Annotated in this window: 406 protein-coding genes, 3 tRNA genes, 1 other RNA gene and 1 pseudogene (1 of these 411 only partly in view); 178 read left to right on the plus strand and 233 right to left on the minus strand. The window is 66.5% G+C overall.

The genetic code is table 11. The features are described 5' to 3' along the window. A protein-coding gene (locus D7325_RS03960; RefSeq protein WP_162988002.1) for a protein kinase family protein crosses the window boundary here: on the plus strand, positions 1–9 show its end. It extends 855 nt beyond the left edge of the window; only the last 9 of its 864 coding nucleotides appear in the window; its start codon lies beyond the left edge, outside the window; it ends in the stop codon at positions 7–9. Here D7325_RS03960 and D7325_RS03965 read toward each other — a convergent pair. The 14 genes from D7325_RS03965 to glnE all read right to left on the minus strand — a co-directional run bounded on the left by D7325_RS03965 (position 3) and on the right by glnE (position 18,294). Then, the gene (locus tag D7325_RS03965) at positions 3–764 is read right to left on the minus strand and encodes a glycosyltransferase family 32 protein (RefSeq protein WP_120994240.1); all 762 of its coding nucleotides are present in this window, start codon (positions 762–764) and stop codon (positions 3–5) included. The two genes, D7325_RS03960 and D7325_RS03965, sit on opposite strands and share 7 nt — an antisense overlap. Before the next feature lie 54 nt (positions 765–818). Then, positions 819–1,949 carry an O-antigen ligase family protein gene (locus tag D7325_RS03970; protein ID WP_245962005.1) on the minus strand — a complete coding sequence of 377 codons (1,131 nt, stop codon included), beginning with the start codon at positions 1,947–1,949 and terminating at the stop codon, positions 819–821. A gap of 95 nt (positions 1,950–2,044) precedes the next feature. Beyond that, a complete protein-coding gene (locus D7325_RS03975; protein WP_120994241.1) occupies positions 2,045–4,063 on the minus strand; it encodes a glycosyltransferase family 25 protein in 2,019 nt (672 codons plus the stop codon). Between the two features lie 6 nt (positions 4,064–4,069). Further along, positions 4,070–5,182, minus strand: a complete 1,113-nt coding sequence (locus tag D7325_RS03980) for a glycosyltransferase (protein WP_120994242.1) — start codon at positions 5,180–5,182, stop codon at positions 4,070–4,072. Next, entirely contained in the window at positions 5,169–6,923 is a 1,755-nt protein-coding gene (locus D7325_RS03985) for a carbamoyltransferase family protein (protein WP_120994243.1), read from the minus strand. The genes D7325_RS03980 and D7325_RS03985 overlap by 14 nt, the downstream gene beginning before the upstream one ends. Positions 6,924–7,020: 97 nt before the next feature. Beyond that, complete coding sequence (locus D7325_RS03990; protein ID WP_120994244.1) at positions 7,021–8,463, minus strand: lipopolysaccharide kinase InaA family protein; 1,443 nt, start codon at positions 8,461–8,463, stop codon at positions 7,021–7,023. A gap of 70 nt (positions 8,464–8,533) precedes the next feature. Further along, positions 8,534–9,271, minus strand: coding sequence for a lipopolysaccharide kinase InaA family protein (locus D7325_RS03995; RefSeq protein ID WP_120994630.1), 738 nt, complete (start codon positions 9,269–9,271; stop codon positions 8,534–8,536). Continuing rightward, positions 9,268–10,272 (minus strand): glycosyltransferase family 9 protein, encoded by a 1,005-nt coding sequence (locus D7325_RS04000; RefSeq protein ID WP_245962006.1) that lies wholly within the window; start codon positions 10,270–10,272, stop codon positions 9,268–9,270. The genes D7325_RS03995 and D7325_RS04000 overlap by 4 nt, the downstream gene beginning before the upstream one ends. After that, on the minus strand, positions 10,269–11,084 hold the full coding sequence (gene rfaP, locus D7325_RS04005; RefSeq protein ID WP_245962007.1) for a lipopolysaccharide core heptose(I) kinase RfaP: 816 nt from the start codon (positions 11,082–11,084) through the stop codon (positions 10,269–10,271). The genes D7325_RS04000 and rfaP overlap by 4 nt, the downstream gene beginning before the upstream one ends. Beyond that, positions 11,081–12,202: a glycosyltransferase family 4 protein gene (locus D7325_RS04010; protein ID WP_120994246.1), complete on the minus strand. Its 1,122-nt coding sequence runs from the start codon at positions 12,200–12,202 to the stop codon at positions 11,081–11,083. The genes rfaP and D7325_RS04010 overlap by 4 nt, the downstream gene beginning before the upstream one ends. Then, the gene (waaC, locus tag D7325_RS04015) at positions 12,202–13,203 is read right to left on the minus strand and encodes a lipopolysaccharide heptosyltransferase I (RefSeq protein ID WP_120994632.1); all 1,002 of its coding nucleotides are present in this window, start codon (positions 13,201–13,203) and stop codon (positions 12,202–12,204) included. The genes D7325_RS04010 and waaC overlap by 1 nt, the downstream gene beginning before the upstream one ends. A gap of 43 nt (positions 13,204–13,246) precedes the next feature. Next, positions 13,247–14,287 (minus strand): lipopolysaccharide heptosyltransferase II, encoded by a 1,041-nt coding sequence (gene waaF, locus D7325_RS04020; protein WP_120994247.1) that lies wholly within the window; start codon positions 14,285–14,287, stop codon positions 13,247–13,249. A gap of 80 nt (positions 14,288–14,367) precedes the next feature. Beyond that, positions 14,368–15,291 carry a branched-chain amino acid transaminase gene (locus D7325_RS04025; RefSeq protein WP_120994248.1) on the minus strand — a complete coding sequence of 308 codons (924 nt, stop codon included), beginning with the start codon at positions 15,289–15,291 and terminating at the stop codon, positions 14,368–14,370. A 57-nt stretch (positions 15,292–15,348) separates the two neighbouring features. Continuing rightward, the gene (glnE, locus tag D7325_RS04030; protein WP_120994249.1) at positions 15,349–18,294 is read right to left on the minus strand and encodes a bifunctional [glutamate--ammonia ligase]-adenylyl-L-tyrosine phosphorylase/[glutamate--ammonia-ligase] adenylyltransferase; all 2,946 of its coding nucleotides are present in this window, start codon (positions 18,292–18,294) and stop codon (positions 15,349–15,351) included. Between the two features lie 291 nt (positions 18,295–18,585). Here glnE and aceE point away from each other — a divergent pair, with 291 nt between their 5' ends. The 4 genes from aceE to rarD all read left to right on the plus strand — a co-directional run bounded on the left by aceE (position 18,586) and on the right by rarD (position 27,170). Beyond that, complete coding sequence (gene aceE / locus D7325_RS04035) at positions 18,586–21,231, plus strand: pyruvate dehydrogenase (acetyl-transferring), homodimeric type (protein ID WP_120994250.1); 2,646 nt, start codon at positions 18,586–18,588, stop codon at positions 21,229–21,231. Positions 21,232–21,258: 27 nt separating this feature from the next. Next, a complete protein-coding gene (gene aceF / locus D7325_RS04040; protein WP_120994251.1) occupies positions 21,259–23,262 on the plus strand; it encodes a dihydrolipoyllysine-residue acetyltransferase in 2,004 nt (667 codons plus the stop codon). Between the two features lie 254 nt (positions 23,263–23,516). Beyond that, on the plus strand, positions 23,517–26,198 hold the full coding sequence (locus D7325_RS04045; protein ID WP_120994252.1) for a sensor domain-containing protein: 2,682 nt from the start codon (positions 23,517–23,519) through the stop codon (positions 26,196–26,198). 75 nt (positions 26,199–26,273) lie between these two features. Further along, positions 26,274–27,170: an EamA family transporter RarD gene (rarD, locus tag D7325_RS04050; RefSeq protein WP_120994253.1), complete on the plus strand. Its 897-nt coding sequence runs from the start codon at positions 26,274–26,276 to the stop codon at positions 27,168–27,170. Here rarD and D7325_RS04055 read toward each other — a convergent pair. Next, positions 27,167–27,685 carry a glycine cleavage system transcriptional repressor gene (locus tag D7325_RS04055; protein WP_120994254.1) on the minus strand — a complete coding sequence of 173 codons (519 nt, stop codon included), beginning with the start codon at positions 27,683–27,685 and terminating at the stop codon, positions 27,167–27,169. The genes rarD and D7325_RS04055 overlap by 4 nt on opposite strands. A 354-nt stretch (positions 27,686–28,039) precedes the next feature. Between D7325_RS04055 and D7325_RS04060 the strand changes: the two genes are divergently transcribed. The 7 genes from D7325_RS04060 (at position 28,040) to D7325_RS04090 (ending at position 37,515) form a co-directional block, all read left to right on the plus strand. Beyond that, entirely contained in the window at positions 28,040–30,217 is a 2,178-nt protein-coding gene (locus tag D7325_RS04060) for a malate synthase G (protein WP_120994255.1), read from the plus strand. A 202-nt stretch (positions 30,218–30,419) separates the two neighbouring features. Beyond that, positions 30,420–32,042 (plus strand): methyl-accepting chemotaxis protein, encoded by a 1,623-nt coding sequence (locus D7325_RS04065; protein ID WP_120994256.1) that lies wholly within the window; start codon positions 30,420–30,422, stop codon positions 32,040–32,042. Between the two features lie 24 nt (positions 32,043–32,066). Beyond that, positions 32,067–33,155: a porin gene (locus D7325_RS04070; RefSeq protein WP_120994257.1), complete on the plus strand. Its 1,089-nt coding sequence runs from the start codon at positions 32,067–32,069 to the stop codon at positions 33,153–33,155. Positions 33,156–33,166: 11 nt separating this feature from the next. Then, positions 33,167–33,571, plus strand: a complete 405-nt coding sequence (locus D7325_RS04075) for a type 2 periplasmic-binding domain-containing protein (RefSeq protein ID WP_120994258.1) — start codon at positions 33,167–33,169, stop codon at positions 33,569–33,571. 152 nt (positions 33,572–33,723) lie between these two features. After that, positions 33,724–34,566: a formate dehydrogenase accessory sulfurtransferase FdhD gene (gene fdhD / locus D7325_RS04080; protein WP_120994259.1), complete on the plus strand. Its 843-nt coding sequence runs from the start codon at positions 33,724–33,726 to the stop codon at positions 34,564–34,566. Continuing rightward, positions 34,563–36,899: an FdhF/YdeP family oxidoreductase gene (locus D7325_RS04085; RefSeq protein WP_120994260.1), complete on the plus strand. Its 2,337-nt coding sequence runs from the start codon at positions 34,563–34,565 to the stop codon at positions 36,897–36,899. Before fdhD ends, D7325_RS04085 begins: the two co-directional genes overlap by 4 nt. Before the next feature lie 154 nt (positions 36,900–37,053). Next, positions 37,054–37,515, plus strand: coding sequence for a hypothetical protein (locus D7325_RS04090; protein ID WP_120994261.1), 462 nt, complete (start codon positions 37,054–37,056; stop codon positions 37,513–37,515). A gap of 50 nt (positions 37,516–37,565) precedes the next feature. On the opposite strand, the gene D7325_RS04095 is transcribed toward D7325_RS04090, so the two are convergent. The 5 genes from D7325_RS04095 to D7325_RS04115 all read right to left on the minus strand — a co-directional run bounded on the left by D7325_RS04095 (position 37,566) and on the right by D7325_RS04115 (position 43,086). Next, positions 37,566–38,048 carry a GNAT family N-acetyltransferase gene (locus D7325_RS04095; protein WP_120994262.1) on the minus strand — a complete coding sequence of 161 codons (483 nt, stop codon included), beginning with the start codon at positions 38,046–38,048 and terminating at the stop codon, positions 37,566–37,568. A 69-nt stretch (positions 38,049–38,117) separates the two neighbouring features. After that, entirely contained in the window at positions 38,118–38,552 is a 435-nt protein-coding gene (locus tag D7325_RS04100) for an acyl-CoA thioesterase (RefSeq protein WP_120994263.1), read from the minus strand. 21 nt (positions 38,553–38,573) lie between these two features. Continuing rightward, complete coding sequence (locus D7325_RS04105; RefSeq protein ID WP_120994264.1) at positions 38,574–39,737, minus strand: iron-containing alcohol dehydrogenase; 1,164 nt, start codon at positions 39,735–39,737, stop codon at positions 38,574–38,576. Positions 39,738–40,057: 320 nt separating this feature from the next. Beyond that, positions 40,058–41,839, minus strand: coding sequence for an acyl-CoA dehydrogenase C-terminal domain-containing protein (locus D7325_RS04110; protein ID WP_120994265.1), 1,782 nt, complete (start codon positions 41,837–41,839; stop codon positions 40,058–40,060). Then, on the minus strand, positions 41,836–43,086 hold the full coding sequence (locus D7325_RS04115; protein WP_120994266.1) for a 3-hydroxyacyl-CoA dehydrogenase: 1,251 nt from the start codon (positions 43,084–43,086) through the stop codon (positions 41,836–41,838). Before D7325_RS04115 ends, D7325_RS04110 begins: the two co-directional genes overlap by 4 nt. A gap of 103 nt (positions 43,087–43,189) precedes the next feature. Between D7325_RS04115 and D7325_RS04120 the strand changes: the two genes are divergently transcribed. Next, positions 43,190–44,125 carry a LysR family transcriptional regulator gene (locus D7325_RS04120; protein ID WP_120994267.1) on the plus strand — a complete coding sequence of 312 codons (936 nt, stop codon included), beginning with the start codon at positions 43,190–43,192 and terminating at the stop codon, positions 44,123–44,125. Here the strand turns inward: D7325_RS04120 and D7325_RS04125 are convergent. Then, positions 44,107–44,670, minus strand: coding sequence for a histidine phosphatase family protein (locus D7325_RS04125; protein ID WP_120994268.1), 564 nt, complete (start codon positions 44,668–44,670; stop codon positions 44,107–44,109). The genes D7325_RS04120 and D7325_RS04125 overlap by 19 nt on opposite strands. 149 nt (positions 44,671–44,819) lie before the next feature. Between D7325_RS04125 and D7325_RS04130 the strand changes: the two genes are divergently transcribed. Together D7325_RS04130 and D7325_RS04135 are read left to right on the plus strand one after the other, a co-directional pair. After that, a complete protein-coding gene (locus D7325_RS04130; protein WP_245962008.1) occupies positions 44,820–46,358 on the plus strand; it encodes a flavin-containing monooxygenase in 1,539 nt (512 codons plus the stop codon). Further along, positions 46,355–47,311 (plus strand): alpha/beta fold hydrolase, encoded by a 957-nt coding sequence (locus D7325_RS04135; RefSeq protein ID WP_120994270.1) that lies wholly within the window; start codon positions 46,355–46,357, stop codon positions 47,309–47,311. The genes D7325_RS04130 and D7325_RS04135 overlap by 4 nt, the downstream gene beginning before the upstream one ends. Before the next feature lie 14 nt (positions 47,312–47,325). Here the strand turns inward: D7325_RS04135 and D7325_RS04140 are convergent, their stop codons facing one another. The 8 genes from D7325_RS04140 to hslR all read right to left on the minus strand — a co-directional run bounded on the left by D7325_RS04140 (position 47,326) and on the right by hslR (position 53,797). Then, on the minus strand, positions 47,326–47,703 hold the full coding sequence (locus tag D7325_RS04140; RefSeq protein ID WP_120994271.1) for a hypothetical protein: 378 nt from the start codon (positions 47,701–47,703) through the stop codon (positions 47,326–47,328). A gap of 30 nt (positions 47,704–47,733) precedes the next feature. Next, on the minus strand, positions 47,734–48,450 hold the full coding sequence (locus D7325_RS04145; RefSeq protein WP_120994633.1) for a hypothetical protein: 717 nt from the start codon (positions 48,448–48,450) through the stop codon (positions 47,734–47,736). 46 nt (positions 48,451–48,496) lie between these two features. Continuing rightward, a complete protein-coding gene (locus tag D7325_RS04150; RefSeq protein ID WP_120994272.1) occupies positions 48,497–48,862 on the minus strand; it encodes a hypothetical protein in 366 nt (121 codons plus the stop codon). A gap of 150 nt (positions 48,863–49,012) precedes the next feature. Then, complete coding sequence (locus D7325_RS04155; protein ID WP_120994273.1) at positions 49,013–49,615, minus strand: LysE family translocator; 603 nt, start codon at positions 49,613–49,615, stop codon at positions 49,013–49,015. A 122-nt stretch (positions 49,616–49,737) separates the two neighbouring features. Beyond that, positions 49,738–50,574 (minus strand): AraC family transcriptional regulator, encoded by an 837-nt coding sequence (locus tag D7325_RS04160; protein ID WP_120994274.1) that lies wholly within the window; start codon positions 50,572–50,574, stop codon positions 49,738–49,740. A 153-nt stretch (positions 50,575–50,727) separates the two neighbouring features. Then, positions 50,728–52,266 carry a phosphoenolpyruvate carboxykinase gene (locus D7325_RS04165; protein WP_120994275.1) on the minus strand — a complete coding sequence of 513 codons (1,539 nt, stop codon included), beginning with the start codon at positions 52,264–52,266 and terminating at the stop codon, positions 50,728–50,730. 151 nt (positions 52,267–52,417) lie between these two features. After that, positions 52,418–53,311: an Hsp33 family molecular chaperone HslO gene (gene hslO, locus D7325_RS04170; protein WP_120994276.1), complete on the minus strand. Its 894-nt coding sequence runs from the start codon at positions 53,309–53,311 to the stop codon at positions 52,418–52,420. A gap of 90 nt (positions 53,312–53,401) precedes the next feature. Beyond that, positions 53,402–53,797: a ribosome-associated heat shock protein Hsp15 gene (gene hslR, locus D7325_RS04175; RefSeq protein ID WP_120994277.1), complete on the minus strand. Its 396-nt coding sequence runs from the start codon at positions 53,795–53,797 to the stop codon at positions 53,402–53,404. Positions 53,798–53,897: 100 nt separating this feature from the next. Between hslR and rimB the strand changes: the two genes are divergently transcribed. Together rimB and rimK are read left to right on the plus strand one after the other, a co-directional pair. After that, positions 53,898–54,359, plus strand: coding sequence for a retropepsin-like aspartic endopeptidase RimB (rimB, locus tag D7325_RS04180; protein ID WP_120994278.1), 462 nt, complete (start codon positions 53,898–53,900; stop codon positions 54,357–54,359). Then, positions 54,356–55,261 (plus strand): 30S ribosomal protein S6--L-glutamate ligase, encoded by a 906-nt coding sequence (gene rimK, locus D7325_RS04185; RefSeq protein WP_120994279.1) that lies wholly within the window; start codon positions 54,356–54,358, stop codon positions 55,259–55,261. Before rimB ends, rimK begins: the two co-directional genes overlap by 4 nt. A gap of 24 nt (positions 55,262–55,285) precedes the next feature. On the opposite strand, the gene D7325_RS04190 is transcribed toward rimK, so the two are convergent. Together D7325_RS04190 and ompR are read right to left on the minus strand one after the other, a co-directional pair. Then, on the minus strand, positions 55,286–56,611 hold the full coding sequence (locus D7325_RS04190; RefSeq protein WP_120994280.1) for an ATP-binding protein: 1,326 nt from the start codon (positions 56,609–56,611) through the stop codon (positions 55,286–55,288). 98 nt (positions 56,612–56,709) lie between these two features. Further along, the gene (gene ompR, locus D7325_RS04195) at positions 56,710–57,444 is read right to left on the minus strand and encodes an osmolarity response regulator transcription factor OmpR (protein ID WP_120994281.1); all 735 of its coding nucleotides are present in this window, start codon (positions 57,442–57,444) and stop codon (positions 56,710–56,712) included. 236 nt (positions 57,445–57,680) lie between these two features. Here ompR and D7325_RS04200 point away from each other — a divergent pair, with 236 nt between their 5' ends. From D7325_RS04200 to gshA, 3 genes are all read left to right on the plus strand, one after another. After that, entirely contained in the window at positions 57,681–59,996 is a 2,316-nt protein-coding gene (locus tag D7325_RS04200; protein ID WP_120994282.1) for a Tex family protein, read from the plus strand. Between the two features lies 1 nt (position 59,997). Next, on the plus strand, positions 59,998–60,387 hold the full coding sequence (locus D7325_RS04205) for a PaaI family thioesterase (protein WP_120994283.1): 390 nt from the start codon (positions 59,998–60,000) through the stop codon (positions 60,385–60,387). Between the two features lie 146 nt (positions 60,388–60,533). Further along, a complete protein-coding gene (gshA, locus tag D7325_RS04210) occupies positions 60,534–62,120 on the plus strand; it encodes a glutamate--cysteine ligase (protein ID WP_120994284.1) in 1,587 nt (528 codons plus the stop codon). Positions 62,121–62,214: 94 nt separating this feature from the next. Here gshA and argA read toward each other — a convergent pair whose 3' ends face one another. From argA to D7325_RS04230, 4 genes are all read right to left on the minus strand, one after another. Then, positions 62,215–63,513, minus strand: a complete 1,299-nt coding sequence (gene argA, locus D7325_RS04215; protein WP_120994285.1) for an amino-acid N-acetyltransferase — start codon at positions 63,511–63,513, stop codon at positions 62,215–62,217. Between the two features lie 47 nt (positions 63,514–63,560). After that, on the minus strand, positions 63,561–64,718 hold the full coding sequence (gene argE / locus D7325_RS04220; RefSeq protein ID WP_120994286.1) for an acetylornithine deacetylase: 1,158 nt from the start codon (positions 64,716–64,718) through the stop codon (positions 63,561–63,563). A 103-nt stretch (positions 64,719–64,821) separates the two neighbouring features. After that, positions 64,822–66,087: an inorganic phosphate transporter gene (locus tag D7325_RS04225; protein ID WP_120994287.1), complete on the minus strand. Its 1,266-nt coding sequence runs from the start codon at positions 66,085–66,087 to the stop codon at positions 64,822–64,824. Positions 66,088–66,126: 39 nt separating this feature from the next. After that, the gene (locus tag D7325_RS04230) at positions 66,127–66,804 is read right to left on the minus strand and encodes a TIGR00153 family protein (RefSeq protein WP_120994288.1); all 678 of its coding nucleotides are present in this window, start codon (positions 66,802–66,804) and stop codon (positions 66,127–66,129) included. 109 nt (positions 66,805–66,913) lie between these two features. Between D7325_RS04230 and D7325_RS04235 the strand changes: the two genes are divergently transcribed. The 7 genes from D7325_RS04235 to D7325_RS04265 all read left to right on the plus strand — a co-directional run bounded on the left by D7325_RS04235 (position 66,914) and on the right by D7325_RS04265 (position 78,386). Beyond that, positions 66,914–68,281 carry a CYTH domain-containing protein gene (locus D7325_RS04235; protein WP_120994289.1) on the plus strand — a complete coding sequence of 456 codons (1,368 nt, stop codon included), beginning with the start codon at positions 66,914–66,916 and terminating at the stop codon, positions 68,279–68,281. A gap of 198 nt (positions 68,282–68,479) precedes the next feature. Next, complete coding sequence (locus D7325_RS04240; RefSeq protein ID WP_120994290.1) at positions 68,480–69,859, plus strand: COG3014 family protein; 1,380 nt, start codon at positions 68,480–68,482, stop codon at positions 69,857–69,859. Between the two features lie 11 nt (positions 69,860–69,870). Beyond that, a complete protein-coding gene (locus D7325_RS04245) occupies positions 69,871–70,269 on the plus strand; it encodes a YcfL family putative periplasmic lipoprotein (RefSeq protein ID WP_120994291.1) in 399 nt (132 codons plus the stop codon). 9 nt (positions 70,270–70,278) lie between these two features. After that, a complete protein-coding gene (lpoB, locus tag D7325_RS04250; RefSeq protein WP_120994292.1) occupies positions 70,279–70,869 on the plus strand; it encodes a penicillin-binding protein activator LpoB in 591 nt (196 codons plus the stop codon). A 1-nt stretch (position 70,870) separates the two neighbouring features. Continuing rightward, on the plus strand, positions 70,871–71,611 hold the full coding sequence (locus tag D7325_RS04255; protein WP_120994293.1) for a penicillin-binding protein activator LpoB: 741 nt from the start codon (positions 70,871–70,873) through the stop codon (positions 71,609–71,611). A 119-nt stretch (positions 71,612–71,730) separates the two neighbouring features. Then, on the plus strand, positions 71,731–73,518 hold the full coding sequence (gene tfpB / locus D7325_RS04260; protein WP_120994294.1) for a type IV pilus assembly ATPase TfpB: 1,788 nt from the start codon (positions 71,731–71,733) through the stop codon (positions 73,516–73,518). Between the two features lie 269 nt (positions 73,519–73,787). Next, positions 73,788–78,386, plus strand: coding sequence for a PAS domain S-box protein (locus D7325_RS04265; RefSeq protein ID WP_245962023.1), 4,599 nt, complete (start codon positions 73,788–73,790; stop codon positions 78,384–78,386). Between the two features lie 28 nt (positions 78,387–78,414). Here the strand turns inward: D7325_RS04265 and D7325_RS04270 are convergent, their stop codons facing one another. The 10 genes from D7325_RS04270 to D7325_RS04315 form a co-directional block, all read right to left on the minus strand. Further along, entirely contained in the window at positions 78,415–78,711 is a 297-nt protein-coding gene (locus D7325_RS04270; protein WP_120994296.1) for a DUF2388 domain-containing protein, read from the minus strand. A gap of 116 nt (positions 78,712–78,827) precedes the next feature. Continuing rightward, positions 78,828–81,704 carry an aminomethyl-transferring glycine dehydrogenase gene (gcvP, locus tag D7325_RS04275; protein WP_120994297.1) on the minus strand — a complete coding sequence of 959 codons (2,877 nt, stop codon included), beginning with the start codon at positions 81,702–81,704 and terminating at the stop codon, positions 78,828–78,830. Positions 81,705–81,777: 73 nt separating this feature from the next. Then, positions 81,778–82,167, minus strand: a complete 390-nt coding sequence (gcvH, locus tag D7325_RS04280) for a glycine cleavage system protein GcvH (RefSeq protein ID WP_120994298.1) — start codon at positions 82,165–82,167, stop codon at positions 81,778–81,780. A 27-nt stretch (positions 82,168–82,194) separates the two neighbouring features. Further along, a complete protein-coding gene (gene gcvT, locus D7325_RS04285; protein WP_120994299.1) occupies positions 82,195–83,277 on the minus strand; it encodes a glycine cleavage system aminomethyltransferase GcvT in 1,083 nt (360 codons plus the stop codon). 190 nt (positions 83,278–83,467) lie between these two features. Further along, positions 83,468–85,078: an ABC transporter permease gene (locus D7325_RS04290; protein ID WP_120994300.1), complete on the minus strand. Its 1,611-nt coding sequence runs from the start codon at positions 85,076–85,078 to the stop codon at positions 83,468–83,470. Positions 85,079–85,174: 96 nt separating this feature from the next. Continuing rightward, positions 85,175–86,176 (minus strand): extracellular solute-binding protein, encoded by a 1,002-nt coding sequence (locus tag D7325_RS04295; protein ID WP_120994301.1) that lies wholly within the window; start codon positions 86,174–86,176, stop codon positions 85,175–85,177. Positions 86,177–86,263: 87 nt separating this feature from the next. Further along, positions 86,264–87,496: a 2-octaprenyl-3-methyl-6-methoxy-1,4-benzoquinol hydroxylase gene (locus D7325_RS04300; RefSeq protein WP_120994302.1), complete on the minus strand. Its 1,233-nt coding sequence runs from the start codon at positions 87,494–87,496 to the stop codon at positions 86,264–86,266. Between the two features lie 60 nt (positions 87,497–87,556). Then, positions 87,557–88,744 (minus strand): 2-octaprenyl-6-methoxyphenyl hydroxylase, encoded by a 1,188-nt coding sequence (ubiH, locus tag D7325_RS04305; protein WP_120994303.1) that lies wholly within the window; start codon positions 88,742–88,744, stop codon positions 87,557–87,559. After that, positions 88,741–90,084, minus strand: a complete 1,344-nt coding sequence (gene pepP, locus D7325_RS04310) for a Xaa-Pro aminopeptidase (protein WP_281273487.1) — start codon at positions 90,082–90,084, stop codon at positions 88,741–88,743. Before pepP ends, ubiH begins: the two co-directional genes overlap by 4 nt. A 10-nt stretch (positions 90,085–90,094) precedes the next feature. After that, positions 90,095–90,649 (minus strand): UPF0149 family protein, encoded by a 555-nt coding sequence (locus D7325_RS04315; protein WP_120994304.1) that lies wholly within the window; start codon positions 90,647–90,649, stop codon positions 90,095–90,097. A 112-nt stretch (positions 90,650–90,761) separates the two neighbouring features. Between D7325_RS04315 and D7325_RS04320 the strand changes: the two genes are divergently transcribed. From D7325_RS04320 to D7325_RS04335, 4 genes are all read left to right on the plus strand, one after another. Continuing rightward, a complete protein-coding gene (locus D7325_RS04320) occupies positions 90,762–90,971 on the plus strand; it encodes a TIGR02449 family protein (RefSeq protein ID WP_120994305.1) in 210 nt (69 codons plus the stop codon). Next, a complete protein-coding gene (locus D7325_RS04325) occupies positions 90,968–91,282 on the plus strand; it encodes a cell division protein ZapA (RefSeq protein WP_120994306.1) in 315 nt (104 codons plus the stop codon). The genes D7325_RS04320 and D7325_RS04325 overlap by 4 nt, the downstream gene beginning before the upstream one ends. 33 nt (positions 91,283–91,315) lie before the next feature. Then, positions 91,316–91,494, plus strand: a non-coding RNA gene (ssrS, locus tag D7325_RS04330) — 6S RNA. Between the two features lie 6 nt (positions 91,495–91,500). Next, a complete protein-coding gene (locus D7325_RS04335; RefSeq protein WP_120994307.1) occupies positions 91,501–92,130 on the plus strand; it encodes a 5-formyltetrahydrofolate cyclo-ligase in 630 nt (209 codons plus the stop codon). On the opposite strand, the gene D7325_RS19355 is transcribed toward D7325_RS04335, so the two are convergent. Beyond that, entirely contained in the window at positions 92,115–92,249 is a 135-nt protein-coding gene (locus D7325_RS19355; RefSeq protein ID WP_281273488.1) for a hypothetical protein, read from the minus strand. The two genes, D7325_RS04335 and D7325_RS19355, sit on opposite strands and share 16 nt — an antisense overlap. A gap of 189 nt (positions 92,250–92,438) precedes the next feature. On the opposite strand from D7325_RS19355, the gene D7325_RS04340 reads away from it, so the two are divergent. Continuing rightward, complete coding sequence (locus D7325_RS04340) at positions 92,439–92,906, plus strand: EVE domain-containing protein (protein WP_120994308.1); 468 nt, start codon at positions 92,439–92,441, stop codon at positions 92,904–92,906. A gap of 80 nt (positions 92,907–92,986) precedes the next feature. Here the strand turns inward: D7325_RS04340 and D7325_RS04345 are convergent, their stop codons facing one another. Beyond that, on the minus strand, positions 92,987–93,394 hold the full coding sequence (locus D7325_RS04345) for a flagellar basal body-associated protein FliL (protein ID WP_120994309.1): 408 nt from the start codon (positions 93,392–93,394) through the stop codon (positions 92,987–92,989). Positions 93,395–93,568: 174 nt separating this feature from the next. On the opposite strand from D7325_RS04345, the gene D7325_RS04350 reads away from it, so the two are divergent. Continuing rightward, positions 93,569–94,546: an NADPH:quinone oxidoreductase family protein gene (locus tag D7325_RS04350; RefSeq protein WP_120994310.1), complete on the plus strand. Its 978-nt coding sequence runs from the start codon at positions 93,569–93,571 to the stop codon at positions 94,544–94,546. 152 nt (positions 94,547–94,698) lie between these two features. Here the strand turns inward: D7325_RS04350 and D7325_RS04355 are convergent, their stop codons facing one another. The 4 genes from D7325_RS04355 to trxA form a co-directional block, all read right to left on the minus strand. After that, the gene (locus D7325_RS04355) at positions 94,699–95,664 is read right to left on the minus strand and encodes a CDP-6-deoxy-delta-3,4-glucoseen reductase (RefSeq protein WP_120994311.1); all 966 of its coding nucleotides are present in this window, start codon (positions 95,662–95,664) and stop codon (positions 94,699–94,701) included. A 51-nt stretch (positions 95,665–95,715) separates the two neighbouring features. Next, positions 95,716–97,182, minus strand: a complete 1,467-nt coding sequence (gene ubiD / locus D7325_RS04360) for a 4-hydroxy-3-polyprenylbenzoate decarboxylase (RefSeq protein WP_120994312.1) — start codon at positions 97,180–97,182, stop codon at positions 95,716–95,718. A gap of 112 nt (positions 97,183–97,294) precedes the next feature. Beyond that, positions 97,295–98,554: a transcription termination factor Rho gene (gene rho / locus D7325_RS04365; protein ID WP_120994313.1), complete on the minus strand. Its 1,260-nt coding sequence runs from the start codon at positions 98,552–98,554 to the stop codon at positions 97,295–97,297. A gap of 223 nt (positions 98,555–98,777) precedes the next feature. Continuing rightward, positions 98,778–99,104: a thioredoxin TrxA gene (trxA, locus tag D7325_RS04370; RefSeq protein WP_120994635.1), complete on the minus strand. Its 327-nt coding sequence runs from the start codon at positions 99,102–99,104 to the stop codon at positions 98,778–98,780. Between the two features lie 242 nt (positions 99,105–99,346). Between trxA and ppx the strand changes: the two genes are divergently transcribed. After that, on the plus strand, positions 99,347–100,849 hold the full coding sequence (gene ppx, locus D7325_RS04375) for an exopolyphosphatase (RefSeq protein WP_120994314.1): 1,503 nt from the start codon (positions 99,347–99,349) through the stop codon (positions 100,847–100,849). 12 nt (positions 100,850–100,861) lie between these two features. Here ppx and ppk1 read toward each other — a convergent pair whose 3' ends face one another. Beyond that, a complete protein-coding gene (ppk1, locus tag D7325_RS04380; RefSeq protein ID WP_120994315.1) occupies positions 100,862–103,069 on the minus strand; it encodes a polyphosphate kinase 1 in 2,208 nt (735 codons plus the stop codon). An 18-nt stretch (positions 103,070–103,087) separates the two neighbouring features. Then, positions 103,088–104,101: a porphobilinogen synthase gene (gene hemB / locus D7325_RS04385; RefSeq protein WP_120994316.1), complete on the minus strand. Its 1,014-nt coding sequence runs from the start codon at positions 104,099–104,101 to the stop codon at positions 103,088–103,090. A gap of 282 nt (positions 104,102–104,383) precedes the next feature. Between hemB and elbB the strand changes: the two genes are divergently transcribed. The 3 genes from elbB to D7325_RS04400 all read left to right on the plus strand — a co-directional run bounded on the left by elbB (position 104,384) and on the right by D7325_RS04400 (position 107,865). Then, entirely contained in the window at positions 104,384–105,043 is a 660-nt protein-coding gene (gene elbB / locus D7325_RS04390) for an isoprenoid biosynthesis glyoxalase ElbB (RefSeq protein WP_120994317.1), read from the plus strand. Positions 105,044–105,149: 106 nt separating this feature from the next. Then, a complete protein-coding gene (locus tag D7325_RS04395) occupies positions 105,150–105,620 on the plus strand; it encodes a thioesterase family protein (RefSeq protein ID WP_120994318.1) in 471 nt (156 codons plus the stop codon). A gap of 109 nt (positions 105,621–105,729) precedes the next feature. Continuing rightward, positions 105,730–107,865, plus strand: coding sequence for a putative bifunctional diguanylate cyclase/phosphodiesterase (locus D7325_RS04400; RefSeq protein ID WP_425452252.1), 2,136 nt, complete (start codon positions 105,730–105,732; stop codon positions 107,863–107,865). On the opposite strand, the gene D7325_RS04405 is transcribed toward D7325_RS04400, so the two are convergent. The 5 genes from D7325_RS04405 to D7325_RS04425 are packed head-to-tail and all read right to left on the minus strand — an operon-like array spanning position 107,846 to position 112,237. Further along, complete coding sequence (locus D7325_RS04405) at positions 107,846–108,295, minus strand: YaiI/YqxD family protein (RefSeq protein WP_120994319.1); 450 nt, start codon at positions 108,293–108,295, stop codon at positions 107,846–107,848. The two genes, D7325_RS04400 and D7325_RS04405, sit on opposite strands and share 20 nt — an antisense overlap. 25 nt (positions 108,296–108,320) lie before the next feature. Next, the gene (rhtB, locus tag D7325_RS04410) at positions 108,321–108,953 is read right to left on the minus strand and encodes a homoserine/homoserine lactone efflux protein (protein ID WP_120994320.1); all 633 of its coding nucleotides are present in this window, start codon (positions 108,951–108,953) and stop codon (positions 108,321–108,323) included. Positions 108,954–109,004: 51 nt separating this feature from the next. After that, a complete protein-coding gene (locus tag D7325_RS04415; protein ID WP_120994321.1) occupies positions 109,005–109,736 on the minus strand; it encodes a TerC family protein in 732 nt (243 codons plus the stop codon). 6 nt (positions 109,737–109,742) lie between these two features. Continuing rightward, the gene (locus D7325_RS04420) at positions 109,743–110,330 is read right to left on the minus strand and encodes a mechanosensitive ion channel family protein (protein ID WP_120994322.1); all 588 of its coding nucleotides are present in this window, start codon (positions 110,328–110,330) and stop codon (positions 109,743–109,745) included. Continuing rightward, positions 110,327–112,237: an ATP-binding cassette domain-containing protein gene (locus tag D7325_RS04425; protein WP_120994323.1), complete on the minus strand. Its 1,911-nt coding sequence runs from the start codon at positions 112,235–112,237 to the stop codon at positions 110,327–110,329. Before D7325_RS04425 ends, D7325_RS04420 begins: the two co-directional genes overlap by 4 nt. A 58-nt stretch (positions 112,238–112,295) precedes the next feature. Here D7325_RS04425 and D7325_RS04430 point away from each other — a divergent pair, with 58 nt between their 5' ends. Continuing rightward, entirely contained in the window at positions 112,296–112,775 is a 480-nt protein-coding gene (locus tag D7325_RS04430; RefSeq protein WP_120994324.1) for a TIGR02444 family protein, read from the plus strand. On the opposite strand, the gene D7325_RS04435 is transcribed toward D7325_RS04430, so the two are convergent. The 8 genes from D7325_RS04435 to D7325_RS04470 form a co-directional block, all read right to left on the minus strand. After that, positions 112,754–113,527 (minus strand): AlgP family protein, encoded by a 774-nt coding sequence (locus D7325_RS04435; protein ID WP_120994325.1) that lies wholly within the window; start codon positions 113,525–113,527, stop codon positions 112,754–112,756. The two genes, D7325_RS04430 and D7325_RS04435, sit on opposite strands and share 22 nt — an antisense overlap. Before the next feature lie 116 nt (positions 113,528–113,643). Continuing rightward, complete coding sequence (gene rsd, locus D7325_RS04440; RefSeq protein WP_120994326.1) at positions 113,644–114,108, minus strand: sigma D regulator; 465 nt, start codon at positions 114,106–114,108, stop codon at positions 113,644–113,646. 325 nt (positions 114,109–114,433) lie between these two features. Beyond that, positions 114,434–115,678 (minus strand): heme biosynthesis HemY N-terminal domain-containing protein, encoded by a 1,245-nt coding sequence (locus D7325_RS04445; protein WP_120994327.1) that lies wholly within the window; start codon positions 115,676–115,678, stop codon positions 114,434–114,436. Further along, a complete protein-coding gene (locus D7325_RS04450; protein ID WP_120994328.1) occupies positions 115,675–116,958 on the minus strand; it encodes a uroporphyrinogen-III C-methyltransferase in 1,284 nt (427 codons plus the stop codon). Before D7325_RS04450 ends, D7325_RS04445 begins: the two co-directional genes overlap by 4 nt. 43 nt (positions 116,959–117,001) lie before the next feature. Further along, complete coding sequence (locus D7325_RS04455) at positions 117,002–117,820, minus strand: uroporphyrinogen-III synthase (protein ID WP_120994329.1); 819 nt, start codon at positions 117,818–117,820, stop codon at positions 117,002–117,004. Then, a complete protein-coding gene (gene hemC / locus D7325_RS04460; protein WP_120994330.1) occupies positions 117,817–118,755 on the minus strand; it encodes a hydroxymethylbilane synthase in 939 nt (312 codons plus the stop codon). The genes D7325_RS04455 and hemC overlap by 4 nt, the downstream gene beginning before the upstream one ends. 156 nt (positions 118,756–118,911) lie before the next feature. Beyond that, positions 118,912–119,658 carry a LytR/AlgR family response regulator transcription factor gene (locus tag D7325_RS04465; RefSeq protein WP_120994331.1) on the minus strand — a complete coding sequence of 249 codons (747 nt, stop codon included), beginning with the start codon at positions 119,656–119,658 and terminating at the stop codon, positions 118,912–118,914. Then, on the minus strand, positions 119,655–120,743 hold the full coding sequence (locus D7325_RS04470; RefSeq protein ID WP_245962009.1) for a sensor histidine kinase: 1,089 nt from the start codon (positions 120,741–120,743) through the stop codon (positions 119,655–119,657). The genes D7325_RS04465 and D7325_RS04470 overlap by 4 nt, the downstream gene beginning before the upstream one ends. 155 nt (positions 120,744–120,898) lie before the next feature. Between D7325_RS04470 and argH the strand changes: the two genes are divergently transcribed. From argH to D7325_RS04485, 3 genes are all read left to right on the plus strand, one after another. Further along, complete coding sequence (argH, locus tag D7325_RS04475) at positions 120,899–122,293, plus strand: argininosuccinate lyase (RefSeq protein WP_120994332.1); 1,395 nt, start codon at positions 120,899–120,901, stop codon at positions 122,291–122,293. Positions 122,294–122,339: 46 nt separating this feature from the next. Then, complete coding sequence (locus D7325_RS04480; RefSeq protein WP_120994333.1) at positions 122,340–123,476, plus strand: NnrS family protein; 1,137 nt, start codon at positions 122,340–122,342, stop codon at positions 123,474–123,476. A gap of 61 nt (positions 123,477–123,537) precedes the next feature. Further along, positions 123,538–124,065 carry a hypothetical protein gene (locus D7325_RS04485; RefSeq protein WP_120994334.1) on the plus strand — a complete coding sequence of 176 codons (528 nt, stop codon included), beginning with the start codon at positions 123,538–123,540 and terminating at the stop codon, positions 124,063–124,065. A gap of 3 nt (positions 124,066–124,068) precedes the next feature. On the opposite strand, the gene D7325_RS04490 is transcribed toward D7325_RS04485, so the two are convergent. Beyond that, on the minus strand, positions 124,069–125,034 hold the full coding sequence (locus tag D7325_RS04490; protein ID WP_120994335.1) for a magnesium transporter CorA family protein: 966 nt from the start codon (positions 125,032–125,034) through the stop codon (positions 124,069–124,071). A 140-nt stretch (positions 125,035–125,174) separates the two neighbouring features. On the opposite strand from D7325_RS04490, the gene D7325_RS04495 reads away from it, so the two are divergent. The 3 genes from D7325_RS04495 to D7325_RS04505 all read left to right on the plus strand — a co-directional run bounded on the left by D7325_RS04495 (position 125,175) and on the right by D7325_RS04505 (position 128,675). Continuing rightward, positions 125,175–125,456: a hypothetical protein gene (locus tag D7325_RS04495; RefSeq protein WP_120994336.1), complete on the plus strand. Its 282-nt coding sequence runs from the start codon at positions 125,175–125,177 to the stop codon at positions 125,454–125,456. A gap of 65 nt (positions 125,457–125,521) precedes the next feature. Continuing rightward, positions 125,522–125,770: a TIGR02647 family protein gene (locus tag D7325_RS04500; RefSeq protein WP_120994337.1), complete on the plus strand. Its 249-nt coding sequence runs from the start codon at positions 125,522–125,524 to the stop codon at positions 125,768–125,770. 103 nt (positions 125,771–125,873) lie between these two features. Beyond that, complete coding sequence (locus tag D7325_RS04505; RefSeq protein ID WP_120994338.1) at positions 125,874–128,675, plus strand: class I adenylate cyclase; 2,802 nt, start codon at positions 125,874–125,876, stop codon at positions 128,673–128,675. Here the strand turns inward: D7325_RS04505 and rnk are convergent. Then, a complete protein-coding gene (gene rnk / locus D7325_RS04510; RefSeq protein WP_120994339.1) occupies positions 128,672–129,073 on the minus strand; it encodes a nucleoside diphosphate kinase regulator in 402 nt (133 codons plus the stop codon). The genes D7325_RS04505 and rnk overlap by 4 nt on opposite strands. Positions 129,074–129,303: 230 nt before the next feature. Continuing rightward, positions 129,304–129,639, minus strand: coding sequence for an iron donor protein CyaY (cyaY, locus tag D7325_RS04515; RefSeq protein WP_120994340.1), 336 nt, complete (start codon positions 129,637–129,639; stop codon positions 129,304–129,306). 154 nt (positions 129,640–129,793) lie between these two features. On the opposite strand from cyaY, the gene lptM reads away from it, so the two are divergent. The 6 genes from lptM to D7325_RS04545 all read left to right on the plus strand — a co-directional run bounded on the left by lptM (position 129,794) and on the right by D7325_RS04545 (position 134,414). Then, a complete protein-coding gene (gene lptM / locus D7325_RS04520) occupies positions 129,794–129,934 on the plus strand; it encodes an LPS translocon maturation chaperone LptM (protein ID WP_120994341.1) in 141 nt (46 codons plus the stop codon). A gap of 11 nt (positions 129,935–129,945) precedes the next feature. After that, positions 129,946–131,193: a diaminopimelate decarboxylase gene (gene lysA / locus D7325_RS04525; protein WP_120994342.1), complete on the plus strand. Its 1,248-nt coding sequence runs from the start codon at positions 129,946–129,948 to the stop codon at positions 131,191–131,193. A gap of 10 nt (positions 131,194–131,203) precedes the next feature. Next, the gene (gene dapF / locus D7325_RS04530) at positions 131,204–132,034 is read left to right on the plus strand and encodes a diaminopimelate epimerase (protein WP_120994343.1); all 831 of its coding nucleotides are present in this window, start codon (positions 131,204–131,206) and stop codon (positions 132,032–132,034) included. Further along, positions 132,031–132,723: a DUF484 family protein gene (locus tag D7325_RS04535; RefSeq protein WP_120994344.1), complete on the plus strand. Its 693-nt coding sequence runs from the start codon at positions 132,031–132,033 to the stop codon at positions 132,721–132,723. The genes dapF and D7325_RS04535 overlap by 4 nt, the downstream gene beginning before the upstream one ends. A 93-nt stretch (positions 132,724–132,816) precedes the next feature. Further along, complete coding sequence (gene xerC / locus D7325_RS04540; RefSeq protein ID WP_120994345.1) at positions 132,817–133,716, plus strand: tyrosine recombinase XerC; 900 nt, start codon at positions 132,817–132,819, stop codon at positions 133,714–133,716. Next, a complete protein-coding gene (locus D7325_RS04545; RefSeq protein WP_120994346.1) occupies positions 133,716–134,414 on the plus strand; it encodes an HAD family hydrolase in 699 nt (232 codons plus the stop codon). Before xerC ends, D7325_RS04545 begins: the two co-directional genes overlap by 1 nt. Positions 134,415–134,459: 45 nt before the next feature. Here the strand turns inward: D7325_RS04545 and sutA are convergent, their stop codons facing one another. The 4 genes from sutA to glnK form a co-directional block, all read right to left on the minus strand. After that, the gene (gene sutA / locus D7325_RS04550; protein WP_120994347.1) at positions 134,460–134,780 is read right to left on the minus strand and encodes a transcriptional regulator SutA; all 321 of its coding nucleotides are present in this window, start codon (positions 134,778–134,780) and stop codon (positions 134,460–134,462) included. Between the two features lie 73 nt (positions 134,781–134,853). Further along, on the minus strand, positions 134,854–135,279 hold the full coding sequence (locus D7325_RS04555) for a secondary thiamine-phosphate synthase enzyme YjbQ (protein WP_120994348.1): 426 nt from the start codon (positions 135,277–135,279) through the stop codon (positions 134,854–134,856). Between the two features lie 161 nt (positions 135,280–135,440). After that, positions 135,441–136,757, minus strand: a complete 1,317-nt coding sequence (locus D7325_RS04560; protein WP_120994349.1) for an ammonium transporter — start codon at positions 136,755–136,757, stop codon at positions 135,441–135,443. Between the two features lie 38 nt (positions 136,758–136,795). Continuing rightward, entirely contained in the window at positions 136,796–137,134 is a 339-nt protein-coding gene (gene glnK, locus D7325_RS04565) for a P-II family nitrogen regulator (RefSeq protein WP_003096476.1), read from the minus strand. Between the two features lie 388 nt (positions 137,135–137,522). Between glnK and D7325_RS04570 the strand changes: the two genes are divergently transcribed. Both D7325_RS04570 and D7325_RS04575 read left to right on the plus strand, forming a co-directional pair. Beyond that, positions 137,523–137,786 carry an accessory factor UbiK family protein gene (locus tag D7325_RS04570; RefSeq protein WP_120994350.1) on the plus strand — a complete coding sequence of 88 codons (264 nt, stop codon included), beginning with the start codon at positions 137,523–137,525 and terminating at the stop codon, positions 137,784–137,786. A gap of 31 nt (positions 137,787–137,817) precedes the next feature. Beyond that, complete coding sequence (locus D7325_RS04575) at positions 137,818–139,314, plus strand: YifB family Mg chelatase-like AAA ATPase (protein ID WP_120994351.1); 1,497 nt, start codon at positions 137,818–137,820, stop codon at positions 139,312–139,314. Positions 139,315–139,332: 18 nt separating this feature from the next. On the opposite strand, the gene D7325_RS04580 is transcribed toward D7325_RS04575, so the two are convergent. After that, positions 139,333–140,976: a putative bifunctional diguanylate cyclase/phosphodiesterase gene (locus D7325_RS04580; RefSeq protein WP_120994352.1), complete on the minus strand. Its 1,644-nt coding sequence runs from the start codon at positions 140,974–140,976 to the stop codon at positions 139,333–139,335. A gap of 227 nt (positions 140,977–141,203) precedes the next feature. Here D7325_RS04580 and rep point away from each other — a divergent pair, with 227 nt between their 5' ends. Continuing rightward, positions 141,204–143,213, plus strand: coding sequence for a DNA helicase Rep (gene rep / locus D7325_RS04585; protein WP_120994353.1), 2,010 nt, complete (start codon positions 141,204–141,206; stop codon positions 143,211–143,213). A 123-nt stretch (positions 143,214–143,336) separates the two neighbouring features. Here the strand turns inward: rep and rpmG are convergent, their stop codons facing one another. The 3 genes from rpmG to radC all read right to left on the minus strand — a co-directional run bounded on the left by rpmG (position 143,337) and on the right by radC (position 144,668). After that, the gene (gene rpmG, locus D7325_RS04590) at positions 143,337–143,492 is read right to left on the minus strand and encodes a 50S ribosomal protein L33 (protein WP_014854577.1); all 156 of its coding nucleotides are present in this window, start codon (positions 143,490–143,492) and stop codon (positions 143,337–143,339) included. 11 nt (positions 143,493–143,503) lie between these two features. Beyond that, positions 143,504–143,740 (minus strand): 50S ribosomal protein L28, encoded by a 237-nt coding sequence (gene rpmB / locus D7325_RS04595; RefSeq protein WP_120994354.1) that lies wholly within the window; start codon positions 143,738–143,740, stop codon positions 143,504–143,506. Between the two features lie 253 nt (positions 143,741–143,993). Further along, positions 143,994–144,668: a RadC family protein gene (radC, locus tag D7325_RS04600; RefSeq protein ID WP_120994355.1), complete on the minus strand. Its 675-nt coding sequence runs from the start codon at positions 144,666–144,668 to the stop codon at positions 143,994–143,996. Between the two features lie 131 nt (positions 144,669–144,799). Here radC and coaBC point away from each other — a divergent pair, with 131 nt between their 5' ends. The 4 genes from coaBC to argB all read left to right on the plus strand — a co-directional run bounded on the left by coaBC (position 144,800) and on the right by argB (position 150,007). Further along, positions 144,800–146,008, plus strand: a complete 1,209-nt coding sequence (coaBC, locus tag D7325_RS04605; RefSeq protein ID WP_120994356.1) for a bifunctional phosphopantothenoylcysteine decarboxylase/phosphopantothenate--cysteine ligase CoaBC — start codon at positions 144,800–144,802, stop codon at positions 146,006–146,008. Position 146,009: 1 nt separating this feature from the next. Then, positions 146,010–146,465 carry a dUTP diphosphatase gene (gene dut, locus D7325_RS04610; RefSeq protein WP_120994357.1) on the plus strand — a complete coding sequence of 152 codons (456 nt, stop codon included), beginning with the start codon at positions 146,010–146,012 and terminating at the stop codon, positions 146,463–146,465. Positions 146,466–147,698: 1,233 nt separating this feature from the next. Further along, positions 147,699–149,090 (plus strand): phosphomannomutase/phosphoglucomutase, encoded by a 1,392-nt coding sequence (algC, locus tag D7325_RS19200; RefSeq protein WP_218565174.1) that lies wholly within the window; start codon positions 147,699–147,701, stop codon positions 149,088–149,090. Positions 149,091–149,101: 11 nt separating this feature from the next. Further along, positions 149,102–150,007 carry an acetylglutamate kinase gene (gene argB, locus D7325_RS04620; RefSeq protein WP_120994359.1) on the plus strand — a complete coding sequence of 302 codons (906 nt, stop codon included), beginning with the start codon at positions 149,102–149,104 and terminating at the stop codon, positions 150,005–150,007. 22 nt (positions 150,008–150,029) lie between these two features. Here the strand turns inward: argB and D7325_RS04625 are convergent, their stop codons facing one another. Together D7325_RS04625 and pyrE are read right to left on the minus strand one after the other, a co-directional pair. Beyond that, positions 150,030–150,623 (minus strand): DUF4124 domain-containing protein, encoded by a 594-nt coding sequence (locus tag D7325_RS04625; RefSeq protein ID WP_120994360.1) that lies wholly within the window; start codon positions 150,621–150,623, stop codon positions 150,030–150,032. 14 nt (positions 150,624–150,637) lie between these two features. Further along, positions 150,638–151,282 carry an orotate phosphoribosyltransferase gene (gene pyrE, locus D7325_RS04630; RefSeq protein ID WP_120994361.1) on the minus strand — a complete coding sequence of 215 codons (645 nt, stop codon included), beginning with the start codon at positions 151,280–151,282 and terminating at the stop codon, positions 150,638–150,640. An 84-nt stretch (positions 151,283–151,366) separates the two neighbouring features. On the opposite strand from pyrE, the gene D7325_RS04635 reads away from it, so the two are divergent. Beyond that, complete coding sequence (locus tag D7325_RS04635) at positions 151,367–152,146, plus strand: exodeoxyribonuclease III (RefSeq protein WP_120994362.1); 780 nt, start codon at positions 151,367–151,369, stop codon at positions 152,144–152,146. A gap of 70 nt (positions 152,147–152,216) precedes the next feature. On the opposite strand, the gene D7325_RS04640 is transcribed toward D7325_RS04635, so the two are convergent. Together D7325_RS04640 and rph are read right to left on the minus strand one after the other, a co-directional pair. After that, entirely contained in the window at positions 152,217–152,588 is a 372-nt protein-coding gene (locus D7325_RS04640; protein WP_120994363.1) for a DUF4870 domain-containing protein, read from the minus strand. Positions 152,589–152,603: 15 nt separating this feature from the next. Next, positions 152,604–153,326: a ribonuclease PH gene (gene rph / locus D7325_RS04645; RefSeq protein WP_120994638.1), complete on the minus strand. Its 723-nt coding sequence runs from the start codon at positions 153,324–153,326 to the stop codon at positions 152,604–152,606. A gap of 146 nt (positions 153,327–153,472) precedes the next feature. Between rph and D7325_RS04650 the strand changes: the two genes are divergently transcribed. From D7325_RS04650 to D7325_RS04670, 5 genes are all read left to right on the plus strand, one after another. Then, positions 153,473–154,336, plus strand: a complete 864-nt coding sequence (locus D7325_RS04650) for a YicC/YloC family endoribonuclease (RefSeq protein ID WP_120994364.1) — start codon at positions 153,473–153,475, stop codon at positions 154,334–154,336. Between the two features lie 40 nt (positions 154,337–154,376). Further along, positions 154,377–154,994 carry a guanylate kinase gene (gene gmk, locus D7325_RS04655; protein ID WP_120994365.1) on the plus strand — a complete coding sequence of 206 codons (618 nt, stop codon included), beginning with the start codon at positions 154,377–154,379 and terminating at the stop codon, positions 154,992–154,994. Between the two features lie 132 nt (positions 154,995–155,126). Further along, positions 155,127–155,390, plus strand: coding sequence for a DNA-directed RNA polymerase subunit omega (rpoZ, locus tag D7325_RS04660; RefSeq protein WP_120994366.1), 264 nt, complete (start codon positions 155,127–155,129; stop codon positions 155,388–155,390). A gap of 55 nt (positions 155,391–155,445) precedes the next feature. After that, positions 155,446–157,554 (plus strand): bifunctional GTP diphosphokinase/guanosine-3',5'-bis pyrophosphate 3'-pyrophosphohydrolase, encoded by a 2,109-nt coding sequence (spoT, locus tag D7325_RS04665; protein ID WP_120994367.1) that lies wholly within the window; start codon positions 155,446–155,448, stop codon positions 157,552–157,554. 240 nt (positions 157,555–157,794) lie between these two features. Beyond that, on the plus strand, positions 157,795–158,175 hold the full coding sequence (locus D7325_RS04670) for a RidA family protein (RefSeq protein WP_120994368.1): 381 nt from the start codon (positions 157,795–157,797) through the stop codon (positions 158,173–158,175). A gap of 9 nt (positions 158,176–158,184) precedes the next feature. Here the strand turns inward: D7325_RS04670 and D7325_RS04675 are convergent, their stop codons facing one another. The 3 genes from D7325_RS04675 to gap all read right to left on the minus strand — a co-directional run bounded on the left by D7325_RS04675 (position 158,185) and on the right by gap (position 160,333). Beyond that, positions 158,185–158,775, minus strand: coding sequence for an OmpA family protein (locus tag D7325_RS04675; RefSeq protein WP_120994369.1), 591 nt, complete (start codon positions 158,773–158,775; stop codon positions 158,185–158,187). Then, positions 158,772–159,212, minus strand: a complete 441-nt coding sequence (locus D7325_RS04680) for a FecR domain-containing protein (RefSeq protein ID WP_120994370.1) — start codon at positions 159,210–159,212, stop codon at positions 158,772–158,774. The genes D7325_RS04675 and D7325_RS04680 overlap by 4 nt, the downstream gene beginning before the upstream one ends. A 110-nt stretch (positions 159,213–159,322) precedes the next feature. Then, positions 159,323–160,333, minus strand: coding sequence for a type I glyceraldehyde-3-phosphate dehydrogenase (gene gap / locus D7325_RS04685; protein ID WP_120994371.1), 1,011 nt, complete (start codon positions 160,331–160,333; stop codon positions 159,323–159,325). Between the two features lie 174 nt (positions 160,334–160,507). Between gap and D7325_RS04690 the strand changes: the two genes are divergently transcribed. The 4 genes from D7325_RS04690 to xpt all read left to right on the plus strand — a co-directional run bounded on the left by D7325_RS04690 (position 160,508) and on the right by xpt (position 164,923). Continuing rightward, entirely contained in the window at positions 160,508–162,040 is a 1,533-nt protein-coding gene (locus D7325_RS04690; protein WP_120994372.1) for an alpha-amylase family glycosyl hydrolase, read from the plus strand. A gap of 1 nt (position 162,041) precedes the next feature. Next, positions 162,042–163,661: an alpha-amylase family protein gene (locus D7325_RS04695; RefSeq protein WP_120994373.1), complete on the plus strand. Its 1,620-nt coding sequence runs from the start codon at positions 162,042–162,044 to the stop codon at positions 163,659–163,661. Next, entirely contained in the window at positions 163,661–164,251 is a 591-nt protein-coding gene (locus D7325_RS04700) for a 3-keto-disaccharide hydrolase (RefSeq protein WP_245962010.1), read from the plus strand. The genes D7325_RS04695 and D7325_RS04700 overlap by 1 nt, the downstream gene beginning before the upstream one ends. Before the next feature lie 99 nt (positions 164,252–164,350). Beyond that, positions 164,351–164,923: a xanthine phosphoribosyltransferase gene (gene xpt, locus D7325_RS04705; protein WP_120994374.1), complete on the plus strand. Its 573-nt coding sequence runs from the start codon at positions 164,351–164,353 to the stop codon at positions 164,921–164,923. 9 nt (positions 164,924–164,932) lie between these two features. On the opposite strand, the gene D7325_RS04710 is transcribed toward xpt, so the two are convergent. From D7325_RS04710 to dadA, 5 genes are all read right to left on the minus strand, one after another. Beyond that, positions 164,933–165,463 carry a cupin domain-containing protein gene (locus D7325_RS04710; protein ID WP_120994640.1) on the minus strand — a complete coding sequence of 177 codons (531 nt, stop codon included), beginning with the start codon at positions 165,461–165,463 and terminating at the stop codon, positions 164,933–164,935. A 134-nt stretch (positions 165,464–165,597) separates the two neighbouring features. Further along, positions 165,598–166,023, minus strand: a complete 426-nt coding sequence (locus D7325_RS04715) for a c-type cytochrome (RefSeq protein ID WP_120994375.1) — start codon at positions 166,021–166,023, stop codon at positions 165,598–165,600. Between the two features lie 124 nt (positions 166,024–166,147). After that, on the minus strand, positions 166,148–166,696 hold the full coding sequence (locus D7325_RS04720; RefSeq protein WP_120994376.1) for a cupin domain-containing protein: 549 nt from the start codon (positions 166,694–166,696) through the stop codon (positions 166,148–166,150). A gap of 90 nt (positions 166,697–166,786) precedes the next feature. Next, complete coding sequence (locus D7325_RS04725; RefSeq protein ID WP_120994377.1) at positions 166,787–167,140, minus strand: RidA family protein; 354 nt, start codon at positions 167,138–167,140, stop codon at positions 166,787–166,789. Further along, complete coding sequence (dadA, locus tag D7325_RS04730) at positions 167,115–168,413, minus strand: D-amino acid dehydrogenase (RefSeq protein WP_120994378.1); 1,299 nt, start codon at positions 168,411–168,413, stop codon at positions 167,115–167,117. Before dadA ends, D7325_RS04725 begins: the two co-directional genes overlap by 26 nt. 142 nt (positions 168,414–168,555) lie before the next feature. Between dadA and D7325_RS04735 the strand changes: the two genes are divergently transcribed. The 4 genes from D7325_RS04735 to D7325_RS04750 all read left to right on the plus strand — a co-directional run bounded on the left by D7325_RS04735 (position 168,556) and on the right by D7325_RS04750 (position 172,954). Next, the gene (locus D7325_RS04735) at positions 168,556–169,044 is read left to right on the plus strand and encodes an Lrp/AsnC ligand binding domain-containing protein (RefSeq protein WP_120994379.1); all 489 of its coding nucleotides are present in this window, start codon (positions 168,556–168,558) and stop codon (positions 169,042–169,044) included. Positions 169,045–169,113: 69 nt separating this feature from the next. After that, on the plus strand, positions 169,114–170,421 hold the full coding sequence (locus D7325_RS04740; RefSeq protein ID WP_120994380.1) for an NAD(P)/FAD-dependent oxidoreductase: 1,308 nt from the start codon (positions 169,114–169,116) through the stop codon (positions 170,419–170,421). A 93-nt stretch (positions 170,422–170,514) separates the two neighbouring features. After that, positions 170,515–172,059, plus strand: coding sequence for a phospholipase D family protein (locus D7325_RS04745; RefSeq protein ID WP_120994381.1), 1,545 nt, complete (start codon positions 170,515–170,517; stop codon positions 172,057–172,059). Positions 172,060–172,204: 145 nt separating this feature from the next. Continuing rightward, positions 172,205–172,954: a hypothetical protein gene (locus D7325_RS04750; RefSeq protein ID WP_120994382.1), complete on the plus strand. Its 750-nt coding sequence runs from the start codon at positions 172,205–172,207 to the stop codon at positions 172,952–172,954. A gap of 3 nt (positions 172,955–172,957) precedes the next feature. Here D7325_RS04750 and D7325_RS04755 read toward each other — a convergent pair whose 3' ends face one another. After that, positions 172,958–173,479: an Mpo1 family 2-hydroxy fatty acid dioxygenase gene (locus tag D7325_RS04755; protein WP_120994383.1), complete on the minus strand. Its 522-nt coding sequence runs from the start codon at positions 173,477–173,479 to the stop codon at positions 172,958–172,960. A gap of 115 nt (positions 173,480–173,594) precedes the next feature. Here D7325_RS04755 and D7325_RS04760 point away from each other — a divergent pair, with 115 nt between their 5' ends. Continuing rightward, entirely contained in the window at positions 173,595–174,281 is a 687-nt protein-coding gene (locus D7325_RS04760; protein ID WP_120994384.1) for a Crp/Fnr family transcriptional regulator, read from the plus strand. 6 nt (positions 174,282–174,287) lie between these two features. On the opposite strand, the gene D7325_RS04765 is transcribed toward D7325_RS04760, so the two are convergent. Together D7325_RS04765 and D7325_RS04770 are read right to left on the minus strand one after the other, a co-directional pair. Continuing rightward, positions 174,288–175,856, minus strand: a complete 1,569-nt coding sequence (locus D7325_RS04765) for a methyl-accepting chemotaxis protein (RefSeq protein WP_120994385.1) — start codon at positions 175,854–175,856, stop codon at positions 174,288–174,290. Positions 175,857–176,030: 174 nt separating this feature from the next. Further along, the gene (locus D7325_RS04770; protein ID WP_120994386.1) at positions 176,031–177,551 is read right to left on the minus strand and encodes a 3-hydroxyacyl-CoA dehydrogenase; all 1,521 of its coding nucleotides are present in this window, start codon (positions 177,549–177,551) and stop codon (positions 176,031–176,033) included. A gap of 260 nt (positions 177,552–177,811) precedes the next feature. Between D7325_RS04770 and D7325_RS04775 the strand changes: the two genes are divergently transcribed. The 5 genes from D7325_RS04775 (at position 177,812) to D7325_RS04795 (ending at position 184,283) form a co-directional block, all read left to right on the plus strand. Beyond that, positions 177,812–179,137 (plus strand): hypothetical protein, encoded by a 1,326-nt coding sequence (locus tag D7325_RS04775; protein WP_120994387.1) that lies wholly within the window; start codon positions 177,812–177,814, stop codon positions 179,135–179,137. 215 nt (positions 179,138–179,352) lie between these two features. Further along, positions 179,353–180,138: an IclR family transcriptional regulator gene (locus D7325_RS04780; RefSeq protein ID WP_120994388.1), complete on the plus strand. Its 786-nt coding sequence runs from the start codon at positions 179,353–179,355 to the stop codon at positions 180,136–180,138. Positions 180,139–180,469: 331 nt separating this feature from the next. Then, entirely contained in the window at positions 180,470–181,351 is an 882-nt protein-coding gene (locus D7325_RS04785; RefSeq protein ID WP_120994389.1) for an SH3 domain-containing protein, read from the plus strand. Beyond that, positions 181,351–183,273 (plus strand): hypothetical protein, encoded by a 1,923-nt coding sequence (locus tag D7325_RS19035; protein ID WP_162988005.1) that lies wholly within the window; start codon positions 181,351–181,353, stop codon positions 183,271–183,273. The genes D7325_RS04785 and D7325_RS19035 overlap by 1 nt, the downstream gene beginning before the upstream one ends. Beyond that, entirely contained in the window at positions 183,270–184,283 is a 1,014-nt protein-coding gene (locus tag D7325_RS04795) for a hypothetical protein (RefSeq protein WP_120994391.1), read from the plus strand. Before D7325_RS19035 ends, D7325_RS04795 begins: the two co-directional genes overlap by 4 nt. A 368-nt stretch (positions 184,284–184,651) precedes the next feature. Here the strand turns inward: D7325_RS04795 and D7325_RS19425 are convergent, their stop codons facing one another. The 9 genes from D7325_RS19425 to D7325_RS04835 form a co-directional block, all read right to left on the minus strand. Then, positions 184,652–184,771, minus strand: coding sequence for a Fic family protein (locus D7325_RS19425; protein WP_425452262.1), 120 nt, complete (start codon positions 184,769–184,771; stop codon positions 184,652–184,654). Positions 184,772–184,831: 60 nt separating this feature from the next. Next, positions 184,832–185,116, minus strand: coding sequence for a hypothetical protein (locus D7325_RS04800; RefSeq protein ID WP_162988006.1), 285 nt, complete (start codon positions 185,114–185,116; stop codon positions 184,832–184,834). A 228-nt stretch (positions 185,117–185,344) separates the two neighbouring features. After that, positions 185,345–185,614: a type I restriction endonuclease gene (locus D7325_RS04805; RefSeq protein WP_177431776.1), complete on the minus strand. Its 270-nt coding sequence runs from the start codon at positions 185,612–185,614 to the stop codon at positions 185,345–185,347. A 155-nt stretch (positions 185,615–185,769) separates the two neighbouring features. Continuing rightward, positions 185,770–186,912, minus strand: a complete 1,143-nt coding sequence (locus D7325_RS04810) for an acyl-CoA dehydrogenase family protein (RefSeq protein ID WP_120994393.1) — start codon at positions 186,910–186,912, stop codon at positions 185,770–185,772. A gap of 12 nt (positions 186,913–186,924) precedes the next feature. Continuing rightward, positions 186,925–188,121 (minus strand): acyl-CoA dehydrogenase family protein, encoded by a 1,197-nt coding sequence (locus D7325_RS04815; RefSeq protein WP_120994394.1) that lies wholly within the window; start codon positions 188,119–188,121, stop codon positions 186,925–186,927. A 42-nt stretch (positions 188,122–188,163) separates the two neighbouring features. After that, complete coding sequence (locus D7325_RS04820) at positions 188,164–190,269, minus strand: 3-hydroxyacyl-CoA dehydrogenase NAD-binding domain-containing protein (RefSeq protein ID WP_120994395.1); 2,106 nt, start codon at positions 190,267–190,269, stop codon at positions 188,164–188,166. 481 nt (positions 190,270–190,750) lie between these two features. Beyond that, entirely contained in the window at positions 190,751–192,199 is a 1,449-nt protein-coding gene (gabD, locus tag D7325_RS04825; protein ID WP_120994396.1) for an NADP-dependent succinate-semialdehyde dehydrogenase, read from the minus strand. 211 nt (positions 192,200–192,410) lie between these two features. Continuing rightward, positions 192,411–193,838, minus strand: a complete 1,428-nt coding sequence (locus D7325_RS04830) for a cryptochrome/photolyase family protein (RefSeq protein ID WP_120994397.1) — start codon at positions 193,836–193,838, stop codon at positions 192,411–192,413. A 19-nt stretch (positions 193,839–193,857) separates the two neighbouring features. Next, positions 193,858–194,823 carry a YbgA family protein gene (locus D7325_RS04835; protein ID WP_120994398.1) on the minus strand — a complete coding sequence of 322 codons (966 nt, stop codon included), beginning with the start codon at positions 194,821–194,823 and terminating at the stop codon, positions 193,858–193,860. 96 nt (positions 194,824–194,919) lie between these two features. On the opposite strand from D7325_RS04835, the gene D7325_RS04840 reads away from it, so the two are divergent. Further along, entirely contained in the window at positions 194,920–195,825 is a 906-nt protein-coding gene (locus tag D7325_RS04840; protein ID WP_120994399.1) for a TIGR01777 family oxidoreductase, read from the plus strand. Between the two features lie 17 nt (positions 195,826–195,842). On the opposite strand, the gene D7325_RS04845 is transcribed toward D7325_RS04840, so the two are convergent. Then, positions 195,843–196,286 carry a PAS domain-containing protein gene (locus tag D7325_RS04845; protein ID WP_120994400.1) on the minus strand — a complete coding sequence of 148 codons (444 nt, stop codon included), beginning with the start codon at positions 196,284–196,286 and terminating at the stop codon, positions 195,843–195,845. Between the two features lie 167 nt (positions 196,287–196,453). Here D7325_RS04845 and D7325_RS04850 point away from each other — a divergent pair, with 167 nt between their 5' ends. Both D7325_RS04850 and D7325_RS04855 read left to right on the plus strand, forming a co-directional pair. Next, positions 196,454–197,401 (plus strand): MerR family transcriptional regulator, encoded by a 948-nt coding sequence (locus D7325_RS04850; RefSeq protein ID WP_120994401.1) that lies wholly within the window; start codon positions 196,454–196,456, stop codon positions 197,399–197,401. Positions 197,402–197,497: 96 nt separating this feature from the next. Beyond that, positions 197,498–197,574, plus strand: a tRNA-Arg gene (locus D7325_RS04855). Between the two features lie 374 nt (positions 197,575–197,948). Here the strand turns inward: D7325_RS04855 and glpD are convergent. The 6 genes from glpD to quiC form a co-directional block, all read right to left on the minus strand. Beyond that, positions 197,949–199,481 carry a glycerol-3-phosphate dehydrogenase gene (glpD, locus tag D7325_RS04860; protein ID WP_120994402.1) on the minus strand — a complete coding sequence of 511 codons (1,533 nt, stop codon included), beginning with the start codon at positions 199,479–199,481 and terminating at the stop codon, positions 197,949–197,951. A 146-nt stretch (positions 199,482–199,627) separates the two neighbouring features. Then, a complete protein-coding gene (locus tag D7325_RS04865) occupies positions 199,628–200,383 on the minus strand; it encodes a DeoR/GlpR family transcriptional regulator (protein WP_120994403.1) in 756 nt (251 codons plus the stop codon). A gap of 111 nt (positions 200,384–200,494) precedes the next feature. Continuing rightward, positions 200,495–201,997: a glycerol kinase GlpK gene (gene glpK, locus D7325_RS04870; protein ID WP_120994404.1), complete on the minus strand. Its 1,503-nt coding sequence runs from the start codon at positions 201,995–201,997 to the stop codon at positions 200,495–200,497. Between the two features lie 10 nt (positions 201,998–202,007). After that, complete coding sequence (locus tag D7325_RS04875; RefSeq protein ID WP_120994405.1) at positions 202,008–202,883, minus strand: MIP/aquaporin family protein; 876 nt, start codon at positions 202,881–202,883, stop codon at positions 202,008–202,010. Positions 202,884–203,558: 675 nt separating this feature from the next. Next, positions 203,559–204,221 (minus strand): TetR/AcrR family transcriptional regulator, encoded by a 663-nt coding sequence (locus D7325_RS04880; protein ID WP_120994406.1) that lies wholly within the window; start codon positions 204,219–204,221, stop codon positions 203,559–203,561. Positions 204,222–204,252: 31 nt separating this feature from the next. Beyond that, complete coding sequence (quiC, locus tag D7325_RS04885) at positions 204,253–206,163, minus strand: 3-dehydroshikimate dehydratase QuiC (RefSeq protein WP_120994407.1); 1,911 nt, start codon at positions 206,161–206,163, stop codon at positions 204,253–204,255. A 591-nt stretch (positions 206,164–206,754) separates the two neighbouring features. On the opposite strand from quiC, the gene D7325_RS04890 reads away from it, so the two are divergent. From D7325_RS04890 to D7325_RS04955, 14 genes are all read left to right on the plus strand, one after another. Next, positions 206,755–207,663 carry an ABC transporter substrate-binding protein gene (locus D7325_RS04890; RefSeq protein WP_120994408.1) on the plus strand — a complete coding sequence of 303 codons (909 nt, stop codon included), beginning with the start codon at positions 206,755–206,757 and terminating at the stop codon, positions 207,661–207,663. Continuing rightward, complete coding sequence (locus tag D7325_RS04895) at positions 207,663–208,664, plus strand: FecCD family ABC transporter permease (RefSeq protein WP_120994409.1); 1,002 nt, start codon at positions 207,663–207,665, stop codon at positions 208,662–208,664. Before D7325_RS04890 ends, D7325_RS04895 begins: the two co-directional genes overlap by 1 nt. Beyond that, complete coding sequence (locus D7325_RS04900) at positions 208,664–209,728, plus strand: FecCD family ABC transporter permease (RefSeq protein WP_120994410.1); 1,065 nt, start codon at positions 208,664–208,666, stop codon at positions 209,726–209,728. Before D7325_RS04895 ends, D7325_RS04900 begins: the two co-directional genes overlap by 1 nt. Further along, a complete protein-coding gene (locus tag D7325_RS04905; RefSeq protein ID WP_120994411.1) occupies positions 209,725–210,564 on the plus strand; it encodes an ABC transporter ATP-binding protein in 840 nt (279 codons plus the stop codon). The genes D7325_RS04900 and D7325_RS04905 overlap by 4 nt, the downstream gene beginning before the upstream one ends. A gap of 282 nt (positions 210,565–210,846) precedes the next feature. Continuing rightward, positions 210,847–211,896, plus strand: a complete 1,050-nt coding sequence (locus D7325_RS04910; RefSeq protein WP_120994412.1) for a TRAP transporter substrate-binding protein — start codon at positions 210,847–210,849, stop codon at positions 211,894–211,896. Positions 211,897–212,195: 299 nt separating this feature from the next. Beyond that, complete coding sequence (locus tag D7325_RS04915) at positions 212,196–213,257, plus strand: TRAP transporter substrate-binding protein (protein WP_120994413.1); 1,062 nt, start codon at positions 212,196–212,198, stop codon at positions 213,255–213,257. A gap of 45 nt (positions 213,258–213,302) precedes the next feature. Beyond that, positions 213,303–213,830: a TRAP transporter small permease gene (locus tag D7325_RS04920; protein WP_120994414.1), complete on the plus strand. Its 528-nt coding sequence runs from the start codon at positions 213,303–213,305 to the stop codon at positions 213,828–213,830. Further along, on the plus strand, positions 213,827–215,149 hold the full coding sequence (locus tag D7325_RS04925) for a TRAP transporter large permease (RefSeq protein WP_120994415.1): 1,323 nt from the start codon (positions 213,827–213,829) through the stop codon (positions 215,147–215,149). Before D7325_RS04920 ends, D7325_RS04925 begins: the two co-directional genes overlap by 4 nt. 105 nt (positions 215,150–215,254) lie before the next feature. Beyond that, positions 215,255–216,520 (plus strand): OprD family porin, encoded by a 1,266-nt coding sequence (locus D7325_RS04930; RefSeq protein WP_120994416.1) that lies wholly within the window; start codon positions 215,255–215,257, stop codon positions 216,518–216,520. A 273-nt stretch (positions 216,521–216,793) separates the two neighbouring features. Then, the gene (gene aroQ / locus D7325_RS04935; protein WP_120994417.1) at positions 216,794–217,240 is read left to right on the plus strand and encodes a type II 3-dehydroquinate dehydratase; all 447 of its coding nucleotides are present in this window, start codon (positions 216,794–216,796) and stop codon (positions 217,238–217,240) included. Continuing rightward, positions 217,240–218,094, plus strand: a complete 855-nt coding sequence (locus D7325_RS04940) for a shikimate dehydrogenase (RefSeq protein ID WP_120994418.1) — start codon at positions 217,240–217,242, stop codon at positions 218,092–218,094. The genes aroQ and D7325_RS04940 overlap by 1 nt, the downstream gene beginning before the upstream one ends. 72 nt (positions 218,095–218,166) lie before the next feature. After that, entirely contained in the window at positions 218,167–218,709 is a 543-nt protein-coding gene (locus D7325_RS04945) for a TRAP transporter small permease (protein WP_120994419.1), read from the plus strand. Next, positions 218,706–219,986 carry a TRAP transporter large permease subunit gene (locus tag D7325_RS04950; RefSeq protein WP_120994420.1) on the plus strand — a complete coding sequence of 427 codons (1,281 nt, stop codon included), beginning with the start codon at positions 218,706–218,708 and terminating at the stop codon, positions 219,984–219,986. The genes D7325_RS04945 and D7325_RS04950 overlap by 4 nt, the downstream gene beginning before the upstream one ends. A 44-nt stretch (positions 219,987–220,030) precedes the next feature. Next, a complete protein-coding gene (locus tag D7325_RS04955) occupies positions 220,031–221,035 on the plus strand; it encodes a TRAP transporter substrate-binding protein (protein WP_120994421.1) in 1,005 nt (334 codons plus the stop codon). A gap of 772 nt (positions 221,036–221,807) precedes the next feature. Here the strand turns inward: D7325_RS04955 and pcaC are convergent. The 28 genes from pcaC to D7325_RS05095 form a co-directional block, all read right to left on the minus strand. After that, the gene (gene pcaC / locus D7325_RS04960) at positions 221,808–222,206 is read right to left on the minus strand and encodes a 4-carboxymuconolactone decarboxylase (RefSeq protein ID WP_120994422.1); all 399 of its coding nucleotides are present in this window, start codon (positions 222,204–222,206) and stop codon (positions 221,808–221,810) included. Positions 222,207–222,264: 58 nt separating this feature from the next. After that, positions 222,265–223,047 carry a 3-oxoadipate enol-lactonase gene (pcaD, locus tag D7325_RS04965; protein WP_120994423.1) on the minus strand — a complete coding sequence of 261 codons (783 nt, stop codon included), beginning with the start codon at positions 223,045–223,047 and terminating at the stop codon, positions 222,265–222,267. Positions 223,048–223,056: 9 nt separating this feature from the next. After that, positions 223,057–224,415 (minus strand): 3-carboxy-cis,cis-muconate cycloisomerase, encoded by a 1,359-nt coding sequence (locus D7325_RS04970; RefSeq protein WP_120994424.1) that lies wholly within the window; start codon positions 224,413–224,415, stop codon positions 223,057–223,059. A gap of 695 nt (positions 224,416–225,110) precedes the next feature. Then, positions 225,111–226,316: a 3-oxoadipyl-CoA thiolase gene (pcaF, locus tag D7325_RS04975; protein WP_120994425.1), complete on the minus strand. Its 1,206-nt coding sequence runs from the start codon at positions 226,314–226,316 to the stop codon at positions 225,111–225,113. Then, on the minus strand, positions 226,313–227,095 hold the full coding sequence (locus tag D7325_RS04980; protein WP_120994426.1) for a CoA-transferase subunit beta: 783 nt from the start codon (positions 227,093–227,095) through the stop codon (positions 226,313–226,315). Before D7325_RS04980 ends, pcaF begins: the two co-directional genes overlap by 4 nt. Continuing rightward, entirely contained in the window at positions 227,095–227,958 is an 864-nt protein-coding gene (locus D7325_RS04985; RefSeq protein ID WP_120994427.1) for a CoA transferase subunit A, read from the minus strand. Before D7325_RS04985 ends, D7325_RS04980 begins: the two co-directional genes overlap by 1 nt. Before the next feature lie 208 nt (positions 227,959–228,166). Next, positions 228,167–229,003, minus strand: coding sequence for an IclR family transcriptional regulator domain-containing protein (locus D7325_RS04990; RefSeq protein WP_120994428.1), 837 nt, complete (start codon positions 229,001–229,003; stop codon positions 228,167–228,169). A gap of 76 nt (positions 229,004–229,079) precedes the next feature. Next, on the minus strand, positions 229,080–230,009 hold the full coding sequence (locus tag D7325_RS04995) for an AEC family transporter (protein ID WP_120994429.1): 930 nt from the start codon (positions 230,007–230,009) through the stop codon (positions 229,080–229,082). Between the two features lie 23 nt (positions 230,010–230,032). Then, positions 230,033–231,097, minus strand: coding sequence for a cell division protein ZapE (gene zapE, locus D7325_RS05000; protein WP_245962011.1), 1,065 nt, complete (start codon positions 231,095–231,097; stop codon positions 230,033–230,035). Next, positions 231,087–231,692, minus strand: a complete 606-nt coding sequence (gene pcaG / locus D7325_RS05005; RefSeq protein ID WP_120994431.1) for a protocatechuate 3,4-dioxygenase subunit alpha — start codon at positions 231,690–231,692, stop codon at positions 231,087–231,089. Before pcaG ends, zapE begins: the two co-directional genes overlap by 11 nt. Before the next feature lie 12 nt (positions 231,693–231,704). Further along, complete coding sequence (pcaH, locus tag D7325_RS05010) at positions 231,705–232,424, minus strand: protocatechuate 3,4-dioxygenase subunit beta (protein WP_120994432.1); 720 nt, start codon at positions 232,422–232,424, stop codon at positions 231,705–231,707. Between the two features lie 228 nt (positions 232,425–232,652). Then, positions 232,653–233,063, minus strand: a complete 411-nt coding sequence (locus D7325_RS05015) for a hypothetical protein (RefSeq protein WP_120994433.1) — start codon at positions 233,061–233,063, stop codon at positions 232,653–232,655. A gap of 11 nt (positions 233,064–233,074) precedes the next feature. After that, entirely contained in the window at positions 233,075–234,526 is a 1,452-nt protein-coding gene (locus tag D7325_RS05020) for a GMC oxidoreductase (protein WP_120994434.1), read from the minus strand. A gap of 145 nt (positions 234,527–234,671) precedes the next feature. Beyond that, positions 234,672–235,580 carry a WecB/TagA/CpsF family glycosyltransferase gene (locus D7325_RS05025; RefSeq protein WP_120994435.1) on the minus strand — a complete coding sequence of 303 codons (909 nt, stop codon included), beginning with the start codon at positions 235,578–235,580 and terminating at the stop codon, positions 234,672–234,674. Positions 235,581–235,765: 185 nt separating this feature from the next. Further along, positions 235,766–236,743 (minus strand): phosphoribosyltransferase family protein, encoded by a 978-nt coding sequence (locus tag D7325_RS05030; protein WP_120994436.1) that lies wholly within the window; start codon positions 236,741–236,743, stop codon positions 235,766–235,768. Between the two features lie 97 nt (positions 236,744–236,840). Then, a complete protein-coding gene (locus D7325_RS05035) occupies positions 236,841–237,605 on the minus strand; it encodes a glycosyltransferase (protein WP_120994437.1) in 765 nt (254 codons plus the stop codon). Further along, the gene (locus tag D7325_RS05040; protein ID WP_245962012.1) at positions 237,562–238,914 is read right to left on the minus strand and encodes a hypothetical protein; all 1,353 of its coding nucleotides are present in this window, start codon (positions 238,912–238,914) and stop codon (positions 237,562–237,564) included. The genes D7325_RS05035 and D7325_RS05040 overlap by 44 nt, the downstream gene beginning before the upstream one ends. After that, the gene (locus tag D7325_RS05045; RefSeq protein WP_120994438.1) at positions 238,911–239,396 is read right to left on the minus strand and encodes a GDP-mannose mannosyl hydrolase; all 486 of its coding nucleotides are present in this window, start codon (positions 239,394–239,396) and stop codon (positions 238,911–238,913) included. The genes D7325_RS05040 and D7325_RS05045 overlap by 4 nt, the downstream gene beginning before the upstream one ends. Beyond that, a complete protein-coding gene (fcl, locus tag D7325_RS05050; RefSeq protein ID WP_120994439.1) occupies positions 239,396–240,370 on the minus strand; it encodes a GDP-L-fucose synthase in 975 nt (324 codons plus the stop codon). The genes D7325_RS05045 and fcl overlap by 1 nt, the downstream gene beginning before the upstream one ends. 2 nt (positions 240,371–240,372) lie before the next feature. Beyond that, entirely contained in the window at positions 240,373–241,497 is a 1,125-nt protein-coding gene (gmd, locus tag D7325_RS05055) for a GDP-mannose 4,6-dehydratase (protein WP_120994440.1), read from the minus strand. Positions 241,498–241,548: 51 nt separating this feature from the next. Next, positions 241,549–242,706, minus strand: a complete 1,158-nt coding sequence (locus D7325_RS05060; RefSeq protein ID WP_120994441.1) for a glycosyl transferase family 2 — start codon at positions 242,704–242,706, stop codon at positions 241,549–241,551. Beyond that, entirely contained in the window at positions 242,703–244,088 is a 1,386-nt protein-coding gene (locus D7325_RS05065) for a lipopolysaccharide biosynthesis protein (protein ID WP_245962013.1), read from the minus strand. Before D7325_RS05065 ends, D7325_RS05060 begins: the two co-directional genes overlap by 4 nt. A gap of 13 nt (positions 244,089–244,101) precedes the next feature. Beyond that, positions 244,102–245,448 (minus strand): UDP-glucose dehydrogenase family protein, encoded by a 1,347-nt coding sequence (locus D7325_RS05070; RefSeq protein ID WP_120994443.1) that lies wholly within the window; start codon positions 245,446–245,448, stop codon positions 244,102–244,104. A 78-nt stretch (positions 245,449–245,526) separates the two neighbouring features. Beyond that, on the minus strand, positions 245,527–247,743 hold the full coding sequence (locus D7325_RS05075; protein ID WP_120994444.1) for a GumC family protein: 2,217 nt from the start codon (positions 247,741–247,743) through the stop codon (positions 245,527–245,529). Between the two features lies 1 nt (position 247,744). Continuing rightward, complete coding sequence (locus D7325_RS05080) at positions 247,745–248,281, minus strand: polysaccharide biosynthesis/export family protein (protein ID WP_120994445.1); 537 nt, start codon at positions 248,279–248,281, stop codon at positions 247,745–247,747. Between the two features lie 89 nt (positions 248,282–248,370). Beyond that, positions 248,371–249,528 carry an outer membrane beta-barrel protein gene (locus D7325_RS05085; RefSeq protein ID WP_120994446.1) on the minus strand — a complete coding sequence of 386 codons (1,158 nt, stop codon included), beginning with the start codon at positions 249,526–249,528 and terminating at the stop codon, positions 248,371–248,373. Between the two features lie 941 nt (positions 249,529–250,469). Further along, positions 250,470–251,390: a pca operon transcription factor PcaQ gene (gene pcaQ / locus D7325_RS05090; RefSeq protein WP_120994447.1), complete on the minus strand. Its 921-nt coding sequence runs from the start codon at positions 251,388–251,390 to the stop codon at positions 250,470–250,472. A 45-nt stretch (positions 251,391–251,435) separates the two neighbouring features. Next, positions 251,436–252,299, minus strand: coding sequence for a helix-turn-helix domain-containing protein (locus D7325_RS05095; protein WP_120994448.1), 864 nt, complete (start codon positions 252,297–252,299; stop codon positions 251,436–251,438). 137 nt (positions 252,300–252,436) lie between these two features. Here D7325_RS05095 and pobA point away from each other — a divergent pair, with 137 nt between their 5' ends. From pobA to D7325_RS05120, 5 genes are all read left to right on the plus strand, one after another. Beyond that, positions 252,437–253,621, plus strand: coding sequence for a 4-hydroxybenzoate 3-monooxygenase (gene pobA, locus D7325_RS05100; protein ID WP_120994449.1), 1,185 nt, complete (start codon positions 252,437–252,439; stop codon positions 253,619–253,621). Between the two features lie 81 nt (positions 253,622–253,702). After that, positions 253,703–254,038, plus strand: a complete 336-nt coding sequence (locus tag D7325_RS05105) for a cupin domain-containing protein (protein WP_120994450.1) — start codon at positions 253,703–253,705, stop codon at positions 254,036–254,038. Between the two features lie 63 nt (positions 254,039–254,101). Beyond that, entirely contained in the window at positions 254,102–255,271 is a 1,170-nt protein-coding gene (locus D7325_RS05110; RefSeq protein WP_120994451.1) for a trans-sulfuration enzyme family protein, read from the plus strand. 81 nt (positions 255,272–255,352) lie between these two features. Continuing rightward, positions 255,353–256,027: a DUF2238 domain-containing protein gene (locus tag D7325_RS05115; protein WP_120994452.1), complete on the plus strand. Its 675-nt coding sequence runs from the start codon at positions 255,353–255,355 to the stop codon at positions 256,025–256,027. 78 nt (positions 256,028–256,105) lie between these two features. After that, positions 256,106–257,869 (plus strand): sensor domain-containing phosphodiesterase, encoded by a 1,764-nt coding sequence (locus D7325_RS05120; RefSeq protein WP_245962014.1) that lies wholly within the window; start codon positions 256,106–256,108, stop codon positions 257,867–257,869. Positions 257,870–257,872: 3 nt separating this feature from the next. Here the strand turns inward: D7325_RS05120 and D7325_RS05125 are convergent, their stop codons facing one another. The 12 genes from D7325_RS05125 to flgB are packed head-to-tail and all read right to left on the minus strand — an operon-like array spanning position 257,873 to position 268,266. Further along, a complete protein-coding gene (locus D7325_RS05125; protein ID WP_120994453.1) occupies positions 257,873–258,901 on the minus strand; it encodes a hypothetical protein in 1,029 nt (342 codons plus the stop codon). Positions 258,902–258,912: 11 nt separating this feature from the next. Further along, positions 258,913–259,827: a flagellar hook-associated protein FlgL gene (flgL, locus tag D7325_RS05130; protein WP_120994454.1), complete on the minus strand. Its 915-nt coding sequence runs from the start codon at positions 259,825–259,827 to the stop codon at positions 258,913–258,915. Positions 259,828–259,843: 16 nt separating this feature from the next. Continuing rightward, a complete protein-coding gene (gene flgK / locus D7325_RS05135) occupies positions 259,844–261,211 on the minus strand; it encodes a flagellar hook-associated protein FlgK (protein WP_120994455.1) in 1,368 nt (455 codons plus the stop codon). Further along, entirely contained in the window at positions 261,208–262,263 is a 1,056-nt protein-coding gene (locus D7325_RS05140; protein ID WP_120994456.1) for a transglycosylase SLT domain-containing protein, read from the minus strand. Before D7325_RS05140 ends, flgK begins: the two co-directional genes overlap by 4 nt. After that, positions 262,263–263,366, minus strand: coding sequence for a flagellar basal body P-ring protein FlgI (locus D7325_RS05145; RefSeq protein WP_120994457.1), 1,104 nt, complete (start codon positions 263,364–263,366; stop codon positions 262,263–262,265). The genes D7325_RS05140 and D7325_RS05145 overlap by 1 nt, the downstream gene beginning before the upstream one ends. 7 nt (positions 263,367–263,373) lie before the next feature. Beyond that, entirely contained in the window at positions 263,374–264,036 is a 663-nt protein-coding gene (gene flgH, locus D7325_RS05150; RefSeq protein WP_120994643.1) for a flagellar basal body L-ring protein FlgH, read from the minus strand. 8 nt (positions 264,037–264,044) lie between these two features. After that, positions 264,045–264,830: a flagellar basal-body rod protein FlgG gene (gene flgG / locus D7325_RS05155; protein WP_120994458.1), complete on the minus strand. Its 786-nt coding sequence runs from the start codon at positions 264,828–264,830 to the stop codon at positions 264,045–264,047. An 18-nt stretch (positions 264,831–264,848) separates the two neighbouring features. Continuing rightward, complete coding sequence (locus D7325_RS05160) at positions 264,849–265,577, minus strand: flagellar basal body rod protein FlgF (RefSeq protein WP_120994459.1); 729 nt, start codon at positions 265,575–265,577, stop codon at positions 264,849–264,851. Between the two features lie 9 nt (positions 265,578–265,586). Continuing rightward, complete coding sequence (flgE, locus tag D7325_RS05165; protein ID WP_120994460.1) at positions 265,587–266,774, minus strand: flagellar hook protein FlgE; 1,188 nt, start codon at positions 266,772–266,774, stop codon at positions 265,587–265,589. A gap of 24 nt (positions 266,775–266,798) precedes the next feature. Beyond that, positions 266,799–267,476, minus strand: a complete 678-nt coding sequence (locus tag D7325_RS05170) for a flagellar hook capping FlgD N-terminal domain-containing protein (protein WP_120994461.1) — start codon at positions 267,474–267,476, stop codon at positions 266,799–266,801. Beyond that, positions 267,476–267,904 (minus strand): flagellar basal body rod protein FlgC, encoded by a 429-nt coding sequence (gene flgC, locus D7325_RS05175; RefSeq protein WP_120994462.1) that lies wholly within the window; start codon positions 267,902–267,904, stop codon positions 267,476–267,478. Before flgC ends, D7325_RS05170 begins: the two co-directional genes overlap by 1 nt. Beyond that, positions 267,904–268,266 (minus strand): flagellar basal body rod protein FlgB, encoded by a 363-nt coding sequence (gene flgB, locus D7325_RS05180; protein ID WP_120994463.1) that lies wholly within the window; start codon positions 268,264–268,266, stop codon positions 267,904–267,906. Before flgB ends, flgC begins: the two co-directional genes overlap by 1 nt. Before the next feature lie 198 nt (positions 268,267–268,464). On the opposite strand from flgB, the gene flgA reads away from it, so the two are divergent. The 4 genes from flgA to D7325_RS05200 all read left to right on the plus strand — a co-directional run bounded on the left by flgA (position 268,465) and on the right by D7325_RS05200 (position 273,469). Further along, a complete protein-coding gene (flgA, locus tag D7325_RS05185; RefSeq protein ID WP_120994464.1) occupies positions 268,465–269,172 on the plus strand; it encodes a flagellar basal body P-ring formation chaperone FlgA in 708 nt (235 codons plus the stop codon). 906 nt (positions 269,173–270,078) lie between these two features. Then, positions 270,079–270,966: a lateral flagellin LafA gene (lafA, locus tag D7325_RS05190; RefSeq protein WP_120994465.1), complete on the plus strand. Its 888-nt coding sequence runs from the start codon at positions 270,079–270,081 to the stop codon at positions 270,964–270,966. 99 nt (positions 270,967–271,065) lie between these two features. Further along, complete coding sequence (lafA, locus tag D7325_RS05195; RefSeq protein ID WP_120994466.1) at positions 271,066–271,995, plus strand: lateral flagellin LafA; 930 nt, start codon at positions 271,066–271,068, stop codon at positions 271,993–271,995. Between the two features lie 613 nt (positions 271,996–272,608). Further along, entirely contained in the window at positions 272,609–273,469 is an 861-nt protein-coding gene (locus tag D7325_RS05200; RefSeq protein ID WP_120994467.1) for a transcriptional regulator, read from the plus strand. A 1,309-nt stretch (positions 273,470–274,778) separates the two neighbouring features. On the opposite strand, the gene D7325_RS05205 is transcribed toward D7325_RS05200, so the two are convergent. The 17 genes from D7325_RS05205 to D7325_RS05285 all read right to left on the minus strand — a co-directional run bounded on the left by D7325_RS05205 (position 274,779) and on the right by D7325_RS05285 (position 289,578). Next, the gene (locus D7325_RS05205) at positions 274,779–275,714 is read right to left on the minus strand and encodes an OmpA family protein (protein ID WP_120994468.1); all 936 of its coding nucleotides are present in this window, start codon (positions 275,712–275,714) and stop codon (positions 274,779–274,781) included. Then, a complete protein-coding gene (gene motA / locus D7325_RS05210) occupies positions 275,711–276,583 on the minus strand; it encodes a flagellar motor stator protein MotA (protein ID WP_120994469.1) in 873 nt (290 codons plus the stop codon). Before motA ends, D7325_RS05205 begins: the two co-directional genes overlap by 4 nt. Positions 276,584–276,591: 8 nt before the next feature. After that, the gene (locus tag D7325_RS05215) at positions 276,592–277,320 is read right to left on the minus strand and encodes a FliA/WhiG family RNA polymerase sigma factor (RefSeq protein ID WP_120994470.1); all 729 of its coding nucleotides are present in this window, start codon (positions 277,318–277,320) and stop codon (positions 276,592–276,594) included. Between the two features lie 10 nt (positions 277,321–277,330). After that, positions 277,331–277,798 carry a flagellar basal body-associated FliL family protein gene (locus D7325_RS05220; protein WP_120994471.1) on the minus strand — a complete coding sequence of 156 codons (468 nt, stop codon included), beginning with the start codon at positions 277,796–277,798 and terminating at the stop codon, positions 277,331–277,333. Positions 277,799–277,830: 32 nt separating this feature from the next. Next, the gene (locus D7325_RS05225; protein WP_245962015.1) at positions 277,831–278,943 is read right to left on the minus strand and encodes a flagellar hook-length control protein FliK; all 1,113 of its coding nucleotides are present in this window, start codon (positions 278,941–278,943) and stop codon (positions 277,831–277,833) included. Positions 278,944–278,945: 2 nt separating this feature from the next. Beyond that, on the minus strand, positions 278,946–279,263 hold the full coding sequence (locus D7325_RS05230) for a hypothetical protein (protein ID WP_120994472.1): 318 nt from the start codon (positions 279,261–279,263) through the stop codon (positions 278,946–278,948). Continuing rightward, positions 279,247–279,639: a flagellar export chaperone FliS gene (gene fliS, locus D7325_RS05235; protein WP_120994473.1), complete on the minus strand. Its 393-nt coding sequence runs from the start codon at positions 279,637–279,639 to the stop codon at positions 279,247–279,249. The genes D7325_RS05230 and fliS overlap by 17 nt, the downstream gene beginning before the upstream one ends. After that, positions 279,636–280,982, minus strand: a complete 1,347-nt coding sequence (gene fliD, locus D7325_RS05240) for a flagellar filament capping protein FliD (protein ID WP_120994474.1) — start codon at positions 280,980–280,982, stop codon at positions 279,636–279,638. The genes fliS and fliD overlap by 4 nt, the downstream gene beginning before the upstream one ends. Before the next feature lie 856 nt (positions 280,983–281,838). Continuing rightward, positions 281,839–282,273, minus strand: a complete 435-nt coding sequence (gene flgN / locus D7325_RS05245; RefSeq protein ID WP_120994475.1) for a flagellar protein FlgN — start codon at positions 282,271–282,273, stop codon at positions 281,839–281,841. Next, positions 282,270–282,548, minus strand: a complete 279-nt coding sequence (gene flgM / locus D7325_RS05250; protein WP_120994476.1) for a flagellar biosynthesis anti-sigma factor FlgM — start codon at positions 282,546–282,548, stop codon at positions 282,270–282,272. Before flgM ends, flgN begins: the two co-directional genes overlap by 4 nt. Before the next feature lie 86 nt (positions 282,549–282,634). After that, complete coding sequence (locus tag D7325_RS05255) at positions 282,635–283,060, minus strand: flagellar FliJ family protein (RefSeq protein WP_120994477.1); 426 nt, start codon at positions 283,058–283,060, stop codon at positions 282,635–282,637. Positions 283,061–283,073: 13 nt separating this feature from the next. Beyond that, positions 283,074–284,405 (minus strand): flagellar protein export ATPase FliI, encoded by a 1,332-nt coding sequence (gene fliI, locus D7325_RS05260; RefSeq protein ID WP_120994478.1) that lies wholly within the window; start codon positions 284,403–284,405, stop codon positions 283,074–283,076. 4 nt (positions 284,406–284,409) lie between these two features. Then, positions 284,410–285,108, minus strand: a complete 699-nt coding sequence (gene fliH, locus D7325_RS05265) for a flagellar assembly protein FliH (RefSeq protein ID WP_120994479.1) — start codon at positions 285,106–285,108, stop codon at positions 284,410–284,412. Between the two features lie 6 nt (positions 285,109–285,114). Then, a complete protein-coding gene (locus tag D7325_RS05270) occupies positions 285,115–286,173 on the minus strand; it encodes a FliG C-terminal domain-containing protein (protein ID WP_120994480.1) in 1,059 nt (352 codons plus the stop codon). Beyond that, positions 286,145–287,836 (minus strand): flagellar basal-body MS-ring/collar protein FliF, encoded by a 1,692-nt coding sequence (gene fliF, locus D7325_RS05275; RefSeq protein WP_120994481.1) that lies wholly within the window; start codon positions 287,834–287,836, stop codon positions 286,145–286,147. Before fliF ends, D7325_RS05270 begins: the two co-directional genes overlap by 29 nt. Positions 287,837–287,851: 15 nt before the next feature. Further along, the gene (fliE, locus tag D7325_RS05280; protein WP_120994482.1) at positions 287,852–288,175 is read right to left on the minus strand and encodes a flagellar hook-basal body complex protein FliE; all 324 of its coding nucleotides are present in this window, start codon (positions 288,173–288,175) and stop codon (positions 287,852–287,854) included. A 17-nt stretch (positions 288,176–288,192) separates the two neighbouring features. Next, the gene (locus D7325_RS05285; protein ID WP_120994483.1) at positions 288,193–289,578 is read right to left on the minus strand and encodes a sigma-54 interaction domain-containing protein; all 1,386 of its coding nucleotides are present in this window, start codon (positions 289,576–289,578) and stop codon (positions 288,193–288,195) included. Between the two features lie 453 nt (positions 289,579–290,031). Here D7325_RS05285 and D7325_RS05290 point away from each other — a divergent pair, with 453 nt between their 5' ends. The 7 genes from D7325_RS05290 (at position 290,032) to D7325_RS05320 (ending at position 297,722) form a co-directional block, all read left to right on the plus strand. Next, entirely contained in the window at positions 290,032–290,871 is an 840-nt protein-coding gene (locus D7325_RS05290) for a FliM/FliN family flagellar motor switch protein (protein ID WP_120994484.1), read from the plus strand. Beyond that, positions 290,868–291,236, plus strand: a complete 369-nt coding sequence (gene fliN, locus D7325_RS05295) for a flagellar motor switch protein FliN (RefSeq protein WP_120994485.1) — start codon at positions 290,868–290,870, stop codon at positions 291,234–291,236. Before D7325_RS05290 ends, fliN begins: the two co-directional genes overlap by 4 nt. Continuing rightward, positions 291,233–291,988 (plus strand): flagellar type III secretion system pore protein FliP, encoded by a 756-nt coding sequence (gene fliP / locus D7325_RS05300; protein ID WP_120994486.1) that lies wholly within the window; start codon positions 291,233–291,235, stop codon positions 291,986–291,988. Before fliN ends, fliP begins: the two co-directional genes overlap by 4 nt. Before the next feature lie 1,436 nt (positions 291,989–293,424). After that, the gene (locus D7325_RS05305) at positions 293,425–293,697 is read left to right on the plus strand and encodes a flagellar biosynthetic protein FliQ (RefSeq protein ID WP_120994487.1); all 273 of its coding nucleotides are present in this window, start codon (positions 293,425–293,427) and stop codon (positions 293,695–293,697) included. Positions 293,698–293,717: 20 nt separating this feature from the next. Next, positions 293,718–294,497, plus strand: a complete 780-nt coding sequence (gene fliR, locus D7325_RS05310; protein ID WP_425452263.1) for a flagellar biosynthetic protein FliR — start codon at positions 293,718–293,720, stop codon at positions 294,495–294,497. Then, the gene (gene flhB / locus D7325_RS05315) at positions 294,490–295,623 is read left to right on the plus strand and encodes a flagellar biosynthesis protein FlhB (RefSeq protein ID WP_120994489.1); all 1,134 of its coding nucleotides are present in this window, start codon (positions 294,490–294,492) and stop codon (positions 295,621–295,623) included. The genes fliR and flhB overlap by 8 nt, the downstream gene beginning before the upstream one ends. A gap of 2 nt (positions 295,624–295,625) precedes the next feature. Next, positions 295,626–297,722: a flagellar biosynthesis protein FlhA gene (locus D7325_RS05320; RefSeq protein ID WP_120994490.1), complete on the plus strand. Its 2,097-nt coding sequence runs from the start codon at positions 295,626–295,628 to the stop codon at positions 297,720–297,722. A gap of 10 nt (positions 297,723–297,732) precedes the next feature. Here D7325_RS05320 and D7325_RS05325 read toward each other — a convergent pair whose 3' ends face one another. From D7325_RS05325 to D7325_RS05345, 5 genes are all read right to left on the minus strand, one after another. Next, positions 297,733–298,074 carry a PilZ domain-containing protein gene (locus D7325_RS05325; RefSeq protein WP_120994491.1) on the minus strand — a complete coding sequence of 114 codons (342 nt, stop codon included), beginning with the start codon at positions 298,072–298,074 and terminating at the stop codon, positions 297,733–297,735. Between the two features lie 126 nt (positions 298,075–298,200). Further along, entirely contained in the window at positions 298,201–298,821 is a 621-nt protein-coding gene (locus D7325_RS05330) for a TPM domain-containing protein (protein WP_120994492.1), read from the minus strand. A 15-nt stretch (positions 298,822–298,836) separates the two neighbouring features. Then, positions 298,837–299,586, minus strand: a complete 750-nt coding sequence (locus D7325_RS05335) for a TPM domain-containing protein (protein WP_120994493.1) — start codon at positions 299,584–299,586, stop codon at positions 298,837–298,839. Further along, positions 299,586–300,191, minus strand: coding sequence for a LemA family protein (locus tag D7325_RS05340; protein WP_120994494.1), 606 nt, complete (start codon positions 300,189–300,191; stop codon positions 299,586–299,588). Before D7325_RS05340 ends, D7325_RS05335 begins: the two co-directional genes overlap by 1 nt. A gap of 128 nt (positions 300,192–300,319) precedes the next feature. Then, the gene (locus D7325_RS05345; protein ID WP_120994495.1) at positions 300,320–301,501 is read right to left on the minus strand and encodes an acyl-CoA dehydrogenase; all 1,182 of its coding nucleotides are present in this window, start codon (positions 301,499–301,501) and stop codon (positions 300,320–300,322) included. A gap of 219 nt (positions 301,502–301,720) precedes the next feature. Here D7325_RS05345 and D7325_RS05350 point away from each other — a divergent pair, with 219 nt between their 5' ends. Then, positions 301,721–302,626, plus strand: a complete 906-nt coding sequence (locus D7325_RS05350; protein WP_120994496.1) for a LysR family transcriptional regulator — start codon at positions 301,721–301,723, stop codon at positions 302,624–302,626. A gap of 57 nt (positions 302,627–302,683) precedes the next feature. Here the strand turns inward: D7325_RS05350 and D7325_RS05355 are convergent, their stop codons facing one another. The 10 genes from D7325_RS05355 to glcD form a co-directional block, all read right to left on the minus strand. After that, entirely contained in the window at positions 302,684–303,070 is a 387-nt protein-coding gene (locus D7325_RS05355; RefSeq protein WP_120994497.1) for a helicase, read from the minus strand. 101 nt (positions 303,071–303,171) lie between these two features. Further along, positions 303,172–303,444: an HU family DNA-binding protein gene (locus tag D7325_RS05360; RefSeq protein WP_120994498.1), complete on the minus strand. Its 273-nt coding sequence runs from the start codon at positions 303,442–303,444 to the stop codon at positions 303,172–303,174. Between the two features lie 150 nt (positions 303,445–303,594). Then, positions 303,595–304,782 (minus strand): NAD(P)/FAD-dependent oxidoreductase, encoded by a 1,188-nt coding sequence (locus tag D7325_RS05365; RefSeq protein ID WP_120994499.1) that lies wholly within the window; start codon positions 304,780–304,782, stop codon positions 303,595–303,597. Positions 304,783–304,841: 59 nt separating this feature from the next. After that, positions 304,842–305,009, minus strand: coding sequence for a rubredoxin (locus tag D7325_RS05370; protein WP_120994500.1), 168 nt, complete (start codon positions 305,007–305,009; stop codon positions 304,842–304,844). 113 nt (positions 305,010–305,122) lie between these two features. Next, complete coding sequence (locus D7325_RS05375; protein ID WP_120994501.1) at positions 305,123–306,832, minus strand: L-lactate permease; 1,710 nt, start codon at positions 306,830–306,832, stop codon at positions 305,123–305,125. Positions 306,833–307,032: 200 nt separating this feature from the next. Further along, positions 307,033–309,213 (minus strand): malate synthase G, encoded by a 2,181-nt coding sequence (locus tag D7325_RS05380; protein WP_120994502.1) that lies wholly within the window; start codon positions 309,211–309,213, stop codon positions 307,033–307,035. 17 nt (positions 309,214–309,230) lie between these two features. Continuing rightward, positions 309,231–309,632, minus strand: coding sequence for a heme-binding protein (locus tag D7325_RS05385; protein WP_120994503.1), 402 nt, complete (start codon positions 309,630–309,632; stop codon positions 309,231–309,233). A gap of 271 nt (positions 309,633–309,903) precedes the next feature. Continuing rightward, positions 309,904–311,121: a glycolate oxidase subunit GlcF gene (glcF, locus tag D7325_RS05390; RefSeq protein ID WP_120994504.1), complete on the minus strand. Its 1,218-nt coding sequence runs from the start codon at positions 311,119–311,121 to the stop codon at positions 309,904–309,906. Positions 311,122–311,134: 13 nt separating this feature from the next. After that, complete coding sequence (gene glcE / locus D7325_RS05395; RefSeq protein ID WP_120994505.1) at positions 311,135–312,193, minus strand: glycolate oxidase subunit GlcE; 1,059 nt, start codon at positions 312,191–312,193, stop codon at positions 311,135–311,137. Beyond that, the gene (glcD, locus tag D7325_RS05400) at positions 312,193–313,692 is read right to left on the minus strand and encodes a glycolate oxidase subunit GlcD (protein WP_120994506.1); all 1,500 of its coding nucleotides are present in this window, start codon (positions 313,690–313,692) and stop codon (positions 312,193–312,195) included. The genes glcE and glcD overlap by 1 nt, the downstream gene beginning before the upstream one ends. Positions 313,693–313,932: 240 nt before the next feature. Here glcD and glcC point away from each other — a divergent pair, with 240 nt between their 5' ends. Further along, a complete protein-coding gene (gene glcC, locus D7325_RS05405) occupies positions 313,933–314,703 on the plus strand; it encodes a transcriptional regulator GlcC (RefSeq protein WP_120994507.1) in 771 nt (256 codons plus the stop codon). 1,215 nt (positions 314,704–315,918) lie between these two features. Here glcC and D7325_RS05415 read toward each other — a convergent pair. Further along, positions 315,919–316,914 (minus strand): TRAP transporter substrate-binding protein, encoded by a 996-nt coding sequence (locus D7325_RS05415; protein ID WP_120994509.1) that lies wholly within the window; start codon positions 316,912–316,914, stop codon positions 315,919–315,921. Between the two features lie 314 nt (positions 316,915–317,228). On the opposite strand from D7325_RS05415, the gene D7325_RS05420 reads away from it, so the two are divergent. The 4 genes from D7325_RS05420 (at position 317,229) to D7325_RS05435 (ending at position 325,361) form a co-directional block, all read left to right on the plus strand. Continuing rightward, positions 317,229–318,197 carry an NAD(P)/FAD-dependent oxidoreductase gene (locus D7325_RS05420; RefSeq protein WP_120994510.1) on the plus strand — a complete coding sequence of 323 codons (969 nt, stop codon included), beginning with the start codon at positions 317,229–317,231 and terminating at the stop codon, positions 318,195–318,197. A gap of 109 nt (positions 318,198–318,306) precedes the next feature. Beyond that, the gene (locus D7325_RS05425) at positions 318,307–319,683 is read left to right on the plus strand and encodes an L-serine ammonia-lyase (protein ID WP_120994511.1); all 1,377 of its coding nucleotides are present in this window, start codon (positions 318,307–318,309) and stop codon (positions 319,681–319,683) included. A 137-nt stretch (positions 319,684–319,820) separates the two neighbouring features. Continuing rightward, complete coding sequence (locus D7325_RS05430; protein ID WP_162988007.1) at positions 319,821–323,621, plus strand: PAS domain S-box protein; 3,801 nt, start codon at positions 319,821–319,823, stop codon at positions 323,619–323,621. Positions 323,622–324,062: 441 nt separating this feature from the next. Then, complete coding sequence (locus D7325_RS05435; RefSeq protein ID WP_120994513.1) at positions 324,063–325,361, plus strand: Nramp family divalent metal transporter; 1,299 nt, start codon at positions 324,063–324,065, stop codon at positions 325,359–325,361. Between the two features lie 52 nt (positions 325,362–325,413). On the opposite strand, the gene D7325_RS05440 is transcribed toward D7325_RS05435, so the two are convergent. Together D7325_RS05440 and D7325_RS05445 are read right to left on the minus strand one after the other, a co-directional pair. Further along, complete coding sequence (locus tag D7325_RS05440) at positions 325,414–326,979, minus strand: sigma-54-dependent transcriptional regulator (protein WP_120994514.1); 1,566 nt, start codon at positions 326,977–326,979, stop codon at positions 325,414–325,416. Positions 326,980–327,463: 484 nt separating this feature from the next. Further along, positions 327,464–328,438 (minus strand): D-2-hydroxyacid dehydrogenase family protein, encoded by a 975-nt coding sequence (locus D7325_RS05445; RefSeq protein WP_120994515.1) that lies wholly within the window; start codon positions 328,436–328,438, stop codon positions 327,464–327,466. Between the two features lie 333 nt (positions 328,439–328,771). Here D7325_RS05445 and phhA point away from each other — a divergent pair, with 333 nt between their 5' ends. The 3 genes from phhA to D7325_RS05460 all read left to right on the plus strand — a co-directional run bounded on the left by phhA (position 328,772) and on the right by D7325_RS05460 (position 331,297). Next, on the plus strand, positions 328,772–329,557 hold the full coding sequence (phhA, locus tag D7325_RS05450; RefSeq protein WP_120994516.1) for a phenylalanine 4-monooxygenase: 786 nt from the start codon (positions 328,772–328,774) through the stop codon (positions 329,555–329,557). A gap of 196 nt (positions 329,558–329,753) precedes the next feature. Further along, complete coding sequence (locus D7325_RS05455; RefSeq protein ID WP_120994517.1) at positions 329,754–330,110, plus strand: 4a-hydroxytetrahydrobiopterin dehydratase; 357 nt, start codon at positions 329,754–329,756, stop codon at positions 330,108–330,110. Next, complete coding sequence (locus D7325_RS05460) at positions 330,107–331,297, plus strand: amino acid aminotransferase (protein ID WP_120994518.1); 1,191 nt, start codon at positions 330,107–330,109, stop codon at positions 331,295–331,297. The genes D7325_RS05455 and D7325_RS05460 overlap by 4 nt, the downstream gene beginning before the upstream one ends. 82 nt (positions 331,298–331,379) lie before the next feature. Here the strand turns inward: D7325_RS05460 and uvrB are convergent, their stop codons facing one another. After that, a complete protein-coding gene (uvrB, locus tag D7325_RS05465) occupies positions 331,380–333,395 on the minus strand; it encodes an excinuclease ABC subunit UvrB (protein ID WP_120994519.1) in 2,016 nt (671 codons plus the stop codon). 382 nt (positions 333,396–333,777) lie between these two features. Between uvrB and D7325_RS05470 the strand changes: the two genes are divergently transcribed. Together D7325_RS05470 and D7325_RS05475 are read left to right on the plus strand one after the other, a co-directional pair. Beyond that, positions 333,778–334,974, plus strand: coding sequence for an amino acid aminotransferase (locus D7325_RS05470; RefSeq protein WP_120994520.1), 1,197 nt, complete (start codon positions 333,778–333,780; stop codon positions 334,972–334,974). 51 nt (positions 334,975–335,025) lie between these two features. Beyond that, positions 335,026–335,101 (plus strand) — tRNA-Asn (locus D7325_RS05475). A gap of 629 nt (positions 335,102–335,730) precedes the next feature. Here the strand turns inward: D7325_RS05475 and D7325_RS05480 are convergent. Beyond that, entirely contained in the window at positions 335,731–336,180 is a 450-nt protein-coding gene (locus D7325_RS05480) for a PA2169 family four-helix-bundle protein (RefSeq protein ID WP_120994521.1), read from the minus strand. A 186-nt stretch (positions 336,181–336,366) separates the two neighbouring features. Between D7325_RS05480 and D7325_RS05485 the strand changes: the two genes are divergently transcribed. Continuing rightward, a complete protein-coding gene (locus D7325_RS05485; protein WP_120994522.1) occupies positions 336,367–336,999 on the plus strand; it encodes a TetR/AcrR family transcriptional regulator in 633 nt (210 codons plus the stop codon). Here the strand turns inward: D7325_RS05485 and D7325_RS05490 are convergent. Continuing rightward, on the minus strand, positions 336,981–337,889 hold the full coding sequence (locus tag D7325_RS05490) for a LysR family transcriptional regulator (protein WP_120994523.1): 909 nt from the start codon (positions 337,887–337,889) through the stop codon (positions 336,981–336,983). The genes D7325_RS05485 and D7325_RS05490 overlap by 19 nt on opposite strands. A gap of 114 nt (positions 337,890–338,003) precedes the next feature. Here D7325_RS05490 and gcl point away from each other — a divergent pair, with 114 nt between their 5' ends. The 6 genes from gcl to D7325_RS05520 all read left to right on the plus strand — a co-directional run bounded on the left by gcl (position 338,004) and on the right by D7325_RS05520 (position 345,588). After that, on the plus strand, positions 338,004–339,779 hold the full coding sequence (gene gcl, locus D7325_RS05495) for a glyoxylate carboligase (RefSeq protein WP_120994524.1): 1,776 nt from the start codon (positions 338,004–338,006) through the stop codon (positions 339,777–339,779). A gap of 113 nt (positions 339,780–339,892) precedes the next feature. Further along, positions 339,893–340,675 (plus strand): hydroxypyruvate isomerase, encoded by a 783-nt coding sequence (gene hyi, locus D7325_RS05500; RefSeq protein WP_120994525.1) that lies wholly within the window; start codon positions 339,893–339,895, stop codon positions 340,673–340,675. Between the two features lie 132 nt (positions 340,676–340,807). After that, positions 340,808–341,698, plus strand: a complete 891-nt coding sequence (locus D7325_RS05505) for a 2-hydroxy-3-oxopropionate reductase (protein WP_120994526.1) — start codon at positions 340,808–340,810, stop codon at positions 341,696–341,698. Between the two features lie 273 nt (positions 341,699–341,971). After that, entirely contained in the window at positions 341,972–343,252 is a 1,281-nt protein-coding gene (locus D7325_RS05510; protein ID WP_120994527.1) for a glycerate kinase type-2 family protein, read from the plus strand. Then, on the plus strand, positions 343,242–344,657 hold the full coding sequence (gene pyk, locus D7325_RS05515; RefSeq protein WP_120994528.1) for a pyruvate kinase: 1,416 nt from the start codon (positions 343,242–343,244) through the stop codon (positions 344,655–344,657). The genes D7325_RS05510 and pyk overlap by 11 nt, the downstream gene beginning before the upstream one ends. A gap of 46 nt (positions 344,658–344,703) precedes the next feature. Then, entirely contained in the window at positions 344,704–345,588 is an 885-nt protein-coding gene (locus tag D7325_RS05520) for an urea transporter (protein ID WP_120994529.1), read from the plus strand. A 2-nt stretch (positions 345,589–345,590) separates the two neighbouring features. On the opposite strand, the gene D7325_RS05525 is transcribed toward D7325_RS05520, so the two are convergent. After that, positions 345,591–345,815: a DUF2188 domain-containing protein gene (locus D7325_RS05525; protein WP_120994530.1), complete on the minus strand. Its 225-nt coding sequence runs from the start codon at positions 345,813–345,815 to the stop codon at positions 345,591–345,593. A gap of 201 nt (positions 345,816–346,016) precedes the next feature. On the opposite strand from D7325_RS05525, the gene D7325_RS05530 reads away from it, so the two are divergent. From D7325_RS05530 to pncB, 3 genes are all read left to right on the plus strand, one after another. Next, positions 346,017–346,187: a con-10 family general stress protein gene (locus D7325_RS05530; protein WP_120994531.1), complete on the plus strand. Its 171-nt coding sequence runs from the start codon at positions 346,017–346,019 to the stop codon at positions 346,185–346,187. A 167-nt stretch (positions 346,188–346,354) separates the two neighbouring features. Then, a complete protein-coding gene (locus D7325_RS05535; RefSeq protein ID WP_120994532.1) occupies positions 346,355–346,534 on the plus strand; it encodes a hypothetical protein in 180 nt (59 codons plus the stop codon). Between the two features lie 37 nt (positions 346,535–346,571). Next, on the plus strand, positions 346,572–347,768 hold the full coding sequence (pncB, locus tag D7325_RS05540) for a nicotinate phosphoribosyltransferase (RefSeq protein WP_120994533.1): 1,197 nt from the start codon (positions 346,572–346,574) through the stop codon (positions 347,766–347,768). On the opposite strand, the gene D7325_RS05545 is transcribed toward pncB, so the two are convergent. From D7325_RS05545 to D7325_RS05555, 3 genes are all read right to left on the minus strand, one after another. Next, positions 347,765–349,675 (minus strand): alkaline phosphatase D family protein, encoded by a 1,911-nt coding sequence (locus D7325_RS05545; RefSeq protein ID WP_177431777.1) that lies wholly within the window; start codon positions 349,673–349,675, stop codon positions 347,765–347,767. The genes pncB and D7325_RS05545 overlap by 4 nt on opposite strands. 207 nt (positions 349,676–349,882) lie before the next feature. Further along, positions 349,883–350,770 carry an ATPase gene (locus D7325_RS05550; protein WP_120994534.1) on the minus strand — a complete coding sequence of 296 codons (888 nt, stop codon included), beginning with the start codon at positions 350,768–350,770 and terminating at the stop codon, positions 349,883–349,885. Between the two features lie 107 nt (positions 350,771–350,877). Further along, positions 350,878–351,780 (minus strand): LysR family transcriptional regulator ArgP, encoded by a 903-nt coding sequence (locus D7325_RS05555; protein WP_120994535.1) that lies wholly within the window; start codon positions 351,778–351,780, stop codon positions 350,878–350,880. Between the two features lie 146 nt (positions 351,781–351,926). Between D7325_RS05555 and D7325_RS05560 the strand changes: the two genes are divergently transcribed. The 9 genes from D7325_RS05560 to D7325_RS05600 all read left to right on the plus strand — a co-directional run bounded on the left by D7325_RS05560 (position 351,927) and on the right by D7325_RS05600 (position 365,490). After that, entirely contained in the window at positions 351,927–352,535 is a 609-nt protein-coding gene (locus D7325_RS05560) for a LysE/ArgO family amino acid transporter (RefSeq protein WP_120994536.1), read from the plus strand. Between the two features lie 273 nt (positions 352,536–352,808). Then, the gene (locus tag D7325_RS05565; RefSeq protein WP_120994537.1) at positions 352,809–353,390 is read left to right on the plus strand and encodes a superoxide dismutase; all 582 of its coding nucleotides are present in this window, start codon (positions 352,809–352,811) and stop codon (positions 353,388–353,390) included. A 241-nt stretch (positions 353,391–353,631) separates the two neighbouring features. Further along, positions 353,632–355,686, plus strand: a complete 2,055-nt coding sequence (locus tag D7325_RS05570) for a putative bifunctional diguanylate cyclase/phosphodiesterase (RefSeq protein ID WP_120994538.1) — start codon at positions 353,632–353,634, stop codon at positions 355,684–355,686. A gap of 254 nt (positions 355,687–355,940) precedes the next feature. Beyond that, a complete protein-coding gene (locus D7325_RS05575; RefSeq protein ID WP_120994539.1) occupies positions 355,941–357,296 on the plus strand; it encodes an imelysin family protein in 1,356 nt (451 codons plus the stop codon). Between the two features lie 106 nt (positions 357,297–357,402). Next, positions 357,403–358,818 carry a di-heme oxidoreductase family protein gene (locus D7325_RS05580; RefSeq protein ID WP_120994540.1) on the plus strand — a complete coding sequence of 472 codons (1,416 nt, stop codon included), beginning with the start codon at positions 357,403–357,405 and terminating at the stop codon, positions 358,816–358,818. A gap of 31 nt (positions 358,819–358,849) precedes the next feature. Beyond that, positions 358,850–359,926, plus strand: coding sequence for an imelysin family protein (locus D7325_RS05585; protein WP_120994541.1), 1,077 nt, complete (start codon positions 358,850–358,852; stop codon positions 359,924–359,926). 2 nt (positions 359,927–359,928) lie between these two features. Further along, positions 359,929–361,026, plus strand: a complete 1,098-nt coding sequence (locus tag D7325_RS05590; protein WP_120994542.1) for a DUF1513 domain-containing protein — start codon at positions 359,929–359,931, stop codon at positions 361,024–361,026. 168 nt (positions 361,027–361,194) lie between these two features. Continuing rightward, positions 361,195–362,373 carry an efflux RND transporter periplasmic adaptor subunit gene (locus tag D7325_RS05595; protein ID WP_425452264.1) on the plus strand — a complete coding sequence of 393 codons (1,179 nt, stop codon included), beginning with the start codon at positions 361,195–361,197 and terminating at the stop codon, positions 362,371–362,373. A gap of 57 nt (positions 362,374–362,430) precedes the next feature. Next, entirely contained in the window at positions 362,431–365,490 is a 3,060-nt protein-coding gene (locus tag D7325_RS05600) for a multidrug efflux RND transporter permease subunit (protein ID WP_120994544.1), read from the plus strand. A 10-nt stretch (positions 365,491–365,500) separates the two neighbouring features. On the opposite strand, the gene D7325_RS05605 is transcribed toward D7325_RS05600, so the two are convergent. The 5 genes from D7325_RS05605 to D7325_RS05625 all read right to left on the minus strand — a co-directional run bounded on the left by D7325_RS05605 (position 365,501) and on the right by D7325_RS05625 (position 369,519). Further along, on the minus strand, positions 365,501–365,731 hold the full coding sequence (locus tag D7325_RS05605) for a hypothetical protein (RefSeq protein WP_120994545.1): 231 nt from the start codon (positions 365,729–365,731) through the stop codon (positions 365,501–365,503). A gap of 195 nt (positions 365,732–365,926) precedes the next feature. Then, the gene (groL, locus tag D7325_RS05610) at positions 365,927–367,567 is read right to left on the minus strand and encodes a chaperonin GroEL (protein ID WP_120994546.1); all 1,641 of its coding nucleotides are present in this window, start codon (positions 367,565–367,567) and stop codon (positions 365,927–365,929) included. A gap of 47 nt (positions 367,568–367,614) precedes the next feature. Continuing rightward, positions 367,615–367,908, minus strand: coding sequence for a co-chaperone GroES (locus tag D7325_RS05615; protein ID WP_120994547.1), 294 nt, complete (start codon positions 367,906–367,908; stop codon positions 367,615–367,617). A 299-nt stretch (positions 367,909–368,207) separates the two neighbouring features. Then, positions 368,208–368,684, minus strand: coding sequence for an FxsA family protein (locus D7325_RS05620; protein WP_120994548.1), 477 nt, complete (start codon positions 368,682–368,684; stop codon positions 368,208–368,210). A 118-nt stretch (positions 368,685–368,802) separates the two neighbouring features. Beyond that, complete coding sequence (locus D7325_RS05625; RefSeq protein WP_120994549.1) at positions 368,803–369,519, minus strand: HugZ family pyridoxamine 5'-phosphate oxidase; 717 nt, start codon at positions 369,517–369,519, stop codon at positions 368,803–368,805. A gap of 80 nt (positions 369,520–369,599) precedes the next feature. On the opposite strand from D7325_RS05625, the gene D7325_RS05630 reads away from it, so the two are divergent. Beyond that, positions 369,600–370,358 (plus strand): SDR family oxidoreductase, encoded by a 759-nt coding sequence (locus tag D7325_RS05630; protein ID WP_120994550.1) that lies wholly within the window; start codon positions 369,600–369,602, stop codon positions 370,356–370,358. A gap of 48 nt (positions 370,359–370,406) precedes the next feature. Here D7325_RS05630 and D7325_RS05635 read toward each other — a convergent pair whose 3' ends face one another. Further along, on the minus strand, positions 370,407–371,414 hold the full coding sequence (locus tag D7325_RS05635; protein WP_120994551.1) for a DUF481 domain-containing protein: 1,008 nt from the start codon (positions 371,412–371,414) through the stop codon (positions 370,407–370,409). Between the two features lie 119 nt (positions 371,415–371,533). Between D7325_RS05635 and D7325_RS05640 the strand changes: the two genes are divergently transcribed. Continuing rightward, positions 371,534–371,884, plus strand: a complete 351-nt coding sequence (locus tag D7325_RS05640; RefSeq protein ID WP_120994552.1) for an MGMT family protein — start codon at positions 371,534–371,536, stop codon at positions 371,882–371,884. A gap of 40 nt (positions 371,885–371,924) precedes the next feature. Beyond that, positions 371,925–373,625: an AmpG family muropeptide MFS transporter gene (locus D7325_RS05645; protein ID WP_120994553.1), complete on the plus strand. Its 1,701-nt coding sequence runs from the start codon at positions 371,925–371,927 to the stop codon at positions 373,623–373,625. Here D7325_RS05645 and D7325_RS05650 read toward each other — a convergent pair. Both D7325_RS05650 and D7325_RS05655 read right to left on the minus strand, forming a co-directional pair. Further along, on the minus strand, positions 373,622–374,455 hold the full coding sequence (locus D7325_RS05650) for a mechanosensitive ion channel family protein (protein WP_120994554.1): 834 nt from the start codon (positions 374,453–374,455) through the stop codon (positions 373,622–373,624). The two genes, D7325_RS05645 and D7325_RS05650, sit on opposite strands and share 4 nt — an antisense overlap. Before the next feature lie 72 nt (positions 374,456–374,527). Continuing rightward, a complete protein-coding gene (locus tag D7325_RS05655; RefSeq protein WP_120994555.1) occupies positions 374,528–375,007 on the minus strand; it encodes a YajQ family cyclic di-GMP-binding protein in 480 nt (159 codons plus the stop codon). Positions 375,008–375,225: 218 nt separating this feature from the next. On the opposite strand from D7325_RS05655, the pseudogene D7325_RS05660 reads away from it, so the two are divergent. The 5 genes and pseudogenes from D7325_RS05660 to D7325_RS05680 all read left to right on the plus strand — a co-directional run. After that, positions 375,226–376,194: pseudogene (locus D7325_RS05660) on the plus strand (GGDEF domain-containing response regulator); the annotation flags it as partial. Then, a complete protein-coding gene (locus D7325_RS05665) occupies positions 376,187–377,107 on the plus strand; it encodes a putative 2-dehydropantoate 2-reductase (protein ID WP_245962016.1) in 921 nt (306 codons plus the stop codon). The pseudogene D7325_RS05660 and the gene D7325_RS05665, both read left to right, overlap by 8 nt. A gap of 103 nt (positions 377,108–377,210) precedes the next feature. Continuing rightward, entirely contained in the window at positions 377,211–379,238 is a 2,028-nt protein-coding gene (locus tag D7325_RS05670; RefSeq protein ID WP_120994558.1) for a HAMP domain-containing sensor histidine kinase, read from the plus strand. A 3-nt stretch (positions 379,239–379,241) separates the two neighbouring features. After that, on the plus strand, positions 379,242–379,823 hold the full coding sequence (locus tag D7325_RS05675; protein WP_120994559.1) for a cob(I)yrinic acid a,c-diamide adenosyltransferase: 582 nt from the start codon (positions 379,242–379,244) through the stop codon (positions 379,821–379,823). Then, complete coding sequence (locus D7325_RS05680) at positions 379,816–380,838, plus strand: ion transporter (protein WP_177431778.1); 1,023 nt, start codon at positions 379,816–379,818, stop codon at positions 380,836–380,838. The genes D7325_RS05675 and D7325_RS05680 overlap by 8 nt, the downstream gene beginning before the upstream one ends. Here the strand turns inward: D7325_RS05680 and D7325_RS05685 are convergent, their stop codons facing one another. From D7325_RS05685 to D7325_RS05725, 9 genes are all read right to left on the minus strand, one after another. Beyond that, positions 380,839–381,588, minus strand: coding sequence for an alpha/beta hydrolase family protein (locus D7325_RS05685; RefSeq protein ID WP_120994560.1), 750 nt, complete (start codon positions 381,586–381,588; stop codon positions 380,839–380,841). It abuts the gene before it with no gap. Continuing rightward, positions 381,575–382,702 carry a DUF3182 family protein gene (locus D7325_RS05690; protein WP_120994561.1) on the minus strand — a complete coding sequence of 376 codons (1,128 nt, stop codon included), beginning with the start codon at positions 382,700–382,702 and terminating at the stop codon, positions 381,575–381,577. The genes D7325_RS05685 and D7325_RS05690 overlap by 14 nt, the downstream gene beginning before the upstream one ends. 182 nt (positions 382,703–382,884) lie before the next feature. Further along, entirely contained in the window at positions 382,885–384,444 is a 1,560-nt protein-coding gene (ahpF, locus tag D7325_RS05695) for an alkyl hydroperoxide reductase subunit F (RefSeq protein WP_120994562.1), read from the minus strand. 147 nt (positions 384,445–384,591) lie between these two features. After that, complete coding sequence (gene ahpC / locus D7325_RS05700; protein ID WP_120994563.1) at positions 384,592–385,155, minus strand: alkyl hydroperoxide reductase subunit C; 564 nt, start codon at positions 385,153–385,155, stop codon at positions 384,592–384,594. 138 nt (positions 385,156–385,293) lie between these two features. Beyond that, positions 385,294–386,268 (minus strand): Nudix family hydrolase, encoded by a 975-nt coding sequence (locus D7325_RS05705; protein WP_120994564.1) that lies wholly within the window; start codon positions 386,266–386,268, stop codon positions 385,294–385,296. Next, positions 386,265–386,894 (minus strand): glutathione S-transferase family protein, encoded by a 630-nt coding sequence (locus D7325_RS05710; protein ID WP_245962017.1) that lies wholly within the window; start codon positions 386,892–386,894, stop codon positions 386,265–386,267. The genes D7325_RS05705 and D7325_RS05710 overlap by 4 nt, the downstream gene beginning before the upstream one ends. A 53-nt stretch (positions 386,895–386,947) precedes the next feature. Then, positions 386,948–388,165, minus strand: coding sequence for a bifunctional glutamate N-acetyltransferase/amino-acid acetyltransferase ArgJ (gene argJ, locus D7325_RS05715; protein WP_120994566.1), 1,218 nt, complete (start codon positions 388,163–388,165; stop codon positions 386,948–386,950). 147 nt (positions 388,166–388,312) lie between these two features. After that, on the minus strand, positions 388,313–391,051 hold the full coding sequence (gene secA / locus D7325_RS05720; protein ID WP_120994567.1) for a preprotein translocase subunit SecA: 2,739 nt from the start codon (positions 391,049–391,051) through the stop codon (positions 388,313–388,315). A gap of 104 nt (positions 391,052–391,155) precedes the next feature. Next, entirely contained in the window at positions 391,156–392,076 is a 921-nt protein-coding gene (locus D7325_RS05725) for a M23 family metallopeptidase (protein WP_120994568.1), read from the minus strand. A gap of 81 nt (positions 392,077–392,157) precedes the next feature. On the opposite strand from D7325_RS05725, the gene D7325_RS05730 reads away from it, so the two are divergent. From D7325_RS05730 to D7325_RS05745, 4 genes are all read left to right on the plus strand, one after another. Next, complete coding sequence (locus D7325_RS05730) at positions 392,158–392,616, plus strand: DUF721 domain-containing protein (RefSeq protein WP_120994569.1); 459 nt, start codon at positions 392,158–392,160, stop codon at positions 392,614–392,616. A gap of 14 nt (positions 392,617–392,630) precedes the next feature. Continuing rightward, the gene (locus D7325_RS05735; RefSeq protein WP_120994570.1) at positions 392,631–393,458 is read left to right on the plus strand and encodes an SDR family oxidoreductase; all 828 of its coding nucleotides are present in this window, start codon (positions 392,631–392,633) and stop codon (positions 393,456–393,458) included. An 81-nt stretch (positions 393,459–393,539) separates the two neighbouring features. Further along, entirely contained in the window at positions 393,540–393,800 is a 261-nt protein-coding gene (locus D7325_RS05740) for a YebG family protein (protein ID WP_120994571.1), read from the plus strand. Between the two features lie 104 nt (positions 393,801–393,904). Next, the gene (locus D7325_RS05745; protein WP_120994572.1) at positions 393,905–394,186 is read left to right on the plus strand and encodes a DUF3509 domain-containing protein; all 282 of its coding nucleotides are present in this window, start codon (positions 393,905–393,907) and stop codon (positions 394,184–394,186) included. Positions 394,187–394,295: 109 nt separating this feature from the next. On the opposite strand, the gene D7325_RS05750 is transcribed toward D7325_RS05745, so the two are convergent. The 5 genes from D7325_RS05750 to D7325_RS05770 all read right to left on the minus strand — a co-directional run bounded on the left by D7325_RS05750 (position 394,296) and on the right by D7325_RS05770 (position 401,824). Beyond that, positions 394,296–396,911, minus strand: coding sequence for a LuxR C-terminal-related transcriptional regulator (locus D7325_RS05750; protein WP_120994573.1), 2,616 nt, complete (start codon positions 396,909–396,911; stop codon positions 394,296–394,298). Positions 396,912–397,062: 151 nt separating this feature from the next. Beyond that, positions 397,063–398,424 carry a DUF1329 domain-containing protein gene (locus D7325_RS05755; protein ID WP_120994574.1) on the minus strand — a complete coding sequence of 454 codons (1,362 nt, stop codon included), beginning with the start codon at positions 398,422–398,424 and terminating at the stop codon, positions 397,063–397,065. A 114-nt stretch (positions 398,425–398,538) separates the two neighbouring features. Beyond that, on the minus strand, positions 398,539–400,314 hold the full coding sequence (locus tag D7325_RS05760; RefSeq protein WP_120994575.1) for a DUF1302 domain-containing protein: 1,776 nt from the start codon (positions 400,312–400,314) through the stop codon (positions 398,539–398,541). A 458-nt stretch (positions 400,315–400,772) separates the two neighbouring features. Continuing rightward, on the minus strand, positions 400,773–401,264 hold the full coding sequence (locus D7325_RS05765; RefSeq protein ID WP_245962018.1) for a WbuC family cupin fold metalloprotein: 492 nt from the start codon (positions 401,262–401,264) through the stop codon (positions 400,773–400,775). Between the two features lie 2 nt (positions 401,265–401,266). Continuing rightward, complete coding sequence (locus D7325_RS05770; RefSeq protein WP_120994576.1) at positions 401,267–401,824, minus strand: hypoxanthine-guanine phosphoribosyltransferase; 558 nt, start codon at positions 401,822–401,824, stop codon at positions 401,267–401,269. A gap of 186 nt (positions 401,825–402,010) precedes the next feature. Between D7325_RS05770 and upp the strand changes: the two genes are divergently transcribed. Both upp and D7325_RS05780 read left to right on the plus strand, forming a co-directional pair. After that, complete coding sequence (gene upp / locus D7325_RS05775) at positions 402,011–402,649, plus strand: uracil phosphoribosyltransferase (RefSeq protein WP_120994577.1); 639 nt, start codon at positions 402,011–402,013, stop codon at positions 402,647–402,649. 2 nt (positions 402,650–402,651) lie between these two features. Continuing rightward, positions 402,652–403,914 (plus strand): uracil-xanthine permease family protein, encoded by a 1,263-nt coding sequence (locus D7325_RS05780; protein WP_120994578.1) that lies wholly within the window; start codon positions 402,652–402,654, stop codon positions 403,912–403,914. A gap of 56 nt (positions 403,915–403,970) precedes the next feature. On the opposite strand, the gene D7325_RS05785 is transcribed toward D7325_RS05780, so the two are convergent. From D7325_RS05785 to hemH, 3 genes are all read right to left on the minus strand, one after another. Then, complete coding sequence (locus D7325_RS05785; protein ID WP_120994579.1) at positions 403,971–405,356, minus strand: S8 family peptidase; 1,386 nt, start codon at positions 405,354–405,356, stop codon at positions 403,971–403,973. Between the two features lie 120 nt (positions 405,357–405,476). Beyond that, on the minus strand, positions 405,477–406,808 hold the full coding sequence (locus D7325_RS05790; RefSeq protein WP_120994580.1) for a spinster family MFS transporter: 1,332 nt from the start codon (positions 406,806–406,808) through the stop codon (positions 405,477–405,479). A 146-nt stretch (positions 406,809–406,954) separates the two neighbouring features. Beyond that, on the minus strand, positions 406,955–407,977 hold the full coding sequence (hemH, locus tag D7325_RS05795; protein WP_120994581.1) for a ferrochelatase: 1,023 nt from the start codon (positions 407,975–407,977) through the stop codon (positions 406,955–406,957). 359 nt (positions 407,978–408,336) lie between these two features. Between hemH and D7325_RS05800 the strand changes: the two genes are divergently transcribed. Then, positions 408,337–409,323, plus strand: coding sequence for an NAD(P)/FAD-dependent oxidoreductase (locus D7325_RS05800; protein ID WP_120994582.1), 987 nt, complete (start codon positions 408,337–408,339; stop codon positions 409,321–409,323). Between the two features lie 94 nt (positions 409,324–409,417). Here D7325_RS05800 and D7325_RS05805 read toward each other — a convergent pair whose 3' ends face one another. The 6 genes from D7325_RS05805 to hemA form a co-directional block, all read right to left on the minus strand. Further along, positions 409,418–409,933, minus strand: a complete 516-nt coding sequence (locus D7325_RS05805) for an acyloxyacyl hydrolase (RefSeq protein ID WP_120994583.1) — start codon at positions 409,931–409,933, stop codon at positions 409,418–409,420. Between the two features lie 86 nt (positions 409,934–410,019). Beyond that, positions 410,020–410,811: a glutamate racemase gene (murI, locus tag D7325_RS05810; protein ID WP_120994584.1), complete on the minus strand. Its 792-nt coding sequence runs from the start codon at positions 410,809–410,811 to the stop codon at positions 410,020–410,022. Beyond that, the gene (locus D7325_RS05815) at positions 410,801–411,559 is read right to left on the minus strand and encodes a molybdopterin-synthase adenylyltransferase MoeB (protein WP_120994585.1); all 759 of its coding nucleotides are present in this window, start codon (positions 411,557–411,559) and stop codon (positions 410,801–410,803) included. Before D7325_RS05815 ends, murI begins: the two co-directional genes overlap by 11 nt. A gap of 32 nt (positions 411,560–411,591) precedes the next feature. Beyond that, complete coding sequence (prmC, locus tag D7325_RS05820; RefSeq protein WP_120994586.1) at positions 411,592–412,422, minus strand: peptide chain release factor N(5)-glutamine methyltransferase; 831 nt, start codon at positions 412,420–412,422, stop codon at positions 411,592–411,594. 21 nt (positions 412,423–412,443) lie between these two features. After that, entirely contained in the window at positions 412,444–413,526 is a 1,083-nt protein-coding gene (gene prfA / locus D7325_RS05825) for a peptide chain release factor 1 (protein ID WP_120994587.1), read from the minus strand. After that, positions 413,523–414,791 carry a glutamyl-tRNA reductase gene (hemA, locus tag D7325_RS05830; protein WP_120994588.1) on the minus strand — a complete coding sequence of 423 codons (1,269 nt, stop codon included), beginning with the start codon at positions 414,789–414,791 and terminating at the stop codon, positions 413,523–413,525. The genes prfA and hemA overlap by 4 nt, the downstream gene beginning before the upstream one ends. A gap of 181 nt (positions 414,792–414,972) precedes the next feature. On the opposite strand from hemA, the gene D7325_RS05835 reads away from it, so the two are divergent. The 8 genes from D7325_RS05835 to ychF all read left to right on the plus strand — a co-directional run bounded on the left by D7325_RS05835 (position 414,973) and on the right by ychF (position 421,785). Continuing rightward, complete coding sequence (locus D7325_RS05835) at positions 414,973–416,697, plus strand: tetratricopeptide repeat protein (RefSeq protein WP_120994589.1); 1,725 nt, start codon at positions 414,973–414,975, stop codon at positions 416,695–416,697. Next, positions 416,694–417,326, plus strand: coding sequence for a lipoprotein insertase outer membrane protein LolB (gene lolB, locus D7325_RS05840; RefSeq protein ID WP_120994590.1), 633 nt, complete (start codon positions 416,694–416,696; stop codon positions 417,324–417,326). Before D7325_RS05835 ends, lolB begins: the two co-directional genes overlap by 4 nt. Beyond that, entirely contained in the window at positions 417,323–418,168 is an 846-nt protein-coding gene (ispE, locus tag D7325_RS05845; RefSeq protein ID WP_120994591.1) for a 4-(cytidine 5'-diphospho)-2-C-methyl-D-erythritol kinase, read from the plus strand. The genes lolB and ispE overlap by 4 nt, the downstream gene beginning before the upstream one ends. A gap of 30 nt (positions 418,169–418,198) precedes the next feature. Next, a tRNA-Gln gene (locus D7325_RS05850) sits at positions 418,199–418,273 on the plus strand. 42 nt (positions 418,274–418,315) lie between these two features. Continuing rightward, a complete protein-coding gene (locus D7325_RS05855) occupies positions 418,316–419,257 on the plus strand; it encodes a ribose-phosphate pyrophosphokinase (protein ID WP_120994592.1) in 942 nt (313 codons plus the stop codon). Between the two features lie 108 nt (positions 419,258–419,365). After that, positions 419,366–419,980 carry a 50S ribosomal protein L25/general stress protein Ctc gene (locus tag D7325_RS05860; protein WP_120994593.1) on the plus strand — a complete coding sequence of 205 codons (615 nt, stop codon included), beginning with the start codon at positions 419,366–419,368 and terminating at the stop codon, positions 419,978–419,980. A gap of 28 nt (positions 419,981–420,008) precedes the next feature. Beyond that, a complete protein-coding gene (gene pth, locus D7325_RS05865; RefSeq protein WP_120994594.1) occupies positions 420,009–420,593 on the plus strand; it encodes an aminoacyl-tRNA hydrolase in 585 nt (194 codons plus the stop codon). A gap of 91 nt (positions 420,594–420,684) precedes the next feature. Then, positions 420,685–421,785 carry a redox-regulated ATPase YchF gene (gene ychF, locus D7325_RS05870; protein ID WP_120994595.1) on the plus strand — a complete coding sequence of 367 codons (1,101 nt, stop codon included), beginning with the start codon at positions 420,685–420,687 and terminating at the stop codon, positions 421,783–421,785. 46 nt (positions 421,786–421,831) lie between these two features. Here the strand turns inward: ychF and D7325_RS05875 are convergent, their stop codons facing one another. The 6 genes from D7325_RS05875 to D7325_RS05900 form a co-directional block, all read right to left on the minus strand. Beyond that, positions 421,832–423,673 (minus strand): nitric oxide reductase activation protein NorD, encoded by a 1,842-nt coding sequence (locus D7325_RS05875; protein ID WP_120994596.1) that lies wholly within the window; start codon positions 423,671–423,673, stop codon positions 421,832–421,834. 80 nt (positions 423,674–423,753) lie between these two features. Further along, positions 423,754–425,181 (minus strand): cbb3-type cytochrome c oxidase subunit I, encoded by a 1,428-nt coding sequence (locus tag D7325_RS05880; protein ID WP_120994597.1) that lies wholly within the window; start codon positions 425,179–425,181, stop codon positions 423,754–423,756. A 3-nt stretch (positions 425,182–425,184) separates the two neighbouring features. After that, entirely contained in the window at positions 425,185–425,625 is a 441-nt protein-coding gene (locus tag D7325_RS05885) for a c-type cytochrome (protein WP_120994598.1), read from the minus strand. 341 nt (positions 425,626–425,966) lie between these two features. Beyond that, positions 425,967–426,227: a cytochrome C oxidase subunit IV family protein gene (locus D7325_RS05890; protein ID WP_120994599.1), complete on the minus strand. Its 261-nt coding sequence runs from the start codon at positions 426,225–426,227 to the stop codon at positions 425,967–425,969. An 8-nt stretch (positions 426,228–426,235) separates the two neighbouring features. Then, on the minus strand, positions 426,236–426,817 hold the full coding sequence (locus D7325_RS05895; RefSeq protein WP_120994600.1) for a cytochrome c oxidase subunit 3: 582 nt from the start codon (positions 426,815–426,817) through the stop codon (positions 426,236–426,238). Beyond that, entirely contained in the window at positions 426,801–427,607 is an 807-nt protein-coding gene (locus tag D7325_RS05900; RefSeq protein ID WP_120994601.1) for an AAA family ATPase, read from the minus strand. Before D7325_RS05900 ends, D7325_RS05895 begins: the two co-directional genes overlap by 17 nt. A 264-nt stretch (positions 427,608–427,871) precedes the next feature. On the opposite strand from D7325_RS05900, the gene D7325_RS05905 reads away from it, so the two are divergent. From D7325_RS05905 to ahbB (D7325_RS05940), 8 genes are read left to right on the plus strand one after another with little or no spacing between them, the layout of a single operon-like run. After that, positions 427,872–429,590, plus strand: coding sequence for a nitrite reductase (locus tag D7325_RS05905; protein WP_120994602.1), 1,719 nt, complete (start codon positions 427,872–427,874; stop codon positions 429,588–429,590). Between the two features lie 51 nt (positions 429,591–429,641). Beyond that, positions 429,642–429,956, plus strand: coding sequence for a c-type cytochrome (locus tag D7325_RS05910; RefSeq protein ID WP_120994603.1), 315 nt, complete (start codon positions 429,642–429,644; stop codon positions 429,954–429,956). A 16-nt stretch (positions 429,957–429,972) separates the two neighbouring features. Further along, on the plus strand, positions 429,973–430,308 hold the full coding sequence (locus D7325_RS05915; protein WP_162988008.1) for a c-type cytochrome: 336 nt from the start codon (positions 429,973–429,975) through the stop codon (positions 430,306–430,308). Continuing rightward, positions 430,305–431,486: a cytochrome D1 domain-containing protein gene (locus D7325_RS05920; RefSeq protein WP_120994604.1), complete on the plus strand. Its 1,182-nt coding sequence runs from the start codon at positions 430,305–430,307 to the stop codon at positions 431,484–431,486. Before D7325_RS05915 ends, D7325_RS05920 begins: the two co-directional genes overlap by 4 nt. 1 nt (position 431,487) lies before the next feature. Beyond that, a complete protein-coding gene (locus D7325_RS05925) occupies positions 431,488–431,946 on the plus strand; it encodes an Lrp/AsnC family transcriptional regulator (protein WP_120994605.1) in 459 nt (152 codons plus the stop codon). Continuing rightward, on the plus strand, positions 431,943–432,479 hold the full coding sequence (gene ahbB, locus D7325_RS05930) for a siroheme decarboxylase subunit beta (protein WP_120994606.1): 537 nt from the start codon (positions 431,943–431,945) through the stop codon (positions 432,477–432,479). Before D7325_RS05925 ends, ahbB (D7325_RS05930) begins: the two co-directional genes overlap by 4 nt. Further along, positions 432,472–432,915: an Lrp/AsnC family transcriptional regulator gene (locus tag D7325_RS05935; RefSeq protein WP_120994607.1), complete on the plus strand. Its 444-nt coding sequence runs from the start codon at positions 432,472–432,474 to the stop codon at positions 432,913–432,915. The genes ahbB (D7325_RS05930) and D7325_RS05935 overlap by 8 nt, the downstream gene beginning before the upstream one ends. Next, complete coding sequence (gene ahbB, locus D7325_RS05940; RefSeq protein ID WP_120994608.1) at positions 432,890–433,408, plus strand: siroheme decarboxylase subunit beta; 519 nt, start codon at positions 432,890–432,892, stop codon at positions 433,406–433,408. Before D7325_RS05935 ends, ahbB (D7325_RS05940) begins: the two co-directional genes overlap by 26 nt. 13 nt (positions 433,409–433,421) lie before the next feature. Here ahbB (D7325_RS05940) and D7325_RS05945 read toward each other — a convergent pair whose 3' ends face one another. Together D7325_RS05945 and D7325_RS05950 are read right to left on the minus strand one after the other, a co-directional pair. Then, positions 433,422–433,646, minus strand: coding sequence for a hypothetical protein (locus tag D7325_RS05945; protein WP_218565173.1), 225 nt, complete (start codon positions 433,644–433,646; stop codon positions 433,422–433,424). Positions 433,647–433,675: 29 nt separating this feature from the next. After that, positions 433,676–434,098, minus strand: a complete 423-nt coding sequence (locus D7325_RS05950; protein ID WP_120994610.1) for a hypothetical protein — start codon at positions 434,096–434,098, stop codon at positions 433,676–433,678. 272 nt (positions 434,099–434,370) lie between these two features. Here D7325_RS05950 and nirJ point away from each other — a divergent pair, with 272 nt between their 5' ends. The 4 genes from nirJ (at position 434,371) to D7325_RS05970 (ending at position 438,987) form a co-directional block, all read left to right on the plus strand. Continuing rightward, positions 434,371–435,540: a heme d1 biosynthesis radical SAM protein NirJ gene (nirJ, locus tag D7325_RS05955; RefSeq protein ID WP_120994611.1), complete on the plus strand. Its 1,170-nt coding sequence runs from the start codon at positions 434,371–434,373 to the stop codon at positions 435,538–435,540. Between the two features lie 30 nt (positions 435,541–435,570). Continuing rightward, positions 435,571–436,407 carry a uroporphyrinogen-III C-methyltransferase gene (gene cobA, locus D7325_RS05960; RefSeq protein WP_120994612.1) on the plus strand — a complete coding sequence of 279 codons (837 nt, stop codon included), beginning with the start codon at positions 435,571–435,573 and terminating at the stop codon, positions 436,405–436,407. Then, complete coding sequence (locus tag D7325_RS05965; RefSeq protein ID WP_120994613.1) at positions 436,398–437,945, plus strand: nitrite reductase; 1,548 nt, start codon at positions 436,398–436,400, stop codon at positions 437,943–437,945. The genes cobA and D7325_RS05965 overlap by 10 nt, the downstream gene beginning before the upstream one ends. A 181-nt stretch (positions 437,946–438,126) precedes the next feature. Then, positions 438,127–438,987: a LysR family transcriptional regulator gene (locus D7325_RS05970; protein WP_120994614.1), complete on the plus strand. Its 861-nt coding sequence runs from the start codon at positions 438,127–438,129 to the stop codon at positions 438,985–438,987. A gap of 64 nt (positions 438,988–439,051) precedes the next feature. Here the strand turns inward: D7325_RS05970 and D7325_RS05975 are convergent, their stop codons facing one another. The 4 genes from D7325_RS05975 to D7325_RS05990 all read right to left on the minus strand — a co-directional run bounded on the left by D7325_RS05975 (position 439,052) and on the right by D7325_RS05990 (position 443,664). Further along, positions 439,052–440,191, minus strand: a complete 1,140-nt coding sequence (locus D7325_RS05975) for an HPP family protein (protein ID WP_120994615.1) — start codon at positions 440,189–440,191, stop codon at positions 439,052–439,054. A 107-nt stretch (positions 440,192–440,298) separates the two neighbouring features. Further along, positions 440,299–441,741: a cytochrome-c oxidase, cbb3-type subunit I gene (gene ccoN / locus D7325_RS05980; protein ID WP_120994649.1), complete on the minus strand. Its 1,443-nt coding sequence runs from the start codon at positions 441,739–441,741 to the stop codon at positions 440,299–440,301. A 411-nt stretch (positions 441,742–442,152) separates the two neighbouring features. After that, positions 442,153–442,869 carry a pirin family protein gene (locus tag D7325_RS05985; RefSeq protein WP_120994616.1) on the minus strand — a complete coding sequence of 239 codons (717 nt, stop codon included), beginning with the start codon at positions 442,867–442,869 and terminating at the stop codon, positions 442,153–442,155. 171 nt (positions 442,870–443,040) lie between these two features. Continuing rightward, positions 443,041–443,664, minus strand: a complete 624-nt coding sequence (locus D7325_RS05990; protein ID WP_120994617.1) for an FMN-dependent NADH-azoreductase — start codon at positions 443,662–443,664, stop codon at positions 443,041–443,043. A gap of 125 nt (positions 443,665–443,789) precedes the next feature. Between D7325_RS05990 and D7325_RS05995 the strand changes: the two genes are divergently transcribed. The 3 genes from D7325_RS05995 to D7325_RS06015 all read left to right on the plus strand — a co-directional run. After that, entirely contained in the window at positions 443,790–444,713 is a 924-nt protein-coding gene (locus D7325_RS05995; protein ID WP_120994618.1) for a LysR family transcriptional regulator, read from the plus strand. Positions 444,714–444,858: 145 nt separating this feature from the next. Further along, positions 444,859–445,374 carry a GNAT family N-acetyltransferase gene (locus D7325_RS06000; protein WP_342769569.1) on the plus strand — a complete coding sequence of 172 codons (516 nt, stop codon included), beginning with the start codon at positions 444,859–444,861 and terminating at the stop codon, positions 445,372–445,374. 1,394 nt (positions 445,375–446,768) lie between these two features. Beyond that, positions 446,769–446,943: leucine zipper domain-containing protein (locus D7325_RS06015; RefSeq protein ID WP_162988009.1), on the plus strand; the 175-nt coding region annotated here is incomplete at its 3' end.

Genomic DNA, 446,943 nt, shown 5'->3' on the forward strand with positions numbered 1-446,943 from the left:
ACTTACTGAGCATCGTCGCCCGGGCCCGGTCCTCGCCTGGCGCGGCTCGCGGCGACCGCCAGACGGTATCGCTGCAGCGCGATCCAGGTGGACATCTGTTCAGGAAGTTTGCGAAGCGCGCGGACAGTTCGGCTTGCCGCGCTCTTGTGCGCACGCGGGCGCCATGTCCCAGCATACAGATGACGAGCCAAAGGCCGAACGTCAGCACCTGCGGCGCCTCGTGCATCAGCCAGACGCCCGATGCGCAGTACCCGTTCAGCGTCGATAGCCTGATCCCTGTCATCGCCAGAAAAGCCATGAGCGAGAAGCAAGCGGCTGACCTCATTTACATTGACCAGCTCCGAAAGGCGCGTGCAATCGAATGCCGTAGCGTCGTAATAAGCCAGCATGGCCCGAGGCAACCAGTGATCGCTCACCGCCCCGATGATGGACGTCGAGAATCGGCCTTGGTCCTCCAGGCCGATGAAGAAGTCGGCGCCATGTAGCTCGCTCAGCGGCTGAAGGACCTCGACGTCGACATCACAATAAATGCCGCCTTGCTCCTGAAGCGCGAGCATACGAACGTAATCCGATACGAAGGCGTAGCGGCCCGCTGCATAGGCGGCAGCCGTGAACGAGTGAGCGGCCGGATCGAATCGCGATTCGTCCCAGCGAACCAGTTCGTACTCAGGCAACCGAAAAGCCCAGGAAGCAAGGCAGCGCCTCGCCTGCAACGGCAGCGGGTTGCCACCGAACCAGCAGTAATGCAGCCGCTTCGGAATCATGGGGTACAACCCCGCCCGGCACCTTGCATTTCGCGCCACCTCGGGCGATAGCCATCAAGCCTCATGTCCACCAGCCTCGTTGGACGCAATTACCGCCTGTCCACCGTCGGCCGACGCCGAGCATTTCTCGGCCAACAGACACAGGCACAGGAACAGCGGCAACCAAACGGTGAACCATTCCTCGCGCGGCTTGACCCAGGGACCCATGCCGTCCGTGAACAGCGATACGCCGGCAAATGCAATCAGGGAACACAGGGCCAGGCCACGAGGGGTTGATCGGCGTCTGAATGCCTGGACCAGCACCACCGCTTGCAGCGCGAGCCACAGCAGCAAGCCGATTACACCCAACTGGATCGCCAAGTGCAGATACAGATTGTGTGCGTGCTCGAACTCGATAGGTAACCCGGCGACGGGCAACAGGTATTCAGCGCCCAGCCCCTGACCGACCCAGGGTGCGAGTTGCAGGTATTCATAGGCGGACGCCAGCAACTGCGGTCGGTAAGACAAACCACCACGCAACACGACCTCCGGCATCAGTACGGCAGCTGCGCCGATTAGGGCCAAGGCCATAGCCAATCCCGCAATCAATAGGCGGGAGGGACGGCACAGCGCTGCGAAGGCGAAGGCGCAGACAGCCGCGAGCAATGGGCCCTTGCTGCGCGACATCAGCAGGAACGCAAGGTAGCCAATACAAGCGGGCAACCAGGCCCAACGACGCAGCGCAGGCGCAAGATCCGAGCGAAGGAAAACCAGCAACACACCCAACGCCCCCATGACATGGCTGGCGAGTATCGTGTGATCAAGATGGCCCGTCCCAACCGCTCTCACCTGCCACGGGTTTCCTTCGAACACATACATATCGACGAGTGAAACCCAGGCGACAAGTCCGCCCAGCAGCGCACTGTTGGCGACCGATCGCCAAAGCAGTAACGGATCGAGGGCCGCAAGCGCTACCCAGGCATTCGCCGCGAGCAGCACATACAGCAGGACCTTGAATCGTCGTTCCTCGCCGCCCCAGCCGAGCGAAAGGGCTGCCCAGGCGGTCACGATCAGCAACGCGACCAGCAACCCCCGGTCCCACGCCTGGCGAATGATCGGAAACAGAAACAGCCCCACGATGCCCGGCAGCCACGCCAGAAGAATCAGTCCCTGATGGTAGAGCTTGCTGCTAGGCAATAGCTGCATGCCCAGCAGGAACCAGACGACTCCAGCGCTGAGCCACAGGCTCAGGCATCTCACCCTCACTGCACTCCGATCAGCGGATACACCCGGCCTCTCTTTCATCTGGACCATTCCCAATAGCGAAGGCGCGACCATAGCCGCTCGAGCGTTTGACGCGTCTTCAATTTGGGCTTCCTGACGCAATGCTCGATATCGCTGAGCACCCCTGTCTGCTGTTCGGCCAGACGAGGCACGACCATCAAGGCCTGGATGGTTGGCAGCAGGCGCTCGGAGTAATACCAATCGATCGGCAATCCGGACGCCGGCGCTTCGTCGAGTATGCGCTGATAGATCGAGGCGTTTACAACGTAGGCATGAGCGAGCCGGACCCGGCTGACTCGCTTCAAATTGCGCGTGACGTGCTGCGTGGTTCCGCCCTTTTTGAGGGTGCCGCCCAGATACAAGAGATCCCACGACGCCGCATGGATCTGTTTCTCGACCGTTTGCAGCACTTTGCGCGTATAGGGAGCGAACTCGCAGTCGTCTTCCAGAATCAGCACATAGGGCCAACCTTGGGCCTGAGCACGGGCAATGATTGCCAGATGACTGCGCATGCAGGCCCAGGTCGCCCGAAGCTTGTGTTCGAAATCTTCGCGCGGCCCGTCGATACGCTCGAGGAACAGGCGCAACGCCGGCGAGGGCGTGTCGCTCCCAAGCGCCAGGGCGGACACTGCGGAGAAGCGGTTGACCGACACACCTATCCGGGCCCGCACATGCGCGTCCAGCCACGCCCAACGATCCGGGCGGGCATCAAGATTGATCACGTACCCGTGATCGAACGGCCAAGGCACCGAAGCGGGCGCTATCGTGACGGCATCTGCCGCTGATAGCCGTTGCGGGAGGGATACGCCAGAAAGTGGCTGGTGCTGCAAGAGTTTCTCCAGTAAGTCGAGGTTTCGCCCTAAACCGTCTACGCCGTGCGCCAAGTGGTGATCGGCAAAGCGGCTGGAAGCATCCAGGCGTTCCAGATACCCGGCTTGCACCTCCTCCAGGGCATGAGCCAGCGCCTGCGCGGAGCTGATTCGCGGCCCGAAGAAATCTTCCTGCTTGAAGATGTCCACGTCAGCCGAAGCGTTCACGAACAGAACAGGCCTGCGAGCCAGCGCCGCCTCGATTACGGCATTGGACATGACATTGATGACCACCCAGGATTGTTCCAGCGCCTCGGCCAGGGAGCATTCGGCCGGTAGCACCTGCACGTTGCTCAGCGTACTGGCGATTTCCTGCCAAAAGGGCACCTTGCTGCGAGGGTGAGCTTTGACGATCAGCCGATAGCGAGGATGCTCACGGGCCCACTCGGCAAGAAGCGCGTAGGTCCGCTGATAGCCAGGAAGCTTCTCCTTGTCCGGCCCGACCCCGAGAACAAGGATCGCTCCCTCCTCCGGTTTCACCGCGGGCAAGTCATAGGCACTATCGACCATGTGCGAACCGGCCAGGACGACGGTGGATGATCCGAACCGCACCGGACGCGCCTGTAGTCCTTCGAGTGAGCTCTGGCCAAACACGAAGTAGTAGTCGTAGTCGTTCATGGCCAGGCGTTGGGAGGCTTCCACCGTCGTGGCATGGGCCAGGTGGACGAGCAAGCGGCCCTTGCGGTTCAACGCCTCGCGAAGAAACGGGCTGTAAAGGCTGCCATTGCGATCGTTCAGAAGAACCTGCGGCTGATAACGCTCGACAAGCCACTCGGCATGGGCGGCATAGCCGTAATAACGCGTGGGCACGAAGCCCGCCGGACTCGTGAGCTGCCGTCGTTCGAGCATGTCGCGAATGTCGGGTAGTGCCGTTTCGGTCAGTCGATGCCCACGGGCTCGAAGCTCGCTCATGAATCGGCGCTTGCGCTGGAACCCGATGACCTTCGGTGCCGATTGCAAAAGCAAGAAATCACAGGGTTCCGCCGATACCGCACCAGCCAGGCGCCATTTTGCGCGACTGCCGAACCACCAGTCCTTCAGTGCGTCCCGCATGAAGCGCACCGCACTGCCAAGGACACCGTGGCGTTCCCGCAGCAGCAGCCATCGATAGCGATCGAGCGTCCTTGCCTTGTCGGCCAGTGAGTTACTGGTGGTTCTGGTCGTCATCAACCTTCATCCCAGTTGCCGAACCATCGGCAGGGACCAGAAGCGTGTCCGAGCAGCGGTATCGGAGAATACCGAGGCGAGCCTTTGGCGCTGGGACTCTAACAATGCCGGATCAGCCTCCTGCAACGATAGTCGCAGCAACACCTTGGCCATGCCCTGCGGCTGCCCTAGCTGGAACAGGCAGTGCTCGTCGGCGATGACTTCGCGGCCGCCTCCGCAATCACTGCAGAGGGTCGGCACGCCAGCAGCCATCGCTTCGAGCAACACCATGCCGAATGGCTCATGATCCGATGTCAGCGCGAACAGGTCGAATGCCTTGAAGTAGCGTCGCCCCTGCGGCACCTGCCCCAGAAATCGAACGCGGTCAGTCACCTCAAGCTCGGAGGCAAGCCGCTTGAGCTCCGCTTCCAGACGGCCGCTGCCCATGATGGCGAGCACGCTTCCAGGGGGCAGCTGTGGGGCTGCCAGGGCGAAGCCACGAATCAGCGTGGCCTGATCCTTGTCCGGGTGCAGGCGACCGACATTACCGATGATCCACGCATTCTGCGGTAGGCCTAGCGCTTCGCGCGCCGCGGGGCGGTCGAGCTGCTCGGCCTGCACCGCCTCGACGTCGATGCGGTTGTAGAGTGTCTCGATGCGTTCAGGGGGCCAATCCGGCAGGCAGGCGCGAATATCGTCGCGCACCGAATCGGAGACCCCCAGCAGCGCCAGGCGCTGGCGAAACAGCTTGGCCAGCAGGCGCCGTGAGCGTCTTTGGTAGACGCCGAATGCATGGTTCACGCCTATCACCGGCAGCTTCGTGGCCAGCAGAGCAATGTAGGTTGGCTTGAAGCGATGAGCGATGCAGAAGCGGAAGTTGCGGTCCCTTACAAGACGTCTTAGCGCACGCATGGCGCCCAGCTTGAGACCCCGCACCTCGGCGCTGCCATAGTCGAGAAAGCGCACGTCATCCGACGCCGACTCCCGGACGACCGCATCATTCGGCGCGCCCGTCAGATAGACCGTGCACACCTTGTACGGCGTCCCCTCGAACAGCGCGGCGTACTGGCGGGCACAATCGAGGAACGGCCCGTCATAACCGTGGCAAAACTGCAGCACCCACTGCTCAGGCGGCGTCATACCGGTCCTTGCCGTCCTTGATCACGAGAATGTCTTCCATGATCAAGTACTGCAGATCAGACCCATAGAACATATCCAGCGCATCGGTCGGTGAGCAGATCATCGGCTCGCCGCGGCGATTGAGTGAGGTGTTGAGGGATACGCCGTTGCCGGTGAGCTTCTCGAGTTCGACCATCAGGTCGTACCAGCGCGGGTTATGGCGGCGCTCCAGCACCTGGGCGCGGGAGGTGCCGTCTTCGTGGACGACTTCTCCGACGCGCTCTTTCCACGCCTCGTTGACCTCGAAGGTGAAGGTCATGAAGGGGCTCGGGTGGTCGACCTTGAGCATCTGCGGCGCGACGGTGTCGAGCATGGACGGGCAGAATGGCCTCCAGCGTTCGCGGAACTTGATCTGCTCGTTGATGCGGTCCGCCACGCCCGGAATGCTGGGGCAGCCGATGATCGAGCGGCCGCCGAGCGCGCGCGGGCCGAACTCCATGCGGCCCTGGAACCAGGCCACCGGGTTGCCGTCGACCATGATCTTCGCGATGCGCTCGGGCATGTCGTCGATCTTCTGCCAAACCGGTTTGTTCGGATGACGCGCACAGGCAGCGATGACGTCTTCGTTGCTGAAGGACGGGCCGAGGTAAACGTGCTCCATCTTCTCCACCGGCACGCCGCGCTGATGAGACACATAAGCCGCGGCGCCGACCGCCGTGCCCGCATCGCCGGACGCGGGCTGCACGAACAGCTCCTTCACGTCGGGCCGAGCGATGATCTTCTGGTTCAGTTTGACATTCAGCGCGCAGCCGCCCGCGAAGGCGATCTTGCCGGTTTCTCGGATGATGCCGCCGAGGTAGTAATCCATCATCTCGAGCGCCAGCTTCTCGAACAGCGCCTGCATGCTCGCCGCGTAGTGGATGTACGGGTCGTCAGCGATGTCACCCTCGCGCTTGGGCCCCAGCCACTCGATCAGCTTGGGCGAAAAGTAGTAACCCTTGCCCTTTTCCTTGTAGCGGCGGAAGCCGATGACGTTGGCGTAATCGGTGTTGATGGTCAGCTCGCCATTTTCGAATTTGGCGAGACGCGAGAAGTCGTATTTGGCCGCATCGCCATAGGGCGCCATGCCCATGACCTTGAACTCACCGTCGAGCATCTCGAAGCCCAGGTATTCGGTGATCGCGCCATACAGGCCACCCAGCGAATCGGGATCGTAGAACTCCTTGATCTTGTGGATGCGTCCGTTCTCGCCCCAACCGAAAAAGGTGGTGGCGTACTCGCCCTTGCCGTCGATGCCGAGGATGGCGGTCTTTTCGGTGAAGCCCGAGCAGTGATAGGCGCTAGAGGCATGCGCCAGGTGGTGCTCGACCGGCTCGATCCTGACCTTTTTGAGATCGAATCCGAGCTGTTGCAGGCACCACTGGATGCGCTTCTTGTAGCGGTGATAACGGCGATTGCCCATGAAGATCGCGTCGAGCGCACGGTCCGGGGCGTACCAGTAGCGCTTGGCGTAATGCCAGCGGGCCTTTTTGAAGATGCTGATGGGTGCGAATGGAATGGCCACGACGTCGACATCGGCCGGCTTGATGCCAGCCTGCTCCAGGCAGAACTTCGCCGACTCGTAGGGCATGCGGTTCTTGGCATGCTTGTCCCGCACGAAGCGCTCTTCCTCGGCGGCCGCGATCAGCTTGCCGTCGATGTACAGCGCAGCAGAAGGATCATGGCTGAGGGCGCCGGAAAGGCCGAGAATGGTCAATGCCACGGTTGAAAGCCTCTTGAAAGCAGCCGGAAGTTCGAGGCAGCGCGCCTGGAGCTTCCGTACAGGTGTGATTCGACCCCGCAGGGCTTTTCTTCCAGCTTCAAGCCTCGGGCCTCAAGCTGTCTTTCGGTAAACGTGCATCCAGCAGTCGATACAGCGCCGACTCCCTCGGCCAGTTGCGCAGAAACCTGGCCCTGTCTCGCGCATAGGCGCGGGCGAAGCGCGTATCGCTGCGATGCTGACGCATGGCATCCAGGTCGATCAACGCCCAATGCTCACCCGTCCACATCAGATTGTGCCCCTTCAGGTCGCCATGACTGATGCGCTCGCGCACGAGCGCGGCAAACAGCTGCTCGAGTGCGTTCAATTGCTTTTCGGGGGGCGCATTGTCGAGGTACGGCTCGAAAGCCGCAATGGCGTCGTGCCCCTCGAGGAACTCGGTCACCAGCCACGCCCGCCCGCGCAGCCAGCAGCAACGCGACTCGCGGACGGCGATCGGCCTGGCGGTACCGATGCCGAGGAAGCCCAGGCGCTGGCCCTCGATCCAGCTATGCCAGGCGCGACTGGGCCGCCAGAAGCGTTTGAGCCAGTGCCCGAGCCCCTTGATGTTGTAGCGCTTGAGCAACAGCGGCTGCCCGTCATGCGGGACGCAGGCGACCGTTGCCGTGTTGCCGTCCTTGTACAGGCGCACCGCGCGCGCCATCAGCGCATCGGGATCGTCCAGCAGCGCGCCGAAGCGCTGGAGATCGGCCCGGCGGACCGCCCTGAGTCCTTGCGTCCCTCGCTCGACACTGAACAGGCTGCAGTCGCGGCCCGCCTTTTTCAGGTAATCGCGCAGGCGCCACTGCCGGACGCGTCGCACCTCGGCGCGCAATGCCTGCGCATCCAGCGCATGCACGGAGTTGGCCTGTCGATAAGGCTCCAACAGCCGTGGGATGTGGTCGTCGACGTCCGCGGGTAGCTGAGCGAAGAACACCGCCAGGTTCTTCGACGCCCGTTCCGCCGACAGCGGCGCCCCGGCACGCTCGGCGTGCACGCCGCCGCCATCGACGACATGGAGCCTGCCGTCGGCCCGCAGGAGGTTGTCCAGGTGCAAGTCGTCCTGCCAGATCCCCTGGCGATGCATCTGCGCCACGAGCATCAACGCCTCGCCCAGCACGTCTCGCTGAGCCGGCGACAGGCAGGGCTCGGCCTCGTGACGGCGCCAGGCATCCCAGAGGCTTTCGGCCTGCTCGAGAAACGCGAACAGCAGCCAGCCGCCCTCGCCGTCCTGCCAGCCGTCATCAAGCAGAGGTGCCGTCGGCATGCCGGCCTCGACGATCGATCGCGCCCCGGCACGCTCGCGCGCATAGGCCTTGGCAGCGCGCGGACCGACCAGCAGCTTGGCCAGCACGGCGCGGCCCTTCCAGACCCCCCGGCCGACGTAACGCTGCCCTGGCAGCACACGCAACCAGGCGTCGATGATCAGCTCCGCGCCGCCCAGCCGCAGCGAACAGGGCACCGCGGGCTCGCGCCCGGCGCGGGCGAGCGACGCAAGGGTCATCGCATCTTCTCCGAACGCGGGCCGCAGACAGCCCAGCGCCGTTGCCCAGACGAGGATGGAAGACGGCAGCTCATTCGCGCCCCTCGAAATACCGCAGCACCGCGGCGATCCGCCCCTTGTCCTGGGCCTGCAAGCGGCGCCGCTCGATGTATTGCAGGTAGAAGCGCAGGCGCTGGGTTCGGCTGAGGTGGCGCTTGGCGAGCTTGTCCAGGCAGGCTAGATCCTTGATGACCCGGCGCGTAAGGAACGGGCCGCGCCAGAAGGTGCCGGCAGGGCAATCGATGAGAAACAGCCGGGCCTCGGCATCGACCAGCAGATTGCGCCACTTAAGGTCGTTATGGGCGAAGCCGTGGCTGTGCAGGGTGCGTGTCGCCGCCGCCAATTGCAGGCTGACCTGCTGCACCCAGCGGGCATCATCGAGCCTGGGATCGCCGGCGCTGGCCATGTGTGCGAGGTCCTCGGAGGTTTCGATCTCCCGGGTCACCAGCGCGCCGCGGGCGAATCGTCCGGCCCGCCGCTCGGCACCGTAGGCAACGATCGGCGCCGTCGGGATACCCCAGCGCTGGAACAGCTGGAGGTTCTGCCATTCGGCCTCGACGCGCGAGCGACCGAGGAAACGTCGCAACCCCTTGCCTGCCCCCTGGTAGCGCTTGACGTAATAACGCACGCCTTCGTGCTCGACCCGGATGACCTCCGAAAGCGGATCGCGCGTCAGCGGTTCGCCCTCGAGCGCAAAGACCCGGTCCAGGCTGCCGAACGGTTCGGTGAGCCTGCCGCACGCGGGCTCGAGTACCCAGTGGCTCCTCATCGGGACGCCCGGCAGGCCAGCGCCGAAGGGATGCGCCACAACGGCACGAAGGGCCGCCAGACATGACGCCCGCGCACCTTGAAGGTCAGCAGGGGCGCGATGACCTGGTTGTGCGGATTGAAGCCTGGCCGCCAGACGAAGTCAGGACGTTTGCGAGTGATCGTGAAGGTGCGCAGCCCCATCAGCGACCCGAGATGGCCGCCACCCGAATCGTTGCTGATGACCACCTCGCAGCCGGCCAGATGGTCCATCAGGTGCTTGATCGAGTCGAACGAACGTACCGGAAACGGCCGCGCCGCCGCCTCGATCTGCGCCTGCTCGACTGGCATGCAGACGAATTCGACCCGCCAGCCCAGTCGCTCCAGGCGCCTGGCCAACCTGATGAACCCGTGCAGCGAGTAGTTCTTGCTGGGCTCGGGCGTGGTCGGAAAGATCGAAACGCAGGGCCGCGTCGCCTGGCCCGCCGTGGGCAGGTGCACCTGCACAGGCTCGTCGCAAGACAGTCCGAACACCTCGCGCGCATAGTGATCGACCCACTGCACCATGCTCCACCCGGTCCGCGATTGCAGGCACAGGGGCCGGCAGGCGCCGGCGAAGGTCATGCCCGCCACGGTCACGGCGCGGCCGTCGAGCGCCAGCGAGCGCGGCAACTTCTTCGCCGTGACATAGGCGACGTTCGGCGCCTGCAGGACGTCGTCGATGGCCTCTCCGGTGCGGTGCAGCCAGTTCACGTAGCTGACGACCAGATCGTGCGTCGCGGCCAGCTGCGCCAGGCTGAGGCCCGCATCATCCTTCAGCTCGATCCACGGGAAGTAGGCCTGGGCCGATACCAGCAACCCGGAATGGAAGCTGACCTGCGCCCCGCTGCGGTGAAAGATCCAGGCCAGGTGCAGGTAGAGCGTGACGTCGCCGAGCGCCGGGCAAGGTACGACGGCGACCCGCTTGGCCCGGAACGCCGCGTTCGTCGGCGTCAACTGCCCTTGCCGAGCGGCGACGCTCACAGCGCGCCCCCGTAACGCTGCTTGCGCGCGAGCAATCGGGCAGCCTTGCGTTCGAGCCGCCGCAATAGGGCCTGCTCCTGCGCCAGAACCTGGCGCAGCGGTCGCTCGAAGTAACGACGTAGAAAACGCAGTTTGTCGCGTTCGGTCAGACCAATGCCAAGCGCTGAAAAGTAGAGCCCGGCCAGGTCCTTGTCCCGCCAGCGACGCGGCACCGCATCGCGTGTCTGGGCGCGGTGCAGATCGATCAGCGACAGCCGCAGCGCATCGGGCGCCACCGGCGTGTCGGTGTGCAGCAGGAAGTGGCAGATATAGAAGTCGCGATGGTTGACGCCGGCGCGGTGCATGGTCCCGGCCATGCGGGCGACCTCGGCGATCAGGGCGCGCTTGATGACCGGAGAGGGCGGCCGCTCGAGCCAGTCGGCGGTGTAGTCCTCGAGGCTGATCGTCGGCGCCAGCTCCTCGGTGATGATGAACGAATGCTGCCGCGCCGGATTGGCGCCCCGCTCGCCGTAGGCCACCGCCGTCATCGTCGGCACGCCCGCCTGGTGCAGCCTTTCCAGCGCCCGCCATTCCTGGCCCGCGCCGAGCACCGGACGTTTTCCGAGCGACAGGTTCTTGAAGATCTCGCCCCAGCCGATACCGCGGTGGATCTTGACGAAATACCCCCGCCCGGCCACCTCGGTGCGCAGCGTGCGCCGCCCTTCGAGCGCGCGGTAGACCTGGCCGTGCAGCGCCTCGACGGCCTCGAACGGATCGCGATCGGCCCAGAGCGTGGCGAACGGCGCCTTGAGGACCAGCGCCTGCGTCTTCACGAACGCGCTCCGAGAATGACGTCCGCCGCCCGCTCGGGCATCGAATACAAGTCAGCCTGGTCGGCGAACGCCAGGGCATTGGCCGACCAGTGACGACGCGCCTCATCGTCGACCAGCATCTCGGCCAGCAGACGGTCCAGGGTGCGCTGTTCGAAGGGGCTGGGCACCACTCGGCCGGCCTTCGCGTCATCGATGTAATGGGCGTATCCGCAGACCTCGGTGGCCAGCACCGGCAGACCGGCGACCAACGCCTCGAGCAGCACGGTGCCCGTGTTCTCGTTATAGGCCGGGTGGATCAACAGGTCCGCGCCGAGCATGAAGCGCGGTACGTCGCTGCGGCCCTTGAGAATCTCCACCTGATCGCCGATGCCGAGCGCCCGGACCTGGAGCAGGAACGGCTTGGGATCATCCTGACCGATCACGATCAGCCGGGTGCGCCTCTTCAGCGGCGCCGGCAGCGCGGCGATCGCCTTGAGGCTGCGGTCCAGGCCCTTGGTCTTGAAGCCGGACCCGATCTGCACCACCAGCAGGTCGGTCTCGCCGAGGCCGAATTCCTGCCGGAACGCGGCGCGAATGTCGGCCGCATTGGCGGGTGCGCGGCGATCCGCGGCGATACCGGGCGGCAACAGGTGAAAGCGCTCGGCGGGCGTCCCGTAGTGCTTGACGAACAGCGGCTGCTGCACCTCGGAAATCATCAGGATTTCGGTGCGCGACTGCGGCGCGAAGACGGCGCGCTCGTACTCGGCGAAGTGCCGGTAGCGCCCCCACTTGCGGTACAGCGGGTTGCGCAAGGTCTGCGCCTTGTCTTCGAAGCAGGGATCGGCGGCGTAATACACGTCCAGCCCCGGCATCTTGTTGAAACCGACGACCCGGTCGACCGGCCGACGCTCGAGGTCGGCCTGCACCCAGGCGGTGAACTTCTCGTTGCGGCTATGGTTGAACAGCGCCTTGACCGGCGCCACCAGCACCTCGAAACCGGCCGGTACCTCGCCTTCCCAGATCAGCGTGTAGACGCGGATCGAATGGCCGCGGCGCTGACATTCCTGGGCGATGCGAAGGAAATCGCGCTGCAGCCCACCGAAGGGAAAATACTTGTAGAGCACGAAGGCGAGCTGCATCAGGCCGTCTCCGCCCGAGAAACGAGGGTTGCCAGCGCGTCGAGCACAGGGTCGGGCGTCAGGTTCTCGAAGCAGGGCTTGTGGCGGTCGCCGCGCCCGGCATTCGGGCCTTCCGCACAGAGATGGACCTGGCCCGGCCCGTAGGCGCCGACCCGGCCGGGCCGCGTCGGACCGTACAGCGAAACACCCGGAACGCCGAGCGCTGCCGCCAGGTGGCCGAGCCCGGTATCGACCGCAATGCAGGCACTGGCGCCAGCGATTTGCGCCGCCACGCCGGTCAGGTTCAGGCGAGGCAGGACCATCACGCCCGCCAACCCGTCGGCGATCCGCTCGGCCCGCAACCGCTCATCCTGATTGCCCCACGGCAACCGCACCCGCCAGCCCGCCGCGACTGTGCGCTCGGCCAGCTCGCGCCAGAATGCCTCGGGCCAGTGCTTGCTCGGCCAAGTGGTGCCGTGCAGGAACAGCAGATAGGGCTCGTCCGGCTGCCCGGCCAGGCGCGATCTGTCGAGGCCGTAATCTGCCGGCGACGGCGGCAGCGGATAGTCGAGCGCCTGCGCGAACAACTGACGGACCCGCTCCAGGGCATGCTGCTCGACGGGAACGGCATAGCGCCGATCGTAGAAGCGCGTCGCCAGCGGTTCGCGCGCGCTGCGCGCATCGAGACCGGCAACCGGCGCATCGACCAGCCGCGTCAGCCAGGCGCTCTTGAGCAAACCCTGCGCATCGATCACCAGGTCATACCGACGCGCGCCCAGGCGCTGCTTGAAACCTGACCATTCGCCGCTGCGCCAGGTTTGCCAAGGGCTCTTGCGCCAACGACGGATCGCGACCGGGATCACCTCGTCCACGGCGGGATGCCAGCGGGGAATCTCGGCGAAGCCTTCCTCCACCACCCAGTCGAAACGCAGCTGCGGGCAGGCTCGATGCGCATCGGTCAGCGCCGGCAACGTGTGGACGACATCCCCAAGCGACGAGGTCTTGATCACCAGCACTCTCAACGGCATTCGCTCCCGCTAGCGCTTGCACACAGACCGGAACGGCTCATGGCGACTTGATCTCGACAGGGTGCGGCACCAGCCGATCGAGGGCTTCCTCGACCAGCCCGGGCCGCAGTTCACGCATGCAGTTGTTGTGACCGAACCGGCAGGTGCGCTCGAAGCAGGGGCTGCAATCGAGCCCCAGGCGGACGACCTCCACCTGCTCGGATAGCGGCGGGGTGAACGCCGGCGAGGTCGAGCCGTAGACCGCGACCAGCGGCCGACCGAGCGCCGCCAGCACATGCATGAGCCCCGAATCGTTGGACACCGCCGCGTCGGCGCAGGACAGGAGGTCGATCGCCTCGGCGAGGGTCGTCTCGCCTGCGAGGTTGATCGACTCTTCGCGCAAGCCCGGAATCAGCAGCTCGCGGATTTCCTCGCCCACAGCGTGATCGTTCTTCGAGCCGAACAGCCAGACCTGCCAGCCCTCTCGCACATGACGCTCGGCCACCGCCGCGAAATGCGCCGCCGGCCAGCGCTTCGATTCACCGAATTCCGCCCCTGGGCAAAGCGCCAGGACGGGCCGGTCCAGCGCCAGCTCGAAGCGCGCCAACGCCCGCTCCCGGCTCGCCGCGTCGATTCGCAGCGAGGGCCGCGGATACGGCTGCGGCAAGGGCTGATTCGGCTCGTAGGCCAGCGCCATGAAGCGCTCGATCATCAACGGGTAGCGGGCCTTGTCGAGCCGGCGGATATCGTTGAGCAGCCCGTAGCGCATCTCGCCACGCCAACCGGTTCGCAGCGGGATGCCCGCCATGAACGGCACCATCGCCGACTTCAGCGAATTGGGCAGCACGATGGCCTGGTCATAGCGCCCCCGCAGGCCCGACGCGATACGCCGACGCGTGGCCAGATCGAGCACACCGTGACCGAGCGGAAAGCTCAGCGCCTCGTTCACTTCGGGCATGCGCTGGAGAATCGGCCGGCTCCACTCGGGCGCCAGCACATCGATCCGACACGCCGGATGGCGCTGTTTGAGGCAGACGAACAGCGTCTGCGCCATCACCATGTCGCCTACCCAGCTGGGTCCCACGATCAGAATGTTCATAAGCCGAAAGCCATAAGCTTGAAGCCGGAAGCAGGAGCCGGAGCATTGCCACGTCCGGCTTCAGGCGCCCGGCTCCGGGCTTACTTGACCAATGTCCGCCATTCCGGGTGCGCGGCGGTCTTGCCGCTCACCAGGTCGAAGTAGGCCTTCTGCAGCCGCTCCGTCACCGGGCCCCGGCGACCCGCGCCGATCTGGCGGCCATCGACTTCGCGAATCGGCGTGACTTCCGCGGCGGTACCGGTGAAGAACGCCTCGTCGGCGATGTAGACCTCGTCGCGGGTGATGCGCTTCTCGACCACCTTGATGCCAAGTTCGTCGGCCAGGGCCAGTACGGTGCCGCGGGTGATGCCGTTCAGGCAGGCGGTGACTTCCGGCGTGTAGACCACGCCGTTCTTGATGATGAACACGTTCTCGCCGGAGCCTTCGGCCACGTAGCCTTCCGGATCGAGCATCAGGGCTTCGTCCGCGCCGCCGGAAATCGCTTCCTGAAGCGCCAGCATCGAGTTGATGTAGGCGCCGTTGGACTTGGCGCGGGTCATCGAGATGTTGACGTGATGACGGGTGAAGGAGCTGGTGCGCACCTTGATGCCCTGGGTCAGCGCGTCTTCGCCCATGTACGCGCCCCAGTGCCAGGCGGCGACGATCACATGCACCTTCAGCCCGGTAGCACGCAGGCCCATGCCTTCCGATCCGTAGAACACCATCGGGCGCAGGTAAGCCGACTCGAGGTTGTTCTCGCGCACGGCGGCGCGCTGGGCCTCGTTCAGCTCGTCCTTGGTGAAGGGGATCTTCATGTTCATGATGTGCGCCGAATCGAACAGGCGATCGGTATGCGCGTCGAGCCGGAAGATGGCCGTGCCGTCAGGCGTGTCGTAGGCCCGCACGCCCTCGAACACGCCCATTCCATAGTGCAGCGTATGGGTCAGGACGTGGGTCGTGGCGTCGCGCCACGGCACCAATTCACCGTCATACCAGATCACACCGTCACGATCGGCCATCGACATCGTTGCCAGCTCCTCAAGAATGCGTTTCGTAGTCGCCAAGGGTTCAGGACGCCGGGCTCAGGCGAGTCCCAGCTCGCGCCAGATCCGCATGACGGACTGCCGCTCGGGTTGGAATTGATCCGCGCTCACCACACCGGGCAGCTTTTGCAGCGATTGCCGGTGGGCGGCCGCGCGATAGGCCTTGTATGCATCCTGCAGCAAGTTCACGTCCTGCGCGGACAGCAATCCGGCGTCCCCGAGCCCGTCGAGAATGCGGATGTTATCCGTGTAGCGCAGCAGCGTCGGATGCCTGTGCGACCACGCCAAGGCCGCGTATTGCACCATAAATTCGATATCCACGATACCTCCGGCGTCCTGCTTGAGGTCGAACACGGCGCCCGGATCGAAGGCGTTCGGCCCGCGTCCGGCGGTCGTCGCGCGGGTGCCGAGGCTGTCGCGCATCTTCGCGCGCATGGCGCTGACCTCGTCGCGCAGCGTGGGCAGGTCTCGCTCGCGACCGAGCACCGTGGCGCGAACGCGCTCGACGTCCCGCCCCAGACGCGGACAGCCGACCAGCACCCGCGCACGGACCAACGCCTGATGTTCCCAGGTCCAGGCTTCGCCGGCCTGATAGCGCTCGAAGGCCGCCAGCGAGCTGACCAGCAGCCCCGCCGCCCCCGACGGACGCAACCGCATATCGACGTCGTAGAGCTGCCCTGAGGTCGTCTGCGTCGTCAGCAGGTGAATGATCCGCTGACCCAGGCGCGTGAAGAATTGCGCGCCATCGATCGGCTTGGGGCCGTCCGTCTCGGCATTCGGGTCGCCATCGTGGACGAACACCAGGTCCAGGTCCGAGCCGTGCCCCAGTTCCAGCCCGCCGACCTTGCCGTAGCCGAGGATGACGAACGCCGGATCGCACAGCGAGCCATCGCTGCGCAGGGGCTGCCCGTGACGCGAGACGGTATGCCGCCAGGCCAGCGCCAGAACCTGCTCGAGAATCGCCTCCGCCAGCCAGGTCAGGTAATCGCTGACCTTCATCAGCGGCAGCGTGCCGGCGATTTCCGACGCAGCCACGCGCAGGCCGTGCGCCAGCTTGAAGTGCCGCAACGCCTCCATCTGTTGCTCGAGGTCGTCCTCGGGAATGCGCACCAGGCGTTCGCGCAGCTCGGCAGCCAACTCCGGCGCTTGCGGTGGGCTATATAGGCGCCCGGCATTGAGCAGCTCGTCGAGCAGGATCGGAAACCGCGCGATCTGCTCGGCGATCCAGGGGCTGGCCGCGCAGAGTTCGACCAGGCGTTGCAACGCGCCGGGATTCTCGGTCAGGAGGACGAGATAGGCCGAGCGTCGCGCCACCGCCTCGACCAGCGGCAACACCCGCTCGAGCACCAGATCCGGGTTCGCCTGCTCGACGGCCATCGCCAGCAGCCGTGGAATGAAGGCGTCGAGGCGTTCGCGCCCCATCCGTTGCATGGTGCGCACCCGGTTGCCATCCCGCAGGGCGGCCAACCGCTGGCAGGCCGCCTGCCCATCGGCAAAACCGGCCTCACCGAGCTGGCGACAGGCCGACGCTTCGTCCCAGGCCTCTTCCCAGAGCGGCAGCCATTCGCCACCCGCCAGCATTTCGCCGTCGCTCGCATCCTCGTCGTCGGGGCTGGCGATAACCTGGCGAAAATGCTCGGCGATGCGTTCGCGCCACCGGTCGAGCTGCTCGCGAAAATGCGTCCAGTCATCGAACCCGAGGATGAAGGCCACGCGCGCGCGATTCGTCTCGTCTTCCGGCAGCATCTGCGTCTGCCGGTCGTCGATCGCCTGCAAGGCATGCTCGGTATAGCGCAGGAACTCGTAGCCCTCGCGCAGCTCGGCGACCACCTCGGCCGGCATGTAGCCCTTGGCTTCGAGGGTCGCCAGCACGCCCAGCAGGGGACGCTGCTGAAGCGCGAGGTCGCGGCCGCCATGAATCAGCTGGAACGACTGGGCGATGAATTCGACCTCGCGGATACCGCCCGCACCCAGCTTGATGTTCTCGGCCATGCCCTTGCGCTTCACCTCCCGCTGGATCAGCAGCTTCATGTCGCGCAGCGCTTCGATCGCCGAGAAATCCAGGTAGCGCCGGTAGACGAACGGCTTGAGCATCGCCAGCAGCTCGTCGCCCGCCGCTCGATCGCCACCGACCACGCGCGCCTTGATCATGGCGTAGCGCTCCCAGTCGCGGCCCTGGTCCTGGTAGTACTGTTCCAGCGCGTTGAAGCTGAGCACCAGCGCACCGGAGGAGCCATAAGGCCGCAGGCGCATGTCGACGCGAAACACGAAGCCGTCGACGGTCTTGGCATCGAGCGCCTTGATGAGCTTCTGGCCGAGCCGAATGAAGAACTCCTGGTTGTCCAGCGCCCGCCGCGCGCCCTGGGTTTCGCCACCCTCGGGATAGCCGAAGATCAGGTCGATGTCGGAGGACAGGTTCAGCTCGCCCGCGCCGAGCTTGCCCATGCCCAGGATGACCATGTGCTGAGGCTCGCCGCTGCGGCGACCGGTCGGCGTGCCGAACTGCTCGCGATGCCCCCGGTACAGCCACTGGTAGGCCTGATCGATGCAGGCATCGGCCAGGTTGGAAAGATCGCGGCAGGTTTCGGCGAGATCGGCCTGGCGGCTCACGTCCCGCCAGACGATCCGCACCTGATGGCGATTACGAAAGCGTCGCAGCGTTTCGGCCAGCGAGTCCTCGCTGGCGCAGGATTCGAGGGCCGAGCAGAGCGTTGCGGCCAGCTCGCCCTGTTCGAGCGAACGCTCCAGCAGGCCCTCGTCCGCCAGCCCGAGCAGCATGGCGGGATCTCGACTAATCTGGTCGCTGACGAAATCGCTGGCGCCGCACACCCGCACGAAGGCGTCGCGCCGGAACTCCGGCCAGGCCAGGAAACGAGGCCGCGCGTCTTCCGTCAGCCCATCGAGGGCAGCGAGGAACGACTCTTCGGCACGGCGGACAAAAGGCAGGAGCGGGGCCGGCAACGCGACGTGTCGGGGCAGGCTCATGAGTACTTCCTAGAAAGGTCGAAACCGCCGTTCCAGCGCAGTCGCGACAGGGCCTTCGAGAGTACGTCGGCATCGCCCCGGGCCTTGCGTACGCCGAGCTGCAGCCGCCGCAAATGTAGTTTTACTACTGAAGGATGATGGCAGGGGGCTGATCTGGTCGCCAATTTGTAGTAAAACTACAGGGCCCGGTCCTACCCCCGGCATAACATCCAAGAACATATGCGCCGGCTCACAAAGCTGGTCGCAAAGCAGGCAACCGATTCTGGAAGCCTTTCCGCCCTGGAGCAAGCCATGCAAGACCTTGATCCCGTCGAAACCCAGGAATGGCTGGATGCCCTCGATTCTGTCATCGATCGAGAAGGTGAAGACCGCGCCCACTATCTGCTGACCCGGATGGGCGAACTGGCCACCCGCAGCGGCACCCAGTTGCCCTACGCCATCACCACGCCATACCGCAACACCATCCCCGTCACCCGCGAAGCCAAGATGCCCGGCGACCTGTTCATGGAGCGGCGCATCCGCTCGCTGGTCCGCTGGAACGCCCTGGCGATGGTGATGCGCGCGAACCTGAAGGACCCGGACCTGGGCGGACACATCTCCACGTTCGCCTCCAGCGCTACCCTGTACGACATCGGCTTCAACTACTTCTTCCAGGCGCCGACCGAAGAACACGGCGGCGACCTGATCTACTACCAGGGCCACGCCTCGCCCGGCATCTACGCCCGCGCCTTCCTCGAAGGTCGGCTGACCGAGGAGCAGATGCTCAGCTTCCGCCAGGAAGTGGACGGCCAGGGCCTCTCGAGCTACCCGCACCCGCACCTGATGCCGGACTTCTGGCAGTTCCCGACCGTATCGATGGGCCTCGGCCCGATCACGGCCATCTACCAGGCACGCTTCATGAAGTACCTGGAGAACCGCGGCTTCATCCCGAAAGGCAAGCAGCGCGTCTGGTGCTTCATCGGTGACGGCGAATGCGACGAGCCGGAAACCCTCGGCGCCATCTCCCTGGCCGGCCGCGAGAACCTCGACAACCTGGTGTTCGTCATCAACTGCAACCTGCAGCGCCTCGACGGCCCGGTGCGCGGCAACGGCAAGATCATCCAGGAACTCGAAGGCGTGTTCCGCGGTGCCAACTGGAACGTCAACAAGGTCATCTGGGGCCGCATGTGGGATCCGCTGTTCGCCCAGGACGAAGACGGCCGCATGCAACGCCGGATGGACGCCGCCATCGACGGTGAATACCAGAACTACAAGGCCAAGGACGGCGCGTACGTGCGCAAGCACTTCTTCGGTGCCGATCCTGAATTACTCAAGCGCGTCGAGTCGATGTCCGACGAGGACATCTGGAAGCTCAACCGCGGCGGCCACGACCCCTACAAGGTCTATGCGGCCTATCACCAGGCGGTCAACCACAAGGGCCAGCCGACCGTCATCCTGGCCAAGACCATCAAGGGCTACGGTACCGGTGCCGGCGAGGCGAAGAACATCGCCCACAACACCAAGAAGGTCGATATCGAGTCGCTGAAGAAATTCCGCGATCGCTTCGACATCCCGGTCAACGACTCCCAGCTCCAGGACCTGCCGTTCTTCCGTCCGGCCGAAGACAGCGCCGAGATGAAGTACCTGCGCAAGCGCCGCGAGAAGCTCGGCGGTTCGCTGCCGCAGCGTCGCGCCAAGAGCATCAGCATCCCGACGCCACCGCTGGACACCCTCAAGGCCGTGCTCGACGGCTCGGGCGATCGCGAGATCTCCACGACCATGGCGTTCGGCCGCATCCTCGCCTCGCTGGTCAAGGACAAGGACCTGGGCAAGCGCATCGTGCCGATCCTCGCCGACGAGGCACGCACCTTCGGCATGGAAGGCATGTTCCGCCAGCTCGGCATCTACTCCCCGGTAGGCCAGCTGTACGAGCCGGTCGACCGCGATCAGGTGATGTACTACCGCGAGGAGCGCGACGGGCAGATTCTCCAGGAAGGCCTCAACGAAGCGGGCGCGTTCTCCTCGTTCATCGCCGCGGGCACCGCCTACAGCAACTACAACCAGCCCATGCTGCCGGTCTACATCTTCTATTCGATGTTCGGCTTCCAGCGCATCGGCGACCTGGCCTGGGCCGCAGGCGACAACCAGACCCGCGGCTTTCTGCTCGGCGGCACCTCCGGGCGCACCACGCTCAACGGCGAAGGCCTGCAGCACGAGGACGGTCACAGCCACATCCTGGCCAGCACCATCCCGAACTGCCGCAGCTACGACCCGACCTATGGCTACGAGCTGGCGGTGATCATGCGTGAAGGCATCCATCAGATGATGGAATTGCAGCAGAGCGTCTTCTACTACATCACTGTGATGAACGAGAACTACCAGCAGCCGGCGATGCCGACGGGTGCCGAGGACGGCATCATCAAGGGCATGTACCTGCTCGAGGAAGCCAAGGGCGACTTCAAGCACCGCGTACAGCTGCTGGGCAGCGGCACCATCCTGCGCGAAGTCCGCGCGGCGGTGGAAATGCTCGCCAGGTTCGGCGTCGGTGCCGACGTGTGGAGCGTCACCAGCTTCAACGAGCTGCGCCGCGAAGGCCTGGCCGTCGATCGCTGGAACCGCCTGCATCCGCTCGAGGAGCGACGCAAGAGCTACGTCGAGCAGTGCCTGGAAGGTCGCGACGGCCCGGTGATCGCCTCGACCGACTACATGAAGCTGTTCGCCGATCAGATCCGCCAGTGGGTTCCGAGCGACGAGTACCAGGTGCTGGGCACCGACGGCTTCGGCCGCAGCGACACCCGCAAGAAGCTGCGTGACTTCTTCGAAGTCGACCGCCGCTGGGTCACCCTCGCTGCTCTGCAGGCTCTCGCCAATCGTGGCGCCATCGAACCCAAGGTCGTGGCCGAAGCCATCACCGAGTTCGGTATCGACCCCGAGAAGCGCAATCCGCTGGATTGCTGATGCCGCGAGCGAAGAGGAGAACCTATTGTGAGTGAGACCATTCGCGTACCCGACATCGGCAGCGGTGAGGGTGAAGTGATCGAAATCTTCGTGAAGGTCGGCGACCGGATCGAAGCGGACCAGAGCATTCTCACGCTTGAATCCGACAAGGCCAGCATGGAGATACCGGCGCCGCGCGCCGGTGTCGTCAAGGCACTGAAAGTGAAACTCGGCGATCGCCTCAAGGAAGGCGACGAGCTGCTCGAGCTGGACAGCGACGCCGGACAAGCGGACGAGCGCAAGGCCGAAGCCGCCTCCAGCGAGCCTGCTGGCGCCGCCACGGGCGGTCCGGCCGATGAAGCCGAAGCCTCGACACCCCAGGGCGACGACGATGCGTCGGCATCCGCCGGCGAAGGCGAGTCGCAGGAGATCAAGGTCCCGGACATCGGCTCGGCCGGCAAGGCCAGCGTGATCGAGGTATCGGTCAAGCCAGGCGACAGCATTGCCGCCGAGCAATCGCTGATCACCCTGGAGTCCGACAAGGCCAGCATGGAAATCCCCTCGCCCGCCGCTGGCGTGGTCGAGAGCATCTCCGTCAAGGTGGGCGACGAGGTCGGCACGGGCGATCTGATCCTGGTGCTCAAGGGCGCCGCGCCAGCAACCAAGCGCGAGCCGGCACCCAGCCAGGCCGCTGCCGCGCCCGCGGCCAAGGAGCAGCTCCAGGAAACCGCCGACGACGCACCGGTTGGTGAAAGCATCGACGAGGTCAAGGTGCCGGACATCGGCTCCAGCGGCACCGCCAATGTCATCGAGGTGATGGTCAAGCCAGGCGATCGGGTCGAGGCCGAGCAGTCGCTCATCACCCTCGAATCCGACAAGGCCAGCATGGAAATTCCGGCACCCAAGGCCGGCGTGGTCGAAAGCGTGTCGATGAAGGTCGGCGACCAGGCCAAGACCGGCGACCTGATCCTGACGCTCAAGGTCGCCGGCGCTGCGCCAGCCAAGTCTGCCGCCAAGCCAGCGCAGGCCCCGGCCGCTGCGCCGCAGCAAGCCGTCGCACCCAACAAGCAGGGTACGCCGGAAGCCAAGGTGGCGGCTTCGCCCGCACCGGCCGCCGCGCCAAGCGGGGACGGCAAGAAGGTCCATGCCGGCCCGGCCGTGCGCATGCTCGCGCGCGAACTCGGCGTCGATCTCGGACAGGTCAGCGGGACCGGACCAAAGGGTCGCATTCTCAAGGAAGACGTGCAGACCCATGTCAAGTCGATGCTGCAGCAAGCGCGGCAGGGCTCGTCCGGCGCGGCCGGGCCCGGCGGCGTCGGCATTCCGCCGATTCCGGCCGTCGACTTCAGCAAGTTCGGCGAGGTCGAGGAAGTTCCGATGACCCGCCTGATGCAGGTCGGCGCCGCCAACCTGCACCGCAGCTGGCTGAACGTTCCGCATGTGACGCAGTTCGACCAGGCCGACATCACCGAGCTGGAGGCCTTCCGCGTGGCGCAGAAGGCGGTGGCGGAGAAGGCGGGCGTCAAGCTCACCGTGCTGCCGCTGCTGCTCAAGGCCTGCGCGCACCTGCTCAAGGAACTGCCGGAGTTCAATAGCTCGCTGGCACCGAGCGGCAAGGCCGTGATCCGCAAGAAGTACGTCCATGTCGGCTTCGCCGTCGACACGCCGGACGGCCTGCTGGTCCCGGTGATCCGCAACGTCGATCAGAAAAGCCTGCTGCAGCTGGCGGCCGAAGCGGCGGATCTCGCCGACAAGGCGCGCAACAAGAAGCTCTCGGCCGATGCCATGCAGGGCGCCTGCTTCACCATTTCGAGCCTCGGCCACATCGGCGGGACCGGCTTCACGCCGATCGTCAACGCGCCGGAAGTGGCGATTCTCGGGGTGTCGAAGGCGACCATGCAGCCGGTCTGGGACGGCAAGGCGTTCCAGCCAAGGCTGATGTTGCCGCTGTCGCTGTCGTACGATCACCGGGTGATCAACGGCGCCGCCGCGGCGCGCTTCACCAAGCGCCTGAGCGAGCTGCTGGCCGACATCCGTACGATGCTCTTGTAAGCCTTCGATGCGTCATCAAGCCCCGCTTCGTGCGGGGCTTTTTCATGGTTTGAAAGGCCGCCATGCGGTCACTGACGCCGCTGTGCTGACGTCAGCAAACCGGCTCGTCGGAATGGCTGGCAAAACCCCGCAATCTCCCGTTTTGCCGGGCGCCGGGCCGCTTGCCAGAGCGGTCCGCATCATGCAACCTTGCCCCACTAATTCCAATGGGCCATCAGTGTGCCGCTCCCCGCTCACCTGAAGACGACAGCTTGATGAAAGCGCACCCCGACGCGACGTTACGCGCGGCGACGGACGTCGTTACACAGCTACCGGTGCCATCGCGCCTTGGCATGCTGCGCTTCGAGCGTCTGAACGAAGCGAGCTGGGCCCTCCTCTATCTCGACCCCGCCTGCGAGCGTTCGCTGGGGCTGCCCGCTGGCGAACTCTGCGCGCTGATCGGCTCGCCCTACGCCAGCCTGATGGAACCCGAGGCGCGCCACCAGCTGCATGACGTGGTGCAGATGCAGCTGGCCCGCGACGGCCAGTACCAGGTGCATTACCGCCTGCATACGCCCAACGGCGTGCTCGACATGCTCGAGCTGGGCGAAGCCTTCGTCCAGCACGGGCGCAGCCTGCTGCACGGCTACCTGCTGGCATACGAGAAGCAGCAGGACTTCGACTACCAGAAGGACCTCCAGGCCCAGAACGCCCGCCTGAAAGCCTCGCTGGAGCTGTACCAGCATTCGCAGGAAGAACACCTGCAGCACCTGATTCGCTCGCGTGCGCAGCAGAGCCTCATCGTCAGGCTGGCGCGTCATCGGTACAGCGCCGACGATCCGCTGCTCGAGGCCGCGCAGCTGATCACCCAGGCGGCGAGCGAGGCCTACGACGTCACCAGTGCCAGCGTCTGGCAACTGGACGAGGGCCAGCTACAGGCCGTGACGCTGTATCACCGTCCCAGCGACCGCCACAGCGTGCCGGAGACGATCGAGGCGGCGCGCTATCCGGTTTACCTCCAGGCACTGAACAGCGCACGGGTGATCGACGCGCACGACGCTCGCCGTGACCCGCGCACCGCCGAACTGGCGCACGATCACCTGCTACCGCGCCAGGTCACCGCCGTGCTTGACGCAGGCGTGCGGATCGGCGGCGAGGTGGTCGGCGTGCTGCGCCTCGAGCACACCGGCTCGACCCGCACCTGGCACGCCGACGAGATTGCCTTCGCTGGCGAACTCGCCGATCAGTTCGCCCAGGTCCTGGCCAATCAGCAGCGTCTCAGTGCCACGCACCGGCTGCATCTGTTCCGCCGCGCCGTCGAGCAGAGCGCCAGCGCCTTCCTGCTGGTCGGTCGGAACGGATCGCTGGAATACGTCAACCCGAGCTTCACCGCCATCACCCAATACAGCTCGGACGAAGTGCTCGGCAAGTCGCTGGCCGAACTGCCCGCCTGGGAAGGCCTCGGCGATCTCCTGACCGACGCCCGAAGCGCGCTGGCGACCAGCAACAGCTGGCATGGCGAAGTCCGCAGCCGGCGCAAGAACCTGGAGCCCTACTGGGCTCAGCTGACGATATCCAAGGTATTCGCCGAAGACGGGCAGCTCACGCATTACATCGGCATCTACGAAGACATCACGCAGAGCAAGCTGGCGCAGCAGCGCATCGAGCGGCTGGCCTACACCGACAACCTCACCGGCCTCGGCAATCGCCCCTACTTCATCCGCTCGCTCGAAGAACGCTTCACCGACGCGCAGGTGCCGGAGATTTCCCTGCTGCTGGTGGACATCGACAACTTCAAGCGCATCAACGACAGCCTCGGTCACCAGACCGGCGACAAATTACTCAGCAGTCTGGCCCTGCGCTTGCGCAATACGCTGCCGCCCGACAGCACCCTGGCGCGCTTCGCCAGCAACGAGTTCGCGGTCATGCTCGCCGGCATCGGGCTCGAGGCGGGCCAGGCCCTCGCCAACCAGGTGCTGCGCAGCCTCGAACAGCCGCTGTTCGTCGACAAGCAGCTGATTAGCGTCAGCGGATCGGTAGGCCTGGCCTGTGCGCCTGCCCATGGCGGCGATCCGCAAACGCTGATGAAGCACGCGGGCCTCGCGCTGCACAAGGCCAAGGCCAACGGCAAGAACCAGATGCAGGTGTTCACCGAGACCCTGAATGCCGAGGCCGACTACAAGCTGTTCCTGGAGAACAACCTGCGCCGTGCGTTGACGCAAAACGAGCTGGAGGTCTTCTACCAACCCAAGCTCGACCTGCGCACCGGCCAGCTGCAAGGCATGGAGGCGCTGCTGCGCTGGAACCACCCGGACAAGGGCATGATCCGCCCGGATCAGTTCATCGGCGTGGCGGAAGAGACGGGCCTGATCGTACCGATCGGCAAGTGGGTGGCCCGCCAGGCGTGCCGTATGTGCATGCAGCTCGGCGCGCTCGGCCTTGGGCATCTGCAAGTCGCCATCAACCTCTCGCCCAAGCAGTTCTCCGATCCCGACCTGGTCGCCTCGATCGCCGCGATCCTGCGCGAGGAGCAACTGCCCCCGGCCCAGCTCGAACTGGAGCTGACCGAGAGCCTGCTGCTGGAAGCCACCGAGGACACCCGCCGGCAGCTGCTCGAGCTCAAGGCGCTGGGCGTGACCTTGGCAATGGACGACTTCGGCACCGGCTACTCGTCGCTCAGCTACCTGAAGAAATTCCCGATCGACGTGATCAAGATCGACCGCAGCTTCATCAAGGACATCCCCGACAGCCAGGACGACATGGAGATCACCTCCGCCGTGATCGCGATGGCCCGCAACCTCAAGCTCAAGGTCGTCGCCGAGGGCATCGAAACCTCGCAGCAGCTGTCCTTCCTGCGGCGCCAGCACTGCGACATCGGCCAGGGCTACCTCTTCGACAAGCCGCTGCCGGGGCGCGAGCTGGTCGACGGCCTGCGCCGCTATCGCCGGCATCAGTAGCCGCACACGGCGGTAGCAGACAACCGCACCGACGCGGCGCAAAATGGCGGCCCGCTGTCATCCACGAGTCAATCGATGGCCACCGCCGACCTGCGCAAGGGCTACATGCTGGGGCTGCTCGCCTACGGCATCTGGGGCCTGTTCCCGCTGTATTTCAAACTGCTGACCGCCTTCGATCCGATGCTGATCGTGACCCAGCGCGTCCTCTGGTCCGCGCTGTTCGGTGCGCTCGCGCTGGCCGTGTGGCGCCACCGCGGCTGGTGGCGCGAGCTCATCGACCACCCGCGCCGCATTGGCGTGCTGGCGGTCAGTGGACTGCTGATCGCCAGCAACTGGCTAATCTACGTCTGGGCGGTGAACAATGACCAGATGGTCGCGGCGAGCCTGGGCTACTACATCAACCCGCTGGTCAACGTGGTGCTCGGCCTGGTCCTGCTGCGCGAGCGGCTGCGCCGCCTGCAATGGATCGCGGTAGGCCTGGCGGCGCTCGGCGTGCTGCAGCAATTGATGGCGCTGGGGCAGATTCCCTGGGTGTCGCTCGTGCTGGCGCTGAGCTTCGGCTTCTATGGCCTGCTGCGCAAACAGGCGCCCGTGGCGGCGCTGCCCGGGCTGGTCGTCGAAACCTGGCTGCTTCTTCCGCTGGCGCTGGGCTGGCTGCTGTTGAGCGGCGACGGCGCCAGTGCCAGCGCCTTCACCCTTACGCAGCCGCAGGCGATCTGGCTGATCGCTGCCGGCCCGATCACGCTGGTCCCGCTGCTGTGCTTCAACGCGGCCGCACGCCATTTGCCGTATTCGACGCTGGGGTTCCTGCAATACATCGCGCCGACGCTGATCCTGCTGCTGGCCGTCGCGGTATTCGACGAGCCCTTCCCGCCGGACAAACTCATCGCCTTCGGCTTCATCTGGGCCGGTCTGACGGTGTACAGCCTCGACGCCTGGTGGCAGCTCAAGCGCACGCCCGTCGAGATTTAATCCTCGGCCTGGAGTTTCAGTTCCACCATCAGGTCATCAGCCAAGGCCTCGAGCCGCTGTTGCAAGGTGTCGAGCGGCAGGTCGGCCGGCACCGCCAGGCGCGCCTGGGCCTGGAACAGCAGCTCGCTGCTCATCGGCGCCGGCACCACTTCGGTATTCAGACGCTCGACGTTCACCCGGTGCTCGGCCAGCAACCGCGTGATGTCGCGCACGATGCCCGGCCGGTCGTTGCCGACCAGCTCCAGCGTGATCTGCCGCCCTGCCACCGGCTCAGGCGAGCCGCTGGTCGCGACCTGCACCCGAATGCCGTGCACGTCCAGCGCCTCGAGCGCGGCGACCAGGGCCTGGCTCTGCCCCGGCGCGACGTCGATCCGCAGGATGCCGGCGAACTGGCCGGCCATGCGCGACATGCGGCTCTCCAGCCAGTTGCCGCCATTGCCGGCGATGGCGTTTGACAAGCGTTCGACGAGACCGGGCTGGTCCGGCGCGATGAGGGTAAGTACCAGATGCTCCACGGGGCGCTCCTACTAATGCTGGGCCTGATTGAGTGCTGGGCTAGGTATAGATCAGCCGGAGCCGCCTGGCCACCGGCAGCAGCGCGACCAGGACGAAAGTTTCGTATGCAGCAAATGCCATTACATGGAACAATATCGGCCGTTTTTGTGGACAACCGTATCCGCGTGACCGGTTTTTAGCTCGCAGTCATCATCAGACTTGCCGACTGCAAATTCCGGCGCGCTTCATGTAGTATCCCGCCGCGTGCACTACATAACGGTTTGCGCGTTGTGGCATCCGCCGCAGCCGCGTCCCGGACAGCCCGCGGCCCCGCCGCCGCTCCCGTTTCCAACGCTCAACAAGTGAGGCAAGTGATGACTGAGCGCGTTCAAGTCGGTGGCCTGCAGGTCGCCAAGGTCCTGTATGACTTCGTGACCCAACAAGCCATTCCCGGAACCGGGTTGGACGCCGATGCGTTCTGGGCCGGTGCCGCTCGCCTGATTCACGACCTCGCGCCGAAGAACCGTGCCCTGCTGGCCAAGCGTGACGAGCTGCAGGCGAAGATCGACGGCTGGCACCAGGCCCGCGCCGGTCAGCCGCACGACGCAGCGGCCTACAAGGCATTCCTGCAGGAGATCGGCTACCTGCTGCCGCCCGCCGAGGACTTCCAGGCCAGCACCGAGAACGTCGACATCGAGATCGCCGAGATGGCCGGCCCGCAGCTGGTCGTGCCGATCATGAATGCCCGGTTCGCACTCAACGCGGCCAACGCCCGCTGGGGTTCGCTGTACGACGCGCTCTACGGCACCGACGCCATCCCCGAAGCCGACGGCGCCACCAAGGGTCCGGGCTACAACGAAATCCGCGGCGCCAAGGTCATCGCCTTTGCCCGCCAGTTCCTCGATCAAGCCGCGCCGCTGGCATCCGGCTCGCACGCTGACTCGACGAACTACCGCATCGAAGACGGTCGCCTGCTCGTCAGCCTGAAGGACGGCCAGAGCACCGGGCTCAAGCAGCCCGATCAGCTGATCGGCTTCCAGGGCGACGCCAGCGCGCCCGAGGCCATCCTGCTCAAGCACAACGGCCTGCACTTCGAAATCCAGATCGATCCGACCAGCGCCATCGGCCAGACCGACGCGGCCGGCGTCAAGGACGTGCTGATGGAATCGGCGCTGACCACCATCATGGACTGCGAAGACTCGGTCGCCGCGGTCGATGCCGATGACAAGACCCTCGTCTACCGCAACTGGCTGGGCCTGATGAAAGGCGACCTGGCCGAAACGGTCAGCAAGGGCGGCAGCCAGTTCACCCGCACTATGAACCCGGACCGCGTCTATACCACCGTGGACGGCGGCGAAGTCACCCTGCACGGCCGCTCGCTGCTGTTCGTGCGCAACGTCGGCCACCTGATGACCAACGACGCCATCCTCGACCAGGACGGCAACGAGGTGCCGGAAGGGATCATGGACGGCCTGTTCACCAGCCTGATCGCCCTGCATAACCTCAAGGGCAACTCCCGCCGCGCCAACTCGCGCACCGGCTCGGTGTACATCGTCAAGCCGAAGATGCACGGCCCCGAGGAAGTCGCCTTCGCCAGCGAGCTGTTCGGTCGCGTGGAAGACGTGCTCGGCCTGCCGCGCAATACGCTCAAGGTCGGCATCATGGACGAGGAGCGCCGCACCAGCCTCAACCTCAAGGCCTGCATCCGGGAAGCGCGCGAGCGCGTGGTGTTCATCAACACTGGCTTCCTCGACCGCACCGGCGATGAAATCCACACCTCTATGGAAGCCGGCCCGGTCGTGCGCAAGGCCGCCATGAAAGGCGAGAAGTGGATCGGTGCCTACGAGAACAACAACGTCGACGTCGGCCTGGCCTGCGGCCTGAAGGGCCGCGCCCAGATCGGCAAGGGCATGTGGGCGATGCCGGACCTGATGGCCGCCATGCTCGAACAGAAGCTCGGCCACCCCATGAGCGGCGCCAACACCGCCTGGGTCCCCTCGCCGACCGCCGCCACCCTGCACGCGCTGCACTACCATCAGGTCGACGTGTTCGCCCGCCAGGACGAACTGGCCGCACGCGCGCCGGCCTCGGTCGACGACATCCTGACCCTCCCGCTCGCCCCGAACACCGACTGGAGCGCCGAAGAAATCCAGCATGAACTGGACAACAACGCCCAGGGCATCCTCGGCTACGTGGTGCGCTGGATCGACCAGGGCGTCGGCTGCTCGAAGGTGCCGGACATCAACGACGTCGGCCTGATGGAAGACCGCGCCACCCTGCGCATCTCCAGCCAGCACATCGCCAACTGGCTGCGCCACGGCGTGGTGACGCCGGAGATGGTGATGGAAGCGCTCAAGCGCATGGCGGTGATCGTCGACCGGCAGAACGAGCATGACCCGCTCTATCGCCCGATGGCCGAGAACTACGACGACAACGTCGCCTTCCAGGCCGCGCTGGAGCTGGTATTCGAAGGCGCCAGGCAGCCCAACGGCTACACCGAGCCGGTGCTGCATCGCCGCCGCCGGGAGTTCAAGGCCCGCAACGGCCTCTGATCGTCTCGCGAACAGGCCGCCCGTTCCTGCGGGCGGCCTTTTTTTCGCCTCGAATCAACCGTTTGTCATGTTTTGTAAAACGCCCTCAAGGCGCCACGAGGCACGCCGATAACCACTTCACGCACGGGCATCCGCCCGCCGTGTAGCCGATGGATGCACCGGCCGATCTCACCGCCGAGGCACCGTAGTCATTGGGGTTTCCATGCTCAAAAACCTGTCGCTCGCCTACAAGTTGTCGCTGGTTCCGGCGATCGCCCTCATCGGCCTGTTGCTCTTCGTCGGCTACACCTCCCTGAAGCTTTCGGCGACCGACGAGCGCCTCGTCACGCTGGAAACCCACAGTTACCCCACGCTGGAAAAGGCCGACGCGGTGCTGTTCCAGTTCTCGCGCCTGCCGGGCCTGTTCAATAACGCGGTGGCCGCAGGCGAATCCTCGGTGCTGGACGAAGCGCGCAGCGTGATCGCAGAGATAGACGCGGACCAGCGCGCCCTCGCCGAACTCACCGCGGGCCAGCCGCAACGCCGTCAGGAGCTGGATGCCTGGCGCAGCGCCGTCAGCGAATACGCGACCAACGCCCTCGGCGCCTCGGAAAAGCTCATCGCCGGCAGCGCCTCCTTCGATGACCTGCGCCCGAGCCTCGACCGCATGGCGACCGACCTGGAGAAGGCCCGGCAGGTCGGCGGACAGTTCCGTACCCATGCCTACGAAGACTTCCGCCAGACGCTCGCGGTGACCCGTCAGGACAACGCCGCCACCACGCGCCTGGGCATCCTGCTCAGCCTGGCACTGGTCGTGCTCGTCAGCGCCGGTGCCTGGCTGGTCACGCGCCGCATCATGCGCAACGTGCGCGGCGTCATCGAATCGTTGCAGGCGATCGCCCGCGGCGACGGCGACCTGACCCGCCGCGTGCATGTCGAGACGACCGACGAGATCGGCGCCATGATCGAACTGTTCAACGGCTTCCTCGACAAGTTGCAGGGCACCATCCGCCAGGTCATCGATGCCGCCAGCCCGCTCGGCCAGGTCTCGCAGGATCTCCAGCGCCTGACCCGCAGCTCCGAAGAGAACGCCAAGTCGCAGCAGAAACACACCGACTCCATCGGCCGCGACATCCAGACCATGACCGGCAGCATCGACGAAGTGGCCCGCCGCTCGCGCCAGGCCTCGGACGAAGCCGGCAGCGCCTCCCACCAGGCGACCGTCGCCCGGCAGAACATCGGCGGCCTGTCCGACAGCATCAGCGACCTGGGCAGCAGCGTCATGAGCGCCGTGCAGGCGATGGAACAGCTCGAGGAAGAAACCCAGGCGGTCGGCTCGGTGCTGACCGTCATCCGCGGCATCGCCGAGCAGACCAACCTGCTCGCGCTCAACGCAGCGATCGAAGCGGCACGGGCCGGCGAACAGGGTCGCGGCTTCGCCGTCGTTGCCGACGAGGTGCGCAACCTCGCACAGAAGACCACCGCCTCCACCGCCGAGATCCAGCAGATCATCCAGCGCCTGCAAACCAGCGCCAACACCGTGCTGGACGTGATGACCGCCAACGGCAAGAAGAGCCAGGCGAGCATCGAGCTGTCGGTCGAAGCGACCCGCCTGCTCGACGCCATCACCGGCACGGTTGCCCAGATCGACGAACTCAACGCCGGTATCGCCCAGCTCACGCAGGAGCAGATCGGCCTGTCGGGTTCCATCCAACAAGAAACCGAAGTGTTGCAGCAGGACGCACAAGCAACCGCTCACGGGGCAGAAGCCACCACGCGCCTGGCCGAACAGTTGGTCAGTACCGGGGATCGCTTGCGCGCGGCCACCGCCCAATTCCGCGTCTAAAAAATCACTTCACGGAGCATCTCGATGTCTGCAGTACGTGTACTCGGCCTGGCCGCCGCCTGCCTGGCCGCCAGCCCCGCTTTCGCGCTCGAACAGGGCGAATACCGCTTCAATGGTTTCGGCACTGTCGGTATCACCCATCTGGGTGGTGAGGATGACGGTCGCGCCTATGGCATCCAGGGTCAGACCAACGACTCCTGGCGCGGCGACCAGCTGTCCAAGCTCGGTGGCCAGTTCCAGTACGGGCTGACCGACAAGCTGGGTCTGACGGCCCAGGTCATCGCCAAGGCCGAGCAGGACAACTGGAAGGCCAATCTCGAATGGCTGTACCTGTCGTATCAGGTCGACGACCGTCTGGTCGTACGCGCCGGTCGCCTGCGCAACCCGGTCTACATGTACTCCGAGACGCTCGATGTCGGCTTCACCTATCCCTGGCTGCGCCTGCCGGACGAGGTGTACCACCAGGTTCAGATCACCAACTATGAAGGTGCTGACTTCGTCTATACGCTGCCGCTGTCCTTCGGCTCGCTGAGCCTGCAGGCCAATGGTGGTCAGGCGGTCAATCGCAACTTCTTCGTTTATGACCAGCTGCGCGACATGGATTACAAGAAGGTCGCTGGCGCCAACGCCGCTCTGGCAACCAACAGCTTCGGTACCTTCCGGGTGGGCTACAGCGAATCCAGCCTGTCCCTCGATGGCTTCATCGAAGACAGAAAGGGCAAGTTCACCTCGCTCGGCTACCAGTTCGACAACGGCACCTGGATCACCGCCAACGAGGCGACCCGCCTGGTCGTCGAAGGCGCGACCTCCACCAAGGACGCGTTCTACCTGATGGGTGGCCGCCGCTTCGGTGATTTCCTGGCGCACGTCACCTATGCCCAGATGGATGAATCCAACGCGGGCGGCCAGTCCTCCTGGACCTACGGCCTGAACTACAGCCTGACCCCGACCGTCACGCTCAAGGGCGAGTACAAGCGCGTCGACACCTACGACCAGGGCAAGGGTGTGTTCGTGAAGAGCTTCGACGAGCTGGTCAGCGAAGCCTTTGGTGTCACCACTCCTCGTACCTTCGACGGCGACATCGTCTCCGTCGGCGTCGACTTCGTGTTCTAAGGGAGGCCGTCATGAAGCGTTTTGCACAAGCCAGCCTTCTCGCACTCGCCACCGGCATCGCCGGACTGGCCAGCGCCGAAGTCGCCGTGATCGTCAACCCGGGCGCCGCCAAGGCGCCGAGCCAGTCGGAAGTGGCGAACATCTTCCTCGGCAAGGACAAGTCCCTCACCGGCATCGACCAGAAGGACTGGAACCCCACCAAGGAAACGTTCTACGCCGCCGTCACCAGCAAGAACGAAGCCCAGCTGAAGTCCTACTGGTCCGGCCTGGTGTTCACCGGCAAGGGCCAGCCGCTGTCGAGCGTCGCGGATGACGCCGCCGTGGTCGCCAAGGTCGCGGGCGACGCCAGCGCCATCGGCTACGTCGATGCCGCCGCCGTCAATGACCAGGTCAAGGTGCTGTTCACCCTGCCCTAAGCGATCCTGATGTACGAAGCCGCCCCTCTCAGGTTGTCTGATTGGGGCGGTTTTCGTTTCTGGGTACGGAAAACCAGGTCGGCCTCGACGCCCCACCGGTGGACGCGAACCTGGCGTCGGCCTAGGCTGCGCAAAAACCGCACGAGCCTGCCATGACCGAGATCGCTCGCCCTTCCCCGCCTGACGGCCCGGGTGCGCCGCCACCCGACGCCAGCGGCCGCTACCACTTCCACGCCCTGCAATCGGCGGACGCCGACGACATCGAACTGGCCGAGGAATGTGCGCTGTCGGTCGTCTACAACGGCCTGAGCCAGGCCGTGATGATGGTCACCCCGGCGGACCTCGAGGACTTCGTCACCGGCTTCGCGCTGTCCAGCGGCGTGGTGACGGACGCCAGTGACATCTATGACATCCAGCTCGCCGGCCAGGGCAGCGCGCGCGAAGCGCGGGTCGAGATCGCCAACCGCGCCTTCTGGGCGCTCAAGCAGCAGCGGCGGCATCTCGCCGGCACCAGCGGCTGCGGGCTGTGCGGGGTCGAGGCGCTGGAACAGGCGCTGCCCGAGCTGCCATCGCTGCGGCCCAGCGCACCGCCGTCCCCCGCGCAGCTCGACGGCCTGCGCGAGCGCATCGCGGCATTCCAGCCGCTCGGCCGGCATTGCGGGGCCGTGCATGCGGCCGTCTTCATGGACGCTCGGGGCGAACTGCGCCTTGGCCGCGAGGACATCGGCCGGCACAACGCGCTCGACAAGCTCATCGGGGGCCTGCTTCGCAACCGGATCGACACCACCGGCGGCGCCGCCGTGGTGACCAGCCGATGCAGCCTCGAACTCATCCACAAGGCGCTGCGCGCCCGGCTGGGCACGCTGATCAGCCTCTCGGCCCCGACCGGCCTGGCGGTGGAGTGGGCCCGTAGCCACAACCTCAACCTCATTCACATTCCCCACCGCAGCGGGCCGCGCGTCTACAGCCCCGCGCCGAGCGAGCCCACCGCATGACCTCCCGCACCGCCCTGCCACGCTATCGTCCCTACACGCGACCGGCCGCCGGCTGGGGCGCGCTGCGCAGCGTGGCGCGCGCCTGGATCGACAGCGGACAGCCGCTGCGCAACCTGCGCGCCATGCTCAGGACCAACCAGCACGGCGGCTTCGACTGCCCGGGCTGCGCCTGGGGCGACTCGCCAGGCGCCGACCGGGTGAAATTCTGCGAAAACGGCGCCAAGGCCGTGAACTGGGAAGCCACCGGCCGACGCGTCGACGCCGCCTTCTTCGCGCGCCACACGCTCGCTCGATTGCGCGAGCAGAGCGACTACTGGCTCGAGTACCAGGGCCGGCTGACCGAACCGATGCGCTATGACCCCCAGACCGATCGCTACGTGCCGATCGCCTGGGAAGACGCCTTCCGGCTGATCGCCGCCCACCTGCATGCCCTCGATGACCCGAACCAGGCGGAGTTCTATACCTCGGGCCGCACCAGCAACGAGGCGGCCTTTCTCTACCAGCTGTTCGTCCGGGCGCTGGGGACCAACAACTTTCCCGACTGCTCGAACATGTGCCACGAGGCCAGCGGCGTCGCACTCGGCGCCAGCATCGGCGTCGGCAAGGGCACGGTGACCTTCGACGACTTCGCCCAGGCCGACGCCATCTTCGTGCTGGGCCAGAACCCCGGCACCAACCATCCGCGCATGCTCGAACCATTGCGCGAGGCCGTTCGGCGCGGCGCCCAGGTGGTCTGCTTCAATCCGCTGAAGGAACGTGGGCTGGAGCGCTTCCAGCACCCGCAGCATCTGCTGGAAATGCTCGCCGACGGCTCCGCCCCGCTGAACACCGCCTTCTTCCGTCCGGCGCTCGGCGGCGACCAGGCCGCGTTACGCGGCATGGCCAAGTACCTGCTGCAATGGGAGCGCGAGGCGCAGGCGGCCGGCGGGATGCCGGTGTTCGACCACGCCTTCATCGCCGCGCACACCGAAGGCATCGACGACTACCTCGCCGCGGTGGACGCCACGCCCTGGGCGCGCATCGTCGAGCAGTCCGGCCTGACGCAGGCCGAAATCGAACAGGCGGCGCGGCTCCATCGCCGGGCCGACCGAGTGATCGTCTGCTGGGCGATGGGCATCACGCAGCATCGCCACTCGGTCGCCACCATCCAGGAGATCGCCAACCTCCAGCTCTTGCGCGGCAACATCGGCCGACCGGGCGCCGGGCTGTGCCCGGTGCGCGGACACAGCAACGTGCAGGGCGACCGCACGATGGGCATCAATGACCGTCCCGCCGCGGCGCTGCTCGATGCCCTGGAAAAGCGCTTCGGCTTCAGCGTGCCGCGGCGGCATGGGCACAACACGGTCGCCGCGATCGAGGCGATGCTCGCCGGCCGCGCGCGGGTGTTCATCGGCCTGGGCGGCAACTTCGCCCAAGCCACGCCGGACAGCCCGCGCACCCACGAGGCGCTGCGCCGCTGCGCGCTGACGGTGCAGATCAGCACCAAGCTCAATCGCAGCCACCTGCTGCCGGGCCGCGAGGCGCTCATCCTGCCGTGCCTCGGCCGCACCGATATCGACCGCCAGGCCGGCGGCCCGCAAGCGGTGACCGTGGAAGACTCCTTCAGCATGGTGCACGCCTCGTACGGCCAGCTCGAACCCCTGGCGCCCACGATGCGCTCGGAGCCGGCGATCGTCGCCGGCATGGCCAAGGCCACGCTGGGCAACCACCCGGTCGACTGGGACGCGCTGATCGCCAACTACGATCGCATCCGCGACCTGATCGCCGACACGATCCCGGGCTTTGCCGACTTCAACCGCCGGTTGCGCCAGCCCGGTGGCTTCTACCTCGGCAACGCAGCAGGCGAGCGGCGCTGGAACGTTCCGGGCGGCCGGGCGCGCTTCCAGCCCCACGAACTGGCCGACGCCTTGTTGCCGGCGGCGGTGCGCGCGTCCGGGGCGCAGCCGGACCTGATCCTGCAGACCTTGCGTTCGCACGATCAGTACAACACCACCGTCTACGGCCTGGACGACCGCTACCGCGGCATCACGGGGCAGCGCCGGGTGCTGTTCGTCAATGGCGAAGACCTCCGGCGGCTCGGCTACAAGCCGGGGCAATCGGTGGACATCCGCTCGCTGTGGGATGACGGCATCGAGCGTGTGGTGCGGGGTTTCAGCCTGATCGCCTACGACATTCCGCCCGGACAGGCGGCCGCCTACTATCCCGAAGCCAATCCGCTGCTGCCGCTGGCGAGTGTTGGCGAAGGCAGCTTCACGCCGACGTCCAAGTTCATCGCGATCCGCCTGGAACCTACCGCCGAACAGGCCGATCTGGTCGTCTCGCAAGGCGGCTGAATCGACCTCAGACCACGCCGAAAACGCCATATTCGAGGCGACCTGGCAAATTTTTGCACAACGCTGAATTTGTCACGATGTGCAGGGTGAGGCGCTTGCCAAACAGGCGGAGCGGAGCGAGCATCGGCGCACCATCCGCAATTGGAATCACTCGATGAAGTACCTTTCCGTAGCCATGTTGACCGCCAGCCTGTTCAGTGGCGCCGCCGTTGCCGGTGGCACTGCCGAAGCCGCCGTTGGCGGAGCCCTGGGTGGCGCACTGGGTTCGGTGGTTGGTGAACATCTCGGCGGCTCGACCGGTGCCGCCATCGGCGCCGGCGTTGGCGGTGCGGCCGGCAGCGCCGTCGGAGCCGACAAGCGCAGCCGTACCGAAGCTGCGATCGGCGGCGCGCTCGGCGCGGCGGGCGGCAACGTGGTCGGCCAGAAGGTCGGCGGCTCGAGCGGCGGCCTGCTCGGCGCGGCGGTCGGCGGCGCGGCGGGCGGTGCGCTTGGCAATGCCTATGGCGACGACGATGACGATCGCTACCGCTACCGCGACCGCCGTCATGACGACCGTTACTACGAGCATCCCGGCCGCGGCCACCACAAGCACAAGTGGCACAAGAAGCACCGCTGATGCACTAACCGAAGCCCGGCACCCGCCGGGCTTCTTCATTCAGGGCCTGATCACAGCAGCGCCGTGTCCTCGCCGCCATCGGTTGCGCTCTTGCCCAGCGGCAGCTCGTCGCACGCCCGCATGACCAGTTCGACATGGCCGGCGCGCTCGTCCATGCGCAGGTCGATCTGGCAGAACCCCTGCCGCTGGTAGAACGCAACGGCCTGGGCGTTGCGCTGATACACCGACAGCTCCAGCGGCTCGGGCGACAGCAGGCGGGCCTTGGCGAGCAGGGCCGAACCGATGCCCTGCCCGTGCACCTCGGGATGCACGAACAGCGCAGCCAGCATGTTGACCTGCAAGGCGAAGAAGCCGACCACCTGCCCATCGCGCTCATAGACCCAGACGTCGGCGCTGGGCAGGTAGTGGTCGCGCATGTCGTCCAGCTTGCCCTGCCAGAACGTCGGCTCGATGAAATCATGGGCCTGCAGCGAGGCCGCGAGCCAGATGGACAGCACCGATGTCATGTCGGCGGGCACGAAGGAACGGATCACGAAGCGACTCCTGTGGCGATGGGGCGTGCAGTCTAGACCCTTCTCGGCGACGCTTCGCGACGCCACCGGTCAGACCCGCAGCCCCTCCAGCGCGCCGCGCAAGCGGGGCGGGATGGCGGTGGGCCGGTTGTTCGCGCGGTCGACGAACACATGCACGAAGCGCCCGGCGGCACAGGCGTGTTCCTCGCCGCGCTTGAAGATCGCCAGCTCGTACTGCACGGAGCTGTTGCCCAGCTTGCCGACGCGCAGGCCGACTTCGATCGACTCGGGAAAAGCGATCGAGGCGAAGTAATCGCAGCTGGAGCTGACCACGAAGCCCACCACTTCGCCGTCGTGAATGTCCAGCCCGCCGCGCTCGATCAGGTAGGTGTTCACCGCGCTGTCGAAGTAGCTGTAGTAGACGACGTTGTTCACGTGACCGTAGACATCGTTGTCGTGCCAGCGCGTGGTGATCGGCTGGAAGTGGCGGTAGTCGCCGCGCCGGTGCTCGGGTTGTTCAGCCATGCGGAAGTCCTTGTCGATGGGTCAGTAAGCGGCGCGGTAGATAGCCAGGGCGTCGGCCTCGGTCACTTCGCGTGGATTGTTGACCAGCAGGCGCTGCTGCAGCATCGCCTCCTTCGCCAGTTGCGGCAGCATCTCCTCCGGCACACCGGCGTCGCGCAGGCGGGTCGGCAGGCCGACGCGGGCGCTCATCTGCTCGAACTCCTCGATCAGCTGTTCGGCGTAGGTCGAGGGATCGTCCTTGCGCAGCCGGTCGCCGAGGACGATCGGCGCCAGCTCGCCGTAATGAGTGGTCGCCGCGCTGACGTTGAAGCGCAGCACCTGCGGCAGCACCAGCGCGTTCGACAGCCCGTGCGGAATGTGGAAGTTGCCGCCCAATGGATAAGCCAGGGCGTGCACCGCGGCCACCGGTGCGTTGGCGAAGGCCTGCCCGGCGAGGCACGCGCCGAGCAGCATGGCCTGGCGCGCCTCGCGGTTGTTGCCGTTGTGCACCGCCTCGTCGAGGTTGGCAGCCAAGAGCCGTAGCGCCTCGCGGGCCAGCAGGTCGGACATCGGGTTCTTCTTCAGTGCGCTGGTGTAGGCCTCGATGGCATGCACCATGGCGTCAATGCCGGTCGCGGCGGTCACCGCCGGCGGCAGGCCGAGGGTGAGATCCGCGTCGAGCAGGGCCAGGTCCGGCAGCAGCAGCGGCGAGACCACGCCCATCTTGGTCGTCTCGCCGGTGGTGATGATGGCGATCTGCGTCACTTCCGAGCCGGTGCCGGCAGTAGTCGGCACCTGAATCAGCGGCAGGCGCTTGCCCTTGGCGTTGCCGACGCCGTAGATGTCTTGCAGCGTCTGGGCGTTGTCCGGGTGCGCCAGCAGCGCGACCAGCTTGGCGACGTCCATCGAGCTGCCGCCGCCGAAACCGACGATCAGGTCGGCGTTGCGCGCCTTGGCCTGGTCCACCGCGGCGAGCACGATGGCTTCCGGCGGGTCGGCCACGACCTGGTCATACACGGCGACGTCCAGCCCTTCGCTCTGAAAGCCCGGCAGCACTTCGTCCAACAGGCCGAGACGAGTGATGCCCGGATCGGTGACGATCAGCACCGAGCGGGCTTCACGTTCGCGGCACAGGTTGGCCAGGCGTCTGGCCGAGCCCGGTTCGCAGATCAACTGGGCGGTGGTGGCGAAACTGAACGGATGCATGGGCGCCTCCTTATTCGAGAAAAGAACTCCTCCACGCGGGGGAGCTGGATTGAGCCTTAGAAGCTTCGCCAGCAAGCTGGCTCCTACACGTGAACTGCCTTTGGCCGTTGCGTCGTACCTGCCATGCCGACGTTTGGCCCGCGTCGCCTTTCGTTGGAGCCAACGTGTTGGCGAGCAACGCGGCCAAGTTCATTCGCGAGCAAGCTCGCTCCTACGGAACGGCGCACGCCCAACCCTGGAGGAGCCAGCTTGCTGGCGAATAGCGCTACGAAGCCCTCCGAGGTTGACGAGCACATTGGGCGATTCCCCCCGGCCTTCCATCAAAACGCGAACTGCGCCTCCGGCATCGCCATCAGGCAGTCGGCGCCGCCCAGCAGCGCCTCGCGGTGACTGCTGGCGCGCGGCAGCACGCGGCGAACATAGAAGCGCGCGCTGTGCAATTTGGCCTCGTAGAACGGCGCCTCCTCGCTGCCCGCCTCCAGCGCCTGCCGGGCACGTCCGGCGGCCTTGAGCCACAGGCCGGCGAGCAGCACATACGACGAGTACTGGAGGAAGTCCACCGACACCGCGCCGATCTCCTGTGGGTCCTGCGCGACGCGCGCGAGGACCTCGTCGGTCAGCTCGCGCCACTGGTTCAGGCGCGCACGCACCGGCCCGACCAGATCGCTCAGCGCGCCCAGCTCGTCGCACAGGCCGAGAAATTCGTCCTGGATCGCTCGCAGCTCGGCGCCGCCGTCGCCCATCAGCTTGCGACGAATGTAGTCCAGCGCCTGGATGCCGTTGGTGCCTTCGTAGAGCTGGGTGATGCGGCTGTCGCGCATCAGCTGCTCCATGCCCCACTCGCGGATGTAGCCGTGGCCGCCGTAGACCTGCACGCCGAGGCTGGCGACTTCCTGCCCCATGTCGGTGAAGAACGATTTGACGATCGGGATCAGCAGCGCCGCGCGCTTGCCGGCAGCCTTGCGCGCGCCCGCGTCCGGGTGGCCGTGTTCCAGATCCAGCTCGCGCGCGCAGTAGGCGGCGAGCATGCGGCTGCCCTCGACCAGCGTCTTCTGGGTCAGCAGCATGCGGCGCACGTCCGGGTGGACGATGATCGGATCGGCCGGCTTGTCCGGCTGCGCTGCGCCGGTCAACGCGCGCGATTGCAGGCGCTCGCGGGCATAGGCCAGCGCGCCCTGGTAGGCCTGTTCCGCGATGCCCAAACCCTGCAGACCGACCTGGAAACGCGCGTCGTTCATCATGGTGAACATGCAGGCCAGGCCCTGGTTGGGTTCGCCGACGATCCAGCCGGTGGCGCCGTCGAAGTTCATCACGCAAGTCGCCGCGCCCTTGATGCCCATCTTGTGCTCGATGGCGCCGCAGGTCAGCGCGTTGCGCTCGCCCGGCGTGCCGTCGGCGTTGGCGATGAACTTGGGCACCAAGAGCAGGCTGATGCCCTTCACCCCGGCCGGGGCATCGGGCAGACGCGCCAGCACCAGGTGCACGATGTTCTCGCTCATGTCGTGCTCGCCGCCGGAGATGAAGATCTTGCTGCCGGTGACCCGGTAGCTGCCGTCGGCCTGCGGCTCGGCCTTGGTGCGCAGCAGCGCCAGGTCGGTGCCGGCCTGCGGCTCGGTCAGGCACATGGTGCCGCTCCAGCGGCCGCTGACCAGCTTCTCCAGGTAGGCGTTCTTCAGCGCGTCGCTGCCGTGCTTGTAGAGCGCGAGCACTGCGCCTTCGGTGAGGCCCGAGTAGATGCGGAACGACAGCGAGGCGGCCATCAGCATTTCATGGAAGTTGCAGGCGACCATCTGCGGAAAGCCCTGGCCGCCGTACTCGGTCGGCCCGGTCATGCTCGCCCAGCCGTTATCAACGTACTGCCGATAGGCCTCGACGAAGCCTTCGGGCGTGGTGACCTCGCCGTTCTCCAAGGTCACGCCCTGCTCGTCACTGTTGCGATTAAGCGGCGCGATGACTTCGCCGGTGTAGCGCGCGGCCTCTTCCAGCACACCGTCGATCAGTTCGCGGTCCAGGCCATTGCCGAGCCGTTCGCAGTGGGCGCTGACGTCGAACAGTTCATGCAGGTTGAAGCGCATGTCGCGCAGCGGGGCTACGTAGTTCATGCGCGGCCCTCCTGGACTTCGGAGAACCGCTTGCCGTCGGCGGCCAGGCGCTCGATCAATGCCGCCGGCTTCCAGTGCTCGCCGAAGCGCTCCTGCAACGCCAGCAGGCGGTCGCGGATCGCACTCACGCCCTGGGCGTCGGCCCAGGCCATCGGCCCGCCCTTGTCGGCCGGGAAGCCGTAGCCGTTGAGGTAGACGAGGTCGACGTCATGGCTGTTGGCGGCGATGCCTTCCTCGAGAATCTTCGCGCCCTCGTTGACCAGGGCCAGCAACGAGCGCTCGACGATTTCCTCGGCGCCGATCTCGCGGCGCTGGTAACCCAGCTGCTCGGACACCTGCTGCACCAGCGCGTCGACTTCCGGGTCGTGCTCGGCCTGGCGGCTGCCCTCGGCGTAGCGGTAATAACCCATGCGCGTCTTCTGACCGAAGCGGCCCAGCTCGCACAGGCGGTTGTCGACCTGCACTTCCGGCACGTCCTGGCCCTTGCCGGCCATCTCGCGGGTGCGCCATTCCAGGTCGATGCCGACCACGTCGTACATGCGGAACGGACCCATGGCGAAGCCGAAGCCCTGCAACGCGCCATCGACCTGATGCGGATAGGCGCCTTCGAGCAGCATGGCGCGCGCCTCGCGTACATAGGTGGCGAGCATGCGGTTGCCGATGAAGCCGTGGCAGTTGCCGGACACCACCGCCACCTTGCCCATGCGCCGGCCGAGTTCCAGCGCAGCGTCGAGCACGGCCTTGTCGGTCTTGGCGCCGCGCACGATTTCCAGCAGCTTCATGATGTGTGCCGGGCTGAAGAAGTGCAGGCCGAGCACGCGCTCGGGGCGGTCGGTCACGGCGGCGATGGCGTCGATGTCGAGCGCCGAGGTGTTGCTGGCAAGGATGGCCTCGGGCTTCACCACACGGTCGAGTTGGCGAAAGATGTCCTGCTTCAGTTCGAGGTTCTCGTACACCGCCTCGATCACCAGATCGACTCTGGCCAACGCCGCGTAGTCGGCGGCCGGCAGCACGCAGGCGCGGCGGCTGGCGGCCTGTTCTTCGCTGATGCGGCCCTGACGCACGTTGTGCGCGTAGGTCTCGGCGACCACGGTCAGGCCCTGCTCGATCATCTGGGGGTTGTTGTCCAGCCACAGCACCTGCACGCCGGCGTTGGCCAGGCTCATGACGATGCCGCGGCCCATGGTGCCGGCGCCGATCACCGCGACCTGGCCAATGGGGGGAACGGGAACGGGCGTAGTGCTCATCGGGTGTCCTCGAGTCTTCTTATGGGTCACGAAACGTGCGCTAACTTACGGGCAGCGGCTACTATTTGGGAAATTTCACCTTGTGATAAGTCCTATTTTGCAGATGAATACCTCGACCTTCGATCTGAACCTGCTTCGCGTGCTCGACGCCCTGCTGCGCGAGCGCAACGTGTCGCGCGCCGCCGAGCGGCTGTCGCTGAGCCAACCGGCGGTGAGCAACGCCCTCGGCCGCCTGCGCGAGCTGCTCGACGACCCGCTGCTGCTGCGCGTCGGGCGCACCATGCAGCCGACGCCGCGGGCGCTGGAGCTGGAGGCGCCGATTCGCCAGTCGTTGCAGCAGATCGAGCTTAGCCTGCTGCAGGGTGCGTGCTTCGACCCGGCGCGCAGCCGCCTGCAGTTCCGCATCGCGGTCACCGATTACGTCGAGCTGATCTGCATGCCGGCGCTGATGCGGCGCCTCGCCGAACAGGCGCCGGGCGTGCGCATCGCCATCGAGCATCTGGACCCCACCCTGCCGGCCGAACGGCTGGACAAGGGCGAGCTGGACCTGGTGCTGGGGCGCTTCACCGAGGTTCCGGCGCGCTTCGCGCGACGCCACTGGGCCCGCGAGACGCTGCGCCTGGCGGTCCGGCGCGAGCATCCGCTGGTGAAAGACGAGCCGGACCTCGCCGCGTTCCTGCGCTTGCAGCACCTGTGGGTACACGGCGGCCAGACCCGCGGCATGGTCGATCAGTGGCTGACCGAGCAGGGCTTCGAGCGGCAGATCGTCTACACCACGCCGAACTACCTGCAAGCCGCGCATATCGTCGCCAGCAGCGACCTGGCGGCCGTCCTGCCGACCCAACTGGCGCGCCACTTCGCCGCGCTTCTTCCGCTGACGCTCCACGAGCTGCCGTTCGCGCTCGGGCCATTCGAACTGGACATCGTCAGCGTTGCCCAGCGCGAGCGCGACGTGGCGCTGCAATGGCTGATCGGGCAGGTCGCCTCGGTCGCTCCGCGGCTGGCGGACGCGCCGGCTGATCAGGCGCCCTTCTCGTAGACGCTTGGCGACCAGTAGGGGCGCAGGAACAGGTGCAGCGGACCCGACCAGCCGAGCCGGCGCAGGTGCCGGCCGATGAGGATGTTTATGATGCCGTGGCCCATCAGCAGCACCCGCCCATGGGTTTCGGCGAGCGCGATCAACTGCTCGGCCGCGACGCGGGCACGCCGGTCGGAGACGCGCACCGACTCGGTGTGACGGGAGAAACCGAGGAACCAGGCGCCGCGAAACACCAGTCGCCAGAACCGGGCCGGCAGTCGCGGAAAATCCCAGTCCAGGTACGGCAGATGCGCTTCGGCGAACAGCGCGTCGCCCGCGTGCTGCGGCCCCTGAACCAGCTGCGAGCGCGATTGCATGCAGCGCGACAACGAGCTGCACACCACCCAGCCGGCCTGCGAGGCCAGCGTCCGGACAGCCGGCGGCGCCTCGCCGACGACGACACGCGCGGCGTTGTAGCGGGCGATCCACGCCTGCATCTCGCGCGGCGTGCACCAGCGCGGATTGCGATGGTCGGGCCGTCCGTGACGCACCAGGATGATCTGCATGAAAGTCCGCTCGCCAGCTTGGTCAGCATCGGACCACGCACCGGCCGCCGCGTGCGCACCTCGATCCGCGTGCGCGTGGACAGCGCCCGCCGCGCACCGCACCATCGGCGAAAACAAGCATGACGGCGCCCAAGCCAGCGAGCCCTCCCGTGAATTCGATCCCAGAGCGTGACCCAACGACCGCCGACGCGCCGGAACACCTGGACGTGTTGATCGTCGGCGCCGGCCTTTCCGGCATCGACGCGGCGTACCGGTTGCAGACCGAATGCCCCGGCAAGCGCTTCGCCCTGCTCGAAGCGCGCGAGGCCATCGGCGGTACCTGGGACTTCTTTCGCTACCCCGGCATCCGTTCGGATTCGGACATGAGCACCCTGGGCTTTCCGTTCCGCCCGTGGCGCGACGCCCGCGCACTCGCCGCCGGCGACGAGATACGCGACTACGTGCAGGACACCGCCCGCCAGTACGGCATCGACCGTCAGGTGCGCCTTGGCTGGCGCGTGACGCGGGCGGCCTGGTGCAGCCGCGAAGCACGCTGGACGGTGGATGCGCAGGCAGGCCCCGAGCAACGCGCCACCCGCCTGACCTGCGATTTCCTGTACCTGTGCAGCGGCTACTACGATTACGCCAGGGGCCATTCCCCGACATTCCCAGGGGCCGAGCGCTTTGGCGGACGAATTGTCCACCCGCAGGACTGGCCGGCCGATCTCGACTACAGCGGTCAGCGCGTGGTGGTCATCGGCAGCGGCGCCACCGCCGTCACCCTGGTGCCCGCCCTGACCGAGCGGGCGGCCCAGGTGACGCTGCTGCAACGCTCGCCGACCTACATCGTCAGCCGACCGCGCGACGACCGCCTGGCACGCTGGGCTCAGGCGAATCTACCCGCGACGCTCGCCGATCGGCTGGTGCGCTGGGCCAATATCGGCCTCGGCATTGCGACCTACCGCTTCTGCCGCACCTTTCCCGAGCGGGCCAGGGCGTCGATCCTCGCCGGCGTGCGCCGTGCGCTCGGCCCGGGCCATGACGTCGAGCGGCACTTCACGCCGCGCTACAAGCCCTGGGACCAGCGCATCTGCCTGGTGCCGGACGGCGACCTGTTCCGCGCGCTGCGCGAAGGCAAGGCCTCGATCGCCACCGACCGGATCGAGCACTTCACCGAAACCGGCGTGCAACTCGCGGGCGGCGACCACCTGGACGCCGACCTCATCGTCACCGCCACCGGCCTCGTGCTGAAGATGGCGGGTGGCGCGGAGCTGGAGATGGACGGCAGGGCGATCGATCCGGCGCGTCGGATGGTCTACCGGGGCATGATGCTCGAAGGTGTACCGAACCTGGCGATCGCCTTCGGTTACAGCAATGCGTCCTGGACGCTGCGCTGCGACCTGACCGCCCGCCACGTCTGCCGTCTGCTCAACTACATGGATCGGCATGGCTACCGTTATTGCCTGGCGCCGCCGGATGCCTCGCTGCGCCCGCGGCCCTTGCTGGATTTCAGCTCCGGTTACGTTCGCCGCGCCGACGCCGTGCTGCCACGCCAGGGCTGGCGGGCGCCGTGGCGGGTGCACCAGAACTACCTGCTGGACTGGGCGGCCTTCACGTTCGGCCGTCCGGACGACGGCGTGATGCGGTTCTTCCGCACGCCCGACAAAACCGCCAGCACCGAAGAACGCCCCAACGAGGAGACCCGATGATCGCCAAGCTGCTGCTCGCCTTGACCGCCACCGGCGCCGGACTGGCCTGGTACAGCAACCGTCTGGCGCGCCAGGCCGAGGCGCGGGTACCGGCCGATGGCCGGTTCGTCGAGATCGACGGCGCGCGCCTGCATATCGTCGACCTGCGCCCGACCGTGCCGGATCCGGCCAGCCCGCCGATCGTCCTGGTGCACGGGCTGTGCGGCCAGGTTCGCAACTTCACCTATGCGCTGGCGACGCGGCTGGCCGAACGTCACCGCGTCGTCGTCCTCGATCGTCCGGGCTCGGGCTACTCGACGCCGCCGCCGGGCCCGTTTCCCGGCCTGGCGGCGCAGGCGCGGCTGGTCGGCCGGTTGATCGAAACGCTCGAACTGGAAGAGCCCCCGCTGCTGGTCGGCCACTCCCTTGGCGGCGCCATCTCGCTGGCGTTGGCGCTGGAGCAGCCCGCCTGCGTTCGCGGCCTGGCGTTGATCGCGCCGCTGACCCAGCCGGTCGTCGAAGCCCCGCGCGCGCTGGCCGGGCTGAGGGTGCCGGCGTCGCTTCGCTGGCTGATCGCCCGCACCCTGGCGGTGCCGCTCACCCGGTGGTCGGGCGACAAGGGCCTGACGCTGGCCTTTTCACCGGAACCGGTACCGGCGGACTTCCCCGTTCGTGGCGGTGCCGATCTGGCCCTGCGGCCGGGCAGCGCCTTCGCCGCCTCGTCCGATGTGTGCAGCGTCAATGCCGAAATGCCGGCCCTGGCGGCGCGCTATGGCGAACTGGCGCTGCCGGTGGCGGTGCTCTACGGGCGCGACGACCGCCTGCTCGATCACCGGCTGCATGGCGTGCGGTTCGCCGCCCAGGCCCCGGGCGTGCAACTCGAGCTGATCGATGGCGGCCACATGCTGCCGGTCACCCGCGCGGCCGAGGTGACGAACTGGATCGAGCGGACGCTGGCACGCCCCGTCGCTTGAGCGATGCGGCCGGGTCAGTCGAGATCGAGCGACTCGTGCAGCAGGACGAAACTGCCGTCGGCTGCCTGGTCATGGATGAAATGCATCTGCACCTCGCCATTCGCCAGGCTCAATGCCAGGTAGTCGCCCACCTCCGGCGCCGCAGCACCCGGACGATCGAGCGCGATACGGGCGCGCTGAAATGCGCCCGGCTCGGCATCCTCGAAGAAGGCGTCGCGTTCGGCGGCGTCCCACTCCGACGGTGGCTCGAACGGTCCGAGCAGCAGCACCTTGCCGTCGCCCAGATCCAGCTCCTCGGCGTCGGCGTCGCGCGGGTCCGGGCGGTACAGGGTGCAGTCCTGCGCGTCGGGATGGGCGAGCAGTTGCTCGCGAGTGAGGTCGGCAGCGGTCATCGCAGGCTCCGGGCGGATGGGTGGGCGAGTCTATAGCGCCAGCAACAGCGCCGCATAACCAAAGGCACCGAGCAGGAAGGCGCTGAAGCGGCTGGCGCGCTCTTCGGGCAGCTCTTCCTTCATCACGTTGAGGATCACACTGCCGGTCAGGAAGGCGATGCAGGCGGAGATCGCCAGCTCGGTCACTTCGATGAACACGCCCATGGCCCAGCCGACGAGCAGGGCAGCCGACAGCACCCAGCGTCCGATCCGGTCGAAGCGGCCGCGATGGTCCTGTTGCAGGCCGAAGTCGTTGACCAGGAAATGCAGCGCCATCGCGACCGCGAACCAGATCAGGCTCGACAGCCCCGGCTCTTCCCGGTGCAGGAGCAGGTAACCGACCAGCACGTTGTAGACGCTGAACGAGGCGATATGCAGCCAGAACACGCCGGGCGGCGTGTCGGCGTCCTTCGGCAGCCGATCGCGGCGGCGCTTGACCAGCCGCTCCAGGCCGTAGAACACCACCAGCCCGGTGAGCGCCAGCAGGTAGGCGTGGTGCTCCAGGTAGCCGAACGGCTGCACGGCGTGGTCTTCGAACAGCCGCTGGCCCCGCGCGATTTCCGGCAGCAGATGGATGAACACATAGGCCACCGACACCCCGCCCGCCGACGACAGCCAGCGACTGCGCGGCGTGCCGGACAGAAAGCGCAGCCTGCCGGAAAACAGATGGACGACGACCAGCAGCGCGGCGGCCGCGAATGACAGCATCAGCATGGACGGACCTTGTCTGGGGAGAACGGCGGACGGCGGTCGATCAGGGCTCCCGCTCGGGCACGCCCTCGGGCTTGCACACCAGCCGGGCGATCGGGCCGCCCGCGCTGTATTTGCCGGGCACCCGCATCACCGCCTGCTCGTTGGGGTCGATGGCGAACGCCGGGGTCGCGGTCATGGACGTCTCTTCCGGCAGCGAATGGAACTGGCAGGACGCGATCTCGTTGCTGCGGTTGGTGACCTTGATGGCGGGCACACCGATCAGGTCGACCTTGTCCGAGGACACGCCGGGCACGCCGAGCGGCTCGATTTCCAGGTCCATGCCGTTGAGCTGCTTCTCGATCTGTATTTCCTGCGCCAGCACGGGCATGGCGATTGCCATGACGCAGGCCAAGAGGGTGCGCTTCATATCGCCTCCAGAGCTCGGGTTCAGTTTTTTAGAAGGACCCTGGCCGCAGGAGTTCGGCCGGATCGGGCAGCGGACCGGCCAGCGGCGCGAGTGACCGCGAGCTGACCGGAGCGGATGCACGCCTACACCGCCCGAGGCCGAGCGCGTCGATCAGCCGGGCCGGCTCAGCCAGGCCGAGAGCAGGAGCAGCAGCGCCATCGCCTGGTTGAACCGGCGCAGCGCCCCGGCCGAGCGGATCACGCGAGCCGCCCCGGCGCCGAGTCCGGCCCACAGCGCCATGCAGGGAAGCGAAATCAGCAGAAACAGGATGGCCAGCCGGGCGACGCGCTCGCCGGTCGATCCGTCGCCGACCGCGAACACGCCGACCACCGCCAGCGCCATCATCCAGACCTTGGGATTGACCAGTTGCAGTGCCGCGGCGCCACCGATGCCCAGCCGCGCGGTCGGGTTGGCGTCCTCGGCGCGTGGGTCCGCCGCCGCGCTGACGAAGAGTCGCCAGGCCAGCCAGGCCAGCCACGCGATGCCGGCCCAGCCCATCACCCGGGCGACAGCGGGCCGTGCGGTCAGCCAGTCGCCGAGGCCGAGCCCGACCAGCCAGACGATGCCCGCCGCGGCGGTACAGGCGCCGAGAACGATCGGCAGGCTGGCCATGAAGCCATGCCGGGCACCGTGCGCCAGGACCAGGACGTTGGTCGGTCCCGGCGTGATCGACGCAACGAAGGCGAACAGGGCAAAGGCCAAAAAGTCATTCATGTCGCGACCCGCCCGGCATGAGGCGATGGCATCGGCACGTTGAACGGGCACGTCGAACGGGGATCGGCGGTGAGAGTCATGAGCGGCCTCCAGAACAGGACGGCCTCAGTTTCGCCACCGTCTCAGGCGGGGTCTGGAAGCTTTGTGCAGTGCCGACGGTAACTCGCCGGCGTCAGGCCATAAGCCCGGCGGAACCAGCGGCCCATATGGCTCTGGTCGGCGAAGCCCAGCCAGGCAGCGACCGTAGCCGGGCTTTCACCCAGGGCGAGCAGGCGCCGTGCGCGCGCCAGCCGCAGCTGCACCAGATAGGCATGCGGCGCGAGACCGAACGCCGCCTTGAAGGCGCGGGTCAGGCGGTAGCGGTCGACGCCGCACACACTTGCCAGCTCGACCAGCCCGATGTCGCGATCGTGGTGCGCATGCAGATAGTCCCGTGCTCGCAACGCCACACTCGGCAGGCGCGGATCATCCGGCAGACGGCGGCGCCAGTGCAGGTGACGGGTGAGCCCGGCCAGCATGTCGTCCAGCGCGGCATCGCGCACCATTCGCGGCTCCGGCCGTTGCACGGCCCGGCAGGCCTCGACGATGGCCTGCCGCAGCGCCGGCTCGCCGACCAGGGTCTGGGCAAAGCCCGGTTGGCAGTCGACCGGCACCTCCTCGAACAGGCCACGCAACGCCGACCCGACCCACTCGGGATCGAGATAGAGCATCGAGTAGGTGAAGCCGTTGTCGGCCGGCGCGTGACCGTCATGTAGCTCGCCCGGCTCGACCAGAAAGACCTGCCCCGGCGTGCTGCGGTGCAAGACGCGGCGGCAATGGAACTGCTGGACGCCCGTCTCGGTGAAACCGACCAGGTAGCTGTCGTGAAAATGGGGATCGTAGGCATGCCCGTCGAAATGCGCCCGGATCGCCTCGATTCCGGTGTGAGGGTCCTGCTTCAGATCGATCCAGCTCCCCATGCGCCCGCCCTGTCATCGCCGTTATTGCCGGTACTTTCAGCCTAGCCCTTGGCCGCCGCAAACTCTGGAAGGTTTGTGCAGCAGGCAGCCACTCGCTGAACCATGAATGCAAAAGGCCGCCCGGAGGCGGCCTTTCGTTCGACACCGGATCGCTTACAGCTGCGGACCTGCCGCGCGGATGGCCTCGGAGACGTCGAACTTCTTGAAGTTCTCGATGAACTTCTCTGCCAGCGCCTTGGCCGCCTCGTCGTAGGCGTTCTTGTCGGCCCAGGTGTTGCGCGGGTTGAGCAGGTTGGTCTCGACGCCTGGCACGGAGGTCGGCACGTCCAGGTTGATGATCGGCAGGTGCTCGGTTTGCGTACCGACCAGCGCGCCGCTCTGGATCGCCGCGATCACGCTACGGGTGGTCGGAATGTTGAAGCGCTTGCCGACACCGTAGCCGCCGCCTGTCCAGCCGGTGTTGACCAGGTACACCTTGGAGCCGAAGCCCTGGATGCGCTTGATCAGCAGCTCGGCGTACTCGCCGGCCGGACGCGGGAAGAACGGCGCGCCGAAGCAGGTGGAGAAGGTCGATTTGATGCCGCTGCCCGAACCCATCTCGGTCGAGCCGACCAGGGCGGTGTAGCCGGACAGGAAGTGGTACGCCGCCTGCTCCTCGTTGAGGATCGAGACCGGCGGCAGCACGCCCGTCAGGTCGCAGGTCAGGAAGATCACCGCGTTCGGCTCACCGGCACGGTTGGCCTCGACGCGCTTCTCGACGTGGGTCAGCGGGTAGGCGGCGCGGGAGTTCTGGGTCAGGCTGTCGTCGGCGTAGTCAGGCTGGCGCTGCGCGTCGAGCACCACGTTCTCCAGCACGGCGCCAAAGCGAATGGCCTTCCAGATGACCGGCTCGTTCTTCTCCGACAGGTCGATGCACTTGGCGTAGCAGCCGCCCTCGATGTTGAACACCGTGCCGACGCCCCAGCCGTGCTCGTCGTCGCCGATCAGGTAGCGGCTTTCATCGGCCGAGAGGGTGGTCTTGCCGGTGCCCGACAGGCCGAAGAACAGGGTGGTGTCGCCGTCTTCGCCGACGTTGGCGGCGCAATGCATCGGCAGCACGCCTTCGTCGGGCAGCAAAAAGTTCTGCACCGAGAACATGGCCTTCTTCATTTCGCCCGCGTAGCGCATGCCGGCGATGAGCACCTTCTTCGCCGCGAAGTTGATGATCACGCAGCCATCGGAATTGGTGCCGTCACGCTCGGGGACGCACTCGAACTGCGGGACGTTGAGGATCTGCCACTCGTCCTTGCCGCTCGGGTTGTACTGCTCAGGATTGATGAACAGGCAGCGGCCGAACAGGTTGTGCCAGGCGGTGCCGGTGGTCATCTTGACCGGCAGGTAGTGCTCCGGATCGGCGCCTACATGCACGTGCGAAACGAAGTGCTCGGTGCCCGCGACGAAGGTCGCGACGCGATCCCAGAGGGCGCCGAACTTGTCGGCCGGGAATGGGCGGTTGATGGCGCCCCAGGCGATCTTGGCCTGCGTGCCCGGCTCCTCGACGATGAAACGGTCGGCCGGCGAACGGCCGGTCCGGTGCCCTGTCTTCACCACAAGCGAGCCGTTGGCCGCCAGTTCGCCTTCACCGCGACGGAGTGCTTCTTCCACCAACTGGGCGGTGCTGATATCGGTATAAACGGCTTGAGCTTGCGTCATAGTGTCCCCGTCGGCCGACTGGCCGCTTTCTCCTTTAGGTTGTAGCGGACGATGGGACCCGCTACATCGATAAAAGTGCCGGCGAGTATGCCAGAAAAGGCCATTGGCCGGCATAGCGCGCGGTGCGTCTCGGCCGGCGTCGACCGGGGAGTCAGTGGCGGGTCGTGCCCGGCGCGTCGCTGCCGCCGCCTGCGAACAGCTGGGCGACGTCGGCGGCATCGAACTCGTAGCGCTGGTTGCAGAACTGGCAGTCGATGGTGATCCGACCGCCCTGCTCGTCCAGCAGCAGCTGCGCATCATGCTGGCCAAGGCTGGTGAGCGCGCTGGCCGAGCGCTCGCGCGAGCAGCTGCAGCGGAATTCGATCGGCTGCCGGTCGAACAGGCGAACCTGCTCCTGGTGGTACAGCCGGCGCAGGAGCGTCTCGGTGTCCAGGCTCAGCAGCTCTTCGGCGGTCAGGGTATCGGCGAGGGTGGTCAGGTGCTGCCAGTCGGCTTCGCGCGCCTCGGGTTCGCGGCGGCGGTCGGCCGGCAACTGCTGGAGCAGCATGCCGCAGGCGCGGCGGCCGTCGGCGTTCAGCCAGAAGCGGGTCGGCAACTGCTCGGAGGTGGCGAAGTAGCCGGACAGGCACTCGGCGAGCGTCGCGCCTTCGAGGCCGACGATGCCCTGATAGCGCTGGCCGCGCGTGGGGTCGACGGTCATGGTCAGTACGCCCTCGGGCATCAGCTCGCCCAGGCTGGCGCCCGGCTGGATCTGTTCGGCGTGATAACGGGCGATGCCGCGCACTTCCCGCGCGCTGGAGCATTCGACCATCAACAGCGGGACGGCGCCGGCCGAGCGCGCCTGCAGCACCAGCAGGCCGTCGAACTTCAGCGTACCGACCAGCAGCGCCGCGGCGGCCAGCAGCTCGCCCAACAGGGCCGCGACCGGTTCGGGATAGGGGTGTTTGGCGAGCACTTCGGCGTAGCTGCGTTCGAGGCCGGCCCACTCGCCACGCACGTCGGTGTCGTCGAAAAGAAAGCGCTGGGTGAAATCGAGATCGAGCATGGGCGTACCTGATGCAAGGGGCCAGACGGCCGGAACCGGGCGAAAAAGGGACCGCATTCTAGGGTGAAAGCGACGGCGGTCAACGCCGCGCTAATCGTGCTCCGCGCGGAAGCGATGCAGGTCGCGGCGTTGCTTCTTGCTCGGCCGGCCATCGGTGGCAAGGCCCAGCGCCCCGGCCTTGCGCAGCGCGGCGGCCTGTTCGCGGCGGGCGATGCTGTCGGCGGTTTCCTCGTAGAGCGCCTGCGCCTCGGGCGCGCCGCGACGCACCCCGGACAACGCCCGCACGACCACCGTGCGCTCGTCGTATCCGGTGCGCAACGTCAGTTCGTCGCCGACCCTCGGCTCCTTGCCCGGCTTGCAGCGCTCGCCGCGCATCTGCACCTTGCCGCCCTCGATCGCGGCCTTGGCCAGCGCGCGGGTCTTGTAGAAACGTGCCGCCCAGAGCCACTTGTCCAGGCGGACCTTGTCGTCGTCGTTCTCGCTCATGTGTCACTCGTGTCGCGTCGTTGTCCTAGCCTGAAGCAGACGGGATGCAGTTGTCATGCAGCCATGTTAAGAATGCGCGCACTTTGGCCGGAACCCTTCGATGACCGCAAAAACCCCCACAGTGATCGGTCTGCGTGAGTGGATCGCGCTGCCCGATCTCGGTGTCGTCGGCCTGCGCGCCAAGATCGACACCGGCGCCGCCACCTCGGCGCTGCATGCCACCGATATCGTGCCGTTCGAGCGCCATGGCAAGTCCTGGGTACGTTTCACCGCCCACCTCGGCACGCTGGTGCAGCGCCGCCACCGCTGCGAAGCGCCGCTGGTCGCCTGCAAGATCATCAAGAGCTCCAACGGCCAAGCGCAGACCCGCTATGTGATCCGCACCTTGCTCGCGCTGGGCGACCGCGCCTGGCCGGTCGAATTCACCCTGACCTGCCGCAAGACCATGCGCTATCGCGTGCTGCTCGGCTCCAAGGCGCTGGGCGACGGCCACTGGCTGATCGATCCGGCGAAGACCTACATGCAAGACAAACCGCAGATGCTCACCCCTGGTGCCCCATGAAGATCGCCATTCTTTCGCGCAATCCGCGCCTGTATTCCACCCGCCGACTCGTCGAGGCCGGCCAGCAGCGCGGGCACGAGATGGTGGTCATCGACACCCTGCGCGCCTACATGAACATCGCCAGCCACAAGCCGCAGATCCATTACCGCGGCAAACCGCTGGAGGGCTTCGATGCGGTGATCCCGCGGATCGGCGCCTCGGTGACCTTCTATGGCTGCGCCGTGCTGCGGCAGTTCGAGATGCAAGGCGTCTTCCCGCTCAACGAATCGGTAGCCATCGCCCGCTCGCGCGACAAGCTCCGGTCGCTGCAACTGCTGTCACGCAAGGGCATCGGGCTGCCGGTCACCGGTTTCGCCCACTCGCCCGATGACATCCCCGACCTGATCCGCATGGTCAACGGCGCGCCCCTGGTCATCAAGGTGCTCGAAGGCACCCAGGGCATCGGCGTGGTGCTCTGCGAGACCGAAAAGGCCGCCGAATCGGTGATCGAGGCCTTCATGGGCCTCAAGCAGGACATCATGGTGCAGGAGTACATCCGCGAGGCCGGCGGCGCCGACATCCGCTGTTTCGTGGTCGGCGACAAGGTCATCGCCGCGATGAAGCGCCAGGCCAAGCCGGGCGAATTCCGCTCGAACCTGCACCGTGGCGGCTCGGCGAGCCTGATCAAGATCAGCCCCGAGGAGCGCGTCACGGCCATTCGCGCGGCCAGGGTCATGGGCCTCAACGTCGCGGGGGTCGACATCCTGCGCTCCAACCACGGGCCGCTGGTGATGGAGGTCAATTCCTCGCCGGGGCTCGAGGGCATCGAGCAGACGACCGGCAAGGACGTCGCCGGCATGATCTTCCAGTACCTCGAAAAGAACGCCGGGCCGAACCTGACCCGCACCCGCGGCAAGGGCTGATCGAGCCGAGACCGCGCGACGCCCTTAGGCCACGCCGTGAGCGTCGCGCGGCAGCAGCAGGCCGAGCGGCAGGCTGACCCGCGCTTCGAGCCCACCGCCTTCGCGGTTGCGCAGTTCGACGATGCCGCCATGCTGCGCGGCGATACGCTTGACGATCGCCAGCCCCAATCCCGCGCCCTTGCCACCGCGCGCGCGGTCGCCCCGGATAAAGGGATTGAAGATGCCGTCCAGCTCGCTCGGATCGATGCCGACGCCGCGATCGAACACACTCAGCACCACGTACGGCGCCTGCCGGTCACCGAGGACGCAGGCGGCCACTTCGACCCCCTTGCCGCCGTAGCGCAGGGCGTTCTCGATCAGGTTCACCAGCAGCCGCTTGATCGACACCCGGCGCAGCGCCAGGCGCGGCATTGGCTCGACGTGCAGGCCGATCTGCTCGTGGTGCTGGTTGTACGGCGCGACCACTTCGCGAATCAGCGCGCCGAGGTCGGTGTCCTCGACCGGCTCGTCGCGGCCGTCGCGGACGAAGGCGAGGAACTGATCGAGGATAGCGTCCATGTCCTCGATGTCGCGAACCATCTCCTCGGTCAGCTCGGCGTCGGTCGCCATCAGTTCGAGCGACAGGCGCAGCCGGGTCAGCGGCGTGCGCAGGTCATGGGAGACGCCGGCGAGCATCAGTTCGCGCTCGCGGCCCGCCTGCTCGACGTCCTCGGCCATCTGGTTGAAGGCGCGATAGAGCTCGGTCATCTCGCTGGGCGTATCGCTGACCGGCAGCCGCACGCTGCGGCCCTGGCCCACCTGGCGCGCGGCGTAGACGAGGCGCTTGAGCGGCAGGTTGAGCTGGCTGACGAAGACCCAGGCCGCGGCCGTCGACAGCAGGCCGATACCGAGGAACCAGCCGACCACGCTCCAGATGCGCTGGGCGCGCAGCGGATAGGGATACAACGGAATTTCGACCCACCCGTCACCCAGCCGCGGGGCGCGTACCCATAGCGAAGGCGTCGGCTGGACGCGGACCCTCACCTCGGTGTCGGGGCCCAGTTCGACCTGCATCTGGTTCTGAAAGATCACGGAATAGGGCCAGTGGTACTCGCCTGGGGGCACCTCTTCCTCGGCCCGGGCCTGGCGCAGGCCGGCGGCCTCGGCGATACGCGGCCGGTCTTCCGGATCGGCCGCCCAGTAGGCCTTCAGCGTCAGCGCCGCGCCGTGGCTGTACTGGCGGTCGACGAGCATGTCCTCGTTCATCATCAGGTAGCCGAGCATCAGCACCTTGGAGAACAGCACGACGATCAGCACCATCCAGAGGGTGCGGGCGAAGAAGCTTTGCGGAAACCAGAGCGGGGTCTTCATACAAGAGCCGAACGACGCGCTATAGACAGGGAAGCAGGAAGAAACGGCGCAACCCGAAGCGCCGCTCGGCCTCGGGCCTGCGACGCTGTTGTCGGCGCTTACTTGTTGCCATCGGGCACGAACACATAGCCGACGCCCCAGACCGTCTGGATATAGCGCGGCTTGGAGGGATCGGGCTCGATCAGGCGGCGCAGGCGGGAAATCTGCACGTCGATCGATCGCTCCAGCGCATCCCACTCGCGGCCGCGGGCGAGGTTCATCAGCTTGTCGCGTGTCAGCGGTTCGCGAGCGTGCTGCACCAGCGCCTTGAGGACGGCGAATTCGCCGGTGGTGAGCATGTGCACCTCCTCGCCGCGCTTGAGCTCGCGCGTGGCCAGCGAGAGGGCGTAGTCGCCAAAGGTGACGACCTGGTCCTCGCTCGCCGGCGCGCCAGGCACGACCGGCGCCTGGCGGCGCAGCACCGCCTTGATCCGCGCCAGCAGTTCGCGCGGATTGAAGGGCTTGGCCAGGTAGTCGTCAGCGCCGATTTCCAGCCCCTGGATGCGGCTGCTCTCGTCGCCCTTGGCGGTCAGCATGATGATCGGGATCTGGTTGTCGGCCTCGCGCAGACGCCGGCAGGCCGACAGGCCGTCCTCGCCCGGCAGCATGAGGTCCAGGACCACCAGGTGGAAGATTTCACGGCCCAGCAGCTTGTTCATCTGCTCGGTGTTTTCCGCCGTGCGAACGCGGTAGCCCTGCTCGTCGAGAAATCGTTCCAGCAAGCGACGCAGCCGTGCATCGTCGTCGACAACCAGAATCTTCTCGCCCTCGGGCGCTATGGCGGTGCTGCTCATGGAGGCTCCTTTAGGTGCGCCCGCTAGGGCGCCGGCATTATGCGCGCCCTGCGGCCCGTTCCTTTGCCGGCCATTGTTAGCAGATTTTTCGTCATTGGGCCGGTTCGGACACAGCAAGCCAGCGATGCTCGTCATCCCACCCGCCGGGGCAACCCAGGCCCTGGACCAGGCGTTTCCCCTATAATCGCCCGCTTTTCCGGCCGGCAGGCCGCCTTCAAGCCCGCAGCAGGACCCTCATGGACAGCATCAATTCCCGAATCGCCGCAGAACTGGGCGTGCGCCCGCAACAGGTCGCCGCCGCCGTCGCCTTGCTCGACGAGGGTTCGACCGTGCCCTTCATCGCGCGCTACCGCAAGGAAGTCACCGGCAGCCTCGACGACACCCAGTTGCGCAACCTCGAGGAACGCCTGCGCTACCTGCGCGAACTGGACGATCGCCGCGCCGCGATCCTTTCCAGCATTGAGGAACAGGGCAAGCTGACGCCCGAACTCAAGCGCGAGATTGACCTCGCCGACACCAAGACGCGCCTCGAAGACCTTTACCTGCCCTACAAGCAGAAGCGCCGCACCAAGGGCCAGATCGCTCTGGAAGCCGGTCTCGGCGAGCTGGCCGACGCCCTGTTCGACAACCCCGAACTGAATCCCGAAGCCGAAGCCGAACGCTTCGTCGACCTCGAGAAGGGCTTCGCCGATGTCAAGGCCGTGCTCGACGGCGCCAAGTACATCCTCATGGAGCGCTTCGCCGAAGACGCCGACCTGCTGGCGACACTGCGCAGCTTCCTCAAGGACAACGCCACCCTCGCCGCGCGCGTGGTGGCCGGCAAGGAGAACGAGGGCGCCAAGTTCAGCGATTACTTCGAACATGACGAGCCGCTCAAGGGCGTGCCCTCGCACCGTGCGCTGGCGATCTTCCGCGGACGCAACGAGGGCGTGCTGTCGATCGCGCTGAAGGTGGGCGATGAAGCGCCGGGCACGATGCACCCGTGCGAGACGATGATCGGCGAGCGCTTCGGTATTTCCAGCCGTGGCCGCGCCGCCGACAAGTGGCTGGCCGAAGTGGTGCGCTGGACCTGGAAGGTCAAGCTCTACACCAGCCTGGAAACCGACCTGCTCGGCGAGGTGCGCGAGCGCGCCGAGGACGAGGCGATCGGCGTGTTCGCCCGCAACCTGCACGACCTGCTGCTCGCCGCGCCGGCCGGGCCGCGCGCGACGCTGGCGCTCGACCCCGGCCTGCGCACCGGCTGCAAGGTCGCGGTGGTCGACGCCACCGGCAAGCTGCTCGACACCGCCACCGTCTACCCGCACGCGCCGCGCAACGACTGGGACGGCACCCTCGCCGTGCTCGCCAAGCTCTGCGCCAAGCACGGCGTGGACCTGATCGCCATCGGCAACGGCACCGCCAGCCGCGAGACCGACAAGCTGGCCGGCGAGCTGATCAAGAAGGTGCCGGGCCTCAAGCTCACCAAGATCATGGTCAGCGAGGCCGGCGCTTCGGTGTACTCGGCCTCCGAACTGGCGGCAAAGGAATTCCCCGATCTCGACGTGTCGCTGCGCGGCGCCGTGTCCATCGCGCGTCGCCTGCAGGATCCGCTGGCCGAGCTGGTGAAGATCGATCCGAAGTCCATCGGCGTCGGCCAGTACCAGCACGACGTCTCCCAGCTCAAGCTGGCCCGCTCGCTCGACGCGGTGGTCGAGGACTGCGTGAACGCCGTCGGCGTGGACGTGAACATGGCTTCGGCCGCCCTGCTCGCACGCATCTCCGGCCTCAACGCGACGCTGGCGCAGAACATCGTGCAGTTCCGCGACGCCAATGGCGCCTTCAAGTCGCGCAGCGACCTGAAGAAGGTGCCGCGTCTGGGCGACAAGACCTTCGAGCAGGCGGCGGGCTTCCTGCGCGTGATGAACGGCGACAACCCGCTCGATGCCTCGGCCGTGCACCCGGAAACCTATCCGCTGGTAAAGCGCATCGCCCAGGACACCGGCCGCGACATCCGCTCGCTGATCGGCGATTCGGCCTTCCTCAAGCGCCTCGACCCGAAGAAATTCACCGACGAGACCTTCGGCCTGCCGACGGTGACCGACATCCTCGGCGAGCTGGACAAACCCGGCCGTGACCCGCGCCCCGAGTTCAAGACCGCCGAGTTCCAGGAAGGCGTGGAGAAGCTCAGCGACCTGACGCCAGGCATGGTGCTCGAGGGCGTGGTCACCAACGTGACCAACTTCGGCGCCTTCGTCGACATCGGCGTGCATCAGGATGGCCTGGTGCACATCAGCGCCCTGTCGGAGAAATTCGTCAAAGACCCGTACGAAGTGGTCAAAGCCGGTGACATCGTCAAGGTGAAGGTCATGGAGGTGGACATCCCGCGCAACCGCGTCGGGCTGTCCATGCGCATGAGCGACACACCGGGCGAGAAGGTCGAGGGGCCGCGCGGCGGCGGCAACCCGCGCAAGGGCAAGCCGGCCGAGCGCGGCGGGCCTCGTCAGGAGACCAAGGCCCCGGCCAACCCGGCGATGGCCGCGCTGTTCGCCAACGCCAAGCAACTGAGGAAGTGACATGAGCGTTCGTCAGGAAGCGGTCGGCACCAGCAGCGCCTTCGGGCGCCTGCTCGGGCTGGAGATTCTCGAGGCCGCCGATGGCCAGGCCGTGCTGCGCCTGACCATGCACGACGGGCTGCGCAACGTGCGCGGCAAGCTGCACGGCGGCGCGCTGTTCTCGCTGATCGACACGGCCATGGGCCAGGCCAGCCACAGCCTCAACGGCGGCGAAGCCAAGGCCGTCACGCTCGAGTGCAAGGTGAATTACATCCGCGGCGTGGAGGAAGGCGAAATCCAGTGCCGCGCCTGGGTCGTGCACAACGGCCGGCGCACCCAGGTCATCGAAGCCGAGGTGCACCAGCAGGACAAGCTGGTCGCCAAGGCCCAGGCGACCTTCGCCGTGGTCTGACGGCGAACCCTTGGCCGCCCGCCTTGCCTAATCGCGCAGGCGGGCGGTGCCGCCGACACGCGACGACCGTGTCCATCGCGCCCCTCTTGTAGGGCGCACGCCACACCCCCATATTGGGCCGATCGACGCGTGAAGGAATCCGATAATTGAGCGACCTTTTCACCCAACGCCTGGCGCTGCTGGCCGAGCCTGCCCACCTTCCGCTGTTGTCGCAGTGCCTGCACGGGATCGAGCGCGAGTGCCTGCGCGTCGACACCCAGGGACAGCTGGCGCTGACGCCGCACCCGGCGGCGCTCGGCTCGACCCTCACGCACCCGCACATCACCACCGACTACGCCGAACCGCTGCTCGAGTTCATCACCGGAACCTCGACCGACCCGGCGCAGACGCTGCACGAGCTCGAAAACATCCACCGGTTCACCTATGCCAAGCTGGCCGGCGAGTACCTGTGGAGCCCGTCGATGCCCTGTCCATTGCCCGAGGAGCCGCTGATTCCGATCGCCGAATACGGCCGCTCCAATCTCGGCAGGCTCAAGCACGTCTACCGTCAGGGCCTGGCCGTGCGCTACGGCAAGGCCATGCAGTGCATCGCCGGCATTCATTACAACTTCTCGCTGCCCGAGGCCATGTGGCCCCTGCTGCAGCAGGTCGACGGCGATGGCCGCTCGGTGCAGGACTACCAGTCGGCGAGCTACTTCGCACTGATCCGCAACTTCCGCCGCTACAGCTGGCTGCTGATGTACCTGTTCGGCGCCTCGCCCGCACTCGATGCCGGCTTCCTGCGCGGGCGCGATCACCAGCTGGAAGCCTTCGACGCCGACACGCTCTACCTGCCCTACGCCACCAGCCTGCGCATGAGCGACCTGGGCTACCAGAACAATGCCCAGGCGGGGCTCACACCCTGCTACGACGAGCTGAGCAGCTACACCCGCAGCCTGCACCGGGCCGTCAGCACGCCGTACCCGCCCTACGAGGCGATCGGCACCCAGCGCGACGGGCAATGGATCCAGCTCAACACCAACGTCCTGCAGATCGAAAACGAGTACTACTCGAGCATCCGCCCCAAGCGCGTGACGCGGCCTGGCGAGCGCCCGATCCACGCCTTGCAGGAGCGCGGCATCCAGTATGTCGAGGCGCGCTGCCTGGACATCAACCCCTTCCTGCCGATGGGCATCGACCTGACCGAGTCGTTGTTCATGGACGCCTTCCTGCTGTTCTGCGCGCTGGCCGACAGCCCGCTGCTGGCCAACGGCGAATGCCAGACCTGCACCGACAATTTCCTCACGGTCGTCACCGAGGGACGGCGCCCCGGCCTGATGCTGGCGCGCGGCGGTTCACCGATCGCGATGCGCGACTGGGCCACCGCGCTGCTCGAGCAGATCCAGCAGGTTGCCGTCCTGCTCGACCGTGCCGGCCACCAGGACCTTCATCGCCAGGCGGTGATCGTTCAGCAGGCGAAGATCGCCGACCCGGCACTGACGCCGTCGGCGCAGATCCTCGAGCAGATGCGCAGCCAGGGTGAGAGCTTCAGCCGCTTCGCCTACCGCCAGAGCCTGGCGCACGCGGAGTACTTCCGGCGGCAACCGGTGGTGGGTGACGAGCTGGCGCGCTTCGAACAGCTGGCCAGCCGCTCGCACGATGAGCAAGCGCAACTCGAGGCGCAGGACAGCGTCGACTTCGACAGCTTCGTACGCGCCTATCAGGAAAGCCTCGCCAGCCCGCCCAGCGCCTGATCGTTTTCGCAGCCGCTCGATCCGGCAGAACAGCGGGCCTCATGCCGGGGCCCGCGTGTGAATTCAGCGCTCCTGCTGCCGCGCGTTTCCCGCCTTACAGCCTTTTCTCGAAGATCTTCGAATTGCGCTGGAAGTTGTAGAGCGACGCGCGGGCGGCGGGCAGGCGCTCGACGCCGCTCGGCTCGAAGCCGCGCTCGCGGAACCAGTGCGCCGTGCGGGTCGTCAGCACGAACAGCGTTTTCAGGCCCAGCTGCCGGGCGCGCGCCTCGATGCGCTCGAGCAGCTCGTCGCCCCGACCGCCGTGCCGATACTCCGGATTGACCGCCAGGCACGCGAGTTCGCCGGCGTCGGAATCGGCGATCGGGTATAGCGCCGCGCAGGCGATGATCAGGCCGTCACGCTCGACGATGCTGAACTGCTCGATTTCCCGCTCCAGCACCTCGCGCGAACGCCGCACTAGGATGCCCTGCTCTTCCAGGGGCGTGATGAGGTCGATCAGGCCGCCGACATCCTCGATGGTCGCCTCGCGCAGTTGCTCGAACTGCTCCTGCGCCACCAGCGTACCGGCACCGTCGCGCGTGAAAAGCTCGTTGAGCAGCGCACCGTCATCGACATAACTCACCACATGGCTGCGCCGCACCCCGCCCCGGCAGGCCTGCGCCGCCGCATCGAGCAACTCGGCCTGGTAATTGCCGCCCAGCCGCGCGACGTACGCGGGAATCTGCTGCGGGCGCAGCTCCCGAACCAGCTTGCCGTCGCCGTCCAGCAGGCCCGGCTCGGCGCCGTAGAGCACCAGCTTGTCGGCCGCCAGGTCGATGGCCGCGCGGGTGGCGACGTCCTCGCAGGCGAGGTTGAAGATTTCACCGGTCGGCGAATAGCCCAGCGGCGGGATCAACACGATGGTGCGCTCGTCGAGCAGCCGGCCGATGCCCTTGCGGTCGATCCGCCGCACCTCGCCGGTGTGGTGGTAATCCACGCCATCGACCACGCCGATCGGCCGCGCCGTGACGAAATTCCCGCTGGCCACGCGCAGCCGCGCGCCCTGCATCGGAGAGGCCGCCATGTCCATCGACAGGCGCGCCTCGAGTGCGATGCGCATCTGGCCAACCGCATCGATGACGCATTCGAGGGTCGGGGTGTCGGTGATTCGCAGGTCGCGGTGAAAGCGCGGCGTCAGCCCGCGAGCGCCCAGCCGCGCCTCGATCTGCGGGCGCGAGCCGAACACCAGCACCAGCCGGACGCCGAGGCTGTGAAGCAGCACCAGGTCATGGACGATGTTGGGGAAATTGGCGTGCGCTACGCCGTCGCCCGGCAGCATCACCACGAAGGTACGGTCGCGGTGCGAGTTGATGTACGGAGAGGAGTCGCGAAGCCAGGTGACGTAGTCGTGCATTCAGGGGCCTTGTGGCGGGACGAAGGGCCGGGCCGCGCCGGCCGGCTTCAGGTTTCGAACATCGGGCTCAGGCAATAGTGCCCGATCAGCTGGCGCAGCACGGTCACCGTGGGCTCGATGCGCGCCAGGTCCAGGTACTCGTCCGGCTGGTGCGCGCAGGCGATGTCGCCAGGGCCGAGCACCAGCGTCTGGCAGCCGAGCTGCTGAAGATAAGCGGCTTCGGTACCGAACGCCACCGCCTCGGCACAGTGCCCGGTCAGGCGCTCGGCGAGGCGCACCAGCTCGCTGCCGGCCGGCTCTTCGAACGCGGGTGCGCTAGGGAACAGCGGCGCCAAATCGAGCTGCACCTGATGGCGCTCGGCAACCGGTCGCAAGCGCTCGCGGATCATCATGCGCAGCTGGTCGGGCTGCATGCCGGGCAAGGGCCGCAGATCAAACTCGAGCGCGCAGTGGCCGCAGATGCGATTGGGGTTGTCGCCGCCGTGGATGCAACCGAGGTTGAGGGTCGGCTGCGGCACGCTGAACATCTGATTGCGAAACTGCTGCTGCCACTCGCCCCGCAGCGCGATGAGCTCGCCCATCACGGCGTGCATCGCATCCAGCGCACTGCGACCGTAGGCCGGATTCGAGGAGTGCCCGCTCTGCCCGAGGATATCGATCCGCTCCATCATCACGCCCTTGTGCAGGCGCACCGGCCGCAGCCCGGTCGGCTCGCCGATCACCGCGGCGCGGCCGAGCGGCCTGCCGGCGTCGGCCAGCGCCCGCGCACCGGACATCGAGCTTTCCTCGTCGCACGTGGCGAGAATGATCAGCGGCTGACGGAACGGCTGGTCCAACAGCGGCCGCACGGCCTCGATGACGAGCGCGAAGAAGCCTTTCATGTCGCAGGCGCCAAGGCCGTACCAGCGGTCGTCGGCCTCGCGCAGCGTCAGCGGATCGGCCCGCCAGAGCGCCTCGTCGAAGGGAACGGTATCGCTGTGCCCGGCCAGCACCAGGCCGCCAGGCCCGCTGCCACGGGTCGCGAGCAGGTTGTACTTGCCGGGCGCGATCAGCTGGCATTCACAGGCGAAACCCAGGCTGCCGAGCCAGTCGGCCAGCAGGTCGATCACGCCGGCATTGCTCTGATCCAGCTCCGGTTGCGTGCAGCTGACCGAAGGCGCTGCGATGAGGGCGGCGAACTGTTGTTTCAGCGAGGGGACATTCAAGGGCGACCTCCTGACGTCGATGCACTTCAGTGAAGCACGAATCGAACGCCCGCGACGGTGCACTGCACACGTCGCGGTTGCCGGAGCCGGCAGAGGCCCGTTCCTACAGGAAGATCGCCTGCAGGATGAAGAAGAAGATGATCGACAGCACGGCGCCGATCGGCAGGGTGACCAGCCAGGACATGAAGATCTTGCCGATCACCCCGAGGTTCAGCGCGCCGATACCACGGGCGAGGCCGACGCCGAGCACGGCGCCGACCAGCGTGTGGGTGGTCGAGACCGGCAGGCCGATGGCCGAGGCGCCAACGACGGTTGTCGCGGTCGCCAGCTCGGCCGCAAAGCCACGGCTGGGCGTCAGTTCGGTGATTTCCTTGCCGATGGTCGCGATCACCTTGTAGCCGTAGGTCGCAAGGCCGACGACGATACCGATCGCGCCCAGCAGCAGCACCCAGCCCGGCACGGTGGATTGAGCATCGATCGCGGCGGCCCCGCTGCTCTGGATCACGTCGACAATGGCGGCCAGCGGACCGACCGCATTGGCCACGTCATTCGAGCCGTGGGCGAAGGCCATCGCGCAGGCGGTGAAGATCATCAGCACCGCGAACACTTTCTCGACGCTGGAAAAGTGGAAGGTACGGTCGGCCTCGGTGTCGACCTTGATGCGGCTCAACAGGGCGATGCCCGCCAGCATCACCACGCCGCCGACCACCACGGCCAGCAACAGGCTCTCACCGCCGCTGAGATCCAGACCGATGTGCTTGAGGCCTTTGGACAGCGTCATGATCGCGACCATGAAGCCGGTCAGGAACATGTACAGCGGAACGTAGCGCTTGGCGCTCTGAAAAGGGTTATCGGTGTCGATGATGAGTTTCTGCACGCTCATGAACAGGCCGAAGGCGACGAAACCCGACAGCAGTGGCGAGATCACCCAGCTGGCCACGATCGGACCGACGCCGGCCCAATGCACGGCATCCATCGACACACCGACGGCACCAAAGCCGATCACCGCGCCCACGATCGAGTGCGTCGTCGACACCGGCCAGCCCTTGGTCGAGGCGACCAGCAGCCAGGTGCCCGCCGCCAGCAGCGCCGACATCATGCCCAGCACCAGCAGGTCGGGCGTCATCGAATCGATGTCGACGATGCCGCTCTTGATGGTCTCGGTCACTTCGCCACCGGCGAGGTAAGCGCCGCAGAATTCGAAGACCATGGCGACGAGAATCGCCTGCTTGATGGTCAGCGCACGCGACCCCACCGAGGTACCCATCGCATTGGCCACGTCATTGGCGCCGACGCCCCAGGCCATGAAAAAACCGAAGGCGCAGGCCAGCACCAGGAGTACGAAGCCGTAATCCGCGATCAGAGACATAAAACGATCCTGTAGAACCCAGAAAAGGACGCTGGCGCCTTAGCGCGCCAGCAATTGTTCCAGTCGGTTGCCGACTCGCTCGGCACGGTCGGCGACGTCGCCCACCCATTCGATGACCTTGTAGAGAAACATCACATCGACCGGCGGCAAGTCCTTTTCCAGTTTGTACAGCTCACGGCGAACCGTGATCTGCATACGGTCGGTATCACGTTCGATGTCTTCCAGCTCCTGGACCATCTGCTCGACCAGCACGGCCTCACGACCGCTGAAGCCGGTTTCGAGCAGCGAATCGAACTCGCACATGGCCTTGTTGGCCTGGGAGCTGGCCTCGACGCAGCGCTGCACGAAGGCGGTCATCTGCGGCTGCAGCGGCTCGGGAACCGTCATGCAGCGGCCCAGCATCAGGCCGGCGATGTCCTTGGCACGATTGGCAATTTTGTCCTGTACACTCAGCAGCTCCAGCAGGTCCGAGCGCGGCACCGGCAGGAACAGGCTCATCGGGAGGTGCTGACGTACGTTCTTCTTGATCTTGTCGGCCTCGTTCTCCAGCCGGGCCATCTCCTTCTGGATCTGCTCGACCCGCTCCCAGTCCTTCGCCATTGCCGCCTCGAAAAACGGCACCAGGTTGGCAGCGCATTCGTGGGCCTTGGCCATGTGCTGTTGCATCGGCCCGATGGGCGAACGCCCGAACAGGCTGACGAAAGGATTCGTAGGCATAGGGAAACCCCCGGCTGGAAAAGGCGGCAAGTATACGAGCGGCACCTGATGCCCGCCACAATGCGATCGATCGCACAGATTTCCGAAACTATAGGCATTGCCCGGCACCATGCAGAAAGAAACCGAAATCAAGCTACGCGCCAGCCGCGGCACATTGCTCGCCCTACGCGACCACCCGTTGCTGAAAAAGCGGAACAAGAGCGGCTGGCAGCGCCATGCGCTGACCAACCAGTACTTCGACACCGATACCCGAGCGCTCGCCCAGGCGCGGGTCGCGCTGCGCCTGCGCCGCGACGGCGACACCTACATCCAGACGCTCAAGACGCGCGGCAACAGCGTCGCCGGGCTGTCCGAGCGCAACGAGTGGGACTGGTACCTCGACGCGCCGCAGCTCGATCCATCGCGACTGACCGATGACTGCTGGCCGGCCAGCCTGGCGGATCTCGACAAGCAGCGCCTCGCACCGATCTTCACCACCGATTTCGTCCGGGAGAAAGCCGAAATCGCCTGGGGGCGCGGCAAGGCCAAGGTGGTCATCGAGGCCGCACTGGACCTCGGCCAGGTGGTGGCCGGCGAGGCGCAGGAAGAAATCTGCGAGCTCGAGCTCGAATTGCGCCAAGGCGAGCCGGCGGCCCTGCTGGAGCTGGCCGCGGAGCTCGCCGCCGACCTGCCCCTGATGCCCTGCGACATCAGCAAGGCCGAGCGCGGCTACCGGCTGCATGACCCGGCCAGCTACGTGCTCAGCCTGCCATTGCCGCTCGTCACGGCCCAGACCACGCTCGACGACGCCTTCGCCGCCCTCGCCTGGCACCTGCTTGGTAGCAGCCAACGTCTGGCCGAGCAGTACCGCTTCAATGGCCACTGGTCGCTTCTCAGCGAGTGGCTGGAACAGCTGATCGACCTGCGTGCCTTGCTCGGCAGCCTCGGGCAGGCCGCGCCGCGCGCCAGCACACGGGAGCTGCGCGAGAGCCTGGACGGCCTGCTCGACAGCTGGCGGCCTCGCGTGCTGGCCGGCGCCAGCGATGAAAGCCTGCGCCATACGGCTCCGGCGCTGTTCGCCGACGAGCTGGCCCAACCCCGCTGGGGGCTCTTCTCGCTACGGGCATCACGCTGGCTGCTCGGCCGCGACTGGCAAGAAGGTCGCAATGACCGCGGCAACCGCCAGGGCGCCGCGGAACTCGGCAACTGGCTGACCCGTGAACTGGCCGAAGAAGCCAAGGCCCTCGCCCTCCCCAGCTACGCCAACCGGCCGGAAGGCCTGGCCGAGCAGCTCCCCCGACTGGAACGCATGCGGGTCTGGCTGCGCCTCGCCCGCGCCGCGGTCGACGTGCCGGAAGCCGACCGCCTCTATGGCGAGCTGTCCAAGCTGCATGCCCTGGCGACCGCCGCCACGGACGAACCGATCCAGCACGCGCGGACCGAACAGCTACGCACGCTCCAGTCGCTCAAGAGCTGGAAGCTGCTCAGCCGCCGCTGACCGGCTTATGCGGATAGCCCATACGAAGGGCCAATGGAAGGCTCTATACGGCTAGCACAGCTCAGTGGTGGCAGTTTAATATTGCGCTCGCTGCGCACAGCTGCTGCCGCGCGGCTTCACCAGGACAGTCGCCACCGGTAGGACACGCCTAGCGGCACGCTGCCCTCACGCCTCAATCCACGGACGGAAATACCTTCCATGACCCGACTCTCCTGCTCGGCAGTCGCCCTGCTGGGCTTGCTGCTTAGCGGTTGCGAAACCTTTCGCAGCTATGAAACCGAGCTCACTGCCGTCAACCAGCACATCCAGGCCGGCGACGTCGATGCCGCGCTCGTCCTGCTCGAAAAAAACAACAGCGGTGACGATAAAGACCTTCTCTATTACCTCGAGAAAGGCGAATTGCTGCGCACCAAGGGCGACCTTGATGCCAGCCAGGCCGCCTGGGCGGTGGCCGATCGAACGGTCACTCAGTGGGAGGACACGATCAAGGCCGACCCAGAGAAATACCTGGCCGAATTTGGCAGCCTGCTGGTCAACGACAAAGTGCGTCGCTACGAAGGTTACGACTACGAGAAGGTGATGCTCACCACCCAGATGGCGCTCAATCACCTTGCGCGCGGTCACTTCGAGCAGGCGCGTACAGACATCAAGAAAACCCACGAGCGGGAAGCGTTCATCAGCGAGCTTCGCGATCGTGAGTACCTCAAGCGCGAAGAGGAAGCAGAGGCAAAAGGCATCACGGCGCAGTACACCGACCTCCAGGGCTATCCCGTGCAAACGCTGGAAGCGCCCGAAGTGCTCAGCTTGAAAAATAGCTACCAGAGCGCGTTCAGTCACTACTTGGCCGGTTTCATCTACGAAGCGCTGGGTGAGAAGGGTCTGGCTGCGCCAGGCTATCGCAAGGCGATCGAACTGCATCCAAACGAGCCACTGCTCGAGCAAGCGCTGGTCCAACTCGACGCTCCGGCCCCTGGGTCCGGCCAAAGCGATGTATTGATCGTGCTGCAAGCCGGCCTGGCGCCTGCACGCGATTCGGTACGGATTCCGCTGCCGATTCCGACTACGACAGGGCTGATCATCACCCCGCTGTCCTTCCCAGTGATCAAAAGCGAGCTGGGTTCGGGCCTGCAAGGCGGCGTCCTGCTTGACGGAGAAGCCTTGCCGCTGGTTCAGCTCAACAACACTGATGCTATGTCGCGTCGTGCGCTGCGCGATGACATGCCCGGCATTATCCTGCGCACCAGCGTGCGAGCGATCAGCCGAAGCGTTCTGCAAAAGCAGCTCAACGACAACGTAAGCCCGCTAGCGGGCCTGGCCGTCGGCGTGTTTTCCGCGGTGACCGAGGGCGCCGACGAGCGTACTTGGCGCACGTTGCCAGACCAGACGCTAGTAGCCCGCCTACGTCTGCCACATGGCGAACATTTGATCACCCTACCGAATGGGCAGCAGGCGCAGGTAAAGGTAGACCAAGCGTTTCAGGTGGTCGCGCTACGCATGATCGGAAGCCAAGCCTTCGCTGCCAGCCCAGCCGTGCAAATCACCCCTTCTACTCCAACAAGCCTCGCCCAGGCCCTGTGAGCCAGACATCCATGACCCGATTCAGTCCCCTTTTGCTCGCCATCGCTTTACTCACCACTGGCTGCGCCACACCTCCTCCGCCTGCACCTGGTAGCGCGGCCAGCAAAATCGTCTCGCTTGGAAGCATGAAGCACATCGAAGTCGGCGCCATGCGCGTTGCCCGTGAAAACGGCTTTCTCACCGTGAAGGCCGCGCTGACCAACACCAGCGCAAAGAACAAATCGATCTACTACCGCTTTGCCTGGCTTGGTGACGACGGTTTCCCTGTTGCTCCCGAAGAGAGCTGGAAAAGCCTGACGCTTTACGGCACCCAGACCAGCTACCTCCCGGCGATCGCGCCGGTTCCTCAGGCAACGGACTTCCGACTCGAAGTCCAGACGCCCGAAAACTCCGTCAACCTCTTCCGCTAAAGGTCCGCCATGTCTATTCGTATCCTCGCCCTGCTCACCGCTGCCGCCATGCTGACTGGCTGCGCCTCGACTGCCTCGCCCGTACTGGGCGGTGGCAACATTAGCTACGGCGACACCAAGGCTATCGAACTGGTGACCAACGAGTTCGGCTCGACCGACCTGCAAAGCATCGCCGAATCGATGGCGCGCTCACTGGCTCAGTCAGGTGTACTGCAAGCTCGCCCTGTTATTCAGGTCTACGACGTCAAGAACAAGACCAGCGAATACATCGACACGCGTGAAATCACCACATCCATCAAGACGCAGCTGATGAAGAGTGGAACAGCACGCTTCGCCAGCGACAACACGGACATGCAGAGCCAGGTCGACCAGCTCAAGTTGCAAAACCAGAGCGGCCTCTATAAGGATGCGACCGTCAGCCAGATGGGCAACATGGTGGCGGCCAAGTACCGTTTGGAAGGCAGCATCAGCTCGATCGTCAAACGCAGCAGTGACTACAAGGACGTCTTCTACAAATTCAGCCTGCAACTGGTCGATGTCGAGACTGGCTTGGCCGAGTGGATGGACGAAAAGGAAATTCGCAAGACCACGGAGCGCTGAGATGCGTGCACTCACCGGTTTTCTGTTATTCGGCCTGAGCCTGGTGTGCCAGGCATCCCCCAAAATCGTGGTTACCGACTTGGCGTATGAAGAGCGCATCAGCGGTTACATCCATATCGTCAATGCCAGCAGCCAGGCCCAGATCAACGGCCTCTCTGGCTCGTCCAGTAGCCAGTACAACGAACTGGAGGCGACCTACAGTTACCTCGAACAAGGCGAACTGAAGAAGTTCACTGGCGATATCAAGGGCGCAATCCTTAAGTCCCGCCAGTTCGAGCTGGTTCAGGGCAAACCGCATGGCAAACAGAACGAAGGGGTATACGACGTCATCGCGCGTATCCGCAACGGTGACTTCAAGGGGGCGGACTATGTGCTATTCGGCAGCCTTTCGGATCTCGACTTCCGCCAGGATCTGAACGATCTCCAGCACACCGACAGCTACTCCAAGGTGTACGGCCTGACGCTGGTCGCTGATTTCAGCCTGGTCGACACCCGTACCTACAAGATTGTCGCCGCCTTCACCGCCACGGGCGAAGGCAAGGATGTAAAGCTGATCAATGCAGCCGATGTCCAGGTCACACCGAACCGCGGCCGCGTGGTCAGAGCAGTTTCCCAGACACTGGGAGACGATGTTGCACGCCAGCTGCAAGCTCAACTGAGCGGGATCGATCCATCCTTCGCAGCGCCGACCGCGCCGGCCAATTCGCTGCCGCCTGACCAACCGGCACAAATCCTCCGTTAACCGTTTCACCCTGCACGAGCGTCGGCCCTGCCGATGCTCGACTGCTTCCTACCGTGCGCGTCCTGATTGCGGCATCCTGAGCAGGGTCGATCTGTTCATCGCTGACTCAAGGAACGCCGATGTCCCTCTTCAACACTGCCGCCGCCTCCGATCGAATGCTCGACCTCAACGATGTTCTGCGCGAACTGGTCGAACAGGGCCGGATGGACCAGGACACCGCCGAGCAATGCCTGGCCATCCGCCGCGGCAGCGCCAACGGTCAGCAGCATCCGCTGGAATTCCTCGCCGCGCAGCAGATCGAAGACCGCACCCGCCCCGGCAAGACGCTCGACCTCGAAACGCTGACCCAATGGCTTGCCGCGTTGGCCGGGCAACCCTACCTGCGGATCGACCCGCTGAAGATCGACGTCGCCGCGGTCACGCCGTTGATGTCGTACGCCTTCGCCCAGCGCCACAAGATCCTCGCCGTCGCGGTCAGCCCCGAGGCCGTCACCATCGCCAGCGCCCAGCCGTTCGCCCATGGCTGGGAGTCGAACCTGACGCACGTGCTCAAGCGCCCGATCAAGCGGGTGGTGGCCAATCCCACCGACATTCAGCGCTTCACCAACGAGTTCTACCGCCTGGCGCGCTCGGTCACCGGCGCCACCGCAACCGACCAGAAGGTCAGCGGCATCGGCAACTTCGAGCAATTGCTGAACCTGGGCGCGAGCGACCAGGAGCCGGATGCCAACGACGCGCATATCGTCAACATCGTCGACTGGCTGTTCCAGTACGCCTTCCAGCAGCGGGCCAGTGACATCCACATCGAGCCGCGCCGCGAACAGGGCACGGTGCGCTTTCGTATCGATGGCGTGTTGCACAACGTCTACCAGTTTCCACCGCAGGTGACGATGGCGGTGGTGAGCCGGCTGAAGACGCTGGGGCGGATGAACGTCGCCGAAAAGCGCAAGCCGCAGGACGGGCGCGTCAAGACCAAGACGCCGGAGGGCGGCGAAGTCGAACTGCGCCTGTCGACCTTGCCGACCGCGTTCGGCGAGAAGATGGTGATGCGGATCTTCGACCCGGAAGTCCTGCTCAAGAGCTTTGACCAGCTCGGCTTCTCGGGGGACGATCTCAAGCGCTGGCAGAGCATGACCGGCCAGCCCAACGGCATCATCCTGGTCACCGGCCCGACGGGTTCGGGCAAGACCACCACGCTTTACACCACGCTCAAGCAGCTGGCGACGCCGGAGGTGAACGTCTGCACCATCGAAGACCCGATCGAGATGATCGAGGGCGCCTTCAACCAGATGCAGGTGCAGCACAACATCGACCTGACCTTCGCCAGCGGCGTACGGGCGCTGATGCGGCAGGACCCGGACATCATCATGATCGGCGAGATCCGCGACCTGGAGACCGCCGAGATGGCCATCCAGGCCGCGCTGACCGGGCACCTGGTGCTCTCGACGCTGCACACCAACGACGCGCCGAGCGCCATCACGCGCCTGCTCGAGCTCGGCGTGCCGCATTACCTGCTCAAGGCGACGCTGCTGGGCGTGATGGCGCAGCGGCTGGTGCGCACGCTCTGCCCGCACTGCAAGGCGCCAACCACGCTGAACGAAGACGACTGGCAGGCGCTCACCCGCCCATGGAACGCCCCGCTGCCGACCGGCGCGATGCGTGCGGTGGGTTGTATCGAATGCCGCGAGACGGGCTACCGCGGGCGCGCCGGCGTCTACGAGATCATGCTGCTCAACGATGGCATCAAGCCGCTGATCAAGGCCGACACCGAACTCGTCCCGCTGCGCCGGCAGGCATTCAAGGAGGGCATGCGCAGCCTGCGGCTCTCGGGTGCGCAAAAGATCGCGGCCGGCCTCACGACCATCGAGGAGGTCCTGCGGGTCACGCCGCAAAGCGAGCAGCGCTGAGCCGACCGCGACAGCGCTGAACGCACCCACCGGGGCGTGGTCTCTGAGGTGCGAAAGGAAGACGCAGCCACCCACCTTGGGCCCATTGGCCTCTGATCGGCCGAAGTGGCAAGAGCGCACCCGCGCGGTGCACACTGAGCAACAAAGCAAAACGTCCCGCCGACCTGTCGGCGGGCTTCCGGCGCGCAATGGATAGCCGAGCGAAAACCTTGAATTCTGAACATCGCCACACCGCCGATTACCGGGCCATCAGCCACCTCGACGACGCCATGCGGCGTTACCGCCAGGCTGCGACGGATGCCCAGCCCTCTCTTCAAGCCCTGGCCGCGCTGACGGCTCAGGCCTGCGGCGCGTCTCAGCTCGCGCTCTGTCTCCTGTATGACCGACAGGCATGGCCCATCGCCCAGCTGGGCCTCGACGACGAGGCGCTCGGCCGGCTGGGCGAGCACTTGCCGCCACTGGAAGACGATCAGCCCCGGCGCCTCGACGACACGTCCCAGCCGCCAATGACCCTGCTCGCGGCGCGTCTTGCCGACGCCCCGGCACGCATCGCAATCGCCGTCGGCGGCACGGATGCCGAGGACGAACGGCTGACATCGTCGCTCCGCGCAGCGCTTCAGCAGGCGGCCGACACCCTGGAGCTGGCCTGCCTGCGCCGCCATCAGGGCCAGGAGCGGCGCATTCTCGAGAGCGCCGTCGACTATGCGATCGTCGCCACCGACCTTGCCGGGTGTGTCACCAGCTGGAACAGCGGCGCCGAACGCATTCTCGGCTGGTCCAGCGAGGAAATGACCGGCCAGGCGCTGGCCCGCATCTTCACCGAAAGCGACTGCGACCGGCGGGTGCCGCAGCAGGAGATGGCGCGCGCGCTGCAAGGCGGCAGCGCACTCGATGAGCGCTGGCATCGGCGCAAGGACGGCTCGCGGTTCTGGGCGAACGGCGAAATGATGCTGCTGCGCGACGATGACGGCAATCCGCAGGGCTTCCTGAAGATCCTTCGCGACCGCACCGACATCCATCGCGAGCAGACCGCCGCCCGCGAAGCCGAAGAACGCTACCGCATGCTCGTCGACCTCAGCCCGCAGGTGGTGGCGCTCTTCGATGCGCGCGGCGCAGCCACCTATGTCAACGCCTACTGGTGCGACTACACCGGCCTCGACGTCGCCGCCTCCCTCGATACCGGCTGGCGGCAGGCGATCGTCGCGGACGAGCGCGAGACGGTCGTCCGGCGCTTCGAAGCGGCGATCGCGGCGAACGTGCCCTTCACGCTTGAGATTCCGCTGCGCAGCGCCGATGGCGAAACGCGCTGGTTCCAGCAGCGCGGCGTACCGCAGTTCGACGCCGAAGCGCGCGTGTTGCGCTGGATCGTGGTGGCCCTCGACATCGACGCGCGACGGCGTGCCGAGGCGGACCGGCTGGAGAGCGAGGCCTTCACGCGCGTGCTGGTCGACTCGGCGAGCGAAGGTTTCTACTCGATCGACACCACCGGCATGGTCACGCTGTGCAACGACGCCTTCGTCAACATGCTCGGCTTCGCCAGCAAGGACGACGTGCTCGGCCGGCGCCTGCACGACGTGATTCATCACAGCCATCCCGATGGTCGCCCATACCTGATCGAGGACTGCCCGATCAATCGCACGGCGGTCACCGGACAGCCGGTTCATGTGGAATACGAGCTGTTCTACCGCCTCGATGGCACCAGCCTGCCGGTCGAATACCGCGTTGGTCCGATCTACCGCGACGGCGAGCTGAAAGGCGCCATCTGCACCTTCACCGACATCAGCGAGCGAGTCCGTGGCGAGGCGCTGCAGGCGTTCCTGCTGGAGCTGAGCGACCGCCTCCAGGTCGCACCGGAGCCGGGCAACGTCAGCGGCTTCCTGTGCGAGCGTCTGGGGCCGCTGCTGGGCACCGAGCATGTCGGCTACGGCGTGCTGGACGAGACGGGCGCGCTACGGATCGACCACGAGTGGCAGCGCGCGCCGACCGCCAGCATTCTCGGGACGCACCCGCTCGAAGGCACCGGCCTGGCCGAACCCTTGCTGCGCGGCGCCCTGCTGCCCGTCCAGGACCTGCTGGCCAACGACGACTCGCCCGGCGCCCGGCACCTTCACGAAAGCCTGGCCAGCCGCGGCTTGCTGCTCGCGCCGTTGCTCGAAGCGCCGGAGCGGCGCTCGTTGCTGCTGTTTTCCTGCACACAGCCGCGTCGCTGGCGCGTCGCCGAGCTGGGGCTGGTTCGCGAAGTGATCGAACGCGTCCGCGCCGCGCAGGATCGCGCCCGCGCCGACCGTGCACTGCGTGAGGCCGAGCAGCGGGTGATCCTCGCCAACGAGATCGCCTCGATCGGCGTCTGGGAGTTCAACGCGACCCGCCGCACCCTGCACTGGGATGCACAGCTCAAGGTGATGTCGGGATTGGCCGCCGAGGCGCCGGAGCTGGGTGTCGACGCGTTCGCCGAGCGCATCCACCCGGACGATCGCGAGATGGTGATCGGCTCGCTGCGCCGCGCCCTGAGCGACGAGAAGGGCGAGATCAACCTGGAATACCGCATCCGTGACTCACGCACCGGCCAGTATTACTGGCTGGCGAATCGGGGTCGGCGCGTGATGGACGCCAACGGCGAGGTCCGCATGCTCGGCACGGCGCGGGTCATCACGGCCGAGCGCAACTTCGCCGAGCGGCTGCTGCGCGTGAACGCGCTGCTGGAGGAGCAGATCGAGGAGCGCCGCCAGGCCCAGCAACGGCAGGCGGCGCTGATCGAGCTCGGCGACACCCTGCGCGGCCAGCCCGACAGCGGCATCATCGCCTGCGCAACGGTGCGGGTCCTGGGCAGTTCGCTGAACGTGACCCAGGTGGTGTTCGTCAGTATCGACCCCACCGGCGAGCACGCTTCGCTGCTCGCGAGCTGGACGGATGGCACCACCTCATCGGTCAAGGAACGCTTCCGTCTCTCCGATTATGGCGACCTCGCCTACGACCTGCAGCGCGGCGATCTGGTGGTGATCGACGACGTCGAGCATGACCCCCGCACCGCGCCGATCACCGCCTCGCTGCATGCCCAGGGCGTGCACAGCCTGGTCGCCATGCCGCTGATGGAGCAGGGCCGGCTGCGTGCCGTGCTGCTGCTGTTGCAGGCCGCGCCGCGCGACTGGCCGGACGAAGACGCCTCCTTCATCCGCGAAATCGCCGACCGGGCCTGGACGGCGGACGAACGCATGCGCGCCGAGCGCGCCTTGCGCGAGAGCGAGGAACAGTTCCGCACGCTCGCCGACAACATGAGCCAGTTCGCCTGGATGGCCGACCCTTCCGGTCGCATCTACTGGTACAACAAGCGCTGGTACGACTACACCGGCACCACGCTCGAGGCCATGCGCGCGCTCGGTTGGCGATCGGTGCTGCATCCCGAGCACCGCGAGCGCGTGCTGGCATCGATGAAGCGGGTGTTCGCCATCGGCTCGATCTGGGAAGAAACCTTCCCGTTGCGCGGCAAGGATGGCAAATACCGCTGGTTCCTCTCGCGTGCCCTGCCGATTCGCGACGACATGGGCCTGGTCACCCACTGGTTCGGCACCAACACCGACATCACCGCCCAGGTCGCCGCCGAAGAAGCGCTGCGCGAGCTGAACGACAGCCTCGAGCGGCGTGTCGGCGAGCGGACCCGCGAACTGGCCGAGATCAACCACCGCCTGCACATCGAAATGAGCGAACGCGAACGTGCCGAGGAAGCCTTGCGGCATGCCCAGAAGATGGAGGCCATCGGCCAGCTCACCGGCGGCCTCGCGCACGACTTCAACAACATGCTGACCGGCGTGCTCGGCGCCCTCGACCTGATCCAGCGGCGCGCGGCCTCCGGACGGGTGAACGAGCTCGACCGCTACATCGATGCCGCCGTCACCTCGGCCAACCGCGCCGCGGCGCTGACCCATCGGCTGCTCGCCTTCGCCCGCCGCCAGTCGCTCGACCCGCGCCCCGTCGACATCAACCACCTGGTCGTGTCGATGGAAGACATGCTGCGACGCACCATCGGCGAGCACATCGCGCTTACCACGCGCCTCGAGCCCCAGCTGCGGATGGCCTATTCCGACGCGCACCAGCTCGAGAACGCGCTGCTGAACCTGGTCATCAACGCACGCGACGCCATGCCGTCCGGTGGCCGTTTGACCATCGAAACACGCACCTTAACGGTCGAAACGACCCAGCCAGACGGCCCGGAACCCGGTGACTACGTCGTCCTCGCGGTCTCGGACACCGGCACCGGCATGCCCGAGGAAGTCATCGCCAAGGCGTTCGACCCCTTCTTCACCACCAAGCCGATCGGCCAGGGCACCGGGCTCGGCCTGTCGATGGTCTATGGCTTCATCAAGCAGACCGGCGGCCATGTGAGCATCGACAGCCAGGTCGGCGAGGGAACGGTCATCACCCTGTACCTGCCGCAGCACCAGGACTTGCCCGTCGAGCATGATCTACAGGACGACACGGCCGATGTCCCACGCGCTCAGGTCGGCGAGACGGTGCTGGTCGTCGAGGACGAAGCCGCCGTGAGGATGCTGGTGGTCGAGGTGCTGAAGGAACTGGGTTACGGCGCGCTGGAGGCCTTCGATGGGCCCTCCGCATTGCCCTACCTGGAAAGCGACCGGCGTATCGATCTGCTGGTCTCGGACGTCGGCTTGCCGGGCATGAACGGCCGCCAGCTCGCCGAGATCGCCCGCCAGCACCGGCCCGATCTGAAAGTGCTGTTCATCACCGGCTATGCGCCCAATGCCGAAGTGCGCGGCGACTTCCTCGAAGAAGGCATGGAGATGCTCGCCAAGCCATTCAACATCGACGTACTGGGCGTGCGTATCCGGCGGATGATCGAAGGCGAGGGATGACCGGCGCGGTACCCGCGCCGGCGTCAGGTCACTCGGCGGCGAGGATGGCCTTGGCCAGCGCCATGTCCGAGTGCTCGAGGTGCGGGTGCTCGGCGCGCATCTGCTTCAGCGCGGCTTCGAGGTAGGCACCGCGGATCGCGCCGTCGCTGGCGACGAACAGGCTGGCATCTTCCTGCGCGCCGACGACGAGCTTTTCGTCCTTGAAAGTCATGTAGGTCGAGGCCGTGGTCGCGCCGGACGACAGGATGTCGCGCAGCGTATCGGCGACGGCCGAACCGAACGGCAGGCTGGTGACGAGGATTGCGGTAAGCAGCGATTTACGCATGGCGCACGCTCCGGTGGTTGTCACTCCTTGAGATGCGGCCGCTGCGTTGGAGTTCCGGCGGGGCGATGCCCTTGCGCGCGTGACCGGGGCGGCGATAGCACCGCCCCGGCCCCGTTTCAGTCGCGGTAGGCGTCGACCGGGACGCAGGCGCAGAACAGGTTGCGGTCGCCGTGCACGTTGTCCACGCGGTTCACCGCCGGCCAGTACTTGTGCGCACGCGTATGAGCGCTCGGCGTGACGGCCTCGGTGACCGAATAGGCGCGCGCCCACTCGCCCGTGACATCCGCCAGGGTATGCGGCGCGCGTACCAGCGGGTTGTCGTCGGCTGGCCAGGTGCCGTCCTCGACCTTGGCGATTTCCGCACGAATGCTCAACATCGCCTCGACGAACCGGTCCAGCTCGGCCTTCGACTCGCTCTCGGTCGGCTCGACCATCAAGGTGCCCGGTACCGGGAACGACATGGTCGGCGCGTGGAAGCCGTAGTCCATCAGCCGCTTGGCGACGTCTTCCTCGCTGATGCCGGTCTGCGCCTTGAGCGGTCGCAGGTCGATGATGCATTCATGGGCGACGCGGCCATTGCGCCCGCTGTACAGCACCGGGAAGGCCTCCCCGAGCCGCTTGGCCAGGTAGTTCGCGTTGAGGATCGCCACCTCGGTCGCATCCTGCAGGCGCGGCCCCATCATGGCGATGTACATCCAGCTGATCGGCAGGATGCTCGCGCTACCCCAGGGGGCCGCGCTGACCGCGCCGTTGCTCGGGTTCGGGCCCTGCAATTCGATCACCGGATGGTTGGCGACGAAGGGCGCCAGGTGCGCCTTCACGCCGATCGGGCCCATGCCGGGACCACCGCCGCCATGCGGGATGCAGAAGGTCTTGTGCAGGTTCATGTGCGAGACGTCGGCCCCCATGTCTGCCGGCCGGGCGAGGCCGACCTGCGCGTTGAGGTTGGCGCCGTCCATGTAGACCTGACCGCCCTGCGCATGCACGGCTTCGCAGATTTCGCGAACGCCCTCCTCGTACACGCCATGGGTCGAGGGGTAGGTGATCATCAGGCACGACAGGCGATCGCCGGCTTCGGCGGCCTTGCGCTTGAGGTCGTCGAGGTCGACGTTGCCTTCGCGGTCGCACTCGACGATCACCACCTTCATGCTCGCCATCTGCGCCGACGCCGGGTTGGTGCCGTGGGCAGACGACGGGATCAGGCAGATATCGCGCTGCCCCTCGCCGCGGCTCTCATGGTACTGCCGGATCGCCAGCAGGCCCGCGTACTCGCCTTGCGCGCCGGAGTTGGGCTGCATGGAAATCGCGTCGAAGCCGGTGATCGTGCACAGCCAGGCTTCCAGCTCGCCGATCATCGCGGCGTAGCCCTGCGCCTGCTCCAGCGGAGCGAACGGGTGGAGGTTGGCGAACTCCGGCCAGGTGATGGGGATCATCTCGCTGGTGGCGTTGAGCTTCATGGTGCAGGAGCCCAGCGGGATCATCGCCTGGTTGAGCGCCAGGTCCTTGTTCTCGAGCTGCTTGAGGTAACGCAGCATCTCGGTCTCGCTGTGATGGGCGTTGAACACCGGGTGCGTCAGATAGGGCCGGGTACGCTCGAGGGCCGAGGGAACGCCGCGCGCCAGGTCCTGCGCGTCCAGCTCGGCGACGGACAGGCCGTGATCGGCGCCGAGGAAGATCGCGAAAAGCTGCTCGACGGTCTCCGCGCTGCTGGTTTCGTCCAGGCTCACGCCAAGCTTGCCGCGCCCGAGGATGCGCAGGTTGATGCGATGCGCACGCGCCGACTCGATGATCGCCGTCTGGCTGCCGCCGACCTCCAGCGTCAGGGTGTCGAAGAAATTCGCGTTGACGCGCTGGATACCCCTGGCCTCCAGCCCGGCGGCGAGGATCGTCGTCAGCCGGTGCACGCGCCGGGCGATGCGTTCGAGCCCTTTCGGCCCGTGGTACACGGCGTAGAAGCCGGCGATGTTGGCGAGCAGCACCTGAGCCGTGCAGATGTTCGAGTTGGCCTTCTCGCGGCGGATGTGCTGTTCGCGCGTTTGCAGCGCCATGCGCAGCGCCACGTTGCCACGCGCATCCTTGGAGACACCGATGATGCGGCCCGGCATGGCGCGCTTGAAGTCGTCACGCGTCGCGAAGAACGCCGCGTGCGGCCCGCCATAACCCATCGGCACGCCGAAGCGCTGGGTGCTGCCGAGCACCACGTCGGCGCCCAGCTCGCCGGGCGGCGTGAGCAGCACCAGGCTCAGCAGGTCCGCGGCGACGCAGGCGATCGCCTGGCGCGCGTGCAGCCCGTCGATCACGGGGCGCAGGTCGCGGATTTCACCGTGCGTGTCCGGGTATTGGAGCAGCGCGCCGAACACCTCTTCGTTCGCGAGCGAATCGACCGATCCGACGATCAGCTCGAAGCCGAACGCCTCGGCGCGCGTGCGCACCACCGAGAGGGTCTGCGGGTGGCAGTTCTCGTCGGCGAAGAAGCGGTTGCTCTTGCTCTTGGCGCTGCGCTTGGCCAGCGTCATGGCCTCGGCCGCGGCGGTGGCTTCGTCGAGCAGCGAGGCGTTGGCGAGGTCCAGCCCGGTGAGGTCGATGATCATCTGCTGGAAGTTCAGCAGCGCCTCGAGCCGGCCCTGGGCGATTTCCGGCTGGTAGGGCGTGTAGGCGGTGTACCAGCCCGGGTTCTCCAGCACGTTGCGCAGGATCACCGGCGGCGTGATGGTGCCGTGGTAGCCCATGCCGATCAGGCTGGTCCACAGCTCGTTGCGCTCGGCATGGCCACGCAGGCGCGCCAGGGCCGCTTGCTCGTCGAGCGCGGGCGGCAGGGCAAGCGGTTGCCGCAGGCGAATCGCCGGCGGCACCGTCTGGTCGATCAATGTGGCCCGATCGGGCAGGCCGAGGGCATCGAGCATCGCCTGCTGCTCGGCGGCATCCGGCCCGAGGTGGCGATGCAGGAACGCATCGGGTTGCTGAAGCTCGGAAAGGCGGTCATTGCGCGACATTCAGGCCATCTCCTCTGGCGGAAGCCTGGAAACAAGAAGCCCCGGCGAGCCGGGGCGTTGGTGCGAGCCGCGATCAGGCGTCGGCGTCGCAAGCGGCCTTGTAGGCGGCGGCGTCGAGCAGCTTGTCCAGCTCGGCGGTATCGCTCGGCTTGAGGCGGTAGAACCAGCCGGCGTAGGCGTCGGCATTGACCTGTTCGGGCGAGTCGGTCAGCAGGGCGTTGACGGCGATCACCTCGCCGGAGACCGGCGAGTAGATGTCCGACGCGGCCTTCACCGATTCGACCACGCCCGCTTCCTGGCCAGCCGTCAGTTGCTGGCCGATCTCCGGCAACTCGACGTACACGACATCACCCAAGGCTTCCTGAGCATGGTCGGAGATGCCCACTGTCACGCTGCCGTCCGCTTCCAGGCGGGCCCACTCGTGGCTGGCGGCATAGCGAAGATCGCTGGGGATATTGCTCATTCGGAGGTCCTCGACGCTGAACGTTTTTTAGATGAGTACTTTGCCCTGACGCACGAAGGTCGGCTTGACCACTCGCACGGGGTACCACTTGCCACGGATTTCAACCTCGGCCCGGTCACCGGTACCGGCCGGAACGCGCGCGAGCGCAATCGATTTGCCAAGCGTAGGCGAAAAGCTGCCGCTGGTGATCTCGCCTTCGCCCAGCTCGCCCACGCGCACGACCTGGTGGGCGCGCAGCACGCCGCGCTCCTCCAGGACCAGGCCGACGAGCTTGGGCCGGTTCTTGTCTTCGCGCATCGTTTGCAGGGCACCGCGACCGACGAAGGCACGCTCGGCCGGCTCCCAGGCGATGGTCCAGCCCATGTTGGCCGAGAGCGGCGAAACGTCTTCGTCCATGTCCTGGCCGTACAGGTTCAGACCCGCCTCCAGGCGCAGGGTGTCCCGCGCGCCAAGGCCGATGGGAGACACGCCGGCGCCGATGAGCTCACCGAAAAAGGCTTGCGCCTGGTCCGCCGGCAGGATGATCTCCAGGCCGTCTTCGCCGGTGTAGCCGGTGCGGCCGATGAACCAGTCACCCTGCGGCAGGCCTTGGAAGGGCTTGAGCGCCTGCACCAGCTCGGCGCGCGCGGCGGACACCAGCTCGGCCACGCGTTCGCGGGCCGACGGCCCCTGAATGGCCAGCATCGCCAGGTCGGCGCGCTCGCGAATCTCGACCGCATGACCCTCGGCCCGGGCCTGCATCCAGGCCAGGTCCTTGTCACGGGTGCTGGCGTTGACCACCAGGCGATAGCCGGCATCGGTCAGGTAGACGATCAGATCGTCCACCACCCCGCCGCGCTCGTTGAGCATGGCGCTGTAGAGCGCCTTGCCGGGCGAGTCGAGACGGGCGACATCATTGGCCAGGAGGTGTTGCAGGTAGGTTTGGGCTTGCGGGCCGGTCACATCCACGACGGTCATGTGCGAGACATCGAACACGCCGCAATCGCGCCGGACCTGATGGTGTTCTTCGACCTGCGAGCCGTAATGCAGCGGCATGTCCCAGCCGCCGAAGTCGACCATCTTCGCGCCGAGCGCGAGGTGCTGGTCGTACAGGGGAGTACGCTGACCCATTGGATTCTCCTTCCGGGTAGACGCCAAGACGGCCACTGCACGGCCCGGAAGGGCCGATCGCCGCGAATGGCGCGCATTGTAGCCGCCCGTTCCCGGAAGGTCACTGCGCCGACGGTCGCCGTTGGTAGCAGTACGTTTCCAAGATCGCGCCAGGCCGGACGCAGATCACCTCAAGGTCATCGCAAGGTGATCAGAGACGCGCCGAGCGCCGGATCAGCAGGATCACGGGAAGCAGACCGACCAGCACCAGCGTGATCGCCGGCAAGGCCGCCCGCGCCCACGCGCCTTCGCTGGTCATCTCGAAGACGCGCACCGCCAGCGTGTCCCAGCCGAAAGGACGCATCAGCAGGGTGGCGGGCATTTCCTTGAGCACGTCGACGAACACCAGCAACGCGGCGCTGAGCGTGCCCGGCACCAGCAGCGGCAGGTAGATCCGCATGAACAGGGCCGGCCCGCCGACGCCGAGACTGCGCGACGCCTGCGGCAGGGACGGCCGGATACGCGCCAGGCTGCTCTCGAGCGGGCCGAAGGCGACCGCCATGAAGCGCACCAGGTAAGCCAGCAGCAGCGCGCCGAGGCTGCCGAGCAGGACTGGCTTGGGGTCGATTGCCAGCCATTCGGCTGCCGGACCGAGCAGGTGGCGATCGATGAAGCTGAAGGCCAGCATGATCGACACCGCCAGCACCGACCCGGGCAGCGCGTAGCCCAGGTTGGCCAGGCCGACCGCCGCCTTCACCGGCCGCACCGGCGCCTGTCGGCGGGCGAATGCCATCAGCAGGGCCACGCTGACGGTGATCAGCGCCGCCAGCGCCCCGAGTGAGAGGCTGTGCACTATCAGGCCGACGTAGCGGCTATCCAGATCGAAACGGCCCCGTTGCCAGATCCAGACCAGCAGCTGGATCAACGGGATGACGAACGCGCACAACAACACCAATCCGCACCAGGCGCTGGCCGCAAAGGCTCGCCAGCCATGCAGGCGGTACAGCGGAGCGGCCCGCTTGCGTTCGGCGCTGGCGCGCGGCACGCCCCTGGCACGGCGCTCGCCGTAGAGCACGAGCATGACGGCGAGCAACAGCAGACTGGCCAGCTGGGTGGCGCTGGTCAGGCTGAAGAAGCCGTACCAGGTCTTGTAGATGGCGGTGGTGAAGGTGTCGAAATTGAACACCGCCACAGCGCCGAAGTCGGCCAGCGTTTCCATCATCGCCAGCGCCAGGCCGGCGCCGATGGCCGGCCACGCCATCGGCAGCGCGACGTGCCAGAACGCCTGCCACGGGGTACGACCCAGCACCCGCGCCGCCTCCATCAGCCCGCGGCCCTGGGCGATGAACGCCGAGCGGGCCAGCAGGTAGACGTAGGGGTAGAACACCAGCACCAGCACCAGCACGACCCCGCCGGTGGAGCGCACACGCGGAAAGCGCACGCCGCTGCCGAACCACTCGCGCGCGGCGGTTTGCACGGGACCGGCGAAATCCAGCAGGCCGATGAAGACGAATGCCAGCACGTACGCCGGGATTGCAAACGGCAGCATCAGCGCCCAGTCGAGCCAGCGCCGGCCGGGAAACTCGCACAGCGACGTCAGCCAGGCGAGGCTGACGCCGAGCAGCAGCACGCCCGCCGCGACACCGAGCACCAGGACCAGCGTATTGCCAAGCAGGCGTGGCAGCTGGGTCTCCCAGAGGTGGGCCCAGATGGTGGTATCGATCTCATGCCAGCTGAGCAGCAGGACGCTCAGCGGCAACAGAACCAGCGCGGCGACGGCGAATGAAAGCGGATACCAGCGACGCTGGACGGAGTGGATCAAGGAACGCCTCGTCAGTGCTGCGCGCCTTGCGCGCGTGAAAAACGCCAGAGGCTGAGTCGAGGCGCGCGGCGAGTCAAGCCCGCGCGCCTCGGTCGATCACCGCCAGCCGGCGCGATCCATCAGCATGATCGCCTCGGCCTGCCGCTTGCCGGCGATCTCGACCGGAACGGTATCGGCCTTGAACTCGCCCCAGGCTGACACTTCCTCGGACGGCGCGACGTCCGGGTTGGCCGGGTATTCCTGATTGATGGCCGCGAACATGCCCTGCGCCTTCTCGCCGGTCAGCCACTCGACCAGCTTGCGGGCCGCCTCGGGATGGGGCGCGTGCTTGGTCAGGCCGATGCCCGACAAGTTGACGTGCACGCCGCGGTCCTGCTGGTTGGGCCAGAAGAGCTTGGCTTGCAGGTCCGGATTTTCCTTGTGCAGCCGGCCGTAGTAGTAGGTGTTGACGATGCCGACATCGCACAGACCGGCGTCGATCGCCTGAATGAGCGCCGTATCGTCGGCGAAGGCATCGGTCGCCAGGTTGTTCACCCAGCCCTTGAGGATTTCTTCGGTCTTCTCGGCGCCGTGCGCCTCGATCAGCGTAGCGGTGAGCGACTGGTTGTAGACCTTCTTGCTGGTCCGCAGGCACAGACGGCCTTCCCATTGCTCGTCGGCCAGGGCTTCGTAGGTGCTCAGCTCCTTCGGATCGACGCGCTCGGTGGAGTAGACGATGGTGCGCGCGCGCAGCGAGAGGCCGGTCCAGGCTCCGGTCGACGAGCGATACTGCGGCGGGATGTTCTGCTTGACGATTTCCGAGTCGAGCGGCTGGAGGATGCCCATCTGCTCGGCCTGCCAGAGGTTACCGGCGTCGACGGTCAGCAGCAGGTCGGCCGGCGTGTTCTCGCCTTCGGCCTTGATGCGGGCCATCAGTGGCGCTTCCTTGTCGGTGATGTAGCTCACCTTGACGCCGGTTTCCTCGGTATAGGCGTCGAATACCGGCTTTATCAGGTCCTCGATCCGGGACGAATACACCACCACCTCGTCGGCCGCGCTGGCGATGCCGGACGCGGCGGCCAGTGCCAGTGCGGTGAGAATTCCCTTGTATGCCTGCATGAACGGCCTCTGCTCAGTCTTTTCGAAGAGGCCAAATAATAGTGAATGCTATTTAGCTTAACAACGCGGCGCATTGTCCCCTAACGATTACCGTTGGCCGAGCGGACTGGCCAGCGGCGGCAGATCCTCGCTCATACCGAGCGCCTGCCGCACGAATGCCGCCTTGACCGAGGGCAGCGCGTCGACCGTGCGCAGCCCCGTATTGCGCAGCCAGCGTAGCGGCAGCGGGTTGGCCTGGAACAGCCGCTCGAAGCCTTCCATCGCCGCCATCATCGCCAGGTTGTGCGGCATGCGACGACGCTCGAAGCGGCCGAGCACCCGTTCATCGCCGAAAGGCTCCCCGCGCGCCACCGCCTTGAGCAGCGCGTCGGCCAGCTCCGCGGCGTCCAGCAGCCCGAGGTTGACGCCTTGGCCGGCCAGCGGATGAATGGTGTGTGCCGCGTCCCCGATCAAGGCGAGGCCCGGCTGGATGTAGCGCTTGGCATGACGCTGGCGCAGCGGGATGCAGAGCCGTGGATCGACCTGCAGCACCGGTCCGAGGCGCTGCTCGAAGGCTGCGCCGAGCGCCTCGGCGAATTCCTCGTCGGTCATGGCCATCAGACGCGCCGCCTCGGCTTCGGTGGCCGACCAGACGATCGAACACCAGTGCAGATCGCCGTCTCGCTCCAGCGGCAGGAAGGCAAGCGGGCCATCGTCGGTGAACCGCTGCCAAGCCGTACGCCGATGCGATTCGCGGCAGCGCACGCTGGTGACGATGGCATGGTGCAGATAATCCCACTCCCGCGTTTCGCAGCCGGCAAGCCTGCGCACCAGCGAGTTGGCGCCGTCGGCCGCGATCAACAGGCGAGCGCGAACTTCCTGCCCGTCAGCCAGAGTCAGCAGCCAACCATCGCCTGAGCGGCGGACCTGTTCGAGCCGCGCGCCTTCGATCAGCCGCACCTTGTCATCACGCCGCAACTGCTCGATCAGCGCATCCTGTACGACGCGGTTTTCGACGATGTGACCCAGCACCGACGCATGCACGGCAGCGGCCGAGAAGTGGATGCTGCCCGTACCCGAGCCGTCCCAGACCTGCATGTCGGTATAGGCACAGGCGCGACGCGCCATGATCCCTGGCCAGGCGCCGACGCGCTCCAGGATGCGCTGGCTCGCCGCCGACAGGGCGCTGACCCTGGGCTCGAAGGCGCTCGCCGCATCGAACGGCGCTGGCTCCAGCGAGGCACCATCGACCAGGGTGATGCCGAGCCCGCTGTCGCGCAGCGCCAATGCCAGCGTGCTGCCAACCATACCGGCGCCGACGATGATCAGATCGGTGTGCATGTGCTTCTCCCAGGGTGACGCGACGCACTGCGGGTCATCGGCTGCGACCTACCGGCGGACTCAACGTTCGCCAAGCCCCATCGCCTGGCGTGCGAACCAATGCTTGGCCGGCGGCAACAGGTCCAGGCCAACCAGCCCTAACGAGCGGGCCGCCGAGACCGTACGCCCCGAATGGCCGAACAGGCGGGTGACCTGGTCGGAAAAGCTGACCGTGAGCATCTGATCGAGCCGTTGCCGCGCCTGGTACGCCTGCAGCACCGACAGCTGGCCGAGCGGGGCATCGCTCTCGGTCAGCGAGTCGGCCAGGCCGACGGCATCGCGCAGCGACAGGTTGTAACCCTGGCCGGCGATCGGATGCAGGCTATGGGCGGCATTGCCCAGCACCACCAGCCCGGAGCGAACCTGTTCCTCGGATTCGATCAGCGACAGCGGATACAGGTGCCGCGCACCGACCTGACGAAACGCCCCGAGCCGGTAACCGAAGGCGTCCTGGAGCTCAGCCAGGAAGGCGCCTTCCGGCAGCCCGGCGAGCCTGGCCGCATCGTCCTGCGCGCGCGTCCAGATCAGCGCGCACCGGCCCTCGGGCAGCGGCAGCAGCGCCATCGGCCCCTGGCGGGTGAAGCGTTCGAACGCCTCGCCGCCGTGCGCATGGCCCGGCGTGACATTGGCGATCAGGGCCGTCTGTTCATAGGCGCGCACCGAAACGGCGATGCCCAGCGACTCGCGCAGCGCCGAGCGACCGCCATCGGCCAGCACCGCCAGGGCCACATCGAGCGCCACGTCGCCCGTCTCGCCGTTCAGTTCGATACGGTAGCCCGCCGCTGTCGGGAGCATGCGCTCGGCACGCGCCGGGCAATGGCGGACCACGACCGCATCGTCCAGCGCCCGCCAGAGGCAGTGGCCTATCCATGCGTTCTCCACCACGTAACCCAGCGCAGGAACGCCTTCGGACGCCGCCTCCAGCCGTGTGACGCCGTAGCGACCGCGCTCGGAAACATGAATGCGCTCGATCGGCTCGGCGCGCTCGGCGATCAGCGGCCAGACGCCCAGCCGCTCGTAGATCTGCCGCGAGCCGTAGGACAAGGCCGTCGAGCGCGCATCGTAGCTGGGCTGGTACTCGGCACCCGGCGCCAACGGCTCGATCAGATGGATCGTCCAGCCCCGCTCGCGGGCGGCTGGCTGCAACGCCAGCGCCAGGCTGGCACCCACCAGCCCGCCGCCGACGATGGCCAGTGCGCGGTCGCTCACGCGATCGCCTCCTGGCGCGCCGCAGTCATGAGCGATTCGATCTCGCCGATCGATTTGGGCACGTCGCCAGTGAGGATTTCGCAACCCGTCTTGGTGACGACCACATCGTCTTCGATGCGTATGCCGATCCCCCGCCACTTCTTGGCGACGTTCGGGTTATCCGGGGCGATATAGATGCCGGGCTCGACGGTCATCGTCATGCCGGGCTCGAGCACGCGCCACTGGCCGCCGACGCGGTAATCGCCGACGTCGTGGACATCGAGCCCCAGCCAGTGGCCGGCGCGATGCATGTAGAACGGCTTGTAGGCTTCGGCCGCGATCAGTTCGTCCACCTCGCCTTCCAGCAGCCCCAGACGCACCAGCCCGGCGGTGATGACCCGGACCGTCGCCTCATGGGCCTCGTTCCAGTGGCGGCCGGGTCCTATGTAGTCGAACGCGGCCAGGTTGGCCTCGAGCACGATTTCGTAGATCGCCCGCTGCTCGGCGGTGAATACGCCGCTGACGGGAAAGGTGCGGGTGATGTCGCTGGCGTAGCAGTCGATCTCGCAACCGGCGTCGATCAGTACCAGGTCGCCGTCCTTGAGCGGCGCGTCGTTCTCCCGGTAGTGCAGGATGCAGGCGTTGCGTCCCGCCGCGACGATCGAACCGTAGGCCGCCAGCCGCGCGCCGCCCTTGCGGAACGTGTAGTCCAATTCGGCCTCGAGGTGATACTCCGACAGCCCCGGCCGGCAGGCCTGCATGGCCCGAATGTGGGCACGCGCCGAGATCTGCGCGGCATGGCGCATGACCTTGGTTTCGGCCGCGGACTTGTACAGGCGCATGTCGTGCAGCAGATGGCCCAGTTCGACGAACTCGTTCGGTGGCTGCGCGCCCTGGCGGGCCTTGGAACGGATGGTGTTGATCCAGTCCATCAGCCGCTGGTCGAACTCGGCGTTGCTGCCGATGGCGTAGTAGACGCGCGACCGCCCTTCGATCAGGCCGGGAAGAATGTCGTCGATATCCCCGATCGGAAAGGCATCGTCCGCGCCGAAATCCCGCACCGCCCCCTCCTGACCGGCCCGCAGGCCGTCCCACAGCTCGCGTTCGGGGTCGCGCTCGCGGCAGAACAACACGTACTCGCCATGCTCCCGCCCCGGAATCAGCGCGATGACCGCGTCCGGCTCGGGGAAGCCGGACAGGTACTGGAAGTCGCTGTCCTGGCGGTAGGTATGTTCCACGTCCCGGTTGCGGATGTAGACCGGCGCAGCCGGCAGAATGGCAATGCTGTTGGGCTCCATCTGCGCCATCAGGGCCTTGCGGCGGCGCGCATATTCCGAGCGAGGGATACGGACGTTGGACAAACGAGACTCCTCAATGCAGGGATGGCTTGGCGGCCGGTGCGATCGGTGGTGCGCATTCGGCGAACAGCAGCATCGGCGCGACCCGCAGGTATTCCATGACTTCCATATAGTCGCTTTCCGCGTCTTCGGATTCCTCGAGCGCGCTCTGGACCTGAGCGATCGCCGCCAGGTCCTGCAACACTTCGCGCGCCTCGCCACTCAGCGAACGGTCGCCCGCCGCCAGACCGAAACCGGTCAGAAAGCCCTGGCACCACTGGCCAAGCGCCTGGGCGCGCACGGTAATCGACGCCTCGTCGGTCGGCAGCAACAGCACCAGCGCCACGTCCTCGCCGGCCAACTCGCCCTTGGCCATTTCCTGGAGGCCCACCAGCGCCTGACGGACCGGAGCGTCAAGCTCGCCGCCGAGCAGCTCGGTCGCCTCCGCGAGCCAGGGCTCGGGGTCGAACCCAGCTCCCGCACAGCTGCGACCGAGCAGGTGGCCCTGCAACTCGGCGGGCGTGACCGCATGGGGACTGGTCTGGAGAAGTCGGGAAAACGCGTCGTAGGGCGAGGTTTGCAAGGTCATGGGAACTAGGCGCCCACCAGCGCGATGTCTAGAATGAAGGCCCCGTATCCTAGCATCGGGGCATCCGCCAAGACCAACGAGCCACAGGCTCATCGCAGCCGTCGGAGTAACTATGGACGATGCCGACTTGTCGCTGCTCGGCGCCAAGGTGAACCAACTGATCCACCTCGTCGAACGGCTTCGCACCGAAAACGACAGGCTGCTCGCCCAGGAGCGAGCGTGGCGCGAGGAGCGCGCTCATCTGATTGAAAAGAACGAAATGGCCCGCGAGAAGGTCGAAGCGATGATTTCGCGCCTGAAAGCTCTGGAGCAGGACACATGACGCAGCCCACCACAGTCACCGTGCACATCATGGACAAGGACTATTGCATCGCCTGTCCGCCCGAAGAGCGCTCGCACCTGGAGAACGCCGCACGCTATCTCGACAGCAAGATGCGCGGCATTCGCAGCAGCGGCAAAGTGATCGGCGCCGACCGCGTGGCGGTGATGGCCGCGCTGAACATCACCCATGAATTGCTGCATAAGCAGCGGCAGCTGGACGACGAAGCGGAATCGGCGAAAGAACATGTGCGCTCGCTGCTCGAGCGCGTCGATTCGGCGCTCGCCACTGATCAGAACGCTGCCGGGCGCTGATGGACGGTCATGGGATTACGGTATACTCGCCGCAACTCCCTGGCATGTGCGCCAGTCGGCGATGACCCTCTCCCGATACGCAACACCTTGGAGGCTGTACGTGAGACTGGTGTGCATGTCCGCCTGACGGAAAGCCTGAAGGTCTTCGGCAGTCGCCACCTTGAACTTTCGGGTTCAAGGGCCTACGCCGGCAGCGGCATGCTGGGGAGCCTCTTCTCTTGATTCGATCCGCCGGCATGACTCGTCGCCAGCTCCGGCGCGAGCTCCGCCAGAAGCGTCGCGCCCTGAAGCCACACGAGCAGCACCAGGCCGCCAGGCGGCTCTATCGGCAGTTGGCGCAACATCCGCTGTTTCGCCGCGCTCGCCATATCGCGCTCTACCTTCCCAATGACGGTGAAATCGATCCGCGCCTGCTAATGCGCGAGGCTCAACGGCGCGGCAAGGCCACCTACCTGCCCAGCCTGCAGCCGTGGCCTCGCACGCGCATGAAATTCCAGCGCGTCAGACCGAACGAACGCCTGATCCGCAACCGCTTCGGCATCGCCGAACCCGCTCGCACCGCCAAGGGTCATCGACCGGTGTGGGCACTGGACATGCTGATCATGCCGCTGGTCGGCTTCGACGAGCAGGGCGGACGGCTGGGAATGGGAGGGGGCTTCTATGATCGCAGCCTGGCCTTTCTAGCCAGGCGCAAAAATCGTCATAAACCGACGCTGCTGGGCGTCGCGCACGAATGTCAGAAAGTCGATCGCATCCCGCTTGAGCCGTGGGACGTACCCGTGCACGCGACCATCAGCGATCGACGCTGGTATCAGGGCAAGGGAGTGAATGGTCAGCGCTGCGGGTGAACGACCGGCGTTGTTACTTCACCCTGGCGATCGAGCAAACTCTGGGTGTAACCCGTGGTAACCACGCCCAGGCTGAACAGGACGACCAACACCCACAAAATATCCGGTTTGCGTTTCACCTAGCGCTCGCCTCCCCCGCGTAGCGAAGCCACCGTGCGTCTTCTTCTCTGGAAGAGCGTTCCGATGGCGCCAATTTTCAAACGAGGGCATTTTCGTCCAAGCCTCGACCGTGCGCAATCGCACGGGACGCCGGCTGTCGGAGATACCTGACCCTCGTCTCCGTAACACTTCAGCGTAGAGCAAAGACCATGCCGTACTGGCTGATGAAATCCGAACCCGACGAGTTCTCGATCCAAGACCTGGCGTCGAACGCCTCCGCGCGCTGGGACGGCGTGCGTAATTTTCAGGCGCGCAATTACCTGCGCGAAATGAAGATCGGCGACCTGTTCTTCTTTTATCACTCGAGCTGCGCAATCCCTGGCGTCGCCGGCATCGGCCGGGTCGTCGCCGAAGCGTACGCCGATCCGATGGCCTTGGCCCCGGACAGCCCCTATTTCGACGCGAAGGCGAGCGCCGAGCGCAACCCCTGGAGCGCCGTCGATGTCGAGCATGTGGCAACCTTCGAACGAGTGCTGCCGCTGACCACGCTCAAGACCGACGCGGGACTGACCGGGCTTGCGCTCGTCCAAAAGGGCAGCCGCTTGTCCGTCATGCCGGTCGCCCCGGACGAATGGGCGACCATCCTGCGTATCGCGAACGAGCGCCTGCCCGATTGAACACCTGACCGAACAGGGCCACGCCTTGCACGCGACCGATACCGCCAGGCATCAGGCGCGGATCAATGACCTCGCATCGGTCATTGGAGAATGAGGTTGTTGAACAGCAGGTCTTCGACCAGCGGTTGCCCTTCCTCCTGCTCCAAAACCTGCCGGACCTGTTTCAAGGCCTCCTGACGCAGAGCCTCCTTGGCTTCGACCGTGGCCAGCGTGTCGTCCGTCTGCTGAGAGAAGAGCATGATCAGCTGGTTGCGGATCAGCGGCTCATGGTGCTCCACCTTGGCCTCCGCTTCAGGCCCCATGACCTTCAGCGAGATATCGGCCTTGTAGTACTTCAGTCGTTCGCCAGTGCCGTAGTTGCCGACGAGCGCCGGCACAAGGCTGTAATAGGTGGGCTTGATGACCGCCTCATCGCCCTCTTCGGGCGCCTCGGCAAAAGCCGATAGGCTCAACAGCAGGGCCAGCAGGAGCGTTGCGATCCGATACACGTCGAGTTCCTCGAAAGCAGGCCCGTTAGCATAGCCAGTGCGGCCGCGGTGCCCAAGTCATGAGTTATACATCGCCATCAGGCCGGGACATGCTCGTGTTCGCACCGGCGCCGGCCACCCTAGACTGCCTCGTCACCGGAATGTCCGGCCAGCCCATTCAGGAAAGGAGCGACGATGAAAGCGGTACTATGCAAGGCCTTCGGGCCGCCAGAAACCCTGACATTCGAAGAAGTAGCGAACCCGACGCCGAAGAAGAACGAAGTCCTGCTGCAAGTTCATGCGGCGGGCGTCAACTTCCCGGACACGCTGATCATCGAAGGGAAGTACCAATTCAAGCCACCCTTCCCCTTCTCGCCCGGCGGCGAGGCGGCCGGCGTCGTTCTCGAGGTTGGCGAGAAAGTCACTCACCTGAAGCCCGGCGACCGGGTGATGGGCCTGACCGGCTGGGGCGGCTTTGCCGAACAGGTCGCCATGCCGGCGCACGGCGTGCTGCCCATTCCGGCCGACATGGGCTTCGAAGCCGCAGCGGCATTCAGCATGACCTATGGCACCTCGATGCATGCACTCAAGCAGCGGGCGAACCTGCAAGCCGGTGAAACCCTGCTGGTGCTCGGTGCCTCTGGCGGGGTCGGACTCGCCGCCGTGGAAATCGGCAAGGCGATGGGTGCCCGCGTCATTGCGGCAGCTTCCACTCGGGAAAAGCTCGACGTGGCCCGCGCCGCCGGGGCGGATGACCTGATCAACTACACCGAAGGCAGCCTGAAGGAGCAGCTCAAGACGCTGACCAATGGCCAGGGCGTCGATGTGATCTACGATCCGGTGGGCGGCCCGTTCTTCGAGGAGGCGTTCCGCAGCATCGCCTGGAATGGCCGCATGCTGGTCGTCGGGTTCGCCGCCGGGGGAATACCGTCGCTGCCAGCCAACCTGCCCTTGCTGAAGGGTGCCTCGCTCGTCGGCGTGTTCTGGGGCTCGTTCGCGCAGCGCCAGCCGCAGGACAACCTGGCCAACTTCCAGCAGCTGTTCAGCTGGTATGGCGAAGGCAAGCTCAAGCCGCTCGTATCACAGACCTTCCCGCTGGAACGCGCCGCCGAGGCTATCGCTCACCTTGGTCAACGCAAGGCCGTCGGCAAGGTCGTGGTGAAGGTGCGATAAGCGGCTGGAGGCTGGACAGCCTTCTCATCGCCCCGCCGATGAGTGCCTGCGACATTTTGGCGAAGCTTGCGTGCTGCCCATGCGCGCAAGCAGAGCCCACGCAACGCCAAGCCGCACTCCATCGGATCTACCGCCTCTGGCGCCGACCTTTACTACCGCGGCGCATAGGCGAACACATCGGCGCGCATCTGGTGCGCATCCATGCCAGCCTCGACCAGCGCATCCAGCGTGCCGTAGACCATTGCCGGCGAGCCGCTGGCGTAGACGCGTAGCGATCCCAACTCGGCGAAGTCCTCCAGCACCGCCTGGTACAACAGGCCGCAACGTCCCTGCCAGCCGCACACCTCGCTCACGACACGATGCAGGTGCAGATTCGGCTGCTGCTCCCAGGCGCTCCAGTGCGGTAACTCATAGAACTCATCCGGGTGGCGCACTCCCCAGTACAGATGCACCGGATGGGCGAAACCGGCGATGCGACAGTGATCGATCAGGCTCTGCATCTGTGCCATACCGGTGCCCGCTGCGATGAGCACCAGCGGACCTTCAGGCAGATCGGCCAGATGGGTGTCGCCGAACGGCAACCTCACCCGAGCGAGCGGCTCGGCCTGCAGATGTTCGATGAGCGCCAGACTGCTCGCATCGCGCGCCAGCACATGCAGCTCCAGCTCACGCCCGCATTCGGGCGCCGAAGCGATCGAGAACGCCGAAAACTCGCCGTCCGGGCGTTGCAACAGCAGGTATTGCCCGGCGTGATAAGACACCGGTTTGCCAGCCGGCAGGCGCAGGCGAATCCGGAACACCTGGCCACCGGCCGGTTCGCACGACAGCAGCTGGCAGACGAGCTCTCGCACCGGCAAGGTGCCCGGCGCCAGTGCGCCATCCCAGTGCAAGACGCAGTCGTCCAGCGGCTCGGCCAGACAGGTCAGGCATTCGCCATGGTCACGCACCGTCCCCGCCTGTCGCACGCGCCCCTCCACCAGCAGCGCCGCGCATACATGGCAGTTACCGTTGCGGCAACTGTGCGGGCAATCGAAGCCCGCGCGGCGAGCGGCATCCAGGATTCGCTCTCCGGCACCGACCTCCAGGGTCGCCCCGGAAGGTTGCAAGGTCACTTTCATCGTTCTACTTCTAATCGTTCAGCCGCAAGGTCCGGTCGGACAGCGAGTCAATCAGTCGATACCCAGCTGGGACCAGAGTTCATCCACCCGACGCTTGATCGCCTCATCCTGAACGATCGCCCGCCCCCACTCACGACTGGTCTCGCCTGGCCATTTATGGGTCGCATCAAGGCCCATCTTCGAGCCGAGGCCCGAGACCGGCGATGCGAAATCGAGGTAATCGATCGGCGTGTTATCGATCATCACCGTGTCGCGCTTGGGATCCATGCGCGTGGTGATGGCCCAGATCACATCGTTCCAGTTGCGCGCATCGATGTCGTCGTCCGTCACGATCACGAACTTGGTGTACATGAACTGTCGCAGGAAGCTCCACACACCCAGCATCACCCGCTTGGCATGGCCGGGGTACTGCTTCTTCATCGTGACCACGGCCATGCGATAGGAGCAACCCTCGGGCGGCAGGTAGAAGTCGACGATCTCCGGAAACTGCTTCTGCAGGATCGGAACGAACACCTCGTTCAGCGCCACGCCCAGTACCGCGGGCTCATCCGGTGGACGGCCGGTATAGGTGCTGTGGTAGATCGGCTCGCGCCGGCGCGTGATCCGCTCGACCGTGAACACCGGGAAACGATCGACCTCGTTGTAGTAGCCGGTGTGATCCCCGTAAGGGCCTTCGTCGGCCGTCTCGCCCGGATGGATCACCCCTTCCAGGATGATTTCGGCGCTGGCCGGCACCTGCAGGTCGCTGCCGCGCGCCTTGATCAGCTCCGTGCGATGGCCGCGCAGCAAGCCGGCGAAGGCATATTCGGACAGCGCGTCGGGGACCGGCGTCACCGCGCCCAGAATGGTTGCCGGATCGGCGCCCAGCGCCACGGCAACCGGATAGGGGCGATCCGGGTAGCGCTGGCACCACTCGCGATAGTCCAGCGCGCCGCCGCGATGACTCAGCCAGCGCATGATCAGCTTGTTGCGCCCAAGCAATTGCTGGCGGTAGATCCCGAGGTTCTGGCGCTCCTTGTTCGGCCCCTTGGTGATCGTCAGGCCCCAGGTGATCAGCGGCGCTACGTCGCCCGGCCAGCAATGCTGAATTGGCAGGCGATGCAGATCGACCTCGTCACCCTCCTCGACCACCTCCTGGCACGGCGCGTCCCGGAGCACCTTGGGCGCCATGTTGATGGCATTTCGATAGATCGGCAGCTTGCTCCAGGCGTCCTTCAGCCCCTTCGGTGGCTCGGGCTCCTTGAGAAAGGCCAGCAGGCGCCCGATTTCACGCAGTTGGCCGACGTCTTCGGCCCCCATTCCGAGCGCTACGCGCCGCGGGGTGCCGAACAGGTTGCCGAGCACCGGGATGTCGTAGCCGGACGGTTTTTCGAACAGCAGCGCCGGCCCCTCCTGGCGCAGGGTCCGGTCGCAGATCTCGGTCATTTCCAGCCGCGGCGATACGGGCACGCCGATGCGTTTCAGCTCGCCGCGTTTTTCGAGCTCACCGATGAAGTCACGCAGGTCTCGGTATCGCATAAACCATCCTGAATACCCGGGGATGCGCCAGTGTAGCCGTGCCGACCGCCCGCCCCAACGAAGCGGATACGAAAAGGCCGGGTTTCCCCGGCCTTCGCTTCCGATCGAGCGCTTACTTGCGCTTCATCGACTGGAAGAATTCCTCATTGGTCTTGGTGTCCTTCATCCGATCCAGCAGGAACTCGATGGCAGCGATTTCATCCATCGGGTGCAACAGCTTGCGCAGGATCCAGATGCGCTGAAGCTCTTCGTCACTGGTCAGCAGCTCTTCACGACGCGTACCGGAGCGGTTGATGTTGATCGCCGGGAACACCCGCTTCTCCGCGATCTTGCGCTCCAGCTGGAGTTCGAGGTTGCCGGTGCCCTTGAATTCTTCGTAGATGACCTCGTCCATCTTCGAACCGGTTTCCACCAGCGCTGTCGCCAGAATCGTCAGGCTGCCGCCTTCCTCGATGTTCCGCGCAGCACCGAAGAAACGCTTGGGCTTCTCCAGCGCATGGGCATCGACACCACCGGTCAGCACCTTGCCGGAACTCGGGATCACCGTGTTGTACGCGCGTGCCAGACGGGTGATGGAATCGAGCAGGATGACTACGTCCTTCTTGTGTTCGACCAGGCGCTTGGCCTTCTCGATCACCATCTCGGCGACCTGCACGTGGCGGGTCGGCGGCTCGTCGAAGGTGGAAGCGACGACTTCGCCGCGCACCGTGCGCTGCATTTCGGTCACTTCTTCCGGGCGCTCGTCGATCAGCAGGACGATCAGGTGGCATTCCGGATTGTTGCGGGTGATGTTGCTGGCGATGTTCTGCAGCATCAGGGTCTTGCCCGCTTTCGGCGGCGCGACGATCAAGCCACGCTGACCTTTGCCGATCGGTGCGCAGAGGTCGATCACACGACCGGTCAGGTCTTCGGTGGAGCCGTTGCCGGCCTCCATCGTCAGACGCTTGTTCGGGAACAGCGGCGTGAGGTTCTCGAACAGGATCTTGTTCTTCGCGTTTTCAGGGCGATCGAAATTGATGGTGTCGACCTTGAGCAACGCGAAGTACCGCTCGCCTTCCTTCGGCGGACGGATCTTGCCGACGATGGTGTCGCCAGTGCGCAGGTTGAAGCGCCGAATCTGGCTTGGCGAGACGTAGATATCGTCCGGCCCCGCCAGGTAGGACGAATCCGCCGAGCGAAGAAAACCGAAGCCGTCCTGCAGGATTTCCAGGACGCCATCGCCGGAAATCTCTTCACCGCTCTTCGCGTGTTTCTTCAGCAACGAGAAAATCACGTCCTGCTTACGCGAACGGGCCATGTTTTCGATGCCCATCTGCTCGGCCATTTCTAGCAGTTCGGTAATGGGCTTTTGCTTGAGTTCGGTCAGATTCATAAACAGATGTCAGGAAGGAATGAGCAAGCGTTGAGCTTGAGAAGCCGCGCAGCAGGAGGCGAACGGGGTTCGCTGGACGTTTAGTCGGGAGAAGTGCGTCGGCGACGGCATGCAGAGGGCGGCTGAAGAATGAGCCGCAGTCGGAATCTAGCACCGGGGAAACGGAGCGTCCACCCCGAAAATGAAAAACCCCGCTTGAAGCGGGGTTCAACACCGAGCAGCGTCAGATGTTGCTGTCGAGGAACGCGGCGAGCTGGGATTTGGACAATGCGCCGACCTTGGTGGCTTCGACGTTGCCGTTCTTGAACAGCATCAGCGTCGGGATACCGCGGACGCCATACTTCGGCGGCGTTTCCTGATTCTCGTCGATGTTGAGTTTGCAGACCTTCAGTTTGCCCTGATAGTCCTTGGCAATCTCATCGAGCACGGGTGCGATCATCTTGCACGGGCCGCACCACTCGGCCCAATAGTCGACAAGCACCGGGCCTTCGGCCTGGAGAACATCCTGCTCGAAACTGGTATCGCTGACTTTGGTGATGTATTCGCTCATGAATCTCTCCAGAATCGGAACCAAAAAAGTGTCGGCCATCATAGCCCGGCTCTTTGATAACCGGAAGCCGACGTCGATTGAGCTAATCAATGATCCTCAGGGTCACAAGCTATGACCCAGCGATCGTCATCGGCCGTTCACACGGCCCGTCGAACGGTCAGCGAGCGCTGCCCGCTGCCGGCCTCAATTGGCCGAGGCCGTCTATCGTGTAGGATGTCCCGGTTTTTCTTCGAGATCAGCCCATGCTTCAACCGTCCGCCGAGCAGGCGCCCCTCATCGCGGCCATAGACCTGGGATCGAACAGCTTTCACATGGTCGTGGCACGGACCAGCAATGGCGAGCCGCGCATTCTCGAGCGCCTCGGTGAAAAGGTTCAGCTCGCCGCCGGTATCGATGAGGACCGTCAGCTGAGCGAAGCGGCCATCCAGCGAGGCCTCGACTGCCTCGGACGGTTCGCGCAGATGGTCAACCACCTGCCCGAAGGCGCGGTGCGTGTAGTCGGCACCAACGCCCTGCGGGAGGCCCGCAACCGGCAGGAATTCATTCGGCGCGCCGAGCGCATCCTCAACCACAAGGTCGAGGTGATCTCGGGGCGAGAAGAAGCGCGGCTCATCTACCTGGGCGTCTCCCATACCTTCCCCGGAATGGACGGTCGGCGTCTGGTGGTCGACATCGGTGGCGGCAGTACCGAGTTCATCATCGGCCAGCATTTCGAGTCGCAGCTTCGCGAGAGCCTGCAGATGGGGTGCGTGAGCTTCACACAGCGCTTCTTCCGCGACGGCAAGATCACACCGGGCAGCCACGCCAAGGCTTACACCGCCGCGCGGCTGGAACTGATGAGCATCGAACATGGCCTGCGAAGGCTCGGCTGGCAGCAGGCGATCGGCGCCTCGGGCACCATCCGCGCCGTCGGCCTGGCGATCAAGGGTGCCGGTTATGGCAATGGCGAAGTCAACCGTGAGGGGCTGACCTGGCTCAAGCACAAGCTGTTCAAGCTCGGCGATGTCGAGAAGATCGACCTGGACGGTGTCAAGCCGGACCGGCGGGCGATCTTCCCGGCAGGGCTGGCGATTCTGGAGGCCATCTTCGACGCGCTCGAACTGAGCGACATGACGCACTCCGAAGGCGCGCTGCGAGAAGGCGTTCTCTATGACCTGCTCGGCCGGCACCACCATGAAGACGTACGCGAGCGCACCCTGAACGCGCTGGTGGAGCGCTATCACGTCGACCTCGAGCAGGCGGCGCGGGTCGAGACCAAGGCACTGGAGGCCTTCGACCAGGTCGCCGCCGACTGGGATCTGGATCCCGAGCGTCATCGCGAACTGCTGGGCTGGGCCGCCCGCGTGCATGAGATCGGGCTGGACATCGCGCACTACCACTATCACAAGCACGGCGCCTACCTGATCGAACACTCGGACCTTCCGGGCTTTTCGCGTCAGGACCAGCAGCAGCTCGCGCTGCTTATCCGCGGCCATCGACGCAACATCCCGCGCCACAAGTTCGAAGAGCTGAGCGACGACGGCGCCCGCCTGACGCGGCTGTGCGTACTGCTACGCTTCGCCATCCTGTTCCACCACATCCGCGGCCCGCAGGAAGCGCCTGCGGTACGCCTGAAGGCCGGCGAGAACAGCCTGCACATCGAATTCCCGGAAGGCTGGATGGAGCGCAACCCCCTGACCAGCGCAGACTTCGCCCAGGAGGCGGAGTGGCTCAAGCGCATCGACTTTGACCTCAGCGTTCGCTGAGGCCGGGCGAGCTCATCGGGCGATCGGATTGCTCAGGCGTTCGAGCATGGCGTTCTGGGCGTTGCGAGAATTCTGGTTACCACTGGGCGCGAGGCGCACGTAGCTGCCGTCCGGCTGCAGGCTCCAGCTCTGGGTGTTGTCGCTCATGTAGGACTCCAGCTCCTTCTTCACCCGCGAGATGAGCTTCTTGCCTTCGACCGGGAAGCAGGTTTCCACGCGCCGATCCAGGTTTCGCTCCATCCAGTCCGCGCTGGAGAGGTAGAGCTTTTCATCGCCGCCGTTGAAGAAGTAGTACACCCGGCTGTGTTCGAGGAAGCGGCCCACGATCGAGCGCACCTGGATATTGTGCGACACCCCCGCCACGCCCGGACGCAGGCAGCACATGCCTCGCACCACCAGATCGATCTTCACGCCGGCCTGACTGGCCTTGTAGAGCGCCTTGATGATGCGCGGGTCGGTCAGCGAGTTGACCTTGGCCATGACATGGGCCGGCCGGCCTTCGACCGCGTGCTGGGTTTCGCGCGCGATCATGTCGAGGATGCCCTTGCGCAGCGTGAACGGCGCGTGCATCAGCTTCTTCATGCGCAAGGTCTTGCCCATGCCGATCAGCTGGCTGAACAGCTTGGAGACGTCCTCGCACAGGGCATCGTCGGAGGTCAGCAGACTGTAGTCGGTATACAGCCGCGCATTGCCGGCATGGTAGTTGCCGGTGCCCAGGTGGGCGTAACGCACCAGCTCACCGTTCTCGCGACGCAGGATGAGCATCATCTTGGCGTGGGTCTTGAAGCCGACCACGCCGTAGATGACCACGGCACCGGCCTGCTGGAGACGGCTGGCCAGTTGCAGGTTGGATTCCTCGTCGAAGCGGGCCCGCAACTCGATGACCACCGTCACCTCCTTGCCCGCGCGCGCCGCATCGACCAGCGCATCGACGATTTCGGAGTTCGCTCCGGAGCGGTACAGCGTCTGCTTCACCGCCAGCACGCACGGGTCCTTGGCGGCTTGGCGCAGCATGTCGACGACCGGCGTGAACGACTCGAAAGGGTGCAGCAGGATGATGTCCTGCTTGCCGACCACGCTGAACAGGCTCTCGCTGTCCTGGAGCGCCTTGGGAATGGTCGGAGTGAACGGCTCGTATTGCAGCTCGGGATGGCTGTCCAGCCCGGTGACGCTGAACAGCCGCGTCAGGTTGACCGGACCACTGACGCGGAACAGCTCGCCCTCGGTCAGGTTGAACTGGCGCAACAGGAAATCGGCCAGTGGCTTGGGGCAGTTGTCGGCCACTTCCAGTCGCACGGCATCGCCATAGCGGCGTGAGAACAACTCGCCTCGCAGCGCGCGGGCCAGGTCATCGACATCCTCCGCATCGACCGACAGGTCGGCGTTGCGGGTCAGGCGGAACTGATAGCAGCCCTTGACCTTCATCCCCTGGAACAGATCGTCGGCATGCGCATGGATCATCGAGGAGAGAAAGACGAAATTGTCGCCAGGCCCGCCGACCTCTTCCGGCACGCGAATGACCCGCGGCAACGAACGCGGCGCCGGGATGATCGCCAGGCCCGAATCGCGACCGAAGGCATCGACGCCCTCGAGCTCGACGATGAAATTCAGGCTCTTGTTCACCAGCAGCGGGAACGGGTGCGTCGGGTCGAGCCCGATGGGCGTGATGATGGGGGTGATTTCGTCGCGGAAGAACCGCCGCACCCAGGCCTTGAGCTTCGTCGTCCAGAAGCGACGGCGAATGAAGGTGATCTGATGCTTGGCCAGCTCCGGCAGCAGGATGTCGTTGAGGATCGCGTACTGGCGGTTGACCTGCTCGTGCACCATGTCGCCGATGCGCGCCAGCGCCTGGTGCGGTTGCAGACCGTCCGGCCCGGCCTGTTCGCGGGCGAAGTTGACCTGCTTCTTCAGGCCCGCCACCCGAATTTCGTAGAACTCGTCGAGGTTGCTGGAAAAGATCAGCAGAAACTTCAAGCGCTCCAGCAGCGGGTAGGACTCATCGAGCGCCTGCTCCAGCACTCGGATGTTGAACTGCAGTTGCGACAGCTCCCGATGGATGTACAGGCTGCTGTCATCCAGCCCCGGCACCGGGGCGGGTGGCGGCGGTGGCGGCTCGGGCGTCGGCTCCGCGACAGGTGCAGTCTCGACGACCGCTTCTGTCGACGGCTCCGGCGGGTTCGTCGTTTCGCGCAATTCCGTCTCGCTGAGTCCTTGGTTCATGTCCATGCCTCGGGGGCGTCAGCGCCCCTGTTTCAGTTGTTGAGCCGCACGCTTGGCGAAATAGGTGAGGATGCCGTCCGCCCCGGCGCGCTTGAATGCAGTCAGCGATTCGAGGATCACCGCCTCGCCGAGCCAGCCGTTCTCGATGGCCGCCATGTGCATCGCGTATTCACCGCTGACCTGGTAGACGAAGGTCGGCACGCCGAAACCTTCCTTTACGCGCCAGAGAATGTCGAGGTACGGCATGCCCGGCTTGACCATCACCATATCGGCGCCTTCTGACAGATCGGCGGCAACTTCGTGCAACGCCTCGTTCGCGTTGGCCGGATCCATCTGATAGGTGTGCTTGTTGCTCTTGCCGAGGTTGGCTGCCGAGCCGACCGCATCGCGGAACGGGCCGTAGTAGGCGCTGGAGTACTTGGCCGAGTAGGCCATGATGCGCACGTTGCTGTGATCGGCGACCTCGAGCGCTTCACGGATGGCCTGGATGCGGCCGTCCATCATGTCCGACGGCGCAACCACCTGGGCGCCCGCCTCGGCATGCGACAAGGCCTGGCGCACCAGCGCATCGACGGTCACGTCGTTCTGCACGTAGCCATGCTCGTCGAGAATGCCGTCCTGGCCGTGGGTGGTGAACGGATCGAGCGCCACGTCGGCGATCACGCCCAGTTCCGGGAAACGCTCACGCAGGGCGCGAATGGCGCGCTGTGCCAGCCCGTCCGGGTTCCAGGCCTCGGCACCGTCGAGCGACTTCTTCTCGACCGGCGTCACCGGGAACAGCGCCACCGCCGGAATGCCCAGCGCGACCAGCTCCTCGGCCTCGGCCAGCAGCAGGTCGATCGACAGCCGCTCGACGCCGGGCATCGACGCCACCGCTTCGCGACGGTTCTCACCTTCGAGCACGAAGACCGGCAGGATCAGGTCGTCGACCGTCAGAGTCGTCTCTCGCACCAGCCGGCGGGAAAAGTCGTCGCGACGGTTGCGACGCAGGCGGGTGGCGGGGAACAGTCGGCTGGCGGAAGCGAAACTCACGGCGAACTCCAGGCCCGGCAGGCGGGCGAATGTGACAGTTATAGGCCGTCCAGATGACCGACTGATGACAGCGGAACAGCTTTACGGCGGGCCGCCACATTGTGCCAGCCTCAATCCGCGCCGCCAGTGCTTTGGTCAGTCCGCGGAGAATCTGCCGGCGCCCGGCTGAACACCGCGCGGCGAAGCGGATCATAGAGACATCCAGGGCTTACTTTTCCGCCCCAGCGGCCTTTAGCATGGGGGCAGCCGCGCGACCGCGCCCCTAACACCAGGAGTACCTTCATGAACAGAAACGTCGCCGTGATCCTCGCCGGCAGTGGCGTCTACGACGGTTCGGAGATCTACGAAAGCGTCATCACCCTGCTGCGCCTCGACCAGCGCGGCGCCAAGGTGCAGTGCTTCGCACCCAACATTGCGCAGATGCACGTCATCAATCACCTGACCGGCGACGAGATGCCGGAAACCCGCAACGTGCTGGTCGAAGCCGCTCGCCTGGCACGCGGCAACATCAAGGATTTGCGCGAAGCCCGCGCCGAAGACTTCGATGCGCTGATCGTGCCCGGCGGGTTCGGCGCCGCGAAGAACCTCTGCAATTTCGCCGTTCGCGGCGCCCAGTGCAGCGTCGAGCCGCAGGTGCTGGAGGTCGCGCAGGCCTTCGCCAAGGCCGGCAAGCCGATCGGCCTGATGTGCATCGCACCGACGATGGCGGTGCAGATCTTCGGCCAGGGCGTGACGGTCACGCTCGGCAGCGATGACGCCGAAGCAGCCGGCGCGGTTCGCGAAATGGGCGCGACCCACGAGCCCTGCGAAGTCACCGAGATCGTCGAAGACACCACCCACAAGCTGGTGACGACACCGGCCTACATGCTCGCCCAATCGATCAGCGATGCAGCCTCCGGCATCTACAAGCTGGTCGATCGCGTCCTCGAACTGACGCACTGACCGGTCCGCAGGCCGATCAGGCCAATCATCCGGTCGCTCCGGCCAGGCCCCTGGCCGGCCGGGGCGCGTTGCGGCAGCGTGCGACTCCCCACTGGCGGAGCGACCCATGTCCCAGCACGACAACCCGCTACCTGAAGAAGAACGCCTGGCCGTGCGCCAGTTCTTCGAGCGCATCCCCTTCAATCGCTCGCTCGGCATCGAACTGGACGAAGTCTCGCGCGAGCGCGTGGTGATGCACCTGCCGATGAAACCCGAGCTGATCGGCAATTTCGTGCAGGGCATCCTGCATGGCGGCGTGATCGCTTCACTGCTGGACGTCGCCGGCGGCGCCATGGCGCTGGTCGGTGCCTTCGAGCGCCATCGACACCTGAGCACGCCGGAGCGCATGGCCAAACTCTCCCGCCTCGGCACCATCGACCTGCGAATCGACTACCTGCGACCCGGCCGCGGCGAGCGCTTCTCCGCCAGCGCGGTGCTGCTGCGCTCGGGCAACAAGGTGGCGGTGGTGCGTTCCGAATTGCACAACGAGCATCAGGTGCTGGTCGCCGCCGGTACCGGCACCTACCTCTGCGGATGAACGGTAGCCGGGCAGGCTTGGTTATGCCTGCGGCTGCCCTTAGACTGCGCGGCCGCTGGCACATCGCCAGCCAATTCCGTCTCGGCAGGATGCCTTTGCGAGTACCGCCATGCTGCTGCCGCGCTTCGTCTCCGAGCTGCCCGCCGACCAGATCGCCCTGCCCGATTGCTCCCATTCACCGGCACTGGTGCTGCTGGCCTACCTGATCGCCAGTGCCGCCGGTTACACCGCGCTGGCCCTGGCCGGTCGCGTGCAAGGCAGCAGCCGTCGCGGCCGGCGAGAACTCTGGTGCCTGATCGGCGCGCTGGCACTGGGCGGCGGCATCTGGTCGATGCATTTCATCGCGATGCTGGCCTTCCAGGCGCCGGTCGCGATCCGCTATGACCATCGTATAACCCTTCTTTCCCTGGCGATTGCGGTGTCGGTGTCCTACGTGGTCATGCGCCTGCTCGCGCGCGATCGCCTCTGCGCGTGGCAATACGCCGTCGGTGCGAGTGCGGCAGGGCTGGGCATCGCCGCCATGCACTACACCGGCATGGCGGCGATCCGCTCCGCGGCGCAGGCCTACTACGACCCGGTCGGCTTCGTGCTGTCGATCCTGATCGCCATCGGCGCCTCGCTCGCCGCCTTGCTGCTGGCCTTCCACTTTCGCGGCAAGGCCATGCGTGGCCTGCATTGGCAGCGCGTGCTCAGCAGCCTGGCGATGGGCGCGGCGATCGTTTCGATGCACTTCGTCGGCATGCAGGCGATGACGCTGAGCGTTCCGGCCGACAGCCTGGCGAGTGCTGGCGCACACCTGCTGCATGCGCAAAACGGCCCGCTGGCGCTGATGGTCGGGTTCGTTGCGCTGGCGATCATCGTGACCGGTATTGCCGCCAGTTGGGCGGAGCAGCGCTTCAGCGAGCAGCGTGCGCAGCTGGAACAGGCGCAGAACCGCCTCGCCTCCGTGATGCAGTACGACCCCCTGACCGACCTGCTCAACGGGCATGCCTTCAGCAATGCCGCCGGCGGCATCCTGTCCGGCAGCGAGGGCCGCTGCCTGGCGCTGCTCACGCTCGACCTCGATCACTTCAAGCGCATCAACGACAGCCTCGGGCACCGCGCCGGCGACGAAATACTGCGCCAGGTCGGACAGCGTATCCGCGCCATGCTCGGCTCGCAGGACATCCTGGCGCGGTTCGCCGCGGACGAATTCTGCATGCTCGTCCAGGCCGAGGACGCGCACAGGGCCGAGCGCCTCGCCGCACGGATCATCACCCAGCTGCAGCCCCCCTTCAGCGTCGGCACGGTGCAGCTTCGGCTAACCGCCAGCATCGGGCTGAGCGTGACGCCCGAAGACGGCGCTCGCTTCGACGACCTGTTCCGCAAGGCCAGCCTGGCCCTCGGTCAATGCAAGGCCAGCGGGCGCAACCGGGCGCTGCGCTTCACCGCCGAGCTGGAAACCCAGGCGCATCTCGACCTGCGGCTGGAACACGACCTGCGCCAATCGATCAAGGACGGTCAGCTGCGCGTGCATTACCAACCCATCGTCGACTGCGACAGCGGCCGCGTGATCGGGCTGGAAGCCCTGGCGCGCTGGACTCACCCGATCCACGGCCCGATAAACCCCGAACGCTTCGTCGACCTGGCGGAGCGCAACGGCTTCATCGACGAGCTCGACCTCTGGGTGACTCGCCGCGCCTGCCGCGACCTGCGCAGCCTGCGTCAGGGCGGGCACCCCGCGTTGCGCGTCGCGGTCAATTGCTCGGCGCTGAACCTGATCAATCCGGATTTCCCCGCAGCGCTGGCCGAGGCACTGGCCGACACCGGGCTCGAACCCGAGCGGCTGACCGTCGAGATCACCGAGAACGCGCTGATGAACGACCTCAACGCCGCCATCGAGGTCCTCGAAACGATCCGCCAGCTGGGCGTGAAGGTGTCGATCGACGACTTCGGCACCGGCTACTCGTCGCTCGCCTACCTGCGCCGGTTGCCGGTCGACACCCTGAAGGTCGACCGCTCGTTCGTCAGGGAGATCACCGAGCAGGCGAGCGATCGCGCCATCACCGCGGCCATCGTCGCGATGGCTCACAAGCTGCAGCTGCGAGTCGTTGCCGAAGGGGTGGAAACTGCCGCGCAGCGCGACTTCCTGTCGCTCAATGGCTGCGACATGATTCAGGGTTACCTGTACAGCCAGCCGCTTGCCCTGGCGGATCTGGAAGCCTGGCTCGCCGAGCGGGAAGACGTCAGCGCCGCAACCGTGTGAGCAGGCGATCGAGCGCGTTGGCGAATGCCTGGCGATCCCGCTCGCCGTAAGCGCCCTGACCACCGGATACCGCACCCTGCTCGCGCAGATCGGTGAACAGGTTGCGTACCGCCAGCCGCTCGCCCATGTTGCGTTCGTCGAACTCGCGCCCTCGCGGGTCGAGCGCGGCGACGCCCTTTTTCACCAGCCGATCGGCCAGCGGCACGTCGCTGCAAATCACCAGATCGCCCGGCGCGGCGTGCTCGACGAGGTAATCGTCGGCCGCGTCCGGCCCGCTCGGCACCACGACCAGCCGAACGCAGGCGAAGGCCGGCCGGGCCACCGCCTGGCCGGCGACCAGCACCACCTCGAATCCTCGCTTGAGCGCGAAGCGAACCACCTGGTCCCTGGCCATGCGCGGACAGGCATCGGCATCGATCCAGACACGCATTCGTCAGTCTCCGCTCGAAGAAGGGTCAGGACGCCGTGCGACGCACCGTCGCCAGCAGCGCCGCGGCCCCGACGAACAGCGAGGCGAAGGTGCGGTTCATCACGCGCTGCTGGCGCGGCGTACGGAGCAGCCGCAACACCTTCGCCGCCAGCCCGGTGTAGCCGGCCATGACGATCAGATCGACCACGACCATCGTCACGCCGATGACCAGGTACTGCTCCAGCAGCGGGCGTGCGGGATCGATGAATTGCGGCAGCACCGCCAGCATGAACACCACGGCCTTGGGGTTGCTGGCATTGACCAGGAACCCCCGCGCGACCAGCGACCAGGGCCTGGCGCTGCTCGCGTCCTGGCCGGCCTGGGGAAGCTCGGCCGGCCGCGCCTGCCATTGCTTGATCGCCAGCCACACCAGGTAGGCGACCCCGAACCACTTGATCAACGTGAAGGCCAGCGCTGAGGTGGCCAGCACCGCGCCGACGCCGGCCGCCACGACCGCGATCTGCAGGGCGAGCCCAAGCTGCAGGCCGATGGCGTTCCAGTAGCCGCGCCAGAAGCCGTGCTGCAAGCCGCTGGACATGGAGGCGATCGCTCCCGCACCAGGCGACAGGCTAATGACGCAAGATGCGACGAAGAAGGCGAGCCAGGTGTCCAGCGTCACGTCAGTGTCTCCAGAGCGAAGCCGGCGGCGCGAGGCCGCCGGCAACGGGCATCAGGCGTCCGGCGTCTTGCGTGCCAGCGCGCCGCGCAGCTTGATGTTGAGCGCCTCGACCGCCAACGAGAACGCCATCGCGAAGTACACGTAGCCCTTGGGTACATGCACGTCGAAGGCCTCGGCGATCAGCACGGTACCGACCACTACCAGGAACGACAGCGCCAGCATTTTCAGCGACGGATGCTTGTCGATGAACGACGAGATGGTACCGGCGGCGAGCATCATGACGCCGACCGAGATGACGATCGCGGCCACCATGACCGGCACGTTCTGCACCAGGCCGACGGCGGTGATCACCGAGTCGAGCGAGAACACGATATCGATGATCGCGATCTGGATGATGATCGACATGAAGCCGCGCGCCTTGGCGTTCGTCGCCGTGTCGCCCTGCTCCGCGCCTTCCATGCTGTGCCAGATCTCCAGCGTGCTCTTGAACAGCAGGAACAAACCGCCGAAGAACAGGATGAGGTCACGCCCGGAAATGCCCTGACCCATGACATGGAACAGGTCGTTGGTCAGCTGCATCACCCAGGTGATCGACAGCAGCAACAGGATCCGCGTACCCATCGCCAGCGCCAGGCCGAAGAACCGCGCGCGCGGCTGTTGCTCCGCGGGCAGGCGGGAGACGAGGATGGAGATGAAGATGATGTTGTCGATGCCCAGGACGATTTCCAGCGCGGTCAGCGTCAGAAAGGCGACCCAAATTTCGGGGTTGGCGAGCCATTCCATCAGTGGTTATTTCTCTTGGTTGTTGGTGGGATTGAACACGCTCAGATCGCTGCCGCGCCAACGGCGCACCGCTTTCTGGAAAAACATGCTGTTGGGGATGTGGACAAGATTGTTCGCGCCGGATTCGGCCGTTTCCTCGAGACTGGTATAGAGCAGGTTGATCGCCGCGACCCGGCCCTTGATGCCTGGCTTGTCGGTCGCATCGACGATTTCGACCACGTCGCCGATGCGAAAGGGCCCGACCGTCAGGATCATCACCGCGCAAAGCAGGTTCGACAGGACGCTCCATATCGCGAAAAAGGCGACCGCCGCCACCGCGACGAAGCCGGAAAAGGCCGTCCAGAGCACCGTTGCGGAAACGCCGAAGCGCTCCAGCACCATGATCAGCGCGCCACCGAGGATGAACCACCGAACCCCGCCACGCACCGGCAGCAGAAGCTCCGGCGGGAGCGGATAGCGTTCGGACAGGCCGGTGATGGCACGGGTGGTCAGCCGCTGCAGCACATAGGCGACCACCAGAATCAGGACGACCTGGCCGAGCAGCAGCAATTGCGCGCCCCATTCGTCGGCGAGCCTGAGCAGCGTATCGTTCATGTGGCCGCCTCCAGCTGGGCCTGCAGGTCTTCCAGGGCTTGCAGCGCCTCGAGCCAGGCTTCTTCGAGCGACGACTCCTGCACCTTCAGCGAAGCCTGCTCGGCCAGGCGCTCGCGCAGCTCATCCTTGCGCGCCGCCTCGTACAGCGACGCATCGCCCAGCTGCGCCTCGAGCGCGGCGAGCCGGGCCTGGACCTGGCCCAGTTCCTTTTCCAGCTTGTCTACTTCGCGCTTGTGCGGCGCCAATTGCTGACGCAGCGCGGCCGCCGCCTGGCGCTGGGCGCGGCGGTCGGTCTTGTCGCCCGAGGCTACGGGCGTATCGGCCGTCTGCTGACGGCTGCGGAAATCGATCAGCCAGCGCGAGTAATCCTCGAGATCGCCCTCGAACTCCACGATGCGCCCGTCGGCCACCAGCAGGAACTCGTCGGTGGTGCTCTTGAGCAGATGCCGATCGTGCGACACCACGACGACGGCGCCTTCGAACTCCTGCAACGCGAGCGTCAGGGCCAGGCGCATTTCCAGATCGAGGTGGTTGGTCGGCTCGTCCAGCAGCAGCAGGTTCGGCTTGTCCCAGGCGATCAACGCGAGCGCCAGCCGGGCCTTCTCGCCACCGGAGAAGCGCAGCACCGGTTCGTCGCAGCGCTCGCCCCGAAAATCGAACCCGCCGAGGAAATCGCGCAGCGTCTGCTCGCGTTCCTGTGGCGCAAGCCGCTGAAGGTGCAACAGCGGGCTGGCCTTCGGGTCGAGGGCATCGAGCTGATGCTGGGCGAAATAGCCGACAACCAGATTCTCGCCCCGCGTGACGCGACCGGCGAGCGGTGCCAGCTCGCCGGCCAAGGTCTTGATCAGTGTCGACTTGCCGGCGCCGTTCGGCCCGAGCAGACCGATCCGCGCGCCTGGCGCCAGTTGCAACTTGACCTTGTCGAGCACCGCCTTGTCGCCATAACCAAGCCGACCCTCGGCCATGTCCAGCAGCGGGCTGGATACCTTGTCCGCTTCGCGAAAACGGAAATCGAACGGCGAATCCACGTGCGCAGGCGCCAGCTCCTCCAGGCGCTCCAGCGCCTTGATGCGGCTCTGCGCCTGGCGTGCCTTGGTGGCCTTGGCCTTGAACCGGCGGATGAAGCTTTCCATGTGGGCGCGCTGCGCCTGTTGCTTCTCGAACGCCTGTTGCTGCTGCGCGAGCCGTTCGGCGCGGGTGCGCTCGAACGCCGAATAACCCCCGCGATACAGCGTGAGGGTCCGTTGCTCGAGATGGATCACGTGGCCGACCACCGCATCGAGGAAATCGCGGTCGTGGGAAATCAGCAGCAGCGTGCCGGGGTAGCCGGTGAGCCAGTCCTCGAGCCAGAGGATCGCATCGAGGTCCAGGTGGTTGGTCGGCTCGTCCAGCAGCAACAGGTCGGACGGGCACATCAGGGCCTGCGCGAGGTTGAGGCGCATGCGCCAGCCACCGGAAAAGTCGCCGACGCGCCGGTCCATCTGTTCGCTCGTGAAGCCCAACCCGGCCAGCAGCTTGCGCGCCCGGGCATCGGCGGTGTAGCCATCGGCGGCATCGAATTCGGCGTGCAGGCGGGCCAGTCGCGTGCCGTCGCCCTGCGCTTCGGCGTCGGCCAGCTGTGCCTGCACCTGACGCAGGTGAACGTCGCCGTCGAGCACATAGTCGACCGCCAGCCGCTCGAGGTTATCGACCTCCTGCCGCATGTGCGCGATGCGCCAGTCGGGGGGCAGGTCGCAATCGCCGCCGTCCGGGCCCAGCTCTCCGCGCAGCAGGGCGAACAGGCTGGATTTGCCGGCGCCATTGGCGCCAACCAGTCCGGCTTTCTGGCCGGGATGCAAGGTGAGTTCGGCGCCCTCGAGCAGCCGCTGGGGGCCTCGCTGAAGCGTCAGGTCGTTTAGTCGGATCATAATGGCGGCGGAGTCTATCAGTTCGGCCGAAATGGCCGCTCGGCAAAAAGGGTTACCAATGGCTTCGGACCAACTCTGGCGCTTCGCGCTCCGCTGCTACGCCCAACCCGGCGTGGAACAGGCCTGCCTGCGGCTGCAAGCCGAGGGGGCCAACGTCTGCCTGCTGCTGTGCGGCGCCTGGCTGGAGAGCCGTCAGGTGCCGGTCGATGCCGATCGACTGCATGCGCTGAACGAATGCGGCGGTCGCTGGCAGTCGGAGGTGGTCGAGCCGCTTCGGGCGCTGCGCCAGTGCTGGCGGTCAGCGGCCAGGACGGATGCCGACCTCGACACCCTGCGTGAAGGTGTCAAATCGCTGGAGCTGACGGCCGAGCGCGTGCTGCTGGAGCGACTCGAAATCCTCGCCGGTCCCTGGGCGGCACAGCCGCCAGCGGCGGGCTGGCTCGAAGCGCTCTGGCCGAGCGCCGACCCGGATCAGCTTCAGTCACTGGCGATCATCCGGGCCGGTGCGCATCAGGCTCAGCTGGCCGGCGAGGTCTGACCGTTCGCCTTGCTTGCTGCCGGCTTGCGCGGCGCCCTGCCGGCCTGCCCGGTTTTCGGTGTTGCCGGCTGTTTGGTAGCCGGCTTGGTGGCCGGCGCCTTGGTCGTCGCCGCTACTGGCGCGGGCTTGGCCGGTGCCTTGCCGACAGGCTTTGCGGGCACGTCGGTAGTCGCGCGCTTGGCGACGGGGCGGGACGCGGCCGGTGTCTTGCCAACCGGCTTGCTCGCGCCAACCGGCTTGCTCGCGGCCGGGGCCTTGGGCTGGGCGGCCGGCGATGACTTCGCCACCGCGGGCTTGCCAGTGCTCTTGCGGGCCGAAGCGGCCGGTTTCCGGGTGGCAGCGACGCTGCCCCTGTCATCGGTGTCTGCCTTGCCGGCAGCCTCGGCGACCTGGGTGATGCCGGACGCGAGACTCATTGCCCGATCCGAATCGCGGCGCAGCGTCGCGATGTAGCTGACGGTCTCTTCGCGGCGCGCGTGCAATGCGGTGAGCACCCCTTCCAGCTCGTCCACCGACGCCTGTGCTTTCGCCTGGGCCTTGGGCTTGGCGGCGGCGCCAGCTTCCTCGCGCTTGGCGTAGGCCTTGCGAAGCTTGTCCTCGGCCTTGGCGCGCTGCTTTTCGAGCTTGGCAAGGGTCGCCTCGGCATCGCTCTGCGCTTGGCGGCAGGCTTTCTCGAGGTGGTCGACGAGGCTGTGGGAGAGTTGCTGGAGCAGTTGCAGGGGGGAGCTGACGGACGTCTTTTTCGCGGGCATGAAGGTGCCTCCTGGCAGGTACCGTTCGGGCATAGTAGACGCGCCCCTGGGCGCTTGCCAGCAGACGCGGCGGGTATCGCGCGGCGCGTGGCCGCAGGTTGCCCGCCGCGCCAGGATCAGGCCGTTGCGGCGGCCTGCTGGTGCGCGTTGTGCAGCACCTCGATGAGGCAATCTTCCAATTCGAAGCGTTCCTGCAACAGCGAGCCTAGGCGCATCAGCTCTTCGAGCGCACCGGGCTGATCATGGCAATCGCCGTCGGCGCAGCGGTCGTTGAATTCGAGCGCAGCCTCGGTGATCGCCTGGATGCGGGGGTAGATCTGCCGAGCCAGTTCGATTCCGCGGGTGTCGCCGAAGGCTTCGGCTTCACGGATCAGCTGCTCGTACACCTCGAAGTGGCCCGCCGAGACATAGTCGAGCAGCAACTGGCAGAAGTGCTGGAGGGCCTCGCGCGTGGCGCCCTGCTCATGTACGCGCAGGCGATCGAAGCTGGTGATCAGTTCATGACGCTCCTGTAACCAGCGGTCGATCAGCAAGTGCACGCCGCCCCAACGTTCCTGGGCATTTCGACAGCTCTCGAGCATGGTGGCCTTCCTTCTACGGATGATTAGGCAGCCAGCGACAACTTAACGTCGCATTCGGCGAATTTGGTTGGTAGTGCCCGGCTCCTGACGATTTCCCGTCGCCGTCGCCGCAGACTAAGCCGGTCGTCTCCTGTCGATCAAGGCCGGAGCGACGACCGACCCCCGGGCGATCGCCGCGACCGTTCATCACAGACCAGCCAACCGCTGTGCTGGTTCGGCTGGCGCGGCGATTTGGCCGAACGGCGCGGGCGCAGGTTGCCGGGCCCCGCGCACGGAGCGATGGTCTGGTCGAAGAAAGGCGCCGCCGAAACCGGCGGCGGGTGCATCAAGCTTGGCGTAGCGGGACCGGGTGCGACTGCACCGGCGTCGGCGCGGAGAGCAGGCCGAAACCTTCCTGGTACAGGCGGTTGCTGCGCTCCGATTCGCCAAGCTGCGCGAGCAGCGCGGCGAGTTCGGCGCAGGTCTGCGGCTTCTGCTCGAACCGCAGGCTGGCTTCTAGGTAGTCGCGGGCCTTGCCCCAGAGCTGGTTGCGCATGCTCAGACGACCCAGCGCGAGCAGAAGTACCGGGCTCTCGGGCCGGGCCTTGAGCCAGCCCTCGGCCAGCGCGAGCTGACGTGCCGGATCGCGCCCTTCCACCACGCCGTACAGCTCGACCAGCCGCTCGTCGTACTGGCGCTTGAGTGCGGCGCTCAGCAGTTCCTCGGCGCGAGCCGATGCCCCTCGCCGATGCAGGCCCTGGGCATAGGCGGCGACGAGCGCCGGATCGTTGCGCAGACCTGACGGGGCGGCCTGCCAGCGGTCATCCAGCCGGGCGATCGGATCGGCCTCGGGCGCGACCGGCTGATCCGCGGCCTGTTCGAGCGCAGCGATCCAGGCCAGGCGTTCGAGCGCCTCCAGGCGTTCGGCCGGCAGCACGCGCTGCTTGCGCAGCTCAGGCAACAGCGCGCACAGCGCCGTCCAGTCCTCGAGCTGCACGTAGAGTTGCTGTAGCAGCGTCAGGGCATAGCCATGCCGCGGGTAGTGCTCGAGCAGGCGCAGCAGGGTCGCACGCGCCGCGTCGTACTGGTTGCGATCGATCTGCAGCTGCGCTTGTGCCAGGGCGATGACCACCGCCGACTGCGGTTCGCGCGCTTCGGCCTTGCGCAGCAGTTCGTCGCTTTCATCGTGACGGCCGAGTTCGCTCGCCGCACGCGCGGCGCCGAGGTAATGCACCAGTGGCTCGCGATCGTGTTCGGCGGCGAGGCGCAGATGATCGAGCGCGGCGCTCCATTGCCCTTCGGCCAGTTCGCGCGTGCCCAGCCGGGCGGCCCGTTCGGCGCGCTGGGCGCGGCGGCGGCGCGACCACGGGTTGATCCAGACGCCCGACGCATGCAGCCCGACCAACACCGTGCGAAGCAGCACCGCCAGGAGCCACAGGCAAAGGATGAAGGCGAGGAACACCCAGAAACTCGATTCGTAGCGGAAACGGCCGTAGGTGATCAGCACGTAGCCCGTGCTCTGCGCGATGGCCCAGCCGAGAAAGCCCAGGCCGAGAAGAATCAGGACCGAAACCAGGACCGTGCGCTTCATGTCCGCAGTCCCTCTTGCTCAGGCTGGACCACGGGCGGCGTCGGCTCGGGTTCCGGCGCCGGCGTGGCGGGCTCGGGCTCGGGCGTGGCGGGCTCGGCCGTCGGCGGCTCGACGGGTTGCGGAGCGGGTTCGCCGGTCGCCGGCGCGGCGGAAGGCGCCTCGTCGCGCGCCGCTTCCTGTTCCTCGACGTAGGCGCGCAATGCCTGCATGGCCGGCGCAAGACTCGGCAACTGCACCGCGACCTGACGCTCGCTCAGCGCGTCGATACGCTCGATCAGCGCCTGGCGAGCGGCGTTCTCCTCGCTGAAATGCGCGGTCAGGATGGCCCTGGCCTGCGCCAGCGATTGCCGATAGACCTCCTCGTTGGCATTGAGCACCGCCCACTGCGCCTGCTCGAACGCAAGCGACAACGCGAGCCGTACCTGGCCGAGCGTCTGGCCGGCGAGCAGCGGCTTGACCTCGCCAGAGGCATTGAAATCGACGCGCACGTAGCGGGTCAGCTCGTTCAGCCAGCGCTTCCAGGCGCTCTGCCCTTCGGGCTGCTCGACGCTGGCGCCGGGTTCGAATCCCGGTGCCAGCGCGCGAAGCGACGACGCCTGGCCGGTCAGCGCGCCGAGCTGGAGAAACAGCCCGGTGCGGTCGATGTCCGGCAGGCTGCGCAGGGCCTCCAGCGCATCGATCAATTCCTGCCGCGCGGCGAAGGCGCCCGGATCATCCTGCTTGCGCAGGATCAGGTCGGCTTCGCGGATCAGCGCCTTGGCGCTTTCGACGTCCTGCATGGCAGACAGGCGCAGCATGGCCATGCGCATCAGGTGTTCGGCCTCGGCCAGGCGCCACTGCTCGCGACTGGCACCGAGCACCTGCTCGACGCGGCCGCTGAGGTCCTGCATGTCGCTTTGCAGACTGCCCAGCAACCGCCGCCGCTCGTCCAGCTCGTCGGCCGAGGGCAGCTGCTCGAGTGGCGTCAGCCGGGCCGCGAGCGCCTGCTCCTGACGGGCGAGTTGCTCGGTGCGCTCGGCCGTCCCATCGAGCGCCTGCAAGCGTTGTTCGTGTTCGGCGACCCGCTGCAGCTGGACCAGGCTGTAACCGCCCGCCAGCAAGCCACCGGCGCCGATCAGCAGCGCCAGCGTCGCCAGCGCCTTGCCGCCACCGGCCGACGTGCGAGCCGACGTGCGAGCCGACGCAGAGGATGCAGGAGTACGGCCGGATGGGGTCGCGGTGGTCGCCGTTTCGGTGGTCGGGGCAGTGTCGGGCTTCTTTCCTGGTTGTTCTTCGCTCACGTTTCCATCCTTTGCTGGGGAGGCGGGCCAGACGCCGGGTCGGTCAGTTCGACCCGCGGCTACCCTCGGTCGGTTGCACGCCAGCCGGTGGCATCGTCATGGGTCGGTCGCTGCGCAACGCGGCCAGCAACGCGGCGGCGCTGGCGCCACGACAATCGACGACGTTGCAGGCGCCAAGCTCGGCCGCCATGCCCGCGACACGGGGACTGGGTACGAACAGGGTCAGTCGTTCGGCGAGCCGCGGCCAGGCATCGGCTGCCAGCCGGACCAGCGACTGCAAGCCTTGTCCACTGCTGACCACCAGCCCATTCAGGCGTTCCGCCTCGACCCGCCTGGGCAGGGCTTCGGCCGGGTAGTCGGGGCAGAAACGCCGGTACAGGGACAAGGCATCGACGTGCACGCCGCGTTCGCGCAGACGCTCGGACAGCCATTCGCGCCCGTCTTCGCCGCGCAGGATCAGCACCCGCGGCGTTGGCACCGCCAGCGCGGCCTCGAGCGTCGGCAGCGCGATCAGCGCTTCGCTGTCATCGCCCTCGGCCGGCCAGTGGGCGTCGAGGCCATAATCGGCCAGCACCGCGCCGGTGCCGGCCCCGACGCTGAACCAGCGCTGTCCGGCCGGCGGCTGCGGCCAGTAGCGATCGACCAGGGCCAGTCCCAGCCGGGCCGCTGGCTTGCTGACCACGATGACGGCCTGGTAGCGGTCCAGCTCGAGGATCGTCGCCCGTTGCTCGGGCGTTTCCGGCAGCGGCTCGATGGCCAGCAGCGGCATGCAGGCGCTGGCGATGCCTTGCTCGGCCAGCGTCGCGGCGAGCGCCTCGCACTCGCCGGCGGGGCGAGTCAGCAGCAGGCGCCAGTCTTTCACGGCGCGTCGGGCTCGCCGTAGATCGAGGCGAGAATGCCGGCCGCGCCCTGCGCCAGCAGGGCTTCGGCGACGCGCACGCCAAGGGCTTCGGCGTCGGCGGCGGGCGCCCGGTCGTCGGCGCGCAGCAGGGTCGTGCCGTCCGGCTGGCCAACCAGGCCACGCAGCCAGAGCTGGTCGCCCTCGTGCACCGCGTAGCAGGCGATCGGCACCTGGCAGCCGCCGTTGAGGTGGCGATTCAGCGCGCGTTCGGCGGCGACCCGCTGTTCGGTCAGGCGATGATGCAGCGGCCCGAGCAGGGCATGGATGTCGGCATCGGCGGTGCGGCATTCGATGCCGACCGCCCCCTGGCCGCCAGCCGGCAAGCTGTCCTCGACCGTGATGCTCGAACGGATGCGATCGGCGAAGCCCAGCCGGATCAGCCCGGCGGCGGCGAGGATGATGGCGTCGTACTCGCCGGCATCGAGCTTGGCCAACCGGGTATTCACATTGCCGCGCAGGAACTGGATCTTCAGGTCCGGTCGGCGAGCCAGCAACTGGGCCTGGCGGCGCAGGCTGGAGGTCCCGACGACGCTGCCGGGCGGTAGCGCATCGAGGCTGTCGAAGCGGTTCGAGACGAAGGCGTCGCGCGGGTCCTCGCGCTCGCAGATGCAGAACAGGCCGAGCCCCTCGGGGAACTCCATCGGCACGTCTTTCATCGAGTGCACGGCGATGTCCGCCTCGTGCTCGAGCAGCGCGGTTTCCAGCTCTTTGACGAACAGGCCCTTGCCGCCGATTTTCGCCAGCGGTGCATCCAGCAGCTTGTCGCCGCGGCTGACCATCGGCACCAGGCTGACCCGGATACCGGGATGGGCCGACTCCAGCCGCGCCTTGACGTACTCGGCTTGCCAGAGGGCGAGCGCGCTCTTGCGCGTGGCGATGCGAATCTCTCGGGGCATGGGCTGATCCAGAACCAGTGAAATGCCGGCGATGATAACAGGGCCGGCACCGCCGCTGGGTTGGCGGGAATCAATGAATGGGCGTTGCCAGCCGGACGCAGCCAGCCGGTCCAGCCCTTGATCCCGCCGCGTCCAGCGCCGACGTCCTGTGCCCGCTCAGAGACTCTGCATCAGCTTGCGTACGCCAGCGACGTGTCGGCGGCTGACGGTCAGCGCCTCGCCATTGAAGTTTTTCAGGAACAGCTGGAAATGCCCGAGCGGCGTGCGTTGCAGGCGCTCGATCCGATCGCGGGCGACCAGTGCGTTGCGGTGGATACGCACGAAACGGTCGCCGAACTCGTCCTCCAGCGCCTTGAGCGGTTCGTCCAGCAGCACCTCGCCGCCGTCGTGGCGCAGGGTCACGTATTTGTGATCGGCGATGAAGTAGATGACGTTGTCCAGCGGAATGAGCTCGATCCCTTTGCGGGTCCGTGCGCTGATGTGGCTGCGCGGACCGGCGCCGGAAATCGCCGCGGGACGGGTCAGGGCCGCCAGTTGCACGCGGTTGGGGCGCTCGGCCTTCTTCAGGGCGTCGGCCAACACCTCCTGGCGGACCGGCTTGACCAGGTAGCCGACGGCGCTGACCTGGAAGGCCTCCACCGCGAATTCGTCATGGGCCGTGCAAAAGATCACGGCTGGCGGCGCGTCGCGCTCGCAGAGCTTGGCGGCCACCTGCAGACCATCCATGCGTGGCATGCGGATATCGAGCAGGACGATATCGGGACGCAGGTCTTCGATCAGGTGCAGCGCCTCTTCGCCATTGCTGGCGGCGGGCTCCAACACACGATAGCCGTCGAGATCACCTACCAGTCGGCTCAGGCGCTCGCGGGCTAGAGGTTCGTCATCGACAATCAGAACATTCATAAAGGTCTGGCTTCCTGCTGCATGTGTCTCGCAAGTGGATAGCGTAGACAGGTGTAGTGGCGGCCATCACGGCGCTCCACGCTGAGACTCGCACGCGGACCGAAAAGTGCCGCCAGTCGCGCATCGATGTTCTGCAAGCCTTGCCGGGTGCCCTTCCAGGCCGGCGTGCGGCCGTCGTCTTCGTAGGGATTGTCGATGCACAGGTGGAAGCAGCCCGCGGCGACGTGGGCCTCGATCCTCACCGTGCCGCCTTCGACGAGCGGCTGGATGCCGTGGATGATCGCGTTCTCCAGCAGCGGCTGGAGCGTCAGGTGCGGGATGGGCAGGTCGTCCGGCACCTGCGCCACGTTCCATTCTTCCTGCAACCGATCGCCCAGCCGGTAGCGCTCGATGGACAAGTAGCGCCGCGCCAGTTCAAGCTCGTCGTGCCAGCTGGCGAGCGTACCGGGCCGCGCGAGGCTGGCACGGAACAGGTCGGACAGGTCGAGCACGGCCTGCTCGGCGCGCGGTGGGTCGATGGCGATCAGGCTGGCGATGCTGTTCAGGCTGTTGAACAGAAAGTGCGGGCGGATGCGCGCCTGCAACGACTCGATCCGTGCCCGCAGTTCGGCCTGCTCCTGACGGCGCCACTGGCTCTGCAAATAGAAATAGCGCAGCAGCAATCCCGACATGATCAGGCTGATCAGCGCGTGCCGCAGGTAGCGGTAGCTCTCGTCGGTCGGCGGCGGCGCCCCGCCGAGCTGGAAGGCATCGGCGAAGGCCGTGCAGACCAGCGTCAGGGTGACGACCAGCGCGCAGCAGGTCACGCTCGCCGCCGTCACGCCGAGGCGCGCCAGCCAGGGCCGTAGCCGGCACAGCAGGGCGGCCGAGAGCAGCACGTTCCACTGCACGAACAGCGAGGTCAGCGCCAGCCGCACCCAGTCGAAGGACGGCTGCAGCGGCTCGGCCAGCACCAGCACCATCACCAGCAGCTCGGCCAGCAGCACCAGCGCGAGCAGCGCCTCGGGCTCGCACAGCTCGGGAACGAAGAAGTCGTCGGGCGGGGTCGGCGTGTGCCAGGTCAGCTTGGGTTTGGGTATTCGCATGAGGTGAGTGTGCGCACGGATCGCAGGAATGCAACGGGCGTGCAGTCTAGCCCCCGGTGTGCCGGGCTGCCGTGCACTGCGAGCATCCCGGCTGCACGGGCAAGCCTGCTATCATCCGCGCTCTTTTTCAGCTTCGATTTGCAGCGAGCGCATACATGAGCACCGACAAGACCAACCAGTCCTGGGGCGGCCGTTTCAGCGAGCCCGTCGACGCCTTCGTCGCCCGATTCACCGCCTCCGTCGAGTTCGACAAGCGCCTCTACCGCCACGACATCATGGGCTCGATCGCCCACGCGACGATGCTGGAAAAGGCCGGCGTGCTGAGCGCCGACGAGCGCGACGCGATCATCGCCAACCTGAAGGACATCCAGGGCGAGATCGAGGCCGGCAAATTCGACTGGCGCGTCGACCTGGAAGACGTGCACATGAACATCGAGGCGCGCCTGACCGACCGCATCGGCGTCACCGGCAAGAAGCTGCACACCGGCCGTTCGCGCAACGACCAGGTGGCCACCGACATCCGCCTGTGGCTGCGCGACGAGATCGACGTGATCCTCGCCGAGATTACCCGCCTGCAGCAGGGCCTGCTGGGCCTCGCCGAAGCGGAAGCCGACACGGTCATGCCCGGCTTCACCCACCTGCAGACCGCCCAGCCGGTGACCTTCGGCCATCACCTCTTGGCCTGGTTCGAGATGCTCAGCCGTGATTACGAGCGCCTGATCGACTGCCGCAAGCGCACCAACCGCATGCCGCTGGGCTCGGCGGCGCTGGCCGGCACGACCTACCCGATCCAGCGCGAGATCACCTGCGAGCTGCTGGGCTTCGAGGCGATTTCCGGCAACTCGCTGGATGGCGTGTCGGATCGCGACTTCGCCATCGAATTCTGCGCCGCCGCCTCGGTGGCGATGATGCACCTGTCGCGCTTCTCCGAAGAGCTGGTGCTATGGACGTCGGCGCAGTTCCAGTTCATCGACCTGCCCGACCGTTTCTGCACCGGCAGCTCGATCATGCCGCAGAAGAAGAACCCCGACGTGCCGGAGCTGGTGCGTGGCAAGACCGGCCGCGTCTTCGGCGCCCTCACCGGCCTGCTCGCCCTGATGAAGGGCCAGCCGCTGGCGTACAACAAGGACAACCAGGAAGACAAAGAGCCGCTGTTCGACGCCGCCGACACCCTGCGCGACTCGCTGCGCGCCTTCGCCGACATGGTCCCGGCGATCAGGCCCAAGCGGAAAATCATGCGCGAGGCAGCGCTGCGCGGCTTCTCCACCGCCACCGATCTGGCCGACTACCTGGTGCGCAAGGGCCTGCCCTTCCGCGATTGCCACGAGATCGTCGGCCACGCCGTGAAATACGGCGTGCAGACCGGCAAGGACCTGGCCGAAATGAGCCTCGACGAGCTGCGCCAGTTCAGCGACCAGATCGGCGAGGACGTCTTCGCCGTGCTGACCCTGGAAGGCTCGGTGAACGCCCGCGACCACATCGGCGGCACCGCGCCGAATCAGGTTCGCGCGGCGGTACAACGCGGTCGGGCGCTGCTCGCCAGCCGCTGATTCACGCCTCGGAGCGGGCGTCCGTCCGCTCCGATCGGAGGTGCCGATGCACCCGCGCAAACCGCGCCTGCCCTTCTCCAACGCCTGGTTCTTCCCTGCCGCCGCGCTTTACGCAGCCGTGATGTTGCCCGTCTCGGTGCTCGGCATGCTCGGCCTGATGCCGACGCTGCCGGGCCTCGCGACGCCCGGCGGGCACGCCCACGAAATGCTCTTCGGTTTCGCCCTGGCAGTGGTCGCCGGCTACCTGCTCGGCCCCCAGCCGAGGGCCATCACGCTCGCCCTGCTGGCGGCCTGGGCCCTGGCGAGGATCGCCTTCCTGCTGTGGCCGGGCAGCCTGCCGGCGCTCCTGATGGCGGGCGCGTTCGCCGCCGGGCTGGTGTGGCGCGTGGTGCCGCGGTTTCTGGGCGCCGCGAAGAAATGGCGCAACCAGAGCGTCGCCCCGCTCGTGACCGGGCTGGCGCTGGCGAGCACGCTCGGCGGGCTGGGCGCCAGCACCGGCGCCTGGCTGCGCGGCGAAGCGTTGCTGCTGCTCGCCGCGCTGATGTTCTTTATGGGCGGCCGGATCATCGCGCCGGCCCTTGCCGGCCATGCCCAGCAGCAGGGCTGGCGACTGGATGCCCGCGTCCAGCCCCGGGTGGAAGGCACGGTGCTCATCCTGCTCGGCACGGCCCTGGTGCTGGGCCTGTTGCCGTGGGAACTGCCGGAACGCGTGGGCGGCGCCTGCCTGGTCGCGGCCGGCCTGCTGACGGGCATGCGCCTGCTGCGCTGGCGGCCGTGGCGCTGCCTGAATCGCCCGGACCTGCTGGTGCTGCTCGCCGGCTACACCTGGCTTGCCGTCGGGCTGCTGGCGATGGGCGTGCCCACCAGCCTCGGAAGCCCGGTGCCGAGTGCGCTGCTCCATGCGCTGACGGTTGGCGCACTCGGCACGCTGACCTTCACGGTCATGGGTCGCACGCGGCTGATCCAGCGCTGGCGCGATCCGAACGCGCGCCGCTGGATTCACCCGTTCGCCGCATTCATCAGCCTTGCAGCGCTGGCGCGCATCGTGCCGGCCCTGCTGGGCGCGGCCACGACCGGCTGGCTGTTGCTGGCAGCGGCGGCCTGGTCGGTCGCCTTCCTCGCGCTGACGACGCTGTTCTGGCACCTGCGTGGCGACGATCGCCGCCTCGATCCAGGCGACTGAGCCCGGAACTCACCGGGCGTTGACGTGACCTACCTAGCGACACCCTTCACGCCGGCCCACCATGACCGACCTCAGAACGCTGCTGCTGAACCAGGATACCCAGGGCGCCGAAGTCTTCGACTCGGCCAAGGAACGGCTGGCCTTCTACCGCTCGGAAATCCACTTCGAGTCGACGCTGATGGCCAACCGGACCAGCGCCTACCTGTCCTCCCAATCCTTCCTGATGATCGCCTTCGCCTCGTCGATGGCCAACAGCAACCCCGAGTGGGGCGCGCTGTTTCGGCTGGTGGTGCCGACCATTCTCGCCGTGCTGGGCCTGATCACCTCGTTGCATGCCATGCCCGGCATCCGGGCGAGCTTCGAGGTGATCGAGCGCTGGCACCAAAAGCAGGCTGAGCTGTTGCAGATCGAAGGCCACGCCGCGCTGCTGCCTAACCGCGAATCGGCGCTGTTCGGCGAAGGCAACACCCCGGTCGGCGGACAGCGCTACAAGCGAACGCTGCTGTTCTCGCTGCGCACGCCGCTCATCTTCGCCGTGGTCTGGGCGCTGCTCGGGCTGTTCAGCCTGGTGCTGCATTGGGTGACGTGAGCCCTACAGCCAGTCGCGAAACTTGAACCAGACATAGGCGAGGCCGGCGGACAGGGCCATCGCGCCAAGCGCCATCGGATAACCGAACAGCCATTCCAGCTCCGGCATGTGGCGAAAGTTCATGCCGTAGACGGTGCCGACCAGCGTCGGCGGCAGGAACAGCACCGCCGCGATCGAGAACACCTTGATGATGCTGTTCTGCTCGATGTTGATCAGCCCGAGCGTCGCATCCAGCAGGAAGGCGATGTCCCCGAGCAGCCGCGCCTGATGCTCGCCGAGCGAGCGAACGTCGCGCTCCAGCGCCTTGAGCAACCCCTTCGCCCCGCCCTGCTTGGGCTCGCCGACGTGGACGCGGTAATAGGCGATCATCCGCCCGCTGCTGAACAGGCTTTCGCCCAGCCGGGCCAGCAGGGCACGGAACTGCCCGAGCTGCTTGAGCACGTGCTGCAGGTCGGCTGGCTCGTCGCGGTGTTCGTCGAAGACTTGCGTCGACAGCGCGGACAGATCGACCTGAACGCTTTCCAGCACGTCGGCGATGCGGTCGACGATGGCATCGATCAGACCGATGAAGACCAGGTGACCGGTGCCGAACTGGCCCGGCTGCCGCAGGCTCGCCGCCTCGAACTGGCGAAAGGAGCTGAGCTCGCAATAGCGCACCGTGACCAGGCAGCGCGGGGTCAGCACGAAGGTCACCTCGGCGGTGGTCGGCCTGCGCTCGCTGATGCCCGAGACCACGGTGGTGGTCATGAAGACCGCCGCCGGCTCGTCGTAGAAGCGCGACGAGTCCTCGATCTCGGCCAGCTCCTCGCGCGTCGGGATATCCAGCCCGAGCGCCGCCTCCACGAAGCGCTCCTCCTCGGGTTCCGGATGCAGCAGGTCGATCCACACCGCATTGGCCGGCACGGTATCGAGCGCCTGCGCGGCCCGACGAACCAGGGCGGGACCTTCCAGACAGTGATAGGTGATCATCGTGAATTCCTCGTACGTCCCTGCGATAGAACCTGCGCCAAGCGAAGCGTTCGCCGGCGCCAGGCGCGCGCGTCGACCGATCGTGGCTTGCAGTGCGGCCGGCAAGCAGCTAAAAGCGCGGCTTTCAGAAGGAGAACACGATGCACGACTCCGATGCGAACGATGAAGACGAAACCCTCGCCGGGAGCGTTCTGGTGGAGGCCATCGAGAACCAGCTCGAAGCCGGCGAGCCGGCGGTGACCCAGGCGGTGCTCAACAAGCTGACGCTCGTCGGCCACTCCCGCGACGAGGCCGTGCACCTAATGGCGCTGGTCCTGGCCGACGAGGTGAAGCAGATGATGCGCGACGATCGTCCCTTCGACGGCGAGCGCTACGAGCGGCTGCTGCGCGACCTGCCGGAGCTTCCCGACGCCGACGAATGAGGCAGACGGCCGGTCGCTGACTACACTCGTGACAAGGGCCTGCGGGCCAGACACGAGGATGCGACATGACCTACACGCCGGAACTCATCGCCGAGCTGGAAATCCTGCGGCAGTACGATCTCGACAATCACCTGTCCGGCCTCAAGGTCCACCAGGACGCCGAGCCCGACAGCATCGGCGCGGCTCGGCGACTGCACGACAAAGGTTTGGTCAGCCAGCCCGACGGCGGCTACCTCACCAGCCTCGGGCGCGATGCCGCCGAACATGCCCAGGCCTTGCTGATCATCCTCTCCGGCCGCGCGGAGCCCCACTGAACGGCCTCCGGGCAACCGGCCGTCACGTCGGGGTAAAGCCGTCGGCACGCTCGCCGATGCAATGACTTGGTACCCTACGCGCCCTTTCGCCACGAGCCCGCCGATGAACTGCCAGGAACTGCGCCCCGTACTCGAGGAGGGCATCGATCGTCAGACGCTGACCCGCATCCGGGCGCGCTTCCTGACGGTCAATGCCGGCCGTCTCGAGCGCAGCATGCAGGCCATGTCGACCCGGCAGCAGCAGGTCTTGCGCCTGCTGCCGCTGCTGTTTCACGTCAACCACCCGATCCTGCCCGGCTACGTCTCGGCCCGCGCCCCGGCCGGACTGGACGGCTTCGAGCCCAACGCCGAGCTGCTCGCCGAGGCTCAGCGCCTGAGCCGCTCCTTCATCTACCAGCCGCGCCGAACGCTGGAGCCGCGGGCGATCCAGGGCCTGTACCTGATGGGCAGCCTGGGCACGGTCGCGCAGGACGAGCAGAGCGACCTCGACGTGTGGGTCTGCCATGACCCGGCGCTCCCGGCCGAGGCGCGCGACGCGCTTCGGCGCAAGTGCGATCTGCTCCAGCAATGGGCCGCCGGCCAGGGCGCCAGCGCCACCTTTTTCCTGATCGACCCGGCGGCGTTCGCCTGCGGAGCCCGCGAGGCCTGCCTGACCAGCGACGACTGCGGAACCACCCAGCATTACCTGCTGCTCGACGAGTTCTACCGGACCGCACTCTGGCTCGGCGGCCGCACGCCGCTGTGGTGGCTGGTGCCGGCCTACGAGGAGCACCGCTATGGCGCCTACGTGGAAACGCTGGTCTCGCGACGTTTCATCCGCGCCGAGGATCACATCGATCTCGGCCACCTGGGTGCAATTCCGCCCGGCGAATTCCTGGGCGCCGGCCTGTGGCAGATGTTCAAGGGCATCGAATCGCCCTATAAATCGGCCATCAAGCTGCTGCTCACCGAGGCATACGCCAGCGAGCACCCGCAGGTCGATTGCCTGAGCCTGCGGCTGAAACACGCCATCTACGCCAACCGGCTGGACCTCGACGAGCTGGACCCGTACATCTCGGTCTATCGCCGCCTCGAGGAATACCTGCTGGCGCGCGGCGACCGCGAACGCCTCGAACTGGTCCGCCGCAGCCTGTACCTGAAGATCAACCGCAAGCTGAGCCGGCCCGCACCCACGCCCATCAGGAGCTGGCAGCGCCAGGTGATCGGGCGCCTGACGCGCGAATGGGGCTGGGACGAACGCCAGCTCGCCAGTCTCGACGGGCGCGCCCGCTGGAAGGTGCGCCAGGTGATCGCCGAGCGCAGCGCGCTGGTCAACGCCCTGACCTGCAGCTACCGGTTCCTCTCGCAGTTCGCGCGCAGCCATCAGGCCGAAAGCCCGCTCAGCGGCCGCGACCTGAGCATCCTGGGCCGCCGCCTGTATGCAGCCTTCGAGCGCAAGGCCGGCAAGGTCGAATTCATCAACCCCGGCATCTCACCGGACATGGCCGAGGAAACCCTCACGCTGGTGCGCACCGAGGAAGCGCCCGGCGAGGCGCACTGGGCGCTCTACCAGGGCAGCCTGAACGCGCGCGAATGGTCCGATTACGCACCGCTCAAACGCGTGCGGGAGCTGCTGCCGCTGCTCGCCTGGTGCCACCGCAACGGCGTGGTCGACGGCGGCACCCACCTGTCGCTGTATGCCGGCGACAGCGGGCTGACGGAGCCGGACCTGCACAGCCTGCTGGCCAGCCTGCGCCAGCTGATGCCGATGCCGCTCGCACCGGTGACCGAACAGGACCTCCTCGCGCCCAGCATGCCGCGGCGCGTCGTGCTGCTGATCAACCTGGACGCGCCGGCCCCCGCCGCGGCGGTCGCACCCGAGGATCAGGTGGCGAGCATCGACCAGCTCGTTCTCAACAGCTGGAACGAGTTGTTGGTCAATCGCTACGAGGGCGACCACGGGCTGCTCGATTGTCTGCGCGATCACCTGGTCGCGCTGCCGGACGATCCATCGACGGCGATCGAGCTTCACGTGCGCTGCCTTGGCAACAACGGCCTGGCGATCGCGCGTCGTATCGACCAGCTGTTCGTCGAAGTGACGAGCGCGCTGCGCCAGGCGCCGGGGAGCCGCTACCTGCTCCAGTTGCGCGGCCGGCATCTGCTGCTCGATCTCACGCCCGGCGAAATCGCCTACGTGCCGCTGCCCGACCAGGCGGCGCTGTTCGAGCGGCTGTCCCAGCCGACCGACGCGTACCGGCCGATCCAGCTCGACCGGCAGGCCCTGCCCGGCCAGCACCTGGCCACGGTGCTGGGCCACGGCCGGCCGGATTGCCTCCAGGTGTTCTATCGCGTCGTCGGCGAGCAGGCCGAACTGATGGTGCTCGACGAGCACAACGCACTCTGGCACCAGCGGCAGCCCTTCCGCGACGAACAGAGCCTGCTGCGGCCGCTGCAACGCTTCCTGCAATCGGTGCTGTACCGGCACAACGCCTTGTTGCCGCTGCCCGGTCGCTCACCGACCGGCATGCGCGATCTGCTGTTCTACCGGGTGCTGCCCGGCGATGGGCGGGAGCCTGCTCGGCTCGAGCGGCGACCGCCCCCGCTGAGCGCGGCGAGCGATCCCTATTACGACGTCCAGGCGATTCTCGAGCCCGGCGAGGCGGGCCGCGCGCACGTCACGCTGTTCTGCAACCACCGGGAGTTTTCCGAACTGGAGCATGGCCCGCGCCTCTTCACCGAAGCGGCGCGGCACATCCTGTCGCAGCGCGCCGGCGGCGAGCGCTACCCCTGCTACATCACCGACCTGGACTTGTCGGGCCTGGCCGGACAGGCCGCGCAGACCGTGCAATACCTGCGCTACAAAGCGCGCCTGGAGGCCGGCCTCAACCAGGCGCTCGATCGCCTTTCGCACACGGCGTTGCCTTAGTCCCGGCCGTTCGCCTCGGGCTGGTACTCGACCGCCAGCACCTTCAGCTTGAGCAGCTTGCCACCGGGGGTCGGCCAGTCGATGTGCTGGCCCACCGTCAGGCCGAGCAGCGCGGTGCCGACCGGCGCCAGTACCGACACGGTGCCGGCCGCGCCGGCCTGCTGCGGATAGACCAGCTCGAGGTGGTAGTCCTTGCCGCTCACCTCATCCAGGCAATGCACGCGCGAATTCATGGTGACGACCGAGGCCGGCATTTCAGAGGGCTCCACCACACGGGCACGCGACAGCTCCTCTTCCAGCGCCTGGGCCGCCGGACCGTAGTCGTCGAGGCTGTCGAGCAGGCGCTCCAGGCGTTGCAGATCCGGCTGGGTCAGCATGATCGAAGGTGCGCTAGTCATTTGGGTCGATGTCTCCTTGCAGGGGCTTGAAAAAGCGAAAACCCCGCCACTGCAAACGGTGGAAAGCACAACGCAGGCCAGCGCGAGTCCAGAAGACGGCCGGAACCAGGGGTTCAGGCATCACTCACGCTGCGTGGCCGGACGCTGCCGCTTTCGCACGCGCCGCCGCAGGCGGGGTTTCGAATAAGGTCGACCGACCCTAACACAGCGAATTCAGGATGCAAGGCGGCTCAGCGCAGGGACTCGAAGTCGAGCGCGTCGCCACCCTGCTCCTGCGTCACGCGCGCCAGCAGCTCGCCGAGCGGCTCCTCGCTGGTGTCGCAGATCCACAGGCCGGCGTCGGGTTCGTAGTCGAAATGAAAGCCCCCGGACCGCGCGGCGACCCAGAGCTGGCGCAAGGCCGGCTGGCGACTGACGATCACCTGGCTGCCATTGCTGAAACGGACCGTCAGCACCCCCGCCGAATTCTCCAGATCGACGTCCAGCGCGCTGTCGTCGAACACGTCCTCGATCTCCTGCTGGGCGTCATCGACCAGGTCATGAAAGCGGGCTTCGGTCAGGCTCATGGCATCCTCGTACGGGCTGTTTTGGCAAGGGCCGGAGCTTAGCACGGCCCGTCGCCGGCATCGCCGCAGCCCGCCGGGGTCGGGGCTTCGCATAGGCAATCGAATGGGTGCTGGGTATACTCCGGCCATTCGATTTTCCCAAGGATTTCCCCTGATGAAGCCAGCTCTGCTTCCCCTGGTCGCACTGGCGCTGCTGTGCGCCGTGCTCGGCGGTTGCGGCCAGAAAGGCCCGCTCTACCTGCCGGACGACGAAAAAGCCGCCAAAGAACATTCGAAAGACCGCTACGAACTCTAAAGGAGAACCCCATGGAGGCATTCTCCTACCGCGACGGCCAGCTCTTCGCGGAAGGCGTGGCGCTGTCCGCCATCGCCGAGCGTTTCGGCACGCCGACCTACGTCTATTCCAGGGCGCATATCGCCGCCCAGTACCATGCCTACGCCGACGCGCTCGACGGCATGCCGCACCTGGTCTGTTTCGCCGTCAAGGCCAACTCCAACCTCGGCGTGCTGAACCTGCTGGCGCGCCTCGGCGCCGGCTTCGACATCGTGTCGCGCGGCGAGCTGGAACGCGTGCTGGCAGCCGGCGGCAAAGCCGACCGCATCGTCTTCTCCGGCGTCGGCAAGACCCGCGACGACATGCGCCGCGCGCTCGAAATCGGCGTGCACTGCTTCAACGTCGAATCGCGTGACGAGCTGGAACGTCTGCAACAGGTCGCCGCCCAGATGGGCACCCGGGCCCCGGTGTCGCTGCGGGTCAATCCGGACGTCGACGCCGGCACGCATCCCTACATTTCCACCGGGCTGAAGGAAAACAAGTTCGGCATCGGTATCGACGAGGCCCTCGAGGTCTATCGCCGCGCGGCTGCGCTACCGAACCTCGAGGTCGTCGGGGTCGATTGCCACATCGGCTCGCAACTGACCAGCCTGCCGCCGTTCCTCGATGCGCTCGACCGCCTGCTGCTGCTGATCGACCGCCTCGCCGAAGATGGCGTGCAGATTCGCCACCTCGACCTCGGCGGTGGCCTGGGCGTGCGTTATCGCGACGAACAACCCCCGCTGGCGAGCGACTACATCCAGGCGGTGCGCGAGCGCCTCGCCGGCCGCGACCTGGCGCTGGTTTTCGAGCCGGGCCGCTCCATCGTCGCCAACGCGGGCGTGCTGCTGACCCGCGTCGAGTACCTCAAGCACACCGAGCACAAGGACTTCGCCATCGTCGACGCGGCGATGAACGACCTCATCCGCCCGGCGCTCTACCAGGCCTGGATGGACGTCGTCGCGGTACGTCCGCGCGATGGCGCTGCGCGTGCGTACGACATCGTCGGGCCGATCTGCGAAACAGGCGACTTCCTCGCCAAGGACCGTTCCCTGGCGCTGGCCGAAGGCGATCTGCTGGCCGTGCGTTCCGCGGGCGCCTATGGTTTCGTGATGAGTTCGAACTACAACACGCGCGGCCGCGCCGCCGAAGTGCTGGTCGACGGCGAGCACGCACATGAAGTGCGCCGCCGCGAAACCCTCGAATCGCTGTACGCGGGCGAAAGCCTGCTGCCTGACTGAGGTCCGCCCGATGCTGCTGCGCTTCACCAAGATGCACGGCCTGGGCAATGACTTCATGGTCGTCGACCTGGTCAGCCAGCACGCGCACATCCAGCCCAAGCACGCTCGCCAATGGGCCGATCGCCACACCGGCATCGGCTTCGATCAGTTGCTGATCGTCGAGCCGCCGCACGACCCGGACGTGGACTTCCGCTACCGCATCTTCAATGCCGACGGCTCGGAGGTCGAACAGTGCGGCAACGGCGCCCGCTGTTTCGCCCGCTTCGTCCATGACAAGCGGCTGACGACCAAGCGGCGCATCCGGGTCGAGACCAAGGGCGGGGTGATCGAGCTTGACACCCGTCCGGACGGCCAGGTCTGCGTCGACATGGGCCCGCCTCGCCTGGTACCGAAGGACATTCCCTTCATCGCCGAGGTCGAGGCACCGAACTATCGCGTGGAGGTCGACGGGATCGAGCATGAGCTGGCCGCCGTTTCGATGGGCAATCCCCATGCGGTGCTGCGCGTGGACAGCGTCGACGAGGCGCCGGTGCACCAGCTCGGTCCGCGACTCGAGCACCACCCTCGCTTCCCCAGGCGCGTGAACGTGGGCTTTCTGCAGGTCGTCGATCGCCAGCGCGCACGGCTGCGGGTCTGGGAGCGTGGTGCGGGCGAAACCCAGGCCTGCGGTACCGGCGCCTGCGCCGCTGCCGTCGCCGCGATCAGCCAGGGCTGGATGGACTCGCCGGTGCAGATCGAGCTGCCTGGCGGCCGCCTGTCCATCGAATGGGCCGGCCCCGGCCAGCCCGTTATGATGACCGGCCCCGCCGTTCGCGTTTACGAAGGACAGGTTCGCCTATGACCGACCAGACCCAGACCACCGCCGAGATCGATGCCGAGAGCGTGGCCGCCTACCTGCGCGCACATCCGGAATTCTTCGTCGATCACGATGAGCTGATCCCCGAGCTGCGCATCCCTCATTCGCGCGGCGATGCGGTGTCGCTGGTGGAACGGCAGGTCAAGCTCCTGCGCGAGCGCAACATCGAGATGCGCCATCGCCTGTCGCAGCTGATGGACGTCGCGCGAGACAACGACCGGCTGTTCGACAAGACCCGCCGCCTGGTGCTCGACCTGCTCGACGCCGGCAGCCTGGAAGAAGTGGTCGGCTCGGTCGACGAAAGCCTGCGGCATGAATTCCAGGTGCCCTTCGTCAGCCTCATTCTGTTCAGCGATGCCCCGCTGCCGGTCGGTCGCAGCGTCACGCCGGCCGAGGCCCAGCAGGCCATCGGCGGGCTGCTGGCCAGCGGCAAGACCGTCTGCGGCGTGCTACGTCCGCATGAGCTGGAGTACCTGTTCGGCAAGGAAGAGAGCGCCAGCATCGGCTCGGCCGCGGTCGTCACGCTCAACCAGCACCAGGGCCTGCTGGCCATCGGCAGTCCTGATCCGCAGCATTACAAGAGCTCGCTCGGCACGCTCTTCCTGACCTATATCGCCGAGGTGCTGGCCCGCACCCTGCCACGCTTCCACGCGCCGCTGCGGTCGGTGCGCTGAGGCTGACGGCGTGCCGACGTCCGCCGAAACGGGGCCGGGCGTTGCGCCCGGCCTTTCAACCTCGAGCACTGTCATCGGCTCTTGAGGCTCGCCATGCAAACCGATCTCGACGCCTACTTCGAACACCTGCGCAGCGAACGGCAGGTATCGCCGCACACGCTGGATGGCTATCGACGCGATCTGCTCAAGGTCGCCGACCACTGTGAACGCCGGCAGTCGCGGCGGAGTTGGTCCGACCTCACGAGCCACGACGTTCGCCAACTGATCGCCGAGCAGCATCGCCAGGGGTTGTCCAGCCGCAGCCTGGCACGCTTGCTGTCCTCGCTTCGCGGGCTCTACCGCTACCTGAACCAGGAAGGCCGCTGCCCGCATGACCCGACCACCGGTGTTTCGCCGCCCAAGCGCGAGAAGCGCCTGCCGCGGCTGCTGGACACCGATCGGGCCATGCAGTTGCTCGACGGCGGCGTCGAGGACGATTTCATCGGCCATCGCGATCAGGCCATGCTCGAGCTGTTCTATTCCTCGGGCCTGCGCCTCGCCGAACTGGTCGGCCTGGATGTGGAGCACCTCGATCTGTCCGGCGGGCTGGTCCAGGTGCTGGGCAAGGGCAACAAGGCGCGCGTGCTGCCGGTCGGTCGCAAGGCACGCGAAGCGCTCGCCGCCTGGCTTGCGTTGCGCGCGCAGGCCAATCCGGTCGATGGCGCACTGTTCATCAGCCAGCGGGGGCGCCGCCTGACGCCAAGGGCCGTGCAGCTGCGGGTCCGGCAAGCCGGCGCGCGCGAGCTGGGCCAGCACCTGCATCCGCACATGCTGCGCCACAGTTTCGCCAGCCACCTGCTGGAGTCGTCACGCGACCTGCGGGCGGTGCAGGAACTGCTCGGCCATGCCGACATCGGCACGACGCAGATCTACACCCACCTGGACTTCCAGTACCTGGCCGAGGTCTATGACCAGGCCCACCCACGCGCCAAGCGAAAGCAGGAAAGCTCCTGATGACCGTGCAACTGATTACCTTCGATCTCGACGACACGCTCTGGAACATCGGTCCGGTCATGCACAGCGCCGAGGCCGCGCTGCGCGACTGGCTGGCGATCAACGCGCCGCGCCTGGGCGATTTTCCGATCGAGGCGCTGTGGGCGATTCGTCGCCAGCTCACCGAAGCCGATCCGAGCCTCAAGCATCGGCTGAGCGAGCTGCGCCGCCGCATCCTGCTGCATGCGCTGCAAGCGGCCGGCTACCCGGCGGACGAGGCGGTCGAGCTCAGCGAACAGGGTTTTCAGGTCTTTCTCGAGGCGCGGCATGCGGTCGAGCTGTTCCCTGACGTTCACCCGACCCTCGAGCAGCTCGCCAACCGCTATACCCTCGGCGTGCTCACCAACGGCAACGCCGAGGTCAAGCGCCTGGGGCTCGCGGACTACTTTCGCTTCACGCTCTGCGCCGAGGAGCTGGGCGTCGGCAAGCCCGATCCGCGGCCCTTCCGCGAAGCCCTCGCCCGTGCCGGCGTCAGCGAAAGCCAGGCGGTGCACATCGGCGATCATCCCGAAGACGACGTGGCTGGCGCCAAGATGGCCGGGCTGCGCGCGATCTGGTTCAACCCGGGTCGCAAGCCCTGGAACGAAGGCACCCGCCCGGACGCCGAGATCCAGCGGCTGACCGAGCTGCCGGCCGTGCTCGAGCGCTGGAACCACTGACCGCTGCCCATGAAAAAGCCCGCTGATGCGGGCTTTTCATTGCCATCAGATAGGACGGCTACCGTACTTGTTGTCCGGCTTCTTCGGCGGATCGGCGACCACGTTCGGCTCGACTTCCTGCACCTTGCCCCCGCGCGCCAGGAACTCCGCCATCGCGCGTTCCAGGGCGTCGCGCTCGCGCTGTTTGGCTTCGATGCTCGGCAGTTCCTCGGGCTCGGGCGCCTTGCTCTTCTTCGTCGGAGCAGGACGCTCGCTCTCGCTGTCATCGGCGGCGGCGTCTTCGCTGTCGTCAGCGGCGTTGAGCGCTTCCCCGTCGTCCTCGTCGGAGGTTTCCAGCTCGTCCTGTTCCAGTTCTTCGTCGCTCATGTTCAACCCCAATGGCGTAAAGCAGGTTAGTTATGGCCCAGCGACCGCCCGAGGGGCGCTCGCCAAAAAAAATTCAACTTCCTACACCTTGCAGCGTCATCACCAGGCGCCTGGTGCCGGCGTGGTCACGGTGCTCGCCCAGGTAGAGGCCTTGCCAGGTGCCCATCGCCAGCCTTCCATCGCGCACCGGCACACTCAGCTGGCAGCCCAGGAGGCTGGCCTTGAAGTGCGCCGGCAGGTCGTCGGGTCCCTCGTAGTCATGCTCGTAACCGGGCACGTCCTGAGGGACCAGGCGGTTGAAGAACCGCTCGAAGTCCCGCCGCACGGCCGCATCGGCATTCTCGTTGATGGTCAGCGATGCGGAGGTGTGCTGCAGCCACAGGTGTAACAGACCCAGCGTGCAACGCGACAGTTCCGGCATGCCACGGAGCACTTCATCGGTGATCAGGTGAAAGCCTCGCGGCCTTGGCTTCAACTCGATGACGGCTTGGTGCCACATGCCGGATGCTCCCCGAAAACCGCTTGGATGGCGTCGCCCGCCAAGCGTTCCGTGCGCTGCCGGCGCGCATTCTAGCGTGGCGGCGGAAAAAGCAAAGGGCGCCGAATGGCGCCCTTCACGAGCTCTTGGTCGACCGCGCCGACCAGGTCTTCAGCCTGGCATCACAGGTTGTAGCCGCGCTCGTTGTGCGACGACAGGTCGAGCCCGATGGTTTCCTGCTCCTCGCTCACACGCAGCCCCATGACCATGTCCAGCACCTTGAGGATCACGTAGGTGACCGCCGCGGTGTAGATCACCGTGAAGACCACACCTTCGAGCTGGACCAGGAACTGCGCGGCGATGTCCTCGACCGTGCCGAACCCACCCAGCGCCGGCGCGGCGAAGATGCCGGTCAGCAGCGCACCGACGATGCCGCCGACACCGTGCACGCCGAAGGCATCGAGCGAGTCGTCGTAGCCCAGCTTGCGCTTGAGGCTGGTCGCGCAGAAGAAGCAGACCGCGCCCGACACCAGGCCGATCACCAGCGCCCCCATCGGGCCGGCGGTGCCGGCAGCCGGCGTGATGGCGACCAGGCCGGCGACCACGCCCGAGGCGATGCCCAGCGCGCTCGGCTTACCGTGCGTCAGCCATTCGGCGAACATCCAGCTCAGCGCGGCCGCCGCGGTGGCGATCTGCGTGACCAGCATGGCCATGCCGGCGGTGCCGTTGGCTGCGATGGCCGACCCTGCGTTGAAGCCGAACCAGCCGATCCACAGCATGGCCGCGCCAACCAGGGTGTAGCCGAGGTTGTGCGGCGCCATCGCCACCGTCGGGTACCCCTTGCGCTTGCCGAGTACCAGACAGGCCACCAGGCCGGCGATGCCTGCGTTGATGTGCACCACCGTACCGCCGGCGAAGTCGAGCACGCCCCAGTCCCACATCAGCGCGCCGTCGCCGCTCCAGACCATGTGCGCGATCGGTGCATAGACGAAGGTGAACCACAGCGTCATGAACACCAGCATTGCCGAGAACTTCATGCGCTCGGCGAAGGCACCGACGATCAGCGCCGGGGTGATAATCGCAAAGGTCATCTGGAAGGTGATAAAGACGCTCTCGGGGAAGGCGCCGGTCAGGCTTTCGGTCGTCAACCCGGCCAGGAACGCCTTGTCGAACCCGCCTATGAACGAATGCAGGTTGACCACGCCGGCTTCCATCCCGGTGACGTCGAACGCCAGGCTGTAGCCGTAGATCACCCAGAGGATGCTGATAAGGCCGGTGATGGCGAAGCACTGCATCATCACCGAGAGGATGTTCTTCGAGCGGACCATCCCGCCGTAGAACAGCGCCAGACCCGGAATGGTCATGAACAGCACCAGCACGGTGGCCGTCAGCATCCAGGCGGTATCACCGGAATCGAGCGTTGCCTCCTGGGCCAAGGCCAGCGAGGGGGCGAACGCGGACAAAAGGGCTCCTAGCCCTGCGAGCTTTCGCAGAGTCATTTGTCTTACTCCTGGGGCGTTGTGGGGTTCGGGGACGCTTAGATGGCGTCGGTATCGGTCTCGCCGGTCCGAATGCGGATGGCTTGTTCCAGGTTGACGACGAAGATCTTGCCGTCGCCGATCTTTCCGGTATTGGCCGCCTTGGTGATGGCCTCGATCACCCGATCGAGCTGATCGTCGGCGATCGCCACATCGATCTTCACCTTCGGTAGGAAATCGACCACGTACTCGGCACCGCGATACAGCTCGGTGTGTCCTTTCTGCCGACCGAAGCCCTTGACCTCGGTGACGGTGATGCCCTGCACGCCGATCTCCGATAGAGACTCACGCACGTCGTCCAGCTTGAACGGCTTGATGATGGCGGTGACTAGTTTCATGAAACTTCTCCCGTTTAGGTGACTTGCCCCAGAAGTACGAACCCGCGACAAGTCTAAGCTCAGTGTCCGGCTCTTGTAACGCGCCGTCCTGGCCGGACGAGCCGCCGGCTTTACCGGCGCTCGCTCACCGAGGTTTCCCGCGTGCCGGTCCTCTTGCGGGCACGTGTCGAATGCTGCAAAGCAGAAAAGATGCCAAGGTGCCGCCATCGCGCCGACACGGGCTCTGGCGGCCGGCGACCGCCGTTTCGATCGCCGCGCTTCGGCCCCCGCGCACCAGGACGGTGCGGCCTGCACCGCAGCGCTGGGCGAAAAGCGTGCACGACCAGGCGGCGAATGGGCCCAGGACCTGCCGTGCTACACTCGCGCGGCTTTACACAGAGGATTTGCCATGCTTCCGCCAAAAGCCTTCCTGGACGCCATCGGCGCTCAGGCTTCCCGATTGTTCAACGGCGAGTCGCCCCTGCCTCGGGCCGAGTTCGAGGCCCAGTTCAAGGCGCTCGTGCAGAGCGCACTGAGCAAGCTCGACGTGGTCAGCCGCGAGGAATTCGACAGCCAGATGGTCGTACTCGCCAGGACCCGCGCCCGCCTCGAAGCGCTGGAAGCCAAGGTGGCGGAACTCGAGCAGAAGCTGGCCCCGCCGACCGACGACTGAACGCCGGACGGCACGATCAAAGGAGTGATCGATGTCTCTCGCAATACTTCACAGCCGCGCCCAGGTCGGCGTCGAATCGCCCGAAGTGGTGGTCGAGGCGCACCTGGCCAACGGCCTTCCCTCGCTGGCGCTGGTCGGTCTTCCCGAGACGGCCGTCAAGGAAAGCAAGGACCGCGTCCGTAGCGCGATCGTGACCGCCGGTTTCGAATTCCCGGCGCGGCGCATCACCCTCAATCTGGCACCGGCCGACCTGCCCAAGGATGGCGGACGCTTCGATCTCGCCATCGCGCTCGGCATCCTCGCCGCCAGCGGGCAGCTGCCCGAGGGCTGCCTCGACAAGCTCGAATGCCTCGGTGAACTCGCCCTCTCGGGCGCCTTGCGACCGATCCAGGGCGTGCTGCCGGCGGCCCTGGCCGCCCGCGACGCAGGCCGAGCGCTGCTCGTACCCAGGGCCAACGCCGAGGAGGCCAGCCTGGCGTCGGGCCTGGTGGTCTTCGCCGCCGATCACCTGCTCGAAGTGGCCGCGCACCTGAGCGGCCAGCAGCCGCTCGCCCCTTATCAGGCCGCCGGGCTCCTGCGCCGCTCGCTTCCGCACCCCGATCTCGCCGATGTCCAGGGGCAACTGGCGGCCAAGCGGGGCCTGCTGGTCGCCGCGGCCGGCGCTCACAACCTTTTGCTGGCCGGCCCCCCAGGTACCGGCAAGACATTGCTGGCCAGCCGGTTGCCGGGGCTGCTGCCGCCGCTGAACGAGCGCGAAGCGCTGGAAGTCGCGGCGATCCACTCGGTCGCCAGCCAGGCACCGCTCGACCATTGGCCGCAACGCCCTTTCCGCCAGCCGCACCACAGCGCTTCGGGGCCGGCGCTAGTGGGCGGCGGCAGTCGACCCCGGCCCGGCGAGATCACGCTGGCGCATTTGGGCGTGCTGTTTCTCGATGAACTGCCGGAATTCGACCGCAAGGTCCTGGAGGTCCTCAGGGAGCCGCTGGAAAGCGGCCACATCGTCATCGCACGGGCGCGCGACAAGGTGCGCTTCCCTGCCCAGTTCCAGCTCGTCGCAGCGATGAATCCCTGCCCGTGCGGCTACCTGGGCGATCCCGGCGGGCGCTGCCGCTGCACGCCCGATCAGATTCAACGCTACCGCGCGAAGCTGTCCGGTCCGCTGCTCGATCGGATCGATCTGCACCTGACCGTCGCGCGCGAGACCACGACGCTCGATCCCTCGACCGGCAACAACCAGACCACGGCCGAAGCCGCCGCCCTGGTGGCGCGCGCGCGCGAGCGGCAGAACGCCCGCCAGGGCTGTGCGAACGCGATGCTCGACCTTGCCGGATTGCGCGAGCATTGCCTGCTGACGTCCGAGGATCAGCAATGGCTGGAGCGTGCCTGCGAGCGTCTTGGCCTGTCGCTACGGGCGGCGCATCGGTTGCTAAAGGTGGCGCGAACCCTTGCCGATCTCGAAGAGACCGGCGCGATCGCCCGCCACCACCTGGCCGAAGCGCTGCAATACCGTCCCGGCAGTCAGGTCTGAGCGATCAGGCCTGAGCGATCAGGAGAACCGATCCAGCCGGCGCTCCTCGGGGCGCGCAAGAAAGTCCCGTAGCGCATTCAATGGCAGTGGCTTGGCGATCAGGAAACCCTGCACCTGGTCGGCACCGTAACGCCGCAACCACCCCAGCTGTTCGGCCGTTTCCACGCCCTCGGCCACCACCTGCAGGTCGAGCGAGCGCCCGAGGGTGATCATGGCCTGCACCAGTCGGCGACCTTCAGGTCGATCCATGCCCGCGACGAAGCTGCGGTCGATCTTCAACAGGGAGACCGGCAGGCTTTTCAGGTGGGTGAACGAGGAAAAGCCGGTACCGAAGTCATCCAGCGAGAAGCGAACGCCTCGCTGCTCCAGCGCCAGCATGGTCTGCCGAACCTGCTCGCTACGTCGCATCACGGCCGTCTCGGTCAGCTCGAATTCCAGCCACGCCGGGTCTACGTCCCGCTCGGCGATCAGGCGCTCCAGCGTCGGCAGCAATTGGCTGTCCTGGAACTGGCGGAACGACAGGTTGATCGCCAGATGCAGCCCGGCAATGCCCTGGGCGCGCAGGCGCTGCAGATCGCGCAGGGCGCGCGCGATCACCCAGTAGCCGAGCGGCACGATCAGCCCGCTCTCTTCGGCCAGCGGGATGAACTCGGCCGGCGGCAGCAATGCGCCACCGCGGCGCGGCCAGCGCACCAACGCCTCGATACCGGCCACTCGCCCATCCGACAGGCACAGGCGTGGCTGGTAGTGCAGCTCGAGTTCGTCGCGCCGCAAGGCCCGGCGCAGCTCGCCTTCGAGATCGGCCAGGCTGCGCGCGCTCCGATCCAGGCGCTCGTCGTAGAGATGCCAGGTGCAGCCCGAGCGCGACTTGGCTCGCCGCATTGCCACATGCGCGCTCCACATGAGCTGGTCCTGCCGGACATCCGTGTCGGCGGCGGCCAATCCGAGGCTGCAACCCATCAGCAGGCTTTCGCCGTCCAGGTGGTAGGGCTCGGCCAAGGTCTCGACGATGCGGTCGGCGAGCGCGTCCAGGCGCCTGGGCGGGTCGTGCGCGTCGATCAGCAGGGCGAACTCGTCGCCACCGACGCGCGCCAGTTCATCGCCCGTCTCGAGCACCTCGCGCAACCGCGCGACCACCTGAACGATCAGCCGGTCCCCGGCGAGGTAGCCAAGGGTGTCGTTGGCGGCGCGGAAGTTGTCGAGATCGAGCAGGCCCAACGCTAATCGCTCCGAATCCGAGCGGTCGAGGCGCTGCGCCAGGCGGGCGACGAAGCCCTGTCGGTTGGTGATGCCGGTCAGCGGATCCTGCGCCGACAGCCGGGTGACGGTCCGCAGCAGGCGCGAGCGCTCCTGAAGCTGGTGCAGGCAGCGCCGCAGGTTGTGGTCGTCCAGCCGGTCGACGAGCAGCCAGTCGGCAATGCCGCTCGGAAGCGTGTCCGGCTCGCGGTCGAGCAACAACACCGTGGGCAGTTCGGATCGGGCCGGCCTGCACGACGGCGTGGCGAACACGACGGTGTCCTCCGGCCGACCGGCCACCTCGCCTCGCTCATGCGACACCACCAGGCTTGCGGTCGCCGGCTGGGCCCGCAACCACTCGGCCAGTCGGTCGACTGCCGCGCAGCGCTCGGCCAGCACGATCACGCGCAAGGGTTTGAGAGACAAGCGAACTCCCTGTTAGTCGGCAGCGACGCGTTGGCGTCCGGTTTTCGTTGCAGCGAGAAAGATATGCCAATTTTCCGACGCTTCCCGCGCGGCCGCATAAGCCTAATGGATAATCGCGGCTTGCCAAGGCATCGGCGACGACCGGCGCCTTCTCGCGGCCAATCCCATGAGCAGAGCGCAGGCAGACTGCTAAACTCCCGCCCCCGCTTCGAACGACCCGAACGACCATGTCCCGACTCAATCCCCGGCAGCAGGAAGCCGTGAACTACGTCGGCGGCCCCATGCTGGTGCTTGCCGGCGCCGGCTCCGGCAAGACCAGCGTGATCACCCGCAAGATCGCCTACCTGATCCAGCAATGCGGGATTCGTGCGCAATACATCGTCGCCGTGACCTTCACCAACAAGGCCGCGCGCGAAATGAAGGAGCGTGTGTCCAGCCTGCTGCGTAGCGGCGAGGGGCGTGGCCTGACGGTCTCGACCTTCCACAACCTAGGCCTGAACATCATCCGCAAGGAATACGCCAAGCTCGGCTACAAGCCGGGCTTCTCGATCTTCGACGAGGGCGACATCAAGGCGCTGCTGACCGACCTCATGCAGAAGGAATACGCCGGCGATGACGGCGTCGACGAGATCAAGAACTACATCGGCAGCTGGAAGAACGACCTGATCACGCCCGAGCAGGCGCTCGCCGAGGCGCGCAATCCCAAGGAGCAGACCGCGGCCATCGTCTACACCCACTACCAGCGCACGCTCAAGGCGTACAACGCGGTGGATTTCGACGACCTGATCATGCAGCCGGTCAAGCTCTTCCAGGATCACCCCGAGGTGCTGGAGAAGTGGCGCAACAAGGTGCGCTACATGCTGGTGGACGAATACCAGGACACCAACGCCAGCCAGTACCTGCTGGTGAAACTGCTGGTGCAGGAACGCGCGCACTTCACGGTGGTGGGCGACGACGACCAGTCGATCTACGCCTGGCGCGGCGCACGACCGGAAAACCTGATGCAGCTGAAAGAAGACTTCCCCTCGCTGAAGGTGGTGATGCTGGAACAGAACTACCGTTCCACCAGCCGCATCCTCAAATGCGCCAACGTGCTGATCGCCAACAACCCGCACGCCTTCGAGAAGCAGCTGTGGTCGGAAATGGGACATGGCGACCCGATCCGCGTGATTCGCTGCCGCAACGAAGACGCCGAGGCCGAGCGGGTCGCGGTCGAGATACTCACCCTGCACCTCAGGACCGGGCGCCCCTACAGCGATTTCGCCATCCTCTATCGCGGCAACTACCAGGCCAAGCTGATCGAGCTGAAGCTACAGCACCACCAGATTCCTTACCGGCTGTCCGGCGGCACCAGCTTCTTCGGCCGCCAGGAAGTGAAGGACCTGATGAGCTACTTCCGCCTGCTGGTCAACCCGGACGACGACAATGCCTTCCTGCGGGTGATCAACGTGCCGCGCCGGGAAATCGGCTCGACCACGCTGGAAAAGCTCGGCAACTACGCTACATCGCGCAAGATTTCCATGTACGCCGCCTGCGACGAGATTGGCCTCGGCGAGCACCTGGACGCTCGCTTCACCGAGCGCCTGTCGCGCTTCAAGCGCTACATGGACAGCCTGCGCCAGCAGTGCGCGCAGAACGATCCCATCGCCGCGCTGCGCAGCATGGTCATGGACATCGACTACGAAACCTGGGTGCGCTCGCAGACTTCCAGCGACAAGGCCGCGGACTTCCGCATGGGCAACGTCTGGTTCCTCATCGACGCTTTGAAGAACACCCTAGAAAAGGACGAAGAAGGCGGCATGACCATCGAGGAGGCCATCGCCAAGCTGGTACTGCGCGACATGCTCGAACGCCAGCAGGAAGAGGAAGAAGGCGCCGAGGGCGTGCAGATGATGACCCTGCATGCCAGCAAGGGGCTGGAGTTTCCCTACGTGTTCATCATGGGCATGGAGGAAGAAATCCTCCCACACCGCTCCAGCATCGAGGCCGACACCATCGAGGAAGAACGCCGCCTGGCCTATGTCGGCATCACCCGTGCGAGGCAGAACCTGGCGATGACCTTCGCCGCCAAGCGCAAGCAATATGGCGAGATCATCGAGTGCACGCCCAGCCGCTTCCTCGATGAATTGCCGCCGGAAGACCTGGAATGGGAAGGCCAGGAAGATGCTCCTCCCGAGGCCAAGGCCGCGCGAGGAAACGATGCGCTGGCGGCCATGCGGGCCATGCTCAAGCGCTGAGCCGGAGCGCCAAGGAACCTACGGAGCACCGCCCCAAAGGCCTCGTGTGGCACGCGCGACGAAAACAGGGACGCAACAAAAAGCCCGCCTCGGAGGGCGGGCTTTTCTTCAAGGGCCGATCAATTACTTGATCTTGGCTTCCTTGTAGATCACGTGCTTGCGAACCACCGGATCGTACTTCTTGATCTCGATCTTGTCGGGGGTCGTACGCTTGTTCTTGTCGGTGGTGTAGAAGTGGCCGGTACCGGCGCTGGACACCAAACGAATCAGGTCACGCATGATTGCTCTCCTTAAACCTTTTCGCCACGGGTGCGCAGCTCGGCCAGAACGGCGTCGATGCCACGCTTGTCGATGATTCGCATGCCCTTGGCAGAAACGCGCAGACGCACGAAACGCTTCTCGGATTCGACCCAGAAACGGTGGTGCTGCAGGTTCGGCAGGAAACGACGACGGGTTTTGTTGTGCGCGTGGGAAACGTTGTTCCCGGTCACCGGACCCTTACCGGTAACTTGACAGACTCTCGACATGCCTCAGCCCTCTAAACCACATGCCCAACCCGGCATGGGTTGGCCGCTTGAACTCTCGATTGTTTGGCGCGAAGCGCCGCGTTTCTTCAGGGTGATGCCGGCCACACATTCAAGCGAAGAAACCGGGCCCCTAGAAAAGAGCGCTGCTTTATACCAGAAGTGCCCCACGGCAACAAGCGCAGGTCCTGAGCTCGGACAGCCGGCAGTGGGGCGTTCGCCCCGCCAGAATCGCTCATCGAGCGCCGGCCCTGGCTCACATCAAACCGTGCTCGGCCATCGACAACGGCACCCCATCGCCTACCACGAAGTGATCGAGGACACGCACATCGACCAGTGCCAGCGCATCCTTCAACCGAAGCGTCAGCGCACGATCCGCCTGGCTCGGTTCGGCAACGCCGGAGGGATGATTGTGGGCCAGTATCAAGGCCGCGGCATTGTGCGCCAGCGCCCGCTTGACCACCTGTCTGGGATAGACGCTGGCACCGTCTATCGTTCCGTGAAAAAGCACTTCGAAGGCCAGCACCCGATGCTTGGCATCGAGAAACAGGCAGGCGAAGAGCTCGTGCGGCTCATGACGCAGCCGCGCCGTCAGGTAGTCCCGCACCGCCTGGGGGCTTTCCAGCGCGGAGTCGCGACGCATGCGCTCGGCGAGGTGTCGCCGTCCCATCTCGAGCACGGCCTGCAATTGAGCGAACTTGGCCGGGCCGAGCCCCAGGTGAGCGCTGAAGCGCCCCAGGTCCGCTTCGAGCAGCGCGCGCAGGCTGCCGAACTCGTTCAACAGTTGGCGCGCCAGGTCGACAGCGCTGAACCCGGCCACTCCCGTGCGGAGGAAGATCGCCAGCAGCTCGGCATCCGACAGCGCGGCCGCGCCGTGCTCCAACAACTTCTCGCGCGGCCGCTCGGCAGCCGGCCAATCCCTGATACTCATGTCACCTCCCTGTGGATTGCGCGCCACTTTTCCGGTGTAGGCGCTGTGCTATCTTAGCCCTCCTTTTTTCCGGCGACCCCCCGTCCTGGGCCAGGTCGGTGCACAGTTCACACTCGCAACAAGGCAGGCCTATGCAGCGGCTGTATCGGAAACGCATCGTCCTGGGCGTCGGCGGTGGCATAGCGGCCTATAAAAGTGCGGAATTGGTTCGTCGGCTGCGCGATCACGGGGCCGAAGTTCGCGTCGTCATGACTCAGGGTGGACGCGAGTTCATCACGCCCCTGACCCTCCAGGCCCTTTCCGGGCACCCGGTCCACCTCGACCTGCTCGATCCGGCCGCCGAAGCCGCGATGGGCCACATCGAACTGGCGCGCTGGGCCGACCTCATCCTCATCGCACCGGCCACCGCCGACCTGATGGCACGCCTGGCACAGGGCGTCGCCGATGACCTGCTGACAACGCTGGTGCTGGCCACCGATGCGCCGGTCGCGCTGGCGCCGGCCATGAACCAGGCCATGTGGCGCGACCCGGCGACCCAGGCCAACCGCGAGCGTCTGGCACAGCGCGGCTTTCGCCTGTTCGGCCCCGCCGATGGAAGCCAGGCGTGCGGAGACGTCGGCCCGGGGCGTATGCTCGAAGCCGAGGCGCTTGCCCAGGCCGCTGCCGAGTGCTTCGAGCGACGCCTGCTGACCGGGCGCCACGTGCTGATCACCGCCGGACCGACTCAGGAAAACATCGACCCGGTGCGCTACATCACCAATCACAGCTCGGGCAAGATGGGCTTCGCACTGGCCGAAGCGGCCGCCGAAGCAGGCGCCCGCGTGACGCTCGTCGCGGGTCCGGTGCACCTTCCGACCCCCGATCGCGTCCAGCGGATCGACGTCGTCAGCGCCCGCGACATGCTCGCCGCCTGCGAGGCCTCGATGCCCTGCGATGTACTGATCGCGGCGGCCGCCGTAGCCGACTACCGCCCCGAGGTGATCGCACCGCACAAACTGAAGAAAGACCCTTCGCGAAGCGATGGCCTGGTTCTAGAACTGGTACGCAACCCGGACATCCTGGCGACCCTCGCGGGACGCGCCGACCGCCCTTTCAGCGTCGGCTTCGCCGCCGAGACCGAGCACCTCCTCGATTACGCCACGCGCAAGCTGCGCGACAAGAATCTGGACCTGATCGTGGCGAACGACGTGGCCAACCCGTCCATCGGCTTCAACAGCGAGGACAACGCAGTGACCGTGATCGACCGGGAGCAGCGCGAGGCCCGCTTCAGCCAGGCCAGCAAGGGGCATATCGCCCGGCAGCTGATCACCTTCATCGCCGACCGACTCGACCAGGCCTGACATGCACAAGCTCCAAGCGAAGATCCTCGACCCGCGGCTCGGCCGCGATTTCCCGCTCCCCACCTACGCCACCGCCGGCTCCGCCGGGCTCGACCTGCGCGCCATGCTCGACGCAGAGGTCCGCCTCGCACCCGGCGAGACGATGCTCATCCCCACCGGACTCGCCATCCATGTCGCCGATCCGGGTCTCGCCGCCCTGGTACTGCCGCGCTCGGGCCTCGGCCACAAGCATGGCATCGTGCTGGGCAACCTTGTCGGCCTGATCGACTCCGATTACCAGGGCCAGCTGATGGTGTCCTGCTGGAACCGGGGCACCGAGCCGTTCGACATCCATGTCGGGGACCGCATCGCGCAGCTGGTGGTGGTACCGGTTGTCCAGGCGCAGCTCGATATCGTCAGCGACTTCGACGAGAGCGATCGCGGTGCCGGCGGCTTCGGTCATTCGGGGCATCGCTGATCGCCTAACGGACGCAACAAGAAGGCAAATGGAATGTTGAAGCGCTCGCAGAAGAACAAGAAGCCGGACACCCTGGACGCCGCCGACGCCGTGGCGCAGAAGAAGCCCGCCGAGCCCCGCACCTCCAGCCTCGCACCGCTGATGCCCGGCCTGCTGGCCAGCGCGGCCGGAATCCTCGCGGCCCTGGCATTGCTGGCATTCGGCATTCATGAGCGGAACGAAGACCACGCACAAGCCATGGCACGTGCGCAGGCCGAGAGCCAGGGCAGCGCGATCCGACAGGCGCTCGGCCAATTGACGCAGACGGCCCAGGCCACCGCCCGCTCGCCATCGCTGCTTCGCGCCCTCGCGAGCGGCGACGCCAGCCGGGTCGACAGCCTCGAGCGCCAGCTGAGTGAACGGCCCGGCATCGTCGATACACATATCAATGCGGGCGGTCAGGCGACGCTTGACTCGAACGCCGCCGGCCCGATCAGCTTCGCGGCGCTGGACCTGATCCAGCGTGCCGAGCGCGGCCAGACACCGCCGGCCGAAGCCTACAAGATCGACGACCGCTGGCTGCTCTACATCGCCAGCCCCATCCGGTCCAGCACGCAGGAGCCGGTACAAGGCGCGCTGCTGCTGGTCGCCGATTTCGACAAGGTGCTGGCGGCGCTCGCGCCCCTGCCGCCCGAGGCCGGCACCCTGCGCATCGTCCAGCAGTTCGACCAGGCGCCCCCGCAAACCCTGCTGCAGCGCGGTAGCGCCGGCTCCGCCGAGCGGGCGGTCACCGTCGATGGCGGCAATCCCAACTGGCGAATCGACTTCCTCCCGGCCCCGCCCGCCCTGCGCATGACCGATCTCGTCCTGCTGGCACTGGCCGCCGTCCTGGCATTGGCCGGCGCCTGGTTAGGGCTGCAGCTGGTGCTCAACGCGCAGCAGCGCCGGCTTCGCGAAGACGTCCGCCAGCTCGGCCAGATGATGCAGGAACTCTATGCGGGCAAAACCATCCAAAGTCCGACCTTGAGCCTCCCAGCCCTCGACGCGCTGGCCAAGAGCCTGGTCCGCCTGCCACGCCGACCTTCACCGGAGAGCGGTACGGCTGCTGCCGCAGCCAAGCCGGAGCCGGCCGGGCGCCAGGCGAAACCCACCGATTACGTCGATCCGATATTCGCGCAGACCGATATCCTCGACATCGACATTCTGGACGAGGACCAGGACCTGCTTGGCCTCGACATCATGGAGCGACCCGCAATGAGCAGCGTCAAAGCCCCCAAACTATCGGCCAGCATCTTCCGCGCGTATGACATCCGCGGCGTGGTCGGGGAGAGCCTCACGCCCGAGACGGCCTACTGGATCGGGCGCGCCGTCGGTTCCGAAAGCATCGCCCGTGGCGAACCGAACGTCTCCGTCGGCCGCGACGGGCGCCTGTCCGGCCCGGAACTGGTACAGCACCTGATCCAGGGGCTGGTGGATTGCGGCTGCTCGGTGAACGACATCGGCATGGTGCCGACCCCGGTGCTCTACTACGCGGCGAACGTGCTGGCCGGCAAGTCCGGCGTGATGCTGACCGGAAGCCACAATCCCCCGGATTACAACGGCTTCAAGATCGTCATCGCCGGCGACACGCTGGCCAACGAGCAGATCCAGGCGCTGCGCCAGCGGATCGAAAGCGGCGATCTCGCCGAGGGCACCGGCACGGTCGAGCGGGTCGACGTGCTCGAGGATTACTTCGCGCGCATCCGCGATGACATGGCGATCGCTCGCAAGCTCAAGGTCGTGGTCGACTGCGGCAACGGCGTGGCCGGCGTGATCGCGCCGCGACTGATCGAGGCCATGGGCTGCGAGGTCATCCCCTTGTTCTGCGACGTCGACGGCCGCTTCCCCAATCACCATCCGGACCCGGGCAAGCCCGAGAACCTCACCGACCTCATCGCCTGCGTGAAGCGCGAAAACGCCGACCTGGGCCTGGCCTTCGACGGCGATGGCGATCGTGTCGGGGTGGTCACCAACGAAGGGACCATCGTCTATCCCGACCGCCTGCTGATGCTGTTCGCCAAGGACGTGGTCTCGCGCAATCCGGGCGCCGACATCATCTTCGACGTCAAATGCACCCGTCGCCTGACCCCGCTGATCAGCGGCTACGGCGGCCGCCCGGTGATGTGGAAGACCGGCCACTCGCTCATCAAGAAAAAGATGAAGGAATCCGGTGCCCTGCTGGCCGGCGAGATGAGCGGACACATCTTCTTCAAGGAGCGCTGGTTCGGCTTCGACGATGGCATCTACAGCGCGGCCCGGCTGCTGGAAATCCTCAGTCAGGACAGACGCACCAGCGAGCAGGTCTTCGCGGCCTTCCCCAACGACCTGTCCACGCCGGAAATCAACATCCAGGTGACCGAGGAGAGCAAGTTCGAGCTGATCGATGCGCTCCAGCGCGACGCCGAATGGGGCGACGCGAACCTGACCACGCTGGACGGGGTGCGCGTCGATTACCCGAAGGGTTGGGGTCTGGTCCGCGCGTCCAACACCACGCCGGTACTGGTGCTGCGCTTCGAAGCGGAAACCCAGGAAGAACTCGCGCGCATTCAGGACGTGTTCCGTGCCCAGCTCTATACTGTCGCGCCCGACCTCAAGTTGCCGTTCTGACGGAGCCCTGCATGACCCTAAGCCGTGAAGCAGCCACCCAGTTCGCCCAGGTTCTTTCCGAGGCGCTGCCCTACATCCGCCATTTCGTCGGCAAGACGCTGGTCGTCAAGTACGGCGGCAACGCCATGGAAAGCGAAGAGCTGAAGACCAGCTTCGCTCGCGACATGGTGCTGATGAAGGCTGTGGGCATCAACCCGGTGGTGGTTCACGGCGGCGGTCCGCAGATTGGCGACCTGCTCAAGCGCCTGAACATCGAGAGCCAGTTCATCGATGGCATGCGCGTCACGGATGCGCAGACCATGGATGTCGTCGAGATGGTGCTTGGCGGACTGGTCAACAAGAGCATCGTCACGCTGATCAACCAGCATGGCGGCAGTGCTCTCGGCATGACCGGCAAGGATGCCCAGCTGATACGCGCCCGCAAGCTGATGGCTACGCGCCAGACGCCCGGCATGACCCAGCCCGAGATCATCGACATCGGCCAGGTGGGCGAAGTGACCGGCGTCAACACCGAGCTCCTCAACATGCTGGTGCGGGGCAACTTCATCCCGGTGATCGCACCGATCGGCGTCGGCCCTGATGGCGAGTCCTACAACATCAACGCCGACCTGGTCGCGGGCAAGGTCGCCGAAGCGCTGAAAGCCGAGAAGCTGATGCTGCTGACCAACATCGCAGGCTTGATGGACAAGGAAGGCAAGGTGCTGACCGGCCTGACCACCGCCCAGGTCGACGCGCTCATCGCCGACGGCACCATCTACGGCGGTATGCTGCCCAAGATTCGATGTGCACTCGATGCCGTTCAGGGGGGCGTCACCAGCGCTCACATCATCGACGGACGAGTCCCGAATGCCGTGTTGCTGGAAATCTTCAGCGACATCGGCGTCGGTACGCTGATCACCAACCGCTCGCCGGATTGATCGGCGGCGGGGCGCGCCTCGTCTAGTCGGCGCGCCCCAGCAACTCGACGATACGCAACCGATCGGCCTCGAAGCTTTTCTCGGCCTCAGCGCGTACCCGTTGATACCGCTCGATATCACGCTTGCGGCTTTGCTGCTCGCGCTTGAGGTTCTCGATCTGCGTGATGAGGTGCGGCGGCACCTGGCGCCCAGCGCGCTCATGGCCGGCCGCCTGGCTCTGCAGATTGGCCTGCTGCGCACGAAGCGACTGCAAATTGCCCCGGGCCACGCCGATCACGCTGTCCAGTTCCGCCAGCTTGCGCGCCTTGGCCCGCTCGACATCCGCGGCACTGGTATAAAGCCGCAGCAACTGGCGATCGGAGCTGGCGCGGGCCTTCTCTTCCAGCAGGCGCTTCATCTCCGCCTCGGAGGGCGCCGGCGGAATCTCCCGAATCACCCGCCCCTGATCATTGAGGACCTGATAACCGTTGCCGATGAACTGTGGCGGCACGCCCTGGCGATTCAGGACCACGACGCCCTTGTCGTCGACATACCGATACAGCAACACGGCATCGTCCGCCGCCCATGCCACCAGGCAGGTCAGCGACAACAGGCTCAGAATGATCGGCTTCAACATCGAGCGTCCCTCGGTCAGGCAATCCCGTACTGCTCTCGGTATCTCTCCACGGCCGGTAGATGCGCCTTGAGCTCGCAATCACCGGCAAGGTATTCGAGAACCTGCGTCAAAGACACGATGCTGATCACAGGCATGCGGTAATCGCGCTCGACTTCCTGAATCGCCGACAGCGCACCGGTGCCCCGCTCCTGCCGGTTCAGGGCGATGACCACCCCGGCAGCTTCGGCGCCCTGGCCCTGAATGATCTGCATCACTTCGCGGATGGCCGTGCCGGCCGTGATGACGTCGTCAATGATCAGAACACGACCGTCCAGGGGCGCACCGACCAGGCTGCCACCCTCACCGTGGTCCTTCGCTTCCTTGCGGTTGAAGCACCAGGGCACATCGGCATCATGCCGATCGGCCAGTGCGACGGCCGTGGTCGCTGCCAACGGAATACCCTTGTAGGCCGGCCCGAACAGCACATCGAAGCCCACGCCACTTTCGGTGATCGCAGCCGCGTAGAAGCGCCCGAGCCGGGACAGCGCGGCGCCGGTGTTGAACAGCCCCGCGTTGAAGAAATACGGACTCGTGCGGCCGGATTTCAACGTGAACTCACCGAAGCGCAGCACGCCTCGCTCAATGGCGAATCGAATGAATTCGCGCTGGTAATCCTGCATGAATGAAAAGCCCCGTAAACCGCGCGTTTAGCTAATTGCAAAGAGCTCGGTTATCATACACGCACGTGTTTTCAGGGGCCATTTATGCGGATCATCAGCGTCAACGTGAACGGCATTCAAGCAGCAGCGCAGCGAGGACTCCTCAGCTGGCTGCAGGCGCAGAATGCCGACGTCATTTGCCTGCAGGATACCCGCGCTTCGGCTCCCGAACTCGACGACCCCGCCTACCAGCTCGACGGTTACTTCCTCTACGTCTGCGAAGCAGAAGACCCGGAGCAAGGCGGCGTTGCGCTGTATTCCCGCTTGCAGCCGAAGGCCATCATCATGGGACTCGGTTTCGAGACGGCCGACCGCTATGGCCGCTACCTGCAGGCCGATTTCGACAAGGTAAGCATCGCCAGCCTCCTGCTCCCGTCCGGACAGGGGGGCGATGGCAGCCTGAACCAGAAATTCAAGTTCATGGATGACTTCACGCATTACCTGGACAAGCAGCGCCGCAAGCGCCGCGAGTACCTGTACTGCGGCTCGCTCTATGTCGCCCACCAGAAACTCGACGTGAAGAACTGGCGCGACTGCCAGCAGACCCCTGGCTTCCTGGCGCCGGAGCGTGCCTGGCTGGATGAAGTCTTCGGCACGATGGGCTATGTCGACGCACTGCGCGAAGTCTCTCGCGAAGGCGACCTGTACAGCTGGTGGCCCGACACCGAACAGGCGGAGATGCTCAACCTCGGCTGGCGCTTCGACTATCACATCCTGACATCAGGCCTGCGCCGCTTCGTTCGCAACGCCCGCCTGCCCCGCCAGCCACGCTTCTCGCAGCACGCGCCGCTGATCGTGGATTACGACTGGACGCTGAGCATCTGAGCCGACCGCCAGATCAGCCGATTGGCAGTCAGGCGCCAGAGCGGTATCGCCTGGCGCCAGGTCTTGCTCGTTACTTCACGATCCGCCAGCAGAACGGATAGCGATAGGGTTTGCCCTCGTTCGCCCTGATGCCGGCGATGATGACCAGCACCAGGGCGACGACGCTGACCAGGACCATCAGCGGGAAACCGATCAGCACCCAGGCGAGAATGCCGCAGATCATCAACCACAGGCTGAACGTGATCTGGAAGTTCAGCGCCTCCTTGCCCTGCTGGTCGATGAACGGATCGACGTCCTTCTTCAATTGCCAGACCAGCAGCGGGCCGATCACGTTGCCGATCATGGGCGCCACAAACCAGCCGAAGGCGGCGTAGTGGCACAGCATCGCCCACTTACGCGCCTCGCCTGAGGGCGTGGGGACCAGGGCTTGCTCGTCGCTCATCGGACGGTCTCCGGCTCAGTCGGCGAGTGATGCACGTTGAAGCTCGACGAGCTCGCGCACACCACGCTGCGCCAGCGCGAGCATGGCGTTCAGCTGGTCGGGATCGAAGGGCGCACCTTCGGCGGTGCCCTGAATTTCGATAAACCCACCGCCTTCGGTCATGACGACATTGAGGTCGGTCTCGGCGGCGGAGTCTTCGAGGTAGTCCAAATCAAGGACGGGCTCACCCTGATACATGCCCACCGACACCGCCGCGATCATCTGCTTGAGCGGCTCACCGGCCTTTAGCCCGCCACGCTTCTTCAGCACCTTGAGGGCATCGGCCACCGCCACCATCGCCCCGGTGATCGAGGCCGTGCGGGTCCCGCCATCGGCCTGGATGACGTCGCAATCGACGTAGAGCGTGTTCTCGCCGAGCTTGGACATATCCAGCGCCGCACGCAGCGAGCGGCCGATCAGACGCTGGATCTCCAGCGTGCGCCCGCCCTGCTTGCCGCGACTGGCCTCGCGCTGATTCCGCTCGCCGGTCGCGCGCGGCAGCATGCCGTACTCGGCGGTCAGCCATCCCTGGCCCTGGCCCTTGAGAAAACGCGGTACGCCGCTCTCGACGCTCGCCGTGCAGATCACCTTGGTGTCGCCGAATTCGACCAGCACCGAACCCTCGGCATGCTTGGTGTAGTGGCGCGTGATACGGATGGAACGCAGCTGATCGGCGCTACGGCCACTGGGACGTTTCATGGAGGTGCCCTTGGTCTGATCGGAGGAATTGCCCGGCATTATAGAGCCCTTGATCCGTCGCGGAGGGTATCGCCGTCACCGTAAATCGGGCGAACGGTGCGCCTCCTTGCTTTACACTCCGCTCTTTTTCAAGCCGAGGCCCACCCATGATCCACAGCATGACGGCATTCGCCCGCACGGAAGAACCCAGCGCCGAAGGCACGCTCTGCTGGGAGATACGATCGGTCAATCACCGCTACCTCGAGCCGCACCTCCGCCTTCCCGATGCGTTCCGGGAACTCGAGGGCCCGGTACGCGAGTCGCTTCGCAAGTCGCTCGGCCGCGGCAAGGTCGAATGCACGCTCCGTTTTCAGGACAGCGGCAGTGGGCGCCCGTTGCAGATCGACGAATCGCGGGCGCGCGAAGTGATCGAAACCCTGCGCCAGCTGACTGTCCTGGTGGACAATCCCGCCCCGGTCAACACCCTCGAACTGCTTGCCTGGCCCGGCGTCACCGTGGCAGGCGGCGCCGACCCGCAAGTGCTCAACCAGACGGCGCTCAAGCTCTTCGAACGGACGCTGGCCGAGCTGCGCCAGGGTCGCGAGCGCGAAGGCGAGCAGCTCGCCAGGCTGCTGGGCGAACGGCTCGATGCCATGGGCGACGAAGTCACCGCCCTGCGCGCGCGGGTCCCGCAGATGCTGGACGCCCAGCGCCAGAAGATCCTCGATCGCTGCGCCGAGTGGGCGATCGAGCTGGACCCGCAGCGGCTCGAGCAGGAACTCGTGCTGCTGGCCCAGAAGAGCGATGTCGCCGAAGAACTCGACCGCCTGGAAACCCACATCGCCGAGGTCCGCCGCGTACTCAAGGCCGGCGGCGCCGTGGGACGCCGCCTGGACTTCCTGATGCAGGAACTCAACCGCGAGGCGAACACGCTCGGCTCCAAGGCCTTCGATCCGCGCAGCACGCAGGCGGCGGTCAACCTCAAGGTCCTGATCGAGCAGATGCGCGAGCAGGTCCAGAACATCGAGTAATCCAGTAAACTTCCGCCTCGCGCAGCTTCAGGACGCCGTCATGCCCGCCACCGGCACGCTCTACATCGTTTCGGCACCCTCGGGTGCCGGCAAGACCAGCCTCGTCAAGGCATTGATCGACAGCCAGCCACAGGTGCGCGTCTCGGTCTCCCACACCACGCGGGCGATACGGCCGGGCGAAGTCGACGGCGTCAACTACCACTTCGTCAGCCGGGAAGACTTCCTCGAGCGGCTGGAGCGCAACGAATTCCTCGAGCACGCCGAGGTGTTCGGCAACCTGTACGGCACCTCCCAACGCTGGCTGGAAGACACGCTGGCCGCCGGTCAGGACCTGATCCTGGAAATCGACTGGCAGGGCGCCCAGCAAGTGCGCCGCCTGATGCCCGCCGCCCGCTCGATCTTCATCCTCCCGCCGACCCAGGAAGCCCTGCGCCAGCGCCTGACCAACCGAGGCCAGGACAGCGAGGACATCATCGAGCGGCGGATGCGCGAAGCCGTCAGCGAGATGAGCCACTACGTCGAGTACGACTACCTCGTCATCAACGACGACTTCGCCCATGCGCTGGCCGACCTGCAAGCGATTTTCCGCGCCAACCAGCTTCGCCAGGAGCCGCAGCAGCAGCGCTTCGAAGGCCTTCTGCGCCAATTGCTGGCCTGACCGACACGCCCGTTCCGGGTCGCCCGCCGTGCCGGCCGACGAAAACCGGCTTCCCTTGGCGCTGGCGTTTTTTTAGACTACCGGGTCCGCACGCCCGCTGGGGCGGCTCCTGTCTTGATCACGAGGAACACCATGGCTCGCGTCACCGTTGAAGACTGCCTGGACAACGTCGATAACCGCTTCGAGCTGGTCATGCTGGCCACCAAGCGCTCCCGTCAGCTGGCCACCGGCGGCAAGGAGCCCAAGGTCGCCTGGGAAAACGACAAGCCGACCGTCGTCGCCCTGCGTGAAATCGCCTCCGGTCTGGTCGACTACGACGTGATCGCCCAGGATGATCTCGTCGAGGAAGAACCGCTGTTCATTCAGTACGAGGATGATTCAAACGAACCCCTCTGATCGATGCCCGGTCGACAGCGGCGCGCATAGTCACCCGACCAGCCCGGCACCTCACGTGTCCGGTATCGAAGCGCTTGCCACACGGCTGTCGACCTACCTCGGCGACGACCAGGTCAACCTGGTCCGCCGCGCCTATTTCTATGCCGAACAGGCACACGATGGCCAGCGCCGCCGCAGTGGCGAAGCCTATGTGACCCATCCGCTCGCGGTCGCGGGCATTCTCGCAGACATGCACATGGACCATCAGAGCCTGATGGCGGCCATGCTGCACGACGTCATCGAAGACACCGGCATCGCCAAGGAGGCCCTCACCGCGCAGTTCGGCGAGACCGTGGCCGAGCTGGTCGACGGGGTCAGCAAGCTGACCCAGATGAACTTCGAGACCAAGGCTGAGGCCCAGGCGGAAAACTTCCAGAAGATGGCGATGGCCATGGCGCGCGATATCCGCGTCATCCTGGTCAAGCTCGCCGACCGCCTGCACAACATGCGTACCCTGGAAGTGCTCTCGGGCGAGAAACGCCGACGCATCGCCAAGGAAACGCTGGAAATCTACGCGCCGATCGCCAACCGGCTGGGCATGCACAGCATGCGGGTGGAGTTCGAGGACCTGGGCTTCAAGGCGATGCACCCGATGCGCTCCGAACGCATCCGGGCGGCGGTTCGGCGGGCGCGCGGCAACCGCAAGGAAATCGTCAACAAGATCGAGGAATCGCTGATCCATTGCCTCGCCCGCGAAGGGCTCGAAGGCGAGGTGATCGGCCGCGAAAAGCACCTGTTCAGCATCTATCAGAAGATGCGCGGCAAGCGTAAGGCCTTCAACGAGATCATGGACGTCTACGCGTTCCGCATCGTCGTCGACAAGGCTGACACCTGCTACCGCGTGCTCGGCGCCGTGCACAGCCTGTACAAGCCGCTGCCCGGCCGTTTCAAGGATTACATCGCGATTCCCAAGGCCAACGGCTACCAGTCCCTGCATACCACCCTGTTCGGCATGCACGGCGTACCGATCGAGATCCAGATTCGTACCCGCGAAATGGAAGAGATGGCCAACAACGGCATCGCCGCCCACTGGCTGTACAAATCCAGCAGCGACGAGGCGCCCAAAGGCACCCATGCCCGTGCCCGGCAATGGGTCAAGGGCGTGCTGGAGTTGCAGCAGCGGGCCGGCAACTCGCTCGAGTTCATCGAGAGCGTGAAGATCGACCTCTTCCCCGACGAGGTCTACGTGTTCACACCCAAGGGCAGCATCATGGAGCTGCCCAAGGGCTCGACGGCCGTCGACTTCGCCTACGCCGTGCATACCGACGTCGGCAACACCTGCATCGCCTGTCGCATCAACCGGCGTCTGGCGCCCCTGTCGCAGGCCCTGGAAAGCGGCTCGACCGTGGAGATTGTTACCGCGCCCGGCGCACGGCCGAATCCGGCCTGGCTGAACTTCGTGGTCACCGGCAAGGCGCGCACGCATATCCGCCACGCGCTGAAGCTGCAGCGCCGCTCCGAGTCGGTCAGCCTGGGCGAGCGCCTGCTGAGCAAGGCGCTCAGCGGCTTCGGCACGCAGCTGGAAGACATTCCGCAGGAGCGCATCGCCCAGGTGCTCGCGGAGTACCAGATGGAGGCGCTCGACGATTTGCTGGCCGATATCGGGCTTGGCAACCGCATGGCCTATGTCATCGCGCGACGCCTGCTGGCCAGCGAAGGCGAGCAGGCGCCCAATGTCGACGGCCCCCTGGCCATCCGTGGCACCGAAGGCCTGGTGCTGAGCTACGCCAAGTGCTGTACGCCGATTCCCGGCGACCCGATCGTCGGCCATCTCTCGGCCGGCAAGGGCGTGGTAGTGCACCTGGAAACCTGCCGCAATATCGCCGAAGTCCGGCACAACCCCGACAAGTGCATCCCGCTGTCATGGTCGAAAGACGTCACCGGCGAGTTCAACGTGGAACTGCGGGTCGAACTGGAACACCAGCGCGGCCTGATCGCCCTGCTGGCGGGCAGCGTCAATGCGGCGGACGGCAACATCGAGAAGATCGGAATGGACGAGCGCGACGGGCGAATCAGTGTCGTGCAGCTCGTGGTCAGCGTGCATGACCGAATCCACCTCGCACGGGTCATCCGCAAGCTACGGACCCTGGCGGGCGTCGAGCGCATCACGCGGGTCAGGGCGTGAGCGCGACCTGGAAGGCGGATGCACGGCGTGATCGTGGGTATCGCCGTTACGTCCGTCTCGCCACGAGTCGCCCACTCGGGCCAGCCGACGACGCTGCGCGGCGGAAGGACAGACCGGCCGAACGTACCGTCGCCGCATGACGCACGACTCCCAGCGTCCCTTCCCCTGGCGCCTCCATCGGCTTTTTTGCCCCTCCTGCTTTATCCTTGCCGCTGAACCCACGAAGCCAAGGAGTCACGCATGTCCCGTACCGTCATCAGCACCGACAAGGCTCCCGCCGCCATCGGCACCTACTCCCAGGCGATCAAGGTCGGCGACACCGTCTACCTGTCCGGGCAGATCCCGCTCGATCCGGCCAGCATGGAGCTGGTCGAGGGCTTCGAAGCCCAGGCCGTGCAGGTCTTCGAAAACCTTAAGGCCGTAGCTGAAGCCGCCGGCGGCAGTCTCGCCGACATCGTCAAGCTCAACATCTTCCTGACCGACCTCTCCAACTTCGCCACCGTGAACGAGGTCATGAGCCGCTACTTCCAGTCGCCGTACCCGGCCCGCGCCGCCATCGGCGTGGCCGCGCTGCCCAAGGGCTCGCAGGTGGAAATGGACGCCGTGCTGGTCCTCGCCTGACCGCTGCCGCTAACGCAGCATCACCTCGACACGCCGGTTGCGCGGCTCGGCCGTCTCGTCCGGCGTGTCGATCAGCGGGTCATCCTCGCCGTGCGAGCCGACCCGCAGCTCGATCAGGCTCGATCCCTGAATACCTTCCGCTCGCAGCCGATCCGCCACCTGCTGCGCCCGCAGCAGGCCGGTCCGGTGGTTGAGGTCGCGGCCGCCGAGGCGATCGGTATGGCCGATCACCGAGATCGCCACCGGGGTGCGGTGCCGAATGCGATTCAGCAGATGACCGATGTTCGCCTCCGAGCGCTCGGTCAGCGTGAGCCCGGCGCCTTCGAAATACAGCCGGTACCGTTCGACCGCCGGCGGCAGCGCCGCCTGGGCCGCCGCGAAATCCCGCTCGACTTGCCAGGCAGGCAGTTGCAGCGGCCTGGGCGCTCCCGGGCCTAGCGAAACCGCCTGCCCAGGCGTCTGCAACAGATGCTGCCCCGCCGGATTGGCGACCAGCAGCGAGCCGCTGTCCCCGTCCGGCGCGGGCAGCATCGCCACATAGGAAGCGTTGACACAACCGCCGAGCAGCGTCGCCAGCCCGACGACGAAGGCATGCCTCATGGCGCCACCTTCAGCAGCAGGTGAGCATCACGCACCGCGACCAGGCCCTCGTCGGTCTGCACCGTCACCGCGTCCGGGCGCAGCGACGCCAGACGGCCAGGCGCCAGACTCAGGGTTCCGCGGTGCAGATACAGGTGCAGCGCCAGCGCGTCGGCGGCCGGGTCGAAGCGATAGTCGAGCAGCTCCACATCGCTCTGCGGGCCAAGCGCAAGACGGGTGCCGTCTTCGAAGGTGATGCCCAGCGTGCCGCCCGGACCGGTCTGCAAGGTGCTTTCGTCGACGACCGCCTGGCCCGTGCGTACAGGCGTGTGGTTGTCACGCGCCATGAGGTAGGCCGGCGCCTGTAGCGTCATCACATAGCCGACCGGCTCCGGCAACGGAGCGGCCAGCGCACCGAGGTGAACGGCCAGCGCCAGCATCGTTATTGTCGCGCGCATGTCATCCCTTACATCGTCCTCCCGGCGATCGGCCACGCGCCGCCGGCATAGCCCTTAAGGCAGCGAGCGAGGCGGAAAGATTCCCTCGCCGGGCAAGACGCGGCGATCCCTTAACCCGCCTGCGTCTGCGTCCAGGCCAGCGCCACGTCGAGCATGCGATTGGCGAACGCCCACTCGTTGTCGTACCAGGCCAGCACCTTGACCAGCTCGCCCTGCACGCGGGTGTGATTGAGGTCGGCGACGCACGAGACCGGATAGCCGTTGAAATCGCTCGAGACCAGCGGCAGGTCATTGCACTCCATCACGCCGAGCGGGAACTGGCGGGCACCCTCGCGCAGCGCCGTGTTGACGACCTCGGCGCTGGCCGGCGGATGCTCGGCGACGAAGGTCAGGTCGACGACCGAGACATTCGGCGTCGGCACGCGGATCGACAGCCCGTCGAGCCGCCCGGCCAGTTCCGGCAGCACCAGGCCGATCGCCTTGGCCGCGCCGGTCGTGCTGGGGATCATCGACAGGGCGGCGGCCCGTGCGCGGAAGAGGTCCTTGTGGGGCTTGTCCAGCAGGTTCTGGTCGTTGGTGTAGGAATGCACCGTGTTCACCAGCCCCTGGCGGATGCCGATAGTCTGGTGCAGAACCTTGGCCAGCGGTGCCAGGCAGTTGGTGGTGCAGGAGGCATTCGAGACGACCCGCTGCGAGCCGAGCAGGCCGTGGTTCACGCCATAGACGACGGTCAGGTCCGCGCCGTCGAGCGGATGCGAGGCGAGCACGCGCTGGGCACCGGCGGCCAGGTGCTGGTCGATATCCTTGCGCTTCTTGAAGCGACCGGTGCATTCGAACACCAGGTCGATGCCGAGCGATTGCCAAGGCAGCTGGGTCGGGTCCTTTTCGGCGAGCAGGCGGATCGACTGGCCACGGATCTGCATCACGTCCTCGCGCAGGTCGACCTGGCCGGCGAAGCGACCGAACGTCGAGTCGAACCGCGTCAGATGCGCCAGGGTCGGGTTATCGCTGAGGTCGTTGATCGCCTCGACGTGGATGCGGTTTTCCAGCCCGCGCTCGAACAGCGCGCGTAGCACCATGCGGCCAATGCGGCCATAACCATTCAGGGCGATGCGCAGCATGACGGTCTCCTCGGGAGTGAACCTGCTCTGGGTTTAGGTCCGGCGAAACGGCCGCCGTTGCGCCCCATTGATCGGCAACCGACGACCGGCCACCGAACCCGCCACAAGGCCGGTCGGTCACATGCGCACAAGGCCGCACCGACGATCGATTCCGACCCGGACAGGAGACCTGCGATGAGCGACTCCCTGAGCCCGCCCTGGTGGAAAGGCGCCAGCATCTACCAGATCTATCCGCGCTCGTTCGCCGACAGCAACGGCGACGGCATCGGCGACCTCGGCGGGGTGCTGCATCAGCTCGATTACCTGGAGCAGCTGGGGGTCGAGGCCCTCTGGCTGTCGCCGATCTTCCGCTCGCCGATGGCCGATGCCGGCTACGACATCAGCGATTACCGGGACATCGATCCGCTGTTCGGCTCGCTGGCGGACATCGACCGGCTCATCGAGGAATCCCACGCCCGCGGCATGCGCCTGCTGCTCGATTTCGTGCCCAACCACACGTCCGACCAGCACCCGTGGTTCATCGAATCGAGCAGCTCGCGCGACAACCCCAAGCGTGACTGGTACATCTGGAGCGACCGACCGAACAATTGGCGCGCCGCCCTCAACGCCGGCAGCGCCTGGACGCTCGACGAACGCACCGGCCAGTACTACCTGCACCTGTTCCTGCCGCAGCAGCCGGACCTGAACTGGCGCAACCCCGAGGTGGTGGCCGCCATGCAGGACGTGCTGCGCTTCTGGCTGGACCGCGGAGTCGACGGCTTTCGCATCGACGTCGCGCATTGCACCGGCAAGGACGACACCTTCGCCGACGAGCCACGCTGCATCACCCAGCCGCTTTCGGACTTCAACGACCAGCCCTACAGCCACGAGGTGCTGCGCGGCCTGCGGCGCGTAGTCGACCAGTACCCCGGCGAGCGCGTGCTGATCGGCGAGGTGAACATCCGCTCGACCCGCCAGGTGCTGCAGTACTACGGTCGCGGCGACGAGCTGCACATGTCGTTCAACTTCCTGCCGCTGGACATCGGCTGGGAGGCCGAGGGCTTTCGCCGCTGCATCGAAGAGATCGAAACGCTCTACGCGCCGGCCGATGCCTGGCCCACCTGGGTGCTGTCCAACCACGACAACCGCCGCCACCGCACCCGCTATCACGGCTCGCTCGCCAACGCGCGTGCCGCCGCCATGCTGCTGATGACGCTGCGCGGCACGCCCTTCATCTACCAGGGCGAAGAGCTGGGCCTGGAAGACGCGCACATCACGCCAGAGACACGCGTCGACCCCGGCGGCCGCGACGGTTGCCGGGCGCCGATCCCCTGGCTCGCCACGCCACCGCACGGGTGGGACGGCGCTGCCACCTGGCTCCCCTTCCCGCCCGATGCCGACACCCTGGCCGCCGAGCGGCAACGGCACGATCCGCTGTCGACCTTCTCGCTGTACCGCCACCTGGTCGCCGCGCGGCGCGCCAGCCCGGCCCTGCGACTGGGCGACTGGCACGAGCTGCCGGCCCCGCCTTCGGTGCTCGCATACCGGCGCCAGCATGTCGATGACCAGCGCGCGGTCTGCATCAACTTCGCCGACACCGCCCAGGTGTGCCCGCTCGACGGGCAGTGGCTGATCGAGCTGGCCAGCGACGGCCACGGCGAGGCCACCCCCTACGACGGCCGGCTCGCGCCGCGCCAGGCCCTCCTCCTCCGCCCGAAGGACGTCTGACATGCGCCCACTGTGGTACCGCAACGCGGTGATCTATCAAATCGATCCAACGCTGTTTCGCGACAACAACGGCGACGGCTGCGGCGACCTGCCAGGCATCACCGAGCGGCTGGATTACATTCGCGGGCTCGGCTGCACGGCGATCTGGCTGATGCCCTTCTACCGCTCGCCGTTCAAGGATGCCGGCTACGACATCGCCGATCACCTGGCAGTCGACCCGCGCTTCGGCGACCTGACCGACATGGTCGCCCTGCTGGAAAAGGCCGAGGAGCTGGGCATCCACGTCATCGCCGAACTGGTCGTCCAGCACACCTCGACCGAGCACCCGTGGTTCCAGGAGGCGCGCCGCGACCGGAACTCGCCTTACCGCGACTTCTACCTCTGGGCCGACGAACCGGACGACAGCATCGAGCCGATCTTCCCGACCATCGAGGACAGCGTCTGGACCTGGGACGACGAGGCGGGCCAGTACTACCGGCACCTGTTCTACCACCACGAGCCGGACCTGAACCTGGAGAACCCCAGGGTCATCGAGCACATCGAACGGATCATGGCCTTCTGGCTGCGGCTGGGCGTGTCCGGCTTTCGTATCGATGCGGCCTCGCACCTCATCGAGCAGGCCGGCGGTGGCGATCCCGAGAAAGGCTACTGGCTGCTCGAGCACATCCGTGACTTCGTCACCCTGCGGCGGCCCGAGGCGGTGGTGCTGGGTGAGATCGATGTCGAGCCGGAGCAGTATATGGACTACTTCGGCGAGGGCGACCGTGTCACCCTGCTGCTGGATTTCTGGATCAATAACTACTTCTTCCTCGCGCTCGCGCGCGGCCAGGGCGAGCCACTGCACAAGGCCCTGCTGCGCCAGCCGGAACCGCCGCGACGCGCGCAGTACGCCATCTGGATGCGCAACCACGACGAACTCGACCTCGAGCGGCTGAACGATGAGGAGCGCGAAGAAGTCATGCAGACCTTCGCCCCCGATCCCGACATGCGAGCCTACAACCGCGGCATCCGCCGGCGTCTGGCGCCGATGCTCGACGGCGACGAGCGCCGGCTGGCGATGGCCCACGCGGTGTTCTTCTCGCTGCCGGGCACGCCGATCCTGCGTTACGGCGAAGAGATCGGCATGGGCGACGACCTGTCCCGCGAGGAACGGCTGTCGGTCCGCACGCCGATGCAATGGTCCAACGAGCCGAGCGCCGGGTTTTCCTGCGCGCCGCCCGAGCGACTGGTGGTGCCGGTCATCGACACGCCGCCGTTCGACTACCCCAGCGTCAACGTCTATGCCCAGACCCTGCGCAACGACTCGCTGCTGGCCAAGACCGGCAACATGGTGCGCACCCGCATCGGCCTGCGGGAAATCGGCGAGGGCCAGTGCTGCCCGGTCGAAGTCGACCAGCCGGCGGTCTTCGCGGTACGCCACGACGCCGAATCGACCGTGCTGATGCTGGCCAACCTGTCCGATCAGGACGTGAAGGTCGCGGTCCGGGACAACGATCTGGAGGATTTCGTCGACCTGCTGGCCGACCGCGACTATGAACAGCCGACCGGCCACCCGCTCCGACTGCACCTTGGCCCCTACGGCTATCGGTGGCTGCGGCGCAAGCAGCAGCTGTTCGGCTGATGAAGATCGAACTTGGCGCCGATCAATGGCGCGGCTGGCATGACGCGGCGTTTCCGGCGTCGAGCTGGCGCTGCGTCGACGGCGCGTTCGAGGCGATCGCCGACGCGCCGCGCGTCGACCTGGTCTCGCGCGCGCCCTATCGCAACTTCCGCTTCGAGTTCGAATTCGCCCTGCCCGCAGCGGGCAACTCCGGCGTGCTGTACCGGGTCGACGAGACGGCCGCGCTCGCCTGGCACAGCGGCCCGGAGATGCAGCTGCTCGACGATGCCGGCCACCCCGACGGTCGCGAGCCGACCACCTGCAACGGCGCCCTCTACGCGCTCGCCGCGCCGGAGGTGGCGACGCCCGTGAAGCCGGGCGTGTTTGTCCACGGGGAGGTCCGTGTGCAGGGAACGCTCATCGAGCACTGGCTGGCGGGGCGCCTCGTCTTGCGGGCCGACCTGGCGGACCCTGCCCTGCTGGCGCGGATCGGTCGCAGCAAGTTCGCCGCGTTCGATGGGTTCGCGCGTCGCCAGGACGGCCACCTGGTGCTTCAGCACCACGGGGATGCGGTGCGCTTTCGCCGACTCTGCATCGAACCGACGGACTGACGGTCGCAGCCGGTGCGCAGCCTTTGTCTTGGCGGTGCCGATTGAGCGAGAATGCGCGGCTTTCCCGGCCCGGGCAGTGCTCGTTCGAGGTAGCGCTTCGTGGAACAGCTCAAAGAAAAGATTCGTCGCGAGGGCATCGTGCTCTCGGAAAAGGTGCTCAAGGTCGACGCCTTTCTCAACCATCAGATCGATCCGGCCCTGATGCAGCAGATCGGCGAGGAATTCGCCCGGCGCTTCCGCGACGACGGCATCACCAAGATCGTGACCATCGAAGCCTCCGGCATCGCGCCGGCCGTGATGGCGGGCCTGGAACTGGGCGTGCCGGTGATCTTCGCCCGCAAGCACCAGTCGCTGACGCTCACCGACCACCTGCTGACCGCCTCGGTGTATTCCTTCACCAAGCAGGTCGAGAGCACCATCGCCGTCTCGACGCATCACCTGTCGCCCAACGACCGGGTGCTGATCATCGATGACTTCCTGGCCAACGGCAAAGCTGCCAAGGGCCTGATCGCCATCATCCAGCAGGCCGGCGCCAGCATCGCCGGGCTCGGCATCGTCATCGAGAAATCCTTCCAAGTCGGCCGCCAGGAGTTGGAAGCCCAGGGCTATCGCGTCGAGTCGCTGGCCCGCGTCAAATCGCTCGAAGGCGGCACGGTCCAGTTCGTCGATTGAGGCGCCCGTTCAGATAGGGCCGTCGCCCGGGCGCCAGAGGTTGACCAGCGCGCCCTGGGTACCGGCGACCGGATCGCTGACCGGTGACGGCACCTGTGCGATCCGCGCGGCCGCCGCGTCGTGCGTCGCCGCTTCGGGCCGGATCAGGTCATAGTCCGCTTCCACCGGATACCCGCCCACCACTTCGAAGTCATCGCTGGCCGACAGCTGGCAGTGCCCCGTCCCGGCGGGCAGCACCAGCGCATCACCGGCGGCCACTTCGATCTCCTGCCCGCGCTCACCGCCCAGCTTGAGCCGCGCACGCCCACGCGACACGCCCAGCACCTCGTGGCAGACCGAGTGATAGTGGTGATAGTCAAAGACCTGCGCCCGCCAGCGGGCCGGCCAGAGGTGGCTGTCGAACAGGCGCTCGAACGCCGAGGCGAGATCGGCGTCGGCCAGGGGCACGTCCCGGTAGATCAGCACCGGGTGCGGACTGTTCGGCGTCTGGCCGTCGCTGTGCAGCTGCAGTTGTTCGAGTTTGAGGGCTGAACTGGGCATGAGGTCCTCGCAGTAGCGCGGGGCGCAGCGCCCCGCCATGGCTCACTGCTGTTTTCGACCGGTCAGGATCCCGTTTGCTCCGCGCAGAAACGACGAAGCCGCCCGAGGGCGGCTTCGTGGCGTTGCGCTGAGGCTCAGAGGCCGGACATCTGCTTGATGGCCGCCATCAGCTCGTCATCGCTGCAATCGTTGCAGGTGCCTTTCGGCGGCATGGCATTGATACCGGTGATCGCATGCTTGAGCAGACCGTCGATACCGCCAGCGGCATCGGCACGGGCTTGCCAGGCGGCGGTGTCGCCGATCTTCGGCGCGCCGAGTACACCGGAGCCGTGGCAGGCGTTGCAATGCTTGGCGATCACGTCGTCGGCACTGCGCGCACCACCACCCGCCGCTGCGGCAACCGCGCCGACACCGGCACATTCTTCGCCCATCACGCACACTTCGCCGACCGGCTCGAGGCGCTTGGCGATGGCATCTTCATTGGTCGCGGCCTGGGCGGCAACGGCCCACAGGGCCAACACGGCAGCCTGTGCTGCCAGGATCTTCTTAATCAGGTTCACCTTACACCCTCATCGTGGCTGAACACGCCCGCGGCCACGGAAAACGCGAGCGGCGGGCAGTATAGCGGCTGCATCGGACAGCCGAAACATTCAGGATGTCGCACGGCACGCCGCCCGGTCCGGTTCAGAAGTTCGCCGGCGTGGTCGCGCTGATCAGGCGCGCCGGCCGCTCGAACGGGTTGCGAAACCGGTGCGGCTTGCTGCTCTCGAAGTAATAGCTGTCGCCCGTCTCGAGCACGTAGGTCTGACCATTGACCGTCAGCTCCAGCCGCCCTTCGATGAGCATGCCCGCCTCCTCGCCCTCGTGCACGAGCATGTCGGTGCCGGTATCGGCGCCCGGCGGGTAGGTTTCGGCGAGAAAGGCGATGGCCCGGTCCGGGTGGGCCTTGCCGATCAGCCGCATGCTCACCGCCCCGTCGGAAATGTCGATCAGCTCGTCTGCCTTGTAGACGACCTGGGTGTCGCTGTCCTGCTCGACATCGATGGAGAAGAATTCCACCAGCGACATGGGGATGCCACCGAGCACCTTCTTCAGCGAGCTGATGGAAGGGCTGACGCTGTTCTTCTCGATCATCGAAATGGTGCTGTTGGTGACGCCCGCCCGCTTGGCGAGTTCACGCTGGGACAGCCCCTTGAGTTTGCGGATGTTCTGCAGCCGGGCACCGACGTCCAATCGCGGCTCCTCCTGGGGGAGTCAGGGACAAGTGGGCCGTATCATGGAACAGAGTGTTCAGGATTTACAACAAGCCGTGACCCGCGCCGCTCACGGCAGCGCGGCGATCACGGTCATCTCGACCAGCACCTCGGGCGCGTACAGGCGCGCTTCGACGGTAGCCCGCGCCGGCGTCGCACCGGCCGGCACCCAGGCGTCCCAGGCTTCGTTCATCCCGACGTAATCGGCCTGGATGTCCTTGAGGTAGACGGTCACCGACAGGATGTGCCGCTTGTCGGTGCCTGCCTCGGCGAGGGCCGCGTCGACGTTGGCGAGGGTCTGCCTGGTCTGCTCGGCGATGTCGCCGCCGTAGTCATCGGCCAGCTGGCCCGCCAGATAGACGGTGCCGTTGTGGATGACGATGTCGCTGTAGCGCGCTTCAGTGCGCAGGCGCTGGATGGGCATGCTTGTGTCGCTCCGCAGTCTTGCCGTAACGGCTGATATCGAGCCCCTCGGGGCTGATCTGCGGGCGCTTGCGGGCCATCAGATCGGCCAGCAGCCTGCCCGAGCCGCACGCCATCGTCCAGCCGAGCGTGCCGTGGCCGGTGTTGAGGTAGAGGTTCTTCAGCCGTGTGCCACCGACGATCGGCGTACCGTCCGGCGTCGCCGGACGCAGGCCCGTCCAGAAGGTGGCCTCGGATACCTGTCCGCCGCGCGGGTACAGATCGCCCAGCACCATCTCCAGTGTCTGGCGGCGGCGCGGATCGAGGTTCAGGTCATACCCGGCGATCTCCGCCATGCCGCCGATGCGGATGCGCTGGTCGAAGCGCGTGATGGCGACCTTGTAGGTCTCGTCGAGCACGGTCGACATCGGCGCCATGTCGGGGTCGACGATCGGGACCGTCAGCGAATACCCCTTCAGCGGATACACCGGCGCGCGGATGCCCAGCGGCTTGAGCATCGGCGGGCTGTAGCTGCCCAGCGCCAGCACGTAGCGATCGGCCGTCTCGAGCTGGCCGTCGATCCACACCCCGGCGAGGCGGTCGCCGTCGGCTTCGAGCCGCTGGATATCGCACCCGAAGCGGAATTGCACGCCCAGGTCTGCCGCCATCTCGGCCAGGCGCGTGGTGAACATCTGGCAGTCGCCGGTCTGATCGTTGGGCAGTCGCAATGCCCCGCTGAGCTTGTGCGCGACGCCAGCCAGCGCCGGTTCGGTGCGGGCGATGCCCTGGCGGTCGAGCAGCTCATACGGCACGCCGGAGCGCTCGAGCACGGCGATGTCCTTGGCGGCGTTGTCGAGCTGGGCCTGGGTGCGGAACAGCTGGGTGGTGCCGAGCTGGCGCGCCTCGTAGGCGATGCCGGTCTCGGCGCGCAACTCGTCGAGGCAGTCACGGCTGTATTCGGACAGCCGCACCATGCGCTCCTTGTTGACCGCATAGCGGGCGGCCGTGCAGTTGCGCAGCATCTGCGCCATCCACAGGTACTGCTCGACGTCGCCAGTCAGGCGGATCGCGAGCGGCGCATGGCGTTGCAGCAGCCACTTGATGGCCTTGAGCGGCACGCCCGGCGCCGCCCACGGCGAGGCGTAGCCCGGCGAGACCTGGCCGGCATTGGCGAAGCTGGTCTCCTGCGCCGGCGCCGGCTGGCGGTCGACGACCACCACCTCGAACCCCGCCCGCGCCAGGTAATAGGCACTGGCAGTCCCGACAACACCGCTACCGAGCACCAGAACACGCATCGCTGCCTCCTCGCCACACAGGGCGCCGAATCTTGATCGATGCCGGCAGTATAGGAAGCAAAACGCAGTGTTTCTGACTATATAAATGCTGAGTTTCAGGGCAATTTATTAGGCAAAACTCAATGGACGGAGGTAATTCATCATGCGTACGCGCCACCAGACCCGTCGCGAGCTGGACAAGATCGACCGCCAGATCCTGCGCCTGCTTCAGGCCGAAGGGCGGCTGCCGTTCACCGAACTGGGCGAGCGGGTCGGCCTGTCGACCACGCCGTGCACCGAGCGCGTCCGGCGGCTGGAGCGCGAGGGCATCATCATGGGCTACTCCGCGCGCCTGAACCCGCACCACCTCAAGGGCGGCCTGCTGGTGTTCGTGGAAATCAGCCTGGCGTACAAGTCCGGCGACATCTTCGAGGAGTTCCGCCGCGCCGTCCTGAAGTTGCCGCACGTGCTCGAATGCCACCTGGTCTCCGGGGATTTCGACTACCTGATCAAGGCGCGCATCTCGGAAATGGCGTCCTACCGCAAGCTGCTCGGCGACATCCTGCTGAAGCTGCCGCACGTGCGCGAATCGAAGAGCTACATCGTCATGGAAGAGGTGAAGGAGTCGCTCGAACTGCCCGTGCCGGATTGACGGACCTTTGCCCGAACGCCGCTCATCGACCTATCCTGCCCCGGACAAGAAGACAGACAAGGGACCCCCATGAACGCCGTGCAGCCCCTGCCCCACGCCGCCCATGCGCCTTCCTACTACGCCGCGTCGGCCAATCGCGACCTGCGCTTTCCCACCCTGGAAGGCGCCTGCCGTGCCGATGTGTGCGTCATCGGCGGCGGTTTCACCGGGCTCAACACGGCCATCGAACTGGCCGAACGAGGGTTCTCCGTCGCGCTGCTCGAAGCCCATCGCATCGGCTGGGGCGCCAGCGGCCGCAACGGTGGCCAGCTCATCCGCGGCGTCGGGCATGACGTCGAGCAGTTTCTCGACATCCTCGGCGAAGACGGCGTCGCCGATCTCAAGCGCATGGGCTTCGAGGCGGTGCAGATCGTGCGTGAGCGCATCGAGCGGTTCGGCATCGACTGCGACCTCACCTGGGGCTATTGCGACCTGGCGAACAAGCCCCGCGACCTCGAGGCGTTCGAAGCCGAGTATGCCGAGCTCAAGCGGCTCGGCTATCCGCACGACATCAGGCGGGTGTCGCGGCGCAACCTGGGGGAGATCATCGGCTCGGACCGCTACCTCGGCGGCCTGGTGGACATGGGGTCCGGCCATCTCCACCCGCTGAACCTGGCGCTTGGCGAGGCCGCCGCGGCGCAGCAGCTGGGCGTGCGGCTGTTCGAGTCTTCGTCGGTCGAGCGCATCGTCACCGGCTCGAAGGTGACCGTGCAGACCGCCCAGGGCGCGGTCGAGGCCGATCAGCTGGTGATCGCCTGCAACGCCTACATCGGTCGGCTGCAGCCGCACCTGGCCGGCAAGGTGCTACCGGCCGGCAGCTACATCATCGCCACCGAACGCCTGCCCGACGGCCTCGCCCATGAGCTGCTGCCCAGCAACATGGCGGTCTGCGACCAGCGGGTCGCACTGGATTATTTCCGTCTCTCGGCCGACCGCCGGCTGCTGTTCGGGGGGGCCTGCCACTACTCCGGTCGCGATCCGAAGGACATCACTGCCTACATGCAGCCGAAGATGCTCAGGGTATTTCCGCAGCTGGTCGGCATCGCGGTCGATTACCAGTGGGGCGGGATGATCGGCATCGGCGCCAACCGCCTGCCTCAGATCGGCCGTCTGCCGGACCAGCCCAACGTCTACTTCGCGCAGGCCTATGCCGGCCACGGGCTGAACGCCACCCATCTCGCCGGGCGTCTGCTCGCCGAAGCGATCAGCGGGCAGGCCGAGGGGCGCTTCGACCTGTTCGCCAGGGTCCCGCACCGGACCTTCCCCGGCGGCGCCCGGCTGCGATCGCCGCTGCTAGCGCTCGGCATGCTCTGGCATCGGCTGCGCGAGCGTTTCTGACGGTACAGGCCAGTGGCGCTGTGCCGTTGCGGCTGAATTTTCCGGCGCAGCGAAGCGTCCAATCGACAGGGACCCAAGGCACAAGGAGGCCACTTGCCTACCCGTCTGCTGCTTCTGGCGCTGCTCTGGCTGACGGGCTGCGCAAGCCATCCGGTGCCGCAACCCTCGCATGTGCTGCCGGCCTCGGACTCGCCGCTGACCCGCCGCATCGACGCACTGGCCGCCGATCACCCTTATGGCCAGTCCGGGTTCCGCCTGCTGTCTTCCAGCGCCGATGCCTTCCAGGCTCGCGCCGAGATGATCCGCGCCGCCACCGTCAGCCTCGACCTGCAGTACTACATCGTCGAAGACGGCCTGAGCACGCGCCTGCTGTTCGACGAGCTGATGGATGCCGCCGACCGCGGCGTGCGCGTCCGCCTGCTCATCGACGACACCACCACCGGCGACAACGCGCTGCGTATCGCCGACCTCGCCGCGCACCCGAACCTGGAGGTCCGCGTCTTCAATCCGCTGCACATCGGGCGCGCCACCGGCGTCACGCGCCTGCTGGGGCGCTTCCTGAACCTCGCCCAGCAGCACCAGCGGATGCACAACAAGCTGTTCCTGGCCGACGGCACGCTCGCGATCGTCGGCGGGCGCAATCTCGGCGACTCCTACTTCAACGCCGACCGCGGGCTGAACTTCACCGACATCGACCTCCTGGTCGCCGGGCCGGCCGCACGCGATCTGGGGCACAGCTTCGACCTGTACTGGAATCACCGCCTGAGCATTCCGCTGGCACATTTCCAGTGGTTCGAGCCGGGCCGTGCCGAGCTCGCCGATGCCCGTGCGCGGCTGTCCGGCGAACGCACCGATCGTCGCGACGATGACCCGCGCTACCGCCGGCTCACCCGCTATCGCCGTGCGCCGGCGCTGGACGACTGGCTTGGCAACCTGCACTGGGCCCGCGGCCATGCGTACTGGGACCACCCCGACAAGCTGCTCGCCGAAGGCGTGCCCAAGGCCCACCTGCTGCTGACCACCCAGCTCGCGCCGGCGCTGGAGGGGGTGGAAGAGGAGCTGACGCTGGTTTCGGCGTACTTCGTGCCGACCGAGCCGGGCATGGGCTATTTCACCGAGAAAGCGCAGGCGGGGGTCGAGCTGAAAATCCTCACCAACTCGCTCGAGGCCACCGACGTGCCGGTGGTGCATGGCGGCTACGCGCCGTATCGCATCCCGCTGCTGGAGCTGGGCGCCGAGCTGTACGAGCTGCGCCGCCAACCCGAGGAAGACGTCGCCTTCAGCGTCACCGGCAGCTCCGAGTCGGCGCTGCACAGCAAGGCGGCGATCTTCGACCGCGAGCGGGTCTTCCTTGGCTCGCTGAACTTCGATCCACGCTCGATCCTGTGGAACAGCGAGGTCGGCGTGCTGGTCGACAGCCCCTGGCTGGCGGACAAGGTCCACGAACTCACCGAGCAGGGCATGCATCCGGCGGTGAGCTACCAGGTCAAGCTCAGTGGCCCGTCCGATAACCGCCGGCTGGTCTGGGTCGCCGAAGATGGCGGCAAGCTGCGCGTGCTGACCGAGGAACCCGGCAGCCGGTGGCGCAAGTTCAACGCCTGGCTGGCACGCTTCATCGGCCTCGAACGGATGCTCTGACGGCATTCGCGCCGAAATGGACGGCATATCATCCACCCCGGAGGAATCATTCTTTGGTGTGATACCAGTCTGCCATCGGCTGGTTAGGCTACCGGTGCACCGCGTACGCGGGCGGCTTCGAAAAAAATAAGAAAGGAGCACGACCATGCGCCGTAAAACATGGCTAGGGATGATCGTTTTTTTCGCCAGCTGGTTCGCCGTCACGCTCGATGCGGCCGGATCGACGACCAGCTTCACCCCGCTCGAAGGCATGCAGATCCATGCCTGTCGCGCCGCCAGCAGCCTGCTGATATACCGCGGCGAGGGCTTCCAGAAGGCCCACCTGGCGCGCATGGAGAGCGACCTCTCCGCGCTCAGCGCCGCCTTGCTCCAGGCCAAGGGCGCCGACCCCGAGCTGCTGGCCAATCACCAGACGCTGATCGCCACCCTGCGCCAGGGCGCCGGCTTCGGCCGCAACGAAGAGGACATGCCCTGGGGCTGGCCACTGGAACTGAGCAAGGCGCTGCGCGACTTCCTCACCAGCGTGCGGGCCCAGCAGGGCGCCAACGCCGAGGCCGAACTGCCGGCCAAGGTCGAATACCTCGCCGTGCAATACCTCAGCCGCGCCTACATCGGCTCCTTCGAGACCGCGCGCGAACAGCCCGATACCTACCTCGGGCAGGACGAAAGAATGCTGGTGCCGGCGATCGACGAGCAGCTCGAGCGCCTCGATCCGCAGCGCAACCCGGCGATCGCCAAGTTGAAGACCCGCTGGGAGTTCCTGCGGGTCGCGCTGGTCGACATGAACAGCGGCAACAACAGTTTCAACAGCGCCTCGGGCCGCCCGTTCGCGCCGATCATGGTCGACCGGCACACGCGCAGCCTCAGCGACCAATGGATGGCGCTGACGCCCTGAAGCTCAGGCCCGCGCCGTCTCGCGGCGGCGCACCGGCCCGACGCGCGCCTCGATCGCTTCGCGCACCGGCTGGCGGCAGCCGAGCATGAAGCCAAGTTCCGCGACGACGAACAGCGGGCCGACCAACAGCCCCATCAGGTCGTCGACGAACGCCGGCTTGCGGCCTTCGTAGTAGTGGCCGATGAACTGGATGATCCAGCCCACGACGAACAGCCCCAGCCCGGCGCTCGCCCAGGGCAGGATGGCGCCGCTGGCAAGCGCCTGGCCGATGGCGACGGAGACGGCCAGCACGACCGCCATGACCAGCCCGTAGCGCAGGTCCAGGCGCAGATAGAACACGCCGGCAGCGAGCGCGACGAGCAGCGCCAGGCTCACGCGCAACCCGCCCAGCTCGAGGCCGGGGCGTGACAACAGAATGGCCACGGCCAGCACGATCAACGGAATGCCGACGAAATGGGTCAACAGGTTACGCGGGTCACGGTGGTACGCGGCGTATTGGCCGAGATGATCGATGAGGCTCTTCATGGCGACGCTCCAGGTGCACGGCAAGTGCCAGCGATTATGCGGGCGTGCGGCGCGGCAGGCTGTCAGCTGGCCGACAAAGGCACGCCAGCCGGCGCCCGGACGCCAGGGGTGAGCCATGAAGCATGATGCGCTGCGCAAGGCGCTCGGCGCCGGGCTCTGGTTCAGTCAGCTGGCGCCGGATCTGCAAGCGGTGCTGCTCGAGATCGGCGAGCTGCGTGGTCTGGCGGCCGGCGAGGTGCTGTTCCGCCGCGGCGACAAACCCTGCGGCTTGTACGCCGTGCTCAAGGGCGCCGTGCGCATCGGTGCGGTCAATCGCCAGGGCCGGGAGGCGATGCTGCTGCGCATCGAACCGCCGTTCTGGTTCGGCGAGATCGCCGTGTTCGACGGCCAGCCGCGCACGCATGACGCCACCGCCGATGTCGCGACGCAGTTGCTGCACCTGCCGCATGCCGCGCTGCTCGCCAGGATCGACGCGCAACCGCGGCTATGGCATGCGCTGGGCTTGCTGATGAGCCAGAAGCTGCGCATGACCTTCGGAGCGCTGGAAGAAATCAGCCTGCTGCCGTCATCGGCCCGGCTGGCCCGGCGCCTGGCGATCATTGCCGCGGGCTATGGCGAGACCGAAGGCGTGCGCCATCGCATTCGCCTGTCGCAGGAGCAGCTCGCGCAGATGCTCGGCCTGTCTCGCCAGACCACCAACCAGCTGCTCAAGGAGCTCGAAGCGCAAGGCACCATCCGCCTGGCCTACGGGCAGATCGACATCCTCGACCTCGACACCCTGCGCCGGCTCGGCCGCGGCTGAGGCGGATCAGGCCTCAGGCCGATAGCCGAGCCGTAGCCCGCCCCACTGCCGCCCCTTGATGCGGATGGGCACCGACAGGTCGTGCATCAGTTCGCCGGTGTCGCGGCTGTAGGTCTGCAGCAGCACCGGCCGATCGTGGCTGCCGCACCGCGCACCGGTGCGGTCGTTGAACAGCCGCTTGCTGCGGCTCTTGACCCGATCGACCTGCGGGTTGCCGGTCGGCGGCGCCGCGAAAGCGCGGTTGTGGGTCGGCACGTAGCCTTCCGGCGTGGTCGCGATGGCATAGACCAGGCCATCGTGACGCTGCAGCAAGGGCTCCTGGATCGCCGGCAGCACCTCGTCGGCGTAACGATCGAAGCGGGTGCTGTAGCGCACCGGATCGGTCCCTGGCTGCGGCCGGTAGCTGCGGTCGAAGAGATCGTCGAACGACACCCGGCCCGCATCGATATCCGCCTCGAAACGCGCCGCGATGGCCGCCGCGCCCTCCCGGGCGAGGTCATAGACGCGCTGGTGATAGTCGTCGAGCCGCACCTCGGCGAGCAGTTCGCTGACCCGCTCGGCCTGCTCGACCAACCGCTCCGCCGCTACACCGACCTGCCGGGTCTGGGCTTCGCTTTCATCGACATCGGTACGCAACTGGCCAATGGCGGTGAACAGCGACCCCAGCCGCTCGTGGGTGCTGACCGTGCCGGCGGTGATCTGCGCGACGCGCTGCTCGACGTCGGCCGCACGCCCGGCGATGGTGCTGAGCGTGTCGCCGGTCCCGGCGATGCGTGCCGCGGCTTCATCGAGCTCGCTGACCTGGTGCTGGATGTGCTCGACCACCGCCTGGCTCTGTTCACGGATATCCGTGACCATCCGCCCTACCTCTTCGGTCGCGCTCGCGGTGCGCGCGGCCAGGCTGCGCACCTCGTCGGCGACCACCGCGAAGCCGCGCCCGGCCTCGCCGGCGCGTGCCGCCTCGATCGCCGCGTTGAGCGCGAGCAGGTTGGTCTGGCTGGCGATCGACTGGATGACGTCGGTGATGCGGCGGATTTCCTCGGTGCGGGCCGCCAATCCGTCGATCAGCTCGCGGCTGGCATGGGTCTTCGCACTCAGTTGTTGCATGTGCTCGATGGCCTGCTGGAGGTCGCGCCGGCCCTCTTCGCTGCCGCTGCGCGCCTGCCTGGCCGCCTCCAGCGCCGCCTCGGCCTGGGACGCGCTGTCCTGCTCGGTACTGGTGATGGCCTCGGCACCCTGGGCGATTTCGCTCACCGCCGCCAGTTGCGAACCCAGCCGAGCACCCAGCCGCTCCACGCCAAAGCCCACCTGGGCGGCCGCCAGCGCGTTATGACAGGTATGACGAGACAGCGCGCCGCTCAGCGCATCGAAGTCAGTGCCGCCATCGACCACGCCGGAGGCCTGCGCCTCGCGCGGGCGCCACGGACCGAGCCACGGCCAGAGCGCAAAGAGTAAAAGCGACAGGGCGCCGAGCCAGAACGGCAATTGCAGGGTCGAGTAGAACAGCAGCAGGCAGACCAGCCCGAGCGCATGCAGGGCGCAGGCAATCGGATGGCGAAGGACGACTGGGCGCATGATGGGCCTCGTTATTGTTGTTCGCACCTCTTGTATCAACGCCGGCATCTGGCAACAAGCCACTATTTGGTCGTAGCGAACCAGGCCTCCGGAATGACCGACTTATCGGCCAGTCCGCCGCCAAATTGAGCGAAACCTCGGGTCGTCCGGTCGCCTAGAGGGCCGTTGGCCCGCTCACCGGCCTCGCGAGTCCGGCGTCGTCAGCGGCACGGCCAGCTGCACGCGGCGCCGCAGCCAGGGACTCGGGCGATAGCGCGCCTCGCCGCCATAACAGGCCTGCATGCCCTGGAGGATGTCGAGGACGTTCAGCGGTCCGTAGTGCTCGGCGAACGCCAGCGGCCCACGCGGATAGCCGAGCGCGAGCTCGATGGCGCGGTCCAGGCTGTCAGGCGTGGCGATGCCCTTCTGCAGGATCTCGCAGCCCAGGTTGACGATGCTTGCCACCACGCGCTGGCTGACGAAGCCGGGCGAGTCGTTGATGACCTCGACCGGCACCCCGTCGGCGGCGAACGCCCGGTGTGCCTGTGCTTCCAGCGCGGGATCGAGCGCCGGCTGGCGCATCAGCACGCGGCGCTTGTCGAAGTCGCTTAAGAGGTCGTAGGCCAGCGTGCGGTCGGCCGGCAGGCCCATTCGCTCGATGGCGGCGCTGGCGTCCTCGCCCAGCGGCGTGATGATGCAGATGGCGGCATCGGACGGCTCGTCGCCTTCCTCCAGCCGCGCGCCGCAGCCGTCGAACACCGCCTGCAGCCGCGCGCGCAGCTCCGGGTCGATGTTGCCCAGCCAGAACGGCCGCTCGACGATCACCTCCGGGACCGGCGCGTCCGGCGTACGAAGCTGCTGGCCATCCTGGTAGCGGTAGTAGCCCTGCCCGGTCTTGCGCCCCAGCAGCCCGGCGGCGACCCGCTGCGCGGCGAGGTAGGACGGCGTGTAGCGCGGATCGTTGTAGAACTGATCGTGCACCGACTCCATGACCGCATGGGAGATGTCCAGACCGGTCAGATCGAACAGCTCGAACGGCCCCATCTTGAAGCCAGGACCGTCGCGCAGGATGCGATCGACCTGCTCGGGCGTGGCGATGCCTTCGCTGACGATGCGCTGGGCTTCGGTGCCAAAGGCGCGACCGGCGTGATTGACCAGGAAACCGGGCGTATCGGGCGTGATCGCCGCAAAGTGCCCGGCCTGCTCGGCCAGCGCCACCAGGCGGTCGATCACCCACGACTCGGTGCGCTCGCCGCGCACCACCTCGACCAGCTTCATCAGCGTGACCGGGTTGAAGAAGTGGAACCCCGCGACGCGCTCGGGCCGCTGGCAGGCGCTGGCGATGCGCGTCACTGACAGCGACGAGGTGTTGGTCGCCAGCACGGCATCGGCGGCCACCAGCCCTTCGAGCTCGACGAACAACGCCTGCTTGATCTCGAGTTTCTCGACGATCGCCTCGATCACCAGCTCGCACCCGGACAGTTCGGCAAGGTGCTGCGCCGGCTGCATGCGGGCCATCGTCTGTTCCAAGGCCTCGGGCGTCAGGCGGCCCTTGGCGACGCTGCGTTCGAGCAGGCCACGGTTGAAGGCCAGCGCCTCCTCGATGGCCTCGGGACGGGTGTCATGGAGCCAGACTTGCTGGCCGGCAGTCGCGAACAGCTGGGCGATGCCGCGCCCCATGGCGCCGGCTCCGATGATGCCGATACGGGAAAACATAAACGGGCCTCCTGGGTGTTCTTGTCGGTATTCAGGCTAGTCGGCCAGGGCGCGCCGCGGGCGGTCTCCGGTCAGACAGTTGATGTCGCCTTGCATTTCGCTTAGCGGAACGACATTCCGTAATTTGACCCGCAGCCTAAAGACTGACAGTCTCCCATGCAAGCCGCCGCCATCCGCGAAACCATGCCTGCTCTCGTCACGCACCCGCGCGTTTCCCCGCCCCGCAGAAGGCGCTGCCCGCCTTCGTTCGGATCGAGCCGATGACGGCCCTGCTGCCGCTGGCGCTGTTGCTCGAACTGCTGGCGCTGATCACCCACCTTGAATTCCTGAGCGTTGCCAGCGGCCTGCTGCTGGTGCTGTTCTTCGTGCGCCACTGGGTCTCGCTGATGCTCTATCCGCGCCGCCTGGGCTGGGTGACGCTGGCCGCGCTCGGCATCTGGATCGCCAATGGCGACGCCGGCTGGAGCGAGGCGCGGCGGGTGCTGTCGTCGGCCGCCTACTACGGCGCGTTCATCGCGGCGCTGGGCCTGATGCATTGCCTGGTCAAGCGCCTGGAACGGATCGGCGAACTGCACCGCCTGTTGCTCGCCGGGCCGCGCCCGCTGCTCTACCCCGGTTACGTGCTGAGCAGCTTCGCGATCAGCTCGATCCTAAGCTTCGGCATGCTCAACCTCATATGCGGATCGCTGGGCAACCATCTCGGCAGCCGCCCCTTCGATGACGAGCAGCGCCGCGAAGGCCAGCGGGGCGTGATGGTGGCGGCGCTTCGCGGGTTCGCGCTGGTACCGCTGCTGGCGCCGACGAGCGTGACGGTGGCGATCCTCACGCGGGAGTTCCCGAGCCTCGGCTGGACGGCGCTGCTGCCGTTCGGCGCACTCTCGGCGGTCGTCCTGCTGCTGATCGGCTGGCCGCAGGAAACTCGCCGTCTCGCCCGGTTGCGCAGCGACGCGCCGTCCGGGCCATCCCGTCCCACCGCATTGCTGGGCCTGCTCGGCGGCAGTCTCGTCGGAATCGCCCTGATCGCGGCGATGGCCTACTTCACCTGGCTGTCGGCGACCCAGGCCGCGATGGTGCTGGTGCCGCTGGTGGCGATCGCCTTTCTCGCGCGCCGGGAGCGACCCGCCGGCGTCTACGGCGAGGTGACCGATACGCTGGTCGGCATGCGCAACGAGGTGTTCATCTTCGCCGCGTCGGGCCTGCTCGGCGGCGTGGTCGCCGACCTCATACCGGTCGCGCTGCTGGCCGAACACTTCAGCGCCACGCCGCTGGCCGTGTTCCTGCTCGGCGCCTTCGGCATGCTGTCGATCATCGGCCTCGCGCTGCTGGGCGTCGCGCCGATCATCACCCTCAACCTCTGCGCGGCGACGCTCGCGCAGCTGGCCACCCATGGCGTGCCGGTGATGCAGCCGGCGGTAGCGCTGCTCGGTGGCTTTTCGCTGGCCATGCTGCTCTCGCCGTACGGGCCGTCCGCGCTCCTGCTGGCGCGGCATGCGCAGCTCTCGCCCTGGCGGATCGCCTACCACTGGAACGGTCGTTTCGTGCTCGTCGCGCTTCCCCTGTTGTTGGCGATCACCTTGCTGGCCTGATCGCTTGCGCAGGGGAGCGAGGCCTCCGCTCGGCACGGATCAGCGAACAGTGGAAAATCACCGATCAGTTTTACTGTGCGAAACATGATGCCATTAATAGCGTTGTACGCTAGGCTTTACCGGGCCGGCATGAAACACCGATGCCCTTCACTGCCAGCCGATAGCCAATCTGCTATCGTTCGCACCCCGCCGACCGACCAGCCCAAAAGATCGACATGAGCGAACACCTCGAAGACAGCAGCAACCCCAAAGACCGCAAGTTCGTCGAGGCGCTGGCGCGCGGGCTGGATGTGCTGCGGGCGTTCACCCACGGCTCGGTCGTGATGGGCAACCAGGACATCGCCCGCATCACCGGCCTGCCCAAGCCGACCGTGTCGCGCATGACCTACACGCTGACCAAGCTCGGCTACCTCAGCTACTCGCAGCAGCTCGAGAAGTACCAGCTCGACTCCGGCGTCCTCGCGCTCGGCTATGCCTATGTCTCGAACCTGCGCGTGCGCCAGCTGGCCAAGCCCTATATGGACGAGTTCGCCCGGCGCACCAACACCACCGTCGGGCTGACCTGCCGCGATCGGCTGTCGATGATCTACGTGGAAAACTGCCGCCCCGCCGAACTCACCAGCCTGCGCATGGACGCCGGCGTCCGCCTGCCGCTGGCGACCACCGCGGCCGGCCGTGCCTACCTGGCGGCGACGCCCGAAAAGGAACGCGAACACCTGATGGCGCTGCTCGCCGACAAGTACGAGGACGGCTGGCCGGCGATGAAGACCTCGCTGGAAGGCTCCTTCGCGGAATTCGAGCGCACCGGCTTCTGCCTGTCGCTCGGCGACTGGGACCGCAATGTCATGGCGGCCGGCGTGCCGCTGCACCTGGCCGACGGCAGCATCATGGCGCTGACCTGCGGCGCGCCGTCGTTCCAGCTCAACGCCGAAACGCTCAAGGGCTCGCTGGCGCACCAGCTGGAAATGCTCGCTCGCGACATCGAAAGCCTCGGGGTCTGAGGCTCGAAGCCGGCCTTTCGCAGCGCCTACCTGTTTTCTTCTATCTACGCAGCACTTTTCCCCTCGCATCGCCGACCGGCCTCTCACGTCGTACGAACAAGCCCATTGGCGACGAACGGTAGGTCGGCCAGATAGCCTCGTATCGCCTGTACAAACGGGACGGCAACCATCGAGATGTAGTCTGAAAGCACCGGATTAGAGCGTCACCGCCGTTGTGATGCCTAGGCTGTTTGTGTGTAATTGCGGCCCGTTCCAGGGACGAGCCACGATCGATGCGGCGAAAGCAGTGGCCTGGAGCGGCCAATAAAGACATGACGAAAAGGACGCTTACATGGGCCTCACCAAAAAAACCGGCGCATTTCTCCTCACTACTTCCATCGCGTTCAGCGCCGGCTGCGCCAACACCGCTAACCCCGAATGGGCCACCAAGGAAAACATTGGCACCGTGCTGGGCACCGCAGCAGGCGTGCTCATTGGCAGCCAAATCGGCGGAGGCAGCGGGCGCACCGCCGCCATGATCGCCGGAGCGCTGGCTGGTGGTTATCTCGGCAAGGCATTCGGCGCACAGCTCGACGAACGCGACCGCCAGGCGCTTGCCGAGCAAACACAGCGGGCCCTTCAAAACGCCGAAGACGGACAATCCACGCAATGGAGTTCCACCCATAGCGATGCCAAGGCCACCATCACCCCGATCAAGACCGAAACCGTGACGCGGCAGGTCGCCGTCAAGCGCGCACCCAGCGTGCAGCCGGTGGCGAACATGACCCTCATCAACCAGCCCTATCGAACACTCAAGTCGGCCAATGTTCGCAGCGCGCCCGATCTGAACGCCGAGAAAGTTGGTGGCCTGCCGACCGGCACCACCTTTACCGCGATCGGCCTCACCGATAACGACTGGATCATGGTCGGACGCCGCGGCGTGACGATCGGCTATGTCTACGCCCCCTTGGTCGCCAAGATCGAACAGCAAACGACCCAGCAGACCGCTGCCGCCGACACGGCTACCGACCTCGATAGCCTGGACGCTGCGAGTGCCTCCAGCCAGGGCATCGACCTGGACGCCATCGACCTCGATGCGGCGCCCGTCGAGCAAACCGTCGCCGCGCAGGCCACCTGCCGCACCATCAGCTACGACGTCACGACGCAAGGTTCCAGCGAGCAGCAGACAGCCAAGGCGTGCCAAGCCGCCGATGGCGCCTGGGAGCTGATCTGATGAACCTGCGCTACAGCGTTCTGCTGGCCATTCCGTTAGTTGCCGCGGCCGCAACCGCACCAGCCGCGACCCATCGGCTTGCCTACTCCAAGGCGGAAAACGTCGAGGTATTCGTCGATCACCCCGATGACCAGCCCTGGTGCAGCGATGATCTTAAGCTGCGCTTCGTCTTCTCCGAGGCGGTCGACCAGGCCGCGATCGACCGGTTGTTGCCCAAACTGGGCGGCCTGATGAGCAGCCAGTGCCCGGCCGCCACTCAGCTTAGCTGGACGGCCGCGGATCAGTCTGGCGCTGGTCCGGTCAGCGGTACCGCCAGCCAGGCCACTGGTTGGGCTGCCCGTCCGGCGCAGGCGGCAACGACCGAAGCGGTCGCTGGCGCATCCGCTCCGGTAACGGAGTCGGCACCACCAGCGCCTGCCAGTGAAGCCTCTGCACCTACGCAGAAGCCGAGCACAACGCCTGGTGCCCCGGAGTTAGACGCCGCTGCGAAATCTCTACCCCAGGCCGAGCCAGTACCGGCACCAGCCGCTACCGCACCAAAACCAGCCTCGCAACCCGCCCAACCGCCCGTTGCCCAGGTCGTCCCCCAGCCGGCACCTATCCAGGCTGCGCCCGAACCGTCAGCCGTACCCGCGGTATCGACCAAACCCTTCAGTGTCGCCGGCTGGCAGCCGGCCTCACCGCAGGAGGTGTTTGCCAAAGCCGACTTCCTTACCGAAGTCAGCGACCAAAACGGCTGCCGTTTCCGCCTGGCGTTCACCCCGCAGGACGGCATTGCGAACGTTACGGCCCGGTCGAAAGGCGTGACCTGTGGATCGGATGGCTACGCAGAAGGGGAAGGCACACTTGAGCTCGTTCGTCGCGACGGTGTGCAGGTCCACGACTTTACCGGCAGCTTTCTCAACGGCCTCGAGGTTCGTGGCGACGTGCCGCGGCTACCGGTGGTCGGCCTGGACAAAGACAGGCACCTGTATCTGTTGCTGCACAGCGAGCCGGCCAGCCAAGTTCACTACCTGATTCGCCTTGACTACTTCAATTACGGCAATCACTGGAACAGCGGCGGCCGGTCTTTGATCGCCCTGACTGAAAATCGGGATTTGTTCCGCGACCTGAACAGCATTCAGCTCACCCTCGACCTGGCCACGGCCTATCTAACAGAACGTGCACCCTCGATCCGCGGCATCCGCTTCTACGGCGTCCGCGATCTGGTGAAGGGTATGCAGGAGCGCGACCGGGACTACTGGCTGTACGAAATCGCCCTCAATCAGCATTACCGGACCAAGAAGTGGGAATACGAGCCGGCCGGTGCTCGCAACCATCTGTTCGCCTTCGAGCGCAAGGAAGCCGAGCGGCAGCGCCAGGCCGAACTGGAGCGCGAACGCAAGGCACAACTGGAGCGTGAGCTGGCGGGCCGGCAGGCCGAACAACAGATGCAGCTGTATCACCAGCTACGCGACGAAGCGCGCGATCCCGAGGCGCTTTACCAACGTCTCCTGACCGACGCCAGCTATACGCCGTTCGGGGGGGGTGGCTACGCCTCGATGATGCGCGGCAACGAGCAGCCGTATAACCAGATTGTGCACATCGACAGTGAAGCCGGCAGCGACTGGGCCATCGATTATCCCTACGCCGCAGTGCTTGAAGCCGGGCCAAACCAGCCTGCGGTGGAAGAAGGCTGGTATCTGGTCAAAGGACAGGCGCGCCTGGATCGCTCCGAAAAGGACGAGCAAGGCTTGCCGCTCACGCGAGTCACCGCAGCGTCCATACAAGCATGCAACGAAGATGGCTGCGCTGACCTGCTCGACCCTCTCACCCTGGTCCGCCACCAGATAGGCGACCCTCAATGGACACCCGAGCTGGCCAGGCAGCGCATCGCGCAAGCATGGCCGGAACGCGCAGCGCAGCAAGGAGACGCTAAATGAGCCGCCTACCCCTGATCCTGGGTGCTACGGTCGTCGTACTCGCCGGCGGCTATTTTGGCCTCAGCGCTTACAGCAGCAGCCAGGCGAATGCACTGTTGGAAGACTGGGTCTACGAACACGGGCTCGATGAGTACGTGAGTTGGGAGTCGGTGTCGTCCAGCCCCTTGGGCGGACGCGTGACGGTTACCGGCCTTCGCGCCGAGTTCGGCAAGAACCAGCCGGACTTGCGCGTCGAACAGCTCGTGATCAGCGATCGCGACATCACCGACGAGCAGACCCGCGTCCGATTGCAATTCGAAGGTATTCAAACCGATGACGCAGCCCTGAGCACCCTGGGTTCGCTCGCAGGTGGGTTCGGATTGCTCCGTGGCTTCGCACCGGCGATCAGCAGCGGTCTGATCGAGATGAAGCCTGTCGACCTCGAACTGTTCGTCGACATTGATGACGATGATGGCACGTTCGAAACGGAGCTTTCCGTCGGCATGCCCGAGCTGTTCGACTCGCACATCAGTTACCGGCTGAGCAACCTGCGCGACCTCAACCACACCCTGCGGCAACTGGCAGACGGCCTCGGCGAGGACAGAGGCCCGTTCGGCTTCGCAAGCCCGCTCGCCGAGCTGGCCTCGAGCATTGAGCGGGCCGAGCTGGAGGGCACCACCCTCAGCCTGCAGGACCGGGGGCTGGCCGCCCGCAGCATTGCCCTCTATCAGCGCTACAACACGCCGCTCGATCCGTCCGCCGGCAGCGCCGAAGACCAGCGCAAGGCGTACTACCAGAAGGTGGTCGCTGAGGTACAGGAAGGCTGCAATCGCGAATCGAAGGCCTTCCCGGACGGGTTCGAGGATGCCTGCGAGCTGCTGAGCGAGCTGATGCTGGGCGAAGTCAGCGGCGTGCAACTGACCCTTGAGCCGGAAGAGCGAGTCCGCCTGAGCGACCTTGTCGAATTGCGGGATATCCAACGCCAGGAGCGGCTGCTGGAGCAATTGAACCCGCAGCTCGAAAGCCTGTGAGCCGCCACCTTTATCGGTTGCGATAAGGTTGCACTTACAGAAAACCCGCCCATCACAGGCTGTGTGAAAACTACGGTGCCTGGCCATGCTGCGTTCCTTGCCTGGCTGTCGCTCGCTACGCTTTCACACGGCCTGGCCAGAACGGGTTATTTGTCTGAGGATTCCGGGCTTGCCGCCCAGCCAGCGGCGTCTTGGTTCAATGCGCGTCCAGCTCCACGGCGCGCTTGTTTTTCAGGCGCCTGGCTGTACTCATCGGCATCGTGAGGAATCAGGTAAGCCAGCAGCTTCGGATAATCGCCAAGCTGACGGGTCGCCACGCGGCGTTGTACAAATGCTCCACAGCCAGGAAATGATCCCGTGGGCCTTTGCTACTTGTGGTGGCTGCCCTGCTGAGCGAGATGCGCCTGCCCGCCGGGCGTGAGGCGATAGGTTTGCAGCCGGCTATTGGGTTTGTCCGGCAAGGTGTATTCGATCAGGTTTTCCGCCAGGAGCTGGCGTACCGCCTGGTTGAGCGGCCCGGAGACGCTTCGCTGGCCGAGCGCGCGGGACTACGCCGCCTTACTCAGGGCGCCGCTCTGCAGACAACGCAGCACCCGCAGTTGCAGTGACTCTGGCTGTGACTCTGGCTGTGACTCTGGCTGTGACTCTGGCTCTGCCCAGAGGCCGGGCTCCCGAATGATCATGCCCCGGTCCGACAAATCCGGTCTGTAAGGCAGCATCACCGTCACGCGGAAGATCGATTCCTCACTGAGGATCGGGTCTTGCCCGCCGAAGACGCGGGCGTACTTGAACAGGTTGCGCACACCGGAGCCCAGTTCCTCGGCCCACTGCATCTCGCGGAACACCCACCGACACGCAGCAGGCGTAACACATGTTCGGGCGTCATGGCCAAACCTCTGTGACTTGGCGCATGCGCATCCCCTGCAGCGCGCTTGCGACCCACAACGATATGAGAAGTGACGACAGCGGTAAGGAACCGCGGCCGCCTTGCGATGCTTTTGTGTTCTGTCTACGCGTGAGCAAGGACGCTCCTACAAAAGCGCTTCGCGGCGCACGCCTTATCAGCCGGACCATACCGACGCCTTCACCTTGCGCTCGCCGTAGTTCTGCCCAGCTTCCTCCCGCTTGGCTTCGATCACGCTCACCGGCTTGCCATCGACGAACAACAGGTAATCGGCAGGCCCGACGTTGGTGCTGTACTCACGCACCGCAACACCGGAGCCGACGCTGAAGTTGATCTTTTTCTGCGCTTGCACAACCCAGCCGGCCTGGCGCAGTTGTTCGTCGATGCGGTCGCGGGCGAGCTGTTCGGGGTTCTGGTTCAGCGTCATGAGGGCATCCAAGCAAGCGGGACGACCGGATGGTAAACGCTTTGAGAGCCCCAACGGCAGCCGAGCCACACTGTCAGAGGCGCTTGCATCAAGTGCTTAGAAAAAGCAAAACCGGGCCAAGGGCCCGGTTCGCTATGTTGCTGTCAGCCTACCGCTCACGCCACCTGCATCAACCCCGCGAACGCCTTGACGTGATGATCCTCGTCGCCGAACTCGTGGCCGATCATGACCAGGCGCTTGGCGTGGTGGGCCAGGTTGTATTCCCAGGTCATGCCGATGCCGCCGTGCAGCTGGATGGCTTCTTCGGCGATCTTGCGGCCGGCGCGGGTGCAGATGTACTTGGCCGCGGCCAGCACGCGGCGGCGGTCGTCGTTGTCTTCGCCGTCGGCGAAGGTCGCGGCGAGGATCGCCATGCTGGTGGCCTGCTCCAGCTCGGTCTGCATGTCGACCATGCGGTGCTGCAGCACCTGGAACTTGCCGATCGGCACGCCGAACTGCTTGCGCGTCTTCAGGTAGTCGAGGGTCAGCTTGCAGGCCTCGTCCATGTTGCCCAGCGCTTCGGCGCATTGCGCAGCGATGGCGCGGCCCTGCTGGTAGCGCAGTGCGGCGAAGGCGTTGCCCGGCTCGCCGAGCACGGCGTCGGCGCCGACCTGGACGTTGTCGAGGAACAACTCGCAGCCCTTGCGTCCGTCGATGGTCGGGTACACGCGGCGGGTCACGCCTTGCGCGTTCGGGTCGACCAGGAACAGGCCGATGCCCTGCTCATCGAAGCGCTCGCCGCTCACCCGCGCCGAGACGATGATCCGGCCGGCGGTATGCCCGCCGATGACCACCGCCTTGCGCCCGGACAGCCTGAAGCCGTCACCGGCCGCCTCGGCCTTCGTCTGCACATCGTTCAGGTAGTAGTGGCTCTGCGGCTCTTCGACAGCCACGGCCAGTTGCAGCGAGGCGGCGGCGACCTGCGGCAGCAGGTCCTGCTTCTGTGCGTCGCTGCCGAGCTGGTCGATCAGCCCGCCGCCGAACACCACCGAGTGCAGGTAGGGCTCCAGCGTCAGCCCGCGGCCCAGTTCGGTCATCACCAGCATGGTCTCGACGCCAGTGCCGTCAAAGCCGCCGAAGTCCTCGGCGAAGGGCACGGCGGTGAGGCCCAGCTCGCCGAGCTGGTTCCAGAAGTCGACGGAGAAACCCTGCTCGCTCTCGCGGTACTTCTCGCGCTGCTCGAACGGGTAGGCGTCGCGCACCAGACGCGCCGCGGTGTCTTGCAGCATCTGCTGCTCTTCGGTCAGTTTGAAGTCCATTGCAGTGCCCCCTTACAGCTCGAGAATCATCTTCGAGACGATGTTCTTCTGGATTTCGTTGGAGCCGCCGAAGATCGACAGCTTGCGCATGTTGAAGTAGTCGCCGGCCAGCGACGCGCTGTAGTCCTCATGCAGCAGCTCGCCCTCGTAGCCGAAGTCGAGTTCTTCCTCGAGGAATGGCAGCGCGTAGGGGCCGATGACCTTGCGCAGCAGATTCGTGATCGCCTGACGGATCTCGGTGCCCTTGACCTTGAGGATCGAGGATTCGGCGCCGGGCACGCCGCCTTCCTTCGCCGCGGCGAGGATGCGCAGGGTGCTCATCTCGATGGCCATCAGCTGCATCTCCACCTCGGCGATCTGGGCGCGGAACAGCGGGTCTTCGAGCATCGGCTGGCCGCCGGCGGTTTCCTTCATGGCGATGCGCTTCAGGTGCGCCAGCGCCGCCTTCGACGCGCCGATGCCGGCCAGGCCGGTGCGCTCGTGGGTCAAGAGGTACTTGGCGCAGGTCCAGCCCTTGTTCTCCTCGCCGACCAGGTTTTCCACCGGCACCTTGACGTTGTCGAAGAAGACCTCGTTGACCTCGTGGTCGCCGTCCAGCGTGATGATCGGGCGCACGCTGATGCCGGGCGTGTCCATGTCGATCAAGAGGAAGCTGATGCCGCGCTGCTGCTGGGCTTCCGGGTCGGTGCGCACCAGGCAGAAGATCATGTTGGCGTGCTGGCCGAGGGTGGTCCAGGTCTTCTGGCCGTTGACGATGTAGTGGTCGCCCTCGCGCACGGCGCGGGTCTTCAGGCTCGCAAGGTCGGAGCCCGCGCCCGGCTCGGAGTAACCCTGGCACCACCAGTCTTCGCCCGAGAGGATGCGCGGCAGGTAGTAGTCCTTCTGCTGCTGGGTGCCGAACTTGATGATCACCGGGGCGACCATGTTCGGGCCGAACGGGATGGTGCGCGGCCCGCCGTAGGCGGCCAGTTCCTCGTCGAAGATGTGCTTCTCGACCGGGCCCCAGGTGGTGCCGCCGAATTCGACCGGCCAGCCCGGCACGTACCAGCCCTTCTTCGACAGGATCTGCTGCCAGCGCTGGTGATCTTCCTTGGACAGGTGCTTGCCGAGCTTGACCTTGGCGGCGATGTCCGCCGGCAGCTCGCTTTCGAGGAAGGCCCGCACTTCGTCGCGGAAGGCGAGCTCTTCGGCCGTGAAATTGACGTTCATTGATGAATCCTCTGATCGTTCAGCAAGGTTGCGGCAGGCGGCTCACTGGCCGGCCTGCCAATCCGAGAAGGTGCGGCCTTCGGCGGCGAGCTTTTCCAGCAACGGCGCGGGCTTCCACCAGTCGCCGCAGCGTGCGTGCAGCGCCTTGACGCGCGCCAGCACCTGATCCAGGCCAACGCTGTCGGCGTAGAACATCGGACCGCCGCGGAAGGCCGGGAAGCCGTAGCCGTTGAGGTAGATGACGTCGATGTCGCTGGCGCGCTGGGCGATTCCCTCTTCGAGAATCTTCGCGCCCTCGTTCACCAGCGCGTAAATCGTCCGCTCGATGATGTATTGCTCGTCCAGCGCGCGGCGCTCGAGGCCCTTCTCGCGCGAGGCGGCCTCGAGCATCGGCGCCAGATCGGGGTTCTCCAGCGGCGTGCGGTTGCCGGGCTCGTAGCGGTAATAGCCGGCGCCGGTCTTCTGCCCGAGCATGCCGGCTTCGCAGAGCTTGTCCGACACGGTGGGGAAGTCGCGATCGGCCGGCAGGTCGGCACGCTGGCGCTTGCGGATCGCCTGGCCGATGTCGAGGCCCGAGAGGTCGCGCATGGCGAACGGCCCCATGGCCATGCCGAAGTTGCGCAGCGCGCCGTCGACCTGCTGCGGCGTGGCACCCTCTTCCAGCAGGAATTCGGCCTCGCGCCCGTACTGGAAGACCATGCGGTTGCCGACGAAGCCGTCGCACACGCCGACCACCACCGAGACCTTCTTGAGCGTCTTGCCGACGGCCATGGCGGTGGCGAGGACCTCATGACTGGTCTTCTCGCCGCGCACCACTTCCAGCAGGCGCATCACGTTGGCCGGGCTGAAGAAATGCAGGCCGACCACGTCCTCGGGGCGCTTGGTGAAGGCGGCGATGGCGTTCAGGTCGAGCGACGAGGTGTTGCTGGCGAGGATCGCACCCGGCTTGCACACCGCGTCGAGCTGCTCGAATACCTGCTGCTTGACGCCCATGTCCTCGAATACCGCCTCGACCACCAGATCGACGTCCGCCAGCGCGCTGTATGCGGTCACGCCTTCGACCAGCTTCAGGCGTTTTTCCATCGCCGCCTCGGTGAGGCTGCCGCGCTTGACGCTGGCGCCGTAGGTGTCGTGGGCGCGCTGCAACGCACGGCCGAGCGCGTCCTCGTTGATTTCCAAGAGCTTGACCGGCACGCCGGCGTTGGCGAAGCACAGGGCGATGCCGACGCCCATGGTGCCGCCGCCGATGACCGCGGCGGATTTGACCGTGCGCGGCTTCACGTCGGCCGGCAGGTCGGCGATCTTGCTGGTCTGACGCTCGGCGAAAAAGCTGTGCACCAGCGCCGCGCGCTGCGGCGATTGCAGGCATTCGGCGAACAGCTCGCGCTCGCGCTTGAGGCCTTCGGCCAGCGGCAACTGGGTCGCCGCCTCGACCGCGGCGATGCAGCGCAGCGGCGAGAACAGCCCGCGCATGCGCTTGGCCACCTCGGCGTGCTTGGCGGCGATCAGCTCGGCGTTGTCCGCGCCTTCCAGCCCGAGGGTCTGCTCGCCGGTGCGACGCGGCGCGCGACCTTCCTCGACCATGCGATGGGCATAGGCCAGCCCGGCTTCGACGACGTCACCCTCGAACAGCTCGTCGACGATGTGATGTTCGACCGCCTCGGCCGCGCCGATCGGCTGGCCGCTGACGATCATGTCCAGCGCCTTGGCCACGCCGGCCAGACGCGGCAGACGTTGCGTGCCGCCGGCGCCGGGCAGCAGGCCCAGCTTCACTTCCGGCAGCCCGACCTTGGCGTCGTTGCGGGCGATGCGGTAATGACAGCCCAGCGCGACCTCCAGCCCGCCGCCCAGCGCTGTGCCATGAATGACCGCGACGCTCGGCTTGCCCAGGCCCTCGATGACCTCGATCACCTCCGGCAGGCTCGGTGACTGCGGCGGCTTGCCGAATTCCTTGATGTCCGCCCCGGCGATGAAGGTGTTGCCCTCGCAGACCAGCGCCACGGCCTTCACCTCAGGGTCGGCTTCGGCGGCCTGGAAGGCCTGCTGCAGCCCCTGGCGTACCGCGACACCGAGCGCATTGACCGGTGGGTTGTTGACCGTGATGAGGGCGATTGCGCCCCGGCGTTCGAGCCGAACGACATCGGACATGGCAGGCCTCCGTCTATAGAGAGAAATTGATTGGAGTTATTTTCACGAAACCATGTTTCGCACAGCAGAATAAATGAGCCATTTATGTCTGTCGAGGGCATCAAGATGTGCGAAACCCATCGGACAACCATAGAAGGCGCCTAGGGAAAGGTCGCTGAAAAGGCAACGCGTTGAACGAATGGCGCCACAACGAACGGCTCGCTTGCTGAGGCGCGCATGGGCGCAGCGGACAGGAGGCGGGGTCAGGTTCCGTTCGATTTCTTGGCGCAGCCAACCGACGGCGCGGTAGGTGCGAGCGCGAGTTCGCGAAGGCTTGCAGGGAGCGAGGGCGAGCGGGACGTCGCGGCGGATTGCCCTCTCGCCTTCTTGGGGAGCGAGGGTGCCGGGTAGGGTCATGTCCGGTTGGGCTTCGCGTGTGCTCGGCCCAACCTGCGGCAGTTCATGTTTTCGCGAGCGAGCTCGCTCCTACGAGGCCGAAGCCTTACAACCCCAGGCAGAGGTACTTGATCTCCAGGTAATCCTCGATGCCGTACTTGGAGCCTTCGCGGCCGAGGCCGGAGGATTTCACGCCGCCGAAGGGCGCGACCTCGGTGGAGATCATCCCCGTATTGATGCCGACCATGCCCGACTCGATCGCCTCCGCCACGCGGAACACCCGACCCAGATCCCGCGCATAGAAGTACGCAGCCAGACCGAATTCGGTGTCGTTGGCCAGGGCGATGCCTTCGGCCTCGTCCTTGAAGCGGAACAGCGGCGCCAGCGGGCCGAAGGTCTCTTCCTTCGCCACCTTGGCATCGTGCGGGACGTTGACCATCAGCGTCGGCTCGAAATAGCTGCCGCCCATCTCGTGCGCCTTGCCGCCGGTGAGCACCTGGGCGCCGTTGGCGACCGCGTCCTCGATGTGCTCCTTGACCTTGGCCGCGGCGCGCTCGTCGATCAGCGGGCCGATGTCGGTGCCTTCATCCAGGCCATTGCCGACACGCAGCTTCGCCACCGCCGCCTGGAATTTCTCGGCGAAGGCGTCGTACACGCCGTCCTGCACGTAGATGCGGTTGACGCAGACGCACGTCTGCCCGGCGTTGCGGTACTTGGACTGCATGGCGCCTTTCACCGCCTCGTCCAGGTCGGCGTCGTCGAACACCAGAAACGGCGCGTTGCCGCCGAGTTCCAGCGAGACCTTCTTGATCCCCGGCGCGCACTGCGCCATGAGCTTGGCGCCGACTTCGGTGGAGCCGGTGAAGCTGATCTTGCGCACCGTCGGGTTGGCGGTCAGTTCGTCGCCGATGTCGCCGGCCGAGCCGGTGATGACGCTGAACACGCCCTTGGGAATGCCCGCACGCTCGGCCAGTTCGGCCAGTGCCAACGCGGAAAACGGCGTCTGGCTGGCCGGCTTGACCACCATGGTGCAACCGGCGGCGAGCGCCGGGCCAACCTTGCGGGTGATCATCGCCGCCGGGAAATTCCACGGCGTGATGGCCGCGGTCACGCCGATCGGCTGCTTGAGCACGATGATGCGCTTGTCTTTCTGGTGCCCCGGAATGGTGTCGCCATAGACACGCTTGGCTTCCTCGGCGAACCACTCGAGGAAGGAGGCAGCATAGGCGATCTCGCCCTTGGATTCGGCCAGCGGCTTGCCCTGTTCCAGGGTCATCAGGCGGGCGAGGTCGTCCTGGTTCTCCATCATCAGCTCGAACCAGCGCCGCAGCTTCTGCGAACGCTCCTTGGCGGTCAGGTCACGCCAGGCCGGCAGCGCGCGCTCGGCGGCCTCGATGGCACGACGGGTCTCGGCGGCGCCCATCTTCGGCACGCTGCCCAGGATCTCGTTGGTGGCCGGGTTGTTGACCTTGATGGTCTGGCCGCTGTCCGCGTCCTGCCAGGTCCCGTCGATGTAGGCCTGCTGGCGGAACAGCGAAGTGTCTTTGAGTTGCATGGCAGTCTCCTCGAGGCCGCAGCATGGCGCTGCGGTAAGGGCGGGGCGGCGCCCGCCAGGGAAGGTCGATCGCATCAGCTGAGAACGGCACCACGCCAGCCGGTTCCCGCCGCGCGAGCGGTGCGAAACCGGACCATGCTAGGCCCGGCTCCGCGCCGGCAGCAAGCTCATGCCTGGCGCGGTTGGCCGGCCATAGCCCAGGCTGATGCGCTCAGCCGCCGGCTGAAAGCTGCCTGAAGGCGTCGAGCGCGCGGGCGCGGCTCCGCGCGAGGTCGACGATCAGCGGCGGGTAATCGGCGGCCGCGAACAGGTCCGCGGAGACCGGCGGCAGGTGGATGTCGCGATCGGACAGGTGCGCCAGCTCCGGCGCCCACTGGCGGATGAAGACGCCCTGCGGATCGAAGCGCTGCGACTGGGTGACCGGGTTGAACAGCCGGAAGTACGGCACCGAGTCGGTGCCGGTCGAGGCGCACCACTGCCAGCCGCCGTTGTTCTGCGCCAGGTCGCCGTCGATCAGGTGCCGCATGAACCAGCGCTCGCCTTCGCGCCAGTCGATCAGCAGGTTCTTCGACAGAAACATGGCGGTGATCATCCGCAGGCGGTTGTGCATCCAGCCGGTGGCCAGCAAGGCGCGCATGGCCGCGTCGACAAGCGGAATGCCCGTGCGCCCCTGCTGCCAGGCGCACAGCTCATCCGGCGCATGACGCCACGGCAGGCGCTCGGTCTCGGGACGGAACGCCCGGCCCATCGAGACGCGCGGAAAGGCGCAGAGCACGTGCCGGTAGAACTCGCGCCAGAGCAGTTCGCCGATCCACTGCGAGGCGCCGGCGTCGCCTCCGTCGAAGGTGCCGCGATTGGCGGCCAATGCCGCGTCGAGACACTGCCGAGGCGACAGCACGCCCGCCGCCAGGTAGGGCGAAAGCTGGCTGGTGCCCGGTTCGGACGGCACGTCGCGCGCCTGCCCATACGCCGACAGGCGCTCGTCGACGAACCGCGCCAGCTGCGCCTGCGCATGGCGTTCGCCAGCCGGCCAGCGCGCCTGCAACTCGGCGGACGGAGGCTCGAAGCCGATCACCCGGTCCGGCAGCGCATCGCCGGCGATGCCGAGCGGGGCCTGGGGGCGGGGCGCGGAGCCGGCGCCCACCGGGGCATGCCACAGCCGCTCGAGGCACGCCTTGCGGAACTGGCCGTAGACACGAAAAGGCCCGCCCGTGCGCGTTCGGATGGTGCCTGGCGCGAACAACGCGTCGTCGAGATGCCGCTCGAAGCGCACGCCCCGGTCCAGCAGGGCCGAGGCCACCGCCTCATCGCGTCGCTGTTCGTTGACCCCGTACTGGTCGTTGACATGCACGGCCGCCACGCGCAGCTCATGGCACACCCGGACCAGCACGTCCGGCGCGCCCGTCCAGTCCGGCACCTGGCGAATCAGCAGCGGCACGCCCAGCCGTTCGAGCCGTTCACCGAGGCAGGCGAGATTGCGCAACCAGAAGTCCACCTTGCAGGCGGCATCGTCATGCCGGCGCCATTGCTCGGGCGTGATCAGGAACAGCGCCACCGTCGGCCCGTTGGCCATCGCGGCGGACAGCGCGGTGTTGTCGTCGGCGCGCAGGTCGGTGCGCAGCCAGATCAGTTGCAGCATGGAGGTCCTTGTCGGTCGCTCAGATGGCGTTGCGCAGGCTGAGCACCTCAGGGTGCGGTTGCAGGTAAGCCTGGCCGGCGAGGTAGGGGTCGGGGTGCCTGCGCAAATGGTGTTTGAGCAGCGTCAGCGGCACGACCAGCGGCACGATGCCGTCGCGGTACTGACCGATCAGCCGCTGGATTTCCGCGCGGTCGGCGCCGTCGAGATCGCGCTTGAGATAGCCGCTGAGGTGCTGCAACACGTTGCTGTGCGTGCCGCGCGTGGCAGGCCGCCGTAGCGCCGCCATCAGCCGAGCGAAGTATTGGGGCGCCAGCACCTCCAGCGGCTGGTCGGCGATCGCCCCGAGCAGCCGGCCCAGCGCCTTGTATTCGGCCGGGTGATGCGCCATCAGCTGATACTTGTAGCCGGCGTGATAAGCCAGCACACCGCGCCGGGTCAGCCCTTCACGGCACAGCCGCTGCCAGTTCGCGTAGGCGTAGACGCGGGTCAGGAAATTCTCCCGCAGCACCGGGTCGTGCAGACGGCCATCCTCCTCCACGGGCAGGTCGGGCAGCGCGTCCATCAGGGCGCGGGCGAAGATGCCGGTACCGCCGCCCTCGGCCGGATAGCCGTTGTCCTGGTAGACCTTGACCCGCTCCATCCCGCAGGACGGCGACTTCTGCATCAGGATGTAGCCGGACACCCCCTGCAGCGACTCGGCCACCTCCCGGCCATAGCGGGCCAGCGCATCGGTCACGTCCAGCGCGGTATCGACCGTGCCGCGTGCATGCGGCGCGGCGGGGTCGCCCACCAGGCGGATCGGTTGGCGCGGCGTGCCCAGGCCGATGGCCATCTCCGGGCACAGCGGGACGAACTCGACATGCTCGGCCAGCGTTTGCGCGCACAGCGCCGAGCGCTTGTGCCCACCGTTGAAGCGCACCTCCTCGCCGAGCAGGCAGGCGCTGATACCGAGGCGGGGACGATCGACGACGGGATACCTGGACATAACGAACCTATACAGACAATACAAATTGCATAGCTTTTGCAGAGGATAGAGCCTATGCTTTGGCCGTCAAGCCATTGATCTGCGGAGGATTGCTCCATGCGCATCCTGCTGACCGGCGGCACCGGCCTGATCGGGCGGGCGCTGTGCCGTCACTGGCTCGCGGAGGGCCACACGCTCTGGGTGCTCAGTCGCCATCCCGAGCGGGTGGCGCATGTCTGCGGCAACCTCGTACGCGGTATCGGCCACCTCGAAGCGCTCGACGACGAGCCGCTCGACGCGGTGGTGAACCTTGCCGGCGCGCCCATCGCGGATCGCCCCTGGACCGCCCGGCGCCGCCGCCTCCTATGGGACAGCCGCGTCACCTTGACCGAACGGCTCGTGCGTTGGCTGGCAAGCCGCGAACAGCGCCCCGAGCTCCTGATATCGGGCTCCGCGGTGGGCTATTACGGCGATACCGGCGAGCCGCTCGTCGATGAACAGACGCCGGCCGGCGAGGACTTCGCCGCGAAGCTGTGCTTGGGCTGGGAGATGGCGGCGCAGGCGGCGGAGACGGTCGGAATGCGCGTCGTCACGGTCAGGACCGGGCTGGTGCTGGCGCGCGAGGGGGGATTTCTCCAGCGGCTACTGCCGGTCTTCCGGCTGGGCCTCGGCGGCCGGCTCGGCAACGGGCGGCAATGGATGCCGTGGATCCACCTGGACGATCAGGTCGCGCTGATCGACGCCCTGCTGCACCAGCCGCACGCCAGCGGCGCCTTCAATGCCTGTGCACCGGAGCCGGTTCGCAACGCCGCCTTCACCGAGGCGCTGGGCCGACGCCTGCACCGGCCGACCCTGCTGCCGCTGCCCGCCCCGCTATTGCGGGTCGGTCTCGGTGAATTGTCGGGGCTGCTCCTGGGTGGCCAGCATGCGCTGCCGGCGCGCCTGCAACTGGCCGGATTCGCCTTCAGGCATTCGCACCTGGCGACGGCGCTCGATGACCTGATCGGCCAGGCGCGTCGGTGAAGCGGACGCGCGCGGTGTCAGCCCTTCGCCTCGAGCGCCTCGCGCAGGCGGCGGACCTCCGCCTCCAGCGCCTCGACCCGTCGCAGCGCCTCGACCTCGGCGGTGACGTCCCTCTGGATGCCGATGAAATAGGTCAGCTGCTCGGCCTCGTTGAACACCGGCGTGAGCGACAGCTCGTTCCAGAACAGCGAGCCATCGCGCCGGTAGTTGCGGATGATTTCACGGCAGGGTCGGCCGTCCTTGAGCGCCTGGCGGATCGCCGCCAGGGCCGGCTGCTCCCGGTCGTCGCCCTGCAGGAAGCGGCAGTCGCGGTAAAGAATGTCATCGACCGCATACCCGGTCAGCCGCTCGAAGGCCGCGTTGGCATAGATGAGGATGTTGTCCTCGCCCTCCTGCTCGGCCACCACGATGCCGTCGTTCGACGCCTCGATGACTCGTTGCAGCAGCTTGGCGTTGATCATGTCGTTGTTCTTCCCTCTGGCGGTGCGGCGATTCTAAAGGAGATTGCCGGCCACGGTGCGTCGCCGCAGCATGCGGCAATCCGTACGCCCTCTGTACAGGCCGGCCACGCTGTTACGCCCCGGCGCCTCGGCTACAATGCCGCCTTCGCTTCACCGAGTCCCCTCGCATGACCGCAGTCAACGGCGCCCAGCCGCTCGCCCCGCATGACCTCATCGACGAAGAGCTTTACCCGATCCGCGAAGTCGCACGGCTCACGGGGGTCAATCCGGTCACGCTGCGCGCCTGGGAACGCCGCTACGGGCTCATCCAGCCGGTCCGCACGCCCAGTGGCCATCGGCTCTACTCGCGCGCCAACATCGAGGCCGTGCGGCAGATACTCGACTGGACCGAGCGCGGTGTCGCCATCAGCAAGGTCGGCAGTCTGCTATCGCGCCTCGAGCCGGCGGCTCCCCTCGTCCCGGCGATACAGGCGAACAACCACAGCGAGACTGCCGACTGGCAGGCGCACCTGCGCCAGGCCACCGTTCGCTTCGACGAGGCCGAACTCGATCGGCTGTACGGCCAGTTGCTCAACCTCTATCCGCTGGCGACGGTCGTCCTCGAGGTGCTGCTGCCGGTCTGGAAGGCGACGCTGGACCAGTCCGGCTTCGGCGCGATGAGCGAATGGCTGTTCCTCGATGCGTTCCTGCGTCAGCGCACGTTCGCCCGACTCCAGCTCGAACAACACCGCGGGCACGAGCCGGTGCTGCTCGCCACCCTGCCGGGCCAGGCGCGGGAATTCGAATCCCTGGCCGCCGGCCTGTTGCTGTGCAGCGAGACGGCCTCGGTGCGCGTGCTGCCCACCGAGCAGCCGCTCGACGAGCTCGCGCTGATCTGCGGCAAGCTGCAACCGCACGCCCTGGTGCTCTACTCCAACCATGCCTTCGGCCCGGACTTCAAGCGCCAGCTCGATCGCATCGCCCCTGCCGTCGACTGCCCCGTCGCCCTGGCCGGCGAGGCTTGCGAGCTGGCCGCCGACCTGCTCGCCGGCAGCCCCATAGCCTGCCTCGGCCCCAGCGGCGCCGGTTCAGCCCGCCGGCTGGCCCGGTTCATCACCGGCCACCTCGACACCTGACACCGCCCCACCCACGCAGGTCCCTGAAAACAAAGCGCTACTGCCACAAGCCGGTTGTTAATCCAGCTCGCTAGTGGTCAAATAAGCGCCCTCAACGCATCCGTAGCTCAGCTGGATAGAGTACTGCCCTCCGAAGGCAGGGGTCGTGGGTTCGAATCCCGCCGGATGCGCCATCTTCTCCAAGTGCTTGCCAGGTATGAATTGCCGCCAAGCGCTCCGGAATCGCTGGCGATCCCATGCCAGCACACCTTCCCCTATCGCCCAGAACCGCCACGGAACCTGCTATTTCCGTAGCGGCGTCCCGACATGGAAAAGATCGCCCGGCTGCTGCGTTTTGCCGCCGCGCCCGCGCGTCTTGCATCGCGGTCACTGCCGTAGCGCTATCGAGAGCCACAAAGCGTCTGTTAGCCGACCAGCGCCCTACCTCTCGCCGACCGACCTGCCACCACTTGAATTGCTTGCCGAAGCGCAAAAACGACTGACCCCGTCAACGACGGGGCCAGTCAGCGATCCAGGAAGCCAGCGCCTCCCTTTTCATGCGCGACGCTCAGGCCGCATTGGGCTCGCGCGTCGACAGACGCTCGGCGAGATAGCGCTCCAGCCGCGTCCGTTCGTCCGCATTGAACACCAGCCCCAGCTTGGTGCGGCGCCACAGCACGTCGTCGGCCTCGCTCGCCCACTCCGCCTCGCAGAGGTAATCGACCTCTCGCGCATAGAGATCGGCGCCGAGGCATTCGCCCAGCCCGGAGATATCCCGGACCTCGCCGAGCAGCCGCCAGCTGCGCTGGCCGTAGGTCGTAGCCCAACGCGCCGCCAGCGTGGCGGGCAACCCGCGTACCTCACGCTGCAAGGCGTGCGCAAGCCCGCCCACGTCGGTGCCCATCTCTTCACCGCCCGGCAGTGGCGCATCGGCCGTCCAGGGCGCGCCCATCGTGGGGAAGTAGGGCTTGAGCTGGGCCATCGCCGACTCCGCGAGCTTGCGGTAAGTGGTCAGCTTGCCGCCGAATACCGACAGCAACGGCGCCGGGCCATCGGCCAGGGCGAGGGTGTAATCGCGCGTGATCGCCGAGGGGTTGTCCGATTCGTCGTCGCACAACGGCCGCACGCCCGAGAAGCTATGGAGGATTTCCTCGCGCCGCACTTGATAGCGGAAGTGGTCGTTGACCACGCCGAGCAGGTAGTCGATCTCCGCCTCGGTAATCGCTACCTGGGCCGGGTCGCCGCGGTACTCGCGGTCGGTGGTGCCAATCATGGTGTAGCGATCGAGGTATGGGATGGCGAAGACGATCCGCCGGTCCTCGTTTTGCAGGATGAACGCATGCTCGCCCTCGTACAGGCGCGGCACGATGATATGGCTGCCCTGCACCAGGCGAATTCCGTAGGGCGAACGTTCCCTGAGCTGCTCGCCCAGAAGCTTCGCCACCCAGGGCCCGGCGGCGTTGACCAGCGCACGGCAGCGGATCGAATAGCGGCTGCCATCGGCGCGCTGCAGAGTCACCAGCCAACCCTCGCCATCCTTGTGCGCTCCGACGCAGGCCGTGCGGGTCTGGATGTTGGCGCCCTTTTCCTGCGCGGCCTGAGCGTTCAGCACCACCAGCCGTGCATCGTCGACCCAGCAATCGGAGTACTCGAAACCGCGCTTGATCGACGGCTTCAGCGCACTGGCGCTGTCGAATTTCACCCCATGCGAGCCGGGCAGCTGCTCACGCTTGCCCAGGTGATCGTAGAGAAACAGGCCGGCCCGGATCATCCACGCCGGGCGCAGGTGGGGACGGTGGGGCAGCACGAAGCGCATCGGACGGACGATGTGCGGCGCCTTCCTGAGCAGCACCTCGCGTTCGGCGAGCGCCTCGCGCACCAGGCGGAACTCGTAGTGCTCCAAGTAGCGCAGCCCGCCGTGCACCAGCTTGCTGCTGGCGGACGAGGTGTGGCTGGCGAGGTCGTCGCGCTCGCACAGGAACACCGACAGCCCGCGACCGGCCGCATCGGCGGCAATGCCTGCACCGTTGATGCCGCCGCCGATCACGGCGAGGTCGTACGCCTGAATCGGGTTATCGCCCGCCTGGATCGACTGAGCCATCGTCCCTTTCCTCCTTCGAATCGAACCGAATGTTCGTTGATGTTCGTTTTCGAAAGACTCTAGCCCAGCTTTTTCCCTTCAGCCAGTCCGTTCGGCTGAAATCATGCTCATAAATGAAAACAATCGGACGAGAAGCGAACCGACCTTCAGCAGAGGTGCAGCTCGACCTCATGCTCGCGCAGCAACTGCCGGAAGGCCTCCGGCGGCTCACTGTCGGTGAACAGCGCGTCGATCTGACCGAGGCTGCCCAGGCGGGTCATGGCGTTGCGGCCGAATTTGCTGGCGTCCGCGGCCAGGAAGACCTTGCGGGCGTTTTCCATGATCGCCTGGGAGACGCGTACTTCCTGGTAATCGAAATCCAGCAGGGTGCCGTCCTCATCGATGCCGCTGATGCCCACCAGCGCGTAGTCCACCTTGAATTGCTTGATGAAATCCGCCGTCGCCTGGCCGACCACGCCGCCGTCGCTGCGCACGCTGCCGCCGGCCAGCAGCACGTCGAAATCCGCCTTGCCGCAGAGCGTCTTGGCCACGTGCAGGTTGTTGGTGATGATCTTCAGCCCGCGGTGCTCGAGCAGTGCCTGGGCGATGGCTTCGGTGGTGGTCCCAATATTGATGAACAGCGACGCATGGTCCGGCACCTGGGCAGCGATGGTCTCGGCGATGCGGCGCTTTTCATCGCGCATCTGCCCGGCGCGCATGCTGTAGGCCGTGTTCTCGACGCTCGAATCGTGCGCCGCGCCGCCGTGGTAGCGCCGCAGCAAGCCGCCTTCGGCGAGCTGGTTGATGTCGCGGCGAATGGTCTGCGGCGTGACGGCGAAGTGGGTCGACAGCTCCTCGATGCTGACGTAGCCGCGCTCGCGGACCAGATCGAGGATGTGCTGCTGTCGGGGCGCGAGACTCATGGGCGTGTCCTTCTCCGTGCGTGAAGGCCGAAGAATGCCGCACGCCCGGACGGGATGCCAGCCGCGGCGCCCGCCCCTTCTGCGCCGCGCGCCGACCGAGACGGGCGCGGTTCAGTCCTGCGCCCAGCCGCGCGTCCGCTCGACGGCCTTGCGCCAACCCTTGTAGAGAACCTCGCGCGTCGCCTCGTCGCTGGCCGGCTCGAACACCCGCTCGATCGAGGCTTTGGCCCGCAGCTCGTCGAGCCCGCTCCAGTAGCCGGTGGCCAGGCCCGCCAGGTAGGCCGCGCCGAGGGCCGTGGTCTCCTTCATTTGCGGGCGCTCGACCGGCGTGCCGAGCAGGTCGGCCTGGAACTGCATGAGGAAGTTGTTGGCCACGGCGCCGCCGTCGACGCGCAACCCGCGCAGGCGCTCGCCGGCATCCTGCTGCATCGCGTCGAGCACATCGCGCGTCTGGTAGGCGATCGACTCCAGCGCCGCGCGAATCAGGTGATCGACCTTCACGCCGCGGGTCAGGCCGAACAGCGCACCGCGCGCATAGGGGTCCCAGTAGGGCGCGCCGAGCCCAGTGAAGGCCGGCACCAGGTAGACGCCGTTGCTGTCCTTCACCTTCGTCGCGAAGTATTCGGAATCGAACGAGTCGTTGATCACCTTCAGCTCGTCGCGCAGCCACTGCACGGTCGAGCCGGCGTTGAAGATGGCGCCTTCGAGCGCATAGCTGACCTCGCCGCGCGGCCCGCAGGCCATCGTGGTGAGCAGCCCGTGGTTCGATTGCACGGCCTTGTCGCCGGTGTTCATCAGCAGGAAGCAGCCGGTGCCGTAGGTGTTCTTCGCCTGTCCCGGCTCGACGCACATCTGCCCGAACAGCGCGGCCTGCTGATCGCCCGCGATGCCTGCGATCGGTATACCGGCGCCCTGGCCATGGCCGAACACCGCCTGCCCGTAGACTTCCGATGACGGCCGGACCTCGGGCAGCATCTGCCGCGGAATGTCGAGCGCCTCGAGCAAGGTGGCATCCCACTCCTTGCGATGGATGTCGAACATCAGCGTGCGCGAGGCGTTGGTGTAGTCGGTCACGTGGACCTTGCCCTGGGTCATCTTCCAGATCAGCCAGGTGTCGACGGTACCGAACAGCAACTCGCCGCGGCGCGCCCGCTCACGGCTGCCCTCGACGTGGTCGAGAATCCACTTGACCTTGGTCCCGGAAAAATACGGGTCGATCACCAGGCCCGTCGTGCGGCGGATGTGATCCTCCATGCCGTCGCGCTTGAGCTGATCGCAGATTTCGGTGCTCTGCCGGCTCTGCCAGACGATCGCGTTGTAAATGGGTCGCCCGGTGGTCTTGTCCCACACCACCGCCGTCTCGCGCTGGTTGGTGATGCCGATCGCCGCGACCTGCTCGCTGCCGATGCCGGCTTGCGCCAAGGCCTCGACGAAGGTCGCGCTTTGCGTCGCCCAGATTTCCATCGGGTCGTGCTCCACCCAGCCCGGCTGCGGGTAGATCTGCGTGAACTCGCGCTGCGCGAGGCTGACGACGTTGGCGTCCTGGTCCAGCACGATCGCGCGCGAGCTGGTGGTGCCTTGGTCCAAGGCGACGATGAATTGCTTGCTGGTCATGTTCTTGTCCTTATGGGCGAGACTCGGTAAGCGCAGGTTCTGAGGTTTCCACCGTCTTCGACCGCTCCGCGGGGCGGTCGCAGGCACCGGATCCCAAGCATGGCAGATGCTTGCAGATCAGCGCCTTGTAGCCGGCCGCACCCAGGCAGGCACCGAGCAGCGGCGCCAGGATCGGTACGAGGAAATAGGGCACGGCATGGCCACCGGTCAAGGCGACCTCGCCCCAGCCGGCGAAATAGGTCATCAGCTTCGGGCCGAAATCGCGGGCCGGATTCATCGCAAAGCCGGTGAGCGGCCCCATCGCACTGCCGATCACCGCGATCAGCAGGCCGATCAGCAGCGGCGCCAGCGGCCCGCGCGGCAGACCGTTGCCGTCGTCGGTCAACGCCATGATCAGCGCCATCAGGATCGCGGTGATGACCAGTTCGACGAGAAAGGCCTGGCCCAGCGAGATCGACGGGTGTGCGTACGTGGAGAAGACCGCCGCCAGCTCCAGGCTCTCCAGCGAGCCACGGACCATCGCGTGGCTTTGTTCGAATTCGAAAAACAGCGAGCTGTACAGGCCATAAACGAGTGCGGAAGCGCAGAAGGCGCCGGCCACCTGGGCCAGGACATAGGCGGGGATCTTGCGCCGCTCGAAGTCGCCGAACAGCCAGAGCGCGACGGTCACCGCCGGGTTCAGATGGGCGCCCGACACGCCTGCGCTGAGGTACACCGCCATGCTGACGCCTATACCCCAGACCACGCTGACCTCCCAGAGACCAAAGGTCGCACCCCCGAGCTTGAGCGCCGCGACACAGCCCGTGCCGAAGAAGATGAGCAGGCCAGTGCCCAGAAACTCGGCCATGCATTGCCCTCGGAGCGAAGGCGTCGGTGAAGTCGTCATTGGATCGAAAGCCCGTGCTTGTTGTACTTGGAATACCGCGGCCAGCTACTGCTCGATGACTGTTCGCAAACGAAAACTTAAATTCATTAAGCAACACTGTCAAAAGCAAAAACGAACTGACCGGGAACCGCTCGTCGGGCCTGCGGTTGCATCCGAGGTATCTGCGGGCCGAAAAGCGCAGTCGCCGGTGAACTGGTTTCCATCGGAATGCAACGAGTTGGTTGCCTTTCGCAGGCGCTTGCTGGCGATCGGGCCATGCAGATGCCGGTGTGCCCGGATAGTCGGGATGGGCTTCGCCTCACCTATGTACCGAAGGCGCGTCTTGGTGTGAGCCGTGCGTCCGCGGCCCGGTTCGCCCGCAAGCGGGCTCCTACAGGGTGTGCTGAGTGCTGGCGCCGTTGGCGTAGGAACCGAGGCATACACCCGCCGCCGGGTGCACTCGCCCGGTGGTTTCGCATTAGTGGGGTCGCAGGCGGATTTTGAAAGCGGCGGAATCCGTAGGAGCGAGCTTGCTCGCGAACCGAAGCCAACGCCAACGCCAACGCCAACGCGACGGCCGCGACTCCCCAGCAAGCCGGCTTCTATGGCTGGGCGTGACATCCAAATGCAACGGGGCGGCGGCGCCGGCCGGCCTTCAGCCCACGCCGGCCATTTCCGCGCCGACCGATCGAGCCGTCACGCCTGCAAGTAGCGCAGCACCGAGTCGCAGAGCATCGCCTTCTGCCGCTGCGCTACTTCGGGGTGTTGCAGGTCGATCTGGAAGATCTCGCCGAAGGTATGGCGGTTGGAGTTGCGGTAGAAGCAGAACGAGCTGATCAGCATGTGGACATCCAGCGCATTCAGGTGCGGGCGGAACACGCCCGCTGCCTGGCCGCGCTGAAGCACTTCGTCGAGCTGCGCCACGATGTGGCGGCTCAGCGTCCGGATCGTCGGCGACTGTTTCACGAACTGGCCGTGGTTGATGTTCTCGATGCTGACGATGCGGATGAACGACTGGTTGTTGGCGTGATGATCGAACGAGAACTCCACCAGCCGCCGGATCGCCTCGCGCGGCTCCAGCTCGGCCAGATGCAGGTTGCGCTCAGTGTTGCGGATGTCGCCGTAGAGCTTCTCCAGCACTTGCAGGTAGAGCTGCTCCTTGCTGTGGAAGTAGTAGTAGATCATCCGCTTGGAGGTGCGCGTACGCTCGGCGATGGCATCGACGCGCGCGCCGGCCAGCCCGTGGTGGACGAACTCGGCGATGGCCGCCTGGAGGATGTCCTCGCGGGTCTTTTCCGGGTTGTTCTTGCGCCCCCGGCGCGTTTCCTCGGGGGGCGTTATGTCACTGACCTGATTCATGTTGTTCTTGTCGTGCTCTCTCGAACGCCCATTACAGGCGTGGCGCAGTGGGCGTACCGCTGCGTGCCTTGGCCATCGCGGCCAGGCGCACGGCGACGTTCGCGGCACCATAGCCGCCGTAACCATTCTTGCGCTGCAGGATTTCGAAGAAGAAGCGGTCCTCGAACGCCTCGGTATAGACGTGGAAGAACTCGCCGCCCTGAGCGTCACGGTCGTACAGCACGTTGTAGTACGCCAGCTCGCTGAGGAACTCGTCGTCGAAGTCGAAGCGCGCCGCCAGATCGTCGTAGTAGTTGAGCGGAATGTCGAGCAGCGGCACCCCGGCCTCCTTCGCCCGCCGGACCTCGGCGAAGATGTCGTCGCAGCAGAAGGCGATGTGGTGCACGCCCGAACCGCGGTAGCTCGACAGGGCATGGGAAATGGCGGTGTTGCGGTTCTCCGAGATGTTCAGCGGCAGGCGTACGTTGCCGCAGCGGCTGCGGATCGCACGGCTCTTCACCAGCCCGTAAGGATCGGGCAGCACCACCTCGTCGTCCGCCTCGAAATCCAGCAGCGCCTTGTAGAACAGCACCCAGCTATCGAGGCCGTCCGCAGGCAACGCCAGCGCCATGTGATCGATACGCTGCAACCCGCCAGCCGGCTGGGTCGCAGGCTGGAGGACGAAATCGCTGTCGTAGATCGTCCGCCCCGGCTCACCTCGTTCCACTAGATAGATAAGGCTGCCGTCCGGCGCGCGCACCGCCGGAATCTCTCGCTCGTTCGGGCCGACCAACCCCCGGAACGGCTGGCCCTTGAACGCCCGCGCCCGCTCGAGCGCCGGCGCCGCCTCGTCCCGCACGCGCAAGGCGGTGGCGCAGAGGGACGGCCCGTGCGCCTCGAAGAAGTTATGCGCGAAAGAATAGGGCTCGGCGTTGAGCACGATGTTGATGTCGCCCTGGCGCAGCAGCTCGACCGTCTTGGAACGATGGCGCCCGGCACGGGCGAAGCCGAGCCGCTCCAGCCAGCCGGCGAGCTTGGCGCCGCAGGCCTCGTCGACGGCGAATTCGAGGAACTCGACCCCCTCGTAACGCGCGGCGGCCGGCGGATCGAAGAGGTTGCCGGTCGCGGCACCCGCGCCCTCGCGTGCCAGCAATGCACGGGTCTTTTCTTCCAGGTACAGCAGCGAGCGATAGCCGTCGGCGGCGTTCGCCCGCGGCGGTGCGGCGCGAAAGCCGTCATTGAAGACTTCCAGCGACAACGGGCCGTCGTAACCGGTGCGCAGGATCGGCGCGAGAAAGGCCGGCAGGTCGAATTCACCCTGGCCGGGGAAGCACCGGAAGTGGCGGCTCCACTCCAGCACATCCATCGCCAGTACCGGCGCGTCCGCCATCTGCACGTAGAAGATCTTCTCCCCGGGAATCTCGGCGATGGCCGCGGGATCGCCACGCAGTGAGAGCGTGTGAAAGCTGTCTAGGATGACGCCGAGCGCCGGATGGTCGACCTGCTTCACCAGATCCCAGACCTGCTGGTAGGTATTGACGTGACGACCCCAGGCCAGCGCCTCGTAACCAATTCGCAACCCCCGCGCCCCGGCGCACTCGGCCAGCAGGGCGAGGTCATCGGCGATGAGTCGGCTGTCGCCCAGCGCGTCGGCGGCCACGTTGCTGCACACCAGCACCAGGTCCGTGCCGAGCTCCTGCATCAGATCGAACTTGCGCTCGGCGCGGTCGAGGTTGCGCTGCAAGCGCTCGCGCCGGCACCCCTCGAAGTCGCGGAACGGCTGGAACAGCGAGATCGCCAGGCCCAGGTCTGCACACAGTCGCCGCACGTCGCGGGGGCTGCCGGAGAAGTACAGCAGGTCGTTCTCGAAAATTTCCACGCTGTCGAAGCCCGCCGCGGCGATGGCTTCGAGCTTTTCCGGCAGGGTGCCGCTCAGGGAAACGGTGGCGATCGCGCGATGCATGCGAAGCTCCTGATCGATTGATCTGTTGTTCTGTAAGGGTCACGAGACCTGCCCGGATTATTCACCGGCCGCAGAACGGCTGACAGGAAAAATGTACTAGACGGTGAGTTCTTGTTCGTTAATCGCACAGAAGACTCGGACGACTTCCTTTCGTTAGCGATGCCGGCTTGAACCCTGCGCGTCGGTGCGCCTGCCCGACATAAACAGAACAGATACCCCGTTAACGATTTACCAGACGCCTCTTCACCCGGCCCGGCTTAGAGTCAGGCCACCGATAGCGGGCCGGACCGCCTGCGCTGATCGCTTCCCTCGCGCCTTTCCAGGCCTGCCCGCCTCATGCGTGTCATGCGGCGGGCGTTCGTTTGCGACCCCGATCCGGCTAGCGGCTGGCCGGCAGTGATGTCATTCGCCGTGCACCGGGGACGGCATGGATGCCGAGCCGGTTTCGGCAGGCGATCAGCCGGGTGCGACAACCTGCCCAATGTAAAACGGTCGTAAACAAGAGAGATTTTCGTTTGCGGACGGAGTTTAATAGCACCCTATCGTTCGCTTCGCGCGAGCCTGCACGCACCGACCATCGAGGAGCCCTTCATGTCGCAACGTCGTTCATTGCTGCGCTACAGCCTGCTGGCGATCAGTCTGCTGTTCAGCACCCTGCTCCACGCCGCAGAACGTACGCTCGAAGGGGCCTATGGCCCGGTCACGCTCGAAGGCGCGCCGCAGCGTGTCGTGGCGCTGGGCGATAACGCGCTGGACGCCGCGCTGTCGCTCGAGGTGCAGCCCGTCGGCACGCTCGCCAGCCGCGGCGGTGACGATGTGCCGGAATACCTCGCGGCCAAGGCCGGCGACATCGCCCTGGTCGGCACCGTCCGCGAGCCCAACCTCGAAGCGATCCTGATGCTCCAACCGGACCTGATCATCGCCTCCACCGAACTGCCGCGCGCGCTGTACGACAAGCTCAGCCTGATCGCGCCGACGGTGGTGCCCGAGGGCAGCTCTTTTCAGGATTGGCGCCGCATCTACCGCACCTATGCCCAGGCGCTGGGCAAGCCGGACCTCGCCGACCGACGCATTGCCGAGATCGACGCCCGGGTCGCCGAGCTGCGCCAGCGCCTGCCCGACGGCCAGCAGGTCAGCGTGGTGCGCTGGAATCCGCAGGGGCCGTTCGTGATGTCCAGCCAATTGTTCGTCGGTCAACTACTCGATGCGCTGGGCCTGAAGCCCAATGAGCTGGCGACCCAGACCAAGCGACCGCACACCGACATCCTGAGCCTGGAAAACCTCGCCAAGGCCGATGCCGACTGGATCTTCCTCGCCACGCTCAACCCCGACGGCGAGAAAGCGCTCGAGGCGGCGCGCCAGCAGCCGGCCTTCACCCGCCTGGGCGCGGTGAAGAACGACCGGGTCGTCAGCGTCGACGGCCAGATCTGGAGCAGCAGCTCCGGCTACCTGGCGGCGCAGCAGGTGCTGGACGACGTCGAGCAGGCGTTGCTCGACTGATGACCGCCGCGCGACTGCCCCTGCCGACGGTGCTGCTGTCGGCGGGGCTGCTGCTGTCGGTGCTGTGCCTGGCGAGCCTGCTGCTCGGCGCTGGCGATGTCGGCATCGGCCCGAGCCTGGCCGCGTTGTTCGGTGGCGGCGACGACGATGCACGCTTCGTGGTGTTCGAACTGCGCGGGTTGCGGACCGAGCTGGCGGTGCTGGTCGGCGTCGCGCTCGGCGCGGGCGGGCTGTTGCTCCAGGCAGCGACGCGCAACCCGCTGGCCGAACCGGGCCTGCTCGGCGTCAGCGCCGGCGCGTCCTTTGCCGTGGTGGTGGCGATCAGCCTCGGTGCGAGCGCCGGGACGCTGAGCCTGGCGGTGGCGGTGCTCGGCGCGATGGTCGGCTGCGTGCTGGTGCTGCTGGTCACGCAGTTGCGCGGCGTGGGCGACGATCCGGTGCGGCTGGTCCTCGCGGGCGCCGCCTTCACCGGCCTGCTCACGGCGCTCAGCAGCCTGCTGCTCCTGCAAGACCAGCGGACCGCCGATGAAGTCCGCTTCTGGGTGATCGGCGCGCTCGCCGGCCGCTCGCCGGACACCGTGAGCTGGAGCCTGCCGGGGCTGATCCTCGGCCTGCTGGTCGTGCTGCCGCTGGTGCGCCCGCTGGCCGCCCTCACGCTGGGCGAGCGGGTCGCCAGCGGCCTCGGCCACCATCCGCAACTGACGCGCCTGGCCACCTTGCTGGCGGTGGCGCTGCTGGTCGGCACCGCCACCGCCGCGGCCGGCCCGATCGGCTTCGTCGGCCTGGTGGTGCCCTTCCTGGCTCGTCGGCTGGTTGGCAGCGATGTCCGCCGTGGCCTCGGTGTCGCCATCCTGCTCGGTCCGTGCGTGGTGCTGGCCGCCGATATCCTGTCGCGGCTGCTGGTGCGGCCGTATGAACTGCCGGTGGGCGTGGTGACCGCGTTCGTCGGCGCGCCCATCCTCATTGCGGTGGTGCGCAGCCACCGGTTGCCGTCGCTCTGATGAACATCCCACTCGCTCACGCCTCATCGGCCCCGCGGGACCACTGGCTGCTCGGCATCGCTGGTCTGCGGCTGCTGATCCACCGGCGCAGCCTGCTCGCCGGGATCGGCCTGTGCCTCGCACTCGCCGCCAGCCTCGGCTGGCTGCTGATCGCCGGCACGCATGACCTGACGCTCTGGCAAGCGCTGCGCGCCGCGACCGGCGACGGCAATCCGCTGCAGGTGCTGCTGGTCCGCGAGCTGCGATTGCCGCGCCTGGTCGCCGGGCTGCTCAGCGGCGCGGCGCTCGGTGCCGCCGGCTGCCTGCTCCAGACCCTGGCCCGCAACCGGCTGGCCACCCCCGGCGTGATCGGCATCGACGACGGCGCCACCGCCTTCGCCGTCGCCTCGATCGTCGCCGTGCCGACCAGCCTGGCGCCGACCGCCCTCGCCCTGTCCGGCGCCAGCACCGCCGCGGTCCTGGCCTTTGCACTGGCGGCCGGCGGTGGCGCGCGCGGGTATCGCTTCATCGTCGTCGGCATCGCGATCGGCGTGCTGTTCGGCGCGCTGACCAACCTGATGCTGGCGCGCGCCGACATCGACGCCGCCAACGCTGCCTATCCCTGGACGGTCGGCAGTCTCAATGCCCGCCCCGCGCAGGCGGTGTGGCTGCTCGGCATCGGCCTGGCATTGGGGCTGCCGGCGGCCAAGCTGCTGGTCAGACCGCTCGCGGTGATGCGCTTTTCCGACAACGTGGCGATCGGCCTCGGCGTCGATCTGCCGCGCATCCGCCTGCTGACCCTGGCGCTGACCGTGTGGCTCACCGCGCTGGCGGTGGCCGTGGTCGGGCCGGTCGGACTGATCGCCCTGGTCGCGCCGGAGATGGCGCGCTACCTCTGCCGCCAGCACGGCGTTCCGGTCGTCAACTCGGCGCTGAGCGGCGCGCTCCTGATGGTGCTGGCCGACTGGGTCGGGCGGACGGTGCTGGCCCCGGTGGAAATACCGGTGGGCATCATCATGGCCATCGTCGGCGGCCCCTACCTGCTGTGGATTCTCCTACGCCAACCTTCGCGGACCCTGACATGAGCGACATCCCCTCCATCCTCGTCGAAGGCGCCCGGACCGAGGCCCGCCTCGAAGCCCGGCAGCTGAGCATGGGCTATGGCGAAACGGCCGTGCTGCGCGACCTGGACCTGCAATTGCCGCGCAGCCAGGTGACCGCCATCGTCGGCCCCAATGGCTGTGGCAAGTCGACGCTGCTGGCCGGCCTCGCGCGCCTGCACAAACCCACCTGCGGCGCGGTGCTGCTCAACGGCGAGGCGATCAACCGGCTGCCGACCCGCGACGTCGCCCGGCAGCTGGCGCTGCTGCCGCAGGACGCCAGCGCGCCGGACGGGCTGACCGTCGCCGAGCTGATCCGCTTCGGCCGGCAGCCGCACCAGCGCCTGCTGCACCAGTGGAGCGCCCACGACCAGGCGATCGTCGAGGCCGCCTTGCAGGTCGCCAACCTCGCCGAGCTGGCGGATCGGCCGTTGCAGTCCATGTCCGGCGGCCAGCGCCAGCGCGCCTGGATCGCCATGGCCGTGGCGCAGAGCACGCCGTTGCTGCTGCTCGACGAACCGACCTCGGCGCTCGACCTGGGGCATCAGATCGAGGTGTTCGAGCTGATTCGCCAGCTCGCCGGCGCCGGCAAGACGGTGGTCATGGTCGTGCACGATCTGGCCAGCGCCTGCCGCTATGCCGATCACCTGGTGGCCATGAACGGTGGGCAGGTCATCGCCAACGGTCCGCCGGATGAGGTCGTCACGCCGGAACTGGTGCAGACCCTGTACGGCGTCCACTGCACGCTGCTGCGCGACCCGCTGCACGGCACGCCGATCATTGCCGGCGTGACCCGGCTCTGCGACGACGACCGGGGCTGAGCCGCCTCACGGCCGGTGGCCGCCGGCCGTGTTTTGTCCATCCGCACGCCGCCCCCATCCGCACCGCTATCCGCACCGCCATAAACAGAACGCATGGAATGAGCGCCGTTATGCATTGTTCGGCGCGTCCGGCTGCGTGCCACCATCGACCGCGACTAACCAAGCCGTCGCCGCGCCACTGGCCATCCGCAGCCAGCGAAGACGACGGCCCGGCCCGCGATCGCTGGCCTCGTTGGCCTATGCCGCTCGCGGACCGAAAAACAACAACAAAAGGAAATCGCAATGTCCACATGGTCGAAGCGACTGCTCGCACTGCTCGTCACCGCCTCCCTTGGCCAGGCCGCGCACGCCGCCGAACCGGAGGTGACGCTCAAGATCCATCACCAGCTCCCGGCCCATTCGGTCACCCAGGCCGACCTGCTCGAACCCTGGGCGAAGAAGATCACCGAGGAGTCGGACGGGCGCATCCAGTTCCAGTTCTACCCCTCCATGCAACTGGGCGGCACGCCACCCCAGCTGGTCGACCAGGTCCGCGATGGCGTCGCGGACATCGTCTGGGCGCTGCCGGGCTACAACAGCGGCCGGTTCCCGCTCATCTCCGCCTTCGAACAGCCCTTCATGAGCACCTCCGCCGAGGCGACCAGCCAGGCGATGTGGGACTTCATCCAGAAGCACGGCCAGAAGGAATTCGAGAACATGCACCTGCTGGCCACGCACGTCACCGACGGCGCGCTGGTGCATACCACCGAAGCGCCGATCAAGACGATGTCGGATTTCCGCGGCAAGAAGATTCGCGCCGCCAACCGCACCTCGACCAAGCTGATCAGCCTGCTGGGCGGCACGCCGGTCGCGATGCCGGTGCCGCAGATTCCCGAAGCGCTGTCCAAGGGCGTCGTGGATGGCGCCATCGTGCCGTGGGACGTGGTGCCCGCGCTCAAGCTGCATGAGCTGGTCAACTACCACACCGAGATGGCGCCCGGTCAGCCGGAGCTGATGTACACCGCCGTCATCATCGCGATGAACCCCGACGTCTACGCCAAGCTGCCCGCCGATCTCAAGAAGGTCATCGACGACAACAGCGGCCTGGCGCTGTCCCGCCAGGCGGGTCGCCTGTTCGACACCCAGGTCGTCGAGACCGGCCATGAACTGGCCCGGCAGGAAGGCAACGAGGTCTACGTGCTGCCCGTCGACGAGCAGCAGAAGTGGATGAAGGCCGCCAAGCGCCTGGACGAAGACTGGATCGAAGAAGTCGAGGACAAGGGCTACGAGAACGGCGCCGCGCTGCTGCAGGACGCGCGCGATCTGATCGATCAGTACAGCAAGGCCCAGTGACCCGTCGTGGGGGGGGGCGAGCACGCCTCCCGCCTGGAGAGCAGGATGAACCGAGCCTTCGCACCGCGCCTGGCACCGCACCGCCGTGCCTCCGATCCGTTCCACCGGCGCGCCACGCCGGGCCGGTCCGGCAGGGCGTCGATGCGGCCACCGGATGCTGTTCGATTATCGAACGATAAGACGATTATCGAATTGCCAGGCGGTACTCCGACCTAGCAGGATTCCCACGCGGCGCGACGCAGAGCCGTTTTGCCAGCGCTCTGCCGCAATCGACCAATAAAAAGAAAAGGGACAACGCGATGCTCACGCTCTCCAAACGGCTTCTTACCCTGTTCGCCGCCGGCTCGCTGGCGATCCACGGCCTTGCGCATGCCGATGAACCGGTCGTCACCCTGAAGGTCGCGCACTTCCTGCCGGCGCATTCGGTGACCCAGGCCGACTTCCTCAAGCCCTGGGCCGACCGCATCACCGAGCAATCGGACGGTCGCATCCAGTTCCAGTTCTACCCCTCCATGCAACTGGGCGGCACGCCGCCGCAACTGGTCGACCAGGTGCGCGACGGCGTCGCCGACATCGTCTGGACGCTGCCCGGCTACACCAGCGGCCGCTTCCCGCTGATCGCCGCGTTCGAGCTGCCCTACATGAGCCGCTCGTCCGAGGCCAGCAGCCAGGCGATGTGGGACTTCGTCGCCAAGCACGGGCAGGAGGAGTTCAAGAACATGCACCTGCTGGCCACGCACCTCACCGACGGCGCGCTGGTGCACACCACCGACAAGCCGATCCACGAGATGAGCGACTTCCGCGGCCTCAAGCTGCGCGCCGCCAACCGCACCGCCACCCGCACCATCGCCCTGCTCGGCGCCACGCCGGTGGCGATGCCGGTTCCGCAGGTGCCCGAGGCCCTGTCCAAGGGCGTGGTCGACGGCGCCGTGCTGCCCTGGGACGTGGTCCCCGCGCTCAAGCTGCACGAGCTGGTCAAGTACCACACCGAGTCGGCCCCCGGCATGCCGGCGCTGATGCACACCGCGCTGATACTGGCGATGAACCCGGCCACCTACGAGGCACTGCCCGCCGACCTGAAGAACGTCATCGACGACAACAGCGGCCGCGCCCTGTCCCGCGAAGCAGGCCGGATCTGGGACAACAAGGTGATCGAGATGGGCCACACGCTGGCCAACGAGCGCGGCAATGAAATCCATGTCCTCAGCCCCGAGGAACAGCAGAAGTGGATGCAGGCCACCCGCCCCGTCCATGAAGACTGGATCGAGGAGGTCGAGGACAAGGGCTACGAAAACGGCGAGGCGCTGCTCGAAGAGGCCAAGCAGCTGATCGAGACCTACAACGCCGCGCTACCCCGCTGACCTGAACGAGGCGCCGCCCTTTCGTGGCGGCGCCGGAGACCTACCATGAGCGAACCCCTAGCGCAGGCCGCCCCGGCGCCTGCGGATGCCCTCGGCCGCCTGCTCGACCGCCTGTCCCGCCTGCTGGCGCTGATCGGTGGCGTGCTGCTGGTGGCGATGACCCTGATGGCGACCTACAGCATCGTCATGCGCACCCTGTTCAACGAGCCGCTGCTCGGCGACGTCGAGCTGGTGCAGATGGGCTGCGGCATCGCCATCGTCTTCTTCCTGCCGCTGTGCCAACTGCGTCGCGGCAACGTGATCGTCGACGTGTTCACCCTGCATGCGCCCGAGCGGGTCCGGCGCTCGCTCGACGTCTTCGGCAACCTGCTGATGGCGCTGGCCGCCGGCCTGCTGGCCTGGCGCTCGGTGATCGGCACGCTGGACACCTACGGCAATGGGGAGGAGTCGATCATCATGGGGCTGCCGATGTGGTGGTCCATGAGCGCCTTCCCGCCCGGTTTCGCGGTACTTGCGCTGGTCGCGCTGTACACCGCCTGGCAAGACTTCAGTGGTAAGGACAAGCGCCCATGAGCAGTGTTGAAATCGGCGGGCTGTTCCTCGCCATCCTTCTGGTGTTGCTGGTGGTGCGCATCCCGATCGCCATCGCCATGTTGCTCACCGGCGTTGGCGGCTACGTGGCCATCAGCGGCTGGGACCCCTTGCTGAGCTACCTGAAGACCGTCGCCTACGCGCGCTTCACCGTGTACGACCTGTCGGTGATTCCGCTCTTCCTGCTGATGGGCCAGTTCGCCTCGCGCGGCGGCCTGGCGAGCGGCCTGTTCCGTGCCTCGGCGGCCATGATCGGCCACTGGCGCGGCGGGCTGGCGATGTCGGCGATCGGCTCGTGCGCGGCCTTCGGCGCCGTGTGCGGCTCCTCCATCGCCACCGCCGCGACGATGGGCCAGGTCGCCCTGCCGGAACTCAAGCGCTACAACTACTCCGGCTCGCTATCGGTCGGCTGCCTCGCCGCGGGCGGCACGCTCGGCATTCTCATCCCGCCGTCGGTGGTGCTGGTGATCTACGCCATCCTGGCGCAGCAGAACATCTCGGCGCTGTTCATGGCCGCGTTCATCCCAGGCATCCTCGCGGCGATCGGCTACATGATCGCCATCTCCATCTACGTCCGCCTGAACCCCGACGCCGGCCCCGCCCAGCCGCGCCTGTCCTGGCGCCAGCGACTGGCCGCGCAGAAAGGCGTGTGGCCGGTGCTGCTGATCTTCATCCTGGTCCTCGGCGGCATCTACAGCGGCTGGTTCACCCCGACCGAAGCGGCGGCGATCGGCACCGTCGGCACGGCGATCTTCGCCGTCGTGCTCGGCAAGATGCGCTTTGCCGAATTCAAGGAAGTGCTCTACAGCACTGCGGTGACCACCGGCATGATCTTCATGATCCTGCTGGGCGCCGACATCATGAATGCCTTCCTGGCCATCTCGCAGTTGCCTGTCGCACTGGCCGACGCCATCGGCGAAAGCGGCTTCGGCCCCTTCGTGGTACTGGCCGGCATCCTGGTGCTGTACCTGTTCCTCGGCTGCGTCATGGACACCATGTCGATGATCCTGCTGACCATCCCGATCTTCTTCCCGATGATCATGGGGCTGGACTTCTATGGCCTCGACCAGACCGAGAAAGCCATCTGGTTCGGCATCCTCGCGCTGATGACGGTCGAGATCGGCATGATCACCCCGCCCGTGGGCATGAACGTCTACGTCATCAGCAGCATGGCGCCGGAAGTCGGCCTGCGCGAAGCCTTCAAGGGGGTCGTGCCCTTCCTGATTTCCGACGTGCTGCGCGTGGTGGTGCTGGTGCTCTTCCCGTCGATCACGCTGTGCCTGGTGCGCTGGCTGACCTGAGCCGCACCAAGCGACCGGATTGCCGCCCGAGCGGCATCGTCAACCCCTTCGCCGCCAGCGCTGGCGGCGGAGGGACCTACAACCGTAAAAAGGAAAACAACAACAATGAAGCGCCACATCAAGAACGAGCTCGTACGCCAACCGACCGCCCTCAGCCTGCTCGCCCTGGCCGTCGCCACGCTGGCGCCGCTGACCGCCAGCGCCGAAGGCTTCGTCGACGACGCCAAGGTCGGCCTCAACCTGCGCAACTTCTACATCAACCGCGAATTCCGTGACGACAGCATCCAGCGGACCAAAGCCGAGGAATGGACCCAGAGCTTCATCCTCAACGTCCAGTCCGGCTACACGCCCGGCCCGGTCGGCTTCGGCGTCGATGCCATCGGCATGCTGGCAGTCAAGCTCGACGGCGGGCGCGAAACCTACGGCACGGGCTTGTTGCCAGTCGATGGCGACAACCGCCCACGCGACGACTACGGCCGCCTGGCCCTGGCCGCCAAGGCCAAGTTCTCCGAGACCGAGGTGAAGGTCGGCGAGATGATGCCCGTCCTGCCGATCCTGCGCGCCGACGACGGCCGCTCGCTGCCGCAGACCTTCCAGGGCGGCATGGTCACCTCGCGCGAAATCAGCGGCCTGACCCTGTACGGCGGCCAGTTCCGCCAGAACAGCCCGCGTGACAGCGCCAGCATGGATGACATGAGCTACTCCAGCGGCGAGTCCGATCGCTTCAACTTCCTCGGCGGCGAGTACGCCTTCAACGACAAGCAGACCACCGTTGGCCTGTGGACCGCCGAACTGAAGGACGTCTACGAGCAGCAATACGCCCAGTTCCTGCACGTCCAGCCGCTCGGCGAAGACCTGGCCTTGACCGCCAACCTCGGCTACTTCCAGGGCGAAGACGACGGCAGCGCGCTGGCCGGCGAGCTGGACAACAAGACCTACTCCGGTCTGTTCGGCCTCAAGTTCGGCGGCAACACCCTCTACGTCGGCCTCCAGAAAGTCAGCGGCGACACCGGCTGGATGCGCGTCAACGGCACCAGCGGCGGCTCGCTGGCCAACGACAGCTTCAACAACAGCTACGACAACCCCGGCGAGCGGTCCTGGCAGCTGCGCCATGACTACAACTTCGCCGCGATGGGCGTACCGGGCCTGACGCTGATGAACCGCTACATCAGCGGTGACAACATCGAAGTGGGTGCAATCGACGATGGCGAAGAGTGGGGCCGCGAAACCGAGCTGGCCTACACCGTCCAGAGCGGACCGGCGAAGAACCTCAACGTGAAGTGGCGCAATTCCAGCTTCCGCTCCGAGGTCAACAGCCGCGACCTGGACGAGAACCGCATCATCATCAACTACCCGATCTCGATTCTGTAACGCTCGACGTCGCTCCCGTCGGACGCGCCTCCTGCGCGTGATCGCTTCGGCCCGCCTTGCGCGGGCCTTTTTTTCATCCCCAGCACAGCGCTGGCTGCGCCGTCAGAGACGGTCTGGGCCGCCCGGAACTGGCTCGCTGCGCCGGCGATTGCGGGCCACGCCAGTCGATAATCGAACAGTGTTTCCCGCCGAAGCGGCAATAAGCCATAGCTGCCCGTGGACGATCGCGCTTTCAATGTATTAACTAGATCGTACATTTCGAGGGTGACACCAATGACAACAATCATCCTGGTCCTCAACGGACCCAACCTGAACCTGCTCGGTACCCGCGAGCCCGCGACCTACGGCCATGAAACGCTCGCCGACATCGCCCGGCTCTGCCATGACACCGCCGCGGCCCGCGGGATGGAGGTCGACTTCTTCCAGACCAACCATGAAGGCGAACTGATCGAGCGCATCCACCAGGCGCGCGGCCGCTGTGCCGGCATCCTGATCAATCCGGCCGCCTGGACCCACACCTCGGTGGCGATCCGCGATGCGCTGGCCGCCGTCGAGTTGCCGGTCATCGAGGTGCACCTGTCCAACGTCCACGCGCGCGAAGCCTTCCGCCACCATTCCTACGTCTCGCCGGTCGCGGTCGGCGTCATCTGCGGGCTGGGCAGCAACGGCTACCGCCTCGGCCTTGAGCATTTCGCCCAGCTGCTGGGTGGCGCGTCGTGATGCCAACTCCTCCGAACGCCGTGCTCGCCGGGCTGATCGGGGCCGGCATCCAGGCCTCCCGCACGCCCGCGCTGCACGAGCGCGAAGGCGATGCGCAGGGCCTGCGCTATCTCTATCGCCTGATCGACCTCGATGCCCTCGGACTGAGTGTCGCCGCCCTGCCCGAGCTGCTCACCGCCGCGCAGCGCATGGGCTTCACCGGCTTGAACGTCACCTACCCGTGCAAGCAGGCGATCATTCCGCTGCTCGATGGACTCTCCGAAGAAGCCGCCGGCATCGGGGCGGTCAACACCGTGGTGCTGCATGACGGCAAGCGCATCGGCCACAATACCGATGCGCTCGGCTTTGGCGAAGGCTTTCGCCGCGGCCTGCCGGATGCCGCACGCCACCGCGTGGTGCAGATGGGCGCGGGCGGCGCCGGTGCCGCCGTGGCCCACGCACTGCTGAGCCAGGGTGTCGAGGAGCTGACCCTGTTCGAGGTCGATCCGGCACGCGCCCAGGGCCTGGTCGACAACCTCGCGCAACGCTTCGGTCCGGGCCGCGCGCGCGTCGGCACGGACCTGCCGGCGGCGATGGCCGCGGCCGACGGGCTGGTCAACACGACCCCGATGGGGATGGCCAAGCTGCCCGGCACGCCCGTCCCGGCCGAGCTGTTGCGGCCGGCCCTGTGGGTCGCCGAGATCGTCTACTTCCCGCTGGAAACCCAATTGCTGCGCGACGCCCGCGCCCTGGGTTGCCGCACGCTCGACGGCAGCGTCATGGCGGTGTTCCAGGCGGTCAATGCCTTCGAACTGTTCAGCGGACGGCAGGCGGACGCCGACCGCATGCTCAGGCACTTTGCCAACTTCGGCTGAAGCAGACCCGCACGGGCTGCGGCCCTGCGGTCCCGCCTCGGTCGATCTACAAAAACAAGAGGTGCGTGCAAGATGAAAACGCTCGTCGAAGGGTACTTCCGGCTCCTCAAGCTGCTGGTCGTTGCCTGCATGGCAGTGATGGTGGCGATGGTGTTCGGCAACGTGGTGCTGCGCTATGCGTTCAACTCGGGCATCAGCGTCAGCGAGGAGCTGTCGCGCTGGTGCTTCGTGTGGATGGTCTTCCTCGGCGCCCTGATCGCCCTGCGTGAACACGCTCACCTGGGCCTGGACACCCTGGTCCGGCGCCTGCCGCCGAGCGGCCGGCGGCTGTGCCTGGTGATCGGCCACCTGCTGATGCTGTTCGTCTGCTGGCTGATCACCAAGGGCAGCTGGGCGCAGGCGGTGATCAACCTGAACGTGACGGCGCCGGCTTCCGGCCTGTCGATGGCCTGGTTCTATGCCGCCGGCGTGGTGTTCGGTGTCAGCGCCGGCGCGATCCTGCTGGTCGAGCTGGTCCAGGCCTTGCGCGGCCGCTATGACGGCGCCGGGCATGACGTTGCCCGTGCAACCGAATCCCCGCTGACCCCGGCCACCGAGGGGAGGGCCCGCCCATGACCCTGTTCATCTTCCTCGGCTCGCTGATCGGCAGCATGGCGATCGGCATCCCGATCGCCTTCGCGCTGCTGCTGGTGGGCGTGGCGCTGATGCTCTACCTCGGCCTCTTCGACGCCCAGATCATCGCCCAGAACCTGCTCAACGGTGCCGACAGCTTCCCGCTGATGGCCGTGCCCTTCTTCATGCTCGCCGGCGAGATCATGAATGCCGGCGGCCTGTCGCGGCGCATCGTCAACATCGCGCTGGCGCTGGTCGGCCACAAGCGCGGCGGCCTGGGCTACGTGGCGATCATCGCCTCCTGCCTGCTGGCCTCGCTGTCCGGCTCGGCGGTGGCCGACGCCGCCGCGCTCGCCGCGTTGCTGGTGCCGATGATGGTTCAGGCCGGCCATAGCCGCGAACGCTCGGCCGGCCTGATCGCGGCGGGCGGCATCATCGCGCCGATCATCCCGCCGAGCATCGGCTTCATCGTTTTCGGCGTCGCCTCCGGCGTATCGATCTCCAAGCTGTTCCTCGCCGGCATCGTGCCGGGGCTGCTGCTGGGCTGCGCGCTGGCGATCGCCTGGTGGTTCGTCTCGCGTGGCGAAACGGTCGAAATGCCACCCAAGCGCAGCCGCCGGGAAGTGCTCAAGGCGCTGCTGGACGGCAGCTGGGCGCTGGGACTGCCACTGATCATCGTCGTCGGCCTGAAGTTCGGCATCTTCACCCCGACCGAAGCGGCGGTGGTGGCGGCGGTCTATGCGCTGTTCGTCGCGGTGGTGATCTACCGCGAACTCAAGCTGACCGACCTGTTCGAGGTGACCCTGTCGGCCGCCAAGACCACCTCGGTGGTGATGTTGCTAGTTGCCGCGGCGATGGTGTCGTCCTGGCTGGTGACCATCGCCAACCTGCCCGGCCAGCTCAGCGCCCTGCTCGCCCCGCTGATGGACAACCCCACCCTGCTGCTGGTCTGCGTGATGCTGGTGATCATCGCGATCGGCATGGTCATGGACATGACGCCGACCATCCTGATCCTCACGCCCGTGCTGATGCCGGCGATGAAGCAGGCCGGCATCGACCCGGTGTATTTCGGCGTGCTGTTCCTGGTCAACACCTCCATCGGCCTGATCACGCCGCCGGTGGGCACGGTGCTCAACGTCGTCTGCGGCGTTTCGAAGCTGAAGATGGAAGAGATCGTCCGCGGCATCTGGTCCTTCCTGCTCGCTCAGCTGGTCGTCCTGCTCCTGCTCGTGCTGTTCCCGGTGCTGGTCACCGGCCCGATGAAGTTCCTCGCCGGCTAGCCGGCACCTCACTGCTTCACCCAACAACAACAATGGAGAGTCACATGAACAACTGGTTGAAAACCCTCGTCGCCGCCGCCTGCGCCACCGGTCTGGCCATCGCCAGCCTGCAGGCCCAGGCCGCTGAATACCGCGACCAGACCCTGCGCTTCGCCTTCCAGAACGTAAAGGACCACCCCCAGGGCCTCGGCGCGCAGAAGTTCGCCGACCTGGTGAGCGAAAAATCCGGCGGCAAGATGAAGGTGCGCCTGTTCCCCGGCGGCATCCTCGGCGGCGACCTGCAGACCGTCTCGGCGCTGCAGGGCGGCATGCTCGACATCACCGTGCTCAACTCCGGCATCCTCGCCGCGCAGGTACCGGACTTCGCGCTGTTCGACTTTCCCTTCCTGTTCGAGAACAGCGAGCAGGCCTACGAGGTCATGGACGGCCCGGTCGGCCAGGAACTGGCCAAGCGGCTGGAGAGCAAGGGCCTGATCGGTCTCGGCTACTGGGACCTGGGCTTCCGCCAGGTGACCAACAACAGCCGCCCGATCACCGGCCCGCAGGATCTCGACGGCCTGAAGATCCGGGTCATCCAGTCACCGATCTACCTGGAAACCTTCAAGGCGCTGGGCGCCAACCCGGTGCCGATGCCTTTCCCGGAGGTCTACACGGCGCTCGAACAGGGCACCGTGGACGGCCAGGAAAACCCCTTCACCGTCATCGAAGGCAACAAGTTCAACGAGGTGCAGAAGTACCTCTCGGCGACCAATCACATCTACAACCCGCAGTCGCTGATCATCGGCCAGAAGACCTGGAACCGCCTGAACGCCGATGAACAGGCCCTGATCCGCGAAGCCGCCGCCGAGGCGACCCAGTACCAGCGCCAGGTCACGCAGGAACAACAGGGCAAGGCCCTGGAAACGCTCAAGCAAACCATGCAGTACAACGAAGTGGACAAGCAGGCCCTGGCCGCCTTCCGCGCGAAGGTCAAGCCGGTCATCGAACAGTTCTCCAAGGACATCGACCCGGCCCTGCTCAAGTCGCTGCACGAGGCGGTCGGCCAGTAAGGCGCTACCGTCGAACGAAAAAGACGGGCCAGGAGCCCGTCTTTTTTTCACGGCGCGTCGCAGGATCGAGCCCGCCGGCACCATGGAGCATGGCTACATCGCTCCGTAGGAGCCCGCTTGCGGGCGATGCTCTTTGGGAGGCCGCATCCACGCGGTATAAGCCCACCCCCGCAGCCCGGATCGCCAGCAAGCTGGCTCCTACAAAAAGCGGCGACGCTCCGTGCCATCGGGCAAGCTCATCGCATTCGTAGGACGACCGGCGGCACCGCAGAGGCAACACCACACCCGTAGGAGCCCGCTTGCGGGCGATGCTCTTTGGCAGTCGCAACCGAGAGGTACCGGCCCCACCCCCGCAGCCCGATCGCCAGCAAGCTAGCTCCTACAAAATGCGGTGGCGCTCCGTGCCATCGAGCACACCCGTAACGTTCGTGGGCCCCGTCGCCATCAAACAGGCGACACCACACCCGTAGGAGCCCGCTTGCGGGCGATGCTCTTCGCAGCCGCAACCGCGCGGTACCGGCCCCACCCCCGCAGCCCGGATCGCCAGCAAGCTGGCTCCTACAAAAAGCGGTGGCGCTCCGTGCCATCGAGCTCACCCATCACATTCAAGGGCTCCGCCGCCATCAAGCAGGCGGCACCGCACCCGTAGGAGCCCGCTTGCGGGCGATGCTCTTTGGCAGTCGCAACCGAGCGGTACCGGCCCCAGCCCCGCAGCCCGATCGCCAGCAAGCTGGCTCCTACGCAAAGCGTCTTCGCCCGCGCCAAGCGCGAATCAGGCCTCGCCCAGCGATTCCACGCCCAGTTCGTCCCAGACTTGTTCGGCCAGGTGGAAGGTGGCGTTGGCGGCGGGGATGCCGCAGTAGATTGCGCTTTGCAGCAGCACTTCCTTGATCTCGTCGCGCGTCACGCCGTTGTTGCGGGCGGCGCGCAGGTGCAGCTTCAGTTCGCCCTCGCGGTTCATGCCGATCAGCATGGCGATGGTGATCAGGCTGCGGGTATGGCGCGGCAGGCCGGGGCGGGTCCAGATGTCGCCCCAGGCGTGGCGGGTGATCATTTCCTGGAATTCTTCGTTGAACGGCGTGGCGTTCTGCAGGCTGCGGTCGACATGGGCGTCGCCGAGCACGGCGCGACGCACCTGCATGCCGGCGTCGTAGCGTTGTTTTTCGTCCATCGGTATCCCCGTGGGTGCTGGGTGGGCGGAAGGAAAGGCTTCGCGAGCAAGCTCGCTGCTACAAAAAGCGCAACACGCGGGTGGTGAAGGCCTCGCCGGCCTCGACGTTCGACAGGTGCGCCGCCTCGAACTCGACCCGCTCGGCGTCGGCGATGCGCGCCTGCATGAAGCGGCCATCCTCGCAGGTGGTCACCGCATCGCCTATGCCGCAGACCACCAGCGTCGGCGCCCGGATCGCGCCGAGCTGCTCGCGGAAATCGGCATCACGCACGGCCGCGCAGTTGGCCGCGTAGCCGTCCGGCGAAGTCTGCGCCAGCATCGCCACGATCGGCTCGACCCGCTCGGGCTGGGCGGCGGCGAAGCCCGGGGTGAACCAGCGACCGATCGAGGCGTCGCGCAGATCGCGCATGGCCTGTTCGCGGCCCTTGAGCACCGTGTCGATGCGGCCGTTCCAGACATCGTCGTTGCCGATCTTCGCCGCCGTGTTGCACAGCACCAGCCGCTCGAGACGGTCGCCGGCGTGGATGCCCAGCCACTGCCCGATCAGCCCGCCCATCGACAGGCCGCAGAAGGAAAAGCGCCGCATGTCGAGCCCGTCGAGCAAGGCCAGCACGTCGCGGCCCAGCTGCTCGATGGAGTACGGCCCGGGTGTCACCAGCGACGCGCCGTGGCCGCGGGTGTCGAAGCGCAGCACGCGGAAGCGTTCGGCGAACGCCGGGACCTGCGCGTCCCACATGTGCAGGTCGGTGCCCAGCGAGTTGGACAGCACCAGCACCGGCGCGGCGGCCGGACCGTCGAGGCGGTAGTTCAGCGGACCATCGGACAGGGAAAAGGCTGGCATGCGCGCTCCTTAGCGAAGGGATCGGTGCTCGGCCACGGCGCGGTCGACCCAGCGGCGCGCCTGACCCAGGTAATGCGCCGGATCGAGCAGGCGATCCAGCTCGTCGGCGGTGAAGTGTCCGGTAACCACGGGGTTGTCGGCGAGCACCGCGCGCAGATGGCGCCCTTCGGCCACCGCCTGCTTGCAGCAGCGCTCGACCTCATGGTGCGCGGCGTAGCGGCCGATTCGCTGCGCCAGCGCGATGCTGATCGCCTCGGCAAGCACCAGCCCGCGGGTGAGTTCGAGGTTCGCCGCCATGCGCGCTTCGTCGAATTCGAGCGCGGGCACGGCGACCCGCGCCTGCTGCAAGGCGCCGGCGACGAGGCAGCAGAGTTCGGGCAGCGTCTCCCACTCGGCGTGCCAGAGGCCGAGGCTGCGCTCGTGTTCCTGCGGCATGGCCGAGAGCATCGTCGCGACCAGACCGGGCGCGCGCGTCGCGGCGGCGATCATCACCGCGCTGCCGACCGGGTTGCGCTTGTGCGGCATGGTCGAGGAGCCGCCCTTGCCCGGCTCCGCGGGTTCGAAGACCTCGCCGACATCGGTCTGCATCAGCAGCGAGAGATCGCGCCCGAGCTTGCCCAGCGAACCGGCGACGAGCCCTAGCAGGCTGGCGAACTCCACCAGCCGGTCGCGCTGCGTATGCCAGGGCTGGTCCGGCAGGTTCAGGTCCAGCTCGCGGGCCAGCGCCTCGCTCACCGGCCAGGCCTGCGCGCCCAGTGCCGCCAGCGAGCCGGAGGCGCCGCCGAATTGCAGGCACAGCAGCCGCGGCTTGAGTTCGGCCAGGCGCTGGCGGTGGCGGGTGATCGCCCCGAGCCAGCCGGCGATCTTCATGCCCAGGGTGACCGGCGTGGCGTGCTGCAGCCAGGTGCGGCCGCTGATCGGCGTGGCCGCGTGGCGCTCGGCCTGCACAGCCAGCGCATCGGCGAGCTGGACCAGATCAGCGTCGAGCAGCCCGATGGCCTGGCGCAGTTGCAGCACCAGCCCGGTGTCCATGACGTCCTGACTGGTGGCGCCCAGGTGGACGTAGCGCTCGGCCTCCGGGGCCGTGGCCGCGATCTGCCGGCCGAGCGCCTTGACCAGCGGAATCGCGGAATTGCCGGCACTGCCGATGGCCTCGGCCAGTGCCGCGAAGTCATAGCGCTCGGCCCGGCAGGCCGATTCGATCGCCGCCACGACGCCGGACGGAATCACGCCCACCGCCGCCTCGGCGCGCGCCAATGCCGCCTCGAAATCGAGCATGCCCTGCACCCGGCCGCTGTCGGAGAAGACCGCGCGCATGGCCGGTGCGGTGAAGTAACGATCGAACAGCTGGTTGCTCGGCAGGTTCACGCCAGACCCTCGTTGATTGCCCAGGCCGTCGGCGGCACGGGCGCTTTCGTGTGTGCGCCAATCCTAGTCTGTCGGCGCCGGTTAGCGCTCGAGCGGCGCGGCGGCTGTTCGCGAGCACGCCCGCGAATCCCTTACCGCCGTGCCCACCGGTTCGCCAGCAAGCTGGCTCCTACAGGCGCCCAGGCGCCGCGAACCGGGCTTCGTTCATGCCCATCGCGTGCAGCGGGCGCGCAGGGCAGATACCTGAGTCGGCCCGCAACGCGACGTGCACTTCGTAGGAGCGAGCTTGCTCGCGAATCTCCTTACGCCGTGCCCGCCGGTTCGCGAGCAAGCTCGCTCCTACAGGAGTCGCGAGCCGGGTTTCGTGCATGCCCATCGCGTGCAGCGGGCGCGCAGGGTAGCTGCCTGAGTCGGCCCGCAACGCGACGTGCACCCCGTAGGAGCGAGCTTGCTCGCGAATCCCCTTACCGCCGTGCCCACCGGTTCGCCAGCAAGCTGGCTCCTACAAGAGCCCAGGTGCCGCGAGCCGGGCTTCGTGCATGCGCATCGCGTGCAGCGCGGGCGCGCAGGTAGATGCCTGAGTCGGCCCGCAACGCGACGTGCACTTCGTAGGAGCGAGCTTGCTCGCGATCCCCTCACGCCGTGCCCACCGGTTCGCCAGCACGCTGGCGCCTACGCAAAGCCCGCGGCAGGCGTCAGACGCGCTCGACCGCCAGTGCCACGCCCTGCCCGACGCCGACGCACATGGTCGCCAGGCCCAAGGTGCCACCGTTCCTTTCCAGCCAGTGCACGGTGCTCAGCACGATGCGCGTGCCGCTCATGCCCAGCGGGTGGCCGAGGGCGATGCCGCCGCCCTGCGGGTTGACCTTGTCGCTGTCGTCCGGCAGGCCGAAGTCACGCACGCAGGCCAGCGCCTGGGCGGCGAAGGCTTCGTTCAGCTCGATGACGTCGAAGTCCTCGACCGTCTTCCCGAGCCGGCCGAGCAGCTTGCGCACCGCCGGGATCGGGCCGATCCCCATGACCCGCGGCTCGACGCCGGCCGAGGCCATGCCGAGGATGCGCGCACGCGGCGTCAGGCCGTATTTTTCCACCGCCTCCTTAGAGGCCAGGACGATCGCCGCGGCGCCATCGTTGACGCCCGAGGCATTGCCGGCGGTGATGGTCTTGTCCGGGCCGTTGACCGGCTTGAGCTTGGCCAGCGCTTCGGCGGTGGTATCCGGGCGCAGGTGCTCGTCGGCATCGACCACCGTCTCGCCCTTCTTCGTTTTGATCACCACCGGGACGATCTCTTCGGCGAAGAAGCCGGCTTCCTGCGCGGCCGCCGCGCGCTGCTGGCTGCGCAGGGCGAAGGCGTCCTGGTCGGCGCGCGAGACGTCGTATTCCTGGGCGACGTTGTCGGCGGTCTCCGGCATCGAGTCGATGCCGTACTGCTGTTTCATCAGCGGGTTGACGAAACGCCAGCCGATGGTGGTGTCCTCGATCTTCTGGGTGCGGCCGAAGGCCGTCTCGGCCTTGCCCATCACGTAGGGCGCGCGCGACATCGACTCGACGCCGCCGGCCAGCACCAGCTCCGCCTCGCCCGCAGCGATCGCGCGAAAGCCCGCGCCCACCGCATCCAGCCCGGAGGCGCAGAGGCGGTTCAGGGTGATCGCCGGCACGCTCACCGGCAGCCCGGCGAGCAGCGCGGCCATGCGCGCGACGTTGCGGTTGTCCTCGCCGGCCTGGTTGGCGCAGCCCATGTACACCTCGTCGATCGCCTCCGGCGCGAGGCCGGGGTTGCGCTCGAGCAGGGCCTTGAGCGGAATGGCCGCCAGGTCGTCGGCGCGCACGTTGGCCAGGCCGCCGCCGAAGCGCCCGATGGGCGTGCGCACGGCGTCGCAGATGAATACGTCGCGAGTCATTCGTCACCTCCTTTCTGACCGTGCGCCGCGGCGGTGCGGGCTTCGAGGGCACGCAGCGCCTCGAGTTCGGTCGTGTTGGGTTCGGCGGTCACCGCCACCTGATCGGCGAAGCGAATGGCCCAGCCGGTGTTCTCGATCACCTGCTCGCGGGTAACGCCCGGATGCAGCGAAGTGACCACGAACTCGTTGGACCCGGCCTCGGGCTCCATGATGCACAGATCGGTGATGATCGCGACCGGGCCGGCGCCGGGCAGACCCAGGCGCTGGCGGTGGTCGCCACCCTCGCCGTGCCCGACCGAGGTGATGAACGCCAGTTTGTCGACGAAGGTGCGATGCGACTGTTTGAGGATGATCAGCACCTCCTTCGCGCTACCGGCAATTTCCGGCGCGCCGCCGGCGCCGGGCAAGCGAACTTTCGGCTGGTGATAGTCGCCGATCACCGTGGTGTTGATGTTGCCGAACCGGTCCACCTGCGCCGCGCCGAGGAAGCCCACGTCGATGCGCCCGCCTTGCAGCCAGTAACGGAAGATCTCGCCGGTCGGCACCACGGTGTCGGCGGTCTCGGCCAGCTCGCCATCGCCGATCGACAGCGGCAGCACGCTCGGCTTGGCGCCGATCGGGCCGGATTCGTAGATCAGCACCACGTCGGGCGACGACGTCAGTCGCGCGAGGTTGGCGGCCTTGGACGGCAGGCCGATGCCGACGAAGCAGACCGCGCCGTTCTTCAGCCGGCGGGCGGCGGCCACGGTCATCATTTCACTGGTCGAATAGGCGCTCATCAGTTGGCCTCCCCGGCGTTGGCGTGGGCGAGCTTGTGCCGGAACTCGGCGTAGTCACGGGTGCCGCGGACGTACTCGTCGACCCAGGCGTTGAAGCTATCGCGGTCGCGGGCGATCGGGTCCCAGGCCTGGTAGAAGCGGTTGTCGCGCTCGTAATAGCCGTGCGCATAGGACGGGTGCGCCCCGCCCGGCACCTCGCAGACGGCGCTGATCGCCCAGGTCGGCAGCACGCAGGCGTTCATCGGCGCATTCAGGTCGTCGACGACCTCTTCGACGGTGACGATGCAGCGCTTGGCCGCCAGGGCCGCTTCCTTCTGCACGCCGAGGATGCCCCAGAGCAGCACGTTGCCCTTGCGATCGGCCTTCTGCGCGTGGATCACGGTGACGTCCGGGCGCACGCTCGGCACCGCCGCCAGCACTTCGCCGGTGAAGGGGCAGGTCACGCTCTTGAGCATGGGGTTGACCGTCGGCAGGTCGGAGCCGGCGTAGGCGCGCAGCACCGCGAAGGGCAGCCCGGAGGCGCCGGCGACGTAGGCGTTGGCGAGGTCCGCGTGGCTGTGTTCTTCGATTTCCAGCGGCTGCGGCCAGCCCTTTTCGACCGCGTCGCGCAGGCGGTGCAGCGAGCCGACGCCGGGGTTGCCGCCCCAGGAGAAGATCAGCTTCTTCGCGCAGCCGGCGCCGATCAGGAGGTCATAGACCAGGTCGGGGGTCATGCGCACCAGCGTCAGGTCGCGCTTGTTCTGCCGGATCAGCTCGTGCGAGGCAGCGGTGGGAATCAGGTGGGTGAAGCCTTCGAGGGCGACGGTATCGCCGTCATGCACGAAGCGCTGGACGGCTTCGGACAGGGAAAGGAGATCGGCCATGGGAATTCTCGTGGTTGGGTTCCGGCATTCCGATGTCTATCGGGTGACAGCACGTTACCCAGCCGCCCCCTGAGCGCCAATCCGATAATCGACTATTGGTGCGTTTATCGAACGGTATCGTTTCGGTGCTCGATCGCCCCGTTCGGCGCGCCACGACGACAAAGGCCGCGCCACGGTTGCCCGGGCGCGGCCTTCGGCGATCGGCGCTTCAGCTGTACAGGCGGGCGCTCAGCTCTCGGCTCGCCTCGAGCAGCGGCGGCAGAAAGCGCTGCTCCAGTTCGTGGCGGCTGACGCGACCGGCGTGGGTGCCGACGTTCAGCGCCGCGAGCACCTGCCCGGCGGAGTCACGTACCGGCACGGCCAGCGAGCGCAGGCCGACTTCCAGCTCCTGGTCGATGATGACCCAGCCTTGCCGGCGAATCGCCTCGATGCTGGCGCGCAGCGCCTCGGGCGTGCTGACGGTGCGGCTGGTCTTGACCTGCAGTTCGGCGTGCTCGATGTATTCCTCGAGCGCCGCGTCATCCAGCGCCGCCAGCAGGATGCGGCCCATCGAGGTGCAGTAGGCCGGCAGCCGGCTGCCGACGCTCAGGTCCACCGAGATGAGCCGCTGCGGCGTCGCCGAGCGCGCGATGTAGAGAATCTCGTCGCCCTCCATCGTCGCCATCGAGCAGGCTTCGTGCAGTTGCTCGCTCAGGCGATCGAGGATCGGCTGCGCGGTCACCGCCAGCGGCGTCGACGACAGGTACGCATGGCCAAGGGTGAGCACCTTGGGCAGCAGCGAGTAGGTGCGCCCGTCGGTGGTCACGTAGCCGAGCTTCATCAGCGTGTGCAGGCAACGGCGCACGGCGGCGCGCGGGATCTCCGTGCGGTGGCTGATCTGCGCGATGGTCAGGTGGCGCTTGCGCTCCTGAAACGCATGGATGACCGCCAGGCCGCGCGCCAGCGAGGTCATGAAGTTGGGGTCGCCGGTGAAGGCTTCGATGCGTTTGGCCGGCGAGGCGATGATCGGCGGCGCGAGCGGCGTGCCGGAACGGTCTTCGTGCATGGAGGGCTCCCTGGGCTGCGCGATTATCGGACTTTAGTTCGGTAATCGAAATGCAGCCAGCCCCCAGCCGCCGCGCTCAACCCAGCCAGCCGAGGAACAGGCTGATGGTCACGAAAGAGGACACCGTGGTCACCACCAGGGCCGCGGCGCAGCGACCTTCGAGGCCGAAGCGCTGCCCCAGCAGCGGGAAGACGCTCATCATCGGCGCACAGGCGAACAGCACCCCCGCGGTGGCGAGCGACGGCTCCATGCCGCCGATCAGCGTGAAGCAGGCCAGCACGGCCAGCGGGTGCAGCACCAGCTTGCCGACCCCGAGCTGCGCCGCGTCGGCCAGCAGCCCGCGGGTCTTGAGCCCGTAGAGGCTCGCGCCGATGACGAACAGGGCTACCGGCGCGGCCGACAGCGCGAGCATCTCCAGCACCTTCGCCGGGATGGCCGGCAGCCGCACGCCCAGTAGCGCCAGCGCCAGGCCCAGGGAGATCGCCAGGATGATCGGGTTGCGCACCAGCCGCAGCCCGGTCTCGCGCAGCGCCGCCGCGGCGCCACGACCTTTCTGCTCGCCCAGCTCGGCGAGCATCAGCGCCAGCGGGATCATCAGGAGGTTCTCGACCATCATGTTCAGCGCCATGGCGACGGCCGCGGTCGAGCCGAGCGCCATCGCCGCGATCGGGTAGCCGATGAAGCCGCTGTTGGAGACCGACATCCCCATCGCGGTGATCGCGCTGGCGGTCAGGGTGTCGCGCCGCACCAGCCGCGCGAAGGCCAGGCCGCCCCAGAACACCAGCTGCGAGGCCAGCCCGTAGGCGATCACGTAATGGGCGTCGAACACTTCCTCGAGCGGCCGGTCCAGCAGCGCTTTCATCACCAGTGCGGGCAGCGCGAAGGTGATGACGAACTTGCCCATGCCGGCGACCTGCTCGCGGTTGACGATGGCGAAGCGCGCCGCCAGGTAGCCGATGCCGATCAGCACGAAGATGGGCGCGGTGATGCCGAGGATCTGGAGCATGTGACGACTCTGAAGGACGTCCGTCAGGGACGGGATGCAAGCTGGGCCAGGCGACTGGCCGTGCGGGCGAGATCGGGGTGCGCGGCGGGATCGAGCAGCGCCTCCCGCGGCGCGGTACCGACCAGTGTCAGGTGCAGGTCCGCATCGTAGACGATGTCGATGAAATTCACGAAGCGTTGTATGACGTCCGTTCTTTCCCCGTGCAGCGGCGCCAACGGCCCGACCACCAGCCGGCGGAACTGGTCGCACAGCCAGAGGTAGTCGCGGCTGGAGCGCGGTTCGCGAAACAGCTCGTCCACCGTCAGCCAGGCGGTGTCGCCGTCTCGGGCCAGCAGGTGCAGCGGGCGGTGATGGACCTCGCACGCCACGTCGCGGGTTGCCTGCGGTCCGGGCGCCGGCGCGCCGGCGAGCCAATCGGTGGCCTCGGCCTGCCGGTAATCGCCCCAGCGGTAGTCGCCGCGCTGGCGGTAATCCTCGCCGCCGTCGAGTTCGAGCACCTGGAAGCGGCGCTCGATCAGGGCGATGGTCGGCGCGAAGCGTTCGCGGTACAGCGGATTGGGGCAAAGGCCGCGCGGGGCGTAATTGGACGTGCAGACCAGCCCGACGCCCGCCTCGACCAAGCCTTCCAGCAGTCGCCCGAGCAGACGGGCGTCGCCGATGTCGTGCACGTGGAATTCATCGAAGCACAGCAGCCGGGTCCGCTGCGTGATCGCCTCGGCGAGCAGCCGCAGTGGATCGGGTCGACCGGCGAACTCGGCGCTGCGCACCTGGACTTCCTGGAGAAAGGCATGGAAGTGCACGCGGCGCTTGTCGGCGACCGGCGCGGCCTCGAAGAAGCGATCCATGACGAAGCTCTTGCCGCGCCCGACCCCTCCCCACAGGTAGACGCCGGCCGCCGGCTGGCGGCGCCAGCGGCGCGGGCGCAGCCGGGCGTCCAGCCAGTCGGCGAGCGCGTGCATGGCGGCCTTCTGTGCCGGATCGGGGACGAACGCACGATCAGCCAGCGCCTGTTCGAAGCGCTGGCCGATCAGGGTGGCCGTGGATGGCTGGTCGGCGGCAGGGCCGGCCGGATCGACGCTAGAAGTCAAAGAACACCGTCTCTCCTTCCCCCTGGATACGAATGTCGAAGCGGTAGGCCGTCTTGCCATCCACGTCGCAGCGGCGGGCGACCAGGGTCTCGCGTCGCTGTGGCTGTTCGATCAGGTTGAGTACCGGATCCTTCGCGTTGGCGTCGGCCTCGTCGTCGAAGTACAGCCGCGTCTGCAGGTGAATGTTGATGCCGCGGGCGAACAGCGAGACGTTGATGTGCGGCGCGGTGCAGGCGCCGCCGGCGGTCCTGACCGGGCCGGGCTTGACGGTGTGGAGGGCCCACTCGCCAGCATCGAAAGTGGTGGCGGTGCGGCCGAAACTGTTGAACGGCTTCTCGACGTCGTACACCGGGTCGTAATCGCCGTCGGCGTTGGCCTGCCAGAACTCCAGGAAGGAGTCGCGCACCAGGTGGCCATTGCCATCGTAGACGTTACCCAGCAGCAGAATGTGCTCGCCGGGCGCGCCAGGCTTGGCCATCTGGTTCCATATCTCGATTTCACGGGTCGGGTTGCCGGCCGCAGCCAGCGCCAGGCCGATGTGCACGTAGGGGCCGGCGGTCTGCGAGGGGGTTTCGGGCAGCAGTCGAACGGGCATGCGGGCGCCTCCTCAGCGGTTTTCGAAGTGGGTCTTGCGCTGGCCGCGCAGGACGATGTCGAAGCGATAGGCCAGGCAATCCATCGGGATGGCCATGCCCATGTCGAGCCGTGCGATCAGCGTGTCGACCGCCTCGGGATTGGCGATGGACTTGACGATCGGACACAACGGGATCAGCGGATCGCCTTCGAAATACAGCTGAGTGATCAGGCGCGTGGAAATCGACGGACCGCTGACCGAAACGTGGATGTGCGCCGGGCGCCAATCGTTGGGGCCATTGCGCCACGGGTAGGGGCCGGGCTTGACGGTGCGAAAGACGTACTGGCCGTCGTTGTCGGTGATCGCCCGGCCGACGCCGCCGAAATTCGGGTCCAGCGGCGCCAGGTAGCGGTCGTTCTTGTGCCGATAACGACCGCCGGCGTTGGCCTGCCAGATTTCCACCAGGGTGCGCGGGATGGGCTTGCCGTACTGGTCCATGACCCGGCCCGCCACGATGATGCGCTCGCCGACCGGCAGGCCGCCGTGATCGAAGTTCAGCAGCAGGTCGTTGTCATGCTCGCCGAACCGCAGGTGCGAGAAGTCCGGCCCGCTGGCCTCGGACAGGGATTGCGGAATGCTGACCAGCGCCTGGCGCGGCGAACGCGGCACCGATGTCTTGTAGTCGGGGGTCAGGGCTTTGGGGTGCCAGTTGCGGTCGCGCACGACAAAGCGGCTGCTGTCCACGGCGGACATGGCGAGCTCCTCTTGTAGGTTTTATGGAGGCCTGCGAGCAGGCGGACGGGCAGTGTCGGCCAGCCCGAGCGGATAGGAAAACTGAAAAATTGCGGCCAAGCCATAACCCATCGGTTATGGCTGTCAACGTGGAAGACGAGCGACCGGGCCGGCCGCCCAGGTTTCGCGCAACAGGTGACGCGCCGTCCAGGCGTCGCGCCATAACCGGCCCGACACCTGGAACCATGCTCAGACGGTGAACTGGGCGAACGGGTTGCGGCAGGGATAACGCCCCAGGTAGCTCAGCTCGTGCGAGTCGCCCGCCGCCTTGGCCAGGTAATCGGTGTGCGTCACGACGTGGGTGATGAGTTCACGCTCGAAACGATCGATCTGGTAGGCGGAGAAGCTCGAACCCAGCCCCAGCTCGTGCCCACGCTGGAAGGTGATCAGGCCGGCCGTGCGCTTGTCGCTGTAATCCTCGAGAAAATCGTCGACGAAGGCCTTCTGCTGGGCCGCGGCGACGCGGTAGTCGTGCCCCATGAGCCGCCGAACGGCCTCGGCGATGAAGCTGTAGCGATCCTGGTAGACGAACGCGGCGGTGCCGATGGCCGCGACCCCGAGGGTAGCGGCGGAAGCGACGAAGAAACGACGACGGTTCATGGCAGCTCTCCTCAGCCGAACAGGCGGTGGGCGGCGCGCAGCGACAGGGCCGCGGCGGTCAGGCTCGGGTTGGCCGGCGAACAGCTCGGGAAGGCCGCCGTGCCGACGACCACGAGGTTGCGCAGGCGGTGGTGGATCATCCCGGCGTCGATCACCGAGCCATCGCCGTCGACCCCCATGCGCAGCGTGCCCTGCACGTGCGACTCGGTCAGACGCCACTCCTTGAACTGGATCGACTCGACCGGCAACGGCGCCAGCAGCTTGTCCAGGTTGGCGAAGGCATGCTCGACGCCGCGCTTGCCGTAGTCCGATTCGCCCCGGTAATCGATGATCGCCTGGCCGGTCTCGGGATCGATGGTGACGCGGTTGTCGCGGTGCGGCAGGTCTTCGGAGGCGATCATCATCGGCAGGATCTCGCGGTGACGCCCCGGCTCCTTGCGCAGGCCGTAGGGCCAGCGATTCTCGAAATAGAGCAGCGCCGCCGAGCGCTCCTTGCGGAAGTCGCCGTCGTAGAAGAAGTAGTTCAGGCCGGTGGTGATGGTGCTGCCGTCGAAATTTTCGAGCCCGTCGAGGAACACCTCGAGGTTGGCGCCGACCTGCTCGTGCAGTCCGCGCCCGGTGTCGCCGTGATCCATGCCCGAGCGCAGCAGGATGGCCGGGCTCTGGATGGCATTGGCGCCCAGCACGAACAGGTCGCCCGAGACGTGGTGGGTCCGGCCGTCGTGCACGAACTCGACGCCCGACACCTGGCCGCCGCTGTACTCGAGCCGCTGGACCTGCGACTTCAGCACGACATCCACCTTGGGGTGGCCGAACAGGGTCGGGAATCCGTTCTCGGCGGTGAACTTGGCGTTGACGGGGCACAGGTTGCAGCTCGCGTTCGAGCAGCAGGCGCCACGGTGTTCGGTGGCCACGCGCGGGCGTGCCGTGGGCGTGATGAAGTGGTAATCGGGCATGGCCGCCTTCATCAGCCGGTCGATGGCCGTGCCACGGTGCGGCGGCTGCGGGAAGGGCGTACTGCGCGGCAGCACGCGCGCCATGTCCGGGTCGCCGGAAATCGACATGATCCGCTCGGCCTGGCCATAGAAGGGCTCGAGTTCGTCATAGCCGAACGGCCAGTCATGCCCAACGCCGTAGCGCGTACGGGTGGCGAAGTCGCTGGGGTGCAGGCGGGGCGTCTGGGAGAACCAGCAATTCATCCCGCCACCCAGCGCGATGGTGGTGTTCCAGGGCTTTTCGCCGAGGTTGCGGTAGGTGGAATCCGGCGTGATCAGGGTGTTGGACTGGCTCTGGATCTGCCAGGCCCAGGGGTGGAAGTCGCCCCACTCGATGACCAGGACGCGGCCCTTGAGTTTTTCGATGGCCTGGGAGAGGAAGAACGTCGAGCCGAATCCCGACCCAATGATCACCAGTTCGTAATGACCGCCTTCGACGGCCGCGGCGCTAACGCGGTTAAGCTCCATGAAAATTCCCTTTGGTGCAGCTTCCTCGTTGGCTCACCGCCTTGTCGCCAGCCCTCGAAGTTGCCTTGGACGGGAGCGGGCCACTACGCCGGTTCCCGTCGCTGGTTGAGCGAACGCCCCCGCATGCACGGGCACGTTCGCGGGTTCAGGTTTGCGACACGCCGACCGATGTGGCCTGGCGGGGCGTTGCCAGTGCGTCGACATCCTGCGCCGCGTGCTTGACCGCCTCGCCGAGCGAATCCTCGACCAGCCGCTCGCTCAGCTGTCGCTTGTAGTCGCTGGCTGCCCGCTCGGCGGCCGGCAGGCTGACGCCCGCGTTGCGCAGCGCATAGAAGAAGAACAGCGGGATACCGATCGCATAGCGCGAGAACAGCCGCTTGGGTTCCATCACCAGTCGGAACAGCCATTCCATGCCGATCTGCCGGACGAGCATGGGCGCACGCGGGAAGCGCTCGGCGGCGAAGTCGAGAATCGCACCGCCACAGATGAACAGCGCCGGGCCGTCCAGACGCTGGCGCAGCAACACGGCGATCTCCTCCTGCTTGGGCATGCCCATCGCCAGCACCACCACCGGGAAGTGGCCCGCGACGTGGCGCTCCATGACGAAGTCGACGTACTCCTCGGGGCTGCGGAAACCGTCGATCGCGGCGAACGGGTGCTCGCCGAACAGCGCCTTGGCGCCCTGGCTCAGCCATGGCTCCCGGGTGCCCATAGCGAAGAACTCGACGTTGCCGGCCGGATCGTCGGCCAGGTGGCTGAACAGCCGCGGAATGAAGTCCGAGCCGTTGAGGTTGGCGCCCGGCTCGAGCCGGTTGAACTTGCAGGCCATCTTGATACCGATGCCGTCGCGCAGCAGGCAGTCGACCTCCGTGAAGCTGTGGTAGATCCGCGGGCTGCGCTGGGCGAGGTTGTAGCCGTGCTGGTTGAGAAAGCCGAGGATGGTGGGCGTCTTCACCGCGCACAGTTCGGCGATCAGCGCGGCGATGTCCGACTCCTCCATCAGCCGAAGCCTGTTGATGAGAGGGTCGATGGCCTTGACCGGTAACTCATTCATAGCGGTATCCCTGAAGCTGGTAGTCCTGCGCGGCGATAAGACGGGGAGCGCTGCGTGGGTAGTTGTTCTGCGTAACGCCCCCCGCGCCTGCGGCATCGGGCGGGCAAACCGGTCGTGCCGGCCATCCTGACGGGCTTGCAAGGGCGGCGGGCGAGCCTGCCGCCGGTCTGTCTAGTTATTGATGTTCAAGCGGCGGGCTTGCCGGCCAGGCCGAACCGCGAGGCCAGGCCGCGGGCGGCGCCGACCAGCCTGCGCTTGAGCCCCCAGCCCTTGCGCACGGCCTTGGTCTTGAGCGCATGCAGGTTGCTCGGGGTGTACATCTCGTTGGTCTCGATGCAATACACCGGCTTCTTGGTGGCCTTCATGATCTCGATGGCCTGCTGCATCTCGCTCTCGACGAAGAGCGAGGCGTCCTTCTGCCGGGCGTACACCTGGGCCTTGAATTTGTGGTGCATGTTCAGCCGGCGCCGCTCGGCCGCGCTCGGCAGGTCCAGCATGTGCAGCTGGCCGTACTGCACGCCGTGCTCCGCGAGCCAGGCCTCCGTCTCGGGCCGGTACTTCTCGAGCCGGCTGGTCACCAGGTGGGCCACCTTCAGCGAGGGGATGTAGAGCGGGCGGGCACGGGTCAGGAATTTAAGGTAGTTCACCCCGTCGTCGTTGTCGTCGGCGGTCGGGTCCTCGCAGAGCACGCCGTCGATGTCCAGGCAGGCTTCGGACATGAAGTGGTGGTGCATGATGTTCCACTCGAACACCCGCGGCTGCTTGACGATCTCCATGCAGATGTCGACCTGCTGCTGGTTGTGCGCCTCGCCGAACGCCACCAGGGTGACGACCTCGCCGGCATACACCGCCCTGACGCGCTCGAGCGCTTCGAGCATGGACTTGCCCGAGGCGATGCTGTCGTCGACCAGCAGGATCTTGCGCGCCTGCTGCGGCAGGGTCATGTCATTGCGCTTGTAGGTCCGGGTCGAGCCTTTCTTCAGTTCGTCATTGCGCAGGAAGGCGTACAGGTCGGTCAGCGGCAGGTTCAGCTTCAGCGCGATGATGCTGGCGACCAGCATGCCGCTGCGGGGGATGCCCACCACCAGGTCGACATCCGGGGCGATGCGGCTCGCCGACTGGGTGCTGAGGTGGGACAGGTCCTTCAAGCTCCGGTAATTCATGTGCGTATCCAGGTGATGGTCATTGGACACTCCCTCGGTCGCTCGGGCTTCATTCCGTCAGAGCCCGGTCAAGCGCGGCCTGCGCGCGGCCGCCGGCTCAGCGATTGAGCGCGGCGCGAACGATCTTGCTGTGGGTGTGCAGGTAGTGCGCCAGGTACAGGGCGAACGCCTTGACCGCCGAGTACTTGAGGAAGCGCATGCGGATCTGCATGTCTTCCTTGATGGCCTCGAAGCGGCGCATGTTCGAGACACCCGTCGCATCGAAGATGCAAAGCGGGCGTTGCAGGCAGATGACCGCCGTGCCCAGGTCCAGCCCATCGAGAAACTCGATGAGCATGCAGTAGTCGGCCGAGAGCTTGTAGTTCTCGCGGAAGCTCATGCCGCGCAGGCGCTCGTTCTCGAAGTACATGGTCTGGTGGCTGGCCGGCAGCCCCACGCGCACCCGTTCGATCGGTCGTGCGGTGGTGTGGCGCATGTAGCCGTTGGGCTCGCGGCGGAAGAAGTCGCCGTAGACGAACTTCGGCGCCACCGCCGCGCCGTCGATAGCGGCGGCCACGTCGGCCAGCACGCCCGCGTCGGCCAGGCTGTCGCCGCTGTTGAGAAACAGCGTGTAGCCGGGGGTCTGCACGGCCTGGCGCAGTCCCTTGTTCATGGCGTCGTAGATGCCCTTGTCCGGCTCGCAGGTGATCTCGGCGTTGGCCTCGTTCAGCGATTGCAGCCAGGCCAGGGTGCCGTCCTTGGATGCGCCGTCGATGACGATCCAGCGGAAGTTCCGATAGGTCTGCGCACGCAGGCTCTCGTAGGTCTGCTTGAGCCCCTCAAGATTGTTCCAGCTGATGGTGACGATACTGAACGGAGTCATGGTTAGCCCATCCCAAGGTTTGCGATACGTCCTTCTCCTGCGCCTCGACGTGTGCGAAGTACAGGAAGATGGCAGCCGTCATGCCGAGCATGTCGCCGCCGAAGGTCATGGCGTTGGAGAGCACGAGGCTCATGAAGGTGATCCAGAACTTGAGCTGGAAGGCGCTGAGCAGATGCCCCTTGCGCTTGGTCTGAGCCATGATCCAGAAGAAGCCGAGGTAGAACACCGCCGCGATCAGCGGGGTCAGCGCGCCGAAGCGGTAATAGACGCCGAAGATGCCGACGTCGGACAGGAAGAAGTGCGGGTTGTAGAGGGCCGAGAAGCCACCGTTCCATTGCTGCGACAGCGCGCCCATGCCGACGTACCAGTTATCCGCGACCTCCCTGACGATGATGTCGATGGTCTGGCCGCGCACGTCGCCGCCGGTTAGCGCCTCCTCGTAGAGCAGCACGAGCTTCTCGTACTGGTCGTGGAAAAAGGCCGGGAAGATGAGATAGGCCACGCCCAGCAGGCCGCCGGCGAGCACGCCCACCTTGAACAGCGAGTCGATGCGGTTGCGGAAGATCCACAGCCCCGCCAGCGCCCAGCCGGCCATCGTCTGGCGGGTCTGCATGACGAACCACAGGTAGGCGGTGAAGAACAGCAGCAGCAGCAGGTCGTTCAGCGAGACCCGATCGCGCATGCGGTACAACAGGATCACCGCGCACAGCGAGACGTAGCCCGAACCGATCCGGAAGCGATCCGGGCGCAGCAGGTTGGCGCCCATCTCGACCTGGTCCTTGTCGAAGGAAATGTTGCCGTTCTCCGGGATGATCTCGAAGTAATAGCCGAAGCCGACCAGGCCGCAGATCACCCCGGCGATCAGGAAGTAGCGCTCGAGGTCCCGTTCCGTCGGCTGCGCGGTGAACAGCAGCAACAGCATCGGGAAGAACACCAGGTACATCACCATGCGGCGCTCTTCCAGCAGCCCGAACGGAAGCGGCTGGCCGAAGTTGAGGTTGGCCAGCCCCGCCGAGCCCAGCGGCAGCACGATGCCCATGAACATGATCCACAGGCTGGTCTTGGAGAAGTAGATCTCCCGCCAGGTGACGAACAGCAGGCCCGTGACGGCGACCACCGCGAGCAGGAACAGCTCGCGCGCGAACGGCAGTCCGGCGAGCTTGTCGTCGGTGAGGAAGAAAACGGTGGAATTCACCAGGATCAGCAGGAACAAGGTCGCGCGCGACAACGAAAACCCGACGGTTCGTTCGTGCAGCGGTGCGGCGGCAAAGTGCCCTGGGTGCGGCGCGGTGGCGACTCCCTGTCTCATCGGTCGACTCCCTGATCGATTGCGGCCAGGTAGGCACGCGTGTGGTTGTGAACGCGCGGCTCGGCGCGCAGGTCGTCGCAGCGCCACCAGCGGTACTGGCCATGCTGCGCGGTCGGCGGTTCGAGTACGGCGCCGGCCGGCAGTTCCACGAGATAGCCGAGCACCACGTAATGGGTGTCGGGACAGTCACCGCCCTCGCCGAACACGCTGTCGCCGTAGAAGTGCTCGTAGACGCCCAGCAGGCGTGCCTCGGCGCGTTCGAACGGGCGCCCCAGCTCGGCCTCGCTGAGCCGGCGGAACGCGGCGTCCAGCGTCTCGCCCTTGTAGATGCGCCCGCCCGGCACGAACCAGAAGCCCTGCGCCGGCCGGTTCAACCGCTCGCCGAGCAGGATGGCGCCGCTGGCATCGCGCACCACCAGATCGATGGACACCAGCGGCGTGCTGGCGACGACCGTGGCGAAGGTCTCGGCGGGCAGATACATCAGGCGCGCACCGTTTCGCGGTGTTCGAGGAACCAGCGGTAGGCGCTGCGCAGTCCCTCCTCCAATCCGATGCCAGCCTTCCAGCCCATCGCTTCGAGGCGCGAGACGTCCATCAGCTTGCGCGGCGCGCCGTCCGGCTTGCTCGCATCGAAGCTCAAGCGGCCCCCGAACTCAGTCACCTTGGCGATGATTTCGGCCAGTTCGCGGATGCTGCAATCGACGCCGGTACCGACGTTGATGTGCGAGAGCATCGGCTGGGTGTTGGCCTGGTAGGTCTGGGTGTCCAGCTCCATCACGTGGACCGACGCCGCCGCCATGTCGTCGACGTGCAGGAACTCGCGCTTGGGCGTGCCGCTGCCCCAAATCACGACCTCCTCGTCGCCGTTGAGCGCCGCTTCGTGGAAGCGCCGCAACAGCGCCGGGATGACGTGGCTGTTCTCCGGGTGGAAGTTGTCGTTCGGGCCGTAGAGGTTGGTCGGCATCACGCTGCGGTAGTCGCGCCCGTACTGGCGGTTGTAGCTCTCGCAGAGCTTGATGCCGGCGATCTTGGCGATCGCATAGGGCTCGTTGGTCGGCTCGAGCGTACCGGTCAGCAGCGCGTCTTCCTTCATCGGCTGTTCGGCGAGCTTGGGGTAGATGCACGACGAGCCGAGGAACAGCAGGCGCTGCACGCCGCTCTGGTGAGCGGCGTGGATGACGTTGGCCTCGATCATCAGGTTCTCGTAGATGAACTCGGCCGGGTACTGGTTGTTGGCATGGATGCCGCCGACCTTGGCCGACGCCAGGTAGACCTGGTCGATCCGCTGTTCGGCGAAGAATGCGCGAACCGCCGCCTGATCGGTGAGGTCCAGCTCGTCGCGGGTACGGGTGACGAGGTCACGGTAACCGAGGGCTTTCAGCCGGCGAACGATCGCCGAGCCGACCATGCCCCGGTGGCCGGCGACGAAGATGCGCTGGTCGAGGTCGCGGCTCATGCTCAGTTCTCCAGCGAGACCAGTACGTCGTGCCCGTGCTCCTTGAGCAGGGCATGGCGCTGGGCGACCTTGAGGTCTTCGCGGACCATCTCGGCGCACATCTCCTGGGCGGTGACTTCCGGCACCCAGCCGAGCTTGTCCTTGGCCTTGGTCGGGTCGCCGAGCAGGGTGTCGACTTCGGCGGGACGGAAGTAGCGCGGGTCGACGCAGACGACCACGTCGCCCACTTTCAGGGCAGGCGCCATGTCGCCTTCGATGCGTTCGACATAGGCCTTCTCGCCGACGCCCTCGCCTTCGAAGCGCAGGGTGATGCCCAGCTCGGCAGCCGACCAGGTGATGAACTCGCGCACCGAGTACTGCACGCCGGTGGCGATGACGAAGTCTTCCGGGTGGTCCTGCTGCAGCATCATCCACTGCATGCGCACGTAGTCCTTGGCGTGGCCCCAGTCACGCAGCGAGTCGAGGTTGCCCATGTACAGGCACGACTCCAGACCCTGGGCGATGTTGGCCATGCCGCGGGTGATCTTGCGGGTCACGAAGGTTTCGCCACGGCGCGGCGACTCGTGGTTGAAGAGGATGCCGTTGCAGGCGTACATGCCGTACGCCTCGCGGTAGTTGACGGTGATCCAGTAGGCGTAGAGCTTGGCCACGGCGTAGGGCGAGCGCGGGTAGAAGGGGGTGGTTTCCTTCTGCGGGATCTCCTGCACCAGGCCATACAGCTCGGAGGTGGAGGCCTGGTAAAAGCGCGTCTTCTTTTCCAGGCCCAGCAGGCGGATCGCCTCGAGGATGCGCAGCGTGCCCATGGCATCGACATCGGCGGTGTATTCCGGCGCTTCGAAGCTCACGGCGACGTGCGACTGGGCGCCGAGGTTGTAGACCTCGTCGGGCTGCACTTCCTGGATGATGCGGGTCAGGTTCGACGAGTCGGACAGGTCACCGTAGTGCAGGACGAAATTCTTGTCCTTGGCGTGCGGGTCCTGGTAGATGTGATCGACCCGCTGGGTATTGAACAGCGAGGCGCGGCGCTTGATGCCATGAACCTCGTAGCCCTTCTCGAGAAGCAGCTCGGCCAGGTAGGAGCCGTCCTGGCCCGTGATGCCGGTGATGAGTGCCTTCTTTCTTTCCATCTTCTTGCCCTGCCTGTTTGAGTCTTTGATCGGTCGCCCAGTCGTTCGCGGTCAGCCCGCGCGCACGCTCTTGAGCAGCATCTGCAACCGCTCCATCACGCCGAAGGCGATGACCTGGAACGAGGGAAACTTGTAGAAGAACCGGTACAGGTCGTACTCGGTGCGCCGGGCGCGCGGTGCGCTGGCCAGTTGCGCGGTGTCGATCAGGGCGATGCCCTCGCCCTCGATGTCGTGCAGCACGCTCAGCTCCATCGGCTTCATCGACAGGCTGAAGTTGTGCACGCCGCGATGCTCGGTGCGGGTGAGCTGCAAGCCGCGCTCGCAGGGCTTGCAGCCATAGAGGTTCACCGTGAAATCGAGGTCGGCCAGGCGGCCGTTGAGCCGCTTGATGCTCGCCGGCGCCAGCTCGCAGAAGGCGTCGTAGACGGCGAGGCTGTCGGCCAGCCGGGCGAAGCCATAGTCCATCGGCTGCTGCTGGATCGGCACCTGGAAGCGCGACGAGGCGATGTGAAAATGCTGCCCCGGATCGCCGAAGTTGGTGGTCAGCGAGCGGTACGGGTACACGAAGTACAGCCCGTGGGAAATGATGTAGGCGTTATGCAGCTTGAGCCACGAGGATTCCGGCCAGCTGCGGATGTCGCCGGGGATGCCGTCCACGTCCGAGATGTCGGTGCCGTGCGCCTCGAGCCACTGGCGAAAGCCACGCCACTGCCGCTGCGACCAGGCCTGGCCCCAGGAGGCCGCCAACTGCATGAAATAGACGTCGGCGTTGCCGTTGTCGACCGGCGTGAACGGCAGGTTGGCGGTCTGGTTGAACTGATGGCTGTACAGGCTGATGCCGGCGACGCTGTCGTCCTCGGCGTAGTAGCGCAGCGATTCGCAGGCGTAGCGGTAGAAGTACGGCGAGACGAACAGGTCGTCTTCCAGCACGATCACGTCGCCGTATTGCTCGGTCATGTCGCCGCAGCTCAGCACGTGCGCGCGCAGGCCCATGCGCGTCTCGCGCGCCAGCACGATCTTCTCGCCATGCGGCCAGTCGAAGGCGCGGGCGACCTCGGCCGGCTCCAGGGTGTCGGACTTGTCGAGGCTGATCACCAGCCGCACGTTGCCCTGCGGATACTCGGCCTTGCTCAGCGAGCGCAACAGCCGGGACAGGCTCCTGGGCCGGTTGTAGCCGATGACGACGAGCGTCGGAAGTGTCTCGGTCATAGCGAGGTCCCATCGGTGGTTACGGTGCCGGCGGTACCCCGGCGGCGATGCCAGCGCAGCGCCAGCATCAGCACGAGGCCCATCAGCGAGAGGTAGATGACGACGCTGGCGGCGGCAAAGGCCTGCACGGTGGCGGTCGCGTCGCCGATCAGCATGGCGCCGACCATCAGCGCGCCGATCCGCAAGGCCGTGCTCGCCAACTCGAAGAACAGGAAGCCGCGCTGCAAACCGAGCGCCGGCACCACCACGGTCGAAGGCCGGGTGAGGAAAATGCTGTACTCGGCCAGCGCCAGCCAGCGCGCGAACTCGCCCGCCACCTGCCATTCGCTGCCGAACACCCAGGCGAACAGCGTCGGCCCGGCGAGGAATACCAGCCCGAAGGGCACCAGCCCGAGCAGCGCCAGGCTGGCGGTAGCCTTGGCGAGCATGCGAGCGATCGGCTCGCCGGCGTGGATGGCCTGGGTCATGCGTGGGTAGTAGACGTCGGTCACCGACTTGCCGATCAGGTTGGTCGGCACGCTCAGCACCTGCTTGCACAGGGCGAAGAAGCCCGCCGCGACCGGCCCGAAGAAGGCCGCCAGCACCAGCGTCGGCATGTGCTGCGAGCAGGTGTTGATGAGCATGGTCGGCGCGCGGTAGAGCGGAAAATCGGCGAAGCGCCGGGCCAGCGCGAGGCTACCGTCCTGCACGGTTTCGCCTTCGGCGGTCGGCCTGGCGTGCGCGCCGCGACGGATGCCGAGCGCGAGCATCAGCGTCTGCATCGCCGGGCCGCCAGCGGTGGTGGTGACCAGCACCGCGGCCGACGGATGAATGAGTCCTGCGATCACGCGCAGGCCGTTGAACAGCGCGGCATGGGCGACCGCCACCTTGGCCGTGACCTTGAAGCGCTGCAGGCGGAACAGCCACTGCTGCGCGACCTCCAGCGCGGCGCCGGCGAACATCACCAGCGGCAGCAACAGCAGGTACGGCGCGACCACCGCGATGTTCAGCGCCTCGGCCGCCGCGTCGCCGAACAGCGCCAGCAGCACCGCCACCAGCACGGCGACCAGCGCCGCGACGCCCAGCGACAACCGCGCCAGGCCTTGTGCCTCGCGGTCGTGCCGCGGCAGCACGATCGCCATCGGGTAGGTCAGCGCGGCCACCGGGATGAGGATCATCTGGAGGCTGAGGAAGGTCCCCAGCACGCCATAGGCCTCCGGCCCGAACAGCCGCGTGATGACCGGCATGAACGCCATCGTCACCGCCTGCGCGGCCGCGGTGCCGGACATCAGGGTGAGGATGTTGCGCAGCAGCCGACTGCGCCGTGCATCACCGAAGACGGCCATCAGCCCCGTCCGGGAGACGGACGTCGGTCGACTGCCCTGGTGTTCGATCGCGCTCACTACAGACGACTCCTCAGGCGGCGATCGGCTTGCGCCCGATTCCGTAGTAGCTGAAGCCCTCGCGGCGGATCTGCACCGGGTCGTACTGGTTGCGGCCGTCGACGATCAGCGGAGTCTTCAGGAGGCGCTTGAGGGCCTTGAAGTCGGGGTGGCGGAAGGGCTTCCACTCGGTGACCAGCACCAGCGCATCGGCATCGATGGCGGCCTCGTACTGCCCTTCGACGATATCCAGGCGCCCTTCGTCGAACCAGCGCGCCGGGAATTCGCGGCGGGCGGTTTCGCTCGCCACCGGGTCGAAGGCACGGACCCGCGCGCCCGCATTGATCAGGCTGTTGATCAGCACCACGCTGGAGGCTTCGCGCATGTCATCGGTGCCCGGCTTGAACGCCAGCCCCCAGACGGCGAAGGTGCGGTCCTTGAGGTCGCCGTCGAAGTGGGTGGCGATCTTGTTGAACAGCGAGTGCTTCTGCTGCTCGTTGCGGGCCTCGACGGCCTGCAGCACCTTCGGCTCGAAGTCGGTCTGGTGGGCGATGCTGATCAGCGCCTTGACGTCCTTCGGGAAGCAGGAGCCGCCATAGCCGCAGCCGGCATAGATGAAGTGGAAGCCGATGCGCTCGTCCGAGCCGATGCCCAGGCGAACGTTCTCCACGTCCACGTCCAGCCGCTCGCACAGGCCGGCGATCTCGTTCATGAAGGAGATCTTCGTGGCCAGCATGGCGTTGGCGGCGTACTTGGTCATTTCGGCATCGCGCACGCCCATGAACAGCGTCCGCGGGTGGTTGCGGATGAACGGCGCGTACAGCTCGCTCATCACCTGGCGTGCGTGCGGGTCATCGGTGCCGATGACGATGCGATCCGGGTGCATGAAGTCGTCGACCGCGGCGCCTTCCTTGAGGAACTCGGGATTGGAGACCACCGAGAAGGCGATCTCGACGCCGCGCTCGGCCAGCTGCTCGGCGATCGCCTGGGTCACCAGGTCGCCAGTGCCGACCGGCACGGTGGATTTGTTGACCACGATGGTCGGCCGTTCCAGCAGGCTGCCGATCTGGCGGGCCACTTCCAGCACGTAGCGCAGATCCGCCGAGCCGTCTTCGCCCGGCGGCGTGCCGACCGCGATGAACACCACGTCGGTGTCGCCGAGCGCATCGCTCAGCCGGGTGGTGAACCGCAGGCGGCCGGAGCTGTGGTTGTCACGCACGATGGTGTCCAGGCCCGGCTCGTAGATCGGCAGGATGCCCTTTTCCAGGTTGGCGATCTTGGCCGGATCGACGTCGACGCAGCAGACGGTGTTACCCATCTCCGCGATGCAGGCGCCCGTGACGAGCCCTACGTATCCGGTGCCAACGACAGTGATGTTCATGGCGCTTCCTCTCGAGTTTCGAATCCTGTCGCCGCCCGGTCAGTTGCGGACCGGACGGCCAATGGTGCTGACGCCGGCTCAGGCGGTCTGTTCGCTGTAGCCGTAGTGGTCGTAGTAGCCGCTGTATTCGTCGTGCTTGCGGGCCTTCTTCACGTCGACCTGGTTCAGCACCACGCCCATGATCGAGGCGCCGCCCTGGGAGAGGTGGGCGATGCCCTTGTGCGCCTGGCGTACCGAGGTGCTTTCGGACTTGACGACGTAGATCACCGAGTCGGCGAGCGTCGCCAGCAGGGTCGCGTCGCTGACCGCCAGGCTCGGCGGCGAGTCGATGATCACGCGGTCGTAATGACCCTTGACCGACTCCAGCAGCTTGGCGAAGCGCGAGGAGGCCAACAGTTCCAGCGGGTTGCCGGGCACCGAGCCGGCGGACAGCATGTCCACGTTGCCGACCTTCTGGATGCACTCGTGCAGGTGCGCGCTGCCGGCCATCAGGTCCGCCAGCCCCGGCGTGCCGGGCGCGAAGTTGAAGTTCTTGGCCAGGGTGGCGCGACGCATGTCGGCGTCGATCAGCAGCACCTTCTGCAACTGACCCATCGCGAACGCCATGTTGGCGGCGACCGTGCTCTTGCCTTCGCCGGGGGCCGACGAGGTGATGACGATCAGCTGACGCGACGCGCCCAGGTCGTTGAGCATGATGTTGGTGCGGATGGTGCGAATCGCCTCGCAGAAGCGGCGCTCCTCGTCCTGCTGGAACAGGTGCGCAACGTGCTTCTGCAGCTTCTTCGGCACCAGCGGGACGATGCCCAGCACCGGCAGGTTGAGCTTGCTTTCAGCTTCGTCGGCGCTGCGGATGGTGGTGTTGAACATGTCCAGCGCGATGGCCAGGGCGATGCCCAGCGCCAGCGACAGCACCACGGCGACGACCAGGAACAGCTTCTTGTTCGGCGCGCTCGGCTCGACGGCCGGGATGGCGCGGTCGACGATCCGGGCGTTGTTGGCGTCCAGGTCGGACGTCGCGGTGGTTTCGCGCAGGCGCGTCATGAAGGTTTCGTAGAGCGCCCGGTTGGTGTCGACCTCGCGTTGCAGGTCGCGGTAGCCGAACTCCTTGCGCGAGATGTTCTGGATGCGCTCCTTGTTGGCGTCGAACGAGGACCGCAGCGCGTTCTCGTTGGCGACCGCCAGCTGGTAGTTGCGCTCGATACCGGCGACGACCTGCTCGACCTGATGGCGCAGGCTGGCGGACGCGGCGGCCAGGTCGGATTGCGCCGAGTGCATCGCCGGGTGCTTCTCGCCATAGCGCCGCGACAGCTCCTCGACCTTGGCACGGGCATGCGCCTGCTCGGCCTTGAACTGCTGAACCAGCGGGTTGGACAGAACGGCCGGCACGCTCGCCATGCGCTCCCAGCCCTGGTTGCGCATCGCCTGGACCTGACGGTACTGGCTCTCGGCCTCGGCACGCTGGCGCTGGGCGTCGATCATGCGGTCGCCGGTGAGCGACAGCTCATTGGCGCTGATGGTCGCCACGCCGTCGAGGTCCACCAGGCCTTCGGCGTCGAGGTAGGCCTGCAGGCGCTCCTCGGACTCCTCCAGCGACGCGCGCAGTTCTTCCAGGCGGGTGCGCATCCAGCCGGCCGCTTCCTGGGAGCTGTCGATCTTCGCCTCGAGCTGGCGCTCGACGTAGTTTTCGGCGATGGCGTTGGCGGCCCGGGCGGCGAGTACCGGGTCGGCCATTTCGACGGAAATGCGCGCCAGGTGGCTCTTGCCTTCCAGCCACACGCTGGTGCGGTCCATCAGCGCCTGGGTGGTCAGATCGAGCACGTCGGCATCGGTCAGCGGGCCGGAGCGGCTATCGGTCTCGCCGCCGAAGAAGCCGCGCACGGCCTGCAGCATGCCGCTGACGTCGATCAGTGGCTCAGGCTGCTGGCGCGGATCAAAATCCGGATGCTCGGTGAGATTGAGGTCACGCACGACCATCTCCGCCACGCCGCGGCTCTGCATCAGCCCGATTTGCGTTTCGAGGTATTCGTTGGCCTGCGCTGCGCGGTTGCCCTGGTTCGGCTGGAAGTCGATCAGCGGGTCGCTGCCCGTCTCGATGACGACCGTGGTCACGCCCTTGTACAGCGGCGTCATGCGGGTCAGCGCGAAGGCGGTCAGCGCGGTGATCACGAGCGTCAGCAAGAGGATCATCCACTTGCGCGCCCATACCGCTCGCCAGGCTTTCTTCAGGTCGATGAAGTCACTCTCGTTGCCGAGCGGACGGTGCCACTGGCGATCGGGGCGGACTGAGCTGTTCATGTCAGAAGAATCCCTGGTCGATGGTAATGGTGTCGCCCGGCTGGACCTTGGTCTCCAGCGAGGCGTCCTGGCTTACGCGGTTGCCGCCTTCGTTGCGCACGATGGTGATGCGGTTGGTCGAGGCGCGTTCGGTCAGGCCGCCGGCGAGCGCAATGGCGCGATCGAGCGTCAGGCCCGGCTGGTAGGGGTAGCCGCCCGGCTCCTTCACTTCGCCGCTGATGTAGAACGAGCGGTAGGTGACGACGCTGACCGACACGCGCGGATCGACCAGGTAGCCGTCCTGCAACTTGCTGGTGATCAGCTGGCGCACCTGGCCGGCGGTCTTGCCGCTGGCGTCGATCTCGCCGATGAACGGGAAGCTGAAGGTCCCCGCGTCGTTCAGGCGGATCTCGTCGAAGCTGAGATCCGGCTCGCCGTACACGTTGATCTTGATGACATCACCGGAACTGAGCTGGTACTGGTCGTTCGCGCTGGCCTGCAAGGCGGCAAGCCCCAGCAGCAGCACGAGAAAGAATTGGCGTAGCACATGAATCCGCATGGTTGGCTCTCCTGTAGCGGCTTCCGACCGGCGCTCGCTGCGCCGTGCACGGGAGTCGCCGATAACGGTCGTCGGGGCGTTGCGATGGCTCAAAGGCTCATCTCGAAACCGAGCAGGTAGACGTTTCGCTCATAACTCTCCTGCTCGAAGTTCGAATCGTTGTCGGTGTAGCGATAGCCCAGGGTCACGTCGATCCAGCGATCGGGTGAATAGACCACGGCAGCACCGTAGGAGGTGCGGTCGTCCTGGCGACCGATCCCCTCGTATTCCTTGTCGGCGAGCCGATAGTCGAGCTCGGTGGCGATGCGCGAGGTCCACTCATGACGCCAGCCCAGCTGGGTCGAGACGTTCTCCACGGTCGCGGCGCCGTCGTCGCCTTCGTCGAAGGCGCGGCGCGCATCGAGGGTGAAGATCGAGTAGGTGCGCGGCTTCCAGGTCAGGTTCGCTTCCCACATGGGGCTGCTGTAGTCATCGCGCAGGTCGCTGTCGAAATCCTTCTTCGCGGCACCGACGCGCACACTGCCCGACAGCTTCGCGGTGGCGTCCAGCGAGGCGCCGACCAGCACGGCGGTGTCGGTGGCATCGCGGGTGCTGCCGCGGCGCTTGTAGTCGTGCTCGGTCTGACGCAGCTCCACCAGCGAGCGGGTGCGGCCGCCCAGGCGGTGGTACCAGATGCCGTTGACCATCAGGCTGTCGCGCTCTTCGTCGGCGTTGATGGTGCCGCTGTTGTGGTAGCGGCGCGCCTCGAAGCGAGTACCGAACTCGAGCTGGTTGCGGGCGCGATCGGCACCGAAGCGGTAGGCGGCGCCAGCGATGGTGCTGCTGTACTTGTCGTTCTCGGTGATGGTCTCGGTGTCGGAGGTGTCCTCGACACGGTGGTGTTCGAGGTTCCAGCCGAGGCGATGGCGCGCGGTGAACTCCATGACGCTCTTGAGGAACAGGTGGTGGTCCGTGTTCGTCGCTTCGGAGTCGGAATGGAAAATCTCGTGATCCAGCGAATAGCCCAGCTGGTAGCCGGCCTTGCGGGTTTCGGCGGTAAGCAGGAACTCCGGGCTGATGCCCGTCACCCAGGACGATTGCGCGTTCTCGTTCATGCCCCGGTAGTTGTCGTCGTAGCTTTCGCTCACCGCGAGCTGCGGCGTGAACTCGAAGCCGGCGAGGTTGATGCTGGCCGGATCGTCGACGGCCCAGGCGCTGGTCGATGCACCGATTACGAGCGTGGTCGTGAGGAACTTTGTTATTCGCATTGAGTGATTTCCTAAGTCCTTACCTGCCGTGGCGACACCCCGGGCACCTGGCGTGGGCCTGAAGACCTGCCGCCGAACGTCCCCGGGATCCGTTCCCTGTTAAAAAGCCCTGTCGCAACGGCAAGCTCACGAGCGGAAACCGCCGGATTTCCGTGCCAGGGGCAGTTCGATGTTTAAAAGCGGCTCAGGCGTGCGGTCTGCACTCGCCTGGCCGGTTCGCCCCGACACGCTCCGGGCCGGCCTGTGAGCGGCGGTCCCTGTCGAGAATGTTGAGCAGGCGCATGACACGCTCATGACCGCCGACGGGCACGGCGATGCCGTCCGTCCTGGCGACCGGTCCGCTGCTTGGCCGTACCTTTTCATCGGGCACGATCACGCCACGCGCGGGCGCTGAAACGCCGCGCCGCCTGGGCGTGCCGATGGGTGAATCGTGTGGACGACTCGCGACCCCGACGCTTCGGTCGCCCCCGCAAATCGATCGCAGGGCCGGCCCATTGCCGACTACCGCGAGTTGGACCAGCGGGTAGCCCGAAGACACCGACTGCTCGATGCGCATTACTGTCCCTGCCTTGAGTCCCCTGGCCGTACGCGACGGGCAGAAGCGCTCGTATCCCTGCCTGGCCGACTGTTCGTGCGGGCGGGTGTCCTGCCGCCGTGTGCGTCGAACGGGGTACCAAGCGACATCGTGCTGTTGGGTGAAACCGGTCATAACCATCCCTAGTTGTTGGCCGTCGATTACCGGTACTCCGTGAGCGGCAGTTACCGGCCTTACCTTGACCAAGGGCCAAAACACGAGTTCCACCGATAGTCGGTTTTTTTGATCAATACGACGAGAAACCGTCCCTGTGCGCCGGATGCGTCTGTTTACCGGCGCGGGAATCGCGATCGGACAGGGGCCGCGGGCAGACGGCAAGCGCGGGGCTCGAGCGGACGGGAATCGCTCAGGCGAGCGGCTGGCGGTAGGCGTGGGCGCACTCGCGCAGCGCGTCGCGGCACCACTGGCTGGCGAGCGACGGCGACAGCGCCGGGTTGCTGCAGATGCCGACCGAGCCGCCCGGCTCCGGCAGCCCGACGTTCAGCTCGCAGAGTTCGCCCTGCGCCAGGTCGAGCCGCACCGCATCGAGCGGCGCCACCCACACGGCATCGCCGTCCAGCACGTAGCGCCGGCTGAGCGCGACCGACAGCGTCTCCAGGCGCCGGGGCGGCAGCGTCATTCCATGCTGCACGAACAGGCTGTCGGCATAGCGGCGGATGGTCGTGCCCGCCAGCGGCACCACCACGGGGAAGTCACCGAGCGCCTCGGGCCCGGCGCCAAGCAGCGGGTGGTCCCGCCGCACGACCAGCGTCATCGATTCGCTGTACAGATGCTCGAAGGCCAGCCCCTCGATCTGCGGACTTTCGGTCATGCGACCGACCACCAGGTCCAGTTCGCCGACACGCAGCTGGCCGAGCAGATGGGCACTCGGCCCCGTCTCGACCGCGACGGTCAGGGCTGCGTGCTGCTCATGCAGGCGCCGCACCACGGCTGGCAACAGTCCGCTTTCCACGGTCGACAGCACGCCCAGACGCACCGTGCCGCCCTCGTGCTCGCCGCTGCGCAGGCTGCGCACGCCCTCGCGCAGCGCCTGCACGCTGGGGCCGGCATGCCGCAGGAAGGCCCGTCCCGCCGCGGTCAGCGAGACGCCGCACGTGCCGCGTTCGAACAGGCTCGCCTGCAACAGCGCTTCGAGTTCCTTGAGCGTCTTGGACACCGCCGGCTGGCTGATCGACATGGCCTCGGCCGCACGCGCCAGGCTGCCCTGCCGCGCCACTTCCAGAAAGCACAGCAAGTGGCGGTACTTGATGCGGTTGTCGATGTTCACGGCGTCCTCCTGGCGAGCGGCCAGCCTAGCAAAATCGCGCCCTGCTCAGCGCTGCCGGCGGAACGCACCCGGCGTCTGCCCGGCCAGTCGCTTGAAGAAGCGCGAGAAGTAGGCCGGTTCCGAAAATCCCAGCACCTCGGCGATCTGGGCGACCGTCAGGGCTGAATAGATCAGCAGCCGCTGGGCCTCCAGCAGTACGCGCCGGTGCACCAGCGCCTGCGCCGACTGTCCGGCCAGGCGACGGGTCAGGCCATTGAGGTGCGCGGGCGTGATACCCAGCCGGTGGGCGTACTGCTCGACGGTCATTTGCTCGCGGAAATGCGCCTCGACCAGCCGCGTGAACGCCTGGAAATGCGCGTCGCCACGCGCCAGCGGGCGTTCTCCGCGACGCGCCAGCACCCGCCGCCCGAGCCAGACCGCGAGCTGGCCGGTGAGCGAGCGCAGCTGCAAGTCCCGCGCAGGCGCCGGGTTGGCGTACTCGTGGGCGAACATGGCGAACAGCTGGTCGAGCCAGGCCTTGTCGGCGCCGGCCGGATGCAGGCCCGGTCGGTCGAAGACCGGCAGCGACGGGCCGAGCTGATCGGCGAGCGAGGCCACCAGCGGCGCCGCCAGCGTCAGGACATGGCCCTGCACCTGCTCGCAGAAGCGAAAGCCGTGAATGCTCAACGCCGGCACCACCTGCACCGCGGCGCTGGTCAGCCGGGTGCTGGCGCCCTCGATCTCGACCTCGGCCCAGCCTTCGCTCAGGTACAGCAGCTGCACCAGATCGGCGTGACGATGCGGCGCGATGTGCCAGTCGTGCCGGCGGCTGCGCGCCGCGATCGACTCCCAGTGCAGCAGGTCCGGCGTCGGCCAGCCCAGGCCATCGCCGTAGAGGGTGAAAACCGGCACGGCGTGCGCTGTGTTCATGGCCTGTTCCCAAGAGTGTTCGCTGATCGAACGGAGTTTCCAAAAGTCCAGCCAAGCGCGCCGAAAATGCCTTACCGGCGCGCAACTGCCCGCCAAAAATACAGCCCGCTCCGACAAGATCACAACGAGAGGGCACCATGAACACCTGCATCGCCATCATCGGCGCCGGCCCGGCCGGCCTGCTGCTCGGGCAATTGCTGCAACGCGCCGGCATCGACAACGTCATCCTCGAGCGCCAGAGCGCCGACTACGTGCTGGGCCGCATCCGCGCCGGCGTGCTCGAGCAGGGCATGGTCGATCTGCTGCATGAAGCCGGGGTCGGCGAGCGGATGATGCGCGAAGGCGAGGTGCACGACGGCGTCGAGCTGGTGGTCGAGGGCCGCCGCGAGCGGCTCGACCTGCACGGTCTGACGGGCGGGCGGACCGTCACCGTGTACGGGCAGACCGAAGTCACGCGGGACCTGATGCAGGCGCGCCGGGACAGCGGCGCCCGCACCTTCTACGAGGTGCCGGACGTGAGCCTGCACGACCTCGACAGCGACCGTCCGCGGGTGCGCTTCACACTCGACGGCGAGCCGGTCGAGCTGAGCTGCGACTACATCGCCGGCTGCGACGGCTACCACGGCATCAGCCGGCAGAGCATTCCCGCGGGCGTGCTGCAAACCTTCGAGCGGGTCTACCCGTTCGGCTGGCTGGGCCTGCTCAGCGACACGCCGCCGGTCAATCCCGAGCTGATCTACGCCAGCCACCCGCGCGGCTTCGCGCTGTGCAGCATGCGGTCGCCGACGCGGTCGCGCTATTACGTGCAGGTCGGGCTCGACGAGCGGGTGGAAGACTGGTCGGACGAGCGCTTCTGGGACGAACTCAAGCGCCGCCTGCCGGAGGAGGTCGCGGGGCAGCTGGTGACCGGCCCGTCGCTGGAAAAAAGCATCGCGCCGCTGCGCAGCTTCGTCGTCGAACCCATGCAGCACGGGCGCCTGTTCCTGCTCGGCGACGCCGCGCACATCGTGCCGCCGACCGGCGCCAAGGGCCTGAACCTCGCGGCCAGCGATGTCTCGACGCTCTACCGCATCCTGCTGCAGGTCTACCGCGACGGCCGCACCGACCTGCTGGCCCGTTACTCGGCGATCTGCCTGCGCCGCATCTGGAAGGCCGAGCGCTTCTCCTGGTGGATGACCCGCCTGCTGCATCGCTTCCCCGACACCGACCCGTTCGACGAGCGCATCCTCAGGGCCGAGCTGGACTACGTGCTCGGCTCCGAGGCGGGGCGCCGCACCCTGGCGGAAAACTACGTCGGGCTGCCCTACGAAGCCATCGAGTGACGGCACCGCAGCGCCTCGGTGGCCGGCGAGCGGTCGGTTGCTATAGTCCTTGAATCGGAGCCGCCACGTCAGGAGACAGCCATGGCCCTGCATCACGCCGAACCCGGCGAAATCGTCGACATCCGCCCGCTGGGCGCCCGCATCCACGAGACGGTCAACGCCACGCTGATCCGTTCGAAGCACCTGCAGGTGTTCCGCCTGTTGCTGCCGGCCGGCAAGGTCTTCAAGGAGCACGCGGTGCCCGGCGAAATCACCGTCCAGTGCCTCGAAGGCGAAGTGGAGATCACCTCCCCTGGCCGGACCCAGGTGCTCGCCGCCGGCGAACTGCTCTACCTCGGAGAAGGCGATCTGCACGGGCTCAAGGGCCTGGCCGACGCCTCGGTGCTGGTCACCGTGCTGCTGCCCGAAAAGGTCTGACGCGACGGCGACCGACACCGGCCACGATCGGACGCCGCCCACCTGCACCGCCGAGGAGCCCCGATGCCACGCGATCCGCTGTTCTCGACCCGCTGCATTCACGCCGGTGAACGGCCCGATCCGCAAGGCTCGCCGTTCACCCCGCTGTACCGCACCACCACCTTTCGCCACGACAGCGCGCAGGGCCTGCTCGACGTGATCGAAGGGCGCGTGCCGGGCAACCTCTACACCCGCTACGGCCTGAACCCGACCATCCAGAGCGTCGAGGACAAGCTCGCCAGCCTCGAGGTCGGCGAACGGGCGCTGCTGTTCACCTCCGGCATGGCGGCGGCCTCCTCGCTGTTCTTCGCCCACGGGCGCGACGGCATCGTCTGCATCGGCGATGCCTACGGCGGCACGCTCGACCTGCTGGGCGAGCGCCTGCCGCAACTGGGCCTGCGCGCCGATTGCCTGCTCGGCCATGAACCGGACCGCCTCGACGCCTGCCTGCGGGCCGGCAGCCGCCTGGTCTTCCTCGAGACCCCGGCCAACCCGACGCTGCACCTGCTGGACATCCGCGCCATCGCCGAACAGGCGCATGCCTACGGCGCGCTGCTTGCGGTCGACAACACCTTCGCCACCCCGGTCAATCAGCGTCCGCTGGAACTGGGCGCCGACCTCGTGCTGCACAGCGCCACCAAGTACCTCGGCGGGCACAGCGACCTGACCGCCGGCGTACTGGTCGGCGCGGCCGCGCTGCTCGAGGCGGCCAACGACTGGCGCAAGTGCCTCGGCCAGGTGCCGGCGCCGGACACCGCCGCGCTGCTCGCGCGCAGCCTGCGCACGCTGCCGCTGCGGGTGCGCCAGCACAACGAGAACGCCCAGGCGATCGCCGAGGCCATGCGTCGGCATCCGCGCGTGCGGCGCGTGCTCTATCCCGGCCTCGCGGAGTTCCCCGGCCATGCGCTGGCGAAGCGGCAGATGAGCGGCTTCGGCGGCATCCTCACGCTGGAGATCGACGGCGGCTGGGCCGCGGCCGTTGCCACGCTCGACCGCCTGCGGCTGATCGTCAACGCACCGAGCCTGGGCGGCGCCGAAAGCCTGGCGACTCTGCCGGCGCTGACCACCCATCACGACACCAGCGCCGAGGAGCGCACGCGGCGCGGCATCACCGACGGCATGCTGCGGCTGTCGGTCGGGCTGGAAGATGCCGCCGACCTGATCGCCGACCTCGAGCAGGCCCTGGCCGGCTGATCGCGGCGGCCGTGGTGGCATCATGGCTCTCCCGGCCGGTTTTGCTGTCCTAACCCAGGACACAGGCCTGGGGAAACGACGATGCAGCCCGATACCTCGCACGCACGCTACCGACTCGTCCTGCTCGCGGCATTCGCCGTGTTCTGGCTCTGGATGGCCATCGATCCGGTCAACCGTCACGACTGGGCGCTGGAAAACCTGCTGGTGCTCGGCGTCGCCGCCGCCCTGCTCGCCGCCCGGCGGCATTACCGTCCGTCGCCGACAGCCGCCACCCTGATCGTCGTCTACCTGGTGCTGCATGAGATCGGCGCCCACTACACCTATGCCAAGGTCCCGTACGACGCGGCCTGGCAGGCGCTGACCGGCCACAGCCTGAACGAGGCGATGGGCTGGCAACGCAACCAGTACGACCGCCTTGTCCACTTCGGCTACGGTTTGCTTCTGGCCTATCCTTTTCGTGAGGTCCAGATGCGGCTTGGCGTGCGTCCGGGCCTGTGGAGCTATCTGCTGCCGATCAACCTGGTGCTGGCGACCTCGGCGATCTACGAGCTGATCGAATGGATGGGCGCCGTAGCGCTCGATGGCGGACTGGGCCGCGCCTTCCTGGCGGCGCAGAGCGACGAATGGGACGCGCAGAAGGACATGGCACTGGCCGCGCTGGGATCGCTGCTGGCGATGGGCGCGACCGCGCTGCTGCAACGCGCACCGGCACCGGCCAGGGAGCGGCCATCGCCGGAGCGGTCGCCGGCGCGCTGACGCCGTCGGGCCCAACGGCCTGGCGGAAGGTTTCGCTTCACCACCGGGGCGCGAGCCCTGTTACAGGAGCGCGATGCGATGAACATGCATCCAGAGGCGCCGATCAACGAAGCCGAACGGCTGGCCAGGGTCCGGGAGCTGCGCGCCCTCGAAGAGACCGCCGACCACGTGCTCGACCACATCGTCCACATGGCCACGCAGTGCTTCGACGTGCCGATGGCGATGGTTTCGATCGTCGACGAGCATCGCCAGTGGTTTCTCGCCAGGATCGGCGTAACGGTGGTGGAAACCCCGCGCGAACGCTCCTTCTGCTCGGAGGCCATCAAGGGCACCACCCTGTTCGAAGTGATCGACGCCGACCGCGACGAGCGCTTCGAGAGCCATCCGATGGTCGTCGGCCCGCCGGGCATCCGCTTCTACGCGGCCATGCCGCTGACCACCACGGACGGCCTGGTGCTGGGCGCGCTGTGCATCATCGACACCCAGCGACGACCGCCGCTGACGTTGCGCCAGGCCAGCGCGCTGGCGATGCTCGCCAAGCTGGTGATGATCCGCATCGTCAACCTGCGCACCCAGAACTACGTCGACCAGCCCTCCGGCCTGCTCAACCGGTCGCGCCTCGAACAGGACGCGCGCATCCTCGCCACCGCCGGCAAGCGCGCCCGGCTGGTGGTCATCGATGCCCTGGCGCCAAGCTACTACGACGAGGTGGTCCGGGGCATCGGGCTGGAATTCGTCGGCGACCTGATCCTCAGCATCACCGTGCGGCTCCAGGGCGTGGTGCCGCCGGACCTGGCGCTGTACCGGGTCAGTCCGACGCGCTTCGCCTTCCTGCTGCCGGACGAAACGGACCCGGCGCCGCTGTGCGAGGACATCCTCGCGTGCTTCGAGACGCCGGTCGGTACCGAGCGCATTCCCGTGCACACCCAGGTCGGCATCGGCGTGCTGCCGGTCGGGCCGCAGGAGCTCATCGAGACCGACTGGCTGCGCGCCGCCATCGCCACCGCCGACGAAACCCGCGAGCGCGGGCATGGCTGGCGCTATCACGACCCCAGCCGCGACCACATCCAGCTGCGCGCCGTGCAGGTGCTCAACTCGCTGTGCGAAGCGGTCTACGGCCAGGACCAGCTCCGCCTGCACTACCAGCCGCGGATCGACCTGCACACCGGCGCCTGCACCTCGGTCGAAGCGCTGCTGCGCTGGCAGCACCCGACGCTCGGCACGATCAGCCCCGGCGAGTTCATCCCGCTGGCGGAAAAGACCGCGCTGATGCGTCCGCTGAGCCTGTGGGTGATGGAGCAGGCCATGCGCCAGGTCGCCGACTGGGAGGCGGCCGGCCTGCACCTGCGCGTGGCGATGAACGTGTCGGCCATCGACCTGGACAGCCCGCAGTTCGCCGAACGCATGCACACCCTGTTGGACCGCTTCGGACTCGACCCGCGCTGCTTCGAGCTGGAATTCACCGAAAGCGCGCTGATGCGCCACCCCGAGCTGGTGCGCACGCAGCTGCAACGCATCCGCGATGCCGGCGTGGAGGTATCGATCGACGACTTCGGCACCGGCTACAGCAACTGGACCTACTTACGCGCACTGCCCGCCGACACGGTGAAGCTGGACCAGTCCTTCATGCGCGACCTGAGCCAGCCGCGCGAGCAACGGCTGGTGCGCACCATCATCGACCTGTCGCTGGAGCTGGGCTACCGGGTGGTGGCCGAGGGCATCGAGACGCCGGACGTGCTCGAACAGATGCGCGCCTGGGGGTGCCACGAGGGACAGGGCTATCTGTTTGCCCGACCGATGCCGCCGGCGTCCGTGCCGCAATGGCTGAGCGCGCGGGGTTGAGCGTCAGGACAGCAGGCTGACCACCGTCGAGCGGCTGAGCGTGGCCTGGGCCACCACCGTCTGGGTGACGGCGGCGAAGCTCGATGGGCTGCGGTTCATCAGGTCGAATACCGAGTGCGCGTAATCCAGCGCCCACTCGCGCTCGTCCGCATGGGACTGGCGCGCCAGGAATTCGCGGATTTCCGCCTGCCGATGCGCGAGCTGCTCGCGCAGGGCCCCGACCTTGTCGAGCGCGGCGACCACGCCGTCGAGCACGCGGCGCAGGTCGCGCAGGTGCTCGCCGGCCAGCGTGTCGGGCAGGTCCAGCAGCTTTTCCTGATCGGCCATCACGGGCGTGCGGGCGCGCGGGAACAGCTTGCCCTCGCCCTGCACCGCCAGCTGGCCGTCGAGCTTGGCCCAGTCGCTCTCGCGGGCGGTGAACACCAGCGCCCCGCCCCGCTCCAGTTCGGCGCGCAAGCCGGCCTGGCCGAGCGTGGTGTTGAAGCGGCGCAGCAGTTGCTCGTCGCTGAGCTGATCGTCGAGCACCACGGCGACCGGTTCGGCGAGCTGGCGACCGGCGGTGAACAGCAGCGTTTCCTTCCCCGACGCCCGGATGGCATCGAGCGATTCCAGCCCCGGCAGCCGCACGCGACTGCGCACCGGCTCGTGCAGCCGCAGGCGCATGCCGGCGTCCAGGCTGTTGGCCGAGCGCGCGGCGCGCTCGTCGAGCAGCTGGCGCACCTCACCGAGCAGCGGGTCGAGCTGATTGCCGGCCACCTTCTGCGGCGAGGTCAACTCGCGCCCCAGGTTGAGCTTGAGATCGGACAGGCGCGCGTGCAGGTCGTCCAGGTAGCTGGCGGCCGACTGCATGGAGGTCAGCTGCTGGTTGAGCTGCAAGCTGAAGCTGGCGCTCTTCTTGCCGCCCTCGGGCGCCGTCTCGCGCCCGGCGGGCGCACGGCGCGCCGACGCCGCCGGTGTGTCGGACACCAGCGCCTGGCGGCGGTCCTGCGGGTTGACCGAAGCGAGCGCGGGCAGCTGCTTGCCGATCTTCATCTACGTCACCTTCAGAGCATGCCGAACAGCGACAGCCCGTTGATCTTCAGATAGGTCTTCTGCGTGGCCTGGAGGGCCAGCTGGTAATTGTTCAGGTCGATGCTGGCGCCGGCGTAGTCGAGCTGCGACAGCTCGCCCTCGATCTTCTGGTTCACCAGCGAAATCTCTTCGTTGCTGCCCGACAGCAGGGTCAGGGTGTTCTGCCGCCCGCCCAGTTCGGTCACCGCGCCGAGCAGGTCGCCGTGGGTCGCATCGAGGCTGCCGAGCGTCGCATCGATCTGCGCCCGCACGGCCGGGTCGGCGATGTCCAGCGCCGGGTCCTTCAGCGTTGCGATCAGCGCATGCAGATCGTTCAGCACCGCGACACCGCCGCCGAATACCTGCGACGCGGTGACATTTTCCTCGACCAGCACGCCGTTGGCGACTGCCGCCTGGCGGCGCTTGTCGTTGCCGTTGAGCCCGTACTGGCCGGTGCCGGCATCGAAGGTGATCGCCGGCTGGTCGGTCAGGGTGCCGGAAAACAGGTAGCGGCCTTCTTCGTCGCGCACGTTGGCAAAGCCCAGCACCGTCTTCTCGAGGCTCTCGAGCTCGTTGGCGATGGCGCCGAGGTCTTCGCTGGTGTTGCTGCCATTGGCGGCCCACAGCAGCAGGTCACGCACGCTCAGCAGCGTGTCGGAGGCGGCCTTGAGGTTGGTCTCCTGCTTGGAGAGGTTGCCGGCGACATTGGCGATGTTGGTGCGGTACTGCGTCAGGCTCGCCTCCTCGCGCTGGATGCGCAGCACCCGCACGGCGGAGATCGGATCGTCGGAGGGCACCAGCATGCGTTCGCCGGTGGCCATCTGCTGCATCAGCTTGCCGAGCTTGGCCGAGCTCTGGTTCATCGAACCGTGCATCTGCGCGGTGATCTGGGCGTTGGAAATGCGCATGGGTCGGTCTCTGCCGTCAGAACATCGCCAGCACGGCATCGAACAGGGCGTTCGAGGTGCTGATCACTTTCATGTTGGCCTGGTAGGCCTGCTGGTAGGTCATCAGGTTGACGGCTTCCTCGTCGAGGTTCACCGCGCTGATGCTGTCGCGCTGGGCCTGGGCCTGTTCGGTCACGGTGGTGGCCGCCGACAGGTCCGCCTGGTTCTGCCGGCTGGCGCTGGCCACCCGTCCGACCAGCCCGGCATAGCCGTCGTTGAGCGGCACCAGGCTGCCGTTGACCAGCGCCGGCTGGCCCTTGATGTCGAGCAGCTTGAGCAGCACGCCGTTGTTGCCCATCTCGCCGGCGGTGTCGGAGAAGGCCAGCGCCTCGGGCGCCAGGTCGGCCACGGTCAGCATGCCGCTGACGCTGGTGGCATCGTGCACGAACAGCGGCTGGCCCGGATTGCCGTTGCGGTCGAAGCCGGCGGTGAGCGTCGCGTTGACCTTGTCGGCCAGGGCGCTGGCCATGTCGTGCAGGTCCTGGCGCGCCGGGCGCAGCGCGCCGTATTCCATGTCATGCAGGGCGCCGAGGTTGCCGCCGAGGCCGTCCTGCACCAGCGGGAAGGTGGTGCGGGCGAACACCAGCGACACCTCCTGCTCGCCGGCGGCATTGAGCGCCACCTTCAGCTGCCCGGCACTGGCGCCGGCCACCAGCGGCTGGCCATTGGCGAGCGACACCGTGAGGCTGCCGTCGTTGGCGGCCTGCACGCGGATGCCGGCGTGGCCGCCGAGCTCCTTGAGCAGGTTGTCGCGGTAGTCTTCGAGCGTCGCCGTCTCGCGGCCGGCCGACTGCATTTCGGTGATCTGCTTGTTCAGCGCGGCGATGTTCTCGGTCAGCCCGTTGATCTCCTTGACCATCGCGGTGCGCTGGCCATGCAGCGCGTCGAGCTGCACGCCGATGTTGCTGTTCAGGCTGTTGAAGCGCTGGGCGAGCTGCTTGGCCTCGCCGAGGATCTGCTGGCGCAGGGCGATGGATTCGGGCGTCGAGCTGGCCTCGCTGAGCGCGGCGAAGAAGTTGTCTAGGCCGCCGCTGATGCTCGACCCCTCGCTGCCCAGCAGCCCTTCCAGCGCACCCAGGTACTGCTGGCTGGTGTCGTGGTAGTGCTGCTCGGTGGTGGCGCGCCACAGCTGCTGGTTCTGGAAATCGCTGGCCAGCCGGCGCACGTCGCTGACCTGCACCCCGCCACCGACGCCCACGCCGCCGAGCGAGGCGACCGAGCGCAGGTCCGGCGCCAGGCGGCTGAAGCCGGGCGTATTGACGTTGGCCACGTTCTGGCCGCTGGCGGTCAGCGCGATCTGCGAGGCGCGAACGCCGCTGTAACCGATCTGGGTGAGAGTGCTCACGACTTCATTTCCTTGGGCTCGAGCCGGATCGGCTGGGCGAAGGCCCCCGACTGGTGGCCCACGGCCGATGCGGCGTGCTGCTGTCTCGGTAGAGCGACCGGATCGGCCCCGGAATTAAGGCTGGCCTGCGGGAACCAGCCGAGCGCCGCCTCGGCGCTGCGGTCGGCCGGCGCGGTGCGTTCGACCGGCTGTGCGGAGGCCAGGTCGTCGAGGATGTTGCGGGCGTAGTTGCGCGTCTCGGCGAAGGGAATCTTCTGCACCCAGCGATGGGTGCTGATCTCGCCGGTGCGCGGGTCGCCGTTGGTCTTCAGCCATTCGTCGACCTTGCCGGGCCCGGCGTTGTACGCGGCCAGCGCCAGCGCCTGGTGGCCGTCGTAGCGGTCCAGCATCTTGTTCAGGTAGGCCGTGCCGAGGCGCTTGTTATAGGCCGCGTCGCTGGTCAGCCGCGCTTCATCGAAGGGGATGCCGAGTTCGGCGGCCATGTCGCGGGCGGTGCCCGGCATCAGCTGCATCAGGCCGCGCGCGCCCTTGGGCGAAACCGCCGCGACGTTGCCGGCCGACTCGTGCTTGATGACGCTGTCGACCAGCGCCATGAAGCCCGCCTTGCCGCGCTCCCAGGCCGAATCGATGGCCTCGATGCCGCGCTGCCAGGTGCTTGCCAGGCTCGGCGAGCTCTGCAGGCTGGCGACCGGGCGCGACGATCCGGTCGGCACGCCGAGCGGTGTCGGCACCGGCGCCGGGATGACCTTGCCACTTTCGCCGGACAGCTGCTGCACCAGCATGTCGGCGATGCCGGTCTCCCGCTTTTCGGCCAGGGTGTCGGCCAGCACCTCGTCGTAGAAGTCGCGCATGGTGCTCAACTCGCGGCTGCGCATGGGGTTGTCGGCCGACAGCGCATCGCCCGCCTTGCGCATCTGCTTGAGGATCTGTTGCAGGAACAGCGCCTCGAACTGCTCGGAGACGACCTCCAGCTGCTGGCGGCGCGCGGCGGCCGGATCGGTCGGACGCGCCTGGCGCGTGGCCAGGTGCTGCGGGAGCGACACGATGCTCATCAGATCACCACCAGTTCCGCGTTCAGGGCGCCGGCGCGCTCGAGCGCCTGGAGGATGCTCATGACATCGTCCGGCGTCGCGCCCAGGCTGTTCACCGTGTTGATGATGCTTTCCAGGCTGGCGCCTTCCGGCCACTGGAACATCGGCTTGCGGTCCTGCTCGACGGCGACGTCCGACTGCGGCGTGACCACCGTCTGCCCCTGCGAGAACGGCGCCGGCTGGCTGACCTGCGGGCGCTCGCTGATGGTGACGGTGAGCGTGCCGTGGGCAACCGCCGCCGCTTTCACGCGTACGCCCTGCCCGACCACGACCGTGCCGGTGCGGCTGTTGAACACGACCTTCGGCCGGGTGCGGCCTTCCTGCACGTCCAGCCCTTCGAGCATGGCCATGAAGCTCATGCGCTGGGTGCTGGTGACCGGCGCGCGCACCGACACCTTGGTGGCGTTCAGCGCACTGGCGGTGCCGGCGCCGAACATTTCGTTGATCGCCTCGACCAGCCGCGTGGCGGTCTGGAAGCTCGGCTGGCGCAGGTTGAGCATGACGTCCGGGCGCTCGGCGAAATCGGTCGGAATCAGCCGCTCGACGGTCGCGCCGTTGGGGATCAGCCCGGTGTTCGCACTGTTGATCGCCACGCTCGAGCCGCTGTCGCCGGAGGCATTGAGGCCGCCGACCACCAGGTTGCCCTGGGCGATGGCGTAGACCTCGCCGTCGATGCCTTGCAGCGGCGTCATCAGCAAGGTGCCGCCACGCAGGCTCTTGGCATCGCCGAGCGAGGAGACGGTCACATCGATGGTCTGGCCGGGGCTGTAGGACGGCGGCAGGTTCGCGGTGATGGTCACCGCGGCGACGTTCTTGAGCTTGGGGTCGACCTTCTCCGGCAGGTTCACGCCGAACTGCTCGAGCATGTTGGTGACCGACTGGCTGGTGAACTTCACCTGGTTCTTGTCGCCGGTGCCGTCGAGGCCGACCACCAGGCCGTAGCCGATCAGCTGGTTGCCGCGGATGCCTTCGATGTCCACCAGGTCCATCAGCGGGACGGCCTCGGCGGACGGCAGCCAGGCCAGCGCCAGGGCGGCGAGCAGGGTCTTGATCGTTCGGTTCATGGCGTTCTCAGAGGGGGAACAGCGGGCTGGTGAAGAAGCGCGTCAGCCAGCCGGCCCGGTTGCTGTCGTTCAGCACGCCGCGGCCCGAATAGGCGATGCGCGCGTTGGCGATGTTCTGCGACGAGACCTGGTTGAAGCGGTTGATGTCCTCGCGGCGCACCAGGCCCGAGAGGCGGATGTACTCGTCGCCCTGGTTCAGGCGCAGCGCCTTCTCGCCCTTGACCACCAGCACGCCGGAGGGCAGCACCTGGTGCACCGTCACGGCGATCGAGCCGCGCAGGGTGTTCTGCTGCGAGCTCTCGGCGGCGCCTTCGAATTCGCGCTCGCCGGAGACGGCGGTGTCCAGCTGCGGGTAAGTCTTGCCCAGCACGTTCGGCGTCGCCAGCCCGATGCTGGACGACTTGCCGAAGCTGGTGCCGGCGCTCTTGCTCGACTGGGTCGACTCGTCGAGCACGATGGTCAGGATGTCGCCTACGCGCACGGCGCGGCGATCCGAGGTCAGCGAGCTGACATGCCCCGAGCCGAACAGGCCGCCGGCCGTGTTGACCGGCGCCGGATAGGCCGGCACGGGCGGTTCGAACAGGGTCGAGGACTCTTCGGGGCGCAGTTCGTCGAAACTGGCGCAGCCGGTCAGCAGGGCCAGCAGGCCGCAGGCGAGAAGTTGGCGCATGGCGATCACTAGAGGGTCTGGTTGAGGAACTGCTGCATGCCGCTGGCGGCATCCATGACCTTGGCGTTGGCCTCGTAGGCGCGCTGGATGGCGATCATGTTCACCATCGCCTCGACCACCTGCACGTTGGAGCCTTCGAGCACGCCCTGCTTGAGGCTGCCGAGGCCTTCCTCGCCCGGCACGCCCTCGACCGGCTCGCCGCTGGCCACGGTTTCGCGGTAGAGGTTGCCGCCCAGCGCTTCCAGGCCGCCGGCGTTGACGAAGTTGACCAGCGTGATCTGGCCGAGCTCGGACGGCATGGTGTCGCCCGGCAGGATCGCCGTGACGATGCCGTCGGCGCCGACGGTAAAGCCGCTGCTGCCCTCGGGGACTTCGATGGCCGGCGTCAGCGGCAGGCCCTGGGCGTTGACCATCATGCCCTCGGCGTTGAGCTGGAACTGGCCGTTCTCGGTGTAGAGCAGATCGCCGTTGGGCGCCTCGACCTGGAAGAAGCCGCGCCCGACGATCGCCAGGTCCATCGGCTGGCCGGTGGTCTGGATGCTGCCTTCGGTGAAGACCTTCTGCGTACCGGCAATGCGGACACCGCTGCCGAGCTGGATGCCCGACGGCACGGTGTTGACCGCGTCGGCCTGGGCGCCGGGCTGCTTTTCGATGCTGTAGAACAGGTCTTCGAAGACCGCGCGATCGCTCTTGAAGCCGTTGGTGTTGACGTTCGCCAGGTTGTTGGCGACGGTCGAGAGGGCCTTGTCCTGCGCGGCGAGGCCGGTCTTGCTGACCCAGAGGGCGGAATTCATGGCAAGTCTCCTGCGGCCTTAGCTGCCGCGAATCATCCGGTTGCCCGCGTCGGAGAGGTCCTCGGCGGCTTTCATCATCTTCACCTGGGTCTCGAACAGGCGGTTGAGGCTCATGGTCGCGACCAGCTCGTCGATCGCCGAGACGTTGCTCGACTCCAGGTGCCCGGCGACCAGGCGCGGGTTTTCCAGCGCCTCGGCGGCGGCGCCGTCGCGCGTCACCAGCAGGCCGGCCTCGTTCTTGACCAGGTTGGCGGCGGGCACGTCGACCACGCGGATGCGGTCGACCTCGGCCATCAGCCAGTCACCGGGCGCCATGATCGACACGGTGCCGTCGTTGCCGATTTCCACCTTGTCGTGCTCGGGCAGCACGATCGGCCCGCCCTCGCCCAGCACCGCGCGGCCGTTGAGCGTCAGCCGCCCCTCGGCGTCGATCTGCATGCTGCCCTGGCGGGTGTAGGCCTCGCCGTCGACGTCCTGCACGGCGATCAGCCCGCTGCCCTGGACGGCGAAGTCCAGGTCGCGGCCGGTCGCCATCAGCGGGCCGGCGGCCATGTTCACGCCGTTGTTCTCGACCAGCGCCATGTGCCGGCTGTCGTAGCCGTAGCCTTCCACCTCGACGGCCTGCGCACGCTCCATGTCGGCGCGAAAGCCGGGCGTGCTGACGTTGGCCAGGTTGTTCGAGCGCACCTGCAAGCTGAGCATGGTGCGGCTGGCGGCGGTCATCGCCGTGTATCCCAAGCGGTCCATGGATCAGCCTCAGATGGCGTTGAACAAGGTCTGGGTCAGCTCCTTGTTGGTGGAGATGACCGTGGTATTCGCCTGGTAATTGCGCTGGCCTTCCATCAGGCCCACCAGCTGCTGGGTGAGGTCGACGTTGGAACCTTCCAGCGCACCGGCGGCGAGGGTGCCGAACTGGCCGATGCCGGGGGCACCGAGCAGCGGCGCGCCGGAGTCGGCGGTCTCGGCCCAGGCGGTGCCGCTGATGTTCTTCAGCCCTTCGGGGTTGACGAAGTTGGCGAGCACCACCTGGCCCTGCACGAGGCGCTGGCCGTTGCTGTAGCTGGCGTAGACGCGACCGTCCCGCTCCACCGACAGGCCGGTCTGCTCGCCCGCGGTGTAGCCGCTGGCGCGGTTGGTGGTGACCGAGAACTCCGAGCCGTACTGGCTGGTGCCGCTGTAGTCGAGCGCGATGTTCAGCGGATCGGCGCCGCCGACCGGCGAGCTCAGGGTCACCGGGGCGATCGGGTTGGCCAGCGCGCCGTTGGTGGCGAAGGTCAGCGGCTGCGCGGCGCCCAGCGAGGCGCCGTCCAGGTAGTAGTGCGCATCCCAGCTGTTGTCGGCGGTCTTGACGAAGTACTGCGTCAGAGTGTGTTCCTTGCCCAGCGAATCGAACAGCTTGGTGGTGTAGGTGGAGTTGTAGCTGGTCGCCTCCTGCGGGTCGAAGGGGGCGATGGCCGGCACGTCCTGGTTGGCGTTGAGGTTGGCGACGAACTCGAGGCTGTCGGTGGCCTTGGCGGGCAGGCTGCCGGCCTGCAGCTTGAGGTCCTGCACCACGCCGGTTTGCAGGTTGCCGTTGGCGTCGGCCGGGTAGCCCTGCAGCTTGCCGCCCTGGCTGTTGACGATGAAGCTGTTCTTGTCGGTGCCGAACACACCGGCGCGGGTGTAGCTGATGTCGCCATTGCCGGCGCGGGTGACGAAGAAGCCGCCACCGGAGATCGCCAGGTCCAGGCTGCGGTTGGTGGTGGTCAGCGCGCCGCCCTGGCTGATGCTCTGGGTGTGGCCGGCGACTTCGACGCCCATCGCCTGGGTGTCGGCGTAGAGGCTCGCGAAGTCGGTACGCGAGGACTTGAAGCCCACGGTGCCGGCGTTGGCGATGTTGTTGCCGATGGTGTTCAGCTGGTCGTTCACGGCGGACAGGCCGGTCAGTGCGATGTTGAAGCTCATGGATGCGGTCTCTTGAAAAGGGGATCAGAGCAGGCCGGACGCGGGCTGCTGGCCAAAGGCGAGAATCTGGTAGAACGGCACCTGCCCGGCGCCAGCGACCTCGAGCACCGGGCCCTCGGCGCTGACGCGCACATGGCCGACACGGCCGGTGAGTTCGAGCTGGGGCGCCTCGCCGCTCGCCGTCTCGACGCTCACGGCGTACTCGCCCTCGGCCAGGCCGAGCGCCTTGGCATCGAGCGTGAACGGCACCCGACCGGCCGCCTGCGGGCCGAGCGGGACTTCGGTCTGCTTGCCGACGGCGTCGGTCAGCACCAGGGTGGTCTTGCCGGACGGATGAGCCAGCTGGAACTCGCCAGCCAGCGCCTCGTCCGACAGCTCCACGCGGTCGACCGCCACGGTGACGTCCTGGCCGACCAGGCCGGCGGCGGTCAGCGTTTGCAGGTTGTCGGTCAGCACCAGGTTGCTCTGCGCGACGCGCGCCATGTTCTCCATGCTCTTGACCTGCGACATGGCCGAGAACTGGTTGAGGAACTCGGTGCTGTCGACCGGCTTGGTCGGGTCCTGGAACTTGATCTGCGCGACCATCAGGTCGATGAAGTTGTTCTCCATCTGGGTCGCGTCGGACAGGTTCACCGCCGCGCGCGGCGCGTCGATGGCGAGGCCGGCGACGCCGCCAGCCTGGGTCGGATCGATCACGCTCATCAGGATTCACCCAGCCGCAGCAGGCCCTGCTGCATGCTCTTGACGCGGTTGAGCACCTCGACATTGGTCTCGAAGCTGCGGGTGGCCGACATCATGTCGGTCATCTCTTCGATCTCGTTCACGTCGGGGTAATAGACGTAGCCATCGCGGTCGGCCAGCGGATTGCCCGGCTCGTAGCGACGCTGCGGCTCGCGGCCGGAGGTCACCACGTCAAGCACCTGCACGTGGGCACCGCCGACGCCGACGCCGCGGGTCAGCTCGCCGTTCTCGTAGACGGCGGCGAACATCGGCTTGCGCGCCTGGTAGACGTCCTCGGCGCTGGCGGCGGCCGAGTCGGCGTTGGCCAGGTTGGAGGCGACGGTGTTGAGCCGCACGGTCTGCGCATTCATCGCCGAGCCGGCGATGCGGTAGATGGAGTCGAAAGCCATCAGCGTCCCTCGATGGCCTGCTTGAGGCCACGGAATTTCATGTTGAGAAAGGTCAGGCTGGTCTGGAAGTCCATCGCGTTGCGCGAGAACTGCGCCTGCTCGACCGACAGCTCGACCGTGTTGCCGTCCTGCGACGGCTGGGTCGGCACGCGGAAGAGCATGCGCGGGTCGTCGCCGGCGATCGCGATGCGCGCCTCGCCTTCGTCCAGCCGACGCATCTCGCCGGCGAAGTCGATATCGCGCGCCTGGAAACCGGGCGTGTCCTCGTTGGCCAGGTTGGCCGCGAGAATCTCGCTGCGCTGCATACGCAGATCGAGCGCACGGGCATGAACGCTCAGGCTCTCGTCGATTCGTATACTCATCCCACCATTAACCCTTGCTGGATTGATCTGCGCACGAAGATTGCAGAAACCGTGCCGCACTCAGAACCATGGAATAAGCCCTTGATTTCGCTAGCTTCGCTCCACCCCATCCGGGCCGTGCAGGCCACCTTGCTTCCGCTTTTGGGAGGTCGGCCGGGCCGGGGCGGAAAACCGTTTTCCCCCCCGAGGTCGCGCGGCATGACCGCACTGGCGCTGGCTGGCGTGCTGGCCTCGACCACGGCGCTCGCCGACCCGAGCGCGGGCGCGCAGATCGATGAAGCCGTAGGTCGCTACCTCGACGAACGCGTGCAGGCCCTGGCCCAGCGCGAAGGCTGGCGCGACGTGCGCGCGGCCCACAGCGTCGACCGACCGGACAGCGTGACCCGGCTGCCAGCCTGTCCGACGCCGCCACGGGTGCGCCCGTCCGGCGAGATTCCCGAGGCGTCCGAGCGGCAGCGGCTCGAGGTGGTGTGTCCGGGCGAAAGCGGCTGGACGGTCGCGGTCATCGGCCAGCCGACCCTGAGCCTGCCGGCCGCCCACGCCGCCACGGTCATCGAGCGGGGCGAAACCATCGGCCCGCAGCACCTGACCTTCGAGCCGATCAACCCGACCAAGGCCCACCGCGGCTTCTATAACCAGCCGCAGCCGGTGATCGGCCAGGCCGCCAAACGCCGCATCCGCGCCAGCCAGTTGATCGCGCCGAACCTCCTGACCGCGGCGCTCGCGGTGCAGCGCGGCCAGCCGGTGAAGATCATCGCCCGCCACGACGGCATCGAAGCCTCCGTCAATGGCGAAGCCCTCGCCGACGGCCAGCCCGGCGACGTCATCCGCGTGCGCAACCTCAGCAGCGAGAAGGTGATCGATGCCCAGGTGGTCGAACCGGGCGTGGTGACCAGCACCTATTGAGGCAACGGCCACACGCGGTCGCGCCGACTGGTTTTCAGCGACGTTGCGCCTGCGCGGGCTCGATCGCCCGCAAGCGGGCTCCTACAGAACAGCACGGCGGTTCTGGCTTTTGTAGGAGCGAGCTTGCTCGCGAAGCGGACGGAAGGACGGGACGGTGAGGGCCGTAGAGAGTGCATTCGCGAAGCAATGCACCCACCCAACGCCCGCATGGCGCCGCGGCATTCGCCTGGCGGGTGTTCGCTTCGCGCCTGACCCGCCCTGCATCGCTGGTGTGCCGGAGCGTTGCGCCTGCGCGGGCTCGATCGCCCGCAAGCGGGCTCCTACAGAACAGCACGGCGGTTCTGGCTTTTGTAGGAGCGAGCTTGCTCGCGAAGCGGACAGAGGGACGGGACGGTGAGAGCCGTAACGTGCATTCGCGAAGCAATGCACCACCCAACGCCCGCACGGCGCCGCGGCATCGCTGGCGGGGTTGTTCGCTTCGCGCCTGAACCCGCCCTACGCCGCTGGTGTGCCGGAGCGTTGCGCCTGCGCGGGCTCGATCGCCAGCAAGCTGGCTCCTACAGAACAGCACGGCGATCTGGCGTTTGTAGGAGCGAGCTTGCTCGCGAAGCGGACGAAAGGACGGGGCGGTGAGGGCCGTAGGACGGGACGGTGAGGGCCGTAGGGTGCATTCGCGAAGCAATGCACCACCCAAGGCCCGCACGGCGCCGCGACATCGCCTGGCGGGTGTTCGCGTCGCGCTGACCCGCCCGACCAGTCGGTAAAGCGGTAGGGCACCGTTCGTCCCCCTTGCGAAAAATTTCTGGCGTCAGATTTAAGCCCGACTCCGGCGCCGTCGCCTTCCCCCTTCAAGCAGGCAGATAGCCAGCCATCAACGCCAAGCCACTCAGCTCGAAGGAAGTCATCATGGCCCTGTCCATTCACACCAACTACTCGGCACTAACCACCAACACCAGCCTGAACAAGTTCAACAGCGCACTGGCCACCAACCAGCAGCGCCTGGGTACTGGCCTGCGCATCAACAGCGCCGCCGACGACGCCGCCGGCCTGCAGATCGCCACTCGCCTGAACGCCCAGAGCCGCGGCATGGCCGTTGCCATGCGCAACACTGGCGATGCGACCTCGATGCTGCAAACCGCTGAAGGCGCGTTTAGCGAGATGACCGACATCCTGCAGCGCATGAAGGATCTGGCGACCCAGGGCGCGAACGGCACCAACAGCGCCAACGACCTGACCTCGCTGCAGGGGGAGTACGACGAGCTGGCGAAAGAACTGCGCAACATCATGGACAACACCGCCTACGCCGGGGAGAAGCTTTTTGGTGCTAACGACGGTGCCGACCTTGCTACCGGTAAGTTCGGCGTCACCGGCGGCGTCAACTTCCAGATCGGTGCCACCACGGCTGAAAAGATGACCTTCGATGCCTCCGTCGCGGTAAAAGCAGTAAACACCGGCATCAACGCGGCGTCAGCGGCGTACATGACGCCTGGTGCTGCCGGCGCTGAAATTACCGGTGCCGCAAACGCAACAATCGATAAGGTCGCCACCGCACTGAATGCCATTGGCACCGTGCGCGCCAAGTTCGGCGCCACCATCAACCGCCTGAACCACACCAGCAACAACCTGGCGAACATGAAGGACAACACCGAGATGGCCAAGGGCCGGATCATGGACGCCGACTTCGCCATCGAAAGCGCCAACATGAGCAAGAACTCCATGCTCATGCAGTCCGGCATCTCCATGCTCAAGCAGGCCGGCCAGATGCCCGGCATGGTCATGTCGCTGCTCGGCTAACCACGCGCGTAACCGGTGGCGCCACGGCGCCACCTCTTTCAAGTCAGCGGTTGCGGCGATCATGCCGCACAGACGCCGCGCTTCGCATAGGAAATCGTCATGGCCCTGTCCATCCACACGAACTATTCCGCACTGACCACCAACACCAGCCTGAACAAGTTCAACAGCGCACTGGCCACCAACCAGCAGCGCCTGGGTACTGGCCTGCGCATCAACAGCGCCGCCGACGATGCCGCCGGCCTGCAGATCGCCACTCGCCTGAACGCCCAGAGCCGCGGCATGGCCGTCGCCATGCGCAACACCGGCGATGCGACCTCGATGCTGCAGACCGCCGAAGGCGCGTTCAGCGAGATGACCGACATCGTCCAGCGCATGAAGGATCTGGCGACCCAGAGCGCGAACGGCACCAATAGCGCCGACGACCGCACCTCCCTGCAAGGTGAGTACGATGAACTGGCCAAGGAGCTTGCCAACATCCTAGGCAATACCAGCTATGCCGGTGAAAAGCTGTTCGCCAGCGCAACGGGTGTCATCGATGGCGCCGCAGGCAAGTTTGGCTCCACTGCGGCCGGCGTCACCTTCCAGATCGGCGGCACCACGGCCGAGAAAATGACGGTAAACGTCAGCGGCAAGTTCACCACACTACTGAGCGCAACGGGGCTCGGCGGCATTAGCACCGTATTCACGGCACTGGCAGCGGCTCCAACGGCTGATGTCAGCGCGGGTGGTGGTGAAATCAAGACCGCTGCCCTGGCCAACACTGAAATCGACAACCTGACCACCGCGCTCAATGCCATTGGTTCGATGCGCGCTACCTTCGGCGCCAGCATCAACCGCCTGAACCACGTCAACAACAACCTGGCGAACATGAAGGACAACACCGAAATGGCCAAGGGCCGGATCATGGACGCCGACTTCGCCATCGAGAGCGCCAACATGAGCAAGAACTCCATGCTCATGCAGTCCGGCATCTCCATGCTCAAGCAAGCCGGCCAGATGCCCGGCATGGTCATGTCGCTGCTCGGCTAACCATGGCCTCGCACGGCTAGACTGCTGTCACCAAGCCCCGCCTCGGCGGGGCTTTTTCTTGCCGGACGGAAAGTAGAACGCAGAGCCCCCCTGCGCATTCCGTTCGATCCGCGCCCGACCCGCCAAACGGCGCTTATCAAAGGCAACGGCGCCAACGAGAATGGCGGCCCACTCGCCGGGCGATGCCCATTCATCGCATCGGCCGCACCCGCTTCCTTGAGAACGTAACCCCCGGCAAGCCCGTGGCATGTTGTCGCGGGCCGTCCGGTAAACCGGGTCTATCTCGGCCACGAAAGCGGCGCAGCTACGGCTCTCTGGATGTGTCCGCCCGGTCATTTCGAAGACCTTACGGCCACACCCACGCCCTACCACCCGACGGGCGGACAAAGCGTGCGGCTTGTCACGACTTTTTGTTGGCGTCAGAATCCAACCACTCGCTTGGACGAGCCCCGAAAGGACCCGGGGATGCCTGTGAACGAGGCGCTTGCATCCAGTACGCGGTTAGCCGCAAGGGTGATCGAACCGATGGCGGTTCCTGGATGGTTTTCGAACGCTGCGTGAGCCCTGATCGCTGGGCTACGTGTTCTCTCCTTGCTAAGTCGGGTTATTCCACATGTCCCAATCCCTGCCGGGGGCCGAAAGCCCCGTCTGCCTATGGCTGAAAACCGGTCGCGAGGGCCGCACGGCGCGGCTGTATCCGTCGCGTTTCCAGCTGGTGCTCGCCGAAAACGGCGTCGAGCAACAGGTCGATCTCGGCTTTGCCGGCAGTCGCCTGCTCGAGCGCCTGCTGATCAGCGCCGGCGAGGTGGTGTCGCGGCAGGAGCTGCTGGGCCATGCCTGGGAAGGTCGCGTGGTCAGCCAGGGCAGCCTCAATCAGCAGGTCTATACCCTGCGCCAGCTGCTGTCGGACAGCAGCAGCCAGATCATCCAGACGCTGCCGCGCCGCGGCTACCTGTTCAACCCGGCCTTCGTCGCCAGCCCGGCCGTGGCAACCGAGTCGGTCGTCGAGGCGATGACCCTCGAACCGGAGCCGAGCACCGACAGCGAACCCGCGCCAGCAGCCGTTGTGGCAACGGCGCCATCGGCAATGCGCAGCCCGCGTCGCCGGTGGGCGAAAGGGCTCGGCTCGGTCGCCTCGGTGGTGGGCCTGAGCTTTTTCGCGGCAGCGCAGCTGGTGAACGGCGGCGGCTCGGACGGCAGCTTCACCCATCAGCATGGCGTCGGCAGCCTGCAGGTCATCTACATCGAGACTTCGAAGAAGCAGCTCGATCACCTGATCGCAGCGACCGAGCCCCTGCTGGCCGAGGTTTCGGCGACGCGCAGCGCCCCGGCGAACCTGGTGGTGAGCATGTCGAGCGGCTTTTATGAGTTTCGCTGCCTGCAGCACGACGGCCGCCTGCGTACGGCCAAGGTCCACCGCGAGCTGTCGAGCGCGGAAACGCACGCGCACCTGCGCGGGTGCCTGCCGGATTGAGTGGCCAGCGTTTCGGATAGGCGTTTCGAACGCCGCGCCCTCTACAGGCCGCGCCTTGCACGACGCGAAATGCTTGGTAGGAGCCAGCTTGCTGGCGAAGCTTTTGGTTTTTTGGCTTCGTGATCTGGAGCTTCGGACGCCGCGCTTTCCTCGGCCTTACCGACAGTTTGCGCCTTGCACGGCGCCTCACTTTTCTTTGCCGCGCGGCAAAGAAAAGTAAGCAAAAGAAAACGCGCCCCGTCATCCGGGTCTGACTGCTACGCAGCCAGACTTCCCTCACTCCGGCGCCGCTCCGGGGGCGCGTCACGACGGGACGTCCCTGTCCCGCCGCGCCTCGCTCGGCGTCCTGCCTCGCGTCCCCCTGCGCAACTGCGCAACGCCTGCGTTCGGCCGGATGAAAGGGGGTTGGTTCGAGTGGTCTGGGAGTGAGGTGCAAGCGAAATCAAAAGCCTGAGCACGCGCCGGTTGGTCAGCCAGATAAAGGCTTCATCGCCGTGTAAGCGGTGGAAAACGCGTTGCGGTTTTCCACCCTACGGTGGCTGGTGGTTCGGTGATTGCTGCATTACAGACGTAGGGCGGATTCAGGAGCGAAGCGAACAATCCGCCGGGGACGCCGCCGATGCGAAAACCGGTGCATTGCTTCGCGAATGCACCCTACGTGTACGGTTGTCTCGCGTTCGAGACCACAACAGCTCAGCTTGCTGCTTTGCTTTTCTGCTTTGCTTTCTGGCTTTTTCCAACCAGAACCATCAAGCCACACCACTCGCCCCTTCAGCAGGCCGAGCGCAGGTGTCGTGGAGGGGGGTGAGCGGCATGGATGCCGCGAGAGCCGCGAGGGCCATGGATGGCCCTTCGTGGCGTGCCCCTGGAACGGCACCGGAGCGAGGGAACCCGGGCAAAAGCCGGGGCCGGATGCAGGGGTCGCCTTCTCTTTGGTTACTTTCTCTTGGCGAGACAAGAGAAAGTGACGCGCCGTGCAGGGCGCAATCTATCCTCCGAGCCGAGAAAGGCGCGGCGTCAAAAACGCCCGAGCAAGATGCCCCGAGAAAGAACCAAAAGCATCGCCAGCAAGCCGGCTCCTACAGTTCCTCCAAAGCCTTAACGCCGTGCGGGGCGCAACCGGTAGGTCGGGCCGAGGAAAGCGCGGCGTCAAAAACGCCAGATTGTGAAGCCGAAAGACAAGAGCATCGCCCGCAAGCGGGCTCCTACAAAAACGTTTAGCGCCGGGCAAGGGGAAATCTGCCGGCCGGCTGGCAAGCGCAGCGCGGCGCGGCGCGGGCAAGCTGCCGGGTCGAAGCCCGGCCCAGACTCACCCCTCGGACCCCACTGTCCCCTCGACAAAGCGAGCGCCCTGCTCGGTCACCTGCGCCCGCGCATAGCTGTCGCCAAACAGCTCCCGATACAACGCCTCCGCCCGCTCGGTCAGCAGGAGGATCTCCACACGACGGTTGGCGCCGCTCTTCGGATCGTCCGGGCGTAGCGGCATGACGTCCGCCTGCGCGGCGACCTGCAGCACCGAGGCCGGCGACAGGCCGCCCTCCACCAGCACGTTGCGCGCGCGCAGGGCGCGGTCGCCGGAGAGGTTCCAGTTGTCGTAGCCGCCGCGCCCGCGAAACGGCGTGGCGTCGGTGTGGCCGCTGACGATGAGTTTGTTGTCGACCTTGCCGAGCACGCCGGCGAGCACGCCGAGCAGGCGCCGGAAGTGCGGGTCGAGGGTGGCGCTGCCGCGGGCGAACATGAAGCGGTCGCGGTCATCCTTGATCAGGATGCGCAGGCCCTGCGGCACCACGTCGACTTCCAGGTTGGCGACCGCGTCGACCTCCTCGGCCTCGGCCAGGATGCGCTCGGCCAGCGCCTTGAGTTCGGCGGCCGAGCTGTAGCGGCGGCTGTCGTCGCCCTCGCTGCGCTCATCGCTCGCCTCGGCGGTTTCCTGGCTTGTCTGCGGGTCCGGCTGCGGCACCGGCAGTTGCACGCCGTCCATTTCCAGCGGCGAGGTACTGGTGCCGTCGAAGATGCCGGCGCCGCCATCGACCAGCGGGTTGCTCTGCATCTGGCCGAACGACGGGTTGTTCTGCTGCATCTGCGGCTGGATGATCCACAGCACCATGAACAGCGCCATCATCGCCAGCGTGAAGTCGGCGAAGGCGACCTTCCAGGCGCCGCCGTGCTCATCGCCGTGCCCTTTCTTGCTGCGGCGCTTGATGATGATCTCGTGCTCGCCGCCGGCCCCCTTGCCCCGTTTCATGCGGCGTCCCTTTCTTCCTCGTACCGGTTGACCCAGTTCTCGAGTTGCTTGAAGGCGGGTTTGACGTCCTGTTCGATCAGCTTGCGACCGGCGTCCACCGCCAGCAGCGTGGGCTTGCCGGCGACGTGGGCGACCAGCGTGGTGCGTACGCATTCGAGCGCCGAGAGCTCGGTCTTGACGCGCTGAGCCATGGCGTTGGAGAGCGGGTCCATCAGGCAGTAGCAGAAGAAGATGCCGAGGAAGGTCCCGACGAGCGCGGCAGCCACGTGCGCGCCGATTTCGGCGACGCTGCCGCCGATGCTGCCCATGGTGATGATGATGCCCATGATCGCCGCCAGGATGCCGAAGCCCGGCATCGCCTCGCCGATCTTGTGCAGCGAGCGCGAGGGTTGCAGCAGCGCGTGCTCCATCGCCTCCAGCTCCTGCTCGAGGAAGCCTTCCAGCTCGTGGGCGCTGATCTTACCCATCGCCATCAGCCGGAAGTTGTCGGCGATGAAGGCCATCAGGTTCTTTTCCTGGAGGATCAGCGGATAGCGCGCGAACAGCTCGCTCGCCTCCGGCTCCTCGATGTGTTCGTCGAGGACCTTGAGGCCGCCGACGTCGACCATCTCCAGCAGTTCATAGAGCAGCATCAGCAGCTGGCGCTGGAATTCTTCGCCACGACGCTTGTAGAGGAACACGCCCTTCATCTGGACGAGCATCTCCAGCAACACCTCCTTGGGGTTGCCGACGATCAGGCTGCCCAGCGCGGCGCCGAGGATGATCACCACCTCGGCCGGCTGCCAGAGAACGGCCATGTCGCCGTGGGCCATGGAATAGCCGCCGAGCACACAGGCGATGATGACGAAGGCACCGAGAACTTTTTGCATGATGGTTACTACGCTTTTTCGGTTAGGAAGCGACAGGCCTTGCCGATCGCCTGCTTGCTCAACTGACAGACCCGGGCATCGCTAACATCCAGCACCAGGGCGATTTCCTTCAGGCTCAACTCGTGCTGGTAGTACAGCGTCAGCACCAGCCGCTCGCGCTCGTCCAGCCTGGCCAGGGCCTGCTCCAGCAGACGCTGTTGCAGCAGCCGCTCCTCGAACCCCGAGCCGTTGTCGGCGAAGGGTTCATGACCGCCCTGCAAGATTTCGTCGAGGCTCTCGATCGCCTCGCAGGATTCGGCCAGGAGGTAGTCGTGATAGTCCTTCTCGCCCAGCCCGACATGCTGCTGGATCTCTTCGTCCGTGGGCTGGCGGCCGAACTGGCGCGCCAGCGTGCGGATCGCGTCGCGGGTCTTGTGCACCTGCTGGCGCACCTGACGGGGCCGCCAGTCCTGGCGGCGCAGCTCATCGAGGATGGCGCCGCGGATGCGCAGCGAGGCAAAGCGGCCGAAGGCTTCGTCCGGCTCGCCGTAGCGGCGCAGGCTGTCGAGCAGCCCCATCAGGCCGATCTGTTCCATGTCCTCGCGGTCGAGCACCTGGTTGGCCTGCAGCGACAGCTGCCGGACGATGCGCTTGACCAGCGGCAGGTACTGCATCACCCAGCGCTGTTCGGCGCCGGGCGCCAGCACCGGCGGCCCGGGCTCGGCGGCCTGGTAGTCGAGATAGCTGTGGGCGTTCATGTCGGGCTCGTCACTGCACGATGAGCTTGTTGACCAGCACCGACTGGAACGGCGCCACTGCCTTCTGCCGGGCGAAGTCGGCGACCAGCACGTCTTCCAGGCGGGTCTGCAGCTCGGCGATCTGCAAGCCGCGCAGCTCCTCGAACGGCAAGCCGGAGAGGTAGGCGACCACCGAGTTGCGCACCAGCGGCTCGACCGGTGCGAAGTCGATCGGCTCTTCGCCCTTCTCGGCCTGGAGCATCAGATCGAGGACGAAGTAACGCTCACGGCCCTCCCCGCGCAGGCTGACGATCACCTTGTCGACCGGGAAGAATTCGTAGGCGACCGGCTCGGCCTCTTCTTCTTCGGCCGCGGCGAGCGCCTGTGCCGGGTCGACCGGGGCGGCGGGCTTGAGCAGCCACCAGGCCGCGCCGACGCCGCCGGCGACGATGAGCAGGTTGATCAGGGTGACGACAATCAGGATGCGTGCGGCATTCATGGGGCGTGCTTCCGGGGTGGCGCTCGGCTCGCTCATACCGTCACCAGCGCATCGCGGTGGCGGGCCTGGGCGGCGGTGGATTCGGGGTGTTCGGTGCCATTGGCGAGGATCGGCGCGTCCTCGGCGAACGCCGGTGCGCGCGGCTGGCGGTCCGGCTGGCCGTGGCCGCTGTCGGCGCCGACCTGCACGTTCACCTGCACGAAATGCTGGCCGACCAGTTCCTGGCGCAAGCGCTCGCTGGTCTGCTGGAGCATCCGCGCGACCTCCGGCTGGGCGGCGTTGACCTGCACGCTCAGACGGCCGGACTCATGGCTGACGAGGATTTCCAGGCTGCCCAGTTCCGGCGGGTCCAGGCGAATGGTGGCGCTCTGGACGCGCTGCTGGAGCTGCAGTTCGACGTTGTCGCGCAGCGCTTGCAGCATCTGCTCGCCCCACTTGGCTTCCGGGGCTTGCAGCTTCAGCACGCGCTCGAAGGTCGGCCCGCTCGGCTGCTGGGTCGGGGTCGTTCCCTCGACCGCCGGTGCCGGCGGGTTTTCGAGCGCGGCCAGTAGGCTGTCGGTGCTCGCAGCGTCAGGCGTCGCGGTCAAGGTGACGAGGGCCACCGGGGCAGGCTCGCGCGCGGCCGGCTGGGTCGTGCTGCGGACGATGGCGCTGGCGAAGGCTTGCAGGTCGGCGACCTCGAGCGACTCGGCGGTCGGCAGCGGGGCGCTCGCGCTCGGAGCCGCCAGCAGCATCGCCAGCGCTTCGGCCGGCGTTTCGCCCTCGGCGGTCGCGCTCGGGGCAGCGGGCTGCGGCGCGCCTTCATGCGCCTGGATCACCGCCTGGTGCTGCGCCAGCATGCCGAGCAGCCATTGCTCGGAGACCTGCTCGTCGCCGCTTGCGCCACGGCCGGCTTCGGCCTTCATCGCCTCCGGCCGCGGCGTCTGGCCCGCGGCGGGTACGTCGCCGGTCAGGGCCGACGCGCCGAAGCCGGAAGCGGGAATGGCAGCCTGTGCGCTTTCGATGGCGGCCATGCGCTGGACGAAACTGGCCAGGGCACGGTGGCCAAGCGGCGACGCGGTGGCCGCCGGCAATGGGCCGGCCATCGGCTGGGTCGCTGCGCTACCGGTGGCGGCGCTGGCCGCGGTGCTGATCGAATGAATCACGCTCATCTCCCGCCCATCAGCCCGATGCGCTGATAGGCCGAACGCCCTTCGGCGTAGTCCAGGTGGTGGTCGAGTCGCTGACGCAGGCGCTCGCATTCCTGCGCGCAGGCTCGCAGCGCCTCGCTGTGCAGCCGATGCAGGGCCTGGTGCGCGGCCCGTGCCTCGGGCTCGAGGGCCGCCGGATCGGCGAGCGCCTCGAGGCAGCGGCGAATCCGCTGATCGATCGCGCTCACGGCCGTCCAGTCGGCGGCTGCCAGGGCGCTCGCCAATTCGGCGTGCAGCCCTCGCAACTGCTGCGCGGGGTCACTTGCGGGCCGCATTCACGCCTTCCCAGCCTTCGCGCAGGACGCCCAGCAGCTTGATCACTTCATCCAGCCCTTCCAGCGACAGCGACACGCTGACGTCGGAGAGGCGATAGATGCAGTAGTCATAGAGGCGCGCCAGTTCCTGCACGACCTCGCCGCCGCCCTCGTAGTCGAGCGCGCCGGACAGGCCGTTGAGGATGTTCATGCACTTTTCCAGCGACTGGCCCTTCTGCTGGTAGCGCTTGTGCTCGATGTGGCCCCGTGCGCGGGCCAGCTCGTCGAGCAGGCCGTCGAACAGGACCAGCACCAGCTCGTAAGGCGATGCCGCGGCGGCGCGGGCTTCGAGGTCTACCGAGCGGTAGCTGTCGTAGCTGTCGGAATAGGCGTTCATGCGGTGGTGGTTCCGAAGGAGGTGAACAGGCCGCTGGTCTGCTCCATCGCCTGCATGGTCTGCATCATGCTGGTGAACTGGCGCAGGTAGCGGGTGTAGTAGGTGTCGTACTGGCGTTGCAGCTGGTCGAACTGCTCATCGATACGGCCGAGGTTCAGGTCGAGCGAATCCATGCGGTTCTTCAGCACGCCGCTGGCGCTGCTGGTGTAGGTGGCAAGCGTCTTGTCGACGGTGTCGAGCAGCGTGTCCTTGCCGGTGAACAGCGCCTCGAACCCTTCCGGATCGGCGGCGACGGCCGCTTCGAAGCGGGTGGCGTCGATGGTCAGCTTGCCGTTGCGGTCGGCGCTGATGCCGTACTCGATCAGGCTCTTGCCGCCGAAGCCGTTGCGCACCAGCGCGTTGAGCTGCGCCTCGATCGAACGCACGCTGGAATCGCCGGCCAGGGCGCCACGCTTGGCACTGTCGCTACCGCTGCCGGTCAGGGTGTCGAAGGTGCCCATCAGCGTGTTGAAGGCATCGATGAACGACTGCGCCTTGGCCTTGGTGGCGGTCTTGTCCTGGCCGATGGTGACCGAGAGCGGCTGCTCACCCGCGGCGTGGGTCTTGCTGAAGGTCAGGCTGACGCCCTCGACCAGGTTGGCGAAGGTGTTGCTGGCGTTCTCCAGCAGCATGCCGGTCTCGCCGCCCAGGCGAACCTTGGCGTTCTGCGCCGCGGCCAGCTCCTGGCGAGACGCCACGGCGTTGGCGAGCGCCGTGCCGGTGCCGCTGGTGCTCAGGGTCAGCGCGTTGGCGGCGCCGGTCTTCTCGCTGGAGATCACCAGCGACACGGCGCCGTCGGTGCGCACCAGCGTGGCGCGGGCACCGGTGTTGCCGCTGTGGCCGTTGATCGCGGCGGCGAGCTCGTCCAGCGAATTGCTGCCGTTGCCGTCCGCATCGATGCTGGCGAGGTCGACCGTGAAACTGCTGCCGGCCTGGCCGATGGTCAGGGTCCCGCTGTTGCCGACATCCGCGTCGGTCAGCCCGTTGACCGCCAACTGGTGGGCGCTGGCCAGCTGCTCGACGAAGAACTGGTAGGTGCCCGGCTGGGCCGTGCTGCCGACGGTGGCGGTGGCATAGCCCTCCTGGCCGAAGGTGGCGCTGTTGACCAGCATGCTCGAGCCGCCGGACTTCAGCCCGCCGAGCGACGTCTTGAAGGTGGACAAGGCCGTGCGCAGCGAACTCAGGGCGTCGCGCTGCGCCTGGTAGTTCGCCTCATTGCGGTTGAGCCGATCCAGCGAGGCCTGCACCCCGAAGTTGGCCAGCTGCGTCGCCATGTTCTTTACGTAGTCCGAATCGATTGCCATCACGGCCCCCTTGTCTGCGTTTCGTTAGAGCAAGACCGGTGCCAACCTCGCGAACCCGCGAAACTGCTGGCATTGAGCCGATCCCGCACTGAAAGGATCTTTCCCCTTGCCGCCCTGCGAGCGACCGGAGGAAAGGGTATTTCCGCCCTGCCTGTAGGCGGTCCGGTACAGGGGAAAGGCGACCCCGGCAGAGGTGGGATTAAGCCGCGGCCAGCCCTTCGAGCACGACGGTGCGCAGCGGGTCGGAACGGGGCTCACCGGCTGGGCGGGTTTGGGTGAGATGGAGGGCGGCGAAGCGATCGCGAGCAATACCGAAACCCCATGCCGCCTGGGGACGCTTAGTCCTTGCGGGCGACAGCTCTTGCTTTTTTGGCTTCGTGATCTGGGCGTTCTGGACGCCGCGCGCGCCTCTGCCCGGCCCCTCGCCCCATCAGAAGGCCGAGCGCAGGTGCCGTGGAAGGGGTTGAGCGGCAGGGATGCCGCGAGAGCCGCGAGGGCCATGGATGGCCCTTCGTGGCGTGCCCCTGGAACGGCACCGGAGCGAGGGGACCCCGGCGAAGCCGGGGCCGGATGCAGGGGTGGGCTTTCTTTTGCTTACTTTTCTTTGCCCAGACAAAGAAAAGTGAGGCGCCGTGCAAGGCGCAATCGGTAGTCCGAGCCGAGGAAAGCGCGGCGTCCAAAACGCCAGACCGCAAAGCCAAAAGACAAGAGCATCGCCCGCAAGCGGGCTCCTATGTATCTGCAAAGTTTTCGCGCCGTGCAGGGCGCAATCTGTCGTCCGGGCCGAGGAAGTGCGGCGGTCAAAACGCCTCGCGGCAGGCGGCGTCGCCATGCCAACCGCGCGGGCGCGGCGCCGTCAGTACGGGGCGTAGACCGCCGCCTGGGCACCGCGGCCAAGCAGCTGGCTGAGGATTTCGTGGTGCATGGCCAGCAGGTTGCCGTTGCGCTCGTTGAGCTGCTGGCAGCGGGCGGCGAGCGCGCCGACCTCGGACCACAGCGCGGTGATCGTCGGGCGACGGGTCGGTGCGAAGGCGCCGAGCAGGCGCTGCATGGCTTCGGGGGTCGCGCCGAGGCCGAAGGCGCCGAGCACCTTGCTGCGGCGTTGGGCGCGCTGGGTCAGCCCTTCGACGGTCTCAGCGATGGCGGCATTGCTGGCGTCGATCGCCGGGCAGTCGCGCGCCAGGAGCTGACCGTAGAGCGCCTCCATGTGGCGCTCGAGCAGGCGGTAATCGTCGCGGTCCTGCTGGAGGTCCTCGGCGATCACGGCCAGCAGCTTGTCGCGCTGGCTCACGCGTCGCTGCCGCGGTGGTGGGCGAGCACGTGGCCGGCCAGGGTGGCGGCGTCGGTGTCGATTTCGCCGCGCGCCAGGGCCGCCTTGATGGCCGCGACCTTGTCCAGGTCGAGGTCGGGCAGCGAACGCAGGGCCGCCTGCATCTGTTCCAGCGGCAGGCTCGCGTTGGCGGGACGGGCGGAGGTGGCGGGTTGTGCGGCCGCCGTCGGGCGCGCCTTGGCAGGGGCTTCGACCGCTGCGGGAGTGACGGGCTTCAAGGTCCGGCTGATTTCCATGATCGGTTCCAACTCAGGGGTTACCAGCAGTAAGCGACCGCTGCCCGGGAAAACTTAAATGGCGAGGCGATGAGCGGTCGTACCGGTCAAAGCGCCTGGTTTCGCCACCATGCCTGTTGCGCGAGGCCGTCCTGGATCTTCTGTTCCTGCTGCGCCAGCTGCTGATTCCACTGCGCCAACCGGCTCTCGACGAGCTGTTCGATGACCTTCTCGTTGCGCATCGCCAGCAACAGCTCGCGCTGGATGCGGGCCAGCGTCTGTTCGGCGACTTCCAGCTCGCGGCGCTGAAGCTCGACCATCTTGTACAGCGTGGCCTTGTAGCGCTGCTGGTTGTCGCGTTGCAAAGGCGTGGTCATGGGCACGCTGAAGCCGCACAGGCGACCGAGCCCAGTGATGTTGTTGCGGTAGCGCTGGCAGAGGTTCTGCTGGTACTGCACCCGGCCGAGCATTTCGCGCACCTTGTGGCCGCGCAGGCTGGCCAGCCGCGACAGCACCTCGATCTCGTCTTTCACGGCAGGCTCCGGCTCATGGCTTGCGGATCAGCGCTTGCAGGGTGGCGATGCTGGCGTCCAGCTCGGCCGCCTCGCCCGTTTCCTGCCGCAGGAAGCGCTCGATCGACGGCGCGAGCTGCACGGCCCGGTCGGTCCGGGCGTCCATGCCCGGCGTGTAGCCGCCGAGCGGGATCAGCTCCTTGATCTTGCCGTAGGCCGAATGGAATTCCTTAAGCTGGCGTGCCGCGCCCAGGTGCGGCGGCTCGCCGACCTGGCTCATGCAGCGGCTGACCGAGGCGCCGACGTCGATGGCCGGGTAATGCCCCGCCTCCGCCAGCCGGCGCGACAGCACGATATGCCCGTCGAGGATCGCCCGTGCGCAGTCGACGATCGGGTCCTGCTGGTCATCGCCCTCGGCCAGCACCGTGTAGAGCGCGCTCAGGCTGCCGCTGCCGTGCTCGCCATTGCCGGCGCTCTCCACCAGTTCCGGCAGCATGCCGAACACCGACGGCGGATAGCCCTTGGTCGCCGGCGGCTCGCCGAGCGCCAGGGCGATTTCCCGCTGGGCCATCGCGTAACGGGTGAGCGAATCGACCAGCAGCAACACATCCTTGCCCTGGTCGCGGTAATGCGCGGCGATGCTGTGGCACAGCTCGGTGGCCTTCAGCCGCATGAGCGGCGATTCGTTGGCCGGCGCGACCACCACCACCGCCTTCTTCAGGCCCTCCTCGCCCAGCGAATGGAGGATGAACTCCTGCACTTCACGGCCGCGTTCGCCAATCAGCCCGACCACCACCACGTCGGCCTTGGTCTGCCGGGTGATCATGCCCAGCAGCACGCTTTTGCCGACGCCGGAGCCGGCGAAGAGGCCGACCCGCTGCCCCTTGCCGATCGTCAGCAGCGCGTTGATGGCGCGCACGCCGACGTCCAGCGGCTCGCTGACCGGCTTGCGCTTGAGCGGGTTGACCGTCGGCAGCTCGGTCGGCAACCGGTGCTGGCCGCCGAGCTTGCCGGCCTCGTCGAGCGGCTCGCCGAGGCCGTTGACCACCCGGCCCAGCCAGGAGTCGTCGATGTGCAGCGAGGCCTCGTCCGGCGCCGGGAAGACGCGCGAGCCCGAGGCCAGGCCGATGGGCTTCTTGAACGGCATCAGGTAGGTGATTTCGCGGTTGAAGCCCACCACCTGCGCTTCGAGCATGCTGCCGTCTCCCTGTTCGACGTAGCAGCGCTGGCCGGTCAGCCGCTGGCAGCCGAGCGCTTCGAGCACCAGCCCGGAGACGCGCACCAACCGGCCGCTGACCTTGGCCAGCTGCACCGACTCGAGCGAACGCAGCGCCTCGTCGAGCTTGAACGCCTCGCGGATCGACACGGCCTCAGGCCTCGGCCCGGATGTGTTCGCCGAGCGCGTCCATGCAGGCGTCCAGGCGCTGCTGGCAGCCGATGTCGGCCTCGGATTCGGCGGTGATCACCCGGCATTCGCCGAGCGCGAGCTTGTCATCGGGCACCAGTCGCCACGCCGCGGCGCGCTCGGGCGCCAGCTCCTTGATGCGCGCGCACTCCTCCGGGTTGAGCAGGATGCGTACGTCCTGCGGGTCGCCCGGCATGGCGGCCAGCGCCTCTTCGGCGAGCGACAGCAATTGCGTGGGATGCAGCGTCAGCTCGCAGCGGATCACCTGCTTGGCGACCTTCTGCACCAGCTCCAGCAGCTCGTCGCGCCGGGCCTGCTCGAAGTCGCGGCGGAACCGCTCGAAGGCGGCGACCACCTGCTCCAGCGGCCGCGCGGCCTCATCGAACGCCTGGCGGCCCTGGGCACGGCCCTCTTCGCGGCCGATGGCCTTGCCGTCCTGCACGCCGCGCTCGAAGCCCTCGCCGTGGCCCGCTTGCCGGCCCTGCTCGAGCCCCTCGCGATAACCGCGCTCGACGCCTTCCTGGAAGCCGTCGGCGACGGCGCGCTGAAGGGCCGCCGGGTCGCCGCTCCAGTCGTCATGCGACGGCCCGCTCACCTTGAAGCGCGGCGGGAAGCGGAACGGCCGCCACTCGCGACCGGCGCCCTTGATCACCTTGACGCTCATGGCCGGTTACTCGACGGTCTGTTCGCGGAAGAGCTGGATCTGCAGCTCGCCATTGGCCGACATCTCGCGCACCACGCCCATGATGTCCTTGCGCACCTGCTCGACGCGCGACAGCGGCACCGGGCCCTGGCGGCGGTTGATCGACTCCATCTGCTGCGCCTGGCGCTTGGGCAGCGCGCCCTGGATCGCCTTGACCAGCGCGGGCTCGGCGCCCTTGAGCGCGACCACCCACTCTTCCAGCGGAATCACCTCGAGCAGCGTCTGCAGCACGTCCGGGTTCTGCCGCGAGAGGATGAAGAAGTCGTACATCTCGTCCTCGATCTTCTCCACCAGCGCCTCGTTGTGCGCGCGCAAGAGCTCGAACATCTGGTCCCGGTTGCCCTTGAAGCGGTTCATGATGTCCGCCGCCTGCTTCACGCCGCGCACCTGCGAGCCCTGGGTCGAGAGCACCTTGAGGCTGCGGTCGATCAGCTCTTCCAGCTCGGCGATGACGTCGCTGTTGACCTCGGTGAGGTTGGCGATGCGGTACAGCAGCTCGTCCTGGCGCTCGGCCGGCATGCACTCGAGCACTTCGGTGGCCATGCCCGGCGGCAGGAAGGCGAGGAACACCGCCTGCATCTGCGCGTGTTCCTTGCTGATCAGCGCCGCGAACTGCTTGGGGTCCAGCCATTCCATCTTGGCCATCTTGGCGCGGATTTCCTCGCCGTAGATGGAGTCGAGCAGCGAGCGGGTGATGTCGCCGCCCAAGGCGCGCGACAGCATGCCGGCCAGGTAGCCGCGCGAGGCGCCCTTGATGCTGCTCTGCTCCTTGTAGTCGTCGAAGAAGCGGCCGATGACGTCCGAAACCATGGGTTGCTTGACGTTCGACAGCCGCGCCATCGCCTGGCTGATGGCGATGATTTCCTCGCGCGAGAAGTGCCGCAGCACACCGGCGGAGATGTCGTCGCCCATGCTCAGCATGAGGATCGCGGCCTGCTCCAGGGAGCTGACGGCGCGGGCCTGGACCGGTCGCGATTTGGCGACCGCCTTGGCCTCGTTAGCCTGCGGGGGTGAGGTCTCGTTCATTGCGCCCAATCCAGTGCTTGATGACTTCGGACACGCGTTCCGGGTCGTTCTTGGCCAACATTTGCAGGTGTTCGATCTGAAGCTCCAGGCCCGAGCCCGGCGCCGGCAGGCGAATCTCCGCGAGCGGATTCAGCTCGGCGAACACCAGCCCGCCCGCCGCGCCCTCGCGCAGCCCCGCCGGCGACGGCAGTCGCTCGGCATCGGTCGCCGGCGGCAGCGCGCCCGGCGCCGGCTGCGCCAAGGCCTCGGCGGCCAGGGGCTCGGTCACGCCTTCACGCACCGCCGTGGCCGGACGCATCAGGTGACGCACGGCCGGACGCACCACGATCAGCAGCAGCAACAGGCTCACCAGCCCGAGCACGCCGAGCTTGATCAGCGCGTGGATGTCCTCGTTCTGCCACCAGGGCACGGTCTCGACCGGCGTCTCGACCACGGTGAACGGCAGCACGCTGAGGGTGACGACGTCGCCGCGCGCCGGGTTGAAGCCAGCGGCGCTCTTGACCATCGCCTCGAGCTGGGCGCGGGCTTCGTTCGTCCAGCCGCCTTCGGGCGCGCTCTGGGCGTTGAGCACCACCGCGATGCTCTGCTGGCGCAGCGCGAACGGCGCGTACTTGATGTGGGTGATGCTCTGGTCGTAGTCCAGGCTGCGGGTCGATTCCTCGCGCAGCGAGGTGGCGGCCTTGTTTTCCTTGTCCGCAGGCGGCTCCTCGCCGTCCTTGGGCGGTGCCACCGGGCGGTTGGCCAGCGAACCGGGAATGCCGAGCGCGAGCTGGTCGATGGCACTCTCGTTGCGCAGCACTTCGCTGCGCAGGCGCGGGTCGTCGCCGTAGGCCTTGAAGGTCTCTTCCTTCTGGCTGAAATCGATATCGGCGGCGACGCTGATCCGGTAGTTGCCCAGCCCGAGCACCGGCGCCAGCACCTGCTCGATGTTGGCGACCGCCTTCTGCTGGTAATCCTCGACGGCCTGCCAGTTCTGCCCCGGACCGCCCGCGCCGTTGAGCCCGCGCGAAAGCAGCGCGCCGTACTGGTCGACGACGCTGACGTCCTCGGGTTTGAGGTGCGGCACGCTGTTGGCGACCAGGTTGAGGATGGCGCCGACCTGTTCGGGCGTCAGCGTATAGCCGGCGTCGAGCTGCACCATCACCGAGGCCTTGGTCGGGGCGCGGCGGCTGACGACGAAGGAGCTGGACTCCTCCTTGGCCAGGTGCACGCGCGCCTGGTCGATGCCCTTGAGCGACATGATGGTGCGGGCGATCTCGCCCTCCAGGCTGCGCTTGAGGCGCACGTCCTGGACGAAGTGGCTGGTGCCGAGCGGCTCTTCCTTGTCGAACAGCTCGTAGCCGGCCGGCATCGACACCTTCACGCCCTTGGCCGCCAGCGCCATGCGCGCCTGGGCCAGGCGGTCGTCGCGGACCAGGATCTGCCCGCTCTGCGGGTGCACGCGATAGGGCACGGCCTCGGCGTCGAGCACCTGCATCACCTCGGCGGCCGGGAAGTTCTCGCCGGCGCCGTAGAGCGGGCGGTAGGCGTCGCTGTCGCGCCACAGGTAATAGACCACCGACAGCGCCAGCGCCGCGGCAACGCCGGCCATGCTGGCCAGCGCCAGGCGCGGGTCGAGGGTAAAGCCGCCGGCGGGGAGTTTGTTCTTCAGGCTTTGCAACACGTCAGGACCCACCCGTTACAGCGGCATGCGCATGATGTCGTCGAAGGCGGTGGTGAGCTTGTTGCGCACCTGCAGCAGCGCCGAGAAGGACACGCTGGCCTTCTGGCTCTGGATCATCGCGCCCACCAGGTCTTCGCTCTTGCCGCTGTCGACCGCGGCCATCGCGGCCGAGGCCTTGTGCTGCTCGGCATCCACCGCATGCAGCACGTCGTTGAACGCCGCCCCGAAGACCGGGCCCGGCGCGTTCGCCGCCGGCTTGATCGCGCCGCCCTGGGCGGCCTCGGTGAGGCCCTGCATCTGCCCGAGCAGGCTGCCTTGCACGTGGTCGATCGAATTCATGGCTACTGTCCTCGTGATCAGAAATCGACCTGCACGCCCTGCTCGCGCATGGCATTCAGGCGATAGCGCAGCGCGCGCGGCGTCATGCCGAGGCTGGCTGCGGCTTTGGCCTTGTGGCCGTCGAAGCGGCGGATGGTGTCGAGCACATGCTGGTACTCGGCCCACTTGCCGCTGGCCTTGAGCGCCGCCTTGCCGGTCTCGGCGAACAGCACGACCGGTCGCTCGGTCACCGGCTGGACCTCGACCGGCACCTCGAAGCCGAGGTCCTGCGGCTGGATGTACAAACCGTTGCGCAGCACCAGCGCGCGCTGGATGCAGTTCTCCAGCTCACGGGCGTTGCCCGGCCAGTCGTGCTGCAACAGTGCGCGGCAGGCGGCGTCGGTCAGCAGCTCGCGGCCGGCGTCCTGCGGCGCGTACTGGCGGATGAAGCGGCGGGCCAGCGGCAGCACGTCTTCCTGCCGCTCGCGCAGCGGGCTGATGTGCAGCGGCAGCACGTCGAGGCGGAACATCAGGTCGGCGCGGAAGCGTCCTTCGGCCACTTCCTTCGACAGGTCGCGGTTGGTGGCGGCGATGATGCGCACGTCCAGCTCGATCTCGCGGCGAGCGCCCAGGCGCTCCACCCGCTGCTCCTGCAATACCCGCAGCAGCTTGGCTTGCAGGCCCAGCGGCAGCTCGCCGATCTCGTCGAGCAGCAGCGTGCCGCCGTTGGCCAGCTCGAACTTGCCCGGCTGCGCCGTAACCGCGCCAGTGAAGGCGCCGCGCTCATGGCCGAACAGGATCGACTCGAGCATCTGCTCCGGGATCGCCGCGCAGTTCACCGCAATGAAGGGAGCGTCGGGGCTCGCCGAGAAGCGATGGATGTAGCGCGCCATCAGCTCCTTGCCGGTGCCGGTTTCGCCGGTGATGAGGATCGGCGCGCGGGTCAGTGCGACGCGCTGGGCCATCGCCAGCAACCGCCGCCCGGCCTGCGACGACGACACGAAACTTTCTTCGGCGCCGTTGGCATGTTCCTGACGACGCAACAGCGCAACCAGTTGCGAGGCGCTGAAAGGCGACAACAAGTAATCGACGCAGCCAAGTTCCAGCAGCGCCGCCGCTTGTTGTTGATCGGCATATTCGACGATCGGAATGACATTGACATGCGGCGCGCGGCGAACAATGGCGCCGACCTGCGCCAACATGCTTTCGGCCGACAAACTTCCGATGAAGACGAACACCAGCGACGCACGCTCGAGTGCAACTTCCGACAATCCATCGGTGTTATCGAACAGCGTTACGCCGGCATTGTTTTCATGCAGGCCATCCAGCAGGAGTTGATAACTGGGCTGTTGCGGTCCGCCGACCACGACGAACTGCTTGCGCGCCGTCAGCGAGTCCAACGACTCATCGCTGACAAACTTCATGGCGTGACTGGCACTTCTCACTGGGACCACCCTTGCGTGCGGCAAATCGAATGTCATGGATCGACGCCGTTTCGCGAAACTTGAAAAAAATGTTTAAGCGCAGCGGAACTAGCGTCGCTCTTACGAGACCAAGGCCGGAACCTGTTGCCGATCCGCTGCGCCATAGCCGAATCGATGGCGCGCACGCTACAAGCTGCCGCCACCCCCGCCCAATCAGATGCGCTTAGCCGGTCTCAGAAAGCATCAGGCCGCGTCAGCGAGCGCTTTTGATATCTATTGATTTAATCAGCGCCCCCTCCCTGCCTATCCTCCGCCCCTGCAAGCGACCCGTCCCTTCGACGCTGCGCCTGCCGAGCGGCACGACCGCCGCCGAGTCGGCGACCCGTTCGCCGAAGCATCCATCCGGCTCGCCCGCGAGCGGTTTCCCTATCCCGGTTTATTACGGTTCACCGCATGTCTGGTCATTCGAAAGTCCGTCATGACGTGCCCGCCGACAGCCTGACTGTGTTGAAACCGCAGAAGCTGGGGCGGCACTACCACCGCATTCCTCATTACATAAAGGATGTGACGCTCAAGCACCCAAGGCTGGTGAGCGATTACTTCCTGCGCAACTTCCGCATCAATATCGAATTGCTGCGCGTCGATGTTCAGGAACAGGTGCTCAATGGCCCGGCGTGCATCTACCGATCCGAACTCGGCAAGATCGGCTTTGCCATCGATCGCGCCTTATTGTCCGAAGCGCTGGAATGTTATTACGGCGGCATGGGTGTGCCCGGCCGGGAAACGTCCGCGGTCACCACATCGGAACAACGGATACGCGAGCGCCTTGGCGTGGATATCAGCCAGATATTCGGCCGCTCATTGCTGGGCGGTGAAAGTCTTGGGCCGCTCGAGAAGTACGAGAACGACTACGAAGTCACCGAATGGGAATACGTAGCGGAGTTCGAATACAACAGCCATATCACCGGCAACCGCTCGTCGATCTTCATTTATATCGATACGCAACTGGCCGATGAACTCACCAGCCGCCTCGCCGGGCCCGTCCAGCCATCGCTGCCGGGCAACCCGATCGATGGCATCAAGCACCTGCCGGTGCGCCTCGATTGCGTGGTCGCGGCGGCGCAGATGCCGCTGTCACAGGTGCTGGCGCTGGCCCCGGACGATGTCCTGCTGATGCGCCCGCTGGACCGCTACGAGATCCGCGTCGCCGGGCAGCGGCTTTACCGCGGCACCGTCTTCGAAGAGGACGGCGCCCTGTTTCTCACTTCCCTTGAAAGCGTGAAGACCCCATGAACGGCGATCTGTCCGACAACGAGTTCGAGAACCTGCTGAACGAAGGCGACCTGCGCCTCGAGGCCGAAGCCGCCCCGGCGCCGGCTCCCGTGGCCGCCCAGCCGGCCCGCCCGGACCTGGCCTTCTTCGGCAAGATTCCGGTCAACGTGACCCTGGAAGTGGCCTCGGTGGAGGTCACCCTCAAGGAGCTGATGGACGTCGAGCCGTCGAGCGTCATCGTGCTCGACAAGCTGGCCGGCGAGCCGCTGGACGTGAAGGTCAACGGCGCCCTGTTCGCCAAGGCCGAGGTGGTGGTGATGAACGGCAACTACGGCCTGCGCATCATCGAACTCTCCGGCACCGGCCTGGATGCGCTGACGCGATGAAACCGACGCGTCTGCTCGGCCTGCTGCTGCTCGTGCTCGCCAGCGGCTTCCCGCTGCTGGCGCAGGCCGCCGGCGGTGAAATCACCCTGTTCGAGCTGCACGACACCGAAGACGGCCAGGCCTTCTCGGTCAAGCTGCAGATCCTCATCCTCATGACGCTGCTCGGCTTTCTGCCGGCCATGCTGATGATGATGACCTGCTTCACCCGCTTCATCATCGTGCTGGCCATCCTGCGCCAGGCGATCGGCCTGCAGCAGAGCCCGCCCAACCAGGTGCTGATCGGCATTGCGCTGGTCATCACGCTGCTGGTCATGCGGCCGGTCTGGCAGGAGATCTACAGCGAGGCCTTCGAGCCCTTCCAGAACGACGCCATCACGCTCGAACAGGCGCTCGGCGAAGCCAAGCAGAGCCTGTCCGGCTTCATGCTGGCGCAGACCAACAAGACCTCGCTGGAAACCATGGTCGCCCTGGCCGACGAGGAAATGCCCGAAGACCTCGCCGACCTCGACTTCTCGCTGCTGCTACCGGCGTTCGTGCTGAGCGAGCTGAAGACCGCCTTCCAGCTGGGCTTCATGATTTTCGTGCCGTTCCTGGTCGTCGACCTGGTGGTCGCCAGCGTGCTCATGGCGATGGGCATGATGATGCTGTCGCCGATGATGATCTCGCTGCCGTTCAAGCTGATGATCTTCGTGCTGGTCGATGGCTGGGCGTTGCTGGTGGGTACGCTGACGACCAGCGTGCAGCCGTTCTAGGTGGCGGCGATGCAGACGGTTTGCTCGGCTCGCGCCGCTCGCTTCGGCGCTTTCCCGTCCTGTAGGAGCGAGCTCGCTCGCGAAGGCTTTGGCGCGGCGGTGCATGAGGCTGCCTGCGTAGGAGCCGGCTTGCGGGCGATGCTTTTGATTCGGGCTCGTGGGCTTCCGGGGCGCGTTGGCAACGCGGCGCTTTCCTCGGCTCGCGCGACAGGTCGTGGTCGGGCATCCGCTTCTGTAGGAGCCAGCTTGCTGGCGATGTTTTTGATTCTGGCTCGTGGGCTTCTGGGGCGTGTTGGCAGCGTGGCACTTTCCTCGGCTCGGGCGACAGGTCGTGGTGGTCGGGCATCCGCTTCTGTAGGAGCCGGCTTGCTGGCGATACTTTTGATTCTGGCTCGTGGGCTTCTGGGGCGCGTTGGCAACGCGGCGCTTTCCTCGGCTCGGGCGACAGGCCGTGGCCGGGCATCCGCTTCTGTAGGAGCCAGCTTGCTGGCGATGCTTTTGATTCTGGCTCGTGGGCTTTTGGGGCGCGTTGGCAGCGTGGCGCTTTCCTTGGCTCGGGCGACAGGTTGCGCCTTGCACGGCGCCTTACTTTTTTCAGTCGCGAAAAAAGTAAGCAAAAACGCTTGCCCCTCCATCCGGGTCAGGCCGCTGCGCGACCTGACTTCCCTCGCTGCAAGGGGCGTTTGGCATTGCTTGTTGGTCCGCGGAAAAAGCACAAAGAGCTCTTTTTTCAATAGCGGTCTTTCGGGCGACTCGGACCTATTCCCCTTCAGGAGGCCGAGCATAGGCCTTGCGCAGGGGGACGCGAGGCATGGACGCCGAGCGAGGAACGATGGGACAGGGACGTCCCATCGTGACGACCCCCGGAGCGGCGCCGGAGCGAGGGGAGTCAGGTCGCTCGGCGACCTGACCCGGATGCTGGGGTGCGCTTTCTTTTGCTTACTTTTCTTTGCGCAAACAAAGAAAAGTAAGGCGCCGTGCAAGGCGCAACCTGTAGCCCGTCCCGAGGAAAGCGCGGCGCTCTCACTTCCGAGCAGAGAGCCAGAGGCTTCGCGAGCAAGCTCGCTCCTACAGGACCCGTGCACCGCGCAGCCGGCAAACGCCCAGAGCATCGCCGGCAAGCCGGCTCCTACAGAAGCTGACGCCCGGCCACGGCCTGTAGCTCGTCCCGAGGAAAGCGCGGCGCTTTCGCTCCCGAGCAGAGAGCCGCAGGCTTCGCGAGCAAGCTCGCTCCTACAGGACCCGTGCACCGCACAGCCGGCAAACGCCCAGAGCATCGCCGGCAAGCCGGCTCCTACAGGGGCAGCGTCAGGCCTTGCCGAGCCACGGGCTTCGCGAGCAGCCGCGCACCTGCAGACACCCCGACAGCCGGTTGCCCGGCCATTCCCCCAACCCCAAGGAGCGGGCCACCCGGCCCATCCGAGCGAGCGTGCCCCATGCTGACGCCCGAGACCGCGGTCGACGTGGTCGCCAACGCCGTCCACATCATCGTCATCGTCGTCAGCGTGCTGGTCGTCCCGAGCCTGATCGGCGGCCTGCTGGTCAGCATTTTCCAGGCGGCCACGCAGATCAACGAACAGATGCTGAGCTTCCTGCCGCGCCTGCTGATCACGCTCGGCATGCTGGTATTCGCCGGTCACTGGATCCTCGGCACGCTGAGCGACCTGTTCATCGAAACCTTCCGGCAGGCAGGCCGGCTGGTCGGTTAGCCATGAATGACGATGCGCTGATGACGGTCGGGCAGTACCTCAACGGGCTGCTCGCCTACTGGTGGCCGTTCTGCCGGATCATGGCGGTGTTCGCCTTCGCGCCCCTGTTCAACAACAAGACGATTCCGCTGCGCGTGCGGGTCGTGCTGGCGCTGGCGATCACCGTGGTGCTGTCGTCCGCGCTGCCGACGCCGCCGACCATCGACCCGCTGTCGGCGCTGGGCCTGCTGACCGCCTTCGAGCAGATCGCCATGGGCCTGCTGCTGGGCGTGTCGCTGGCGCTGGTGTTCACCGTATTCACGCTGGTCGGCGACATCGTCTCGACGCAGCTCGGCCTGTCGATGGCGGTCTACAACGACCCGGCCAACGGCGTGTCGTCGTCATCGATCATCTACCAGCTCTATTTCATCCTGCTGGTGTTCCTGTTTCTGGCCGTCGACGGGCATCTGGTGACGATCAGCATCCTGTACCAGAGCTTCGTCTATTGGCCGATCGGCAGCGGCGTGCACTGGGACGGCCTGCAAACGCTGGTGCAGGCGCTCGCCTGGGTGATTTCGGCGGCGCTGCTGATCGCGTTGCCGATGGTGTTCTGCATGACGCTGGTGCAGTTCTGCTTCGGCCTGCTCAACCGCATTTCGCCGGCGATGAACCTCTTTTCGCTGGGTTTTCCCATGGCGATCCTGGCCGGACTGGTGCTGATCCTGGTGACGCTGCCCAACCTGTCCGAAGGCTACCTGCACCTGACGCGCGAGCTGTTGGGCAACATCGGGCGCATGCTCACGGAGGGTCGCCGTGTCTGAGCAGAGCAGCACCCAGGACAAGACGGAAGAAGCCTCCCAGCACAAGCTCAAGAAGAGCCGCGAGGACGGCCAGGTCGCGCGTTCCAAGGACGTCGCCACCACCGTCTCGCTGCTCGTCACGCTGCTGGCGCTCAAGTGGAGCGGCGGCTGGTTCTATGCCGGGCTGGAGCAGAGCTTCACTTACGCCTTCGTCAACTTCGGCCACAGCGAGATCGGGCTGGACGACCTCAAACTGGTGCTGCTGCACAACCTGTTCGTACTCATCGCGGTGCTGTTGCCGCTGCTGATCACGCCGCTGCTGGTGGTGGCGTTCGGCCTGGTGCCGGGTGGCTGGGTGTTCTCCTCGAAGAACTTCGCGCCGAAATTCTCCAAGCTCAACCCGATCACCGGACTGGGCCGCATGTTCGGCGCGCAGAACTGGGCCGAGCTGGGCAAGTCGCTGCTCAAGATCGCCGTGCTGCTGGGCATCGCCACCTGGCAGCTCTACTACGCCGCGCCGCGGCTGATGGCGCTGCAACGCACCGACATCTACACCGCCATCGGCAGCGCCTTCTCGCTGACCTTCGATCTCGCCATCGCGCTGCTGCTGGTGTTCCTGCTGTTCGCGCTGATCGACGTGCCGCTGCAACGGTTTTTCTTCCTCAAGAAGATGCGCATGACCAAGCAGGAGCGCAAGGAAGAGCACAAGAACCAGGAAGGCCGCCCCGAAGTGAAGGCGCGCATCCGCCAGGTGCAGCGGCAGATGGCGCAGCGGCAGATCAACCGCGTGATCAAGACCGCCGACGTGGTGGTGGTCAACCCGGTGCACTTCGCCGTGGCGATCCGTTACGACCGCAAGAAGGCCGACGCGCCCTACGTGATCGCCAAGGGCGTCGACGAGATGGCGCTGTACATCCGCAAGATGGCCGCCGCCCACTCGCTGGAGGTGGTCGAAGCGCCGCCGCTGGCCCGTGCCATCTACTTCACCACCCAGGTCAACCAGCAGATCCCGGCGCAGCTCTACACCGCCGTGGCGCACGTGCTGACCTACATCCTGCAATTGAAAGCCTGGAAGCAGGGCCGGCGTGCCAAGCCGTCCCTGCCCGACACGCTGCCCATCCCTGACGACCTGTTGAAACGAGCCTGATCATGAACCTCCTGCACTCGCTCATGCCCACCCTGCGCAGCGGACGGATCGGGATTCCGATCCTGATCCTATCGCTGCTGGCGATGATCATCCTGCCGCTGCCGCCGCAGATGCTGGACATCCTGTTCACCTTCAACATCGCCATGGCGGTGCTGGTGCTGCTGGTCAGCGTGTCGTCGAAGAGTCCGCTGGATTTCTCGCTGTTCCCGACGGTCATCCTGATCACCACGCTGCTGCGCCTGGGCCTGAACGTCGCCTCCACGCGAGTGGTGCTGCTCGACGGCCACAGCGGCACGGGCGCGGCGGGCAAGGTGATCGAGGCCTTCGGCGAGGTGGTGATCGGCGGCAACTTCATCGTCGGCCTGGTGGTGTTCGTCATCCTGATGATCATCAACTTCATCGTGATCACCAAGGGTGGCGAGCGGATCTCCGAGGTGACCGCACGCTTCACCCTCGACGCGCTGCCGGGCAAGCAGATGGCGATCGACGCCGACCTGAACGCCGGGCTGATCAACCAGGACGAAGCCAAGGCGCGCCGCCAGGAAGTGTCGAAGGAGGCCGACTTCTACGGTGCGATGGACGGCGCCTCGAAGTTCGTCCGCGGCGACGCCATCGCCGGCATCCTGATCCTGCTGATCAACCTGTTCGGTGGCTTCGCCATCGGCGTGTTCGTGCATGGCCTGCCGGCCGCCGACGCCTTCCGCCAGTACGCCCTGCTGACCATCGGCGATGGCCTGGTCGCGCAGATCCCCGCGCTGCTGCTGGCGACCGCTGCGGCGATCATCGTCACCCGCATCAACGAAGCCACCGAGATCACCGACCAGGTCCAGCGCCAGTTGCTGGCCTCACCCTCGACCCTCTACACCGTGGCCGGCATCCTGGCGATCCTCGGCATCGTGCCGGGCATGCCGCACCTGGCCTTCCTCGGTTTCGCCGCGCTGGTCGGGTTCATCGCCTGGCGCGTCTCGAAACGGGCGCCGATCGCCGCCGCGGCCGACCTGAAGGAAATCCAGGCGCTGGGCGAGGCGATGGACCAGGAGAAGGCCAAGACCCTGGCCTGGGACGACATCCCGCTGGTCGAGCGGCTGTCCATCTCGCTTGGCTACAAGCTGGTCGGGCTGGTCAACGAAGCCTCCGGCGCGCCGCTGCCCCAGCGGGTTCGCGGGGTCCGGCAGACGCTCTCCGAGCAGCTCGGCTTCCTGCTGCCGGAAGTGCAGATCCGCGACAGCCTGCGGCTGAAGGCGTCGCAGTACGACATCTACATCAACGGCGAGAAGATCGACGGCGCGGAAATCCACGCCGACCGGCTGATGGCCATCCCCTCGCCGGAGCTCTACGGCGAGATCGACGGCATCCTCGGCCATGACCCGGCCTACCGCATGCAGGTGGTGTGGATTCAGCCGGCGGACAAATCGCGCGCGCTGAACCTCGGCTATCAGGTGATCGACTGCGCCAGCGTGGTCGCCACGCACCTGAACAAGGTGGTGCGCGAGTACCTGCCCGAGCTGTTCAAGCACGACGACGTCGAGCACCTGATGAAGCGCCTGTCGGTGCAGGCGCCGAAGCTCGCCGAAAGCCTCAGGGGCCAGCTCAGCTACACCCAGCAGTTGCGGGTCTATCGCCAGCTGTTGCAGGAGGAAGTGCCGCTGCGCGACATCGAAACCATCGCCAGCACGCTGCTCGAAAGCAGCGAATCGACCAAGGACCCGGTCCTGCTGGCCTCGGACGTGCGCTTCGCCCTGCGTCGCAGCATCGTCTCGGCGATTGCCGGCGACCGCCGCGAACTGGGCGTCTTCACGCTGGAAAACAACCTGGAAAACACCCTGCTCAACGCACTGGCGATCGCCCAGCAGGCCGGCCCGGTGAGCCTCGACAACATCCCGGTCGAGCCGAGCCTGCTCAACCAGTTGCAGCAGATCATGCCGGTGGTGAAGGAAAAGCTGCGCAAGGACGGCCACCCGCCGATCCTCGCCGTGATGCCGCAGCTGCGACCGCTGCTGGCGCGTTATGCCCGCGTGTTCAGCCCCGGCCTGCACGTGCTGTCGCAGAACGAGATTCCCGACCGCGTCGGCGTGAACATTCTCGGCACCCTGGGCTGAGCCCGGCCGATCACCAGGCCCCTTGCCGGCGCTTGAGCAGGCCCTGCACCAGCAGGGAGAACTCGGGCGCCGGGCGGTCCAGCGAGAAGCCCATCTCGAAGCTGCCGCGCCGACTGTCGCGCCGCGACCACTGGCAGATCACCGTGACCGGCACGTCCGCCACCCGCTCGCCGTGCTCGGGCACGTGCAGCGTGATCTCGTAGCAGCCGCCGACCACCAGTGGCTCGCTCGCCACCATTCGCAGGCCGCCCAGCGACAGGTCGCCGACATAGCCCATGTCGTCGCCGCTCAGGCGGTTGGTCACGCGGATGGAAGAGATGTAGCGGTAGGAAACCCGTCTGTGCTGGCGCATGTCCGCTCCCGTGCGGTGAAGCCCGCCCGGCGCCGGCCTTTGCAGGCGGCGCATGGCGGTTGCGTTGTGGTGCACGGAAGAGGCGACCGCCGTGGCCTCGGACTTAAACGCCGGCGGCCGGGTCTGTCAGTCGAGCACCACCAATCGGTTGGGCAGTTCGTCGCGGGCATGGGTGGCCGGCACCTTGTCGTGCAGCACCGCGCCGCAGGCATCGATGCAGACGAGGAAGCCCTCGAGCACCTGCCCCTGCCGAACGTGGTCGGTGAAGGTGTCGACGATGCCCTGCCATACCTGGTTGTCGACACGGCTCGAAATGCCGCGGTCGACCAGAATCTCGACATAGCGCTCGGCTTCGGAGACGAAGATCAGCACGCCGGTGTCGCCGTCGGTGTGGTGCAGGTTCTGCTCGACGAACTGCCGACGCGCCAGGTTGCACGCCCGCCAGTGACGCACACCGCGTGGCACCAACCGCGTGGTCAGCGACGGGATGCGGAACAGCAGCGCGAGGACGATGAACAGGCCCCATTGCAGCATCATCAGCGTCCCGGCGCCCAGCCAGCCGTCGCCGAACAGCAGGAGTACGCCGGGCACAACCAGCGCGATCAGGCTCGCCCACAGCAGCGGGATGTAGTGATAGTCGTCGGCCTGGGCCGCCAGCACGGTCACCAGCTCGGCATCGGTGCCGCGCTCGATCCGGGCGATGGCCTCGGCGACCTGTCGTTGCTCGGCTTCTGTCAAAAGCGTCATGCGTGTCCTCTCGATTCACCAGCCACCGGAAGCGCCTCCGCCACCGAAACCACCGCCACCGCCGCCGAAGCCGCCACCGCCAAAGCCGCCACCGCCGCCGCGGCCCATGCCGCCGAGCAACGCGCCGGCGAGCACGGCGCGCCCCATGCCCCCTCGGCGTCCGCGTCGGCCGCCGACCAGAAACATCACCACCAGCATCAGGAAAAAGAACAGCACCGGCAGCCCGCCCTCAGGCGAGCCGTGCATCGGCAATGGCTGCGTGGCCGAAGTGGGTGCCGTCAGCGGATCGCCGCCCAGCACCTGCACCATCGCGGCGGCGCCCTCGAGAATGCCGCGCTCGAACGCACCCTGCCGGAACGCGGGGACCATGATCCGGTTGATGATCAGCGACGACTCGGCGTCGGTCAGCCGGCCTTCCAGCCCATAGCCGACCTCGATGCGGATGCGCCGCTCGTCGCGTGCCACGACCAGCAGCGCGCCGGTGTCCTTGCCCTTCTCGCCGATGCCCCACTGGCGACCGAGCTGCAGCCCGACCTCCTCGATCGTCCGGCCTTGCAGATCGGGCAGCGTGACGACCACGACCTGCTCGCCACTGGCGTCCTCATGCCCGGCCAGCATCCGGGTCAGCCGCGCCTCGGCGACTGGGTCGAGCATCTCGGCGCGGTCGACCACGCGACCGGTCAGCGGTGGGGCCTGGAAATCCTGCGCCACCGCCGTACCGACCCAGGCCAGCAGGACGAGCAACGCGAGCGTGAGCGGCTTCATCAGAACTTCACTTGCGGCGCCTGCTCGGCGTTCTCGGTGGTGGCCTCGAAGTTCTCCCGCAGCGGCAGGTCGTCATACAGCACGCTGTGCCAGATGCGCCCCGGGAAGGTGCGAATCTCGGTGTTGTAGCGCTCGACCGCCTGGATGAAATCGCGGCGCGCGACCGCGATGCGATTCTCGGTGCCTTCGAGTTGCGACTGGAGGGCCAGGAAGTTCTGGTTCGATTTCAGGTCCGGGTAGCGTTCGGCGACCGCCATCAGCCGGCTCAGGGCGCCAGTGAGCTGCGCCTGCACCGCCTGGAATTGTTGAATCTTTTCCGGATCGTCGAGGGTGCTGGCGTCGACCTGGATGGAGGTCGCCTTGGCACGCGCCTCGATCACCTCGGTGAGCGTCTCGCGCTCCTGCTCGGCGTAACCCTTGACCGTCTCCACCAGGTTGGGAATCAGGTCCGCGCGGCGCTGGTACTGGTTCTCGACCTGCGCCCAGGCTGACTTCACCTGCTCGTCGAGTTCGGGAATGGTGTTCACGCCGCAGCCAGCCAGCAGCCACGACAGACACAGCACGACAGCCACGCGCCAGGTCGATCGGTAGTTCGCAAGGTCCATGTTCAGCTCGTCCGCCAAGTGTTCGGTAACACCCTTGGGAAAACGAGGCACAGAGAAGGTTCAGGGAGGAAGGGTGCCGGAGCCCGAAGCGGAAACCCCCGGTTCCGCTTCGGGATGCAGCGCGGCTATCAGAAAAACGCCTGGATGCCCGTCTGCGCCCGTCCGAGGATCAGCGCGTGAACGTCATGCGTGCCTTCGTAGGTGTTCACGACTTCCAGATTGACCAGATGCCGCGCGACCCCGAACTCGTCGCTGATGCCGTTGCCGCCCATCATGTCGCGGGCCATGCGGGCGATGTCGAGGGCCTTGCCGCAGCTGTTGCGCTTCATGATCGAGGTGATTTCCACCGCGGCGGTGCCTTCGTCCTTCATCCGCCCCAGGCGCAGGCAGCCCTGCAAGGCCAGGGTGATCTCGGTCTGCATGTCGGCGAGCTTCTTCTGAATCAGCTGGTTAGCGGCCAGCGGGCGACCGAACTGCTTGCGATCGAGCGTGTACTGGCGCGCGGTATGCCAGCAGAACTCGGCGGCGCCCAGCGCGCCCCAGCTGATGCCGTAGCGGGCCGAGTTGAGGCAGGTGAAGGGACCTTTGAGGCCACGCACGTCGGGGAAGGCGTTCTCCTCGGGGCAGAACACGTTGTCCATGACGATCTCGCCGGTGATCGAGGCGCGCAGCCCGACCTTGCCGTGGATCGCCGGCGCGGACAGTCCTTCCCAGCCCTTTTCCAGCACGAAGCCGCGGATGGCGCCCTCGTCGTCCTTGGCCCACACCACGAAGACGTCGGCGATGGGGCTGTTGGTGATCCACATCTTGGCGCCGGACAGGCGGTAGCCGCCGTCGACCTTCTTCGCCCGGGTGACCATCGAGCCGGGGTCGGAGCCGTGATCGGGTTCGGTCAGGCCGAAGCAGCCGATGTATTCGCCGCTGGCGAGCTTGGGCAGGTACTTCTGCTTGGTCGCCTCGCTGCCGAATTCGTTGATCGGCACCATGACCAGCGACGATTGCACGCTCATCATCGAGCGGTAGCCCGAGTCGATGCGTTCGACCTCGCGGGCGATCAGGCCGTAGCACACGTAGTTCAGGCCACTGCCGCCGTATTCGGTAGGGATGGTCGCGCCGAGCAGGCCGGTCTCGCCCATCTCGCGGAAGATCGCCGGGTCGGTCCTTTCGTGGCGGAAGGCCTCGAGCACGCGCGGCGCCAGCTTGTCGGCGGCGAACTGCCGGGCGCTGGCCTGCACCATGCGTTCTTCTTCGGTGAGCTGCTGGTCGAGCAGCAGCGGGTCTTCCCAGTTGAAACGTGCATTACCGGCCATGCGCAATCCTCGAAAGCGTGGGTTTCTGCTCGCGGGCGCCACGCGAGCTGCGGTTGCCACCGCCCGCACACGCGCCCCCGCACGAGCGGGAATGACCGGATGCTAGGTCGATCGCCACCGCCTGACAAACGAGGATTCAGCACCGACCTGTGCGTATCCTGCACTTCGACGTAAGCTTGCCGACCCACTTGCGACATTTCCTGTGAGGGTCTCGCATACATGCGCCGCAAGATACCCAGCACCGCCGCCCTGATCGCGTTCGAAGCCGCCGCCCGCCACCAGAGCTTCACCCGCGCCGCCGAGGAACTGTCGCTGACCCAGAGCGCCATCTGCCGGCAGATCGGCGGACTGGAGGATTTTCTCGGCCTGGCCCTGTTTCGCCGTTCTCGGCGTGGCGTCCAGCTCACCGAGGCCGGCCAGTCCTATGCGCGCCGGATCGCCAGCCAGCTCGATGCGGTCGAGCGCGACACGCTGTCCGTGATGGGCCAGCAGGGCGCGACCAGCCTGGAGCTGGCCGTGGTGCCGACGTTCGGCACCCAGTGGCTGCTGCCGCGGCTGCGCCACTTCCAGGCCCGGCAGCCGCAGATCACGGTCAACCTCACCAACCGGACCCGCCCCTTCCTGTTCGCCGACACGGACTTCGACGCCGCCCTTTATTTCGGCGATGCCGACTGGTCCGGTACCGAGGCGCACTTTCTGATGCACGAGGACCTGCAACCGGTGTGCAGTCCCGCCCTGCTGGACGGCGCCGGCCAGCTCGACCTCGACACCCTGGCGCGCTTGCCGCTGTTGCAGCAGACCACCCGGCCCTATGCCTGGCGCCAGTGGTTCGACTCGCTCGGCCTGAAGGTCGCGCGCGACATGACCGGCCCGCGGCTGGAGCTGTTCTCCATGCTCGCGCAGGCCGCCGAGCATGGCATGGGCGTGGCGTTGATTCCGCCGTTCCTGATCCAGCGCGAACTGGCCGACGGCCGGCTGGTGCCGGCGCACCCCCATGTGTACCGCAGCGGGACGCGTGGCTATTACCTGATGATCCCCGAGCGCAAGGTGGAGTCGGCGGGGCTGATCGCGTTCAAGGATTGGTTGAAGGACGAGGCCGCGCTGTGGCGGCGCGAGCAGGGATGAGGCGTACCGCCGTGGGCGCGAGGGTCGCGACCCGGTTTCGGCGGCCGGTGCGGCGGTTCAGGCCGCCGCGGATTTTTTCTTCTTCGGCTTGAGGTAGCGCGTCAGGCCCTGGAACCAGATCACCAGCGCCGGGTTGCCCTGGATCTGGATGTCCTTGTTCTGGATGCCCTGCATGAACGCCAGCTGCTTGTTGCCGGCGGTCAGGGTCTCGTAGGCGTAGGCGCCGTCGCGAAAGCCGATGGCGAATGCCGGTGACGCGGCCTTGCCGCCGCGGCTGCTGACGCGTTCGTCCTTGACGATGAAATGGCGCGCCACCTTGCCGTCGAGCGTGTGCAACTGGAACACCAGGTCGCGGCCTTCGAGCTGCTTGCGAAATTCGGGGTTGCTACGGCTGACCCGGGCCATGCGCCAAGCCATGATCCACAGGAGAAGGCGGAATTTCATCGGGGGTGTCTCGGAGGTAAAACGCGATTCTAGCGGGCGTGCGGCGGGGTTGTATCGGCTTCGAGACCACCCGGAGCCCAAGGCTCCGGGTGACTGGACGGTCAGTTGATCGCGTCGCGCAACGACTTCCCCGGCTTGAACGCCACGGTGTTGCTGGCCTTGATCGTCACCGGCTCGCCGGTCTGCGGGTTCTTGCCCGTTCGTGCACCGCGGTGGCGCTGCATGAAGGTGCCGAAGCCGACCAGCGTGACGCTGTCCTTGCGGTTCAGGGCGTTGGTGATTTCATCGAGCAGTGCGTTGAGCACGCGGTTGGCCTGGTCCTTGGAAAGATCGGCCTTTTCGGCGATCGCCGCGGCGAGTTCCGGTTTGCGCATTGGTAACCTCGTTCAGGTGTTTTTGTTGTTGTGTCCTGGCTGCCGCGAAGACAGCCGGAGGGCCCTGCGACAGCTCTAGGCTGGGGCAGACAGTGGCGAGGATGGCACGCCGCCGCTACCTGCGCCAGTCCCGGCCGGGACCTGAATGCGTCAAGGCGACGGCTTGAACGACAGAACGTGCGGCAGTTCCGCCAGAACCGGCGGCAACAGCTTGTTCAGTGCCAGCCGTTCCTGCACCGCCGCGCCGGTCAACGCATAGCCCAGCAGCTTGCCGTCGGCGTCATGGCAGAGCGCCTTGATGTCGGGCGCCACGCCTTCGACGGTCCAGCGCCCGTCATGCCCGGCCGGCGGCGGCGAGACCACCAGCGGGCAGGCGGGCGTCTTCACCGTGACCGGCATCGGCCCGTAGCTGACGGCCGTCGGGGTCCCGGTGAGGGTGCGAGCCAGGGCGCGGACGCCGGCCATCAGCGGCATGACGTAGAGCAGGTTGATGCCGTCGACCTCGGCGCAGTCGCCGAGCGCGTAGACATGCGGTGCGGTGGTGCGCAGCTGGCGGTCGACGACGATGCCGCGCGCCGTCTCGAGCCCGGCGGCTTCGGCCAGTTCGGTGCGCGGACGCAGGCCGACGGCGCTGACCACCAGGTCGCAGGCCAGCGTGCGTCCGTTCGACAGGGTCGCGACCAGCGCATCGCCGGCCCGGTCGAGTCGCTCGACGATCGGCCCGAGGTGGAAGCGTGCACCCAGCGCCTCGAGGCCCTGCTGCACCGCGCGGGCGGGCTCCGGCGGCAGCAGGCCCGGCATGATCTGCGCGCAGGGCGCGACCAGGTCGACCTCATAGCCGCCCTGCAACAGGTCGTTGGCGAATTCGCAGCCGATCAGCCCGGCGCCCAGGATCAGCACCCGGCGCTGGCCGTGCGCGGCCTGGCGGAAGCGGTCGTAGTCGAGCAGGTCATTGATCGGGAAGACGCGATCGCTGGCATCGCCCTCGAGCGGCACGCGCAACGTCTGCGCGCCCCAGGCGATCACCAGGTCGCGGTAGTCGAGCGGTTCATTGCCGATCCACACCCGGCGGTTGGCCGGATCGAGCCGGGTGATGCGGGTGTGGGTGCGAATCTCGGCGTTGAGCTGCTCGGCCATCTTGCCGGCGCTGGACATCGCCAGGCGCTCGACGTCGAGGTTCTTGCCGAAGCCGGTGGACAGCATCGGCTTGGAATAGGAGCGGCCATCGTCGGCGGTGACGATGACCAGCGGGGTGTCGGTATCGAGCTTGCGCCACTCGCGCGCAAGGTTGTAGCCGGCCAGGCCGGTGCCGATGATGACCAGGGGAGCTTGTTTCATGACGGGCCTCGTGGCGATCGGTGAAACGGCGCTGGCCAGGTGGCGCCGCGCCGGGCGGATCAGGCGATTTCGATCATCTCGAAATCCATCTTGCCGACGCCGCAATCGGGGCAGACCCAGTCCTCGGGCACGTCTTCCCAGCGGGTACCGGGCGCGATGCCGTCGTCCGGCCAGCCCTGCGCTTCGTCGTAGATCCAGCCACAGACTACGCATTGCCACTTCTTCATCGGTCAGTCCTCGTATTCGATTGCGCCGGGCACGCTATCGCAAAAGCGCCCGGTTCGCCAAACCACAAACGACACGGGCGGCACTAGGCCGCCCGTTTCGTGGTTCAGGTTGATCAACGCACCACGGGCGCGCCCACCAGCGGGTCGCCCAGACCCAGCACGTAGAACCCGATCATGCCGATGGTGCCGGCCATGATGAGGTAGTACAGGGTCGGCAGCATGGTCTTGCGCAGGGTCACGCCTTCACGCCCCAGCAGACCGACGGTCGCCGAGGCGGCCACGACGTTATGGATGGCGATCATGTTGCCCGCCGCCGCACCGACCGACTGCAAGGCCACCATCAGCGCGCCGGAGATGCCCAGCAGGCCGGCCGTGTTGAACTGGAACTGCGACAGCATCAGGTTCGACACGGTGTTGGAACCGGCGATGAACGCACCCAGCGCACCCACGGCCGGGGCGAAGAACGGATACACCGCGCCCACGCTGTCAGCCACCAGCTGCGCCATCGCGACCGGCATGGAGACGAGGTCCGACTGGTTGACGCCCGAGTTGATGAGAATCCGCACCATCGGGATGGTGAAGATCAGCACGAAGCCGGCGCCCAGCAGCGTCTTGCTCGACTCGGAGATCGCGGCGCCCAGCTCGCTCGCCTTCATCCGATGCAGGAAGAAGGTGATGATCACCACGAACACCAGGATGCCGCCCGGAAGATACAGCGGCTCCAGCGCACCGGAGACCCCGGTTTCGCCGAGGATGTTCGTCCAGCCATAGGACACCGCCAGCAGCGTCGCCTTGAGCTCGGGGAACACGCGCGACATCACCAGGAAGATCGCCAGCAGCAGGTACGGCGCCCAGGCCATCGGCACGGAGATCGGCGTCTTGCCGGCGACGTCCTCGATCTTCATCTCGATCTTGCCCATCCACTCGGCGGGCCATTCGCTGGCCGGGGCGAAGTCCCAGGTCTCCTTCGGCAGCAGGAAGCCCGCCTTGGCGGCCGGCACGACGATGGCCAGGCCGACCAGCGCACCGATCATCGAGGGGAACTCCGGCCCGAGGAAGACGCCCGCCAGCGCATAGGGAATGACGAAGCACAGCGCGGTGAAGATGGCGAACGGTGCCATCACCAGGCCTTCTTTCCAGGAGCGGTTGCGCCCGAAGTAGCGCGTCAGGATGCACAGCATGAACAGCGGCATGAGGATGCCGCACAGTGCATGGATGATCGCGACGCGCGAGTAGATCAGGTGGAACAGCGTCGGCCAGTCACTGCCAACCGCCGTGAGCTGCTCGCTCAGGCCGGTCTTGTCCAGGCCGCCGGCGACGCCGACCAGGATCGGCGTGCCGACCGCACCGAAGGAGACCGGCGTGGACTGCACCATCATGCCCATGACGACCGCGGCCAGCGCCGGGAAGCCGAGTGCGACCATCAGCGGCGCGGCCACCGCGGCCGGCGTGCCGAAGCCCGAAGCCCCCTCGATGAAGCAGCCGAACAGCCAGGCGACGATCAGCGTCTGAACGCGCTTGTCGGGACTGATCCCGGAGAAGCCCCGGCGAATCGCGGCGATGCCGCCAGAATGCTTGAGCGTGTTGAGCAGCAGGATGGCGCCGAAGATGATCCAGAGGATCGCGGCGGTGAGGATGAGGCCCTGAAGGGTCGAGGCCAGGACCCGGTTGAAGGTCATGTCCCAGGCCCAGAGGCCGATGAAGGCGGTCAGGACGAACACCAGCGGCATGGCGTACTTGGCCGGCCAACGAAAGCCGATCAGTAACACCCCCGCCAGCACCAGCGGCACGAAGGCCAGGATCGAGAGCAGCGTTTGACTCATGTTGTTGGGTCCTTTTTCTTGTTGTGAACCACTTCTTCAACCGGTTGGCCGACGGACCGCCCGGTGCCCCGCATGGTCCCTTGCCGCAAGGCTCGGGTCCGGAAGCACCGACCGGATGCGCCAAACGGTCGGTGCCAATGCTCGAAAGCCCCGGCGCTTTACAAGCGACCGGGGCTGTTGTCATCGCCTCAGGCGGACCCTCATCCGACCTTGCGCTTGAACGTCTGCCGCCACTGGTGCAGCAGCGGCTCGGTGTAGCCACTGGGCTGTTCGCGGCCCTTGAACACCAGGTCGCACGCAGCCTGGAAGGCGGCCGAGCCCTGGTAGTCCTGGCTCATCGGCCGATATAGCGGATCGCCAGCATTCTGTTGATCGACGACCTTGGCCATTCGTTCCAATGTCTCGCGCACCTGCGCTTCGCTGACCACACCATGATGCAGCCAGTTGGCGATGTGCTGGCTGGAGATGCGCAGCGTCGCGCGGTCTTCCATCAGGCCGACGTCATGGATGTCCGGCACCTTGGAGCACCCGACGCCCTGCTCGACCCAGCGGACCACGTAACCGAGGATGCCCTGGCAGTTGTTGTCCAGCTCCTGCTGCTTCTCGGCGTCGCTCCAGCTCGGCTCGGCGACCACCGGGATGGTCAACAGGCCATTGAGCAGCGACTCGCGCTCGGCGGCCAGGTCGACCGTCTCCAGCTCGCTCTGCACAGCCTGGACGTCCACCTGGTGGTAGTGCAGCGCATGCAGCGTGGCGCCGGTCGGCGACGGCACCCAGGCGGTGTTGGCGCCGGATTTCGGGTGGCCGATCTTCTGCTCGAGCATGGCGGCCATCAGGTCGGGCATGGCCCACATGCCCTTGCCGATCTGCGCCTTGCCGCGCAGCCCGCAGGCGAGGCCGACCAGCACGTTGTTGCGCTCGTAGGCCTGAATCCAGGCGCTGCCCTTCATGTCGCCCTTGCGCAGCACCGGGCCGGCTTCCATGCAGCTGTGCATCTCGTCGCCGGTGCGGTCGAGGAAGCCGGTGTTGATGAAGGCCACGCGGTGCCTGGCCGCCGCGATGCAGGCCTTGAGGTTCACCGAGGTGCGGCGCTCCTCGTCCATGATGCCCATCTTCAGGGTGTAGCGCGGCATGCCGAGCAGGTCTTCGACGCGGCCGAACAGCTCGTCGGCGAAGGCGACTTCCGCCGGGCCGTGCATCTTCGGCTTGACGATGTAGACGCTGCCGGTGCGCGAATTGCCCTTGCGCTGCAGGTCGTGCTTGGCGATCAGGCTGGTGAACACGCCGTCGAGGATGCCCTCGGGGATCTCGCTGCCGTCTTCGAGCAGGATCGCCGGGTTGGTCATCAGGTGGCCGACGTTGCGGATGAACAACAGCGAGCGTCCGTGCAGCTTCAGCTCGCCGCCGGTTGGCGTGCGGTACTCGCGGTCCGCGTTCAGGCGCCGGGTCATCGGCCGGCCGCCCTTGTCGAAGGTCTCCTGCAGGTCGCCCTTCATCAGGCCGAGCCAGTTGCGGTAGACCAGCACCTTGTCCTCGGCATCCACCGCGGCGACCGAGTCCTCGCAGTCGAGGATGGTCGAGACCGCCGCTTCGACCAGCAGGTCCTTCACGCCGGCCGGGTCGGTCTGGCCGATCGGGCTGTTCGGGTCGATCTGGATCTCGATGTGCAGGCCGTTGTTCTTCAGCAGCACGGCCTTCGGCTCGACTGCCTCGCCCTGGTAACCGACGAACTTCTCGGGCTGGGCCAGGCCGGTGGTGCTGCCATTCTCCAGGGTCACCTGGAGCTGGCCGTCCTGGATGCGATAGGCCACCGAGTCGGCATGCGACCCTTGCGCCAGCGGCGCGGCCTGGTCGAGCACGTTGCGGGCGAAGGCGATGACCTTGGCCCCGCGCACCTCGTTGTAGCCCGGGCCCTTCTGCGCGCCGCCCTCCTCGCTGATGGCATCGGTGCCATAGAGCGCGTCGTACAGCGAGCCCCAGCGGGCGTTCGCGGCGTTCAGCGCGTAGCGGGCGTTCATTACCGGCACCACCAGCTGTGGGCCGGCCTGCTGGGCTATTTCGATATCGACATTCGCGGTTTCGGCCTGCACCTGGCCCGGGTCAGGCAGCAGGTAGCCGATCGACTCGAGAAAGCGGCGGTAGGCCGGCATGTCGTTGATCGGCCCACGGTGCTCGCGATGCCAGGCGTCCAGCTCGGTCTGCAGGCGGTCGCGCTCGGCGAGCAGCGCGCGGTTCTTCGGCGCCAGGTCATGCACCAGGGCGTCCAGGCCTTTCCAGAAGGCGGCGCCGTCGATGCCGGTGCCCGGCAGGGCTTCGTTTTCGATGAAGGCATGCAGGTTCTTGGCGACCTGCAGGCGGTGCAGCGTGATGCGTTCGGTCATAACGATTCTCCAGTCGGTCAGCTGAGGGCGGCAACGCCGGCCTTGGCGATCTGGGCATCCTGGGCCGCGGTGACGCCAGAGACCCCGACCGCACCGATCACCTGGCCGTCGACAATCACCGGCACGCCGCCCTCCAGCGCGGTGACGATGGGCGCAGAGACGAACGCCGTGCGGCCGCCGTTGACCATGTCCTCGTAGCCCTTGGTCTCGCGACGGCCGATGGCGGCGCTGCGGGCCTTCTCGGTGGCGATGTAGGCACCGATCGGGGCGCAGCCGTCGAGGCGCTCGAGCGCCAGCGGGTGGCCGCCGTCGTCGGAGACCACGATGGTCACGGCCCAGCCGTTGTTCTGCGCTTCGGCACGGGCGGCGGCCAGGATGCTGGCGACTTCGGTCTGGGTCAGTACGGCTTTGGTTTTCATCTTGGTCTCCTGTCTGGATCTTTAGGTTGTGCGTGAGCTGGCCTGGGCCGGCCCGGCGGGCATTCGCTGCGCGAGATGTCCGCCCTACGTCTTTCTCTGCCGGGTTGGCCGGTAGGGTGGGAACCGGCGCAGCCTTTCCCGCCGCTGGGCTGGCTCGCACCGATGGCGGTAGGAGCGAGCTTGCTCGCGAACCGGTTCGACGCCGAGGCGCAGCCCTTCGCGAGCGGGCTCGCTCCTACGATCGTCCTTGCAGGCGTGAGCGGAAGCAGGCTCACGCCATCGCCTCGTCGACGATCTCGATCCAGTGCCGCACCGGCGTGCGGTTGGCGCCGTCCAGGTGCGTCTGGCAGCCGATGTTGGCGGTGACGATGACCTCCGGGTTGCCGCTTTCCAGCGCGTTGAGCTTGTTGTCCCGCAGCTGCTTGGACAGCTCGGGCTGGGTGATCGAATAGCTGCCGGCCGAGCCGCAGCACAGGTGGGCATCGGGCACCGGCGTCAGGGTGAAGCCCAGGCGGGTCAGCACCGATTCGACCGCACCGCCGAGCTTCTGTGCGTGCTGCAGCGTGCAAGGGCAATGGAAGGCCATGCGCTTGTCGGTCTGGATGGCCAGCTTCTCGAGGTCCTGCTCGCGCAGAACTTCGACCAGGTCCTTGGCCAGCGCGCTCACGCGGCGGGCCTTCTCGGCGTACTGCGGGTCGCCGCGCAGCAGGTGGCCGTAATCCTTGACGAAGGCGCCGCAGCCGCTGGCCGTCTGCACGATGGCCTCGGCGCCGGCCTCGATGGCCGGCCACCAGGCGTCGATGTTGCGGCGGGCGCGGTCGAGCCCGGCGTCCTGGGCATTGAGGTGGTAGTCCACTGCGCCGCAGCAGCCCGCCTCGCGGGCCGGCGTGAGGCTGATGCCGAAGCGATCCAGCACCCGTGCAGTCGCCGCGTTGGTATTCGGCGACAGGCTCGGCTGCACGCAGCCTTCGAGGATCAGCACGTTGCGCGCATGCTGCACCTGCGGCCGAGGCCGTGCCGGAACGGCTTCGCGCGGCATATGCGACGTCAGGCTGTCAGGTAGCAGCGGGCGGAACGCATTGCCCGCGCGCAGCAGGGCCTTGAACAGCCCGGCGCGCGGGATCACGGTGCGCAGGCCGGCGCGCAGCAGGCGGTCGCGCGGCGAACGCGGCACCTGCTGCTCGATGAAGCCGCGGCCGATGTCGAGCAGGTTGTGGTAATCGACACCCGAGGGACAGGTCGTCTCGCAATTGCGGCAGCTCAGGCAGCGATCCAGGTGCATCTGGGTCGAGCCGCTGATCTCGCCGCCTTCGAGCGCCTGCTTCATCAGGTAGATGCGCCCGCGCGGACCGTCGAGTTCGTCGCCGACGATCTGGTAGGTCGGGCAGGTGGCGTTGCAGAAGCCGCAATGCACGCAGTTGCGCAGGATGCTTTCGGCCTCTTCGGCACGTGGCAGGCGCTTGGCGGCTTCACTCAGGTTCGTTTGCATCGGGTACTACCTCTTAGACCTCGGCGTACATCCGGCCGGGGTTGAAGATGCCGTGGGGGTCGAGCGCCGCCTTCAGCTGCCGGTGATAACGCAGCAGCGCCGCCGACAAGGGCTGGAAGGGGCTGTCGGTGGCGCCGGCGGTGAAGCAGGTGGCGCTGCCGCCCACTTCGCTGGCGATGGCGCGGATGGCGGTCGCTTCGGCGTCGGACTTCAGCCAGCGCTGTGCGCCGCCCCAGTCGATCAGCTGCTCGCCGGGCAGGGCCAGCGGCGGCGTGGCGTTCGGCAGCGACAGTCGCCACAGCGGGCGCGGGTCGCGGAAGAACGCCAGGCGCTGCTCATTCAGGTCGTCCCAGTAGCCGACGTCCAGCTCGTCGCCGCCGAAGCGGTCGCACGCCGCATTCACCGAGCCCTCGCCGCCTTCCAGGCGCAAGTGCAGCGCGCCGCCGTCGTAGCTGGCGGCACTGATCGGCACCGGCTGCTGGCCCCACTCGGCGAGGTTCTGCAGGGCGCGCTGGACGTCCATCTCGATCCTGAGGTTGCGGGTCAGGCGCGGCTTGGGCAGCACCTTGAGCGAGACCTCGGTGAGCACGCCGAGGCAGCCGAAGCTCGCCGCCATCAGGCGCGAAAGGTCGTAGCCGGCGACGTTCTTCATCACCTCGCCGCCGAAGCGCAGGTGCTTGCCCTCGCCGGTGATCGCCCGGCTGCCGAGCACGAAGTCGCGCACCGAGCCGCTCCAGGGGCGACGCGGCCCGGACAACCCGGCGGCGATCATCCCGCCGACGGTGGCGCCCTCACCGAGGCGCGGCGGCTCGCAGGGCAGCATCTGCCCGGCTTCGTCCAGCGCGCGGTCGAGTTCGAGCAGCGACGTGCCGGCACGCACGGTGATCACCAGCTCGGTCGGGTCATAGGTGACGATGCCGCGGTGGGCACGGGTGTCGAGCACACGCCCGTCCACCGGCCGCCCGAGGAAGGCCTTGCTGCCGCTGCCCTGGATGTTCAGCGGGGTCCTGTCGGCGATCGCCTGGTTGACCTGCGCGATCAGCTCGCCGCTGGCGTCGTAGGAAAAAGCCATCAGAAGCGCTCCAGTTCGGGGAAGGGCAACTGGCCGCCGTGCACGTGCATGCCGCCGAATTCGGCGCAGCGGTGCAGCGTCGGGATGTTCTTGCCGGGGTTGAGCAGGCCGGTGGGGTCGAACGCCGCCTTGACCGCATGGAAGGTGGTCAGCTCGTCGGCGTTGAACTGCGCGCACATCTGGTTGATCTTCTCGCGCCCGACGCCGTGCTCGCCGGTGATCGAGCCGCCGACTTTCACGCACAGCTCGAGGATCTTGCCGCCCAGCGCCTCGGCGCGCTCCAGCTCGCCCTCGGTGTTGGCATCGAAGAGGATCAGCGGGTGCATGTTGCCGTCGCCGGCGTGGAAGACGTTGGCCACGCGCAGGCCGTATTCGGCGGACAGGTCGGCGATACCCTTGAGCACGCCCGGCAGCTCGCGCCGCGGGATGGTGCCGTCCATGCAGTAGTAGTCCGGCGAAATCCGCCCGACCGCCGGGAAGGCGTTCTTGCGTCCGGCCCAGAACTTGATGCGCTCGGCCTCGTCCTTCGCCAGCCGCACCTCGGTGGCGCCGGCCGCGTCCAGCACCTGGCGCACACGCTCGACGTCGTCGCGGACGTCGGCTTCGACGCCGTCCAGCTCGCACAGCAGGATGGCCTCGGCCTCGACCGGGTAGCCGGCACGGATGAAGTCTTCGGCGGCGCGGATGGCCAGGTTGTCCATCATCTCCAGCCCGCCGGGGATGATGCCCGCGGCGATGATGTCGCCGACCGCGCGACCGGCCTTCTCCACCGAATCGAAGCTCGCCAGCAGCACCTTGGCCACCTGCGGCTTGGGCAGCAGCTTGACGGTCACCTCGGTGACGATGCCGAGCATGCCTTCGGAGCCGGTAAAGAGCGCCAGCAGGTCGAAGCCCGGCGCATCCAGGGCATCACTGCCGAGCGTCATCCGCTCGCCTTCGACGGTGAGAATCTCGACCTTGAGCAGGTTGTGCACGGTCAGGCCGTACTTGAGGCAGTGCACGCCGCCGGCGTTCTCGGCCACGTTGCCGCCGATCGAACAGGCGATCTGCGAGGACGGGTCCGGCGCGTAATACAGCTCGAACGGCGCGGCGGCCTGGGAAATCGCCAGGTTGCGTACGCCGGGCTGCACCCGGGCGTAGCGGCCCTGCGGGTTGACTTCGAGAATCTTGTTGAAGCGCGCCATGCCGAGCAGCACGCCCTGCTCAAGCGGCAGCGCACCGCCGGAGAGCCCTGTGCCTGCACCACGCGCCACCACCGGCACGCCACGGCGATGGCAGAGCTTGAGGATCGCCTCGACCTGCTCGACCCGCTCGGGCAGCACCACCAGCATTGGCGTGGTGCGGTAGGCGGACAGGCCGTCGCACTCGTAGGGGCGAAGGTCCTCGGTGCGGTGAAGGATCTCCAGGTCCGGCAGCTCGCGTTGCAGCTCGGCCAGCAGATCAGCCTTGTCGACCTTGGGCAGGGCCCCGTCGACGCGCTCGTCGTAGAGGATGTTCATGGCAGTTCAGGCGCTCATCGGTTTGTCTCACAGCCATCAGCCGACTGCGGTGTTATGACGCATCTTTAGCCAAGGCCCTTCCCAGCGTCCACCGGTAAAACCACTGGTAGGACCAGTTTCTTTCAAGGTCCTTTCACGCATGGCCGCTCAAAAGCCCGGCAATACGGGCGCTGCATTGCCAAAGCGGTCTTTACGGTTAGACTGTGCGCCCACTGGTCCTACCAGTCAGAGGTGACTTCGATGCTGACCGAAACCCTGCCCGAACGCCGCCAGGTGGCCGACGTGGTCGCCGAGCGGATCGAGCGCCTGATCGTCGACGGCGTGCTCAAGGTCGGCCAGGCCCTGCCCTCCGAACGGCGCCTGTGCGAAAAGCTGGGCATCTCCCGCTCGGCCCTGCGCGAGGGGCTGCGGGTGCTGCGCGGACGCGGCATCGTCGAGACGGCGCAGGGGCGCGGCTCCTATGTCGCGCGGCTTTCCGGCACCCAGGACGCCAGCCCGCTGATGCACCTGTTCAGCTCGCAACCCCGCACCCTCTACGACCTGCTGGAGGTGCGCGGCCTGCTGGAGGCCGAATCGGCCCGGCTGGCGGCGCTGCGGGGCACCGAGGCGGACTTCGTCCTGTTGCGCCGCCGCTACGAGGAAATGCTCGCCGCCCATTCGGCCGAGGTCAGCGATCCGCGCGAGCACGCCCGCCTCGATCACGCCTTCCACCTGGCCATCTGCGAGGCCTCGCACAACCCGGTGCTGGTGCACACCCTGCAATCGCTGACCGACCTGATGCTGTCGACCGTGTTCGCCTCGGTGAACAACCTCTACCACCGGCCGGTGCAGAAGCGGCAGATCGATCGCCAGCATTCGCGCCTGTACCACGCGGTCATCGGCCGCCTGCCGGACCAGGCGCAGCGCGCGGCTCGCGACCATATCGCCAGCATTCGCGACAACATGAAGGAGATCGAGCAGGAAGAGCAGCGGCTGGTGCGGGCGACCATGCGGTTGGAGGGGTGGGGGTAGGGGCCGGTGCGTTCCCTCGTAGGGTGGGCTTCAGCCCACCAGAGGACAGGCGGTGGGCTGAAGCCCACGCTTGTATCTCGACTTGAGGTGTTTCGGACGCCACGCTTTCACGGCCCGGCCATCAGGTTGCGCCCTGCACGGCAAGAACTGTAGGAGCCCGCTTGCGGGCGATGCTTTTGCTTTCTGGCTTCACGATCTGGAGCTTCGGACGCCGCGCTTTCCTCGGCTCGGACGACAGGTTGCGCCTTGCACGGCGTCTCACTTCTCTTTGCCGCGCGGCAAAGAAAAGTAAGCAAAAGAAAACGCGCCCCATCATCCGGGTCTGACTGCTACGCAGCCAGACTGCCCTCACTCCGGCGCCGCTCCGGGGGCACGTCGCGACGGGACATCCCTGTCCCGCCGCGCCTCGCTCGGCGTCCTGCCTCGCGTCCCCCTGCGCAACGCCTGCGTTCGGCCGGATGAAAGGGGGTTGGTCCGAGTGGCTTGATGGTTGGGGTGCCTTTGCAAAAGGCGAGATCGAAAGTCGTACCAGTCGAGCGACGGACACCGGTATGTGGTCAGCCAGGTAAAGGCTTCATCGCCGTGCAAGCGGTGGAAAACGCGTTGCGGTTTTCCACCCTACGGTGGCTGACGTTTGGATGATTGCTGCCTCACAGACGTAGGGCGGATTCAGGAGCGAAGCGAACAATCCGCCGGGGACATCGCCGATGTGAAACCGGTGCATTGCTTCGCGAATGCACCCTACGTGTAGTTGTCCCGTTCAAGACCACAACAGCTTCGCTTTCTGGCTTTGCCACACCAAAACCAACAGGCCACACCAATTCGCCCCATCAGCAGGCCAAGCGCAGGTGTCGTGGAGGGGGTTGAGCGGCATGGATGCCGCGAAAGCCGCGAGGGCCATGGATGGCCCTTCGTGGCGGGCCCCTGGAGCGGCACCGGAGCGAGGGGACCCCGGCAAAGCCGGGGCCGGATGCAGGGGTCGCCTTCTCTTTGGTTACTTTCTCTTGGCGAGACAAGAGAAAGTGACGCGCCGTGCAGGGCGCAAGCTGTAGGCCGGGCCGAGGAAAGCGCGGCGTTCAAAACGCCGGTCGAGATGCCCAGAAACAACGACAAGAGCATCGCCCGCAAGCGGGCTCTTACGAAACATTACGCGCCGTGCAGCGCAACCCGCGCACCACCGGGGGCAGCGCTCACGCCCCCGGCGTACCAACCCCATCAGTGGCGACGATTGACCGTCAACGCCGCACGAATGACGTCCGCGCCAATCTCTTCCTCGAAACTCTTCCACACCGGCACCATCTTCTGGCGCCAGGCGTCGCGTTCTTCAGGCGACAGGGTGACCAGCTTGCTGGTGCCGCTGGCAAGGATGCGGTCGCGGTCACGACGGTTCAGGGCTTCTGCTTCCTTGTTCACCGCCTGGGTGACTTCCAGGATGATGCCCTCCAGCTCCGAGCGCATGGCGAAGGTCAGGCTGTTCCAGAAGGTGCCGTTGGTGATCAGCATGTAGTTCAGCACGCCGTGGTTGCTCTCGGTGATGAACGGCTGGACCGTGTGCATGTTCTGGCTGGCGATGTTCGACCAGGGGTTCTCCGCCCCTTGCACTTGGCCGCTTTGCAGCGCCTTGAACGCCTCGGCGAACGGCAGGCGAACGCCCTTGGCCTGCACGGCGTTGAACTGGGCCTCGATGACCGCCGAGGACTGGATGCGGAACGCCAGGCCGTTGGCGTCTTCGGGCGTGTGCAGCGCCTTGGTGGCGGAAAGCTGCTTGAGGCCGTTGTTCCAGTACGCCAGGCCATAGATGCCATGCGGAATCATCGAACGCAGCAGCTCGCGGCTCTTCTCGCGGCGCTGGAAGCGGGCGACCGCTTCGGCGTCGTCGAACAGGAACGGCAGGTCGAACACCTGCAGCTGCTTGGTGTACTTGTCGAACTTCGACAGCGAGGGCGCGAGCATCTGCACCTTGTTGTCGAGCAGCGCCTGCATTTCGTCGGCATCACCGACGAGCGTCGAATTCGGATAGACCTCGACCTTCACCTGGCCCGCCAGGCGCTCCTCGACCAGCTTCTTGAACAGCAGCGCACCCTTGCCCTTGGGCGTATCTTCAGCGACGACGTGGGCGAACTTGATGACGATGGGTTCGGCGGCCTGCGAGACCGGAACGAACAGAATGGCCAGCGAGATGATCGCCGTGGTGAAACAGGACTTGAGCATGAGGCCCCCGGAAATGAAAAAAGCCGGCGCCTTGTGGGCGCCGCTTCCTTGTGTGCGTTTTTCGATTCAGCGCCGCTCCACGGCGCGCGTCAGGTCGGGGCGATCGCCCGCCTGGCGTTCTTGGAATAGAGCCGTCCGGTGTGAGCTGGCTCACGAACGGAACGGTGTGAAAGTGTTGGGGATCGCCCCGCCCGACACAAGCTGCGAAGGCGGAACCAGCTCTCAGTTTCGCACCGGACGCTTCATCGGCTGCGGCGAACTCCCCCGGCTTACCCGGCTTCTATTGCCCATCAGCTACCCACCGGATGAGCCGCATGAACGACCCGAACCGCGTCAACGAACCGCCACCCCCACGGGTACCGGATGCCGACTTCGATTGCCTGATCGTCGGCGCCGGACCCGCCGGCCTGACGGCCGCCGTCTACCTCGCCCGCTTCAACCGCAGTTGCCTGGTGGTCGACGGCGGATGCAGCCGCGCGGCGCTGATCCCCACGTCGCACAACTATCCGGGCTTCCCGCCGGGCATTTCCGGCAAGGCGCTGATCGAGCGCCTGCGCGACCAGGCCAGCAGCTATGGCGCGCGCATCGAAGACGGCGTGGTGCAGGCCATACGCCCGCACCGGGTCGGCTTCGAGATCGAGCACGGCACCGGCCGCTGCTGCGTCGCGCGCCGGGTGATTCTGGCAACCGGCATCGAAGACACCCTGCCGCCGATGGAAAACGCCGCCGAGGCGATCGCCGCCGGTGCGCTGCGGTTGTGCTCGATCTGCGACGGCTACGAAGTCAACGGCCACGACGTGGCGGTCTATGGCGAAGCCGAGTGCGCGATCGGTCATGCCGTGTTCCTGCGTAGTTTCACCGACCGCGTCACCGTCATCGCCCGGCGCGATCCGCCGCCACCGGCCGAGGCGCTGGGCCTGCTCGATCATTACCGCATCGCCTATGTCGAAGGCGACCTGACGACCGTTCGCCACCTCCCGGCGGGCGGGATCGAGACGATCACCGACGACGGCCACGCCCATCGCTTCGACGTGCTCTACCCCAACCTCGGCGCCCGGGTGCGCTCGGACCTCGCCGTCCAGCTCGGCGCGCGGCATGACGGCGACGGCGCATTGATCGTCGACGACCATCTGCAAACCTCGGTAAACGGACTATTCGCCATCGGCGACGTGGTGACCGGCCTCAAGCAGATGAGCGTGGCGGTCGGCCATGCGGCACAGGCGGCGACCGCCGTACACAACAGCCTCGAGGCCAAGCCCTGGGTCCGGCCGACGACGCCCTGAGGCTACGCGCGCGGCAGCCTTCGGGCCGCTGCCCGCGCATTGGCGGTCTACGCTGTAGGAACCCAGGAGGCGCAGCGCGCGCCTCCATCGTTTCGGCAAGAGCGTCAGCATGTCACTCAGCGTTTTCGACCTGTTCAAGATCGGCATCGGCCCCTCCAGCTCCCACACCGTCGGCCCGATGCGCGCCGCCGCGCGCTTCGTCGAGGGCCTCGCGCGCGACGGCCTGCTGCAAGAGACCCAGGCGGTACGTGTCGAGCTGTACGGCTCGCTCGGCGCGACCGGCAAGGGTCACGGCAGCGACAAGGCCGTGCTGCTGGGGCTCGAAGGCGAGCAGCCCGACCGCATCGACACGGCGACCATTCCGGCGCGGCTGGAGCGCATCCGCGGCAACGGCGAGTTGCGGTTGCTGGGCGAGAAGTCGATCCGCTTCATCGAGAAAGAGCACCTGGCGTTCATCCGCAAACCGCTGGATTACCACCCCAACGGCATGACCTTCCGCGCCCTGGATGGCGCCGGCATCCAGTTGCGCTCGCGCGACTACTACTCGGTCGGCGGCGGCTTCGTGGTCGACGAGCAGGCCGCCGGCGCCGACCGCATCGTCGAGGACCGGACGCCGCTGCCCTACCCCTTCACGACCGCGCGGGAGCTGCTTGCGCACTGCGCGGCGCAGGATCTCTCGATCAGCCAGGTGATGCTGGCCAACGAAACCGCCTGGCGCCCGGAAGCCGAAACGCGCGCCGGGTTACTGAATATCTGGCGGGTCATGCAGGACTGCGTCGCCGCCGGCTGCCGCAACGAGGGCACCATGCCGGGCGGGCTGAAGGTCAAGCGCCGTGCTGCCGGGCTGTACCGCCAGCTCAGCAGCAGCCCGGAAGCGGCGCTGCGCGACACCCTCAGCGTGCTCGACTGGGTCAACCTCTACGCCCTCGCGGTCAACGAGGAAAACGCCAGCGGCGGCCGCGTGGTCACCGCCCCCACCAATGGCGCGGCCGGCATCGTGCCGGCCGTGCTGCATTACTACGCGCGCTTCGTGCCCGGCGCCAACGACGACGGCGTGGTCCGCTTCCTGCTGACCGCCGCGGCCATCGGCATTCTCTACAAGGAGAACGCGTCGATCTCCGGGGCGGAGGTCGGCTGCCAGGGCGAAGTGGGCGTCGCCTGCTCGATGGCCGCCGGCGCACTGTGCGAAGTGCTGGGCGGCAGCGTGCAGCAGGTCGAGAACGCGGCCGAGATCGGCATGGAGCACAACCTCGGGCTCACCTGCGATCCGGTCGGCGGCCTGGTGCAGGTGCCCTGCATCGAGCGCAACGCGATGGGCTCGGTGAAGGCGATAAACGCCGCGCGCATGGCCTTGCGAGGCGACGGCCAGCATTTCATTTCGCTGGACAAGGTGATCCGCACCATGCGCCAGACCGGCGCCGACATGAAAAGCAAGTACAAGGAAACCGCGCGCGGCGGGCTGGCCGTCAACATTATCGAGTGCTGAGCCGGCTTTACGACGGCGTGCTGCGCAGCCGGTCGCACGGCCGGAACCGGCCGCGTCACGCGATGTTCACAGCTGCAGTGGCCCCGCCGCCTTGCAGGCCGTGCGGAAACCTGTCGTACGCACACGCGAGAATTCCGTTGGACGAATCCACCGACTCCCGGCTGCCGCCATCGCCCCTCCCGGCCCTCGACGGCATGCCATGCGCGATCCTGGAGAGCATCACCGACTACGCCATCATCGCCACCGACCTGGCCGGGCGGATCACCTTCTGGAACACCGGCGCGGCCCGCGTGTTCGGCTGGTCGGGCGAGGCCATCCTCGGGCAGCCGATCGACCGGCTCTTCACCCCGCAGGACCGCAGCAGCGGCCGCCCGCAGGAAGAGCGGCACCTGGCGCTGATCAGCGGCCGTGCCCTGGACGAGCGCTGGCACCTGCGCGGCGACGGCAGCGAGTTCTGGTCGGCGGGCGAAACCATGCCGTTGCGCCAGCCCGACGGCACGCTGATCGGCTATGTGAAGGTCGCCCGCGACCATACCGAGCGGCGGCTGGCGCTGGAAGTCGCGCGCGAGCAGGGCCGCGCGGCCCATCCGCCCGATCAGGCGGCGCAGGGCGCCAGCCTGCTGCTCGATCTCGAGGGCAGGCTCCGCTACCTCAGCGAAGGGGCCAGGCGCCTGCTCGGGCTCGACGAAGGCGCGCCCATCGCCGATCTCGACTGGCTCGAATTCTGGTGTCCGGAGGACCGGCTCGAAGCGCGCAACGCCGTCGCCGCCGCGCGCCACGGCGCCAGCACGCGTTTCCAGGGACAGGTCGAGCTTGCGCCGCTCGGCAAACGCTGGTGGGACGTACGGATCGGCCCGTGCCTGGACGACAGCGGCAACCCCGAGCGCCTTCACGTACGGATGCGCGACATCACCTACGGACACCAGGACGCCGCGCCCGCACCGGCCCACCAGGCGCACATCGAGCTGCCGACCGAATCGGTCAAGTCGATCGTCTGGGTCACCGATGCCAACGGCGAAGTCGACACGCCCCAACCCGGCTGGGAGGCGCTGACCGGCCAGACCTTCGAGCAATACCGAGGCCTGGGCTGGACGCAGGCGGTGCACCCCGGCGATATCCGTTCGGCCATGGCCGACTGGCAAGCCGCGATCGCCGAGCGCCGCGCCTACCGTGTCGAGTGCCGGGTACGCCGGCGCGACGGGAGCTGGGGCCTGTTCTCCATCAGCTCGACGCCGCAATTCGATGACGAGGGCCGGATCACCGGCTGGATCGGCGCGCACATCGACATCTCCAGCCACCGAGCCGCTCGGGAGGCGCTGCGCCTGGAGACCAACCGGCTGCGCATCCTCAACCGGGTCGGCGCGCGCCTGGCGGCCGAGCTGGACCTGGACAAGCTCGTGCAGGAGGCCACCGACGCGGGTGTCGCGCTGAGCGGCGCGCAGTTCGGCGCCTTCTTCTACAACGTGGTCGACCCCCAGGGCGAGCGCTACACCCTCTATGCCCTCTCGGGCGCACCGCGCGAGGCGTTCTCGCGCTTCCCGATGCCGCGCAACACCGCCGTATTCGGGCAGACCTTCACGGGCCAGGGCGTGGTGCGCTCGGACGACATCACCCAGGACCCCCGCTACGGCAAGAGCGCGCCGCACCACGGCATGCCGCGCGGTCATCTGCCGGTGCGCAGCTATTTAGCCGTGCCGGTGATCTCGCGCTCCGGCGAGGTGCTCGGCGGGCTGCTGTTCGGCCATGAAGCGCCCGCCATGTTCAGCGAGGAGCACGAGCACCTGCTGACCGGCATCGCCGGGCAGGCGGCGATCGCCATCGACAACGCGCGGCTGTTCCGGGACCTGCAACGCGAGGTGGACCAGCGTCGCCAGGCCGAGGCGCTGGCGCAGGCGCGCAACGAGCGGCTGAGCATTCTCTCCGAAGCGATCGAGAAAGCCCCCGCCGCGCATCACCTCGAAGACCTGATGTCCAGCGTCTCGCATGCCGCGCGCAGGCTTTGCGGCGCCGACGGCGTGGCGGTGGTGCTGCGCGAGGGCGACCAGTGCTTCTATGCCAGCGAAGTCACCTCCGTTCCGCTGTGGAAGGGTCGCCGCTTCCCGCTGATGTCGTGCATCTCCGGCTGGTCGATGGTGCACCGGCAGACCGCCGTGGTCGTGGATGTGGCCCGGGACGAGCGGCTGCTGCCGGAGCTGTACGAACCGACCTTCGTCCGTAGCCTGGTGATGGTGCCGATCGTCATCGACGGCGAGGCATTGGCCGCGATCGGTGCCTACTGGCGCGAGCGGCACGAATCCGGGGCCGAGGAAGTCGCCACCCTGGAGGCCCTGGCTCGCTCGGCCGGTGCCGTTCTCAAGCGACTCGAAGCCGAGCAGGCCCTGCGCACGCTGAACGAGACGCTCGAGACCCAGGTCGCCGAACGTACCGCCGACCGCGACCGCATGTGGCGGTTGTCGACCGACATGATGCTGGTGGCACGCTTCGACGGCACCATCACGGCGGTCAACCCGGCCTGGCAGGCGCATCTTGGCTGGCGCCAGGACGAACTGGTCGGCCACAGCTTTCTGGAGCTGGTCCACCCCGACGACCTCGAGGTCACCCGCCTGGAAGCCGCGCGGCTGGCGAGCGGCGCCATCACCCCTCGCTTCGAGAACCGCTACCGGCATCGCGACGGCAGCTACCGCTGGCTGTCGTGGATCGCCGTCCCGGACGAGGGGCTGATCCATGCGGTCGGCCGCGACATCAGCGCCGAGAAGGAGCAGGCCCAGGCCCTGCTGCAGGCCGAGGAAGCGCTGCGCCAGGCCCAGAAGATGGACGCCATCGGCCAGCTCACCGGCGGCATCGCCCACGATTTCAACAACCTGCTGACCGGCATCGTCGGCTCGCTGGACATGATGCAGGTGCGCATCGCCCAGGGCCGGCTCGATGCCATCGAGCGCTACCACAACGCGGCGATGACCTCGGCCAACCGCGCCGCCGCCCTCACCCATCGCCTGCTGGCCTTCGCCCGCCGGCAGCCGCTGGACCCGAAGACCGTCGATGCCAACCGCCTGGTGCAGGCGATGGAGGAGCTGCTGCGCCGCACCCTGGGCGAAACCATCGACATGGAGCTGGTGCTGGCCGGCGGCCTGTGGCCGACCCGCTGCGACCCGAACCAGCTCGAAAGCGCCATCCTCAACCTGGCGATCAACGCGCGCGACGCCATGCCCGACGGCGGACGGCTGGTGATCGAAACCTGCAACACCCACCTCGACCGCACCTACACGGCGCGCTTTCGCACGCTCAAGCCGGGGCAGTACGTGTGCGTCTCGGTCACCGACACCGGTACGGGCATGACGCCGCAGACGGTGGAGCGCGCCTTCGATCCGTTCTTCACCACCAAGCCGGTCGGCCAGGGCACGGGGCTCGGGCTGTCGATGATCTATGGCTTCGCCCAGCAGTCCGAGGGCCACGCGCGGATCTATTCGGAAGTCGACCAGGGCACGACGGTCAAGCTCTACCTGCCGCGCGCGCATGCGGAGGTCGAGCCGGACGCGCCGAGCGAGGCGAGCCAAAGCGACAACCGCAGCCTCCAGGGCGAAAGCGTCCTGGTGGTCGAGGACGAGCCGGTGGTACGCGCGCTGATCGTCGAGGTCCTGCATGACCTGGGCTATCGGCCGCTGGAAGCGGGCGACGGGCTGGTGGGCCTGAGCATGGTGCAGGAGCACCCCAACCTCGACCTGCTGATCACCGACATGGGCCTGCCGGGCCTCAACGGCCGCCAGCTCGCCGATCAGGCCCGCGCCGACCGGCCCGACCTCAAGGTGCTGTTCATCACCGGCTACGCCGAAAACGCGACCCTGGCTAGCGGCTTTCTCGAGCCGGGGATGGAGATGATCACCAAGCCCTTTTCCGTCGATACGCTCGCCGAGCGGGTGCGGGAAATGATCGAGCGCTGACCGCGGGCCGCGGCCCTCCGGTCGCGCCACCGCCATGCCGAGGACGCGGGTCCGCCGAGCCAGGGCGTTGCCAGGCATCGCATTGGCAGACGGCTGTGATTGCTCGGAGTGATCGTATGACTGTCGCTCCCCGGCGGCGCCCCGCCCCATAGGGTGCATTCGCGAAGCAATGCACCGCCTTACCCACGGGCTATCGCCACATGACTCAGCGTGTCGTTCAGCGCGCGCCTGCACGCGTCTCACACCGCCGCAAAAGCCATCAAAAAGCCAGCAAAACAGGCGTTCCAGAGCGGCTGATCCCACATTGTGGTGCCTGTTACATTTCGCCGAGCCAGACGCGCGAAAAAAGCGCCAAGACGCCTTGCAACGCCCCAAGTCATATGATGTCTTACGTCATTAACGCCGCTTCCGATCTACAACAACAAATTCGGAGAACCCTCCATGGCCCGTTCGGACGTCATCGCCAAAGCTGCGCCCGCTCCCTCCACCTCACGCCTGGGCAAGATCGCCAAACTGCTCGGCCCCGGCATCATCGCCGTCCTGTCCTGGCTCGGCGCCGGTGACCTGATCACCTCGTCCGTCGCCGGCGCCAACTACGGCTACGCGATGATGTGGGTGCTGGCCGGCTCGCTGCTGCTGCGCTTTCTGATCGTCAACATGATTGCGCGCTTCCAGCTCTGCAATAACCAGGGCATGACCATCCTTGGCGGCTACGCCCGGCTCCACCCGGCGTTCGCCTGGTTCATGTTCGTCTACGCGCTGCTCATGGGGCACCTGATGAACGCCTACATGATCAAGGGCGCCGGCGAAGCCCTCGCCACCCTGCTGCACATCGACCGTCCGCTGCTCTGCTCGGTCGCGGTGGTGATCGGCGTCTGGCTGGTGGTTGGCCGCAGCATCTATTCGCTGATCGAAGGGGTGATGAAGGTGTTGCTGGCCATCATGACCCTGGCGTTCCTGTCGCTCGCGCTGATGGCCGGGCCGGATGTCGGCGGCATCATTTCCGGCACCTTCGGCTTCAGCATTCCAAGCGACCAGGGCGTGCACGGTGCCCTGCTGGTGGCGGTCTCGGTGATCGGCGCGGTGGCCGGCTCGATCGCCAACTTCGTGCACCCCTACGTCATGAAGGAAAAGGGCTGGACCGGTCCGCAGCACAAGCGCATCCAGCGCAACGACCTGCTGTTCGCGGTGTTCGTCGGCATCGTGATCAACCTGGCGATCTGGGTGGTCGGTGCGGAAATCCTCCGGCCCAACGGGCTGAAGGTCGAAACGCTCGATGACCTGGGTGCGGCGCTGGAAATGTTCTTCGGCCCGGCCGGCTGGTACGTGTTCTTCATCGGCGTGTTCGCCACCCTGTTCGCCAGTGTGGTGGGCAAGACCACGGCCTTCCCGATGCTGATCACCGACGCCCTGCACTACTCGGCGCCGTCCCGCCGCGCACGCTACGGCGACAAGTTCCAGAACGATCCGCTGCACAAGTGGTTCATGCTGTTCATCCTGGTGACGCCCCTGGTCTGGTCGCTGCCGGGCATGCCCGACTTCGTCACCCTGACCATCGGCGTGAACGCCCTGAACATCGTCGGCCTGCCGATCATCTCCATCGGCCTGTTGATCATGTCCAACCAGAAGAAGCTGCTGGGCGACTACCGCAACAACCTGCTCGAGAACATCGCCCTTGGCCTGGCGACGATCCTCGCCGTGTGGGTCGCCATCCAGCTGGGCACCGATCTGCTGGCCTGATCGAGCCTTGCGATCCGCGGGGGCCGCCGCCCCCGCGCCTTCCGACCGCGCGCTAGCCGTTTTCCCGCGGGGCGCCGATGCCATGATCGCGCAGCTTGTTCGCGATCGTGGTGTGCGAAACACCGAGGCGGCGGCCCAGCAGGCGGCTGCTCGGGTGCTGCGCGTAGAGGCTTTGCAGCACCGCCTTCTCGAAGCGCCCTACGATCTCGGCCAGGCTGCCATCGAGCGCGAACTCGCCAAGCGGCTGCGGCGCGCCGTAATCCGGCAGGCGGATGTGCGCGGGCTCGATCACGCCGCCTTCGCACAGGGAAACGGCCTGGAACAGCGTGTTTTCCAGCTGACGCACGTTGCCCGGCCAGTGGTAGCCGGCCAACCGTTGCAGCGCGGCGGCGGACAGTTGCGGCAGCGCACAGCCGATCTGCCGGCTGGCCTGATCGACGAAGTGCCGGGCCAGCGGCTCCAGGCCATCGAGGCACTCGCGCAGCGGCGGAATCTGCAGCGACAGCACGTTGAGCCGGTGATACAGGTCCTGGCGAAACTCGCCGCGCGCGCACAGCTCGGACAGATCCTGCTGCGTGGCGCAGATGACCCGCACGTCCAGGTACACCTCTTCGTCGCTGCCGACCCGCCGAAAGCCGCCATCCTGCAGAAAGCGCACCAGCTTGGCCTGCAAGCGCGGGCTCATCTCGCCGACCCCGTCGAGAAACAGCGTGCCGCCGGCCGTCAGCTCCAGCAGCCCCAGCTTGCCCTCCGGTCGAGCGCCCTCGAAAGCACCGGGGCCGTAGCCGAACAGCTCGGTCTCGGCCATCGACTCGGGCAGGCCGGCGCAGTTGAGCGCCATGAACGGCGACTGGCCGCGCGGGCTGGCCAGGTGGCAGGCGCGAGCCAGCAGCTCCTTGCCGGTGCCGGTCTCGCCTTCGATCAGCAGCGGTGCGTCCAGCGGCGCCATGCGCCGGGCCTCCCGCACAACCGCGGCCATGCGCCTGGAGCTCTGGAAGATACTGTCGAAGCTGCGCAGTTCCTGCTTGCGCACCTGGTAGATGCGCTCGCCCACGCGGTCGGCGCGGTGCAGCGTGAGGACGGCACCGGCCAGCGCCTCGCTGTCTTCATGCTCGGATTGCAGCGGCGCGATGTCGGCCAGGAACACGTCGCCTCGGATCGTCACGCGCAACCCGTTGATGCGCGCGCGGTTGGCGCGCACCAGCTCCGGTACGTCGAAGTCCTCGGCATAACGCGACAGGCTGATGCCCGGCACCTCGTCGACCCGGACACCGAGCAACTGCGCCGCGGCGCGGTTGGCCGCGACGATGCTGCCGTGCATGTCGATCGACAGCACCGGAAACTCCAGCGCGCCGAGCAAGGCGTTCAGCTCCATGTGGTGTCGTTCGCTGGGCATCAGCCCGACGCGACGCAGCTCGAAGACGCCAGGCAGCGCCTCGATCTTTGGCCGCAGGGCCTGCAACTGGAGATTCATCAGGTTGGGGCAATGCAGATAGACTGCGTTGCCGTGTTCGCCACCCACCTCGCCGCGGGCGACGTTGATGCCGTAGTCGACCAACAGGTCGAGCATGTCGCGCAGGATGCCCACGCGGTTCTGACAAAGAATGCGGATTCGCACGAAGGGAGGACCGTCTTGTTGTTATCGGGACTGGCAGCAAGGCCAGGCCGTCAAGCCTATTTGACGAATCCGCCGCTCGACAAGCGAATCACAGCGCCCCAGCCGGCAAAACGGCCATGCCGTAACGCCCGTCTTACAGCCTGATCGCTGCGCGGAATGCGCGCTCAGCCACCGGATAGCCACCCCGCTCCCGTAGGAGCGACCTTGGTCGCGAATCCGCACCGCCGTACGTGTCCCGCTTCGCGAGCGAGCTCGCTCCTACGAAAAAGCCCAAATCGCGGCGCTTAGCTGTAGGAGCCAGCTTGCTGGCGATCAGATCACCCGACGATGCCAAACCCGTAGGGCGAATTCAGGAGCGCAGCGAACAATCCGCCAGGCCACGATGCCGCTGCATGGCGTTTACCTCGCAAAAGTACGTCGGACAACCTTGGGCTGCCCTTTCCGCAGGGACTGCCGCACCCGTTTCACGATCCCAAGCCACCACTCACCCGGGTCGACGCTCGACCCCCGGATTGGCGAAGGTGCAGGGCTTGCCCTCGAAGAAGTCCAGGACGTTGGCGAAGGCATCGCCGAAGTACAGCTCGTACCCCTGCCGCTCGACGTAGCCAAGGTGCGGCGTGCACAGCACGCGCGGATGGCGCAGCAGCGGGTGCTGGGGATCGGTCATCGGTTCCTGCTCGAACACATCCAGCGCCGCGTAGCCCGGCCTTCCCTTGTCCAGCGCGGCAAGGAGTGCGCCCGGTGCGATCAGCTGCGCACGGCTGGTGTTGACCAGCAAGGCGCTCGGTTTCATCCGCGCAAGGTCGTCGGCACCGACGATGTGCAGCGTGCGCTCGGACAGCCGCAGATTGAGGCTCAACACATCGGCCTCGGCGAAGAAGGCTTCGCGACTGCCGGCGGCCCGGTGGCCATCGCGCTCGGCCGCCGCGCGCGACTCATCGCTGCCCCATACCAGCACCGGCATCTCGAACGCCTGGGCGTAGCGCGCCAGCCGCTGGCCGATCTTGCCGTAGCCCCAGATCCCCAACGTCTGACCGCAGAGCCGGTCGCCGAGGTTGACCTGCCATTGCCCGCCATACAGCCCCTGCATCGCCGGAAGCAGCTTGCGGCGCGCCATCAGGATCAGCGCCCAGGTCAGCTCGGCCGGCGCGATGGGCGAGCCGCGACCCTCCATGACCGCCACGCCATGACGGGTGCAGGCGTCGACATCCAGGTGCGCCGCCACCTTCCCGGTCTGGCTGATGAGCTTGAGCCGCGGCAACCGGGCCAGCAGCGCCTCGTCGATCACCGTGCGCTCGCGGGTCAGCACCAGCGCATCGGCATCGGCGAAGCGCTCGGCCAGCACATCGCGATCGGTCACCGGGTCGTGGTGAAGCGTGACGCGATGGTCGGCAAGCCGGGCGAAGCAATCCAGCGACCGGATGACGTTCTGGTAGTCGTCGGGTATCACGATGTGCATGCGCATCTCCTTTGGCAGCGGCGGTCGGCGAGGCGGGCGCCGGCAATGGAATCCACTGTAGCAGCGCAACGGCCTTGCCAGGCGGCGAAACCTCCACCCCGTTCGCGGTGGCCTCGCTGGTCTTCAGGCAAAAAATCCGTCAGCGATTGTTTACAGCGGCACTGGCCACGGACGGCTCAGGCGCCGACCCAGGGAAGTCTGTAAATGAAACCTTACACAATCAGCCCAACCCGACGCCTTCTGCCGCTCGCGTTCATTGCCCAAGGAAGGCGCGATTGCGGTCAGATGAGGGTATCGACAAGAACAACAGCCCCGGCGATGCCAGGAGGTCCGATGAAAACCACTCAGTACGTCGCCCGCGAACCGGACGCGCGTGGCCACATCCACTACCCGGATGCCGAACATGCCGTCTGGCGGACGCTGATCGAGCGCCAGCTCAAGGTGATCGAAGGCCGCGCCTGCCAGGAATATCTCGACGGCATCGAGCAGCTCGCCTTGCCGCACGACCGCATCCCGCAGCTCGGTGAAATCAACCGCGTGCTCGAAGCGAGCACCGGCTGGCAAGTGGCTCGGGTGCCGGCGCTGATCCCCTTCCAGACCTTCTTCGAGCTCTTGGCCAGCAAGCGATTCCCCGTCGCGACCTTCATCCGCACGCCCGAAGAGTTGGACTACCTGCAAGAGCCGGACATCTTCCATGAGATTTTCGGCCACTGCCCGCTGCTGACGAACCCCTGGTTCGCCGAGTTCACCCACACCTACGGCCAGCTCGGCCTCAAGGCGACCAAGGAAGAGCGCGTGTACCTCGCGCGGCTGTACTGGATGACCATCGAGTTCGGCCTCGTCGACACGCCGGCCGGACGCAAGATCTACGGCGGCGGCATCCTGTCGTCACCCAAGGAAACGGTCTACAGCCTGTCCGACGAACCCGAGCACCAGCCGTTCGACCCGCTCGAAGCGATGCGCACGCCTTACCGGATCGACATCCTGCAGCCGCTGTATTTCGTGCTCCCCGAGCTGCACGCCCTGTTCGACGTCGCGCAGCAGGACATCATGGCGCTGGTACGCCGCGCCATGCAGCTGGGCCTGCACGCACCGAAGTTCCCGCCCAAGGCGGCGTAGGGTGGGCTTCAGCCCACCAAAAGCCCGCGCGAGGGAACGAGCGCCGTGAAGCGGCCGGGCGTTCGTTGCCAAAGGCCTCCAGCGCCTCGCAACCCGAAGGTGGGCTGAAGCCCACCCTACGGGGACCCAATCGCCAGCTCCCGTTTACCTACACTGGCTCACTATCTTCGATCTGAAAAACAGAAGGATCCGTACCATGAATGCCCTGTCTCAATCCCACTGCGAAGCCTGCCGCGCCGACGCGCCGAAAGTCTCCGACGAGGAGCTGGCGGCGCTGATCAAGCAGATCCCCGACTGGAACATCGAGACCCGCGACGGCCATATGGAGCTGGAGAAGGTCTTCCTGTTCAAGAACTTCAAGCACGCGCTGGCCTTCACCAATGCCGTGGGCGAGATTGCCGAGGCCGAAGGCCATCACCCCGGCCTTTTGACCGAGTGGGGCAAGGTGACCGTGACCTGGTGGAGCCACTCGATCAAGGGCCTGCACCGCAACGACTTCATCATGGCCGCCCGTACCGATGAGGTCGCCGCCACGGCGGAGGGCCGCAAGTGAAGCAGTTCGACGCCGTTGCGCGCGTGCCGGGCGACCCGATTCTCGGCCTGATGGAAACCTTCCGTGCCGATCCCAACCCGGCGAAGCTGGACCTCGGCGTCGGCGTCTACCGCGACGCCTTCGGGCTCACGCCCGTGCTCGCCGCGGTGAAGCAGGCCGAGCAACGGCTGGTCGATCAGGAGTCGACCAAGGCCTACGTCGGCGGCCACGGCGATGCCGATTTCGGCAAGCAGGTAACGCGCCTGGTGCTCGGTGACGACGCGGCGCTCCTTCAGCGCGCCGGGATGACGCAAACGCCCGGCGGCACCGGCGCGCTCAGGCTGGCCGGGGATTTCATCGCGACGTGCCTGCCCGGCCGCCGCATCTGGCTGAGCGACCCGACCTGGCCGATCCACGAGACGCTGTTCGCCGCGGCCGGCCTGTCCGTCGCGCACTACCCGTACGTCGGTGCCGACAACCGACTCGACGTCCCTGCGATGCTGGCGACGCTCAACGAGGTTCCCATCGGCGACGTGGTGCTGCTGCACGCCTGCTGCCATAACCCGACCGGGTTCGACCTCGCCCCGGAGGACTGGCGACAGGTGCTGGACATCGTGCGCTCGCGGGAGCTGTTGCCGCTGTTCGACCTCGCCTACCAGGGCTTCGGCGATGGCCTGGAGCAGGATGCCTACGCCGTCCGGCTGTTCACCGAAGCGCTGCCGGAAGTGCTGGTCACCAGCTCCTGTTCGAAGAATTTCGGGCTCTACCGCGAGCGCACCGGCGGCCTGCTGGTGATCGCGAGCAACCCCGACGCGCTCGCCGCCGTTCGCAGCCAGTTGGCCTCGCTGGCACGCAACCTGTGGTCGACGCCGCCCAATCACGGCGCTGCCGTGGTCGCGACGATCCTTGCCGACGAGCACCTGCGCGCTTGCTGGCAAGAGGAGCTGGAAGGCATGCGCCAGCGTATCGTGACCTTGCGCCATGGCCTGGTGAAGGCGCTCGAGCCCTACGGATTGAGCGAAGGTTTCGCGCATATCGCCGAGCAACGCGGGATGTTCTCCTACACCGGGCTCACCGCCGAACAGGTCCGCCGGCTGCGCGCCGAAGACGCCGTCTACCTGCTCGAAACCGGGCGCGCCAACGTGGCCGGGCTGGACGCCGAACGACTGGATGCCCTCGCCCGTTCGATCGCACGCGTGGTGCGCTGACGAGCCCCGCATCTGGCGCGATCTGCGACCGCCGCTTCTGGCGGTCGCTGCCGTTCGCGCTGGACGATGGCCGCCGGTGGCATCAGACCTGCAGTAACCGTTCCCGCAGCTTCTGGATCTCGTCGCGTGTCTGCGCGGCAGCCTCGAACTCGAGGTCGCGCGCGAACTCCATCATCTTCTCCTCGAGCTGGCGAATACGGCGCGTGATCTCGCTCGGTGAACGCAGCTGGTTCTCGTAGCGCGCCGCCTCTTCGGCCGCCTTGGCCTCGCCGCGACGCTTCTTGCTGCGCGCACCGGGGACGACCGCGCCTTCGAGGATGTCCTTGATGTCCTTCTTCACGCCCTTGGGCACGATGCCGTGGGCCTCGTTGAAGGCGAGCTGCTTTTCCCGGCGCCGCTCGGTTTCATCGATGGCGCGCTGCATCGAGCCGGTCATGGCATCGGCATAGAGAATCGCCCGGCCGTTGAGGTTGCGTGCCGCGCGACCGATGGTCTGGATCAACGAGCGCTCGGAGCGCAGGAAGCCTTCCTTGTCGGCATCAAGGATCGCCACCAGCGACACCTCGGGCATGTCCAACCCCTCGCGCAGCAGGTTGATGCCGACCAGCACGTCGAAGGCGCCGGTACGCAGGTCGCGAATGATCTCGACCCGCTCCACCGTGTCGATGTCCGAGTGCAGGTAGCGCACCTTGACGTCGTGATCGCCCAGGTAGTCGGTCAGGTCCTCGGCCATGCGCTTGGTCAGCGTGGTCACCAGCACCCGCTCCTCGGCGGCGACGCACTTGCGGATTTCGCTCAACAGATCATCGACCTGGGTGCGCGCCGGACGGATCTCCACCTGCGGGTCGACCAGCCCGGTCGGCCGCACGACCTGCTCGATCACCCGCCCGGCATGCTCTTCCTCATACGGGCCGGGCGTCGCCGAGACGAAGATGGTCTGCGGGCTGATCGCCTCCCATTCGTCGAAGCGCATCGGCCGGTTGTCCAGCGCCGATGGCAGGCGGAAGCCATATTCCACCAGCGTTTCCTTGCGCGATCGGTCGCCCTTGTACATTGCGCCGACCTGCGGCACCGAGACGTGCGACTCGTCGATCACCAGCAGCGCGTTGGGCGGCAGGTAGTCATACAGCGTCGGCGGCGCCTCGCCGGGCGCTCGGCCGGACAGGTAGCGGGAGTAGTTCTCGATGCCGTTGCAATAGCCGAGCTCCATGATCATTTCTAGATCGAAGCGCGTCCGTTGCTCGAGGCGCTGGGCCTCGACCAGCTTGTTTTCGCTGCGCAGGTAGTCGAGGCGATCCTTGAGCTCGATCTTGATGCGCTCGACCGCCTCGAGCAGCGTCTCGCGCGGCGTCACGTAGTGGCTCTTGGGGTAGAAGGTGAAGCGCGGCAGCTTGCGGATGACCTCGCCCGTCAGCGGGTCGAAGGCCGAAAGGTTCTCCACCTCGTCATCGAACAGCTCGATGCGGATGGCCTCTAGGTCCGATTCGGCCGGGAAGATGTCGATCACGTCGCCGCGCACGCGGAAGGTCGCCCGGGCGAAATCCATGTCGTTGCGCGTGTACTGCAGGCCGGTCAGGCGGCGCAGCAGTTCGCGCTGGTCGAGCCGATCGCCGCGGTCGACGTGCAACACCATCTTCAGGTACGACTGCGGATCGCCCAGGCCATAGATGCACGACACGGTGGTGACGATGATCGCGTCCGGGCGCTCCAGCAGCGCCTTGGTCGCCGACAGGCGCATCTGCTCGATGTGGTCGTTGATCGAGGCATCCTTCTCGATGAAGGTGTCCGACGACGGCACGTAGGCTTCCGGCTGGTAATAGTCGTAGTAGGAGACGAAGTACTCGACGGCGTTGTTCGGGAAGAACGACTTGAACTCGCCGTACAGCTGCGCGGCCAGCGTCTTGTTCGGGGCGAGGATCAGCGTCGGCCGCTGCACGTGCGCGATCACGTTGGCGATGCTGAAGGTCTTGCCCGAGCCCGTCACGCCGAGCAGCGTCTGGTGCGAAAGGCCGGCTTCGAGCCCCTCGATCATCTGGCGGATCGCCTCGGGCTGATCACCGGCTGGCTTGAAACGTGTGACCAGTTCGAACGTGGACATCGATACCTCTCATGCAAAGGCGCGGTCATGCAAAGGCGCGGACCGATGCCTGGCGGACGGAACCCGGCGCAGGGTCGAATCGCACGGCGGAGAAACCGCACGACGAGCCGCCCGATGACCGCATAAATAGCCGGCCCACGTCTCGCAGCAGGCAGACATGGCCGCTATACTACCGCCCCGTTTGAGCACCGCCCCAGCACCGGGCAGGCGTGCAGACGCACAGGCCGCGAACGCTGATTCGCGGGCCGTTGAAACCTTGGCGATTTCCCCTTTATGAGGGTCCTGCCACCGATTTCAACCCTGACGCGCAGCATCTCGCCGAACGGTCGATCGCTTCCGGGTGTTGCCCGCTTCTCCACCCTCATCTTCGAGCCCTGCCCCCATGAGTTTATTCTCTGCTGTCGAAATGGCGCCGCGCGACCCGATCCTCGGCCTCAACGAAGCCTTCAATGCCGACCCGCGGCCGAACAAGGTCAACCTGGGCGTGGGCGTCTACTACAACGAAGAAGGCCGCGTGCCGCTGCTACGCGCGGTCGTCGAAGCGGAGAAGGCCCGTCTCGCCGCCCAGGCGCCGCGCGGCTACCTGCCGATCGAAGGGATCGCCGCCTACGACGCCGCCGTCCAGAAGATGCTGTTCGGCGCCGACTCCAGCCTGCTGGCCGATGGCCGCGTGGTGACCACGCAAGCGCTCGGCGGCACCGGCGCCCTGAAGGTCGGTGCGGACTTCATCAAGCGTGTGCTTCCCGACAGCATCGTGGCCATCAGCGACCCGAGCTGGGAGAACCACCGTGCCCTGTTCGAGAACGCCGGGTTCGCCGTCCATAACTACCGCTACTACGATGCCGCCACCCGCGGCGTCGACAGCGCCGGGATGCTCGAGGACCTGCGCCAGCTGCCGGCGCGCTCGGTCATCGTGCTGCATGCCTGCTGCCACAACCCGACCGGCGTCGACCTGACCCTGGACGACTGGAAGGCCGTGGTCGAGGTCCTCAAGGAGCGCGACCACGTGCCCTTCCTCGACATCGCCTACCAGGGCTTCGGCGACGGCATCGAGGAAGACGCCGCCGCGGTGCGCCTGTTCGCCGAGGCCGGGCTGTCGTTCTTCGTGTCCAGCTCGTTCTCCAAATCCTTCTCGCTGTACGGCGAGCGGGTCGGCGCCCTGTCGATCGTCACCGCCAGCCGCGAGGAGTCGGCACGCGTGCTGTCGCAGGTCAAGCGCGTGATCCGCACCAACTACTCCAACCCGCCGACCCACGGCGCCACCATCGTTGCCAGCGTACTGTCGAGCACCGAACTGCGCGCCCTGTGGGAAGAGGAACTGGGTGAAATGCGCAACCGCATCCACGAGATGCGCGTGGCGATGGTCGAACAACTGCGCGCCAAGGGCGCCCGCCAGGACTTCAGCTTCGTCAGCCGTCAGCGCGGCATGTTCTCGTACTCCGGCCTGACCGCCGAGCAAGTCGACGCCCTGCGGGAGCGGTTCGGGGTCTACGCGGTCGGTACCGGACGCATCTGCGCCGCTGCGCTGAATCGCCGCAACCTCGACTACATCACCGACGCGATCGTGCAGATCCTGTGATCGCCTCGGGGTTGACTTCTCCTTTCTAAACAGTAGGATGCGCTCCGTTGTTCCGCGATAGCTCAGTCGGTAGAGCAAATGACTGTTAATCATTGGGTCCCTGGTTCGAGTCCAGGTCGCGGAGCCAACTTCCAAGCCCCGAGGTGAAAACCCGGGGCTTTTTTATTGCCTCCTTCGTAGTTCTCGTAGGGCGGATTCAGGAGCGCAGCGAACAATCCGCCAGTGCCACCTCCGCGTACCGGTGCATTGCTTCGCGAATGCACCCTACGGCTGGGCGGGCGTTCGCGCCTCGCCCCTGCGCCAACGGCTCAGCACAGCTCACCTGTAGGAGCCAGCTTGCTGGCGATCCGGGCAGCGGACTCACGGCTCGCAGCAGGCCCGGCACTCGGTACATCGGTGGGTTGGAGATCATTACAGCTATTAGGCACGTCAGCATTGTGCATAACCTGATCGCCAGCAAGCTGGCTCCTACGGACTCCCCTGTTCGCATGGCGGGGCGGTATGCCCTACCGGCAGGTGTCCGCGAGCCGAAGCAGGCATCGACGGATCACTCCACCGCGCGAGGCACCTTCAGGCTCACCTTTCCTTGCCCAGCGACGTAAGACGGATCCAGGAGCGCGCGAACCATCCGCCTGGGCCACCAATGCCGCCTCCGCACCGGTGCATCGCTTCGCGAATGCACCCTACGGCTGGCCGACGATGACCAGAAAACGAAACGCCGGCATTCAGCCGGCGTTTCTTACCTGCGGGGCCCGATCAGCTGGCGCGTGCCATGTCGCGCAGGGCTTTCACCTGATCGTGATTGCGCAGCACGCCCTGGTACTGCTTTTCGACGACCAACCGGATGTTGGCGGGCAGGTCTTTCTCGAGGGCTTCTTTGTAGCGCTTCTTGGCGACGTCTTCGCCGCGTTCGCATTCGTTGAGGATGGCCTTGTCGTCCTTGCCGGTCAGGGCGGATTTGAGGTCGACCCAGCGACGATGCAGCTCGCCGGCCGTGCTGGCGTCGTCTTCCGGCTTGCCGCCGAGGGAGCGGACCAGTTGCTGCAACTCGGTGGCGGCGCTGGCGCACTCCTGGGCGCGCTGCGTCATGGTGGTCTTGAGGCTGGGGTCTTTCAGGTCTTCGGCGCAGTCACGGAAGCCCTTTTCGCCGTCGAGGCTGGTTTCGATCAGGTCGTTCAATACCTTGATGGTGTCTTTGGTATCCATCTCGCTTTCCTCCGAGGGTTCGAACACACGGCCGGCATCGCGGCCACCTGTCTTACCCGACAGGCCGGGTCGCCAGTCAGTTCCGCCTACCGGACGGGCGAACCCTCTGCCTTGAGCGGCGCGGAAGCCCGGTGCTAGCATGCCGCGTCCGCCACCGACCCGGTGGCCGCGAACCCGAAAGGCCCCATGTCGAGCATCCGTGAGCGTAACCAAGAGCTGATCCTGCGAGCTGCCAGCGAAGAGTTCGCCGAGAAGGGCTTCGCCGCCACCAAGACCAGTGACATCGCCCAGCGCGCCGGGCTGCCCAAGCCCAACGTCTACTACTACTTCAAGTCGAAGGAAAACCTCTACCGCGAGGTGCTCGAGACCATCATCGAGCCGCTGCTGGACGCCGCCGAGCCGTTCAACCAGCCGGGCGAACCGGGCGATGTCCTGCGCGCGTTCATTCGCGCCAAGATCCGCATCTCACGCGATCACGCCTGCGCTTCGAAGGTCTTCGCCAACGAGATCATGCACGGCGCTCCGCACCTGTCGCACGAGCGCGTCGCGCAGCTCAACGCGCAAGCCAACCACAACATTGCCCGCCTGCAAGGCTGGATCGACGAAGGACTGATGGCGCCGATCGATCCGCGCCACCTGATGTTCAGCATCTGGGCTGCGACCCAGACCTACGCCGATTTCGATTGGCAGATCACCACCGTCACCGGCAAAGCCTCGCTGGACGACTCGGACTACGAAGCCGCCGCCGAGACCATCATCCGGCTGGTTCTCAAGGGCTGCGAGATCCGGGAGCGCGCCGCTCAGCCGGTTTCCCAATAGCCGGGCGCGTTGTAGATCGCCTTGAGGTGATCGATGAAGAACCGGACCTTCGCCGGTAGATAGCGCTGCTGCGGGTAGACCGCCTGGATGTCGTATGCCGGCAAGGCGTACTCGTCGAGCACGGTGATCAGCTCGCCCCGCTTCAGCGCCGCCTGGATCTCCCAGGTCGAGCGCCAGCCGATGCCCAACCCCTGCTTGACCCAGTCGAACAGCAGCTCGCCATCGTTGCAATCCAGGTTGCCGGCCACGCGGATCGCGACCTGCCGGCCGTCGCGCAGGAAGGTCCAGCCGCGCTGCTGCCCACCCTGCAGGTTGAAGGCCAGGCAGTTGTGCTGGGTCAGCGCCTCCAGCGTCCGCGGCGTGCCGTGCACGGCGAAGTAGCCGGGCGAGCCGCAGACCACCCGGCGATTGGGGAACAGCTTGAGCGCCACGTAGTTGGGGTCGGTGACCTCGCCGATGCGGATGCCCATGTCATAGCCGTGGCGAACCAGGTCGACCACGCTGTCGGTGAAGTTGAACGACAGCTGCACATCGGGAAACCGCGCCTGGAACGCCGGTGCGTGCGGCCCGACATGGCGTCGCCCGAACGCCGCCGGCGCCGACACCACCAGGTGCCCGCGCACCGCCGTGCGGTGTTCGCCGATGCTCGCATCGACCTCGTCGAACTCGCGTAGCAGCCCGCGGGCGCGCTCCAGGTATTGCTCACCGAGGTCAGTGAGCGACAGCCCGCGCGTGGAGCGATGCATCAGCTTGACGCCCAGGTGGCGCTCCAGCGCGTCGAGCCGTCGACCCATGACCACCGGTGTCACCCCTTCCTTGAGCGCAGCGGCGGCGAAGCTGCCGCTCTCGGCGACCAGCACGAAGCTGCGCAGCGTGGTGTAACGGTCCATTCGATACCTCAGGTATTGGCAGAACTGAAGTCTCGGCCAATTCCGTCCCGCATTCCAGCCCGTCATGCTTCAGCCACATAGAAAAGCTATCGAATAAAAACAGGAGCTAGTGTCATGGCACGAATGAGAGCAATCGAGGCAGCGGTCATGGTCATGCGCCGCGAAGGCGTCGACACCGCGTTCGGCATCCCTGGCGCCGCGATCAACCCGTTCTACGCGGCGATGCGGAAAATCGGCGGAATCGACCACGTGCTCGCCCGCCACGTCGAAGGCGCCTCGCACATGGCCGAGGGCTACACCCGCACCAACCCCGGCAACATCGGCGTGTGCATCGGCACCTCCGGCCCGGCGGGTACCGACATGGTCACCGGCCTGTACTCGGCCAGCGCCGACTCCATCCCGATCCTGTGCATCACCGGCCAGGCGCCGCGTGCCCGGATGCACAAGGAAGACTTCCAGGCAGTCGACATCACCAGCATCGTCAAGCCGGTCACCAAGTGGGCGACCACCGTGCTCGAGCCGGGCCAGGTGCCCTACGCCTTCCAGAAGGCCTTCTACGAGATGCGCAGCGGCCGCCCCGGTCCGGTGCTGATCGACCTGCCGTTCGACGTGCAGATGGCGGAGATCGAATTCGACATCGAGGCCTACGAACCGCTGCCGCTGGTCAAGCCAAGCGCGAACCGCGCCCAGGCCGAGAAGGCGCTGGCGATGCTCAACGCGGCCGAACGTCCGCTGATCGTCGCCGGCGGCGGCATCATCAATGCCGATGCCTCGGACAAGCTCGTCGAGTTCGCCGAAATCACCGGCGTGCCGGTCATCCCGACCCTGATGGGCTGGGGCACCATCCCGGACGATCACCGGCTGATGGCCGGCATGGTCGGCCTGCAGACCTCGCACCGCTACGGCAACGCCACGCTGCTCGAATCGGACCTGGTGTTCGGCATCGGCAACCGCTGGGCCAATCGCCATACCGGGACCGTCGAGGTCTACACCCAGGGCCGCCAGTTCATCCACGTCGACATCGAGCCGACCCAGATCGGCCGGGTGTTCAACCCCGACCTCGGCATCGTCTCCGACGCCGGTGCCGCGCTCGATGCCTTCATCGCCGTGGCCCGCGAATGGCAGGCGGCCGGCAAGCTGAAGGACCGCAGTGCCTGGGTCGAGGCCTGCCGCGAGCGCAAGCGCACGATGCAGCGCAAGACTCACTTCGACAACGTGCCGGCCAAGCCGCAGCGCGTCTATGAAGAGATGAACGAGTTCTTCGGCAAGGACACCTGCTACGTCAGCACCATCGGTCTGTCGCAGATCGCCGGGGCGCAGTTCCTGCACGTGTACAAGCCGCGCCACTGGATCAACTGCGGCCAGGCCGGTCCGCTGGGCTGGACCGTTCCGGCAGCACTCGGCGTGGTCAAGGCCGACCCGAGCCGCCGCGTGGTCGCGCTGTCGGGCGACTACGACTTCCAGTTCATGATCGAAGAGCTGGCCGTCGGCGCGCAGTTCAACCTGCCGTACATCCACGTACTGGTGAACAACTCCTACCTCGGCCTGATCCGCCAGGCGCAGCGTGGGTTCGAGATGGATTACTGCGTGCAGCTGTCGTTCGAGAACATCAACGCGCCCGAACTCAAGGGCTATGGCGTCGATCACGTCGCCGTGGTCGAGGGACTGGGTTGCAAGGCGATCCGCGTGTTCGACCCGAACGAACTGCAGAACGCCTTCGCCGAGGCCCAGCGCCTGATGGAGACGCACCGCGTGCCGGTGGTCGTCGAGATCATTCTCGAGCGCGTCACCAACATCTCGATGGGCACCGAGATCAACGCCGTCAACGAGTTCGAGGAACTGGCCCAGCGTGGCACGGACGCACCGACCGCCATCGCGCTGCTGGACTGACGCAACCGCAGGGTGGATGTCGCCAAGCGCATCCACCGCCTCCCAGGTGGAAGACCCTGCGCGGTTTTCCACCGGGTGGCCATCACCCTACGTCTGAACCGAGGAGCCCTACCATGCCCCGTTTTGCTGCCAACCTGTCGATGCTGTTCACCGAAGTCGACTTCCTGGACCGCTTCGCCGCTGCCGCCAAGGCCGGCTTCACTGGCGCCGAATACCTGTTCCCCTATGACTTCCCTGCCGAAACCATCCAGCAGCAGCTGAAGAACAACGGCCTCGAGCAGGTGCTGTTCAACCTGCCGGCCGGCGACTGGGCCAAGGGCGAGCGCGGCATCGCCTGCCATCCCGATCGCGTCGAGGAATTCCGTACGGGCGTCGACACCGCCATCGCCTACGCCAAGGTGCTGGGCAACACGCAGATCAACTGCCTGGCCGGCATCCGCCCGCAGGGTGTCGATTGCGCGACCGTCGAGAAGACCTTCGTCGACAACCTCAAGTACGCCGCCGACAAGCTCCAGGCCGCCGGCATCCGCCTGGTCATGGAGATGATCAATACCCGCGACATCCCAGGCTTCTACCTGACCACCACGAAGCAGGCCCTGGACATCCGCGAAAAGGTCGGCAGCGCCAACCTGTTCCTGCAGTACGACATCTACCACATGCAAATCATGGAAGGTGACCTGGCGCGCACGCTGGAAAGCCAGTTCGCCGTGATCAACCACGTGCAGCTCGCCGACAACCCCGGCCGCCACGAGCCAGGCACCGGCGAGATCAACTACCGGTTCCTCTTCGAGCACCTGGATCGCCTCGGCTACCAGGGCTGGGTCGGCTGCGAATACAAGCCGGCCACCAGCACCGAGGCCGGCCTCGGCTGGATGAAGAGCCACAACGCACTCTGAGCCAACCCTGTAGGAGCGAGCTTGCTCGCGAAAGGGAACGCAGCAGCGCCAGCTCGATTGGCCCATGGCGGGCAAACCCGCCCCTACAGCAACCGCGTCGCCTGACGCAGACCACGACAAGAGGATGTTCTCATGGCAAAAATCGGATTCCTCGGCACCGGCATCATGGGCAAGCCCATGGCCCTCAACCTGGCCAACGCCGGCCACAGCCTGTTCCTGTCCACCCACTTCGACGCGGCCCCGGCCGAACTGCTGGAAAAGGGCGCGGTCGCCCTGGCCAACCCGCGTGAAGTCGCGCAGGAAGCCGAATTCATCGTCGTGATGGTGCCCGACACGCCGCAGGTCGAGGACATCCTCTTCCGCGAGGACGGCGTGGTCCACGGCGTGGGTTCCGGCAAGGTAGTGATCGACATGAGCTCGATCTCCCCCACCGCCACCAAGCAGTTCGCCGAGAAGATCAAGGCCACCGGCGCGCAATACCTCGACGCCCCGGTCTCCGGTGGCGAGGTCGGCGCCAAGGCCGCGACCCTGTCGATCATGGTCGGCGGTTGCCCGAACACCTTCGAGCGCGCCCTGCCGCTGTTCCAGGCAATGGGCAAGAACATCACCCGCGTCGGTGGCAACGGCGACGGCCAGACCGCCAAGGTAGCCAACCAGATCATCGTCGCGCTGAACATCCAGGCGGTGGCCGAAGCGCTGCTGTTCGCGGCGAAGAACGGCGCCGACCCGGCCAAGGTGCGCGAGGCGCTGATGGGCGGTTTCGCCGGCTCGAAGATTCTCGAAGTGCACGGCGAGCGCATGATCAAGGGCACCTTCGATCCGGGCTTCCGCATCAGCCTGCACCAGAAGGACCTGAACCTGGCGCTCTCCGGCGCGCGCGAGCTGGGCCTCAACCTGCCGAACACCGCCAATGCCCAGCAGGTGTTCAGCACCTGCGCGGCCATCGGCGGCAGCGGCTGGGACCACTCGGCGCTGATAAAGGGCCTGGAGCACATGGCTAACTTCAACATTCGCGGCGAGTAAGCCGCAGCCCGACGTGCCAGCGCACGGCTCCATGGGCGCCCCTTCCCGCATTCCCAGGCAGACAGATGCGGGAAGGGTGACCGCCCGCCAGCCGGCGCCAGCTACCCGAGCAACACCCGGCGGCTTGCCGCCAACCCTTTCGACCGCCCGGCAGGAGGTGTCACGGCCCGACTGCCGGGTTGGTCGATTCCAGACGTCAGCGCTTGCAAACACTTGCAATGGCGAGCATTGACGTCTGCAATCGGCCCTACGCCCAAGAGCCAGGAGTTCAGCATGACCCTCGACCCGCAGCGCCTGTTGCGCGACCTCTTCGACACCGCGATCGCCGCCGCCCACCCGCGCCAGGTCCTGGCCGACCAGTTGCCGGCCGACCGCAGCGGGCGGGCGATCGTCATCGGCGCCGGCAAGGCCGCGGCCGCCATGGCGCAGGCGATCGAGGAAGCCTGGGAAGGTGAACTGTCGGGCCTCGTGGTCACCCGCTACGGGCACGGTGCCGATTGCCGCCGCATCGAAGTGGTCGAGGCGGCGCACCCGGTACCGGACGACGCTGGCGAGCGCGTCGCCCGTCGCGTGCTGGAACTGGTCAGCAACCTCGAGGAAAGCGACCGGGTGATCTTCCTGCTCTCCGGCGGCGGCTCCTCGCTGCTGGCGCTGCCCGCCGAAGGCATCTCGCTGTCCGACAAGCAGGCGATCAACAAGGCCCTGCTCAGGTCCGGCGCCCACATCGGCGAGATGAACTGCGTGCGCAAGCACCTCTCGGCGATCAAGGGCGGGCGGCTGGCCAAGGCCTGCTGGCCGGCGACCGTCTACACCTACGCCATTTCCGACGTGCCCGGCGACCAGGCGACGGTCATCGCCTCCGGGCCGACCGTCGCCGACCCGACCACCTCGGCGCAGGCGCTGGAGATTCTCGCCCGCTACGGCATCGAGATTCCCGAGAACGTCCGCGCCTGGCTGAACGACCCCCGCTCGGAGACCGTCAAGCCGGGCGATCCCTGCCTCTCGCGCAGCCACTTCCAGCTGATCGCCCGTCCGCAGCAGTCCCTCGATGCGGCCGCGCATCGCGTCCGCGCCGCCGGCCTGACGCCCCTGATCCTCGGCGACCTTGAAGGCGAGGCACGCGAAGTGGCCAAGGTGCACGCGGGCATCGCCCGGCAGATCGCCCTGCATGGCCAACCGATCGAGCCGCCCTGCGTATTCCTCTCGGGCGGCGAAACCACCGTCACCGTACGCGGCAACGGCCGTGGCGGGCGCAATGCCGAATTCCTGCTCGGCCTGACCGAAGCCTTGAATGGCCTGCCCGGCGTCTACGCGCTGGCCGGCGACACCGATGGCATCGACGGCTCGGAAGACAACGCCGGCGCACTGATGACCCCGGACAGCCTGGAGCGCGCCGTGGCACGCGGCGTGAGCGCCGCCGAGCGCCTGGCCGACAACGACGGCTACGGCTTTTTCGCCGCGCTCGACGACCTCATCGTCACCGGCCCGACACGCACCAACGTCAACGATTTCCGCGCAATCCTCGTACTCGAGAGGCACACCGATGACCACTGACAAGAAAGTCAAAATCCTCGCCACCCTGGGCCCGGCGATCAAGGGCGCCGAGGACATTCGCCGGCTGGTCGAAGCCGGGGTCAATCTGTTCCGGCTGAACTTCAGCCACGGCGACCACAGCGATCACGCCGAACGCTATGGCTGGGTGCGGCAGGTCGAAAAGGACCTCGGCCGCCCGATCGGCGTGCTGATGGATCTGCAAGGTCCGAAGCTGCGCGTCGGCCGCTTCGCCGAGGGCAAGGTGCAACTGGTGCGCGACCAGGCCCTGCGCCTGGACCTGGACCCGACGCCCGGCGACGCCCGTCGGGTAAACCTGCCCCACCCCGAAATCATCGCCGCGCTGCGGCCGGGCATGAGTCTGCTGCTGGACGACGGCAAGCTGCGCCTCGAGGTGACGGCCAACCACGCCGATGCCATCGACACGCGGGTGGTGGTCGGCGGCGAGCTGTCCGACCGCAAGGGCGTCAACGTGCCGGAGGCGGTGCTGGAGCTCAGTCCGCTGACCGAGAAGGATCGCCGCGACCTGTCGTTCGGCCTGGAGCTGGGGGTCGACTGGGTCGCCCTGTCGTTCGTCCAGCGCCCGCAGGACATCGCCGAGGCGCGCGAGTTGATCGGTGACCGCGCGAGCCTCATGGCCAAGATCGAGAAGCCCTCGGCGGTGCGCGAGCTGGAAGCCATCGCCCGCCTGTGCGACGCGATCATGGTGGCGCGCGGCGACCTCGGCGTGGAGGTGCCGGCCGAGAACGTGCCGCGCATCCAGAAGCAGATCGTCCGCGCCTGCCGCCAGCTCGGGCGCCCGGTGGTCGTGGCCACCCAGATGCTCGAATCGATGCGCTTCTCCCCGGCGCCGACCCGCGCCGAGGTCACCGACGTGGCCAACGCCGTGGCCGAAGGTGCCGACGCGGTGATGCTTTCGGCCGAGACCGCCTCGGGCGACTACCCGCTGGAAGCCGTGAGCATCATGAGCAAGATCATCCGCCAGGTCGAAAGCGGGCCGGACTACCAGGCGCAGCTCGACGTGGCCCGGCCACAGGCCGAAGCCACCGTGCCGGACGCCATCAGCTGCGCGGTGCGCCGGGTCAGCGGCATCCTGCCGGTGGCGGCGCTGGTGAACTACACCGAGTCGGGCAGTTCCAGCCTGCGCGCCTCGCGCGAGCGACCGCACGCACCGATCCTCAGCCTGACGCCGAACCTCGCGACCGCGCGCAAGCTGACGCTGGCCTGGGGCGTGTACTCGGTGGTGCATCCCCGCCTGCAGGACATGGAAGCCATCTGCCGCAACGCGCTGGAACTGGCGCGCGAACAGAACATGGCCCGCTCGGGCGATACCGTGATCATCACCGCCGGCGTACCGCTCGGCCAGCCCGGTTCGACCAACAGCCTGCGCATCGAGACCCTCGCCTGAACCCTGAGCCCCGCCCCGAGCGGGGCGCCACTGCCCGACCTGACCCATGCCCGCCTCCCTGCACTGGCTGCTGACCGCCGTCCTCAACGGTTTCAGCCAGATTTTCCTGCTGGTCCATCCCGTCTGCGGTGCACTGCTCCTGCTCGCCTTCGCCATCGGCGCCCCGATGTTGCTGATCGGTGCCCTGCTCGGCACGCTCGTCGCCACCCTCGGCGCCTGGCGGCTGGGTTACGGACGGCGCGACATCGGCGAAGGCCTGTACGGCTACAACGCCGCGCTGCTGGGTGCGCTGCTCACGCTCACGCTGGGGGTGACGGTGCTGGCGCTGGCGCTGACCGTGATCGGCGCGTGGCTGACGGCCTTGATGCAGGCCTGGTGGTTGCGTGCACGGCAGCGCGGGCCCTGGCCGCCGGCCTACACGCTCGCGTTCGTCCTGCTCGGCGTGCTGGCAGTGCAATCGCTCCAGGCGCTGGGACTGGTGCCGCCAACAGTGGTTGCCGTCCCCATAGCCGACGGCTGGACCGCATGGCCCGTGGCGATCGTTCGCGGCGTGGGGCAGGTGATCTTTCTCGACCATGCCCTCGCCGGGTTATGTGTGCTGCTGGCCCTCGGCGTTGCCGATCGGGCGGCACTGGGCTGGGCATTGGCCGGCTCCGCCCTCGGACTGGCGCTGGCCCTGGCGATGCAGCTACCGACGGCGCCGCTGCTGAGCGGACTGGCAGGCTACAACGGCGCGCTGATTGCGCTCGTCCTGCGCGGTCTGCCGGGCGGGCGGCTGATGCTGCTGCCGGGCGTCGCGCTCGGCCTGCTGATGCAGCAGGGCCTACTGCTGCTCGGGCTCGCGCCGCTCACCCTGCCCTTCATCCTGTGCGGATGGCTGGCACAACTGGCACGACGCCTCACCCGCCCCGACCGCCTCCGCGCGCGCTGAACTCAGCCCTTGGTGGCACGCGGGTCCTGGTCGCGCGGGTAGGTCCGCTCTTCCTTGATCTGCCCGTCGGTGCCGTGGATCTTCACCGAACCGACGCGCAGCTTCATGTAGTCGCGCGTCTCCTGGACGACCTCGTCCTGCGTCCGCGCCTCGATCAGGACGCGCTCGTCGCCCTCTTCCTTGAGTACCCAGCGGTTCTGGTCCTGTGTGATGTGATAGTTCTGCATGGTCCTTCCTCGGATTTACAACCTGTGCGTTAGAACAACGGCACGATCGGGCGTTCGCAAACTTTCGTTATTTCGGCAACTAACCATTCGTCAGCCGCTTGGCTGGCTATATGAACTACCGCCGTTAGCTGGCGCTCTGTAATCATGAAACCGGCAACTAATTACCGGCTTCGCGTCTAAATCCATCGAGGAGAAAAAGACATGGCTAACAAGAACCCCGGCAACTTCGCCAACGACCGTGAAAAGGCTTCCGAAGCAGGTCGCAAGGGCGGCCATAACAGCGGGGGCAACTTCGCGAACGATCGGGAAAAAGCCGCTGAAGCCGGCCGCAAAGGCGGTCAGCACAGCCACGGCGGTGGCCGCAAGAGCTGATTTCGCCGCCGCTAAAAAGGGCAGGAGCCGCGTTAACGCTCCTGCCCTTTTTATATATGCGCGATTACTTCGGCAGAGGATCAGTTAGCCAACTAACTTTTTCCAACTAGACTTTGCCAACTAACAGCGCTGCGCCATATATCGGCCAGTTATTTCAGGGCATCCCTATGAAACAACCTGCCAACTCCACCGAACCGATGAATCCCGGCGACGAAGCACCGGCGGGTACGCCCGGCACTGGCGAAAACATCTGCCCCGCCTGCAATGGCACCGGCAGGCTCAATGGCGAACCATGCGAACACTGCGGCGGCAGCGGGCGCGTCATCGAAGGCATCGGCGGTGCCTGATCTCGCCGACGCATCGCGCCTGTGAGCCATCGTGCCCGTGAGCCGAAGCGCATTCGCCGATCCCATCCTCGCCAGCCTGCTCGACACCGACTTCTACAAGTTGACGATGATGCAGGCCGTGTTGCACCACTACCCGGACGCCGAGGTCGAGTGGGCGTTCCGCTGCCGTACCGACGAGGACCTGAGCCCCTACCTTCCGGCCATCCGTGAGCAGCTCGAGGCGCTGGCCAGGCTGCGCGCCACGCCGCAAGAGCTGGCCTTTCTCGAAGCCATCCCCTTCATGCGCGCGGATTTCATCCGGTTTCTCGGCCTGTTCCGGTTCGACCTGCGCTACCTGCACCTGGCCGTCGAGCATGGCGAACTGACCCTTCGACTCGCCGGGCCCTGGCTGCACGTCATTCTGTTCGAGGTCCCGCTGCTGGCCATCATCAGCGAGGTGCGCAATCGCGCTCGCTATCCCGAGGCCACTCTGGAGCAGGCAGCCGAGCGCCTGGACGAGAAATGCCGCTGGCTGGCCGAGCAGGCGGACGAGGCGACGCTCGCCGACCTGCGGGTCGCCGACTTCGGGACTCGGCGACGCTTCTCGCGCGCGGTTCACGGCGTGGTGGTCGAGCGGTTGAAGGACAGCTTTCCCGGCTGCTTCGTCGGGACCAGCAACGTGCACCTGGCCCGCACGCTCGGGCTCAAGCCGATGGGGACCATGGCCCACGAATGGATCATGGCGCATCAGCAGCTCGGCCCGCGACTGGTGGACAGCCAGAGCGCCGCGCTCGATTGCTGGGTGCGCGAGTACCGCGGCGCGCTCGGCATCGCGCTGACCGACTGCATCACGATGGATGCCTTCCTGCGGGATTTCGATCTGTACTTCGCCAAGCTGTTCGATGGCCTGCGACACGATTCGGGCGATCCGCTGGTCTGGGCGGAAAAGGCGATCGCCCATTACGAACGGCTGGGCATCGATGCACGTACGCGCACCTTGGTGTTTTCCGACGCGCTGGACTTCGCCAAGACGCTGCGCATCCACCGCGCGCTGGCCGGACGGGTACGCACCAGCTTCGGCATCGGCACCTACCTGACCTGCGACCTGCCGGGTGTCGCGCCGCCGAACATGGTGATCAAGATGACCCATTGCAGCGGCCAGCCGGTCGCCAAGCTGTCCGACTCACCGGGCAAGACGATGTGCACCGACCCGGCGTTCGTCAGTTACCTCAAGCACGTTTTCCAGGTCGATTAGCGATCGGTCCCGCTGAACAGCGTGGGCCCCGAGCCGTCGGCGTTGAGCTGGGCGATGCGCACCGGCGTGCCCGCTTCGTCCAGTTCCAGCCAGCCGATGCCGGCACCGTTCCACAGGCGTTCGCCCGCGCGGCTGCGGTCCGGGATGCGCGGCACGACTTCCAGGCGCCGGCGCTTGGTCATCCAGTTCAGCGGCGAGCGGGGCGAATAGAGCCAGCGATTGAGTCGGTCGAACCAGTCCAGCAAGCGCGGCGGAAATTCGTTCTTCACACCGCTGCTGGTGATCTGCCAGATCCGCGGGCCCTCGCGACGGCCGCGCAAGTGGATTTCGTAGACGAAGGAGTAATGCACGTCGCCGGAGAGAATCACGTAGCGTCCCGGCGTGCGCGAGTGACGGAAGATGTTGAGCATCACGTGCGCCGCGCCCCGGTGCGCCATCCAGTTTTCCGCATCGACCAGCAAGGGATGGCCGGCCCAGGTGAACAGCCGCTGGATCGCCTCGATCAGCTTGACGCCGAACATCGGCGCCGGCGAGACAATGATCACCGACGGTTTGTCGAGCAGCGCCTGCTGGAATTCCGACAGGGCCTCCCAGTCCATCAGGCCGGACGGACGACTCAGCCGGCTCTCGCTGCGCCATCGGCGCGTGCGGGTATCGAGCACCACCACCGGCGGCTGGGTATCGAGCGCGTAGCCCCAGCCCGGATGCGCCAGCACCGCATCGACGAGTTCATCGTGCGCCACGCAATCCAGCCGGCCGGCGGCGTCGACCCGCCCGCTCAGCCCGGCGACGCGATCGAGTAACGGCCGGTAGCGCTCCGGCTCGTTGCCCGCGCCCTGGCACAGCAGGTAGGCGATCAGCGCGTTGCCGATGATCCGCCGCGAAAACGGGTGGCCGTAGGCGCTCTCTTCCCAGCGCGCCGAGAGGTTCCAGTCGTCAGTGATGTCATGGTCATCGAAGATCATGGCCACCGGAATCTGCGCAAGCGCGCGCGCCACGTTCGGCAAGCCGTCGCTGAAACGCTTCACGCAGATCGCTTCCCGCGCGTAGCGTGCCGCCTCTTCAGCAGGCAGCTCGGGCGGTTGCGGATCGATCAGCGACCAGGGTACCGGCGACCACGCCAGCAGGTAGAGGGCGATCACTTCGCCAAGCGTGACGAGATGGTTCTGGCCGTGGCTGGTGGTGAACACCGGCTTCTCGACGCCACCGAAGAACCGCTCGCGCAGCGCCTCGGTGGACTCGAACGCCGGCAGCAGGCTCTCGCGGCCATAGTAAGACGCCGGGTGTCGGTAGAGCGCATCGCTGTCGTCGACCACCGCGCCGCGCAAGCATTCGCCATACAGGCCGAGCCGGCCGATCAGCGCGTGGATGGCCGCCAGCATCGGGCCGGCGACGTCATCGGCGTAGACCTGGTCGCCCGTCATCAGCAGCAACCCCGGCCGCTCGGTCGGCCGATCGCGCGTCTGGGTGAGCACGCGATCCACCTCCAGCAGGCCATCGGCCGCCGGATGATGCGGTTTGCGGCAGGAGCCATGCAGCAGGCGATCCAGGCGCGACCGAATGACGAACGCCGGCAGCTGGCCGTCGGTGAGCAGGTGCGGCGCCCACGCCGCGATCCCTTGCCCCGAGGCGAGCCGCAGGTCGTATTCGATCAGGCAGTCTTCCGGCAAGGGCTCGCCCAGCGGCAGGTCGATCAGGTGCAGGCAAAGGTGCCGGCCCAGCACGATGCGCTGGCAGTGATCGCCGAGCGGCAGGCACCGCTCGGCCGACTGGCCATCCCTGGGGAACAGGTTCAGGTCGAGCGCCAGCGGTGCCGAGCCCACCAGCCAGAGCACCAGTCGGTCACGGCGCGCCTGACGAAGGATCGGACCGGCCAGCACCGGCGGCAGTGGCTCGGTGCCGTTCATGGCAACTCGTCGCGGCTCGGCATCGCGGGCATATCCGGCCCCGCGGGGCGCCTGTCGACACCGAGGCCAGCAGCGGAAGGTCGCAGATGGATGCGCGATAGATGAAGGATCAGGGCGTCGACTCCAGCTGAACAGGGCTGCGCAGGGCGCAGGCGGCGGTGGCTTGGAGGGCGCTGCCGGCCGTTGGTTCGGCCGGCGCGCGTGGGATCAACGCTGAGCGTCGATCTGGCCTTGCAGGTTGGCGATCTGGCTTTGCAGGGTGCCGATGTTGCGGGTCATCTGGGCGCGGAACGCATCGAAATCGGCGATGCCGACGCCCTGCGGCTGGCGGTTTTCCAGCTCGCTGCGCAAGACCAGCAGATCCTGCTCGAGCCGCCGGACCGCCTCGCTCTGATTGCCCTGGCGCTTGAGCGACGCGATCTCTTCGCCGAGACCGTCCAGCCGGGCGGCCAGCTTGCCGTGCTCCTTCACGGTCGCCTCGAGCGACGCCTGGCTCTTCTGCAACGCCTGGAGCGCGTCGCCATTTCGCGCGATGGCCGCCTGCTGCGTCGACTGGCTGCCCGCCACGGTTTCGATCCGCTTGTCCAGGCCGGCGACCTGCTTGTCCAGGTTGGCCTGGCGCCCCGCGAGGCTCTGCTGTTCGGTAGCGGCGGCGCGCTGCTGGCGCACCAGTTCGGCCACCTGCCCCTCGAGCTGCTTGATGCGCAGCTTCACGGCTTCGCTCTCGCTGGTCACGCTGGATTCGGTGGCGACCACCTGGCCGGAAATGTCCTTCAGCCGCCCGGCGGCCTCCTCGCTGATCTGTGCGAAGCTCTCCTGGGTGGCGACCAGCTGCCGCTCCAGCAGGCCGACCTGCTGATGGCTCCACCAGCCGAGCCCGCCCAACGCCACCAGCAGCGCCAGTACCAGTGCCCACAGCGCACCGGTGCCACCGGCGGTCTTCTGACGGCTGCGACCGCTGGCGCGCGCGGGCGAGGACGCCGGGCGAACCGGCGGGACGGGCTCGAGATCGGGTGCAGGATAGGGCTCGTCGTGATCGCGAGCCGCGCTCAGGCTGGGGATGTGTTCCAGATCGTCATCGGCATCGTTGCGCATCGGGGACCTTTCAGGCGCGTGACAAATGGCGGGCAGTATAACGGCCCGCGGCGCGCCCGGAACAAGCGGCGGCCCGCCACGCCCGGCAACCGGGGCGAGGCCACGGCTCAGGCCGCACCGCCAGCGTCCACCAGCCACTCACCGGCACCGTGCAGCAGCTGGCGGGTCAGCTCGGCCAACAGATCACCGCCGTTGCGCCAGTGGTGCCAGTACAGGGGCACGTCGATGAAGCGGCCGGGCAGCACATCGACCAGCTCGCCACGGCGGAGCGCGTCCCGCACCTGCAGTTCAGGAACCATCCCCCAGCCCAGCCCGCGCAGGAGCAACTGGAAGAAGCCCTCCGACGACGGGCAGAGATGGTGGTTGAACGGCCGCTGGATGCCCAGCGCCGCCAGGTAGCGGTGCTGGAGCTGGTCGTCCGGTCCGAACACGACCGCCGGCGCGCGCGTCAGGGCGTCCGCCGAGGGGTCGTCATTGAAGTGGCGCCGCACGAACGCCGGGCTCGCCAGCCCGCGGTAGCGCATCGCCCCGAGATAAAGGCTTCGGGCGCCGGCCAGCGGCGGTTCGGCGGCACAGACGCAGGCCGCCACCTCACCGGCGCGCATGCGCTTGAGCCCGACGTCCTGGTCTTCGATCACGTGATCGAACACGACCCGATGTTCGGCGCAGAAGGGCGCCACGGCGGCCGCCCACCAGGTGGCGAGGCTGTCGGCATTCAGAGCGATGCGCAGCCGCTCGGGCAAGCGGCTGTCGTCAAGGGTCGGCACCTGGGCTTGAAGGTCTCGCTCGAGCAGCCGCACCTGCTGGACATGATTGAGCAATCGCTGGCCCAGCTCGGTGGGGCATGGCGGCGCGCCGCGCAGCAGCACGGGTTGGCCTACCCGCGCTTCGAGCAGTTTGATGCGCTGAGACACCGCCGACTGCGACAGGCCGAGCGCCTGGGCCGCACGTTCGAATCCGGCCTGTTCGACGACCGCCGCCAGCGCCGCGAGAAGTTTGTAGTCGAGCATCGATTTTCCTTATCGCAGATGAGCAACATTGATTTCTCTTATACGCCGCAGCGGGCGAGACTGCCTACGACCAATCGGAGTCTCACCATGGCGTCCACGCGCTACACCTCACTCGATCCGGCCACCGTCTTCGTCCTGGAGGCGTCATGACCGGCCTCTGGCAAAGCTATTTCAACGGCCTGCTCGTGACGGGCGGCCTGATCATGGCCATCGGCGCGCAGAACGCTTTCGTGCTCGCCCAAAGCCTGCGCCGCGAGCATCACATGGCGGTCGCGCTGCTGTGCATCGTCTGCGACATCGCGCTGGTCAGCGCGGGCGTGTTCGGGTTGGCGGCCCTGCTGACCGAGAGCCCGACGCTCCACGAGATCGCTCGCTGGGGCGGGGTCGCCTTCCTGCTCTGGTACGGTGCGCAAGCCCTGCGTCGGGCACTGCGCCCGCAGGCGTTGCTGCAGGGCGAAGGCACTCGCCGGTCCCGGCGGGCCGTGCTGGCCACCACCCTGGCCGTCACGCTGCTTAATCCGCACGTGTATCTCGACACCGTGCTGCTGATCGGCTCGCTCGGCGCGCAGCAACCCACCCCCGGCGCCTATGCGCTCGGCGCCGCGTGCGCATCGACGGTCTGGTTCCTGGCCCTCGCGCTCGGTGGCGCCTGGCTCGCGCCCTGGCTGGCGCGGCCGCTGACCTGGCGCCTGCTGGACATCGGCGTGGCCTGCATGATGTTCTTCATCGCCGCGCAACTCATACGCGGTCTGTAGCGATCCGACATGACGCGACGCTCTGGCACCTGCTTTTCCACACGGTTGCTGCGTGGTCTCGGCGCAGGTCGGGTGCTATGATCGGCCGCTCGCGGAACGGGGAGAACGCCCCGATCCGCCTGTCAGGCCGCCCGTGAACGGCCATCCCATGCAAGCCAGTCGCACCGAAGTCCAGGCGATACGGGCCAAGAAGTCGAGAACACTCACGCCCGGATCGCAGGTCCGACGCTTGCAAGCCGCACCATCTTCGACACCTGAAGCAGGAGATAGAAAATGGCTTTCGAATTGCCGCCGCTGCCGTACGAAAAGAACGCCCTGGAACCGCACATTTCCGCCGAGACGCTGGAGTTCCACCACGGCAAGCATCACCAGGCCTACGTCACCAACCTGAACAACCTGATCCCGGGCACCGAGTTCGAGGGCAAGGATCTGGAAACCATCATCAAGACTTCGAGCGGCGGCATCTTCAACAACGCCGCGCAAGTCTGGAACCACACCTTCTTCTGGAACTGCATGTCGCCCAACGGCGGCGGTCAGCCAACCGGCGAGCTGGCCGAGGCGATCAACAGCGCATTCGGTTCGTTCGACAAGTTCAAGGAAGAATTCACCAAGACGGCCATCGGCACCTTCGGCTCCGGCTGGGCCTGGCTGGTCAAGAAGTCCGACGGCAGCGTCGGCCTGGCCAGCACCAGCAACGCCGTCAACCCGATGACCGAAGGCGCCAAGCCGCTGCTGACCTGCGACGTCTGGGAACACGCCTATTACATCGACTACCGCAACGCCCGTCCCAAGTTCGTCGAGGCGTTCTGGAACGTCGTGAACTGGGATTTCGTCGCGAAGAACTTCGCTGGCTGATTTGCACTGTCCCGAAAAAAGCCCGGCCCTTCGCCGGGCTTTTTCGTTGATGCGCCCCACAAGGGCGACCTGTCACCCGTCGGGACGACCAAAGAAACGCAACGGGTGGTCGATAAATAGGTTTCGGATGCGCCGAACGGCTAAAGCCGTCATGCTATTGGCGACGGCATACTGTCACTTCGCTAGTATCTATACGCTCACCACCAGGGCTATCTGCACAGACTCATAGAGGGAATGCGGTTTGAAGCTCGAGTTGCGAAACAGCCTGTCACGCAAGCTTCTGCGCGTCGTCCTGCTCTCGGCGATCGGCGTGGGCGTGCTGCTGAGCTGTGCGCAAATCGTCTACGACGCCTTCACGACACGGCAACTGATCGTCTCCGATGCACAGCGCATTCTGCGAATGTCCGCCGATCCCTCCACCCAGGCGATCTACAGCCTGGACCGCGAGATGGGCGCGCAGGTCATGGAAGGGCTATTCCAGCATGAGTCGATCAGCTATGCCTCGATCGGCCACGAAGGCGAAGAGCTGCTCGCCAGCAAGTCCCGCCCGCCGCTTTCGTTGCCGACCCGCTGGCTCACAGACCCGATCCTCGGCGCCGAGCAGCGGTTTTCCACGCCGCTGATCGGCCGCGCGCCCTACAGCGAATACTACGGCGACCTCACCATCACCCTGGATACCGGCCTGTACGGCAAGGGCTTCGTCGTCGACTCGATCATCATCTTCGTGGTCGGCACGCTGCGGGCGCTGGCGATGGGGTTCGCGCTGTACGCCATCTATCAATGGCTGCTGACGCGACCGCTGACTCGCCTGATCGGCGAACTGGTGCAGGTCAACCCGGACCGCCCGAGCGAGCGCAAGCTGCCGATGCCGGTCGGCCATGAACGCAACGAACTGGGCCTGCTGGTCAATACCACTAACGAGCTGCTCGGCTCGATCGAGCGCAACATGCAGCTGCGCCGCGAAGCCGAGAGCAGCCTGGAGCGGATGACCCATTACGACTTCCTCACCGGCCTGCCGAATCGCCAGCAATTGCAGGATCAGCTGACCGAAATTCTCGAAGACGCCGCACGATCGCAACGCCACGTGGCGGTGCTGTGCCTGGGGCTCGACGACTTCAAGGGCATCAACGAGCAGTTCAGCTACCAGATCGGCGATCGCCTGCTGATCACCATCGCCGATCGGCTGCGCGCACAGACCGGTCGACTGGGCGTACTGGCTCGCCTGGGGGGCGATCAGTTCGCGCTGATCCAGCCGGGAATCGAGCAGCCTTACGAGGCGGCGGAACTGGCGCAACGGGTGCTCGACACGCTCGAGGCGCCCATCGTGCTGGACGACAAGCCGGTTCGCCTGCGGGCCACGGTCGGTATCACGCTCTCGCCGGATGACGGCGACAGCTGCGAGAAGCTGCTGCAAAAGGCCGAGCACACCATGACCCTGGCCAAGACCCGCTCACGCAGCCGCTACCAGTTCTACGTCGCCAGCATAGATACCGAGATGCGGCAGCGCCGGGAGCTGGAAAAGGATCTGGGCGAAGCACTGGACAAGGCCCAATTCCACTTGGTCTACCAACCGCAATTCGACTACGGCCTGGGCCGCATCACCGGCGTCGAGGCGCTCATCCGCTGGCAGCACCCGGAACGCGGCATGGTGCCGCCGGATCGCTTCATTCCCCTCGCCGAGCAGAACGGAAGCATCCTCGCGATCGGCGAATGGGTGCTCGGCCAGGCGTGTCGCCAGCTGCGCGAATGGCATGATCAGGGGTTCACCAGCCTGCGCATGGCGGTGAACCTTTCGACCGTGCAGCTGCACCACGCCGAACTCCCGCGCGTGGTGAGCAACCTGATCCAGATCTACCGGCTCCCGGCGGGAAGCCTGGAAGTCGAGGTGACCGAAACCGGCCTGATGGAAGACATCGACCTGGCGATGCAGAGCCTCAACAGCCTGCGACGCTCTGGCGCGCTGATCGCGATCGACGATTTCGGCACCGGCTATTCCTCGCTCAGCTACCTCAAGAGCCTGCCGCTGGACAAGATCAAGATCGACAAGAGCTTCGTCCAGGACCTGCGCGAGGACGACGGCGACGCCACCATCGTTCGCGCGATCATCCAGATGGGCAAGAGCCTGGGCATGCAGGTCATCGCCGAGGGCGTCGAGACTCGCGAGCAGGAAGCCTACCTGATCGCCCAGGGCTGCCACGAAGGCCAGGGCTACTATTACAGCCGCCCCGTGCCGGCGCGCGATCTCGCCGTGCTGCTCGCGCAGCAGGGCACGGAAATTCCCGCCGCGCTTTCCTGACCGACCGCACCGACCGATCAGGCAGGAATCCCATCGCACCGGCATGGGCGCAAGGGGCCTGCCTTCGTCATGAGACGAGGGCGACGAGTGAACTCCGTCGCCCCCTCGTTACCCTCGCGCACGCAATCGACGGCATTCGTGACTTTCCAAAAATGCAAATGTTTCGCATTATGTTGCGCCACTGAAGCGTGCCCGCCGCGCTTCCCAAGGACCTGTCCGACAGGCGCAACGCAAACGAACGCAAGGATAACGTCATGCTACGCACCCCATCCTGGGCTACCGCAAGCCTGCTGGCCGTCGCCATCTCCCTCGCTGGCTGCGGCGAAGACAAGGAACAGAACACCGCCGAGGCCCCTGCCCCGCAGGCCCAGGCGCCCGCCGTGCAGAGCGCGACGCCGGCCGAGCCGGCACCGGTCGCCGTCAGCGAAGAAGCCGCTTCCAAGGTCGTCAACCATTACGCCGACCTGGCCCTGGCCGTCTTCAGCGACGCCCATGCCGCCGGCGTGAAGCTGCAGGAAGCCGTGAACGCCTTCCTGGCCAATCCGAACGATGAAACCCTCACGGCCGCCCGCCAGGCCTGGCTGGCCGCCCGCGTGCCCTACATGCAGACCGAAGTGTTCCGCTTCGGCAACCCGGTCGTGGACGAGTGGGAGGGTCAACTCAACGCCTGGCCGCTCGATGAAGGCCTGATCGACTACGTGGCCGGCGACTACCAGCACGGTCTCGGCAATCCGGGCGCGACCGCCAACATCGTCGCCAACGAGCAGATCCAGGTCGGCGAAGACACGATCGACGTCACCGAGATCACCGGCGAGAAGCTTGCCAGCCTGAACGAACTGGCCGGCTCCGAGGCGAACGTCGCCACCGGCTATCACGCCATCGAATTCCTGCTGTGGGGCCAGGACCTGAACGGCACCGGCCCAGGTGCCGGCGAGCGTCCGGCGACCGACTACGTCGAAGGCGAAGGCTGCACCGGCGGCAACTGCGATCGTCGTCGCGCATATCTCAAGGCCGTGACCGACCTGCTGGTCGACGACCTGAAGGTGATGGTCGCCGAATGGCAGCCGAATCAGGACGGCAACTACCGCGCCACGCTGCTGGCCGAACCGGCCGAAAACGGCCTGCGCAAGATGCTGTTCGGCATGGGCAGCCTGTCGCTCGGCGAACTGGCCGGCGAGCGCATGAAAGTCGCGCTGGAAGCCAACTCCACCGAAGACGAGCACGACTGCTTCAGCGACAACACCCACAACTCGCACTTCTACAACGCCAAGGGCATTCGCAACGTGTACCTCGGCCAGTACCAGCGCATCGACGGCACCACGCTGGAAGGCCCGAGCCTGTCGTCGCTGGTGCAGGCGCAAAACCCGGAAGTCGACGCCGACCTGCGGGCCGACCTGGAGACCACCGAAGCCAAGATGCAGGCCCTGGTCGAGAGCGCCGATAACGGCAAGGCCTTCGACCAGCTCATCGCCGCCGACAACCAGGAAGGCCAGGAACTGGTGCGGGCCGCCATCGCGGCGTTGGTCGAACAGACCGCCGCCATCGAGCAGGCTGCCGGTGCCCTGGGCATCGACAACCTGAACCCGGACACCGCCGATCATCAGTTCTGACCGGAGACGGCCCGGGTCAGCCCGGGCCGTCAGCCCTGCCCTTGAATCGCCTGGTCGCCTGCCGACCGCCCAACCTCATCGCCCCGTGCGACCGGTACCTCTTTCGATGCGCCCGCTGTACCTTCCGCTTGCCGTCTTCCTAGCCATCAGCCTGAGCGGCTGCGACGAGACCGACCCGCGCTTCCTGAAAGCCGAGCCGGGCGAGGCGTTGTCGGGTGGAGACGCAACGGTGAGGCAGCAGGATCACAACGCCTTTTCCCTGCCTTCGGCGAACCTGCCGCCCTTGCGCCGGCTGGACTTCAGCGTCGGCAACAGTTTCTTCCGTAATCCCTGGGTCATCGCGCCGGCCACGACCACGGCCCGCGACGGCATCGGCCCATTGATGAACACCAATGCCTGCCAGAACTGCCACATCAAGGATGGCCGCGGGCACCCCCCGGGACCGGACGCCGCCTCGTCCGTCTCGATGCTGGTGCGCGTCTCGATCCCGGCGGACGAGCAGCACCAGGCATTGCTGGAACGGCTCGGCAACATCCCCGAGCCCGTCTACGGCGGCCAGTTGCAAGACATGGCCAACCCCGGCGTCGAGCCGGAGGTGCGCATCCGTGTCGACTATCGACCGGTCGAGGTCGAGCTGGACGACGGCACCCAGATCACCCTGCGCGACCCGGAACTGAAGCTCGACCAGCTCGCCTATGGCCCCCTGCACCCGCAAGCCCAACTTTCGGCACGGGTTGCACCGCCCATGATCGGCCTCGGTCTGCTGGAAGCCATCCCCGAGGCGGCGATCCTCGCCAATGCCGACCCGGAAGACCAGGACGGCGACGGTATTTCCGGCCGTGCCAACCGTGTCTGGAACACCCGCACCCAGTCGACCGACCTGGGCCGGTTCGGCTGGAAGGCCGGATTGCCGACGCTCGAGCAGCAGAACGCCCAGGCCTTCGCCAGCGACATGGGGCTGACCAGCATGCTCGCCACGCTGGACGATTGCACCGAGGCACAGCTGGCCTGCCGCTCTGCCGCGCACGGAGGTACGCCGGAGGTCAGCGACAAGCTGCTCGATGCGGTGACCTTCTACACTCGCAACCTCGGGGTTCCGGCGCGCCGCAACGTGGACGACGCTGAGGTTCTTCGCGGTAAAAGCCTGTTCCATCAGGCGGGCTGTGCGAAATGCCATGTGCCGACCTTCACCACCGCGGCCGAAGGCGTCGAGCCGGAACTCGCCAACCAGACCATCCGCCCCTACACCGACCTGCTCCTGCACGACATGGGCGAAGGCCTGGCCGATCACCGGCCCGAATTCATCGCCAACGGAAGGGAATGGCGCACGCCGCCGCTCTGGGGCATCGGGCTGACCGAAGCCGTGAGCGGACACACCCAGTTCCTGCATGATGGCCGTGCGCGCAACCTGCTGGAGGCGATCCTCTGGCATGGCGGCGAAGCCGAGCAGGCCCGCGAGGCGGTGATGGCCTTCGACCGCGACGAGCGCGCGGCGCTGCTCGCCTTTCTCGAATCCCTTTAAGGCCCAACGATCAGCCACGAGGTACAGCCCCATGCTTTTCGACCGTTCCCTGATTGCAGCCTGCGCCACGGCCGCGATCGCCCTGGCGCTCGGCGCCTGCGCGCAGAAAGATCCCTACCAGGCGGCCAGCGCAGGCCTCGCCGATGGCGTGCTGCTGCCGGCCTATACCCAGTGGACGGAGACCGACCGCCGCCTCGCCGCCAGCGCCCGCGCCTTCTGCGCCGGCAACGAATCCCTGGCCGATGCCCGCCGCGTACTGCGTGATGCACAACTGGCCTGGAGCGGCCTGCAACCGATGCTGGTCGGCCCGCTCGGCGAAGGCAACCGCGCCTGGCAGGTGCAGTTCTGGCCGGACAAGAAGAACCTCGTCGGCCGCCAGGTCGGCAACCTGCTCAAGGCCAACCCGGACCTGACCAGCGCCGACGTCGAGGAAGGCAGCGTCGTGGTGCAGGGCCTTACGGCCTACGAATACGTGCTGCACGACAAGACGGTCGACCTATCCGACGCACAGGTGAGGGCCCGTTACTGCCCGCTGCTGATCGCCATTGGCGACCATCAGCAGAAGCTGTCGGCGGACATCCTCGGCCAGTGGGAAGGCGACGATGGCATGGCCTCGCAACTGCGCACCTTTCCCAATGCACGCTACGCCGACCCCAACGAAGCGATCGCCGACCTGCTGCGCGTGCAGGTGACCGCGCTCGACGCCCTGAAGAAAAAACTCGGCACCCCACTCGGCCGCCTGAGCAAGGGCCATCCGCAGCCTTATCAGGCCGAAGCCTGGCGCAGCGGAGCCTCGCTGCCGATGATCGGCGCGGCGCTGGCCGGGGCCGAAGCGCTCTGGCAAGGCGGCAAGGAGTCGGGGCTGCGCTCGCTGGTCGACGACGCCCATGCCGACCTCGCGAACCGCATCGATCAGGCCTACGCCAGCGTGCGCCAGACGGCCGACAGCTTCGACGAGCCATTGGCCGAACTGGTCGGCACCGAAGAAGGCCGAACCCGACTGGCCGAGCTGTACGAGCAGCTCGATACCCTGCATCGCCTGCATCAGAACGACCTGGCCCAGGCACTTGGCGTGCAGATCGGCTTCAACGCCCACGACGGAGACTGAACATGAAGCGCCGCGCATTTCTCGGAATCGGCGGCGTGCTGGCCGCGGCCAGCGCATTCGGCGGCTGGACCCTGACCCATCGTGCCGGCACCGGCCCGCTGCTGCTGTCGGCACGCGACGGCAGCGATGGTCGCCATTACGCGGTCGGCTATCGCCTCGATGGCACCCAGGCGTTCGCGACCCCAGTGACCGAGCGCTGCCATGATGTCTACGCCCACCCGGCGTTGCCGCTCGCGGTATTCGTCGGCCGGCGACCGAGCCGCGAGAGTTACCTTGTCGATACCCGCGATGGCACCCTGCTGCAAACCATCGATTCGCCGCCGGATCGGCACTTCTACGGCCACGGGATCTTCGATGCGGGCGGCGAGTGGTTCTACACCACCGAGAACGATACCTCCGAGCCTGGCCGCGGCGTGCTCGGCGTCTACCGCGTCGACGGCCGCCAACTGGCTCGCGCCGGCGAGCACAGCACGCACGGCGTTGGGCCGCATCAGTTGCTGTGGATGCCCGACGGCGAGACGTTCGTGATCGCCAACGGCGGCATCCGCACCGAAGCCGACAGTCGCGAAAAGATGAACCTCGACGCGATGGAGCCCAGCCTCGTGCTGCTCAAGCGCGATGGAACGCTGGTCAGCAAGGAGCGGCTGCCCGAGCAGATGAACAGCGTTCGCCATCTCGCCGTCGCGCGGGATGGCACCGTGGTGTCCGGCCAGCAGTACGAAGGCAACCCGCTGGACAAGGCGCCGCTGCTGGCGATCAAGCGTCCGGGCCAGGCCTTCCAGCCGTTCCCGCTCGGCGAAGCGCAGCGCCAGATGATGAACCAGTACACCGCCAGCCTGGCCATCCACGATGACCTGCGGCTGCTGGCCGTCACCGCGCCGCGGGGCAACCGCGTCTTCATGTGGGACCTGGATACCGCCGAGCTGCGCCTGGACGCGCCGCTGCCCGACTGCGCCGGCGTCGGGGCGGTCGACGAAGGCTTCGTGGTCAGCTCCGGCCAGGGACGCTGCCGCCTCTACGATTGCCGCGGCGAGCGCATCCTCGCCAGCGCACTGGAGCTGCCTGCGGGCCTGTGGGACAACCACTTGCGCCTGGCCTGACCACCGCGCGGGCGCCTGTTCCGCACGCATTCATCGCTCGCTCGCACGGCGGCGCCCGGCGGCTTTGACTAACCTCCGGGCGCCGACTAATGTGCACAGCCTGCCCTTCCGACCGGAAGGCAGGCCCCGCCACCAAGGCTCCTGATTCGACCCAAGGAAAGGTACATGTTGCGCCGCCGCATGCTGATCATGCTGGGCGCGGTGATCGTCGTCGTCTTGATCCTCGCCGCCTTCAAATACAACGCCATTTCCCGCCAGATCGCCCAGTTCCAGGCACCCAAGCCGGCCGTAGCGGTGGAGGCCGCCGAAGCGCGCCTGCAGACATGGCAGTCGCAGCTGCGCTCGATCGGCACCCTGCGCGCCGTGCAGGGCATCGACCTGACCACCGAGGTCGCCGGCACGGTCAGCGCCGTGTCGTTCCGTTCGGGGCAGAAGGTCGAGAAGAACCAGCCGCTGATAGTCCTCGACGCGGCCGTCGAGCAGGCCAACCTCGCCACCGCCGAAGCCGAGCTGGGCCTGGCACGCGCCGAGTACGAGCGCGGCCGCAGTCTGCTAGCCCGCCAGGCGCTGTCGCGCAGCGAATTCGACCGCCTCGAAGCGAGCCTCCAGAAAGCCAGCGCATCGGTCGAGCAGTTGAAGGCCTCACTGGCAAAGAAACGCATCCTCGCGCCCTTCAGCGGCACCATCGGCCTGCGTCAGGTCGACCTCGGCGACTACCTCAGCGCCGGCACGCCGATCGCGACGCTCCAGGACCTCAGCACGCTACAGGTCGATTTTTCGCTGCCCGAACAGCAGGTGCCACAGGTCGCGGTCGGCCAGCCGGTCCGCCTGGAACTGGCGGCCTACCCCGGCGAGACGTTCGAAGGCACGATCACGGCGATCAACCCGAAGGTCGACATCAGCACACGCAACGTCCAGGTGCGCGCCGAGCTCGACAACCCGGACGGACGCCTGCTGCCGGGCATGTTCGCCGATCTGCGGGTGCTGCTGCCGATCGAGGCGCCGCGCGTGGTCGTGCCGGAAACCGCGGTCAGCTACAGCCTGTATGGCGATGCGGTATTCGTGGTGGTGGACAAGCCAGCGGCTGCGGCACAGGCCGATGCCGATGCCGATGCCGATGCCGATGCCGAACAGGCTGCCAGCCCTGCCGCGAGCGACGGCCTTGTGCTCGAACGGCGATTCGTCGAGACCGGCGATCGCCGCGATGGCCTGGTCGTGCTGACCGAAGGCATCGAGCCAGGTGAGCGCGTGGTGGTGGCCGGGCAGCTCAAGCTGGACAACGGCACACCCGTCACGCTGGCCGAAACCCGCACGCTCGACCCGCGTACGCCCGATACGGCCGAGTAACGGCTCATTGCTTCCCGACCGGGGCGACGACGCCCCGGCGAGATAGGAAACAGACTCATGGCACTGACCGATCCTTTCATCCGGCGCCCCGTGCTGGCGACCGTCGTCAGCCTGCTGATCGTGCTGCTGGGCTTCCAGGCCTTCACCGAACTGAACGTGCGCCAGTATCCGCAGATGGAGAGCGCACTGATCACGGTGACGACCGCCTACCCCGGCGCGAATGCCGAGACCATCCAGGGCTATATCACCCAGCCGTTGCAACAGAGCCTCGCGAGCGCCGAGGGCATCGACTACATGACCTCGGTGAGCCAGCAGAACGTCTCGCTGATTTCGGTCTATGCCCGCATCGGCGCCGACACCGACCGGCTCTACACCGAGCTGCTCAGCCAAGCCAACGCGGTCAAGAACCAGTTGCCGGCCAACGCCGAAGACCCGGTGCTGAACAAGCAGGCGGCCGATTCGACGGCGCTGATGTACGTCAGCTTCTACAGCGACGAACTCAGCAACCCGCAGATCACCGACTACCTGTCGCGCGTGGTGCAGCCCAAGCTCGCCACCTTGCCGGGCATGGCCGAGGCGGAAATCCTCGGCAACCAGGTGTTCGCCATGCGCCTGTGGCTCGACCCGCTGAAGATGGCGGCCTACGGTATTTCCGCGGACGACGTGAACGAGGCCGTGCGCGCCTACAACTTCCTGTCGGCGGCGGGCGAGATCAAGGGCGAGTACGTAGTGACCGCCATCAATGCGCAGACTGACCTCAAGACGCCCGAAGCCTTCGCCGCGATCCCGATCAAGACCGAAGGCACCAGCCGGGTGCTGCTTGGCGACGTCGCACGCATCGAGATGGGCGCCGAGAGCTACGACGCCGTCAGCTCGTTCAATGGCATTCCGTCCGTCTACATCGGCATCAAGGGCACGCCGAGCGCCAACCCGCTGGACGTGATCGCCGAGGTTCGCAAGGTGATGCCGGAGATCGAGGCGCAGTTGCCGCCGGCCTTGAAGGCGACGATCGCCTACGACGCCACGCGTTTCATCCAGGCCTCGATCGACGAGGTGGTGAAGACGCTGTTCGAGGCAGTGGCGATCGTCGTAGTGGTGGTGTTCCTGTTCCTCGGCTCACTGCGTTCGGTGCTGATACCGGTGGTGACCATCCCGCTGTCGATGATCGGCGTGCTGTTCTTCATGCAGGCGATGGGCTACTCGATCAACCTCCTGACGCTGCTGGCGATGGTGCTGGCGATCGGGTTGGTGGTCGACGACGCCATCGTCGTGGTGGAGAACATTCACCGTCATATCGAGGAAGGCAAGACCCCGACCCAGGCCGCCCTCGATGGCGCGCGCGAGATCGCCATGCCGGTGGTCTCGATGACCATCACGCTCGCAGCGGTGTACGCGCCGATCGGCTTTCTCGACGGCCTGACCGGCGCATTGTTCAAGGAGTTCGCGCTCACGCTGGCCGGCGCCGTGATCATCAGCGGAATCGTCGCGCTGACCCTGTCGCCGATGATGTGTTCGCGCCTGCTGCGCCACGAGGTGAACGAGCATGGCTTGGCGCACCGCCTCGACCAGCTCTTCGACCGTCTGCAGCAGCGCTATCGCCGCGCCTTGCATGGCACGCTCGACACGCGGCCGGTGGTGGTGGTGTTCGCCCTGATCGTGCTGGCCCTGATCCCGGTGTTCCTGATGTTCACCAACAGCGAACTGGCACCGGAAGAGGACCAGGGCATCGTTTTCATGATGGCCAACGCGCCCAAGCCGACCAACCTGGATTACCTGAACGCCTACACCGATGAGTTCCTGGAGATCTTCGAGTCGTTCCCGGAGTACTACTCCTCGTTCCAGATCAACGGTTTCGATGGCGTGCAGAGCGGCGTCGGCGGCATGCTGCTCAAGCCGTGGGACGAGCGCGAGCGCACGCAGATGGAAATACTGCCGCAGGTCCAGGCCAGGCTCGATCAGATTCCCGGGTTGCAGATCTTCGCCTTCAACCTGCCCTCGCTGCCGGGCACCGGCGAGGGGTTGCCGTTCCAGTTCGTGATCACCACGGCGAACGACTACGAGTCGCTGCTGCAAGTGACCGAGCGCATTCGCGAGCAGGCCCAGGCCTCGGGCAAGTTCGCCTTCCTCGACGTCGACCTGGCGTTCGACAAACCGGAGATCGTGGTCGACATCGATCGCGAAAAAGCCGCGCAGATGGGCGTCTCGATGGAAGACATCGGCACGACCCTGAGCACGCTGCTCGGCGAGAGCGAAATCAATCGCTTCACCGTCGACGGCCGCAGCTACAAGGTGATCGCCCAGGTCGAGCGGTCGTACCGGGACAATCCCGGCTGGCTCGACAACTACTACGTGCGCAACGAACGCGGCGAGTTGCTGCCCCTGGCCACGCTCGTCACCGTTCATGACCGTGCCCGGCCTACCCAGCTCAAGCAATTCCAGCAGCTCAATGCCGCGATGATCCAGGGTTTCCCGATCGTCAGCATGGGCGATGCGATCGACACGGTGCGCAGCATCGCCGAGGCGGAGGCGCCCCAGGGCTTCACCTTCGACTACGCTGGCGCGTCGCGGCAGTACATCCAGGAGGGCAACGCCCTGTTCGCGACCTTCGCACTGGCGCTGGCGATCATCTTCCTGGTGCTCGCCGCGCAGTTCGAGAGCTTCCGCGATCCACTGGTGATTCTGGTCACGGTGCCGTTGTCCATCGCCGGCGCGCTGGTTCCGCTGTTCCTCGGCTTCTCCAGCATGAACATCTACACGCAGGTAGGACTGGTCACCCTGATCGGCCTGATCAGCAAGCACGGCATCCTGATCGTGGAGTTCGCCAACCAGCTGCGTCGCGAGCAGGGGCTGGGTATCCGGCAGGCCATCGAGGAGGCGGCGGCGATTCGGCTTCGTCCGGTTCTGATGACGACCGCCGCGATGGTGTTCGGCATGGTTCCGTTGTTGCTCGCCAGCGGTGCCGGTGCGGTGAGCCGGTTCGACATCGGCCTGGTGATCGCCACCGGCATGTCGGTGGGCACGCTGTTCACCCTCTTCGTACTGCCGACCGTCTACACCTTCGTGGCGCACCGCGACGAGACCGTCGGCAAAACGAACGAAGTACAGACGCCTGCATGACGCCGAGCGCTCAGCCGCGCGAGCCCATCCCCTGCGACAGGCTGTAGATGAACAGCAGCAGGTCTTGATCAGGACGCACGCTCGCCTCGGGCTGGCGAGCAAGCGGCGGAACGGGGCACAAGGCCATGCCGCTGGACGCGCTGATCACCCCCGCGTCCGGCTCGCTCCATTCGGCCGCGCAATAGGAGGCAAGACCCAGCGCGCCGATCAGGAAGGCTCCTCGCACGATGTCTAGCTTCATGTCGCAAGCTCTTGTTTTTGGATGGGTCAGCTAACCCTAGAGTAGCGTTGGCGGTTACGCCCACAGACCCGACAAACGGTATAGCCGCTTGGCAAACCCGGCAGCCCGCTACCCTGCAGCAGACGCGTTACAAACGCATGACCCAAAAAAAAGCCCCGCACGACGCGGGGCTTTTTTACGCCAGGAGTGCTGGGCTTACATCATGCCGCCCATGCCACCCATGCCGCCCATGTCCGGCATGGCCGGGGCCGGCTTGTCTTCCACGATCTCGGCGACCATGGCTTCGGTGGTGATCATCAGACCGCCGATCGAAGCTGCCGCCTGCAGCGCGGAGCGAGTGACCTTGGCGGGATCGAGAATACCCATCTCGATCATGTCGCCGTACTCGTCGGTCGCCGCGTTGAAGCCGTAGTTGCCCGAACCCTGCTTGACCTTGTCGACCACCACGCTCGGCTCGCCACCGGCGTTGGCAACGATCTGGCGCAGCGGGGATTCGACGGCGCGACGCAGCAGTGCGATACCGACGTTCTGGTCTTCGTTGGCGCCCTTGAGCTCGGAGATCGCCTGCAGCGCGCGCACCAGGGCCACGCCACCGCCAGGTACCACGCCTTCTTCGACGGCTGCACGGGTGGCGTGCAGGGCGTCTTCGACGCGGGCCTTCTTCTCTTTCATCTCGACTTCGGTACCGGCACCGACCTTGATGACCGCCACACCGCCGGCCAGCTTGGCCAGACGCTCTTGCAGCTTCTCCTTGTCGTAGTCGGAGGTGGTTTCCTCGACCTGCTTGCGGATCTGGGCGACGCGCGCCTCGATGTCGCCCTGCTGACCGGCGCCGTCGATGATGGTGGTGTTTTCCTTGTTCAGGACCACACGCTTGGCGTTACCCAGGTGCTCGAGGGTAGTGGTTTCCAGGCTCAGGCCGACTTCTTCGGAAATCACGGTACCGCCGGTGAGGATGGCGATGTCCTGCAGCATGGCCTTGCGGCGATCGCCGAAGCCCGGCGCCTTGACCGCAGCGACCTTGACGATGCCGCGCATGTTGTTGACGACCAGCGTAGCCAGGGCTTCGCCTTCGACGTCTTCGGCCACGATCAGCAGCGGACGGCCAGCCTTGGCGACGGCTTCCAGCACCGGCAGCATTTCGCGGATGTTGGAGATCTTCTTGTCGACCAGCAGCAGCAGCGGGTTGTCCAGCTCGGCCACCATGGTGTCCGGCTTGTTGATGAAGTACGGCGACAGGTAGCCGCGATCGAACTGCATGCCTTCGACGACCGACAGTTCGTTCTCCAGGCCCGAGCCTTCTTCGACGGTGATGACGCCTTCCTTGCCGACCTTCTCCATCGCTTCGGCGATGATCTGGCCAATGGACTCGTCGGAGTTGGCGGAGATGGTGCCGACCTGGGCGATGGCACGGCTGTCGGCGCACGGCTTGGCCAGGTTCTTCAGTTCGGCGACGATGGCGATGGTGGCCTTGTCGATGCCGCGCTTGAGATCCATCGGGTTCATGCCGGCAGCGACGGCCTTCAGGCCTTCGTTGACGATGGCCTGAGCCAGGACGGTGGCGGTGGTGGTGCCGTCACCGGCGGCGTCGTTGGCCTTGGACGCAACGTCCTTGACCAGCTGGGCGCCCATATTCTCGTAGCGATCCTTCAGCTCGATTTCCTTGGCGACGGAAACGCCGTCCTTGGTGATGGTCGGAGCGCCGAAGCTCTTTTCCAGCACCACGTTGCGGCCTTTCGGGCCGAGGGTCGCTTTGACGGCGTCTGCCAGCACGTTCACGCCAACCAGCATTTTCTTGCGAGCGGAGTCGCCAAACTTGACTTCTTTAGCAGCCATTTCGATTGATCCTCAATCCTGAATTATTGAACGGAGATTCCGAAGAATCAGGCCTCGACGACGGCCAGGATTTCGCTCTCGCCCATCACCAGCAGGTCTTCGCCGTCGACCTTGACGGTGTTGCTGCCGGAGTAAGGGCCGAATACCACCTGATCACCGACCTTCACGGCCAGCGGACGCACTTCGCCATTGTCGAGCACACGGCCGGTGCCGACGGCTACGACTTCGCCACGATTCGGCTTTTCGGCAGCGGAGCCCGGCAGGACGATGCCGCCTGCGGTCTTGGTTTCTTCTTCGCTGCGACGAATGACGACGCGGTCATGCAGAGGACGAAGCTTCATTGTCGATCTCTCCTATTGAGTGGTTACTGGCCGATGCGCCGTGCATCGGCAGGTTGGCAAAGCCGGCCGGGGCCGGGCGCGATCCGCCAGGCGGACCGCAGAAAACGGACTGTCGGACGACAGCGACCTTTCGGTGTCCGCTACATGCGGGCAGGCCAGAGCATTTCAAGGGCGTCGAACAAAATTTTTTATCCGGCTCAGGCAGTTTTCCTGACCGTCGGCGCGCTCCGAGCGCCGGCGTCGCGCCCAAAAAAGAACCGGCCGCTCGAAAGCGGCCGGCTTCTGGGTGAGATGGCGGATCAGCGGTCCTTTCGCTCGTACTCGCCCTCGATCACGTTCGGCCGCTGTATCGGCGGACGCTCGCCGGCTCGCGGATCGAAGCCCGCGTCATCGCCCTGGGTGTAGATGCCGCCCTGGCGAACGCGGCTTTCCACACGGCGCCGAGCCGCGCCGATCAGCCAGCGCCGGGTCGGCGGAAACAACAGGAACAGCGCGGCCAAGTCGCTGAGCAAGCCGGGCAGTATCAGCAATCCGCCGCTGACGGCCATCAGCAAGCCCTGGAGCATCTCCTGCTCGGGCAGCTCGCCGCGGGCCAGCCGCTCGCGCGCACGCCAGGCCGTGGCGAAGCCGGCAAGGCGCAGCAGCATGACGCCCGCCAGGCCGCTGAGAACCAGCAACAACAAGGTGGCGAAGACGCCGATCGAGCTGCCGACCTTGATCAGCACCGCCAGCTCGATGGCGGGAAAAAGCAGGAACAGAAAAAGAAAAATACGCATCACGGACCTTTGACGGAAGAACGGCTTCCGGAAGTCTCAAGGTGGCGGTCGCGAACCGGCTTTTCAAGCAGGACGCTCGACCCAGCTGTAACGGAATCATGCAGAGCGGCACGACTGTTCAGGCACAAGGCCATGACGACGCCTTCGCCAGGGCGACCAGCGCAGCACGGACGGCTCCCGGGTTGTCGCACGGCGCGGGAAAGGCGAGCCAATGGACGGCGGCGCCGATCCGCAGGTGAAAGCCCTCGCTGTCGATACCGACCATCCGCGCCGGCACATGCTGCGGCAGGCCGGCCAGTTGCACGTAGTGGGCGATGGCGGCGGCATGATCGTCGTTCATGTGTTCGATCATCGAGGCTTCGGCCGGACCGGCGAAGGGATTGGCCAGGGTTATGTCATCGAGCCAGCGGATCTGCCCGAACCCGCCGATGAAGCGCCAGCGCACGGGTGAGAGCACCCAGAAATCGAAGTCATGGACCCGGTGGTAATCCTGCGCGTCGGGAAAGTAGCGGTAGTAGCGCTGGGCCGCGGCTTCGATGGCCGCCGGATCGACCAGTTGCCTGGCATCGGCGAGCAGCGTCAGCCGGCCGGCGGCCTGCACGTCTTCGGCATGCCGCTCGCCGACCAGCAGCGAACAGCGGCCATCGGCCTGCAGATTGTGGGTGTGCTGGGCCAGCCGACTGATCAGCAGCAGCGGCCGTCCGGCGGCGTCCAGGCAGTAGGGCACGACCGATCCGAACGGATAGCCCGGCAGCGCCTTGGAATGCGTGCCGAGCACGCCCTGGTATTCCTTGAGCAATAGGACTCGTGCATCCTTGACCGCCTCTGCGCTCACGCCGTGACTCCTTTTCGTTCGCTGGTCATGGGACGAGAGAACCGCGTGGCGCTCCCTTTGGTTCGACATGAGGACACGACATGCAGCTCGAAGACAAGGTCATCATCATCACGGGTGGCGGCCAGGGGTTGGGCCGCGCGATGGCCGAACACCTGGCCGGCCAGCGGGCACGCCTGGCGCTGGTCGATCTCAACCAGGAGCGGCTGGACGAAGCCGTCGCGGCCTGCGAGGCCGCCGGCGGTCAGGCACGCGCCTATGTGTGCAACGTGGCGGACGAAGCGCAGGTGGTGAGCACCGTGGCGCAGGTGGCGAGCGACTTCGGCGCGATCCACGGCCTGGTGAACAACGCCGGCATCCTGCGTGATGGCCTGCTGCTCAAGGTGCGCGATGGCGAGATCACCAAGCTGAGCCTTCAGCAGTGGCAGTCGGTCATCGACGTCAACCTGACCGGGGTCTTCCTGTGCACACGGGAAGTGGCAGCCAAGATGGTCGAGCTGAAGAACGAAGGCGCGATCATCAACATTTCGTCGATTTCGCGTGCCGGCAACATTGGCCAGACCAACTACTCCGCCGCCAAGGCTGGCGTGGCGGCACTGACCGTGGTGTGGGCACGTGAGCTGGCGCGCTATGGCATTCGGGTCGCGGGCGTGGCGCCCGGCTTCATCGAGACCGAGATGACCGGCAGCATGAAGCCCGAAGCGCTGGAAAAGATGACGGCGGGCATTCCGCTGCGCCGCATGGGCCGGCCGCAGGAGATCGCTCACTCGGTGGCCTACCTGCTGGAAAACGACTATTACAGCGGACGCATCCTCGAACTGGACGGCGGCCTGCGCCTGTAAGGTCCGTTCGCGAAGCGGGTCATGAGCCCGCTTCGTGCATCGCCGCGCTTACCAGCCCACGCCGAAGCCGATGGTGTAGCGCGTCTCGTCGAGGTCGCCTTCCGAGCCGCTGACGAGGTCCTTCTCCGCCTTCATGTTCAGCGAGGCCCAATCGGTCACGCGGTAACGCAGCCCGAGCTCCGAATCGAGCGAATAATCGGCGACATTCGACAGCGGCTTGCCGAGTTCGCCGGTGCTGAACAGCTCGAACGTCTTGCCGACCAGGTAGCGGTTGTAGTCCCACTTGATGGCCAGCGAGTAGAAGTTTTCCTTCTCGCCGGTGGCGAACAGGTAGTCGGAACGGTTGAACAGCGACGCCAGCGAGAAAGCGCCGAGCTCGTTGTCCCAGAACTGGTAACCAGGGCCGGTACCGATGGTGCGCTGGCGGGCAACTTCCTCGACGTGGTCGCGCTTGTAATCCAGCCGTCCCTGCCAGAACCAGTGCTCGTCGATGAAGCGGTCCAGCGCGTACTCGGCTTCCCAGTTGTGGGTCGTGGTGACGCCGTCCTGGTATTCGCGGTTGTAGCTGGCCTGGGCGTTATGGCGCCAGAGCCCGTGCTTGGCCTCGGTATCGAACGAGACGTCGTAGTCGTCGGTGTTGGTTTCGGCGCGTTTGTAATCCAGCGCGACGTCGACATTGCCCTCCCACGTGAAGTCCTGGATCAGCGGCTTGGGATGGATCAGCTGCGAAATCGACGCCAGCGGCACCGTTCGTGACTCGCTGCCGTTGCCCAGCTTCACCTGCCCCTCGTCGGCCGCGCTCAGCGAGCGCGAGAGTTCATCCTGGGGCGAACCATGAAACTCGACCACCAGCGGCCGGTCGCTCTCCAGCGTGGCGACCTGCTTCCAGGCGATCGGGATCGACCCGCCGTATTCGGTTTCGATCAGCAGTTTGCCGCCATCGAGGACCGCGATCTTGCCGGTCAGCCGATCGCCATTCTTCAACCAGACGGTATCGGCGAGCGCAGGCAGTGGCAGGGCGGCGAGGGTCAGACAAAAAAGGCTTCTGGCATACATGAGGTAGGCTTGCGTCCGATGAAAAGGGCGGCATTATCCGCAGGCTCGGGGTGACGGCAACCACTGACCACCAGACGGGAGGCAAGTTCGCCCGAGCCCGTTTCCGGGAGGACTCACCGATGCGCCAGAACCCTGCCTCAGATCTCGAAGCCGATGCGCGCCGTTCCGCCGTCTACGCCCTGCTTGCGCAGGTTCCCAGCGGCCGCGTCGTGACCTACGGCGAGCTGGCGAGCCTTGCCGGTCTCGGACGAGCGGCACGCTGGGTCGGGCGGCTGATGTCCCAGTTGCCCGACGCCACCACCCTGCCCTGGCACCGCGTGGTGGCGGCCGGCGGCAGGCTCAGCATGCCGGCCGGCAGCCCCGCCGGGCACGAGCAGCGCGCCCGCCTGCGGGCCGAGGGCGTGACGGTCGTCAATGACCGGGTGGACATGCGTCGGCACGGCTGGCAATCGACGGGATACAGCGGGTAGAGTGCGGCTTCCGCGTTCCAACCCGACAGATCCGAGCCGTATGTCACGAGAAACCTGGCGCGATGCGCTCGCCGCCTATGCCAGCCCCGCCACGCTCGCCCTGCTGCTTCTCGGATTCGCCGCCGGCCTGCCGGCCGTTCTGGTCTTCTCGACCCTGTCGGTCTGGCTGCGCGAAGCGGGCGTCTCGCGCGAGACCATCGGGTTCGCCAGCTGGATCAGCCTCGCCTACGCCTTCAAATGGGTCTGGTCGCCGATGCTCGACCAGTGGCGCCTGCCCTGGATCGGCGCGCTCGGCCGGCGACGCTCCTGGCTGGTGCTGTCCCAGGCGCTGATCGCCGCCGGCCTGATCGGCATGGCGCTGTGCAACCCGCAGCACAACCTGACGATGCTCATCGCCTTCGCCGTGGTGGTGGCGTTCTCCTCCGCGACGCAAGACATCGCGATCGACGCGTACCGGCTGGAGATCGTCGAGGACCGCCTGCAAGCCACGCTGGCGGCGAGCTACATGACCGGTTACCGGATCGCCATGCTGCTGGCCAGTGCCGGCGCCCTGTTCCTCGCCGAATGGCTAGGTGCGACCGCCCTGGAGTACGACCAGCGCGCCTGGATGCTGACCTACCTCGCCTTTGCGCTGCTGATCGTGCCCGGCCTGCTGACCAGCCTGGCGATCCGCGAGCCGGTGGCCGCGGCACCGCTACCCAACGCGCCGGCCGAATTCACCTTCAACCATCAGCTCGCCGCGGTGGGCCTGCTGCTGGTGCTGCTCATCTCGGTCCCGGCGATGATCAACGCGCTGATCGCGCTCGCCTGGCCGCGCGCAACGCTCTATGCGCTGTTCATTGCCGGCTCGCTATCCTCGGGCGGTCGCGCGCTGCTGATCCCGGTCCGACTGATTTTCCGCCAGGCGCGCGAACGTCACCGGCCGGCGCACTTCGATTTCGCCCACCAGGCCGTCTCGGTGATCGTGCTGATCATCCTGCTGGTCTCCACCACCGGCATGTTCCAGTCCTATTACGGCGGCTACTGGCCACGCGGAACCATGTACCTGCTGATCTGCCTCGGCTGCCTGTCGGCGCCGGGGCGGATTCTCATGGGACCGGTGCTGACGCCCATCACCGATTTCGTGCTCCGTTATCGCTGGCAGGCGCTGCTGTTGCTGGGGCTGATCGCGACCTACCGGATGTCCGACACGGTAATGGGCGTGATGGCCAACGTCTTCTACATCGACCAGGGGTTCTCGAAGGACCAGATCGCCAGCGTCAGCAAGGTGTTCGGGCTGATCATGACCCTGGTCGGCGCCGGCTTCGGCGGCCTGCTGATCGTCCGATTCAACATCCTGCCGATCCTCTTTCTCGGCGGCTTCGCCTCCGCCGCCACCAATCTGCTGTTTCTCATGCTCGCCGGAATGGGCGCCAACGTGCAGATGCTGGTGGTCACCATCTCGTTCGACAATTTCAGCGCCGGCCTGGCCTCGACCGCCTTCGTGGCCTACTTGTCGAGCCTGACCAACCTCAAGTTCTCGGCCACCCAGTACGCGATGCTGAGCTCGCTGATGATGCTGCTGCCGCGCCTGCTCGGCGGCTATTCCGGCGTCGCCGTGGAATACCTCGGCTACCGCCATTTCTTCCTGGCCACGGCACTGCTCGGCATCCCGACGCTGGTGCTGATCGCCTGGCAGTGGGGCAAGACGCGCAAAGCCAGCGCCGACGCCCCGTCAGCGCTGGAAACCGGCAAGCACTAGAGAGCGGGCGCCTGGCGCACGTGCAGCACGCGCTGCGGGAAGGGAATCTCGATGCCCGCCGCGGTGAGGCGCTCTTTCGCCAGTTCGGTGAATTCGAACGTCACCGGCCAGAAGTCCCCGGTTGCAACCCACACCCGTAGCGACAGGTTGACGGTGCTGTCGGCCAATGCCGTGACGAACACCGCCGGCTCCGGGTCGCGCAACACACGGGCGTCCTGGGCGAGGCCCAGCAGTACTTCCCGCGCGCGCTTGATGTCGCTGTTGTAATCGATGCCGATGTTGATGTCGGCGCGACGCGTCGCCTCGCGCGAATAGTTGGTGATGATGCCGTTGGACAGGCTGCCGTTGGGCACGATGACCGTCTTGTTGTCGCCGGTCTTGAGCGTGGTATGGAAGATCTGGATGCCCGCGACGCTGCCGCTCACGCCTTGCGCCTCGATCCAGTCGCCGACGCGAAAGGGGCGGAACAGCAGGATCAGCACGCCGCCGGCGAAGTTCGACAGACTGCCCTGCAAGGCCAGGCCGACCGCCAGACCGGCCGCACCGATCATCGCGATGAACGACGCGGTCTCGACGCCCGCCATCGAGGCCACGCTGATCAGCAGCATCGCCTTGAGCGCGATCGCCGCCAGGCTGCCAACGAAGCCGTGCAGGGTCGGGTCCACCTGGCGCCGCTGCAACAGCGCGCCGACCTTGCCGGTCAGGCGGTTGATCAGCCACCAGCCTACCAGCAGGGTCAGCAGCGCCAAGGCGATCTGCGCGCCGTACTTCACCACCAACGGCAGCCAGGCGTCCGACAGGCTGACCAGGTAATCGATGCTTAACTCCATGAGGCACTGCTCCTATCAACGAAAAAACAGGGCCACCGCCGCCGAAGGCGATGGCCTCGCGACACCACTCGATCAGTCGCGGAAGTTATTGAACTGCAACGGCATGCCGAAATCCTTGGCGCGCAGGGTTGCGATCGCCTCCTGCAAGTCGTCGCGCTTCTTGCCGGTGATGCGCACCTGCTCGCCCTGGATGGCGGCCTGGACCTTGAGCTTGGTGTCCTTGACGTGCGCGACGATCTTTTTCGCCAGCTCCTTGTCGATGCCTTCGCGCAACGCCACGTCCTGCTTCACGGTCTTGCCGGAGGGATAGGCGTCCTTGATCTCCAGGCACTGGATGTCGATCTTGCGCTTGACCAGGCTCAGCTTGAGGATTTCCAGCATCTGCTCCAGCTGGAAGTCCGCCTCGGCGGTGAGATGGACCGTCAGTTCCTTGAGTTCGAAGCTCCCTTTACCGCGCAGATCGTAGCGGCGATCCAGCTCCTTGATGGCGTTGTCCACGGCGTTGGTGACTTCGTGCTTGTCCAGCTCGGACACCACGTCGAACGAGGGCATGCGATATCTCCAGATTGATGAGCGGCGCCGCGCGATACGCGCACGGACGCCTGGCTTGACGATTGAATTGCGCGCTCATTATAACTGCTCGACTTGACGACGCCCGACCGCAGGGACGATGCAGGTCAGCCAGCGCTCGTACAGGCGTTGCCGCCCGCGCACCCTCCCCGGCTCGATTAACATGGCTCGTCGCCACGCCTTTCCCATGCAGAGCCAGCCCCATGCCCAATCCGCAACTGAGCATCCTGGTGGTCGATGACGCCAAGTTCTCCAGCGCCATGATCGGCCGCGCGCTGTCGCAGGCCGGCTACCAGGACATCCGCTTTGCCAGCAGCGCCGCCGGTGCCCTCGCACAGCTCGAGGAACGCCCCGCCAGCGTACTGTTGGCCGATTGGCTGATGCCTGAAATGGATGGCCTCGAGCTGACCGCGCGCGTGCGCCAGCTCGACGAGATGACCGATCACTACACCTATATCGTGCTGCTCACCGGGCGCGAGGGCGACAACATCCTGGGCGAAGCCTTCGATCACGGCGTGGACGACTTCATCAGCAAGTCGGCGATAAACGAGCAGCTCGTGCCTCGCGTCTTCGCCGCCGATCGGCTCTGCGGCACCCTGCAACGGCTGCTGCAGGAAAAGCGCCTGCTCACCCAGAACATCGCCAGCCTCGAGCAGCGCAACCTGGTCGATCCGCTGACCGGCCTGGGCAATGCCCGCTACCTGGCACAGAAGCTCGCCGACAGTCTCCGGCAGATCGAGTACCGCGGCAGCGCCCTGTGCTACCTGCTGATCGGCATCAACGACGCGCAAACGCTGCGCCAGCGCCACGGCGAGGCCTTCTACCACGAACTGCTGCACGGCATCGCCCGGCGACTCCAGCAACTGGTGCGCCCGCTCGACGTGCTCACCCGGCTGGACGATGACCGCTTCGCCCTGATCACGCTGCTCGATGACTTGCAGGAATGCGCGCCGAGCAGCTTCAAGCGGCTGCATGAAGGGCTCAATCTCAAGGCGTTCAAGACCAGCGAAGGCTTCGTCACCGTCAAGGCGGCCATCAGCCTGGTCGGTCTCGATGCCAAGGCACTGCCGGTCGAAGCGAGCGCCATCCAGGCCCAGGCCGCCGCGCTGCTGCCCGACGCGCAGGCCAGCGGCCGCATCGCCTCGCAACGCCTGCCCAGCCGTGGCTGAAACGACCTGGCACATCCTCGGCGCCGGCAGCCTCGGCAGCCTGTGGGCCACCCGCCTGGCGCGCGCCGGCCAGCCCGCCACGCTGATCCTGCGCGACGAGGCCCGACTGTCGCGGTACCGGGCTTGCGGCGCTCTCGAATTGGTCGAGCCAGACGGCACCTCACGCTGGGCCTTGCCCGCCGAGACCGCCGCAGCCGACACGCCCATCCAGCGCCTGGTCGTCGCCTGCAAGGCCTACGATGCCGAAGCCGCCGTCGCCTCGATCGCCCACCGGCTCGCGCCCGGCGCCGACCTCCTGCTGCTACAGAACGGCATCGGCAGCCAGCAGGCCATCGCCGAGCGGTGGCCCCTGGCGCATTGCATATTCGTGTCCAGCACCGAGGGCGCCTACCTGCGCGGCGATCATCAGGTGGTGCACGCGGGGCGCGGTCACAACTGGCTCGGAACTCCAGCCAGCGAGGCCGAGCCCGCCTGGTGCACGGCGCTGTCGACCTCTGCGATACCCGCGACCTGGACGGGCGATATCCTCGACCGGCTCTGGCGCAAGCTCGCCCTCAATTGCGCGATCAACCCGTTGACCGTATTGCACGATTGCCGCAACGGCCTGCTACGCAACCACGAGGGCGAGGTGAATGCCCTGTGCGCCGAACTGGCGGACCTGCTCGCCGCCACCGGTCACCCGGCCGCCGCCTTCGGCCTGCGGGATGACGTCTGGCGGGTGATCGATGCCACCGCGAACAACTACTCGTCGATGTATCAGGACGTCGCGCGACGGCGCAGGACCGAAATCGCCTTCCTGCTCGGCCAGGCGTGTCGGCAGGCCGACACGCACGACCTCCCGGTGCAGCGCCTGCGGGCCGTTCACGCTCGCCTGCGAACGCACCTGCGCGCGCTCGGTTTGCCGGACGACTGACACGCCATCTACCCTCGCCTTCGGCGTCGTCCCGCTTGCGATGCCGGGCACCTAACCGATTACCGGGCGGTCGAACGTCCGCTCGCCTCGCACAGAAACGAACATGAGCCTACGCCAGCGTCTCAAGAATCTGCCCGTCGGCCACAAGCTGCTGGTCGCCCTGCTCGTGCTGCTGGCCGCCGTGTTGCTGGTGGCCAACCTCGCCTTCATCAGCGCGGCGTACTGGATTTCCCGCCAGAGCGTCGCGCCCCAGGCGATGCACACGCTCGGCGCGCTCTTCGCGACCGAGGAGCTGAGCGCCGCCGCGATGGCCTCGCGCGGATCGGCCAACGCCCTGTTGCAGCGCCTGGAGAGCTACGCACCCTTGCGCGCGGCCCGCCTGTACGACCCGCAGGGCCAGCCGTTCGCCGAATTGCAGCGGGGCGATCCGCTGGAACTGCCGGAGCGGCTCGAGGATTTCAAGCGCTGGCACGGGCAAGAGTTTCGCGCCAACCTGATGGTCGAACTGCCCCAACCGCAAGGACCGCCGGCCCACCTGCTGCTGGTGGCCACCAGCGAACTGCCCGATGCGTTCTACACCGGCACCCTCACCGCCAGCCTCGGCATTCTGGTGGTGTGCCTGCTGCTTTGGGTGGTGGTCGCCGGGCAGATCCGCAACCTCATCACCCGGCCGATCCGCGACCTGGAGCGGCTGTCGCGGCAGGTGACGCACGACGAGGACTACTCGCTGCGCGCGCGCCCGCGCAACCATGACGAGATCGGTCACCTGGCCGACGCCTTCAACACCATGCTGTCACGCATGGAAGCGCGCGAAAGCCAGCTCAAGCGCGCCCGCGACGACGCACAGGCGGCCTTCGATCATGCGCGCGGGCTGGCCGAGGAGACCCGCAACTCCAATCGCAAGCTGGAGCTCGAAGTGCAGGTCCGCAGCAAGATCGAGCGCAAGCTGACGGGCTTCCAGAACTACCTCAACAGCATCATCGACTCGATGCCCTCGGCCCTCATCGCGCTCGACGAGCAGCTCTACGTCACCCAGTGGAACCAGGAAGCCAGCGCGCTTTCCGGCACTCGGCTGGATGACGCGCTGAACCAGCCGGTCTTTCTCGCCTTCGAGCCGCTCAAGCCCTTTCTCCAGCAGATCCGCCGTACCGCCGAGCGCCATACGGTCGAGAAGATCGAGCGGGTCACCTGGCTGCGTGACGGCGAGCCGCACCACTACGCACTGACGTTCTACCCGCTGATGGGCAGCGGCGGCCGCGGCGTGGTGATCCGGATCGATGACATCACCGAGCGCATCCGCATGGAAGAAATCATGGTGCAGTCCGAGAAGATGCTGTCGGTCGGCGGGCTCGCCGCCGGCATGGCACACGAGATAAACAACCCGCTCGGTGCCATCCTGCACAACGCGCAGAACATACGCCGACGCCTGTCGCCGGCGCTCGACCGCAACCGCGAGGCGGCCGAGCAGACCGGCGTGCAGCTCGATGCGGTCAACGAGTACCTCAACCAGCGCCAGATTCCGCAGCTGCTCGACGGCATCCAGCAGGCCGGCGCGCGGGCGACCAAGATCGTCACGCACATGCTCAGCTTCAGCCGCATGAGCAACCGCCAGCTCGCCGAATGCCAGATCAGCACCCTGATCGACCAGGCCATCGAGATCGCCGGCAACGACTTCGATCTTGCCGAAGGCTTCGACTTCCGGGCGATCCGCATCGAGCGCGACTTCGACCCCCGGATCGACCGCGTCCCCTGCATCGGCAATGAACTCGAACAGGTGCTGCTGAACCTGTTCAAGAACGCCGCGCAGGCGATCCACCAGCGTGCCGACCGCGGGCAGGGTCGCATCGTCATACGTACGCGGCTGGCACCGCCGTGGGTCGAGATCGAGGTCGAGGACAACGGCGGCGGGATGCCCGAACACGTGCGCAAGCGCATCTTCGAGCCGTTCTTCACCACCAAGGAGGTCGGCCAGGGAACCGGACTGGGGCTTTCCGTCTCGTATTTCATCATCACCAACAACCACAAGGGCCAGATGCAGGTGCAGTCGCGCCCCGGCCAGGGCACGGCGTTCACGCTCCGCCTGCCGCTGGGCGCGCCAACCGATGCCGAGTGCCCGCCGACGATCGAGTGAACCATGGGTTACCGCCTTTCGAAGATCTACACACGCACCGGCGATACCGGCCAGACCGGCCTGGCCGATGGCCGTCGCGTCCCGAAGGACCATCCGCGCATCGAGGCGATCGGCGAGATCGACATGCTCAACAGCCAGCTCGGCCTGCTGCTCGCCGAGCTGGCCACGGCACAGCTCAGCGCGCCGGCCCTTGGCGAGGTGATCGAAGCGCTCGGCCCGTGCCAGCATCGGCTGTTCGATGTCGGGGGCGAACTGGCGATGCCCGACTACCAGGCGCTGCCTCAGTACGAAATCGACCGTATCGAAGGCCTCATCGACCGCTGGAACGATGAGCTCGGCCCGCTGACCGACTTCATTCTGCCGGGCGGTTCGCGTGCGATCGCCCAGGCTCACGTCTGCCGCAGCGCGGCCCGAACGGCCGAACGCTGCTGCCAGCGACTGAATGCCGAGGAGCCGCTGCGCGCATCGCCGCTCGCCTACCTGAACCGCCTGTCGGACCTGCTGTTCGTCGCCGCACGGCTGATCGCACGGCGCCAGGGACTGCCGGAAATCCTCTGGCAACCGGCCGGGGCGACCGATGCCTGAGGTGCCGCGCGACACGCGCCGCCGGGAGGGCCTGCATGCCGCCTGGGAAGGCTTCATCGTCGCGCTGGTCGTCATCAACCTCGCCCTGATCCTGTTCGACAGCCTGTTCTCCCTGGCCTTCGTCGCCTCATCGCTGGAGCGCTGGCTGCCGACCCTGACGCGCTTCTATGCCGAGCGCATCCACACACGCTTCGCGCTCATCGACCTGGGCTTCGTCGCCATCTTCATCGCCGACGTGCTCATCGGCTGGGCCGTGGCGATCTATGAACGCCGCTATGCGCGCTGGTACTACTACCCCTTCGCCCATTGGTACGACGTGCTCGGCTGCATCCCGCTGGCCGGCTTGCGCTGGCTGCGGGTGCTGCGGGTCATCGTGCTGGCGGTGCGCTTGCAGCGGCTCGGCCTGATCGACATGCGCCGCTGGGCGCTGTACGGCTTCGTCAACCGCTACTACCAACTGCTGCTCGAGGAGTTGTCCGATCGCGTCATGGTCAAGCTGTTCACCCGCCTGCAGCAGGAGATCGGCACCACCGACGATCTCGCCCGGCGGCTGGTCGACGAGGTCGTACGGCCACGCAAGGAGCGCGTGCTGGCCGACGTTTCGCGACGCCTGCAGGCAATGGTGGAAAGCGGTTATCGCGACAACCGCGGGGCGATCGAAGGCTACGTCAGCCACCTGATTCACACCGCCCTGGCGGAGAACCCCGAAATCCAGCGCCTGCGCCGTTTGCCGCTCGGCGACCGGGTAGCCGAAACCCTCGACGACGCGCTCGCCGATATCGCCCGTCGCCTCATTCAGGCTGGCGTCGACGGGTTGCAGGGGCCAGCCTTCCAGGCGCTCGCGGGCAACCTGTCCGAGCGCTTCTTCGAAGGCTGGCTGCAACGGGACGAGGAGACCGACCTGGCGCTCGAGGAGCTGCTGGTCGACATCATCGAGGTCCTCAAGCAGCAGATTCTGGACCGGCGCTGGAGCGCCTTCGTCGGGCCACCGCTGCCGCCCTCCCCGCCGCGCTGATCAGCGCACCTCGCCCACGCGGGCGCCGATGATCATCTCCGAGGCCCAGTTCACCAGCAGCGAGGTATAGGCCTTCTGGTGGCAGTCGTCGGACAGCGCGTGGTCAGCGCCGTCGATGATGCGATGGGTCAGCGAGTGGGTGCGGGAAAACGCCGCCCGGTAGCTCATGATGGCCGGATGCGGGACGAAGGTATCGTGCTCGGATTCGACGATCAGCACGTCGCCCGTGAACTCGGCGCAGGCACGCAGCGCACGGTTCTCGGCCGCCGGCACGCGCGTGCTGCGGTATTGCCGGAGCCCTTCGCGGTCGAGATCGCGCTTGGCCACCGTCCAGTCGTCATCGCGATAGAGCGCCGGCACACGCAGGGCCAGCCAGCGCACCGGCCGCAACGAGGTCAGGATCGCCGACAGGTAGCCGCCATAGCTGGTGCCGACGACGGCGATCGCCGAGGGGTCGATGTCCGGGTGTTCCACCAGCAAATCGTATGCGGCGAGCAGATCGCGCAGGTTGTGCTCGCGGTTCACCGTTTTCTGCTGGGCGATGGTCTCGCCGTGCCCGCGCAAATCGAACGATAGGCAGACGCACCCCAGTCCCGCGATGCCGCGCGCGCGATCCAGATCGCGCTCCTGGCTGCCGCCCCAGCCATGGACGAACAGCACGCCCGGCATCTTCGCCTCCGGGCTGAGAAAGGTTCCGGCAATACGCTCCTGGTCGACGAGAATCTCGACCGGTCGGCTATAGGTCGTCATGGGGTTTTACCGTCGCGCACTTGGTGATGAAACCGACTTCGGCGTCCTCGCCGCGAAACAGGAGGGTCGCGCCGGGCGGCGGCTCCGCCTGGCTCCCGTACAGCTCGAAGGACGACGCCTGCACCGCACGCAGCCCGGGATCGGCCGCGAAGGCCTCCAGCGCGGCGATCTCGGCGCTCGACGCCCCGCCGATTCGCCAGGATTGCTCCAGCACGCCGGAGCGTGGCTGCCCTTCGCCATCCATGCCTTCGGCAATGTCGTAGTTGCGCCGCGAAGCCAGCAGTCCGGGGTAGCACGCGATGGCCGCCTCGTCGTACGCCTGCGCCTGCGAGACCGCCAGTCGTGTGCGCTCCGGCAGCTCGATGTCGAGCAGCGCGTCGAAGCCGCCGCGCACCACCACCAGGTCGGACCCGCCATAGACCTGCTCGCCCCGGTTGTCCGGGCTGAGCCGCTGGGTGCCGTAGTAGGTGGCGATCTGTCCGCCGACCCGCACCTGGCCGACGCTGAAGGTCGTCACATGCTCCAGATTGTCTTCGAGCACCAGGCCGCAGGCGGCCAGCTCGTGCGTGTCGAGCGCTTGCAGCGCCTGTTCCAGCTCATCGCGATTCTTGAAGGTCACCTGCCCGCGCCCGCCGGTCGCCCGCACGGGCTTGAGCCGCGCCGCACCGTGCTCCAGCAGGCGCAAGCCCGCTTCCCGCGCATCGGCCAGGGAGAAGGCGGTGAATCCGGGCAACACACTGTCAGTGACCCGATCGGTGAACGCGTGCGACCAGCCGCGTGGCGCGCTCGCCTGCGGCCCGATCAGCGGATGGGTGATCGCCTTGGTTTCGATGAAGGGCTCGGGCACCAGCCCGCCGAACAGATCGAGCTCGCTTGCCAGGCCTAGCGCCTGGGCCTGTTCGCTCCCGACGAGCGTGCCGGATGGCACCACGTACAGCCGCTGGGCATAGCGCTCGCCCGGCCGGTACTGGCCGATGAACTCGATGCCGAGCAAGGCCGCGATGCGCTGCGCCAAGGCCCGGTGGACGGCAGTTTCGTGTTCCGGCTCGCGGGACCGGTTCGGATAATGGACGACGGCCTCGGGGACCGCTCGGGAAGACTCCCGTTCAGGCATGGGTACTGTCGCTCCTGATGGCACGGGCGCTATGGCCCGTCGATTGGCGGACTTCGCCGTTGCAGGGTAGACAGCATCGAGTGGCGGACGATCCTCCGTTCTGCCGGCTGGCATTGCCGGTGACCGGGCATGAAAAAACGCAGCAGCCTTGCGGCATGCTGCGTTCGGTGACCGCCCTGGGGTCAGGCGTCGGAGCGAATCAAGTGATCGAAGGCGCTGAGCGAGGCCTTGGCGCCCTCGCCCACCGCGATCACGATCTGCTTGTACGGCACGGTGGTCACGTCGCCCGCGGCGAAGATGCCGGGCAGCGAGGTCTGACCGCGCGCATCGACGACGACCTCGCCGCGAGGGCTGAGTTCGACCGTCCCCTTGAGCCAATCGGTGTTGGGCACCAGGCCGATCTGCACGAAGATGCCTTCCAGCTCGAGCGAGTGGAACTCACTGGAGTTGCGATCCTTGTAGGCCAGGCCGACGACCTTCTGCCCGTCGCCCTTCACCTCGCTGGTCAGCGCGCTGGTGATGACTTCCACGTTCGGCAGGCTGAACAGCTTCTTCTGCAGGACGGCATCGGCACGCAGCTGGCTGTCGAACTCGATCAGGGTGACATGGGCCACGATACCGGCCAGGTCGATCGCCGCCTCCACGCCCGAGTTGCCGCCACCGATCACCGCCACGCGCTTGCCCTTGAACAGCGGGCCGTCGCAGTGCGGGCAGTAGGCTACGCCACGGCCGCGGTATTCCTGCTCGCCGGGCACGTTCATTTCACGCCAGCGCGCGCCGGTGGCCAGGATCACGGTCTTGGCCTTCAGCTCGCCGCCGCCGGCGAACCGGATGGTATTGAGGCCGCCCGGCTCGGTGCAGGGCACCAGTGCCTCGGCGCGTTGCAGGTTCATGATGTCGACCTCGTACTGACGCACGTGCTCTTCCAGCGCGCGGGCCAGCTTCGGTCCCTCGGTCTCCTGGACGGAGATGAAGTTCTCGATCGCCATGGTGTCCAGCACCTGACCACCGAAGCGCTCCGCCGCGACGCCCGTACGGATGCCCTTGCGTGCAGCGTAGATGGCGGCCGACGCGCCCGCCGGCCCACCGCCGACCACCAGCACGTCGAAGGCGTCCTTGGCGTTGAGCTTCTCGGCGTCACGGGCAGCGGCACCGGTGTCGATCTTGGCGAGGATTTCCTCGACGCCCATGCGGCCCTGGCCGAACAGCTCGCCATTGAGGTAGAGGCTGGGCACCGACATGATCTGGCGCTCGTTCACCTCATCCTGGAACAGCGCACCGTCGATGGCGACGTGGCGGATGTTCGGGTTGAGCACGGCCATCAGATTCAGTGCCTGAACGACGTCCGGGCAGTTCTGGCACGACAACGAGAAATAGGTTTCGAAGTTGAATTCGCCTTCGATGGCCTTGATCTGTTCGATCACGTCGGCTTCAAGCTTCGACGGGTGGCCGCCGACCTGCAGCAAGGCCAGCACCAGCGAGGTGAATTCATGGCCCATCGGGATGCCGGCGAAACGCAGGCTGATGTTTTCCCCGGGGCGGTTCAACGAGAACGACGGGGTGCGTGCATCGGCGCCGTCGGTCTTCAGGGTGATCTTGTCGGTCAGGCCGACGATGTCTTGGAGCAGGCCGTGCAGCTCGCGGGATTTGTCGCTGTCATCGAGGGACGCGACGATCTCGAACGGCTTGGTGACCTTTTCCAGATAGGCTTTCAACTGGGTCTTCAGGTTGGCGTCCAACATGAGCGCTGACTCCCGTTTTCGAATTTCAGAGACGACGACGCCCGGCCGGGTTGCGACCGGGCGTCTCTTTCACCCGGACCCATCAGGGAGCCCAAGGTGCGAAACAACAGGCTGGATGGGTCGGCCTGTGCCGACCCGAAGCCGTCGTCAGATCTTGCCGACCAGGTCCAGGGACGGAGCCAGGGTCGCTTCGCCTTCCTTCCACTTGGCAGGGCAGACTTCGCCCGGGTGGGCGGCGACGTACTGAGCGGCCTTGACCTTGCGCAGCAGGTCGGACGCGTCACGGCCGATGCCTTCGGCGGTGATTTCGACGGCCTGGATGATGCCGTCGGCGTCGACGATGAAGGTGCCGCGGTTGGCCAGGCCCTGGTCTTCACGCAGCACTTCGAAGTTGCGGCTGATCTGCATGGTCGGGTCGCCGATCATGGTGTACTGGATCTTGCCGATGGTCTCGGAGCTGTCGTGCCAGGCCTTGTGGGTGAAGTGGGTGTCGGTCGACACGGAGTAGATTTCAACGCCCAGCTTCTGGAACTCTTCGTAGTGATCAGCCACGTCGCCCAGCTCGGTCGGGCAAACGAAGGTGAAGTCAGCCGGGTAGAAGAAGAACACGGACCACTTGCCCTTCAGGTCGGCCTCGGTCACTTCGATGAATTTGCCGTTCTTGAACGCCTGGGCTTTGAAAGGCTTGATTGCAGTGTTGATGACAGACATCACGTCACTCCTTTGCTGTTGAGAATAGCGGGTCGAAATTTAACGCTGCCTACCTTAACCGATGAAACCGACCCGTGTGATTGATTGCGGGAATGGGATCGATTGGGTTGCTCTATCCCTGGCCCGGCAGCCGTGCGGCTAGTGATCGACCGGCGATCGGAGGCTTGGTTCAGCGGGCCAGAACTGCCGAATCGCCGCGACCCCCTGGGCGCCGCTGTACCAGGCGCGCATCAGGTCGCCTGGGCCGAGCCCACCGAGCAGGTAGACCGGTCGATCGAGGTGGCGAACCCATTCGGCGGCCTGTGCCCAGCCGATCGCGCCGGCGTGCGGGTGGGTCTCGGTCTGGCATACGGGCGAAAGCGTCACGAAGTCCACGTCCAGCGCCACGGCACGCGCCAGCTCGGTGGCGTCGTGGCAGGAGGCCCCGAGCAACCGGTCGGAGGGCAGCGGACGCACGCCTTTCGGTAGCTGGTCGAGCTGCGCTGCCGTCAAGTGCCAGCCGGCGCGGGGAAAGTCGCTCGCCCATGCCAATGGCCCCTTGAGCATCAGGGTCGCCCGATCGCCACAACGCTCCATCACGAGCCCGGCCAGCCGCCGATAGGTGGCCTCGTCCACATCCGGCAGGCGGAGCTGAACGAGCGTGATCCCGGCTTCGATCGCACGCTCCACGCCGCGGAGCAGCTCGTTTTCGGCGAGTCGTTCCGGCGTGATCAGATAGCGATCCGGGAGCTGCGCGGCGCGCACGATCGGCGTGTTGGCCTGCGGCACCTCGTAGTCGGACAGCGCATGCGGCGCCACCCAGACCAGCGGCTGGCCTTCGGCACCATGCGGCTGCCCCTCGAACGCTTCGACGAGCCAGACATCGAGCAGGACCTGTTTGTCCGGGTAATCGTGAGAAATCTGGATCAGCGGCCGCGCACGGGTCACGCGAATGCCGAGCTCTTCGTCCAGCTCACGCGCCAGCGCCTGCTCGACCGACTCGCCGGCCTCTACCTTGCCACCGGGGAACTCCCAGAGGCCGCCCTGGTGCTTGTCCAGCGGCCGCCGCGCCAGCAGGACGCGTCCGCTGGCATCGCGGATCACCGCGGCGGCCACATGAACGCGACGACTCAAAGCGTCTCCCGCTCCAGCAGGGCAGCATCATGCCAGCGCTTGAAGGCGGGCCACTCGTAGATGGTCTTCACGTAGCTCGCGGCCGGCCCGTCGAGCTCGACGCGATAGGCCTTCAGCCGCGCCGCAACCGGCGCATAGAAGGCGTCGGCGATGCTTGCGCGCCCGAACAGGAACGGTCCGCCGTCACCGAAGCGTGCGCGGCAATCGGACCAGATCGCAACGACACGGGCGATGTCCGCGCGACAGTCCTCGCCGAGCCCGGCCAGGGCCTGGTCGCGCTTGAGGTCCATCGGCAGCTGGCTGCGCAGCGCCGTGAACCCGCTGTGCATCTCCGCGCAGATCGACCGTGCGAGCGCCCGCGCATAGGTATCCAACGGCCAGAGACCGGCCTCGGGAAAGCGCTCGGCCAGGTATTCGGCAATCGCCAGGGAGTCCCAGACCGGGCCCTGTTCGGTGACCAGCACCGGCACACGCCCGGTCGGCGAATGGGCGAGCAGCTTCTGGCGGCTGTCGGGCTGATAGAGCGGAATCCGGATTTCCTCGAACGGCTGGCCCGTGAGTTCGAGCGCAAGCGCCGCACGCAGCGACCAGGACGAGTAGTTCTTGTTGCCTATGACGAGTTTCACGGCGGCATTCTCCAATGACCGCCGCGTCGTGCCGCGGCGGATGCCCAGGGCGGTCAGGTACGGTATTCGGCGTTGATCCGCACGTACTCGTGCGACAGATCGGTCGTCCAGATGGTCTCGCTGCTGGTACCGCGACCCAGCTCGATGCGGATGCACAGCTCGGCCTGCGCCATGACCCTCGCCCCCTGCTCTTCGGTATAGGTCGCGGCACGCCCGCCCTTGCTGGCGATGCACAGGTCATCGAGATAAACGTCGATCAGGCCGACGTCCAACTGCGGAACACCGGCGCGCCCCACGGCCGCCAGAATGCGGCCCCAGTTCGGGTCGGAGGCGAACAGCGCCGTCTTGATCAGCGGCGAGTGGGCGACCGCGTAGGCGACGTCCAGGCATTCCTGCTGGGTCGCGCCGCCATCGACTTTGACGGTGACGAACTTGGTCGCCCCTTCGCCATCGCGCACGATGCCCTGCGCAAGCTCCATCGCCACGTCGAAGACGGCCTGCTTCAAGGCGGTGAACAAGGGGCCGGACGCCTGGCTGATTTCCGGCAATGCGGCCTGGCCTGTGGCGATCAGCATGCAGCAGTCGTTGGTCGAGGTGTCGCCGTCGATGGTGATGCGGTTGAAGGATTTGTTGGCGGCGTCGCGCAAGAGGTCCTGCAGCACGCCCTGCGCGACCTTCGCGTCCGTGGCGATATAACCGAGCATCGTCGCCATGTTGGGGCGAATCATGCCCGCGCCCTTGGAAATACCCGTCACGGTGACGGTCACGCCGTCATGCTCGAACTGCCGGCTGGCACCCTTGGGCAGGGTGTCGGTGGTCATGATGCCGGCGGCGGCTTGCGCCCAGTTCGTCTCGCTGAGGTCGGCGAGCGCGGCGGGCAGGGCCGCTTCGATCTTCTCGACCGGCAGCGGCTCTCCGATCACACCTGTGGAAAATGGCAGCACGGCGCCTTCGTCCACCCCGGCCAGCTCGGCCAGCCGGGCACAGGTGCGCTGCGCCGCCACGAGTCCAGGCTCACCGGTGCCGGCATTGGCATTGCCGGTGTTGGTCAGCAAGTAGCGAACCCCGCCATGCACGCGCTTCTTGGCCAGGATGACTGGCGCGGCGCAGAAGGCATTGAGCGTGAACACCCCGGCCACGGTGGCGTTTTCCGAACAGCGCATGACGACGACGTCCTTGCGCCCGGGTCGCTTGATTCCCGCCGAGGCGATGCCGAGCTCGAAGCCGGGGACCGGATGCAGGGTAGGAAGAGGGCCAAGACCGACAGCCATGAAAGCGCTCCTTTTACAGGTGAACGAATGCAGCGTCGCGAGAGAAGAACGCCGCGAGCGGATGAACCGTCGCGGCGCGCGGATAGAACCTGTCGGGCAATCGACCTGATACGGAGGCCTGCGTTCGGCAGGCCTCTGCAAAACGATTCAGCCGATCTGCCCGTGGCAGTGCTTGTATTTCTTGCCGGATCCGCACGGGCAGGGTTCGTTGCGGCCGATCTTGTGTTCCGTGCGCACGGGAACCGCCGTCACGGCAACCTCGCCGGCGGGTTCGGCCTGCTCGGCCGGCTGGTCGAGCGGCGCCACTTCGTCGTGCTGGAACTTCATCCGCTGAGCGAGTTGCTCGGCTTCGCGGCGCAGGCGGGCCTCTTCCTCGGCCGGGTCCTCGCGGCGGATCTGGACGTGGGAAAGCACACGGATGGCGTCACGCTTGATCGACTCAAGCAGCTCCTGGAACAGCGCGAAGGACTCGCGCTTGTATTCCTGCTTGGGGTTCTTCTGCGCATAACCACGCAGGTGAATGCCGTGGCGCAGGTGATCCATCGTCGACAGGTGATCCTTCCAGGCATCGTCGAGCACGCGCAGGACGATCTGCTTCTCGAAGGTGCGCAGCGCTTCGGCGCCAGCGAGGTCTTCCTTCTCGTGGTAGGCCGCGACCAGGTCCTTGAGGATGCGCTCGCGAAGTACTTCCTCGTATAGGCGCTCGTCCTCGTCCAGCCACTGCTGAACCGGCAGGCGCAGGCCGAAATCGCTGTACAGCGCCGATTCGAGACCGGCGATGTCCCACTGCTCCGGCAGCGACTGTGGCGGAATGTACTCGCTGATGGCGGCGCTGAGCGCTTCTTCGCGGAAGGTGGCGATCGTCTCGCCGATGTCGCCGGCCGCCAGCAGGCTGTTGCGCATGTGGTAGATGACCTTGCGCTGCTCGTTGGCGACGTCGTCGTACTCGAGCAGCTGTTTGCGCATGTCGAAGTTGCGCCCTTCGACCTTGCGCTGCGCCTTCTCGATGGCATTGGTGACCATGCGATGTTCGATCGCCTCGCCGGATTCCATGCCCAGCGCCTTCATGAAGTTCTTCACCCGGTCGGAGGCGAAGATGCGCATCAGGCTGTCTTCCAGCGAGAGGTAGAACCGGCTCGAACCCGGGTCGCCCTGGCGCCCGGCGCGGCCGCGGAGCTGGTTGTCGATCCGACGCGATTCATGCCGCTCGGAGGCGATCACGTGCAGGCCCCCGGCTTCGATCACCTGCTGGTGGCGCTTCTGCCAGTCGGCCTTGATGCGCGCCGCCTTTTCTTCGTCCGGCTCTTCCAGAGCGGCGACTTCGACTTCCCAGTTGCCGCCAAGCAGGATGTCCGTTCCGCGACCCGCCATGTTGGTGGCGATGGTCACCGCGCCCGGACGACCGGCCTGGGCGATGATCTGCGCCTCCTTGTCGTGGTACTTGGCGTTGAGCACCTGGTGCTCGATGCCCTCTTCCTGCAGCAGGCGGGACACATATTCCGACGTTTCGATCGAGGCGGTACCGACCAGCACTGGACGCCCCTGCGCCTGGCACTCCTTGATGTCGGTGATGATCGCCTTGTACTTCTCGCCCTGGGTCAGGTAGACGAGGTCGTTGTAGTCCTTCCGGGCAATCGGCCGGTTGGTCGGAATGACCACCACCGACAGGCCGTAGATCTGCTGGAATTCGAACGCCTCGGTATCGGCGGTACCGGTCATGCCGGCCAGCTTGTTGTACAGGCGGAAGTAGTTCTGGAAGGTCGTCGAGGCGAGCGTCTGGCTCTCGGGCTGGATGGGCAGCCCCTCCTTCGCTTCGATCGCCTGATGCAGGCCTTCGGACAGGCGCCGCCCCGGCATGGTGCGGCCGGTGTGCTCGTCGATCAGCAGCACCTGGTTGTTCTGCACGATGTACTCGACGTTGCGATGGAACAGCTTGTGCGCGCGCAACGCGGCATAGACATGGGTCAGCAGCCCGAGGTTGTGTGCGGAATAGAGGCTTTCGCCTTCGCCCAGCAGACCGGCCTGGGTCAGCAAGGTCTCGATGAATTGATGGCCCTGCTCGTTGAGCTCGATCTGGCGGGTCTTTTCATCGACGCTGAAGTGACCTTCCTGGGTCTCGACACCTTCTTCCCCCTCGATGTGCGGCTTGAGCTGGGGAATCAGCAGGTTGATCTGCTGGTAGAGCTTGGAGCTGTCTTCGGCCTGGCCGGAGATGATCAGCGGTGTCCGTGCTTCGTCGATGAGGATCGAGTCCACTTCGTCGATCACGGCGAAATTCAGTTCGCGCTGGAATTTGTCCTCCAGACTGAAGGCCATGTTGTCGCGCAGATAATCGAAGCCGAACTCGTTGTTGGTGCCGTAGGTGATGTCCGCCGCGTAGGCGGCGCGCTTTTCCTGCGGCGGCTGGAACGGCGTGACGATGCCGACCGACAGACCGAGGAACTCGTACAGCGGTCGCATCCAGTTGGCGTCGCGCCGTGCCAGGTAATCGTTGACCGTGACGACATGCACGCCCTTGCCGGCCAGTGCGTTGAGGTAAACGGCGAGCGTCGCCACCAGCGTCTTGCCTTCGCCGGTTCGCATTTCGGCGATCTTGCCCTCATGCAGCGTCATGCCGCCGATCAACTGCACGTCGAAGTGGCGCATGCCCATCACCCGCTTGCCCGCCTCGCGGCAGACCGCGAAGGCCTCCGGCAGGATCTGGTCCAGGGTTTCACCCTTGCTCAAACGCTCCTTGAAGGCTTCGGTCCTGGCACGCAGCTCATCGTCGGACAGCGCTAGCATCTGTTCTTCGAGCGCATTGACGGCCTGGACCGCCTTCTGCATGCGCTTGACCTCGCGCTCGTTCTTGCTGCCAAAGACCTTTTTCAACAGGGGGGAAAACATATCGGCAAAGACTTCCATTCTGCGGATGGAGAGCACGGGCACAGAGGGCCGCAGCCGTGCAAAGGGGGCATTCTACTCGGAAACGCCTGTCGGGAAAGCGGCGCTCAGTCCTCGCTCGGAGCCTGCGCCAGGAAGGTTGCGGGATTCATCGGACGACCGCCTTTGCGCACTTCGAAATGCAGATGCGGACCGGTCGAGCGCCCGGTACTGCCCAGCTTCGCGATCACCTGGCCGGGCTCGACCAGATCGCCGACCTGCACGAGATTGCGCTGGTTGTGGCCGTACAGCGTGGTGTATCCATCGGCATGGCTGATCTCGACGACGTTGCCGTATCCCGGCGCCCGCTCCGCGCGCGTCACCACGCCCGCGGCGACGGCCAGGATGTCGCTGCCCGGCTCCCCGGCAAAGTCCATTCCCTTGTGCACGCTGGCGCGGCCTGTCAGCGGGTCGCTCCGCCGGCCGAACGGCGAGGAGACGAAACCGTCACGCACCGGACGCCGCGAGAGCGTTTCGGCTTCGGTGATCTGCCGATAGGCGAAGACCTGCTGGAGCACATCGAGTTGCTGCTCACGGCTGTCCAGTTGCAGCGTCAGTTCGTCAAGGGTCTCCTCGAATGTAGCTGGCTGATATTGAACACCGCCCAGCGGCTCGGCCGGACCACCCTGCCCGACCGCCAGGGAGAAATCGAACTCGCTGGCATCCAAGTCGGCGATTTCGGTCAGGCGCGCACCGAGCGCATCCAGACGGGTGAGCCTGGCCTGCAACTCGGCAACATGGGTGGCGAAGGCCTCGAGCTGGCGCTGGGCGTCACGCCGGCTGCTGGTCAGCTGTTCCAGCTGCTGGCTGAGCACCCGGGTCGCCGCGTCGGGCTGCGGCGCCTGGATCGACGGGGTCAACCACGAACCCAGGGCGATGCCGGCCGCCAGGGTCGCGCAGGTGAACAGGCCCGCCAGCGACGCGATCAGCCGCAGGTTGAGGCTGATCGAACGTGACGCACCGCGGCGGCTGAGCACGATGATGTGCATGGATTGTTCTCTCCGTTCGTTCGGCACCGGGCCAATGTCGCTCTGCTAACATTCAGCCCCGCTTCGGAAACCGGTTTCGTCATGAATCGTCGTCCCCCGCCAGCCCGCCAGCCCGCGACATTGCTGCGCGAGGCCCGGCCACTGAAGGCACTGTTCGGTGAAGCGCAACGTCTCGATCGGCTCCAGCGCCTCGTCGAGGCCCAGCTGCAAGCCGCCGCGCGCGAGTATTGCCGGGTCGCATCCTGGCGCGAGGGCATCCTGCTGTTGATCGTGACCGACGGACACTGGGCGACCCGTCTGCGCTACCAGCAGAACCGCCTGCTCCGCCAACTTCGGACATGCGAGGAATTCGCGACCTTAGCGAAGATTCAGTTTCGCGTGCAACCGACCTCCGGCACCAACCGTGCGCCCGATCGCATACCGCGGCGCTCGGATGCCGCCGCGCAGAGCCTCGAGGAAGCCGCCGAAGGCATCGATGACCCGAAGCTGCGGCAGGCGCTCCAGCGATTGGCCCGTCATACGCGCCCCTCTACGGACTAGCACAGGGAACGAACATGGCAAGTCGAGTCATCTTGATCACCGGGTGTTCCAGTGGAATCGGGCGAGCGCTGGCCGAGGCCTTCCGAGAAAATGGCGACCAGGTCTGGACGACCGCTCGCAAGGACGCCGACGTGCAAGCCTTGAACGCCGCCGGATTCGAGGCGCTGCGGCTCGACGTCGACGATCCGGCGGCCATCCGGGATGCCCTCGCCCAGATCGAGCGGCAGGCCGGACGGCTCGATGTGCTGATCAACAATGCCGGGTACGGCGCGATGGGGCCCTTGCTGGACCTCGACGCGGCGGCCCTGCAACGCCAGTTCGCGACGAACGCAGCCGCTCCGGTTTCGATGGTGCGCGCCAGCTTCGATCTGCTTCGCCGCAGCCGCGGCCTGGTAATCAATATAGGCAGCGTCTCGGGTGTGCTGGTCACGCCGTTCGCCGGCGCCTACTGCGCATCGAAGGCGGCCATCCATGCCCTGAGCCAGGCACTGCGCATGGAGCTGCGGCCGTTCGGCATTCGCGTCATGGAAGTCCAGCCCGGCGCGATCGAGTCGCGCTTTGGCGAGCATGCCAGCGACGAAGCCGGCAAGGCCTTGCAAGCCAACTCCCCCTGGTGGCCGTTGCGCGATCAGGTCGCCGCACGGGCCGGCGCTTCGCAGCAACAGGCGACACCCGCACGGCACGTCGCGCAGGCGGTCGTCCGAGCCACCCGAGACCGGCCGCCGCGCATCCTGCGCATCGGTCGCGGCAGCCGACTGCTACCGTTCATGGCCCGCTGGCTGCCGGCACCTTTGGTCGAATCGCTGTTATGCAGACGATTCGGCCTCGACCAAAGGCTTTGATCAAGCGCTTGGCAGCCCGCCGGCAAATCCTTAAGCTGTATGCCCATACAGTGATGGCACGACAGGAAACCGAGGTGACCGATGGCCGTAGAAGTGGTGTACCGCAGCAGCAGAGACCCGGAGCGCTTGTTCATGGATAAAGCTGAAGCAGATCGTCACGACAAGATGCTCGAGCTGGCCGAAGCGCTCGGCGCTACGCTCATGGCGGCCGTTCCGTCACTCAGCGAGCAGCAGGCCGAGGATGTCGGCATCTTCATGGCCAAGCACCGCGAGCACTTCGCCAAGGCCTTCAAGCAGAATCTGGAGGCGCTGGCGGAGCTGTCGCAGCCCCCGTCCAGCTGAGGCCAGTGCGCGGTCCTGTCGCACCGCCGAACGGCATGCGTTTGACGAACTTGTGGCCATCATGGGCAGTCAATTGCTGGCAGCCATACCCTGGGGGTAGCCCTATGAAGAGCCCATTTCAGATGATCAGCGATGCCTTCCAGCCTCGCTATCGCGTGAATTTCAGTATCGACAAACCGGACGGCAGCATCTTGCTGACGCTTTCGGATGACAACGGTGCGGCCGTCAAACGCTACATCGCGCCCGGCCAGTGGAAGGATCGCGAGAAGCTGCAGCGCCTGATTGCCAGCCTGAGCGCTACCCTCGCGATCGAGCAGGACGACACCTCCGCCCACGCCGTTCAGGCCCTGCGCAACGCTCGGTCCTCGCATTCGCTCCAAGCCTGACGCGTCCCCGCCGCCACACAAAACAACAACAAGAACCCGTCTCCCTCGCTTGCGGCCAGCCCGTCGAGCCGAAGCACCCCTGCCCGCCCTCTATCTGCCGACGAACCGATCAAAGCAGAGCCAGGCTCTTCGCCCGAGCCACCGCCTGGGTGCGACGAGCGACCCCCAGCTTGGTGTTGATCCGCCGCGCATGGGTCTTGACCGTATGCAAGGAAATGAACAGCTGCTCGGCAATCTCCTGGTTCGAGCAACCCTGCGCGATCAGCCGAAGCACCGTCAGCTCCCGGTTGCTCAGCACCAGGTCATCGGCAGTCGCGACGGGCTCGTCGATGTCGCGCTCGTAATGCTGCAAGCGCTCGTGAAGGGTTTCGTCCTTGTTGCCGAGCACACGCGCCAGCCAGCCAGGTTGCCGCTGCTGCAATTCGTAAAGGGGTTTGACGAGCTTTCGCCTGGCCGCCTCGGTCAATGCCCGACGCAGTTCGGTGTCGGCCTCGCTCGCCCTGCCCGCCATCAGCAGCGCCTCCGCCAGGGTGAACCGGCTTTCGCAGGCCAGGCACAGCCGCTGACCGAGCATGCTCTCGGCGATCAAGGCCTGAAGGCGGGTGATTGCCAGCTGCGGATGGCCTTCGAGCATGTCCACGACAGCCCGGTAGCGCTGCAGGCGCGGCAACAGTTCATAGAAGCCTGACGGCGCCAGGAAATCGCCTGATTCGTACAGCTCGGCCACCAGCTCGAACGCATTGCGCGCCTTGATCAGCTCCCCTTGATTCAGCCAGGCCAGGCCGGTGGCGAACTGGAGAATGCCGCGAAAACGCGACTCCGGCACATGACGCCATTGCATCATGCGCTCGGCCTCGCGCAGCCAATGATAGGCAGTCGGCATGTCCTGGTTGCGAATCGCCAGCTCGCCGAGGCCCAGGTAGCCGAAGAACGCGTAGGAGTCACCGCAATTTTCCGTCTCGGCCCGCCCTTCTTCGTAGGCTTGCCGCGCCTGCTCGTCGAGCCCCTGGTAGGCGAGCAGGTGGCCTTGCAAAAGCTTCAGCCGGCCCAGTATCGGGCTATGACGGACGCTGTCGCGCAACGAAACGAAGGCCTGATCGAGCACACCCACCGCCCGGCTGAATTCACCGGTGATCTCCAGCAACTGGACCCGATCGACGGTCAGCATCACTTCATACAGCAGGCTGCCGTTGAGCCGGGCGAGCTTCATGCCTTCGCTGTTGTAATGCAGCGCCGGATCGATGTCGCCCTCGGCCATCGCCTGCTGGGTAAGCGCCTGGTAGCAGAGCACCCTCTGGGCCCATGAGTGATCGGTCAGCACCTCCAACGCCTGCAGGCAGTGTTCGCGCGCCGAGGGCTCGCCGCGCAACCGCGCAAGAAAGCCGCGCAAGGCCTGCCAGTGAGCCAGCAACAAGGCCTGGCGGCGCGCATCAGGCCGCGGGAAGAACTTGGCGAGATTCGCCAGGCATTCATCGACCTCATCCAGCCGCGCACAGATGATCAAGGCCCAGCCATGCAGCACGATCAACCGGGTGGTGCTGGCGAACAGCGCCTGGGGCAACTCGGCGCGCCAGCGGAGGAAATGCGAGACGTTTTCGCCGATCAGCAACTGCTCCTGCCCGAAACGCTGCAGGTAGTTCGCCGCCACCTCCGACTGGCCCGCCCAGAGGGCATGTTCCACGGCCTCGCGCATCTCGCCCTTGCTGGCGAACCACTGGCAGGCGCGCAGGTGCACCTGGGTTGGCAGAACCGCCTCGGGCAAACGCTGCAACAGCTGTGCGAACGGTCGCCAGAGGCGGAACCACTCGCCGCAGCTATCCAGCTGGCGAATGAACAGTTGCCGGGATTTCAACTGATCGAGCAGGCCGGTCCCTGCCCCATCGAGCACATGCTCGCAAAGCGCAGCGGAGAAGCGAGGCATGCGCGCCAGCACGAACAGCGCATGGCGGATGTCCTCGGCCACGCCATCCAGCACCTCACGATAGATGTAGTCGCGCAACAGCGGCGTCCCCGCCGCGAGCCGCTCACGCAAGGACTGTTCGTCGGCATTCAGCAGAAGGAGGCAGACGCCTGCGAGCCAGCCCTCCATGCACTGCGAGAGATCGCGGAAGGTGTCTTCGGGCAGTCGCAAGCGATGGAGCCCCAGCAGGAGCCGCAGCTCCGCCTCGGTAAGGGCGAGCGCCTCGGCCTCCAGCTCCAGAAGATCACCCTGCAACAGCAGGCGCGGCAGCTTCCAGTCCGGCAGGCGGCGGCTGGTCACCCACCAGGCAACGGTGTCGGGGCCACTGACCAGCATCGCGTCCAGACAGGCGTCGAGCTCGGGGCTCGGGTCCCTCGGGTAGTCGTCGAGCATGATCCAGCAGGGTCCGGGCGCCTGCGCGAGCAAGCGCCGCAGGCTGGTCTGCACGTCCGGACCGGCGTCGGGCAGGCGGCCGAATGCCTCGCACAGCTGCTCATAAAGTTGCTGCGGCGAACAGGCGGATCCAGCCAGATCGAGCCACACGACGCCCGTCCCGGCTGGCACGGCCTTGGCACAGGCCTTCATCAGCACGCTCTTGCCGAATCCGGCCGGAGCGCAGAGCAGGCGCAGGCGGCAGTGGGTCGTGAGCAGTGGCTCGATGAGCCGGGATCGTTCGATGTATTGCGGCGGAAGTCGCGGGCCAGCCATCACGGTAGGCGCGGCGTTGGCGGCAGCGATGGCACCCAGTGGTGAACCTGCGGACATGGCAACGGCTCTCTCTTGTTCGACTCCGGTGCGGGCCGGAGCTGGGCTTCACCCCTTTGAGCTAATGGCCGAAAAGTATCACCTAACCCAGCGGTCGAACAAAAAAAGGCGGCCGTATGGCCGCCTTATCTAACCAACTGATGACGCGGGATCAGCGAACCCCGGCATTACGCAGCGCAGCGGGCGTGAAATCCCGAGCGGAGGCTTCGTAGCCGTACTCGAAGGGCTCTTCCTCGTTGCTCATGCCGATGGCCAGATAACGACCGGCGATGATGTCGTAAAGCGCCTCGAAGGCATACGCCGGCACCTTCTCCGGGTAATGCTGCAGCAGGTGGGCTTCACCGACGCGCCACAGTTGGCCACGACCGTCATAAAGCTCCGACTGGGCGATGATCCAGCTGTCCTCGTCGACGTAGAACTTGCGCTTGGCGTAGATGTTGCGCTCACCTTCCTTCAGGGTCGCCTCGACTTCCCAGACGCGGTGCAGTTCGTAGCGAGCCAGATCCTGATTGACGTGACCGGCTTTCAGGATGTCCTCGTACTTCACGTCCTTCGAGTTGATCTCGTAGCTGTTGTACGGAATGAACATCTCGCGCTTGCCGATGAGCTTCCAGTTGTAGCGGTCCGGCGCGCCGTTGAACATGTCGAAGTTGTCCGACGTACGCATGCCATCGGCGGCCGTGCCCGGACCGTCGTAAGCCACCTGCGGCGCGCGACGAACGCGGCGCTGACCAGCGTTGTAGATCCAGGCCTGGCGCGGTTCCTTGACCTGGTCGAGCGAGTCGTGAACCAGCAGCACGTTGCCGGCCAGACGCGAAGGCGCCGTGACCCGCTGCTTGAAGAACAGCAGGGCGTTCTTCGAATCTTCCGGATCCAGGTCCTTCATTTCGCTGGGAAACGCGACTTCGTCCTCGAAGTGCACCAGGGTGTAGCTGCCGTCGGTCTGGGGCGTCGCCTGCACGATGTTGCGACGCACGTTGCCACCGCGATAACGCGTGATGTGGTTCCAGATGACCTGCAGACCGTTTTCCGGAATCGGGAAAGCGTAGTACCGGCTATCGGCGAAGTTCGCGAGGCCGTTGCCGCCCTCGACCAGCTGGGTGTTCAGGGCGCTCTTCTTGGCCGCTTCGTAGATGCGATCAGGTACCGCCGCGCTGCGGTGCGTCTCGAATACCCGCATCTTGTAGGTTTCGGGGTAGCGCTTGAACATGGCGATCTGGCCCGCGGACAGCTTGTCCTGGTACTGCTCGTAGTTCTGCGCGGTGATCACGAACTTGGGCTGCTCGCCCTCGAACGGGTTGGTGATGTGACCGTCCTCGAGAGGGGCCGCATCGACCGGCAGGCCGCCGGTCCAGGCCGGGATGGTGCCCTCGGCGTTGCCGGCCATCTCGGCGCCGAGCGGGGTGAGGGTCGTTCCGAGCTTGGCCGCTTCCTCCGGAGAGACCGCGGCCGTCACGCTGCTTGCCAGCAGGGAGAGAGCCAAGACACTGAATAGTTTTCTTGTTGTTTTCATACGATTGCAGTTCCTCGTGATTCGGGATTGCGACGGTTGCCGTCACTCATCGCCCGCATCCAGACCGATCCATATCGGCGGAAGGATGCGGGCGCTGTACTACAGACTGCCTCCTTAGAAGTTGACGCCCACGCTGAAGGCGAGGAAGTCGCGATCGGTCAGGGTGTTGTAATCGCCACCGAAGAAGTCGGTGTAGGAAAGACCGGCGGTGTAGGTGTTCTGGTACTCGGCATCGACACCGATGCTCACAGCCTTGGAGCCTTCGTTGAAGACCGGCCCGTAGCCATCGACATCGTGCGAGAACGAGACGTTCGGCGTCAGGTTGATACCGGCGAACACGTTGCTGTAGTTGGCCAAGGCACGCAGGCGATAGCCCCAGGAGTTGGCGGTCGTGAAGCCGTCGTTTCCGTATTCCGGGGTATCCAGGCCATAGATCGAGTCACGGCCGTAGCGAAGCTCGCTCTTGCTCTCCAGTCCGCCAACATGGGTGTAACCGATTTCACCCACCAGCGTCACACGACCGGCACCCAGCACCTGATCGATGAAGTGAGTGAAGGTGGTTTGCAGCTGGGTGACTTCCTTACGGTTGTAGCCGCGCTGCTCCACACCTGCCTGCGCCAGCGCGGCCGGCACGCCACCAACCGCAGCAGCACCCGCCACACTACGCGCCAGCCGGCCCGTCATATCAGTCGTATTGATCTGGACCGGCATGTTCGGCCGGTAGCTGATCTCGCCGGACCAGGCCGTGCCGGTAGGCAGCGTCGTCGCAAAACTGGCGCCATACAGCCGGATGTCCTCGGGGTATTCAAGGAAGTATTCGCCATTGCTCAGCAGGATCGGGCTGGCAAGTGCCGGGGTGCGCAGTGCAGCGGTAATCGCTGCAGCATTCGCATTGCGCATGCTCAGGTTCGGAGTGCGGCTGTGGTAGTTCATGAAGTAGACGCCGTACTCGGCAGCGTCTGCCAGCCAACGGAACGCGACACCGTACTGGCCGGAGTCACGAGCGTCCCTATCGCCGCCCCGACGGACAAGCAAGCCTTCTTCCTCTACGTTGATGCCAAGTGCTGCGCGAGCAGGGGCCGGTATAGCCAGCAGGGTGTTAACGGTGGCCTCGTCGAGGATGTTGTAATTCATGTCGCAACCATCGGCGACCACGTCGGCGCCGGCGAAGAAGGTGCCGCAGTTGTCGACGATCGTCTGATCCCACTCCAACTGGTAGAAGGCTTCCATGCTCAGCTGGTCGGTCAGGCTCTGCGACACGTAGAGCATGTTGACCGGAATCAGGCCTTCCTTGATCTCGGCGCCAGGACGACGGAACGCCGCCGCGTCGAGCGGGTTGATCGCATTGATGCTGTTGCCGATGAAGGTGCTCTCACCCCAGCTCACGACCTGGCGGCCAATACGGACGGTGCCCGGCAGGTCGCCCAGGTAGTAGTTGTGGTAGAGGAAGGCATCGAGGATTTCGGCGCCGGAGGACTGCGCGGCTTCCTTGCGGTTGCTGTCGCTGATGTCCTTGAACAGCCGGCTCTCGTCCTTCAGCTCGAAGTCGTACCAGTACTTGCCACGGATAAACGCCCCGCTATCCCCATAGCGCAGCTCCAGATCGTGAACACCCTTGAAGATCTTGGAGAAGGTCTCGCCCTTCTCGAAGTTCAGGCGGCCGTCGTCACCGGTCTGCGTGTAGCCGGTGCCCCCGTTCGCGGAGCCGACCAGATCCATGTCGGGATCGTCCATCGCCCAGCTCGCCCCCACGGAAAGCGCGGAGTCGAACTGCCCCTCGATTTCCCCGATGTTGAACGTGACGGCATACGCCGGGGCTGCGGTGCCCAATGCGATGGCGATTGCGAGGGTTTTCGGCTGGAAAAATCCCTGCCTTCTTTTTGTTGTCATGCGGCGCTCCTGGGTGGTTCCAAAGTGCCCTAACCGTAACGAGGTGGTTACCGACGGTTAAGCGCACTAAGGTTTGATTTCTTTTGTAATCCTAAAGAATGAATGCCCTTCCCGGCAGGGCTCTCCAGCGGGCATTAATGCCACCCTGAAAGGCCGCGGGTAAGCTCAGCCTAGCCGCGAATGTCACCGACGCAAAGCCGCTCGGCACCTTTGCCCTGAGCAGGCCGTCGCAACAACGACACAAATCCGTAGCAACGCTGCGCAAATGCCCCGGATGCGCAGGCTAGAGCGCCCGAAGCGAAAGAACGGAAGCGCCTTCCGCTTGCCCGCCACAGGCGTTACCCCGGCGCTCGCATGGCACCAAAGGAAACAATCGGGCGGGTACGGCAAGGGCGTGGCGTCGCGGTCATAAACCGCACGGATAGCCAGGCATTCAGGCGCCGGAGTTGGACGAGGTATCAGTCGAACAGCACGCGCAGTTCGGCCAGAAAGGTCGCCGCCCGAGGCTCGCCCTCTGCGGGAGCCCAGGGCGCCTGCTCACCTTCGGCCAGCGGAAGGTACGGCCCGGCCTTGCATTCCAGCAGGACGGAATCGGCTTCGAGCGTGACCAGCGCGTGATAGAGGCCGGCCGGAATATCCACGCCCAGGCAGCCGTCGGCGGCGCCCAACGCGCGACAGGCCGTGACCGCTCCCGCCGCGTCGAACAGGACCACGCCCACCCGCCCCCTGAGCAGCGTCAGCATCTCGGCCTTTTCCGGAGCCAGATGCCGGTGCGGCGCGACATAGGTGGACGGCTGCAACCCCATCAGCAGGCGCTGACAGGGCTCGGCGTGTGAACGATGAAGAAGATGGTGGACACGCTGCCGCTCGCTGCGGCGCGCTTGCTGGGTCAGGCGGTCGAGAAGCGCGTCGTCGAAGAACACCGGCGCGACAGGCTCATCGCCGCCCACGCTCAGAGGCCCTTGACCGCGTAGATGCCGGCGGCGTTACGCCAGTAGCCCTTGTAGTCCATGCCATAGCCGAAGATGTAGCGATCGATGCAGCTCAGCCCGACGAAATCGGCCTTCAGGTCCGGGCGCGCCTTGCGCTGGTGGTCCTTGTCGATCAGCACGGCGGTATGTACTGCCGCGGCGCCGGCATGGCGGCAGAAGTCGATGATGGCGCTCAGCGTGTGCCCTTCATCGAGGATGTCGTCGATGATCAGCACGTCGCGGTCGATGAAGGAGATCTCCGGCTTGGCCTTCCAGAACAGTTCGCCGCCGCTGGTTTCGTTGCGGTAACGGGTCGCATGCAGGTAGGACAGCTCGAGCGGGAAGGCGAGCTTGGGCAGCAGCTTGCCGGAAAAGATCAGCCCCCCGTTCATCACGCAGAACACCACCGGATTGCGGTCGGCCAGGGCGCCGTTGATCTGCCCGGCGACCTTGTCGATCGCCGCCTCGACCTGGGCTTCGTCGTAGAGGCAGTCGGCGTCAGCCATCACCTGGCGGATATGAGCGAGATCGACGGGCATGTGGGCACTCCAGCTTGGGACGGAACAGGCGCCTGGAAGCCGCAAAGCCCCCTGCGATGAAGGGGCGCGACGATAGCGGCGCAACCCGCGCGCGACAAGACCTTCCGTCGACGCGGCGGAAATAGCCGGTCACGGGTCGATGCTTTAATCTAGCCCGGTTTTTCGCCCGCCCGGAGCCCACGATCCATGCCCATCAAAGAGATCCGCCACCCGCTGATCCGTCACAAGCTCGGCCTGATGCGACGCGCCGACATCAGCACCAAGAATTTCCGGGAGCTGGCCCAGGAAGTCAGCGCCATCCTGACGTACGAAGCCACCCGCGACCTGCCGCTGGAGTCCTACAGCATCGACGGCTGGTGCGGCCCGGTCGAGGCCGAGAAGATATCCGGGAAGAAAATCACCGTCGTGCCGATCCTGCGGGCGGGCATCGGCATGCTCGACGGCGTGCTCAGCCTGATCCCGGGCGCGAAGGTCAGTGCGGTGGGCATCGCCCGTAACGAGGAAACGCTGCAGGCGCACACCTACCTCGAGAAGCTCGTTCCACAGATCGAACAGCGGCTGGCGATGATCATCGACCCGATGCTCGCCACCGGCGGCTCCATGGTCGCCACCATCGACATGCTCAAGCGCGCCGGCTGCCGCGACATCCGCGCGCTGGTACTGGTGGCCGCGCCCGAGGGTATCGCCGCCGTCGAGAAGGCCCATCCGGACGTCATGCTCTATACCGCCTCGATCGACCAGCGACTCGACCAGAACGGCTACATCATCCCGGGGCTGGGCGATGCCGGCGACAAGATTTTCGGCACCAAGCAGAAGGACGTCTGAGCATGTCGCAGGCCCCGCAGGACCCGACCTGGCGCCAGATCCTGGCCGGTGCGCAGATGCTGTTCGTCGCCTTCGGCGCTCTGGTGCTGATGCCCTTGATCACCGGCATGGACCCGAACGTCGCGCTCTTCACCGCCGGCCTGGGCACCCTGCTCTTCCAGCTCGTCACCCGTCGCCAGGTGCCGGTGTTTCTCGCGTCCAGCTTCGCCTTCATCGCGCCGATCATCGCCGCCAAGGGTGAGTACGGCCTGCCTGCCGTGCTCGGCGGCGTGATGGCGGCGGGCCTGGTCTACGTGCTGCTCGGCGCCGCCGTGCGCGTCAAGGGCGCAGGCTTCATCGACCGCCTGCTGCCGCCCGTCGTCATCGCGCCGGTGATCATCTCGATCGGCCTGGCACTGTCGCCGGTGGCCGTGAACATGGCGATGGGCAAGGCCGGCGACGGCAGCGCGCAGCTGATTCCGTACGAAACCGCCATGCTGATCTCGATGCCTGCCCTGCTGACGACCCTGCTGGTCGCGGTGCTGGGCAAGGGGCTGTTCCGGCTCGTGCCGATCCTCGCCGGCGTCGCGGTCGGTTACGGGTTGTCGTTCGTCTTCGGCGTCGTCGACACGACCGGGATTCGCGCCGCCGCCTGGATCAGCATGCCGGCGTTCGTCGCGCCCGAGTTCAACCTCGGCGCCATCCTGTTCATGGTGCCGGTCGCGCTGGCACCGGCCATCGAGCACATCGGCGGGGTCGTCGCGATCGGCGGGGTGACCGGTCGCAACTACATCAAGGACCCAGGCCTGCACCGCACGCTGCTCGGCGACGGCCTGGCGACCTCCGCGGCTGGTCTGTTCGGCGGCCCGCCCAACACCACCTACGCCGAGGTCACGGGCGCGGTGATGCTGACCAAGAACTACAACCCCAAGATCATGACCTGGGCGGCTGTCTTCGCCATCGCGCTGGCGTTCATCGGCAAGTTCGGGGCGGGCCTGCAGAGCATCCCGGTGCCGGTCATGGGCGGGATTCTGTGCCTGCTGTTCGGCTCGATCGCCGTGGTCGGCCTGAGCACGCTGATTCGCCATCAGGTCGACCTTTCCGAGGCGCGCAATCTGATCATCGTCTCGGTCACGCTGGTCTTCGGCATCGGCGGCATGGTGTTCGGCGCAGGCGACTTCGCCCTCTCGGGCATCTCCCTGTGCGCGGTCGCGGCGCTAGTGCTCAACCTGCTGCTCCCGGGCGGCGGCACCTGGGGCGCCGCGGCACGCCAGCTCGAATCCTGACGACGGCTCTGGCGAAGAAAGCCCCGCCTACCAGACCGCGGTGCGGGGCTTTGACGCTAGCGACAAGCCAACTCCTTTCGAATACGCGACACATCGAGGCGGCGACCCTGCTGGACCTTGCCAACCAGCTGCGGGTCCTTGACGGCCAGCCGCAGTAGCGCGTCGCGAATCTGAATGGCACTGGCACAGGGATTGAGCGACGCATAGAGCGCTGCCGCACCGGCCACGTGGGGCGCGGCCATCGAGGTGCCACTGAGATACCCGTAGCCGGCACGCGCGGCGCTCACCGGCACCGTGGAGGCGATGTCGACGCCGGGCGCGGCCAGATCGACGGAGCGGACGCCGTAGTTGGAAAACGCCGCCAGGCTGCCCGTCGGTTCGATCGCGGCCACGCTGATGACGTTCGGCAAGTCGTAGCTCGCCGGATAGCTGGGCGTCTGGTCGAGATTCAGCGCCTCGTTGCCCGCTGCGGCGATGAACAGGATGTTCGCGTCGCCGGCCGCCTTGATCGCATCCCGCAGCGCTCTGGAATACCCGCCGCCACCCCAGGAATTGTTGACGGCCACCAGCTGGATCCGCTTCGTCCGCTTCAGCTGCGTCAGGTACTGGATGGCGCGGATCGCATCGGCGGTGGTGCCACCCTCCGGCCCGAGGAATTTGGCGGTGATCAGATGAGCCGAAGGGCAGACGCCCATCACCCCCATGCGGTTGTTCGCCGCGGCGGCGATGATGCCCGCCACGTGAGTGCCGTGCAGATCGGCCAGGCCGGCATAGACGCGCGACTGCCCGGTGGTGAAATCCCACCCATTGATGTCGTCGACCAGGCCGTTGCGATCATTGTCGCGGCGGTTGATCGTCCGACCCTCGCCGGGATTCACCCAGGCATTCGCCCGCAGGTCCGGGTGGTCGATCATCACGCCCGTGTCGACGACGCCGACATGCACCGCGGCGGAGCAGCGCTGGCGCATGTTCCATGACCAGAGTGCGCCACTGCCGTAGGGATGGGCCGGCGAGGTCGTCGGGCCCTGCATGTTCCAGAGCAGCGTCAGGCCCGGATCGTTCGGATTGACCACCTGGCGCTTGTAGATCCAGTTCGGCTCGACGAACTCGACGGCCGGGTCGTCGCGCAATTGACGCAGAAGCTTCGCATCGATGCGTCTGCCGGCGCCCAGGTGCAGGCGGGCGAGGTCGCCCTTTCCGTCGCGTCGCTCGAGCTTGGTGCGCAATCGCTCCAGCGCACGCGCCCGGCTCTTGCGCAGCACGGCGGTCTTGGACGACTCCGGTGCGCTCGCCCGGTATTGCACGATGAGCTCGCCGCGCACATAGGGCTCGCCGGCCGCCAAGGCCGCATCGACCCCTTCGGCCGACGTGCCCGCCTGGGCCGACCCGCACAGCCATCCGGCGGCCACCGCCAGCGCCGCCCGTTGAAAACGTCCGATCATCCCGACACCCTCTGCGCCAACCCGCGCCGGAGCCAGCTCTACCGGCGCGACCGCTCATGCGGCTCTGGCGCTGTATCGGCCAGGCCGAGGCCCGGCGCAGGGCAGGATGATGAACGGCAGTCAGCCCCTGGCGGCCGACCATTGCTCCAGGCGGGCAAGGCTCTCCCGGTAGGGCTTCAGGCCGCACGCCAGCAGTACGAAGGCGGCGAGTACGGCACCGAGCGTGATGATCAGCAGCGAATAGCGCAGCGCTTCGTCATAGCCGAACACGTAATCGGTCACCAGCGCGACGGCGGTCGGGCCGACACCGAGACCGAACAGGGTGATCACGAACAGGTAGATCGCCGACGCCTGCCCGCGCATCGCGTTCGGCATGATTTCCTGGATGGCCGCCGGCGCGACGCCGAACGGCATGCTCAGACAGAACACGGTGGGCGCCAGCAGCACCGAGGCCCAGACGCCATCGGGCATCAGCGGGAACAGCGCCACCAGCGGGATCGCGCCGACCGCGGCATACATCCCGACCCGCATATTCGCGTCACTGCGCCCGCGCTTGGCCATCCGGTCGGCCAGTCGACCGCCGAACACGATCCCCAGGCAGCCGAACACCGCCACCAGCGAGCCATAGACGATGCCCACCTCCGACGCGCTCCAGCCGTAGGTGCGAATGTAGAAGGTCGGCGCCCAGGCGGCGCTGCCATACCCGGCGAAGGCCAGGAAGGCGAACCCGAAGTTGTGCAGCAAGACGGTCTTGCGGTTCGCCCGCAGATAGGCGCCGACTTCGCTCATCGGCACGGCGACACCGGCGCCAGCACCCCGGCGAGTCGGTTCACGCACCGCCAGCAGCAACAGGGTGAACAGCACCCCGCAGATGCCAAGAATGAGGAAGATGGATTGCCACGGACGAATCTCCCCCACGATCGGCAGTACCAAGTCGCCTTGCGCCGAGGCGAACTGGATGACCAGCCCGCCGAGCAGGAAGGCGATACCCGAACCCAGGTAGACGCCCATCGAATAGACGCTGATCGCCGTGGCCCGACGCTCGGGCGCAAAGCTGTCGGCGATCAGCGAATAGGCGGCCGGCGACAGCGCCGCCTCGCCGACACCCACGCCGATCCGGCACAGCAGGAACTGCCAATACAGCCGCGCCATGCCGCAGGCGGCGGTCGCGGCGCTCCAGAACAGCACACCGACCGCGATCAGCCCGCGCCGGCTGCGCGTGTCGGCGAGCCGTCCGAGCGGAATGCCGCAGACGGTGTAGAAGATGGCGAACGACAGCCCCATGAGCAGGCTCATCTGGGTGTCGCTGATGACCAGATCGCGGCGGATGGGCTCGACCAGCAGGTTGAGGATCTGCCGATCGATGAACGACAGCACGTAGGCCACCATCAGGATGGCGACGGTGGACCATGCACGGATGCTGGAGGGGTAGCCGTTATTGTTGTTCTGCATGCGGGCTCCTCGGTGCCGCCGAAGGGCGACAGGCGGTTGAAGTACCCGCAGCTTAGGCGCGATGGCCAGTGACGGTTAAGCGATGAAGTCCGCTATCAGCGAGGCGAATGCGCGGGCCGGCCGTTGGCTGATGGCCGGCCCAGCGATCAGAGCGCTGCCGGAGCGCGTCCGCTGAGCGAGACCAGCGCCTCCACCCAGGCCGGGTGATCGTTGAGGCAGGGCACCAGCTCGAGGCGTTCGCCACCGGCTTCCTTGAACTGCTCCTCGCCGCGCTGGCCGATTTCCTCGAGCGTCTCGATGCAGTCGGCGACGAAGGCCGGGCACATGACCAGCAGCTTCTTCACGCCCTGCTGCCCCAGCGCCTCGAGGCGATTCTCCGTGTAGGGCTCGATCCACTTGTCACGGCCAAGGCGGGACTGGAACGAAACCGACCACTGCTCCGGCCGCAAGCCCGCTCGCTCGGCGAAGCGCTCGGCGGTACGCAGGCACTGGCTGCGGTAACAGAGCGCCATGATCGCGTCGCTGACCCCTTCGCTGCTGGCGGCCCGCAAGTCATGGTTGCGGTTCTTCACCAGCTTGCGGATGTGCCGTTCGGGCAGCCCGTGAAAGCTCAGCAACAGATGATCGAACGGCTGCTCGAGGTAGGGCCGCGCGCTCTGAACCAGCGCGTCGAGGTATTCAGGCTGGTCATAGAACGGCTGCAGGATCGACAGCTCGACCGCCAACCCGTGCTGCGCGATGACGCGCCGCGCCTCGGCCACGGCCGTGGTGGTCGTGCTGTCGGCGAACTGGGGATACAGCGGCGCGAGGGTGATGCGCCGTACCCCCTGCGCGACCAGACGTTGCAGCGCGGACTCGATCGAGGGCTCCCCGTACCGCATCGCCAGTTCGACCGGACCCTGCGTCCACTGGGCTGCGACCTTCTGCTGCAACCGTCGGCTCAGCACGATCAGCGGCGAGCCGTCGTCCCACCAGATCGATGAATAGGCATGAGCCGACTGCGCCGGTCGCCGGATGAGGATCAGCGATACGAGCAGACGCCGGAGCGGCCAGGGCAGGTCGACGACGTAAGGGTCCATGAGGAACTGATCGAGGTAACGGCGTACATCCGCCACCTCCGGCGAGGCGGGCGATCCGAGGTTGACCAGCAGCAGGGCGTGATCGGTCATGGCGGGTCCTTGCAGGATAGGTCGGGCGATCGGGGCAAAACGCGAAGTGCCGGCATTATACGGGCGCAGCAAGCGCCCGCCGGAGAGACTTTCTGCATCGCTGCGATGGATTTTTTCGACCGGCCTCCGGTCGACCGTCTGGTGCCCTTCGTCGACGACTCGCCGCCGTCGGTCGATGTCCGCAACTGCGCATGGCGGTCAGCGGCCGGCTGCGATTAGTCTGGACGACGGCAACGTACGGCGCGGCTCGCGAGCGCAAGCCCGCGCTGTCATCGCAAGCGACGAGGCGACAGGCACCTGCGCCGCCTCGCCGAAGGCCAGCCCATCTGGCCCACGCTTGCCCGTTCGAGAGGAGCAGCATGAGTACACCTATCGCGATCATCGGTACCGGCATGGCCGGGCTGTCCGCGGGACAGGCCCTGGTCGAGGCCGGGCTTGAGGTTCGATTCTTCGAAAAGAGCCGCGGCAGCGGCGGACGCATGGCCAGCAAGCGCAGCGACGTGGGCAGCCTCGACCTCGGCGCGCAGTATTTCACCGCCCGCGACCGGCGCTTCGCCGACGCGGTCCAGCAATGGCGAGACCGCGGCTGGGTCGCGCCCTGGAAGCCATCGCTGTACCAGTGGTCGGCGGGCGGCCTGAGCCCTTCGGCCGACGAGCAGGTCCGCTGGGTCGGCACGCCTCGCATGAGCGCCGTCTCCCGCGCCCTGCTCGGCGCCTTGCCGGTCGAATTTTCCTGCCGCATCACCGAGGTTTTCCGCGGCGACCAATACTGGCACCTGCAGGATGCCGAAGGCCGCAGCCACGGGCCATTCAGCCACGTGATCATCGCCACGCCCGCCCCGCAGGCAGCCAACCTGCTCGCCGCCGCGCCCAAGCTGGCCAGCGTCGCCGCCGGCGTCACCATGGAGCCGACATGGTCGGTCGCCCTGGGCTTCGAGCAACCGCTCGACACCCCGCTCGAAGGGTGCTTCGTGCAGGACAGCCCGCTCGACTGGATCGCCCGCACGGGCAGCAAGCCAGGACGCGAGCCGCGGCCGGATAGCTGGGTGCTGCATGCCAGCAACGATTGGACACGGCACAACCTGGACCTGCCGAAGGAGCAGGTCATCGAGGCGTTGCACGGGACCTTTGCCGAGCTGATCGGCTGCGTGGTGCCGTCGCCGAGCTTCGCACTGGCCCATCGCTGGCTGTATGCACGGCCCGGCGGCCCGCATCAGTGGGGCGCGCTGGCCGACGGCGATCGCGGCCTGTACGCCTGCGGGGACTGGTGCAGCTCGGGACGGGTGGAAGGCGCCTGGCTGAGCGGCCAGGAGGCCGCTCGCCGGTTGGTGAGTTATTTGCAATGAGCTATGTGGAATGAGCTACTTGCAATGAGCTACTTGCAATGAGTTTCTTGCAATAACAACAACGAGGGGGCGGGCCTGATGCCCGCCCCTGCGCTTAGAACGCCATGCGGTAATGCACCGCGTAGCTCTCGACGCCATCGTTGGGCTCCTTGAGCCCGGCGTTGGAATAGTGGATGGCGCGCAGGCCGAGTTCGTGGCCGCCATTGAATCGCAGGCCCACGCCGAGGCGGTCTTCGAACTGGAACGACGAGCCCAGGTCGCGTCCCTCCACTTCGGTGTTCTCGAACGCGGCCACGCCAATGCCCGCCTCGATATAAGGGCGGACCGCATCGCCGGCGAATTCGTAGACGAACACCGGGGCGACCGAAATGCTGTGGTTGCTGCTGGTCTCGTCACCTTCCCAGTAGGTGTAGCCGGCATCCCAGTAGCCCGTCAGGCGGCCTACGCTCGTCTGCCACCAGCTGGTGCCGAAGTCGAACTGCGCCCCCAGCCGATACGTCATGGTCGATTCGCCGGTTTGCCCCACCGCAGCGGTGATGCCCATTGCATGAGCCGGCCCCTGGGCCAGGACCAGAGTCGCGGCAGTCATCCAGAACAGCGCTTTTTTCATGGTTGTTGTCCTTGTCGAAGACATGTGCATCGAATCGTGTTTCAAACAGGTGCTTGCTTATGAATCCGCTCCCGCGCAGGGAGTTCCTAAACCGTGGAGTAAAGCAACGAAACCGGTCCCGTCCAGAGCGCCGGCAATGCCTGAGCGATGCGTTGCGGGTCGCCGGTGGTCCAGACGGTCAGGGCGCCATCGCCCTGCCCGCTCAGACCTCGCGCATCGAGCAGGTCCTGCAGGCGCCGCGCCACGGCCGCCCCGGTATCGATCAGGCTCACCTGCGGCGGCACCAGGGTGCGCAGCAACGGCTTGAGAAAAGGATAGTGCGTGCAGCCGAGAATCAAGGTATCGCAGCCCTCGGCCAGCAGCGGTTCGATGAAGCCGGCCAGCAGCGCGCGGGTCTGCGGTCCGTCGAGGTCCCCCGCCTCGACCCGTTCGACCAGCCCCGGACAGGGTTGGGTGATCACCCGCACATCGCCGGCGAAGCGGTCGAGCAACGCGGCGAAGCGTGCGCTTTTCAGGGTTCCGGTGGTGGCCAGCACGCCCACCACGCCGGAGCGGGTCGCCTTCGCGGCCGGCTTGACGGCCGGCTCCATGCCGACGATGGGCAACTCGGGATAGAGCTCGCGAAGCTCCGCGACGCCCGCCGCCGTTGCGGTGTTGCACGCCAGCACCAGCGCCTTGGCGTTCTGCTCCAGCAGGAACGCCGCAATGGCCCGGCAGCGCGCGCGGATCGCATCGGCGGACTTTTCGCCGTAAGGCACATGGGCGTTGTCGGCGAAGTAGACCAGCGCCTCGCGTGGCATCAGCGCCCGAATCTCCGCCAGCACGGACAAGCCGCCGACGCCCGAGTCGAACACGCCGATCGGGCGGTCACTCGGCATGGCGCGGACCGCAGACCCCGCAATGAGGGTCACGCTTGACGCGCAGCTCGCGAAAGCGAGTCCCCAGCGCATCGATCAACAGCAGGCGACCCACCAGTGGTTCACCGAAACCGGCAAGCAACTTGAGGACCTCCAGCGCCTGCAGGCTGCCCACCGTGCCGACCAGCGGACCGGCCACGCCGGCTTCGCTGCAGGTCAGCTCCGCCTCGTCGCCATGACCGTAGAGGCAGTGGTAGCAGGGGCTGTCTTCGCGGCGCGGATCGAACACGGTCAGCTGCCCCTCCAGCCGGATGGCGGCACCGCTGACCAGCGGCCGGCGCCGCTCGACGCAGGCACGGTTGATCGCTTCGCGGACCGTGAAGTTGTCCGTGCAATCGACCACCAGGTCCACGTCGGCCACCGCCTGGTCGAGCGTGTCGCTGTCCATCGGGGCGAGATGGGTGACCAGCCGGATACCGGGATTCATCGCTTCGAGGCGCTGCACGGCCGCTTCGGCCTTGTAGCGGCCCAGCGCGGCCTCATCGAACATGACCTGGCGCTGCAGGTTGGTCAGGTCGACGCGATCGAAATCGGCGAGGTGCAATTCGCCGATACCCGCCGCCGCCAGGTACAGCGCCACTGGCGAGCCGAGCCCGCCGACGCCGACGATCAGCACGCGGGCCTGTTTCAGCCGCAGCTGGCCCTCGACATCGATCTGGCGGAGCAGAATCTGACGGCTGTAACGCAGCAGTTCCTCATCGCTGAGCATGACGCGTCCTAGTAGTTGGAATGCCGGCCATCTTACCGGCAGCGCCCCAGGCTGACACGCGGGTGGCCGGCCAGATCCACCCGGCTTTCCACCGCCTCGAACCCACCGTCGCACAGCAACGCCCGCACGGCCGATGCCTGGTCGTAACCGTGCTCGAGCAGCAGCCAGCCACCGGGGTGCAGATGCCGCGGCGCCAGCGTGACGATGGTGCGCAGGTCGTCCAGCCCATCGGCGCCGGCCACCAGCGCACTCAGCGGCTCGAAACGAACATCGCCCCGGCGAAGGTGCGGGTCGTCCTCCGCGATGTAAGGGGGGTTGCTCAGCATCATCGTGAAGCGCTCGCCGGCCAGCGCGCTGAACCAGTCGCTCAGCATGAAGCGTGCATTGCCAAGCCCCAGCCGCTGCCGATTGCGCTCGGCCAGCGCGACCGCCGCCTCGATGCGATCGACGCCAACCACCTGCCAGGACGGCCGTTCGTGGGCCAACGCGAGGGCGATGGCTCCCGTGCCGGTGCCGAGATCGAGCGCGCTGCCCGCTTCGTCGGACCGCAGCGAGAGGGCGACCTCGACCAGCAATTCGGTTTCCGGCCTCGGAATGAGCGTCTGCGGCGCGACCTCCAGCTCCAGCGACCAGAACCCCTGGAAGCCGAGGATGTAGGCGACAGGCTCGCCCTGCCGCCGACGGTCCAGCCAGGCGAGATAACGCTCGGCGATCGCCGCGGTCACCTCCCGTTCCGGCCAGGCACGCAGGTAGCTGGTCGGTTTGCCGAGGGCGTGCGCCAGCAGCCACTCGGCATCGAGCCGTGGACTCGGCGAATCAGGCAACTGCGCGGCGGCCAGCAGGCCAGCGATGGTCCAGGGCATGGAAGATCCGGTGAGATCCGGTCAGTCGCCCAGGGCGGCGAGCTGATCGGCCTGGTATTCACTGCGCAGGGGCTCGATCACTGCATCGATGCCGCCGGCCATGACGTCGTCGAGCGCATAGAGCGTCAGGTTGATCCGGTGGTCGGTGACCCGTCCCTGCGGGAAGTTGTAGGTGCGAATGCGTTCGGAGCGATCGCCCGAGCCAACCAGCAAGCGACGGGTATCGGACATCTCCTTGTGCGCGGCGGCGTCCTGCTGGTCCTGCAGCTTCGCGGCCAGCCAGGCCATCGCCTTGGCGCGGTTCTTGTGCTGCGAGCGCTCTTCCTGGCACTCGACCACGATGCCGGTGGGCAGGTGGGTGATGCGAATGGCCGAGTCGGTCTTGTTGACGTGCTGACCGCCGGCGCCCGAGGAGCGGTAGGTATCGACGCGCAGGTCAGCCGGGTTGATCTCGACGGCCGCCTGTTCATCCGGCTCGGGCAATACCGCCACCGTGCAGGCGGAGGTATGGATGCGCCCCTGGGATTCGGTTTCCGGCACTCGCTGAACCCGGTGCGCGCCGGATTCGAACTTGAGCTTGGCGTAGACGTCATCGCCTTCGACACGGGCGATGACCTCCTTGTAGCCGCCATGTTCGCCCTCGCTCTCGGACAGGATCTCGACCCGCCAGCCCTGCTTTTCGGCATAGCGCGAATACATGCGGAACAGATCGCCGGAGAAGATCGCCGCCTCGTCGCCGCCCGTTCCGGCGCGGACTTCGAGGAACACGTTGCGGCCATCGTTCGGGTCCTTCGGCAGCAACATGCGCTGGAGCGCTGCCTCGAGGTGAGCGATCTCGGCCTGCGCCTGCTCGACCTCATCCTCGGCCATCGCCCGCAGGTCGGGGTCGCTGTCCTTGAGCAGCGCCTGTGCGCCCTCCAGATCGCTTTCGGCCTTGCGCAGGCGCTGATAGGCGGCCACCACCGGTTCGACCTCGGCATATTCCTTGGAATAGGTGCGAAAGCGGGTCTGGTCGGTGATCACCTCGGCGTCGGCGAGCAGCGCCGTCAACTCCTCGAACCGATCGCGCAGCAGGTCGAGCTTGTTCAGCAACGATGGTTTCATGATTGTTCCTGGTTGCCGTTGAGCGCGAACAGCTCCTCGGCCATCGCCAGCGCCTCGATACGCCCTTCGGCCGAGAATTTTTTCAGCTGCACGCTTGGCGCATGCAGCAGCTTGTTGGTCAGACCGCGCGCCAACTGGGCGAGCACTTCCTCGGCGGGCAGGCCGCTGGCAAGCAGCCGCCGCGCACGCAGCAGCTCGTCGTCGCGCGTCTGCTCGGCGCGCTGGCGGTACGCGCGCAGAACGTCGACCGCGGCGAGCTCGCGCAGCTTGACCATGAATTCCTGCGCACCGGTGCTGACCAGTTCTTCGGCCGCCTGAGCGGCGCCCTGACGGCTCTTGAGGTTCTCGGCGATGACTTCGTGCAGATCATCGACGGTATAGAGGTAGACGTCATCGAGCTCGCTGACCTGCGGCTCGATGTCACGCGGCACGGCGATGTCGACCATGAACATCGGCTTGTGCTTGCGGGCCTTGAGCGCCTGCTCGACCGCGCCCTTGCCGAGGATCGGCAGCTGGCTCGCGGTGGAGCTGATGACGATGTCGCAGTTGGCCAGCTCCTGCGGAATGTCGGCAAGCAGGATGGCCTGGGCACCGAACTGTTCAGCCAGCAGGCTGGCCCGTTCCAGGGTGCGGTTGGCCACGACGATCCGCTTGACGCCCTGCTCGTGAAGGTGGCGCGCGACGAGCGTGATGGTTTCGCCGGCGCCGATCAGCAGTGCCTGGCTGCGGCTGAGGTTGCTGAAAATCTGCTTGGCCAGGCTGACGGCCGCGAACGCCACCGAAACCGGGCTCTCGCCGATCGCGGTATCGGTACGCACGGTCTTGGCGGTGCTGAAGGTGGCCTGGAACAACCGACCGAGGAACGGCCCGACGCTGCCCGCTTCGCGGGCCACCGCGTAGGCGGACTTCATCTGCCCGAGGATCTGGGGTTCGCCCAGCACCATCGAGTCCAGGCCGGAGGCGACGCGCATCATGTGGCGCACGGCCTCGTTGTCGGTGTGGATGTAGGCGCAGGCGCGCAGGTCGTCGATATTCAGCCGGTGGTAGCGGGCCAACCAGTCGAGCACCGCCTCGGCTTCGGGATGATCCTGGTGCAGGTACAGCTCGCTGCGGTTGCAGGTCGACAGGATCGCGGCTTCGCGGGTCGGGTGCACCCGGCAGAGCTGGCGCAAGGCTTCGACCATCTGGTCCGGCGTGAAGGCCACACGCTCGCGGACATCCACCGAAGCGGTCTTGTGATTGATGCCGAGCGCGATGAAGGACATGCAGGTCGCTGAGAGAAAAACGGAGCGCGCAATTGTCCTACTTCGATTGGCGCAGAACAACTGTTGCACGGCATTGTCCCAATTGCTCGAACCACTCGCGGCCGGCGCCCGGCCCTCCCGGTGCGATTCCCGGGCGGCTTGTGTCATGATGCCGCGACCCCATCTGCTGCGATTCTTTTAGATGAATAGAAGCCTTCTTGCCGCCGCCCTGCTGGCTCTCGGTGGCTGCCAGACCTTCACACCCACGCAAGAGAGCACCCCGCCGATCGACGATCCCGCGGCAGCGCCGGTGACGCGCGAAGCCCCGACGTATGGCTCCTTCGACCGCGACACGCTTTACGCGCTGCTGGTGGCGGAACTGGCCGGCCAGCGCAACCGCTTCGACATCGCGCTGGGCAACTACGTGCAGCAGGCCAATGCCACCCAGGACGCCGGCGTAGCGGAACGAGGCTTTCGAATCGCCGAGTACCTGGGCGCCGAACAGGCCGCGCTGGACACATCGCTGATCTGGGCCCGCAACGCCCCGGACAATCTCGACGCGCAGCGCGCCGCGGCGATCCAGCTGGCCCGCGCCGGGCGCTACGAAGAATCGCTCGAATTCATGGAGCGGGTCCTCAGCGGTCAGGGCGACACCCACTTCGATTTCCTCGCGCTCTCCGCAGCCGAGACCGACCCGGACACCCGATCCGGCCTGCTGCGCAGCTTCGACCGCCTGCTCGAGAAATACCCCGGCAACGCCCAGCTGCTGTTTGGCAAAGCCGTTCTGCTGCAACAGGACGGACGCCCCGAGGAGGCGCTCGAGGCGCTCGGATCGGTGACCGAGGCCGAGCGGCAGGTGCCCTCCATCCTACTCGAAGCTCGCCTGCTGCATGCCACCGAACAAAGCGCCGAGGCGCTGGACCTGCTCGAAGAGGCCCTCGAAACGCACCCGGACGACAAGCGCCTGCGCCTGACCTACGCGCGCCTGCTGGTCGAGCTGGATCGACTCGAGGATGCGATCGGCGAGTTCGCCACGCTCGTCCAGCAATATCCCGATGACGACGATCTGCGCTTCTCGCTGGCCCTGGTCTGTCTCGAGGCCGAGGCATGGCGTGAAGCCATCGTCTACCTGGAAGAACTGATCGATCGCGGCAGCCATGTCGATGCCGCGTATTTCAACCTCGGACGGGCCTACGAGGCGCTCGGCGAAACCGAGCAGGCGCTGGAGGCCTATGCACAGGTTGGCCCGGGCAAGGACTATCTTCCCGCCATGATCCTGCGCACCCGCCTGTTGCACGAGGCCGACCGACTGCAGGACGCCGCGAACGCTTTACGCGCCGCGCGCCAGAGCCAGCCGGACTATGCGATCCAGCTCTACCTGATCGAAGCCGAGGCACTGTCCGAGCGCGGTGAAACGGAGCAGGCCTGGCAGCTGATCGGCCAGGCGCTGGAGGCGTTTCCCGATGACCTCGACCTGCTGTACACCCGCGCCATGCTCGCCGAATCGCGTGGCGACCTGGCGCAGCTTGAGGAGGACCTGCGCTTCATCATCGAGCGGGAACCGGAAAACGCAATGGCCCTCAATGCGCTGGGCTACACCCTGGCCGATCGCACCACCCGCTACGAAGAAGCGCTGGCACTCATCCAGCAAGCCTACGAGATCAACCCCCAGGACCCTGCCACTCTCGACAGCCTTGGCTGGGTCAACTACCGCATGGGCCATCTCGAGGAGGCCGAACGACTGCTGCGCGAGGCGCTCAAGCAGCTTCCGGACGCGGAAGTCGCGGCGCACCTGGGCGAAGTCCTGTGGGTGCGCGGCGAGCGTCAGGCCGCGCGCGATGTCTGGCGCGCCGCGCTCGAGAAAGCGCCCGACAGCACCATCCTGAAGGAAACCCTGAAGCGCCTGACCGGAACGGAGACGTTGTGAACGCCCATCGCCTATCTCGCTGGCTCCTGAGCCTGGCGATCGTCCTGCTGGCCGGCTGCGCCGGCCTAACCACCGATGAAGTCACGCAAGGCGAAGGCGATCCTCGCGCCTGGAAGGAGCACCGCGAACGCATCGCGGGCATCGATGGCTGGCAGATCAGCGGCAAGATGGGCATCCGCGCACCCAACGACTCGGGCAGCGGTACGCTGTTCTGGCTGCAGCGCCAGGACTATTTCGACATCCGTCTGTCCGGCCCGCTGGGACGCGGCGCCGCGCGACTCACGGGTCGCCCGGACGACGTGACGCTCGAGGTCGCCGGCCGGGGCCGCTTCCAGGCCGAATCGCCCGAAGCGCTGCTGGAAGCCCAACTTGGATGGCGCTTGCCCGTATCGAACCTGTTGTGGTGGGTTCGCGGCCTGCCCGCACCGGATCGCCCAAGAACGCTGGACATCGGTGTCGATGGTGCGCTCGAACGCCTTCGGCAGGACGGCTGGAACGTCGAATACCTGAGTTATGCGACTCACGACGGCTATCGCCTTCCCGAGCGCATCAAGCTGAGCGGACAGAATCTCGCCATCACGCTGGTCATCAAGCAGTGGCAGCCCCGCCGCCTGGGGAGTACGGAATGATGCCGCTGGCATTGCCCGCGCCAGCCAAGCTGAACCTGATGCTGCATATCCTGGGTCGGCGCCCGGATGGCTATCACGAGCTGCAGACGCTGTTCCAGTTCCTGGATTATGGCGACGAACTGTCGTTCGAGCCCCGCAAGGATGGCCAGGTTCGTCTCGAGACGGCTTTGCCCGGGGTGGATCACGATCGCAACCTCATCGTACGCGCCGCGCGCCTGCTGCAGGCCGCCACCGGAACCAACCAGGGCGCGACGATCCGACTGATAAAGCGCTTGCCGCTCGGCGGCGGCATCGGTGGCGGCAGCTCCGATGCCGCCACTACCCTGCTCGGGCTCGATCACCTGTGGGGCCTGGACCTCGGCGAGGACCGCCTGGCTGCATTGGGCCTCGAGCTTGGCGCAGACGTACCGGTGTTCGTTCGTGGTCGCGCCGCGTTCGCCGAAGGGGTGGGCGAACGCCTTACGCCCGTGTCGCCACAAGAGCCCTGGTACCTCGTCGCGGTGCCGCAAGTGGCTGTCAGCACAGCAGAAATTTTCTCCGCGCCGGAGTTGACACGCGATAGCACGCCCATTACAGTGCGCTCCGTTCTCGAGCAGGGCGGTCGTAACGACTGTCAGCCGGTTGTGGAACAGCGTTACCCGGAAGTTCGTAACGCTTTGATCTTGCTAAACAAATTCGTTTCAGCTAGATTGACCGGCACTGGTGGTTGCGTATTTGGGGCCTTCCCCGATAAAGCCGAAGCTGATAAAGTCGCGGCCCAACTTCCGGATTCCCTGCCAAGGTTCGTAGCAAAGGGCAGCAACGTTTCATCGCTGCACAAAACGCTTCAAACCTTGTCCTGAGACAGGTATCGAAAGATACCGACACGATACAGGGGCGTCGCCAAGCGGTAAGGCAGCAGGTTTTGATCCTGCCATGCGTTGGTTCGAATCCAGCCGCCCCTGCCATTTTCTTTCATCAGGTCCACCCTCAGCCGGCAGGTACTGCGCGTGTCCAAGATGATGGTCTTCACGGGGAACGCCAACCCCGATCTGGCCCGGCGTGTCGTACGTCAACTGCATATTCCCCTGGGTGATGCTTCGGTCGGTAAATTTTCCGATGGCGAAGTCAGCGTCGAGATCAATGAAAACGTCCGCGGCAAGGATGTGTTCCTGATTCAACCGACCTGCGCACCGACCAACGACAACCTGATGGAACTGGTCGTGATGGCTGATGCCTTCCGCCGGTCTTCCGCTTCTCGCATCACTGCGGTCATCCCCTACTTCGGTTACGCCCGTCAGGATCGCCGTCCGCGTTCGGCGCGCGTGGCCATCAGCGCCAAGGTCGTCGCCGACATGCTGACCGTAGTGGGCGTCGATCGTGTATTGACGGTCGATCTTCACGCCGACCAGATCCAAGGCTTCTTCGACATTCCGGTGGACAACATCTACGGTTCGCCGGTGCTGGTCGATGACATCCAGGATCAGCGCTTCGATAACCTGATGATCGTTTCCCCGGATATTGGTGGCGTGGTTCGCGCCCGCGCCGTGGCCAAGACGCTTGGCGTCGACCTGGCGATCATCGACAAGCGCCGCCCGAAAGCCAACCAGTCGGAAGTGATGCACATCATTGGCGATGTGGAAGGCCGTACCTGCGTGCTGGTCGACGACATGGTCGACACCGCTGGCACGCTCGGACATGCGGCCAAGGCACTGAAGGACCACGGCGCAGCGAAGGTATACGCCTACTGCACCCATCCGGTGCTGTCTGGTCGCGCCATCGAGAACATCGAAAAATCGGTGCTCGACGAGCTGGTCGTCACCAATACCATCCCGCTGTCCGCAGCTGCGCAGTCCTGCACGCGCATCCGGCAGCTGGATATCGCACCTGTTGTCGCTGAAGCGGTTCGCCGGATCAGCAATGAGGAATCGATCAGCGCGATGTTCCGCTAAGGACGCGCGCCGATCCTACGATGCCCCGCCGCGTGCGGGGCTTTTTGCCAACCGCCCGGGCGCTGGTCGCAAGCGTTTCGGGCGTTGTTGCTATTTTGGAGAAACAAAATGACCGATTTCACCCTGAATGCCGAAGTGCGTTCCGACCTGGGGAAAGGTGCGAGCCGCCGCCTGCGTCGTAACGCCAACCTCGTTCCCGCCGTCATCTACGGTGGCAACAAGGAAGCCGTGTCCATCAGCCTCGTTGCCAAGGACCTGGCCAAGCTGCTCGAAACCGAAGCCTCCTTCAGCCACGTGATCACCCTGAATCTGGGCAACCAGAAGGAATCCGTACTGATCAAGGCCCTGCAGCGTCATCCGGCCAAGAGCTACGTCCTGCACGCCGACTTCATGCGTGTCGTGGCCGACCACAAGCTGACCGCCATCGTTCCGCTGCACTACATCAACCAGGAAACCTGCGTTGGCGTGAAGCAACAAGGCGGTGAGATTCTGCACAACCTGAACGAAGTGGAAGTATCCTGCCTGCCGGCCGACCTGCCAGAGTTCATCGAAGTCGACATGGCCAACGTCGAGCTGGGCAAGACGCTGCACCTGACCGACCTCAAGCTGCCGAAAGGCGTCGAACTGGTCGCCTTGGCCCACGGCAGCGACCTGCCGGTTGCCAACGTTCACCAGAGCCGCGTGAGCAAGGACGAAACCCAGGAAGGCGGCGCTGCCGAGTAATCCTGCACGCTGAGGAAGGGCCCCTGCCGTGACCGCCGTGAAACTGATCGTTGGCCTGGGAAATCCAGGCCCGGAATACGACCAGACGCGGCATAACGCAGGGGCCTTTTTCGTTGAGCGCCTGGCCGGCAGAGAGCGTGTCAGCCTCAGCCTAGATCGCAAGTACCATGGCCTGACCGGCAAATTCAGCCATCAGGGCCAGGACATCCGCCTGCTGATTCCCACCACCTTCATGAACCGCAGCGGCCAAGCCGTCGCGGCGCTGGCGGGATTCTTCCGTATTCCGCCGGATGCCATTCTCGTCGCGCATGACGAACTGGACATGCCGCCCGGCGTGGCCAAGCTCAAGCTTGGCGGTGGACATGGCGGACACAACGGCCTGCGCGACATCATCGCCCAGCTCGGCAACCAGAACGGCTTCCACCGCCTGCGCCTGGGTATCGGCCATCCCGGGCATGCCAGCCTCGTAAGCGGCTACGTGCTGGGACGGGCGCCCCAGAGCGAGCGGGAAAAGCTCGACGCCGCGATCGACTTCGCGCTCGATGTGGTGCCGGAGATGCTCCAGGGTGACTGGACCCGAGCCATGCAGCGGCTTCACAGCCAGAAGGCCTGAGCCCGCCGCCCCTTGGCCGCACTGCTTGCACCGACGGTTCTGATATAACCCGAGCTTCGCTCGGAGCGACTACCAACTCGAGGCACTTTCCATGGGATTCAATTGCGGCATCGTTGGTTTGCCCAACGTCGGCAAGTCCACTCTGTTCAACGCGCTGACCAAATCCGGCATCGCGGCGGAAAATTTCCCGTTCTGCACCATCGAGCCGAACAGCGGCATCGTGCCGATGCCCGATGAACGCCTCGATAAGCTGGCGGCTATCGTCAAGCCCGAGCGGGTCATCCCGACCACCATGGAGTTCGTCGACATTGCCGGTCTGGTCGCCGGCGCCTCCAAGGGTGAGGGCCTGGGCAACAAGTTCCTCGCCAATATCCGCGAGACCGACGCCATCGCGCATGTGGTGCGCTGCTTCGAAGACGAGAACGTCATCCACGTCTCCAACAGCGTCGATCCCAAGCGCGACATCGAGATCATTGATCTCGAGCTGATCTTTGCGGACCTGGACAGCTGCGAAAAGCAACTGCAACGCGTCACGCGCAATGCCAAGGGTGGCGACAAGGAAGCGCTGGCACAGAAGGCCCTGCTCGAAAAGCTCATCCCGCACTTCACCGAAGGCAAGCCGGCGCGCAGCCTGATGAAAACCTTTGACGAAGAGCAGAAGCGCCTCGTTCGTGGCTTTCACCTGCTGACCACCAAGCCGGTGATGTACATCGCCAACGTCGCCGAGGACGGTTTCGAGAACAACCCGCACCTGGATGTGGTACGGGCCATCGCCGAGGAAGAAGGCGCCGTCGTAGTGCCCGTCTGCAACAAGATCGAGGCCGAGATCGCCGAGCTCGACGATGACGAGGAAAAGCAGATGTTCCTCGAGACCATGGGCATGGCTGAACCCGGCCTCAACCGCGTGATCCGAGCCGGCTACGAATTGCTGAACTTGCAGACCTACTTCACCGCTGGCGTGAAGGAAGTTCGCGCGTGGACCGTGCGCATCGGTGCCACCGCCCCGCAAGCGGCTGCCGTCATCCACACCGATTTCGAGAAAGGCTTCATCCGCGCCGAAGTCATCGCCTACGACGACTTCATCCAGTACAACGGCGAAGCCGGCGCCAAGGAAGCCGGCAAGTGGCGCCTGGAGGGCAAGGAATACATCGTCAAGGATGGCGACGTCATGCACTTCCGCTTCAACGTCTAGATCGACGCGCTTGGATAAAAGGCCCTTCACGAGGGCCTTTTTTTATTCAGGACTTGGTCAGTTGCCGGTACAGCTGCGGCAGACGGAAAGGCAGCTGTTCGGGCTGACGAATCAAGGTAAAGCCGTTGGCGCCGAACATGTATGGCAAATAATCACCCGCTTCGCGATCGATGGTGATGCAGAACGGCACCAGCCCCTGCGCGCGCGCTTCGAGCACCGCTTGCCGCGTGTCTTCCACCCCGTAGCGCCCTTCATAGAGATCCAGATCGTTGGGCTTGCCGTCGGTTACCAGCAGCAGCAGCTTGCGCCGCTGTTTGCAGCCGCCGAGCAGTCGGGTCGCCTGACGGATCGAGGCGCCCATGCGGGTGTAGTACCCGGGCCGGATTGCCTGGATCTTGCCGCGCACACGGTCGTCGTAGCGCTCGCCGAAAGTCTTGAGCGCCTGCATCCTGACCTGCTGTCGACGCAGCGAGGAAAACCCGTAGAGCGCAAAATCGTCTCCCGCCGCGCTCAGTGCTTCGCCGAACAACAGCAAGCTGTCCGTGATCACCTCGATGACCCGATGCTCGTCGTTGAGATGGGCATCCGTCGACATCGACAGGTCCGCCAGCAGCAGACAGGCCAGGTCGCGCTGGTTCTGCCGCTGCTCCATGAACAGACCGCGTTCGGCGCACTGGCCATGCTGGCGCTCGACGTGAAAATCCAGCCAGGCCTTCAGATCCAGCTCGGAACCCTGCGGCTGGCCACGCAGCCATTGCCGGTCGGTGCGCAGGCTTTCGAATTGCCGGCGCAGACGGCGCGCCAGCGGCGACAGGCGCAGCGGTAACGGTGCCGCCTCGGCCCCGCGCGGCAGCATCATCTGCAGATTGACGAAGCCCTCCTGCAGGGCCTGCTTGCGGTAGTCCCACTCCGGCAGCTTGATGCCCTCGCCCAGCGGCAGGTCATCGGCATCCGGCGGCGGCAGATCGAGGTCGAGCTTGAGTCCGCCGCCCTTGCGTATGCGCTGGCGAGACAGCGCGATCTCATCGAGGTCTTCGGCGACGCGTGCCGCATCGAGGTCCTCGCTGTCATCGCCGCAGCGGTCGAGTTCGACATGCTCGGACCAGCTGAACAGGTTCTCCAGGCGAAACAGCAACAGTCCGCCCTTGCCGGTGTTCTCCTCGACGCGCGTGGCGCGCTTGCGCACCGAGCGGCTCGCCTCATTCGGGGCCTGCAAGGCGCCCTCCCCGTCTTCACCGAGGTTCTGCGCCTGCGGCTGGGCCAGTTGCTGCGCCGGATAAAGCCACAAGGGCAAGGGCCACGGCGCGCGCTCGCAGCGAGGAAAGCGTTCGACACTTCCGGGCTCGCGCAGGGCCTGGCACAGGGCGCGCTCGAGCGCCGCTTCGTCAGCCGGGAGCTGTTGCGGGTCCGGTCGCAGCAGCAGATGCGCCTCGACCAACCGCATGTACCGGCGCTTGAGCACCGGATAGCGCGCCAGCAAGGCCTGCGTCCAGCGCTGGTTGTCCCGCGCCCAGTGGCGCATGGTGCCCGATTCGGCGGCGAGCAAGGCCAGCCACCGGTAGAGCTCGCGGTTCAGCTCCACGTCCGGGTAGACCGCCAGGCTTTGCGGCAGGCGCAGGTTGTCGTCGTCGCACCAGGCGACCGGCAACTGCCGGCAGGTACCGGCCACCTGTTGCAGCAGGCTGCGACGGACCATCAGTTCCCGTGCAGCGGCGGCCTCGACCGTGACGCCACTGGCGCCACCCAGGGCGCGGAACAGGATCGAGAGCGAGCGCTGCATGTCGACCAGATCGACGCGGGCTTCCGGAAACTCGGGGCTGGCCCGCCGCGTGATGAACCGGTGCCAGGCACTGCCCACCCACTCTTCGACTTCGATGCTGAACGCCATGACGGCTCACTCCACTGGAATTCGAAAACGCGAACGGCCCGCTCTGTCAGCCGGGCCGTCGCTCACTTGCAGGTTCTACCTCAGGCCACGGCAGCCGGCGCTTCGACAGCCGCCGGTACGCGACCGCGTTGCATGAAGCTCACCAGGTAGCACACCAGGCCGATCGCGAAGCCCACCCCGGCGAACAACCGCAGCCAGAAGAAGACGCGCAGCTGGTCCATGGTCAGCATGAAGGACAGCGCAGCACCGTCTTCCGGGATCCGCTGCAGCCAGACCTGCACCACACCAGCCGCCGTCAGGAACAGCGTGATCAGCAGCATGGAGATGGTCATCAGCCAGAAGCCCCACACTTCGATCGTCTGTGCCCGTGCATCCGGCGCCTCGCCCAGCGCCCGCAGACGCGGCATGGCGTAGCTGATCATGGTCATCACGATCATCGCGTAGGCACCGTAGAAGGCCAGGTGACCATGCGCGGCCGTCAGCTGCGAACCGTGGGTGTAGTAGTTGACCGGAGCCAGGGTGTGCAGGAAGCCCCACACGCCCGCACCGAGGAACGCCGTGACCGTGGTGCCCATCGCCCACAGGGCGGCGGCGCGGTTCGGGTGTTGCCGGCGACGGCGGTTAACCATGTTGAAGGCGAACAGCACCATGGCGAAGAAGGGCAACGGTTCCAGCGCGGAGAAGATCGAGCCCAGCCACAGCCACACGCCCGGTGCGCCGATCCAGAAGAAGTGGTGACCCGTGCCGATGATGCCGGTGATGAGCGCCATGGCGATGATCACGTACAGCCACTTCTCGATGACCTCGCGGTCCACGCCGGTGATCTTGATCAGGACGAAGGCCAGCATCGAACCCATGATCAGTTCCCACACGCCTTCCACCCAAAGGTGCACGACCCACCACCAGTAGTACTTGTCGCGCGCCAGGTTTTCCGGGTTGTAGAAGGAGAACAGGAAGAACACCGCCAGGCCGATCAGACCGGTCATCATCACCATGCTGATCGCGGTCTTGCGGCCTTTGAGCATGGTCATGCCGATGTTGTAGAGGAAGCCCAGGGCCACCACCACGATACCGACCTTGGTGATCGTCGGCTGTTCGAGGAACTCGCGTCCCATCGTCGGCAGCAACTCGTTGCCCGTCATCGCGGCCAGGCCGGCATAGGGCACCAGCAGGTAGCCGAGGATGGTCAGCACGCCTGCGGCGGCGAACACCCAGAACAGGATCAGCGCCAGCTTCGGGCTGTGCAGTTCACGGTCCGCTTCCTCGGGGATGAGGTAGTAGGCCGCGCCCATGAAGCCGAACAGCAGCCAGACGATCAGCAGGTTGGTGTGAACCATCCGCGCCACGTTGAAGGGGATCAGCGGGAACAGGAAGTCACCGACCACATACTGCAGGCCCATGATCAGGCCGAAGATGATCTGCCCGACGAACAGCATCAGGGCGAACACGAAGTAGGGCTTGGCGACCGACTGCGACTGGAATTTCAGATGAGGATTGAGAACGTTCATGGATCAGCCCTCCTTGTTCGGCGGCCAGTCGTTGGTGTCGATCTTCGCCGTCCAGCTAAGGAATGCAGCGAGATCGTCAACTTCTTGCTCGCTCAGGTTGAATTGCGGCATCGAACGACGACCCGGAACCCCGAGAGGCTGGGCCTTCATCCAGGCGTGGAGGAATGGCTTGAAGGCCTCCTCGCCGCCCCGGCGGTGGAACACGTTGCCCAGCTCGGGCGCGAAGTAGGCACCCTCACCCAGCAGCGTGTGGCAGCCGATGCAGTTGTTTTGCTCCCAGACCAACTTGCCTCGGGTCACCGCCTCGGTCATTTCGGCCTCGTTGGTGCGTGCTGCAAAGGTCGTTTCGGTGTGATAGGTCAAGGCCAGGAACACCAGGAAGAAGAAAACTCCGCCTCCGAAGTAGATGTTCCGGGCCATGCCTTTGGTGAAGGTCTCTGACATGGGTGCCTCCTATTACTTGGCGTGGCCATTGTATGAAGGCGCCCCTGGCGAACCGCTTGATGGGGATCAAGAAAGGATTCAACCCCGGCGGCGAGCGATCCGGGCCGCCCGATCGCCCGACAGAAGGCGCACCGGGCATCATCCGACAAGCCCCGAAACGCGCCGGCTCCGCCGACCGACAGGCCGCCAATCGCAGCCTGCGAACGGCGAGTCGGGCCGGGTTGCGAAGCACAGATGGGACGGCTGCATCCATCAGCCGAGCCGAACGCGAAATGACGGATGCGCGGGCAAAAAAACGCACCGCAAGCGGTGCGCCAAGGGAACCGGTCGTCAGCGTTCGGCTAACGCCCGGCAGCGATCGTACCCAGCACGCCGAGCGTCATGATCACCGGCCAGCTCAGCAGCAGCCCGCGCCAGAAGCGCGGGCCGTGGCGCAACTCCATGAAGCGATCGGCGATCAACCATGCCTTGCCCAGTGCGAGCGCCAGCACGCCCGCCGCGAGCCACGGCGTCAGCGGGCCGGCGTGCGCCAGCAACACCGTTCCCACCGACAGCGTCACCAGCGCCAGCCAGCAGCCGAACAACACCTTCGATGCGGACATACGCCCTCCTAACCCAGCACGTAAACCAACGGAAACAGCAGTACCCACACCAGATCGACCATGTGCCAATACAGCACCCCCGACTCCAGCCCGCTGCACGCGTGCGGTTCGTAGGCCCGGCGGCGGCAGCGCTCGGCCATCCAGGCGAGGATGACCATCCCCAGCAGCACATGGAGGAAGTGAAAGCCCGTCAGAATCCAGTAGAGGGTGAAGAAGGTGTCGTGCTCCAGCCCATACCCCAGGCCCGCGAGATGGGCGTATTCCTGGAGCTTGAGGACGACATAGCCGCACGCCGACAGCAGCGCCGCCAGCAGCAGGATCGCCCCGCCCTGCGCCCGCCCGCGACGCACCTGCTCGACCGCCAGGGCGGCGAAGAAGCCCGACGTCAGCAGGCTCAAGGTCAGCGCCAGGCCCATCGAACTGTCGAGCACGGCACGTCCGGCGCGGAACAGTTCAGGTTGCAGCCACTGCGTGACGGCGAAGGCGAGGATCAGGATGCCGAACACCGCGAGTTCGGCCAGGATGAAGAACCACATCGCCAGATCGCCGGGCAGTGCCCGCGTGCCGGTACGCTCAACCGAAGTGGACATCGACCACATCCATCAGCGCGGCGACCGTCTGAGCATCGTCCGACAGCGGTTCGGCCAGGCAGGCCAGGCAGGCCTCCTTCGGATGCATGCCGGCGCCGATCATCCTCGCGGTGAAGATCAGCAGCCGGGTCGAGGCGACTTCTTCCAGATCGTGTTGCTCGAGCCGTCGCAATGCCTGTCCGAGCTTGACCACCTGTGTCGCCAGCGCCGTGTCGACGCCCGCCTCGTTGGCGACGATGCGCACTTCCTCGTCCATCGGCGGGTAATCGAAGCGCATCGCCACGAAGCGTTGGCGAGTGCTGGGCTTCATGCCCTTGAGCAGGTTCTGGTAGCCGGGGTTGTAGGACACCACCAGCATGAAGTTCTTCGGCGCCCGCAGCGACTCGCCGGTCCGTTCGATGAACAGCTCGCGGCGATCGTCCGCCAGCGGATGGAGCACCACCGCGGTGTCCTGCCGCGCCTCGACCACTTCGTCCAGGTAGCAGATGCCGCCCTCGCGTACCGCACGGGTCAGCGGGCCGTCCTGCCACCAGGTGCCCTGAGCGCCGATCAGGTGGCGACCGACCAGGTCGGCGGCCGACAGGTCGTCATGGCAGGCGACCGTGTACAGCGGCAGCCCCAGACGATGGGCCATGTGCTGCACGAAGCGCGTCTTGCCGCAACCGGTCGGGCCCTTGATCAGCACGGGCATGCCGTGCCGCCACGCCTGTTCGAACAGCGGGACCTCGTTACCGAGCGGTTGATAGAAGGGAACGTCCGGCGCGGCCGGGCTTGATACTGGGGCATTCACAGCGAGTACCTCGCACAACGATGGAATCGGCCGTTGCCCGATCGGGTCGGCGGCTGGCGTTCCGAATCGGCCGGTACGCCTCGGTCCAGACCCTACCCGCGACACGGCGTCACGCTCAAGCAATCCGCCGGCAAGTCTTGATTGCAATCAAGCCCCTCCTCGATAGGCGTCTCTAGCATTCGAGCCGCGCACAAACGAAGTACCCGGGAACTGCACACCGACGCAATCGACCGGGGCCTAGACGGCTCCAATAGGAGAAACACCATGAGCTACGTTGGCAAACCACTGCTCGCAGGTCTCATCGCCAGCGTTTCATTGCTCGGCATGGCGATCGCGCAAGCCGCCGCCAACCCGGAAGCCGCCGATGCCGCCTACAAGGGCAACGCATCGGCCATCGACCCGGCGAGCGCGCAGGTCGTCCATACACCCGGAGCACCCGACCTGACGAGCGCCGAGTTCGACCAGGCCAAGGAGATCTACTTCCAGCGCTGCGCGGGCTGCCACGGTGTGCTGCGCAAGGGCGCGACCGGCAAGCCGCTGACGCCGGACATTACCCAGGGTCGAGGCCAGCAGTTCCTCGAAGCATTGATCACTTACGGATCGCCCGGCGGCATGCCCAACTGGGGCACGTCCGGCGCGCTGACCAAGGACCAGATCACGCTGATGGCCAAGTACATCCAGCACACGCCACCCACCCCGCCGGAGTGGGGGCTGGCCGAGATGAAGGACTCGTGGAAGGTCTTCGTACAGCCGGAAGACCGGCCGACCAAGCAAATGAACGATCTGGACCTCGGCAACCTGTTCTCCGTGACCCTGCGCGATGACGGCAAGATCGCCCTGATCGACGGCAACACCAAGAAAATCGTCAAGCTGATCGAAACCGGCTACGCGGTGCATATCTCGCGCATGTCGGCCTCCGGGCGCTACCTGTTCGTGATCGGCCGCGACGCCAAGATCGACATGATCGACCTCTGGGCGAAAGAGCCGACCAAGGTCGCCGAAATCAAGGTCGGCATCGAGGCGCGCTCGGTCGAAACCTCGAAGTTCGAGGGCTACGAAGACAAGTACGCCATCGCCGGCGCCTACTGGCCTCCACAGTTCACCATCATGGATGGCGAAACCCTGGAGCCCAAGCAGATCGTCTCCACCCGCGGCATGACCATCGAGACGCAGGAATATCACCCGGAGCCTCGCGTCGCGGCCATCATCGCCTCGCACGAGCGGCCCGAGTTCATCGTCAACGTCAAGGAAACCGGCCGTGTCATGCTGGTCAACTACGAGGACATCGACAACCTCACCGTCACCAGCATCGCCGCGGCGCCCTTCCTGCATGACGGCGGCTGGGACAGCACCCACCGCTACTTCATGACCGCCGCCAACAACTCCAACAAGATCGCCGTGATCGACTCCAAGGATCGCGAGCTGACCGCGCTGGTGGATGTCGGCAAGATCCCGCACCCCGGTCGCGGCGCCAACTTCGACCATCCCATCTACGGGCCGGTGTGGGCCACCAGCCACCTGGGCGATGCCAGCATCTCGATGATCGGCACCGATCCCGAGGGTCACCCGGACTACGCCTGGAAACACGTCGGCACGCTGGAAGGCCAGGGCGGCGGCTCGCTGTTCATCAAGACGCACCCCAAATCGCGCCACCTGTACATCGACACCACCTTCAACCCCGACGCCAAGATTTCCCAGTCGGTCGCGGTGTTCGACCTCGACAACCTCGACGCCGGCTACAAGGTGCTGCCGATCGGCGAATGGTCCGGTCTGAAGGATGGGGCCAAGCGCGTCGTCCAGCCGGAGTACAACAAGGCGGGCGATGAAGTCTGGTTCTCGGTGTGGAGCGGTCAGGACGAGGAGTCGGCGCTGGTCGTGGTCGATGACAAGACGCTAGAACTCAAAACAGTGATCAGGGACAAAAGATTGATTACCCCGACGGGTAAATTTAACGTCCATAACACTCAGTACGACGTTTACTGAGCCCCTTGGGGCGGGTTCATGCCCGCCCCGATTAGCCTTGAGGAAACTCTGATGAAGAAAGTACTTATCCCCTTGCTGGCCATTGGCGGCTTCGTCGCCATGCAGTCGGCGGTAGCCGCCACGGGCGAGGAGCTGTTCAAGAGCAAGGGCTGCGCCGCCTGCCATTCGATCGACACCAAGCTGGTCGGCCCGTCCTACAAGGACGTCGCCGCCAAGTACGCCGGCCAGGGCGACGCCGTCGCCACCCTCGCCACCAGCATCAAGAACGGCAGCCAGGGCAAGTGGGGCCCCATCCCGATGCCGCCAAACCAGGTCACCGAAGAAGAAGCCAAGACCCTCGCCGAGTGGATTCTTAGCCTGAAGTAAGCCCCAGGAGAACGTCATGCACCTATCCCGCCATGCAGTACGAGGTCTGGGACTGGTCATGACGTCCCTCCTCCCTTCTTTAGCCCTGGGCGCGCCCGATGCGGCCCGCCAGGCACAACTGGAAAACCTGCTCAAACAGGACTGCGGCTCCTGCCACGGCCTGCGCATGACCGGCGGCCTCGGCCCGGCCCTGACCCTCGAAGCGCTCGCCGGCAAGCCCCGCGACAGCCTCATCGCCACCGTCACCTACGGACGCCCCGGCACCGCCATGCCCGGCTGGCAGCCTCTGCTCAGCGAGCAGGACATCGCCTGGCTGGTGGACACTCTTCTGCACGGATACCCCAAGCCATGAACCGCCCCGCCCTGCTGCTGGCCGCCGCCAGCCTGCTGCTCAGCGCCTGCGCGCAACAACCGCCCCTGCGGGGCAGCGGCGATCTCGGCGTGGTGATCGAGCGCGCCAGCGGCAGCCTACAGATCATCGAGAGCACCGGCATGAGCCGGCTGGCCCGCCTCGAAGGGCTGGGCGACCTGTCGCACGCATCGGTGGTGTTCTCTCGCGATCAGCGCTTCGCCTATGTCTTCGGCCGTGACGGCGGGCTGACGAAGGTCGACCTGCTCGAGCAGCGCATCGACAAGCGCATCGTCCAGGCCGGCAACAGCATCGGCGGCGCCATCAGCCAGGACGGCACGCTGATCGCCGTCGGCAACTACGAACCGGGCGGCGTGAAGGTATTCGATGCCAAGACCCTGGACCTCGTCGCGAACATCCCGGCGACGCCGCTGGCCGATGGCAGCCGCAACTCGCGGGTGGTCGGCGTCACCGACGTTCCCGGCAGGCGCTTCATCTACAGCCTGTTCGATACCGATGAAACCTGGCTGCTGGACTTCAGCCAGGGCAACGAGCCGGCGATCACGCGCTTCCCCGACATCGGCAAGCAGCCCTATGACGCCCTGCTGACACCTGAGGGCCGCTACTACGTGGCCGGCCTGTTCGGCGAAGACGGCATGGGCAAGATCGACCTCTGGCACCCGGAGCGGGGCGTCGAGCGCATCCTCGATCACTACGGTCGCGGCCAGGACAAGCTGCCCGTCTACAAGATGCCCCACCTCGAGGGCTGGACCGTGGCCGGCGACCAGACCTTCGTGCCCGCCATCGGCCAGCATCGCGTGCTGGTGATGGATTCGACGAGCTGGAAGCAGACCGACGCCATCGACGTCGCCGGCCAGCCGGTGTTCGTGATGGCGCGCCCGGATGCGCGGCAGGTCTGGGTCAACTTCGCCCACCCCGACAACGGCAAGGTGCAGGTCATCGACAGCGAGACCCACCAGATCATCGCCACGCTGGAACCCGGCCCGGCGGTGTTGCACATGGAGTTCACCGCCCGCGGCGACCAGCTCTGGCTCTCGGTGCGTGACGGCCATGAAGTCCAGGTCTGGGACCCTTATCGACTCGAGCGCCTCAAGCGGCTGCCGGCCGAAAGCCCGAGCGGCATCTTCTTCAGCAGCCGCGCACACGAGACGGGCCTCTGACATGGAACTCGACAGCCTCAGCCGCCGCCTGATCGACCGCTTCCAGCACGGCATGCCGCTGTGCGCCGAGCCCTACCGGGCAATGGCCGAGGCGCTGGGCTGCGAAGAGGCCGAGGTGCTGGCCGGCCTGCAACGCCTCGATCGGGCCGGGTGCCTGTCGCGCGTGGGGCCGGTGTTCGAACACAGCCGCGCAGGCGCCAGCACGCTCGTCGCGCTGGCCGTACCGCCAGCCCGGCTGGAGGCCGTCGCGGCATGCGTCAACGGCTACCCCGAGGTCAACCACAACTACCTGCGCGAGCACCATTACAACCTGTGGTTCGTGCTGACCGGGCCGGATCGCGCCCATCTCGATCGCATATTGACGCAGATCGAAGCCGAAACCGGCCTGGCCCCGCTCGACCTGCCCATGCGCAGCGCCTACCGCATCGACCTCGGCTTTCCGCTGGAGGTCGCGTCATGATCGCGCCGCTCGATGATCGCCAGGCGCTGCAACTGCGCCGCCTGCTCGAAGCCGGCCTGCCGCTGGCCGCACGCCCCTACGCGCGGCTCGCCGAGCAGCTTGGCGCCACGGAAGACGCCGTGCTCGAACAGGTCCGCCAGTGGAGCGACGACGGCCTGTTCCGGCGCATGGGGCTGGTGCTCAAGCATCGCGCGCTGGGCTTTCGCGCCAACGCGATGCTGGTGCTCGACGTGCCGGATGATCGGGTCGATGCCGTCGGCCAGCAACTGGGCCAGGCACCGGGCGTCAACCTCTGCTACCAGCGCCCACGCCGATTGCCGCAGTGGCGCTACAACCTGTTCTGCATGATCCACGGCCGCGAGCGGGCCGACGTCGTCGAGCGGATCGAGCGGCTGCTGGCCGAGCACGGCCTGGACGGGTTGCCGCACCAGCTGCTGTTCAGCACGCGCGCCTTCAAGCAATGCGGCGGCCGCTACGCGCCACCGCAACCGCAGGAACCGCAGGAACCGCAACAGGTGATCGCCCATGGATGAGCTCGATCGCCGACTGATCAACCGCCTGCAACGGGGCCTGCCGCTGGTTCGCCGGCCCTGGGAGGCGCTGGCGCAGGAACTCGACGCCGACCCCGCCGTGCTGCGCGCGCGCATCCAGGCCCTGCTCGACGACGGCACCCTGACCCGCTTCGGCCCGATGTTCGACATCGAACGGCTCGGCGGCGCCTTCACCCTCGCGGCGCTGAGCGTGCCCGAGCCACGGTTCGATGCCGTGGCCGCGGTGCTCGAGGCGATGCCGGAAGTGGCGCACAACTACCGGCGCGAACATGCCTGGAACATGTGGTTCGTGCTCGGCTGCGAGACACCCGAAGGCATCGCGCAGGCCATCGCCCGCATCGAAGCGCTCACCGGACTCGAGGTGCTCAACCTGCCCAAGGAGACGACCTACCATGTCGGGCTGCATTTCCCCGTCTGATCTGGCCCAGGCGCGCCGGCTGGTCGCCCTTACCGACGCCGGCCTGCCGCTGGTCGAGGACCCCTGGGCCTGGCTGGCCGAGCGGCTGGAGTTGGACGTCGAGGCGACCTTGGCGCTGCTCCAGCGCTTGCAGGCCGACGGCGCCATACGCCGGATCGCCGCCGTGCCGAATCATTACCGGCTGGGCTACCGGCATAACGGCATGACGGTCTGGGACGTGGACGACGAGGCGCTCGAACGACTCGGCCCGCTGGTTGGCGCACAGCCCTTCGTCAGCCATTGCTACCGTCGCCCGCGCCAGCCCGGCTGGCGCTACAACCTGTTCGCGATGGTGCACGGTCGCAACGCCGACGACATCGAGCGCGATCGCCAGGCCATCCGTACGCTGCTCGGCGAGGTCTGCCGGGCCGATGAGATGCTGGTCAGCAGCCGCATCCTGAAGAAGACCGGCCTGCGTCTGACGGGCGCATCCAGTCCGGCGCGCCAGCGCTAACCCTGTCGGCCGCCTACCACCACCCGAGCGCCAACCGGTGGATCACGCGCCATATCGCACCGATCAGGGACGGGAACAGCCGGGGCGATGCGAACGCGACGACGGAAAACAGAAGGATCGATCCCCACAGCCAGCCGCTGCCCAGGTAGCCCTGCCAGAAGGCCAGCTCGCGATTGGCCGCGAACCAGACGAACGCCGACGTCGGTATGGAAAAGCACAGCGAGGCGAGCAGCGCCATCAGCCTCGATTCGCCCGAATCGCCTCGCCTCATGGCGCAGGCTTCACGCAAGGATCGGGGCGCTGGCCAAGCTCGGCCGCCACGGCGCTGATGGCGCCCTCGTCGGTCAGCCGCTCGACCACCCGATACCCCGCCTCGACATAGCCCGAACCGCTGCTGCAGACCGAACCGTCGGCCATGCGGTACTCGATGCGATAGGCCCCTTCCCCGCGCTGGTAGACCGGAATGAGCAGCGGCGCCTCGGCCGCTTCGGACAACCGCACGTCGAGGATGGCTTCATCGCTCTCCACCCGGATCGCCACCGGCACCGCGGCTGAATCGTTACGCACCTCGATCAGCACCCAGGGCGCACCGCTCAACCCGAGCCGCTGATAGCCGACGATCCCCACCACCGTCAGCGCACCGCACAAGAAACCCGACCCGACGCCCAGCGCAATCGCCAGTCGCTTCATCGACCCGCCCCCTCCCTGATGCCGGCCGAACGCCAGCGAAATAATCGCAGGATGCTACCCGTTCCTGAGCGCCCTCGGCACTGCCGTCGACAGGAGCGCGCGCCATTTGGGAACCGGCTCGCCCAGCAGCCCGGAATACCCTGCGGCATGACGTCTCGCCCCGGCACCGCCGCCCGCCTTTATTGCTTCGGATCAAGGCTCCGGGCGATGGCCTTGGCGATCCTGCCGGCAACGAGGCACGCCGCCGGCAGTCGCCGCACAGGAGTCCGAGCATGTTGAGAATCAGCCATTACCTGCGCGCCCTGGCCGGCCAATGTCCACCGCCGCACAGCGCGGCACCCGGCAGCCTGCGCCCGCCCGTGGTGATCTGGAACCTGCTGCGCCGCTGCAACCTCACCTGCAAGCACTGCTACGCGACCTCCGCCGACAGCGAATTCCGCGACGAGCTCGATACCGAAGCGGCGCTGAAGGTCATCGACGACCTCCAGCAGGCCGGCGTGAAGGTGCTGATTCTTTCGGGTGGCGAACCGCTGCTGCGCAAGGACCTCTTCCTGCTCGCCGACTACGCGCGCAACCGGGGCTTCTTCGTCGCGCTCTCGACCAACGGCACCCTGATCGACGAGAGCAACATCCAGCGCATCGCCGCCGCGCAGTTCGACTACCTCGGCATCAGCATCGACGGGCTCGAAGCGGTGCACGACGACTTCCGCCAGCTCAAGGGCAGCTATGCCGCGTCGATGCGTGCCATCGATCTGTGCCGCCAGCACGGCATCCGCGTCGGCCTGCGCACCACGCTCACCCAGCACAACTACCCGCAACTGCCCGACCTGCTGGCGCTGATGCGCGAGCACGACGTGCAGAAGTTTTACCTCTCGCACCTCAACTACAGCGGGCGCGGCAAGCGAAGCCGCAAGCTCGACGCCCACTGGCAGATGACCCGCGACGCGATGGAGCAGCTGTTCGAGCGCGCCTGGCAGGACATCCAGGAGGGCCGCGACACCGATTTCGTCAGCGGCAACAACGATGCCGACGCCATCCTGCTGTTGCAGTGGGTCGAGCGCCGGTTGCCCCGGCAACGGGCCGCGCTCGAGCGGCTGTTGCGCGGCTGGGGCGGCAACGCCTCGGGCAGCGGCATCGCCAACATCGACAACACCGGCGAGGTCCACCCGGATACCTACTGGTGGCACCACAGCGTCGGCAACGTGCTGGACCGTCCATTCAGGGAGTTGTGGCTGGACGACCCCGCCCCGCTGCTGGCTGCCCTGCGCCAGCATCCTCGCGCCGTCGGCGGACGCTGCGCGACCTGCCGCTGGCTGGACATCTGCAACGGCAACACCCGCACCCGCGCCTGGGCACAGGGCGATCTCTGGGGCGAAGACCCCGGCTGCTACCTCAGCGATGACGAGATCGGCCTGCGCGCGATTCCCTGCACCACCCTTTGACAGCCTGATGACCACGGCCAAGGAGCCACGATGATCGCGACCACTGCACTCCCCGCTGCGCTACAGGCGCGGCTGGAACCGGGCGAAGTCGCCCTCGTCGGCGCCGGCCCCGGAGACCCCGGCCTGCTCACGCTGCGCGCCTGGAGCCTGCTGCAACAGGCTGACGCCGTGGTGTACGACCGGCTCGTCAGCGACGCGCTGCTCGGCCTGCTTCCACCGACGTGCAGCCGTCATTACGTCGGCAAGGCCAGCGGCTACCACAGCCTGCCGCAGGAAGACATCAACCGCCTGCTGGCCAACCTGGCGTTGCGCGGCCTGCGCGTGGTGCGGCTCAAGGGCGGCGACCCGTTCATTTTCGGTCGCGGTGCCGAGGAGCTGGAACACCTGCTCGGCCGCGGCATCGCCTGCCAGGTGGTGCCGGGCATCACCGCGGCGGCCGGCTGCACCACCTACGCGGGCATTCCGCTGACCCACCGGGACCTGGCGCATGCCTGCCAGTTCATCACCGGCCACCTGCAGGAAGACGGCGAACTCAAGCTGCCCTGGCGGAGCCTGGCCGAGGGCGGCCAGACCCTGGTGTTCTACATGGGCCTGGCCAGCCTGCCCAAGATCGCCGAGAAGCTGATCGCCGCCGGCCTGCCGGCCGATACGCCGGCTGCGCTGATCGCCAACGGCACCCGCCCGGACCAGCAGGTGGTGCGCGGCACCCTGGCCGAGCTGCCGGTGCTGGCGCGCGACAACCGGCTCAGCGCACCGACGCTGACGGTCATCGGTCGCGTCGTCGGGCTGTTCGCCGAGCGCCCGATGCACTTTCCGGCGCACCTGGCCGCCGATCCTTTCGACGAGGTGCGCGAGCTATGCGGCTGATCCGACCCTTGCTGGGCCGCAGCGTTTCTCTGCTGGGCTGCGGCTTTCCCCTCTTGGGCTTGGGCTTGGCCCTGGCCCTGCTCGTGGCACCCCACGCGATCCAGGCCGCCGAAACGCCAGACGCCGAAGCGCTCTACCGGACCCACTGCCAGGGTTGCCACGGTGTCGACCGACTCGGCGGCGCCGGCCCGGCGCTGTTGCCCGAGAGCCTCGGTCGCCTGAAGCCGGACGAGGCGCGGGCGGTTATCCGCGACGGCCGTCCGGCCAGCCAGATGGCCGCCTTCTCCGATCGGCTCGGTGCCGCTGAAATCGACGCGCTGACCGACTACCTCTACCAGCCCGCCGCCGTGCCGCCGCGCTGGGGCGAGGCCGACATCCGCGCCAGCCATCGCCTGCTGGTCGACCCGGCCACGCTGCCCGACACGCCGCAGCATGACGCCGATCCGATGAACCTCTTCGTCGTGGTCGAGGCCGGCAATCATCACGTCAACATCCTGGACGGCGATCGCTTCGAGGTGCTCACGCGCTTCCCCTCGCAGTTCGCGCTGCACGGCGGGCCGAAATTCTCGCCCGACGGCCGCTTCGTCTACTTCGCCTCGCGCGACGGCTGGATCAGCCTCTACGACCTGCACAACTTCAGGCTCATCGCCGAAACCCGCGCCGGCATCAACACCCGCAACCTCGCCGTGAGCAACGACGGTCGCTGGGTTCTGGTCGGCAACTACCTGCCGGGCAACCTGGCGGTGCTCGACGCCCGCGACCTGTCGCTGCACAAACTGATCCCCACCAAGGGCCAGGACGGCACCGCCTCGCGGGTCAGCGCCGTCTACACCGCCCCGCCGCGCGGCAGCTTCGTGGTCGCGCTGAAGGACGTGCGCGAAGTCTGGGAGCTGCCCTACGGCGGCACGCCCGACTTCGAGCCGCGCCGCATCGCCGCGCGCGACCTGCTCGACGACTTCTCCTTCACGCCGGATTACCGCTACCTGCTCGCCACCTCGCGCCAGGCCAAGGGCGGCCAGGTGATCGACCTCGACGCCGGCGAGCCGGTCGCGCAGGTGCCGCTACCGGGCATGCCGCACCTCGGCTCGGGCATCTACTGGAAGCGTGACGGCCGGTGGATCTTCGCCACGCCGAACATCGCCAAGGGGCTGATTTCGGTGCTCGACCTGAAGGATTGGCACCTGATCAAGGAGATCCCGACCGAGGGGCCGGGCTTCTTCATGCGCAGCCACGCCAACTCGCCCTATGCCTGGACCGACGTGTTCTTCGGCCCGAACAATGACCGGGTCCATCTGATCGACAAACAGACGCTGGCGATCGCCCACACCCTGCGCCCGATGCCGGGCAAGAACGCCGCGCACGTCGAGTTCACCAAGGACGGCCGCTACGTGGTGCTGAGCGTCTGGGACACCGACGGCGCGCTGATCGTCTACGACGCCCGGACGCTCGAGGAGATCAAGCGCATCCCCATGAACAAGCCATCGGGCAAGTACAACGTGGGCAACAAGATCGAATTCGCCGAGGGCACCTCGCACTGAGGCAGCCAGCGTGACAGGGCCGGTGCAATCGCGCCGGCGTGCCCGCAACGCCAAGCCAAGCCACGCCGCGCATCACGCCGCGAGCTCCAACGAGTCTCTTCATCCCGCCCCAGCGCCCTTTTGCCCTGTCGTTTCCAATCTGAAGCTGCTTTTATATCAACTCGATTGATATGAGCAGCCTATGGACATCGATCTCGCCCGGACCTTCCTCGACATCATCCGCAGCGGCAGCTTCGTCGCAACCGCCGAGCGGCTGCACATCACCCAGACCGCGGTGACCGCGCGCGTCAGCAACCTGGAGCGCCAGCTCAACTGCCGCCTGTTCGTGCGCAACCGTGCCGGCGCCCGGCTGACGCCCGACGGCGAGCGCTTCGTCGCCTATGCCAGCCAGCTGGTGCAGACCTGGGAAGCGGCGCGCCGGGACCTGCCGCTGCCACAAGGCTTCGGCAGTCTGATCAGCCTCGGCGCCGAGGTCAGCCTGTGCAATCCGCTGATGCTGGCGTGGGTGCAACGGCTGCGCCAGGCGATGCCCGATCACGCCGTGCGCGGCGAAGTCGACAGCGGCGACGCGTTGCAGGAGAAGCTCGATCGCGGCCTGCTCGACGTCGCCCTGGTACACCAGCCGGAGTATTCGCCCGGCCTGCAGATCGAGCAGCTGCTCGAGGAAAAGCTCATCCAGGTGGTGGCCACCCACAACCCGGACCCTTACCTGTACGTCGACTGGGGGCCGGCCTTCCGCACCCAGCACGACCAGGCGCTGCCGGAGCACACGCGCTCGGCGGTGTCGTTCAGCCTCGGTCCGCTGGCGCTGCAATACCTGCTGCAATGCGGCGGCCGCGGCTACTTCCGCACGCGGGTGGTACAGCGCTACCTCGAGGAAGGCATCGTCAAGCGCGTGGCGAAGGCACCGGAGTTTTCCTATCCCGTCTACCTCGTCTACCGGCGCAACAGCGAGGCGCCGGCGCTGCACAAGACCCTCGCGCTGCTGCGCGAAGTGGCGCGCGACGAGTACGACTGGTCGCGCTGGTACTACGAAATTTAACGCCGTGAGATCTGACGGCCGCGAATCTAGCGGCCGGGCATTGGCGGCATCGAGGGCGGATCGTTCAGTCCGGCAGGTGCTTGAGCCAGTTGGCGTACAGCGCGGCGATCAGGTCGGTCTGGGTGACCATGCCGATCAGCCGCTCCTGGTCGTCGACCACCGGCAGGCAGTGCAGGCCGCGGTCGGACAGCAGGTAGACCAGCTCGACCATGTGCGTGTCGGCCCGGACCGATACCACCGGCGAGCTCATCACCGCACGCAGCTTGGTGCCACGCAGGTATTTGAGCTGGCCGAAGCTGATGCGCGTGGGGCGCGGCTGGAAGTGCTTGAGCAGGTCGACCAGGGTGACGATCCCGATCAGCCTGCGGCTGTCGCCGTCCAGCACCGGCAGCGAGCGCAGACGATGCTGCTGCAGGGTCTTCCAGGCGTGCTCGATGAAGACGTCCGGGCCGCTCCAGTAGAGGTCGCGGGACATGATGTCGGCGGCGGTGATCTCGCCCATGCTGCGCCGCAGCGCGTGTTTTTCGGTCTGCTTGATCAGCCGTTCGAGATCGTCGCGCGTGATGTCCACGTACTCGCCGAACTCACGCAGCGCACGGTCGACGTCGTCATGGGTGAAGCTCAAGCGCTCGCTGGGCAGCGGGTCGCGGGTGTGGTGGGTGTTGTCGCGCGGCGGGCTGCTCTTCGGGTAGGGATGACCGGTGAGGTTGTTGTAGACGAGGCCGGCGGCGATCAGCAACACCGAGTTCATCAACACCGGCAGCAGCACGCCATAGCCCATCGCCTGGAGATCCGCCCCGCCGAGGGCCGTGACCAGCGCCAGCGCGCAGGACGGCGGGTGCAGACAGCGCAGCACGAACAGGCAGATCAGCGTCAGGCTGCCTGCCAGCAGCCCGCCCGGAACGGGGCCCAGCTCGCTCAAGGCGATGCTGATGCCGATCAGCGCCGCGATGGTGTTGCCCACCAGCACCGGCCACGGCCGCGCGAACGGGCTCGACGAGGCCGCGAACAGCAGAAACGCCGAGGCGCCCACCGGGCCGGCGAGGTGCAGCGTCGCCGGCACACCGAACAGCCAGATGCCGGCCGGCAGCGTCATCGCCAGCACCAGCGCGACGCCAATGCCCGCGCGCAGCCACTCTTTCGGCGGGGCGGTCAGGGGGGTTGGGTAGAAGGATCGGAACCAGTCGGTTAAGCGGTCTTGCATGGTGCCTGCTGAAACGAGCCGAAAACGGGCGGGCATGATGCCCAAAAAATGTCCGTCCGTGGACAAGGCGTGAGCCCAAGGGAAATGTTCGGCTCCGGCGAGGCGGGTCAGGACATGGCGAGTTCACCCTGCTGCGAAGCCGCCTGCTGCCGCGTCTGACGCAGCGTCAGCCAGGTGTTCAGCGCCAACAGCAGCATGCCCGAGGCGAAGGTGGCGCCGCCGATCATGCGCACCACGTAACCCGGATGGCTGGCCTCGAGCGCCTCGACGAAGCTGTAGGTCAGCGTGCCGTCGTCATTGACCGCGCGCCACATCAGGCCCTGGGTGATGCCGTTGACCCACATCGAGGCGATGTAGAGCACGGTGCCGATGGTCGCCAGCCAGAAGTGGGCATTGATCAGCCCGACGCTGTACATCCGCTCGTGCCCCCAGAGCTTGGGAATCAGGTGGTAGAGCGAGCCGATGGAGATCATCGCGACCCAGCCGAGGGCGCCGGCGTGGACGTGGCCGATGGTCCAGTCGGTGTAGTGGGAAAGCGCGTTGACGGTCTTGATCGCCATCATCGGGCCTTCGAAGGTCGACATGCCGTAGAACGCCAGCGAGACCACGAGGAAGCGCAGGATCGGGTCGGTGCGCAACTTATGCCAGGCGCCCGAGAGGGTCATCATGCCGTTGATCATGCCGCCCCAGCTCGGCGCCAGCAGGATGATCGACATCGCCATGCCCAGCGACTGCGCCCAGTCCGGCAGCGCGGTGTAGTGCAGGTGGTGCGGGCCGGCCCAGATGTAGATCGAGATGATCGCCCAGAAGTGCACGATCGACAGGCGGTAGGAATAGATCGGCCGCTCGGCCTGCTTCGGCACGAAGTAATACATGATGCCGAGGAAGCCCACCGAGAGGATGAACCCCACCACGCTGTGGCCGTACCACCACTGCACCATCGCATCGGTGGCACCGGAGTACAGCGAGTAGGACTTGAACAGGGTCACCGGAATCAGCGCGTGGTTGACGATGTGCACCATCGCCGTGACCAGGATGAAGGCCCCGAAGAACCAGTTGCCGACGTAGATGTGCCGCACCCGCCGCCGGGCCAGCGCGTTGAAGAACAGGTACGCGTAGAGCACCCAGACGATCGCCACCCACAGCGCGATCGGCCATTCCATCTCGGCGTACTCCTTGGAGGTGGTGTAGCCGAGCATGTAGCTCACCGCCATCGACGCGATCGCGGCCTGCCAGCCCCAGAAGACGAACTGCGCGAGTCCCTCCGACGACAGGCTGACCTGGCAGGTGCGCTGCACCACGTAGAGCGACGTGGCGAACAGCGCGCACCCGCCGAACCCGAAGATCACGAGATTGGTATGCACCGGCCGCAGCCGGCCGAAGCTGGTCCAGGGCAGGTCGAAGTTGAGCTGGGGCCACACCAGCTGCGCCGCGATGAACACACCCAGCCCCATGCCGAGGATGCCCCAGCAGACAGTGGCGAGCGTGAACTGGCGGACGACGCGGTAGTTGTAGGCGATGGGATCGGACATGGTTAGGGAATCGGTCATGGCTTTTTGCGAGGCAACCACGTACGCACGGGCAGGCCGGTGCGTCGCGTTCACACGCCGCTCCTCCTGATTCGGTTGGATATTGGCGCAGCAGGTGCCGCGATGAAGAATGCGTTGCACATTCTCGGCCCGCGGTTCGCTTTACTCCAATGAATACTGTTGAGCCACAACCGCAATATTTTTGATTTCAACGAAAGGGACGCCTAGCGCCGCTACCGGCGCTTTCGCCTCGATGTCAGGCAAGGTCGGCCTGTGCGAGTTGGCAGGCGAACCGGTGCTGGACCGCTCCAGCGCAGATGGCGCCTGCGGCAAGGCGCTGGATTCAGCAGACCACGGACTCGCAGGAGCGGCTCGCGGGCCTGTCGCCACGATGGCGCCGGCGGGCGCGGATGGTTCAGCAGGCCGATCGATTCAGCGCGACAGCGCCCCGGCACGCAGGTCGAACACCAGCACCTCGGCGCCCTGCCCGTCGCTCAGCTCGATGCGCCCGACGTCGCGCACCTTGAGGCCATCGCCTTCGGACAGCCGCACGCCATTGACGGTCAGGGCGCCGCGCGCAACGTGCACGTAGGCATGGCGGGCGCCGTCCAGCGTCAGCCGGGCCTGCTCGGCACCGTCGAACAGCCCGGCGTAGACGCGGGCGTCCTGGCCGAGCTGCAACACACCCTCGCCGCCCTCGGGCGAAAGGACGAGGCGCAACCGGCCGCGCTTCTCGCTGGCGCTGACATGGGTCTGCTGGTAGCGCGGCGGACCACCACGCTCGGTCGGGACGATCCAGATTTGCAGGAAATGCACCGGCTCGGTCGCCGACGCGTTGAACTCGCTGTGCGAAACGCCGCGACCCGCGCTCATCAGCTGGACATCACCGGGCCGGATCACCGAGCCGGTGCCGAGGCTGTCCTTGTGTTCCAGCGCGCCGTCTAGCACGTAGGAGAAGATTTCCATGTCCCGGTGCGGATGTCGCCCGAACCCCTGCCCCGCCGCGACACGGTCATCGTTGATGACGCGCAGGTCGGAGAAGCCCATCTGCCGCGGGTCGTGATACTCGGCGAAGGAAAAACTGTGCCGCGATTGCAGCCAGCCATGATCGGCCTGCCCGCGATCGGCGGCCCGGCGTAACTCGTGCATCTGAAACCTCCTCTGCGGCGCGACCTTCGCGCCTTGAATCAATGGCTGCCGGTCCCGCACCCGCTGCGAGGCGCGCGCAGCAAACACGTAGGGCGGGTTCAGGAACGCAGCGAACAACCCGCCAAGCGGATCGCACCCCTGGTGCCGGCCGCCCCCAAAATCTGTCGTGTATCAGGCGACCACCGAGGCGGGCTCGATGGCGGCCTGGATGTCGTCCCGCGCCTGGGCGAATGCCGCCGCGCGGGCGTCGCCACCCATCGCGAGACCATCGGCCCGCACGAAGCGCACGTCGCTGATCCCCATGAAGCCGAACATCTGCTGCATGTAGAGGCGATCGGTCGGCGCCATCGGTCCTTCGTCCGGGTACTTGCCGCCGCGCGTCGATACCACGATCAGCGTCTTGCCGCCGGCCAGCCCCACCGGGCCATTGGCGGTGTAGGAGAAGGTCCGACCCGGCTGGGCGAGCCGATCGATCCAGACCTTCAGCTGGCTGGGGATGCCGAAGTTGTACAGCGGCGCGCCGATGACCAGCACGTCAGCGGCCAGGAACTGGGTCAGCAGGCGTTCGGATTGCTCGTTCTGAGCCCGCTGCGCCTCGCTCGCCTCGGCCTGCTGGCCCAGCTTGACGCCGAGCGCATCGGTGCCGAAGTGATCGGGCGTGTCGATCGCCAGGTCCAGGTAATCGACCTGTGCCTGCGGATGCTGGCGGCGCCACTCGGCGACCGCTTCGGCGGTCAGCTGGCGCGACGCGGAGTTGGCGCCGAGGATGCTGGAGTCGATGTGCAGCAGTTTCATGGAAGGTCCCTCAGGAATCGGTGGATGGTTGCCGTGACGGCAGGCTTGGGGCTCATCCTACGGAGGTGGCCAATGAGCGATAAGTCGGCAAAAATGCTCCGTATTGTCCGAATGACTGAACAATCATGCAGAACCTGAACGACCTGCTGTTCTTCGCCGAAGTCGCCGAGCGCGGCAGCTTCACCGCGGCCGCCGCGGCGCTCGGCCTGCCCAAGTCGCGGCTGTCGCACCGGGTGGCGCAGCTCGAGGCGAGCCTGGGCGTGCAGTTGCTGCAACGCAGCACACGGCGGCTATCGCTCACCCCGGCCGGCGAGCTGTACCTGCGCCATTGCCTGGCCGTGCGCGACGCGGCGACCGCCGCTGGCGAGGCGATCGCCCAGGTACGCAGCGAGCCGCACGGCACCGTGCGCATCAGCTGCCCGGTCACGCTGGCGCAAAGCGCGGTCGGTCCGCTGCTGCCACGCTTCCTGCGGCGCTACCCGGGCGTGACGGTGGAGATGCGAGTGCTCAACCGGCCGGTCGACCCGGTGGAGGAAGGTGTCGACCTGGCGCTGCGGGTGCGGCCGGTGATCGAGAACAGCGCAACGCTCGCGGCGAAGGAATTCGGGATCAGCCGCGGGCTCCTGCTGGTCAGCGCCGAGCAACTGGCACGGCAGGGTCCGGTCCGGACGCCGGCCGAGCTGTCCCGCCTCGATACCGTGGCGATGTCGGCCAGCGCCGGGCAGGCCCGCCTCGACCTCGTCGGACCGGCAGGCGAAGCCTTCACCTTCGTCCACCAACCGCGCTACCTGGCCGACGACCTGGCCGCGCTGAAGTTCGCCGTGGTCGAGGGCATCGGCGCCGGCATGCTGCCGGACTACCTGTGCCAGGACGAGCGCCAGGCGGGCCGGCTGGTCGAAGCGCTGCCCGGCTGGGCGCTGCAACCGGGCATCGTCCACGCCATGTACCCGCCGCGCCGCGCGCTGCTGCCGGCGGTACGTTGCCTGCTGGATTTCCTCGCCGCGCACCTGCGGGGCGATCAGGCCCTGATCGAGCCGGCATCGCACTGATGCATTGCGCCGCCCAGGCCTGTGGCCACCGCGGGGCGGCCATTCCCCCCGCCGAAAACCCTGCGCACGTCGAGAGACGCCATCGCTTGGCAAGCCGGGCATCGCCTGCTTAGCTCTGGGCGTCATCATCCCGATGGAGCCGATCATGGCCGACCGCCCCTTGCACCGCCTCGCCACCTCGGAGGACTTCGAAGCGGTCCACGCGCTGTACATGCACGACGCCGTGGTGCCCTACCTCGGTCTCGACCCGATGCCGGCGACAGACTTCCGCCCGCACTACGCCCATCTGCTGGCCACACGGCGCTTTCAGGTGGTCGAACAGGCCGGGCGCATCCGCGGCTTCTATCGCACCGCGCGGCACGGCGGGCGGGCCGCGCACGTAGGCTTCCTCGCCACCCTGGCCGTCGACCCGGCGATGCACGGCACCGGCTTCGCACGCGAGATGGTCGAAACCGCGATCGAGCGGCTGCAAGCCGAAGGTGTACTGCGCATCGAGCTGATGGTCGAAGCCGATAACGGTCGCGCGCAGGCGTTCTACAGGAAACTCGGCTTCGAACATGAAGGCACCCTGCGCGCCGCCTACAAGCGCGCCGGCGAGCAGGGCTATGTGGACGAGCTGTATTTCGCGCGACTGCTGCCGGGGCTTGGGGTGGCGAGATAGGACGCCGCACTTCCCTCGGCCCGAACTACAGCTTGCGCCCTGCACGGCGTGAACGCTTGAAAGAACTGGTAGGAGCCCGCTTGCGGGCGATGCTTTGTCTTTTGGCTGTGCGGGTCTGGGGTTTCGAACGCCGCACTTTCCTCGGCCCGGACTACCGATTGCGCCTTGCGCGGCGCGGAATGCTGGGATGCGCCGTAGGAGCCGGCTTGCTGGCGATGCTTTTGTCTTTTGGCTTCGTGATCTGGCGTTTTGGACGCAGCGCTTTCCTCGGCCCGGACGACAGATTGCGCCCAGCACGGCGCGTCACTTTTGCCAGTCGCGGCAAAAGTAACCAAAACCGCTTGCCCCTGCATCCGGCCCCGGCGTTGCCGGGGTTCCCTCGCTCCGGTGCCGTTCCAGGGGCCCGCCACGAAGGGCCATCCATGGCCCTCGCGGCTCTCGCGGCATCCCTGCCGCTCAACCCCTTCCACGACACCTGCGCTCGGCCTGCTGATGGGGCGAGTGGTGTGGCCTGATGGTTTGGGTGTGAAGAGCAAGAAGCAAAGCAGAAAAAGAGAAAGCAAAGCTAAAGCTGTTGTGGTCTCGAACGCGAGACCACCGTAGGGTGCATTCACCAAGCAATGCACCGGTTTCGCATCGGCGGCGTCCCCGGCGGACTGTTCGCTTCGCTCTTGAATCCGCCCTACGTCTTTGATGCAGCCATCACTGAACCACCAGCCACCGTAGGGTGGAAAACCGCAACGCGTTTTCCACCACTTGCACGGCGATGAAGCTTTTACCTGGCTGACCACATACCGGTGTCTATCGCTCGGCTGGTACGACTTTCGATCTCGCCTTTTTTGCAAAAGGCACCCAACCATCAAGCCACTCGGGCCATCCCCTTTCATCCGGCCGAACGCAGGCGTTGCGCAGGGGGACGCGAGGCAGGACGCCGAGCGAGGCGCGGCGGGACAGGGATGTCCCGTCGTGACGTGCCCCCGGAGCGGCGTCGGAGTGAGGGCAGTCTTCGCGCAGCGAAGACCCGGATGACGGGGTCGCCTTCTCTTTGGTTACTTTCTCTTGGCGAGACAAGAGAAAGTGACGCGCCGTGCAAGGCGCAACCTGTCGTCCGGGCCGAGGAAAGCGCGGCGTCCGAAACTCCAGACCGCAAAGCCAAAAGACAAAAGCATCGCCCGCAAGCGGGCTCCTACATGCCTCAAAAAATCCCAGCGTGGTGCAAGGCGCAATCTGTCGTCCGGGCCAAGGAAGGCGTGACGTCTGAAACTCCAGACCGCAAAGCCAAAAGACAAAAGCATCGCCCGCAAGGACTAGGTGTGATTTCTCAGTAGGTTGTTCATCCGGGGCGTTCCCGGAATTCTGGAAGCGCGACCAACACAGCCTTCCAGGAGCCCCGGATGAACCTGCATAAACATGCCCGTCTTACCCCGCGAGGTCGAGCCCTTCTCGTACAACGCATGCTCAGTGGGCTACGTGTCGAGGATGCAGCACAAGCCGCAGGAGTCAGTGTCCGCACAGCCTACAAGTGGCTCAGGCGCTTTCGTGAGGAGGGCGAGGCCGGTCTGATGGATC

Source organism: Stutzerimonas urumqiensis, from assembly GCF_003640395.1.
GTDB lineage: Bacteria > Pseudomonadota > Gammaproteobacteria > Pseudomonadales > Pseudomonadaceae > Stutzerimonas > Stutzerimonas urumqiensis.

What these genes read in the sequence shown, in the direction of transcription:
- D7325_RS03965 (WP_120994240.1), bottom strand. Translation starts at nt 764, where the DNA reads ATGATTCCGAAGCGGCTGCATTACTGCTGGTTCGGTGGCAACCCGCTG.
- D7325_RS03970 (WP_245962005.1), bottom strand. Translation starts at nt 1,949, where the DNA reads ATGCAGCTATTGCCTAGCAGCAAGCTCTACCATCAGGGACTGATTCTT.
- D7325_RS03975 (WP_120994241.1), bottom strand. Translation starts at nt 4,063, where the DNA reads ATGACGACCAGAACCACCAGTAACTCACTGGCCGACAAGGCAAGGACG.
- D7325_RS03980 (WP_120994242.1), bottom strand. Translation starts at nt 5,182, where the DNA reads ATGACGCCGCCTGAGCAGTGGGTGCTGCAGTTTTGCCACGGTTATGAC.
- D7325_RS03990 (WP_120994244.1), bottom strand. Translation starts at nt 8,463, where the DNA reads ATGACCCTTGCGTCGCTCGCCCGCGCCGGGCGCGAGCCCGCGGTGCCC.
- D7325_RS03995 (WP_120994630.1), bottom strand. Translation starts at nt 9,271, where the DNA reads ATGAGGAGCCACTGGGTACTCGAGCCCGCGTGCGGCAGGCTCACCGAA.
- D7325_RS04010 (WP_120994246.1), bottom strand. Translation starts at nt 12,202, where the DNA reads ATGCAGCTCGCCTTCGTGCTCTACAAGTATTTTCCCTTCGGTGGGCTG.
- waaF (WP_120994247.1), bottom strand. Translation starts at nt 14,287, where the DNA reads ATGAACATTCTGATCGTGGGACCCAGCTGGGTAGGCGACATGGTGATG.
- D7325_RS04025 (WP_120994248.1), bottom strand. Translation starts at nt 15,291, where the DNA reads ATGTCGATGGCCGATCGTGACGGTGTGATCTGGTATGACGGTGAATTG.
- glnE (WP_120994249.1), bottom strand. Translation starts at nt 18,294, where the DNA reads ATGAGCCTGCCCCGACACGTCGCGTTGCCGGCCCCGCTCCTGCCTTTT.
- aceE (WP_120994250.1), top strand. Translation starts at nt 18,586, where the DNA reads ATGCAAGACCTTGATCCCGTCGAAACCCAGGAATGGCTGGATGCCCTC.
- D7325_RS04045 (WP_120994252.1), top strand. Translation starts at nt 23,517, where the DNA reads ATGAAAGCGCACCCCGACGCGACGTTACGCGCGGCGACGGACGTCGTT.
- rarD (WP_120994253.1), top strand. Translation starts at nt 26,274, where the DNA reads ATGGCCACCGCCGACCTGCGCAAGGGCTACATGCTGGGGCTGCTCGCC.
- D7325_RS04060 (WP_120994255.1), top strand. Translation starts at nt 28,040, where the DNA reads ATGACTGAGCGCGTTCAAGTCGGTGGCCTGCAGGTCGCCAAGGTCCTG.
- D7325_RS04065 (WP_120994256.1), top strand. Translation starts at nt 30,420, where the DNA reads ATGCTCAAAAACCTGTCGCTCGCCTACAAGTTGTCGCTGGTTCCGGCG.
- D7325_RS04070 (WP_120994257.1), top strand. Translation starts at nt 32,067, where the DNA reads ATGTCTGCAGTACGTGTACTCGGCCTGGCCGCCGCCTGCCTGGCCGCC.
- D7325_RS04075 (WP_120994258.1), top strand. Translation starts at nt 33,167, where the DNA reads ATGAAGCGTTTTGCACAAGCCAGCCTTCTCGCACTCGCCACCGGCATC.
- fdhD (WP_120994259.1), top strand. Translation starts at nt 33,724, where the DNA reads ATGACCGAGATCGCTCGCCCTTCCCCGCCTGACGGCCCGGGTGCGCCG.
- D7325_RS04085 (WP_120994260.1), top strand. Translation starts at nt 34,563, where the DNA reads ATGACCTCCCGCACCGCCCTGCCACGCTATCGTCCCTACACGCGACCG.
- D7325_RS04090 (WP_120994261.1), top strand. Translation starts at nt 37,054, where the DNA reads ATGAAGTACCTTTCCGTAGCCATGTTGACCGCCAGCCTGTTCAGTGGC.
- D7325_RS04100 (WP_120994263.1), bottom strand. Translation starts at nt 38,552, where the DNA reads ATGGCTGAACAACCCGAGCACCGGCGCGGCGACTACCGCCACTTCCAG.
- D7325_RS04105 (WP_120994264.1), bottom strand. Translation starts at nt 39,737, where the DNA reads ATGCATCCGTTCAGTTTCGCCACCACCGCCCAGTTGATCTGCGAACCG.
- D7325_RS04110 (WP_120994265.1), bottom strand. Translation starts at nt 41,839, where the DNA reads ATGAACTACGTAGCCCCGCTGCGCGACATGCGCTTCAACCTGCATGAA.
- D7325_RS04115 (WP_120994266.1), bottom strand. Translation starts at nt 43,086, where the DNA reads ATGAGCACTACGCCCGTTCCCGTTCCCCCCATTGGCCAGGTCGCGGTG.
- D7325_RS04120 (WP_120994267.1), top strand. Translation starts at nt 43,190, where the DNA reads ATGAATACCTCGACCTTCGATCTGAACCTGCTTCGCGTGCTCGACGCC.
- D7325_RS04125 (WP_120994268.1), bottom strand. Translation starts at nt 44,670, where the DNA reads ATGCAGATCATCCTGGTGCGTCACGGACGGCCCGACCATCGCAATCCG.
- D7325_RS04135 (WP_120994270.1), top strand. Translation starts at nt 46,355, where the DNA reads ATGATCGCCAAGCTGCTGCTCGCCTTGACCGCCACCGGCGCCGGACTG.
- D7325_RS04140 (WP_120994271.1), bottom strand. Translation starts at nt 47,703, where the DNA reads ATGACCGCTGCCGACCTCACTCGCGAGCAACTGCTCGCCCATCCCGAC.
- D7325_RS04145 (WP_120994633.1), bottom strand. Translation starts at nt 48,450, where the DNA reads ATGCTGTCATTCGCGGCCGCCGCGCTGCTGGTCGTCGTCCATCTGTTT.
- D7325_RS04150 (WP_120994272.1), bottom strand. Translation starts at nt 48,862, where the DNA reads ATGAAGCGCACCCTCTTGGCCTGCGTCATGGCAATCGCCATGCCCGTG.
- D7325_RS04155 (WP_120994273.1), bottom strand. Translation starts at nt 49,615, where the DNA reads ATGAATGACTTTTTGGCCTTTGCCCTGTTCGCCTTCGTTGCGTCGATC.
- D7325_RS04160 (WP_120994274.1), bottom strand. Translation starts at nt 50,574, where the DNA reads ATGGGGAGCTGGATCGATCTGAAGCAGGACCCTCACACCGGAATCGAG.
- D7325_RS04165 (WP_120994275.1), bottom strand. Translation starts at nt 52,266, where the DNA reads ATGACGCAAGCTCAAGCCGTTTATACCGATATCAGCACCGCCCAGTTG.
- hslO (WP_120994276.1), bottom strand. Translation starts at nt 53,311, where the DNA reads ATGCTCGATCTCGATTTCACCCAGCGCTTTCTTTTCGACGACACCGAC.
- hslR (WP_120994277.1), bottom strand. Translation starts at nt 53,797, where the DNA reads ATGAGCGAGAACGACGACGACAAGGTCCGCCTGGACAAGTGGCTCTGG.
- rimB (WP_120994278.1), top strand. Translation starts at nt 53,898, where the DNA reads ATGACCGCAAAAACCCCCACAGTGATCGGTCTGCGTGAGTGGATCGCG.
- rimK (WP_120994279.1), top strand. Translation starts at nt 54,356, where the DNA reads ATGAAGATCGCCATTCTTTCGCGCAATCCGCGCCTGTATTCCACCCGC.
- D7325_RS04190 (WP_120994280.1), bottom strand. Translation starts at nt 56,611, where the DNA reads ATGAAGACCCCGCTCTGGTTTCCGCAAAGCTTCTTCGCCCGCACCCTC.
- ompR (WP_120994281.1), bottom strand. Translation starts at nt 57,444, where the DNA reads ATGAGCAGCACCGCCATAGCGCCCGAGGGCGAGAAGATTCTGGTTGTC.
- D7325_RS04200 (WP_120994282.1), top strand. Translation starts at nt 57,681, where the DNA reads ATGGACAGCATCAATTCCCGAATCGCCGCAGAACTGGGCGTGCGCCCG.
- D7325_RS04205 (WP_120994283.1), top strand. Translation starts at nt 59,998, where the DNA reads ATGAGCGTTCGTCAGGAAGCGGTCGGCACCAGCAGCGCCTTCGGGCGC.
- argA (WP_120994285.1), bottom strand. Translation starts at nt 63,513, where the DNA reads ATGCACGACTACGTCACCTGGCTTCGCGACTCCTCTCCGTACATCAAC.
- D7325_RS04225 (WP_120994287.1), bottom strand. Translation starts at nt 66,087, where the DNA reads ATGTCTCTGATCGCGGATTACGGCTTCGTACTCCTGGTGCTGGCCTGC.
- D7325_RS04230 (WP_120994288.1), bottom strand. Translation starts at nt 66,804, where the DNA reads ATGCCTACGAATCCTTTCGTCAGCCTGTTCGGGCGTTCGCCCATCGGG.
- D7325_RS04235 (WP_120994289.1), top strand. Translation starts at nt 66,914, where the DNA reads ATGCAGAAAGAAACCGAAATCAAGCTACGCGCCAGCCGCGGCACATTG.
- D7325_RS04240 (WP_120994290.1), top strand. Translation starts at nt 68,480, where the DNA reads ATGACCCGACTCTCCTGCTCGGCAGTCGCCCTGCTGGGCTTGCTGCTT.
- D7325_RS04245 (WP_120994291.1), top strand. Translation starts at nt 69,871, where the DNA reads ATGACCCGATTCAGTCCCCTTTTGCTCGCCATCGCTTTACTCACCACT.
- lpoB (WP_120994292.1), top strand. Translation starts at nt 70,279, where the DNA reads ATGTCTATTCGTATCCTCGCCCTGCTCACCGCTGCCGCCATGCTGACT.
- D7325_RS04255 (WP_120994293.1), top strand. Translation starts at nt 70,871, where the DNA reads ATGCGTGCACTCACCGGTTTTCTGTTATTCGGCCTGAGCCTGGTGTGC.
- tfpB (WP_120994294.1), top strand. Translation starts at nt 71,731, where the DNA reads ATGTCCCTCTTCAACACTGCCGCCGCCTCCGATCGAATGCTCGACCTC.
- D7325_RS04265 (WP_245962023.1), top strand. Translation starts at nt 73,788, where the DNA reads ATGCGGCGTTACCGCCAGGCTGCGACGGATGCCCAGCCCTCTCTTCAA.
- D7325_RS04270 (WP_120994296.1), bottom strand. Translation starts at nt 78,711, where the DNA reads ATGCGTAAATCGCTGCTTACCGCAATCCTCGTCACCAGCCTGCCGTTC.
- gcvP (WP_120994297.1), bottom strand. Translation starts at nt 81,704, where the DNA reads ATGTCGCGCAATGACCGCCTTTCCGAGCTTCAGCAACCCGATGCGTTC.
- gcvH (WP_120994298.1), bottom strand. Translation starts at nt 82,167, where the DNA reads ATGAGCAATATCCCCAGCGATCTTCGCTATGCCGCCAGCCACGAGTGG.
- gcvT (WP_120994299.1), bottom strand. Translation starts at nt 83,277, where the DNA reads ATGGGTCAGCGTACTCCCCTGTACGACCAGCACCTCGCGCTCGGCGCG.
- D7325_RS04295 (WP_120994301.1), bottom strand. Translation starts at nt 86,176, where the DNA reads ATGCAGGCATACAAGGGAATTCTCACCGCACTGGCACTGGCCGCCGCG.
- D7325_RS04300 (WP_120994302.1), bottom strand. Translation starts at nt 87,496, where the DNA reads ATGCACACCGATCTGATCATCGTCGGCGCCGGTATGGTTGGCAGCACG.
- D7325_RS04315 (WP_120994304.1), bottom strand. Translation starts at nt 90,649, where the DNA reads ATGACCTTGCAAACCTCGCCCTACGACGCGTTTTCCCGACTTCTCCAG.
- D7325_RS04320 (WP_120994305.1), top strand. Translation starts at nt 90,762, where the DNA reads ATGGACGATGCCGACTTGTCGCTGCTCGGCGCCAAGGTGAACCAACTG.
- D7325_RS04325 (WP_120994306.1), top strand. Translation starts at nt 90,968, where the DNA reads ATGACGCAGCCCACCACAGTCACCGTGCACATCATGGACAAGGACTAT.
- D7325_RS04340 (WP_120994308.1), top strand. Translation starts at nt 92,439, where the DNA reads ATGCCGTACTGGCTGATGAAATCCGAACCCGACGAGTTCTCGATCCAA.
- D7325_RS04350 (WP_120994310.1), top strand. Translation starts at nt 93,569, where the DNA reads ATGAAAGCGGTACTATGCAAGGCCTTCGGGCCGCCAGAAACCCTGACA.
- D7325_RS04355 (WP_120994311.1), bottom strand. Translation starts at nt 95,664, where the DNA reads ATGAAAGTGACCTTGCAACCTTCCGGGGCGACCCTGGAGGTCGGTGCC.
- ubiD (WP_120994312.1), bottom strand. Translation starts at nt 97,182, where the DNA reads ATGCGATACCGAGACCTGCGTGACTTCATCGGTGAGCTCGAAAAACGC.
- rho (WP_120994313.1), bottom strand. Translation starts at nt 98,554, where the DNA reads ATGAATCTGACCGAACTCAAGCAAAAGCCCATTACCGAACTGCTAGAA.
- trxA (WP_120994635.1), bottom strand. Translation starts at nt 99,104, where the DNA reads ATGAGCGAATACATCACCAAAGTCAGCGATACCAGTTTCGAGCAGGAT.
- ppx (WP_120994314.1), top strand. Translation starts at nt 99,347, where the DNA reads ATGCTTCAACCGTCCGCCGAGCAGGCGCCCCTCATCGCGGCCATAGAC.
- ppk1 (WP_120994315.1), bottom strand. Translation starts at nt 103,069, where the DNA reads ATGAACCAAGGACTCAGCGAGACGGAATTGCGCGAAACGACGAACCCG.
- elbB (WP_120994317.1), top strand. Translation starts at nt 104,384, where the DNA reads ATGAACAGAAACGTCGCCGTGATCCTCGCCGGCAGTGGCGTCTACGAC.
- D7325_RS04395 (WP_120994318.1), top strand. Translation starts at nt 105,150, where the DNA reads ATGTCCCAGCACGACAACCCGCTACCTGAAGAAGAACGCCTGGCCGTG.
- D7325_RS04400 (WP_425452252.1), top strand. Translation starts at nt 105,730, where the DNA reads ATGCTGCTGCCGCGCTTCGTCTCCGAGCTGCCCGCCGACCAGATCGCC.
- D7325_RS04405 (WP_120994319.1), bottom strand. Translation starts at nt 108,295, where the DNA reads ATGCGTGTCTGGATCGATGCCGATGCCTGTCCGCGCATGGCCAGGGAC.
- D7325_RS04415 (WP_120994321.1), bottom strand. Translation starts at nt 109,736, where the DNA reads ATGGAATGGCTCGCCAACCCCGAAATTTGGGTCGCCTTTCTGACGCTG.
- D7325_RS04420 (WP_120994322.1), bottom strand. Translation starts at nt 110,330, where the DNA reads ATGAACGATACGCTGCTCAGGCTCGCCGACGAATGGGGCGCGCAATTG.
- D7325_RS04425 (WP_120994323.1), bottom strand. Translation starts at nt 112,237, where the DNA reads ATGATCCGACTAAACGACCTGACGCTTCAGCGAGGCCCCCAGCGGCTG.
- D7325_RS04430 (WP_120994324.1), top strand. Translation starts at nt 112,296, where the DNA reads ATGGCTTCGGACCAACTCTGGCGCTTCGCGCTCCGCTGCTACGCCCAA.
- D7325_RS04435 (WP_120994325.1), bottom strand. Translation starts at nt 113,527, where the DNA reads ATGCCCGCGAAAAAGACGTCCGTCAGCTCCCCCCTGCAACTGCTCCAG.
- rsd (WP_120994326.1), bottom strand. Translation starts at nt 114,108, where the DNA reads ATGCTCGAGAGCTGTCGAAATGCCCAGGAACGTTGGGGCGGCGTGCAC.
- D7325_RS04445 (WP_120994327.1), bottom strand. Translation starts at nt 115,678, where the DNA reads ATGAAGCGCACGGTCCTGGTTTCGGTCCTGATTCTTCTCGGCCTGGGC.
- hemC (WP_120994330.1), bottom strand. Translation starts at nt 118,755, where the DNA reads ATGCCCCGAGAGATTCGCATCGCCACGCGCAAGAGCGCGCTCGCCCTC.
- D7325_RS04465 (WP_120994331.1), bottom strand. Translation starts at nt 119,658, where the DNA reads ATGAATGTTCTGATTGTCGATGACGAACCTCTAGCCCGCGAGCGCCTG.
- D7325_RS04470 (WP_245962009.1), bottom strand. Translation starts at nt 120,743, where the DNA reads ATGCGAATACCCAAACCCAAGCTGACCTGGCACACGCCGACCCCGCCC.
- argH (WP_120994332.1), top strand. Translation starts at nt 120,899, where the DNA reads ATGAGCACCGACAAGACCAACCAGTCCTGGGGCGGCCGTTTCAGCGAG.
- D7325_RS04480 (WP_120994333.1), top strand. Translation starts at nt 122,340, where the DNA reads ATGCACCCGCGCAAACCGCGCCTGCCCTTCTCCAACGCCTGGTTCTTC.
- D7325_RS04485 (WP_120994334.1), top strand. Translation starts at nt 123,538, where the DNA reads ATGACCGACCTCAGAACGCTGCTGCTGAACCAGGATACCCAGGGCGCC.
- D7325_RS04490 (WP_120994335.1), bottom strand. Translation starts at nt 125,034, where the DNA reads ATGATCACCTATCACTGTCTGGAAGGTCCCGCCCTGGTTCGTCGGGCC.
- D7325_RS04495 (WP_120994336.1), top strand. Translation starts at nt 125,175, where the DNA reads ATGCACGACTCCGATGCGAACGATGAAGACGAAACCCTCGCCGGGAGC.
- D7325_RS04500 (WP_120994337.1), top strand. Translation starts at nt 125,522, where the DNA reads ATGACCTACACGCCGGAACTCATCGCCGAGCTGGAAATCCTGCGGCAG.
- D7325_RS04505 (WP_120994338.1), top strand. Translation starts at nt 125,874, where the DNA reads ATGAACTGCCAGGAACTGCGCCCCGTACTCGAGGAGGGCATCGATCGT.
- rnk (WP_120994339.1), bottom strand. Translation starts at nt 129,073, where the DNA reads ATGACTAGCGCACCTTCGATCATGCTGACCCAGCCGGATCTGCAACGC.
- cyaY (WP_120994340.1), bottom strand. Translation starts at nt 129,639, where the DNA reads ATGAGCCTGACCGAAGCCCGCTTTCATGACCTGGTCGATGACGCCCAG.
- lptM (WP_120994341.1), top strand. Translation starts at nt 129,794, where the DNA reads ATGAAGCCAGCTCTGCTTCCCCTGGTCGCACTGGCGCTGCTGTGCGCC.
- lysA (WP_120994342.1), top strand. Translation starts at nt 129,946, where the DNA reads ATGGAGGCATTCTCCTACCGCGACGGCCAGCTCTTCGCGGAAGGCGTG.
- dapF (WP_120994343.1), top strand. Translation starts at nt 131,204, where the DNA reads ATGCTGCTGCGCTTCACCAAGATGCACGGCCTGGGCAATGACTTCATG.
- D7325_RS04535 (WP_120994344.1), top strand. Translation starts at nt 132,031, where the DNA reads ATGACCGACCAGACCCAGACCACCGCCGAGATCGATGCCGAGAGCGTG.
- xerC (WP_120994345.1), top strand. Translation starts at nt 132,817, where the DNA reads ATGCAAACCGATCTCGACGCCTACTTCGAACACCTGCGCAGCGAACGG.
- D7325_RS04545 (WP_120994346.1), top strand. Translation starts at nt 133,716, where the DNA reads ATGACCGTGCAACTGATTACCTTCGATCTCGACGACACGCTCTGGAAC.
- sutA (WP_120994347.1), bottom strand. Translation starts at nt 134,780, where the DNA reads ATGAGCGACGAAGAACTGGAACAGGACGAGCTGGAAACCTCCGACGAG.
- D7325_RS04555 (WP_120994348.1), bottom strand. Translation starts at nt 135,279, where the DNA reads ATGTGGCACCAAGCCGTCATCGAGTTGAAGCCAAGGCCGCGAGGCTTT.
- D7325_RS04560 (WP_120994349.1), bottom strand. Translation starts at nt 136,757, where the DNA reads ATGACTCTGCGAAAGCTCGCAGGGCTAGGAGCCCTTTTGTCCGCGTTC.
- glnK (WP_003096476.1), bottom strand. Translation starts at nt 137,134, where the DNA reads ATGAAACTAGTCACCGCCATCATCAAGCCGTTCAAGCTGGACGACGTG.
- D7325_RS04570 (WP_120994350.1), top strand. Translation starts at nt 137,523, where the DNA reads ATGCTTCCGCCAAAAGCCTTCCTGGACGCCATCGGCGCTCAGGCTTCC.
- D7325_RS04575 (WP_120994351.1), top strand. Translation starts at nt 137,818, where the DNA reads ATGTCTCTCGCAATACTTCACAGCCGCGCCCAGGTCGGCGTCGAATCG.
- rep (WP_120994353.1), top strand. Translation starts at nt 141,204, where the DNA reads ATGTCCCGACTCAATCCCCGGCAGCAGGAAGCCGTGAACTACGTCGGC.
- rpmG (WP_014854577.1), bottom strand. Translation starts at nt 143,492, where the DNA reads ATGCGTGACCTGATTCGTTTGGTGTCCAGCGCCGGTACCGGCCACTTC.
- rpmB (WP_120994354.1), bottom strand. Translation starts at nt 143,740, where the DNA reads ATGTCGAGAGTCTGTCAAGTTACCGGTAAGGGTCCGGTGACCGGGAAC.
- radC (WP_120994355.1), bottom strand. Translation starts at nt 144,668, where the DNA reads ATGAGTATCAGGGATTGGCCGGCTGCCGAGCGGCCGCGCGAGAAGTTG.
- coaBC (WP_120994356.1), top strand. Translation starts at nt 144,800, where the DNA reads ATGCAGCGGCTGTATCGGAAACGCATCGTCCTGGGCGTCGGCGGTGGC.
- dut (WP_120994357.1), top strand. Translation starts at nt 146,010, where the DNA reads ATGCACAAGCTCCAAGCGAAGATCCTCGACCCGCGGCTCGGCCGCGAT.
- algC (WP_218565174.1), top strand. Translation starts at nt 147,699, where the DNA reads ATGAGCAGCGTCAAAGCCCCCAAACTATCGGCCAGCATCTTCCGCGCG.
- argB (WP_120994359.1), top strand. Translation starts at nt 149,102, where the DNA reads ATGACCCTAAGCCGTGAAGCAGCCACCCAGTTCGCCCAGGTTCTTTCC.
- D7325_RS04625 (WP_120994360.1), bottom strand. Translation starts at nt 150,623, where the DNA reads ATGTTGAAGCCGATCATTCTGAGCCTGTTGTCGCTGACCTGCCTGGTG.
- pyrE (WP_120994361.1), bottom strand. Translation starts at nt 151,282, where the DNA reads ATGCAGGATTACCAGCGCGAATTCATTCGATTCGCCATTGAGCGAGGC.
- D7325_RS04635 (WP_120994362.1), top strand. Translation starts at nt 151,367, where the DNA reads ATGCGGATCATCAGCGTCAACGTGAACGGCATTCAAGCAGCAGCGCAG.
- D7325_RS04640 (WP_120994363.1), bottom strand. Translation starts at nt 152,588, where the DNA reads ATGAGCGACGAGCAAGCCCTGGTCCCCACGCCCTCAGGCGAGGCGCGT.
- rph (WP_120994638.1), bottom strand. Translation starts at nt 153,326, where the DNA reads ATGAAACGTCCCAGTGGCCGTAGCGCCGATCAGCTGCGTTCCATCCGT.
- D7325_RS04650 (WP_120994364.1), top strand. Translation starts at nt 153,473, where the DNA reads ATGATCCACAGCATGACGGCATTCGCCCGCACGGAAGAACCCAGCGCC.
- gmk (WP_120994365.1), top strand. Translation starts at nt 154,377, where the DNA reads ATGCCCGCCACCGGCACGCTCTACATCGTTTCGGCACCCTCGGGTGCC.
- rpoZ (WP_120994366.1), top strand. Translation starts at nt 155,127, where the DNA reads ATGGCTCGCGTCACCGTTGAAGACTGCCTGGACAACGTCGATAACCGC.
- D7325_RS04670 (WP_120994368.1), top strand. Translation starts at nt 157,795, where the DNA reads ATGTCCCGTACCGTCATCAGCACCGACAAGGCTCCCGCCGCCATCGGC.
- D7325_RS04675 (WP_120994369.1), bottom strand. Translation starts at nt 158,775, where the DNA reads ATGAGGCATGCCTTCGTCGTCGGGCTGGCGACGCTGCTCGGCGGTTGT.
- D7325_RS04680 (WP_120994370.1), bottom strand. Translation starts at nt 159,212, where the DNA reads ATGCGCGCGACAATAACGATGCTGGCGCTGGCCGTTCACCTCGGTGCG.
- gap (WP_120994371.1), bottom strand. Translation starts at nt 160,333, where the DNA reads ATGCTGCGCATCGCCCTGAATGGTTATGGCCGCATTGGCCGCATGGTG.
- D7325_RS04690 (WP_120994372.1), top strand. Translation starts at nt 160,508, where the DNA reads ATGAGCGACTCCCTGAGCCCGCCCTGGTGGAAAGGCGCCAGCATCTAC.
- D7325_RS04695 (WP_120994373.1), top strand. Translation starts at nt 162,042, where the DNA reads ATGCGCCCACTGTGGTACCGCAACGCGGTGATCTATCAAATCGATCCA.
- D7325_RS04700 (WP_245962010.1), top strand. Translation starts at nt 163,661, where the DNA reads ATGAAGATCGAACTTGGCGCCGATCAATGGCGCGGCTGGCATGACGCG.
- D7325_RS04710 (WP_120994640.1), bottom strand. Translation starts at nt 165,463, where the DNA reads ATGCCCAGTTCAGCCCTCAAACTCGAACAACTGCAGCTGCACAGCGAC.
- D7325_RS04725 (WP_120994377.1), bottom strand. Translation starts at nt 167,140, where the DNA reads ATGCCCATCCAGCGCCTGCGCACTGAAGCGCGCTACAGCGACATCGTC.
- dadA (WP_120994378.1), bottom strand. Translation starts at nt 168,413, where the DNA reads ATGCGTGTTCTGGTGCTCGGTAGCGGTGTTGTCGGGACTGCCAGTGCC.
- D7325_RS04735 (WP_120994379.1), top strand. Translation starts at nt 168,556, where the DNA reads ATGCGTACGCGCCACCAGACCCGTCGCGAGCTGGACAAGATCGACCGC.
- D7325_RS04740 (WP_120994380.1), top strand. Translation starts at nt 169,114, where the DNA reads ATGAACGCCGTGCAGCCCCTGCCCCACGCCGCCCATGCGCCTTCCTAC.
- D7325_RS04750 (WP_120994382.1), top strand. Translation starts at nt 172,205, where the DNA reads ATGCGCCGTAAAACATGGCTAGGGATGATCGTTTTTTTCGCCAGCTGG.
- D7325_RS04755 (WP_120994383.1), bottom strand. Translation starts at nt 173,479, where the DNA reads ATGAAGAGCCTCATCGATCATCTCGGCCAATACGCCGCGTACCACCGT.
- D7325_RS04760 (WP_120994384.1), top strand. Translation starts at nt 173,595, where the DNA reads ATGAAGCATGATGCGCTGCGCAAGGCGCTCGGCGCCGGGCTCTGGTTC.
- D7325_RS04765 (WP_120994385.1), bottom strand. Translation starts at nt 175,856, where the DNA reads ATGCGCCCAGTCGTCCTTCGCCATCCGATTGCCTGCGCCCTGCATGCG.
- D7325_RS04770 (WP_120994386.1), bottom strand. Translation starts at nt 177,551, where the DNA reads ATGTTTTCCCGTATCGGCATCATCGGAGCCGGCGCCATGGGGCGCGGC.
- D7325_RS04775 (WP_120994387.1), top strand. Translation starts at nt 177,812, where the DNA reads ATGACGGCCCTGCTGCCGCTGGCGCTGTTGCTCGAACTGCTGGCGCTG.
- D7325_RS04780 (WP_120994388.1), top strand. Translation starts at nt 179,353, where the DNA reads ATGAGCGAACACCTCGAAGACAGCAGCAACCCCAAAGACCGCAAGTTC.
- D7325_RS04785 (WP_120994389.1), top strand. Translation starts at nt 180,470, where the DNA reads ATGGGCCTCACCAAAAAAACCGGCGCATTTCTCCTCACTACTTCCATC.
- D7325_RS19035 (WP_162988005.1), top strand. Translation starts at nt 181,351, where the DNA reads ATGAACCTGCGCTACAGCGTTCTGCTGGCCATTCCGTTAGTTGCCGCG.
- D7325_RS04795 (WP_120994391.1), top strand. Translation starts at nt 183,270, where the DNA reads ATGAGCCGCCTACCCCTGATCCTGGGTGCTACGGTCGTCGTACTCGCC.
- D7325_RS04800 (WP_162988006.1), bottom strand. Translation starts at nt 185,116, where the DNA reads ATGCAGTGGGCCGAGGAACTGGGCTCCGGTGTGCGCAACCTGTTCAAG.
- D7325_RS04805 (WP_177431776.1), bottom strand. Translation starts at nt 185,614, where the DNA reads ATGACGCTGAACCAGAACCCCGAACAGCTCGCCCGCGACCGCATCGAC.
- D7325_RS04810 (WP_120994393.1), bottom strand. Translation starts at nt 186,912, where the DNA reads ATGGACTTCAAACTGACCGAAGAGCAGCAGATGCTGCAAGACACCGCG.
- D7325_RS04815 (WP_120994394.1), bottom strand. Translation starts at nt 188,121, where the DNA reads ATGAACGTCAATTTCACGGCCGAAGAGCTCGCCTTCCGCGACGAAGTG.
- D7325_RS04820 (WP_120994395.1), bottom strand. Translation starts at nt 190,269, where the DNA reads ATGTCCGATGTCGTTCGGCTCGAACGCCGGGGCGCAATCGCCCTCATC.
- gabD (WP_120994396.1), bottom strand. Translation starts at nt 192,199, where the DNA reads ATGCAACTCAAAGACACTTCGCTGTTCCGCCAGCAGGCCTACATCGAC.
- D7325_RS04830 (WP_120994397.1), bottom strand. Translation starts at nt 193,838, where the DNA reads ATGCTGCAACTGATCTGGCTGCGCACCGACCTGCGCGCCGACGACAAC.
- D7325_RS04835 (WP_120994398.1), bottom strand. Translation starts at nt 194,823, where the DNA reads ATGTCCAGGTATCCCGTCGTCGATCGTCCCCGCCTCGGTATCAGCGCC.
- D7325_RS04840 (WP_120994399.1), top strand. Translation starts at nt 194,920, where the DNA reads ATGCGCATCCTGCTGACCGGCGGCACCGGCCTGATCGGGCGGGCGCTG.
- D7325_RS04845 (WP_120994400.1), bottom strand. Translation starts at nt 196,286, where the DNA reads ATGATCAACGCCAAGCTGCTGCAACGAGTCATCGAGGCGTCGAACGAC.
- D7325_RS04850 (WP_120994401.1), top strand. Translation starts at nt 196,454, where the DNA reads ATGACCGCAGTCAACGGCGCCCAGCCGCTCGCCCCGCATGACCTCATC.
- glpD (WP_120994402.1), bottom strand. Translation starts at nt 199,481, where the DNA reads ATGGCTCAGTCGATCCAGGCGGGCGATAACCCGATTCAGGCGTACGAC.
- D7325_RS04865 (WP_120994403.1), bottom strand. Translation starts at nt 200,383, where the DNA reads ATGAGTCTCGCGCCCCGACAGCAGCACATCCTCGATCTGGTCCGCGAG.
- glpK (WP_120994404.1), bottom strand. Translation starts at nt 201,997, where the DNA reads ATGACCAGCAAGCAATTCATCGTCGCCTTGGACCAAGGCACCACCAGC.
- D7325_RS04875 (WP_120994405.1), bottom strand. Translation starts at nt 202,883, where the DNA reads ATGACGACTTCACCGACGCCTTCGCTCCGAGGGCAATGCATGGCCGAG.
- D7325_RS04880 (WP_120994406.1), bottom strand. Translation starts at nt 204,221, where the DNA reads ATGAATCAGGTCAGTGACATAACGCCCCCCGAGGAAACGCGCCGGGGG.
- quiC (WP_120994407.1), bottom strand. Translation starts at nt 206,163, where the DNA reads ATGCATCGCGCGATCGCCACCGTTTCCCTGAGCGGCACCCTGCCGGAA.
- D7325_RS04890 (WP_120994408.1), top strand. Translation starts at nt 206,755, where the DNA reads ATGTCGCAACGTCGTTCATTGCTGCGCTACAGCCTGCTGGCGATCAGT.
- D7325_RS04895 (WP_120994409.1), top strand. Translation starts at nt 207,663, where the DNA reads ATGACCGCCGCGCGACTGCCCCTGCCGACGGTGCTGCTGTCGGCGGGG.
- D7325_RS04900 (WP_120994410.1), top strand. Translation starts at nt 208,664, where the DNA reads ATGAACATCCCACTCGCTCACGCCTCATCGGCCCCGCGGGACCACTGG.
- D7325_RS04905 (WP_120994411.1), top strand. Translation starts at nt 209,725, where the DNA reads ATGAGCGACATCCCCTCCATCCTCGTCGAAGGCGCCCGGACCGAGGCC.
- D7325_RS04910 (WP_120994412.1), top strand. Translation starts at nt 210,847, where the DNA reads ATGTCCACATGGTCGAAGCGACTGCTCGCACTGCTCGTCACCGCCTCC.
- D7325_RS04915 (WP_120994413.1), top strand. Translation starts at nt 212,196, where the DNA reads ATGCTCACGCTCTCCAAACGGCTTCTTACCCTGTTCGCCGCCGGCTCG.
- D7325_RS04920 (WP_120994414.1), top strand. Translation starts at nt 213,303, where the DNA reads ATGAGCGAACCCCTAGCGCAGGCCGCCCCGGCGCCTGCGGATGCCCTC.
- D7325_RS04925 (WP_120994415.1), top strand. Translation starts at nt 213,827, where the DNA reads ATGAGCAGTGTTGAAATCGGCGGGCTGTTCCTCGCCATCCTTCTGGTG.
- D7325_RS04930 (WP_120994416.1), top strand. Translation starts at nt 215,255, where the DNA reads ATGAAGCGCCACATCAAGAACGAGCTCGTACGCCAACCGACCGCCCTC.
- aroQ (WP_120994417.1), top strand. Translation starts at nt 216,794, where the DNA reads ATGACAACAATCATCCTGGTCCTCAACGGACCCAACCTGAACCTGCTC.
- D7325_RS04940 (WP_120994418.1), top strand. Translation starts at nt 217,240, where the DNA reads ATGCCAACTCCTCCGAACGCCGTGCTCGCCGGGCTGATCGGGGCCGGC.
- D7325_RS04945 (WP_120994419.1), top strand. Translation starts at nt 218,167, where the DNA reads ATGAAAACGCTCGTCGAAGGGTACTTCCGGCTCCTCAAGCTGCTGGTC.
- D7325_RS04950 (WP_120994420.1), top strand. Translation starts at nt 218,706, where the DNA reads ATGACCCTGTTCATCTTCCTCGGCTCGCTGATCGGCAGCATGGCGATC.
- D7325_RS04955 (WP_120994421.1), top strand. Translation starts at nt 220,031, where the DNA reads ATGAACAACTGGTTGAAAACCCTCGTCGCCGCCGCCTGCGCCACCGGT.
- pcaC (WP_120994422.1), bottom strand. Translation starts at nt 222,206, where the DNA reads ATGGACGAAAAACAACGCTACGACGCCGGCATGCAGGTGCGTCGCGCC.
- pcaD (WP_120994423.1), bottom strand. Translation starts at nt 223,047, where the DNA reads ATGCCAGCCTTTTCCCTGTCCGATGGTCCGCTGAACTACCGCCTCGAC.
- pcaF (WP_120994425.1), bottom strand. Translation starts at nt 226,316, where the DNA reads ATGACTCGCGACGTATTCATCTGCGACGCCGTGCGCACGCCCATCGGG.
- D7325_RS04980 (WP_120994426.1), bottom strand. Translation starts at nt 227,095, where the DNA reads ATGAGCGCCTATTCGACCAGTGAAATGATGACCGTGGCCGCCGCCCGC.
- D7325_RS04985 (WP_120994427.1), bottom strand. Translation starts at nt 227,958, where the DNA reads ATGGCCGATCTCCTTTCCCTGTCCGAAGCCGTCCAGCGCTTCGTGCAT.
- D7325_RS04990 (WP_120994428.1), bottom strand. Translation starts at nt 229,003, where the DNA reads ATGCACGAAGACCGTTCCGGCACGCCGCTCGCGCCGCCGATCATCGCC.
- D7325_RS04995 (WP_120994429.1), bottom strand. Translation starts at nt 230,009, where the DNA reads ATGCTCCAGATCCTCGGCATCACCGCGCCCATCTTCGTGCTGATCGGC.
- pcaG (WP_120994431.1), bottom strand. Translation starts at nt 231,692, where the DNA reads ATGCCCGTTCGACTGCTGCCCGAAACCCCCTCGCAGACCGCCGGCCCC.
- pcaH (WP_120994432.1), bottom strand. Translation starts at nt 232,424, where the DNA reads ATGTCCGCCGTGGACAGCAGCCGCTTTGTCGTGCGCGACCGCAACTGG.
- D7325_RS05015 (WP_120994433.1), bottom strand. Translation starts at nt 233,063, where the DNA reads ATGAACCGTCGTCGTTTCTTCGTCGCTTCCGCCGCTACCCTCGGGGTC.
- D7325_RS05020 (WP_120994434.1), bottom strand. Translation starts at nt 234,526, where the DNA reads ATGGAGCTTAACCGCGTTAGCGCCGCGGCCGTCGAAGGCGGTCATTAC.
- D7325_RS05025 (WP_120994435.1), bottom strand. Translation starts at nt 235,580, where the DNA reads ATGAATGAGTTACCGGTCAAGGCCATCGACCCTCTCATCAACAGGCTT.
- D7325_RS05030 (WP_120994436.1), bottom strand. Translation starts at nt 236,743, where the DNA reads ATGAATTACCGGAGCTTGAAGGACCTGTCCCACCTCAGCACCCAGTCG.
- D7325_RS05035 (WP_120994437.1), bottom strand. Translation starts at nt 237,605, where the DNA reads ATGACTCCGTTCAGTATCGTCACCATCAGCTGGAACAATCTTGAGGGG.
- D7325_RS05040 (WP_245962012.1), bottom strand. Translation starts at nt 238,914, where the DNA reads ATGAGACAGGGAGTCGCCACCGCGCCGCACCCAGGGCACTTTGCCGCC.
- D7325_RS05045 (WP_120994438.1), bottom strand. Translation starts at nt 239,396, where the DNA reads ATGTATCTGCCCGCCGAGACCTTCGCCACGGTCGTCGCCAGCACGCCG.
- fcl (WP_120994439.1), bottom strand. Translation starts at nt 240,370, where the DNA reads ATGAGCCGCGACCTCGACCAGCGCATCTTCGTCGCCGGCCACCGGGGC.
- gmd (WP_120994440.1), bottom strand. Translation starts at nt 241,497, where the DNA reads ATGGAAAGAAAGAAGGCACTCATCACCGGCATCACGGGCCAGGACGGC.
- D7325_RS05060 (WP_120994441.1), bottom strand. Translation starts at nt 242,706, where the DNA reads ATGACCGAGACACTTCCGACGCTCGTCGTCATCGGCTACAACCGGCCC.
- D7325_RS05070 (WP_120994443.1), bottom strand. Translation starts at nt 245,448, where the DNA reads ATGAACATCACTGTCGTTGGCACCGGATACGTAGGGCTCGTCACGGGC.
- D7325_RS05075 (WP_120994444.1), bottom strand. Translation starts at nt 247,743, where the DNA reads ATGAACAGCTCAGTCCGCCCCGATCGCCAGTGGCACCGTCCGCTCGGC.
- D7325_RS05080 (WP_120994445.1), bottom strand. Translation starts at nt 248,281, where the DNA reads ATGCGGATTCATGTGCTACGCCAATTCTTTCTCGTGCTGCTGCTGGGG.
- D7325_RS05085 (WP_120994446.1), bottom strand. Translation starts at nt 249,528, where the DNA reads ATGCGAATAACAAAGTTCCTCACGACCACGCTCGTAATCGGTGCATCG.
- D7325_RS05095 (WP_120994448.1), bottom strand. Translation starts at nt 252,299, where the DNA reads ATGAACACAGCGCACGCCGTGCCGGTTTTCACCCTCTACGGCGATGGC.
- pobA (WP_120994449.1), top strand. Translation starts at nt 252,437, where the DNA reads ATGAACACCTGCATCGCCATCATCGGCGCCGGCCCGGCCGGCCTGCTG.
- D7325_RS05105 (WP_120994450.1), top strand. Translation starts at nt 253,703, where the DNA reads ATGGCCCTGCATCACGCCGAACCCGGCGAAATCGTCGACATCCGCCCG.
- D7325_RS05110 (WP_120994451.1), top strand. Translation starts at nt 254,102, where the DNA reads ATGCCACGCGATCCGCTGTTCTCGACCCGCTGCATTCACGCCGGTGAA.
- D7325_RS05115 (WP_120994452.1), top strand. Translation starts at nt 255,353, where the DNA reads ATGCAGCCCGATACCTCGCACGCACGCTACCGACTCGTCCTGCTCGCG.
- D7325_RS05120 (WP_245962014.1), top strand. Translation starts at nt 256,106, where the DNA reads ATGAACATGCATCCAGAGGCGCCGATCAACGAAGCCGAACGGCTGGCC.
- D7325_RS05125 (WP_120994453.1), bottom strand. Translation starts at nt 258,901, where the DNA reads ATGAAGATCGGCAAGCAGCTGCCCGCGCTCGCTTCGGTCAACCCGCAG.
- flgL (WP_120994454.1), bottom strand. Translation starts at nt 259,827, where the DNA reads ATGCGCATTTCCAACGCCCAGATCACCGCGCAGATGCACGGTTCGATG.
- D7325_RS05140 (WP_120994456.1), bottom strand. Translation starts at nt 262,263, where the DNA reads ATGAGCATCGTGTCGCTCCCGCAGCACCTGGCCACGCGCCAGGCGCGT.
- D7325_RS05145 (WP_120994457.1), bottom strand. Translation starts at nt 263,366, where the DNA reads ATGAACCGAACGATCAAGACCCTGCTCGCCGCCCTGGCGCTGGCCTGG.
- flgH (WP_120994643.1), bottom strand. Translation starts at nt 264,036, where the DNA reads ATGCGCCAACTTCTCGCCTGCGGCCTGCTGGCCCTGCTGACCGGCTGC.
- flgG (WP_120994458.1), bottom strand. Translation starts at nt 264,830, where the DNA reads ATGAATTCCGCCCTCTGGGTCAGCAAGACCGGCCTCGCCGCGCAGGAC.
- D7325_RS05160 (WP_120994459.1), bottom strand. Translation starts at nt 265,577, where the DNA reads ATGGACCGCTTGGGATACACGGCGATGACCGCCGCCAGCCGCACCATG.
- flgE (WP_120994460.1), bottom strand. Translation starts at nt 266,774, where the DNA reads ATGAGCTTCAACATCGCACTGACCGGCCTGTCCGCCGTGAACGACCAG.
- D7325_RS05170 (WP_120994461.1), bottom strand. Translation starts at nt 267,476, where the DNA reads ATGAGCGTGATCGATCCGACCCAGGCTGGCGGCGTCGCCGGCCTCGCC.
- flgC (WP_120994462.1), bottom strand. Translation starts at nt 267,904, where the DNA reads ATGGCTTTCGACTCCATCTACCGCATCGCCGGCTCGGCGATGAATGCG.
- flgB (WP_120994463.1), bottom strand. Translation starts at nt 268,266, where the DNA reads ATGAGTATACGAATCGACGAGAGCCTGAGCGTTCATGCCCGTGCGCTC.
- flgA (WP_120994464.1), top strand. Translation starts at nt 268,465, where the DNA reads ATGACCGCACTGGCGCTGGCTGGCGTGCTGGCCTCGACCACGGCGCTC.
- lafA (WP_120994465.1), top strand. Translation starts at nt 270,079, where the DNA reads ATGGCCCTGTCCATTCACACCAACTACTCGGCACTAACCACCAACACC.
- lafA (WP_120994466.1), top strand. Translation starts at nt 271,066, where the DNA reads ATGGCCCTGTCCATCCACACGAACTATTCCGCACTGACCACCAACACC.
- D7325_RS05200 (WP_120994467.1), top strand. Translation starts at nt 272,609, where the DNA reads ATGTCCCAATCCCTGCCGGGGGCCGAAAGCCCCGTCTGCCTATGGCTG.
- D7325_RS05205 (WP_120994468.1), bottom strand. Translation starts at nt 275,714, where the DNA reads ATGAAACGGGGCAAGGGGGCCGGCGGCGAGCACGAGATCATCATCAAG.
- motA (WP_120994469.1), bottom strand. Translation starts at nt 276,583, where the DNA reads ATGCAAAAAGTTCTCGGTGCCTTCGTCATCATCGCCTGTGTGCTCGGC.
- D7325_RS05215 (WP_120994470.1), bottom strand. Translation starts at nt 277,320, where the DNA reads ATGAACGCCCACAGCTATCTCGACTACCAGGCCGCCGAGCCCGGGCCG.
- D7325_RS05220 (WP_120994471.1), bottom strand. Translation starts at nt 277,798, where the DNA reads ATGAATGCCGCACGCATCCTGATTGTCGTCACCCTGATCAACCTGCTC.
- D7325_RS05230 (WP_120994472.1), bottom strand. Translation starts at nt 279,263, where the DNA reads ATGCGGCCCGCAAGTGACCCCGCGCAGCAGTTGCGAGGGCTGCACGCC.
- fliS (WP_120994473.1), bottom strand. Translation starts at nt 279,639, where the DNA reads ATGAACGCCTATTCCGACAGCTACGACAGCTACCGCTCGGTAGACCTC.
- fliD (WP_120994474.1), bottom strand. Translation starts at nt 280,982, where the DNA reads ATGGCAATCGATTCGGACTACGTAAAGAACATGGCGACGCAGCTGGCC.
- flgM (WP_120994476.1), bottom strand. Translation starts at nt 282,548, where the DNA reads ATGGAAATCAGCCGGACCTTGAAGCCCGTCACTCCCGCAGCGGTCGAA.
- fliH (WP_120994479.1), bottom strand. Translation starts at nt 285,108, where the DNA reads ATGAGCGTCAAGGTGATCAAGGGCGCCGGTCGCGAGTGGCGGCCGTTC.
- D7325_RS05270 (WP_120994480.1), bottom strand. Translation starts at nt 286,173, where the DNA reads ATGAACGAGACCTCACCCCCGCAGGCTAACGAGGCCAAGGCGGTCGCC.
- fliE (WP_120994482.1), bottom strand. Translation starts at nt 288,175, where the DNA reads ATGAATTCGATCGACCACGTGCAAGGCAGCCTGCTCGGGCAGATGCAG.
- D7325_RS05285 (WP_120994483.1), bottom strand. Translation starts at nt 289,578, where the DNA reads ATGAAGTTTGTCAGCGATGAGTCGTTGGACTCGCTGACGGCGCGCAAG.
- D7325_RS05290 (WP_120994484.1), top strand. Translation starts at nt 290,032, where the DNA reads ATGTCTGGTCATTCGAAAGTCCGTCATGACGTGCCCGCCGACAGCCTG.
- fliN (WP_120994485.1), top strand. Translation starts at nt 290,868, where the DNA reads ATGAACGGCGATCTGTCCGACAACGAGTTCGAGAACCTGCTGAACGAA.
- fliP (WP_120994486.1), top strand. Translation starts at nt 291,233, where the DNA reads ATGAAACCGACGCGTCTGCTCGGCCTGCTGCTGCTCGTGCTCGCCAGC.
- D7325_RS05305 (WP_120994487.1), top strand. Translation starts at nt 293,425, where the DNA reads ATGCTGACGCCCGAGACCGCGGTCGACGTGGTCGCCAACGCCGTCCAC.
- fliR (WP_425452263.1), top strand. Translation starts at nt 293,718, where the DNA reads ATGACGGTCGGGCAGTACCTCAACGGGCTGCTCGCCTACTGGTGGCCG.
- D7325_RS05320 (WP_120994490.1), top strand. Translation starts at nt 295,626, where the DNA reads ATGAACCTCCTGCACTCGCTCATGCCCACCCTGCGCAGCGGACGGATC.
- D7325_RS05325 (WP_120994491.1), bottom strand. Translation starts at nt 298,074, where the DNA reads ATGCGCCAGCACAGACGGGTTTCCTACCGCTACATCTCTTCCATCCGC.
- D7325_RS05330 (WP_120994492.1), bottom strand. Translation starts at nt 298,821, where the DNA reads ATGACGCTTTTGACAGAAGCCGAGCAACGACAGGTCGCCGAGGCCATC.
- D7325_RS05335 (WP_120994493.1), bottom strand. Translation starts at nt 299,586, where the DNA reads ATGAAGCCGCTCACGCTCGCGTTGCTCGTCCTGCTGGCCTGGGTCGGT.
- D7325_RS05340 (WP_120994494.1), bottom strand. Translation starts at nt 300,191, where the DNA reads ATGGACCTTGCGAACTACCGATCGACCTGGCGCGTGGCTGTCGTGCTG.
- D7325_RS05345 (WP_120994495.1), bottom strand. Translation starts at nt 301,501, where the DNA reads ATGGCCGGTAATGCACGTTTCAACTGGGAAGACCCGCTGCTGCTCGAC.
- D7325_RS05350 (WP_120994496.1), top strand. Translation starts at nt 301,721, where the DNA reads ATGCGCCGCAAGATACCCAGCACCGCCGCCCTGATCGCGTTCGAAGCC.
- D7325_RS05355 (WP_120994497.1), bottom strand. Translation starts at nt 303,070, where the DNA reads ATGAAATTCCGCCTTCTCCTGTGGATCATGGCTTGGCGCATGGCCCGG.
- D7325_RS05360 (WP_120994498.1), bottom strand. Translation starts at nt 303,444, where the DNA reads ATGCGCAAACCGGAACTCGCCGCGGCGATCGCCGAAAAGGCCGATCTT.
- D7325_RS05365 (WP_120994499.1), bottom strand. Translation starts at nt 304,782, where the DNA reads ATGAAACAAGCTCCCCTGGTCATCATCGGCACCGGCCTGGCCGGCTAC.
- D7325_RS05370 (WP_120994500.1), bottom strand. Translation starts at nt 305,009, where the DNA reads ATGAAGAAGTGGCAATGCGTAGTCTGTGGCTGGATCTACGACGAAGCG.
- D7325_RS05375 (WP_120994501.1), bottom strand. Translation starts at nt 306,832, where the DNA reads ATGAGTCAAACGCTGCTCTCGATCCTGGCCTTCGTGCCGCTGGTGCTG.
- D7325_RS05380 (WP_120994502.1), bottom strand. Translation starts at nt 309,213, where the DNA reads ATGACCGAACGCATCACGCTGCACCGCCTGCAGGTCGCCAAGAACCTG.
- D7325_RS05385 (WP_120994503.1), bottom strand. Translation starts at nt 309,632, where the DNA reads ATGAAAACCAAAGCCGTACTGACCCAGACCGAAGTCGCCAGCATCCTG.
- glcF (WP_120994504.1), bottom strand. Translation starts at nt 311,121, where the DNA reads ATGCAAACGAACCTGAGTGAAGCCGCCAAGCGCCTGCCACGTGCCGAA.
- glcE (WP_120994505.1), bottom strand. Translation starts at nt 312,193, where the DNA reads ATGGCTTTTTCCTACGACGCCAGCGGCGAGCTGATCGCGCAGGTCAAC.
- glcD (WP_120994506.1), bottom strand. Translation starts at nt 313,692, where the DNA reads ATGAACATCCTCTACGACGAGCGCGTCGACGGGGCCCTGCCCAAGGTC.
- glcC (WP_120994507.1), top strand. Translation starts at nt 313,933, where the DNA reads ATGCTGACCGAAACCCTGCCCGAACGCCGCCAGGTGGCCGACGTGGTC.
- D7325_RS05415 (WP_120994509.1), bottom strand. Translation starts at nt 316,914, where the DNA reads ATGCTCAAGTCCTGTTTCACCACGGCGATCATCTCGCTGGCCATTCTG.
- D7325_RS05420 (WP_120994510.1), top strand. Translation starts at nt 317,229, where the DNA reads ATGAACGACCCGAACCGCGTCAACGAACCGCCACCCCCACGGGTACCG.
- D7325_RS05425 (WP_120994511.1), top strand. Translation starts at nt 318,307, where the DNA reads ATGTCACTCAGCGTTTTCGACCTGTTCAAGATCGGCATCGGCCCCTCC.
- D7325_RS05435 (WP_120994513.1), top strand. Translation starts at nt 324,063, where the DNA reads ATGGCCCGTTCGGACGTCATCGCCAAAGCTGCGCCCGCTCCCTCCACC.
- D7325_RS05445 (WP_120994515.1), bottom strand. Translation starts at nt 328,438, where the DNA reads ATGCACATCGTGATACCCGACGACTACCAGAACGTCATCCGGTCGCTG.
- phhA (WP_120994516.1), top strand. Translation starts at nt 328,772, where the DNA reads ATGAAAACCACTCAGTACGTCGCCCGCGAACCGGACGCGCGTGGCCAC.
- D7325_RS05455 (WP_120994517.1), top strand. Translation starts at nt 329,754, where the DNA reads ATGAATGCCCTGTCTCAATCCCACTGCGAAGCCTGCCGCGCCGACGCG.
- uvrB (WP_120994519.1), bottom strand. Translation starts at nt 333,395, where the DNA reads ATGTCCACGTTCGAACTGGTCACACGTTTCAAGCCAGCCGGTGATCAG.
- D7325_RS05470 (WP_120994520.1), top strand. Translation starts at nt 333,778, where the DNA reads ATGAGTTTATTCTCTGCTGTCGAAATGGCGCCGCGCGACCCGATCCTC.
- D7325_RS05480 (WP_120994521.1), bottom strand. Translation starts at nt 336,180, where the DNA reads ATGGATACCAAAGACACCATCAAGGTATTGAACGACCTGATCGAAACC.
- D7325_RS05485 (WP_120994522.1), top strand. Translation starts at nt 336,367, where the DNA reads ATGTCGAGCATCCGTGAGCGTAACCAAGAGCTGATCCTGCGAGCTGCC.
- D7325_RS05490 (WP_120994523.1), bottom strand. Translation starts at nt 337,889, where the DNA reads ATGGACCGTTACACCACGCTGCGCAGCTTCGTGCTGGTCGCCGAGAGC.
- gcl (WP_120994524.1), top strand. Translation starts at nt 338,004, where the DNA reads ATGGCACGAATGAGAGCAATCGAGGCAGCGGTCATGGTCATGCGCCGC.
- hyi (WP_120994525.1), top strand. Translation starts at nt 339,893, where the DNA reads ATGCCCCGTTTTGCTGCCAACCTGTCGATGCTGTTCACCGAAGTCGAC.
- D7325_RS05505 (WP_120994526.1), top strand. Translation starts at nt 340,808, where the DNA reads ATGGCAAAAATCGGATTCCTCGGCACCGGCATCATGGGCAAGCCCATG.
- D7325_RS05510 (WP_120994527.1), top strand. Translation starts at nt 341,972, where the DNA reads ATGACCCTCGACCCGCAGCGCCTGTTGCGCGACCTCTTCGACACCGCG.
- pyk (WP_120994528.1), top strand. Translation starts at nt 343,242, where the DNA reads ATGACCACTGACAAGAAAGTCAAAATCCTCGCCACCCTGGGCCCGGCG.
- D7325_RS05520 (WP_120994529.1), top strand. Translation starts at nt 344,704, where the DNA reads ATGCCCGCCTCCCTGCACTGGCTGCTGACCGCCGTCCTCAACGGTTTC.
- D7325_RS05525 (WP_120994530.1), bottom strand. Translation starts at nt 345,815, where the DNA reads ATGCAGAACTATCACATCACACAGGACCAGAACCGCTGGGTACTCAAG.
- D7325_RS05530 (WP_120994531.1), top strand. Translation starts at nt 346,017, where the DNA reads ATGGCTAACAAGAACCCCGGCAACTTCGCCAACGACCGTGAAAAGGCT.
- D7325_RS05535 (WP_120994532.1), top strand. Translation starts at nt 346,355, where the DNA reads ATGAAACAACCTGCCAACTCCACCGAACCGATGAATCCCGGCGACGAA.
- D7325_RS05545 (WP_177431777.1), bottom strand. Translation starts at nt 349,675, where the DNA reads ATGAACGGCACCGAGCCACTGCCGCCGGTGCTGGCCGGTCCGATCCTT.
- D7325_RS05550 (WP_120994534.1), bottom strand. Translation starts at nt 350,770, where the DNA reads ATGCGCAACGATGCCGATGACGATCTGGAACACATCCCCAGCCTGAGC.
- D7325_RS05555 (WP_120994535.1), bottom strand. Translation starts at nt 351,780, where the DNA reads ATGCTCGACTACAAACTTCTCGCGGCGCTGGCGGCGGTCGTCGAACAG.
- D7325_RS05560 (WP_120994536.1), top strand. Translation starts at nt 351,927, where the DNA reads ATGACCGGCCTCTGGCAAAGCTATTTCAACGGCCTGCTCGTGACGGGC.
- D7325_RS05565 (WP_120994537.1), top strand. Translation starts at nt 352,809, where the DNA reads ATGGCTTTCGAATTGCCGCCGCTGCCGTACGAAAAGAACGCCCTGGAA.
- D7325_RS05575 (WP_120994539.1), top strand. Translation starts at nt 355,941, where the DNA reads ATGCTACGCACCCCATCCTGGGCTACCGCAAGCCTGCTGGCCGTCGCC.
- D7325_RS05580 (WP_120994540.1), top strand. Translation starts at nt 357,403, where the DNA reads ATGCGCCCGCTGTACCTTCCGCTTGCCGTCTTCCTAGCCATCAGCCTG.
- D7325_RS05585 (WP_120994541.1), top strand. Translation starts at nt 358,850, where the DNA reads ATGCTTTTCGACCGTTCCCTGATTGCAGCCTGCGCCACGGCCGCGATC.
- D7325_RS05590 (WP_120994542.1), top strand. Translation starts at nt 359,929, where the DNA reads ATGAAGCGCCGCGCATTTCTCGGAATCGGCGGCGTGCTGGCCGCGGCC.
- D7325_RS05600 (WP_120994544.1), top strand. Translation starts at nt 362,431, where the DNA reads ATGGCACTGACCGATCCTTTCATCCGGCGCCCCGTGCTGGCGACCGTC.
- D7325_RS05605 (WP_120994545.1), bottom strand. Translation starts at nt 365,731, where the DNA reads ATGAAGCTAGACATCGTGCGAGGAGCCTTCCTGATCGGCGCGCTGGGT.
- groL (WP_120994546.1), bottom strand. Translation starts at nt 367,567, where the DNA reads ATGGCTGCTAAAGAAGTCAAGTTTGGCGACTCCGCTCGCAAGAAAATG.
- D7325_RS05615 (WP_120994547.1), bottom strand. Translation starts at nt 367,908, where the DNA reads ATGAAGCTTCGTCCTCTGCATGACCGCGTCGTCATTCGTCGCAGCGAA.
- D7325_RS05620 (WP_120994548.1), bottom strand. Translation starts at nt 368,684, where the DNA reads ATGCGTATTTTTCTTTTTCTGTTCCTGCTTTTTCCCGCCATCGAGCTG.
- D7325_RS05630 (WP_120994550.1), top strand. Translation starts at nt 369,600, where the DNA reads ATGCAGCTCGAAGACAAGGTCATCATCATCACGGGTGGCGGCCAGGGG.
- D7325_RS05635 (WP_120994551.1), bottom strand. Translation starts at nt 371,414, where the DNA reads ATGTATGCCAGAAGCCTTTTTTGTCTGACCCTCGCCGCCCTGCCACTG.
- D7325_RS05640 (WP_120994552.1), top strand. Translation starts at nt 371,534, where the DNA reads ATGCGCCAGAACCCTGCCTCAGATCTCGAAGCCGATGCGCGCCGTTCC.
- D7325_RS05645 (WP_120994553.1), top strand. Translation starts at nt 371,925, where the DNA reads ATGTCACGAGAAACCTGGCGCGATGCGCTCGCCGCCTATGCCAGCCCC.
- D7325_RS05650 (WP_120994554.1), bottom strand. Translation starts at nt 374,455, where the DNA reads ATGGAGTTAAGCATCGATTACCTGGTCAGCCTGTCGGACGCCTGGCTG.
- D7325_RS05655 (WP_120994555.1), bottom strand. Translation starts at nt 375,007, where the DNA reads ATGCCCTCGTTCGACGTGGTGTCCGAGCTGGACAAGCACGAAGTCACC.
- D7325_RS05670 (WP_120994558.1), top strand. Translation starts at nt 377,211, where the DNA reads ATGAGCCTACGCCAGCGTCTCAAGAATCTGCCCGTCGGCCACAAGCTG.
- D7325_RS05675 (WP_120994559.1), top strand. Translation starts at nt 379,242, where the DNA reads ATGGGTTACCGCCTTTCGAAGATCTACACACGCACCGGCGATACCGGC.
- D7325_RS05680 (WP_177431778.1), top strand. Translation starts at nt 379,816, where the DNA reads ATGCCTGAGGTGCCGCGCGACACGCGCCGCCGGGAGGGCCTGCATGCC.
- D7325_RS05685 (WP_120994560.1), bottom strand. Translation starts at nt 381,588, where the DNA reads ATGACGACCTATAGCCGACCGGTCGAGATTCTCGTCGACCAGGAGCGT.
- D7325_RS05690 (WP_120994561.1), bottom strand. Translation starts at nt 382,702, where the DNA reads ATGCCTGAACGGGAGTCTTCCCGAGCGGTCCCCGAGGCCGTCGTCCAT.
- ahpF (WP_120994562.1), bottom strand. Translation starts at nt 384,444, where the DNA reads ATGTTGGACGCCAACCTGAAGACCCAGTTGAAAGCCTATCTGGAAAAG.
- ahpC (WP_120994563.1), bottom strand. Translation starts at nt 385,155, where the DNA reads ATGTCTGTCATCAACACTGCAATCAAGCCTTTCAAAGCCCAGGCGTTC.
- argJ (WP_120994566.1), bottom strand. Translation starts at nt 388,165, where the DNA reads ATGGCTGTCGGTCTTGGCCCTCTTCCTACCCTGCATCCGGTCCCCGGC.
- secA (WP_120994567.1), bottom strand. Translation starts at nt 391,051, where the DNA reads ATGTTTTCCCCCCTGTTGAAAAAGGTCTTTGGCAGCAAGAACGAGCGC.
- D7325_RS05725 (WP_120994568.1), bottom strand. Translation starts at nt 392,076, where the DNA reads ATGCACATCATCGTGCTCAGCCGCCGCGGTGCGTCACGTTCGATCAGC.
- D7325_RS05730 (WP_120994569.1), top strand. Translation starts at nt 392,158, where the DNA reads ATGAATCGTCGTCCCCCGCCAGCCCGCCAGCCCGCGACATTGCTGCGC.
- D7325_RS05735 (WP_120994570.1), top strand. Translation starts at nt 392,631, where the DNA reads ATGGCAAGTCGAGTCATCTTGATCACCGGGTGTTCCAGTGGAATCGGG.
- D7325_RS05740 (WP_120994571.1), top strand. Translation starts at nt 393,540, where the DNA reads ATGGCCGTAGAAGTGGTGTACCGCAGCAGCAGAGACCCGGAGCGCTTG.
- D7325_RS05745 (WP_120994572.1), top strand. Translation starts at nt 393,905, where the DNA reads ATGAAGAGCCCATTTCAGATGATCAGCGATGCCTTCCAGCCTCGCTAT.
- D7325_RS05750 (WP_120994573.1), bottom strand. Translation starts at nt 396,911, where the DNA reads ATGTCCGCAGGTTCACCACTGGGTGCCATCGCTGCCGCCAACGCCGCG.
- D7325_RS05755 (WP_120994574.1), bottom strand. Translation starts at nt 398,424, where the DNA reads ATGAAAACAACAAGAAAACTATTCAGTGTCTTGGCTCTCTCCCTGCTG.
- D7325_RS05760 (WP_120994575.1), bottom strand. Translation starts at nt 400,314, where the DNA reads ATGACAACAAAAAGAAGGCAGGGATTTTTCCAGCCGAAAACCCTCGCA.
- D7325_RS05770 (WP_120994576.1), bottom strand. Translation starts at nt 401,824, where the DNA reads ATGCCCGTCGATCTCGCTCATATCCGCCAGGTGATGGCTGACGCCGAC.
- upp (WP_120994577.1), top strand. Translation starts at nt 402,011, where the DNA reads ATGCCCATCAAAGAGATCCGCCACCCGCTGATCCGTCACAAGCTCGGC.
- D7325_RS05780 (WP_120994578.1), top strand. Translation starts at nt 402,652, where the DNA reads ATGTCGCAGGCCCCGCAGGACCCGACCTGGCGCCAGATCCTGGCCGGT.
- D7325_RS05785 (WP_120994579.1), bottom strand. Translation starts at nt 405,356, where the DNA reads ATGATCGGACGTTTTCAACGGGCGGCGCTGGCGGTGGCCGCCGGATGG.
- D7325_RS05790 (WP_120994580.1), bottom strand. Translation starts at nt 406,808, where the DNA reads ATGCAGAACAACAATAACGGCTACCCCTCCAGCATCCGTGCATGGTCC.
- hemH (WP_120994581.1), bottom strand. Translation starts at nt 407,977, where the DNA reads ATGACCGATCACGCCCTGCTGCTGGTCAACCTCGGATCGCCCGCCTCG.
- D7325_RS05800 (WP_120994582.1), top strand. Translation starts at nt 408,337, where the DNA reads ATGAGTACACCTATCGCGATCATCGGTACCGGCATGGCCGGGCTGTCC.
- D7325_RS05805 (WP_120994583.1), bottom strand. Translation starts at nt 409,933, where the DNA reads ATGAAAAAAGCGCTGTTCTGGATGACTGCCGCGACTCTGGTCCTGGCC.
- murI (WP_120994584.1), bottom strand. Translation starts at nt 410,811, where the DNA reads ATGCCGAGTGACCGCCCGATCGGCGTGTTCGACTCGGGCGTCGGCGGC.
- D7325_RS05815 (WP_120994585.1), bottom strand. Translation starts at nt 411,559, where the DNA reads ATGCTCAGCGATGAGGAACTGCTGCGTTACAGCCGTCAGATTCTGCTC.
- prmC (WP_120994586.1), bottom strand. Translation starts at nt 412,422, where the DNA reads ATGCCCTGGACCATCGCTGGCCTGCTGGCCGCCGCGCAGTTGCCTGAT.
- prfA (WP_120994587.1), bottom strand. Translation starts at nt 413,526, where the DNA reads ATGAAACCATCGTTGCTGAACAAGCTCGACCTGCTGCGCGATCGGTTC.
- hemA (WP_120994588.1), bottom strand. Translation starts at nt 414,791, where the DNA reads ATGTCCTTCATCGCGCTCGGCATCAATCACAAGACCGCTTCGGTGGAT.
- D7325_RS05835 (WP_120994589.1), top strand. Translation starts at nt 414,973, where the DNA reads ATGAATAGAAGCCTTCTTGCCGCCGCCCTGCTGGCTCTCGGTGGCTGC.
- ispE (WP_120994591.1), top strand. Translation starts at nt 417,323, where the DNA reads ATGATGCCGCTGGCATTGCCCGCGCCAGCCAAGCTGAACCTGATGCTG.
- D7325_RS05860 (WP_120994593.1), top strand. Translation starts at nt 419,366, where the DNA reads ATGACCGATTTCACCCTGAATGCCGAAGTGCGTTCCGACCTGGGGAAA.
- ychF (WP_120994595.1), top strand. Translation starts at nt 420,685, where the DNA reads ATGGGATTCAATTGCGGCATCGTTGGTTTGCCCAACGTCGGCAAGTCC.
- D7325_RS05875 (WP_120994596.1), bottom strand. Translation starts at nt 423,673, where the DNA reads ATGGCGTTCAGCATCGAAGTCGAAGAGTGGGTGGGCAGTGCCTGGCAC.
- D7325_RS05880 (WP_120994597.1), bottom strand. Translation starts at nt 425,181, where the DNA reads ATGAACGTTCTCAATCCTCATCTGAAATTCCAGTCGCAGTCGGTCGCC.
- D7325_RS05885 (WP_120994598.1), bottom strand. Translation starts at nt 425,625, where the DNA reads ATGTCAGAGACCTTCACCAAAGGCATGGCCCGGAACATCTACTTCGGA.
- D7325_RS05890 (WP_120994599.1), bottom strand. Translation starts at nt 426,227, where the DNA reads ATGTCCGCATCGAAGGTGTTGTTCGGCTGCTGGCTGGCGCTGGTGACG.
- D7325_RS05895 (WP_120994600.1), bottom strand. Translation starts at nt 426,817, where the DNA reads ATGTCCACTTCGGTTGAGCGTACCGGCACGCGGGCACTGCCCGGCGAT.
- D7325_RS05905 (WP_120994602.1), top strand. Translation starts at nt 427,872, where the DNA reads ATGAGCTACGTTGGCAAACCACTGCTCGCAGGTCTCATCGCCAGCGTT.
- D7325_RS05910 (WP_120994603.1), top strand. Translation starts at nt 429,642, where the DNA reads ATGAAGAAAGTACTTATCCCCTTGCTGGCCATTGGCGGCTTCGTCGCC.
- D7325_RS05915 (WP_162988008.1), top strand. Translation starts at nt 429,973, where the DNA reads ATGCACCTATCCCGCCATGCAGTACGAGGTCTGGGACTGGTCATGACG.
- D7325_RS05920 (WP_120994604.1), top strand. Translation starts at nt 430,305, where the DNA reads ATGAACCGCCCCGCCCTGCTGCTGGCCGCCGCCAGCCTGCTGCTCAGC.
- D7325_RS05925 (WP_120994605.1), top strand. Translation starts at nt 431,488, where the DNA reads ATGGAACTCGACAGCCTCAGCCGCCGCCTGATCGACCGCTTCCAGCAC.
- ahbB (WP_120994606.1), top strand. Translation starts at nt 431,943, where the DNA reads ATGATCGCGCCGCTCGATGATCGCCAGGCGCTGCAACTGCGCCGCCTG.
- D7325_RS05935 (WP_120994607.1), top strand. Translation starts at nt 432,472, where the DNA reads ATGGATGAGCTCGATCGCCGACTGATCAACCGCCTGCAACGGGGCCTG.
- ahbB (WP_120994608.1), top strand. Translation starts at nt 432,890, where the DNA reads ATGTCGGGCTGCATTTCCCCGTCTGATCTGGCCCAGGCGCGCCGGCTG.
- D7325_RS05945 (WP_218565173.1), bottom strand. Translation starts at nt 433,646, where the DNA reads ATGGCGCTGCTCGCCTCGCTGTGCTTTTCCATACCGACGTCGGCGTTC.
- D7325_RS05950 (WP_120994610.1), bottom strand. Translation starts at nt 434,098, where the DNA reads ATGAAGCGACTGGCGATTGCGCTGGGCGTCGGGTCGGGTTTCTTGTGC.
- nirJ (WP_120994611.1), top strand. Translation starts at nt 434,371, where the DNA reads ATGTTGAGAATCAGCCATTACCTGCGCGCCCTGGCCGGCCAATGTCCA.
- cobA (WP_120994612.1), top strand. Translation starts at nt 435,571, where the DNA reads ATGATCGCGACCACTGCACTCCCCGCTGCGCTACAGGCGCGGCTGGAA.
- D7325_RS05965 (WP_120994613.1), top strand. Translation starts at nt 436,398, where the DNA reads ATGCGGCTGATCCGACCCTTGCTGGGCCGCAGCGTTTCTCTGCTGGGC.
- D7325_RS05970 (WP_120994614.1), top strand. Translation starts at nt 438,127, where the DNA reads ATGGACATCGATCTCGCCCGGACCTTCCTCGACATCATCCGCAGCGGC.
- D7325_RS05975 (WP_120994615.1), bottom strand. Translation starts at nt 440,191, where the DNA reads ATGCAAGACCGCTTAACCGACTGGTTCCGATCCTTCTACCCAACCCCC.
- ccoN (WP_120994649.1), bottom strand. Translation starts at nt 441,741, where the DNA reads ATGACCGATTCCCTAACCATGTCCGATCCCATCGCCTACAACTACCGC.
- D7325_RS05985 (WP_120994616.1), bottom strand. Translation starts at nt 442,869, where the DNA reads ATGCACGAGTTACGCCGGGCCGCCGATCGCGGGCAGGCCGATCATGGC.
- D7325_RS05990 (WP_120994617.1), bottom strand. Translation starts at nt 443,664, where the DNA reads ATGAAACTGCTGCACATCGACTCCAGCATCCTCGGCGCCAACTCCGCG.
- D7325_RS05995 (WP_120994618.1), top strand. Translation starts at nt 443,790, where the DNA reads ATGCAGAACCTGAACGACCTGCTGTTCTTCGCCGAAGTCGCCGAGCGC.
- D7325_RS06000 (WP_342769569.1), top strand. Translation starts at nt 444,859, where the DNA reads ATGGCCGACCGCCCCTTGCACCGCCTCGCCACCTCGGAGGACTTCGAA.